The 339,630-nt window shown below is 73.1% G+C and carries 307 protein-coding genes, 3 tRNA genes and 1 pseudogene (1 of these 311 running past the window's edge); 156 read left to right on the top strand and 155 right to left on the bottom strand.

What is annotated here, in order from left to right:
• The 7 genes from ABT118_RS15480 to ABT118_RS15510 all read left to right on the top strand — a co-directional run.
• Positions 1-1,635, top strand: partial view of an MMPL family transporter gene (locus ABT118_RS15480; RefSeq protein ID WP_350668742.1) — the 3' portion only. The gene continues 525 nt to the left of window position 1, outside the view; 1,635 of the gene's 2,160 nt are visible here — the last part of the coding sequence; the start codon falls outside the window, past its left edge; the stop codon is at positions 1,633-1,635.
• A 323-nt stretch (positions 1,636-1,958) separates the two neighbouring features.
• Positions 1,959-2,165: a cold-shock protein gene (locus ABT118_RS15485; protein WP_184921076.1), complete on the top strand. Its 207-nt coding sequence runs from the start codon at positions 1,959-1,961 to the stop codon at positions 2,163-2,165.
• A 190-nt stretch (positions 2,166-2,355) separates the two neighbouring features.
• A complete protein-coding gene (locus ABT118_RS15490) occupies positions 2,356-4,023 on the top strand; it encodes a DEAD/DEAH box helicase (protein WP_350668746.1) in 1,668 nt (555 codons plus the stop codon).
• A 168-nt stretch (positions 4,024-4,191) separates the two neighbouring features.
• Positions 4,192-4,518 carry a DUF2563 family protein gene (locus tag ABT118_RS15495; RefSeq protein ID WP_350668749.1) on the top strand — a complete coding sequence of 109 codons (327 nt, stop codon included), beginning with the start codon at positions 4,192-4,194 and terminating at the stop codon, positions 4,516-4,518.
• Positions 4,515-5,408: a WXG100 family type VII secretion target gene (locus ABT118_RS15500; protein WP_350668751.1), complete on the top strand. Its 894-nt coding sequence runs from the start codon at positions 4,515-4,517 to the stop codon at positions 5,406-5,408. The genes ABT118_RS15495 and ABT118_RS15500 overlap by 4 nt, the downstream gene beginning before the upstream one ends.
• 39 nt (positions 5,409-5,447) lie before the next feature.
• Positions 5,448-6,047, top strand: a complete 600-nt coding sequence (locus tag ABT118_RS15505) for a hypothetical protein (RefSeq protein ID WP_350668753.1) — start codon at positions 5,448-5,450, stop codon at positions 6,045-6,047.
• 9 nt (positions 6,048-6,056) lie between these two features.
• The gene (locus ABT118_RS15510; protein ID WP_350668754.1) at positions 6,057-6,416 is read left to right on the top strand and encodes a hypothetical protein; all 360 of its coding nucleotides are present in this window, start codon (positions 6,057-6,059) and stop codon (positions 6,414-6,416) included.
• A gap of 7 nt (positions 6,417-6,423) precedes the next feature.
• Here ABT118_RS15510 and ABT118_RS15515 read toward each other — a convergent pair whose 3' ends face one another.
• From ABT118_RS15515 to ABT118_RS15565, 11 genes are all read right to left on the bottom strand, one after another.
• The gene (locus tag ABT118_RS15515) at positions 6,424-7,203 is read right to left on the bottom strand and encodes a sirohydrochlorin chelatase (protein WP_350668758.1); all 780 of its coding nucleotides are present in this window, start codon (positions 7,201-7,203) and stop codon (positions 6,424-6,426) included.
• An 11-nt stretch (positions 7,204-7,214) separates the two neighbouring features.
• A complete protein-coding gene (locus ABT118_RS15520) occupies positions 7,215-8,114 on the bottom strand; it encodes an ABC transporter permease (RefSeq protein ID WP_350668760.1) in 900 nt (299 codons plus the stop codon).
• Positions 8,101-8,904, bottom strand: coding sequence for an ABC transporter ATP-binding protein (locus tag ABT118_RS15525; RefSeq protein ID WP_350668762.1), 804 nt, complete (start codon positions 8,902-8,904; stop codon positions 8,101-8,103). Before ABT118_RS15525 ends, ABT118_RS15520 begins: the two co-directional genes overlap by 14 nt.
• 131 nt (positions 8,905-9,035) lie before the next feature.
• Positions 9,036-10,163 carry an aliphatic sulfonate ABC transporter substrate-binding protein gene (locus tag ABT118_RS15530; protein ID WP_350668765.1) on the bottom strand — a complete coding sequence of 376 codons (1,128 nt, stop codon included), beginning with the start codon at positions 10,161-10,163 and terminating at the stop codon, positions 9,036-9,038.
• A 229-nt stretch (positions 10,164-10,392) separates the two neighbouring features.
• Complete coding sequence (locus ABT118_RS15535) at positions 10,393-11,706, bottom strand: sulfate adenylyltransferase subunit 1 (protein WP_350668767.1); 1,314 nt, start codon at positions 11,704-11,706, stop codon at positions 10,393-10,395.
• 2 nt (positions 11,707-11,708) lie between these two features.
• Complete coding sequence (gene cysD, locus ABT118_RS15540; protein ID WP_350668770.1) at positions 11,709-12,644, bottom strand: sulfate adenylyltransferase subunit CysD; 936 nt, start codon at positions 12,642-12,644, stop codon at positions 11,709-11,711.
• A complete protein-coding gene (cysC, locus tag ABT118_RS15545; protein ID WP_350669206.1) occupies positions 12,641-13,222 on the bottom strand; it encodes an adenylyl-sulfate kinase in 582 nt (193 codons plus the stop codon). The genes cysD and cysC overlap by 4 nt, the downstream gene beginning before the upstream one ends.
• A gap of 59 nt (positions 13,223-13,281) precedes the next feature.
• Complete coding sequence (locus ABT118_RS15550) at positions 13,282-13,980, bottom strand: phosphoadenylyl-sulfate reductase (protein ID WP_350668773.1); 699 nt, start codon at positions 13,978-13,980, stop codon at positions 13,282-13,284.
• Positions 13,964-14,140, bottom strand: a complete 177-nt coding sequence (locus ABT118_RS15555; RefSeq protein ID WP_350668777.1) for a hypothetical protein — start codon at positions 14,138-14,140, stop codon at positions 13,964-13,966. Before ABT118_RS15555 ends, ABT118_RS15550 begins: the two co-directional genes overlap by 17 nt.
• On the bottom strand, positions 14,137-15,861 hold the full coding sequence (locus tag ABT118_RS15560) for a nitrite/sulfite reductase (protein WP_350668781.1): 1,725 nt from the start codon (positions 15,859-15,861) through the stop codon (positions 14,137-14,139). Before ABT118_RS15560 ends, ABT118_RS15555 begins: the two co-directional genes overlap by 4 nt.
• A gap of 183 nt (positions 15,862-16,044) precedes the next feature.
• Complete coding sequence (locus tag ABT118_RS15565; protein WP_310593185.1) at positions 16,045-16,128, bottom strand: putative leader peptide; 84 nt, start codon at positions 16,126-16,128, stop codon at positions 16,045-16,047.
• Between the two features lie 270 nt (positions 16,129-16,398).
• Between ABT118_RS15565 and ABT118_RS15570 the strand changes: the two genes are divergently transcribed.
• Together ABT118_RS15570 and rsgA are read left to right on the top strand one after the other, a co-directional pair.
• Positions 16,399-17,547: a YihY/virulence factor BrkB family protein gene (locus ABT118_RS15570; RefSeq protein ID WP_502884558.1), complete on the top strand. Its 1,149-nt coding sequence runs from the start codon at positions 16,399-16,401 to the stop codon at positions 17,545-17,547.
• Positions 17,548-17,809: 262 nt separating this feature from the next.
• Positions 17,810-18,907: a ribosome small subunit-dependent GTPase A gene (gene rsgA, locus ABT118_RS15575; protein WP_350668790.1), complete on the top strand. Its 1,098-nt coding sequence runs from the start codon at positions 17,810-17,812 to the stop codon at positions 18,905-18,907.
• 70 nt (positions 18,908-18,977) lie between these two features.
• Here rsgA and ABT118_RS15580 read toward each other — a convergent pair whose 3' ends face one another.
• The 4 genes from ABT118_RS15580 to ABT118_RS15595 all read right to left on the bottom strand — a co-directional run bounded on the left by ABT118_RS15580 (position 18,978) and on the right by ABT118_RS15595 (position 23,598).
• Positions 18,978-20,414, bottom strand: coding sequence for a GH1 family beta-glucosidase (locus ABT118_RS15580; protein ID WP_350668794.1), 1,437 nt, complete (start codon positions 20,412-20,414; stop codon positions 18,978-18,980).
• Between the two features lie 31 nt (positions 20,415-20,445).
• Positions 20,446-21,279: a carbohydrate ABC transporter permease gene (locus ABT118_RS15585; RefSeq protein ID WP_350668798.1), complete on the bottom strand. Its 834-nt coding sequence runs from the start codon at positions 21,277-21,279 to the stop codon at positions 20,446-20,448.
• A 4-nt stretch (positions 21,280-21,283) separates the two neighbouring features.
• Positions 21,284-22,228 carry a carbohydrate ABC transporter permease gene (locus tag ABT118_RS15590; protein ID WP_350668805.1) on the bottom strand — a complete coding sequence of 315 codons (945 nt, stop codon included), beginning with the start codon at positions 22,226-22,228 and terminating at the stop codon, positions 21,284-21,286.
• A gap of 68 nt (positions 22,229-22,296) precedes the next feature.
• Positions 22,297-23,598 (bottom strand): ABC transporter substrate-binding protein, encoded by a 1,302-nt coding sequence (locus ABT118_RS15595; RefSeq protein ID WP_350668808.1) that lies wholly within the window; start codon positions 23,596-23,598, stop codon positions 22,297-22,299.
• Between the two features lie 300 nt (positions 23,599-23,898).
• Here ABT118_RS15595 and ABT118_RS15600 point away from each other — a divergent pair, with 300 nt between their 5' ends.
• The 7 genes from ABT118_RS15600 to ABT118_RS15630 all read left to right on the top strand — a co-directional run bounded on the left by ABT118_RS15600 (position 23,899) and on the right by ABT118_RS15630 (position 30,532).
• Positions 23,899-26,802, top strand: a complete 2,904-nt coding sequence (locus tag ABT118_RS15600) for a glycosyl hydrolase (protein ID WP_350668812.1) — start codon at positions 23,899-23,901, stop codon at positions 26,800-26,802.
• A gap of 86 nt (positions 26,803-26,888) precedes the next feature.
• Positions 26,889-27,443 carry a hypothetical protein gene (locus tag ABT118_RS15605; protein ID WP_350668815.1) on the top strand — a complete coding sequence of 185 codons (555 nt, stop codon included), beginning with the start codon at positions 26,889-26,891 and terminating at the stop codon, positions 27,441-27,443.
• 175 nt (positions 27,444-27,618) lie between these two features.
• Positions 27,619-28,290 carry a DUF6313 family protein gene (locus ABT118_RS15610; RefSeq protein WP_350668819.1) on the top strand — a complete coding sequence of 224 codons (672 nt, stop codon included), beginning with the start codon at positions 27,619-27,621 and terminating at the stop codon, positions 28,288-28,290.
• 47 nt (positions 28,291-28,337) lie between these two features.
• Positions 28,338-28,622 (top strand): hypothetical protein, encoded by a 285-nt coding sequence (locus ABT118_RS15615; protein ID WP_350668824.1) that lies wholly within the window; start codon positions 28,338-28,340, stop codon positions 28,620-28,622.
• 116 nt (positions 28,623-28,738) lie between these two features.
• Positions 28,739-29,308, top strand: coding sequence for an NADPH-dependent FMN reductase (locus ABT118_RS15620; RefSeq protein WP_350668825.1), 570 nt, complete (start codon positions 28,739-28,741; stop codon positions 29,306-29,308).
• 133 nt (positions 29,309-29,441) lie between these two features.
• Complete coding sequence (locus tag ABT118_RS15625; RefSeq protein WP_350668826.1) at positions 29,442-29,792, top strand: hypothetical protein; 351 nt, start codon at positions 29,442-29,444, stop codon at positions 29,790-29,792.
• Between the two features lie 41 nt (positions 29,793-29,833).
• Positions 29,834-30,532 (top strand): RraA family protein, encoded by a 699-nt coding sequence (locus ABT118_RS15630; RefSeq protein WP_350668827.1) that lies wholly within the window; start codon positions 29,834-29,836, stop codon positions 30,530-30,532.
• A gap of 37 nt (positions 30,533-30,569) precedes the next feature.
• Here ABT118_RS15630 and ABT118_RS15635 read toward each other — a convergent pair whose 3' ends face one another.
• Positions 30,570-31,628, bottom strand: coding sequence for a LacI family DNA-binding transcriptional regulator (locus tag ABT118_RS15635; protein WP_350668828.1), 1,059 nt, complete (start codon positions 31,626-31,628; stop codon positions 30,570-30,572).
• Positions 31,629-31,801: 173 nt separating this feature from the next.
• Between ABT118_RS15635 and ABT118_RS15640 the strand changes: the two genes are divergently transcribed.
• Positions 31,802-33,346 carry a DNA-3-methyladenine glycosylase 2 family protein gene (locus tag ABT118_RS15640; protein ID WP_350668829.1) on the top strand — a complete coding sequence of 515 codons (1,545 nt, stop codon included), beginning with the start codon at positions 31,802-31,804 and terminating at the stop codon, positions 33,344-33,346.
• Positions 33,343-33,846 carry a methylated-DNA--[protein]-cysteine S-methyltransferase gene (locus ABT118_RS15645; protein ID WP_350668830.1) on the top strand — a complete coding sequence of 168 codons (504 nt, stop codon included), beginning with the start codon at positions 33,343-33,345 and terminating at the stop codon, positions 33,844-33,846. Before ABT118_RS15640 ends, ABT118_RS15645 begins: the two co-directional genes overlap by 4 nt.
• A gap of 41 nt (positions 33,847-33,887) precedes the next feature.
• On the opposite strand, the gene ABT118_RS15650 is transcribed toward ABT118_RS15645, so the two are convergent.
• On the bottom strand, positions 33,888-34,406 hold the full coding sequence (locus ABT118_RS15650; protein ID WP_350668831.1) for a MarR family winged helix-turn-helix transcriptional regulator: 519 nt from the start codon (positions 34,404-34,406) through the stop codon (positions 33,888-33,890).
• A 135-nt stretch (positions 34,407-34,541) separates the two neighbouring features.
• Between ABT118_RS15650 and ABT118_RS15655 the strand changes: the two genes are divergently transcribed.
• Positions 34,542-35,993: an MFS transporter gene (locus ABT118_RS15655; protein ID WP_350668833.1), complete on the top strand. Its 1,452-nt coding sequence runs from the start codon at positions 34,542-34,544 to the stop codon at positions 35,991-35,993.
• An 80-nt stretch (positions 35,994-36,073) separates the two neighbouring features.
• On the opposite strand, the gene ABT118_RS15660 is transcribed toward ABT118_RS15655, so the two are convergent.
• The 3 genes from ABT118_RS15660 to ABT118_RS15670 all read right to left on the bottom strand — a co-directional run bounded on the left by ABT118_RS15660 (position 36,074) and on the right by ABT118_RS15670 (position 37,998).
• Positions 36,074-36,766 carry a DUF305 domain-containing protein gene (locus tag ABT118_RS15660; RefSeq protein WP_350668834.1) on the bottom strand — a complete coding sequence of 231 codons (693 nt, stop codon included), beginning with the start codon at positions 36,764-36,766 and terminating at the stop codon, positions 36,074-36,076.
• On the bottom strand, positions 36,748-37,425 hold the full coding sequence (locus ABT118_RS15665; RefSeq protein ID WP_350668835.1) for a thioredoxin-like domain-containing protein: 678 nt from the start codon (positions 37,423-37,425) through the stop codon (positions 36,748-36,750). Before ABT118_RS15665 ends, ABT118_RS15660 begins: the two co-directional genes overlap by 19 nt.
• Before the next feature lie 129 nt (positions 37,426-37,554).
• Positions 37,555-37,998 carry a hypothetical protein gene (locus ABT118_RS15670; RefSeq protein ID WP_350668836.1) on the bottom strand — a complete coding sequence of 148 codons (444 nt, stop codon included), beginning with the start codon at positions 37,996-37,998 and terminating at the stop codon, positions 37,555-37,557.
• Between the two features lie 293 nt (positions 37,999-38,291).
• On the opposite strand from ABT118_RS15670, the gene ABT118_RS15675 reads away from it, so the two are divergent.
• Both ABT118_RS15675 and ABT118_RS15680 read left to right on the top strand, forming a co-directional pair.
• Complete coding sequence (locus ABT118_RS15675) at positions 38,292-39,710, top strand: protein phosphatase 2C domain-containing protein (protein WP_350668837.1); 1,419 nt, start codon at positions 38,292-38,294, stop codon at positions 39,708-39,710.
• An 89-nt stretch (positions 39,711-39,799) separates the two neighbouring features.
• Positions 39,800-40,129, top strand: a complete 330-nt coding sequence (locus tag ABT118_RS15680) for a deoxyxylulose-5-phosphate synthase (RefSeq protein ID WP_350668838.1) — start codon at positions 39,800-39,802, stop codon at positions 40,127-40,129.
• A gap of 7 nt (positions 40,130-40,136) precedes the next feature.
• Here the strand turns inward: ABT118_RS15680 and ABT118_RS15685 are convergent, their stop codons facing one another.
• Positions 40,137-40,736 (bottom strand): TetR family transcriptional regulator C-terminal domain-containing protein, encoded by a 600-nt coding sequence (locus ABT118_RS15685; RefSeq protein ID WP_350668839.1) that lies wholly within the window; start codon positions 40,734-40,736, stop codon positions 40,137-40,139.
• Between the two features lie 137 nt (positions 40,737-40,873).
• Here ABT118_RS15685 and ABT118_RS15690 point away from each other — a divergent pair, with 137 nt between their 5' ends.
• A complete protein-coding gene (locus tag ABT118_RS15690; protein WP_350668840.1) occupies positions 40,874-41,320 on the top strand; it encodes a DNA-binding protein in 447 nt (148 codons plus the stop codon).
• Here ABT118_RS15690 and ABT118_RS15695 read toward each other — a convergent pair.
• Positions 41,305-41,643, bottom strand: coding sequence for an HGxxPAAW family protein (locus ABT118_RS15695; RefSeq protein ID WP_350669209.1), 339 nt, complete (start codon positions 41,641-41,643; stop codon positions 41,305-41,307). The genes ABT118_RS15690 and ABT118_RS15695 overlap by 16 nt on opposite strands.
• A gap of 101 nt (positions 41,644-41,744) precedes the next feature.
• On the opposite strand from ABT118_RS15695, the gene ABT118_RS15700 reads away from it, so the two are divergent.
• From ABT118_RS15700 to ABT118_RS15715, 4 genes are all read left to right on the top strand, one after another.
• The gene (locus tag ABT118_RS15700; RefSeq protein WP_350668843.1) at positions 41,745-42,227 is read left to right on the top strand and encodes a MarR family transcriptional regulator; all 483 of its coding nucleotides are present in this window, start codon (positions 41,745-41,747) and stop codon (positions 42,225-42,227) included.
• Positions 42,228-42,379: 152 nt separating this feature from the next.
• On the top strand, positions 42,380-57,115 hold the full coding sequence (locus ABT118_RS15705) for an isopeptide-forming domain-containing fimbrial protein (protein ID WP_350668844.1): 14,736 nt from the start codon (positions 42,380-42,382) through the stop codon (positions 57,113-57,115).
• A gap of 229 nt (positions 57,116-57,344) precedes the next feature.
• The gene (locus ABT118_RS15710) at positions 57,345-57,923 is read left to right on the top strand and encodes a hypothetical protein (RefSeq protein WP_350668845.1); all 579 of its coding nucleotides are present in this window, start codon (positions 57,345-57,347) and stop codon (positions 57,921-57,923) included.
• Between the two features lie 136 nt (positions 57,924-58,059).
• Complete coding sequence (locus ABT118_RS15715; RefSeq protein ID WP_350668846.1) at positions 58,060-58,944, top strand: spherulation-specific family 4 protein; 885 nt, start codon at positions 58,060-58,062, stop codon at positions 58,942-58,944.
• A gap of 83 nt (positions 58,945-59,027) precedes the next feature.
• Here the strand turns inward: ABT118_RS15715 and ABT118_RS15720 are convergent, their stop codons facing one another.
• The 4 genes from ABT118_RS15720 to ABT118_RS15735 all read right to left on the bottom strand — a co-directional run bounded on the left by ABT118_RS15720 (position 59,028) and on the right by ABT118_RS15735 (position 63,124).
• A complete protein-coding gene (locus ABT118_RS15720) occupies positions 59,028-59,285 on the bottom strand; it encodes a hypothetical protein (RefSeq protein ID WP_350668847.1) in 258 nt (85 codons plus the stop codon).
• Positions 59,286-59,557: 272 nt separating this feature from the next.
• Positions 59,558-60,598 carry an agmatine deiminase family protein gene (locus ABT118_RS15725; protein WP_350668849.1) on the bottom strand — a complete coding sequence of 347 codons (1,041 nt, stop codon included), beginning with the start codon at positions 60,596-60,598 and terminating at the stop codon, positions 59,558-59,560.
• Positions 60,599-60,659: 61 nt separating this feature from the next.
• The gene (locus ABT118_RS15730) at positions 60,660-62,360 is read right to left on the bottom strand and encodes an urease subunit alpha (protein ID WP_350668850.1); all 1,701 of its coding nucleotides are present in this window, start codon (positions 62,358-62,360) and stop codon (positions 60,660-60,662) included.
• A gap of 53 nt (positions 62,361-62,413) precedes the next feature.
• The gene (locus ABT118_RS15735) at positions 62,414-63,124 is read right to left on the bottom strand and encodes an urease subunit gamma (RefSeq protein WP_350668852.1); all 711 of its coding nucleotides are present in this window, start codon (positions 63,122-63,124) and stop codon (positions 62,414-62,416) included.
• Positions 63,125-63,335: 211 nt separating this feature from the next.
• On the opposite strand from ABT118_RS15735, the gene ABT118_RS15740 reads away from it, so the two are divergent.
• The 4 genes from ABT118_RS15740 (at position 63,336) to ABT118_RS15755 (ending at position 68,017) form a co-directional block, all read left to right on the top strand.
• Positions 63,336-64,301 carry a quinone oxidoreductase family protein gene (locus ABT118_RS15740; RefSeq protein WP_350668853.1) on the top strand — a complete coding sequence of 322 codons (966 nt, stop codon included), beginning with the start codon at positions 63,336-63,338 and terminating at the stop codon, positions 64,299-64,301.
• Positions 64,302-64,350: 49 nt separating this feature from the next.
• Positions 64,351-64,818, top strand: a complete 468-nt coding sequence (locus tag ABT118_RS15745) for a MarR family winged helix-turn-helix transcriptional regulator (RefSeq protein ID WP_350668854.1) — start codon at positions 64,351-64,353, stop codon at positions 64,816-64,818.
• Between the two features lie 285 nt (positions 64,819-65,103).
• The gene (locus ABT118_RS15750; RefSeq protein WP_350668855.1) at positions 65,104-65,505 is read left to right on the top strand and encodes an ATP-binding protein; all 402 of its coding nucleotides are present in this window, start codon (positions 65,104-65,106) and stop codon (positions 65,503-65,505) included.
• A gap of 286 nt (positions 65,506-65,791) precedes the next feature.
• The gene (locus ABT118_RS15755; protein ID WP_350668856.1) at positions 65,792-68,017 is read left to right on the top strand and encodes a SpoIIE family protein phosphatase; all 2,226 of its coding nucleotides are present in this window, start codon (positions 65,792-65,794) and stop codon (positions 68,015-68,017) included.
• 21 nt (positions 68,018-68,038) lie between these two features.
• On the opposite strand, the gene ABT118_RS15760 is transcribed toward ABT118_RS15755, so the two are convergent.
• From ABT118_RS15760 to ABT118_RS15780, 5 genes are all read right to left on the bottom strand, one after another.
• Positions 68,039-69,091: a DUF2637 domain-containing protein gene (locus ABT118_RS15760; protein WP_350668857.1), complete on the bottom strand. Its 1,053-nt coding sequence runs from the start codon at positions 69,089-69,091 to the stop codon at positions 68,039-68,041.
• Between the two features lie 171 nt (positions 69,092-69,262).
• Positions 69,263-70,072, bottom strand: coding sequence for a (2Fe-2S)-binding protein (locus tag ABT118_RS15765; RefSeq protein WP_350668858.1), 810 nt, complete (start codon positions 70,070-70,072; stop codon positions 69,263-69,265).
• Positions 70,073-70,194: 122 nt separating this feature from the next.
• Positions 70,195-71,007 carry a hypothetical protein gene (locus ABT118_RS15770; protein WP_502884571.1) on the bottom strand — a complete coding sequence of 271 codons (813 nt, stop codon included), beginning with the start codon at positions 71,005-71,007 and terminating at the stop codon, positions 70,195-70,197.
• Between the two features lie 124 nt (positions 71,008-71,131).
• Entirely contained in the window at positions 71,132-71,992 is an 861-nt protein-coding gene (locus ABT118_RS15775; protein ID WP_350668861.1) for a hypothetical protein, read from the bottom strand.
• 133 nt (positions 71,993-72,125) lie between these two features.
• Entirely contained in the window at positions 72,126-72,725 is a 600-nt protein-coding gene (locus ABT118_RS15780) for a nucleotidyltransferase family protein (RefSeq protein ID WP_350668862.1), read from the bottom strand.
• Between the two features lie 130 nt (positions 72,726-72,855).
• Between ABT118_RS15780 and moaA the strand changes: the two genes are divergently transcribed.
• Positions 72,856-73,851 (top strand): GTP 3',8-cyclase MoaA, encoded by a 996-nt coding sequence (gene moaA / locus ABT118_RS15785; RefSeq protein WP_350668863.1) that lies wholly within the window; start codon positions 72,856-72,858, stop codon positions 73,849-73,851.
• Positions 73,852-73,858: 7 nt separating this feature from the next.
• On the opposite strand, the gene ABT118_RS15790 is transcribed toward moaA, so the two are convergent.
• A complete protein-coding gene (locus ABT118_RS15790) occupies positions 73,859-74,605 on the bottom strand; it encodes an HNH endonuclease family protein (protein ID WP_502884559.1) in 747 nt (248 codons plus the stop codon).
• Between the two features lie 170 nt (positions 74,606-74,775).
• Here ABT118_RS15790 and ABT118_RS15795 point away from each other — a divergent pair, with 170 nt between their 5' ends.
• A complete protein-coding gene (locus tag ABT118_RS15795; RefSeq protein WP_350669211.1) occupies positions 74,776-76,380 on the top strand; it encodes an alpha/beta hydrolase in 1,605 nt (534 codons plus the stop codon).
• Positions 76,381-76,422: 42 nt separating this feature from the next.
• On the opposite strand, the gene ABT118_RS15800 is transcribed toward ABT118_RS15795, so the two are convergent.
• Both ABT118_RS15800 and ABT118_RS15805 read right to left on the bottom strand, forming a co-directional pair.
• Entirely contained in the window at positions 76,423-78,642 is a 2,220-nt protein-coding gene (locus tag ABT118_RS15800) for a glycosyltransferase family 39 protein (protein ID WP_350668864.1), read from the bottom strand.
• Between the two features lie 80 nt (positions 78,643-78,722).
• A complete protein-coding gene (locus ABT118_RS15805; RefSeq protein WP_350668865.1) occupies positions 78,723-79,841 on the bottom strand; it encodes an alpha/beta hydrolase in 1,119 nt (372 codons plus the stop codon).
• A gap of 100 nt (positions 79,842-79,941) precedes the next feature.
• On the opposite strand from ABT118_RS15805, the gene ABT118_RS15810 reads away from it, so the two are divergent.
• The 3 genes from ABT118_RS15810 to ABT118_RS15820 are packed head-to-tail and all read left to right on the top strand — an operon-like array spanning position 79,942 to position 83,243.
• A complete protein-coding gene (locus ABT118_RS15810) occupies positions 79,942-80,958 on the top strand; it encodes a LacI family DNA-binding transcriptional regulator (protein ID WP_350668868.1) in 1,017 nt (338 codons plus the stop codon).
• Positions 80,959-81,008: 50 nt separating this feature from the next.
• A complete protein-coding gene (locus ABT118_RS15815) occupies positions 81,009-81,860 on the top strand; it encodes a polysaccharide deacetylase family protein (protein WP_350668870.1) in 852 nt (283 codons plus the stop codon).
• A gap of 45 nt (positions 81,861-81,905) precedes the next feature.
• Positions 81,906-83,243, top strand: a complete 1,338-nt coding sequence (locus ABT118_RS15820; RefSeq protein ID WP_350668871.1) for an acyltransferase — start codon at positions 81,906-81,908, stop codon at positions 83,241-83,243.
• Positions 83,244-83,289: 46 nt separating this feature from the next.
• Here the strand turns inward: ABT118_RS15820 and ABT118_RS15825 are convergent, their stop codons facing one another.
• On the bottom strand, positions 83,290-85,851 hold the full coding sequence (locus ABT118_RS15825; RefSeq protein WP_502884560.1) for a pectate lyase-like domain-containing protein: 2,562 nt from the start codon (positions 85,849-85,851) through the stop codon (positions 83,290-83,292).
• Between the two features lie 287 nt (positions 85,852-86,138).
• The gene (locus tag ABT118_RS15830; RefSeq protein WP_350668872.1) at positions 86,139-87,359 is read right to left on the bottom strand and encodes an ROK family transcriptional regulator; all 1,221 of its coding nucleotides are present in this window, start codon (positions 87,357-87,359) and stop codon (positions 86,139-86,141) included.
• A 145-nt stretch (positions 87,360-87,504) separates the two neighbouring features.
• Here ABT118_RS15830 and ABT118_RS15835 point away from each other — a divergent pair, with 145 nt between their 5' ends.
• The 4 genes from ABT118_RS15835 to ABT118_RS15850 all read left to right on the top strand — a co-directional run bounded on the left by ABT118_RS15835 (position 87,505) and on the right by ABT118_RS15850 (position 92,105).
• The gene (locus ABT118_RS15835; RefSeq protein WP_350668875.1) at positions 87,505-88,815 is read left to right on the top strand and encodes an ABC transporter substrate-binding protein; all 1,311 of its coding nucleotides are present in this window, start codon (positions 87,505-87,507) and stop codon (positions 88,813-88,815) included.
• Positions 88,816-88,979: 164 nt separating this feature from the next.
• Positions 88,980-89,912, top strand: coding sequence for a carbohydrate ABC transporter permease (locus tag ABT118_RS15840; protein WP_350668877.1), 933 nt, complete (start codon positions 88,980-88,982; stop codon positions 89,910-89,912).
• Positions 89,905-90,747 (top strand): carbohydrate ABC transporter permease, encoded by an 843-nt coding sequence (locus tag ABT118_RS15845; protein WP_350668878.1) that lies wholly within the window; start codon positions 89,905-89,907, stop codon positions 90,745-90,747. Before ABT118_RS15840 ends, ABT118_RS15845 begins: the two co-directional genes overlap by 8 nt.
• Positions 90,748-90,767: 20 nt before the next feature.
• Entirely contained in the window at positions 90,768-92,105 is a 1,338-nt protein-coding gene (locus ABT118_RS15850) for a GH1 family beta-glucosidase (protein WP_350668879.1), read from the top strand.
• Between the two features lie 29 nt (positions 92,106-92,134).
• Here ABT118_RS15850 and ABT118_RS15855 read toward each other — a convergent pair whose 3' ends face one another.
• Genes ABT118_RS15855 through ABT118_RS15870 form a run of 4 tightly spaced genes read right to left on the bottom strand, consistent with a single transcriptional unit; the run spans position 92,135 to position 97,497 of the window.
• Positions 92,135-93,391 (bottom strand): MFS transporter, encoded by a 1,257-nt coding sequence (locus ABT118_RS15855; RefSeq protein ID WP_350668880.1) that lies wholly within the window; start codon positions 93,389-93,391, stop codon positions 92,135-92,137.
• On the bottom strand, positions 93,381-95,108 hold the full coding sequence (locus ABT118_RS15860; protein ID WP_350668881.1) for a condensation domain-containing protein: 1,728 nt from the start codon (positions 95,106-95,108) through the stop codon (positions 93,381-93,383). The genes ABT118_RS15855 and ABT118_RS15860 overlap by 11 nt, the downstream gene beginning before the upstream one ends.
• Complete coding sequence (locus ABT118_RS15865) at positions 95,105-96,427, bottom strand: DUF6271 family protein (protein ID WP_350668882.1); 1,323 nt, start codon at positions 96,425-96,427, stop codon at positions 95,105-95,107. The genes ABT118_RS15860 and ABT118_RS15865 overlap by 4 nt, the downstream gene beginning before the upstream one ends.
• Positions 96,409-97,497: a phytanoyl-CoA dioxygenase family protein gene (locus ABT118_RS15870; RefSeq protein ID WP_350668884.1), complete on the bottom strand. Its 1,089-nt coding sequence runs from the start codon at positions 97,495-97,497 to the stop codon at positions 96,409-96,411. Before ABT118_RS15870 ends, ABT118_RS15865 begins: the two co-directional genes overlap by 19 nt.
• Before the next feature lie 379 nt (positions 97,498-97,876).
• On the opposite strand from ABT118_RS15870, the gene ABT118_RS15875 reads away from it, so the two are divergent.
• Together ABT118_RS15875 and ABT118_RS15880 are read left to right on the top strand one after the other, a co-directional pair.
• A complete protein-coding gene (locus ABT118_RS15875; protein ID WP_350668887.1) occupies positions 97,877-98,734 on the top strand; it encodes a class-II aminoacyl-tRNA synthetase family protein in 858 nt (285 codons plus the stop codon).
• 53 nt (positions 98,735-98,787) lie between these two features.
• A complete protein-coding gene (locus tag ABT118_RS15880; protein ID WP_350668889.1) occupies positions 98,788-99,030 on the top strand; it encodes an acyl carrier protein in 243 nt (80 codons plus the stop codon).
• Between the two features lie 26 nt (positions 99,031-99,056).
• Here ABT118_RS15880 and ABT118_RS15885 read toward each other — a convergent pair whose 3' ends face one another.
• Both ABT118_RS15885 and ABT118_RS15890 read right to left on the bottom strand, forming a co-directional pair.
• Positions 99,057-101,087: a CocE/NonD family hydrolase gene (locus tag ABT118_RS15885; RefSeq protein WP_350668890.1), complete on the bottom strand. Its 2,031-nt coding sequence runs from the start codon at positions 101,085-101,087 to the stop codon at positions 99,057-99,059.
• A gap of 11 nt (positions 101,088-101,098) precedes the next feature.
• On the bottom strand, positions 101,099-102,586 hold the full coding sequence (locus ABT118_RS15890) for a peptide MFS transporter (protein ID WP_350668891.1): 1,488 nt from the start codon (positions 102,584-102,586) through the stop codon (positions 101,099-101,101).
• Positions 102,587-102,821: 235 nt separating this feature from the next.
• Here ABT118_RS15890 and nicT point away from each other — a divergent pair, with 235 nt between their 5' ends.
• Together nicT and ABT118_RS15900 are read left to right on the top strand one after the other, a co-directional pair.
• Positions 102,822-103,922, top strand: a complete 1,101-nt coding sequence (nicT, locus tag ABT118_RS15895) for a Nickel transporter NicT (RefSeq protein WP_350668892.1) — start codon at positions 102,822-102,824, stop codon at positions 103,920-103,922.
• A gap of 295 nt (positions 103,923-104,217) precedes the next feature.
• The gene (locus ABT118_RS15900) at positions 104,218-106,641 is read left to right on the top strand and encodes a DUF8508 domain-containing protein (RefSeq protein ID WP_350668893.1); all 2,424 of its coding nucleotides are present in this window, start codon (positions 104,218-104,220) and stop codon (positions 106,639-106,641) included.
• Between the two features lie 62 nt (positions 106,642-106,703).
• Here ABT118_RS15900 and ABT118_RS15905 read toward each other — a convergent pair whose 3' ends face one another.
• Positions 106,704-107,648 carry an SGNH/GDSL hydrolase family protein gene (locus tag ABT118_RS15905; RefSeq protein WP_350668894.1) on the bottom strand — a complete coding sequence of 315 codons (945 nt, stop codon included), beginning with the start codon at positions 107,646-107,648 and terminating at the stop codon, positions 106,704-106,706.
• 358 nt (positions 107,649-108,006) lie between these two features.
• On the opposite strand from ABT118_RS15905, the gene ABT118_RS15910 reads away from it, so the two are divergent.
• The gene (locus ABT118_RS15910; protein WP_350668895.1) at positions 108,007-109,662 is read left to right on the top strand and encodes an FAD-binding dehydrogenase; all 1,656 of its coding nucleotides are present in this window, start codon (positions 108,007-108,009) and stop codon (positions 109,660-109,662) included.
• Positions 109,659-110,168 carry an HAD domain-containing protein gene (locus ABT118_RS15915; RefSeq protein WP_350668896.1) on the top strand — a complete coding sequence of 170 codons (510 nt, stop codon included), beginning with the start codon at positions 109,659-109,661 and terminating at the stop codon, positions 110,166-110,168. Before ABT118_RS15910 ends, ABT118_RS15915 begins: the two co-directional genes overlap by 4 nt.
• Positions 110,169-110,192: 24 nt before the next feature.
• Here ABT118_RS15915 and ABT118_RS15920 read toward each other — a convergent pair whose 3' ends face one another.
• The 8 genes from ABT118_RS15920 to ABT118_RS15955 form a co-directional block, all read right to left on the bottom strand.
• Entirely contained in the window at positions 110,193-110,681 is a 489-nt protein-coding gene (locus ABT118_RS15920) for a carboxymuconolactone decarboxylase family protein (RefSeq protein ID WP_350668897.1), read from the bottom strand.
• A gap of 92 nt (positions 110,682-110,773) precedes the next feature.
• Positions 110,774-111,703, bottom strand: a complete 930-nt coding sequence (locus tag ABT118_RS15925; RefSeq protein ID WP_350668898.1) for an N-acetylglucosamine kinase — start codon at positions 111,701-111,703, stop codon at positions 110,774-110,776.
• Complete coding sequence (locus ABT118_RS15930) at positions 111,690-112,436, bottom strand: ABC transporter ATP-binding protein (protein ID WP_350668899.1); 747 nt, start codon at positions 112,434-112,436, stop codon at positions 111,690-111,692. The genes ABT118_RS15925 and ABT118_RS15930 overlap by 14 nt, the downstream gene beginning before the upstream one ends.
• Complete coding sequence (locus ABT118_RS15935; RefSeq protein ID WP_350668900.1) at positions 112,415-113,236, bottom strand: ABC transporter permease; 822 nt, start codon at positions 113,234-113,236, stop codon at positions 112,415-112,417. Before ABT118_RS15935 ends, ABT118_RS15930 begins: the two co-directional genes overlap by 22 nt.
• Positions 113,233-114,162, bottom strand: coding sequence for an N-acetylmuramic acid 6-phosphate etherase (locus ABT118_RS15940; RefSeq protein WP_350668901.1), 930 nt, complete (start codon positions 114,160-114,162; stop codon positions 113,233-113,235). Before ABT118_RS15940 ends, ABT118_RS15935 begins: the two co-directional genes overlap by 4 nt.
• Positions 114,163-114,193: 31 nt before the next feature.
• On the bottom strand, positions 114,194-115,429 hold the full coding sequence (locus ABT118_RS15945; RefSeq protein ID WP_350668902.1) for a discoidin domain-containing protein: 1,236 nt from the start codon (positions 115,427-115,429) through the stop codon (positions 114,194-114,196).
• 84 nt (positions 115,430-115,513) lie between these two features.
• Positions 115,514-116,386, bottom strand: coding sequence for a MurR/RpiR family transcriptional regulator (locus ABT118_RS15950; protein WP_350668903.1), 873 nt, complete (start codon positions 116,384-116,386; stop codon positions 115,514-115,516).
• Complete coding sequence (locus ABT118_RS15955) at positions 116,383-117,402, bottom strand: hypothetical protein (protein WP_350668904.1); 1,020 nt, start codon at positions 117,400-117,402, stop codon at positions 116,383-116,385. Before ABT118_RS15955 ends, ABT118_RS15950 begins: the two co-directional genes overlap by 4 nt.
• Before the next feature lie 230 nt (positions 117,403-117,632).
• On the opposite strand from ABT118_RS15955, the gene ABT118_RS15960 reads away from it, so the two are divergent.
• The gene (locus ABT118_RS15960; RefSeq protein WP_350668906.1) at positions 117,633-118,655 is read left to right on the top strand and encodes an ABC transporter substrate-binding protein; all 1,023 of its coding nucleotides are present in this window, start codon (positions 117,633-117,635) and stop codon (positions 118,653-118,655) included.
• A 7-nt stretch (positions 118,656-118,662) separates the two neighbouring features.
• On the opposite strand, the gene ABT118_RS15965 is transcribed toward ABT118_RS15960, so the two are convergent.
• Positions 118,663-119,325 carry a hypothetical protein gene (locus tag ABT118_RS15965; RefSeq protein ID WP_350668907.1) on the bottom strand — a complete coding sequence of 221 codons (663 nt, stop codon included), beginning with the start codon at positions 119,323-119,325 and terminating at the stop codon, positions 118,663-118,665.
• 177 nt (positions 119,326-119,502) lie between these two features.
• Between ABT118_RS15965 and ABT118_RS15970 the strand changes: the two genes are divergently transcribed.
• Together ABT118_RS15970 and ABT118_RS15975 are read left to right on the top strand one after the other, a co-directional pair.
• Positions 119,503-119,904 carry a (2Fe-2S) ferredoxin domain-containing protein gene (locus ABT118_RS15970; protein WP_350668908.1) on the top strand — a complete coding sequence of 134 codons (402 nt, stop codon included), beginning with the start codon at positions 119,503-119,505 and terminating at the stop codon, positions 119,902-119,904.
• Positions 119,905-119,939: 35 nt separating this feature from the next.
• On the top strand, positions 119,940-120,713 hold the full coding sequence (locus ABT118_RS15975; protein WP_350668909.1) for an aminotransferase class IV family protein: 774 nt from the start codon (positions 119,940-119,942) through the stop codon (positions 120,711-120,713).
• A 46-nt stretch (positions 120,714-120,759) separates the two neighbouring features.
• On the opposite strand, the gene ABT118_RS15980 is transcribed toward ABT118_RS15975, so the two are convergent.
• Positions 120,760-121,755, bottom strand: a complete 996-nt coding sequence (locus ABT118_RS15980; protein WP_350668910.1) for a hypothetical protein — start codon at positions 121,753-121,755, stop codon at positions 120,760-120,762.
• A gap of 157 nt (positions 121,756-121,912) precedes the next feature.
• Complete coding sequence (locus ABT118_RS15985; protein ID WP_350668911.1) at positions 121,913-122,386, bottom strand: Dps family protein; 474 nt, start codon at positions 122,384-122,386, stop codon at positions 121,913-121,915.
• Between the two features lie 194 nt (positions 122,387-122,580).
• Here ABT118_RS15985 and ABT118_RS15990 point away from each other — a divergent pair, with 194 nt between their 5' ends.
• Entirely contained in the window at positions 122,581-123,342 is a 762-nt protein-coding gene (locus tag ABT118_RS15990) for a GNAT family N-acetyltransferase (RefSeq protein WP_350668912.1), read from the top strand.
• A 2-nt stretch (positions 123,343-123,344) separates the two neighbouring features.
• Here the strand turns inward: ABT118_RS15990 and ABT118_RS15995 are convergent, their stop codons facing one another.
• Positions 123,345-123,830, bottom strand: coding sequence for a peroxiredoxin (locus ABT118_RS15995; RefSeq protein WP_350668913.1), 486 nt, complete (start codon positions 123,828-123,830; stop codon positions 123,345-123,347).
• Between the two features lie 122 nt (positions 123,831-123,952).
• Positions 123,953-124,285: a YnfA family protein gene (locus ABT118_RS16000; protein ID WP_350668914.1), complete on the bottom strand. Its 333-nt coding sequence runs from the start codon at positions 124,283-124,285 to the stop codon at positions 123,953-123,955.
• A gap of 123 nt (positions 124,286-124,408) precedes the next feature.
• On the opposite strand from ABT118_RS16000, the gene ABT118_RS16005 reads away from it, so the two are divergent.
• Positions 124,409-125,110, top strand: a complete 702-nt coding sequence (locus ABT118_RS16005; RefSeq protein ID WP_350668915.1) for a GNAT family N-acetyltransferase — start codon at positions 124,409-124,411, stop codon at positions 125,108-125,110.
• 31 nt (positions 125,111-125,141) lie between these two features.
• Here the strand turns inward: ABT118_RS16005 and ABT118_RS16010 are convergent, their stop codons facing one another.
• Complete coding sequence (locus ABT118_RS16010; protein ID WP_350668916.1) at positions 125,142-126,353, bottom strand: pyridoxal phosphate-dependent aminotransferase; 1,212 nt, start codon at positions 126,351-126,353, stop codon at positions 125,142-125,144.
• A gap of 97 nt (positions 126,354-126,450) precedes the next feature.
• Between ABT118_RS16010 and ABT118_RS16015 the strand changes: the two are divergent.
• The 3 genes and pseudogenes from ABT118_RS16015 to ABT118_RS16025 all read left to right on the top strand — a co-directional run.
• Positions 126,451-126,801 (top strand): annotated as a pseudogene (locus tag ABT118_RS16015) (winged helix-turn-helix transcriptional regulator); the annotation flags it as partial.
• A gap of 78 nt (positions 126,802-126,879) precedes the next feature.
• The gene (locus ABT118_RS16020) at positions 126,880-127,341 is read left to right on the top strand and encodes a DUF3291 domain-containing protein (RefSeq protein ID WP_350668917.1); all 462 of its coding nucleotides are present in this window, start codon (positions 126,880-126,882) and stop codon (positions 127,339-127,341) included.
• 277 nt (positions 127,342-127,618) lie between these two features.
• The gene (locus ABT118_RS16025) at positions 127,619-129,193 is read left to right on the top strand and encodes a S8 family peptidase (RefSeq protein ID WP_350668918.1); all 1,575 of its coding nucleotides are present in this window, start codon (positions 127,619-127,621) and stop codon (positions 129,191-129,193) included.
• 60 nt (positions 129,194-129,253) lie between these two features.
• Here ABT118_RS16025 and ABT118_RS16030 read toward each other — a convergent pair whose 3' ends face one another.
• Positions 129,254-130,048, bottom strand: a complete 795-nt coding sequence (locus ABT118_RS16030; RefSeq protein WP_350668920.1) for a GNAT family N-acetyltransferase — start codon at positions 130,046-130,048, stop codon at positions 129,254-129,256.
• A gap of 92 nt (positions 130,049-130,140) precedes the next feature.
• On the opposite strand from ABT118_RS16030, the gene ABT118_RS16035 reads away from it, so the two are divergent.
• Complete coding sequence (locus tag ABT118_RS16035) at positions 130,141-130,935, top strand: SGNH/GDSL hydrolase family protein (protein WP_350668922.1); 795 nt, start codon at positions 130,141-130,143, stop codon at positions 130,933-130,935.
• Positions 130,936-130,970: 35 nt separating this feature from the next.
• Here ABT118_RS16035 and ABT118_RS16040 read toward each other — a convergent pair whose 3' ends face one another.
• Entirely contained in the window at positions 130,971-131,345 is a 375-nt protein-coding gene (locus ABT118_RS16040; protein WP_350668923.1) for a cupin domain-containing protein, read from the bottom strand.
• Between the two features lie 113 nt (positions 131,346-131,458).
• On the opposite strand from ABT118_RS16040, the gene ABT118_RS16045 reads away from it, so the two are divergent.
• From ABT118_RS16045 to ABT118_RS16055, 3 genes are all read left to right on the top strand, one after another.
• The gene (locus tag ABT118_RS16045; RefSeq protein WP_350668924.1) at positions 131,459-131,911 is read left to right on the top strand and encodes a MarR family winged helix-turn-helix transcriptional regulator; all 453 of its coding nucleotides are present in this window, start codon (positions 131,459-131,461) and stop codon (positions 131,909-131,911) included.
• A gap of 106 nt (positions 131,912-132,017) precedes the next feature.
• Positions 132,018-132,368 carry a VOC family protein gene (locus ABT118_RS16050; RefSeq protein WP_350668925.1) on the top strand — a complete coding sequence of 117 codons (351 nt, stop codon included), beginning with the start codon at positions 132,018-132,020 and terminating at the stop codon, positions 132,366-132,368.
• Positions 132,369-132,496: 128 nt separating this feature from the next.
• On the top strand, positions 132,497-133,168 hold the full coding sequence (locus ABT118_RS16055; protein ID WP_350668926.1) for a hypothetical protein: 672 nt from the start codon (positions 132,497-132,499) through the stop codon (positions 133,166-133,168).
• Positions 133,169-133,212: 44 nt separating this feature from the next.
• On the opposite strand, the gene ABT118_RS16060 is transcribed toward ABT118_RS16055, so the two are convergent.
• Together ABT118_RS16060 and ABT118_RS16065 are read right to left on the bottom strand one after the other, a co-directional pair.
• Positions 133,213-133,674, bottom strand: coding sequence for a MarR family winged helix-turn-helix transcriptional regulator (locus ABT118_RS16060; RefSeq protein WP_350668927.1), 462 nt, complete (start codon positions 133,672-133,674; stop codon positions 133,213-133,215).
• Between the two features lie 74 nt (positions 133,675-133,748).
• Entirely contained in the window at positions 133,749-135,065 is a 1,317-nt protein-coding gene (locus ABT118_RS16065) for a glycosyltransferase 87 family protein (protein WP_350668928.1), read from the bottom strand.
• 217 nt (positions 135,066-135,282) lie between these two features.
• Between ABT118_RS16065 and ABT118_RS16070 the strand changes: the two genes are divergently transcribed.
• The 5 genes from ABT118_RS16070 to ABT118_RS16090 all read left to right on the top strand — a co-directional run bounded on the left by ABT118_RS16070 (position 135,283) and on the right by ABT118_RS16090 (position 141,120).
• A complete protein-coding gene (locus tag ABT118_RS16070; RefSeq protein WP_350669214.1) occupies positions 135,283-137,634 on the top strand; it encodes a Tex family protein in 2,352 nt (783 codons plus the stop codon).
• A 240-nt stretch (positions 137,635-137,874) separates the two neighbouring features.
• Positions 137,875-138,411 (top strand): EF-hand domain-containing protein, encoded by a 537-nt coding sequence (locus ABT118_RS16075; RefSeq protein WP_350668929.1) that lies wholly within the window; start codon positions 137,875-137,877, stop codon positions 138,409-138,411.
• A 47-nt stretch (positions 138,412-138,458) separates the two neighbouring features.
• A complete protein-coding gene (locus ABT118_RS16080) occupies positions 138,459-139,541 on the top strand; it encodes an isocitrate/isopropylmalate family dehydrogenase (protein ID WP_350669215.1) in 1,083 nt (360 codons plus the stop codon).
• Entirely contained in the window at positions 139,541-140,185 is a 645-nt protein-coding gene (locus ABT118_RS16085; protein WP_350668930.1) for a cysteine hydrolase family protein, read from the top strand. The genes ABT118_RS16080 and ABT118_RS16085 overlap by 1 nt, the downstream gene beginning before the upstream one ends.
• A complete protein-coding gene (locus ABT118_RS16090) occupies positions 140,164-141,120 on the top strand; it encodes an SAM-dependent methyltransferase (RefSeq protein WP_502884561.1) in 957 nt (318 codons plus the stop codon). Before ABT118_RS16085 ends, ABT118_RS16090 begins: the two co-directional genes overlap by 22 nt.
• A gap of 42 nt (positions 141,121-141,162) precedes the next feature.
• Here the strand turns inward: ABT118_RS16090 and ABT118_RS16095 are convergent, their stop codons facing one another.
• Positions 141,163-141,732, bottom strand: a complete 570-nt coding sequence (locus ABT118_RS16095; protein WP_350668933.1) for an NUDIX domain-containing protein — start codon at positions 141,730-141,732, stop codon at positions 141,163-141,165.
• Positions 141,733-141,804: 72 nt separating this feature from the next.
• Here ABT118_RS16095 and ABT118_RS16100 point away from each other — a divergent pair, with 72 nt between their 5' ends.
• Both ABT118_RS16100 and ABT118_RS16105 read left to right on the top strand, forming a co-directional pair.
• Positions 141,805-142,008 (top strand): helix-turn-helix transcriptional regulator, encoded by a 204-nt coding sequence (locus tag ABT118_RS16100; RefSeq protein WP_350668934.1) that lies wholly within the window; start codon positions 141,805-141,807, stop codon positions 142,006-142,008.
• A gap of 56 nt (positions 142,009-142,064) precedes the next feature.
• Complete coding sequence (locus tag ABT118_RS16105; RefSeq protein ID WP_350668935.1) at positions 142,065-142,880, top strand: ATP-grasp domain-containing protein; 816 nt, start codon at positions 142,065-142,067, stop codon at positions 142,878-142,880.
• A gap of 26 nt (positions 142,881-142,906) precedes the next feature.
• Here ABT118_RS16105 and ABT118_RS16110 read toward each other — a convergent pair whose 3' ends face one another.
• From ABT118_RS16110 to ABT118_RS16120, 3 genes are read right to left on the bottom strand one after another with little or no spacing between them, the layout of a single operon-like run.
• The gene (locus tag ABT118_RS16110) at positions 142,907-143,329 is read right to left on the bottom strand and encodes a MarR family winged helix-turn-helix transcriptional regulator (RefSeq protein WP_350668936.1); all 423 of its coding nucleotides are present in this window, start codon (positions 143,327-143,329) and stop codon (positions 142,907-142,909) included.
• Between the two features lie 5 nt (positions 143,330-143,334).
• On the bottom strand, positions 143,335-143,769 hold the full coding sequence (locus tag ABT118_RS16115) for an SRPBCC family protein (protein WP_350668937.1): 435 nt from the start codon (positions 143,767-143,769) through the stop codon (positions 143,335-143,337).
• Between the two features lie 37 nt (positions 143,770-143,806).
• Complete coding sequence (locus tag ABT118_RS16120) at positions 143,807-144,769, bottom strand: LysR family transcriptional regulator (protein ID WP_350668938.1); 963 nt, start codon at positions 144,767-144,769, stop codon at positions 143,807-143,809.
• A gap of 214 nt (positions 144,770-144,983) precedes the next feature.
• On the opposite strand from ABT118_RS16120, the gene snpA reads away from it, so the two are divergent.
• Positions 144,984-145,634 carry a snapalysin gene (gene snpA, locus ABT118_RS16125; protein WP_350668939.1) on the top strand — a complete coding sequence of 217 codons (651 nt, stop codon included), beginning with the start codon at positions 144,984-144,986 and terminating at the stop codon, positions 145,632-145,634.
• A 61-nt stretch (positions 145,635-145,695) separates the two neighbouring features.
• Here the strand turns inward: snpA and ABT118_RS16130 are convergent, their stop codons facing one another.
• Positions 145,696-148,047, bottom strand: a complete 2,352-nt coding sequence (locus tag ABT118_RS16130; protein ID WP_350668940.1) for a SpoIIE family protein phosphatase — start codon at positions 148,045-148,047, stop codon at positions 145,696-145,698.
• 69 nt (positions 148,048-148,116) lie between these two features.
• Positions 148,117-148,944, bottom strand: coding sequence for an SDR family oxidoreductase (locus tag ABT118_RS16135; protein WP_350668941.1), 828 nt, complete (start codon positions 148,942-148,944; stop codon positions 148,117-148,119).
• A 283-nt stretch (positions 148,945-149,227) separates the two neighbouring features.
• Here ABT118_RS16135 and ABT118_RS16140 point away from each other — a divergent pair, with 283 nt between their 5' ends.
• The 4 genes from ABT118_RS16140 to ABT118_RS16155 are packed head-to-tail and all read left to right on the top strand — an operon-like array spanning position 149,228 to position 154,006.
• Entirely contained in the window at positions 149,228-149,878 is a 651-nt protein-coding gene (locus ABT118_RS16140; RefSeq protein ID WP_502884563.1) for a LysE family translocator, read from the top strand.
• A 44-nt stretch (positions 149,879-149,922) separates the two neighbouring features.
• Entirely contained in the window at positions 149,923-150,777 is an 855-nt protein-coding gene (locus ABT118_RS16145) for a hypothetical protein (protein WP_350668944.1), read from the top strand.
• A complete protein-coding gene (locus ABT118_RS16150) occupies positions 150,774-152,168 on the top strand; it encodes a hypothetical protein (protein WP_350668945.1) in 1,395 nt (464 codons plus the stop codon). The genes ABT118_RS16145 and ABT118_RS16150 overlap by 4 nt, the downstream gene beginning before the upstream one ends.
• Positions 152,165-154,006: an AAA family ATPase gene (locus ABT118_RS16155; protein WP_350668947.1), complete on the top strand. Its 1,842-nt coding sequence runs from the start codon at positions 152,165-152,167 to the stop codon at positions 154,004-154,006. The genes ABT118_RS16150 and ABT118_RS16155 overlap by 4 nt, the downstream gene beginning before the upstream one ends.
• A gap of 36 nt (positions 154,007-154,042) precedes the next feature.
• On the opposite strand, the gene ABT118_RS16160 is transcribed toward ABT118_RS16155, so the two are convergent.
• The 4 genes from ABT118_RS16160 to ABT118_RS16175 form a co-directional block, all read right to left on the bottom strand.
• On the bottom strand, positions 154,043-155,416 hold the full coding sequence (locus tag ABT118_RS16160) for an SDR family oxidoreductase (RefSeq protein WP_350668948.1): 1,374 nt from the start codon (positions 155,414-155,416) through the stop codon (positions 154,043-154,045).
• A 19-nt stretch (positions 155,417-155,435) separates the two neighbouring features.
• Positions 155,436-155,507 (bottom strand) — tRNA-Val (locus tag ABT118_RS16165).
• Positions 155,508-155,515: 8 nt separating this feature from the next.
• Positions 155,516-155,589, bottom strand: a tRNA-Gly gene (locus ABT118_RS16170).
• Between the two features lie 39 nt (positions 155,590-155,628).
• A tRNA-Trp gene (locus ABT118_RS16175) sits at positions 155,629-155,702 on the bottom strand.
• A gap of 74 nt (positions 155,703-155,776) precedes the next feature.
• Here ABT118_RS16175 and ABT118_RS16180 point away from each other — a divergent pair.
• Positions 155,777-156,439: an HAD family hydrolase gene (locus tag ABT118_RS16180; RefSeq protein WP_350668949.1), complete on the top strand. Its 663-nt coding sequence runs from the start codon at positions 155,777-155,779 to the stop codon at positions 156,437-156,439.
• Between the two features lie 13 nt (positions 156,440-156,452).
• On the opposite strand, the gene ABT118_RS16185 is transcribed toward ABT118_RS16180, so the two are convergent.
• The gene (locus ABT118_RS16185) at positions 156,453-156,644 is read right to left on the bottom strand and encodes a hypothetical protein (RefSeq protein WP_350668950.1); all 192 of its coding nucleotides are present in this window, start codon (positions 156,642-156,644) and stop codon (positions 156,453-156,455) included.
• A 370-nt stretch (positions 156,645-157,014) separates the two neighbouring features.
• On the opposite strand from ABT118_RS16185, the gene ABT118_RS16190 reads away from it, so the two are divergent.
• Positions 157,015-157,971, top strand: a complete 957-nt coding sequence (locus ABT118_RS16190; RefSeq protein WP_350668951.1) for an aldo/keto reductase — start codon at positions 157,015-157,017, stop codon at positions 157,969-157,971.
• A 45-nt stretch (positions 157,972-158,016) separates the two neighbouring features.
• On the opposite strand, the gene ABT118_RS16195 is transcribed toward ABT118_RS16190, so the two are convergent.
• Together ABT118_RS16195 and ABT118_RS16200 are read right to left on the bottom strand one after the other, a co-directional pair.
• A complete protein-coding gene (locus ABT118_RS16195) occupies positions 158,017-158,643 on the bottom strand; it encodes a GNAT family N-acetyltransferase (protein ID WP_350668952.1) in 627 nt (208 codons plus the stop codon).
• Between the two features lie 140 nt (positions 158,644-158,783).
• On the bottom strand, positions 158,784-159,458 hold the full coding sequence (locus ABT118_RS16200; RefSeq protein ID WP_350668953.1) for a nitroreductase family protein: 675 nt from the start codon (positions 159,456-159,458) through the stop codon (positions 158,784-158,786).
• Between the two features lie 156 nt (positions 159,459-159,614).
• Here ABT118_RS16200 and ABT118_RS16205 point away from each other — a divergent pair, with 156 nt between their 5' ends.
• Positions 159,615-159,887: a hypothetical protein gene (locus tag ABT118_RS16205; RefSeq protein WP_350668954.1), complete on the top strand. Its 273-nt coding sequence runs from the start codon at positions 159,615-159,617 to the stop codon at positions 159,885-159,887.
• A gap of 32 nt (positions 159,888-159,919) precedes the next feature.
• Here ABT118_RS16205 and ABT118_RS16210 read toward each other — a convergent pair whose 3' ends face one another.
• From ABT118_RS16210 to ABT118_RS16220, 3 genes are all read right to left on the bottom strand, one after another.
• Positions 159,920-161,557, bottom strand: a complete 1,638-nt coding sequence (locus ABT118_RS16210; RefSeq protein WP_350668955.1) for an ABC-F family ATP-binding cassette domain-containing protein — start codon at positions 161,555-161,557, stop codon at positions 159,920-159,922.
• 141 nt (positions 161,558-161,698) lie between these two features.
• Positions 161,699-162,094 (bottom strand): hypothetical protein, encoded by a 396-nt coding sequence (locus tag ABT118_RS16215; RefSeq protein WP_350668956.1) that lies wholly within the window; start codon positions 162,092-162,094, stop codon positions 161,699-161,701.
• A 178-nt stretch (positions 162,095-162,272) separates the two neighbouring features.
• Entirely contained in the window at positions 162,273-162,620 is a 348-nt protein-coding gene (locus tag ABT118_RS16220; protein ID WP_350668957.1) for a hypothetical protein, read from the bottom strand.
• A 515-nt stretch (positions 162,621-163,135) separates the two neighbouring features.
• Here ABT118_RS16220 and ABT118_RS16225 point away from each other — a divergent pair.
• Genes ABT118_RS16225 through ABT118_RS16235 form a run of 3 tightly spaced genes read left to right on the top strand, consistent with a single transcriptional unit; the run spans position 163,136 to position 165,399 of the window.
• On the top strand, positions 163,136-164,743 hold the full coding sequence (locus ABT118_RS16225; RefSeq protein ID WP_350668959.1) for an ABC-F family ATP-binding cassette domain-containing protein: 1,608 nt from the start codon (positions 163,136-163,138) through the stop codon (positions 164,741-164,743).
• A 54-nt stretch (positions 164,744-164,797) separates the two neighbouring features.
• On the top strand, positions 164,798-165,025 hold the full coding sequence (locus ABT118_RS16230) for a hypothetical protein (protein ID WP_350668961.1): 228 nt from the start codon (positions 164,798-164,800) through the stop codon (positions 165,023-165,025).
• The gene (locus ABT118_RS16235) at positions 165,022-165,399 is read left to right on the top strand and encodes a toxin Doc (protein WP_350668962.1); all 378 of its coding nucleotides are present in this window, start codon (positions 165,022-165,024) and stop codon (positions 165,397-165,399) included. The genes ABT118_RS16230 and ABT118_RS16235 overlap by 4 nt, the downstream gene beginning before the upstream one ends.
• A 58-nt stretch (positions 165,400-165,457) precedes the next feature.
• Here the strand turns inward: ABT118_RS16235 and ABT118_RS16240 are convergent, their stop codons facing one another.
• On the bottom strand, positions 165,458-167,434 hold the full coding sequence (locus tag ABT118_RS16240) for a carbohydrate binding domain-containing protein (protein ID WP_350668963.1): 1,977 nt from the start codon (positions 167,432-167,434) through the stop codon (positions 165,458-165,460).
• Positions 167,435-167,554: 120 nt separating this feature from the next.
• Here ABT118_RS16240 and ABT118_RS16245 point away from each other — a divergent pair, with 120 nt between their 5' ends.
• From ABT118_RS16245 to ABT118_RS16255, 3 genes are all read left to right on the top strand, one after another.
• Positions 167,555-168,625: a substrate-binding domain-containing protein gene (locus ABT118_RS16245; RefSeq protein WP_350668964.1), complete on the top strand. Its 1,071-nt coding sequence runs from the start codon at positions 167,555-167,557 to the stop codon at positions 168,623-168,625.
• A gap of 323 nt (positions 168,626-168,948) precedes the next feature.
• Positions 168,949-169,329 carry a hypothetical protein gene (locus ABT118_RS16250; protein WP_350668965.1) on the top strand — a complete coding sequence of 127 codons (381 nt, stop codon included), beginning with the start codon at positions 168,949-168,951 and terminating at the stop codon, positions 169,327-169,329.
• On the top strand, positions 169,326-169,712 hold the full coding sequence (locus ABT118_RS16255; RefSeq protein WP_350668966.1) for a hypothetical protein: 387 nt from the start codon (positions 169,326-169,328) through the stop codon (positions 169,710-169,712). The genes ABT118_RS16250 and ABT118_RS16255 overlap by 4 nt, the downstream gene beginning before the upstream one ends.
• Before the next feature lie 48 nt (positions 169,713-169,760).
• Here ABT118_RS16255 and rox read toward each other — a convergent pair whose 3' ends face one another.
• Positions 169,761-171,188: a rifampin monooxygenase gene (gene rox, locus ABT118_RS16260; protein ID WP_350668967.1), complete on the bottom strand. Its 1,428-nt coding sequence runs from the start codon at positions 171,186-171,188 to the stop codon at positions 169,761-169,763.
• 248 nt (positions 171,189-171,436) lie between these two features.
• Here rox and ABT118_RS16265 point away from each other — a divergent pair, with 248 nt between their 5' ends.
• Positions 171,437-172,345, top strand: a complete 909-nt coding sequence (locus ABT118_RS16265; protein WP_350668968.1) for a DUF4232 domain-containing protein — start codon at positions 171,437-171,439, stop codon at positions 172,343-172,345.
• Positions 172,346-172,352: 7 nt separating this feature from the next.
• On the opposite strand, the gene ABT118_RS16270 is transcribed toward ABT118_RS16265, so the two are convergent.
• Both ABT118_RS16270 and ABT118_RS16275 read right to left on the bottom strand, forming a co-directional pair.
• Positions 172,353-173,096, bottom strand: coding sequence for a sugar phosphate isomerase/epimerase family protein (locus tag ABT118_RS16270; protein WP_350668969.1), 744 nt, complete (start codon positions 173,094-173,096; stop codon positions 172,353-172,355).
• Positions 173,093-174,964 carry a DUF2264 domain-containing protein gene (locus ABT118_RS16275; protein WP_350668970.1) on the bottom strand — a complete coding sequence of 624 codons (1,872 nt, stop codon included), beginning with the start codon at positions 174,962-174,964 and terminating at the stop codon, positions 173,093-173,095. The genes ABT118_RS16270 and ABT118_RS16275 overlap by 4 nt, the downstream gene beginning before the upstream one ends.
• Positions 174,965-175,199: 235 nt before the next feature.
• On the opposite strand from ABT118_RS16275, the gene ABT118_RS16280 reads away from it, so the two are divergent.
• The 9 genes from ABT118_RS16280 to aroA all read left to right on the top strand — a co-directional run bounded on the left by ABT118_RS16280 (position 175,200) and on the right by aroA (position 184,961).
• A complete protein-coding gene (locus ABT118_RS16280; protein WP_350668971.1) occupies positions 175,200-176,534 on the top strand; it encodes an ABC transporter substrate-binding protein in 1,335 nt (444 codons plus the stop codon).
• Complete coding sequence (locus tag ABT118_RS16285) at positions 176,531-177,445, top strand: carbohydrate ABC transporter permease (RefSeq protein WP_350668974.1); 915 nt, start codon at positions 176,531-176,533, stop codon at positions 177,443-177,445. The genes ABT118_RS16280 and ABT118_RS16285 overlap by 4 nt, the downstream gene beginning before the upstream one ends.
• Positions 177,442-178,341, top strand: a complete 900-nt coding sequence (locus ABT118_RS16290; RefSeq protein WP_350668975.1) for a carbohydrate ABC transporter permease — start codon at positions 177,442-177,444, stop codon at positions 178,339-178,341. The genes ABT118_RS16285 and ABT118_RS16290 overlap by 4 nt, the downstream gene beginning before the upstream one ends.
• A 101-nt stretch (positions 178,342-178,442) precedes the next feature.
• Positions 178,443-179,423 (top strand): hydroxyacid dehydrogenase, encoded by a 981-nt coding sequence (locus tag ABT118_RS16295; RefSeq protein WP_350669217.1) that lies wholly within the window; start codon positions 178,443-178,445, stop codon positions 179,421-179,423.
• Positions 179,424-179,450: 27 nt separating this feature from the next.
• On the top strand, positions 179,451-180,602 hold the full coding sequence (locus ABT118_RS16300) for a Gfo/Idh/MocA family protein (RefSeq protein ID WP_350668976.1): 1,152 nt from the start codon (positions 179,451-179,453) through the stop codon (positions 180,600-180,602).
• Complete coding sequence (locus tag ABT118_RS16305; protein ID WP_502884564.1) at positions 180,599-181,744, top strand: dihydrodipicolinate synthase family protein; 1,146 nt, start codon at positions 180,599-180,601, stop codon at positions 181,742-181,744. Before ABT118_RS16300 ends, ABT118_RS16305 begins: the two co-directional genes overlap by 4 nt.
• Positions 181,741-182,562, top strand: a complete 822-nt coding sequence (locus tag ABT118_RS16310) for a sugar phosphate isomerase/epimerase family protein (protein ID WP_350668977.1) — start codon at positions 181,741-181,743, stop codon at positions 182,560-182,562. Before ABT118_RS16305 ends, ABT118_RS16310 begins: the two co-directional genes overlap by 4 nt.
• Positions 182,559-183,623: a glycerate kinase gene (locus ABT118_RS16315; RefSeq protein ID WP_350668978.1), complete on the top strand. Its 1,065-nt coding sequence runs from the start codon at positions 182,559-182,561 to the stop codon at positions 183,621-183,623. The genes ABT118_RS16310 and ABT118_RS16315 overlap by 4 nt, the downstream gene beginning before the upstream one ends.
• A gap of 93 nt (positions 183,624-183,716) precedes the next feature.
• The gene (gene aroA, locus ABT118_RS16320) at positions 183,717-184,961 is read left to right on the top strand and encodes a 3-phosphoshikimate 1-carboxyvinyltransferase (RefSeq protein ID WP_350668979.1); all 1,245 of its coding nucleotides are present in this window, start codon (positions 183,717-183,719) and stop codon (positions 184,959-184,961) included.
• Positions 184,962-184,983: 22 nt separating this feature from the next.
• Here aroA and ABT118_RS16325 read toward each other — a convergent pair whose 3' ends face one another.
• From ABT118_RS16325 to ABT118_RS16345, 5 genes are all read right to left on the bottom strand, one after another.
• The gene (locus ABT118_RS16325; protein WP_350668980.1) at positions 184,984-185,631 is read right to left on the bottom strand and encodes a Pr6Pr family membrane protein; all 648 of its coding nucleotides are present in this window, start codon (positions 185,629-185,631) and stop codon (positions 184,984-184,986) included.
• Positions 185,632-185,722: 91 nt separating this feature from the next.
• Entirely contained in the window at positions 185,723-186,370 is a 648-nt protein-coding gene (locus tag ABT118_RS16330; RefSeq protein ID WP_350668981.1) for a response regulator transcription factor, read from the bottom strand.
• Positions 186,367-187,578, bottom strand: a complete 1,212-nt coding sequence (locus ABT118_RS16335) for a sensor histidine kinase (RefSeq protein WP_350668982.1) — start codon at positions 187,576-187,578, stop codon at positions 186,367-186,369. The genes ABT118_RS16330 and ABT118_RS16335 overlap by 4 nt, the downstream gene beginning before the upstream one ends.
• A complete protein-coding gene (locus tag ABT118_RS16340) occupies positions 187,575-188,558 on the bottom strand; it encodes a hypothetical protein (RefSeq protein WP_350668983.1) in 984 nt (327 codons plus the stop codon). The genes ABT118_RS16335 and ABT118_RS16340 overlap by 4 nt, the downstream gene beginning before the upstream one ends.
• A gap of 79 nt (positions 188,559-188,637) precedes the next feature.
• Positions 188,638-189,291: a TetR/AcrR family transcriptional regulator gene (locus tag ABT118_RS16345; protein ID WP_350668984.1), complete on the bottom strand. Its 654-nt coding sequence runs from the start codon at positions 189,289-189,291 to the stop codon at positions 188,638-188,640.
• 156 nt (positions 189,292-189,447) lie between these two features.
• Here ABT118_RS16345 and ABT118_RS16350 point away from each other — a divergent pair, with 156 nt between their 5' ends.
• A complete protein-coding gene (locus ABT118_RS16350; RefSeq protein ID WP_350668985.1) occupies positions 189,448-190,488 on the top strand; it encodes a medium chain dehydrogenase/reductase family protein in 1,041 nt (346 codons plus the stop codon).
• 37 nt (positions 190,489-190,525) lie between these two features.
• On the opposite strand, the gene ABT118_RS16355 is transcribed toward ABT118_RS16350, so the two are convergent.
• Both ABT118_RS16355 and ABT118_RS16360 read right to left on the bottom strand, forming a co-directional pair.
• Positions 190,526-191,902, bottom strand: a complete 1,377-nt coding sequence (locus ABT118_RS16355) for an FAD-dependent oxidoreductase (RefSeq protein WP_350668986.1) — start codon at positions 191,900-191,902, stop codon at positions 190,526-190,528.
• Between the two features lie 195 nt (positions 191,903-192,097).
• Positions 192,098-192,361 carry a DUF1876 domain-containing protein gene (locus ABT118_RS16360; RefSeq protein WP_350668988.1) on the bottom strand — a complete coding sequence of 88 codons (264 nt, stop codon included), beginning with the start codon at positions 192,359-192,361 and terminating at the stop codon, positions 192,098-192,100.
• 151 nt (positions 192,362-192,512) lie between these two features.
• On the opposite strand from ABT118_RS16360, the gene ABT118_RS16365 reads away from it, so the two are divergent.
• The 4 genes from ABT118_RS16365 to ABT118_RS16380 are packed head-to-tail and all read left to right on the top strand — an operon-like array spanning position 192,513 to position 198,227.
• Positions 192,513-193,649 (top strand): CaiB/BaiF CoA transferase family protein, encoded by a 1,137-nt coding sequence (locus ABT118_RS16365; RefSeq protein ID WP_502884565.1) that lies wholly within the window; start codon positions 192,513-192,515, stop codon positions 193,647-193,649.
• A 12-nt stretch (positions 193,650-193,661) separates the two neighbouring features.
• Positions 193,662-194,804, top strand: coding sequence for an acyl-CoA dehydrogenase family protein (locus ABT118_RS16370; protein WP_350668990.1), 1,143 nt, complete (start codon positions 193,662-193,664; stop codon positions 194,802-194,804).
• A 17-nt stretch (positions 194,805-194,821) separates the two neighbouring features.
• Positions 194,822-196,036, top strand: a complete 1,215-nt coding sequence (locus ABT118_RS16375; RefSeq protein WP_350668991.1) for an acetyl-CoA C-acetyltransferase — start codon at positions 194,822-194,824, stop codon at positions 196,034-196,036.
• 31 nt (positions 196,037-196,067) lie between these two features.
• Positions 196,068-198,227, top strand: a complete 2,160-nt coding sequence (locus ABT118_RS16380) for a 3-hydroxyacyl-CoA dehydrogenase NAD-binding domain-containing protein (protein ID WP_350668992.1) — start codon at positions 196,068-196,070, stop codon at positions 198,225-198,227.
• Here ABT118_RS16380 and ABT118_RS16385 read toward each other — a convergent pair.
• The 3 genes from ABT118_RS16385 to ABT118_RS16395 all read right to left on the bottom strand — a co-directional run bounded on the left by ABT118_RS16385 (position 198,224) and on the right by ABT118_RS16395 (position 201,013).
• Positions 198,224-198,967 carry a MerR family transcriptional regulator gene (locus ABT118_RS16385; RefSeq protein WP_350668994.1) on the bottom strand — a complete coding sequence of 248 codons (744 nt, stop codon included), beginning with the start codon at positions 198,965-198,967 and terminating at the stop codon, positions 198,224-198,226. The two genes, ABT118_RS16380 and ABT118_RS16385, sit on opposite strands and share 4 nt — an antisense overlap.
• A gap of 61 nt (positions 198,968-199,028) precedes the next feature.
• A complete protein-coding gene (locus tag ABT118_RS16390) occupies positions 199,029-199,718 on the bottom strand; it encodes a response regulator (protein ID WP_350669219.1) in 690 nt (229 codons plus the stop codon).
• A complete protein-coding gene (locus tag ABT118_RS16395) occupies positions 199,703-201,013 on the bottom strand; it encodes a sensor histidine kinase (protein WP_350668996.1) in 1,311 nt (436 codons plus the stop codon). Before ABT118_RS16395 ends, ABT118_RS16390 begins: the two co-directional genes overlap by 16 nt.
• 202 nt (positions 201,014-201,215) lie before the next feature.
• Between ABT118_RS16395 and ABT118_RS16400 the strand changes: the two genes are divergently transcribed.
• Together ABT118_RS16400 and ABT118_RS16405 are read left to right on the top strand one after the other, a co-directional pair.
• Positions 201,216-201,908, top strand: a complete 693-nt coding sequence (locus ABT118_RS16400; protein ID WP_350668997.1) for an ABC transporter ATP-binding protein — start codon at positions 201,216-201,218, stop codon at positions 201,906-201,908.
• Positions 201,905-204,253, top strand: coding sequence for an ABC transporter permease (locus tag ABT118_RS16405; RefSeq protein ID WP_350668998.1), 2,349 nt, complete (start codon positions 201,905-201,907; stop codon positions 204,251-204,253). The genes ABT118_RS16400 and ABT118_RS16405 overlap by 4 nt, the downstream gene beginning before the upstream one ends.
• Before the next feature lie 10 nt (positions 204,254-204,263).
• On the opposite strand, the gene ABT118_RS16410 is transcribed toward ABT118_RS16405, so the two are convergent.
• The 3 genes from ABT118_RS16410 to ABT118_RS16420 form a co-directional block, all read right to left on the bottom strand.
• On the bottom strand, positions 204,264-205,274 hold the full coding sequence (locus ABT118_RS16410) for an isopenicillin N synthase family dioxygenase (protein WP_350669000.1): 1,011 nt from the start codon (positions 205,272-205,274) through the stop codon (positions 204,264-204,266).
• Positions 205,275-205,561: 287 nt separating this feature from the next.
• Positions 205,562-205,984, bottom strand: a complete 423-nt coding sequence (locus ABT118_RS16415) for a VOC family protein (protein WP_350669003.1) — start codon at positions 205,982-205,984, stop codon at positions 205,562-205,564.
• 157 nt (positions 205,985-206,141) lie between these two features.
• On the bottom strand, positions 206,142-206,555 hold the full coding sequence (locus tag ABT118_RS16420) for a nuclear transport factor 2 family protein (protein ID WP_350669004.1): 414 nt from the start codon (positions 206,553-206,555) through the stop codon (positions 206,142-206,144).
• Between the two features lie 144 nt (positions 206,556-206,699).
• Here ABT118_RS16420 and ABT118_RS16425 point away from each other — a divergent pair, with 144 nt between their 5' ends.
• The 7 genes from ABT118_RS16425 (at position 206,700) to ABT118_RS16455 (ending at position 215,003) form a co-directional block, all read left to right on the top strand.
• Complete coding sequence (locus ABT118_RS16425; protein ID WP_350669005.1) at positions 206,700-208,346, top strand: sensor histidine kinase; 1,647 nt, start codon at positions 206,700-206,702, stop codon at positions 208,344-208,346.
• The gene (locus ABT118_RS16430; protein ID WP_350669006.1) at positions 208,343-209,029 is read left to right on the top strand and encodes a response regulator; all 687 of its coding nucleotides are present in this window, start codon (positions 208,343-208,345) and stop codon (positions 209,027-209,029) included. The genes ABT118_RS16425 and ABT118_RS16430 overlap by 4 nt, the downstream gene beginning before the upstream one ends.
• A gap of 174 nt (positions 209,030-209,203) precedes the next feature.
• The gene (locus tag ABT118_RS16435; protein ID WP_350669007.1) at positions 209,204-209,971 is read left to right on the top strand and encodes an ABC transporter ATP-binding protein; all 768 of its coding nucleotides are present in this window, start codon (positions 209,204-209,206) and stop codon (positions 209,969-209,971) included.
• A 58-nt stretch (positions 209,972-210,029) separates the two neighbouring features.
• The gene (locus ABT118_RS16440; RefSeq protein ID WP_350669008.1) at positions 210,030-212,603 is read left to right on the top strand and encodes an ABC transporter permease; all 2,574 of its coding nucleotides are present in this window, start codon (positions 210,030-210,032) and stop codon (positions 212,601-212,603) included.
• Positions 212,604-212,757: 154 nt separating this feature from the next.
• Positions 212,758-213,375, top strand: coding sequence for a dihydrofolate reductase family protein (locus tag ABT118_RS16445; protein WP_350669009.1), 618 nt, complete (start codon positions 212,758-212,760; stop codon positions 213,373-213,375).
• 72 nt (positions 213,376-213,447) lie between these two features.
• A complete protein-coding gene (locus ABT118_RS16450; protein ID WP_350669010.1) occupies positions 213,448-213,771 on the top strand; it encodes a YciI family protein in 324 nt (107 codons plus the stop codon).
• A complete protein-coding gene (locus tag ABT118_RS16455; protein WP_350669012.1) occupies positions 213,768-215,003 on the top strand; it encodes an RNA polymerase sigma factor in 1,236 nt (411 codons plus the stop codon). The genes ABT118_RS16450 and ABT118_RS16455 overlap by 4 nt, the downstream gene beginning before the upstream one ends.
• 84 nt (positions 215,004-215,087) lie before the next feature.
• Here ABT118_RS16455 and ABT118_RS16460 read toward each other — a convergent pair whose 3' ends face one another.
• Entirely contained in the window at positions 215,088-216,473 is a 1,386-nt protein-coding gene (locus ABT118_RS16460) for an NAD(P)-binding domain-containing protein (protein ID WP_350669013.1), read from the bottom strand.
• Positions 216,474-216,602: 129 nt separating this feature from the next.
• Between ABT118_RS16460 and ABT118_RS16465 the strand changes: the two genes are divergently transcribed.
• Both ABT118_RS16465 and ABT118_RS16470 read left to right on the top strand, forming a co-directional pair.
• Positions 216,603-216,956, top strand: a complete 354-nt coding sequence (locus tag ABT118_RS16465) for an ArsR/SmtB family transcription factor (protein WP_350669014.1) — start codon at positions 216,603-216,605, stop codon at positions 216,954-216,956.
• A 59-nt stretch (positions 216,957-217,015) separates the two neighbouring features.
• The gene (locus tag ABT118_RS16470; protein WP_350669221.1) at positions 217,016-217,489 is read left to right on the top strand and encodes a GNAT family N-acetyltransferase; all 474 of its coding nucleotides are present in this window, start codon (positions 217,016-217,018) and stop codon (positions 217,487-217,489) included.
• 48 nt (positions 217,490-217,537) lie between these two features.
• Here ABT118_RS16470 and ABT118_RS16475 read toward each other — a convergent pair whose 3' ends face one another.
• From ABT118_RS16475 to ABT118_RS16490, 4 genes are all read right to left on the bottom strand, one after another.
• A complete protein-coding gene (locus ABT118_RS16475) occupies positions 217,538-217,726 on the bottom strand; it encodes a hypothetical protein (protein WP_350669015.1) in 189 nt (62 codons plus the stop codon).
• 445 nt (positions 217,727-218,171) lie between these two features.
• Positions 218,172-219,206 carry an ArsO family NAD(P)H-dependent flavin-containing monooxygenase gene (locus ABT118_RS16480; protein ID WP_350669016.1) on the bottom strand — a complete coding sequence of 345 codons (1,035 nt, stop codon included), beginning with the start codon at positions 219,204-219,206 and terminating at the stop codon, positions 218,172-218,174.
• Complete coding sequence (locus tag ABT118_RS16485) at positions 219,203-219,937, bottom strand: aquaporin (protein WP_502884572.1); 735 nt, start codon at positions 219,935-219,937, stop codon at positions 219,203-219,205. The genes ABT118_RS16480 and ABT118_RS16485 overlap by 4 nt, the downstream gene beginning before the upstream one ends.
• Before the next feature lie 49 nt (positions 219,938-219,986).
• Positions 219,987-220,343 (bottom strand): ArsR/SmtB family transcription factor, encoded by a 357-nt coding sequence (locus ABT118_RS16490; protein WP_502884567.1) that lies wholly within the window; start codon positions 220,341-220,343, stop codon positions 219,987-219,989.
• A 119-nt stretch (positions 220,344-220,462) separates the two neighbouring features.
• On the opposite strand from ABT118_RS16490, the gene ABT118_RS16495 reads away from it, so the two are divergent.
• Positions 220,463-220,894, top strand: a complete 432-nt coding sequence (locus ABT118_RS16495; RefSeq protein WP_350669020.1) for an arsenate reductase ArsC — start codon at positions 220,463-220,465, stop codon at positions 220,892-220,894.
• Positions 220,895-221,243: 349 nt separating this feature from the next.
• Here the strand turns inward: ABT118_RS16495 and ABT118_RS16500 are convergent, their stop codons facing one another.
• A complete protein-coding gene (locus ABT118_RS16500) occupies positions 221,244-222,185 on the bottom strand; it encodes a hypothetical protein (RefSeq protein ID WP_350669021.1) in 942 nt (313 codons plus the stop codon).
• Between the two features lie 310 nt (positions 222,186-222,495).
• Here ABT118_RS16500 and imuA' point away from each other — a divergent pair, with 310 nt between their 5' ends.
• The 5 genes from imuA' to ABT118_RS16525 all read left to right on the top strand — a co-directional run bounded on the left by imuA' (position 222,496) and on the right by ABT118_RS16525 (position 231,276).
• Positions 222,496-223,179, top strand: coding sequence for a DnaE2-dependent mutagenesis accessory factor ImuA' (gene imuA' / locus ABT118_RS16505; protein ID WP_350669022.1), 684 nt, complete (start codon positions 222,496-222,498; stop codon positions 223,177-223,179).
• A 1-nt stretch (position 223,180) separates the two neighbouring features.
• The gene (locus ABT118_RS16510; protein ID WP_350669023.1) at positions 223,181-224,800 is read left to right on the top strand and encodes a DNA polymerase Y family protein; all 1,620 of its coding nucleotides are present in this window, start codon (positions 223,181-223,183) and stop codon (positions 224,798-224,800) included.
• Positions 224,801-224,866: 66 nt separating this feature from the next.
• The gene (locus tag ABT118_RS16515; protein WP_350669024.1) at positions 224,867-228,046 is read left to right on the top strand and encodes an error-prone DNA polymerase; all 3,180 of its coding nucleotides are present in this window, start codon (positions 224,867-224,869) and stop codon (positions 228,044-228,046) included.
• A gap of 127 nt (positions 228,047-228,173) precedes the next feature.
• Positions 228,174-229,853, top strand: coding sequence for an aspartate-alanine antiporter (gene aspT, locus ABT118_RS16520; protein ID WP_350669025.1), 1,680 nt, complete (start codon positions 228,174-228,176; stop codon positions 229,851-229,853).
• An 88-nt stretch (positions 229,854-229,941) separates the two neighbouring features.
• A complete protein-coding gene (locus ABT118_RS16525) occupies positions 229,942-231,276 on the top strand; it encodes an NAD(P)/FAD-dependent oxidoreductase (protein WP_350669026.1) in 1,335 nt (444 codons plus the stop codon).
• 25 nt (positions 231,277-231,301) lie between these two features.
• Here the strand turns inward: ABT118_RS16525 and ABT118_RS16530 are convergent, their stop codons facing one another.
• From ABT118_RS16530 to ABT118_RS16545, 4 genes are all read right to left on the bottom strand, one after another.
• On the bottom strand, positions 231,302-232,549 hold the full coding sequence (locus ABT118_RS16530) for an MFS transporter (RefSeq protein WP_350669027.1): 1,248 nt from the start codon (positions 232,547-232,549) through the stop codon (positions 231,302-231,304).
• A gap of 124 nt (positions 232,550-232,673) precedes the next feature.
• Complete coding sequence (locus ABT118_RS16535; RefSeq protein ID WP_350669028.1) at positions 232,674-234,044, bottom strand: threonine/serine exporter family protein; 1,371 nt, start codon at positions 234,042-234,044, stop codon at positions 232,674-232,676.
• 138 nt (positions 234,045-234,182) lie between these two features.
• A complete protein-coding gene (locus ABT118_RS16540) occupies positions 234,183-234,722 on the bottom strand; it encodes a hypothetical protein (protein WP_350669029.1) in 540 nt (179 codons plus the stop codon).
• Positions 234,723-234,732: 10 nt separating this feature from the next.
• Positions 234,733-235,683 carry an AraC family transcriptional regulator gene (locus ABT118_RS16545; protein WP_350669031.1) on the bottom strand — a complete coding sequence of 317 codons (951 nt, stop codon included), beginning with the start codon at positions 235,681-235,683 and terminating at the stop codon, positions 234,733-234,735.
• A 141-nt stretch (positions 235,684-235,824) separates the two neighbouring features.
• On the opposite strand from ABT118_RS16545, the gene ABT118_RS16550 reads away from it, so the two are divergent.
• Positions 235,825-236,325: an anthrone oxygenase family protein gene (locus ABT118_RS16550; RefSeq protein WP_350669033.1), complete on the top strand. Its 501-nt coding sequence runs from the start codon at positions 235,825-235,827 to the stop codon at positions 236,323-236,325.
• A 19-nt stretch (positions 236,326-236,344) separates the two neighbouring features.
• On the opposite strand, the gene ABT118_RS16555 is transcribed toward ABT118_RS16550, so the two are convergent.
• The 5 genes from ABT118_RS16555 to ABT118_RS16575 all read right to left on the bottom strand — a co-directional run bounded on the left by ABT118_RS16555 (position 236,345) and on the right by ABT118_RS16575 (position 241,623).
• The gene (locus ABT118_RS16555) at positions 236,345-236,779 is read right to left on the bottom strand and encodes an SSI family serine proteinase inhibitor (protein WP_350669034.1); all 435 of its coding nucleotides are present in this window, start codon (positions 236,777-236,779) and stop codon (positions 236,345-236,347) included.
• A 148-nt stretch (positions 236,780-236,927) separates the two neighbouring features.
• Positions 236,928-238,598, bottom strand: coding sequence for a purine-cytosine permease family protein (locus tag ABT118_RS16560; RefSeq protein ID WP_350669035.1), 1,671 nt, complete (start codon positions 238,596-238,598; stop codon positions 236,928-236,930).
• 137 nt (positions 238,599-238,735) lie between these two features.
• Positions 238,736-239,161 carry a hypothetical protein gene (locus ABT118_RS16565; protein WP_350669036.1) on the bottom strand — a complete coding sequence of 142 codons (426 nt, stop codon included), beginning with the start codon at positions 239,159-239,161 and terminating at the stop codon, positions 238,736-238,738.
• Between the two features lie 87 nt (positions 239,162-239,248).
• Positions 239,249-240,025 (bottom strand): TIGR03084 family metal-binding protein, encoded by a 777-nt coding sequence (locus tag ABT118_RS16570; protein WP_350669037.1) that lies wholly within the window; start codon positions 240,023-240,025, stop codon positions 239,249-239,251.
• Between the two features lie 53 nt (positions 240,026-240,078).
• On the bottom strand, positions 240,079-241,623 hold the full coding sequence (locus ABT118_RS16575; protein WP_350669038.1) for an AMP-binding protein: 1,545 nt from the start codon (positions 241,621-241,623) through the stop codon (positions 240,079-240,081).
• A 207-nt stretch (positions 241,624-241,830) separates the two neighbouring features.
• On the opposite strand from ABT118_RS16575, the gene ABT118_RS16580 reads away from it, so the two are divergent.
• Both ABT118_RS16580 and ABT118_RS16585 read left to right on the top strand, forming a co-directional pair.
• Positions 241,831-245,226: a molybdopterin-dependent oxidoreductase gene (locus tag ABT118_RS16580; RefSeq protein WP_350669039.1), complete on the top strand. Its 3,396-nt coding sequence runs from the start codon at positions 241,831-241,833 to the stop codon at positions 245,224-245,226.
• 126 nt (positions 245,227-245,352) lie between these two features.
• Entirely contained in the window at positions 245,353-245,739 is a 387-nt protein-coding gene (locus ABT118_RS16585) for a hypothetical protein (RefSeq protein WP_350669040.1), read from the top strand.
• Between the two features lie 78 nt (positions 245,740-245,817).
• Here ABT118_RS16585 and ABT118_RS16590 read toward each other — a convergent pair whose 3' ends face one another.
• On the bottom strand, positions 245,818-246,318 hold the full coding sequence (locus ABT118_RS16590) for a VOC family protein (protein WP_350669041.1): 501 nt from the start codon (positions 246,316-246,318) through the stop codon (positions 245,818-245,820).
• A gap of 97 nt (positions 246,319-246,415) precedes the next feature.
• On the opposite strand from ABT118_RS16590, the gene ABT118_RS16595 reads away from it, so the two are divergent.
• Entirely contained in the window at positions 246,416-246,880 is a 465-nt protein-coding gene (locus ABT118_RS16595; protein ID WP_350669043.1) for a MarR family winged helix-turn-helix transcriptional regulator, read from the top strand.
• Positions 246,881-246,904: 24 nt separating this feature from the next.
• Here ABT118_RS16595 and ABT118_RS16600 read toward each other — a convergent pair whose 3' ends face one another.
• Entirely contained in the window at positions 246,905-248,371 is a 1,467-nt protein-coding gene (locus ABT118_RS16600) for a PucR family transcriptional regulator (RefSeq protein WP_350669044.1), read from the bottom strand.
• Positions 248,372-248,582: 211 nt separating this feature from the next.
• Between ABT118_RS16600 and ABT118_RS16605 the strand changes: the two genes are divergently transcribed.
• Both ABT118_RS16605 and ABT118_RS16610 read left to right on the top strand, forming a co-directional pair.
• Positions 248,583-248,981 carry a hypothetical protein gene (locus ABT118_RS16605; protein ID WP_350669045.1) on the top strand — a complete coding sequence of 133 codons (399 nt, stop codon included), beginning with the start codon at positions 248,583-248,585 and terminating at the stop codon, positions 248,979-248,981.
• 202 nt (positions 248,982-249,183) lie between these two features.
• A complete protein-coding gene (locus ABT118_RS16610) occupies positions 249,184-249,666 on the top strand; it encodes a molybdopterin-dependent oxidoreductase (RefSeq protein ID WP_350669046.1) in 483 nt (160 codons plus the stop codon).
• 3 nt (positions 249,667-249,669) lie between these two features.
• On the opposite strand, the gene ABT118_RS16615 is transcribed toward ABT118_RS16610, so the two are convergent.
• Positions 249,670-250,782, bottom strand: coding sequence for a WD40/YVTN/BNR-like repeat-containing protein (locus tag ABT118_RS16615; RefSeq protein ID WP_350669047.1), 1,113 nt, complete (start codon positions 250,780-250,782; stop codon positions 249,670-249,672).
• 151 nt (positions 250,783-250,933) lie between these two features.
• On the opposite strand from ABT118_RS16615, the gene ABT118_RS16620 reads away from it, so the two are divergent.
• A complete protein-coding gene (locus ABT118_RS16620) occupies positions 250,934-251,695 on the top strand; it encodes a pirin family protein (protein ID WP_350669048.1) in 762 nt (253 codons plus the stop codon).
• A 132-nt stretch (positions 251,696-251,827) separates the two neighbouring features.
• Here ABT118_RS16620 and ABT118_RS16625 read toward each other — a convergent pair whose 3' ends face one another.
• The gene (locus ABT118_RS16625) at positions 251,828-253,255 is read right to left on the bottom strand and encodes a dihydrolipoyl dehydrogenase family protein (protein ID WP_350669049.1); all 1,428 of its coding nucleotides are present in this window, start codon (positions 253,253-253,255) and stop codon (positions 251,828-251,830) included.
• 317 nt (positions 253,256-253,572) lie between these two features.
• On the opposite strand from ABT118_RS16625, the gene ABT118_RS16630 reads away from it, so the two are divergent.
• Positions 253,573-255,390, top strand: a complete 1,818-nt coding sequence (locus ABT118_RS16630; protein WP_350669050.1) for an ABC transporter transmembrane domain-containing protein — start codon at positions 253,573-253,575, stop codon at positions 255,388-255,390.
• Positions 255,387-257,126 (top strand): ABC transporter ATP-binding protein, encoded by a 1,740-nt coding sequence (locus tag ABT118_RS16635; RefSeq protein WP_350669052.1) that lies wholly within the window; start codon positions 255,387-255,389, stop codon positions 257,124-257,126. Before ABT118_RS16630 ends, ABT118_RS16635 begins: the two co-directional genes overlap by 4 nt.
• An 18-nt stretch (positions 257,127-257,144) precedes the next feature.
• Here the strand turns inward: ABT118_RS16635 and ABT118_RS16640 are convergent, their stop codons facing one another.
• A complete protein-coding gene (locus tag ABT118_RS16640; RefSeq protein ID WP_350669054.1) occupies positions 257,145-258,644 on the bottom strand; it encodes an APC family permease in 1,500 nt (499 codons plus the stop codon).
• Between the two features lie 321 nt (positions 258,645-258,965).
• Here ABT118_RS16640 and ABT118_RS16645 point away from each other — a divergent pair, with 321 nt between their 5' ends.
• The 4 genes from ABT118_RS16645 to ABT118_RS16660 all read left to right on the top strand — a co-directional run bounded on the left by ABT118_RS16645 (position 258,966) and on the right by ABT118_RS16660 (position 262,009).
• Complete coding sequence (locus ABT118_RS16645) at positions 258,966-259,370, top strand: SAV_915 family protein (RefSeq protein WP_350669055.1); 405 nt, start codon at positions 258,966-258,968, stop codon at positions 259,368-259,370.
• A 9-nt stretch (positions 259,371-259,379) separates the two neighbouring features.
• Positions 259,380-260,723 carry a diaminopimelate decarboxylase gene (gene lysA, locus ABT118_RS16650; RefSeq protein WP_350669056.1) on the top strand — a complete coding sequence of 448 codons (1,344 nt, stop codon included), beginning with the start codon at positions 259,380-259,382 and terminating at the stop codon, positions 260,721-260,723.
• A 58-nt stretch (positions 260,724-260,781) separates the two neighbouring features.
• Complete coding sequence (kdpF, locus tag ABT118_RS16655) at positions 260,782-260,871, top strand: K(+)-transporting ATPase subunit F (RefSeq protein WP_350669057.1); 90 nt, start codon at positions 260,782-260,784, stop codon at positions 260,869-260,871.
• A gap of 133 nt (positions 260,872-261,004) precedes the next feature.
• Positions 261,005-262,009, top strand: a complete 1,005-nt coding sequence (locus tag ABT118_RS16660) for a magnesium and cobalt transport protein CorA (RefSeq protein ID WP_350669058.1) — start codon at positions 261,005-261,007, stop codon at positions 262,007-262,009.
• A 394-nt stretch (positions 262,010-262,403) separates the two neighbouring features.
• Here ABT118_RS16660 and ABT118_RS16665 read toward each other — a convergent pair whose 3' ends face one another.
• Positions 262,404-262,940 (bottom strand): universal stress protein, encoded by a 537-nt coding sequence (locus ABT118_RS16665; protein WP_350669059.1) that lies wholly within the window; start codon positions 262,938-262,940, stop codon positions 262,404-262,406.
• Between the two features lie 339 nt (positions 262,941-263,279).
• Between ABT118_RS16665 and ABT118_RS16670 the strand changes: the two genes are divergently transcribed.
• The gene (locus ABT118_RS16670; protein WP_350669060.1) at positions 263,280-263,822 is read left to right on the top strand and encodes a universal stress protein; all 543 of its coding nucleotides are present in this window, start codon (positions 263,280-263,282) and stop codon (positions 263,820-263,822) included.
• A 296-nt stretch (positions 263,823-264,118) separates the two neighbouring features.
• Positions 264,119-264,739: a TetR/AcrR family transcriptional regulator C-terminal domain-containing protein gene (locus ABT118_RS16675; protein ID WP_350669061.1), complete on the top strand. Its 621-nt coding sequence runs from the start codon at positions 264,119-264,121 to the stop codon at positions 264,737-264,739.
• Between the two features lie 77 nt (positions 264,740-264,816).
• Here ABT118_RS16675 and ABT118_RS16680 read toward each other — a convergent pair whose 3' ends face one another.
• The 3 genes from ABT118_RS16680 to ABT118_RS16690 all read right to left on the bottom strand — a co-directional run bounded on the left by ABT118_RS16680 (position 264,817) and on the right by ABT118_RS16690 (position 266,570).
• A complete protein-coding gene (locus ABT118_RS16680) occupies positions 264,817-265,200 on the bottom strand; it encodes a thioredoxin family protein (RefSeq protein ID WP_350669062.1) in 384 nt (127 codons plus the stop codon).
• A 76-nt stretch (positions 265,201-265,276) separates the two neighbouring features.
• Positions 265,277-265,924, bottom strand: a complete 648-nt coding sequence (locus ABT118_RS16685; protein WP_350669063.1) for a hypothetical protein — start codon at positions 265,922-265,924, stop codon at positions 265,277-265,279.
• A 25-nt stretch (positions 265,925-265,949) separates the two neighbouring features.
• Positions 265,950-266,570, bottom strand: a complete 621-nt coding sequence (locus ABT118_RS16690) for a hypothetical protein (protein ID WP_350669064.1) — start codon at positions 266,568-266,570, stop codon at positions 265,950-265,952.
• A 348-nt stretch (positions 266,571-266,918) separates the two neighbouring features.
• On the opposite strand from ABT118_RS16690, the gene ABT118_RS16695 reads away from it, so the two are divergent.
• Genes ABT118_RS16695 through ABT118_RS16705 form a run of 3 tightly spaced genes read left to right on the top strand, consistent with a single transcriptional unit; the run spans position 266,919 to position 271,152 of the window.
• Complete coding sequence (locus ABT118_RS16695; RefSeq protein ID WP_350669065.1) at positions 266,919-268,376, top strand: DUF4331 domain-containing protein; 1,458 nt, start codon at positions 266,919-266,921, stop codon at positions 268,374-268,376.
• The gene (locus tag ABT118_RS16700) at positions 268,373-269,659 is read left to right on the top strand and encodes a tetratricopeptide repeat protein (protein ID WP_350669066.1); all 1,287 of its coding nucleotides are present in this window, start codon (positions 268,373-268,375) and stop codon (positions 269,657-269,659) included. Before ABT118_RS16695 ends, ABT118_RS16700 begins: the two co-directional genes overlap by 4 nt.
• Positions 269,656-271,152 carry a nickel transporter gene (locus tag ABT118_RS16705; protein ID WP_350669067.1) on the top strand — a complete coding sequence of 499 codons (1,497 nt, stop codon included), beginning with the start codon at positions 269,656-269,658 and terminating at the stop codon, positions 271,150-271,152. The genes ABT118_RS16700 and ABT118_RS16705 overlap by 4 nt, the downstream gene beginning before the upstream one ends.
• Here ABT118_RS16705 and ABT118_RS16710 read toward each other — a convergent pair.
• Positions 271,129-271,653 carry a DUF1990 domain-containing protein gene (locus ABT118_RS16710; protein WP_350669068.1) on the bottom strand — a complete coding sequence of 175 codons (525 nt, stop codon included), beginning with the start codon at positions 271,651-271,653 and terminating at the stop codon, positions 271,129-271,131. The two genes, ABT118_RS16705 and ABT118_RS16710, sit on opposite strands and share 24 nt — an antisense overlap.
• Positions 271,650-272,468, bottom strand: a complete 819-nt coding sequence (locus tag ABT118_RS16715) for a YndJ family protein (protein ID WP_350669069.1) — start codon at positions 272,466-272,468, stop codon at positions 271,650-271,652. Before ABT118_RS16715 ends, ABT118_RS16710 begins: the two co-directional genes overlap by 4 nt.
• Positions 272,469-272,577: 109 nt before the next feature.
• Here ABT118_RS16715 and ABT118_RS16720 point away from each other — a divergent pair, with 109 nt between their 5' ends.
• A complete protein-coding gene (locus tag ABT118_RS16720) occupies positions 272,578-272,718 on the top strand; it encodes a hypothetical protein (protein ID WP_350669070.1) in 141 nt (46 codons plus the stop codon).
• Between the two features lie 14 nt (positions 272,719-272,732).
• Here ABT118_RS16720 and ABT118_RS16725 read toward each other — a convergent pair whose 3' ends face one another.
• Positions 272,733-273,947 (bottom strand): NAD(P)/FAD-dependent oxidoreductase, encoded by a 1,215-nt coding sequence (locus tag ABT118_RS16725; protein ID WP_350669071.1) that lies wholly within the window; start codon positions 273,945-273,947, stop codon positions 272,733-272,735.
• A 343-nt stretch (positions 273,948-274,290) separates the two neighbouring features.
• Here ABT118_RS16725 and ABT118_RS16730 point away from each other — a divergent pair, with 343 nt between their 5' ends.
• Entirely contained in the window at positions 274,291-275,058 is a 768-nt protein-coding gene (locus tag ABT118_RS16730; protein WP_350669072.1) for a VOC family protein, read from the top strand.
• Between the two features lie 16 nt (positions 275,059-275,074).
• Here ABT118_RS16730 and ABT118_RS16735 read toward each other — a convergent pair whose 3' ends face one another.
• The gene (locus ABT118_RS16735) at positions 275,075-275,866 is read right to left on the bottom strand and encodes a DUF2470 domain-containing protein (RefSeq protein WP_350669077.1); all 792 of its coding nucleotides are present in this window, start codon (positions 275,864-275,866) and stop codon (positions 275,075-275,077) included.
• Positions 275,867-275,925: 59 nt separating this feature from the next.
• Positions 275,926-276,549 carry a TetR/AcrR family transcriptional regulator gene (locus ABT118_RS16740; protein WP_350669078.1) on the bottom strand — a complete coding sequence of 208 codons (624 nt, stop codon included), beginning with the start codon at positions 276,547-276,549 and terminating at the stop codon, positions 275,926-275,928.
• A gap of 157 nt (positions 276,550-276,706) precedes the next feature.
• On the opposite strand from ABT118_RS16740, the gene ABT118_RS16745 reads away from it, so the two are divergent.
• Genes ABT118_RS16745 through ABT118_RS16755 form a run of 3 tightly spaced genes read left to right on the top strand, consistent with a single transcriptional unit; the run spans position 276,707 to position 279,188 of the window.
• Positions 276,707-277,462: an SDR family oxidoreductase gene (locus ABT118_RS16745; protein ID WP_350669079.1), complete on the top strand. Its 756-nt coding sequence runs from the start codon at positions 276,707-276,709 to the stop codon at positions 277,460-277,462.
• Positions 277,459-278,217, top strand: a complete 759-nt coding sequence (locus ABT118_RS16750) for an SDR family NAD(P)-dependent oxidoreductase (RefSeq protein ID WP_350669080.1) — start codon at positions 277,459-277,461, stop codon at positions 278,215-278,217. The genes ABT118_RS16745 and ABT118_RS16750 overlap by 4 nt, the downstream gene beginning before the upstream one ends.
• A gap of 5 nt (positions 278,218-278,222) precedes the next feature.
• A complete protein-coding gene (locus tag ABT118_RS16755) occupies positions 278,223-279,188 on the top strand; it encodes an NADPH:quinone oxidoreductase family protein (RefSeq protein WP_350669081.1) in 966 nt (321 codons plus the stop codon).
• Positions 279,189-279,282: 94 nt separating this feature from the next.
• Here the strand turns inward: ABT118_RS16755 and ABT118_RS16760 are convergent, their stop codons facing one another.
• The 8 genes from ABT118_RS16760 to ABT118_RS16795 all read right to left on the bottom strand — a co-directional run bounded on the left by ABT118_RS16760 (position 279,283) and on the right by ABT118_RS16795 (position 287,457).
• Positions 279,283-280,356 (bottom strand): acyl-CoA dehydrogenase family protein, encoded by a 1,074-nt coding sequence (locus ABT118_RS16760; RefSeq protein ID WP_350669082.1) that lies wholly within the window; start codon positions 280,354-280,356, stop codon positions 279,283-279,285.
• Positions 280,353-281,519, bottom strand: coding sequence for an acyl-CoA dehydrogenase family protein (locus ABT118_RS16765; protein ID WP_350669084.1), 1,167 nt, complete (start codon positions 281,517-281,519; stop codon positions 280,353-280,355). Before ABT118_RS16765 ends, ABT118_RS16760 begins: the two co-directional genes overlap by 4 nt.
• Position 281,520: 1 nt before the next feature.
• Positions 281,521-282,738 carry an acyl-CoA dehydrogenase family protein gene (locus ABT118_RS16770; RefSeq protein ID WP_350669085.1) on the bottom strand — a complete coding sequence of 406 codons (1,218 nt, stop codon included), beginning with the start codon at positions 282,736-282,738 and terminating at the stop codon, positions 281,521-281,523.
• 2 nt (positions 282,739-282,740) lie between these two features.
• Positions 282,741-283,769, bottom strand: coding sequence for a phosphotransferase family protein (locus ABT118_RS16775; protein WP_350669086.1), 1,029 nt, complete (start codon positions 283,767-283,769; stop codon positions 282,741-282,743).
• A gap of 135 nt (positions 283,770-283,904) precedes the next feature.
• Positions 283,905-285,362: a catalase gene (locus ABT118_RS16780; RefSeq protein WP_350669088.1), complete on the bottom strand. Its 1,458-nt coding sequence runs from the start codon at positions 285,360-285,362 to the stop codon at positions 283,905-283,907.
• A 106-nt stretch (positions 285,363-285,468) separates the two neighbouring features.
• On the bottom strand, positions 285,469-285,690 hold the full coding sequence (locus ABT118_RS16785) for a hypothetical protein (protein ID WP_350669090.1): 222 nt from the start codon (positions 285,688-285,690) through the stop codon (positions 285,469-285,471).
• A 45-nt stretch (positions 285,691-285,735) separates the two neighbouring features.
• Positions 285,736-286,659 carry a non-homologous end-joining DNA ligase gene (gene ligD / locus ABT118_RS16790; protein WP_350669224.1) on the bottom strand — a complete coding sequence of 308 codons (924 nt, stop codon included), beginning with the start codon at positions 286,657-286,659 and terminating at the stop codon, positions 285,736-285,738.
• Positions 286,660-286,734: 75 nt separating this feature from the next.
• Positions 286,735-287,457, bottom strand: coding sequence for an SDR family oxidoreductase (locus ABT118_RS16795; protein ID WP_350669091.1), 723 nt, complete (start codon positions 287,455-287,457; stop codon positions 286,735-286,737).
• A gap of 100 nt (positions 287,458-287,557) precedes the next feature.
• On the opposite strand from ABT118_RS16795, the gene ABT118_RS16800 reads away from it, so the two are divergent.
• Together ABT118_RS16800 and ku are read left to right on the top strand one after the other, a co-directional pair.
• On the top strand, positions 287,558-288,478 hold the full coding sequence (locus tag ABT118_RS16800) for a LysR family transcriptional regulator (RefSeq protein WP_350669092.1): 921 nt from the start codon (positions 287,558-287,560) through the stop codon (positions 288,476-288,478).
• An 11-nt stretch (positions 288,479-288,489) separates the two neighbouring features.
• Complete coding sequence (gene ku / locus ABT118_RS16805) at positions 288,490-289,449, top strand: non-homologous end joining protein Ku (RefSeq protein WP_350669094.1); 960 nt, start codon at positions 288,490-288,492, stop codon at positions 289,447-289,449.
• 10 nt (positions 289,450-289,459) lie between these two features.
• Here the strand turns inward: ku and ABT118_RS16810 are convergent, their stop codons facing one another.
• Complete coding sequence (locus tag ABT118_RS16810; RefSeq protein WP_350669096.1) at positions 289,460-289,732, bottom strand: DUF6158 family protein; 273 nt, start codon at positions 289,730-289,732, stop codon at positions 289,460-289,462.
• A gap of 129 nt (positions 289,733-289,861) precedes the next feature.
• Between ABT118_RS16810 and ABT118_RS16815 the strand changes: the two genes are divergently transcribed.
• Positions 289,862-290,890, top strand: coding sequence for a PHP domain-containing protein (locus ABT118_RS16815; protein WP_350669097.1), 1,029 nt, complete (start codon positions 289,862-289,864; stop codon positions 290,888-290,890).
• Positions 290,891-291,772 carry a non-homologous end-joining DNA ligase gene (gene ligD, locus ABT118_RS16820; protein WP_350669098.1) on the top strand — a complete coding sequence of 294 codons (882 nt, stop codon included), beginning with the start codon at positions 290,891-290,893 and terminating at the stop codon, positions 291,770-291,772.
• Between the two features lie 7 nt (positions 291,773-291,779).
• Here ligD (ABT118_RS16820) and ABT118_RS16825 read toward each other — a convergent pair whose 3' ends face one another.
• The 5 genes from ABT118_RS16825 to ABT118_RS16845 form a co-directional block, all read right to left on the bottom strand.
• Positions 291,780-293,081: an RNA polymerase sigma factor gene (locus tag ABT118_RS16825; RefSeq protein WP_350669100.1), complete on the bottom strand. Its 1,302-nt coding sequence runs from the start codon at positions 293,079-293,081 to the stop codon at positions 291,780-291,782.
• On the bottom strand, positions 293,081-293,500 hold the full coding sequence (locus tag ABT118_RS16830; protein ID WP_350669102.1) for a YciI family protein: 420 nt from the start codon (positions 293,498-293,500) through the stop codon (positions 293,081-293,083). Before ABT118_RS16830 ends, ABT118_RS16825 begins: the two co-directional genes overlap by 1 nt.
• 102 nt (positions 293,501-293,602) lie before the next feature.
• A complete protein-coding gene (locus tag ABT118_RS16835; protein WP_350669103.1) occupies positions 293,603-294,202 on the bottom strand; it encodes a vitamin K epoxide reductase family protein in 600 nt (199 codons plus the stop codon).
• Positions 294,199-294,999, bottom strand: coding sequence for a thioredoxin domain-containing protein (locus ABT118_RS16840; protein ID WP_350669104.1), 801 nt, complete (start codon positions 294,997-294,999; stop codon positions 294,199-294,201). The genes ABT118_RS16835 and ABT118_RS16840 overlap by 4 nt, the downstream gene beginning before the upstream one ends.
• 121 nt (positions 295,000-295,120) lie before the next feature.
• Positions 295,121-295,771 carry a hypothetical protein gene (locus ABT118_RS16845; protein WP_350669106.1) on the bottom strand — a complete coding sequence of 217 codons (651 nt, stop codon included), beginning with the start codon at positions 295,769-295,771 and terminating at the stop codon, positions 295,121-295,123.
• Between the two features lie 111 nt (positions 295,772-295,882).
• Between ABT118_RS16845 and ABT118_RS16850 the strand changes: the two genes are divergently transcribed.
• Positions 295,883-296,878 (top strand): adenosine deaminase, encoded by a 996-nt coding sequence (locus tag ABT118_RS16850; protein ID WP_350669107.1) that lies wholly within the window; start codon positions 295,883-295,885, stop codon positions 296,876-296,878.
• Here the strand turns inward: ABT118_RS16850 and ABT118_RS16855 are convergent.
• Positions 296,833-297,198, bottom strand: a complete 366-nt coding sequence (locus ABT118_RS16855) for an antibiotic biosynthesis monooxygenase family protein (protein ID WP_350669109.1) — start codon at positions 297,196-297,198, stop codon at positions 296,833-296,835. The genes ABT118_RS16850 and ABT118_RS16855 overlap by 46 nt on opposite strands.
• Before the next feature lie 84 nt (positions 297,199-297,282).
• Positions 297,283-298,269, bottom strand: a complete 987-nt coding sequence (locus ABT118_RS16860) for an aldo/keto reductase (RefSeq protein WP_350669110.1) — start codon at positions 298,267-298,269, stop codon at positions 297,283-297,285.
• A gap of 190 nt (positions 298,270-298,459) precedes the next feature.
• Here ABT118_RS16860 and ABT118_RS16865 point away from each other — a divergent pair, with 190 nt between their 5' ends.
• The gene (locus ABT118_RS16865; RefSeq protein ID WP_350669112.1) at positions 298,460-299,716 is read left to right on the top strand and encodes an amidohydrolase; all 1,257 of its coding nucleotides are present in this window, start codon (positions 298,460-298,462) and stop codon (positions 299,714-299,716) included.
• Here the strand turns inward: ABT118_RS16865 and ABT118_RS16870 are convergent.
• From ABT118_RS16870 to ABT118_RS16880, 3 genes are all read right to left on the bottom strand, one after another.
• On the bottom strand, positions 299,710-300,507 hold the full coding sequence (locus ABT118_RS16870) for a DUF4389 domain-containing protein (protein ID WP_350669114.1): 798 nt from the start codon (positions 300,505-300,507) through the stop codon (positions 299,710-299,712). The two genes, ABT118_RS16865 and ABT118_RS16870, sit on opposite strands and share 7 nt — an antisense overlap.
• Positions 300,508-300,604: 97 nt before the next feature.
• A complete protein-coding gene (locus tag ABT118_RS16875) occupies positions 300,605-301,108 on the bottom strand; it encodes a methylated-DNA--[protein]-cysteine S-methyltransferase (protein ID WP_350669118.1) in 504 nt (167 codons plus the stop codon).
• Positions 301,109-301,234: 126 nt separating this feature from the next.
• Positions 301,235-302,005, bottom strand: a complete 771-nt coding sequence (locus tag ABT118_RS16880) for a DeoR/GlpR family DNA-binding transcription regulator (protein WP_502884568.1) — start codon at positions 302,003-302,005, stop codon at positions 301,235-301,237.
• A gap of 74 nt (positions 302,006-302,079) precedes the next feature.
• Between ABT118_RS16880 and ABT118_RS16885 the strand changes: the two genes are divergently transcribed.
• Entirely contained in the window at positions 302,080-303,273 is a 1,194-nt protein-coding gene (locus ABT118_RS16885; protein WP_350669121.1) for an MFS transporter, read from the top strand.
• On the opposite strand, the gene ABT118_RS16890 is transcribed toward ABT118_RS16885, so the two are convergent.
• The 4 genes from ABT118_RS16890 to ABT118_RS16905 all read right to left on the bottom strand — a co-directional run bounded on the left by ABT118_RS16890 (position 303,263) and on the right by ABT118_RS16905 (position 306,546).
• The gene (locus tag ABT118_RS16890) at positions 303,263-304,840 is read right to left on the bottom strand and encodes an LCP family protein (RefSeq protein ID WP_350669125.1); all 1,578 of its coding nucleotides are present in this window, start codon (positions 304,838-304,840) and stop codon (positions 303,263-303,265) included. The genes ABT118_RS16885 and ABT118_RS16890 overlap by 11 nt on opposite strands.
• Positions 304,841-304,882: 42 nt before the next feature.
• The gene (locus ABT118_RS16895; protein WP_350669128.1) at positions 304,883-305,632 is read right to left on the bottom strand and encodes a hypothetical protein; all 750 of its coding nucleotides are present in this window, start codon (positions 305,630-305,632) and stop codon (positions 304,883-304,885) included.
• Positions 305,622-306,119, bottom strand: coding sequence for a SigE family RNA polymerase sigma factor (locus ABT118_RS16900; protein WP_350669131.1), 498 nt, complete (start codon positions 306,117-306,119; stop codon positions 305,622-305,624). The genes ABT118_RS16895 and ABT118_RS16900 overlap by 11 nt, the downstream gene beginning before the upstream one ends.
• Positions 306,120-306,195: 76 nt before the next feature.
• Positions 306,196-306,546, bottom strand: a complete 351-nt coding sequence (locus ABT118_RS16905) for a hypothetical protein (RefSeq protein WP_350669133.1) — start codon at positions 306,544-306,546, stop codon at positions 306,196-306,198.
• 196 nt (positions 306,547-306,742) lie between these two features.
• Between ABT118_RS16905 and ABT118_RS16910 the strand changes: the two genes are divergently transcribed.
• On the top strand, positions 306,743-309,031 hold the full coding sequence (locus ABT118_RS16910; RefSeq protein ID WP_350669136.1) for a cellulose binding domain-containing protein: 2,289 nt from the start codon (positions 306,743-306,745) through the stop codon (positions 309,029-309,031).
• Positions 309,032-309,045: 14 nt separating this feature from the next.
• Positions 309,046-310,533 (top strand): cellulose binding domain-containing protein, encoded by a 1,488-nt coding sequence (locus tag ABT118_RS16915; RefSeq protein WP_350669140.1) that lies wholly within the window; start codon positions 309,046-309,048, stop codon positions 310,531-310,533.
• A gap of 45 nt (positions 310,534-310,578) precedes the next feature.
• On the opposite strand, the gene ABT118_RS16920 is transcribed toward ABT118_RS16915, so the two are convergent.
• Positions 310,579-311,358 carry an IclR family transcriptional regulator gene (locus ABT118_RS16920; protein ID WP_350669144.1) on the bottom strand — a complete coding sequence of 260 codons (780 nt, stop codon included), beginning with the start codon at positions 311,356-311,358 and terminating at the stop codon, positions 310,579-310,581.
• Between the two features lie 117 nt (positions 311,359-311,475).
• Between ABT118_RS16920 and ABT118_RS16925 the strand changes: the two genes are divergently transcribed.
• From ABT118_RS16925 to ABT118_RS16960, 8 genes are all read left to right on the top strand, one after another.
• On the top strand, positions 311,476-312,807 hold the full coding sequence (locus ABT118_RS16925) for a sugar ABC transporter substrate-binding protein (RefSeq protein WP_350669150.1): 1,332 nt from the start codon (positions 311,476-311,478) through the stop codon (positions 312,805-312,807).
• Positions 312,807-313,706, top strand: a complete 900-nt coding sequence (locus tag ABT118_RS16930) for a carbohydrate ABC transporter permease (protein WP_350669154.1) — start codon at positions 312,807-312,809, stop codon at positions 313,704-313,706. The genes ABT118_RS16925 and ABT118_RS16930 overlap by 1 nt, the downstream gene beginning before the upstream one ends.
• The gene (locus ABT118_RS16935) at positions 313,703-314,581 is read left to right on the top strand and encodes a carbohydrate ABC transporter permease (RefSeq protein ID WP_350669158.1); all 879 of its coding nucleotides are present in this window, start codon (positions 313,703-313,705) and stop codon (positions 314,579-314,581) included. Before ABT118_RS16930 ends, ABT118_RS16935 begins: the two co-directional genes overlap by 4 nt.
• A gap of 35 nt (positions 314,582-314,616) precedes the next feature.
• A complete protein-coding gene (locus tag ABT118_RS16940; RefSeq protein WP_350669162.1) occupies positions 314,617-315,540 on the top strand; it encodes a 5-dehydro-4-deoxyglucarate dehydratase in 924 nt (307 codons plus the stop codon).
• A complete protein-coding gene (locus ABT118_RS16945) occupies positions 315,540-316,796 on the top strand; it encodes a glucarate dehydratase family protein (RefSeq protein ID WP_350669165.1) in 1,257 nt (418 codons plus the stop codon). Before ABT118_RS16940 ends, ABT118_RS16945 begins: the two co-directional genes overlap by 1 nt.
• Positions 316,793-317,935 (top strand): hypothetical protein, encoded by a 1,143-nt coding sequence (locus ABT118_RS16950; RefSeq protein ID WP_350669168.1) that lies wholly within the window; start codon positions 316,793-316,795, stop codon positions 317,933-317,935. Before ABT118_RS16945 ends, ABT118_RS16950 begins: the two co-directional genes overlap by 4 nt.
• A 17-nt stretch (positions 317,936-317,952) precedes the next feature.
• Positions 317,953-318,699: an NAD-dependent epimerase/dehydratase family protein gene (locus ABT118_RS16955; protein ID WP_350669226.1), complete on the top strand. Its 747-nt coding sequence runs from the start codon at positions 317,953-317,955 to the stop codon at positions 318,697-318,699.
• 71 nt (positions 318,700-318,770) lie between these two features.
• Positions 318,771-319,967 (top strand): ROK family transcriptional regulator, encoded by a 1,197-nt coding sequence (locus ABT118_RS16960; RefSeq protein WP_350669171.1) that lies wholly within the window; start codon positions 318,771-318,773, stop codon positions 319,965-319,967.
• 1 nt (position 319,968) lies between these two features.
• On the opposite strand, the gene ABT118_RS16965 is transcribed toward ABT118_RS16960, so the two are convergent.
• Positions 319,969-320,985, bottom strand: a complete 1,017-nt coding sequence (locus ABT118_RS16965; RefSeq protein ID WP_350669174.1) for a glycosyltransferase family 2 protein — start codon at positions 320,983-320,985, stop codon at positions 319,969-319,971.
• A gap of 160 nt (positions 320,986-321,145) precedes the next feature.
• Here ABT118_RS16965 and ABT118_RS16970 point away from each other — a divergent pair, with 160 nt between their 5' ends.
• Complete coding sequence (locus ABT118_RS16970) at positions 321,146-322,438, top strand: glycosyltransferase family 39 protein (RefSeq protein WP_350669177.1); 1,293 nt, start codon at positions 321,146-321,148, stop codon at positions 322,436-322,438.
• A 35-nt stretch (positions 322,439-322,473) separates the two neighbouring features.
• On the opposite strand, the gene ABT118_RS16975 is transcribed toward ABT118_RS16970, so the two are convergent.
• The 7 genes from ABT118_RS16975 to ABT118_RS17005 all read right to left on the bottom strand — a co-directional run bounded on the left by ABT118_RS16975 (position 322,474) and on the right by ABT118_RS17005 (position 336,065).
• A complete protein-coding gene (locus ABT118_RS16975; RefSeq protein WP_350669180.1) occupies positions 322,474-324,003 on the bottom strand; it encodes a CehA/McbA family metallohydrolase in 1,530 nt (509 codons plus the stop codon).
• Positions 324,004-324,095: 92 nt separating this feature from the next.
• Positions 324,096-326,126: a YehQ family protein gene (locus tag ABT118_RS16980; protein WP_350669185.1), complete on the bottom strand. Its 2,031-nt coding sequence runs from the start codon at positions 326,124-326,126 to the stop codon at positions 324,096-324,098.
• A complete protein-coding gene (locus ABT118_RS16985) occupies positions 326,123-327,259 on the bottom strand; it encodes a VWA domain-containing protein (RefSeq protein WP_350669191.1) in 1,137 nt (378 codons plus the stop codon). The genes ABT118_RS16980 and ABT118_RS16985 overlap by 4 nt, the downstream gene beginning before the upstream one ends.
• Positions 327,256-329,538, bottom strand: a complete 2,283-nt coding sequence (locus ABT118_RS16990; protein ID WP_350669193.1) for a DUF5682 family protein — start codon at positions 329,536-329,538, stop codon at positions 327,256-327,258. Before ABT118_RS16990 ends, ABT118_RS16985 begins: the two co-directional genes overlap by 4 nt.
• 2 nt (positions 329,539-329,540) lie before the next feature.
• Entirely contained in the window at positions 329,541-330,650 is a 1,110-nt protein-coding gene (locus ABT118_RS16995) for an ATP-binding protein (RefSeq protein WP_350669195.1), read from the bottom strand.
• A gap of 62 nt (positions 330,651-330,712) precedes the next feature.
• On the bottom strand, positions 330,713-334,393 hold the full coding sequence (locus ABT118_RS17000; protein ID WP_350669196.1) for a DUF4132 domain-containing protein: 3,681 nt from the start codon (positions 334,391-334,393) through the stop codon (positions 330,713-330,715).
• A 94-nt stretch (positions 334,394-334,487) separates the two neighbouring features.
• Positions 334,488-336,065, bottom strand: coding sequence for an alpha/beta hydrolase (locus tag ABT118_RS17005; RefSeq protein ID WP_350669197.1), 1,578 nt, complete (start codon positions 336,063-336,065; stop codon positions 334,488-334,490).
• 266 nt (positions 336,066-336,331) lie between these two features.
• Here ABT118_RS17005 and ABT118_RS17010 point away from each other — a divergent pair, with 266 nt between their 5' ends.
• The 5 genes from ABT118_RS17010 to ABT118_RS17030 form a co-directional block, all read left to right on the top strand.
• Positions 336,332-336,646, top strand: coding sequence for a hypothetical protein (locus tag ABT118_RS17010; protein ID WP_350669198.1), 315 nt, complete (start codon positions 336,332-336,334; stop codon positions 336,644-336,646).
• 360 nt (positions 336,647-337,006) lie between these two features.
• Entirely contained in the window at positions 337,007-337,657 is a 651-nt protein-coding gene (locus tag ABT118_RS17015; protein WP_502884570.1) for a dienelactone hydrolase family protein, read from the top strand.
• Between the two features lie 124 nt (positions 337,658-337,781).
• Positions 337,782-338,591, top strand: coding sequence for an SDR family NAD(P)-dependent oxidoreductase (locus ABT118_RS17020; RefSeq protein WP_350669199.1), 810 nt, complete (start codon positions 337,782-337,784; stop codon positions 338,589-338,591).
• 172 nt (positions 338,592-338,763) lie between these two features.
• Positions 338,764-339,147, top strand: a complete 384-nt coding sequence (locus ABT118_RS17025; RefSeq protein ID WP_350669201.1) for a WXG100 family type VII secretion target — start codon at positions 338,764-338,766, stop codon at positions 339,145-339,147.
• 100 nt (positions 339,148-339,247) lie between these two features.
• On the top strand, positions 339,248-339,630 hold a 383-nt coding region (locus tag ABT118_RS17030; RefSeq protein ID WP_502884573.1), incomplete at its 3' end, for a WXG100-like domain-containing protein.

The raw sequence follows: 339,630 nt of genomic DNA on the forward strand, positions 1-339,630 counted from the left end.
GGTGAGCTCGCCAACGCGCTGATCGGCATCGGCACGATCGTGATCATCATGCTCACGCTCGGCATCATCTTCCGCAGCCCGATCATCGCGCTGCTGCCGGTGATCTCGGTCTTCGTCTACTCGATGGTGGCCAACGGCCTGATCGGGTACGCGGTGAAGGCCTTCGGTCTCAAGGCCGACAACTCGGTCTCGGCGATCCTGATCATCGTGTTGTTCGGTGTCGGCACCGACTACTTCCTGTTCCTGATGTTCCGTTACCGCGAGCGGCTGCGGGCCGGCGACAACCGCAAGGACGCGGTGGCCAACGCGGTCGGCCGGGTCGGCGAGGCGATCACCTCCGCCGCCGGTGCCGTGATCGTGGCCTTCGCCGTGCTGCTGCTCTCCAGCCTCGGCATGTTCAAGGCGATGGGCCCCTCGCTGGCCATCGCGGTCGCGGTCACCGCGCTCGCCTCGGTCACCCTGGTGCCCGCGATCCTGTCGCTGATCCCGGAGAAGGTGCTGTTCTGGCCCTCGAAGGCCTGGCAGAAGGAGCCGAAGAACGCCCGCTTCGCCGTGCTCGGCGAGACGGTCAAGCGCCGCCCGCTGATGGTCGCGCTGGTCTCCGGCGGTCTGCTGCTGGCCTTCTCGGCGGCCGCGCTCGGCTACAAGGGCACCTTCGACCTGGCGGCCGGCTCGATGCCGAAGTCCAAGGAGTCGATGGTCGTCCAGGACACCCTGATGAAGGCGTTCTCGGCCGGCGCCGCCGACCCGAGCCACGTCTACCTGACCGCCAAGGACGGCGCCAAGCTCGACCCGGCCGGCTTCGAGGGCTACGCCGCCGCGCTCGGCAAGGTCGACGGGGTGGACAAGTCCTTCCCGCAGCCCAACCTCAGCAAGGACGGCGGCACCGCCGACTTCACCGTCCTGCTGAAGGACGGCCCGGCCACCAACGAGGCGATCGACACCGTCACCGACCTGCGCAAGGTGGCCCACGCCTCCGCGCCGGCCGGGACCGAGGCCTACGTCGGCGGTCTGACCTCCGTCTACAAGGACATCAACTCCGCGATGGCCCGCGACTACTCGCTGGTCTTCCCGATCGCGGCGCTGCTGATCATGGTGATCCTCGGCCTGCTGCTGCGCAGCGCGGTCGCACCCTGGTACCTGATGGTGGCCGTCGGCCTCGGCTTCACCGCCACCATCGGCGCCACCAGCCTGATGTTCCAGCACGTCCAGGGCGAGACCGGCCTGATGTTCATGCTGCCGATGCTGATCTACCTGTTCGTGGTGGCGATCGGCACCGACTACAACATCCTGATGATCGCCCGCCTCCGCGAGGAGGCGGCCGAGGGCCACAGCCCGCGCGAGGCCGCCGCACTGGCGGTCAAGCACGGCGGTCCGACCGTCGCGGCGGCCGGCTTCATCCTGGCCGGCACCTTCGGCACGATGCTGCTCGCGGGCAACATCTTCTTCAGCGAGATCGGCTTCTCGGTGGCCTTCGGCATCATCGTGTCGGCCTTCGTGATGTCGATGTTCTTCACCCCGGCGCTGACCGCGCTGCTCGGCAAGTGGGCCTGGTGGCCCGGCCACGCCGAGCTGCCCGGGCACGAGGCCGAGGCCTCGCTCGAGAAGGAGCCGCAGCCGGCCGGTCAGCACTGACCCGACGGCCCTGAACGGTGTGCGGGAGCGGTGGGCGGCGATCATGCCGCCCACCGCTCCGGTGCAGGTGGGCGGCACAGATGAACGCAGTGTGTCGGCTTCCGGCCGTGGGCCGATCGGGGGAAATTCTCCGATCATCTCGGGCGGCCCCGTGCTACAGTCGACTCAGTTGCAGTTTTGGTTCCCATGAACGTACGTGTGCGCCTGCTGGTACCAACCAACAGGCGCATTTGTTTTGTCCGGTGTTCTACCTCCGGATGGGGATCGCGGCTACTTGGGGCCTGCGAGGTGTGGGTCCCTTGCCCCAGCAGAAGGAGACGGTTATGGCTACCGGCACCGTGAAGTGGTTCAACTCGGAAAAGGGCTTCGGCTTCATCGAGCAGGAGGGTGGCGGCCCGGACGTGTTCGCCCACTACTCCAACATCCAGGCCAACGGCTTCCGTGAGCTCGTTGAGGGCCAGCACGTGGAGTTCGACGTCACGCAGGGCCAGAAGGGCCCGCAGGCCGAGAACATCCGCATCGCCGGCTGAAGCTCAGTCTTCGCGTAGCGAGGGCCCGCACCGCATGGTGCGGGCCCTCGTTCATGCCGCCGAACGGCCGGGGCGGCGCACACAAACTCCTGACGGCCGACCTCTCCCAGCTTCCGGGCCGGGAGTGCCACTTTCTGGTCCTTCGCCACGCGTACAGCCGTGGCCATCGGCCGCCCAGGACGGAGAACACATGACCACGCCTGCCCGCCCGCCGCGCAACCGTCGCAGCCCGCAGCAGTCCACCGGCCGCCCGCCCCGCACCGGCACCAGCAGCGGCGGCCTCGCCCGCACCGGCGGCGGCAACCGCCGCCCGCAGCGCAGCGCCGCCTCGCAGCAGCCGCCCGCCGACTTCACCGTCGTCGAGGGCACCCCGGCCCGGCCGCCGGCCGCCACCTTCGCCGAGCTGGAGATGCCCAAGGGCCTGCTCTCCGCGCTGGGCAAGGAGGGCGTCACCGAGCCCTTCCCGATCCAGTCCGCCACCCTGCCGGACGCGCTGGCCGGCCGGGACGTGCTCGGCCGCGGCCGTACCGGCTCCGGCAAGACCCTCGCCTTCGGCCTCTCGCTGCTGGCCCGCACGGCCGGCAAGCGGGCCGACGCCCGGCACCCGCTGGCCCTGGTGTTGGTGCCGACCCGCGAGCTGGCCCAGCAGGTCACCGAGGCGCTCACCCCGTACGCCACCGCGGTCAACCTGCGGATCGCCACCGTGGTCGGCGGCATGTCGATCACCCGGCAGGCGAACGCCGTCCGCCGCGGCGCCGAGGTCCTGGTCGCCACCCCCGGCCGCCTGGACGACCTGATCAACCGTCAGGACGTCCGGCTGGACGACGTGCAGATCACCGTCCTCGACGAGGCCGACCAGATGGCCGACATGGGCTTCCTGCCCCAGGTCACCAAGCTGCTGGAGCAGGTCGCCGAGGGCGGCCAGACCATGCTCTTCTCGGCCACCCTGGACCGGAACGTGGACCGCCTGGTGCGGCGCTTCCTGACCGACCCGGTGACCCACTCGGTCGACCCGTCGGCCGGCGCGGTCACCACCATGGACCACCACGTGCTCCAGCTGGACGCCACCGACAAGGTCTCGGTCACCGCGCACATCGCCTCCCGCGACGGCCGGATGATCATGTTCGTGCACACCAAGCACGGTGCCGACCGCCTGGCCAAGCAGCTGCTGGCCGCGGGCGTGAAGGCGGCCGCGCTGCACGGCGGCAAGTCGCAGCCGCAGCGCAACCGGGTGCTGGACCAGTTCCGTGAGGGGCAGATCACCGCGCTGATCGCCACCAACGTCGCGGCCCGCGGCATCCACATCGACGGTCTCGACCTGGTCGTGAACGTGGACCCGCCGATCGACCACAAGGACTACCTGCACCGCGGCGGCCGTACCGCCCGGGCCGGCGAGTCCGGCACCGTGGTGACCCTGGTGCTGCCCGAGCAGCGCCGCGAGGTCACCCGCCTGATGACCACCGCCGGCATCCGCCCGACCACCACCAAGGTCCGTCCGGGCGACGCCGAGCTGACCCGGATCACCGGTGCCCGCACGCCCAGCAACATCCCGGTGACGCTGGCCCCGGTGGCCACCGCCGACGCGGCGGCCGCTTCGGCCCAGCCGCGCCGCCGCGCCCCCAAGCGCTCCGGCCTGCCGGCCGACGTGGACATGAACGGCAACGCCCGCCGTTCGCGCCCCAAGCAGCGGATGGGCGCGGGTGCCGCCACCGGTGGCGGCTCCGGCCGTGCCGCGGGTGCGGGCAACGGCCGTACGGCCGCCGGGTTCATCGGCAAGTCGGCGGGCAGCAAGCCGGGTTCGGGTTCCAAGACCGGCTCCAACTACGGCACCGGCCGCCAGCGCCGCAAGTCCGACTGACCCTTCGGGACTCCTCGCACAGGGGCACCGGGCCGACAGGCCTGGTGCCCCTGTGGCGTTCCCGCGACGATCCGCCCATCGAACGGGCATGTCAGGGGAGTTGGACGGTGTGTTAGCTTCTTCCCGGCCTCGTCACGGGGTCGAGACCACGGGGGAAGGAAGCCTGCCATGTCGGGTGAGTACAGGGTCGATCCGGAGGCGATACGGCGGTTCGGCCGTACCTCCGCCACCCGGGCGGACCAGGTGCGCGAGATCCGCGCACAGCTGGGCGGGCACTGGCTGCAGCCCGGCAGCTTCGGCAAGCTGCCGGAGTCGGACGAGATAGCCGCCGACTACCAGGAGCGGCACGAGGCCGCGGTGGTCAACCTGATCTCCGCCGCCGACACCATGGAGCGGATCGCCGAGCACGCGGACGCGCTGGCCCGCTCGTACGAGAACGCCGACCAGGCCGTGGTCGAGAACATGCAGGCCATGACCAAGGGGCTGGGCGCATGAGCGGCCCGGCGTCCGAGGCGGTCAACGCCTATGTGAAGATCGACAACTGGCTCAGCCCGCTGGGCAGCGTGGTGGACGCCATCCTGCGTCCGATCGTCGAGCCGTTCGCGGAGATGCTGGAGTTCGTCACCGGCGACCCGGAGGGCCTCGAGGAGGCGGCCGAGCTCTGGAAGAAGCAGGCGGAGGCACTCCGCGAGGTGGTGGCCGACCAGCGCCGGGACCGGGCCGGGCTCGCCAACGACTGGCAGGGGCAGGCCGCCGACCAACTCCAGCAGGAACTCGCCGACTACGAGACGGCGTTGGAGGAGGAGGCGGACGACATGGAGAACACCGCCTACCACCTCGAGGAGGCCGCCGCGCAGTGCCGGGTGGCCCAGGACCTGGTCGAGACGGTGATCCGCGAGCTGATCGAGTGGGCGATCATCACCTTCGCCGCCTCGGTCGCCTTCAGCGTCATCACGGCCGGTGTCTCGCTCGCCGCAGAGGCGGCCGCCGCGGCCGCCGAAGGGGCCATCGCCAGCGCCCGGATCGCCAACCTGGTCCGGAAGTTGGCGACCGCGCTGAAGAAGGTGGCGGACGCCATGAAGGCGCTCAAGCTGGCCTCCAAGCGCCCGCACCTGAACCCGAAGAAGCCGTGGACCTGGAACAAGCCGCTGGACGTGGAGGCCTACGCCTCCAAGGTGGTGGTGAAGACGGTCGGGAAGACCGCGCTGCACGGGGTCGGACTCACCGGTGACCCGGTCGGCGAGACCTTCAAGACGGCGGTTCAGGACGGTCTGGCCTTCGGCGCCGACGAGGCGGACAAGCGGACCAACCCCGAGAACCTGCCGCCGACCGTAGAGTTGACCCCGGAGCAGCGCAAGCAGCGCTTCGACCAGGCCTTCGGCTGAGCCGGGCCACGGGACGGGACCGAGGGAAGGGGGCGCGCGATGCTGCAGGCGGTACGCGAGGCCGTGGAGCCGCTGTTGGAGCCGGGCGAGCGCCTGGCCGAGGCGGCGAAGGTCACGCTGGTGCCGGGCATCCCGCGCCCGCCCGAGGAGTTGCTGGCGCCCCGTCGGCCGAACGCGCTGGAGCAGCGGTTGACCAAGCCGTTCGGCGTCCTGCGCCGGGCGTACACGGTGGTCAACCCGGTGTCGGCGGCGGTCGGCGGGGTCGAGGACCGGATGATGGACGCGGTGCCGGACCACCTGGTGCACGGCACCGGGATGGACGGCGGCTGGGCCAGCGCGGCCGGGCGGTTCGTGGTCCGGATGTACGAGGAGGGCGGCGCCACCACCGGCCTGCTGGCGGTCACCGACCGGCGGGTGCTGATGGTGGTGGACCAGGCGGCGCTCTGGCAGCTGTTCAGCGAGAAGCACGCCGTGCACTGGGCCGCCCCGCGGGGCGAGGTGGTGCAGTTCCGCCGCAACGCCACCGGGGTGCTCCAGCGCGGCCGGATCGACCTGGTGTTCCGGGACGGCTCCTGGGCCGGCGTCACCGCCGACCTGCCCCGCAACGCCGACCCGCTGGTGGCCGCCTTCCACGGGTAGGCTCGCCGGGTGAACGGACTGACCGCGCAGGAGCACTGCCTGGACGAGCTGCTGACCGCCCTCGGCGTGGTCTGGAGCGAGTCGCCGGACCCCCGGGTGGAGGCGCTGGCGGAGCGGTACCCGGACTACCGCTGCTACCACCGGATCGGCCACAAGCGGCAGTTGGCGCTGCGGGCGCTGGAAGCGGATCGGCGGCTGGTGCTCGGGCACTACCCGGCGGTGCTGCGCGCGGTGGTGGCGGACCGGGACGTGAACTCGCCGCGCTGGCTGGTGGTGGTGCTGGCCTCGGCGGTGGGGCGCCGCCGGGCGGAGGCGGACCTGCTGGCGGCGGGTGCTTCGGCGGACGCGCTCCGCTGGGCCCGCGGCTGACGTTGCGTTACGCGGCTGACGTTGCGCTGCGCTGCGCGGCGGCGCCCGACCGGGCCAGGTCGTAGCGCCGGAGCAGCAGTCGGGCGATCTCCGGCGCGGCGCCCAGGACGGGGGCGACGGTGTCGACCCCGGCGGCCGCGGCGGCGGTGGTGATCCGGTCCGGCAGCAGGCCGGGGGCGAGCAGGTAGGGCGCGACGGCGATCCGGCGCAGGCCCCGGGCCCGCAGCGCGGCCACGGCGTCGGCCAGTTGGGGCGGGGCGGCGGAGGCGTGCGCGACCTCGACGGCGGCGAAGCCCCGGGTGCGGCGGTACTCGGCGGCTACCGCGCGGGTGGCGGCGTTCGCGGCCCGGTCGGAGGAGCCGGCGGCGGCCAGCACCAGGCCGGTCCGGTGCGCATCGGCCGGGTCGAAGCCGGCCTCGGCCAGCCGCCGGTCCAGTGCGTCCAGCAGCAGCGGGGAGGGGCCGAGCACATCGGCGAGCGGCAGGTCGGCCCCGGCCTCGCGGAGGGCGGCCGGGATGTCGCTGCGGGCGTGGAAGGCCCGGTTGAGCAGCAGCGGCACGGCGACGGCGGTGCTGGTGCGGTCGACCGCCCGGTCCAGCCGGGGGGTGCAGTGGTCCAGGTACGCGGCGCTGATCCGGAGCCCGGGGCGGAGCGAACGGACCTGCTGGACCAGCTCGTTCACGGTGGCGGCGTGCCGGGGGTCCCGGCTGCCGTGGGCGATCAGCAGCAGGGCGGGGCTGCCCGCACCGATGGTGCGCGGCGGTGCGGGCAGCTGGCCGTGGTGCATGGTGGACGTCCTTACCGGTTGCTGACCAGCAGGCCGCGGTTGCGCAGCACGCGGCGCTCCAGCGGGCTGAAGAACAGCAGGTCGATGGCGACGCCGACGATCAGGATCAGGATGATCCCGAGCAGGACGCCGGACATGTCGGCGAACTCGCGCTGGTTCTCCAGGTACCGGCCCAGGCCGATGCCGAGGTCGGGGGAGGCGGCGATGAGTTCGGCGGCCATCAGCGAGCGCCAGGAGAAGGCCCAGCCCTGCTTGAGGCCGGCCAGGTAGCCGGGCAGCGCGCCGGGCAGCAGGACGTGCCGGGCCCGGGAGAGGCCGGTGGCGCCCATGGTGCGGCCGGCCCGCAGCAGCAGCGGCGGGACCTGGTCGATGCCGGCCACCAGGCCGTTGGCGACCGAGGGGACGGCGCCGAGCAGGATGACCGCGTACATGGTCGAGTTGTTGACGCCGAGCCAGATCACGGCGGCGGGGACCCAGGCGACCGACGGCAGCGACTGGAGGCCGGAGAGGATCGGGCCGATCGCGGCGCGGACCGGCTTGACCTGGGCGACCAGCAGGCCGATCGGGGTGCCGATGATCACGGCGGCGACGAAGCCGGAGAGGCCGCGCCACAGGCTGGTCCAGACGATGCTGAACAGCGTGCCCTGGCTCCACAGGTCGGTCAGCGAGGCCCAGACCATGCCGGGGCTGGGCAGCTTGTACTCGTCGGTGAGCTCCAGGCTGAACGCGAGCTGCCAGACCAGCAGCACCAGGGCGATCGCGAGCAGCGGCGGCAGTGCCTTCTGCCGGAGCGTGATCAGCAGCGGGGTCCGCTGGGTGACCACGGCGTCCAGGGCGTCCAGGCCGGCGCCGACGTCGGCGGCGCTGCCCTTGTCGAAAACGGGCGCGGGGGCGGTGTCAGTGCTTGCCATGGCGGCGGATCTCCCCACGCAGCTCGTCGGTGATTTCGATGGACAGGTCGGCCACGCCGGCGGACTCGATCCGGCGGGGCTGCGGGAGGTCGATCCGCCACTCCTTGGCGACCCGGCCGGGGCGCGAGGAGAGCAGGACCACCCGCTGGGCGAGGCGGACGGCCTCGCGCACGTTGTGGGTCACGAACAGGACGGTGAGCTTGCGCTCGGCCCAGATCCGGGTGAGCTCGTCGTGCAGCACGTCCCGGGTGATGGCGTCCAGGGCGGCGAACGGCTCGTCCATCAGCAGCACGTCGCTGCCCTGGGCCAGCGCCCGGGCCAGCGCGACCCGCTGGCGCATGCCGCCGGAGAGCTCGTGCACCCGCTTGCCGTGGGCGCCGTCGAGGCGGACCAGCTCCAGCAGGCGCTCGGCCTCGGCGCGGCGCTCGGCCTTGGGGGTGCCGCCGAGCCGCAGTGCCAGCTCGATGTTCTTGCCGGCCGTCAGCCAGGGGAAGAGCGCGTGCTCCTGGAACATCAACGCGGGCCGGTGGCCCGGGAGTTCGATGGTGCCGGCGGAGGGCTGGTCCAGGCCGGCGACCAGGTTGAGCAGGGTCGACTTGCCACAGCCGGAGGCACCGAGCAGGGTGACGAACTCACCGGGCGCGACATCGAGGGTGATGTCGTCCAGCACGTGGGTGGCGGCGCCGGGGCGGCCGAAGGACTTGTGGACGTGTGAGAGCCGCACGGCGGGGGTGCCGCCGGGCACCTCGACGCCCGGGGCGCTCTGCGAGGTGGTCAGTGCCGTGGTCATCCGGGCACCTCCTGGGTGACTGGTCTGGCGGGAAGTTCGGGGCTGGGAGCCGGGGTCCGGCCCCGCCCGGCCCGGCGACGGGCATCGACTGGGCTGGGCGGGGGCACGGACCACGGAGCTTGGGAACGCTGTTACTTGGTGCCGAGTCCGGCGTCCGCCACGGCGGGCGCGTTCTTGGCCTTGAGCACCTTGTTCAGCAGGGTGAGGTCGTAGATCCCGTTCAGGCTCGGCTTCTTGAGCAGACCGGCGGTCACCGCGTTGTCCGCCTCCTTCTGGAGGGTGGTGGCCAGCGGGTCGTCGATGAACTCGATGTCGGCCCAGGCCGGGTCGAGGATGGCGGGCTCCAGCGCGTTGCCGGCCGCCTCCTTGATCGCGGCGTTGGCGGACTCCTTCGCCTTGGCCGGGTTGGCCTTGATGTAGGCGTTGGTGTTCACCGAGCCGCGCAGCACGGCCTCCACCACGTCCGGGTGCTCCTTGAGGAACTTCTGCGAGACGATGATGTTGGTGATCACGAACTTGTTGTCCGGCCAGAGCGACTTCTCGTTCAGCAGCTCCTTGGCGCCGAGCGTGATCAGCTTGGAGGCGGTCGGCTCCGGCACCCAGGCGCCGTCGATGGAGCCGGACTTGTACGCGTCCGGGGTGACCTTGTTGTCCGAGCGGACCACCGAGACGTCACCGGCGCCGGAGTTGGCGTCGACCTTCCAGCCCTTGCCGGCCAGGAAGCTGAGCAGGGCCACGTCCTGGGTGTTGCCGATCTGCGGGGTGGCTATCTTCTTGCCCTTGAGGTCGTCCACCGACTTGATCTTGTCGGGGTTGACCACCAGGCGGACGCCGCCGGAGGCCGAACCACCGATGATCTTCAGCGACTCACCGTTGGACTTGGTGAAGCCGTTGATCGCGGGGGAGGGGCCGATCCAGCCGATGTCGATCGAGCCCGCGTTCAGCGCCTCGATCTCGGCCGGGCCCGCGTTGAAGATCTGGGTCTTGATCTCGGTGGCGCCCAGCTCCTTCTGGAACAGGCCCTCCTTGAGGCCGACCAGCGGGGTGCCGTGGGTCAGGTTGGCGAAGTAGCCGATCTTCACCGTGTCGGCGGAGAGCTTGGCGCCCCCGGTCGAGGCGGCGGCGGCCGGGGTGGCCTTGTCCTCGCTCTTGGAGGAGCCGTAGCCGCAGGCGGTCAGCAGGCCGAGGGCGGTGAGGGTGGCCACCGCGGCGACGGCGGTCCGTCTGGTGCGACCGGGAAGGATCTGGTGCGAAGTCATCGAGTCGTCCTCTTCATGCAGGAAAGAAAGAAAGTCGGATTGAGGCACGGATCGGGTGCCGAGCAAGCCGGGGGCGGCTTCTGCTGTGGGAAGCGGCCACCCCCGGTGACAGGGGGTCAGTGCCCCTGTCCGCCTGCACATCGCGTCAGTCCGCCCTGGCCACTGCCGAGGACGCCGCTGCCGATGCGGCCGCCTTCCTTGTCCATCCCTGAGAACGCTTCGCTGGGCATCAGACCCAGTCCTCCCCGTCAGCGTCGATCTGTACGGTCTCGAACGCCTCGCCCGCCATGCCGGCGGTGAGGGTGGTGCCGTCGGCCGGGTCGATCAAGAGGAACGATCCGGTCCTGCGGTTGTCGGTGTAGTCGTCCAGGGCCAACGGCTCGGCGGTGCGCAGCACCACGTGGCCGATCTCGTTGACCGCCAACCCCTCGGCGCCGGAGCGCTGTTCGAGGGTGTCGATGTCGATCCGGTAGGAGATCTCCTTGACCAGCGCGCGCACCGTCCGGGTGGTGTGCTTGAGCAGCACCTTGGCCCCGATGGTCAGCGGACGCTCGCTCAGGTGGCAGACGGTGGCCTCGACGTCCTTGGTGGGCACCGGAATCGTCCCGGCCGCGATCAGGTCGCCGCGCGAGATGTCGATGTCCTCGGCCAGACGCACCGTCACCGACTGGGGGGCCCAGGCGATGTCGGTCTCGACGCCGAGCGCGTCGATGCCCGCGACCGTGGTGGTGTGCCCGCTGGGCAGCACCGTGACCGGGTCGCCGACCCGCAGCACACCGGAGGCCAACTGGCCCGCGTAGCCACGGTAGTCGAGGTACTCGCCGCTCTGCGGGCGGATCACGTACTGGACCGGGAAGCGGGCGCTCTGGTCGCTCGGGTCGGTGCCGACGGCCACCGTCTCCAGGTGCTCCAGCAGGGTCGGGCCGCCGTACCAGTCCATGTGCGCGGACGGCTCGACCACGTTGTCCCCGGCCAGCGCCGAGATCGGCACGGCCACCACGTCGGTGACGCCCAGCGAGGCCGCGTAGGCGGTGAACTCCTCGGCGATGGCGGCGAAGACGGGCTCGGCGTACTCGACCAGGTCCATCTTGTTGACCGCCAGCACCACGTGCGGCACCCGCAGCAGCGCGGCCACCGCGGCGTGCCGGCGGGTCTGTTCGACCACCCCGTTGCGGGCGTCCACCAGCACCACGGCGAGCTCGGCGGTGGAGGCGCCGGTGACCATGTTGCGGGTGTACTGCACGTGCCCGGGGGTGTCGGCGAGGATGAACCGCCGCCGGGGGGTGGCGAAGTAGCGGTACGCCACGTCGATGGTGATGCCCTGCTCGCGCTCGGCCCGCAGGCCGTCGGTGAGCAGCGCCAGGTCGGGCGCGGTCTGGCCGCGCTTGCGGGAGGCGTGCTCGACGGCCTCCAGCTGGTCCGAGAGCACCGACTTGGAGTCGTGCAGCAGCCGGCCGACCAGGGTCGACTTGCCGTCGTCCACGGATCCGGCGGTGGCGAAGCGGAGCAGCGAGGTGGCGCTGGTCTGGATGGTGGTGCTCATGTTTAGAAGTACCCCTCGCGCTTGCGGTCTTCCATGGCCGCCTCGGACATCTTGTCGTCCGCCCGGGTGGCGCCACGTTCGGTCAGGCGGCTGGCCGCGATCTCGGTGATCACGTCGGCGATGGTCGCCGCGTCCGAGTCCACCGCGCCGGTGCAGGACATGTCGCCCACGGTGCGGTAGCGGATCAGCCGGTTCTCGACCGTCTCGGTCTCCTTCGGGCCGCCCCACTCGCCCGCGGTCAGCCACATGCCGTCGCGCTTGAACACGTCGCGCCGGTGCGCGTAGTAGATCTCCGGGAGCTCGATCTTCTCCCGCTCGATGTACTGCCAGACGTCCAGCTCGGTCCAGTTGGAGAGCGGGAAGACCCGGACGTGCTCGCCGACCGCGTGCTTGCCGTTGTAGAGGCTCCACAGCTCGGGGCGCTGGCGGCGCGGGTCCCAGGCACCGAACTCGTCGCGGAGCGAGAACACCCGCTCCTTGGCCCGGGCCTTCTCCTCGTCCCGGCGGCCGCCGCCGAAGACCGCGTCGAACTTGTGCGACTCGATCGCGTCCAGCAGCGGGACGGTCTGCAGCGGGTTGCGGGTGCCGTCCGGGCGCTCGCGCAGCCGGCCGTCGTCGATGAAGTCCTGGACGCTGGCCACGTGCAGCCGCAGGCTGTGCTGCTGCGCGACCCGGTCGCGGTAGGCCAGCACCTCGGGGAAGTTGTGGCCGGTGTCGACGTGCAGCAGGGCGAACGGGACCGGCGCCGGGTGGAACGCCTTCAGCGCCAGGTGCAGCATGACGATCGAGTCCTTGCCACCGGAGAACAGGATCACCGGACGCTCGAACTCACCCGCCACCTCGCGGAAGATGTGCACCGACTCCGCTTCCAGCGCGTCCAGGTGGGACAGGGTGAACGGGTTCTCGGTGTCCAGCGGGCTGTGCGTGGCGATCGTCATGCCAGGCCCCTCTCGGTCAGGAAGGCGTACAGCTCGGCGGCGGACTCGGCGACCTCGCGGCCCTGGGTCTGCAGGCGCAGCTCCGGGTCCTGCGGAGCCTCGTACGGGTCGTCGACCCCGGTGAGACCGGAGATCTCGCCGGCGGCCTGCTTCGCGTACAGGCCCTTGACGTCCCGCTCGGAGCAGAGCTCCACCGGCGTGGCGACGTGCACTTCGAGGAACGCGGTGCCCAGCGCCGCGTGCCGCTCGCGGACCGCGGCCCGGGAGTCGGCGTACGGCGCGATCACCGGGGCGAGCACCTTCACACCGTTGGCGGCCAGCTTCTCGGCCACGAAGCCGATCCGGGCCACGTTGGTGTGCCGGTCCTCCTTGCTGAACCCCAGCCCCTTGGACAGGAATTCACGGATCTCGTCACCGTCCAGGACCTCGACCTTGTGGCCCTCGGCACGCAGCCGCTCGGCCAGTGCGAAGGCCAGCGTGGTCTTGCCCGCGCTGGGAAGCCCGGTCAGCCACACGGTGGCGCCGCGCTCGCAGACGGCGGCCTGCGGGGCCGCCTCTGCGGCTCCGTCGGCGGCCAGGGTGTCGGCTGTGCTCACGGTGTTCTCTCCTGAGTGGTGGTGATGGTGGATCAGGTGGATCAGAGGTGGATGCCGCACTCGGTCTTGCCCGAGCCCGCCCAGCGGCCGGCCCGGCCCTCCTCGCCCTCGCCGGGCTTGGCGGTGCAGGACAGCGGCGAGCAGCCGACCGAGGTGTAGCCCTCCCACAGCAGCGGGTTGAGCAGCACGCCGTTGGCGTTCACGTACGCGTCCACGTCCGCCTGGGTCCAGCGGGCGATCGGGGCCAGCTTCACCTTGCGGCGCTTGGCGTCCCAGGCCACCACCGGGGTGTTGGCCCGCGACGGGGACTCGTCCCGGCGCAGCCCGGTGGCCCAGGCGTCGTAGCCGCCGAGCCCCCGGTTGAGCGGCTCGACCTTGCGCAGCGAGCAGCACAGGTCCGGGTCGCGGTCGTGCAGGTTCGCGCCGTACTGGGCGTCCTGCTCGGCCACGGTCTGCAGCGGCTTGAGCGTGATGACGTTGACCGGCATCACCGCGGCCACCGCGTCCCGGGTCCCGATGGTCTCGGCGAAGTGGTAGCCGGTGTCCAGGAACACCACGTCCACGCCGGGGAACACCGAGGAGGCCAGGTGGGCCACCACCGCGTCCTCCATCGAGGAGGTGACGCAGAACCGCTTGCCGAAGTGCTCGGCCGCCCAGCGCAGGATCTCCTGCGCCGGTGCCTCCTCCAGCTCGACGGCGGCGGCGTTCGCCAGCGCCTCGTAGTCAGTCGCGAGACTCATGTGCCGTACCCCCGTTGGTGGCTGACAGCAGGCCGAGGAACTTCAGCTGGAACGCCCGGCGGCAGGCGTGGCACTCCCAGGAGCCGTGCCCGGCCTCGGACGGGCGCAGGTCCTCGTCCCCGCAGTACGGGCAGTGGAACGGTGCGGCGCGCTCGCTCATGACAGCTGCTCCTCACTGGCCCGGGCGGTCCACTGGGCGAACCGCTCGCCCTCGTTCTTCTCCGCCTGGTAGCGGGTCAGCACGCGCTCGACGTAGTCGGGCAGGCCGTCCTTGGTGACCTTGAGGCCGCGGACCTTGCGGCCGAAGCCGGCCTCCAGGCCCAGCGCGCCGCCCAGGTGAACCTGGTAGCCCTCGACCTGGTCGCCGTTCTCGTCCGTCACCAGCTGGCCCTTGAGACCGATGTCCGCGACCTGGATCCGGGCGCAGGCGTTCGGGCAGCCGTTGATGTTGATGGTGAGCGGCTCGGCGAAGTCCGGCAGGCGGGTCTCCAGCTCGTCGATGAGCGTGCGGCCGCGCTCCTTGGTCTCGACGATGGCGAGCTTGCAGTACTCGATGCCGGTGCAGGCCATGGTGCCGCGGCGGAACGTCGACGGGGTGACCCGCAGGTCCAGCGCCTCCAGGCCGGCCACCAGCGACTCGACCCGGTCGGCCGGGATGTCCAGCACGATCATCTTCTGCTCGGCGGTGGTGCGCAGCCGGTCCGAACCGTGCTCGGCGGCCAGGTCGGCGACCGCGCCGAGCAGCTTGCCGTTGACCCGGCCGACCCGCGGCGCGAAGCCGACGTAGAAGCGGCCGTCCTTCTGCCGGTGCACGCCGACGTGGTCGCGCCAGATGCCGCTGGGCTCCTTCGGCGCGGGGCCGTCGACCAGCTTGTACTTGAGGTAGTCGTCCTCCAGCACCTGACGGAACTTCTCCACGCCCCAGTCGGCGACCAGGAACTTCAACCGGGCCCGGTTGCGCAGGCGGCGGTAGCCGAAGTCGCGGAAGATCCCGATCACGCCGCCGTAGACGTCGGCGACCTCGTCCAGCGGGACCCAGGCACCGAGCCGGACGCCCAGCTTGGGGTTGGTGGAGAGCCCGCCGCCGACCCAGAGGTCGAAGCCGGGGCCGTGCTCGGGGTGCTCGACGCCGACGAAGGCGATGTCGTTGATCTCGTGCGCCACGTCCAGCAGCGGCGAGCCGGAGATCGCCGACTTGAACTTGCGCGGCAGGTTGGAGAAGTCCTTGTTGCCGATGAACCGCCGCATGATCTCGTCGATGGCGGGGGTGCCGTCGATGATCTCGTCCTCGGCGACGCCGGCCACCGGCGAGCCCAGGATGACGCGCGGGGTGTCACCGCAGGCCTCGGTGGTGGAGAGGCCGACCGCTTCCAGCTTCTGCCAGATCGCGGGCATGTCCTCGATCCGGATCCAGTGGTACTGGACGTTCTGGCGGTCGGTCAGGTCCGCGGTGCCGCGGCCGTACTGCTCGGAGACCTCGGCGATCGCCTTCAGCTGGGCCACCGTCAGGCGGCCGCCGTCGATCCGGACCCGGAGCATGAAGAACTCGGCGTCCAGCTCGTGCGGCTCCAGGATCGCGGTCTTGCCGCCGTCGATCCCCTCCTTGCGCTGGGTGTACAGACCCCACCAGCGCATCCGGCCGCGCAGGTCGGCCGGGTCGATCGAGGAGAAGCCGTTCTGGGCGTAGACCGTCTCAATGCGTGTCCGCACATTGAGACCGTCGTCGTCCTTCTTGAACTGCTCGTTGGGGTTGAGCGGGGTGCGGTGGCCCATGCCCCACTGGCCCTCGCCGCGGTGGCGGGTCACCTTGCGGGCGGCGGCGGGACGGCGCGCCGGGGCGGCGTCGACCGGGGGCTCGACCGGTTCGGGGGTGGGGGCCATGGTGAAGTCCTTACGGCAGTGGCTCTGGTGGCGGCTGTGAGCATCCAGGCACGGCACTGCTGTGACCTGCGGTTTCCGCGAGGCTATGGGAAGCAGTGACCTTGCCGGGGGCTCGCACATCCGCTGCGGCGGGGACGGCGAGGTGATGGGCGCCGGGGTGCGGTGGTGGCGGCGGGGTGGGGCTCAGGTCACCGGACAGATGGCGCTGGACACACGGAGGAGATCGACGTGAAGTCGACCTACTAGGGTGGTTCCGGCGCTCGGCATGGACAAGAGATTCGCACGGCGCGCGGTCCCCGGTCCACCGTCGTCCGCATAGTGGACGGTCTGGTTTCACGGAGTGAGACTTTGGTGCTGCGCCGCACGCCGGAGCGGTGCTGAGGGAGCATCAGGCGCCTCGTCCGCCCGGGCCCCGGGGACCGATACCGTAGGGGCGTGCAACCAGCAGGGGAACCCATCAGGACGGCAGCCGAGCGGCCATCGCGACGACGCGGCAAGGGCGGGCGGCGCGCACGCCGGTCGACCTGGCGCCAGACGGTGTGGAGTCTGCTCAAGGACACCACCAACACCTGCGTGGAGTACCGCGTCACCGGCCTCGCGGCCGAGGCGGCGTTCTTCACCCTGCTCTCCATCCCGCCGCTGCTGCTCTGCCTGGCGGGCACGCTCGGCTACCTCGACGACATCCTCGGGGCCGGCACCATCGAGCGGCTGGAGAACGACATCATCACGGCGGCCGGGGCGGTGCTCTCGCCGAAGTCGGTGGACCAGACCGTGCGGCCGCTGCTGGACAGCGTCTTCAACGAGGGCGGCCGGCCGGACCTGATCTCGATCGGCTTCCTGCTCTCGCTCTGGTCCGGCTCCCGGGCGCTGTACATCTTCATCGACACCATCACCGTGATGTACGGCCTGGACGGCAAGCGCGGCCTGGTGAAGACCCGGCTGATGTCGCTCGGCCTCTACCTCGGCGCGCTGGTGATCGGCTCGCTGGTGCTCCCGCTGCTGCTGACCGGCCCCGGGCTGGTGCTGAACGCGCTGCCGCAGTGGTCCGGGCTGGTCGACGCGCTGTACTGGCCGGTCGCGATCACGCTGCTGATCGTCTTCCTCACCACGCTCTACCACGTGGCCGTCCCGGTCTCCACGCCCTGGCGCGAGGACATCCCCGGCGCGCTGGTCGCCCTGGTGGTGCTGGTGGTCTGCTCGGTGCTGCTGCGGATCTACCTGGTCAGCTCGGTCGAGGGCAAGTCCGTCTACGGCTCGCTGGCGGCGCCGGTCGCGGTGCTGCTGTGGATCGGTGTGGTCGCGCTCGCGGTGCTGATCGGCGCCGCGATGAACGCCGCCATAGACCGCCGCTGGCCGACCGTGCAGACCGCCGACGCCCGGGCCGAGAACGAGCGGGCCAGCGAGGAGGCCGCCGCCGCCGTGGTCCGCGAGGCCACCGCCCGGCGGGTGGTCGAGCGGGCCAGGCTGGCCCGCGAGCTCGGGCTGGGCGAGGGGCACGAGGACGACCTGGAGGACGACGACGAGGGCCACGTGCCGTCCGAGTACCCCGAGCGCTGGGCCGACTTCCTGCAGCCGGGCAACCTGCGCGGCCGGCTCGCCGCCGGCGGCACCCACCGCCGCCGGCCGCCGCCACCGCCCCCGGACACCGACCGGCCGACCCCGCGCGGGCCGTGGGACGGGCGGTAGCAGCGGCATCGCCGCAGGTCAGAAATAGGATGCGCCGGTCCCGACCGGTCCGGTAGCGTGCTTCTCCGTTGGCGCCCGTGGGACGAAGCGGGCCGGATCAGGAAACAGGAGGTGAGCCTCGTGGCTGTCACCCAGGTCACGGCTGCCCAGGCAGCTCTCGCGCACACCTCCTCCGTCCCGGCCGTCGGCTGACCAGGCAGTAGCAACCCACGCAGCAGCCGCCGCCCACCGGGATGCATTCCTCCCGAAGGGCCCCACCGCGTTGTCCTACGCACCTCTTTCCCAGCACACCCCTGTCTTCGCCGACTACGGCTGGACGTCCGAGCTCGACGAGCTCTTCGCCCCCCTCGCCGAGGGCGGGCTCACCCCTGCGCGGATCACCCGGGTCGACCGGGGTCTCTGCGACGTGCTGTTCGCCGACCCCGAGTCGGGCGAGCTGCGCACCGTCCGCGCCGACATCCGGCCGGTCCGCGACCCGGACCCGGCCAACTGGGCCTGCACCGGCGACTGGGCGGGCATCGACCTGACGGCCGCTCCGATGCCGACCGTCTCGGCCCTGCTGCCGCGCTCCACCGCGGTGATCCGCAAGACCGCGGGTTCCCGCTCCGAGGGGCAGGTGCTGGCGGCCAACGTCGACACCGTCCTGATCGCCTCCTCGCTCGCCGCCGACCCCGACCTCGGCCGGATCGAACGCTTCCTGGCCCTGGCCTGGGAGTCCGGCGCGATGCCGCTGGTCGCGCTCACCAAGGCCGACCTGGTGATCGACGCCGAGTTCGTCAAGGCCGACGTCGAGCAGATCGCCCCCGGCGTGACCGTGGTGGTGGTCAGCGCCGAGACCGGCGAGGGCATCGACGTGCTGCGGGCCTGCCTGGGCACCTCCACGGCGCTGCTCGGCCAGTCCGGCGCGGGCAAGTCGACCCTCACCAACGCCCTGATCGGCACCGAGGTGATGGCCGTTCAGCAGACCCGCTCGGTGGACGAGAAGGGCCGGCACACCACCACCACCCGCGAGCTGATCCCGCTGCCCGGCGGCGGGGTGGTGATCGACACCCCCGGTCTGCGCGGGGTCGGCCTGTTCGGCGGCGAGGGCCTGGCCCAGGCCTTCGCCGAGATCGAGGAACTGGCCGGTGAGTGCCGGTTCCACGACTGCGGCCACCGGAGCGAGCCGGGCTGCGCCGTGCAGGCCGCCGTCGCCGACGGGGTGATCGCCGAGCGGCGCTGGGACAGCTACCAGAAGCTCCAGCGCGAGAACGAGTGGATCGCCTCGCGCACCGACGCCCGGCTGGCCGCCGAGCGCCTGAAGAAGTGGAAGAGCATCACCAAGACGCACCGCGCCATGGGCGGCTCGCCCAAGAAGTGAGACCGCGAGCGGGCCGCTGCCCCGGAGTCAGGATCCGGAGCAGCGGCCCGCGTTCGGGTCCGGCCGCGACTCAGCGCGGCAGCCGGCCGGTGCGGATCACCTCGGCGTACCAGCGGGCGCTGTCCTTCGGCGTCCGGCGCTGGCTGGCGAAGTCGACGTGCACCATCCCGAAGCGCTTGCCGTAGCCGTACGCCCACTCGAAGTTGTCCAGCAGCGACCAGAGGAAGTACCCGCGCACCGGCACCCCGTCGGCCGCCGCCCGGCGGACCGCGTCCAGATGCCCGTGCAGGTAGGCCACCCGCTCCGGGTCGTGCACCGCGCCGGACGGGTCGCTGTAGTCGTCGTACGCGGCGCCGTTCTCGGTGACCAGCAGCGGCAGGCCCGGCAGGTCGTCGCGCAGCCGGGTGAGCAGCTCGTACAGCCCGTCCGCGTCCACCGGCCAGCCCATCGCCGTCCGGCTGCCCTCGGCGGGCAGGAAGCGGACACCCGCGTCGGCGGGCCAGGGGGAGAGCTCGCCCGCGTGGCCGTCCTGCCGGGGGGCGGGGTCGGCCGGGTCGTCGGCGGCCACCACGGTGGGCGTGTAGTAGTTGATGCCGAGCGAGTCGATCGGGCGGGAGATCTCCGCCAGGTCGCCGTCGTGGACGAAGGACCAGTCGGTGACCTCCGCCGTGTCGGCCAGCACGTCGGCGGGGTAGCTGCCGTGGAAGACCGGGTCGAGGAAGATCCGGTTGGCCAGCCCGTCGATCCGGCGGGCCGCGTCCAGGTCGGCCGGTTCGGCGGTGAGCGGGCGGACGGCGGCCAGGTTGAGGGTGAGCGAGACCTGCGCGGCGGCGGGCAGCTCGGCCCGCAGTGCGCCGACGCCCAACCCGTGTGCGAGCAGCAGGTGGTGATGGGCCGTCAGGGCTTCGGCCGGGCTGGTCCGGCCGGGGGCGTGGACGCCGGAGCCGTAGCCCAGGAAGGCGCTGCACCAGGGCTCGTTCAGCGTGGTCCAGGTGCCGACCCGGTCGCCGAGCCGGCGGGCGGTCAGGCTCGCGTACTCGGCGAAGCGGTACGCCGTGTCGCGGTCGAGCCAGCCGCCCCGGTCCTCCAGGGCCTGCGGCAGGTCCCAGTGGTAGAGGGTGGCGACCGGGGTGATCCCCTTGGCCAGCAGCTCGTCCACCAGCCGGTCGTAGAAGTCCAGGCCCGCCTCGTTGCCGGGACCCCGGCCGTCGGGCTGGATCCGCGGCCAGGCGAACGAGAACCGGTAGGCGCCCAGGCCGAGTTCGGCCATCAGCGCGACGTCCTCGCGGTAGCGGTGGTAGTGGTCCGCGGCGATGTCGCCGGTGTCGCCGTTGCGGACCTTGCCGGGGGTGCGGCTGAAGGTGTCCCAGATCGACGGGGTGCGGCCGCCCTCGGCGGCGGCACCCTCGATCTGGTACGCGGCGGTGGCCGCGCCCCAGACGAACCCGGGCGGGAACTCGGCGGGGAGGTCGGTACGGACGGGGGCCGGTAGGGCTTCTACGGACATGTCGCCTTCCATGGGTACGAGAGTAGGTGGGTCAGCCCTTGACGGCGCCCTGCATGATGCCGCCGACGATCTGACGGCCCAACAGGGCGAAGACCACCAGCACGGGGAGGGTGCCGACCAGGGTGCCGGCCATCACGATCGACTGGTCCGGGACGTAGCCCTGGCCGAGCGACTTGAGCGCGACCTGGACGGTCGGGTTCTGCGAACTGAGCGCCACCACGGGCCAGAAGAAGTCGTTCCAGGTGGCCATGAAGGTGAGCATCCCGAGCACCGCCATGCCGGGGCGGGCCACCGGCAGCACGATCGACCAGAAGATCCGCAGACTGGAGGCGCCGTCCATCCGGCCGGCCTCGATCAGCTCGTCGGGCAGGGCCTGGACCAGGAACTGCCGCATGAAGAAGACGCCGAAGGCGGAGACCAGCGCGGGCAGGATCACCGAGGGCAGCTTGTTCTGCAGGTCCAGCTTCACGATCACCATGAAGAGCGGGATCACGCCGAGCTGCGGCGGGATCATCATCGTGCCGACCGTGATCGCCAGCAGCAACCCCCTTCCACGGAACCGGAGTTTGGCGAAGGCGAAGCCGGCCAGCGTGGAGGAGAGCACCACGCCCGCGGTCACCGCCGCCGAGACGATCAGCGAGTTGAGCAACGCCGTTCCGATGTCCGCCTGTTGCAGCGCCTCGGCGATGTTGTGGAACAGGTTCGGACCCGGCGTGAGCGCCGGAGTGGCCGCGCTGAGCTCGGAGTTGGAGCGGCTCGCGGCCACCAGGGTCCAGTAGAACGGGAACACGAAGACCAGGGTGGCGGCGATCAGCACGCCGTAGGCGAGCGGGCCGCCCTGGAGGGGGGAGCGTCTCTTCAACACGGGGTCACCGGTCCGTACGGTTGCGCCGGGCCGCGATGGCCGCGTTGACCAGGGCCAGTACGACGATCAGCAGGAACATCACCCAGGCCACGGCGGCGGCCCGGCCCAGGTGGAAGAAGGTCCAGCCCTGCTCGTACAGGTAGAGCCCGAGGGTCTGGTACTGGTGCGAGATGCCGCCGCCCGCGTTGCCCTCGTACAGCAGCGGTTCGCCGAACAGCTGGGTGGCGCCGATGGTGGAGACCACCACGGTGAAGACGATGGTCGGCCGCAGACCGGGCACGGTGATGTGGCGGAACTGCTGCCAGCGGGAGGCGCCGTCGACCGAGGCGGACTCGTACAGCTCGTTCGGGATGGACTGCATCCCGGCCAGGTAGATCAGTGCGTTGTAGCCGGTCCAGCGCCAGGTGACGATGGCCGAGACGCCGAACTGGGAGGCCCAGGTGTTCGCCTGCCAGTCCACCGGGTTCAACCCCACGGTGGAGAGCACCCAGTTGATCAGCCCGTAGTCGCGGCCGAACAGCTGGGCGAAGACCAGGGTGGCCGCCGCGACCGAGGTGGCGTACGGCATCAGCATCGCGACCCGGAAGAAGGTCCGGCCGCGCAGGCGGTAGTTGAGCAGATGGGCCAGGCCGAGCGCGAGCAGCAGCTGCGGGACGGTGGAGAGCACCCCGATGGTGAAGGTGTTGCCGAGCGCGTTCCAGAAGTACGGGTCCTCGAACAGCCGGGTGTAGTTCTGGAAGCCGAGCCAGTCCATCCGGTCCGCCGTCTGCAGCTCCACCCGGTGCAGCGAGACGTACGCGGTGTACAGCAGCGGGAACAGGCCGAAGGCCGCGAACAGGACGAAGAACGGGGCGAGGAAGCCGTACGGGGCGAGCCGGGCGCCCCGGCGCGCGCGGGCCGGGACGGTGCCGGGCGGCGCGGGGGCCGGCGGGGCGGTGAGAGTGGCCATGGTGGGTCCTTCGGTGGTCACCCCGGCCCCGGGGCGGGCAGCGCCCCGGGGCCGGAGTCGATCGGACGTCAGTTGCCGCTGGCCTTCTTGACGTTGTCCAGGGCGTGCTGCCAGGCGGTGGCGGGAGCGGTGGCGGTCCGCTCCACCTCGCCGAGCGCGTCGGTGAACGCCTTGCCGACCACACCGTCCTCGGTGCCGAGCACCTGGGCGGGCATGTTCGCGGCCGCCTCGCTGAAGATCTCGCCGATCGGGGCGTTGTTGAAGTAGGGGTCCTTGAGACCCTTGATCTCGGTCTGCGCGCCCGTGCTGGACGGGAAGGAGCCCTGCTTGGTGAAGAGCTTGACCTGCTGCTCCTTGGCGTTCAGCCACTTGATCAGCTCGGCCGCCTGCTTCGGGTGCTTGGCGGTCCGGGGGACGGCCAGGTAGGAGCCGCCCCAGTTGCCGGTCTTGCCCGGGCCGGGCGCGATGTCCCACTTGCCGGCGAAGGCGTCGCCCGCCTGGCCCTTGATGTAGCCGACCATCCAGGCCGGGCAGCTCAGGGTGGCGAACTTGCCGGTGGTGAACGCCTTGTTCCACTCCGGGGTCCACTGCGGCAGCTTCGCGGAGAGGCCGTCGGCGACCAGCTTGGTGGCGTCCGCCCAGGCGGTCTTCACCGCCGGGCTGCTCTCGTGCACGGCCTTGCCGCTCTCGTCCGCGTAGCGGACCTTCTGCTGGCCGACCTCGGCGGTGAACATGCCCGCCGCGCTGTCGGTCCAGGCGTTGCCCGGGGCCGCCTTGGCGACGTACTCCTTGCCGAGCGCCAGGTAGCCCGCCCAGTCGGCCCACTTGGCGGCCAACTCGGTGCGGTCGGTGGGCAGTCCGGCCTCCTTGAAGAGGTCGGTGCGGAAGCAGATCGCCTCCGGGCCGACGTCGGTGCCGGCGGCCAGCACCTTGCCGTCGGCGGTCTTCGCCGCGGCGGCCTTCCACGCCACCAGGCCGTCGTTGACGTCACCGGCGCCGATGGTCCTGAGGTCGGTGAACTTGTCCGCCTGCTTCTGCATCACGCTGGCGATCCGGCCGACCTCCAGGCCCTGCACGTCGGCCAGGCCGCCGCCGCCGGCCAGCTTGGTCTGCAGCGCCTGCCAGTACTGGCCCTCGTCCTGGGTGTCGCTCTGCTTGATGGTGATGTTCGGGTGCAGCTTCGTGTACTCGTCGTACAGGCCGGCCTCCTTGAACCCGAAGGTGCCGAACAGGTCGACGGTCAGCGTCACCTTCTCGTCGGCGTCCTGCGAGCCGGTGCCGGCGGAGCTGCAGGCGGAGAGGAGCAGAGTGGCGGCGAGCGCGGCACTGCCGAGGGTCGCGGCGGTGCGGCGGGCTCTGAAGGGGCGCATGGGGATGCCTCCTGGCGCGGCTGAGTGGAGTTCGGGGCGGCCGGTGCCGAGCGCCTTCTGAGAGCGCTCTCAACCGCTGGGAGGAGCGTGCCGGGGTCGCCGTACTCCCGTCAAGTAGTCGAAACCTGAACGTAACCTTGGGGGTTGGGGGTGCCTCGCTTTCGAGAACTGAAGTCGACGAGGTTTCGCCAGATCGCGTTCGAGGCGTTGACACCCCTTGTCGGGCGCCTCTACGGTCCGGGGCTTGAGAGCAGTTTGAGAGCGCTCTCACATCCCCCACTCCCACCCGAGGTGTCAGACATGAAGCCGCCACGCGCTCGGTCTCCGAGACGTCTGGTCCGCCCGGTCGCGGCCTTCGCCGCCGCTGCGCTCACCGCCGCCGCGCTCACCGCCACGGTCGGTTCCTCCACCGCCTCCGCCGCCACGATCAAGGTGGGCCTCGGCGGGTACACCGACACCCGCCCGGCCGGCACGATCGGCCCGAGCAACTCCGACGGGGCCCCGCTCACGCCCAAGGTCACCGCGAAGATGGCCGGCCAGGCCGCCCCCACCAACGACTGGTGGTCCTCGCTGATCTACCAGCGCTACGCGGGCAACCCCTACTCGGAGAACCTCTACGCGCACCCCTTCACGTTCAAGGCCGCGGCCGGCGGCCTCGAGGTCGGCTACCCCACCAACCCGACCATCACCCCGGACGGGCGCCAGTACGAGTTCGCCCACACCAAGGACCTCACGGTGGGCGTGGCCGGGCTGAACGCCCCCGACACCAAGGTCGACGGCTGGACCGACTGGACCGTCACCCCGCAGTGGACCGACGGTGCGCACACCCTGTCGGCCACCATCGGCCACGGCCTGCCCTACGTCTACGCGCACGCCACCGGCGGCGCCGCGCAGATCACCGCCGCCGGTACCCCAACCGTCTTCTCCAACCAGGGCAACGTGCTCGGCATCACCGTCGGCGGCCACCACTACGGCCTGTTCGCGCCGACCGGCACCAGCTGGAACGTGAACGGCACCGTGCTGAGCGCCGCGCTCGGCGCCAAGGACTACTACTCCGTGGCCGTGCTGCCCTCGCCGAACGACCTGGCCCTGTTCCGCACCTACGCGTACAGCTTCGTCACCGACACCAAGGTCGCCTGGAACTACAACGCGGGCTCGGTGACCACCAGTTACACCGCCACCACGACCGCCCAGGAGGGCAGCCAGACCGGCACCCTGCTGGCGCTCTACCCGCACCAGTGGAAGGCCAGCACCGACCCGCTGACCGCGCTGAGCTACACCTCGCCGCGCGGGCAGATGAAGGTGCGCCAGGGCAGCGGCTTCAGCACGGTGATGAACGCCGACGCAATCCTCCCCTCGCTGCCGGACGCCGGCAGCCAGGACCGGGCCGCGCTCGGCGCGATGGTCCGCGAGGTGGCCAACGCGAGCGACCCGTTCATGGGGGCCAGTGACACATACTGGACCGGCAAGGCGCTCGCCCGCCTCGGCCAACTGGTGCCGATCGCGGACCAGTTGGGTGATGCCACCACCCGGGACAAGCTGCTCGGCCTGATGAAGGGCCGGTTGCAGACCTGGTTCGCCGGCACCGGCTCGACCGTCTTCGCGTACGACACCGTCTGGAAGACCCTGATCGGCTACCCCGCCTCGTACGGCAGCGACGGCGAGCTGAACGACCACCACTTCCACTACGGCTACTACATCCAGGCCGCCGCCACCGTGGCCCGCTACGACGCCGCCTGGGCCGCCGACTCCGCCTGGGGCGGGATGGTCAAGCTGCTGGCCAAGGACGCCGCCAACGCCGACCGCTCCGACACCCGCTTCCCCTGGCTGCGCAGCTTCGACCCGTACGCGGGCCACGGCTGGGCGGCCGGCCACGCGGCTTTCGCGGCCGGCAACAACGAGGAGTCCTCCTCCGAGTCGCTCAACTTCAGCGCCGGACTGATCCTCTACGGCTCCGCCACCGGCGACACCGCGCTGCGGGACCTGGGCATCTACCTCTACACCACCGAGTCGCGGGCGGTGGAGCAGTACTGGTTCAACGCCGACCAGTCCGCCTTCCCGGCCTCGTTCGGGCACCAGACGGCCGGCATGGTCTGGGGCAGCGGCGCGGCCTACTCCACCTGGTGGACCGCCAGCCCCGGCATGATCCACGGCATCAACTACCTCCCGATCACCGGTGGTTCGTTCTACCTGGCCCGTCGTCAGGACGACATCAAGGCCAACCTGGCCGAGCAGAAGGCCAACAACGGCGGGGTCCTCACCGACTGGCGCGACCTGGCCTGGGAGTTCCAGGCACTGGCCGACCCGGCCGCCGCCAAGGCCAACTGGGATGCGGGCAAGGACGGTTACACCCCCGAGGAGGGCGAGACCAAGGCGCACACCTACCACTGGATCTACAACCTCGCCGCCCTGGGCACGCTCGACCCGGCGGTGACCTCGGACCAGCCGACCTCGGCGGTCTTCGTCAACGGGGGCACCCGTACGCACGTCGCGCACAACTATGCGACCACGGCGCGGGCGGTGCACTTCTCGGACGGCTACACGCTCAACGTGCCGGCCCGGTCCACCGCCAGTGAGCGGGGGAGCTTCCAGGACGGCGGGTCGGGTGCGACTCCTTCGCCCTCGCCGTCCCCGTCCCCCTCGTCCTCGCCGTCCCCCTCGGCCTCTCCGTCCCCGTCCCCGTCTCCGTCGACCTCGGTGCCGCCGACCAGCGGCAGCACCTTCTACCTCCAGCCCGGCGGCGGCCTGACCACCGGCTACGGCACCGGTGCCGCCGTCAGCACCGTCGCCTCGGCGGGCGGCACCAACCACGACGGCACGCCCTACCAGCCCACCGTGTTCGAGCTGCGCAACGTCAACGGCACGCTGCGGGCGGGTGCCGCAACGGAGTTCGACCTCTACCTGGACGCGGGCTCGGCCGTCGGCCTCGGCCAGCAGGTCCGGATCTCGTACGACCTGACCGGCAACGGCAGCTTCGACCGGGTGGAGACGTACCGCTACTTCGCCACCGACCCGGTGGCCGGCTGGGAGCGCTACTCGGCCACCGCCGGTCTCACCGCCGCGACCGGCAGCCTGGGCAACCTGGCCAACGGGACGGTGAGGGTGGAGGTCTGGTCCGCGATCGGCAACGGCCCGGCCCAGCTCCGCACCGGCGCCACCCAGGCCCAGGGCAACGCCTCGGTGCTGCGGATTCCGTTCAACTGACCGTCAGTTCACCGACCGGCCCCGGACAGCTGCTGCCCGGGGCCGGTCGTGGTGGAATGACGGTCAGTCGAGCGAGGGGGACCGAAATGGCTCGTGCCAGGACTCTGCCGGCCGCGCTGGCGCTGGTGTTCGCCCTGGTCGGGGCGGGGTGCACTGCCGAGCCCGAGCCCGGGCCGGCCAAGCTGGACGTGCCCCTCCACAGCAGCATCGTCGAACTGTCCGGCTGGCTGCCCGGGCTGGGCCGGATCGACTGGGCACTGTGGCAGATGAAGTCGTCCAACGACGACCTGCCGGACCGGTCGATCCCGGGCCCGACGGACTTCTTCCTGCACGCGCTGCTCCGGCTCCCGCCCGGCACCGCAGCCACCCTGACGGCGGGCCTGCCGCTGGAGCCGACGGCACCCCCGGCCGGGACCGGGCACCTGGCCGTCCCGGCCGGGATCACCGAGGCCCTCCCGCCCGGGGCGCACTGGGTCACGGGCCCGGAGCTGCGCAAGCGCCTGGTGCCCGCCGCGGACGCCGACCGGATCACGCTCTGCCTCGACCTGGCCTCGGACACCGTCTACCTGTCGGAGGTCAACCCGTCGTGGCCCGACCAGGCACCCCCGAGCGCCACCTCCGCAACGCCGTCGCCGGGCTGACGCCCGCACCGGCGCGACCCCGGACCGGGGCGCGGTAACGGGTCTGTTGCAGCTGCCCGGCCGCTCGCCCCGCCCCGGCCCCGGTCTGCTTGAGTGACCGTCAGAACCGGCTGCGGGAGCGGTTCCGGGCTGGTGCACGAAGGCGGACGAAGGTGGACGAAGGAGCGGGCGCGAGTTGTACGGTCATCCCCAGATTCCCCCACTGCCACCGGCGTTGGCGCCCCCGGCCACCCGGTCCGCCCGGGCCCGGCTGCGCCGCGCACTGCGCTCGCGCAAGGCGCTCTCCGGGCTGACCCAGTGGGTGATCGACTGGGGCGTCCCCCAGGTACTGGTGCTCGGGACGGGCTACGTCCTGGTCGCGGTGCACCGGCTCGGCTGGTCGAAGACCTACAACGCGGCGACGATGATGACGCCGCCGGACGGGAGATCCGCCTGGCCGGTCTCGCTGGTCGGCTGGCTGCTGGTGCCCGCCATCATCGGTGGCCTGGCCGGTCATGTGATCGCCACCCGGATCACCAGCGTCAAGGCCGTGTCGACCACCGCGCTGTTCCGGCGCCGGACGCTGGCGGACCGGCTGCGCCCGCCGAGGCTCATCACCGACCTCGGAGCCGGATTCCCCACGCCCGACGGCCAGTTCCTCGACGCCTTCGTCCGGCTGGCCCACCACAACGACTGGCGGACGGCGCAGGACCACTGGGAGATCGTGGTCCGGGACGTGATGTGCACCGCCGAGTTCGCCGACCTGGACCGCACCGACTCGCTCCGGCTGGCCGAGAGCCTGTCCCGGGCCCAGCTCTGGCTGGGTGCGCTGGCCGGCACCTGCGTGGTCTGCCGCCGCCGTCCGTAGCCCGACGCCCGTACAGCCTGTCCGTCCGACCCGAGGGGGAGCGCGGAATGCGCGCACGCAGTGCCACCGAGATCGCCCGGGCCGTCCTGCGGCTCGCCTACCCCGACGCCACCGAGGCCGGTCTGGACGCGGGCGCCGCCCTGCTGGTCCGCTGGGGCGGCGAAGGCGTCGGGTACGACCTGGACGCGGCCCTGGCCTTGCTGCTCGCCGAGGACCTCGGCGAGGTGGTCGAGTCGGCGGGCGGCATCCAGCTGGTCGGCCCGGAAATCGCCCCGGCCCCCGCCGAGCGGCGCACCTGGCGGCTGCCCGGCCGCCGGGGCCGGGGCGACTGACGCGCTGTCCGTGCCCGCGCACGTTGCTCCGCGCGGGTGAGCCCGGGTGAGCCCGGTCGCCGGGGCGGGCCGGGCTGGGGCACGATGCTCCGGGGGCCTTCCGGAAGGGGATTCGTGTGACTACGTATCAGGTCGGCTACTTCGTCGGCAGTCTGTCCCAGAAGTCGATCAACCGGGTGCTGTCCCGGGCGCTGATCCGGCTGGCGCCGGCGGAGCTGGAGTTCCGGGAGATCCCGATCAAGGACCTGCCGCTCTACAACCACGACTTCGACGCCGACTACCCGCCGGAGGGCCGGGCGCTCAAGGAGGCGATCGCCGCCTCGCAGGCGCTGCTGTTCGTCACACCCGAGTACAACCGGGGCATCCCCGGCGCGCTGAAGAACGCGATCGACTGGGCCAGCCGCCCCTGGGGGACCAACTCCTTCACCCACAAGCCCTCGGCCGTGATCGGCACCTCGCCCGGCAAGATCGGCACGGCCGTGGCGCAGCAGAGCCTGCGGTCGGCACTGAGCTTCTGCAACGCGCCGCAGATGTCCGCCCCGGAGGCGTACATCCAGTTCGTGCCGGGCATGTTCGGCGAGGACGGCGAGGTGACCGACCCGGCCACGCAGCAGTTCCTCAGCGACTTCATGGCCGACTTCAAGACCTTCGTGGAACGGGTGCTGACCGTCCTGCCGCAGGCCTAGCCGGGCGGTTCGTGGCCGGGCCGACCCGCCGTCGACTCCTCCCCGGGTGGACCCCGGTGTCCCCTCGGGGAGGGAGGCGGACGGTCCGCCGGGACGAGGTCGGGCCCGTGCCGCTGCGGGCATCGTGGTCCGCATGACGACGAGCACGCGGTACCTCGCCCACCGGAACGCCAACTCCCGCTGGGCCAGGGCTGGTTCCTACGGCGCGGCCGGCTGGGGGTTGGCGTTCGCGCTGGTCCACCTGTACTGGCTGCTCGGCGGCCGGACCGGCCTCCCGGCCGGGCTGTCGCTGCGCGACAACCTGCCCCTGCTGGTCATCGACGTGGCCGCCCTCGCGCTCGGCACCCGGACGGCCGGCGGGCTGACCGGCCTGGAGCGCTTCGCCACCTTCCTGTACGAGCCGTGGTTCCTGACGGGCGGTGTGCTGTTCGGCCTCGCGACCCTCGGCACCCGGGTGCCGCGTCCGGTCGTTGCCCCTCGATGAATTCCGCCGAGCGGCGCCGACGGCTGTGGCACAGTGCGGACATGACGCATCGTGAGCTCTTCGCCCCGCTGTCCACGCCGCTCGTCGCCGACGCCTGCCTCCGGCTCGGGGTGCCGCTGCGGCTGGCACCGCCCGGGATCGCGGCGGTGGTGCCCGGGCAGCGGGTGGCAGGCCGGGTGCTGCCGGTCCGGCACTACGGCAGCGTCGACGTGTTCCTGGAGGCGTTCGGGACGGCCGGGCCCGGCGACGTGCTGGTGATCGACAACGGCGGGCGGACGGACGAGGCCTGCGCCGGCGATCTGGCGGTGCTGGAGGCGGGGGTCTCCGGGCTGTCCGGCGTGGTGATCTGGGGTCTGCACCGGGACACCCCCGAACTGGTCGAGATCGGCCTCCCGGTCTTCAGCTACGGGGCCTGCCCGGCCGGTCCGGTCCGGCTGGACGAGCGGGGGCCCGACGCGCTGGCGAGCGCGCGGTTCGGCCCGCACACCGTGACGGCCGAGGACGTGGCGTTCGGCGACCAGGACGGCCTGCTGTTCGTGCCCGCCGACCGAGCCGCCGACGTGCTCACCGCGGCAGCCGCGATCCACGCCACCGAACGGACCCAGGCGGACCGGATCAGGGCGGGGCAGACCCTCCGCCGCCAGACCGCCTTCGACGACTACCTGGCCCGCCGCGCCGCCGACCCGGCCTACACCTTCCGGCAGCACCTGCAGCAGATCGGCGGCGCGATCGAGGTGTGAACCCCCTGCCGTGGCCGACCGGCGGCCCGGGGCACGGTCAGGCGGACTCGCGGCGGACCAGGCGGGTCGGGGTGATGACCGAGGTGGGGGCGAGGGGCTGGGCGGGGGTGGCGAGGCGGCGGAGCAGGAGGCGGGCCATCAGGCGGCCCATCTCCTCGATGTCCTGGCGGATGGTGGTGAGCGGGGGGTCGGTCCAGGCGGCGATGGACTCGACGTCGTCGAAGCCGATCACGGCGACGTCCTCGGGGACGCGGCGGCCGTGGGCGCGCAGGACCCGCAGGGCGCCGGAGGCCATCGCGTCGGAGGCGGCGAAGACCGCGTCCAGGTCGGGTCTGCGGGCGAGGAGTTCGGTCATCGCGCGGCTGCCGCCGTCGGGGGTGAAGTCGCCCTCGGCGATCAGGGTCGGGTCGCCGTCGGGGAGCAGGTCGCGGTAGCCGTCGAGCCGGTCGAGCGAGGAGGTCTGGTCGAGCGGTCCGGTGATGGTGGCGATCCGGGTGCGGCCGAGCGAGCGCAGGTGCTGGACGGCCATCCGGGCGCCGCCGCGGTTGTCGCTGTCGACGTAGACCAGCTCGCGGTCGGACTCCGCGCCGGGCCAGCCGGGGCGGCCGCCGATCACGGTGGGGAGGTTGACCCGGCGGGCCATCTCGGGGAGCGGGTCGCTCTGGTGCAGCGAGAACAGCAGGGCGCCGTCGACGTGGCCCCCGGCCAGGTAGCGGCCGACCCGCTCGTAGTCGCGCTCGTCCTCGATCAGCAGCAGCAGCATCTGGTTGTCGGCTGCGGCGAGCTCCCGGCTGATGCCGCGCAGGTGCTGGGCGAAGAAGGGGTCGGAGAAGATCCGGCTCTCCGGTTCGGCCACCACCACGGCCACGGCCTGGTTCCGCCGGGTGACCAGGGTGCGGGCGGCGAGGTTGGGGGAGTAGCCGAGTTCGTCGACCGCGCGCTGCACCTTCTCCCGGAGCACCTCCCGCACGCCCGTGCCGCCGTTGACCACCCGGGACGCGGTGGCCCGGGACACCCCGGCCAGTTCGGCGACGGACTCCAGGGTGGGACGGGGGAGGGCGCCGGCCGGCTGGGTCTCGGGCTGCGGCTGGGCCACTGCGGACTCCTCGGACTTGGGGGCGGGCTGGGGATCTGTCTGTGCAGAGCTTATCGGGTGGAGGCGGCGGCTTGAGAGCGCTCCCAGAGATCCTGCTGCCCGGGGGCCCGGCTCCGACCTGGGTGTCGGATTTCCGCCAGTCGGGCACCCCGGAGTGCCGCAGACTGGAAGGCGTGACCGAGACCCTGACCGACGACGACACCAGGTACCGGGCGGTGGACAGCCGAGACGCCCGCTTCGACGGAGTGTTCTTCACGGCCGTCAGCAGCACCGGCATCTACTGCCGCCCGAGCTGCCCCGCCGTGACCCCCAAGCGGGTCAACTGCACCTTCTACCCGACCGCCGCCGCTGCCCAGGGCGCGGGCTACCGCGCCTGCCGCCGCTGCCGCCCGGACTCGGTGCCCGGCTCGCCGGAGTGGAACCACCGGGCCGACCTGGTCGGCCGGGCGATGCGGCTGATCGGGGACGGCGTGGTGGACCGCGAGGGCGTGGCCGGCCTGGCCGAGCGCCTCGGGTACAGCTCGCGCCAGTTGCAGCGCCAGCTGACCGCCGAGCTCGGCGCCGGGCCGATCGCGCTGGCCCGGGCGCAGCGTGCGCAGACCGCCCGGCTGCTGCTCCAGACCACCGAGCTCCCGGTCACCGAGATCGCGTTCGCCGCCGGGTTCGCCTCGGTGCGGCAGTTCAACGACACCGTCCGCGAGGTCTACGACCGCACGCCGAGCGGCCTGCGGGCCGAGAGCAACGGCCACCGCAAGGGCACCGCGACCCCCGGATCGATCGGCCTGCGGCTGGCGTACCGGGGTGCGTTCGACAGCGAGCACCTGCTGGACTTCCTCGCGCTCCGCGCGGTCCCCGGCGTGGAGGAGGTGGTGCCCGGCGCCCGTGCCGGGGTCCGCATCTACCGCCGCACCCTCGCGCTCCCGTACGGCCACGCCGTCGCCGAGGTGGACGGCCTGGCCCCCGGCGACCCGGTGAACCGGGGCTGGCTGGACTGCCGGCTCCAGCTCACCGACCTGCGGGACCTGACCACCGCCGTGCACCGGCTGCGCGCACTGTTCGACCTGGACGCCGACCCGGACGCGGTGGACGGCCAGCTCGGCGCCGACCCGCTGCTCGGCGCACTGGTCCGGTCCCGCCCAGGCGTGCGCTCCCCGGGGCACGTCGACCCGCACGAGCTGGCGGTCCGGGCCGTCCTGGGCCAGCAGATCACCGTCGCGGCCGCCCGCACCCTCGCCGCCCGGCTGGCCGAGCGGTACGGCGTCCCGCTGCCCGAGGCGAGCGGTGGCCTGCGGCTGCTGTTCCCGACCGCCGGGGCCCTGGCCGAGGCCGACTCGGCCGACCTGGCCATGCCGGACTCCCGGCGGCGCGCCCTGCGCGGAGTCTGCGCGGCGCTGGCCGACGGCAGCGTCCGACTGGACGGCGGTGCGGACCGCGAGGCCGCAGCGGCCCAGTTGCTGGCGCTGCCGGGGATCGGGCCGTGGACCGTGGGCTACCTGCGGATGCGCGCGCTGGCCGATCCGGACGTCTTCCTGCCCACCGACATCGGCGTGAAGCACGGCCTGCAGCGGCTGGGCCACCCGGGCGATCCGAAGACGGCCGCGACGGCGGCCGCGGCCTGGGCGCCGTGGCGCTCGTACGCGGTGCACCGGCTGTGGGCGTCACTGACTCCCGTACCGGCGCCGGGGATTGACGACGCATCAGGAGGAGAGCAGGCATGACCACGGTGTTCACGACGATGGAGAGCCCGCTCGGCCGGCTGCTGCTCAGCGGCACCCTGGAGCCGGACGGTTCGCTCGCGCTGCAGTCCGTCACCGCGCCCGGCCAGAAGGGCGCCCGGGACGAACCCGCCGACGGCTGGCTGCACGACCCGGAGGCGTTCGCGGCCGTGGTCGAGCAGCTCGGCGCCTACTTCGCCGGGGAGTTGACCGCCTTCGACCTGCCGCTGGCGCCGGTCGGCACCGAGTTCCGGCGCCGGATCTGGGCCGCCCTCGCCGACATCCCGTACGGCGCGACCGTCACCTACGGCGAACTGGGCGCGATGGCGGGCCAACCCCCCACCGCCGTCCGGGCGGTGGGAGGCGCGGTCGGCGCCAACCCGCTGCTGGTCGTCCTCCCCTGCCACCGGGTCCTCGGCGCCAACGGCGCGATGACCGGCTTCGCGGCGGGGGTCGACCGCAAGCGTCACCTGCTGGCGCTGGAGCGGGGCTCGCTGTTCTGAGCGAGGCTCACCCCTCCGGGGGCTGGGTCGGGTGCGCTGCCCTACTCGGAGCCGCCGGAGGTGCCGGGGCCGCCGGCCAGGGCCTTGGCCAGGAGTTCGAGGGCCGGGAGGGCGGTCATGACGGCCTCGCGCTCGGGGAGGGGCAGGCTTTCGAGGGCGTCGGCGAGGCGGCGTTCGTGGGCGTGCTGCCAGTCGTGGAGTTGCTGCCGGCCGGCTGCGGTGAGGGCGATCCGGGCGGTGCGGCGGTCGCCGGGGTCGGGCTGGCGGTCGACGAAGCCGGCTTCGAGGAGCTTGCCGACCAGGCCGCTGACGGTGTTGGGGGCGAGGCGCTGACGGTCCGCCAGCTCGCCGACCCGGAGCGGGGCGGCGGCGAGGGTCTGGAGCAGCTCGACCTGGGCCATCGGCAGCGACTCCCAGGGGTAGTCGGTGCGGATGCTGCTGCGCAGGGCGCGGCGCAGCCGGGTGATCACGTCGGTCAGCCGCTGGGCCCGGGCGACGGCGGCGGCCTCCTCCAGGGGGGAGTGGGCGGCGGGCGAATCGGGGCTGGGCTGCGACGACATGGGCGACAGCGTAGCGCGCGCGGGGACATGGCTCGGAGAGTGACCAGTTCTGCCCGCGAGCACCTCTCACAACGATTCGATCGCAGAGCGAGCAGTTCGTGAGAAGAATGGCTCGGTAGCAGATATATTCCTCGGGTGAGCACCGTGGACCCGACCCGCCGACCGAGCCTGCTCGACAGCCGACTGCTCGCCGAGCACCCCCGTCCGCGCTCGGTGGCCGGCTGGCGGCACGCGCACTGGCTCGCGGTCGGCACGGTCTGCCTGGGCGCGTTCCTCGGCCAGCTCACCGCGAGCATCACCGCGCTGGTCTTTCCCGAGCTGGAACGGGCCTTCGACGCCAACTTCGCCGCCGTCGAGTGGGTCGCCCTCGCGTACCTGCTGGTGCTGGTCGCCCTGCTGGCCCCGATCGGCCGGCTGTCCGACCTGGTCGGCCGGAAGACGGTCTACCTGGGCGGCTTCGCGGTCTTCGCACTGGCCTCGCTCGGGGCCGGACTCGCCGGCGGCCTCGGCACGCTGGTGGCCTGCCGGGCCGTGCAGGCGGTCGGTGGCGCGATGATGCAGGCGAACAGCGTCGCCCTGGTGGCCCGGGGCGTGCCGGAGCACGCGATGCGCACCGCGCTCGGCATTCAGGCCGCCGCCCAGGCCCTCGGCCTGGCCCTCGGGCCGACCCTCGGCGGTCTGCTGGTGCAGCACCTCTCCTGGCACTGGGTGTTCTGGATCAACGTTCCGATCGGGCTGCTCGGCATCGTCGCGGGGTGGTTCCTGCTGCCGCGCACGTACCCGCAGGGGCGGCCCCGACGGGTGGGCGGGGACGGCGGCCGGTTCGACCTGGCGGGGCTGCTCCTGCTGGCCGGCTGCTCGACCGCGCTGCTGCTCGCGCTCTCCACCGCCTCCGGACTCCCGCTGCCCGCCTGGGCGGTGGCGGTACTGCTGCTCGCCGCCGTGCTGCTGGCCCTGGCGCTGGCCCGGCAGGAACAGCGCGCCGACCGTCCGCTGATCCCGCCCGGGCTGATCAACACGCCGGGCATCCGGACCGGGCTGCTGGTCGCGCTGGTCGGCTACCTGCTGCTGTTCTGTCCGCTGGTGCTCGGCCCGGTGGTGCTGGCCGGGGCCGGGGTGCCGGTGGCCACCGCCGGGCTGGTGATCACGGCGCTGCCCGCCGCGTTCGCGGTGGCGGCCACCGCCGGCACCGGGATGCTGCCCGACTCCTGGACGGACGCCGCCCGTTGCCGCTGCGGTGCGCTGGTGGCCGCGCTCGGGCTCGGCCTGCTCACCGTGCTGCCGACGGCCCCGGGAGTGAGCGTGCTCCCGCTGGTGGTGGCGGGGTACGGCCTCGGACTGCTGCTGCCGGCCAACAACGCGCTGGTGATGCGCGCCATCCCGCCCGCGAGCTCGGCCGTCGGCGGCGGGCTGGTCAACATGGTGCGCAGCCTCGGCACCGCGCTCGGTACCGCCCTGCCGGTGCTCGGGGTCCACCTGGCCGGGCCCGGGGCGGGCGGCCGGTCGGTGCTCGCGCTGCTCACCCTGGTCGCGCTCGCGGCCGCCGCCCTGGCCGGCCGGGTCCGGACCACCGCGCCGCGCCCCTGAGCGGCGGGGCAGCGACGGGGGACCGGCGGAACGCCGAAGGGCGCGACCGGTGGTCCCGGCCGCGCCCTTCAACGAGGTTGCTAGGAGAGCGGCTTGGCGCCGCGCTGCTCCAGCAGCATGGTGATCAGGTCGATCTCCGAGCGCTGCCCGTTGACCATGCTCTGCGCGAGCCGCTTCTCGACCGCGTTCACGCCGAGGTCGAGGTAGCCCTGGGCCATCTCGACGCCGCCCTTGTGGTGCTCGATCATCAGCTGGAGATAGTAGACCTCGGCCTCCCGGTCGCTGAGCGAACGGAGCTTGGCCAGCTCGGTGTTGGTGGCCATCCCGGGCATCAGCGAACCGTCGTGCGGCTCGTACCGGTGGTCCATCTTCATCCAGGCCATCGGGGTGGCCCCCGAGTGCTGGGTCAGGCCCCACTGGTCGAGCCAGCCCATCATCATGCCCCGCTGGTTGGCCTGGGTGTTGATGATGTCGAAGGCCAGGTTGCGGACCTCGGTGTCCTGGGTCCGGTCCCGGACGATGAACGAGAGGTCGATGGCCTGCTGGTGATGGGTCGCCATGTCCCGCGCGAACCCGGCCTCCACCGAGTCCTGTGCGGGCACCGCCGCGGCCGAACCGCTGGCGGCCGGACCGCCGGCCACCAGCGCGGGCACGCCGAGGCCGAGCGCCACGGCGGCGGCCAGCGCGGCGGGCCACCAGAGCCGGCGCCGCCGGCCCGGTGCGGCCGGGGTCGCGTCCTCGGTGGCCTCGGGGGCTACTGGGCGGTGCTGCACGACGCCCCCGGCTCCTGGGTCTGCGGGCCCTGCACGTACTTGGTGAAGAAGGTCGCCACCCGGGGGTCGCTCGCGCTGTCCACGGTCAGCTGGGTGCCCCACGCGGTCAGCGTGATGGCGCCCTGCTCGTCCGGGTAGGGGCTCATGAAGGAGTACGGGGTGGTCTTCACCTTGGTCGAGAGGGTGGTGATGTCCTCCGCCGAGGCCTTGGCGTTGTAGGTCACCCAGACCGCGCCGTGCTCCAGCGCGTGCACCGCGTTCTCGTTCTCGACCGGCTTGTCGTAGACGGTGCCCATGCAGTTCAGCCAGACCTGGCTGTGGTCGCCGCCGACCGGCGGGGTCTGCGGGTACGTCACCTTGGTCGCGACGTGGTTGCGGGTGAGCTTGTCGAAGGTCTGGACACCGTCGATCGGCGCCTTGGCGGCGGCGTTCTGCTTGTCCTTCTTGTCCTTGGCGTCGAGCGCGATCCACGCACCGCCACCGATCATCGCGGCGACCAGCACACTGGCGGCACCGATCGCGATGAACTTGTTGCGGCGGTCGCGGCGCTGCTCCTCGGCACGCAGCTCGGCTATCCGGGCCCGGCGGTCGGCGGTGCTGGGCCGGACGTTCGACTTCTTGGCGGGCTTGGTCGGCTGCTGCTTGGAGGCGGAACCCATGGGAGTTGTCCTTGTCCCCGCCGGGCGGTGTCGGCTCGGCGGTCTACGGATTGGCGGGGGAAGCGGAGCCGTCCGGGGCACGGCGGCCGGTGGTCGGCCGCCGGTCGTTCCTCGGACGGTGGGTTCCGCTCAGCTCAACTGCACCTGGAGCGCGTGCAGGTCAGGGGCCAGGTCGGGCCCGCTCAGCGGCGTGAGCGCCGGGGGAGCGGGCAGCGCCTGAGGCGGGATCAGGCGGGCGGGCACCGCGGGTACGGGCTGCGGTGGCGCGTTCGGCAGCTGCGACTCCTGGCCGCAGTACGGATGGCTGGAGCAGCCGCTGCCGGGGGTGGGCCGCTCGCCGTCCGCCGTGCACCAGATCAGCGGCGGGCGTTCGGCGCCCTGCCCCTGGTGCGCACGGTGGTGGGCGGCCGCGAGCGCAGCCGGTACGGCGTCCGGCTGGGCCGTCACCGTGGTCACGGGCACCGGAGCGGCCGTGCGGGTGGCGGCGTGGGCGCGGCCCGCGCACGGCAGCACCGCCAGCAGACCGGCCAGCAGCAGCACCAACAGCGCGGCGGCGGGGCGGCCGACGGTCACGGCCCTCCCCGGCTGCGGTGCGGTACTCCCCGGCGCGGTCATGCGCACATATTAATCAGCCGAACGGGTGAGGGTGGAGCCCCTCTGCGGGTCTCGTTGTCCGGCGTTCATGTCGAGTCCGTGCAGTTCGGCACGGTTTCGGCCGGTCCCGACCGGTGCTCGCGACACTGCGCCCACGGGGTGACCGGTTGTCGCCGATTCGCGGACACGGTCGTTCTCCTTGGGGACAATGTCGTCGAGCCCGGGGTCAAGGCCCGCTCGGCAGTCGGCAGACACGGACGAGGAGCAGCCGGATGAGCAACCAGGGCGCACCACCGCAACGCGGCGACGGCTGGTGGCACGAGGTCTACACGGGCCCCGCCGCCACCCTGCGGGACACGCCGGACACCCCGGCCGACGACGCGACGGTGGACGACTGGTTCGAGTCGGCGGCCGGGATGATCGGGACCCAGCGCACGGCCGAGGCGGTGCCCGGGACCGAGACCCCGGCCGCAACCGAGGCTGAGACCGAGGCCGAGAGCATGACCGAGGCGGAGGCCGAGGCCCTGACGGTCGACGAGTGGTTCGACTCGGCCCTCGGGATGATCGGGACCCAGCGCACGGCGGAGGTCGCCGTGGCCGAGGTGCCGGTCGCGGAGGAGGCGCCGGCGGAGGTGTCCGTCGCAGCGGAACCGCCGGCCGAGGTGCCGGTCGTCGAGGAGGCGCCGGCCGAGGTGCCCGCCGACACCGTGAGCTCGGTCGAGCCGCTGCCGCCCGCCGCCCGCCGCGCGTACGACCAGCAGCCGGTGCCCCACGTCGGTGAGCGGCCGCCGACCTACGGCCCCGAGCCGACCGCCGTGGCCGAGGCCGATCCGGACGGGCTCGCCGCCCTCACCCCGGACACCGTGCTGGAGGGTGCCCAGTACGGCACCACGACCCTGCGCGCGGTCTCGGTCCGCGGCGACTCCGCGCGCTACCGGGGCGAGCTGCGCCGGGACGCGCTGCTGATCACCCGGTTCGGGGAGGGCACGGACGGGCTGCTGCTCGCGGTGGTGGCCACCACCTCCGCCACCGCCGCCGCGCCGTCCCCGCTCGCCGCCGAGGCCTGCCGCCAGCTCGCCGCCGCGATCGGCCGCAGCCGGGCGGAGCTCGCCGCCGACCTTCGTGACGGCGCGCGCGACCGGCTCCGCTACGGGCTCCAGCGCCTCACCACCAGCGCGTTCGCCCCGCTGCGCGCCCCGGCCTCCGCCCTGGCTTCCGCCCTGGCTTCCGCCCTGACTTCCGCACCGGACGCGCCTGCGGACGCGGCGCCTGACGGACCGTCCGACGCGGCCCTGCACTGCCTGCTGCTCTCGCTCGACCCGGCCGCCACCCACCGCGCCGCCTTCGGGCTGGGGCCGAGCGGGCTGTACCTGCTCCGGTCCGGCCACTGGATCGACGCCTACGCCGCCCGGCTGCTGCACCACCCCGACGGTCAACTGCCCGGCCCCACCGGCCCGGCACCCCGGCCGTTCCGCTTTCGGCTGGTCCCGGCCACCCCCGGCGACATCCTGCTGCTCTGCACCCCGGGCCTGGCCGACCCGCTCGCCGACGAACCGGCCGTCGCCCACTTCCTGGCGAACCACTGGGCCCACCCGCACCCGCCCGGCACCGTCGACTTCCTGCGGCAGATCCAGGTCCGCGCCAAGGGCTACTCCGCCGACCGGACCGCGGCCGCGCTCTGGACCGAGTGACCGAGTGGCTGAGTGCCCAGGGGACCGAGCGACCGAGCGGCCGGGAAAACCGCTCGATCCGCCCCCCCGGGCCGGGCTACGGTCGGCCCATGGCCTTCACCAAGACGTCGTACGTCTGTCTGCCCTGCCGGGCCTCGTACAAGCAGCCGTGGGCCGGTGACCACGCGCGGCACTGCCCGCGCTGTGCGGAGCCGCTGATCCACGCGGGCTCGGCCTTCGCGGCCCCGCGCCGTCGGGACACCGCCGCCTGGCGGACCCTCTCGGTGCTGCTGAACGCAGGCGTGAACTTCCACAAGAGCTGCTGCGGCGGCCCGGGTTACCGCCCGCGCACGCTGTTCGAGGTGCGGGAGCGGATGGCGTACGCCCGGCGGACGGGCGAGCCGTTCGCCCGCGCGCTGACCCGGCCCGAGCTTCCCTGACGGCCGGTCAGCCGCCCAGCAGCGCCCAGGCCACCGAGGCGACCTGGACGGTGGCCTCGTCCCGGCTCGCGCCGGGCAGGCCGATCGCGACGGGTACGGCCAGGCCGTCCAGCAGGGCGCGGAGCTGGACGGCCCGGTCGGCGGCACCGTCCGCGGTGAACTCGCCGCCCGCCACGCCCTCCTCGATCAGCGCGACCAGGTCGGCCTGCCAGGGCGCCTCGATCTCCAGCTGCCCCTGCCGGATCTCGGCACTCGCGGGGGAGCGGCCCCAGACCTCCAGCCAGAGGATCCAGCGCGGATCGCCCGGCCCCTCGGGCAGGTACAGCTCCGTGTACGCGGCCAGCCGCCGACGGACCGTCAGGGCCGGGTCGGCCAGCGCGGCCCGGCGCCGTTCGCCGAGCTGCTCCTCGCTCCAGCGCAGCGTCTCCAGCAGCAGCTGGTCCTTGCTGCCGAAGTAGTAGAGCAGGTGGCCGGCGCTCATCTGCAGCTGTTTGCCCAGGCCGGCCATGGTGAGCTTCGCCAGACCGTGCTCGGCGATCGCCGCCCTGGCCGTGGCGAAGACCTCCTCGCGCGGCCGCGCGGGGCGCCGCGTCCGTGGCTCCGCCATCTGCCGTTCCTCCTGCTCAGGGATGGGTCCGGCCAGCTTCTCACGGCCCGGTGGCCGGGCGGCTGCGGCAGCGGTTGAACGGAGTGTTTGCAACCAAGTGTTGTCAATGGATGGCGCGGTCACCTAGCGTGGGTTCCATGAGCGAGGACAGCAAGGTGCGGCTCTCCGCCCCGTTCGACGTGCCCGACGCGGCCGAGGAGCACGGGAGGCGGCAGTACCCGGCGCTGCTACGGATCACCGAGCGGCACGCCCACGGCGAGGCCCGGGCCCGCTGGGAGGAGCAGCGGATGCCGCTCGGCCCGGTGGACGCGTGGCGGCGGGTGGTGATGCTGGCCGGTGGCGGTGCCGTCCCCGAGGAGGGCGCGGCGCCGGTCGACGCGGACGATCTGGCGGCGGCGCTGACGCTGGTGCAGTGGGCCCGCGCGGAGGTGGACGAGTGGGAGCTCGGCCTGCTGGAGATGGCCCGGGGCCGGGGGCTGACCTGGCAGCAGATCGCCGTCAACCTGGGCCTCGGTTCGGCCCAGGCGGCCCGGCAACGGCACAAGCGCCTGACTGAACGGGCGCCCGCTCAGTCCGCGGACTGAGCCGCCGTCAGTTCCCGGCGTGCCCCGTCGAGGGTGCGCGGGCGGGCCGCGAGGCGGCAGCCGAGGCAGTCGGGGTGATGGGTGGCGTCCTTGACCCGCCAGTCCCACTGGTCGGCCGGGCGCGGACCGCTCGGCTTGCCCCAGCCCGCCAGATGCAGCAGCCAGGTGGCGAGCGCGCCGCCCAGGACCACGGCGGCGCCGAGCCAGATGCCGGGCGCCCAGGCCGCGCACATCGAGACGCCCGAGGTGGTGAAGCCCACGAAGACCAGGGCGGAGCCGGTCCACCCGGCGACGGTGTGGCCCATGTCGTGATGGCCGTGCATTCCGCTCACGGGTGCACTCCTTCGTCATGCTGAGGGGAGGCGGAAGGAAGCCCGCCGTTTATCTCACGTACTAAGTATCTTAGACTCTAAGGAGATTTCAGGTGGAGGGCAAGCCCCGTCCGGCGGCATCCCCGGCGCAGGCCCTGGCGGCCATGGACCAGCTGATCGCGCTCAGCCTGGTCAGCCAGCAGGACATCGCGCAGCGCCTCGGCCTGGGGGTCACCGACCTCACCTGTCTCGGCCACGTCCTGGGTGCGGGCGAGCACCCCATCACCGCCGGCGAGCTGGCCGAGCGGGCCAACCTGACGACGGGCGCGGTCACCGGCGTCCTCAACCGCCTCGAACGCGCGGGGTACGCCCGCCGCCAGGCCGACCCGGCCGACCGACGGCGGGTCAGAATCGTGGCCGACGAGTCTGCCGCCGTGCGGCTCTACGCGGTCTACGAGCCGTTCTACCTCCGGATGAACGAGCTCTTTGCCGACTACACGGGCGACGAAGTCGCAGTGCTGGCCGACTGGTTCACCCGCGCCACGGGGTTGATGCGCACTCGGCTGGACGAGATCCGCGAGGCCAACCAGGGCTGAACGGGGCCCGCCGTCGGTGCAGCACTGCGCTGGATGGGTTCATCTTTGCTGGTCAGAGCGTTGTGATGGAGTGTCAAGCCGTAGTTGTCTCAAACAAGGCCTTTATATACAAAAAGCACCGTATGCCTTGATTGAGATAGAACGGGAACTCCATGGTCGGCAGTGCCAAGCGTCTGATCGCGGTGATCGTGGCCTGTGTTCTGGCCATGGCCGTGTCCCCGTTCTCGTCCGTCGCCCTGGCCCCGGCGGATCACGCCGTGCCCCAGGCGCGTGCCGCGGCAGGTGCCTGCGTGGCGAAGACGCCGGGCTACAACCAGTGCCAGGTGTTCCGGAGCACCGGTTCCACGCAGACCTTCACACCGCCGGTCGGGGCGACCGCGGTGCGGTTCCACCTGTGGGGTAGCGGCGGCGGCAACGGCCTTGGTGCCACCTCCGGATGGGGTGGTGCGGGTGGCTACACCTTGGGGACCGTGTCGGCACCGTTGGCGTCGTCGTACTCGATCAACGTGCCCGCTGGGGGCGGCGGTGTCTACAACGCGGGCGGCGGCGGCGGTGCGGCCTGGGTCAAGGACGCGGCCGGGGCGCTGTTGCTGGTCGCCGGCGGTGGTGGCGGCGGCGGCCGGGGGGGCACCGGACTCGTGGCGGGCGACGGCGGGGCGGGTGGCGGCACGAACGGTGTGACCGGTGGCGACGGCGCGGGCGGCGCCAAGGGCGGTGCTGCTGCGGCCGGTGCCGTCGGAGGCGCGGCGGGCAACGTCGGTGTCCTCTCGGGCAAGGCGGGGGCCGCCGGCCCGCTCGGGGCCGGCGGTGCGGGCGGAACGGACGGGGGCATCTACTCCAGCAACGCCGGCGGCGGCGGGGGCTCCGGCTACGCCGGCGGCGCGGGCGGCGACGGCAGCCTCGCGGCCCAGAGCGGTGGTGGTGGCGGTGGTGGTGGCAGTGGCTTCGTGGACACCACGAGGGTCCCGGGCGGCACCACCGCCGCAGGCTCGGGGCAGATCGCCGGTGGGTCGACCGACCCGTTCTACGACGCCGACAAGTATGGCGCCCCGAAGGTCGCGGGCGCGGTCGTGGTCGAGTGGAAGATCCCGGCCGTGACGATCACGTCGCCGGAGGAGAACGACAGGATCGGGACCACCACCGAGTTCACCGGGACCGGGATGCCGGGGGCCACGGTGACGCTCACGCGCAGCTCGTCGAGCGTCGGCTCGGCGACCGTCGCGGCTGACGGCACCTGGGTGATCATCGCCTCCAGCCAGAGCACGAGCAGTACCAAGGTGACGTACACCGCGACCCAGACGGCGACCGGGACACAGGCCCTCACCAGCAGCGTCGGTGTCACCGTGGTCAGCACCGGCACCATCACGGGCAACCCGGTGACGCTGATCCAGTCCTCGCAGTACGGCGGCTGCCAGACGAACTACCGGGACACCAAGCAGTTCTACGGCCCCGACAGCTGTGGCACCGGCATCAGTGTGGGGAGCAGTGTCTACGGCGGTTCGGCGTACGCGTCGAGCGGCCCGTACACCAAACCCGTCAATCAGACGCCGACCACAGGCACGGGCACGTCGGCCGACCCGTTCACGATGACGACGGACGTCACGGCCGGCGACGTGCTGCGCCTGTCCCAGAAGGAGTCGTACGTCAACGGTGAGAACGGGTTCCGGGTTGACATCACGGTCACCAACTACGGTGCCACGGCGCAGTCCGGCAACCTGTACCGGGGTGGCGACTGCTACCTCCAGGGTGCCGACTTGAGTTACGGCGCGGTGCTGCCGAGGGCACCGGGGATGGGTAACGGCATCGCCTGCGTGAAGAACTCCGACGGGACCGGGCAGGCGATGATGTTCGTGCCGCTCACCCCCGGAAGCTCCTACTTGGAGGGGCACTTCGGCACGGTCAAGAGCCGGATCCAGGGCGGCCAGGCACTGCCGAACACCTGCGACTGCACGTCCAACGTGGACAGCGGCATGGCCATCTCGTGGCCGTACTCGCTGGCGAAGGGCGAGACGAAGACCTTCAGCTTCGCCACCTACTTCCGCCCGGCGGACGCGAAGCCGATGCCGGCGGTGAAGACGGTGTCGCCGAGCAGGGCGAAGCCGGGCGACACCGTCACCTACACGGTGAAGTTCACCAACCCGAACACCTATCCGGTGACCACCTTCGGTTTCACCGACACGCTGGACAGTCGGTTGGACTACGTCGCCGACTCGACCGAGGGCACGGACCTGGAGGAACCGGCGTTGACCGGCTCCAAGGTGGGCTGGGGCGCGTTCACCACGCTGAACGCCGGTGCGTCGTACACCTTCACCTTCCAGGCGAAGGTGAAGAGTACGGCGACAGGGGGCATCGCCACCAACGACTTCACCGGCGACGGAATCACCGCCCTGTCGAAGGTGGCGCCGGTGCTGATCGCTCCGCTGGCCGGCCTGACGGTGACCAAGACCGTGGACAAGTCGGCGGTGCTGATCGGCGGTCAGGCGGTGTTCACCGTCACGGTGAAGAACGACGGCCCGAACGCGGCGGCCAACGTCGTGCTCACCGACCAGCTCCCGGCCGGTCTCGCCTGGGTGTCGGACGACTCGGCGGGCAAGTACGACAAGACCACGGGCAAGTGGACGGTCGGAGCACTGGCCAAGGACGCCACCGCGACGCTGAAGATCACGGTGAAGGCCAATCAGGAAGGCGACTTCCTCAACGCCGTGACGGTGGTGACCTCGGACACCACCAACGAGAACGTGCTGTGCACGGACGCCGCCAACCCGTCCACCTGCCCGAGCGCCAGGGTCTCGGCGCGCTCCAGCGACCTGGTGATGACCGCGGCCACCGCCCCGAACCCGGTGGCGCCCGGCGGCACCTCCACGGCGACGCTGACCGTGACCAACAACGGACCGTCGACGACGGGCTCCGCGGCGACCGTCACCTTCACGCTGCCGCAGCGCACCACGCTCGGTGCACCGCTCCCGTCCGGCTGCACGGCGGCTGCTGACAGCAGGTCGGTCACCTGCACCGTCGCGGCGGGCCTGGTCAAGGACGCCAAGGCCGTCCTCGCGATCCCGTTGGTCGTCGACTCGAACGCCCCGGTCGCGACCGCGCTCACGGGCGGCTCGGCGGTGGTGGCCCTCGTGGACGACCCGAACACGGCGAACAACACGGCCGCCGTGGCGCTGTCGACGACGGCCAGGGCGTCGAACGACCTGGCGATCACGGTCACTTCGCCGGCCGCCGCGGTGACCCCGGGCACGGCGGGCACCGTGACCGGCACGGTGACGAACCTGGGGCCGTCGGACACCACGTCGGTGTCGACGGTGACCTTCACCCTGCCGGGTCGCACGACGGCCGCTGCGACGCAGCCCTCCGGGTGCACGGTGGCGGCGGACAGGAAGTCCGTGACGTGCGACATCCCGCCCGGGTTCAGGAAGAGCGCCACGGCCTCGTTCCCCATCTCGGTGGTGGTCGATCCGGACGCGCCCCTCGGCACCGTGCTCTCCGGCGGCAGCGCCGCAGTGGTGAACGGCGAGGACCAGCTCGCGACGAACAACCTGGCCGACTTCTCGGTGACGACCGCGGCCACGGGATCGGCTGACCTGTCGATCACGAAGAAGGCCGAGGGCACCACGGCCGTCGTACCCGGCGGGACCCTCGTGTACGACCTCGTGGTGGTGAACGCCGGCCCGTCCCAGGCGACGAACGTGGTGGTCACGGACACGCTGCCGGTCGCGTTGAAGTTCCTCTCCTCGGACGCGGGTTGCACTGCTTCGGGGCAGGTGGTGACCTGCACTCCGCTCGCGACGCTGAACGCCGGTGCGACGAAGACCGTCAAGATCACGGTGCAGTTGGACCCGGCCTACTCGGGCGACGGTTCGGACATCAGGAACCAGGCGTCGGTGAAGTCGAACACGGCCGACCCGAACGCGGCGAACAACACGTCTGATGCGTCGACCGGTGGTCTGCCTGGTCCGGGTCCGGGCCCGAATCCGCCTGCTCCGGTGAAGGCCGATGTGGCGATCACGAAGAAGGCGACGTCGGCCACGCTGGTCGCGCCGGGTGAGTCCTTCGACTACACGGTCACGGTGACGAACAACGGGCCGTCGGATGCGAAGGGGCTGGTGGTCACTGACGCTCTGCCGGCGGTGCTGAAGTTCGTTTCGGCGAGCGACAGTTGCACCGCGTCCGGTCAGAACGTGAGCTGCCCGAAGCTGGCCACGTTGGCGGCCAAGGCTTCAAAGACCTTCACGATCAAGGTGCAGCTCGATCCGGCGTACACCGGTGACGGTTCGGACATTCGTAACCAGGCGAAGGTGGCCACGGACACGGCCGATCCGGATCTGACCAACAACACGTCGGACGCTGCGACTGGTGGTCTGCCGGGTCCGGGGCCCGGTCCGAACCCGCCAGCGCCGGTGAAGGCGGATGTCTCGATCACCAAGAAGGCGGCGGCGACCGCGCTGGTCGCGCCTGGCGAGACGTTCGACTACACGGTCACGGTGACGAACAACGGTCCGTCGCAGGCTTCGGGCCTGGTGGTGACCGATGCGCTGCCGACGATGTTGAAGTTCGTCGCTGCGAGCGACAGTTGCACCGCGTCCGGTCAGAACGTGAGCTGCCCGAAGTTGGCCACGTTGGCGGCCAAGGCCTCGAAGACTTACACGATCAGCGTGCAGTTGGACCCGGCGTATGCGGGTGACGGCAGTAGCGTGAAGAACCAGGCGAAGGTCGCGACCGACAGCGCCGACCCTGACCCGGCCAACAACACTTCGGACGCTGCGACGGGTGGGCTGCCTGGTCCGGGGCCTGGTCCGAATCCGCCGGCGCCGGTGAAGGCCGATGTGGCGATCACCAAGAAGGCGGCGTCGACCACGCTGGTCGCGCCTGGCGAGACATTCGACTACACGGTGACCGTGACGAACAACGGTCCGTCGCAGGCTTCGGGCCTGGTCGTGACCGATGCCTTGCCCGCGATGGTGAAGTTCGTTTCGTCGCCGGATGGTTGTACTGCTGCCAATCAGAATGTGAGCTGCCCGAAGCTGGCGACGTTGGCGGCCAAGGCCTCGAAGACCTTCACGATCAAGGTGCAGCTGGACCCGGCGTATGCGGGTGACGGCAGTGACGTGAAGAACCAGGCCAAGGTCGCCACGGACAGCGCCGATCCGAACCCGTCGAACAACACCTCGGACGCTGCGACCGGGGGTCTGCCCGGTCCGGGTCCTGGCCCGAACCCGCCCGCGCCGGTGAAGGCCGATGTCGCGGTCGCGAAGAGGCCGGCTCTCGCCACGTCGGTGGCCCCGGGGGAGACGTTCGACTACACCGTGACCGTCACCAACAACGGGCCCTCGGACGCGAACGGTCTCGTGGTCACCGACGCCCTGCCGGCAGTGCTGAAGTTCGTTTCGGCGAGCGACAGTTGCACCGCAACCGGCCAGAACGTGACCTGCCCCAAGCTCGCGACGTTGGCGGCGAAGGCGTCGAAGACCTTCACGATCAAGGTGCAGCTGGACCCGGCCTACTCCGGTGACGGTACGGATGTCCGCAATCAGGCGAAGGCCGCGACGGACAGTGCCGACCCTGACCTGACCAACAACACCTCGGACGCGTCCACGGGCACCCTCCCCGGTCCGGGCCCTGGCCCGAACCCGCCGGCGCCGGTGAAGGCCGATGTCGCGATCACCAAGAAGGCAGTGTCGGCCACGCTGGTCGCCCCCGGCGAGACGTTCGACTACACGGTGACGGCGACGAACACCGGGCCGTCGGAGGCGAAGGGCCTGGTGGTGACCGATGCCCTGCCGGCAGCGCTGAAGTTCGTTTCAGCGAGCGACAGTTGTACTGCTGTCGGGCAGGACGTGACTTGCCCGAAGTTGGCGACGTTGGCGGCGAAGGCGTCCAAGGTCTTCACGATCAAGGTGCAGCTGGACCCGGCGTACAGCGGTGACGGTTCGGATGTGAAGAACCAGGCGAAGGTCAAGACCGACACGGCTGACCCTGATTTGGCGAACAACACGTCGGATGCGTCGACGGGTGGTCTGCCTGGTCCGGGGCCTGGTCCGAATCCGCCGGCGCCGGTGAAGGCCGATGTGGCGATCGCCAAGAAGGCGGCGTCGGCCACGCTGGTCGCGCCTGGTGAGACGTTCGACTACACGGTGACCGTCACCAACAATGGTCCGTCGCAGGCTTCGGGCCTGGTGGTGACCGATGCGTTGCCAGCGGTGTTGAAGTTCGTTTCATCGCCTGAGGGTTGTACTGCCGTCGGGCAGAACGTGACTTGCCCGAAGTTGGCGACGCTGGCGGCGAAGGCGTCCAAGGCCTTCACGATCAAGGTGCAGCTCGATCCGGCGTACAGCGGTGACGGTACGGACGTGAAGAACCAGGCGAAGGTCGCAACGGACAGTGCCGATCCGGATCCCTCGAACAACACGTCGGATGCGTCGACGGGTGGTCTGCCTGGTCCGGGGCCTGGTCCGAATCCGCCTGCTCCGGTGAAGGCGGATGTGGCGATCGCCAAGAAGGCGGCGTCGGCCACGCTGGTCGCGCCTGGTGAGACGTTCGACTACACGGTGACCGTCACCAACAATGGTCCGTCGCAGGCTTCGGGTCTGGTGGTGACCGATGCGTTGCCGACGATGTTGAAGTTTGTTTCGGCGAGCGATGGTTGCACTGCGACGGGGCAGAACGTGAGCTGCCCGAAGTTGGCCGTGCTGGCGGCGAAGGCCTCAAAGACGTACACCATCACCGTCCAACTGGACCCGGCGTATGCCGGTGATGGCAAGGATGTGAAGAACCAGGCGAAGGTCGCCGCGGACAGTGCCGATCCTGACCTGGCGAACAACACGTCGGATGCGTCGACGGGTGGTCTGCCTGGTCCGGGGCCTGGTCCGAATCCGCCTGCTCCGGTGAAGGCGGATGTGGCGATCGCGAAGAAGGCGGCGTCGGCCACGTTGGTGGCGCCTGGTGAGACGTTCGACTACACGGTGACCGTGACGAACAATGGTCCGTCGCAGGCTTCGGGTCTGGTGGTGACCGATGCGTTGCCCGCGATGCTGAAGTTTGTCTCGGCGAGCGACAGTTGCACCGCGACGGGTCAGAACGTGAGCTGCCCGAAGCTGGCCATGTTGGCGGCCAAGGCCTCGAAGACGTACACCATCACCGTCCAGCTCGATCCGGCGTACAGCGGTGACGGTTCGGATGTGAAGAACCAGGCGAAGGTCGCGACCGACAGCGCTGACTCCGATCTGTCGAACAACACGTCGGATGCGTCGACTGGTGGTCTGCCTGGTCCGGGGCCTGGTCCGAATCCGCCGGCGCCGGTGAAGGCCGACGTGGTGATCGTGAAGAAGGCGGTGTCGACCACGTCCGTGGCCGCCGGTGAGTCCTTCGATTACACCATCACCGTGACCAACAACGGGCCGTCGGATGCGAAGGGCCTGGTGGTTACTGACGCTCTGCCGACGATGTTGAAGTTCGTTTCGGCGAGCGACAGTTGCACCGCTGCCGGTCAGAACGTGAGCTGCCCGAAGCTGGCCGTGTTGGCGGCCAAGGCCTCGAAGACTTACACGATCAGCGTGCAGCTGGACCCGGCGTATGCGGGTGACGGCAGCGACGTGCGAAACCAGGCGAAGGTTGCGACCGACAGCGCTGATCCGGATCTGACCAACAACACGTCGGACGCCTCGACGGGCGGTCTGCCGGGTCCGGGCCCTGGTCCGAATCCGCCGGCGCCGGTGAAGGCCGACGTCGCGATCGTGAAGAAGGCAGCGTCGACCACGGCTGTGGCCGCCGGTGAGTCCTTCGACTACACCATCACCGTGACGAACAACGGGCCTTCGGAAGCCAAGGGTGTCGTGGTCACTGACGCGTTGCCCGCGATGCTGAAGTTCGTTTCGGCAACTGATAGTTGCACCGCGACTGGGCAGGACGTGAGCTGCCCGAAGCTGGCGACGTTGGCGGCGAAGGCCTCGAAGACGTACACCATCACCGTCCAGCTCGATCCGGCGTATGCGGGTGATGGCAGTGATGTGAAGAACCAGGCGAAGGTCAAGACCGACACTGCTGATCCGGATCTGACCAACAACACGTCGGATGCCGCGACGGGTGGTCTGCCTGGTCCGGGTCCGGGCCCGAATCCGCCTGCTCCGGTGAAGGCGGATGTGGCGATCACGAAGAAGGCGGCGTCGACCACGCTGGTCGCGCCTGGCGAGACCTTCGACTACACGGTCACGGTGACGAACAATGGCCCGTCGCAGGCCTCGGGCCTGGTCGTGACCGATGCCCTGCCCGCGATGGTGAAGTTCGTTTCGGCGACTGATGGTTGCACCGCTGTCGGTCAGGACGTGAGCTGCCCGAAGCTGGGTACGTTGGCGGCGAAGGCCTCGAAGACGTACACCATCACCGTCCAGCTCGACCCGGCCTACTCCGGCGATGGCAGTGATGTGCGGAACCAGGCGAAGGTCAAGACCGACAGTGCTGATCCGGACCTGACCAACAACACGTCGGATGCGTCGACGGGTGGTCTGCCTGGTCCGGGGCCCGGCCCGAATCCGCCGGCTCCGGTGAAGGCGGATGCCGCGATCACGAAGAAGGCGGCTTCAGCCACGCCGGTCGCAGCCGGTGAGACGTTCGACTACACGGTGACGGTGACGAACAGTGGCCCGTCGCAGGCTTCGGGCTTGGTCGTGACCGATGCGCTGCCCGCGATGCTGAAGTTTGTTTCGGCGAGCGACAGTTGCACCGCGACGGGACAGAATGTGAGCTGCCCGAAGTTGGCCGTGCTGGCGGCGAAGGCGTCGAAGACGTACACCATCACCGTCCAGCTCGACCCGGCCTACTCCGGTGACGGTTCGGATGTGAAGAATCAGGCGAAGGTCGCGACCGACAGCGCTGACCCTGATTTGGCGAACAACACGTCGGATGCGTCGACTGGTGGTCTGCCGGGTCCGGGCCCTGGTCCGAATCCGCCGGCGCCGGTGAAGGCCGACGTCGCGATTGCGAAGAAGGCGGTGTCGACCACGTCTGTGGCCGCCGGTGAGTCCTTCGACTACACCATCACCGTGACGAACAACGGGCCGTCGGAGGCCAAGGGTCTCGTGGTCACTGACGCGTTGCCCGCGATGTTGAAGTTTGTTTCGGCAACTGATAGTTGCACCGCGACTGGGCAGGACGTGAGCTGCCCCAAGCTGGCGACGTTGGCGGCGAAGGCATCCAAGACCTTCACGATCAAGGTGCAGCTCGACCCGGCCTACAGTGGTGACGGTACGGACGTGAAGAATCAGGCGAAGGTCAAGACCGACACGGCTGACCCTGATTTGGCGAACAACACGTCGGATGCGTCGACGGGTGGTCTGCCCGGTCCGGGCCCTGGCCCGAATCCGCCTGCCTCGGTGAAGGCCGACGTTGCGATCACCAAGAAGGCGGCGGCGGCCACGCTGGTCGCGCCTGGTGAGACGTTCGACTACACGGTGACCGTGACGAACAACGGGCCGTCGCAGGCTTCAGGACTTGTGGTCACTGACGCTCTGCCAGCGATGTTGAAGTTCGTTTCGGCAAGCGACAGTTGTACTGCAGCTGGGCAGGACGTGAGTTGCCCGAAGCTGGCGACGTTGGCGGCGAAGGCGTCCAAGGCGTACACGATCACCGTCCAACTGGACCCGGCGTATGCCGGTGATGGCAAGGATGTAAAGAACCAGGCGAAGGTTGCCACCGACAGCGCTGATCCGGATCTGACCAACAACACGTCGGATACTGCGACTGGTGGTCTGCCTGGTCCGGGGCCTGGTCCGAATCCGCCGGCTCCGGTGAAGGCGGATGTGGCGATCACGAAGAAGGCGGCCTCGGCCACGCTGGTGGCGCCTGGTGAGACGTTCGACTACACGGTCACGGTGACGAACAACGGGCCGTCGCAGGCTTCAGGCCTGGTGGTGACCGATGCGTTGCCGACGATGTTGAAGTTTGTTTCGGCGAGCGATGCTTGTACTGCTGTCGGTCAGGACGTGAGCTGCCCGAAGCTGGCCGTGCTGGCGGCGAAGGCCTCGAAGACTTACACGATCAGCGTGCAACTGGACCCGGCGTATGCGGGTGATGGCAGTGATGTGCGGAACCAGGCGAAGGTGGCCACGGATTCCGCTGATCCGGATCTGACCAACAACACTTCGGACGCTGCGACCGGTGGTCTGCCGGGTCCGGGCCCTGGTCCGAATCCGCCGGCGCCGGTGAAGGCTGATGTCGTGATCGTGAAGAAGGCGGCGTCGGCCACGCTGGTCGCTGCTGGTGAGTCCTTCGACTACACCGTGACCGTCACCAACAACGGTCCCTCGGACGCGAAGGGCCTGGTGGTCACTGACGCTCTGCCGGCCGTGCTGAAGTTCGTTTCGGCGAGCGATGGTTGCACCGCGTCCGGTCAGAACGTGAGCTGCCCGAAGCTGGGCACCTTGGCGGCGAAGGCCTCCAAGACGTATACCGTCACCGTCCAGCTCGACCCGGCCTACACCGGTGACGGTTCGGACGTTCGCAACCAGGCCAAGGTGGCCACGGATTCCGCTGACTCCGACCTGACCAACAACACGTCCGATGCGTCGACGGGTGGTCTGCCCGGTCCGGGCCCGGGGCCGAATCCGCCGGCGCCGGTGAAGGCCGACGTCGCGATCACGAAGAAGCCCGCCTCGGTCACGCCTGTGGCCGCCGGTGAGTCCTTCGACTACACCATCACCGTGACGAACAACGGACCGTCGGAAGCCAAGGGCCTCATGGTCACTGACGCTCTGCCGGCAGTGTTGAAGTTCGTTTCGGCGAGCGATGGTTGCACCGCGACCGGCCAGAACGTGACCTGCCCCAAGCTCGCGACGTTGGCGGCGAAGGCCTCCAAGACCTTCACGATCAAGGTGCAGCTCGACCCGGCCTACACCGGTGATGGCAGTGATGTGCGGAACCAGGCCAAGGTGGCCACGGATACCGCTGACCCCGACCTGACCAACAACACCTCCGACGCGTCGACCGGCGGTCTGCCCGGTCCGGGCCCTGGCCCGAACCCGCCCAACCCGGTGCGGGCCGACGTGGCGATCGTGAAGAAGGCGGCGTCGGCCACTCCGGTCGCGCCGGGTGAGACCTTCGACTACACGATCACGGTGACGAACAACGGTCCCTCGGAAGCCAAGGGTCTGGCGGTCACGGACGCCCTGCCCGTCGCCTTGATCTTTGTCTCGTCGCCTGACGGCTGTACTGCTTCAGGCCAGGACGTCAGCTGCCCGAAGCTGGCCACGTTGGGAGTGAAGGCCTCGAAGGGCCTCACGATCAAGGTGCAGCTGGACCCGGCGTATGCGGGTGATGGCAGTGATGTGCGGAACCAGGCCAAGGTGGCCACGGATACCGCTGACCCGGATCTGACCAACAACACCTCGGACGCGTCGACCGGTGGTCTGCCGGGTCCGGGCCCCGGCCCGAATCCGCCGGCGCCGGTAAGGGCTGATGTCGTGATCGTGAAGAAGGCGGCGTCGGCCACGCTGGTCGCGCCTGGTGAGACCTTCGACTACACCGTGACGGTGACGAACAATGGTCCGTCGCAGGCTTCGGGCCTGGTGGTGACCGATGCGCTGCCGGCCGTGCTGAAGTTCGTTTCGGCGACTGATGGTTGCACCGCGTCCGGTCAGGACGTGAGTTGCCCGAAGCTGGGTACGTTGGCGGCGAAGGCCTCGAAGACGTACACCATCACCGTTCAGCTCGACCCGGCCTACTCCGGTGACGGCAGTGACGTGAAGAACCAGGCGAAGGCGGCCACGGACAGCGCTGACCCGGACCTGGCCAACAACACCTCGGACGCGTCGACCGGCGGTCTGCCGGGTCCGGGCCCTGGCCCGAACCCGCCGGCGCCGGTGAAGGCCGACGTCGCGATCACGAAGAAGCCCGCCTCGGCCACTCCGGTCGCACCCGGCGAGTCCTTCGACTACACCGTGACCGTCACCAACAACGGTCCCTCGGATGCCAAGGGCCTGGTGGTGGCCGATGCCCTGCCCGCCGCGCTGAAGTTCGTTTCGGCGAGCGACAGTTGCACCGCGTCCGGCCAGGAAGTGAGCTGCCCGAAGCTGGCGACGTTGGCGGCGAAGGCATCGAAGACGTACACGATCACCGTCCAGCTCGACCCGGCCTACACCGGTGACGGTACGGACGTACGGAACCAGGCCAAGGTCGTCACCGACACCGCTGACCCGGACCCGGCGAACAACATCTCCGACGGCTCCACGGGCACGCTGCCCGGTCCGAACCCGTTCCCGCCCTCCCCGGTGAAGGCCGATGTCGCGATCGTGAAGAAGGCGGCTTCGGCCACTCCGGTCGCAGCCGGTGAGACGTTCGACTACACGGTCACGGTGACGAACAACGGGCCGTCGGATGCCAAGGGCCTCGTGGTCACGGATGCCCTGCCGGCGATGCTGAAGTTCGTTTCGGCGAGCGATGGTTGCACCGCGTCCGGTCAGAACGTGAGCTGCCCGAAGCTGGGCACGTTGGCGGCGAAGGCCTCGAAGACGTACACCATCACCGTCCAGCTCGACCCGGCGTATGCGGGCGACGGTACGGATGTGAAGAACCAGGCGAAGGTGGCCACGGACAGCCCCGACCCGGACCTGACCAACAACACCTCGGACGCTGCGACCGGCGGCCTGCCCGGTCCGGGCCCTGGCCCGAATCCGCCGGCGCCGGTGAAGGCCGATGTCGCCGTCACCAAGAAGCCTGCGTCGACCACCTCGGTCGCGCCGGGTGAGTCCTTCGACTACACCATCACGGTGACGAACAACGGGCCGTCGGATGCCAAGGGCCTCGTGGTGACCGATGCCCTGCCCGCCGCGCTGAAGTTCGTTTCGGCGAGCGACAGTTGCACCGCGTCCGGTCAGAACGTGTCCTGCCCCAAGCTGGCCACGCTGGCGGCGAAGGCCTCGAAGACGTACACCGTCACCGTCCAGCTCGACCCGGCCTACACCGGTGACGGCACGGACGTCCGCAACCAGGCCAAGGTGGCCACCGACAGCCCCGACCCGGACCTGACCAACAACACCTCGGACGCTGCGACCGGCACCCTGCCCGGTCCGGGCCCCGGCCCGAACCCGCCCAACCCGGCCAGGGCCGATGTCGCCGTCACCAAGAAGCCGGTCGGGACCACCACGGTCGCGCCGGGCGAGACGTTCGACTACACGATCACGGTCACCAACAGCGGGCCCGCCCAGGCGTCTGAGGTGAAGACCACCGACGCGCTCCCGGCGCCGCTGGCGTTCGTGTCCTCGGTCGACGGGTGCACCGCGAGCGGTCAGGACGTGACGTGCCCGGCCCTGGCGGTGCTGGCGGCGAAGGGGGTGAAGACGTTCACCTTCACCGTCCGGCTCGACCAGGACTACGAGGGCAACGGCTCGGACATCGGCAACATCGCCAAGGTCTCGGCCGCCACCACCGACCCGGACCTGTCGAACAACTCCTCGGCCGCCGCGGGGCTGCCCGGCGGCAAGCCCCGCCGCGGTGAGGCCGACCTCTCGATCGACAAGTCGTCCAGCGGCACGGCGGTCGCTCCCGGGGAGACCGTGGACTACACGGTCACGGTGACCAACAACGGTCCCTCGTCCGACAGTTACAACGTGGTGCTGACCGACGACCTGCCGGCCCAGCTGACCTACGTCTCCTCGCAGCCGGCCGGCTGCACCGTGGACGCCACGAAGCGAGCGGTCACCTGCCCGGCCAAGGGGCGCCTGAAGGTCGGTGAGAAGTTCACCTATGTGCTCACCACCCGGCTGGACCCGTCCTACGCGGGCGACGGCAGCGACATCGTCAACCGCGCCGTGGTCCACGCCGACGGCACCGACCCCAACCCCGCCAACGACAAGGACACCGCCCCGCTGCCGGACGGTGGCAAGCCCGCTCCGCACAAGCGCGACCTGGCGGCGCTGGCGCTGCTGTCCAAGGACACCGTCCTCCCCGGCGAAACGGTGAACCTGACCGGCCGGATCAGGAACCACGGGCCGTCGACCCACCACGGCGAGGCCACCTTCGTGGTGACCCTGCCCGGACAGCTCTCCTTCGCCGAGGCGCTGCCCGGTCACTGCACCGCGGACAACCCGCAGCGGGCGACCTGCAAGCTGCCGGTCGGCCTCCTGCCCGAACCCCGCAGCGGGAACCGGGCCGCGCAGGACGGTTACGTGGACACCGGGTTCGCCCTGCGGGTGTCCCCGGACGCCGTGGGCGGCCAGACGTTCACGGGCAAGGTGCGGGTCAGCGACCCGGCCGACCGACTGCCCGACAACGACGAGGACACCTGGACGCTGCGGATCGGAGCGGCCGCCGCCGACCTGGCGCTGACCAAGTCCGCGGCCTACCCGGCCGGCAAGGGCCAGGTCGACCCCGGTGACACGTTCACCTACACCCTCACGACCACCAACCAGGGACCGTCCAGCGCGGTGAACGCCACGGTCACCGACCCGCTGCCTGCCGCCCTCGCCTTCGTCTCCTCGCCGGACGGCTGTACGGCGAACGGACGGACCGTCAGCTGCGGGCCGACCGCCCGGCTGGCGCCGGGGGAGAAGGCGGTCCACCGCATCCTGGTCAGGCTCGACCCCGCGTACGCGGGCAACGGCAGGGACGTCGACAACATCGCCACCGCCGCCTCTGACACCCCCGACCCGGACCGGACCAACAACAGCAACAAGCCCGGCACCAACGGCCCGGACGGTGGCCCGCTCCACACCGGCCAGGCCAGGCCGACGCCCAGGCCCACCCCCAAGCCCAAGCCCCTCCCGGACACCGGCGTCGCCGTGAGCCTCGCGGCTGCGATCGGAACGCTGCTGCTGGTGGTCGGGTTCGCCTGCCTCGGGCTCACGGGACGACGTGGCGGCGGACGAGGAGGACGCGGGCGGCACGGCTCGGCGTGACCGCCGGGCGGCCTGACCGGAAACCGTGCGGGCAGTCCACTGGTGCCGCCAAGCGGCGGCACCGCGATGCCCCGATCGGATGATCGGCCCGGGACGCGGCGGCGAGGTGGCACGCAACCCGTCCCGGGCGCAGCACAGTTGCGGCAAGGGCGCCGCGCGACCCGTGCGGCACACGCTCCTGGAGGTCGAGACGATGGCCAGTTCGAACGCATGGTGGCGGACCGCGCTCATGACCGCAGCGGTACCGACGGCCGTCTGGTGCTGCCCCGTCGTCGCCACGGCCGATGCGCACGCCGAAGCCCCGGCGCCGCCACCGGCGGTGGTGGCGGTGTCGATCGACGCGGGCCGCGCCGAGGCCCGGGCGGGCGGCACCCTCACCTACACCGTCCGGGTCCGCAACGACGGTGACCTGCCCATCGCGGGCGCGGAGATCTCCCAGATGCTGCCCCCCGCGCTCGAACCCCGTACCGCCGGGCAAGGGGGACAGCTCGGCGCCACCGAGGTGACCTGGACGGCCGACCTGCCGCCCCGCCGCGACGTCACCCTCACCCTGACCGCCGGTGTCGCCCGGAACTCCCCTCACGCGGACAAGCTGGTGACCACTGCCTGCGTGCGCACCGAAGCGGGCAAGCCGCTGGCCGGGTGCGCCTCCAGCCGCCTCGCCTGGGTGCAGGAGGACGAATCGCGGCGCGCCTGGCCGATGGCCGTGGCGGCCGGGGTGGCGGTGATCGCTCTGGCCGGGGTGCTGTACGTGGTGCGGGCGCGTCGTCGGCGCCGAGCGGGGAAGCAGATGGCCGAGGCCGACTGACGGCGGCCGTTCCCGAGCCGTCGCGAGCAGGCGGACGGGGTTCCTGGCGGGTCGTCAGATGTTTCCATGGCCGTCGGGAGGTGCGGGTAGCATCCGGTCCGAGCGGTGATGATCACCGCTGGCGACTGGGGGTTTCATGCGTACGTACACCAAGGGCCTGCTGGCCCTTGCGCTCACTTCGGTGCTGGCTCTGACGACCGGGGCCTCGGGGGCATCGGCCGACAGCCGGGGGCTGGAGATCGCCGTTCCGGCCTACGTCTGGCCGGGCGACCCGATGCTCACCGGGCTCCAGGCGGCCTCGCCCGCCGCGTCCGTGGTGGTGCTCAACCCGGGGAACGGGGACACCCCGTTCAACACCGTCTGGCAGGCGCAGGCCGACACCCTGCGCGGCGGGACCGCGGCGACCGGGGCGAAGACGAAGGTGCTCGGCTACGTCCACACCAACAACGCCAACCGGCCGATCGCCGACGTGAAGGCCTCCGTCGACAACTACCTGAAGACCACCGACGGCAAGCTGCACGTCGACGGCATCTTCTTCGACGTGGTCAGCCGCGACTGCGGCCCCGGGAACAGCTCCCGCGACTACTACCTGGCGCTGCGTCAGTACGTGCAGACCACCATCGACGCGATCGACCCGGCCGTCCAGGAGCTGGTGGTCGACAACCCGGGCACCGCCATCGCCGACTGCTACCTGGAGCCCGGCCACCGCACCGCCGACACCTTCGTCACCTACGAGGGCACCTACGCCAACTACACCGGCGCGGGCTGGCTCGGCGGCAACGTCTTCAACCTCACCGCCGGCTACTACTCGGGCGCGACCTTCGACCCGAGCGGCACCGCCTTCTGGCACCTGGTCTACGGCGTCCCCGGCGTCCCGCAGATGAAGACCACCCTCGACACCGCCTTCACCCGAGGCGCGGGCTACGCCTACGCCACCGACGACGTACTGGCCAACCCCTGGGACGCCGCCCCGAGTTGGGGCTTCACCCCGGAGACGACATACGCCGCCACTATCGGCTGACCGTCACCGAACGGTGCGGTGGGACACCCCGGCCCGGGGTGTCCCGCCGCGCCGGCAGGGCGGCGTAGATGTCGCCGGGGTGATCACGAGCCGCAGCAGCCGATGCCGTGGCGGTCCAGCCAGTCGAGCAGGGCGGTTTCCTTACGGAGCAGCTGCTCGCGGTCGTCGGCGGGCAGCGGGGCGAGGGCGTCGACCAGGATGCGCCTGCGGGGGACGTGGACCATGGTGCCCGAGTAGATCCGGCACCCCGAGCACCAGGCGAACCCGATGCACCGCTCGAAGGCGGAGGACTCGGGCGGATGGAAACGGTACTGGTAGGAGCGGAGGGGCTCGTGGCACACCACGCAGATCCAGCGGTCACCGTCGCGGACGGACCAGCCACTGCTCCACTTGCGCCAGGCTTTCCGTCCGTCCGGTGCTCTTCAAGTCGCCATGTGATCATTCTGCCTCGGGGCGGCATCGGATGACATCCGTCTGCGCGATCCGGGGGACTCGACCCGGTGCGCTTCGAGGTGGCGCCGTCGCAGTGGTCGGGGACGGGTCGCCCGGGTGTTCCCAGGTGCTGGGCGACCCGACCCCCACGTGCAGCTCAGTGCTCTGACCGGGAGGAGCGTCAGGCCATCGGCTGCTGCTGGGTGATGCAGTGGATGCCGCCGCCGTTGGCGAAGATCTCGCGGGCGTCGACGAGTTCGACCTTGCGGCCGGGGTAGGCCTCGGCGAGGACGTCGGCGGCGGTCTGGTCGCGCGGGTCGTCGAAGGCGCAGAGGATGACGGCGCCGTTGGCGACGTAGTGGTTGATGTAGGAGTAGTCGACCGGCTCGCCGTCGTCGTCGGTGAGGACGGTGGGGGCGGGGAGTTCGATCACCTCGAGCGTGCGGCCCTGCGCGTCGGTGGAGGCGCGCAGGATGGCGACCAGCTCCTTGCAGACCTCGTGGTCGGGGTGGGCCGGGTCGGGCTGGACGTGGGCGACGACCACGCCGGGGCGGACGAAGGAGGCGACGATGTCGATGTGGCCCCGGGTGCCGAACTCGTCGTAGTCGCGGGTGAGTCCGCGCGGCAGCCAGATCGCCTTGGTGGTGCCGAGCTTGGCGTGCAGCTCCGCCTCGACGGCTTCCTTGGTCCAGTCGAAGTTGCGGCCCTCGCCGAGCTGGACGGTCTCGGTGACCAGGACGGTGCCCTCGCCGTCGACGTGGATGCCGCCGCCCTCGTTGATCAGCTCGGAGGCGAAGCGCTGCACGCCGGTGAGGCCGGTGATCTCCTCGGCGATGTGCTGGTCCCGCTCCCAGCTGGCCCAGGACTGGGCGCCCCAGCCGTTGAACACCCAGTCGGCGGCGGCGAGTTCACCCGCGTCGTTGATCAGGAAGGTGGGGCCGATGTCCCGCATCCAGGCGTCGTCCAGCGGCCGCTCGACCAGCTCGACCTCGGCCGAGACGTAGCGCTTGGCGGCGTCCAGCTCGCCGGTGTTGACCACCAGCGTGACCGGCTCGTACCGGACGATGGTGTTGGCCACCCGGGCCCAGGCCTCCCGCGCGGCGTGCAGCTGCTCGGGGGTTTCGAAGGTCTGGTTCTCGGTGGGGAACGCCATCCAGGTGCGCTCGTGCGGGTGCCACTCGGCGGGCATCCGGAAACCGAGCGAGGCGGGGGTGTTGGTCATGAGGGTGCAGTCCTAAAGGGAGTGGTGGGGGCTGGGCGGTCGGAGGGGGTTCGGAGGAGGTTCAGAGGAAGTACAGGCGGCTGAGCGATACCGAGTCGGCGGGCTCGGAGCGGATCGGGGCTCCGTCCAGCGAGACCAGCCCGGTGTCGGACTCGACCTGGACGGTGCCGGTCCGGGCGTTGCGGACCAGGTCGCGCGGGCCGATGCCCCGGGTGCCGCGGACGGCGACGCGGCGCCTGCGGGTGGGCAACCGGTCGCCGTTGTCGACGGCGGCCCGGGCCACGAAGGCGACCGAGATGTCGGCCGCGGTGGCGCCGTGGGAGCCGAACTGGGGCCCGAGGACCAGGGGTTCGCAGCGGTCGGTGGAGGCGTTCGGGTCTCCGGTGACGCCGTAGGCGGGGAAGCCGCCCTTGAGGACCAGCTGCGGTTTGGCGCCGAAGTGGTCGGGGCGCCAGAGCACGATGTCGGCGAGTTTGCCGACCTCGATCGAGCCGACCTCGTGGGCGAGGCCGTGGGCGATGGCGGGGTTTATGGTGAGTTTGGCGATGTAGCGCAGCACCCGCTCGTTGTCGTCGCCGCTCTCGGTGGTGCCGAACCCGCCGTCCAGCGGGCCGAGTTCGGCTTTCATCTTGCCGGCCAGGGCGAAGGTGCGGCGGACGGTCTCACCGGCCCGGCCCATGCCCTGGGCGTCGGAGGAGGTGATGCCGATGACGCCGAGGTCGTGCAGGACGTCCTCGGCGCCCATGGTGCCGGCCCGGATCCGGTCGCGGGCCATCGCGGCGTCGCCGGGCAGGTCGACCTTGAGGTCGTGGGCGGAGACGATCATGCCGAAGTGCTCGCCGAGGGCGTCGCGCCCGAACGGGAGAGTGGGGTTGGTGGAGGAGCCGATCACGTTCTCGACGCCGGCCAGCTTCAGGACGTTGGGGACGTGCCCGCCGCCGCAGCCCTCGATGTGGAAGGCGTGAATGGTGCGGCCGTCCAGGACCCGCAGGGTGTCCTCGACCGAGAGGCACTCGTTCAGGCCGTCGGTGTGCAGCGCGACCTGGACGTCGTGCTCCTCGGCGACCCGCAGCGCGGTGTCCAGGGCGCGGGTGTGGGCGCCCATGTCCTCGTGCACCTTGAAGCCGGACGCGCCGCCCTCGGCCAGCGCCTCGATCAGCGGTGCCGGGTCGGAGGACGAACCCCGGCCCAGGAAGCCGATGTTGACCGGCCAGGCGTCGAACGCGTTGAACGCGTGCCGCAGCGCCCAGGGGGAGTTCACCCCGACGCCCCAGACCGGGCCGAACTCCTGGCCGATGATCGTGGTCACGCCGGAGGCGAGCGAGGCCTCCATGATCCGGGGCGAGAGCAGGTGGACGTGGGTGTCGATCGCCCCCGCCGTGGCGATCATGCCCTCGCCCGACACGATCGTGGTGCCGGTCCCGACCACCACGTCCACGCCGTCCAGGGTGTCGGGGTTGCCGGCCCGGCCGATGGCGGCGATCCGCCCGTCGATCAGGCCGATCGAGGTCTTCCGGATGCCCAGCACGGCGTCGATCACCAGCACGTTGCTGATCACGATGTCGCAGGTGTCGCGCACGGCGGCCGCCTTGAGGTGCAGGCCGTCGCGCGCGGTCTTGCCGAATCCCGCCAGGAACTCCTCGCCGTGCTGCTGCGAGTCGGACTCGACCCGGACGATCAGGCCGGAGTCGCCGAGCCTGATCCGGTCACCGGCCCGGGGGCCGTGGACGGAGACGTAGTCGTGGGGGGTGATGGCGCTCATGCTGCGACCTCACGGGAGTGGCGGGCGGGCTTCGGGATCGGGCCTCGGGGGCGCTACAGGTCGGGCTCCGCGTCGTCGAAGGCGGTCAGGTAACCGGTGGCGCGGGCCTTGGCCAGGGCCGCCTCGCGGGCGCCGGGGGCGTCCAGTGGCCCGTCGACCAGGCCGGCGAAGCCGATCGCCACCCGGGCCCCGCCGATCGGCACCAGGCCGACCTCGACCGTAGCGCCCGGGTCGAAGCGGACCGAGGAGCCGGCCGGGACGGCCAGGTGGGTGCCGTACGCGGCGGCGCGGTCGAAGGCCAGCCGCGGGTTGGCCTCGAAGAAGTGGAAGTGCGAGGTCACCGAGATCGGCACCGCGGCGGTGTTGTGGACCGGGACGAGCACGGTCTCCTCGACCGGGTCGTAGCCCGCGCCGGGGCCGAGCAGGGCCCGGCCGGGTGCGTCGTCGCCGAGCGAACCACCGCCCCCGAAGGGGTCGTTGACCACCGCGAGCCGGGTGCCGTCGTCGAAGACGGCCTCCACCTGGACCACTGCCACCAGATCGGGCACGCCCGGCAGGACGTCGGCGGCGGTCAGGACGCTGCGCCCGGCCTCGACCGCCTCGGCCAGGCGCCGGCCGTCGCGGGCGGCCTCGCAGACGGCGTCCGCGATCAGCGCGGTCGCCTCGGGGACGTTGAGGCGGACGCCCCGCGCGCGCCGGGCCCGGGCCAGTTCGGCCGCCGTGAAGATCAGCAGCCGGTCCCGTTCGGTCGGTGTCAGTCGCACGGTGCCTCGCTCGCTCGTGCCGGTGGGGTCAGCAGAAGTTAGAACGTCGTTCAAACAACTGCGGCCATTGAACCCGGATAGGGCCGTTGTGTCCAGCCTTGTCGGTTCCAGGGCGTTCGGCGCGCCGGGTGTCGCAACCGTGTATTCGGTACCGGTCATATGACAGGAGCCTGATATACATGGGGGACCGTACACCGAGAGGAGCGCAGCCATGCGCGCAGTCCGCTACACCCGCACCGGTGGTCCCGAGGTCCTGGAGCTGGCCGAGATCCCCGCCCCGCAGCCCGGCCCCGGCGAGGTCGCCATCGACGTCAGCCATGCCGGGATCCACTTCGCCGACGTGCTGTTCCGGCGCGGCCAGTTCCCGATCGGCCTGCCCGCCGTCCCCGGGCTGGAGGTGGCGGGCACCGTCGCCGCCCTCGGCCCGGGGGTGACGGGGCTCCGGGTGGGGGAGCCGGTGGTGGCCGTCCCGACCGGCTTCGGCGGCAACGCCGAGCGGGTGGTCGCCCCCGCCGTCACCACCCTGCCGCTGGACGGGCTCGACCCGCTGCTGGCCGCCGCCACCGCCTGCAACGCCGCCACCGCCGTCGGCACCCTGCGCGGCGCGGCCCGGCTCGCCGAGGGCGACCGGGTGCTGGTGCTCGGCGCCTCCGGCGGCCTCGGCATCCTGCTCGGCCGGCTCGCGACCGCGTACGGCGCCGCACTGGTGGTCGGCGCGGCCGGCACCCCCGAACGCGCCGCCCGGGCCGCCGCCCAGGGCTACCGGCACACCTGCACGTACGCCGAACTGGCCGACCGCGTCGACGGGCTGACGGAGGGCCACGGCTTCGACGTGGTGATCGACTCGGTCGGCGGCGGGCCGCGTGAGCAGGTCCGCGGCCTGCTCGCGGTGCTCGGCCGCCACGTGGTGATCGGAAACGCCGCCGACCAGGACATCAGCCTGGACGCCAACCAGGTCTGGTACGACAGCTTCACCCTGGCCGGCTACAACCTCGGCGGGGTGCTGGCCCGCAGGCCCGACCTGCTCCGGGCCCACCTGGCCGAGGGCCTGCGGCTGGTCGCCGACGGCACGCTCACCCTGGACGTCGAGGAGATCGGCTGGGACGGCGTGGCCGGGGCGCACGCCCGGCTGGAGGGCCGCACCGCCGAGGCGAAGTACGTGCTGCGCACCGCCTGACCCATACTGGTCCGGCGAACGAACCCGGCAAACGAGAGGCCCGGCCGAGATGAGCAGCAGCACCGACCCCGCCGAGCTGTTGGCCGGGCCCCGGGGCGCCCCGCTCCGGCTCGGGCTGGCGATCAAGCAGGCCGAGCAGGCCATGATGGCGGCCAAGGCCGAGGCGCTGCGCGGGCTGGAGCTGACCGTGCCGCAGTACGCCGTGCTGCTCCAGCTCGCCGACCGCCCCGACCGCTCGGGCGCCCAGCTGGCCCGGGGGGCCGCCGTCACCCCGCAGACCATGGCCGGCGTGCTGGCGAACCTGGAGGCCAAGGGGCTGATCGAGCGTCAGCAGTCCGAGGTGCACGGCAAGGTGATGCTCGCCCGGCTCAGCGGCAGCGGGCGCGCCCTGGTGGCCGAGGCGGACGCCCGGGCGGTCGGGGTCGAGGCCGCCCTCTGGTCGGCCTTCGACCCGGCCGAACGCGAACACCTCCGCGCCCTGCTGCTCCGCGCGGTCGCCGCCCTTCAGCAGCCGTAGGCGGGCCAAACCTCCGGACCGCCCCGAAAAGGATCACTTCTGACCCGCTGAGCTCCACTTCACCCCAGGTGACCGGGTACCTACTGTTGCGTAGCCCGACCACTGGGCATGAGGATGGTCGTCAGTATCGGGACGGTCCGCAGGCGGGGGACGCAGTGCGGCCAGCTGTCCGAACGAGGGGTGGGGACGTACGTGATGGACGGGCAGGCGAGGTTTCCGCGGCAGCGGACGGCTTCGAGCAGTGACACGGTTCGGCCCAGGGGCATCGGGGAGGGGACGCCGCCGGTGCACGAGCCCGGCTGCGCCCTGCACCGCAGACTGCACGCGGCGCTCGCCCCCGCCGACCTGATCGCGGTGGGCGCCGTCCGCCGCCGGCTGCGCGCCGCGCTGAACCACTGGGGCGTGCCCGAACTCGCGGACACCGCCGAGCTGCTGACCTCCGAGCTGGTCACCAACGCACTGCTGCACACCGAGCGCGGCGCGGTGCTGGACGCGGTGCTCACCCCCGAGCAGCGGCTGCGGATCGAGGTGCAGGACACCACCACCGGACTGCCCACCCGCCGGACCCCGGGCGAGACCGCCACCTCGGGCCGCGGGCTGATGCTGGTGGAGGCCCTCGCCGACGACTGGGGCGTCCAGCTGCGCGGCGACGGCAAGGTCACCTGGTTCGAGCTCGGCGCCGCCTGAGCCCGGGTGCGGCGCTGTCACGAAAACCGCCGGGACCATTGCCCACGAAGCGCCGATGTGCTGACCTGTGAGGGTCCTGCCCCGCCGACGCCGATTCCCCCGCCCTATCCGTGCTGGTCGGGCGGTACTAGTAATCTTTCGGCAGGATAGTGAGAATGTGTGCCCGGGAAGCAGCGGGGAGAACCGATCCTCGACTGATCACCACCACCCGGCGCACCGCCCACCACTCAGCACAGGGCCATCGCAGTCCGTCCGGACGGCATGGCACGGCAGCGGCAGGAGAAGCATGGCGACAGAGCCCGAGCCGCAGGGGCCCGCACGCCGTACCCCGCCGGCCCAGTCCGCCCGCAGCACGGCGGCCGCCGGTTCGCTCCGGTCCGCCCCGGGCCTGACCGGCGGGCGGATCGTTCCGGCCGCCTCCCGCGGCCTGCCGACCCGTACCGGCGACTCCACCCCCGACTGGCTCGAACCGGCGATGGCCGCCAACGGCATCGGCTCCTTCGACTGGGACATCCGCCGCGACCGGCTGGAGGGGGACCACCGGGCCTGCGCCATCCTCGGGCTCGAACCCGGCCGGTTCGACCGCAGCTCCGGCGCCTTCCTGGCGATGCTGCACCCCGAGGACGCGCCGGTGGTCCGCCGCCGGGTCGAGCGCGCGGTCACCGAGCTGGGCCAGTGCGGTGCCTACTACCGGACGGTCTTCCCCGGCGGCGACCTGCACGCCGTGCGGTTCCGCGGCCGGGTGCTGGCGGACGCCTTCGGGCGGCCGTCCCGGATGGTCGGCTTCGTCTGGGACGCCACCGTCGAGCTGCACAAGCGCGAGCGGGCCGGGGCGATGGCCCAGCTGCGCGAGGAGCGCTCCCGCTTCATCAAGGAGGCCGCCAGGGCGCTCTCCGAGGCCGTCACCGTCCGGGACGTGGCCCGGGTCTTCACCGAGCTGCCGCTGCCCGGCCTGCCGCCGGACGGCCTGGTGCTCACCTCGCTGGAGGCCGGCCGGCTGCAGATCCTCGGCGCCAGCGGCTACCACGAGGGCGACCTGCGGCCGTACGACCGCACCCCGATCGCCCCGGCCCACCCGGCCTCCGAGGCGATCCGCAACCGCGCGCCGATCTTCATCTCCAGCCGGGAGGAGTACCGGGAGCGCTACCCCGACGCCTTCCCGCAGCTGGCCGCGAGCGGCCCGCGCAGCGCCTGGGCCTTCCTCCCGCTGGTCGCCAGCGGGAGGCCGATCGGTGTCTGTCTGGTCAGTTTCGACGACGACCGCGAGCTGGACGCGGACGAGCGCACCCTGCTCTCCACCCTGGGCGGGCTGGTCGCCCAGTCGCTGGCCCGGGCCCGGCTGCACGACGCCGAGCACGAGCTGGCGGCCGGCCTCCAGCGGGTGATGCTGCCGCGCACGGTGCCCTCGGTGCCGGGCGTGACCACCGCCGTGCGCTACCTGGCGGCCGGCTCGGGCCTGCAGATCGGCGGCGACTGGTACGACGTGGTGCCGCTGCCCGGCGGGCACGTCGGTCTGGTGATCGGCGACGTCCAGGGCCACGACGTGCACGCGGCCGGCATCATGGGCCAGCTCAGGATCGCGCTGCGCGCGTACGCGGCCGAGGGGCACCCGCCCGCCGCCGTGATGGCCCGGGCCTCCCGCTTCCTGGCCGACCTGGACACCGATCACTTCGCCACCTGCACCTACGCCGAGGTGAACGTCGACTACGGCGTGGTCTACGCCGTCCGGGCCGGCCACCTCGACCCGGTGGTGCGGCGCGGTGACGGCAGCGCGACCGTGGTGCCCGTGGTCGGCGGGCTGCCGCTGGGCGTCGCGCCGGACGAGGAGTACCGGGTCACCCGGTTCAGCCTGGACCCGGGCGAGACGGTGGTGCTCTGCACCGACGGCCTGGTCGAGTCCCGCGAGATGGACCTGGACACCGGCTTCGCCCGGCTCTGCGCGGCCGTCTCGCAGGAGCTGCCGGGCCGGGACGAGGGTCCGCGGGACCAGCTGGAGGAGCTGGCCGACCGGATCGCCTCGCAGGCCGCCGACTCCACCGAGCGTGAGGACGACATAGCGCTGCTGCTGCTCCGCTGGGACGGCCCGGCGGGCGGCCTGGCCGCCCAGCAGCTGCGCCGCCGGATCGGCCAGGCCGACCTGGCCCGGATCTCCGAGCTGCGCGGGGAGCTGCGCGACGCGCTGCGCCGCTGGGGCGTGGCCGAGCTGGTGGACACCGCTGAGCTGCTCGCCTCCGAGCTGGTCACCAACGCGATCCGGCACACCGACCGGGACGCGATGTTCACCGCGCGCCTCTACCGGGAGACGGTGGGCGGCGAGACCCGGGCCAGGCTCCGGGTCGAGGTGGAGGACGAGTCCGACCTCTGGCCGACCCGGCGCACCCCGGGGGAGCAGGCCTCCTCCGGGCGCGGGCTGATGCTGGTCGAGGCGCTCGCCGACGGCTGGGGCGTGGAGCCGCGCGGCACCGGCAAGCGGATGTGGTTCGAGCTCTGCCCGGAGCAGGCCGCCGAGTAGCCGTCACCCGCTGCGGGGGCGTCAGCCGAACTGCTGCTCCAGGTCCTTGAGCTTCTGCTCCAGCGAGTCCAGCCGGGGCAGCGTCATGGTGTCCTCCTCGGGGGTGAGGTCGACGCTGCGGCGGGCCGGCAGCCCCGGCTGGGCGGCCTTGCCCTCGACCGCCTTGGCGCCGGCCTCCCGCTCTTCGACGGCCGGCTCCTCGGCCGCTATGGCGGGCTCCGAAGTGCCCGCCTCCAACTGCGCCGCGGCGGCCAGCTGCCGGTCGGCCGAGCGGGGCCGCCAGTGCCCGCCGGGCTGGCGCCCGATCGCCCGGATCTCGGCCCGCTCGCGCCGGCTGGCCAGCCGCTGCCGCTCCCGGTCCAGCGCGGCCTGCCGCTTGTCGTCGCGGACCTCCTCGACCGCCTCGTCCAGGCTGCGGACGCCTTCGAGCAGCATCAACGACCAGGCGGCGTACGTCTCCAGGGGAGCGCGCATCCAGCGGACGATCCGGATCTGCGGCAGCGGGCGGGGCACCAGGCCCTGCTCGCGCAGCGCGGCCTTGCGGGTCTGCTTCAGCGCCCGGTCGAACAGGATCGCGGCCGAGAGGGACATTCCGGCGAAGAACTGCGGGGCGCCGGCGTGGCTCAACCCCCGTGGTGCGTGGACCCAGTTGAACCAGGCGGACGCCCCGGCGAAGAACCAGACCAGCAGTCGGGAGCCGAGGGCGGCGTCACCGTGGCTGGCCTCGCGGACGGCGAGCACCGAGCAGAACATCGCGGCGCCGTCGAGGCCGAACGGGACCAGGTACTCCCAGCCGCCGGAGAGGCCGAGATTCTGCACCCCGAAGCCCACCAGGCCGTGGAACGAGAGCGCGGCAGCGACACCCGCACAGCAGAACAGCAGCGTGTACGACGCGCCCCCGTACAGCGACTCCTTGCGGCGGCGGCGCTCCTCGGCGCGCTCCCAGGAGTCGCCCGAACCGGCGGCCGCGGCAGCGGCGGCCCGGGTGCGCAGGAAGGTCACCAGAACGGCGACCACCACCAGACCGGCCACGCCTGTGACGGCCCAGCCCAGTGGAATATCGGACAGTTTCATGGCCGGAACCAGCCTCGCTTTCCTGCCTCGTGATGGCGAGCCACCACTATGGCGGATGCATGCGGTCCATTTGGCTGATTCGCCGTCAATGCACCGAGGAGAGGGAATTCCGACCTGGTTTTCTCCGTACGGTCCGATGAAATGACCGAACTGATTCGAACTTTTTCCGGGCTATTCCGAGCAGATGCGCGGACAGGTCAGACAGGTCTGGTCCGGCCGCACGGTGTAGAAGAGGCAGCAACTCGTCCTGGTCCTGGTCCGGGTGGACTCGGCGGACCCGCTGGGGCGGAAGCCGGCTCCGCCGACGAACGGTGCGTCACTCGGTCCGGGCAGCAGGGCGGACACCTCGGCGGCGGCCCGCTCCTCCTCGCCGAGCAGGCCGCCGAGGAACCAGAGGCCCTCGATCACGTCGTCGGTGGCCATGCCCCAGAGCGTGCGCGGGCCGCGCCGCATGGCCGGGCGGAAGGCGGCCAGCACCGGGGTCAGGTGCTCGGTCAGGGCGGCCCGCAGCTCGGCCCGCAGGGCGGCTTCGTCCGGCACCACCCGGGTGCCGGCGGCACCGGCCGCCGGGTCGTCCGGCAGGCAGGCGAACCCGACCGGTGCGACCGTGAGTTCACCGGCGGCCCGGTTGATCGAGACCCGGTCGACCGGCAGCCGGGGCACCCGGCGCTCCAGGAACCAGGGCAGCGTGAAGGCGAGCGCCACCGGCCAGGTGTACCGGTGCAGCGAGAAGCCGGCCGCCACGTCGGGCCGGAGCGGCTGCCCGTAGTCGGCCAGGCCGAGCTCGGAGTCGAAGGCGACCATCGCCCGGAGCGCGGCCTCGTCCCGGAGCAGCTCGGCGGTGGTGACCCAGCCCGCACCGGTACGGGGCGCGCCCGGGCGGATCCGCAGGTTGGGGAACACCTCGTGCTGGCGGGCGTAACTGCCGGACAGCGGAGGCGCGCTGACAGCGGGTCGGGGTGCGGTGCTGCTCACGGTCATGCTGGCCCCATCGGGACGACCGGAGCTCGACGGAGCCCGGGGACGGCAAGGCGGACCTGCCCGGAGTGGGTCTCCCCGGGCAGGTTAGGCTCACCTTAGCTGATGCCGTCCCCGGCTTCCCGTCAGGCGCGGCCGTCCGGGGCAGCGGCCGGAGCGGGCAGGGGTGTCAGGCGCCGCGCGAGCCAGACCGGTACGCCGCCGAGCGCCTGCACCAGCCGGGCCGCCTCGGCCCGCAGCCGGACCGCCTCGCCGGGCTCCGACACCTCGGCCAGCGCCGCCAGCGCCGGGGCCACCCCGACGGTGAACCCTAGCTCCTCCCGGATCGCCAGCGAGGCCCGGAACCCCTCCCGGGCCCGCTCCAGGTCGCCCGCCGCGAGCGAGAGCGAGGCCAGGTGCCGCCAGGTGTAGGAGCGCAGCAGTTCGTCCCCGCGCTGCCCCGCGCCCTCGTGCGCCCTCCGGTAGGCGATCCAGGCCGCCGTCCGGTCGTGCAGCAGGTTCTCCGCGACCAGTCCCCTTCTGAAGTCGAGCTGCGGGCGGCCGGGCGAATCCGGCGCCAGCAGTGCCGAGGTCCGGCCGAGCGCGGCCTGGGCCTCGTCCAGCCGGTCGCGCGGGCCGAGCACGCTGGCGACGTACGCCAGGAAGCCGCGCGCACAGGTGGCTGCCGCGCGCTGCTCGGTGGAGGTCGCGCCGGCCTCGGCCAGTCGGAGCGCCTGCTCCGCCTGCTCCCAGTGCGCGGCGGTGAACATGCACTGTTCGATCAGGAGTTCGGCTCTGCCGAGTGCGGCCGACGGATCGGTCGCGGCAGCCGGCCTGAGCAGTTCGGCGGCCTCCTGCCAACATCCGCGGGACCGCAGTCGCCACACCGCGTCCGTCTTGCTGCCCCCCAGGGCCGTACCGTGCTCCGACAACGCCACCTCCTTGTGTGCGGTGTCCAGCGAGCGGGCTGCTGTGGCGGCAATTCAACACGGGGCCGAGCTTGTGCACCAGATCACGAGCGGGAGATGATCCGGAACCCTCCGCTCCCCATCGAGTGGTCCAGACCTGTGCAGGAGGGGCGGATCAGGACGTCCAACCCGTCTCCATCAGGGCTTCGGCGGCGCCGTTGGCGGGCTGCGGTATGCCCGCCGGGTCGAGCCGGAAGAGCGCGACCAGCAGTTGTTCGCCCCGGACGGTGGCCTGCTGGGTGAAGCCGGAGAGGGTGAACAGGGCGGCCGCGATCTCCTCGGTGTGCAGTGTCTGCAGCCAGAGGCACTCCACTGTCTTGACGTCGGCGGGGGAGCCGCTGCCGTCCACCTGGGCCACCATCCGGCCGCCCAACAGGGTGACCGCAGCGCTCTCCTGATCCTCCGTCAGCTCCAGGTCGTCGAAGCCGAGCCACTGGAGGTAGCGCGCCGCCGTCAGCACGGCGTCCTCCTGGGTGCGCACCGGGTGCGGCCGGAACGGCGGCCGGTGCTGCCAGGCGGCCGGCTGCCAGTGCGTGCTCTGCGGCGGCACGGACTGCCCGCCGCCGGCGGCTATGCCGGTGAACGGGCGGGAGGAGTACGGGCGTTGGCCCTGCGGGCCGCGCGAGGGGCCGGGGCCGAGCAGGCCGGTGCTCTGCAGGCGCGGGGCGCGGTCCACCGGGAGCCGGACGGTGGCGCCGCAGTTGCAGGTGAACTCCGGCTGCGGCCACTGGTCGTTGCGGCCGCAGTGCGGGCAGCGCATGCTCAGCCAGGAGTCCTCCCAGGACCGGAACCTGATCTGGACCGGGACGCCGCCGCGCAGCAGTGGCACCCGCAGTTGCGCCCCGCAGGGGCAGGGCAGGCTGGGCGGCTCGTACAGGTGCTCGCGGCGGCAGGCCGGGCAGCGGATCTCGCTCGCACCGTAAGGCCGCTCGGCCCCTTGCTCGTTGAAGTCGTCGGGCAGCGGCGCTCCGGGCATTGCTCGCACCGTCCGTTCTGGTCGCCTGGCCGGGGTCGGTACCCATCGTCGCTGATCCACCGGGTTGTTGGCGGGGATTGCGGCAATCATCAGGGAGAGACCAGGGGCACACCAGGGGCGCACACGGGCAGGCTCAGCTGCTGGTCCAGCGGGCCAGATCGGCCGGAGTGTCCAGATCGTCCGGGACGGCGACGTCGCCGCACTCGACCAGCTCGACCTCGGCGGCGTGCGCGGCCAGCAGGGCGCGGGCCCCGGCGTCGCCCGCGGCCCCGGCCGCGGCCTCGGCGAAGTGGCGGGCGCCGATCAGAACGGGGTGCCCGCGCCGGCCGTGGTACGCCGCGGCGGCGAGGTGGGCGCCCGCGAGGTGGGCGGCGAGCAGCCGGGCCACGGCGGCGGGCGTCACGCCGGGGGTGTCCACCAGCATCACCAGGACGGCGTCGGAGCCGGGCGGCAGTGCGGCCAGCCCGACCCGGAGCGAGGAGCCCATGCCGCCCTGCCAGTCGGGATTGTCGACAAGGAGACAGTCGCCGACCTCGGCCGTGGCCCGTACCTGCTCCGCCGCCGCACCGAGCACCGCGACCGTGCCGGTGCAGCCGCCGGCTCGGACCACGCCCAGTGCGTGCTCCAGCAGCAGCTGCCCGTCGTAGCGGATCAGCGCCTTCGGGCGGCCGCCGAGCCGGCGTCCGCCGCCGGCGGCGAGCACCAGGGCTGGAACGGAAGGGAGAGCGGCCATGTGATCAGTCTGCCGCCCGTTCCGGACCCGGCGGACTTGTACGATCACACAGCGCGGGTGGGGGAAGCTGTGCGCCCGACCAGGTCTTCCGCCGCTGGATCTTCCCCGGCCGGGGCCCTGTACTGGGCAGATGGACACCGCACCTCCCCCGCTGGTCGACCGCTACGGCCGGGTCCACACCGATCTGCGGGTCTCCCTCACCGACCGCTGCAACCTGCGCTGCACCTACTGCATGCCGGCCGAGGGGCTGAACTGGCTCCCCAAGGCCGAGGTGCTCACCGACGACGAGATCGTCCGGCTGGTGCGGATCGCGGTCACCCGGCTCGGCATCAGGTCGATCCGGCTGACCGGCGGCGAACCGCTGCTGCGGCGCGGCCTGCCCGGCCTGGTGGCCCGGCTGACCGCACTCGGCCCCGAGGTCTCGCTCACCACCAACGGCATCGGCCTGGCCCGGATGGCGGCCGACCTGAAGACCGCCGGGCTGCACCGGGTGAACGTCAGCCTGGACACCCTGCGGCCCGAGCGCTACGCCGAGATCACCCGCCGGGACCGGATCGCCGACGTGTTCGCCGGCCTGGCCGCCGCCCAGGCCGCCGGGCTGGCGCCGGTGAAGATCAACGCGGTGCCGGTGCGCGGGGTGAACGAGGACGAGATCCTCGACCTGGTCGAGTTCGCGGCTGCGCACGGCTACCGGATGCGGTTCATCGAGTCCATGCCGCTGGACGCCCAGGGGGCGTGGGAGCGGGACCGGATGATCACCGCGGACGAGCTGCTGGCGGTGCTGGGGGAGCGCTGGGAGCTGATCCCGGTCGGGCGGCACGGCAACGCCCCGGCGGAGGAGTGGCGGATCGCCGGGACGGACACCGTGGTCGGGGTGATCGCCTCGGTGACCCGGCCGTTCTGCGGGGGCTGCGACCGGGTCCGGCTGACGGCCGACGGGCAGCTGCGGAACTGTCTCTTCGCGACCCGGGAGTCCGATCTGCGGGCGCTGCTGCGCGGCACCGCGGACGACGGCGCGATCGAGCAGGCCTGGCGCAACACCATCGCGCTCAAGGGGCCCGGGCACGACATCAACTCGGCCGACTTCGTCCAGCCGGACCGGCCGATGTCCGCCATCGGCGGCTGACCCCGCCTCAGGTGCACTGGGCGAGCATGGCCTTCTTGTCGGCCGGGGTGACCGGGAGCCGGTACTTGAGCGAGACCTGGGCGAAGCGGACGGCGTAGGAGCAGCGGACGGCCTCGTTGGCGGGGAGCCACTCGGCGGGGCCGGAGTCGCCCTTGGCGGCGTTCTGGGGGCCGTCGGCGGGGATCAGGTTGAGCGGGTCGTTGGCGATCTGGACCCGCTTGGCCTTGTCCCACTTGGCGGCGCCCATCTGCCAGTCGTAGGAGAGCGCCATCACGTGGTCGATCTGGATTTTGCTCGCCTGCTGCTTGGTCCACTGGACGGTCTTGCCGGTGTACGGGTCGTAGATGGTCATCCCGGTCACCACGCACTTCGAAGCGTCCTTGTGCTCAAGGGACTTGCCGTCCCGGGCGAGCAGGTCGTCGCGGGTGCCGCAGTCGTTGTGGCCGAACGGGACGCCGTCCACGTTGTCGGTCCACGGCGGGCCGAACTGGTCCCGGTCGTAGCCGGCCTTGCCGCCGCTCTCGGCGGTGGCCACCTGGGTGATCAGGTCGCGGGCGGCCTTGCGGTCCTCGGTCGAGGTGATCGGGCCGAGGCCGGGCTTGGTGCCGTCCGGGTTCTGCAGCGGGTTGGTGCCCAGGGCGGCGGCGGGGGCGGCCCGGTCCTGGGAGCTGCCGGTGCTGCTGCAGGCCGCCAGCGCCGGTGCGGTCAGGAGGAGGAGAACGGTCGCGGACAGGGTGGTACGGCGGGCGCGCACGGAGTTCTCCCCCGGGTGGTGGGCTGGACGGCTGACGGTGCACCAGCAGACCAGCCGTCCCACGGGGGGTCAAGTCGGCGCGACGGCGCACCGCGCAGGTGCGTGGAGGCTCACCGCGCGGATATCCGGATGCCCGGGCGGGAGGGGGGTGATACTTCTGTGCGGTGAAGATGAAGATCGTAAGATCGCCCCGACGTTTCGCGGCAGCGGCAGCGGCGGCCGCGACCGCCACCGCCGTGCTGCTGAGCGGTTGTTCCGGCGCCGGCACTCCTGCGGCCGACTCGGCACCGACGCCGACCGCCACCGTCGGCACGGCCGCCGCCCCCTCGCCGAGCCCCACCCCGAAGCCGTCCGGTGCGGACGACCCGGCGCTCCAGCCGTTCTACGGACAGCAGATCGTCTGGGCCGCCTGCGCGGACAGTCCGAAGACGCCGAAGATCGACGAGGCGCAGTTCCAGTGCGGGAAGCTGCGCGTCCCGCTGGACTACGAGGCTCCCGCGGCCGACGCGATCGAGATCGCGCTGTCGCGCCGTCAGGCGGCCCGGGCCGACCAGCGGGTCGGCTCGCTGGTGGTCAATCCCGGCGGGCCGGGCGGTTCGGGGGTCGGGCACCTGCAGCACTCCGCGCTCTACCGCGAGGGTGTGCTGCGGGACCGGTTCGACGTGGTCGGTTTCGACCCGCGCGGCGTCGGCGACAGCGCGCCGGTGCGCTGCCTGGACGACAAGGCGCAGGACGACTGGGACAGCAGCGACTCCCGCAACGGCACCCGGGGTTCGACCCTGGCGGGCGGCTGCGCGGCCGGCGCCGGCAAGCTGCTCCCGCACGTCGGCACCCGGGACGTGGCCCGGGACATGGACGTGCTGCGGGCCGCGCTCGGTGAGCCGAAGCTCAACTACCTGGGCTTCTCGTACGGCACCTACATCGGCACCCGCTACGCCGAGCAGTTCCCGGACCGGGTCGGCCGGGTGGTCCTGGACGGTGCGGTGGACCCGACCACCACGGTGTTCGACAACACGGTGCTGCAGACCATCAGCTTCGAGAAGTCCCTGAACGCCTTCGCCGCCGACTGCGTCGAGCGCACCGGCTGCAGCCTGGGCAGCGACCCCGCGAAGGCCGCCGGGAAGCTGGCCGCCTTCCTGGACGGGTTGAAGGACAAGCCGCTGAAGACCCCGTCCGGCCGTCAGCTCACCGCCTGGTCCGGCTGGACGGGCACGATGACCGCGCTCTACGGGGACAAGGACAACTGGGAGTACCTCCGCTCGGCGGTCGCCCAGGCGATGAAGGGCAACGGCTCCCAGCTGCTCGCCCTGGCCGACAGCTACTACGGCCGGGAGGCGGACGGCAGCCACGGCAACGGCGCGGACGCCTACGCCGCGATCTTCTGCGCCGACCCGATGGCCGCCCCGCCGACCGAGGCGCGGTTCCAGGCCGCGAAGGAGCAGCTGCACCAGCAGGCACCGCTGATCACCGCGCACTTCGCCGACGAGGACCTGTTCGACCCGGACTGCCGGTCCTGGCCGTACAAGCCGACCGAGCAGCTCAAGCCGCTGGGGCCGACCGGGAGTTCGCCGATCCTGGTGGTCGGCTCCACCGGTGACCCGGCCACTCCGTACGCCTGGGCGGAGAAGCTCGCGGGCATGCTGACCAACGGCACCCTGCTGACCCGGGAGGGCGAGGGGCACACCGGCTACGGGAAGAACGCCTGCACCAAGGACGCCGTCGACGCCTATCTGACCACCGGACAGGTGCCGGCCAAGGGCACCCGCTGCAGCTGAGACAGCCGGGTGCCCCCGCCGGAGCGGGGGCACCCGGGCGGGTCAGCCGGCGGTCAGGTCGTAGACCGTGGTGCCGCCGACCGTCTTCGCCGTGAAGGTGGACGCGACCCAGTCGGCGATCTCGCTGGACTGGCTGGAGCCGCCCCGCCCGCCGCCGCCCATGCCGCCGCCGCCGATGAACCAGTGCACCTTGCCGTCCCGGACGTACTGCTTGAACTGCTCCAGGGTCAGCGAGGGGTCGGAGCCGTTGAAGCCGCCCAGGGCCATCACCGGTGCTCCGGTGGCGAGTTGGTAGCTGGCCTGGTTCTGCGAGCCGACCGCGGCGGCGATCCAGGTGTACCGGTCGGCGTCCTGCTTCAGCAGGTCCGCCAGCTCGGTGCTGACCTGGGCGCCGTTGATCAGACCGCCCATGCCGCCGCCCATGCCGCCACGGCCGAGGGTCTCGCCGGGGCCGCCCTGCGGGAGCTGCCCGGTGGGCATCCGGCCGCCCTGGCCGCGACCCGTGCCGCCGCCCTGCGGAACCGCCCTGGCACCGGGCGGCAGCTGGCCGCCCTGGAAGATCATCCCTCCACCCGGCCCGTAGAGGGCGAACCGGCCGCCCGGGCCGCCCTTGCCCATCGCGCCCTCGACCCGGGGCCCGGCGGTCGGGATCGAGCCGGTGTGCGCGGTCGAGACGGTGTCCACCGCGTACGCGGCCGGTCCGCCGAGTGCGGCGGCCAGGGCCACCAGCCCGGCGACCGCACCGATCCGTCCGGCCACCCGGCCGGGCACCTGGGCGGCGGCGACCAGGGCGACGGTGGTGAGCAGGCCGCCGACCAGCACCGCCCAGCGCAGCCAGGGCAGGAAGTCGGTGCTGCGCCCGAGCAGGACGAAGCCCCAGACGGCGGTGCCGCCGACGGCCAGCGCGAGCAGCCCCGCGTACGGCAGCCGCCTGCGGGCCCGCCAGAGTCCGTCCACGCCCATGCCGACCAGTGCGGCCACCGCCGGGGCCAGCGCCACCGTGTAGTACTGGTGGAAGATGCCGGACATGTAACTGAACGTCAGCGCCGTGCAGAGCAGCCAGCCGCCCCAGACCAGGAACGCGGTCCTGGCGCCGTCGGTGCGCGGGGCGCGGCGGGTGGCCCAGAGGCCGACCAGCAGCAGGAGCAGCGCGGCGGGCAGCAGCCAGGAGATCTGGCCGCCGATGTCGCCGTCGAACAGCCGGGTGATGCCGGTCTGCCCCCAGTTGCCACCGCCCTGGCCGCCACCGCCACCGCCGACGCTGCCGGTCTCCTCACCGGTCAGCCGGCCGAAGCCGTTGTAGCCGAAGGTGACGGAGAGGAAGCTGTTGTCCTGCGAGCCGCCGATGTAGGGCCGGGCCGACGCTGGGGTGAGCTCGACGATCGCCACCCACCAGCCGGCCGAGGCGATCATCGCCCCGGCGCCGTACAGGAGTTGGAGCAGTCGGCGGCCCAGGCCGGTCGGGGCGGCCAGCAGGTACACCAGGGCGAAGGCGGGCAGCACCAGGAAGGCCTGCAGCGTCTTGGTGAGGAAGCCGAAGCCGAGCATCACGCCGAGGAACAGCACCCAGCGCGTGCTCGCCGTCTCGGTGGCCCGCACCAGGCCGTACGCGGCCAGGGTGAGCAGCAGCACCAGCAGTGCGTCCGGGTTGTTGAAGCGGAACATCAGCGCGGCCACCGGCGTGAGCGCCAGCACCGCGCCGGCCACCAGGCCGCCGAGCGGGGAGAACCGGCGCCGCACGGTGGCGTACACGGTGCCGACGGTCGCCACGCCCATCAGCACCTGCGGGGCCAGCAGGGCGAAGGAGTTGAGCCCGAACAGCCGGACCGAGAGGGCCATCGGCCAGAGCGACATCGGCGCCTTGTCGACGGTGATGAAGTTGGCCGCGTCGGAGGAGCCGTAGAGGAACGCGGTCCAGTTCTGCGAACCGGCCTGCACGGCGGCCGAGTAGAAGGAGTTGGCCCAGCCGGAGGCGCTCAGGTTCCAGCAGTAGAGCAGCGCGGTGGCGGCCAGCAGGCCGAGCAGCGCGGGGCGGGCCCATGCCGGGTCGTCCGGGCGGCCGCGCCAGGCCCGGGCGGGCAGGGTGCGCAGCCGGCCGGCCCAGGAGGACGGCCCCTTGGGGCCGACCGCCGGGAGTCCGACCGGCGGGAACAGCGGTTCGACCGTGGCCGTGGCCGGCGGCGCCGGGGTCTCCGGCGGCGGGTAGTTCGCAGCCTCGGGCCACGGTTCGCTGGTGGGAGGAGGGGAACTGGTCGTGGTCATGGGGGCTACGCTCGGTCGCCCCGCTGAGATTTCTGTGAACCGCAGCTGTGAGCCCGATCAGGAATTGGCCGGAAGGCCGCTCAGACGGGCTGAACCGGTGTCAGCTGCCGCCCGAGCCACTCCAGCGCGGGCGGGATCTCCCGGGTCCAGGTGTGGAAGTTGTGGCCGCCGCTGTCCAGGGTGATGGTGGCCACCTTGGTCGGTGCCCTGAACGCGGCCACCATCTGCTGGGTGGCAGGGTAGTTGTACTCGTTGTAGCTGGTGGCCAGCAGCAGCGAGACAGCCGGCGGGGGCGTGTTCCGGAGCCGCCAGAGCAGGTCGTTCTCCTGCTCCAGCCGCTGGTCGCCGCCGAACAGGTCCCCGGTGGTGGCGTCCTGCGGCGCGCTGTAGTAGCCGGAGAGCGAGATCGCGGTCCGGTACGAATCCGGCTTGCGCAGCGCGAACTTGAGCGCGCAGTAGCCACCGGTGGAGTTCCCGATCACGGCCCGCTGGGCCGGCTGCTCCGAGACCCGGTAGGAGGAGGCCAGTGCCTTCGGCAGGTCCTCGGTGAAGTACGTCTCCACCTGCGGCCCGTTCGGGATGTCGATGCACTCGGTGTCCCGGTTGCCGACCACGGTCGGACGCATCATCACCAGCACGGTCGGCGGCAGCTTCCCGGCCTCGACGGCGGCCAGGGCCGAGGCCGGGTACGCCATCAGCGAGATCAGCTTCTCCGCCGAGCCGGGGTACCCGGCCAGCACCAGGGCCATCGGGAACCGCCGCTCGGCGAAGCCCGGCTGGAAGTACTGCGGCGGGAGGTAGACGTAGGCCGCGCTGCTGATCCCGGTCGTGGCCCCCTTGATCTCCACCTGCTGGATCAGGCCCGAGCGCTCCCGGGAGGAGCCCTGCGAGGAGTACACCTTCTGCTCGCCCTGAACGGCCACCGGCTTGCCGGGCTGCTGGTCGACCACCGTGCCGGGCTTGCCGTCGGTGCCGAGCAGGTCGCTCCAGGTGGTGTAGAAGCCGAAGTACGAGTTGGCCACCAGGCCCATCGCGACCAGCAGGGCGACCTGGGCGGCCAGGAAGGCGCCGACGCGTCCGGTCCAGGACCTCCACCCCCGACCGGCCAGTTTCGGCCAGAGCCACATGGTGGCGAGGAAGGTGAGCACCGCGAGGACGACGGCGATGATCTGGATCGGGGTTCCGGTCAGGCTGGGCACTTGCTGATCGTAGATGAGAGGTTCCTGAGAGTCCGTCGGGCCCCCGGGCCGAGCGGTCGGTGCGTGGGCGGCGCTTCGGGCCCGTGCTATAAACGGCCCCATGAGCGAAGCCCTGGCCCGGCGGCCCGCCACTCTCGAGGATGTGGCCCGAGCCGCGGGCGTGTCCCGGTCCACGGTGTCGCGGGTCATCAACAACATCCGCAACGTCGACCCGGAGCTGCAGCAGACCGTCCGGGACGCGGTGGCTGCCACCGGGTACGTCCCGAACGCCGCCGCCCGCGCCCTGGTGACCCGGCGCGCGGGTGCGGTCGCGCTGGTGGTCTCCAGCTCCGCCGGGCAGGAGGAGATCTTCACCGACCCGTTCTTCGGGCGGGTGGTGGGCGGGGTGATCGGCGCGCTGCGCCCGCTCGGGGTGCACCCGGTGCTGATGCTGGCCGACGACCCGGCCGCCCGCGAGCAGGTGCTCTCCTACCTGCGCCAGGGCAACGCGGACGGCGCGATGCTGGTCTCGACCCGGGCCGACGACCCGCTGCCGGGCCGGCTGCTCGAAGCCGGGCTGCCCACCGTGCTGTTCGGCCGTCCGGCCGAGCCGCTGCCCGGGCGGCTGAGCTGGGTGGACCTGCGCAACGTGGACGGCGGCCGGCTGGCCGCCGAGCACCTGCGGGCCCGGGGCTGCCGACGGATCGTCACCGTCGCGGGCCCGGCGGCGATCTCGGCCGGGGCCGACCGGCTGGCGGGCTTCCGCGCGGTGCTCGGCGACGTCCCGGTGGCGGAGGGCGACTTCGGCCGGGCCAGCGGGGTCCGGGCGATGGAGCGGCTGCTCGACGAACACCCGGACCTGGACGGCGTGTTCGCCGCCAACGACCTGATGGCGCGCGGTGCGGTCGCGGTGCTCACCGAGCGTGGCCGCCGGGTGCCGGAGGACGTCGCGGTGATCGGCTTCGACGACAGCAGCGCCGCCACGGTCGGGCTGCCCACGCTCACCACGGTCCGGCAGCCGGTGGAGCAGATGGCGGCCGAGATGACCAGGATCCTGCTGGAGCGGATCGACGATCCGCTGGCGGGGCCGGGGTCGGTGCTGTTCGAGCCGGAGCTGGTGGTGCGGGAGTCGGCCTGACCCTGCGCGTCGTTCCGGGGCCGGGGCGGGGCCGGTCGTAGGGTGACGGAATGTCACTGACGCGGCGGGCGGCGCTGACCGGGCTGGCGGGTGCGGCCCTCGCCTCCTGCGACGGCGCCGGGCCGAGTGCGGTGCCGTCCCCATCCGCTTCCGCTTCCCAGGCCGCTTCCCCGTCGGCGGTGCCTCCCGGCCCGGTCGCTCCGCCCGGCCGGGACGCGGTGGTGGCCGAGTACGGCGGCGCGGTGCCCACCGAGTGGGGGCTCGACGTGACCGGTGTGGTCCGCGGGCTGCCCGGCGGGCAGGGCGTGGCGCTCACCTTCGACGCCTGCGGCGGCCCCGGCGGCAACGGGTACGACCGGGACCTGGTCGGTACGCTCCGGCAGTACGCCGTGCCGGCCACGCTCTTCGTCAACTCCCGCTGGGCCGAGGCGAATCCGGACGTACTGCGGGAGCTGGCCGCCGACCCGCTGTTCGAGCTCGGCAACCACGGCACCGCGCACCGCCCGCTCTCGGTGAACGGCCGGTCGGCGTACGGCATCGAGGGCACCCGGGACGCGGGCGGGGTGTACGACGAGGTGATGGCCAACCACACCGCGCTGGCCGCGCTGCTCGGCCGTCCACCCCGGTTCTTCCGCTCCGGGACGGCGCACTACGACGAGGTGGCCACCCGGATCGTGGCCGAACTGGGCGAGCAGGTGGCCGGATTCACCGTGAACGCGGACGCCGGTGCGACCTTCACCGCCGCCCAGGTCCACCGCGAGGTGGCGGCGGTGCGGCCGGGCGACGTGGTGATCGCGCACGTCAACCGGCCGGGCCACGGGACGGCGGCGGGCTTCGCGACCGCGCTGCCCGGGCTGGTCGGCCGGGGGGTGAAGTTCGTGCACCTCTCCAAGGGTGGGTGAAACCGGTCTAGTCCACTATCGTTCCGGTAGCCACCGGGAGGGCCGATGATCAACGCCGCGCAGAGCCGCACCATCCATGCCGGACACGCGTCGGGGGAGGTGGTCCGCTGCGGGGTGTCCGACGCGATGCTGGCCGAACTCCCGGTCTCGGTCGTGTTCTTCTACGACCAGGAACTGGACCCGGACCGGCTGGCGGCCGGACTGGCCGAGGCCCTGCGGCAGGTGCCGCTGTTCGGCGGCCGGCTGCGGAGCGGACCGGAGGGTCTGGAGATCGTCTGCTCGGACGCCGGGGTCCCGCTGGTGACGGCGGACGCGGCCGAGACGCTGCCCGAGGCGATGAGCCGGATGACGCTCGGCTCCTCCGGCTACGTCGACCACGTCGAGGCGAACCGGGCCCAGTCCGGTGAGGCGCCGCTGTTCACCGTGAAGGTCAGCCGGCTGGCCGACGGGGGGACGGCGCTGGGGTGCTCCTGGCACCACGTGATCGGCGACGTGCAGAGCTTCATGACGCTGATGCAGGCCTGGTCGGCCGCGGTCGAGGGCGCCGAGCTGCCGGAGGTCGGCATCGCCGCCGACCGGGAGGCGTTCCTGGATGCGGTGCTCCCGGCCGAGGACTCCGGGCGGCTCGGCTTCCGGATCCCCGAGCCGGCCGAGGCCGAGCTGCTGGCACACGAGTTCCGCACCGCGCCGCGGGCCAACCGGACCGTCCAGGTCTACTTCACCGACGCCGAAGTCGCGGCGATGAAGCGGGAGTTCGGGGAGGCCACCGGGCAGCGGCTGTCGTCCAACGACGTGCTGGCGGCCCATGTGGTGACCACGGTGCGGGAGTTGGACGAGGACACCGAGGCGCGCGACCTGCTGCTGCCGGTCAACGTCCGGCGGTACCTGGGCATCCCGGCCGGGCAGCTCGGCAATCTGCTGGGCGAGGTGCTGCTGCGCTGTCCGGTCGGGGAACCGGCCAAGCTGGCCGGGGAGATCCGGTCGGCGGTGGACGGGTTCGCCACCGGGCACCTGAGTCTGCGGACCAACCGGGACTTCCTGGCCTCGGTCGGCCGGGAGCGGCTGTCGGAGTGCGTGCCGCTCGGCTTCGACCCGGCCAACAAGACCTTCACGCTGTCCAGTTGGAGCCGGGCCGGGGTCTACCAGGTGGCGTTCGAGGGGCACCGGCCGCTCGCCTTCAGCCCCGGTGCGAGTGTCCAGCTGCCGTGGGTGGCCTGGATGGTGGAGGGCTTCTCGGGTGCCGGCCACCTGCTCACCGTCGTGCTGCCGACCCGCCTCTCCGCCCGCCTGCGCGGGGAGGAGGGGCGGGCCGCCCTGCACCGTTACCGTGATCCGGACGAGCGGCTGCCGGAGCTCGCGGTGCAGATGAAGAAGCTGGCGTGAGGCGCCGGCCGGTGGCCCCGGGGGAGCCGGGGCCACCGGCGGTGCGTCACGGGTAGGAGACGACCACCGAGGGGGTGGTGCCGGTGCCCGAGGTCGGGGCGCCGATGTCGTTGATCACGTGGTTGTACTGGCCGTTGCCGCCCAGCGAGACCACCAGCAGGTCGTGGAACTTCACGCCCGGCTTCACCGGTGCCTCGAAGCCGTGGTCCTGACGGATGGTCGGGTCCACGTTGTAGTAGCAGTAGCTGCCCAGGCCCCAGCCCTCGTGGGTGGTGACGTTGTCACCGACCTTGTAGGCCGCGTACCCCTGGACCGAACCGTTCTGCACGGCCGCCTGGTTGGGCGCGTCGTAGGACTTCTCGTTCTGGAAGAAGATGGTCTTGCCGTTGTTGCCGTACCACTGCACGTCGTACTTGTTGAAGTGCTCGACGAACAGGCCGGTGGCCAGCACGTCGTCACCGTTCACGACCAGGCCGTAGTCCGAGCGGTTGGTGTCCCAGCCCCAGCCCTCGCCGTGGTCGGCGCGCCACAGCCAGGTGTGGTCGATGATGGCGTCGTCGCTGTTCACCACGACGGCGGTGGTCGCCTTGCCGGCGCCCGCGCCGCCGACCCGGACGAAGACGTCCTGGACGGTGGTGGGGTTGGCGCCGTGGTCGGCCGAGGAGTTGGCCGGGCCGACCTCCAGCAGGGTGGCCGAGTTGACCGGGCCGGCGTCGATCAGGAAGCCCGCGAGCTTGACCCCGTCCACGTCGGCGACCTTCATCGCGGTCACCCCGTTGTCCGGGATGATGGTGGCCAGGCCGAGGCCGAGCACCACGGTGTCCGCGCGGTTCACGTTGATGGTCTGGTCGACGTGGTAGACGCCGGGCGTGAACAGCAGGTTGAGGCCCTGGGCCAGCGCGGCGTTGATGGTCGCCGCGGTCGCACCGGGCTTCACCACGTAGAACTGGCTCAGCGGGATCGAGCTGCCCTGCGGGGTGCCCGCCCAGGAGACGCCGCTGGCGTTGGTCCGCTTGGCCGGGGTGAAGACCTTGTACTCGTTGCCGTCCAGGTAGAGGAACGGCTTCTCCCGGGAGACCGGGGTGGTGTCCAGCGTGGTGTACGGCGGGTTCGGGAACGCGCCGCCGGCCGGGGCGCCCTGGACGCCGGAGAAGACCTGGTTCCAGACGCCGTTGCTGAAGCCCTGGATCGTGCTGTCCCGGGTGTACCACTGCTGCTGCGAGTAGTTGCCGACCGAGCCGTCGATCTTGCTGTCGGCGATGTAGCCGCCCGAGGCCCAACCGTAGCCGCTGGGAGCGAGGTTGAGGCCGCCCTTGACGTGCATCCGGCGGAACGGCGCGGCCTGCGAGACGGCCCAGCGGTCGGTGCCGTTGACCGGGTTGACCGCGAGGTTCTCGGCCGAGCGCCAGAAGTTCTGGGTGGCGTTGCCGTTGAACCAGCCGGCGTCGACCGTGACGTCACCGTTGATGTTGGTGTCGTCGGGGGAGAGGCCGAGGCCGGAGATCGAGGTGTAGAACCCGATCTGCGCGTTGAGGTTGTTGTAGGTACCCGGCTTGAACAGGAACTGGTAACGGCCGGTGCCGAACTGCGCCGACTCCTGCTGGGCGAAGACCTGGTCCAGCTTGGCCTGGATGTTCGGCGTCGACGGGTCGAAGACGATCACGTTCGGGCCCAGGTCGCCGCCGCCCGGGAGCTGCGGGACGCTGCCGCCGCCGGTGTTGACCTGGAACTCCCAGAGCGAGTAGCCGTAACCGGTGCCCCGGGTCTGGCCGTTCATCCGGACGTACCGGCCGGAGCCGCTGACGTCGAGGCTCTCGACGCCGCCGGTGCCGTTGGTGGTGGTACGGACGGTGGTCCAGCTGGAGCCGTCGTTCGAGGTCTGGAGCTGGTACGACTTCCCGTACGCGGCCTCCCAGTTGAGCACGACGCGGCAGATCTGCTGGACCGAGCCGAGGTCGACCTGGAGCCACTGCGGGTCGCTGGCGGCGGAGGCCCAGCGGGTGCCGGCGTTGCCGTCGGTGGCCAGGGCCGCGCCGGTGCCGCCGTTCTCGGTGGAGGAGGCGGTGGTCGGCTTGCCCTGGGCGGCGTTGGCGGTGCCACAGGTCGGGGGTGTGGCGCCGGTGGTGCCGAAGACCTGGAACTCCCAGAGCGAGTAGCCGTAGCCGGTGCCCCGGGTGATGCCGTTCATTCTGACGTACCGTCCGGAACCGGTGACGTTGATCGTCTCCAGGCCGCCGGTGCCGGTGGTGGTGCTGTAGACGGTGGTCCAGCTGGAGCCGTCGGCCGAGGTCTGGAGCTGGTACGACTTCCCGTACGCGGCTTCCCAGTTGAGCACCACCTTGCTGATGGTGGCGGTGGCGCCCAGGTCGACCTGGAGCCACTGCTGGTCCGTTGCGGCGGAGGACCAGCGGGTGCCGTTGTTGCCGTCGACGGCGAGACCGGCGCCGGTGCCGCCGTTCTCGGTGGAGGAGGCGGTGACGGTCTTGCCCTGCGAGATGAGCGTGTCTGCTGCGTTGGCGGTGGCGCCGGGTAGGGCCAGCACTGCTCCGGAGAGCAGGGCCAGGGTGGTGGTGGTCGCGGCAATACCGCGTGCCGAAGTGAGCCTCACGGGCTTCTCCTGCGCTGGGTGGGGTGGGGGTGGGGGAGGCGCAGCGGCGGACTGACGCGCCGTCGGAATATCTCGGAGAGCGCTCCCCGAGGGGAGTGTGGGGGGCTCAAACTCCGGCTGTCAAGGGCTTGGTGAGCGTTCTGCCGCTGCCGGGGCCGCCCGGTCCAGGGGCTGGGGGAACGGCGGTGTCGCCGGGTGATCGGGTCGGCGGACCGGGCCTGACCAGCCACGTTGGCGCAGCGTTCCGGAGGCTGCCCCGCCGTTCCCCGAGCCCCTGGCGGTGCGGCTCAGGGGCGGGCCGAGATGTCTCCGCCCGAGTCCAGGAAGCGGGACAGCGGGAGGGTGGCGGCGCCGACGGTGACGGCGTCCGGGCCGAGGCGGCCGAGTTCGATCGAGGTCTGCTCACGCGGGAAGCGCAGCGCGTACGAGGTGGCTGCGTCCTGGATGGCAGGCAGCAGGCGGGGGCCGAGCAGCAGGCCGGCCCAGCCGCCGATGATGATCCGCTCCGGGTTGAACAGGTTGACCAGGTCGGCGATGGCCGCGCCGAAGTACTCGGCGGACTCGGCCAGCAGCGAGACGGCCGAGGCTTCGTCACGTTCGGCGGCGGCGAGCAGGGCCGCCAGGCCCTCCTTCTCCGAACTGCCGGGCGGCGCCTCGCCCCAGCGCTCCACCAGCGCCTCCGCGCCGACGTAGGCCTCCAGGCAGCCCCGGGAGCCGCAGCGGCAGAGCCGCCCGCCCACGTGCACCTTGGTGTGCCCCCACTCGCCCGCGCTGCTGGTGGCGCCCCGGAAGCGGGAGCCGTCGGCGATCACGCAGGCGCCGACACCGGAGCCGAAGAGCGCGACCACGGCGTGCCGGGCGCCCTGGCCCGCGCCGAACCACATCTCGGCCTGGCCGAGCGTCTTGGCGCCGTTGTCCACGTACAGCGGCAGCTTGGTGCCGGCCCGCAGCAGCCGGCCGAGCGGGACGGCGTCCCAGTCGACGGTCTGGCTGTGCACCACGATGCCGAGGCCGTCCTCGCCCGGGTCGCCCTGTTCGACGATGCCGGGGACGCCCACGCCCACGCCCAGCACCTGGGACTCCTCGATGCCGGTGCGTTCCAGCACCTCGCCGATCCCGGTGAGCATCAGCTCGACCACGTGGTCGACGTCGTGGCCGTGGTCGGAGAGCGGGTGGTCGCTCGCGGCCAGCTCGGTCAGGGCCAGGTCGAACAGTGCGACCCGGACCTGGGTCTCGCCGACGTCCACCCCGATCAGGTGGGCCCGGTCGGGCGTCACCTGGAGCAGGATCCGGGGCCGCCCGCCGTCCGATTCGACCGATCCGCACTCCTCGACCAGGCCGTCCGAGATCAGTTCGCCCACCACGTTGCTGACCGATCCGCCGCTCAGTCCGCTGATCCGGCCCAACTCCTGTCTGCTCAGCGGACCTTCGAAATACAACCGATGCAACAGGGTGGATCGACTGCCCCGTCGCAGGTCACGGACGGTCTGCTTGCCTCGCTCTGCCATCTTGTCTCCCTCCTGATCCGAATCTATCGCTGCACAGACTCTTGACGCCAGCTTTTCTCACACGTTAAATCACGGTCCGAAGTAAGCATCAGAGCTGGCAACTTCACCCCCCATCCCCACCCACTCGTCCGAGAGGGACACGGTCATGCGCATCAACCGTCTTGCTGCGGCCACCGCCCTGGTTTCCGTCCTCACCCTGACCGCCTCCGCCTGCGGCGGCGGTTCGACTTCCGGAGGCGGCGACAACAGCAGCCCCAAGACTCTCACCTACTGGGCGAGCAACCAGGGCACGAGCCTGGAGAACGACAAGCAGGTCCTCGAACCGGAGCTGAGAAAGTTCGAGGCGCAGACCGGCATCAAGGTGAAGCTGGAGGTCGTGCCCTGGTCCGACCTGCTGAACCGGATCCTGGCCGCCACCGCCTCCGGCCAGGGCCCCGACGTGCTGAACATCGGCAACACCTGGTCCGCCTCGCTGCAGGCCACCGGCGCGCTGCTGCCGTTCGACGACGCCGCCTTCGGCAAGATCGGCGGCAAGGACCGCTTCCTGCCGTCGACCATCGCCTCGGCCGGTGCGGCCGGCAAGGCCCCGGCCGCGGTGCCGCTCTACTCGATGGCGTACGGCCTGTACTACAACAAGAAGCTGTTCGACGCGGCCGGCATCAGCAAGCCCCCGGCCACCTGGGACGAGCTGGTCGCGGACGGCCAGAAGCTGACCAAGGACGGCAAGTACGGCCTGGCGATCGAGGGCGGCAACGTCTCGGAGAACGTCCACCACGCCTTCGCCTTCGGCAAGCAGCACGGCACGGACTGGTTCGACGCGGCCGGCAAGCCCGCCTTCGCCACCCCCGAGGCGGTCGCGGCGATCAAGCAGTACGTCGACTTCATCGCCAAGGACAAGATCGCGGCCCCCGGCAACGCCGAGTACGCGGCCAACCAGTCGGTCACCGACTTCGCCAGCGGCAAGGCCGCGATGCTGATGTGGCAGGCCGCCGGTGCCTCGCTCAAGTCGCACGGCATGAACCCGGACGACTACGCGGTCGCGCCGATCCCGCTGCCCGCCGGTGCCACCGGTGGCAAGGCCACCAGCTCGATGGTCGCGGGCATCAACCTGGCGGTCTTCAAGAACAGCAAGAACACCGACGGTGCGCTGCAGTTCGTGAAGTTCATGACCAGCAAGGACGAGCAGGTCCAGCTCAACAAGACCTACGGCTCGATCCCGCCGGTCAAGGACGCCCAGGCCGACCCGGCCTTCGCCACCCCCGAGCTGAAGACCCTCTCCGAGGTGCTGGCCACCAGCGCGGCCCCGCTGCCGCAGGTCGCCAACGAGAGCCAGTTCGAGACCCTGGTGGGCACGGCGGTGAAGAACCTGCTGGCCGCTGCCGCCGCCGGCAAGCCGGTCACCGAGGAGTCCGTGAAGGCGGAGCTCACCAAGGCCCAGCAGCAGATGCCGGCCTAAGGGCCGCTGGCGGTCGGGGGGCGGCGTCGCGACGCCCGGGCTCTCCCCCGGACGGCTTCTCCTCAGTCGCCGAAGCTCCGCTGCTACTTCTTCGTCGGCGCCGCCCGGACTCGGCCCGGGCGCCGCTCCTTCACCCACCCCCCAACCGTCAGAGGCCCTTTGCCATGACTCGACAGCGACTTGGCCGTTCGAAACTTGGGCGCATCGGCCTGCCCTACCTGCTCCTGCTCCCGGCGCTCGCCCTGGAGTTGCTGATCCACCTGGTCCCGATGGTGGTCGGCATGGTGATGAGCTTCAAACAGCTCACCCAGTTCTACATCCGGGACTGGTCGGCCGCTCCCTGGTCCGGCTTCGACAACTACCGCGTGTCGGTGGACTTCTCCGCCCCGATCGGCCAGTCGCTGCTGAACTCGTTCTGGGTCACCTGTCTGTTCACCGCCCTGGCAGTCGGGTTCTCCTGGCTGCTGGGGACGGCGGCGGCAGTCTTCCTGCAGGAGTCGTTCCGGGGCCGGGGGCTGCTGCGCACGCTCTTCCTGGTCCCGTACGCCCTGCCGGTGTACGCGGCGGTGATCACCTGGTCCTTCATGTTCCAGCGGGACACCGGCCTGATCAACCACCTGCTGGTGGACCAGCTGCACCTGCTGGACGAGAAGCCGTTCTGGCTGATCGGCGAGAACAGCTTCACCGCCCTGGTGGTGGTGGCGGTCTGGAAGACCTGGCCGTTCGCCTTCCTCACCCTGATGGCCGGCCTGCAGAACATCCCGCGCGAGCTGTACGAGGCGGCGGCGATGGACGGGGCCGGGGTCTGGCAGCAGCTGCGGAAGATCACCCTGCCCTCGCTCCGCCCGGTCAACCAGGTGCTGGTGCTGGTGCTGTTCCTGTGGACCTTCAACGACTTCAACACGCCCTACGTGCTGTTCGGGAAGTCCGCACCGGAGCAGGCCGACCTGATCTCCATCCACATCTACCAGTCGTCCTTCGTCACCTGGAACTTCGGCGCCGGCTCGGCCATGTCGGTCCTGCTGCTGCTCTTCCTGCTCCTGGTGACTGCTCTCTACCTCTTCTTCACCTCGCGCCGGAGGGACGCCGATGCTTAAGCCGCCCCGGTCCTTCCTCTGGACCCGCCGGATCTTCCTCACCCTGCTGACCGTCTTCACCCTCACGCCCGTGCTGGTGATGGTCAGTTCCTCGCTGAAGCCGCTGCAGGACGTGCAGGGACCGTTCCGGTGGTTCCCCAGCGAGCTGACGTTCCGTCCGTACCTGGACATCTGGAGCACCGTTCCGCTGGCCGACTACTTCGTCAACTCGCTGATCGTGTCGATCAGTGCGACGGTGCTCTCGGTGCTGATCGCGATCTTCGCGGCCTACGGGGTGAGCCGGTACCGGTTCCGCGGGCGGAAGCTGTTCACCGTCACGGTGCTCTCCACCCAGATGTTCCCCGGCATCCTGTTCCTGCTGCCGCTGTTCCTGATCTTCGTGAACATCGGGAACGCCACCGGCGTCGCGCTGTACGGCAGCCGGGGCGGGCTGATCCTGACCTACCTGACCTTCTCGCTGCCGTTCTCGATCTGGATGCTGGTCGGCTACTTCGACTCCATTCCACGGGACTTGGACGAGGCCGCGGCCGTGGACGGGTGCGGTCCGCTGCGCACCCTGGTGCGGATCGTGGTGCCGGCCGCCACCCCCGGGATCGTCGCGGTCAGCGTGTACGCCTTCATGACCGCCTGGGGCGAGGTGCTGTTCGCCTCGGTGATGACCAACGAGACCACCCGCACCCTGTCGGTCGGGCTCCAGGGCTATGCCACCCAGAACGACGTGTACTGGAACCAGGTGATGGCCGCCTCCCTCGTGGTGAGCGTGCCGGTGGTCGCCGGATTCCTGCTCCTGCAGCGCTACCTGGTCGCCGGACTCACCGCCGGGGCCGTCAAGTGACCCTCTTCGAAAGGCAGACGATGGATCTCAGTGCTCTCCCCGACGACTTCCTCTGGGGCGCGGCGACCGCCGCCTACCAGATCGAGGGCGCGGTGAACGAGGACGGCCGGGCGCCCTCGATCTGGGACACCTTCTCCCACACCCCCGGCAAGGTGGACAACGGCGACACCGGCGACGTGGCGTGCGACCACTACCGGCGCTGGCCCGAGGACCTCGGCCTGGCCGAGCAACTCGGCCTGGGCGCCTACCGGTTCTCGATCGCGTGGCCCCGGGTGGTGCCGCTCGCCGACGGCCGGGTGAACGAGGCCGGCCTGGCCTTCTACGACCGCCTCACCGACTCCCTGCTGGAGCGCGGGATCACCCCCTTCCCGACCCTGTACCACTGGGACCTGCCGCAGGCGCAGCAGGACCGGGGCGGCTGGGCCGTGCGGGAGACCGCCGAGCGGTTCGGCGAGTACGCCGCCGTGGTGGCCGACCGCCTCGGTGACCGGATCACCCACTGGGCCACCCTGAACGAGCCGCTCTGCTCGGCCTGGATCGGCCACCTGGACGGCAAGATGGCCCCGGGCATCACCGACCTGGCCACCGCCGTCCGGGCCTCGTACCACCTGCACCTGGGCCACGGCCTGGCCGTGCAGGCGCTGCGGGCCGCGATCCCCGGCGCGCAGATCGGCATCGTGAACAACCTCAGCCCGATCGAGGCCGCCTCCGACCGCGAGGAGGACCGGGCGGCCGCCGTCCGCGCCGACGGCCACATCAACCGCTGGTGGCTGGACCCGGTGCTGGGCCGGGGCTACCCCGAGGACATGGTCAAGCTCTACGGCGTCGACCTGCCGGTCCAGGACGGCGACCTCGACCTGATCGGCGCCCCGCTGGACTGGATCGGACTGAACTACTACTTCCGCCAGTTCGTCGAGGACGACCCGACCGTCTCGGCCCCCGGCTTCCGCCAGGTCCGCGGCCCGAACGCCGAGCACACCGCGATGGACTGGGAGGTGCACGGCCCTGGCTTGGAGCAGCTGATCCTCCGGCTCTCCCAGGAGTACGGCGTCCAGAAGATCTACGTCACCGAGAACGGCTCCGCCTACCAGGACACCGTGACCGCCGACGGCGCCGTCCACGACCCGGAGCGCACCGCCTACTTCGAGCAGCACCTGGCCGCCTGCGCCCGCGCGGTCGCCCAGGGCGCCCCGCTGGCGGGCTACTTCGCCTGGTCGCTGCTGGACAACTTCGAGTGGGCGTACGGCTACGACAAGCGCTTCGGTCTGGTCCACGTCGACTACGAGACCCAGCAGCGCACGGTGAAGACCAGCGGCCACCGGTACGCGGAGCTGATCCGCAGCCACCGCAGCCGCTGACCCACCGACTCAGGGGGCCTGATCACCGATCAGGCCCCCTGAGGGCTCTCCCGGCCGAGCCGCCGGACGGCGGGCAGGCCGAGCATGGCGCCGAGGCAGAGGACGGACATCACCGCGGCGAAGACCAGCACCCGGTCGGCGCCGACCGCTTCGGCGACCGGGCCCGACAGGGCGCGGCCGAGCGGGATGACCATGATGGAGCCGGCCACGTCGTAGGCGGAGACCCGGCTCAGCACGGCGAGCGGGATGTGGGTCTGCACGCTGGTCGCCCACATCACGCCCCAGAAGGCGAAGCCGCAGCCCGCCAGCACGCCGGTGCAGGCGGTCAGCGCGAAGTTCCAACCCAGGGCAGGGGCAAGCGGGTTGAGGGCGAACAGGAGCATCGCGACGGCGCCCGCGACCAGCGGACGCCGGGGCCGGACCCGTAGGCCGAGCAGCCCGCCGAGGATGGTGCCGGCGCCGTCCGCCGCGGCGATCCAGCCGTATCCGCCGGCGCCGTGCTGCTCGGTCAGCAGCACCGCCCCCAGCGGGACGGACGGGCCGAACACGAACAGGCCGTAGACCGACCAGACCAGGATCACGCCCCACAGCCAGGACCGGGCCCTGAACTCCTGCCACCCGGTGGCCAGTCGGCGCCAGATCGGCTCGCCGTTGCTCTCCTGCGGGGTGGCCAGCCCGCGCAGCGGTGCCAGGCCCAGCGCGCTGACCGCGAAGGCCAGGGCGATGGCGAGGAAGGAGTACTCCACGTCCCAGCAGGCCACCAGCAGTCCGGCCAGCCCGGGGCCCAGCAGGGTGCAGACCGCCTCGGAGATCCGCAGCAGCGCGTTGGCCGCCTGGATGTCCTGGGCGACCTGCGGCACGACGCTGGCCAGTCCGGGCTGGAACATCGCGGTCGCCGCGCCGCTGAGCGCCAGCAGCGCCATCACCTGCCAGAGCCGGAGGTCGGTGGTGAACAGCAGCACCGAGAGCGTGAGCATGGCCGCCATCCGCACCGCGTCGGCGCCGACCATCATCACCTGCGGGGTGAACCGGTCGGCCAGCACGCCGCCGAACAGCACCAGCAGGACGACCGGGGCCATCCAGGCGGCGAGCGCGTAGCCGACCCCGCTGGCGCCGTAGCCGGCGCCCACCACGGCGGTGGTGAGCGAGACCATCAGCATGCCGTCGGCCAGCAGCGAGGCACTGCGGGCGGTGAAGAACAGCCGGAAGTGGGCCGACCGCCAGGGGCTGGGGAGGGCCGCCGGCGCCGCCGGCTCCTGACGGGCCGTGATGTCGTCAATCGTCATGTCCAACCGGCCGCTCCCGGCCGTTCCCTTCCACGAGGACCTGCTGCTGCGCCCAGGTGCCGGCTCCGGCCGGGGGGTCCTGGACGATGACGTAGCGGTGCGGGGCCAGCACCCCGGGACGGCCCGGGAGGGCCTTCATCAGTGCGGTGTGCGCCCCGGCCGGCGTCAGCACGGTGTCGCCCGCCGCGATGTACGCGGTGAGACCGGGGCCGCCGTCCGGCCCGACCGGATCGTCGGCCGTGACGTGCACCGGCAGCCCGCCGAGTGCGGTGCCGAGCGCGCGGGCCACGGCGGGTGGCGAGACCCAGCAGCCGTCCACCCCGGTCCAGTCGGCACCGCGCTCGGCCGGGCGGACCCCGGTCAGCCCGGTGAGCGAGTCGAACGGCACGTCCACGGTGCCGACCGCCTCCAGCAGGCGGACCAGGCCGAGCAGGAAGTTCTCGGCCTCCTCCCGGGTGAACAGCGCGGGGTCGGCCCAGATGCTGAGGTGCAGCAGCGGATCGTGCTGGTACGCGAACGCCAGCACCCGGGTCGGCAGCACCTGGTCCGGCCCCCAGCTCAGCTCCAGCTCGGGTTCGGCGCGGTCCCAGTCGGCCGTCGAGACCAGGGTGGCGGGGAGCGCGCTGACATCGTTGAAGACCACGTCGCGGGCGAAGCTGCTGCCGCGTTCGAAGGTGGTCCGGTCGATCATCTCCCACAGGCGGACCGAGTCGAAGGTGCTGTGCCGGTAGGCGTTGAGCGCGGCACCCCAGGCCTTTCGCAGCAGCGCGTCGAACGACGGCACCGCCAGGTCGAGCCGGAGCAGCGCGTCCTGGGACAGGGTGCCCACCGTGCGGGCCAGCCCCGCCTGGAACCGGTTGGACGTCGGCACGGCCACCACGCAGGAGGTCTGGCCGGCCCGGTGGCCGATCAGCGTGCACCAGGCCGTCAGCAGCACGGTGGCGGGCGGGGAGCCGGTGCGCCGGGCGGCCCGGGCCAGGGCCAGGGCGGCCCGCCGGGAGCGGAGGGTGAGCTGCGGGTGCTTGCCCTCGACCCCCTCGGCGCCCGGCTCCGCGAACACGGCCTGCGGCCCGGTCCGGATGATCTGCTCCCAATGCCGCAGTGAGGACTGCGACTTGCGCTGGCCCTCCGGGGTCGCCTCCGCGGCCGCGAGCTCGATCGGGGTGAGCGCGGTGAGCGGCGGCAGCTCCCGGCCGGCCAGCAGCGCGAGCCACTCCTCCCGGAGGACGGCGATGGCACCGGCGTCGGCCACGGCGTGACTCGCCGCCAGCACGGTGTAGGTGGGCGCACCGGCCGCGGTGATGACGGTGAGCCGGAGCGGGAACTCGCGGTCCAGCCGGAACCGGCCGTGCCGGGCCTGGCGGGCCACCGACTCGGCGTACCGCCAGGAGTCCTCGGGGAGCACCTGGTGGTCGACCACGGTGAGCGTGAACTCGCCTTCCGCCGCCACCACTTGCTCGCTGTGCAGGCCGTCGGGGCCGAGCGCGAAGGTGGTCCGCAGCGCCTCGTGCCGGAGCACCAGTGTGCGCAGGGCCTCGACCACCGACTCCAGCCGGGTGCCGGCCGGGACCGGCCAGACGTCGTGGATGTTGATGTGGACCGGATCGTCCCGCAGGATGCAGCGGATCATGTTGGCCTGGCCGATCGTGACCGGGCCCCGGCGTTCCGCACCGCCCGAGTAACCGGCGGTCACGGTGAAGGTGTTCGTCGAGGTCAAGGAGTCACGCCCACTCGCGGAGCAGTCGGCTGAAGAACCCGGGAGCGGGTCAGGGCCGCCCAGGCGTCGATCAGCAGGGCGTAGTCCGCCATGTCCCGGGCCGCCCGGTCGAGCAGCTCCTCGCGGCGGGCGGCGAGCAGGTCGGCGGCGGCGGTGTACCGGCCGCCGAGCCGGCGGTAGCAGCGGTCGAGCACCTCGAGCCGGTCGGCGTTCCCGGTCCGGTCCAGCCGGACACTGTCCCGGACGAACCCGGCCACCAGCTCGGCGCGGACCAGGCCCTCGGCATCGAGCAGGGCCGCACCGACCCCGGCCAGGCGGGTGTACACGGCGTCGAGGTACGGCGTGGCGAGGAAGAACTTGGCCAGCCGGACCTGGTAGGCGAGGAAGCCGCGGTCGGTACGGCGTTCGCCGGTGTGGTAGTTGACGATGTGCCGGTTGTGCAGGACGCCGGGCAGCTGCGCCCGGTGCACCAGGTTGATCAGGAAGTAGTCGCTGCCGATGGTGTCGGTGGCGGGCGGCAGCGGGAGTCGGCCGTACACCTCCCGGCCGAAGGCGATGTTGCACATGTCGACCTGGTTCGGGCTGACATGGGTGAGCGTCGTGTGGTCGCCGAGGAACTCGGCCGCCCCGGCGCCCCGGAACGACTCCGCGATCAGGTTGTTGCGCCAGATCTCCGGACAGCCGGTCGGGATCGACAGGCCGACCACCTCGCGGTAGACCTCGGGATCGAGCCGGTTGATCTCCTCGAGGTCCACCGACATCTCGCCGACGAAGGAGCCGCCGACCATGGCCACCGGCCGGTGCGCGTGCGCCGGTGCCAGCCTGCTGCGGCTCATCAGCGGTGCCACCTCGGCGGCCGGGCGGCCCAGCGCGGCGAGTTCGTGCCTGATCGGGTGGACCGGCCTGCGGTCCAGCTCCTGGTAGCGGCTGTCGGAGTCCCGGCGGTGCACCGAGGTGCAGCCCAGGTGCTGGGCGAACAGGAAGGCGCGGTTGGTGCAGGCGCCGTAGGACACCCCGGTCGGCAGCATCAGGTCGAGCACCCGGTCGGCCTCGGCGACCCCGGACCGGCCGATCACCTGCCGGAGGAAGGCTCGCTGTTGGGCCCCGTCGAGGTGGTGCACGACCACGCCGGGCGCCGGGGCGAGCGCGGCGACCGCCTTCCGGTGCCCGGCCAGCGTCTCGGCGTCGGAGGTGTCCAGGATCAGCAGGTGCACCTCGACCCCGAACCGCCGGGCGCCGTACGCCGCTTCGGCCGCGGTGGCCGCGATGGTCTCTGCGCAGGCCCGGTCGGTGGGGAGGGTCAGACAGACACGGCGCACGAGGACGCTCCGCTCTGCTCGCCGGCCGCGGGGGTCCCGACCGGGTCGTGCCAGGAGGTGAGACCGAGCAGGCGGCTGCCCAGGGAGTCGAGTTCGGCCGTCGGGTAGCGCTTGGACTCGTGCAGGACGGGGTCGCCGACCAGGGTCCGGTTCCAGCGCGGGGTGCGCAGGTGGCGCCAGGAGTCGACCCGGGACCGCCGCAGCTGCTCGTGCTCCTCCAGCGCCGGCATCATCGACAGGTACTGGACCGCCCGCACCCCGCGCTCGGACAGGTTGCGCGCGACACCGTGGGCGAGCAGGCCGTTCCAGATCAGCAGGTCGCCGGGGTTCAACTCGGGCCGGACGACCGGGAGTACGTCGCGGTCCACGGCGGGACGGAGCGGGTCGCGGCCGGCCGGCTGGGCGATCTTCCACTGCTCGAACTGCCGGAACAGCTCGGGGTCGCACTGGAAGCCGCCGGTCTCCGCCCGGGTGTGGTTCAGCGCGATGATGCCCTGGACCCGCTGCGGCGGGACGCCGAGGGTGGTGTCGATGTCCCAGTGCAGCTCGATGTCGAAGCCCTTGTCGGTGCGCTCGATCAGGGCGCGGTCGCGGTTCCGGACGTTGGGCGGGTTGAGGTTGAGGCGGTCCAGGGTGACCCAGAGCTCCTCGCAGTCCCAGACGTCGACGAAGGCGTCGTAGACGCGCTGCGCCATCCGGTTGTCCCAGAGCAGCTGGTGGTGGTACGCCTCGACGAAGCCGTAGATGAGCAGCTGCTGGTCCAACTCCGAACGGAGCGGCCGGTCTTCGTACCAGCTCTCGGGCCGGTCCGGGTCCAGCCCCTGGAAGTCCCAGGTGAAGTCCAGCAGGCGCTGCGCCGTCTCCGCCGGGATCGCTCGGCGCACGATCACGTAGCCGTAGGTCTGCCAGTGGGCGAAGTCCTCCTCGGACAGCACCCTCAACGGCCGCGACTTCGTCAACTCCCGCAGCGTGGTCTGGGCGAGATAGGACTCGCCGTCTGCGCTGAAGTACGGACGGTCGGTGGCGGCCCGGAACAGGTGGGCGCGCCGGGTTGGGGCGGACGGTTGCATGGCGATCCTTCGAACGGCGGGCGGCGGAAGGGAGTTCGGTAGTGAGCACGAACCGCACAGCAGGATTGGTCTAGGCCATCAGAGTTGTCAAGTGCCGTGTCAATTCCGGGAATTGTCTCTCTGCCATACATATAAATGTCCTTCGGAGAGAACTCGCCAGTAGTGTTCGTCCGCTCTGGACATTCCTCCGTCGGCTGTCCTAGGGTCGGATTGCGACTCCGTTCTGACGGGGCATCAGCCCGCGTTCTCGCCGCGCTTCGGCCAACGACGGTTGCACCAAAGGCCGTTCTTCTTGCTCGCCGCCGGGTGCCGTAGTGAATTCACCGCCATTCGGCCGGCTTCTTTTCGGTCCGTTCTTTCCTGAGGGGGAACCGCTTTCATGAGCACAGCCACCGGTACAGCCCTGCCCGACATCGGCCTGCGGAGCCCGGGCGCGGGGCTGGTCCCGCTCGACCCGGTCCGCACCGCCCTGCTGCACGGTCTCGACCGGCTGCTCACCGGCCTGGCGGCGCAGCTGTCCGCACCCGAGGTGGTGGGCCCGCCGCTGCTCCCGGCGGAGGGGCTGGCGCGGCTGGACTACTTCCGCAACTTCCCCCATCTCGGCGTCTCTGCAGGGAAGTTCGCCCCGGAGAGCTTCGACGGGCTGGCCGTCGGTACGGCGCCGACCGGGCTGCCGCTCGATCCGACCGGCTACCTGCTGCCGTCCGCCACCTGCTACGGCCTGCTGCTCTCGCTGGAGGGCCAGGACATCGGCGTCGGCGGGCTGCGGCTGTCCGCGACCGGCCGCTGCTTCCGCAACGAGTCCCATTACGACGGTCTGCGGCGGCTGTGGGGCTTCACCATGCGGGAGGTGCTCTACCTCGGCAGCCGGGAAGGTGCGGTCGAACACCTGGAACGGGGTGGGGAGTTCGTCCAGGGGCTGGCCGGGCGGCTCGGCCTGACGCTGACCAGGGCGGCGGCCGACGACCCGTTCTACGACAAGGGCGGCGCCAGGGCGCGGCTGATATCACTGGACCCGGTCAAGCACGAGTTCAGCGCCCCCGACGGCACCGCCATCGCCTCGGTCAACCGGCACCGCAACTTCTTCGGCGAGCGGCTGCGGATCCGGGCCGGCGCCCAGGGGCCGGTGTTCAGCAGCTGCGTCGCCTTCGGCGTCGAGCGCTGGGTGCACGCGATGATCCTCACCCACGGCACTCCCGAGCGGGCCCTGCAGCAGCTCCGCGGCATCCGGACCTGACCCTGCGGTCCACCCCGTCCACCTCATCCGCGCGACAAGGAGAACGACCCGTCATGGAACGAATCGTCAGCTGGCTGCACGAGAAGAATCCCGGCCTCGACGGCCCGATCGGCACCGAGGAGGACCTGATCGAGGCCCGCCTGATCGACTCGATGGACTTCCTGGAGTTCATCAGCCTGCTGGAGCAGATCTCCGGCAGCGAGATCGACCTCCAGGAGGTCACCATCGACGACTTCCGCACGCTCGACCGGGTGCAGCAGCGCTTCCTCACCCCGGCCCCCGCTCAGGCCGGGTAGCCACCGGGATCCCGGGCCGGCCGGGGTCAGGAGGCGGTACGCGGGATCCGGCGCTCCCAGTCGCGGTCGAAGACGACGTCGCCGGCCTCCAGGGCGGTGAGGCGGTTGCGGGTGGTGAAGTGGGTGGCGTCGCAGCTGATCTCGGAGCGGGTGCGGACCGTCACGTCCCAGCCGAGGTCGGGGCGTTGGAGGCGGACGGTCCAGTCGGAGCGGGTGGCGGCGGAGAGGGGGGAGTCGCTGAGGATGCGGTAGGACTCCAGCGCCTGCTCGTCGAAGACCAGGCCGTCGGGGTAGCGGCGGGAGCCGCCGTAGTTGGGGTCGACCTCCAGCCGCCATTCGCCGGTGGCGACGTCGCGCAGGACCTGGCGTTCGGGCCGGGCGGTGAGCGGCTCGGTGTACCGGACATCGAGGCCGGCGGACTGCTCGGGGGGCTCGAAGGTGATCGGTGCGGAGCCCGCGTCGGCGGCCAGGTGACGGACCGGCAGGGCGAGGGCGCTGTGGCCGGGGTCCAGCTCGAAGCCGGCGGCCTCGGGCTGGGGCCAGATCCAGGGCCAGTAGGCGGACGAGAGGGCGAGCCGGATCCGGTGGCCGGGCGGGAAGGCGTGGGCGATCGAGACCAGCTCGAACTCGACCTCCTCCACCTCGCCCGGCGTCCACTCGACCACCCGGTCCCGGCCCCGGCGGGCGGTCAGGTTGAGCACGCCCCGGGTGACCAGGGTGGAGGAGCCGTCGGGGGTGACGTCGCAGAGCCGGGCGGCCACCTGCCCGCGCCGGGCGTGGCAGCGCACCCGCAGCCGGAGCGAGGCCCGCCCGAGCACCTCCACCGGCTCCGGCAGCGGCTGCGAGTCGAAGCAGACCGAGCGCCCGTCCTCCTCGCGCTGGTCGGGCGGCAGGTCGGAGGCGTTGCCGAAGGGGAAGAACCGCCCGGCGTCCACACCGGTGTGCTGGGGCGAACGGACCTGCACGAAGCGGTCCGGCGAAGAGGTGCCGGCGGTGCGCAGCGCGTCGGCCAGGCCGTAGTGGATCTCGCGCACGTCCGGCGAGGGCCAGGCCTCCTCGCCGACCCAGCGGCCGGGGCGGTTGGCGTAGTGGGTGGCGGGCGGCACCGACTCGTTCATCCAGCTGCGCAGCGCCGGCTCCGCCATCACCCCGGTGTCGAGGTCCTTCAGCCAGTGGTCCCACCAGCGCAGGGTCTCCTGCAGGAAGCCGATGGCGGGGCCGGGCGGCAGGCCGCGGTCGGGGTACTGGTGCGACCAGGGGCCGATGATGCCGCGGACGGGTGCGTCCAGGTGCTCGACCAGCCGCAGCACGGTGTCCCGGTAGGGATCGGCCCAGCCGCCGACCGCGAGCACGGCGGCCTTGATCGCGCCGTAGTCCTCGCAGACGCTGCCGTGCCGCCAGTAGTCGTCCCGGGTCTGGTGCGAGAGCCAGGGGTGGATGAACGGGTCGACGGCCTCCAGCCGTTCGAGCCACATCCGGCGCCAGTCGTCGCCGACGTACTTCGGGTCCGGCGGCCGGCCGGCGAACGCGAGCATGGTGGCGGACCAGGCGTGCATGTCGACGGCGAGCAGCGAGCCGCCGAAGTAGTGCACGTCGTTGTCGTAGCGGTCGTCGGTGGAGCAGACCGTGACCACGGCCTGGAGCGCCGGGGGTGCGAGCGCCGCGATCTGCAGGCTGTTGAAGCCGCCCCAGGAGATCCCGAACATGCCGACCCGCCCGCTGCACCAGGGCTGGGCGGCCAGCCACTCCACCACCGCGACGCCGTCCGCCAGCTCCTGCGCGGAGTACTCGTCGCCGGGCAGCCCGCCGGAGTTGCCGTGGCCCCGGATGTCGACCCGGACCGAGGCGTAGCCGTGGCCCGCGTACCAGGGGTGGCGCTGGGCGTCGCGCGGCGCCGTCCAGTCACTGAGCCGGTACGGCAGGTACTCCAGCAGGGCGGGCACCGGCTGGTCGGTGACGGGGCGCCAGATCCGGGCGTACAGCTCGGTGCCGTCGGCCAGCGGGATGCGCAGGTCCTCGCGGGTGGTCCCGTAGGGGTAGCGGTCGGGGTGCTGCATGGCGGGACCTCCTAGTGGACGGGGTGCATGGTGCGGCGCATCCAGGGGAGTGCGAGGTGGAGGGCGATGCCGGCGACCACGGCGACCAGGCCGAGCGAGCCGTAGTAGAGCGAGTCGGAGATCTCGCCGTAGAGCTTGGTCAGCTGGGCGGCGATGCCCTGGGAGAGGGCGAGCGAGAGGAACCAGACCGCCATGGTCTGGCTGGCGAAGTGACGGGGTGCCAGTTTGCTGGTGGCGGACATCCCGGTGGTCTCCAGCAGGATGTCGCCGGTGCCCATGAACAGGTAGCAGCCGAGCAGCCAGAGCCCGGCGATCCGGTAGTCGCCGCTCTTGCCGGCGGTGGCGGGGACCAGGACCAGGAACGAGGCGCCGGCCGCGAACAGCGAGTAGGCGATCTTCCGGGAGGCGTGCGGCTGCCGGTCGCCCAGCCGGACCCAGAGCGCGGCGATCACCGGGGCGAGCAGCACCTCGATCGCGCCCAGGATGGAGGTCCACCAGCTGGACGGGAAGTGCCAGCCGAAGATGCTGTTGTCCACGTGGTCCACCGCGAGCAGGGCGAGCGTGGTGTAGGAGGAGAACAGCACCAGGTTGAAGACCACCGAGGCCAGGAACAGCATCACGTACGGCCGCAGTCGGCCGCGCTCCTCGGCGGTCACCTCGGGGCTGCGGAACATCACCGCGAAGTAGGCGATCGGGGCCAGCACCGAGACCAGCGTGATCAGGTCGACGGCGCGGTCCATGGTGAGCCAGCCCGCGAGGTTCAGCAGCACCCCGGCGGCGGCGACCAGGAGGACGGCGGCCACCGACCGGCCGACCCAGCGGGAGCGTTCGGTGGGGGTGAGCGGGTGCACCGGGCCGCGGTCGCGGTGCAGGGTGGAGCGGCCCAGCACGTACTGGATCACGCCGAAGGTCATCCCGATCGCGGCGGCGGAGAAGCCCCAGTGCCAGCCCTTGTTCTGGCCGAGCCAGCCGCTGACCAGCGGGCCGGCGAAGGCGCCGATGTTGATCGCCATGTAGTAGAGGGCGAAGCCCGCGTCCCGGCGCTCGTCGTCGGTGGCGTAGAGGCCGCCGACCAGGGTGGCCGCGTTCGGCTTCAGGAAGCCGGTGCCGATCACGATCAGGCCGAGGCCGACCCAGGTCATGGTCGCGGTGGGCACCGACATCGCGTAGTGCCCGCAGCCGATCAGCACCCCGCCGTAGAGCACGGCCCGGTAGGAGCCGAGCATCCGGTCGGCCACCCAGCCGCCGACCACCGAGGTGAGGTAGACCAGGGTGCCGTAGGCGGAGACCACCGAGGCGGCGGTGCCCTGGGTCATGCCGAGGCCGCCGTTGGCGACCGAGTCGGCGAAGTAGAGCACCAGGATGGCCTGCATGCCGAGGAACGAGAAGCGCTCCCACACCTCCAGGCCGGAGAGGGTGAGCAGGCCGCGCGGGTGACCGAAGAAGGAGTGGTCGAGGCGGGCGGCGTCCCGGCTCTCGGTATCGGCGCTGTTCAGCAAGGGGGCTGCCTCCGGTCGGTCCTGATGATCACCGAATCAGACAATAGATGACTTTTACCCCTATTTCCTGACGGAATGTGAGCTGTGGTGCCGTCAGGGCGACCCGAGCGCTCCTGTGCGCCGGGGCCCCGCAATTGCGAATCGCTTGCAACTACGGGCCCGGAGGGGGAAGGATGAGCCCCGCCCGCTCAACCCACCGGGCATCCCGTACGACCTATTACCGGAGGACTGCCGCATGGCTTCGCCCGTCAGACTGCGTGACCGGCTCACCCGCGAGGAGTGGGTCCGGCTGGCCGGGATGGGCGGCTTCGTCCTGGCACTGCACGTGATCGGGTGGTTCACCCTGATCGCGGTGGTCGCCCCGGCGCAGTACGACGTCGGCGGCCAGGTGTTCGGGGTCGGGATGGGCCTCACCGCCTACACCCTCGGCATGCGGCACGCCTTCGACGCGGACCACATCGCGGCGATCGACAACACCACCCGCAAGCTGATGGGCCAGGGGCAGCGGCCGCTCTCGGTCGGCTTCTGGTTCTCGCTCGGGCACTCCTCGATCGTGTTCGGCCTGTGCGCGCTGCTCGCCTTCGGCATCCAGTCGCTGGCCGGGCAGGTCGAGTCGGACGACTCCACCCTGCACGACCTGACCGGCCTGATCGGCGTCAGCGTCTCCGGTGTGTTCCTGGTCCTGATCGGCCTGATCAACCTGGGGGCCTTCAACGGCATCCTCAAGGTCTTCCGCAAGATGCGGCAGGGCGAGTTCGACGAGGAGGAGCTGGAGCGCCAGCTCGACAAGCGCGGCTTCATGAACCGGATCCTCGGCCGGGTCACCAAGGCCGTCACCAAGTCCTGGCACATGTACCCCGTCGGCCTGCTCTTCGGCCTCGGCTTCGACACCGCCACCGAGGTCTCGCTGCTGGTGCTGGCCGGCGGTGCGGCCGCCTTCCAGCTGCCCTGGTACGCGCTGCTGGTGCTGCCGGTGCTGTTCGCGGCGGGCATGAGCCTGCTGGACACGATCGACGGCTCGTTCATGAACTTCGCCTACGAGTGGGCCTTCTCCAAGCCGGTCCGCAAGATCTACTACAACCTCACCGTCACCGGCCTCTCGGTCGTGGTCGCGCTGGTGATCGGCACCATCGAGCTGGTCGGCCTGCTCGGCGAGAAGCTCGACATCACCTCGGGCCCGGTGGCCTGGGTCGGCTCGATCGAGCTCGACATGGTCGGGTACGCGATCGTCGGCCTGTTCGTGCTGACCTGGGCCGCGGCGGTCGGGTACTGGAAGCTCGGCAACGTCGAGGAGCGCTGGTCGGCCGGTCTGGAGAAGAGCGCCGTCCGGGACTGACGCCCCCTCAACACCCCCCTCGGCGCCCCCTGAAGGCCCGGGCCGGGAGCACTGCCACTGGCAGCCTCCCGGCCCGGGCCTTCGCCGTACCCGCGGGTAGGCCGTCGTCCGGTGGTTTCCAACTGTTAACGGGCTACCTCTTGTCGGGTCATTTTCTACGCGCGTATCTTGGGGCCCGCCGGATCGGACCGGTACATGATCTACGCGGGTAGTGCGCCGCCGCGCCCTGCCTGACCCACCCTCAGCTCCCGTCGGCCCCACGACCGTCGGAGCACTGACCGAGGAGTTCTGCCCGGTGACCAAGCCCACCGCTCCCCGCCGTTCCCGCCGCAGCCTGCTGCGCGCGGCCGTCCTGCCCGTCGTCGTGGCGGGCTCGCTCGTGCTCGTCCCGCTCCCGAGCGCCTTCGCCGCGCCCTCGGCCGACGCGGTGATCTCCGAGGTGTACGGCGGCGGTGGCAACTCCGGTGCCACGCTGAAGAACGACTTCATCGAGCTGGCCAACAAGGGCACCGGCGCCTTCGGTCTTACCGGGTACAGCGTCCAGTACCTGCCCGGCACGCCGAGCGCGGGCTCGCAGTGGGGCGTCACTCCGCTGACCGGTTCGATCGCCCCCGGCGCCCGCTACCTGATCGCCGAGGCCGCGGGCACCGGCGGCACCGTGGTGCTCCCCACCCCGGACGCCACCGGCACCCTGGCGCTCTCCGGCACCAGCGGCACCGTCGCGCTGGTGGACGGCACCGCGCCGCTGACCTGCAAGACCGCGGCCGACTGCGCCGCCGAGCCGCGGATCAAGGACCTGGTGGGCTTCGGCACCGCCGTGGTCCGGGAGGGTTCGGGCCCGGTCGCCGGGGCGAGCAACACCGCCTCGGTGGCCCGCAAGGCCGGCCTGCCGGACACCGACGACAACGCCGCCGACCTGGTGGCCGGGGCGACCAGCCCGGTGAACAGCAAGGGCGAGGTCCCCGAGGGCGACACCCCGCCGGAGCCGACCGAGCCCGGCACCGCGCGGATCCACGACATCCAGGGCACCACCCGGGTCTCCCCGCTGACCGGCAAGACCGTCCAGGGCGTGCCCGGCGTGGTCACCGCCGTCCGGGCGTACGGCTCCAAGGGCTTCTGGATCCAGGACCCGACCCCGGACGCCGACCCGGCCACCAGCGAGGGCCTGTTCGTCTACACCGGCAGCGCCAACCCGACCGTCAAGGTGGGCGATTCGGTGCTGGTGACCGGCAAGGTGGCCGAGTACTACCCGGCCCAGAGCGCGGGCGGCCAGTCGCTCACCCAGCTCACCGCGCCGTCGATCAAGGTGCTGTCGGCCGGCAACCCGGTGCCCGCGCCGTTCGTGCTCAACGACCGGTCGATCCCGGCGCCGTACGCCCCGGACGCGGCGGACGGCTCGATCGAGGGCCTGACCCTGCAGCCGGGCAGCTTCGCGCTGGACCGGTACGAGTCGCTGGAGGGCATGAACGTCCAGGTCAAGGACGTCCGGGTGATCCAGGCCACCGACGCCTTCCACGAGCTGTGGGTGGCGGCCCGGCGCAAGGACGAGAAGTCCAAGCGCGGCGGCGTGGTGTACCTCGGCTACGACGACCCCAACTCGGGCCGCCTGATGGTCCAGTCGGCCCCGCTGGAGGCGGACCGGCCGTTCCCGGTGGCCAACGTGGGCGACGAGCTCACCGGCGTCACCGACGGCCCGCTGGACTACAACCGCTTCGGCGGCTACACCCTGGTCGCCAACACCATCGGCGCCCGCCAGGACAACGGCCTGGAGCGCGAGGTGACCAAGGAGGCGGCGAAGGGTGAACTCACCGTCGCCACCTACAACGTGGAGAACCTCGACCCGTCCGACCCGGACTCGAAGTTCGCCGAGCTGGCCGCGGGCATCGTGACCAACCTGCGCTCGCCCGACATCCTCACCCTGGAGGAGGTCCAGGACGCCAACGGCGCCGTCAACGACGGCACCGTGGACGCCGCCGCGACCGTGCAGAAGTTCATCGCCGCGATCCAGGCGGCCGGCGGCCCGGCGTACGACTGGCGCTCCATCAACCCGGAGAACAACAAGGACGGCGGCGAGCCCGGCGGCAACATCCGCCAGGTCTTCCTGTTCAACCCGGCCCGGGTCTCCTTCACCGACATCGCGGGCGGCACGGCCACCACGGCGGTCGGCGTCACCGGCACCGGCAAGAGCACCGCGCTGACCGCCTCGCCCGGCCGGATCGAGCCGGCCGACGCGGCCTGGGACAGCAGCCGCAAGCCGCTGGTGGGCCAGTTCGCCTTCAAGGGCAAGAAGGTCTTCGTCATCGCCAACCACTTCAACAGCAAGGGCGGCGACCAGGGCCTGGAGAGCCGCTTCCAGCAGCCGACCCGCAGCTCCGAGGTGCAGCGGATCAAGCAGGCCACCCTGGAGCAGGCCTTCCTGGCCAAGCTGCTGGCGGCCGACCCGAACGCCGCCGTGGTCTCGCTCGGCGACTTCAACGACTACCAGTTCTCCCCGGCGCTGACCGCGCTCACCAAGGACGGTGTGCTGCGCGACCTGGTGAACGAGCTGCCGGAGCGCCAGCGCTACTCGTACGTCTTCCAAGGCAACTCGCAGGTGCTGGACCACATCCTGGTCAGCCCCGCGGTGCAGCACGCCAAGTACGACATCGTGCACATCAACAGCGAGTTCGCCCAGCAGGCGAGCGACCACGACCCGCAGATCGTGCGCATCAAGCCGTGACGGACAACTGACGGGGCGCGGACCGGAGTTCCGGTCCGCGCCCCGTCGGTCTGTGTCCGGGGCTACTTGCCGAGGACCTTGAGCACCGCGCCGGCCATCGCCTTCTCGCCGGCCGCGTTCGGGTGGAACGGGGCGGCCGGGGAGGAGGGCAGCAGGCCCTCGATCCACGGGGTGTCCGAGCAGGCGTCGTGCCCCTTGGTCGGGGTCGCGGTGTCCACGTAGGTGGCACCGTTCGCCGCGGCCGTCCGGGCCAGCATGGCGTTCAGGTCGCTCAGCACGCCGTGCAGGTACTCCACGTCGCCGGAGGTGACGGGCTGGCGGCCGATGCAGTTGGTTCCGACGGCCGGCACCACGGAGGGGTAACCCACCAGCAGGACCTTGGCGTTGGGGGACTTGGCGTGGATCCGGCGCAGACCGTCCGCGAGCTGGGGCGCGGCGTCGGCGATCCGGGTGCGCAGCTTGTCCTCGCCGTAGACCCACTGGAACTGCCAGTCCCGCCAGGCCCAGTGCCCGTCGGCGTAGACGTCCTTGCACGGGGTGCCGAAGGGGTTGACCACGGCGCCGCCGACGCAGGTGGCGATCAGCTCGGCCACGCCGAGGTCGCTGACCCCGAGGTCGTTGCCGCCGATGCCCAGCGTCACCAGCGAGGTGTTCGCCGCCAGGGCGTTCAACTGCGGCTGGTAGACGCCGTACTGGGCCTCGGTCAGGTGCCGGATCTTGGCGGCGGAGCAGGTGACGTCGGTGTAGGAGGTGCTCTTCAGCGCGGCGGCCACCAGGTGGCCGTAGTTCTGGTCCGAGCGCAGGCACAGCCCGCCGGACTGGTTCGGCACCAGTGCACCGGCGGCGTACGAGTCGCCGAGGGCGACGTAGGAGCCCGCGCCGGTGTCCGCCTGGGCGGCGGGTGCGGTCAGCGTCGCGATCGCGGCGGCCGCCAGCAGACCGCCGAGAACGGCGGGCAGACGGGTGCGGGAGGTCTTCGGGCGGTGCTTGCGGGCAGGGCTGAGCACGGTTCCTCCTGAGGGGTGGAGAGAAACGCCGGGTGGGTGGGGGGTAAGCCGGGCCACAGCTACTGGCAGGTAAGTTACTGGCAGGTTAAGCGGGCTGTCCAGAGGGTCGGTCGGAATTCCCGAATATCCGTCAACTGCCTTGGTAAATACGCTCCATGGCGGATCGTTTGAGCACGTCATTCCGCTACGGGGAGGAGCGGAAGGATTCCGCGGCGGGGAATTCCGCTTTCGCTCGCCGGGGCAATTCCCGGCGCCGGGCGCGCGGTGCTCCCGGGCCGCCGGTGGTTACCGGCCGGTTGACCAAGGGCCTCCGAGGCCGCAGAATCCGGACACGCCCGCTCAACCTGGAGGATCACCCGTGGCACTGGACGCCGACGTCATCGTGATCGGAGCGGGGCTGGCCGGGCTGGTCGCCACCGCCGAACTCGCCGACGCCGGGCGGAAGGTGATCCTGCTCGACCAGGAGCCCGCCGCCTCGCTCGGCGGACAGGCGCACTGGTCCTTCGGCGGCCTGTTCCTGGTCGACTCACCCGAACAGCGGCGGATGCGGATCCGCGACTCGCACGAGCTGGCCTGGCAGGACTGGCTCGGCACGGCCGGCTTCGACCGGCCCGAGGACGCCTGGCCGCGCCGCTGGGCGGAGGCGTACGTCGACTTCGCGGCGGGGGAGAAGCGCTCCTGGCTGCACGGACAGGGCGTCAGGTTCTTCCCCGTGGTCGGCTGGGCCGAGCGCGGCGGGCTGCTGGCCAGCGGCCCCGGCAACTCGGTGCCGCGCTTCCACATCACCTGGGGGACCGGGCCCGGCCTGGTCGAGCCGTTCGCCCGCCGGGTCCGGGCGGCCGTCGCGCGCGGACTGGTCGAGCTGCGGTTCCGGCACCGGGTGACCGGGCTGAGCGCCTCGGCCGGCGCGGTGGACACCGTCACCGGCGAGGTGCTGGTGCCCAGCACGGTGGCCCGGGGCGAGGGCAGTTCGCGGGAGGTGGCCGGTTCGTTCGAGCTGCGGGCGCAGGCGGTGATCGTCACCTCCGGCGGCATCGGCGGCAACCACGAACTGGTCCGCAAGGCCTGGCCCGCCCGGCTCGGCACCCCGCCTACCCGGATGCTCTCCGGTGTCCCCGCGCACGTGGACGGCCTGATGCTGGACATCGCGGGCGCAGCCGGCGGCAACCTGATCAACGGCGACCGGATGTGGCACTACACCGAGGGCATCGAGAACTGGGACCCGATCTGGGCCAGGCACGGCATCCGGATCCTGCCCGGGCCGTCCTCGCTCTGGCTGGACGCGACCGGAAAGCGGCTGCCGGTGCCGCTGTTCCCCGGGTTCGACACCCTGGGCACGCTGGAGCACATCATGACCACCGGTCACGACTACACCTGGTTCGTGCTCACCCAGAAGATCATCGAGAAGGAGTTCGCGCTCTCCGGCTCGGAGCAGAACCCCGACCTCACCGGGAAGTCGGTCCGGGGCGTGCTGGGGCGGGCCCTGCCGGGGGCCACCGGACCGGTCGAGGCGTTCAAGAAGCACGGGGCGGACTTCGTGGTCGCCGACTCGCTGGAGGAACTGGTCCGGGGGATGAACGCCAAGACCCCCGGGGTGGTGATCGACGGGGCCGAGCTGCGGCGCGAGATCGAGGCCCGCGACCGCGAGATGGCCAACCCGTTCAGCAAGGACCTCCAGGTGACGGCCATTCACGGCGCCCGCCGCTACCTCGGCGACAAGCTGATCCGCACCGCCTCCCCGCACCGCCTGCTCGACCCGAAGGCGGGCCCGCTGATCGCGGTGCGGCTGAACATCCTCACCCGCAAGTCCCTCGGCGGCCTGGAGACCGACCTCGACTCGCGCGTGCTGCGGGCCGACGGCACGGCGCTCGACGGCGTCTACGCGGCCGGCGAGGCGGCCGGCTTCGGCGGCGGCGGGGTGCACGGCTACCGCTCGCTGGAGGGCACCTTCCTCGGCGGCTGCATCTTCTCCGGCCGGGCCGCGGGCCGTGCGGCGGCGAAGGCCACCGGATGACCGGTGCCCCGCTGCTCTTCCTCGACGTCGACGGGCCGATCGTCCCGTTCGGGGCGGACCTGCCGGGCGGGTACCCGACGTACGGGTCCGGCCGGGCGCCCGGCGGGAACCCGCTGCTGACCCGGGCCGACCCGGCGATCGGGCCCCGACTGCTGGCGCTGCCGGGCGAGTTGGTCTGGGCCACCACCTGGATGTCGGACGCCAACGAGCTGCTCGCGCCGTGGCTCGGGCTGCCGGAGCTGCCGGTGGTGGCCTGGCCCGAGTCCGACCAGCAGGAGCCGCGCGGCCTGCACTGGAAGACCCGGACCCTGGTCGAACGGGCGGCCGGCCGGCCCTTCGTCTGGGTCGACGACGAGCTGACCGGCGCCGACCGCGCCTGGGTGGCCGCCCACCACCCCGGCGCGGCGCTGCTGCACCGGGTCGACGCCCGCTGCGGCCTCACGGACGCGGACTTCGCCGTCCTCGACGCCTGGCTCCGCTCGCACCAGGGCGGAACCGGCCCGTGACGGCGGCTTCCTGTTGGGCCGGGGTCAGTCCCACTGCCGGTCGGCGAGGGAGCTGACGGGCTGGGGCTTGCCGATGACGGCGAGCGCGATGAAGAAGTTGATCTGGCCGATCGCGACGGTCAGGGTGGCCAGGGCCTTGTCGTCGTAGTGCGCGGCCGCCTCGGCGTAGAGCTCGTCGGTGACGCGCTCGCGGCCGTGCGGTGCGGGCTGCAGGGTGGCCTCGACCAGGGCGAGGGCGGCGCGTTCGGCGGCGGTGAAGTAGGGGGCGTCCTGCCAGGAGGCGACGGCGGTGATGCGCTCCTCGGTCTCGCCGGCCTTGCGGAGGAACCCGGTGTTGAGGACGGTCAGGTAGGTGTTGTTGACGATCTGTCCGGCCCGCAGGTGGACCAGGTTGATCGTGGTGCGCGGCACGGAGCGGTTCCCGGTCGCCTTGAACAGGGCGGCGCTGACGTCGGCCAGCTCCGGGACGAACGCGCCTGGGTCGGGCATCCGGGAGATCGGGGTCTTCGCCATGGTGGGCTCCTCTGGTCTGTCGGCCTGCTGAGTGGTCTCACAGCACCGACGGGTGGGCCTTCGCGGATGTGACCGGATCCGGGAAGAAGATTTCAGCCCTCCCCGAGGAAGGCCGCGTGCGGGGCGCCGGGGGCGAGCAGGCGGGCCGCCAGCCAGGCCGCGGCCATGGCGGTGTCGCGGGCCAGCACGGCCGGGCGGGGGAGCAGTGCGGTCAGCGCCTCGCGGACCGGGCCGGGGGAGGCGGCGACCCCGCCGGCCAGCACCAGCGGGCCGGACGGGACGGCGGGCAGCAGCGCGGCGAGGTGGCGGGCCGCCCGCTCGGTGATCGCGACGGCGGGCGCCAGCCCGGCCGCGGCGGCCCGGCCGACCAGCGGGGCGAGCCCGGCCGGGGCGGTGGACGGCGCGGCGTGCAGTACGTGCAGCAGGGCGGCCGCGGTGGCGGGGGTATGGGCGGGCGGCAGGCCGAGGTGGGCGAGGACGGCGGTCGACAGGGCGTCAGGGGCGCCGTCCTGGACGGCGCGCAGGGTGTGCCGGGCACCCTCGCGGCCGAGCCAGTGGCCGGAGCCCTCGTCGCCGAGCAGCCAGCCGGCGCCGCCCCGGACGGCGGTGACCCGGCCCTGCCGGAGGTCGCAGGCGACGGCGCCGGTACCGGCGATCAGCACGGTGCCGTCGGGTGCGTCCGTCCCGGCGGCGAAGGCCACCTCGGCGTCGGGACGCAGGAAGGTCCGGTCGGCGGGCAGGCCGCAGCGGGCGGCGAAGGCCCGCCGCGCCGCGTCGTCGGCGAAGCGGCGGTACCCGGCCAGGCCGATCACGCAGGCGGCGATCCGCGCCGGGTCGTGGCCTTCGGTGGCGGTCCGGACGGCGGTGGCGATCCGGGCGGCGGCCTGCTCCTCGCCGCAGGTCCCCGGGTTGGCGCCGGGGCCGTGGGCGGAGCCGAGCCGGCGGCCGGTCGGGTCGGTGAGCTGGGCCCGGGTGCCGGTGCCGCCGACGTCCAGGCCCAGCAGGAGCTCAGCTGCCGGCATCGGTGACGCCCAGTTCGGTCAGCAGCCGGGCGCGCAGCTGGCGGAACTCCGGGTCGTCCCGGCCGGTGCCGCGTTCCACCGGGGTGTCCAGCGAGAACCGGCCCTCGGTGAGGACCAGCACCCGGTCGGCGAGCAGCAGTGCCTCGTCCACGTCGTGGGTGACCAGCAGGACGGCCGGGCGGTGCCGTTCGCACAGCCGGCGCAGCAGCGCGTGCATCCGGATCCGGGTCAGCGCGTCGAGCGCGCCGAACGGCTCGTCCAGCAGCAGCAGTCCCGGCTCCCGCACCAGCGCCCTTGCCAGGGCGGCCCGTTGGGCCTCGCCGCCGGAGAGGGTGGCGGGCCAGGAGCGTTCCTTCGCGGCCAGGCCGACCTCGGCCAGGGCCTCCCGGCCGAGCCGGCGGCGTTCGGCCCGGCTGCCGTCGAGGCCCAGCACCACGTTGTCGAGGACCCGGGCCCAGGGCAGCAGCCTGGCGTCCTGGAACACCACCGCCCGGCGTTCGGGCACCTCGACGGTGCCGGTGCCCCTGGCGTCGTGGTCGAGCCGGGCGGCGGCCCGCAGCAGGGTGGACTTGCCGGAGCCGCTGTGTCCGAGCAGGGCGACGAACTCCCCGGCGGCGATGTCGAGTCGGACGTCGCTGAGCACCTCGCGGCCGTCGAATCCCCGGGTGAGACCGGTGATCCGGACGGCGGCGTCCGGGGGCTGAGCGGTGGTCAGGAGAGTGTCCGGCGCCATGAGAGGACGCGTCCTTCCAGAAGTCGTACCAGGGTGTCGGAGAGCAGGCCGAGCAGGCCGTAGACGACCAGGCCGACCACGATGACGTCCGTCCGGCCGAAGGTCCTGGCCTCGGTCATCAGGTAGCCGATGCCGCTGTCCGCGTTGATCTGCTCGCTGACCACCAGCACCAGCCAGGAGATGGTCACGGACATCCGCAGGCCGGTGAAGAAGCCGGGTGCCGCGCCGGGCAGCGCGATCCGGGTGAGGTAGTCGAGGCGGCGCAGCCGCAGGGTCTGGGCGAGTTCGGCCCAGTGGGCGTCCTGGCCGGTCAGGGCGGCGTGGGTGTTGAGGTAGACCGGGAAGAAGGTGCCCAGTGCGACCAGAACGATCTTCACCTGTTCGCCGATCCCGAACCAGAGGATGGCGAGCGGCACCAGGGCCAGGATCGGCAGGGCGCGCAGGAGTTGGACCGTCCCGTCGAGGAGCGCCTCCCCGATCCGGCTGAGCCCGGCGGCCAGCGCGAGCAGCAGCCCGGCGGCCACCCCGAAGGCCAGGCCGGTGGCGGCCCGGCGGAGCGAGACCAGCAGGTGCTGCTGGAGGTCGCCGGTGCGGATCAGCTCCCAGCCGGTGGCGGCCACCTCGCCCGGCGGGGCGAGCGTCTGCGGGTCCAGGGCGCCCGTGGTGGCGGCGAGTTGCCACACCGCCAGTACCAGCAGCGGGCCGAGCGCGCGGGCGAAGGGCACCCGGCGGCCGCGTCGGCCGACCGGGCGCCGGATGCGTCCGGCCGGTGGCCGGGGGACGGCGGTGGTGGTGGTCATCGGTGGTCCTCGGGGCGGTCGGGAGCGGTGGGGTCGGGGCCGGTCAGCCGGCGGACGGCGGCCCAGGGCCGCCCGCCGGTCGTGTGCAGCGCCGCGCGGGCGGCCGGGGTGCCGGCGCCGGTGACCAGGGCGACCAGCGCGGTCGCGGTCTCGCCGGCGCTCTCCAGCAGCGCCCGTTCGGCCTCGGCCGCCGGGACGCCGGCCGCCTCGACCAGGGTGCGGACGGCGCGCCGGTGCAGCTTGGCGTTACCGGCCGAGGCGGCGACCATCAGGTTCGACCAGGTGCGTCCGGTGCGGACCATCAGAGCGGTGGAGAACATGTTGAGGGCGAGCTTCTGCGCGGTGGCGGCCTTCATCCGGGTGGAGCCGGTGACCACCTCGGGGCCGGTGGCGAGCACCACGTGCAGGTCCGCGAACCGGGCCAGCGGGGCGTCCGGATCGGTGGAGAGCAGCGCGGTGGCCGCCCCGGCCTCCCGGGCGCCGGCGAGCGCCGCACCGACGTACGGGGTGCGGCCGCTCGCGCTGACCCCGACCACCAGGTCCCCGGGGCGGAGGTGCGCGTCCGCCCCGGCGTCCGTCCGGTCCTCGGCCGCCTCGTCGGCGGACCGCTGCGCCGCCGGGCCGCCCGCCAGGTGGGGGCAGACCGTCTCCGGGCCGACCCCGTAGGTGGGGGACAGCTCGACGGCGTCGGCCAGGGCGGCCCGGCCGGAGGCGCCCGCGCCGAAGTAGTGCACGCGGCCGCCGGCCGCGAGCACCGTGAGCGCGGTCTCCACCAGGGCGGTGAGCTCGGGCAGGGCGGCGGCCACCGCCGGTGCCACGGTGGCGTCCTCACGGTTGATCAGGGCGAGCAGCTCGGCGGTGCCGAGCCGGTCGATGCCGGTGCTGGCGGGGTTGCGCCGTTCGGACGGGGGGAGCGGTGGGTGCACGGGTGGGGTTCCTTCGGGACGTGCGGGTCGGTCAACTGCCGTACAGGTTCAGGCTCCAGAGCGAGTACCCGTAGCCGGTGCCGCGCGCGGTGCCGAGCAGCCGGACGTACCGGGCGGTGCCGTCGAGGTCGACCAGCTCGGTGCCGCCGGCGCCGGTGGTGGTGGCGTGCAGGGTGGTCCAGCTGCTTCCGTCGAGGGAGCCCTGGAGGCTGTAGGCCGTGCCGTAGGCGGTCTCCCAGACCAGCCGGGCGCCGGTCAGCCGGTGTGCCGCGCCGAGGTCGAGGCTCAGCCACTGCGGGTCGGTGTACTGGCTGCCCCAGCGGGTGGCCGGGTCGCCGTCCACCGCCTTGGCCGCGTCGCGGCCGGTCACGTTCACCGAGGAGGCGGTGGCGGTGGCGCCGAGGGCGAGGTCGGTGCGCCGGTCGGCGCCCGAGCCGGTCCAGTCGAGGAAGGACCGGGTCTGCGGCAGCCAGCCCTGGGAGCCGGCGGCGGCCTGGCAGGCCGGGTCGCAGACGGTGGTGTTGGAGCCGCCCCAGACCACCGCGCCGGTCAGGCCGAGGTCGTGCAGGGTGGCCAGCTGGTAGGACCACTGGGCCGCCGGGACGAAGCCGAGCGAGAGCGAGTCGGGCGAGGAGCCCTGGTGGTACTGCGGCCAGACGTACGGGTACACCGGGACGCCGGGGGCGATCGCGGCGGCGGTGGCGAGGTTGCCGGTGAGCGTGCTGCTCCAGCTGGTCTCGTTCGCCGAGAAGGTGTACGCGGAGGGGAAGAAGGCGGTCGGGCCCGCCTGCTGGATCAGCTGCTGGTACAGCGGACGGTGCGCGACCGCGGTGTTGCCGAGCAGCCCGTACCAGCCGATGGTCTGCTCCGGACCGGTCACCGCCCGGGCCCAGGACTGGAGTTGGGCGAGTCGCTGCAGGTGGTTCGCGGCGTTGGCGGCGCTGCCGGTGAGGTAGAGGCTCTCGCAGTCGAGCACCAGCGGGGCGGCCGGGTTGACGTTGGCCGCCACGACGATCGCCTTCCACTGCGCCTCGGTGGGCAGCGCGTTGCCCGCCACCAGGGGGGTGCAGGTGTAGTTGGGCACCAGGTTGGCGCGGACCGCGCCGTGGCCGATGGCGGCCGAGGCGTAGGCGGTGTTGTCGTACAGCGTGAACGCCGGAGCGGCGTCGGGCACGGTGGCGGCGCCGGCCGGCAGGCCGACGGCCGCCGAGGCGCCGACGGCGAGGCAGACGATCAGCCGGCCCAGGGCGGTGCGGAGGCGGGGCACGGGGACTCCTCGGGTGGTTGCGGGCAGCACGGAGCGCGCCGGGGCGCCGGGTGCGCGGGGCGGTGGGAGCGGACGGGACAGGGGTCAGCGGGGGCGCAGCGAGCGGGACCGGACGGCCTCGTGGGCGCGCTCCAGGTCCTCGACGGTCTGCTGGTAGGAGCGTTGGGCGAGGGCGAGGTAGAGACAGTCCACGACGGTGAGCTGGGCGATCCGGGAGGCGGTGCCGCCGCTGCGGAAGGTGGTCTCCCGGGCGGCGGTGACCAGCACGATGTCGGCCAGCCCGGCGGCCGGGGAGGCGGGGTTGCTGGTGACGGCGGCGGTGACGGCGCCGGACTCGCGGGCCTGGCGGAGGAAGTCCACCACCTCGCGGGCCCGGCCCGAGTGAGTGACCGTCAGGGCGAGGTCGCCGGGGCGGAGCAGGGCCGCGCTGGTCAGGGCGGCGTGCACGTCCGTCCCGACGGTGGCCCAGTAGCCGAGCCGGAGCAGCTTCTGTGCGGCGTCCTGGGCGGCCAGTGCGCTGGAGCCGAGGCCGAACAGCTCGGTCCTGCGGGCCGAGCCGACCGCGTCGGCGAGCGCGGCGAGCGCGGTCAGGTCGAGCTGGCCCGCGGTCTCCTCGGCCGCCCTGGCGTCGGCGTACCCGACCTTGCCCACCAGCTGTTCGAGCGTGTCGTCGGGCCCGATCTCGCCGCCGATGGCGAGGTCGGCCCGGCTGTCGGCCCGCAGCCGCTCGGCCTCGGCGGCCAGCCCGAGCCGCAGTTGGGCGTACCCGCGCAGGTCCAGCGAGCGGCAGAACCGGTGGACGGTGGTCTCCGAGGTGTCCGCCGCCTTGGCCAGCGCGGTGATGGTGCACTCGGCGGCGGCCCCGGGGTCGCGCAGCACCAGGTCGGCGATGGTGCGCTCGGCCGGGGGCAGGCCGTCCCGGCGGATCCGGATCCGGGTCAGCAGGTCGTCGGTCATCGGGCTCCTCCGGTGAACGGGTGCGGGTGGAGCGCGGTCTGCTCCCGGGTCAGGCGCAGCAGGTCCTCGTCCAGCCCCTCACCGGGGAAGAGGCAGACCTCACCGCGCCCGGCGCGCAGGCTACCGCGCAGCGCGGCGGTGTACTGCGCGGCGTCGACGGCCGGCCCCCAGTCGGCCCCGCGCGCGTGCGCCGGGTCGGCCGTCACCTGGACCATCGGGACGACCGGGGTGGCGGTGTGCCGCCGGACCTCGGCGGCGGCCGAGGCGGGGAAGTCGGCGGGGCGGTGCAGGATGGCGTGGTAGCTCATCACCAGCAGCCCGTCCAGGAGTTCACCCAGTGCGGCGGTGTCCTGTCCGGTCAGCTCGCGCCGCTGCGGCTCCGGCGCGGGGACCAGGAAGGCGCCGAGCCAGAGCCCGGGGCGGGTGGCCCGGAGGGCGTCGCGGACGGCGGCGGCCACGGCGGTGACGGTCCGGACCCGGTAGTCCAGCCAGGCGCTGCGGTGGTGGCGGTCGATCCACCGGGCGGTGGCCGGTACGTCCTCCGGCGTGGGTGGACGCAGCCCGGTGCGCGCGGTGAAGCCGGCCAGGGTCACCGGGTCGTAGGACCCGCGGCGGGGGCTGGCCCCGGCGCGCAGCTCCAGCTCCCAGTGCAGTGGCCAGCGCAGGAAGTCCAGCACCAGCCCGTCCAGATCGGGCGAGCCGGCGGCTTCCGCGCAGCGCCGCACCAGGGCCTCGTTGTGGTCGGGGTGACTGGGGATCAGACCCTCGTACCACTCCATCGGCTCCCAGCGGCGGCCCTGCTCGTCGACCGGCCGCAGGGCCTCGGGGTGTTCGGGCCCGGCCCGGAAGCAGGGGACGCTGCCGATCACCCGGAGCCCGTGCCGGCGGGCGGCGGAGGCGAGCCGGGGGGTGACGGCGGCCGCCTTGAGGACGACGGTGTCGAGTCCGGCGCCGGCCAGTGCGGCGAGCCGCTCCGGGGTCCAGGTGCCGGGGTCGAGCAGATAGGCCGCTCGCATGGTGCTCACCTCCTGGGGTCAGGGTGAGCCTAGGGGAGCCGACGAGCCGTTGGAAAGAAACTTTCGAACATTTCACGCGGCTGCAACACTTGCCGCTTCTGGCTCCAATTACCGCTCTGACCTGGGTAAATGAGTAAATGTCGGGGCGCTTTTGCCGATTGACATCGGCGGGCGCTGGGTCGAATCTTACGGCCATCCCGTAAGTAATTTACGAACCCCGAGGAGCCCCTGTGTCGACCCGCCGTATTGCCGCCCTCGCGCTGACCGGCCTCGCGCTGACCGCCTGCGGCACGAAGGCCGACACCGCGTCGGCCCCGGTGGCCGGGCCGCTGCCCACCGTCGTCCCGGCCGGTACCGAGCTGCGGGTCGGTGACCAGAACGACCTGCTGCAGACGCTGCTGCACGCCTCCGGCCAGGACAAGGACCTGCCGTACAAGCTGACGTACGGGAAGTTCCAGGGCGGGCCCGCCATCCTGGAGGCCTTCCGGGGCGGCTCGCTGGACGTCGGGATCGTCGCCGAGACGCCGGCGATCTTCGCCCAGGCGGCCCGGCAGGACGTGAAGGTGGTCGGGGTGGTGCAGTCCAGCAAGGACGCGGTGCACATCGTCACCTCGCCCGGCAGCACCGCCACCAAGGTCGCCGACCTGAAGGGGAAGAAGATCGCCTACACCCAGGGGACCACCTTCCAGCCCGCGCTGCTGCGGGCCCTGAAGAACGCCGGCCTCACGCCCGCCGACGTCACCCTGGTCAACCTCACCCCGCTGGACACCCCCGCCGCGCTGGCCTCCGGCCAGGTCGACGCCGGGCTGGTGACCGAGCCGCTGGGCACCAAGTACCTGGTCGCCAACCAGGACAAGGGCGCGCACGAGCTGACCGACGACAAGGGGCTCACCAGCGGCCTGCAGTTCCTGGTCGCCCCCGGCGCCGCGCTGCGGGACGAGGCCAGGACGGCCGCGCTGCGCGACCTCTCGGCCCGCTTCACCCGGGCCGAGCTCTGGCTGGCGGGGCACGGGCAGGACTGGGTGCAGGCGTACTTCGTCGGCGTGCAGAAGCTGCCGCAGTCCGTCGGCGAGGCGGTGGTGGCCAACAACGGCAAGCCCACCGTCCCCGACTACCCGACCGCGATCGCCGAGCAGCAGCGGGTGGCCGACCTGCTCGCGCAGGCCAAGGCGATCCCCGAGGCGCTCGACGTCTCGGCCGAGTTCGACACCCGCTTCGAAGCGGTCCAGCAGGCCGCGAAGAACGGCGGCTGACCTCCCGTCACCCCGTCGCGCCCCCGGGCGCGCGCCATCGGGCCGAGCCGTGCCAGACCTCGGCGACGCTCGGGTGGCGGACGGCTTCGAGGAGCTCGTCGGCCAGCAGATCGGCGATCAGGGCGCGGCTGCCGAAGACCTCGGTGGCGCTCAGGTCCCAGTCGGTGACGACGAACCAGGAGCCGTTCCGGGGCCACCAGTGGGCCGGGAACTGTACCCAGGAGGCCCCGTTGCGGCCGGAACTGGCGTCGTGGTGGGCCGGCGCCTCATCCAGTCGGCCGCGCCGGACCGGGACCGGTCGGCCCAGGTCCTCGATCGCGGCCTGCGCCCAGTAGCACTCGGTCCGGAGCCCCTCGGGACTGTGCCGCGCCACCAGCTCGACCAGCCGGCCGAGGCTCTCCCGGTCGATCTCGCCGACCGACAGGTTCAGGCCCTCGGGCACCGCCAGTCCCGTGAACACCCGCCACGAGGGGGTGAACTCCCAGTCCTCCAGGCGTTTGCCGACGCTCGCCAGCAGGTCGGACCAGCGGTGGCGCTCCGCCCCGTCGTACGCCGAGTGGAGCACCCAGCAGCGGTCGGCGTACCCCTGCTGCGGCTCGTAACCCAGGACGTCCTCCTCCACCAGCCGACGCATCCCGTCCAGCGGATCGTCGTTCGGTACAAGCTCCAAGGCGTACTCCTTGTGCACGGTCGGGGTGCGACTGCGGCCCACCATAGGCAGCCCTCAGGCACCTCGCGCGGTGAGTGGCCGGGGTGGCCGGGGGTGGTCCGACGTGGGGCGGTGACCGGTAGGGTGCAGGTCAGGGGCTCGGGGTGTCGGGTCGGGGCAGGTCGGGGAGGGAAGCTGATGGCTCGTAAGGTCCGTAAGGAGGCCGCTGCTGCGGCGCCGGTCACGGTGACGGTCTGCCGGGGGTGCTGCTGCGGTACCGAGCGACGCCACCCGGGGGTCGACCACGCGGCGCAGCTGGTGCGGCTGAAGGAAGGCGTCGGAGCGGCGGGGCGGGTCCGGGCGGTGCCGTGCCTGGACGCCTGCGACCACTCCAACGTGGTGGTGGTGAGCCCCTCGGCCGAGGGGCGGGCGGCGGGTGGCCGGCCGGTCTGGCTCGGCTGGGTGCTGGCCGACGACATGCTGGACGAGATCACCGACTGGGTGAAGGCCGGCGGCCCCGGCCTCGCCGACTCGCCCGGCACGCTCGACCTGCAGGAGTTCGCCGTCTCGCGCCGGGTGCGCGAGGGCCTGCCGGGCTGAGACCCGGAACCCGCCGGGCCTGGCATGCTTCGGGCATGGCGGAACTGAACGGCAGGCCGGTCACCCCGGCGGAGCTCCAGGCGCTGGCGCTCACCAACTACGGGCACTTCACCACCATGCTGGTGCGCGACGGCCGGGTGCGGGGGCTCGGGCTGCACCTGGAGCGGCTGCGCCGGGACTGCCGGGCGCTGTTCGGCACCGACCTGGACCCGGAGCCGGTGCGGGCGTACGCCCGCAGGGCGGTGCCCGCCGGCGGCAGCACGATGGTGCGGATCACGGTCTTCGACCCCGCGCTCGACCTCGGCAACCCGGGCGGGAAGGCCGACCCCGCGGTCCTGGTGACGACCCGTGCGGCGGGCGGTGCGGTGCCGGGGCCGCTGCGGGTGCGCCCGGTGCGGTACGAGCGGGACCGGCCCGAGGTGAAGGGCGTCGGCCTGTTCGGCGCGCTGCGCCACCGCCGGGAGGCGCAACTGGCCGGGTACGACGACGCGCTGTTCGTCGACGGCACCGGCGCGGTCAGCGAGGGCGGCACCTGGAACCTCGGCCTGGTCCGGGACGGAGGGGTGGTCTGGCCCGAGGCGGCGTACCTGCCCGGCACCACGCTGGCGCTGCTCCGCGACCTGCACCCTGGCCGCACCGCCCGGGTCACCCCGGCCGAACTGCCGCAGTACGAAGCCGCGTTCGCCACCAACGCGGCCGTCGGCGTCCGCCCGATCGCCGCTGTCGAGGGCACTGCCCTCGACCCCGGCCACCCGCTGCTGACCGCACTGGCCGAAGCCTGGGCCGCCGCCCCGGGCGAGCCGCTCTGAGGCGAACTCGCCCGGAGGCGAGGGCGGAGGCGGGGGCAGTCGGGGGTCAGTAGCCCCGGGCGCCCTTGTTCGGGTTGGCCTGCTGGACCTTGGCGGCCAGGTCGTGACCGTCCCGGGAGACGTTGTACCGGTCCATCATGTAGTTCATCGAGGCCGCGCAACTGGCCACCGGGTCGTAGATGTTGGTCGACGTGCCCGTCTGGTGGTAGGCCGCGAAGGTGCTCGGGATGCACTGCCAGGGGCCGCGCGAGGAGTTCGCCGGGAAGCCGTCGGACTGCTTCGGGCCGGTGGCGTTGCTGTCCCAGCCGTTGGCCAGCGGGAGCGAGTTGAAGGAGGACTCGCGACCGGCCATGGTGAGCAGGCCCTTGGTCCACTGCTCGCGGGCAGCCGGGTCGGTGATGCCCATCAGGTCGAGGGTCTGGCTGATGTAGTCCCGGACGGCGGCCTCGCCGCTCTTCCAGGAGCCGCGGCCGCCGTACTCGACGTCCTTGACCGGGATCTTGCCCTCGTGCGAGGGCTTCGCGTCCGGGTCGCTCTTGTCGCCCTGGTCGCCGGAGTCGTTGCCGCCCTGGTCACCGCTGCCGTGGCCGCCGGAGCCGGAGCCGTGGCCGCCGTTTCCGCTGCCCTTGCCGTCGCCGTTGCCGCTGGGCTTGGGCTTCTCCGGCTGCTGGCGGTCCTTGTCCTGGTTGCGCTGGTCCTCCTCGATCTTCCGGTCCGCCTCCTGGTACTCCTTGATCACCGACTGGAGCTTCCGGACGTCGTCGCCGATCGCCTGGGTGAGCTTCTCCTTGGTCTGCTGGAGCTTCTCGGCCCGGTTGTTGATGTCCTCGACCTCGCCGGCGATCTGGCCGGCCACCGCCGCGAAGCCGATGATGCCCGCGAACGGCGCGGCCATCAGGTCGACGGCCACCGCGCGGGCCACCGTGCTCTTGATCTGGCCGAGCTTGGAGGTCATCTCGGCCATCCGCTCGCTCATCTGCTGCCAGTCCCGCTGGATCTCGGCCAGCTCGGTCAGCGAAACCCCGAACTTCTCACCGCTCATACGGCACCTGCCCCCCAGTTCCCCGGTCCGCCCGCGAACCCTCGCCCGCACCCCGTGTGTTGACGTCCGATCACGAATACTGCCATGACGCGGCCGCCCACCGCAGGGTGCGGTGGGCGGCCGGGGCCGGGAAGCGGCCAGGTCAGCAGTCGTCCGGTCAGACGGTGTTCTCCGCCTGGGCCATCCAGGAGTACTTCTCCAGGTCGGCGGTGAGGCCGATCAGGATGTCCTGGCTGATCGGGTCGGGATCGGCGGTGACGTCGATCCGGTCGCGCATCCGGATGATCACGGCGGCCAGGGCGTCCACCAGGGTGCCGACGGTGGCCGAGTCGGCCACCGGGCCCTCCGGGGCGACGGAGATCCCGCTGGTGTCGGCGACGGTCTTGGCCCGGCCGTCCGGGGAGACGCCGATCGCGGCCGCCCGCTCGGCGACGGTGTCGGCGTGCAGGCGGGCCAGCGCGACCACCTCGTCCAGCTGGAGGTGGACCGAGCGGAACCGGGGGCCGACCACGTTCCAGTGCAACTGCTTGGCCACCAGCGAGAGATCGACCAGGTCGACCAGTGCTCCCTGCAGTGCGTCGCCGACCACCTTGCGGTCGGCGTCCGGCAGCGGGCTCTTGATTCCGTACATCGGGCATGCCTCCTGAGACTGGGCTCGACTCCGCTGGCCAGCATGCCACAGGAAGCGGACAAAGAGGGCATAAGGGCGTCGGCGGGCGAGCCCGGGGCCAGGGCGCGGTCCTGGCGCGATCCGAAGCCCGGCCGGGGTGAGGCGGAGCGGACAATTCGCTTCGGCCGCCGAGCGCTCTCCCCTACCATCGGCGGATGTCCACCAGTGAGCTGCTGCGCGCCAACGCCTTCCGGACCGCCTTCGCCCGGCGGCAGGCGACCGAGGTCCAGGAGGTGCCGGGCGGCTTCCTGGTTCTGAACGCGGCGTTCCCGCTGTCGTACGAGCACAACCAGCTGCACCTCGACCGGGCGGTCGGCGGGCCCGACGCGCTGCTCGCGCTGGCGGAGCGGGCGCTGGCGCACGCGGACCACCGCCAACTGACGCTCTACGACGCCGAGTCGGGCGCTGCCTGCGTCCTGGCCTTCGAGGCGGCGGGGTACCGGCACATGACCGAGGTGGTGATGCTGCACCAGGGCCCCGTCCCGGTCCCGTCCGTCCCGGCCGAGCCGGTGGAGGTGTCCGAGCTGGCGCCCCCGTACGAGGCCCGGCTGCGGGACTGGATGCCGGAGGCCTCCGAGGCGACCGTCGAGCAGCTGATCGCCCGTCGGGCGGCCCGCCGCAACGGTGCCCCCGAGGTGCTCTTCCTCGGTTCCCGCGACACCGACGGCACGGTCGCCGCCTGGGCCGACCTCTACCTCGACCCGTCCACCGGCACCGCCCAGATCGAGGACCTGGTCACCGCCCTCGACCACACCGGCCGGGGCCACGGCGGCACCGTTCTCGACACCGCCCTGCACCGCGCGGCCGCCTACCCGCTGCGCTTCCTGATCGCCGACGCGGACGACTGGCCGATCCACTGGTACACCCGCCGCGGCTTCACCCCGATCGGCGAGTGCCACTCCTTCACCCGGGGCTGAGCTCAGCTCCCGCCGAGCGCCGCCAACTCGGCGGTCAGGGTGTCGGTGTGCTGGAACGTCAGACCGGCCAGGGCGATGTGCCGCCAGGTGACCGTGCCGCCGCCGTCCAGGATGAACACCGAACGTCGCAGCCCCAGCCCCGGCACGCTGATCCCGTACGCCCGCGCCACCGCCCGGTCCGGGTCGGCCAGCAGCGGGAACGCCAGCCGGTGCTTGCGCGCGAACCGCTCGTGGCTGTCCAGGTCCTGCGGGCTGATCCCCCACACCGTGGCGCCGAGGTCCTTGAACCGGTCCAGCTCGGAGGTGTACTCGCAGAGCTGCTTGGTGCAGACCGGCGTGTCGTCCCCCGGGTAGAAGACCAGCACCAGCGGACTGCCCTTGGCCTCCTCCAACCGGTACTCGCGCCGCTCCACCACGTCCTCGGCGAGCAGCAGACCGGGCAGCGTGAACGACGGAGCGGACGCTCCGACCTGGGGCGGCTTGGCCATGGACTTCCCCTCCTGGGCAGCGCGGGACGCCTGCGGTACCAACGGTGCATCACTGTATGTGCTCCGAGCCGTTTCCCGGCGCATTGTCCGACCGCGACAGGGGTCCAGGACGGCCGGCTGCCTCAGCGGCGGGGGCCGTACATGATGACCGCGACGCCGGCCAGGCAGATGGTGGCGCCCAGGAGGTCGGCGCGGGTGGGGCGGAAGCCGTCGAAGGCCATGGCCCAGAGCAGGGATCCGGCCACGAAGACGCCGCCGTAGGCGGCGAGGACGCGGCCGAAGTCGGAGGAGGGCTGGAGGGCGGCGAGGAAGCCGTAGCCGCCGAGGACGACGATGCCGAGGCCGGCCAGCCACCAGGGGCGGGATTCGCGGACGCTCTGCCAGATCAGCCAGCAGCCGCCGATCTCGGCCACGGCGGCGACGGCGAACAGGGCGACGGAGCGCAGCACGGTCATGGGGAGAGCCTAGTGAGCAGCCGTGCTCCGAGGCTTCCACAGCGCCCTGACCGTCCGTCGGGCGGGACGTACGATGGGCCCGGGCCGCGCCGGGTGGGCGCGGGAGAACGGAGCGGGAACCTCATGTCCGGGAACCTCGGGTCGGATCGGCATCCGCTGGACAACCCGGCCTGGTCGGCACTGGCCGGGCCGCACGCGCACTTCGCCGAATGTCGCGGCCGGGCGGCGCGCTACCCGGGGGACGTGACGCCGTTCCACGCGCTGCCGGAGCAGCCGGGCGCGGCGGACTGGGCGGATCTGGCCGCGCTGGTGGGGCCGAAGGGCTGGGCGCTGCTGGCGGTGGACGCGGCGGTGCGGCCGCCCGCGGACTGGGAGGTGACCTTCGATCTCGAAGGCGTCCAACTGGTCGGTGCGGACGTGGTCGGCAAGGCGGAGCCCGAGGCGGTGCCGCTGGGCCCGGCCGACGTGCCGGAGATGCTGGCGCTGGTCGAGCGGACCCGTCCGGGGCCGTTCCTGCCCCGGACGGTGGAGCTGGGCAGCTACCTGGGCATCCGCCGGGACGGGGTGCTGATCGCGATGGCGGGGGAGCGGATGCACCCGCCCGGCCATGTCGAGATCAGCGCGGTCTGCACCGACCCCGCCCACCGGGGCGAGGGCTTGGCGTCCCGGCTGGTCCTGGCCGTGGTGGCGGGCATCCGGGAGCGCGGCGAGATCCCGTTCCTGCACGCGGCGGGGGACAACACCAACGCGATCCGGCTGTACGAGGCGCTGGGGTTCCGGCAGCGGCGCGCGGTCACCTTCCTCGGCGCCGCTGCGCCCGCCTGACCCAGGGTCGGCGGGCGTCCCGGTCGGCGGCCTACTGGCGGTAGGTGGTGAGGAAGCGTCCGATCCGGCTGATCGCCGTCTCCAGGTCGTCGGCGCGGGGGAGGGTGACGAAGCGGAAGTGGTCCGGGCGGGGCCAGTTGAAGCCGGTGCCCTGGACGATGTGGATCTTCTCGCGGAGCAGCAGGTCGAGCACGAAGCGCTCGTCGTCGACGATCCGGTGCACGGCCGGGTCCAGCTTGGCGAAGGCGTACAGCGCGCCCTTGGGCTTGACGCAGCTGACGCCGGGGATCTCGTTCAGCGCCCGCCAGGTGACGTCGCGCTGCTCGGTCAGGCGGCCGTTCGGCAGGGTGAGGTCCTGGATCGACTGGTGCCCGCCCAGGGCGGCCTGGACGGCGTACTGGGCCGGGACGTTGGGGCACAGCCGCATGCCCGCGAGCATGGTCAGCCCCTCCAGGTAGTCCTTGGCGTGCTGCTTGGGGCCCGAGACCACCAGCCAGCCGCTGCGGAAGCCCGCCACCCGGTAGGCCTTGGAGAGGCCGTTGAAGGTCAGGGTGATCACGTCGTCGGCGAGCGCGGCCAGGCAGTGGTGCTCGACGCCGTCGTAGAGGATCTTGTCGTAGATCTCGTCGGCGAGGACCATCAGGCCGTGCCGGCGGGCGAGTTCGAGGATGCCGAGCAGCAGTTCCTTCGGGTAGACCGCGCCGGTCGGGTTGTTCGGGTTGATCACCACGATGGCCTTGGTGCGGTGGTTGATCTTCGAGGCGATGTCGTCGAGGTCGGGGTACCACTCCGCCTCCTCGTCGCACAGGTAGTGCACCGCCTTGCCGCCGGCCAGCCGGACCACCGCCGTCCAGAGCGGGAAGTCCGGTGCGGGGACCAGGACTTCGTCGCCGTCGTCGACCAGCGCCTGGACCGCCATCTGGATCAGCTCGGAGGCCCCGTTGCCGAGGTAGACGTCATTGACCGTCACCCCGCTGACGCCGCGCTGCTGGTAGTACTGCACCACCGCGCGCCGGGCCGGCAGGATGCCGCGCGAGTCGCTGTAGCCGTGCGCGTTGGGGAGGTTACGGATGATGTCCTGGAGGATCTCCTCCGGCGCCTCGAAGCCGAACGGGGCGGGGTTGCCGGTGTTCAGTCGCAGGACGCTGTGCCCCGCCGCCTCCAGCGCGTTGGCCTGCTCGACCACCGGGCCGCGGATCTCGTAACACACGCCCGCCAGCTTGCTGGACTGCCGAAACTCCACTGCGGCCTCCCGACCGTCGCACCGCGCCATCATTCGGTTGCTTTGTTCTACCAAGTATCTACTTGGAAAGTCCAACCTTTTGGCTATGCTGATCCACATGTCACGCCGAAGCTACGACCAGTACTGCGCCGTCGCCCGCGCCCTGGACGCGGTGGGAGAGCGCTGGAGCCTCCTGATCGTCCGTGAGCTCCTGGACGGGCCGCGCCGCTACACCGACCTGCACGCCGACCTGCCGGGGGTGTCGACCGACATCCTGGCCACCCGGCTCAAGCAGCTGGAGGGCGAGGGCGTGGTGGAGCGCCGCAAGCTGGAACGGCCCGCCAACGCGGTGGTCTACCTGCTCACCGAGCGCGGGCTGACGCTGCGTCCGGTGGTGGAGGCGCTGGGCGCCTGGGGCCTGGACGCGCTGGGCGACCCCCGGCCCACCGACGCCGTCCGCGAGCACTGGGTGACCGGCGCGCCGACCGGGTGACCAAGGGCTGAAATTGCCCGGGGGCGATCGGCCGTCCGGGCTATCGTCCGGCCCATGACGGCTCATCACCAGCTCGCGCAGATCAACATATCCCGGCTGCTCTTCCCGCTCGACGGCCCCGAACTCGCCGACTTCGTCGCCGCCCTGGACCCGGTCAACGCCCTGGCCGAGGAGGCCGACGGCTTCGTCTGGCGGCTCACCGACTCCGCCGCCGGGGGCACGGTGCGGATCTTCGAGGACGACTGGCTGATCGTCAACATGTCGGTCTGGGACGACCCGGACGTCCTGGAGGCCTTCGTCTACAGCCCCGGGCACATCGCCGTGCTGCGCCGCCGCCGGGAGTGGTTCAGCCGGGCCGGTGAGGCTATGACGGCGCTCTGGTGGGTGCCTGCCGGGCATCGGCCGACCGTCGCGGAGGCGGAGCAGAAGCTGGTCGAGCTGCGGGCCACGGGGCCGACGCCCGAAGTGTTCACGCTCCGCGAGACCTTCCCCGCGCCCGCTCCGGGCCAGGACTGACGAACGGTCAGTGCCGTTGGTGCGGACGGTGGTTGAACGCCGTCCGAATGTGTCCTGCACGTGACAATCGTTCCCGGCTCTTGTGTGCCCGGCCGCCGATGCGTCAGCCTTTCATCGGCGGTCGGAAACAGTACGGGGCCGATGCCGTCCCCTTCTTTGTCATGGGCATGCATGATCAGTGCGCGCCCATCCGCCGCCGTGCCCGGATCGGACCCCATCTGCCGGACCGATTACGGCAGTTGAGCACGTACCGCCCCCACCGAGGAGGAACCCCCTGATGGCAGTGATACGTCACTCCCGGCGCGGCCTGATCGCCGCCACGGCCGCCACCGTGGCCGCGCTGGCCCTCGGCCTGGGCTCGGCGCTGCCCGCCTCGGCCGCGGCCGGAGCGGACGGTGTGATCGCCAACGCCGGCGCCCCGGACACCGTCAAGGACAGCTACATCGTGGTGCTCAACCAGGGCTTCGCGGCCGCCGGTTCGGACCACGGCCGGGCGCTCGCGCAGAAGTACGGCGCGAAGATCACCCGGACCTACACGGCGGCGCTGAACGGCTTCGCCGCCCGGATCTCCGAGGCGCAGGCGAAGCGGCTGGCCGCCGACCCGGCGGTCGCCGCGGTGAGCCAGAACCGCATCTTCCACGTCGACGCCACCCAGCCGAGCCCGCCCTCCTGGGGCCTGGACCGGATCGACCAGAAGGCCCTGCCCCTGAACAGCAGTTACAGCTACCCGGACACCGCCGGCGAGGGCGTCACCGCCTACATCATCGACACCGGAGTGCGGATCACCCACGGCGAGTTCGGCGGCCGGGCCAGCAACGGCTACGACGCGATCGACAACGACAACGTCGCCCAGGACGGCCACGGCCACGGCACCCACGTGGCCGGTACGGTCGCGGGCAACTCGTACGGCGTGGCCAAGAAGGCGAAGATCGTCGCCGTCCGGGTGCTCGACAACTCCGGCTCCGGCACCACCGAGCAGGTCGTGGCGGGCATCGACTGGGTGACCGCCAACGCGGTCAAGCCGGCCGTGGCCAACATGAGCCTGGGCGGCGGGGTGGACGACGTGCTGGACGCCGCCGTCCGCCGGTCGATCGCCTCGGGCGTGACCTACGGGGTCGCGGCGGGCAACGACAACCAGAACGCCAGCACCCACTCCCCGGCCCGGGTCGCCGAGGCCATCACGGTGGGCTCGACCACCAGCACCGACGCGCGCTCCAGCTTCTCCAACTACGGTTCGCTGGTGGACCTGTTCGCGCCCGGCTCCAGCATCACGTCCTCCTGGAACACCGGCGACACCGCCAGCAACACCATCTCCGGCACCTCGATGGCCACCCCGCACGTGGTCGGCGCGGCCGCGCTCTGGCTGGCCGACCACCGCACCGACACCCCGGCCCAGGTGGCCACCGCGCTGGTCAACAACGCCACCAGCGGGGTGGTGACCAGCCCGGGCACCGGCTCGCCGAACAAGCTGCTCTACGTCGGCACCGGCGGCACCACCCCGCCCACCGGGCCGAAGTTCGAGAACGCCGTCGACTACGCGATCGCCGACAACACCACCGTCGAGTCGCCGATCACCGTCAGCGGCGTCACCGGTAACGCCCCCGCCGCGCTGAGCGTCGAGGTCGACATCAAGCACACCTACAAGGGCGACCTCAAGGTCGACCTGGTCGCGCCCGACGGCTCGACCTACCTGATCAAGAACTACGGCGACGGCGGCAGCGCCGACAACGTGATCGGGACCTTCACCGTCAACGCCTCGGCCGAACTCGCCAACGGCGTCTGGAAGCTGCGGGTCAGCGACAACGCCAATGCCGACACCGGCAAGATCGACCGCTGGGCGCTCCAGTTCTGACGACTGGTCAGTCCCTGACGCGCCGGAGCCGCCCCTGCGGCTCCGGCGCGTCGCGCTGGGTCAGTCGGCGATCAGTGCCGTGCCGACCGGACGGAAGCCCACCCGGCCGTAGATCCGGGCCACGTCCTGGTCGCCGGCCGAGAGGAAGACCGTCTCCACCCCGCGCGCCCGGGCATCCGCCACCAGAGCGGCGGTGACCGCGTACCCGAGGCCCTGGCGGCGGGCCGACGGCAGGGTGCCGATGCCGACCAGTTCGCTGACCGGGCCGACCGGCTGGTGCTGGCCGCCGCAGAGCGCGTTGCCGTCCGGGCCGAACGCGGCGGCGACCACCGTCAGGCCGTCCCGGATCCGCCCGGCGATCCGGGCGGCGGTGCCGTCGGCGGTCAACTGGGCGGTCATGGCGGCGAGTTCGTCCGGTCCGGCGGTGCCGATCGCGGTGCCGGGCTCGGCGAAGGAGAGGTAGGCCACCGCCAGCGCCTCGGCCAGGGCCGGATCGTCGGCGCCGACCACCCGGGCGGTGCTGGTCAGGACCGGAGCGTCCGGGTCCAGCACCATCAGCGGATGGCCGTGCACCGGGAGCCCGGAGCCCTCGACGGCGGCCCGGAGCTCCGGCGCGGTCTCGGCGACCCACTCGAAGCTCTCCGGCACGCCTAGCTCGCGCTGCCGGGCCCGGACCCGCTCCACGTCCGCGACCGTCACGGGCGCACCGGTCCAGCCGAGGGTGGGCCGGGCGTAGTAGGGCCAGCCCTCGCCCTCCCGGACGAAGAGCGACAGCGGCCCGAAGGCCTCTGCCCGGGCGGCACTGCGGGGTACGGCGTCGTAGTACCGCTCGAGGCGGTCGAGGAGATCGGTCACGCGCGCATGCAACCAGCCACCCGCGCGGACCGCCACCCGATATCGGGCCCCGCCCCACCGGCGGGCACCGGGGCGCGTACGATCGGTCCGCTATGGACAACACCACCACCGCCACCGCGTACCGCAGCTATGTCGCCGTAGGGGACTCCTTCACCGAGGGCATGTGCGACGAGCTGCGCCCCGACGGGCAGTTCCTCGGCTGGGCCGACCGGGTCGCCCGGGCGCTGGCCGCCGAGCAGGGCCCCGGCTTCCGCTACGCCAACCTGGCGGTGCGCGGGAAGCTGATCGGCCAGATCCACGACGAGCAGCTGGACGACGCGGTCGCGATGGGGGCCGAGCTGGTCACCCTGGCCGGCGGGCTGAACGACGTGCTGCGTCCCGGCTGCGACATCGACCGGGTCGAGCGGCTGCTCGGCGCGGCGGCCGAGCGCCTGCTGGCGGGCGGCGGCACGGTGGTGATGTTCACCAGCACCGATCCGACCAGGCGGCTCGGCGGCAGTGCCAGGCTGCTGCCCGCGATCCTGCGGATGAAGGCCTTCGTGGAGGGGCTGGCCAAGGCCGATCCCCGCCTGCGGGTGGTCGACCTCTTCTCGGCGCCCTGCTTCGACGACCGCAGGCTCTGGGACGAGGACCGGCTGCACCTCTCCCCGGAGGGCCACCGCCGGGTGGCGGTCGCCGTCCTGGAGGCGCTCGGCCGACCCGCCCCGTTCGACTGGCGGGCGCCGCTGCCCGCCGCCGCGCCGCGCGGCCGGGGGGCCAAGCTGGCCGCCGACCTGCGCTGGCTGCGGATCCACCTCGGGCCGTGGATCGGGCGCCGCCTCACCGGGAAGTCCTCCGGCGACGGCCGGGCGCCGAAGCGGGCCGAGCTGCTGCCGTACGAGGGCTGACGTACCAAGGGCTGACGTCGCGTCGGCGGTCGGCCTCAGTTGGCCCACGGTGGGGCGAGCACGGTGCCGTCGGCGAGGGTGGCCCGGAGGCCGACGGTGGTGGTGACCCAGGCGGTGGCGGGCTGATCGCCGGGGTTGTCGAGGCAGAGCCTGGCGCCGGCCGGGACGATGACGGTGTCGCCGGGGGCCAGGGTGCTCCGCTCGCCGTCCAGTACGACGTCGGGGGTGCCCGCCAGCAGGTGGAGCACCTCCTCGTGGCTGACGGTGTGTTCGGTGCCGGGAGTCCCGGCCGGGAGGTCGAGCCGCCAGGCGCGGAGCGTGGCGCTGCCGGTGGAGGAGCCGGCGTGGGAGGTGAAGCGGGCACCGTGGATCTCGTGCACGGTGGCCTGGGCGCTGCGGATGACGGGCAAGGGTCTCCTGCTTCCTGGGTTTCGCCAGATGGTCAAGCTGCTTGTCTTTATGGTCAAGCAGCTTGACCATCTGCGTCAAGGGAATGACACAAATGAGTGGCACAATCTCGCGCATGAGCGAGCCCGACTCCATCGCCCTGAGCATCCCTCCGCTGCTGATCGCCCTGAGTGCCGACCTGGTCCACGCCATCGACGCGGGCGTTCGCCGGCGCGGTTTCGAGGACCTCCGCCCGGCCCACGGCTTCGCCTTCGCCCGGCTCGCCCCGGACGGTGCCACCGTCAACGAGCTGGCCGAACACCTGGGCGTCACCAAACAGGCCGCCAGTCAGATGGTGGAGGAACTGGTCCGCAAGGGCTATGTCGACCGTCACCCGCACCCCACCGACGCGCGCGCCAAACTGATCGAACTGACCGGCCGCGGCTGGGCCTGCACCCGCGCCGCCGATGCCGCCGCCGCCGAGGCGGTGGTCCCGTGGGAGTCGGTGCTCGGGGCCGAGCGGCTCCGCGAACTCCACGACGACCTGGCCCGGTTGGCCCCGTCGGGGCGGCTGAGGCCGGTGTGGTGAGCGGCGGTCGCCACACGGACGGAAGCTGATCGGCGCACCGGGCGCACTCCGGTCCGCCGGGGCGCGCCTGCCCGCAGGGCGGCGGCGCGGCTCCTACGATCGGGTCATGTTCAGTGGCGCACACGTGATTCTGCACAGCCAGGACGCCGAGGCCGACCGGGCGTTCGTCCGGGACGTGCTCGGCTTCGCCCATGTCGACGCCGGGCACGGCTGGCTGCTCTTCAAACTCCCGCCGGCCGAGCTGGCCTTCCACCCGACCGAGGCCCCGCCGCACAGCGAGTGCTACCTGATGTGCGACGACCTGGACGCCGTGCTGGCCCGGTTGGCCGAGCACGGCGTCCGGCCGGTCGCGCCGCCGACCCGGCAGAGCTGGGGCACGGTCACCGCGATCCCGCTGCCGAGCGGCTACGAACTGCCGCTCTACCAGCCCGCCCACCCGGTGGCGCACGGGCTCTGACGGGCTGTGGGGCACGGTCCGGCCGCGGCTCGGGCTCCGACAGGCCGTCAGGAAGTTGCTATCGTGCCCGGTGATCCATCGGCGCACGGACCTCTGTCGTGCGGCCGCCAGCGCACTCGGGGGTAACCATGCAGCAGCAGCCACCGCCTTCCGGCGACGGGTCCGGCGTGCCGCCGATGCCGGCGTCGCCGCCGACACCGGCGCCGGGGGAGGCGCACCGGCGTTCACCGGTGATGGTCTGGGGCGTGGTGGCGGCGGCGGTGAGCGCGGCCGCCGGAGTGGCCAGCGCCGTCGCGGCGTTCACGGGCAGCAGCTCGCAGACCGCCCCCTCCCCGACCACGTCGGTGGTCGCACCGCCGCCTGCCCCGACCGCAGGGGCGACCGCCGCCGCCACCACCCCCAAGCCGACCCCGGCGGCCCCCGCCGCGGCGACGGTGCGCTGGACCGGGAAGATCGTGCTCGGCATGGAGGGCATCGACCTGACCCAGGTGCCGCCGACCCAGGTGGAGGGCCAGTTCCTCCGCCCCGGCGCGGCCCGTACCGGGGGGAGCGGCATGACGGTGAAGGGCACCACCGCCGTGTGGACCGACTCCGCCGCACCGACCGCCGAGGGATGCCGCAACCTGCTGCAGACCCAGCAGCAGACCGTGGTCGACGTGGTCGCGGGCGACCAGGTCTGCGTCGTCAACGAGACCTCGCCGATCGGCCTGCTGAAGGTCACCAAGACCTACTACATGCGAGGCAGCTACGGCGAACTGGACGCCGAGCTGACGATCTGGGACCTCCGCCTGAAGGGCTGACCGGCACCGGACGGTCGATGCCGCGGCGCTGTCCTGACGTGGCGTCAGGTCTCGTCCAGCTCCAGGAAGACGGCGGGGACCTGGTTGTCGAGCACCATCCGGCCGAGCAGTTCGGCGAGGCGGTCGCGCTCGGGGTGGCTCAGCCCGGCGGGGAGGGTCCTGACCCGGCGGCAGGTCTCGGCGTAGAACTCCTCGGCGACGCGGGTGCCCCGGGCGGTGAGGGCGACCCGGATGGCGCGGCGGTCCGCCGGGTCGGGCTCGCGGTGCACCAGGTCGCGCTGGGCGGTCCGGTCGACCAGGCCGGTGAGGCTGGACTTGGCCAGGCCCAGCACCGCGCCGAGCTCGGTCATCCCGTACGGCCGGCCCATCAGGACGCAGAGCAGCTGGCCCTGTTGGGGCGTCAGGCCGAAGCCCCGGCCCGACTCGGTGTAGACGGCGTTCACCAGGAAGGCGGAGCGCACCAGCGCGGTGACGACTCCCGGCGGCCCGTCCGTGGACTTCCCCATGCGGGACAGGTTACGGCAGCCCACCCGGGAAAGGCCGGTGCGCGCTCCGAACCGCCCGGTCGGAGCGGCGGCCGTCAGCCCGCCACCCGGATCGGGCCGCGCCGGACCTGGGGGGCCTGCTCCTCGACGGCGACGGCGGGCGAGGCGCTGACCCGCCAGAGCCGGCCGGCCGACCAGAGGGCCGCGGCGAGCAGCAGCAGGTTGCGCAGCACGATCACGACGGTGGCCTTCCAGGTGCCGCTGATCACCGCGTCGAAGAACAGCGGGTAGTCCACGGTGGTGACCCCCACGGCCACCAACAGCAGCAGGACGACCGGCCGTTGGGAGCTGCCCCGGACGGAGAGGCAGACCGCGCCGAGGCCGATCAGCCAGATCAGGTACTGCGGGCTGATCACCCGGCTGGTGACGGTGAACAGCAGCACGGCCGTCAGTGCGGCGTCGTACGGCAGCGCGGCGTTCCAGCGGCGGGCCCGGAAGCGCCAGAACAGCAGCCAGCCGAAGGCGACGCCGGTCAGCAGCACCGAGACCTGGGCCACCGCGGCGACGTGCGGGCCGATGAACTCCAGTGAGCCGTAGTGCTGGTGGACCTCGCCGGGCCAGCCGAGCAGCCGGGCCACCTGGAGCACGCTGCCGCCGATCGACTCGATCTCGATGCCCCGCCCCTGTTGCGCCGTCAGGAAGTTGAGGGTGCCGTCGAACAGGGCGACCAGCACCAGCAGCAGCGCCAGCGCGGCCGCGCACATCGAGGTCCAGGCCTGCCGGGTGCTCCGGCCGCGCGGGGCGCCGAGCAGCACCAGCGCGGGCCAGACCTTCACCATCGCCCCCAGCCCGGCCAGCGCCCCACCGAGCCGCGGACGGCTGGGCAGCAGGATCAGCGCGGCCATCGCGAGCGCGGTGACCGGCAGGTCGTACCGGCCGTACGGGAGCCCCAGGAGCAGCGGCAGGGCGAGGGCCCAGAGCCAGGCCCCGGCGGTGGAACGGCCCCGGTGCAGGCCGCCGTTGCGGCGCAGCGAGACCCGGACCAGCGCGCCCTGGGTGAGCGCGTCGGTGGCCAGCATCAGCACCACGAAGGCCTGGAGGTAGGTCAGGAACGGCAGCAGTCCGGGAGCGAGCATGGCCAGCGCCGCACCGGGCGGGTACTGCCAGGTGACGTCGTCGACCGGGAAGGTCCCCCGGCTGAGCACCTCGAACCAGTGGAAGTAGGTGCGGTGCACCTCGATCGCCTGCTCGGCCTTGCCGGAGCGGAGCATCCCGACCATGACCAGCCGGCTCGCGAGCCAGTACCCGGCCAGGGCGAGGGCCTCGCGCGGCCAACTGCTCGGCCGGCTCCAGCGGAACGGACCGCTCTGCGGCATTCCCCACTGGGTCACCGGGGTTGGGGCCTGCGCCACCGTGGCCTCCACGGGCACGAGAAGGTGTCTGTGCGATCTGTCACAGCACAGACGGATCGGGCCGGTCCGCCGCCCGGGGACGGCGGCGTACCGACCGTCAGCACAACGCGCCACGCCACCCCGAGGACACGGTCGCACCCGTCCGGTCCCGGTCACCTGCCAGAATACTGGCGGAACTCAGGCTTGCATCCAGGAGAAGGTGACCGGCTTCGTGACCATGTCAGTCGAACGGAAGATCGCCGAAGAGCTGGGCGTACGGGAGGGGCAGGTGAGGTCCGCCGTCGAACTCCTCGACGGCGGCGCGACGGTGCCCTTCATCGCGCGCTACCGCAAGGAGGTCACCGGCGAGCTCGACGACACCCAGCTGCGCACCCTCGAGGAGCGGCTGCGCTACCTGCGCGAGCTGGAGGAGCGGCGGACCGCCGTGCTGGAGTCGGTGGAGAGCCAGGGGAAGCTGGACGACGCGCTGCGCGCGCAGATCCTGGCCGCCGACTCCAAGGCCCGGCTGGAGGACATCTACCTCCCGTACAAGCCCAAGCGGCGCACCAAGGCGCAGATCGCCCGCGAGGCCGGTCTCGAACCGCTCGCCGACACCCTGCTGGCCGACCCGTCCCAGGACCCGGCCGCACTGGCGGCGGGCTACCTGAACGAGTCGGTGGCCGACGCCCCGGCCGCCCTGGAGGGCGCCCGGTCGATCCTGGTCGAGCGCTTCGGCGAGGATGCCGACCTGGTCGGCACGCTGCGCGAGCGGATGTGGACCCGGGGCCGCCTGGTCGCCACCGTCCGGGGCGGCAAGGAGCAGGACGGCGCCAAGTTCGCCGACTACTTCGACTTCTCCGAGCCGTACGGCAAGCTCCCCTCGCACCGCATCCTGGCGATGCTGCGCGGCGAGAAGGAGGAGGTGCTCGACCTCGAACTCTCCCCGTACGAGGGCGCCGACGGCGACCTGCCCGGCGAGAACGACTACGAGCGGCGGATCGCGGCGAAGTTCGGCATCGCCGACCGGGGCCGCCCCGCCGACAAGTGGCTCGGCGACACCGTGCGCTGGGCCTGGCGGACCAGGATCCTGGTCCGGCTCGGCATCGACCTGCGCACCCGGCTGCGGCAGGAGGCCGAGGACGAGGCGGTCCGGGTGTTCGCCGCCAACCTGCGCGACCTGCTGCTCGCCGCCCCGGCCGGCACCCGCGCCACCATGGGCCTCGACCCGGGCTTCCGCACCGGCGTCAAGGTCGCCGTGGTGGACGCCACCGGCAAGGTGCTCGGGTACGACACCATCTACCCGCACCAGCCCGCCAACAAGTGGGACGCCTCGATCGCCACCCTCGCGGCCCTGGCGAAGAAGCACGACGTCGAACTGATCGCGATCGGCAACGGCACCGCCTCCCGGGAGACCGACAAGCTGGCCGAGGACCTGATCAAGCGTCACCCCGAGCTGAAGCTCACCAAGGCGATGGTCTCGGAGGCGGGTGCCTCGGTGTACTCCGCCTCGGCCTTCGCCTCGCAGGAGCTGCCGGACCTGAACGTCTCGATCCGGGGCGCGGTCTCGATCGCCCGGCGGCTGCAGGACCCGCTGGCCGAGCTGGTGAAGATCGACCCCAAGTCGATCGGGGTCGGCCAGTACCAGCACGACCTGAGCGAGGTGAAGCTCTCCCGCTCGCTGGACGCGGTGGTCGAGGACTGCGTCAACGCGGTCGGCGTGGACGTCAACACCGCCTCGGCGCCGCTGCTCACCCGGGTCTCCGGGGTCACCGGCACGCTGGCCGACAACATCGTCGCGCACCGCGACGCGAACGGTCCGTTCCGGACCAGGCGCGCGCTCAAGGACGTGGCGCGGCTCGGGCCGAAGGCGTTCGAGCAGTGCGCGGGCTTCCTCCGGGTGCCCGGCGGCGACGACCCGCTGGACGCCTCCGGGGTGCACCCCGAGGCGTACCCCGTGGTGCGGCGGATCCTGGCCGCGACCGGGGGCGACCTGCGGGCGCTGATCGGCAACGGGGCGGCGCTGCGCGCACTCCGGCCGACCGACTTCGCGGACGAGACCTTCGGCGTCCCGACCGTCACCGACATCCTCGGCGAGCTGGACAAGCCCGGGCGCGACCCGCGGCCCGCCTTCCGCACCGCGACCTTCAAGGAGGGCGTCGACAAGATCGGCGACCTGGAGGTGGGCATGGTGCTGGAGGGCGTGGTCACGAACGTGGCCGCGTTCGGCGCGTTCGTGGACGTGGGCGTGCACCAGGACGGCCTGGTGCACGTCTCGGCGCTGTCCAAGAACTTCGTCAAGGACCCGCGCGAGGTGGTCAAGCCCGGCGACATCGTCCGGGTGCGGGTGGTGACGGTGGACGTGCCGCGCAAGCGGATCGGGCTGACGCTCCGGCTGGACGACGAGGTCGGCCAGGCGGCGCCGCGCGACCGCGACCGTGGCGGGGAGCGCGGCGGGGACCGCGACCGCGGCGGGGACCGCGGCCGGGGGCCCAAGCCGCCCAGGCAGGACCGCAGGAACGCTCCGGCACCCGCTCCCGCCGCCAACAGCGCGATGGCGGACGCGCTGCGCCGGGCCGGCCTGGGGAAGTGAACCGACCGGCCGCCCGGCCGAGTTGAACCGGACGCCCCGGCCCCGAGCAAGGGGTCGGGGCGTCCGGCGCTGCGGGGCCGGTTCGGGCCGTCCTGGCGGCGGATTCCCTCGATCGGGTGTAAAAGCCGTGCGGCTGACGGTGGTTGCCGACCCGGCGCCCGGGCGCGCCCCGATACTGGGGCGGCGGCCGGGCCCTGCTCCCGGCCGTCCACTCTCCACCGGACAGAGAGGCGCTCCGCCATGACCACTTTTGCGGCCAACGACCGCGTCGGGCTTGTGTTCTCGCTCTTCGACGCCGATGGCAACGGCGTCCTCGAGCCGGCCGACTTCGACCTGATGGGCCGTCGGATCATCGCCGCCCTGCCGCAGGCAGACGCTGCCGCTCAGGAGCGTCTGATCGCCTCGCTCGGACGCTACTGGCAGGTCCTGGTGCACGAGTTGGACGTGGACGGGGACGGGCGGATCAGCCCGGAGGAGTTCACCGCCGTGGTGCTGGACCCGAAGCGGTTCGACGCCGTGGTGGACGAGTTCGCCGAGGCACTGACCGGGCTCGGCGATCTGAACGGCGACCAGCTGGTGGCCCGGCCCGACTTCGTCGCCCTGATGACCGCGATCGGCTTCGAACTCCCCAACATCCACGCGCTGTTCGACGCCCTCGACCCGGTCGACGGCGACCTGGTCCCGGTGCCGGTCTGGGTCGAGGCCATCCGCGACTACTACCAGCCCGACAAGGCCGACATCCCCGGTGACCGGCTGGTCCCGGCGGTGGCCCGGTGACCCTGATCGGTCAGCAGAGCGGCACCGGCGGCCCGGCCGATCCCCTGATCGTTCCCCCGGTCGGCCTCGCGGTCGGCCGGGGCACCGGTCCGGAGCTCGCCACCGTCTTCGAGCGGGTGCTGGGCGCCCTCACCGCCGACCACCCGACCGGGGTGCGGGTGGTGCGGTCCCCCCGGCTGTACCACTCGTACGTCTCGCTGCGCACCGAGGGCGAACCGACCCGGGTCCAGCAGCTGACCGCGCAGGACGCCGAGCACTACGAGGACTTCTGCCGCACCCTGGCCGCCGAGGGTGCCACCGCGCTGTTCCGGACCGCGATCAACGCCCAGTCGCTCTACCTGGTGCGGCGCCGGCTGCGGGCCGTGAAGGTCGACCTGCTCCAGGACGAGGGCACCTCCCTGCTGCTGGTCCGCGACCAGGCCCAGGGCTTCTACACCGGGGAGAACCAGCACGCCCCCGGGCTGCTCACCCGCACCCTGACGTTCAGTCAGGAGATCACCGAGGCGGTGGTCGAGTACGCGGTGCGGCGGGCCCGGCAGGAGTGGCCGGACGGTCGGATCGACCGGATCGTGATGGCCTACAAGTTCCACCTGCTGGACGGTGCGTTCGACCACTGGGTGGCCGGCGTGGCCGGGCGGCTGGGGGTGCCGATCGAGGTGTTCCAGCCCGACACGGTGAACCGGAACCTGATCGCGCACGGCCTGCCCGAGCGCACCCTGCTGATCGCCGGGAACGAGTGGGCCGACATCATGCACGTGGTCCTGCTGGACCGGTTCGGGGCCGAACGGCAGGAGAACCGCTGCACCGAGAACGTCTGCCTCGACCCCGCCGTCGCAGGCCTGGTCGAGTACCAGACCGTGCACGGCTCCGCGGACGACCTGGCCGGCCGCGACCTGGTGAACCCGGTGGCCACGATCCGCGCGGCGGCCCGGGTCGCCGAGCGGCACGCCGGAGTCCCCGGGGCGGTCGGGGCGGTCGAGGCCGCGCTCCTCGCGCTGGAGCAGTGCGGGGTGCGGACCCCGGACCTCGGGGGCACCCACTCCACCGGCGCCGTCACCGAGGCGCTGCTCGGCCTGCTCGCCGAGGCCCGGGACGGCGGCCAGGTCCCCGCTGCCGCGGTGCGCGGCTGATGGGCGGGCCGCCGCAGGGCGCCACCGCACTGGTCGTGGTGGACCTGCAGAACGACTTCTGCGCCGGGCCGGTCGCGACCGCCCGGTTCGCCGGGAACCCCGGAGTGCTGGCGGGGGTGGTCGAGGGCAGTGTGCAGGCGGTGGCCGAGGCCCGCCGGCGCGGGGTGGAAGTGCTCTTCGTCCGCTTCCTCGGCGACCCCGAGCACCAGGGGCCCGCCTGGCGCGACCGCGATCTGCGCCGGGGCCGGCCGCCGAAGTGCCTGGAGGGGAGCTGGGGTGCGGAGTTCCACGGGGTCGCGCCCGCCCCGGGCGAGCGGGTCTTCACCAAGCTGTCCTGCTTCGACGCCTTCCTTGCCGAGGGCTTCGAGCCGTACCTGCGGGAGCGGGGCATCGGCCACCTGGTGCTGATCGGCCTGTTCGCGGACGTGTGCGTGGACTCCACCGCCCGGACCGCCTTCCAGAAGGGCCACCACCTCACCGTCCTCGCGGACTGCACCACCGCGCTGCACCTGCCCTCCGACCAGGTGCTGGGTTTCGCCCGCACCGTCTACGGCGCCCGGATCCTGACCCGGGACGACCCGGCGGCCTGGGCGGTGCCCGAGCCCCGGCGGGAGGAGCGGCCGTGTCCGCCGGCCCGGGTCTGAGCGTGCTGGACGGGGTCGCCGCCGGGGTCGGGCGGACGGCGCTGCTGGTCGCCGCCGCCCGGGCCGTCGAGACCCACCGGCCGGACGCGCTGGCCCGCGATCCGCTGGCCGAGCAGTTCGTCCGGGCGGCCCCCGCCTCGGCAGGGTGGCCGGTCCGACCGGAGCAGGTGCCCGGCGGTGCCGCCGATCCGCTCTGGGGCCGGCTCGGCCGCTACTTCGGCCTGCGGACCCGGGTGCTGGACGACCACCTGCTCCGGTCGGCGGCCGCGGGCGTGCGGCAGGTGGTGCTGCTGGGCGCGGGGCTGGACACCCGGGCCTTCCGGCTGGACTGGCCGGTCGGCTGCGTGGTCCACGAGATCGACACCGAGCAGGTGCTGACGTTCAAACAGACGGTGCTGGACCGCACCGGCGCCCGGCCGTCGGCAGCCCGCCGGACGGTCGCGGCCGACCTTCGCGGGGACTGGACCGGCGCCCTGGCCCGGGCGGGATTCGACCGGACCGCACCGACCGCCTGGCTGGCCGAGGGGCTGCTGCTCTACCTCCCGGCCGACGCCGAGCGCCGGCTGATCGCCGCCGTGCAGGCGCTGAGCGCCCCCGGCAGCACCCTGGCGTACGAGCTGAAGGAGGTGGCGGCGGAGTCCGCGGCGATCCGGGCCGCCCCGGTGTACGTCGCGGCCAGGGAACGGCTCGGCATCGACCTGACCGCCCTGTTCGCCACCGGCCGGCGGCCGGACTCGGCGGCGGCACTCGCCGCCGGGGGCTGGACGGTGACGGTGCACAGCCCGTACGAGTTCACCGCGCTGCACGGCCGGGGGCCGCGGCCCGAGCCGGACGACGCGCTGGCCGCCAACCGCTGGGTCTTCGCCGAGGCGGCCGGGGCGGTCGGGCCCGCCGAGCTCCCGGCAGTGCCGGGGAGCGGCTCCCGGCCGGGCTGACCCGCTGTCGGGCCCGCCGGTCCCGGGGCGGGCCCGTCGCGGTCAGTGGCCGCCGCTCCGCGACTCCACGGCGAGGGCGACGAGTTCGCGCCACCAGGTCTCGCGGTGGTGGGTGAGCAGGCGCTGGGCCTCGGCCGGGTCCATCGCGCGGACCTCGACCACCTGTTCGCCGTCCTCGGGGTTGCCGGGCTCGGAGTCCACCGTGACGTCGGCCCAGCCCCAGAGCCAGGCCTTCTTGGGGTGGGGCTGCCAGGGGCGGTAGGGGACCGGGTGGTCGGTGACGCAGCGGTGGGCGCCGATCCAGACCGGGTCGCCCAGCAGCCGGGCGCCGGCCTCCTCGCGCAGCTCGCGGGCCAGGCAGCTCTCGATGCTCTCGGCCGCCTCCCGGGTGCCGCCGGGCAGGAACCAGTGGCCCCTGGCGTCCCGGCAGAGCACCACCTGGTCGCCGGCGAAGCCCACCAGGTGGATGTTGGTGATGAGCTCGTCGGGCGGCAGTGCCGCCGAGAACTGTGCGTCGATGCCGCCCCAGGCCCAGCGCTGGGGCGCGTGCAACTGCGGGAACCGGGCCGCCAGGTCCGCGAGTTCCCTTGCTCTGTCCGAGGTGTCCGTCATTTTGAGATGGTAGTCCCGGCGGGTGTGTAAAGCACCCTTGACTCCCCGTCATGTCCACCCTACGTTTCACGGGTGCGCAACAGACTGCGTGAACTCCGCTCCCAACAAGGGTTGTCCCAAAGGGAGTTGGCCGCCCGGCTCGGAGTCTCCCGGCAGACCGTGAACGCGATCGAGACCGGCCGGTACAACCCGGCGCTCCCGCTGGCGCTCGGGATCGCCCGGTTCTTCGGCTGCCCGGTCGAGGAGGTCTTCCAGCCGGAGGACCCCGTCGGCTGACCGGTCCTGGCCCGACGTAGGGTGGCGGTGCCGCCCTGCCGAACGGAGCTCCGCCGATGTCCCGCATCCTCTACGTCACCGACCTGACCTACCCGGCCCGGGGCCGGCGGTACTGCGACGAGGACATCGCGCTCTCGGCCGCCCTGCGGGCCGACTTCGAGCTGGCCCTCTGCCATCCGCTGGACGCGGCGGCCCTGATGGACGGCTTCGACCTCACGGTGGTCCGCAACAGCGGTCCGGTGCTGCACTACCAGGAGCAGTACGACGCGTTCCGGGCCCGGGCGCTGGCCCGGGGCACCCGGGTGTTCAACCCGCTGCACGGCCGGGGCGACATGGCGGGCAAGCAGTACCTGCTCGACCTGACCGCCGCCGGGCACCCGGTGATCCCGACCGTGGCCGACCGGGCCGACCTCGGGCGGCTGCCCGAGGTGGCGGAGTACGTCACCAAGCCGAAGCTCGGTGCGGACTCGATCGGGCTCACCGTGCACCCGGCCGGTGCGCTGGCCGGGCTGGAGCTCGACGGCTCGACCCTGCTCCAGCCCCGGATCGACTTCCGCTACGAGGTGTCGTTCTACTTCGTCGGCCGCGCGTTCCAGTACGCGCTGTACGCCCCGGACCCGGCCGTCCGCTGGCAGTTGCAGCCGTACGAGCCGACCCCCGCGGACCTGGCGTTCGCCCAGACCTTCGTGGACTGGAACGCACTCGACCACGGCGTGCAGCGGGTGGACGCCTGCCGGACGCCCGAAGGCGGGCTGCTGCTGGTCGAGTTGGAGGACCTCAACCCCTACCTCTCGCTCGACCTGGTGCCGGCGGCGACCCGGACGGACTTCGTCGCCGCGATGGCGGCCTCGATCCACGACCTGCTGGCCTGAGCGGTTCCTGGGCTCCGATCAGGGGCTCAGGATTCGGGGTGGGCCAGCCGGCCGAGCAGCGAGAGCGCCTGGTCGACCGGCACCGGCCGGAAGAACTCCGCGTCGACCTGCTCGACGGCGGCGATCGCGCGCGGCGCCAGCTCGGCGCCGGCCGCGGTGACCCGCAGCCGCTTGGCCCGGGTGTCGGCCGGGTCGACCTCGCGCTCGACCAGCCCCTTGCCCTCCAGGGTGCGCAGCACCTGGGAGGTCATCTTGACGTCGGTGCCCGCCTGCCGGGCCAGCGCCAGCTGGTTGGGGTGCTCGCCCTGGCCGTTCAGCCACCAGGTGCAGGCCAGCAGCACGAACTGGACGTGCGTCAGGTCGAGCGGGGCCAGGGCGGTGGCGATGCCGCGCTGCCAGCGCAGGGTGGCGTGCCAGAGCAGGAAGCCCGGGCTCTCCGCCGGCTGCACGCCGCTCAGCCCCGGGCCGCGAGCGCGACCAGTGCGGCCATGGTCTCCGGCCAGTCGGCGGTGATGCCGGGGCCGATCTCGGGACCGGCCTGGTCGGCGCCCGCGCCGGTGATCTCCATCCGGTAGACCACCTCGGTGCGCTCCCCGTCGAGCGGGACCAGCTGGTGGGTGGTGCTCAGCACCAGGTCGCCGAACCGGGCCTGGTCGGTGAAGTGCGCACCCTCGCCGAGCTCGGTGACCTGCAGCTCGATCGGGTCCTCCCCGGGCGGGGTCATGGTGATGGCGGCGCCCACCGCGAACGGGCCCCGGAGCTCGATCTTCTCGATCCCGCCGTTCCAGGCGCCCCAGTTCGGCACGTCGGCCCAGAGCTGCCAGATCGCCTCGCGTGCGACGTCGGTCTCGATGCTGTGCTGGTACGACCACATGGCTGCTGCCTCCACGAGTTGATTGTCTACGTGGAGACTATCTGCGCGCAGGCTATCTGTCCATGGCGAGCAGCGTGGGTAGGCTGCTGTCGTTGCTGAGCAGCCAGGCCAGGTAGGAGGGGTTGGTCCGGGCCAGGTCCAGGTAGGCCGCCCGGAGGTCGGCGTAGAGGCCGTCGAAGGCGGGCGTGCTGAGGGCGCGGGGCCGCCAGACCAGCAGGAGCCGGACGCTGAACGGGTTGCCGTGGACGGGGCGGATCACCGTTCCCGGGCCGGCCAGCGAGGTGGGCTGGCAGGGGCGGACCGCCTCGCCGGAGGCGACCAGCTCGGCGGCGGTGGCGTTGTCGCGGACCTGGACCACCCGGGGGTTGAGCCCGGCCTCGGAGAGCACCCGGCGCAGCGCCGCGTACTCGTGGTCGGCGGTCGGGTCGACCATCCAGGCGTCGGCGGCCAGGTCCTCCAGCCGTACCACCGGCGAGCCGGCCGCCGGGTGGCTCAGGGCCAGCGCGACGAACTGCGGTTCGCGGGCGATCAGCACCCGGTGCTCGGTGTCGGCGGGCAGTCGGAGCGGGAAGCCCTCGCTCTCGTGCACCAGGGCGATGTCGAGCTGCTCGGCGGCCACCAGGTGCAGCAGGGCGTTGGCGGAGATGTCGATCCGGATGCTGGTCTCGGTGTCCGGCAGCCGGGCGTGCACCCGGCGCAGCCAGCTGGCCACCGCGCGGCTGCCGACGCTGCCGATGCGCAGTCTCAACTGCTCGGTGCTGTCGGCCTCCTGGCGTGCGGCGGTGACCAGCTCGGCCATGTCGGCGATGATCGTCCGGGCCCGGGAGAGCACGGTGTGGCCGAGCGGGGTCGGCTGGCTTCCGGTCCGTTCCCGGGTGAACAGCCGCCCGCCGAGGGCGCGTTCGATGCGGTGCAGCTGGGTGCTGACGGAGGGCTGGGTCGTGCCGAGCTGCAGGGCGGCCTTCCGGACGCTGCCGGTGTCGGCGACCGCACACAGCACACGAAGGTGTCTCACCTCGAGCTCCACAGCGGGAGCATACGGCCGACCGACAGTTCACGCCAGGGACATGTCAGGGATGTCGGGAGGGGGTATAGGGCGGTGCTATCCCCGGCTGGCATCATCCGCAGGCCGGTGACGGTGGCCGAAGCTCAGTGGCACGACAGTCCGTCCCCCCTTCCAAAGTGCTTGCCCCACAAGGGCTTTGGAAGTAATGAACTGGAGTCCCCACATGAAGCGCTCCATGCTCTCCGCCGCGGTGGCCGTCACCCTGGGCCTGTCCGCCGGGCTACTGGCCGCCCCCGTCGCCAGCGCGGCCGCCCCGTCGCAGGCGGCGCCGCAGTCGCAGGCGGTCGCCCAGTACGCCGGATCGGCCGCCGAGCAGGCCGACGTCAAGGCCTTCCACGAGGCCGTGATGAAGTCCGCGCTCGCCAAGCAGGCGGCCAACCCGTACCTGCTCGTCGTCGCCGTCACCTACGACGCCAGCAGTGCCCCGACGTTCCGTACCCAGATCGCCAACAGCGCCTCGATCTGGAACAGCTCGGTGCGCAACGTCCAGCTCCGCGCGGGGACCAACGCGGACTTCCGCTACTACGAGGGCAACGACTCGCGCGGCTCGTACGCCAGCACCGACGGCCACGGCCGCGGGTACATCTTCCTCGACTACCGGCAGAACCAGCAGTACAACTCCACCCGGGTGACCGCCCACGAGACCGGCCACGTGCTCGGCCTGCCGGACCACTACTCGGGCCCGTGCAGCGAGCTGATGTCCGGCGGCGGCCCCGGCACCTCCTGCACCAACCCGTACCCGAACACCGCCGAGAAGAACCGGGTCAACAGCCTCTGGGCGAACGGTCTGGCCGCGGTCAGCGCCGCGCGCTGACCCCGCTTCTGACGTGCTGCCGGCCCGGCCCCGAACAACGGGGGCCGGGCCGGCGGTGCGTTCAGAGCCGGCGGGCGAGCAGCAGCGCCACGTCGTCGGCGCGGTGCGAGGAGCGGCGGGCGTCGCGCAGCAGGTGCTCGGTCAGCTCGGCCAGGTCGGTGACCGGGGAGTGCGCGAGGTCGGTGCGCAGGTGGTCCAGGCCCTCCTCGAGCGGGACCCCGGGCTTCTCGATCAGTCCGTCGGTGAACAGCGCGACCACCGCACCGACCGGCAACTCCAGTGCGGTGAGCGGGTACTTGACGTCCTGGTCGATGCCGAGCAGCGGTCCGCCCGCCAGGTCGAGCGGCTCGGTCAGGCCGTCCGGGAGGCGCAGCAGCGGCGGCACGTGCCCGGCCCGGACGGCGAGCGCGTGCCCGGTGGCCGGGTCGAGCCGGAGCAGGCAGCAGCTGGCCAGCAGCCCCGGGTCCAGGTCGAGCAGCAGCTGGTTGGTCCGGGTCAGCACCTCGTCCGGCGGGCTGCCGCTGGTGACGAACGCCCGTACCGCACTCCGGAGTTGGCCCATGATGGCGGCGGCGCCGACATTGTGCCCCTCGACGTCGCCGATCACCAGGCAGACCCCGTCGGCGGTGCTGATGGCGTCGTACCAGTCGCCGCCGATCTCCATCCCCCGGGTGCCCGGCAGGTAGCGGGCGGCCACGGCCAGGCCGGGCACGTCCGGGAGCCGGTGCGGCAGCAGCGCCTGCTGGAGCCCCCGGGCGAGGGCGAACTCGGCGTCGTACAGCCGGGCCCGCTCCAGCGCCTGGGCGATCAGGCCGCCCAGTGCGGTGAGCACCGAGCGCTCCTCGGCGGTGAAGTGCCGGGGGCGGTCGAAGCCCAGGATGCAGCTGCCGACCGGCAGTCCGGAGGCGATCAGCGGCAGGAAGGCCCAGGCCCGCATCTCGTCCTGGGCGATGCCCGGGTAGGCGGCCAGCAGCTCGTCCGGGGACTCGAAGAAGGCGGGCGCGCCGGTGCTGAAGACCTCGGTGCCGGGCAGCCTGGTCCGGATCGGGGTGCCCTCGAACGGGTCCAGGAAGCCGTGCGGGTAGCCGGTCTGCGCGACCAGGTGCATCCGGCCCGAGCGGGCCAGGTAGAGCGCCATCTCCTGGCCGCCGAAGCCGGGCAGGATCTGGTCGATCACGCAGTCGCAGACCTCCTTGACCGTGACCGCCTCGGTCAGCGCGCTGGCCAGCTGGAGCAGGTGGTAGGTCGCCCCGAGGGTGGCCGGGGTGGCGGGCGGGGCCTCCGGCAGTGCGGCCCGGTGGGCGCCGGGTGGCCCGGCCGGGACGATCCGTACGGTCAGGCCGTGCGCGTCGGGGTAGAGCGAGAAGGCCAGCCAGTGGTCGGGCGGGCGGCAGGCCAGGAAGGCGGTGGGCTGCTGGGAGAGCATCGCGGACCGGTACCGGTCCTCGTAGGCGGGCTCGGCCAACCAGGGCAGGACGGACCAGGGGTGACGGCCGGTCAGCTCCTCCCGGCCGCGCTCCAGCAGCAGCTCTCCGGCGTGGTTCAGGTAGCTGATCCGCCCGTCCGGGTCGAGCGCCACCACGCCGTCGCGCAGCCGCTCCACCGCGGCCACGGCGGCGGTCGCGGCGGCCGCGTCCAGGGCGAACACGGCGACCGAGCCGGGGAAGCCGGGGCGGCCGTGCAGGTCGAGCGCGCGCCGGCCCTCGCGCAGCCGGACCCGGAGGGTGAACGGCGTGTCCGCGCGCAGGGCGGTGAGCAGCGGCCCCAGGTCCTCCGGCAGCAGCCGCTCGGTCAGCTCCTCGGCCCGGCCGCCGAAGCCCTCCGGGGCCAGGCCGAGCACGGCCAGCAGGCCCGGGTCGGCGCTGATCCGGCCGTCCACCAGGTCCCAGGTCAGGCTGCCGAGCCGGGGCTCGGGGCCGGTGCCCGCGTCCGAGGGCACCACCACCGGGCTGGCCGGGGCGGCCGGAACGCGGCCCGCGAGCGCCGCGGCCAGCCGGTTGGCGACCGTCCGCAGCTGGCGTTTGGCGCCGGGCGGCGGCGGGACGGCGCCGGGCCAGATCACCGCGAGCACGCCGAACGGCTCGTCGTCGGCGATCACCGGCGTGCAGGCGAAGGCGTGCACATGGGGCAGTCCGACCGCGAGCCGGGGGTAGCGCCGCATGGTGTCGTCCGCGTCCGCCACCTGCACGGTGCGGCCGGTCCTGAACGCCTCGGCCACCGGGAGCGGGGCGCCCACCGCGACGTGCCGGAAGGCGCTCAGCAGGTGCGGCGGCACGCCCGTGACGGCGCTCAGCACCAGCGACCGGCGGTCGGCCGAGCGCAGGTAGAGCACGCCTCCGTAGGCCGAGGTGGTGCGGACGGCACGCAGCAGCGCCTCGGCGAGCAGGGCCTCCGTGGTCTCTACCTGGCGCATGTTCTTCTCTGTACGCCGCGCCACCAGGGGTGTCAACCGGGAGGCCCCGCCGCCGGGCCGCCGCAGGGGTCAGCCGGGCAGCCCGGTGAAGGCCTCGGCGGCGGCGAGCTCGTCGCGGGCCGCCTGCTCCACCTGGCCGAGGTAGGCGTAGGCGTCGGGGCCGACCGGGACCCGCAGCGGCGGGTGCTCCTCGGCGGCCACCAGGCGCCGGACCACCTCGGCGAAGTACTCGGGCCGGCTGAGCTCAGGGGCGCTCTCCATCTGCCGCATCGCGTCCAGCATCGGGTCGACCTGGGCGGCGTAGACCGGGATGCGGTGGGCCGTCTCGGTCACGGAGCTGCCGTACCGGGTCGCGAAGCCGCCCGGCTCCACCACGCTGACCCGGATGCCCAGCGGCCGGACTTCGGCCGCCAGCGCCTGGCTCATCCCCTCCAGGGCGTACTTGCCGGTCACGTAGGCGCCCAGGCCGGGGAAGGCCATCCGCCCGGCCAGCGAGGAGACGTTGACGATGTGCCCGGAACCCTGCGCCCGCATCAGCGGCAGCACCGCGCGGATCAGCCGCCAGGGGCCGACCACCAGGGTCTCCAACTGCTCCCGCAGCTCCTCGTCGGCGACCTCCTCGACCGCGCCGAACAGGCCGTTGCCCGCGTTGTTGACCAGCACGTCCAGCCCGCCGAACCGGTCGGCGGCCAGTGCCACCGCCTCCTCGGCCTGGGCCGGGTCCCGGATGTCCAGCGCGGCCGTGAGCACCCGGTCGGGGTGGCGCCGGCTCAGCTCCTCCAGCGTGGCGGGCTTGCGGGCGGTGGCCAGCACGGTGTCGCCCGCCGCGGCGACGGCCTCCGCCAGGGCCAGGCCGAGGCCCGAGGAGCATCCGGTGATCAGCCAACGACGAGCCATGGGTCCCCCTGGGGTCCGATCGGTGCGGTCGGCCCACGGTCCCAGAATCGGACCCCGGCCGCCGCACCGTGCGCGGGGGCGATCGGAGGCGTACGGGGGCGTGTGCCCGGGTGGTGGATGCGCCCCCGGTACGCACCACTCCGGCGCCGTCCCGGCCGCCGGCACCGCGGCCCGCGCGGCGGGTGCGGCGGGCATCCGGAAAATGGGGCGAGCCCGGGCGGCCCCGGCTGCCATCATGACCGCTTCGGCGGCACACCGGGTGAAGCGGGCGAGGGAGACGGACATGGTCAGCGGCGGCGCAGTGGCGGGAATCGCGGTGGTGTCCCTGGGGATGGCACTCACTCCGGGGCCCAACCTGATCTACCTGGTGTCCCGTTCGGTGGCCCAGGGCCGCCGGGCCGGGCTGGTCTCGCTGGCCGGGGTCGGCCTCGGCTTCCTGGTCTACCTGGTCGCCGCGACGGCCGGGATCGCCACCGTGTTCGCGCTGGTCCCCGAGATCTACCTCACCATCAAGGTGGCCGGGGCGTGCTACCTGATGTGGCTGGCCTGGCAGTTGGTCCGCCCGGGCGGCGAATCGGTCTTCGCCCCGAAGGACCTGGCCCCGGACCGCCCGCGCAAGCTGTTCCTGATGGGCCTGGTCACCTGCCTGCTCAACCCCAAGATCGCCATCCTGTACATCTCGCTGCTGCCGCAGTTCGTCTCCCCGGAGCACGGCCAGGTCGCGCTGCAGAGCCTGGCGCTCGGCCTCACCCAGATCACCGTCTGCCTGTTCACCGACGGCGCCTTCGTGCTGATGGCCGGTACGGTCGCCGCCTTCCTGGCCCGCCGCCCCACCTGGCAGCGGGTGCACCGGTACGCGATGGGCACGCTGCTGGCCGGCTTCGCGCTGCGGATCGCCGCCGACCGCTCGAAGGCGGTGCTGGCCGCGCCGTGACCTGCTGACATGATGTCGGGCGGCACCGGGAGGGACGGGGAAGCATGAACAAGTCGACTGCTCAAGGGGTCCGCTATCTGCTGGGGTTCGCGCCCGAGGACGCGGTGGCCGGGATCTGTGCCCGGCTGCGGATCGACCCCGACGGTCCGGTGGCGCCGATGGCCCTGACGGACCGGCAGTTCGGGTACGACGCCATGTGGCTGCTCCGCCAGGCGCCGCAGGCGATCCGGATCTGGATGCTGCAGGAGGACGACCCGCAGGTGAACGCGGTGCTGTTCCAGCAGGGTCTGCTGCCCGCCGGGGTGGCCGCGGACGTGCGGAGCGGGCTGCTGTTCGGCCCGGGCCGGTTCGCGCCGGTGCCGGACGGCCCGGTGCTGTCCTGGCGGTCGGAGCTCCCGCGGCCGACGGTGGCGGGCCTGATCGACAGCCTCCGCGGGGCCGTCGGCAGCGGTACGCTCCGGGTCGCCCGGGCGGCCGCCGGAACGCTGCGGCGGGCCGACTGGCCGCTCGTGGTCGCCGCGCACCAGGATGAGCCGTTCCCCGGCTTCGCCCGCTGGGCGCTGGCCGAACAGATCGACTGCCCGGCCGAGTTGCGGGCGGCCTTCGGCTCGCACCCCAGGTTCACCCACCGGCTCCGGCAGGCCGGAGTGCTCGGCGGCCCGGCCGACCACCTCGCCACCGTCACCCCGGCCGACCGGATGCTGGGCATCCTCGGCCTGGGCCGGGAGGCCTTCCCGACCCGGCTGGCCGAGGCGGAGGACGTCCTGCGGCCGCAGGTGCGGCGGGAGTTGGGCGGACACCCGGAGGCCTGGGCGGTACTGGCCCAGCTGCTCCCCGACTTCACCGGCACCCTGCCCGAGCTGGTCGACACCGCGGCGGCGGTCGCCGGAACGCCGTGACCGAGCACCCGCACGTGGTGGACCTCACCGACCGCCGCGCCCTGCTCGGCTGGCGACCGGCCGCACCCGAGGTGGTGGCCGAGGCGGAGCGGCTGAAGGAGGCCGCGCTGCTCGACTTCGGCCTGACCGAGTCGGCCGTCGCCTCCTGGCTGTACGCCAAGTGCCGTCACCAGCTGCCCACCACCGCGATCCCGACCGCCGCCGTGGTGGCCTCCGGCGACGGCAGCTGCCTGCTGCTCTACAACCCGGACTTCTTCGTCGGCATCGGCCTGGAGGGCGTCAAGTTCGCGCTCTTCCACGAAGCCAGGCACCTGATCCAGCGCCATCTCCACGTCGAGCCCGAGCTCCGGGACGACCCGGTGCACCGGCTGGCCACCGAGGTGAGCATCAACCACGTCGCGCTGATCCGCCTGGGCCGGTCCGAACTGCCCACCCTGGACGGCGCACCGGTCGGCGTCGACCCCCGCGAGGTCCACCGCCGCTACCAGGACGACCTGGCCGGGCAGGGGCTGCCCGCCGTGACGTACCAGGAGTTCACCGCCACCGACCAGAGCGTGTACACCGAGCTGGGCCGGATGCGCCGGCCCCCGGTGTCGGCGGCCTGCGTCCACCTCCACCCGGAGCTCGAACTGCCGCTGGACCAGGAGACGGTGGACCGGATCACCTCCTCCGTCCTGCTCAACTCCCTGCTGGCGGCCCGCCGGGGCCACCGGGGTGCCGAGCAGGAGCTGCGCGACCTGGTCGGGCGCACCGAGGGCTCCTCGGACCGGATCTCCCGGCTCTGGGGCCGGCTCGGGGCCGGCCTGCTGCGCGGCAGCACCAGCGCCACCCGGCAGGTGGACTGGTGGCAGCGCTGGCTGGTGGACGTGCTGGCGAGCCGGCTGGGCGACGGCGAGCGGCTGGTGTACCCGAAGAAGCGGGGCGCGCTGCTGGCCGCCCTGGGGCAGCCGCCGATGCTCTCCCGGCGCGGGCCGGTCCGGCAGCGGGTCCTGGTGGTCGCGTACGACACCTCGGGATCGATGCCCGCCCGGGTGGTGGACTGGCTGGCCGTACTGGTCGGCCGGATCGACGGGGTGGTCGCGCACTGGCTGTCCTTCGACGGGACGGTGATGCCGTTCCGCCCCGGCGAGCGGGTCCACGGCGGTGGCGGCACCAGCTTCCAGGTGGTCGCCGACTACGTGGAGGGCCGCACCGCCGGGCCCGGCGGCCCGTTCGCCGAGAACCCGGACGCGGTGGTCGTGGTGACCGACGGCTTCGCCCCGCCGATCACGCCCGCCGAGCCGGAGAAGTGGATCTGGCTGATCACCGACGACGGGGACGACTGGCCGGAGCACCACCGGCCCCCGATGGCCTGCCACCGCGTCACCACCACAGGAGCCGTGCCCCGATGACCACCGCCCCCAGCAGGACCTGGCGCGCCACCGCCACCTACCCGGTCGCGCCCGAGGGCTGGACCGGCCGTTCCCGGCTGGAGTCGTTCATCGACGCGATGATCGAACTCGGCCTGACCGGGCAGATCTTCGGTGAGCACGGCATCGGCAAGACCACCGGCTTCCACAGTCACCTGGCCGCTGCCCACCCGGAGCTGCGGCTGGTCGTGGTCCCGGCCGCCAACCTGACCCCCGACGACCTGCTGGTCAACGCCCCGGTCCGGGAGGCGGCCACCGGCGAGTTGGTGCTGCGTCAGCTGGTGATGAGCCAACTCCGGCCCGGGCAGCCGTTCGTGCTGCTGATCGACGACTCGCTCCAGGCCGGCGACAGCATCCAGTCCCAGCTGATGCAGATCGCCTGCAACTGGACCCTGGGCGAGTACGACCTGCGCGAACTCGGCTGCGTCGGGGTCTTCCTGGCCGACAACGAGTCGCTGGCCGAGACCGCCGCCCGGCGGGGCGATCTGGCCGTGCTGGACCGGATGGTGACGATCCGGATCTCCGCCGACGACACCGCCTGGCGGATCGGCCTGGCCGCCCGCTTCCCGGACTGGGACCTCAAGCCGGTGTACGCCCTCTGGGCCGGACTCGGGCCGGCGGTCCGGGAGTTGCTCTCGCCGCGGACGCTGGAGCACGTGCTCGCCAACGCCCGGGAGGGCTTCCCGCTGGTCTGGGGCCTGCCGCTGGTCAACGGGGAACGGCTGCGGCTGGCCGAGCCGGGACCGGACGGGCGGCCCGGTCAGGACCGCACCCGCGAGACGCTGGACCGGATCGCCGCCGCCCTCGGCGTGCCCAACCCGGACCGGATCGCGGACCCGGTCCGCCGGGTGCTTCGGGCCGCCTTCGCCAACCGCTGGGCGGTGCTGCTCCAGGGGCCGCCCGGCTGCGGAAAGACCGAGCTGGTACGGGAGTTCGCGAAGGAGGCACTGGGCGGCAGGCCGCCGCTGTACTTCTCGCTGCCGGTCACCAACGTCGAGGACCTGTGCGCGCCCGTCCCCGGCGCCGACGGCACCCTCGACCACCTGCTGGCCGGGGTGTTCACCGGCGCCGGGCCCAAGGTGCTGATCTGGGACGAGTACAACCGCCCCAAGGACCGCTCGGCCTTCGCCAAGCTGATGGAGATCACCCAGGAGTGGTCCATCGCGGGCCACCCGATCCCCGGCCTGCGGGCCCAGGTCGCGCTGCAGAACCCGCCCTACCACCTGGGCCGCAAGCTGCTGGTGGCCCGCAACAACATCGCCCAGGCGAGCCGCTTCACCGCCTCGCTCGACCTCGACCCCGCCGACATCCCCGCCAACGAATGGCTGATCGCCCGCTACGGCCCGGTCGCGGAGACGGTGCTGGACTGGTGGAAGTTCGACCTGGACGAGGACGGCCGGGGCTGGATCAGCAAGCGCACCATGGAGCGCCTGATCAAGCTCCACCAGCACGGCCTGCCACTGGAGATGGGCACCGTCTACCTCGGCGACGGCGAGTACGCCCCGGTGTCGCTCACCGCGCTGACCGACCGGCTGGCCGACCGCCCGGTGGCCGGGCTCCGGGAGATCGCCGCCGACCCCGGCGGCTGGGAGGCCAGGCTCCGGCGGGCGGCCGGGCAGTCCAGCGAGGGCGGCAACGACACCGACCTGGTCCACCAGGCCATCGCCAACGCCGAGTTGTCGCAGCTGCGGCGGTACAAGGGGGTGGTGCTGCGGATGGTGGCGCTGCTGCCGCCGAAGCTCCGCTCGACCTACCTGGTCGGCGCCTCACCGGAGCAGCAGCGGTTCTGGATCGGGCTGTTCGCCCGGCTGCCGCGCTGAACGGGTGCGGACCGGATCGAATGGAGTTGGACCGGACTACCAGGCGGCTTCCTGGTAGTCCTTCAGGAACACCCCGGAGACCGGCGACCCGGCCTCGCCCCGCACGATCGGGTCGTAGACCCGGGCCGCCCCGTCCACGATGTCGAGCGGGGTGCGGAAGCCGTGGTCGGCGATCCTGGACTTCTTCGGTGCCGGGTTCTCGTCGGTGATCCAGCCGGTGTCGACCGCGCACATGTGCACGCCCTGCAGGGCGAGTTCGGCCGCACTGGTACGGGTGAGCATGTTGAGCGCGGCCTTGGCCATGTTGGTGTGCGGGTGGCCGCCGGTCTTGTTGCGGACCGTGAACCGGCCCTCGACGGCGGTGACGTTGACGACGTAGCGGTTCGGGTTCGGCGAGGCGAGCAGCAGCGGCAGCAGCCGGTCGCAGAGCAGCGCCGGGGCCAGCGCGTTGACCAGCTGGGTCTCCAGCACCTCGGACGGGTCCAGTTCGCCCAGCCGGGCCGACCAGGAGTTGGCGGGCGCGTCGTCCGGCAGCAGCCCGGCCTCGTCCGCCACCGCGGCCACCCGGCCCGGCAGTTCGGCCGCCGAGCGGTCGGGCCCGGCCAGCTCGGTGGCGGGCCAGGCGGCGGTCAGCGCGGGCATCGGCCGGAAACCCGGCGCGAGCGAGACCCGGCTGCCGGGCGGCAGGCTCTCGTGCTCCCCGGCCGCCAGCAGCGCGTACGCCTCCGGCGGGCGGCGCAGGGTCTGCGCGGCGTTGTTGACCAGGATGTCCAGCGGCCGGCCGGAGGAGCGCAGCTGCTCGCACAGCCCGAGCACCTGGCGCGGGTCGCGCAGGTCGATCCCGACCACGTCGAGCCGGTCCAGCCACTGCGCACTGCCCGGGACGGCCCGGAAGCGGCGCAGGGTGTCGTGCGGGAAGCGGCTGGTGACGGTCAGTTCGGCGCCGTCCCTGAGCATCATCAGGGCCAGCTGGAAGCCGATCTTCACCCGGCCGCCGGTCAGCAGGGCCCGGCGCCCGCGCAGGTCGGTGGAGAGACCGCGCCGGGCGGTGTGGTCGGCGGCGCAGTCCGGGCAGAGCCGGTGGTAGAAGCTGTCCACCTGACGGTAGGTCCGCTTGCAGACGTAGCAGTGCTGGGCCGACCGGAGTTCGCCGACCGGGGCGGGTACGGCCGGGGTCGGCAGCGCCGCGTCCTCATGGCGGGTCAGGCCGCCGGTGGCGGTGCTGCCGATCAGCGCGGCGTCCACCTCGGCCCAGATCCGGCGGCGGCGCTTGCGGCCGTCCCGGACGAACGACTCGCTGTTGTGCTCGGCCCGCAGCCGCACCGGGTGGTCGCCAGGCAGTTGCCGCAGCCGCCCGAGCGTCGCCTCGAACGCCGCCAGCTCCTGCTCCGTCAACTCGTGCTGTGCCACTGCCTCTTCCGTTCCTCGGTGGTCCCGGCCGGATTCGAACCGGCGTCCCCGCCCTGTTAAGGCGGCGCGCCTGCCTCTGCGCTACGGGACCGTGGGTGCTGCCCGAGGGCCGGATTCGAACCGGCGTAACCGCCTGGGCAAGGCGGGCGCCTGCCTCTGCGCTACGCCCGGGCAGCTGCCGGTGATGCTATCCGGGCCGGAAGCGGAGGTGCTGCCCGGGGGCCGGATTCGAACCGGCGTGAACGGTTTTGGAGACCGGGCGCCTGCCTCTGCGCTACGCCCGGGCAGCTGCGCCGATGGTAGCGCGGTGCCGCGCCGGGACACTGCGGCGGCGATCTGCAGTGCCTCTATGCTGCCGGGATGATCAAGCCGATTGAACTGGTGATTTTCGACTGCGACGGCGTGCTGGTCGACAGCGAGCGGATCGCCGCGCGGGTACAGGTCCGGCTCGGGGCCGAGTTCGGGTGGCCGCTCACCGAGGAGGAGGTGGTCGACCGCTTCATCGGCTGCTCCGGCCCCTCGATCCGGGAGCAGATCACCGAGCGGCTCGGCGCTCCGGCGGCCGCCCGGTGGTGGGAGCGGTTCGAGGAGCTGCACCGGGTCGAGGTGGACGCCGGGCTCACCGCCGTCGACGGCCTGCCCGAGGCGCTGGCCGCGATCACCCTGCCGACCTGCGTCGCCTCCAGCGGCTCGCACGAGAAGATGCGCCACACCCTCGGCCGGACCGGCCTGTACGAGCGCTTCGCGGGCCGTATCCACAGCGCCTCCGAGGTCGCCCGGGGCAAGCCCGCCCCCGACCTCTTCCTGCTCGCCGCCCGGCGGATGGGCGTCGACCCCGCCGCCTGCGCGGTGGTCGAGGACAGCCGGCCCGGCGTCCTGGCGGCCAGGGCGGCCGGGATGCGCGCCTTCGGCTACGCGGGCGGACTGACCCGCGCGGAACAGCTCGAAGGCCCCGGCACGGTGGTCTTCGACGACATGCGGCTGCTGCCGGGGCTGCTCGCCGGAGCCACGGCCGGCAGCTGACACCGGATCAGGCCTACTTCAGCACCAGCGGCGGGACCAGGATCAGCGCGAGCGGCAACAGGACGAATCCGGCGCCGATGGCCGTGCCGACCAGAATGCGGCGCAATAGCGGGGTGCCCGGGGGTGCGGCAAAGCTGGCGATCACGCTGACACCGGCGGTTAAGGCGACGAAGGCCGCAATCATGACGAGGAATCCGGCGGCCATGGGTATTTCCTAGAAGTTGATCAGTGGAATGCGTCACACGGCAGACATGCCGGGATCCTCGCAGGTGAACGGGCCTGTGTCGACGGGAATCCGGATTTGATTGGACCATGTCGACGCGCCGTAAAACGGACATCGTGCGGGGGTGGCAATAACGACTCCGCATCAGCTGTAAACGATCTACTTGATTCCCGTTCCGGCCCCGCCGATCGACGGGAATCGGAGCCTGTTGCCCCCGCCGATCGGCGGGGAATGCGGATTCCGGGCCGTCCCCGGCTCGGCCGGATGCACTCGCCCGGGTTGACTTCGAGTGCACTCCAACGGGCAGGGTGGCCATGGCGCGATCGGTACGGTTACTGGAGGAGTGACAGCTATGCGAAGCACCAGGCTCGGTGTCGACGGTCCCGAGGTCGGCGCGATCGGTCTCGGCTGCATGGGGATGACCTGGGCGTACGACCCGAACGGACGGGACGACGCGGCCTCGGTCGAGGTACTGCGGACGGCGCTCGACCTCGGGGTGACGCTGATCGACACCGCGGACGTGTACGGGCCCTACGACAACGAGGAGTTGGTCGGGAAGGGCCTGGCCGGGGCGTACCGGGAGCGGGCGGTGCTGGCGACCAAGGTCGGCCTGGTGCCGGGCCGGGACGGCGCCAGGGTCGGCAACGACGGGCGGCCGGAGCACGTACGGCGCTCGATCGACGAGAGCCTGCGCCGACTCGGCACCGACCACGTGGACCTGTACCAGCTGCACCGGGTCGACCCCGAGGTGCCGGTCGAGGAGACCTGGGGCGCGATGGCGGAGGCGGTCGCGGCCGGCAAGGCGCGCCTGCTGGGGCTGTCCGAGGTGACGGTGGAGCAGATCGAGCGGGCCCGGGCGGTGCACCCGGTGGCCTCGGTGCAGTCGGAGCTGTCGCTCTGGACCCGGGACGCGCTGGCCGAGGTGCTGCCGTACACCGAGGCGAACGGCATCGCCTTCCTGCCGTACTCGCCGCTCGGCCGTGGCTTCCTGGCCGGCCGGTTCGGCTCGGCCGCCGACCTCCCGGCGGACGACTGGCGGTCGACCCTGCCGCGGTTCCAGGCGGACGCGCTGGCGGCGAACCAGGCGCTGGTGGGCACCGTGCGCGTGATCGCCGACCGGCACGGCGCCACCCCGGCCCAGGTGGCGCTGGCCTGGGTGGTCGCGCAGGGGCAGTACGTGGTGCCGACCCCGGGCACCAAGACGCCCAAGTACCTGGCGGACAACGCCGGTGCGGCCGACCTGGTGCTGTCGGCCGACGAGCTGGCGGAGCTGGACGCGCTGCCCGCACCGGTGGGCGGCCGGTACTGACCGTTCCTCGGGGGCCGGGGCAGGGCTCCGGTCCCCGAGGGGGCGTCAGGCGGGATGCACCCAGATCAGCTTGCGGCCGGTCTCGGCGGGCGCGGTCGGGGTGTGGTCCTCGGTCCGGTCGAGCCGGAAGCCGAGCCGGCGGGGCACGGCGGCGCTCGGCAGGTTCCCCTCGTCGCAGTGGATCTGCACCCGGGCGATCCCGGGCAGGGCGAGCGCGGCGGCGGTGAGCCGCTCGGCGGCGGAGGTGGCGACGCCCCGGCGGGTGTGGTCGGCGGCGACCCAGTAGCCGATCTCCAGCGCGCCCGGGCCGATCCGGCCGTGCAGGCCGAACGCGCCCACCACGCTGCCGGGTTGCGCGTCCAGGCCGACCAGGTACATGAAGTCGGTGCCCTCGTCCCAGGCGGTCACCCCGGCCCGGGCGAGCTCCCGGGTGACGTCGAGGGTGGGTGCCTCGGCGGCCCACGCCATCCAGGGGCGCAGGTGCTCCAGGTTGGCGAGCAGGACCGCGTTGAGCTGCTCGGCGTCGGCGAGTGTCCGGCGGCGGAGGGAGTAGCCGCCGGACAGGGCGATCCGCTCGGGCGGTCTTCCGCTGCGGCCGCTGCCGCCGGTGGTGCCGGTGGTGCCAGGGGTGGCCGAAGTGGCGGGGGCGGGCTCGGAGTTGGTCTCGCTCATGAGCGGATTATCCTCCCGTGCCGCGCCCCCGACCAGGGGTTTTCTCGCTCAGCGGAGACCGGTTCCGAAAAACCGGACGCCCGGTTCGAGGTTGGTTCGAGGCTGGTTCCGGCTCGGATCGGAGCTGGTTCGGAGCCGGTTCAGAGCCGGATCAGGACGTCGTCGAGCGGCTTGCGGTGCAGGTCCGGCACCCGGGCCTCGGCGGCCGGGTAGCCGACCGGGATGACGTACGCCGCGCGCTCCTCGGCCGGGCGCTCGCAGACCTCGTTCAGGAACTTCATCGGGCTCGGGGTGTGCGTGAGCGTCACCAGTCCGGCCTGGTGCAGGGTGGCGAGCAGGAAGCCGACGGCGATCCCGACGGACTCCTTGGTGTAGTAGGGCCGGGGCGACTCAGGCCCCTTGTGCACCTCGAACACCACGATCACGGCCGGGGCGTCCTCCAGGAACGGCTTCCGCCAGTCCGTCCCGATCGGGGCCAGCGCGGCCAGCCACTCCTCCGAGGCGCGATGCGAGTAGAACTCCTGCTCCTCCGCCTCGGCCGCCGCGCGCAGCCGCTTCTTGCGCTCGGGATCGGTGATCACCACGAACCGCCAGGGCTGGACGTGCGCGCCGCTGGGGGCGGTGGAGGCGGTACGGATCGCCCAGTCGATCACCCCGTCGGGGATCGGGCGGGTCGAGTAGTCGCGGACGGTGCGGCGCAGGGCCATCACGTCGTGGAAGGACCTGCTGCGGGTCTCCGCCTCGTGGGCGGGGACCGTCATGGGGCGGAGCGGCACGGTGGGGTAGGTGGCCGCTGGCGCTGTGCTGTCAACCATGGCCGACAGCACAGCACATGACGGCACCTCAAGGGAAGGTCTGGACCACATCGACCGTCAGGTCGGCCGGGTGCGCACGGGCGGCCGCCCGGTCCGGGCCCGGGTGGAGCCGCCTGGCCCTTCCGGGCGGTCGGCCGGTGCGGGTAGCTTGCCCGCATGACCGATACCGACCTGCTCGTGCCCGTGCTCACCGGGATCGTCGCCGACCTGTTCCACTTCCTCGACACCTGCTCCGACGAGGAGGTGGACCCCGACACCGCGGTGAAGCTCGGCGAGCAGGTGTCCTGGGTCCTCCAGGGCCTGCCCGCCGCCCCGTTGGCCGACTTCCTCTCCGCCATCGCCGCCCTGGCCGAGGCCGAACCCGACCTGGAGCGGCGGCACTACCTGGAGGAACTCCCGTACGCCTGCGGCCTGCTCGAGGACGAGTAGCCCGAGCCCGGCGTGGTTCCCCGACGCCGGCGCTACAGCTCCTGGACCCGGCCGCCGGCGACCTCGAGGCGGCGGTTGACCGTCACCGCCTCCAGCATCCGGCGGTCGTGGGTGACCAGGAGCAGGGTGCCGGTGTAGGAGGCGAGGGCGGACTCCAACTGCTCGATGGCGGGGAGGTCCAGGTGGTTGGTGGGCTCGTCCAGGACCAGCAGGTTGACGCCGCGGCCCTGGAGCAGGGCCAGGGCCGCGCGGGTGCGCTCGCCGGGGGAGAGGGTGTGGGCCGGGCGCAGCACGTGGGCCGCCTTGAGACCGAACTTGGCCAGCAGGGTGCGGCCGTCCTCGGGGGAGAGGTCGGGGACGGCGGCCTGGAAGGCGTCCAGCAGGGGCTCTTCGCCGAAGAACAGGCCGCGGGCCTGGTCGACCTCGCCGACCAGCACGCCGGAGCCCAGGACGGCGCTGCCGTCGGTGAGTTCGAGCCGGCCGAGCAGGGCGGCCAGCAGGGTGGACTTGCCCGCGCCGTTGGCGCCGGTGATGGCCACCCGGTCCGCCCAGTCGATCTGCAGGTCGACCGGGCCGAAGGAGAACCCGCCGAGCTCGGCCTTCGCCCCGCGCAGGGTGGCGACCACCGAGCCGGAGCGCGGGGCGGCGGCGATCTCCATCCGCAGGTCCCACTCCTTGCGCGGCTCCTCCACCACGTCCAGGCGCTCGATCATGCGCTGGGTCTGGCGGGCCTTGGCGGCCTGCTTCTCGGTCGACTCGGACCGCATCGCGCGCCCGATCTTGTCGTTGTCGCTGGACTTGCGGCGGGCGTTGCGCACGCCCGTCTCCATCCAGCCGCGCTGCATCCGGCCCCGGGCCTCCAGGCCCGCCTTGGTGTCGGCGTACTCCTCGTACTCCTCGCGCGCGTGCCGGCGGGCCACCGCGCGCTCCTCCAGGTACGCGTCGTAGCCGCCGCCGAAGTGGTTCACCTGCTGCTGCGCCAGGTCCAGCTCCAGCACCCGGGTGACCGTGCGGGTGAGGAACTCGCGGTCGTGGCTGATCAGTACGGTGCCCGCGCGCAGGCCCTTGACGAAGGACTCCAGCCGCTCCAGGCCGTCCAGGTCCAGGTCGTTGGTGGGCTCGTCGAGCAGGAAGACGTCGTAGCGCGAGAGCAGCAGCGAGGCCAGCCCGGCCCGGGCGGCCTGGCCGCCGGAGAGGGCGGTCATCGGCAGGTCCAGGCTCACCGTCAGCCCGAGCGAACCGGCCACCTCCTCCGCGCGCTCCTCCAGGTCGGCGCCGCCGAGGTCCAGCCAGCGGTCCAGCCCGGTCGCGTACGCGTCGTCGGCACCGGGCCGGCCCTCGACCAGGCCCTCGGTGGCCTCGTCCAGCGCGGCCTGGGCGGCGGCCACCCCGGTGCGGCGGGCCAGGAAGTCGCGCACCGACTCGCCCGGGCGGCGCTCCGGCTCCTGCGGCAGGTGGCCGACGTTGGCGGTGGGCGGGCTGAGCTTGAGCGAACCGCCCTCGGGAGTGCTCAGACCGGCCATCAGCCGCAACAGGGTCGACTTGCCCGCCCCGTTCGCCCCGACCAGGCCGACCACGTCGCCGGGGGCGACGACCAGGTCCAGGCCGGAGAAGAGGATGCGGTCGCCGTGGCCGGCGGAGAGGTCCTTGACTACGAGAGTGGCGCTCATGATGCCCCCGATCCTAATTCGTTGACAGCGGATCGGTGGAGCCAGGGGGCTTCGGTCGGGTCGTTCGACCGCCGGGACCGTGACGCCTACCCCGATCCGGGCTCCCCCCGGGGGGCTGCCGCACGGGCCGGAGACCGGTGATCACTCCTCCGGCGCCCGCACCCACGGGGCCAGGCGTTCGCCAGGCGCCAGCTTCCCACGCCAGTACCGGAAGACGATCCCCTGGACGACCTCCAGCCGCCCGGCAGCGATCAGCCCCGACGCGGGCTCAGCGCCCCCCGCATCGGCCTCGAACGCCACCAGCACCGCGGGTGTCCCCTCGACCTGCCGGGACACGGTCCGGACCTCGTCCGGCGTCGGCCTGCGGAACACCGGATCGTGGAAGCGCGGCGGACACATGACGAAGACCGGGTCGTCGAAGACCAGCTCCAGGCCGTGGTGGTACGACAGGTCATAGCCCGCGCCCAGCCGCAAGCAGCCGGCGTCCCAGGCAACGACGTCCCAGTCCCACCAGGACCCCTCGGGAAGTTGGATCACGAGCCTGCCCCCAAAAATCGAACGATCAGGCAGGCTACCCCGGGGCCACCGCCGTCGACTTGACCGCTTGCTGCAGGGAACTCGACTGCAGGGGAGCCGAGTTGCCTTTCCAGGTCCCGACCGAGCGAGGAGAAGAACCGCCTCGCCAACGCAGCCTGATCACGGAGAGCTTGGTCGGCTACCGAACGACGCAGATCTCCGGCATCGGCAGGCGCCACTCACCCAGCAGATCGACGAGCACCCGACGGGCCAGCTCCCGCGCTTGACCCCAACCCGGATCGACCGCCATGGCCTCCCGGCGCCACCGATCCGAGTTCTCCTGGCCGCTCATCCCGGCGAAGATCGCATCAATCGCTCGCAGGTCGGGGAGCACCTCACGGCTGACCTCCCCGTCCTCGACCAGGCTCTCGGCCATGCGGAAGGCATGGTCGAAGTCCAGGGCAACCTCATCCGGCAGGACACCGTGCTCGTCCACCCAAGCCAACTGAGCCGACGGATCAGCCGCCACCATGGTCAGCGACTCCACAAGCAAACGCCTTCGAAGCGAAGGACCGGGGCTCCTCATCCGAGGATCGTCGCACGCTCCAGCGCCGGCCGGATATCGGGAACACGAGATCGACCCCGTGGATCCCAAGGACACGGGGGAGGCGGTCGGCCAACTGCCGTAGACCTCGAACGGAGCCGTACCGGCCTGTCGGTCAAGCCCCAGGTCGTGCCAGATCGCGCGGAGGACGAGCGGCCGCACCCACGCACGTGCTCTCTGGCACACGGGTCCGGAAAACCCTTTGCGGGTGGTCCGGTGTCCGCCTACCTTGGAGATCGCCCCGCACACGTGATGCCAAGACTCACGTGCCCCGAAGACTGGAGAAGGCCGTTGCTCTACTGAGGTCCGAGACACCGCTCCCGCTGACTTCCTTCGCGGGCGTGCGTGCGTGACTTCGGTGGTGAGCTCCCTTCTCGTGGTGCATCCCCCTTCCGTAGCGCAGCGGTGTCTCCCCGTGCTCGTTCCCATCACGGCGACCACCTCCCGGGAGGCCATCCATGGCGCAACCCAGTACTTCCATCCGCTGCACCGACCTCGGCTTCGAGTGGCCGGACGGCCGCAGCGTGCTGCACGACTTCCAGCTCGTGGTCGGCCCCGGCCGGACCGGGCTGATCGGCCTGAACGGGGCCGGCAAGTCCACCCTGCTCCGGCTGCTCGCCGGGGAGCTCGTCCCGACGTCGGGAGGCATCCGGATCGGCGGCGAACTCGGTTATCTGCCGCAGGACTTGACCCTCGACACCACCCAGCGGGTGGATCAGGCGCTCGGGATCAGGGCGGCCCGCGAGGCGCTGCACGCGATCGAGGCGGGCTCGGTCGAGGAGCGGCACTTCACCGCGGTCGGCACGGACTGGGACGTCGAGGAGCGCGCCACCGCCACGCTGGCGAAGCTCGGCCTCGGCCGGCTCGGCCTGGACCGGACGGTCGGCGGGCTCTCCGGCGGCGAGGCGGTGCTGCTGCACCTGGCCGCGCTGCTGCTGCGCCGCCCCGACGTACTGCTGCTCGACGAGCCGACCAACAACCTGGACCGGCGGGCCCGTTCACTGCTGTACGAGGCGGTGGCGGGGTGGCCCGGGGTGATGGTGATCGTCAGCCACGACCGCGAACTGCTCCAGCACGTCGACCAGATCGCCGACCTGCGGGACGGCGCGGTCACCTGGTACGGCGGCAACTTCGCCGACTACGAACGGACGGTGGAGGCGCAGCAGGAGACCGCCGAACGGCTGCTCCGGGCGGCCGAGTCGGACGTGCAGCGGCAGCAGCGCGATCTGGTCGACTCCCGGACCAGGCGGGAGCGCAGTGCCAGTTACGGCAAGCAGCGCGCGGTGCGGCGCAATGATCCGAAGGTCTTCTCCGGCAAGCTCAAGCGGCAGGCCCAGGAGACCGCAGGACGGCTGAACGGCATGCACACCGAGCGGCTGAACGAGGCGAAGGAGAAGCTGGCCGCCGCCGAGGAGGCGGTCAGGGACGACGCCGAGATCCGGATCGACCTGCCCAGGACGGCCGTCCCGGCCGGGCGGACGGTGCTCAGCCTGGACCAGGTCCGGCTCGCGTACGGCAGCCGGGTCAGCCTGGAGCTGCGCGGGGCGGAGCGGATCGCGCTGGTCGGGCGCAACGGCTCCGGCAAGTCGACCCTGCTGCGCACCATCAGCGGTGAACTCCGGCCGCTGGAAGGGGAGATCACCGTACCCGTGCCGGTCCGGCACCTGCCGCAGCGGCTGGACCTGCTGGACGACGCGCTCTCGGTGGCGGGCAACGTCAAGACCTTCGCCCCGTCGGCGGGGGACAACGCGATCCGGGCCCGGCTGGCCCGGTTCCAGTTCCGCGGCGACCGGGCCGACCAGCGGGCCGGCACGCTGTCGGGCGGTGAGCGGTTCCGGGCCACCCTGGCCGCGCTGCTGCTGGCCGACCCGCCGCCGCAGCTGCTGCTGCTGGACGAGCCGACCAACAACCTGGACCTGGCCAGCGTGCGCCAGCTCACCCAGGCGCTGGCCGGATACCAGGGGGCGCTGATCGTGGCCAGCCACGACCTGCCGTTCCTGCGCGGGCTCGGCCTCACCCGCTGGCTCGAACTCGACGGCGGGCTGCGGCCGGTCGAGCCGATGTGACGGGATCCGCCGGAGGGGTACTGCTGCCGGTACCCCTCCGGTACCGTGAGCTCCATGCCAGCGCTGAACATCGAGTACACCGAGCTCGAACTCGCCGCGATCCGCGCGGCGGCCGCCGCCGACGGCAAGAGCGTGAAGGCGTACGTGCACGACCTGAGCGTCCGCGAGCAGCAGCGCCGGACGTTCGTGGAGCACGCGGTGGCGTTCTGGAACGAGCACCTGGACGAGTTCGACGCCGCCTTCCCGGAGGACTCGCCGGCCGGCAAGGACTCCGCCGCGTGATGACCGTGCTGCACGTGGACATCCGGTGGCTGCTCGACGTCCAGGAGCAGGCCTACCCCGAGGACCTGACGGTCCGTGACTACTCCGCCCTCCAGGCCGCGGTGGCCCGGCACCGGGTGAACACCGCCCAGCTCGGCCACGACGCCGACCCGGCCTGGTGCGCGGCGGCGCTGATGCACACCATCGTGCAGCTTCGCCCGCTGCCGGTGCGCAACAACCTGTACGCCTGCATGACCACGGCCGCGTACATGCACGCGGCCGAGGAGGGGATCGACCCGCCGTACGGCGCACTGGTCGAACTGGCCCGGGACGTGGCGGAGTTCAACGCCGACGTGTTCGTGGCCGCCGACCGCATCCGCTCCTGGCGGATCTGACCCGCCAGGAGCGGACGGCCCGCCAGGAGCGGACGACCGGTCAGGCCGGTCAGGCCGGTCAGGCCGGGACGACGGTCACGTCGTCGCACCAGGCGTAGCCGGTGCCGCTGCGGGCGTAGCAGTAGATCCGGGCGCTGGTGGCGCCCGGTCCGGTGGTGAAGGTGGTGCCGCCCGCGGACCAGTCGGTGGTGGTGAAGGCGGCCCGGGTGGTGGAGCCGAGGGCGTCGTACTGCTTGACGCCGAGCGAGAGTTCGGTGCCCGCCGCGGAGACCCGGCCCCAGCCGGAGAGGCGGTAGGTGGTGTTCGGGGCGAGGGTGACGACCTGCTCGGCCGCCGCCTGGGCCGGGCCCACCTTGACGGCGCGGGTGCCGGAGTGGGCGGTGGTGCTGTCGACCGTGACGCCGCCGTAGGAGGTCCAGGGGGAGAGCGTGCCGGTCTCGAAGCCGGGGTTGCGGACGGCGTTGGCCGGTGCGCAGGAGGTGTCGTCGAAGGCGGCCGCCTGCTGGAAGCCCCGGTCCGGGCGGCAGACGGCGGGGACGGGCGAGCCGAAGAAGTCCTGCCCGCCGTTGCCGGCCACCGCAGCCCCGGAGCCGCGGGCGGGGGAGCCGGCGCCGAGCCGGTAGTCCGCCGGGGTGCTGCCGCCGGGGTTGCCGAAGGCGGGGTCGGTGGTGAGCTTCTCCGGGTCGGCGGGCTCGTTGGCCGGGTGGTTGCCGTAGAAGGTGTTGGCGGCCCAGGTGTAGTCGGCGGGCTGGTAGGTGTTGCTGCCGAAGCCGCTGTACCCGCCGGTGCCGAGGTTGTGGAAGACATTGCCGGACAGCCGGGTGGCGGTGGTGCCGGAGCCGTCCTGGATCACCGCCGTGGTCGAACCGGTGGGCAGGTAGACGGTGTTGTTGTACATCTGGGCGTTCTTCTCGCCGACCGCGAACAGCCAGCGGCTCCTGTCGGCCCGGCTCAGGTTGTACCGGACCACGGTGCCGGTGCTGCTGGAGCCCGCGCCGCAGGCCCCGCAGAACAGCATGAAGCCGCCCTCGTTGTCGTGGCTGTCGTTGTACTGGAACAGCGCCCCGGTGTTGCCGTAGTCGGAGTCGAAGGCCATCCCGTCGTTGTTGTCGGAGAGCCTGCGGACGTGGTGCACCTCGTTGTACTGGATCGTGGTGCGGTCCGAGTTGATGGTCCAGATCCCGGCGTTGGAGCCCATCGGGCGCATCGCGATGTCATAGGCGGTGTTGTGCTCGACCAGCGCCTGGTCGGCGGCCCGGACCACGATGCCGTCGCCGCCGGTGTCGTTGACGGTGTTGCCGCGGAAGACCAGCCGGGTGCTGGCCCGCCAGTTCACGGTGGAGCCGCAGCCGTCGCCGGTGCCGTAGCTCGGGCGGCACATCCAGGTGGAGCGGTTGGTCAGGCCCTCGCGGTCGACCCGGGAGATCTGCGAGTTCTGCACCAGCACGTCGTCGAAGTTGGTGGGGGTGGTGGTGCCGGAGACCCGGAACTGGATGCCGTTGCTGAACTTGGTGGCGTCGCCGTTGACGTCGTGGACGTAGACGTCGTCGACCAGGTAGTGGGTGCCGACGCCGTCGGCCAGGTCGGCGACCTCGACCAGCAGGCCGTTGCGCTCGCGCTTGGTGGCGGCGGGGTCGGGGAAGGTGATCTCCAGGTCGCGCAGCTCCCACTGCTCGACGTTGTAGAGGTGCACGGCGGCCTTCTCGGCCGAGGCGGGATCGCCCTGGACGATCGGGCGGGCGGTGCCCGGGCCGTACGCGGCGAGGGTGACCGGTGCCCCGGCGGCGCCGGAGCCCTGCGGCCTGAGGGTGCCCAGGCAGGTGGCGCCGCGCTTGAGCAGCAACCGGTCGCCCGGGCCGAAGACATGGGCGTTGGCGGCGGCGAGAGCGTTCCAGGGCGCGGCGGCGGTACCGGTACCGTTGGTCGCCGCGGCGCAGTCCAGGTAGCTGGTGACGGGGGTGGCGGCCACGGCCTGGCCCGGCAGGGCGGCGGCGGTGAGCGCGAGGAGGGTGAGGGCGGTGCGGGGCAGGAGCATGGGTGGGGTGACTCCCTGAGGGACGATGAGATCGTACGAGACCGTTAGATCAATCGGCGATCGAATGATACAAAGTGATCAGGCGGTCGGAACAGACCCGTGCACGGGGAAAGGGAACCCATGACCATCTCTGCGGAGGAACGGCGGGCGCGCATCACCGAGGCCGTCCGCGACCTCGGCACGGTCCGCGTGGTGGACCTCGCGGCCCGGCTCGGCATCCCCGCCGTGACGGTCCGCCGCGACATCGCGGCACTCGCCGAGAGCGGCCGGCTCAACCGTTCGCACGGCTCGGTCTCGCTCGCGGCCGCGGACTCCGGCGCCCCGGCCGGCATCGCCGACAGCGAGCGGGTGATCGGCATGCTGGTTCCCACGGTCGGCTCGTACTTCGACGAGGTGATCGCCGGTGCCCGCGCCGCCGCCGGAGCGGCCGGCGCCAGGCTGGTCCTCGGCATCGCCCCGTACGAGGCGGGCAACGACCGCGAGCAGGTCGAACGGCTGCTGGAGTCCGGCGTGGACGGCCTGCTGCTCACCCCCAACTGGCAGCCCGGCAGCCGACCCGAGCAGACCGCCTGGCTCGGCGACCTGCCCGTCCCCGCCGTGCTGGTCGAGCGCCGCGCCGCCCCCGAGAGCCCCGGCGCCGAACTCGACTCGGTCTCCTCCGACCACCGGCACGGCGTCCTGCTGGCACTCCGTCACCTGGCCGGGCTCGGCCACCGGTCGGTCCTGCTGGCCGCCCGCGAGGACACCTGGACCGCCCACCAGGTCCGGACCGGCTACGCCGAGGGCACCCGCCTGCTCGGCCTCGCCCCTCAGCCCGTGATCGACCTGCACCGCCCCGGCGGCGGCCCGGCCGACCCCGGCTCGGTCGCCGACCTGATCGCCGCCGCGGCCCGGCGCGGCACCCGCGCGGTGCTGGTGCACAACGACCAGGACGCCATCCAGCTCCCGCCGCTGCTGCGGGCCCGGGGCCTGGACGTGCCCGCCGACGTCGCGCTGATCTCCTACGACGACGTCTTCGCCGCGCTGGCCGCCCCGCCGCTGACCGCCGTCGCCCCGCCGAAGCGGGCGGTCGGCGGGGCCGCACTGGAACTGCTGCTCCGGCGCCTGGCCGACCGGACCGGGCTGCCCGCCCACCACATCGAGCTGCTGCCCGGTCTCAAGATCCGTACCTCCTGCGGGGGCGAGGCCTGAGCCGGCCGGGGCCGGGGTGACGCCCGGGCGTCCCGTGCGCGGGGGCTGACGCGGTGTCACCCGTGCGGGTGCGCTGTGCGCCGGGGGCGTGCGGGAGCTGACGTGGCGTCACCCGTGCGGGTAGCGCGGCCCGGGAGCGGGCGCTCCCGGCGGGGTGCCGCCGCACAATCGGCCGGATGGACGACCTCCCCGGCTGCCCGCCGACTCCGCCGCCCCCGCCGTGCCCACCACCACCACCGCCCCCGCCCCCGCCCGAACTGCCGTGTCCGACGCCGACGCCGACAGTGACGCCCACGCCGATACCGACGCCGACGCCCACGCCGGTGGAGTCCGGTCCGCCGCCTTCGGCCGCACCGATCCCGACCCCGACCAGCGCCGTCGTGGTGCCGGCACCGGCGCACCAGCCGTCGGCGAAGGCGGTCCGGCCGAAGCCGCCGCCCGCCGCCGTGCAGGCCGCCGCACCCGAGCCGACGGCGGTGCCCCAGGCCGTCGCGCCGGTCGCGCCCGCCACCCCGCCGCCGGTGCTGCCGTCCGCGACGCACAGTGTGGTGGCGGCCCCGCTGCCCGTCCCACCGGCCCCGGGCGCTGCCGCTCCCGGGATCGACCCGGTGGTCTGGTCGGTGGTGCTGCTGATGGTGATCCTCGTCCCCGCCGCCCTGGCGGCCCTGCTCCAGCCCCTCCAGCGCTCCGGGAGCCGCTCGTGAACATGCTCGCCCTGCTCGGGGCCCTCGCCGCCCTGGTCATCGCCGTGATCGGCCTGGTGGTCGCGCACCGGCTGCGCCCCGCCCTGCCCGAGGGCGAGCCGGCCCCCGAGCCGCATGCCGTGCTGCTGAACATCGGCTCCGGCCTGCTGTCCGGATTCGTCCTGCTCACCGGCTTCCTGGTCGCCACCGGCTGGGCCGCCAGGACCACCAACATCCTGCCGCCGTTGGGCCTCTACGCGGCGGACGTCTGCGCCGCGATCGCGGTGCTGCTCTACCCCGCCCTGGCCGGCCTCCCGCTCACCGCCCGCCACGTCACGGCCGTGGCCTTCTTCGGCGCCCTGGTCGGCTACACCCTCACGGCGGCGATCCAGCTCCGCCCCTGAGCGGCCTGGTTGCGGCCGGGCCCGGGCGGACCGGACCCGGCGACGGGCTCAGGCGGTGGCGGTGCCGAACCACCTGGGCAGGTGGTCGAGCAGGTCCTGCTGGTCGTCGCCGACCCAGGCCACATGGCCGTCCGGGCGCAACAGGACGGCGGGGACGTCCAGTTGCCCGCTCTCGTCGACGACGTGGTCGACCCGGTCGGCCCAGCCCCGGACCGAGAGGCGGCCGGTCCGGTCGAGCAGCAGCCCGCGGCCGGCGTGCATCAGGCCGTAGAGATGACCCTGCTTCAGCTCGATGTCCCGCATCCGGCGGCCGAGCAGCTGGTGGCCGTCGCCGAGGTCGTAGCGGACCCCGATCGCGGTGATCTTCTCGATCAGGTACCGGTTCACCTCCTCGAACTCGACCAGCTCCGCCAGCAGTCGGCGCACCGCCTGGGCGCCCGGCGCGGGCGACATCAGCTCCATCTGGGCCCGGGTGTTGTCCAGGACGGCGGCGGCCACCGGGTGCCGCTCGTCGTGGTAGCTGTCCAGCAGCCCCTCCGGTGCCCAGCCGTTGACCGCGGCGGCCAGCTTCCAGCCGAGGTTGAAGGCGTCCTGGACACCGAGGTTGAGGCCCTGGCCGCCGGTCGGCGGGTGGATGTGCGCGGCGTCGCCGGCCAGCAGGACCCGGCCGACCCGGTAGCGCTCGGCCAGCCGGGTGGCGTTGCCGAAACGGGAGAGCCAGCGCGGTGAGTGCACCCCGAAGTCGGTGCCCCCGAAGGCCCGCAACTGCTGCTTGAACTCGTCCAGCGTCGGCGCGGCGGTCCGGTCCTCGGCCACCCCCTCGGCGGGTACCACGACGCGGAACGTCCCGTCCGCCAAGGGCATCGCGCCGAACCGCAGTTGGGTCTTGCGGACCTCGGCCGTCACGGCAGCCAGCGTCTCCGGCGACGCGGTCATCTCCATCACGCCCAGCAGCGTCTCGACCGTGGAGGGCTCACCCGGGAAGCCGACGCCGAGCAGCTTGCGCACCGTGCTGCGCCCGCCGTCGCAGCCGACCAGGTAGCGCGAGCGCAGCTGCGTACCGTCGGCCAGCCCGACCGTCACCCCGTCCGCGTCCTGGCTCAGCCCGACCAGTTCGCAGCTGCGCCGGAGCTCGGCCCCGAGCTCCAGGGCGTGCTCGGTCAGCAGCCGCTCGGTGACCTCCTGCGGAATGTGCAGGACGTACGAGTGCGCGGTGTCCAGCTCCTCGGGCCAGGAGGTGCCGAGGCCCGCGAAGAAACCGCCGACCCTGAACTGCTTGCCGAGCGCCAGGAACCGCTCCAGCAGGCCGCGCTGGTCCATCACCTCGACGCTGCGGGCGTGCAGGCCCTGCGCGCGGGACTGCCGGGTCGGCTCCGCCTCCTTGTCCAGGACGACCGCATGCACTCCGTGCAGCCGCAGCTCGGCGGCCAGCATCAGACCGGTCGGTCCGCCGCCGGCAACGATGACGTCAATCATGAGAACCGCCCCATTCAGCAGGCAAAAGCACCTGTACTACGCAAATCCGTGATTTCCCCGGATTCCGGCTTCGAGCGGAGATTCTGCCCCACCACCGGGGCCTTGCGGCAAGGCCCCGGGGGCGATATAAGTTGAGAGTGGCAAGGAGTGGACGAGCTCCTTGCCATCGCTGTTTCTGTGACCGGGCTGTTGCCGGCCGTGTGAGCGCAGTCACGGCGGCTGACCTGCCGTCATGGTCAGCTGGGCGGATGCGTCGTTCACTTCCTGTCCTCCTGGCCGCCGGACTCCTGCTGCTCACCGCGTGCGGCTCGCAGGCGGGCGGCCCGCGGGCCGCCGTCGCGCCGAGCGGTACCTCCGCCTGCGGCGTCCCGATCGGCGGGTCGCCGTCGGTGCGGCCCGGAAGTCCGTCCGAGCGGGAGCGGGACGGGGTCAGGATCACCGGTATCGGCCCGGCCTGCGCCGAGTTCGAGGTGACCAACCGGGAGAGCGAACCCCTCAGCTACACCGTCACGTTCACGCACCTGTCGGCCTCCGGCGCGGCCCAGTCGACCAGCACCGAGACGGTGCCCGCGGTTGCGCCCGGCCGGACCGTGGGCGGCACGGTGGCGCGGGCCGGAATGGCGGCCGGGTCGGGCGGCACCGGGCGGGTGGCGATCGCGACGGTGCGGAGCGTGCCGACCGCGGAGTCGAGCGAGCCGGGGGTCTGCCCGCCGTCGGGGATGCGGGTGTCGGCCGACCGGGGTGACGCGGCGATGGGGCTGCGCGCGGTCGGGCTGCACCTGGAGAACTGCGGGACGGGCACCGTCGAGCTGAACGGCTACCCCGAGCTCCAGGTGGTCGGCCAGGACCACAAGCCGGTCGACGGCGTGCAGATCCTGCACGGCGGCAGCGCGATCTCGACCGGCGCCGGGGCCGACGACCCGCCCCGGCCGCTGGCGCTGAAGCCGGGCGAGCGCGCCTACGCCGGTCTGGTCTGGCGCAACACGGTGGAGCTGGGCCAGGCCGACCCGGTGAACGCGCCCTACCTGCGGGTCCGGGCGAAGGCGGGCGCCGCGCCGGTGATGGTGGTCCCGGAGCTCGACCTGGGCACGACGGGCCGGCTCGGGGTCGGCGCGTGGACCGTGGACCGCAGCCCGGTGGCGCCCGCCCGCCCCTGACCCCGCGTCAGGGCAGCCGCGGCAGCCGGGCCAGCAGCGGGGCGAACGGTGCGGCGGCCGGGTGCCAGGGGGCCTCGTACTCCCAGGAGACCCAGGTGTCGGCGGGCAGCAGCCGGAGGCAGTCGTCGATCGGGAGCAGGCCGGCGCCGAGCGGCAGCGGGGTGAGGTCGTCGGGGGAGGCGACGTCCTTGATCTGGACGTAGCCGAGGCGGGGGGCCAGCGCGGCGTACGAGGCGGCGGGGGACTCGCCGGCCAGCCAGGTGTGCAGCAGGTCCCAGAGCCCGCCGACGGCAGGGGAGTCGACCGCTTCGGCGATCCGGGCGACGTCGGCCCCGGCGCGGTGGGTGTCGTGGGTCTCGATCAGCACCCGGACGCCCAGCCGGGCGGCTTCCGGCGCGGCGGCGGCCAGGCGGCGGACGGCGGTGGCGTCGTCGCCGCGCGGGAACACCCGGACGTACGGGGCGCCGAGGTCGGCCGCCAGCCGTACGTGGTCCAGGAGTTCGGCGAGGACGGCGGCGTCGTCACCGGGCGCGGCGATCCTGACGTAGGAGCAGACGGTCAGCGGCCGGACCCCGGCGGAGCCGAACTGCCGGACGGCGGCGGCCCGTTCGGCGGCGGTGAGGCCGAGGTGGACCGGCTGGCCGGGGGCGCAGCGCAGCTCCACCCCGGCCCAGCCGTGGTCGGCGGCGAGGCGGAGCACCTCGGGCAGCGGGGCGTCCGGGAGGCCGAGGGTGGAGAAGGCCCAGTTCACGACCGCACCACCGTCACCTTTTCCGCCGTCAACTCGGCCCGGTGGCAGGTGCCGTCGGGCCAGGTCACCTCCAGCCGGGCGCCGTCCACGGAGACGCGGAGGCCGGGGAAGCCGTCCGGCGCGGAGCGTCCGAGCCGGGCGGCGCAGACGAACAGGCCGGCTCCCACCGCTCCGGTGAGGGCGGGCAGGGCGCCGACCGGGCCGAAGGCCGTACCGTCCGGCAGTTGGTGCACCGTGGCGGGGCCGAAGCCGTGCAGGGGGCGGAGTGCGGAGCAGAGGCCGTCCCCGGTGCGGGCCCAGGCGGTGCCGTCGGGGGTGAGCGCGGCGTCGACGGAGCTGCCGGCGACGGCCCAACCGCCTTGGTGCACCTCGGTTCCGGGGTCGGCGCCGGTGACCAGGTGGGCCCGGATCTCGTCCACGCCGTGGGCCAGGGTGAGCGAGGTGACGGTGCTGCCGGGCCGGGGGGTGTGGGCGGAGGCGGCCCAGCCGTCGCCCGCGCCGAGCGGGGTGATCCGGCCGCGGTCGCTGACCGCGCCGTCGGTGACCAGCCCGAAGTGGTTGTCGGGCAGGGCGGTGGAGGGCCCGGTCGCGGTGGAGTGGGCGAGCCGGGCGTACAGCGGGTCGTCGGCGTGCACCGAGTCGGCCGGCTGGTCGTCGCTGCCGTGGTTGTGCAGGCGCACCACGCCGTCCTCGGCGGTGGACTGGATCAGCCAGCCGGGGGCGGGCAACGGGTGGACTGCGGAGGCGAGTTCGGCCGGGGCCGGCTCCTCGGTGGCGGTCCAGACCGGGTGGGTGGGCGGCAGCAGCAGGCCGACGAAGCCCTTGCTCGCCCAGTACGGCGAGGCGGGCCCGGAGTAGCCCTGGACCAGCGGCGGGTAGGGGCCGTACCAGCCGAGCGTGAGCAGGCCGTCGGGGCTCACCGCGCCCCGGTCGAGGAAGTGCCGCAGCGCGCCGGAGGCGATCCGCCGGGTGGTGCCGGGGGAGAGCGGGGTGCGGTCGGCCAGCGCGCCGGCCCAGAGCGGGGCGGCGGCGGCGAACCGGTAGCTGAGCGAGCGGCCCTGGTGGACCGGGGCGCCGTCGCCGCCGAAGGTGCGGGCGTAGCCGGCCAGGTGGGCGGCCAGCCGGTCGCCGTAGCGGGCCAGCAGCGGCCGGTCGGCCGCCAGGTGGGCGTGCAGCACGGGGTAGAGGTGCAGGGCCCAGCCGTTGTAGTGGTCGAAGGCGCGGGGACGGCCGTCGGTGTACCAGCCGTCGCCGAGGTACCACGGCTCGATCCGCTCCAGGCCGCGGGCGACGGCCCCTTCGTCCGGGTACCCGGCCTCGGCCAGGAAGCCGCCGACGGTGAGCGGGAAGAGCCACCAGTTGTTGTCGTTGGGCTCCCGGCGGACCGCCTCGCCGAGCCAGGCGGCGGCCCGGTCCCGGACGGCGGGGTCGAGCCGGTCCCAGAGCCAGCGGCGGGTCAGCCGGAGTGCGAGGGCGATCGAGGCGGCCTCCACCATGGCCTGGCCGCGGTCGGTGATCACCGGCCAGGCCTCGGGGTCGCCGTCCAGGGAGCGCTCGGTGGTGGGGGAGCGGGTGCCCGCCGCCAGGCCCGCCGCGTACTGCTCCAGCAGCCCGGCCGGGTCGGCGCCGTCGGCCCCGGCCACCCGGAAGGCGGCCAGCAGGAAGGTGCGGGCGTACCCCTCCAGGCCGTCCGAGCGCGGCCCGGACCAGCTGGCGCGCGGCCCGGACAGGTTGATCAGCGCCCGGCCCGGGCTCGCGTACGGGCGGACGGCGGCCAGCAGGCCGTCGGCGACGGCCTCCCAGTGCGCCCGGGTCCAGCCGGTGTGCGGGCTGAGCTCGCGGTCCTCGGGTGGCAGCAGGAAAGGCATGGCGGGAGTCCTCCGTCCGGGGTACCCGTCGAATCTAGGAGGGCGCTGATCATGCGTCAAGGACCGTGGATCGAATGATCTGTCGAGAGATCAAGTCAGATCATTTGATCTCAATCCCTTGACTCCGATCGCCGGTCACCCCAAGATGGCGATCACACCTCGTCAGATCGTCGTAAGCAAGGCGATCCAGGGTCAAAACCGGCGTATCGATCCCCCCTCGCACAGGAGCCGTGCCATGCCCTCTTCCCCCACCCGCCCCCGCAGAGCCCTCCTCCTCGCGGCCGCCTCCGCACTCTCGCTCTCCCTGGCCGCCGCCTGCGGCAGCAGCGGCAGCGGGAACCAGGCGAGCACCGAGGCCGGTGACGGCAAGCCCGTCACCCTCACCTTCTGGGGCTGGGCCAAGGGCACCAAGGACGTGGTCACGGCCTTCAACGCCTCGCACCCGAACATCCAGATCACCTTCGAGGAGATCCCGTCCGGCAACGCGGGCGGTTACGCGAAGATCGCCAACGCGGTGAAGGCGGGCAACGCCCCCGACGTCTTCAACGTCGAGTACCCGCAGCTGCCGGACTTCGTCAGCCAGGGCGCGGTGCAGGACATCTCCAAGCTGGTCACCGCCGACCTGAAGGCCAAGTACCTGCCGCAGTCGATCGAGCTGACCACCCTCGGCGGCAAGAACTGGGCGCTGCCGCTGGACGCCGCCCCGCAGGCCTTCTACTACCGCAAGGACCTGTTCGAGAAGGCCGGCGTCACGGTGCCGAAGACCTGGGACGAGTTCCGCACCGCCGCCGAGAAGCTCAAGCAGGCCGACCCGAACACCCGGATCGCCACCTTCTTCCCGGACGACCCGAGCACCTTCGAGGCGCTGTCCTGGCAGGCCGGCGCCAAGTGGTTCGGCACCCAGGGCGACAGCTGGAAGGTCGCCCTGACCAGCCCGGAGACCACCAAGGTCGCCGACTACTGGCAGAAGCTGGTCAGCGACGACCTGGTCCGCTCGATGCCCTCGTTCAGCCAGCAGTGGACCGCCTCGCTGCAGAAGGGCGAGACGGCCGGCTACCTCGGCGCCTCCTGGGGCGGCGGCGTGCTGAAGTCCTCCGTCCCGGACGGCGCCGGCAAGTGGGCGGTCGCCCCGATGCCGAGCTGGGACGGCAGCCCGGCCAGCGGCATGCTCGGCGGCACCACCTTCGCGGTCTCCAAGGACAGCAAGCACGCCAAGGCCGCGGTCGAGTTCGCCACCTGGGCCACCACCACCCCCGAGGGCATCAAGGCCCGGATCGCCTCCGGCACCTCCTCCGCCTACCCGGCCGCGCCCGAGCTGATCCCGGTCGCCAAGGCCGCCTTCGACACCGCCTTCTACGGCGGCCAGGACATCTACTCGGTCTACGTCGACGCGGCCAAGTCGATCAAGCCGAACTGGAGCTGGGGCCCGGCGATGGGCGCCACCAACACCTCGCTGAAGGACGCCTTCGGCAAGCTCGGCAGCGGCGGCACCATCGGCCAGGCGGCCGACGGCGCGCAGAAGGCCACCGTCGCCGAGCTGAAGAACCGCGGGCTCAAGGTCGCCGAGTGACCAGGCCGAACACCGGCCGGCGGGGCAGGTACGGGGCGGCCGGCACGCTGCTCGCCCCGTTCCTGGTCCTCTTCACCGCCTGCACGCTGATCCCGATCGGCTACGCGCTCTGGCTCAGCCTCTTCACCGAGCGCAGCTCCGGCCTCGGCTTCGGCGGCGCGGAGTCCGTCTTCACCGGCCTGTCGAACTACACCCGGGCCCTCGGCGACGAGGCGTTCCGGGCCGGGTTCCTGACCACCGCCCAGTACTGCCTGCTCTACATCCCGCTGATGGTCGGCCTGTCGCTGCTGCTGGCCCTGCTGCTGGACTCGGCGCTGGCCCGGGCCCGCCGGTTCTTCCAACTGGCGCTGTTCCTGCCGCACGCGGTGCCCGGCATCATCGCCGCGCTGATCTGGATGTACCTCTACACCCCCGGCATCAGCCCGGTGATCAGCGCGCTGGACGCGGTCGGCTCCCAGCCCGACCTGCTCGGCAGCCCGCTCCCCGCCGTGGTCAACATCGCGCTCTGGGAGTGGACCGGCTACAACATGGTGATCTTCTACGCCGCGCTCCAGGCCATCCCGCGCGAGGTGCTGGAGGCCGCCGTGGTGGACGGCGCCGGGCCGCTGCGCACCGCGCTGAACATCAAGATCCCGCTGATCCGCGCCTCGCTGACGATGGTCGGGCTGTTCACCCTGATCGGCTCGCTCCAGCTGTTCACCGAACCGGTGATCCTGCACGGCGTCTCACCCGGCGTCACCAGCACCTGGACCCCCAACATGTACGCCTACACCGCCGCCTTCGAGCGCGGCGACTACGGACTGGCCGCGGCCTCCTCGGTGCTGCTCGCGCTCACCGCCGCCGCGCTCTCGTTCGTGGTCACCTGCCTCGGCCGGGGCCGGTCCGGCCGAAGGACGGAGGTCACCGGATGACCACCCTGCTCTCCCCGCCCCGCCCGTCCGCCACCAGGCCCGCGCCGCAACGCCCGCGCCGCCCCTGGTCGCTGTCGAAGGCCGCCGTCAACGGCGCCCTGGTGCTGGCCACCGGCTACACCCTGCTCCCGCTCGGCTGGCTGCTCACCGCCTCGGCCAAGAACACCGGCGACCTGATCGGCGGCCGGACGCTCACCCCGGACCGCTGGAACCTCGGCGCCAACCTGAGCGCACTGGCCTCGGCCGGCGACGGCATCTACTTCCGCTGGTACCTCAACTCCCTGCTGTACGCCGGAATCGGGGCGCTGCTCTGCGCCTTCGTCTGCGTCTGCGCCGGGTACGCCTTCCACGTCTACGCCTTCCCCGGCAAGGAGAAGGTCTTCGGCCTGGTGCTGCTCGGTGTCCTGGTGCCGACCACCGCGCTCGCGCTGCCGATGTACCTGCTCGCCTCCGAGCTGCACCTGGTGAACACCTTCTGGGCGGTCTTCATCCCCTCCCTGGTCAACCCGTTCGGGGTGTACCTGGCCCGGGTGTTCTGCGCCGGGTACGTCCCCGGCGAGGTGCTGGAGGCGGCCCGGATGGACGGCGCCGGCGAGCTGCGCACCTTCTGGTCGATCGGGCTCAAGATGGTGATGCCCGGCTTCGTCACGGTGTTCCTGTTCCAGTTCACCGCGATCTGGAACAACTTCTTCCTGCCGCTGGTGATGCTCTCCGACAACACCCTTTTCCCGGTCAGCCTCGGCCTGTACAGCTGGAACGCCCAGACCCGCGCCTTCCCCGAGTACTACCCGCTGGTGGTGATCGGTTCGCTGCTCGCCGTCGTCCCGCTGGTGGTCGCCTTCGTCGCGCTCCAGCGGCACTGGAAGGCCGGGCTCACCGCCGGGAGCGTCAAATGACCACTGTCACCCCGCCTGTTCAGGAGACCCGCGTGCCCGACCCCGCACCGGTGCCCGTCCAGCCGGTCCGCCCGCTCCGCCGCCCGCGCGCCCTGCTGGCGATGCAGCGCGACCTGGCCGACCGGCTGATCGACGCCGACACGCTCGCCCGCCTCACCGAACTCGCCGACCTGGACCCGCTGCTGGTGGTCGACGACTTCACCGAGCCGGCCGCCGCGGCCGCCCTGCGCGAGGCCGAGGTGATCGTCAGCAGCTGGGGTTGCCCGCCGCTGGACGAGGCCGTGCTGGCCGCCGCCCCGCAGCTGCGCGCGGTGATCCACGCCGCCGGATCGGTCAAGCACCACATCACCGACGCCTGCTGGCAGCGCGGCCTCCAGGTCACCTCGGCCGCCTGGGCCAACGCCCTGCCGGTGGCCGAGTACACCGTCGCCGCCGTGCTGTTCGCCAACAAGCAGCTGTTCCGGATCCGCGAGGACTACCGGGCCAGGCGCGCCGCCCACGATTGGCAGAGCGCGTACGCCGACACCGGCAACTACCGCCGCACGGTGGGCGTGATCGGCGCCTCCCGGATCGGCCGCCGGGTGATCGAGCTGCTCCGCCCGCACGATCTGGACCTGCTGCTGCACGACCCGTACGTGACGGCCGACGAGGCCGAGGCGCTCGGCACCCGGGCGGTCGGACTGGACGAACTCTGCGCCGCCGCGGACGTGGTGAGCGTGCACGCGCCCGAACTGGCCGAGACGCACCACCTGATCGACGCCCGCCGGCTCGCCCTGATGCGGGACGGCGCCACGCTGATCAACACCTCGCGCGGCTCGCTGATCGACCAGGAGGCGCTGCTCGCCGAGCTGCTGCCGGGCCGGCTCAGCGCGGTGCTGGACGTCACCGTCCCCGAGGTGCTGCCCGCCGACTCCCCGCTGTACGAGCTGCCGAACGTGGTGCTCACCCCGCACGTGGCCGGATCGCTCGGCGGCGAACTGCACCGGATGGCCGCGGCGGCCGCCGACGAGCTGGCCCGGTACGCGGCCGGCCGGCCGTTCGCCCACCCCGTGCTGCCGCAGGAAATCTCCACCAGTGCGTGAACCGAACCACCGATGAGGAGTGTTGAGATGTCCCGCAGGGTCATCGGCGTCGTGATGAACGGCGTCACCGGGCGGATGGGTTACCGCCAGCACCTGGTCCGTTCCATCCTGGCCATCCGCGAGCAGGGCGGCCTGCCGCTCGGCGACGGCGAGGTGCTGTGGCCGGAGCCGATCCTGGTGGGCCGCAGTGAGCTGAAGCTGAAGGAGCTGGCGGACCGGCACGGTCTGACGCACTGGACCACCTCGCTGGACGAGGCGCTGGCGCACCCGCTGGCCGAGATCTACTTCGACGCCCAGGTCACCCCGGCCAGGGAGCCCGCGCTGCGGGCCGCGATCGCGGCCGGCAAGCACATCTACACCGAGAAGCCGACCGCCGAATCCCTGGACGCCGCACTGGAGTTGGCGCGGCTGGCGACGGAGGCGGGGGTGTGCAACGGCGCGGTCCAGGACAAGCTCTTCCTGCCGGGCCTGATCAAGCTCAAGCGCCTGGTGGACGGCGGCTTCTTCGGCCGGATCCTGTCCGTCCGCGGCGAGTTCGGCTACTGGGTGTTCGAGGGCGACTGGCAGGACGCGCAGCGCCCGTCCTGGAACTACCGCGCCGAGGACGGCGGCGGGATGATCCTGGACATGTTCCCGCACTGGCGCTATGTGCTGGACAACATCGTCGCCCCGGTCCGCTCGGTGTACGCGCACACCGCCACCCACATCCCGCAGCGGGTCGACGAGCAGGGCCGCGCCTACGAGGCGACGGCGGACGACGCGGCGTACGGCATCTTCGAGTTGGAGGGCGGCATCACCGCGCAGATCAACTCCTCCTGGGCGGTGCGGGTGGACCGCGACGAGCTGGTGGAGTTCCAGATCGACGGCACCGAGGGCAGTGCGGTGGCGGGTCTGCGCAACTGCCGGATCCAGCACCGGGCTTCGACCCCGAAGCCGGTGTGGAACCCGGATCTTCCGGTCACCGAGTCGTTCCGTGACCAGTGGCAGCAGGTGCCGGACAACGCCGAGTTCGACAACGGCTTCAAGATCCAGTGGGAGCTGTTCCTGCGCCACGTGGTGACCGGATCCGAGTACCGGTGGGACCTGCTGGAGGGCGCCAAGGGCGTCCAACTCGCCGAGCTGGGACTGCAGTCGGCACGTGAGGGCCGCCGCTTCGAGGTGCCGGAGCTGACGCTGTGACCGCTTCGCTGCACCTGCCGGGCATCGGCCCGTACACCCTGCGCGAGCCGCTCGCCCTCCCCGCCGGTCCCGCCCCGGTCGGCCGCACGGTCTTCGCCGCCGCCCACGTCGTCGCCGACCCCCTCGGCCACAACGCCCCCGGCGCTCCGGCCGCCGTGGACTGGGACACCACCCTCGCCTTCCGCCACCACCTGTGGTCCCTCGGCCTGGGCGTGGCGGACGCGATGGACACCGCGCAGCGCGGGATGGGCCTGGACTGGTCCGCCACCAAGGAGTTGATCACCCGCTCGGGTGCCGAGGCGAAGGCCGTCGGCGGGCGGCTCGCCTGCGGAGTCGGCACCGACCAGATCGACGCTCCCGCGCTGGACGGCGTACTCGCCGCGTACGAGGAGCAGTTGGCGGTGGTGGAGGCGGCCGGCGCGCAGCCGATCCTGATGGCCAGCCGGGCGCTGGCCGCCACGGCCCGGGGGCCGGAGGACTACCTCGCGGTGTACGGGAAGCTGATCGGGCAGTCCGCGCAGCCGGTGATCCTGCACTGGCTGGGCGAGATGTTCGACCCGGCGCTGTCCGGCTACTGGGGCTCGGCCGGCCTGGACGCGGCCACCGACACCGTGTTGGCGCTGATCCGCGAGCACGCCGGGCGGATCGACGGCATCAAGGTCTCGCTGCTGGACGCCGGCCGCGAGATCGCACTGCGGCGGGCGCTGCCGGCCGGGGTCAAGCTCTACACGGGCGACGACTTCCACTACCCCGAGCTGATCCGGGGCGACGAACTCGGCCACAGCCACGCGCTGCTGGGCATCTTCGACCCGATCGCGGGGGTGGCCGCCGCTGCGCTGCGGGCGCTGGACGCGGGCGATCCCGCCCGGTACGAGGAGCTGTTCGCGCCGACCCTGCCGCTGGCGCGGCACCTGTTCGGCGCACCGACCTACCACTACAAGACCGGGATCGTCTTCCTGGCCTGGCTGAGCGGCCATCAGGAGCACTTCACCATGGTGGCCGGGGCGCAGAGCGCGCGGTCGGTGCCGCACCTGGTCGAGCTGTTCCGGCTGGCCGACGCGGCCGGGGTGCTGGCCGACCCCGAGCTGGCCGTGCGGCGGATGCGGCAGTACCTCGCGGTGGCGGCGGGGGTGACCGCGTGACCCGGCTGTCGCTCAATCAGATCACCACCAAGGGCTGGTCCCTGCCGGAGGCGGTCCAGGGCTGCGTCGACGCGGGCATCCCGGCGATCGGGCTCTGGCGCGACAAGGTGGCCGAGGTCGGCGTGGAGCGGGCGGCGAGGCTGTGCCGCGACGCCGGGCTCGCGGTCAGCAGCCTCTGCCGCGGCGGCTTCCTGACCGCCGACTCCCCGGAGGGGCAGCGCGCCGCGCTGGCCGACAACCTGCGGGCGATCGAGGAGGCGGCCGAACTCGGCACCGACACCCTGGTGCTGGTGGTCGGCGGCCTGCCGGAGGGCTCCCGGGACCTGGTCGGCGCCCGCGGCCGGGTGCGCACCATGCTGGCCGAACTGGCCCCGCACGCCGGGGACCTGGGCGTACGGCTGGCGATCGAGCCGCTGCACCCGATGTTCTGCGCCGACCGGGCGGTGGTCTCCACCCTCGGCCAGGCGCTCGACCTGGCGGAGCCGTTCCCGGTGGCCCAGGTGGGCGTGGTGGTCGACAGCTACCACGTCTGGTGGGACCCGGACCTGCCCGCGCAGATCGCCCGGGCGGTGGATCGGATCGCCGCGTACCAGGTCTGCGACTGGACCCTGCCGCTGCCCGCCGACGCACTGCTCGGGCGCGGCCATGTCGGGGACGGCTGCATCGACTTCGGCGCGCTGGGCTCGATGGTCGCGGCGGCCGGGTACGACGGCTGGATCGAGGTGGAGATCTTCAACCAGCAGATCTGGGACACCCCCGGCGAGCAGACCCTGGCGACCATGATCGAGCGTCACCGCGCACACGTGGCCACCGGGTGAAGGTCGTCATCGCGCCGGACTCGTTCAAGGGGACGGCCACCGCGACGGACGCGGCTGCGGCACTGGCGGCGGGCTGGCGCTCCGTCCGGCCCGGCGACGAGCTGCTGCTGTGCCCGATGGCCGACGGCGGCGAGGGCACCCTCGCCGCCGTCGGCGCGGGCGGCGAGCTGATCGAGGTCCCGAACTGCACCGCCCCCGACGGCCGTCCGGTGACCGGACAGTACGCGCTGCTGCCGGACGGCACCGCCGTGGTCGAACTCGCCACCGCCAGCGGCCTCCCGCTGCTCGACCGCCCGGCCCCGCTCACCGCCACCACCCGGGGGACCGGCCAGACCGTCGCCGCCGCGCTCGACCGGGGCGCCCGGCGGCTGCTGATCGGCCTCGGCGGTTCCGCCTCCACCGACGGCGGGGCCGGCCTGCTGGCCGCCCTCGGGCTGCGCCTGCTGGACGCCGACGGCCGCCGACTCCCGGACGGCGGCGCCGCCCTGACCGCCGCCGTCCGGGTCGACCGGTCCGAGCTCCGGCCGCCGCCGGCCGAGGTGCTGCTGCTCACCGACGTGACCAACCCGCTGCTCGGCCCCGACGGCGCCGCCGCCGTCTACGGTCCGCAGAAGGGCGCCTCCCCGGCCGACATCGCCCACCTCGACCGGGGCCTGGCCCGGCTGGCCGGCCTGCTCGGCGGCGACCCTGGCCGGCCCGGCGCGGGCGCGGCGGGCGGCACCGCCTACGGTCTGCACGCCGCCTGGGGAGCCAGGCTGACCCCGGGCGCCCCGGCCGTCGCCGACCTGCTCGGCCTCCCGGCCGCCGTGGCCGACGCGGACCTGGTCATCACGGGCGAGGGCCGGTTCGACCCGACCTCCCTCCGGGGCAAGGCCGTCGGCGAGGTCCTGCACCGCGCCGCCCACACCCGCACCGTCGTGGTGGCCGGCGCCGCCACCCTCCCCGCCCTCACCCTCACCGCCCTCGCGGGCTCCACCGCTGCCGCCCTGGCGGATCCCCTGCGCTGGCTGCGGGCGGCCGGCGCCGCCCTGGCCGAGCGGGACCGACCCGGGCCGACCTGACAGACGACGTCCGAGGTGTGGGACGGGCGGCGGCGGGCCGGGCCGGGCGGGGGAGGATGGGGTCGAACGTATGAGCCCGGCGTGGAGGACCCTGTGACGGTTGTCGAGATTCCCGGATCGAAGTCGGTGACGGCGCGTGCGCTGTTCCTGGCCGCTGCGGCGGAGGGGAGCACCAGGCTGCTGCGGCCGCTGCACTCGGACGACACCGAGGGCTTCGCGGAGGGGCTGGCCCGGCTGGGCTACCGGGTGACGGCCGAGGGCCAGGACTGGGTGATCGAGGGGCGGCCGCAGGGGCCGGCCAACGACGCCGAGGTGTACTGCCGGGACGGGGCGACCACCGCGCGGTTCCTGCCGGCGCTGGCGGCGGCCGGGCACGGCGAGTTCAGGTTCGACGCCTCGGCCCAGATGCGGCGGCGGCCGCTGCGCCCGCTCACCGAGGCGCTGCGCGAGCTCGGGGTCGAGCTGGTGCACGAGGAGCAGGAGGGCCACCACCCGCTGCGGATCAGCGCGAAGGGGGTCAAGGGCGGCGAGCTCACCCTGGACGCCGGGCTGTCGTCGCAGTACCTGACCGCGCTGCTGCTGCTCGGCCCGCTGACCGAGCAGGGCCTGCGGATCACCGTCACCGACCTGGTCTCGGTGCCGTACATCGAGATCACGCTCGCGATGATGCGCAGCTTCGGGGTCGAGGTGGGGCGCGAGGACGGCGGCAAGGTCTTCGTGGTGCCGCCGGGCGGCTACACGGCGGTGGAGTACCCGGTCGAGCCGGACGCCTCGACGGCCAGCTACGTGTTCGCGGCCGCCGCGCTGACGGGCCGTGAGGTGACCGTCCCGGGGCTGGGCACCGGTGCGCTCCAGGGCGACCTGAAGTTCGTCGAGGTGCTGGAGCGGATGGGCGCGACGGTGCGGATCGACGCCGACGCGGTGACCGTGACCGGGGCGCCCGGCGGGCGGCTGCGCGGGGTGACGGTCAACATGCGGGACATCTCCGACACCATGCCCACGCTGGCGGCGATCGCGCCGTTCGCGGACGGTCCGGTGCGGATCGAGGACGTCTACAACACCCGGGTCAAGGAGTGCGACCGGCTGGAGGCCTGCGCGGAGAACCTGCGCCGGCAGGGCATCGCGGTGGAGACCGGCCGGGACTGGATCGAGATCCAGCCTGGGGCCCCGAAGGCGGCGGAGATCGCCACCCACGGGGACCACCGGATCGTGATGTCGTTCGCGGTCGCGGGCCTGCGCACCCCGGGCACCACCTTCGACGACCCGGGCTGCGTGCGGAAGACCTTCCCGGCCTTCCACGAGGAGTTCGCCCGGCTGCGCGAGGCCTGGGGCGTCTGAGTCCGGGTCGTCCGACGGGTCGTTACGCCTCGGCCGGCCGGAGCTTGCGCGCCACCAGCGTGCCCAGCCGGTCGAGGCCGACCACCAGCGCGGCCAGCGCGATGAACTCGAAGGTCAGCTGGACCACCTGGAGCGACACCCAGCCGTAGCCCTTCTCGGCCGGGTCCAGGAAGAAGTACGGGTACTTGTTCGGGAAGTCCGGGAAGAGCGCGGCCCGGGCCAGCGTCACCGCCGCGTAGCCGAGCGGGAAGGCCAGCCAGAGCGGCAGGTCCTTCCAGCGGGAGGCGTTGCGCGGCTTGAGCGAGACCCAGTCGACCAGCACCAGCACCGGCGTGACGTAGTGCAGGAAGAAGCTCGACCACTCCTGCCGCAGGTCGGCGCCGTCGACCAGGCCGGGCAGCGGGTTGACGCCCTTGTTCAGCAGGATGTGCGCGACCAGGCCGGTGATGGTGATGTACAGCGTCACGGCGCCGCGCAGCCGGGGCGCGGGGGCCTCCACGGTCTCCCGCTTCACCATCCAGTACACGGCGCCGATGAAGTAGCCGAGCACGATGACGTTGCTCTCGACCGTGAAGTACACCAGCGAACCGGTACTGAGGATCAGCCCGAGCCCGGCCGAGATCACGACGGCCAGGCGGCACCAGAGCGCCGGGCGGGTCCAGACTGACATGCGTTCACCAGCTCTTTGCGTGCGGTTCGCCCCCCAGGAGCGCGGTCGCCGCACTCTACCCGTGGGTAGCACGGTGGCGGAAGCAATCGGCTCAGCCCGGCTGGACGAAGCCCGACTCGTACGCGGTGATCACCGCCTGGGTGCGGTCCCGGGCGCCGAGCTTGGCCAGCACGCTGCCGACGTGCGTCTTCACCGTCTCCGGGCTGACCACCAGCCGCTCGGCGATCTCGCCGTTGTTCAGCCCGGTGGTCATCAGGCGGAGCACCTGGCCCTCCCGCTCGGTCAGCCGGTCGGTCCGGGGCGGGGCGGTGGTGGCCGGGACCCGCCGGCCGGCCACCAGCTGCCGGAGCGCGTTCGGGAACAGCAGCGAGTCGCCGTGCGCGACCAGCCGGACGGCCTGCACCATCTCCTCCGCCGTGGCCCGCTTGAGCAGGAAGCCCGCCGCCCCGGCGCGCAGCGCCTCGTACACGTAGTCGTCGTTCTCGAAGGTGGTCACCACCAGCACCCGGGGCGCCGGGTCCAGCGTGGCCATCAGCTGCCCGGTGGCCCGGATGCCGTCGACCTCGGGCATCCGGACGTCCATCAGCACGACGTCCGGCCGCAGTTCGCGGACCACGGACACCACCTCGGCGCCGGTGGACGCCTCGCCGACCACGGTCAGGTCGGGCTCGGCGTCCAGGATGGCCCGCAGGCCGAGCCGGACCAGCCGCTCGTCGTCGGCGATCACCACACGGATCATGACTGCTCCCCCTCGATCGGCAGCCGGGCGGCCAGTCGCCACCGGCCGTCCCCGGTCGGCCCGGCGTGGCACTCGCCGCGCAGGACGGCGGCCCGCTCGGCCATGCCGCGCAGCCCCCGGCCGCCACCGGGGCGGCTCGGCCGGTCGGCCCCGACCGGGTTGCTCAGTTCCAACTCCAGTGTTCCGCTGCTGAGTTCGATCCGCAGTGCGGCTGCCACCCGGCCGGCGTGCCGGAGCACGTTGGTCAGGCCCTCCTGGACGATCCGGTACGCCGCCCGGGACACCTCGCCGGGCAGCCCGGCCAGCCCGGGGTCGAGGGTGGCCGTGACCGGCACCCCGGCCAGCTCCAACTGGCGCAGCAGGGTGTCCAGTTCGGCCAGGGTCGGGCCGCTGCCCGGGGCGGCGGGCTCGTCCTCCCGGAGCAGGCCGAGCACGGTGTCCAGCTCGGTGACGGCGGTCCTGGCGGTCTGCTCGATCGCCAGCAGCGCCGCCGCGACGAACTCCGGGTTGCTCGCCAGCACCCGCCCGGCGGCGGCCGCCTGGATCCCGACTGCGCTCAGCGCGTGCCCGACCGAGTCGTGCAACTCCCGGGCCAGCCGGTTGCGCTGGGCCAGCTCGACCGCCCGCCGCTCGGCGGCGGCCAGCCTCTCGGCGGGGGTCGGGCCGAGCAGGGCCGGGGCGGTCCGGGCCAGCCAGGCCCCGGCGGCGGCGTTCGCCAGCACCGGCAGGACGGCCAGCCCGAGCGCGACCAGGGCGGCCGGCGGCCGGTCGGGCCCGAGCCAGCGCCCGATCAGCTCCTCCGTCGGGAAGAGCAGCAGCACGACCACGGCGGGCGGCACCGCCAGCGACAGCCCCGAGACGATCCCGCCGAGCACCAGGTGCTGCACGTACCAGACCGCGGTGCGCCGCCGGGCGGCCCAGGACTGCGACGGCACGGTGGCCAACTCGGCCGCCCCGCCCACCCCGAGCGCCCGCGCGGCGGTGCTCTCCAGCACCCGTACCACCGGGACCAGCGCGGTGACCGCGGCCATCGGCACCGCCAGGCCCAGCGCCGCGAACTGCAGCAGCACGGTCTGCGCCGTACTCGCGTCCGTGGAGAACGAGGAGAGCAGCACCAGCCCGAGCAGCCAGTACGGCATCAACAGCGCCCCGCCGAGCACCAGATGGACCCAGCGCAGGGCCGCGCTGCGCCCGATCAGTGCACTCATCCGGCTGACTCTACGTCAGCCGCCCCGGACGCGCGTTCGATCAGGGTGACGGCGCCGACCAGCAGCAGGAGCAGGCCGACCGCCGCCGGTCCGACGGCCAGCAGCTGGGTCACCGGCGGGACGGCGTCCGCCGCGCCCGGGGCCTCGAACCGCAGGCTGTCCGCGAACACCGCCCAGGAACCCCAGCCGAACACCGACCCCGCGGCGCACCAGGCGACCATCAGGGTCGGGCCCAACGGCCGGTCCGGGCCGAGGCGGAGGACCAGCCGGAGGAAGGCCGCGCAGGCGGCGAGCAGCATCAGCGCGGTGGTGGCCGCGATGATCCGCAGCGGCCGGTGCGGGCCGTCCAGCACGGACTGCGGCAGGCCGTACCCGCCGCCCAGCGCCCGGTACAGCTCGGCCGCCGCGAGCGGGAGGGCCAGGCCGGCGGCCACCCAGACCAGTACCTGGCGGAGGCGGTGGGTGGCGGTGACCGGCAGTTCGCCGATCCGGCTGCCGAGCAGATCCGCCCAGCGCTCCCGGGCGTGCAGGGCGAACCCGGCGATCAGGGCCAGGCCCTGGAGCGCGAAGCCGCCGTAGACCAGCACGAACACCCAGGGCTGCAGCCAGTCCTGCTGGGCGGCGGGCGCCTCCTGCGGGAGCAGCAGCTCGGCGCCCAGGAGCACCGGGAGTTCGAGCACCAGGGAGCCGAGCAGCCCGGTGGCCACCCACATCGGGAAGACCAGCAGGCCGACCGGGATCCGCCGCCCCCACGGCCGGACGAAGGCCAGTGCGAGCAGCAGGGCGACGCTGTCCATTCCGAAGGTGACCAGGTTGGCGACCCAGAGCGCGCCGTCCTCGAACAGCGCCTCGGCCCGGTCGGCGACGCCGACCGTACTGCCGCACAGCCAGAGCAGTTTGAGGGTCAGATAGGGCAGGGTGGCGACGACGGCGGCGGCACACAGGCCACGGCGAAGCGCACCGGCGGAGTTGGGGTCCATGCCTCCACCCTCCGGCCCGGGGCCCCGCCACCGCCTCCTGCCCGGTCATGACCCGTCTCCCCCGGCCGGGGGAGGCAAGTCACGGCCGACTCAGCCCGTCGACCTCGGCCGCGAACAGCAGGGCGGGGTCGAAGCCCATGCCGGCGAAGTGGCCCGCCAGTTCGAGTGAGAGCACGCCGTGCAGCCGGGTCCAGAACGACAGCACCCGGTGCAGGGTGGCCGCCGGGGCCGGGTGGCCGCCGTCCCAACTGCGGTGCCGCTCCAGGTGGTCGGTGAAGTCCGCGGCGGCGGCGCCGTCCTGGGGGAGCGGCGGGGCCGGGGCGGCGTCCAGCAGGGCGGCCATGATCTCGGCGGCGATCGTGGTGACGTCGTCCGGCGCGTGGTAGCCGGGCACCGGGGTGCCGTACAGCAGGAAGTACCGGTGCGGGTCGGCCAGGGCCCAGGCGCGCAGTGCGTACGCGACCCCGGGGAGTCCGCCGCCCTGGTCGGTGGCGGCGCGGGCCGCGTCGGCGAGGCTGCGGTAGGCGTCCTTGATCAGGTCGGTGATCAGCTCGTCCCGGCCGGCGAAGTAGCGGTAGAGCGCGGGGCCGCTGATGCCCATCTGCTTGGCGATGGCGTTCAGCGAGAGCGCCGAGGCGCCGGCGGTGGCGATCTGCTGCCGGGCCAGTTCCATGATCTCGGCGCGCACCTGCGCCCGGTACCGCTCGCGCGGGGTCACTCCGGTCTCGGCCATCCGTCCCGGCTCCCTTCGGTTGCCCATGTTCCGTCGGTTAGACCCTATCGCGGTCGGCAGATCCCTTCAGGTCCGCGTGAACATATTGACGGCATCTCGCGACAGTTATAGTCTCTAACCATCGCAACAACGAGTCACGAAGAAGCGGAGATCGTCATGGCTGCCAACGGTGTCGAGGAACTGGTCGAGGTCGTGCTCCCGGGCAAGGTCGAGCCCGAGGGCCTGCTGCTGCGGCGCGGGCCCGCGCCGGTGGCCGGCGCCGGGCAGGCGGTGGTGGTGATGGAGGCCACCGGCGTCTCGTTCGCCGAGCAGCAGATGCGCCGGGGCCGCTACTACGACCAGCCGCCGTTCCCGTTCGTGCCGGGCTACGACCTGGTCGGCACCGTCCGCTCGGTCGGCGCGGGTGTCGACCCCGCCCTGGTCGGGCAGCGGGTCGCCGCGCTCACCAAGGTCGGTGGCTGGGCCAGCCAGGTCCTGCTGGACGCGGCGGACCTGGTCCCGGTGCCGGACGGCGTCGGTGCCGCGGCGGCGGAGACGCTGGTGCTGAACGGCCTGACGGCGTGGCAGATGTTCCACCGTCAGGCCCGGGTCAGGTCCGGGCAGACCGTGCTGGTGCACGGGGCGAACGGCGGCGTCGGCGGGGTGCTGGTCCAGCTCGCCCTGCTGGCCGGCGCCGAGGTGATCGGCACCGCCTCGCCCCGGCACCACGAGGCGCTGCGCCGGCTCGGCGTGCGGCCGGTCGACTACCGGGCCGGTGACGTCCCGGCCCGGGTCCGCGAGCTCGCGCCGGGCGGGGTGGACGCCGTGTTCGACCACGTGGGCGGCCGGAGCGTGATCGACTCCTGGGGCCTGCTCGCCCCGGGCGGCACGCTGGTCGCCTACGGCAGCGCCTCCACCCGGGACGACTCCGGCTCGAAGCAGTGGCCGGTGCTCAAGGTGCTGGGCCGGGTCTGGACCTGGAACCTGCTGCCGAACGGCCGCCACGCGTACTTCTTCAACGTCTGGGCCGGCCGGGCGCTGTCCAAGGACCGGTTCCGCCGCAGGCTGCGGGCCGACCTCGGCCAGGTGTTCGCGGCGCTCCGGCAGGGTGACCTCACCGCCACCGTGGCCGCCGAACTCCCGCTGGCCCGGGCGGCGGAGGCGCTGCGGCTGGCCGAGTCGGGCACGGTCCAGGGCAAGGTCGTACTGACCGGCTGAGCCGGGCGGGGCCGCGTCGGCCCCGCCCGGGGGAGCGTCAGGCCTGAGGGGGCGTCACCCCGCTGGCGCGGAGCATCTCGTCCCGCTCGACCACCTTGACCCGCTCGCGCTGCTGCGGCTCGCCGAGTGCGCGCTCGTACGCGTCCAGCAGCTTCCAGCCGTCCCAGGTGGTGTAGTTCACGCCGTTGGCGGTCAGGTGCGCGACCACCGCGTCCTCCTCGGGGGCGGCCGGCGTGCGCAGCGCGCCACCGCGGAAGTCCTCGATCAGGCAGGCCACGGTCTCGTTGGCGTCGCCCTTGGTGTGGCCGATCAGGCCGACCGGGCCGCGCTTGATCCAGCCGGTGACGTAGGTGGAGGGCAGGTGCTCGTCGTTCTCGATCACCCGGCCGGCCCGGTGCGGGACGGTGCCGGAGAGGGTGTCGAACGGCAGCTTGGGCAGCTCCTCGGACAGGTACCCGACGGCGCGGTAGACCGACTGCAGGTCCCAGTCCTTGAACCGGCCGGTGCCCTTGACGTTGCCGGTGCCGTCCAGCTCGGTGCGCTCGGTCCGCAGGCCGACCACCCGGCCGTCCTCGCCGAGCACCTCGACCGGGGACTCGAAGAAGTGCAGGAAGAGCTTGTGCGGGCGGTCGCCGACGTCGCGGATCGCCCAGTTCTCCAGGGTGGAGGCGACCATGTCGGCCTGCTTGTTGCCCCGGCGGGTGGCGATGCTGCCGTCGTCGTAGTCGATGTCCTCGGGGTCGACGATCACCTCGATGGTGGGCGAGTGGTCGAGCTCGCGCAGCTCCATCGGGCTGAACTTCGCCTGGGCCGGGCCGCGGCGGCCGAAGACGTGGATCTCCACCGCCTTGTTGGCGGCCAGGCCGGCGTGGACGTTCGGCGGGATCTCGGTGGGGAGCAGCTCGTCGGCGGTCTTGGCCAGGATCCGGGCCACGTCCAGCGCCACGTTGCCGACGCCGAGGACGGCGACCTGCTCGGCCTCCAGCGGCCAGCTGCGCGGGACGTCCGGGTGGCCGTCGTACCAGGAGACGAAGTCCGCCGCGCCGTAGGAGCCGTCCAGCTCGATGCCGGGGATGTCCAGCGCGCGGTCGGCGTCGGCGCCGGTGGAGAAGACCACGGCGTCGTAGAAGCGGTGCAGGTCGTCCAGCGCCAGGTCGTTCGGGTAGTCCACGTTGCCGAAGAGGCGGATCTGCGGCTTGTCGAGCACCTGGTTCAGCGCGGTCACGATGCCCTTGATCCGGGGGTGGTCGGGGGCGACGCCGTAGCGGATCAGACCGAAGGGGGCGGGCATCCGCTCGAACAGGTCGATCGAGACGCCGGGCTCGGTGGCGACCTCGGACTTCAGCAGCGCGTCGGCGGCGTAGATACCGGCGGGGCCGGCTCCGACTATGGCCACTCGGATGGGTCGAGGCATGCGATGCGTCCTTCGGCTGGGCAGCGTTATCCGCCAGGTTCGCTGGCGGCTCCTGGTTAGGCTACCCTTTCCGGGCTTATGGCCCCATAGGGATGATCTATGGGGCCATCGCCGCACCCGATGGCTCCGAGTGGTACAGACCATCGCCCCGGGCAGACGGAAGGGCCCGGCCGCGGCCGGGCCCTTCGTGCCGGATCAGAAGATCAGGCGGGCGGAGTCGTGGGTGCGGGCCTCGATGCCGGCGGCGGCCTGCTGGATCAGCCCGTGGGCCAGGTCGGAGCAGGCGCGGGCGGCGGCCAGCTCCTCGCCGACGGTCGAGTCGGGGGAGTCGCCCGGATTGCGCCGGGCGATGCCCAGGCCGCGGACGCCGGGTGCGCTGAAGCCGCCCAGCGAGGCGGTGCAGGTGGTGCGGGTCTCGTCCTCGTCGAACCGGAGGTCGACGATCCAGTGGTTCTGCATGGCCGATCACCTCTCTCGGGTGGATCGTTTCAGCCCCAGAATCCGCCTCCCGCGGCCCGATCGCAAGGTTGGCCGGAACGGGCTCGCGCCACCCTTGTTACCGGCTGGTCACTTGTCTATCATCGCGAGTGTGACAGCCCCACTGTCAAACATGGGAGGACGGTCGGTGGCACAGAGGACCAGCCCCGGGCCACTGGCCGGGGTCAGGGTGGTGGAGCTCGCCGGGATCGGCCCCGGCCCGTTCGCCGCGATGCTGCTCGCCGACCTCGGCGCCGACGTGGTCCGGGTGGACCGCCCGGGCCCGGCCGTGCTCGGAGTCGACCCGGCGTACGACCTGACCAACCGGAACAAGCGCTCGGTGGTGGTCGACCTCAAGGCCCCCGAGGGGCCCGGCCAGGTGCTCGACCTGGTCGAGCGGGCCCAGCTGCTGATCGAGGGCAACCGCCCCGGCGTGGCCGAACGCCTCGGCGTCGGCCCGGACGCCTGCCTGGCCCGCAACCCCGCCCTGGTCTACGGCCGGATGACCGGCTGGGGCCAGGACGGGCCGCTGGCCCAGCGGGCCGGGCACGACCTCGGGTACGCGGCCACGGCCGGCGTGCTCGGCCTGGCCGGTGCGGCCGACGGCCCGCCCGCCTTCCCGGCCAACCTGCTCGGCGACTACGCCGGCGGCTCGCTCTACCTGGTGGTCGGCCTGCTGGCCGCGCTCCGGCACGCCGAGCGGACCGGCAGCGGACAGGTGGTGGACGCCGCCATCGTGGACGGCGCGGCCCACCTCACCACCATGCTCTGGGGCCTGCTGGCCGCCGGGCTCTGGCAGGACGGACGGGGCGTCAACCTGCTGGACGGCGGCGCCCCCTGCTACGCGGTCTACCAGGCCTCGGACGGGGGATACCTCGCGGTGGGGGCGCTGGAACCGCAGTTCTACGCCGAGTTCGCCCGGCTGCTGGAGCTCGGCCCGGACGCCCCCGGCCAGTACGACCAGGCCCGCTGGCCCGAGCTCCGGGCCCGGATCGCGACCCGCTTCGCCACCCGGACCCAGGCCGAGTGGGCCGAGGTGTTCGAAGGCACCGACGCCTGCACCGCCCCTGTACTGACCCTCGGTCAGGCCGCCCGGCACCCGCACCTGGTGGCGCGCGGCACCTACGTCAGCGAGGGCGGCACCACCCAGCCCGCCCCCGCCCCGCGCTTCTCACTCACCCCCGGCGCGCTGCGCCGCCCCCCGGCGCCCCCCGGCAGCCACACTGCCGAGGTGGCCCGGGACTGGGACCTCAAGAGCCTCACCGGCTGAAGGCAGGAAACCGTGCAGCGTGAGATCTGGACCGAGGAGCACGAGGCGTTCCGGGAGACCGTCCGGGCCTTCCTGGCCAAGGAGGTGCTCCCGCACCACGAACGCTGGGAGCAGGCCGGGATCGTCGACCGCTCGGCCTGGCTGGCGGCCGGCCGGCAGGGCCTGCTCGGCCTGGCCGTGCCCGAGGAGTACGGCGGCGGCGGCTCCGCCGACTTCCGCTACCCGGCTGTGCTGGCCGAGGAGTTCACCCGGGCCGGGGCCAGCGGGCTGGCACTCGGCCTGCACAACGACATCATCGGCCCGTACCTGACCCAGCTCGCCACCGAGGAGCAGAAGCGGCGCTGGCTGCCCGGCTTCTGCTCCGGCGAGCTGATCACCGCGATCGCGATGACCGAGCCCGGCACCGGAAGCGACCTCCAGGGCATCGCCACCCGGGCCGAGGACCGGGGCGACCACTACCTGCTGAACGGCGCCAAGACCTTCATCTCCAACGGCATCCTGGCCGACCTGGTGGTCGTGGTGGCGAAGACCACCGCCGAGGGCGGCGCGCACGGCCTCAGCCTGCTGGTGGTCGAGCGCGGCATGGCGGGCTTCGAGCGCGGCCGCAACCTGGACAAGATCGGCCAGAAGGCCCAGGACACCGCCGAGTTGTTCTTCCAGGACGTCCGGGTGCCGAAGGCCAACCTGCTCGGCGAGGAGAACCAGGCCTTCCTCTACCTGATGCGCAACCTGGCCCAGGAGCGGCTCGCGATCGCGGTCTCGGCGATCGCCGGGGCGGAGCACCTGGTCGAGCTGACCACCGAGTACGTCAAGCAGCGCACCGCGTTCGGCAAGCCGCTGGCCAAGCTCCAGCACGTCCGGTTCGAGATCGCCGAGCTGGCCACCGAGTGCGCGGTCACCCGGACCTTCGTGGACCGCTGCATCACCGAGCACAACCGCTACGCGCTCACCCCCGTGGACGCCTCGATGGCCAAGTGGTGGGCCACCGAGCTGCAGAAGCGCACCGCCGACCGCTGCCTGCAACTGCACGGCGGCTACGGCTACATGACGGAGTACCCGGTCGCCAAGGCATTCACCGACGGCCGGATCCAGACCATCTACGGCGGCACGACCGAGATCATGAAAGAGATCATCGGCCGCTCCATCCTCGGCTGATTCGAGAGGCATTCACCGTGACCACCGAAGCGTACGTCTACGACGCGATCCGCACCCCACGCGGCCGGGGCAAGGCCAACGGAAGTCTGCACGGCACCAAGCCGATCGACCTGGTGGTCGGTCTGATCCACGAACTCCAGGCCCGCCTGCCGGGGTTGGACCCGGCCGCGATCGACGACATCGTGCTCGGCGTGGTCAGCCCGATCGGCGACCAGGGCTCCGACATCGCCCGGATCGCCGCGATCGCGGCCGGGCTGCCGGACACGGTGGCGGGCGTGCAGGAGAACCGCTTCTGCGCCTCCGGCCTGGAGGCGGTCAACCTGGCTGCCGCCAAGGTCCGTTCGGGCTGGGAGGACCTGATCCTGGCCGGCGGCGTGGAGTCGATGAGCCGGGTGAAGATGGGCTCCGACGGCGGCGCCTGGTTCGCCGACCCGATGACCTCCTACGACACCCACTTCGTCCCGCAGGGCATCGGCGCCGACCTGATCGCCACCATCGAGGGCCTGTCCCGCGCCGACGTGGACGCCTTCGCCGCCGAGTCGCAGGCCCGCGCCGCCAAGGCCCAGGCCGACGGGCTGTTCGACCGCTCGGTGGTCCCGGTCAAGGACCGCAACGGACTGGTGGTGCTGGACCGGGACGAGTTCATCCGCCCCGGCACCACGGTGGAGACGCTGGCCGGGCTCAAGCCCTCGTTCGCCGGCATCGGCGAGGCGGGCGGCTTCGACGCGGTCGCGCTGCAGAAGTACCACTGGGTCGAGTCGATCGACCACGTCCACCACGCCGGCAACTCCTCCGGCATCGTGGACGGCGCCGCCCTGGTGGCGATCGGCTCCCGCGAGATCGGCGAGCGGTACGGGCTGCGCCCGCGGGCCCGGATCGTCTCGGCCGCCGTCTCCGGCTCCGAGCCCACCATCATGCTGACCGGCCCGGCGCCCGCCACCCGCAAGGCGCTGGCCAAGGCCGGGCTGACCGCCGCCGACATCGACCTGGTGGAGATCAACGAGGCGTTCGCCGCCGTCGCGCTCCGCTTCATCCGCGAACTCGGCTTCCGGCCCGACCAGGTGAACGTCAACGGCGGCGCGATCGCGCTCGGCCACCCGCTCGGCGCCACCGGCGCGATGCTGCTCGGCACCGTGATCGACGAGCTGGAGCGGCGCGACCTGCGCTACGGCCTGATCACCCTCTGCGTGGGCGGCGGCATGGGCGTCGCCACCATCGTCGAGCGCATCTGACCACCCGTCACTCCTGGAGACCTGGACTCTCATGACTGCCACCACCCCCATCCGCTGGGAGCAGGACGCGACCGGCGTGGTCACCCTCGTGCTGGACGACCCGGACCAGTCCGCCAACACCATGAACGCCGCCTTCACCGACGCGCTGGAGGCAACCGTCGCCCGACTGAAGGCACTTGACGATCTGCGCGGCGTGATCGTCACCTCGGCCAAGAAGACCTTCTTCGCCGGCGGCGACCTGCGGCTGATCTCCGCCGCCCGACCCGGCGACGCCGAGCGGGTGTTCGACAACTCGATGCGGATCAAGCGCGCGCTGCGCGGCCTGGAGACCCTGGGCCGCCCGGTGGTCGCCGCGATCAACGGCGCCGCCCTCGGCGGCGGCCTCGAACTCGCGCTGGCCTGCCACCACCGGGTCGCGCTGGACGCGCCCGGCAGCAAGATCGGCCTGCCCGAGGTGACGCTGGGCCTGCTGCCCGGCGGCGGCGGCGTGGTCCGCACGGTGCGGATGTTCGGCATCACGGACGCGCTGCTGAAGTTCCTGCTGCAGGGCCGCCAGTACCGGCCCGCGCAGGCGCTGGAGCACGGCCTGGTCGACGAACTCGCCGCCACGCCGGAGGAGTTGCTGGCCAAGGCGCGGGCCTGGGTGGAGGCGAACGAGACCGCCGTCCAGCCCTGGGACGTCAAGGGCCACAAGATCCCCGGCGGCACCCCCAGCACCCCCGCCTTCGCCGCCAACCTGCCCGCCTTCCCGGCCAACCTGCGCAAGCAGCTGGCCGGTGCGCCCTACCCCGCCCCGCGCAACATCCTGGCGGCGGCGGTGGAGAGCGCCCAGGTCGACGTGGACACCGCGATGGTGATCGAGGCCCGCTACTTCGCCGAGCTGGCCTGCGGGCAGATCTCGAAGAACATGATCAAGGCGCTGTTCTTCGACCTGCAGGCGGTCAACTCCGGCACCAGCCGCCCGGATTCGGTGCCGGCCCGGAAGGCTGTCAAGGTGGCCGTGCTGGGCGCCGGGATGATGGGCGCGGGCATCGCGTACTCCTGCGCCAGGGCGGGCATCGAGGTGCTGCTCAAGGACGTCACGATCGAGGCGGCCGAGCGCGGCAAGGCGTACTCGGCCGGTCTGCTGGACAAGGCGGTGGCCCGGGGCCGCAGCACGCCCGAGCAGCGCGACGCCCTGCTGGCGCTGATCACCCCGACCGCCGACGCCGCCGACCTGGCGGGGTGCGACACCGTGATCGAGGCGGTGTTCGAGAACACCGAGCTCAAGCACAAGGTGTTCCAGGAGGTCCAGGACGTGGTGGCGCCGGACGCGCTGCTCTGCTCCAACACCTCCACGCTGCCGATCGGCGTGCTGGCCGAGGGCGTCACCCGGCGGGCCGACTTCATCGGCCTGCACTTCTTCTCGCCGGTCGACAAGATGCCGCTGGTGGAGATCATCCGGGGTCCGGAGACCGGGGACGAGGCGCTGGCGCAGGCCTTCGACCTGGTCCGCCAGATCAACAAGACCCCGATCGTGGTGAACGACTCGCGCGGCTTCTTCACCTCCCGGGTGATCGGACAGTTCATCAACGAGGGCGTGGCGATGGTCGGCGAGGGGCTCGACCCGTCCTCGATCGAGCAGGCCGCGGCCCAGGCGGGCTACCCCGCCAAGGTGCTCTCGCTGCTGGACGAGCTGACCCTCACCCTGCCGCGCAAGATCCGCAACGAGACCCGGCGGGCGATCGAGGAGGCGGGCGGCGACTGGCCGCAGCACCCCGCCGACGCGGTGATGGACCGGATGCTGGACGAGTTCGACCGCCCGGGCCGCAGCGGCGGCGCCGGCTTCTACGAGTACCAGGACGGCCGCCGCACCCGGCTCTGGCCCGGCCTGCGCGAGCACTTCGCCCGGCCCGGCGCGGAGATCCCGTTCGAGGACATGAAGGAGCGGATGCTCTTCGCCGAGGCCCTGGACTCGGTCCGCTGCCTCGCCGAAGGCGTCCTCACCTCGGTGCCCGACGCCAACATCGGCTCCATCATGGGCATCGGCTTCCCGGCCTGGACCGGCGGTGTGCTCCAGTACATCAACGGCTACGACGGCGGGCTGCCCGGATTCACCGCCCGGGCGCGGGAGTTGGCGGCCGCGTACGGTCCGCGGTTCGAGCCGCCGGCGCTGCTGGAGGAGATGGCCGCCGACGGCCGGACCTTCTAGGAGCCCTCGGTCCCCGGCCGCGCGTCCTCCGCCGGGCGCGCGGCCAGCTCCTCGGCGAGCGAACGCTGAAAGGCCGTCACGATGGCCTGCACCACCATGGGCTGGATCCGTTCGGTCAGGGCCTTCATCCGCTCCAGGGCCCGCTCGTCCGGCTCGCTCTCCCGGTACGGGCGCCACACCGTGTCGCGGAACAGGCGGTGCAGGTCGTGCGCGGTGGCCTGGCTGTGCAGCCGGACCACCGCGCGGGCGGCGACCAGGGTCTCCAGCGGGATGGGCACGTCCAGCACCCGCACCCCGAGCGGCAGCAGGCCCGGGTCGATCGTGAACTCCTCGGGATCGTCGGTCCGGTGCACCGCGCCCATCGCCGCCAGCCGGTCCACGTCGGCCTCCGACAGCGGCCGGCCGGCCCGGCGGGCCAGCTGTTCGCGGGTGGCCCGCTCGGCCGCCTCCGGCGTCCAGGAGGCCACCAGGGCCCGGTGGATCGCCAGGTCCAACGAGCCGACGTCCTCCGGCAGCTGCGCCAGGTAGCGCTCGATCGCGGCCAGCGTCAGCCCCTGCCGCTGCAGCTCCTCGATCAGCTCCAGCCGCCCCAGGTGCTCGGCCCCGTACCACCCCACCCGCCGGGGCCCCAGCTCCGGCGGCGGCAGCAGCCCCTTGGCGCTGTAGAACCGCAGCGTCCGCACCGTCACCCCGGCCCGCGCCGCGAGCTCGTCCACGGTCATCTGCGCGGCCGCTGTCATGGTGGAGCCTCCCGCTGGGCATCGGACGCGGCAGTACCGCTGTGACACCAGCAGTGTCCCACTACGGTCGGCCACCCGGCGCGATCAGCCCGGTCTCGTAGGCGAGCACTACCGCTTGGACCCGGTCGCGGAGGTCCAGCTTGGACAGGATGCGGCCGATGTGGGTCTTCACCGTGGTGGGGCTGAGTACCAGGCGGTCGGCGAGCTCGGCGTTGCTGAGGCCGGTGGCGAGCAGCCGGAGCACCTCCAGTTCACGGGGTGTCAGGCCGGAGAGGTCGCGGTGCAGGGCGGCGGCCGGTTCGCCGGGGCGGGCGAAGCGTTCGACCAGGCGGCGGGTGATGGCGGGGGCGAGCAGGGCGTCGCCGGACTGCACCAGGCGGACGGCGGCCACCAGGTGTTCGGGGGTGACGTCCTTGAGCAGGAAGCCGCTGGCCCCGGCGGCGAGTGCGGCGTAGACGTAGTGGTCGAGGTCGTAGGTGGTCAGGATGACCACCCGGACGCCGTCCGGGGCGGCGTCGGCGAGGATCCGCCGGGTGGCCTCGATGCCGTCCATCCGGGGCATCCGGATGTCCATCAGGACCACGTCGGGACGGGTGCGCAGGACGGCGGTGACCGCCTCGGCGCCGTCGGCGGCCCCGGCCACCACCTCGATGCCGTCGGCGGCCAGGATCATCCCGAAGCCGGTCCGCACCAGCGCCTGGTCGTCGGCGATCACCACCCGCAGCGGGGCCCGGCTCACGCGGTCCGCCAGGGCAGCAGGGCGTGGATCCGGTAGCCGCCGTCGGCGGTCCGACCCGCCGTCAGCTCCCCCTGGTAGACCGCCAGCCGCTCGCGCAGCCCGATCAGCCCCCGGCCGGTACCGGCGGAGGAGGGGGCGGCGAAGGGCCCGGCCGGGCCGGTGTCGGTGACCTCGATCTCCAGCCGGTCCCCGGTGTGGCCGATCACCACCTCGGCCCGGGCACCGGGCGCGTGCTTGATGGTGTTGGTCAGTGCCTCCTGCACCACCCGGTACGCCGTCAGTTCGACCCCGGGCGGCAGCGGTTCGGCCGGCAGCGCCACCGTGACGGCGACCGGGGTCCCGGCGGCGATCACCCGCTCGGTCAGGGCGGCCAGCCGGTCGATCCCGGGCTGCGGTTCGAGGCCCTCGGCCCGTTCGTGGTCCGGCGCGGCGAGCAGTCCCATCACGTGGCGCAGCTCCGCCAGCGCGGCCCGGCCGCCGGCCTCCACCGCCAGCAGCGCCTGCCTGGCACCCTCGGGCGCGCTGTCCAGCACCGTGCGCGCCGCGCCCGCCTGAATGACCATCACGCTGACATTGTGGGTCACCACGTCGTGCAGTTCGGCGGCGATCCGGGCCCGTTCCTCCTCGACCGCCCGCCGGGTGTCCTCCTGCTGGGCATGCCGGAGCTCGGCCAGCCGGTCCCGGCCGGCCGCCACCTGCCGCTGCCAGAACCGGACCAGACCGGCCAGCCCGCCGGCCAGCAGCAGCACCACCGCCGGGCTGGTCCAGCCGGGCAGGGTCGGCTCCGCCTCCCGGAGCGGGACCCCGGCCAGTACGGCGGCGACCAGCAGGCCCGCCGCCGCGCCGGCCCGGTGGCGGCTGTACATGACGGCGCTGTAGGCCCCGATCACACAGGTCAGCACGTTGATCCAGGACGCGTCGTCGGCCAGCGCCAGCACGGCGGTCACCACCACCGCGAACGCGGCCAGCGGGTACCGGCGCCGGGCCGCCAGCGGGAGTGCCGAGAGCAGCACCAGCAGCCAGGTCCCGGCCGACACCGAGGGCTCCTCCGCCGGCGGGGCGAAGTCGGGCGGCACCGGCAGCGCCGGGAGGTGGACGCCGTCGCCCTGCGGGCCGATCCGGATCGGCCCGTCGCCCGGGTAGCGGGTGGCCACCACCAGCGCGATCGCGGTGAGCAGCACCGCCAGCAGCAGGTCGAGCCGCCGGGCCCGGGCCGACAGCGGCGCCGGGGCCCGCTCCGGGCGCAGGGCGTCCCGTACCTGCTGACGTATCTGCCGACGCCGTCCGCGCCGCTGCTCCGCGTTCACCGGCCCATTGTGCGGCCCCGCCGCCGGGGCCCGCGTCCTCCCGGGCGACGAAGGGCCGGTCCGGCAGGCGTACGTCGCAGGGATGACCCCGGCGGCCGGACCGTCCCGGGGGAGGACGGAAGTCGGTGTCGAGGCCGACGCGCCACCGCGCCGCCCGCTCCTAGGTTCGCCGGGCAGCACCGCTACGACGTGAGGACCTGTGATGACCCAGGTGATCGAACTGTCCGGTACGGCCCGGCGCTACGACGGCGCGGGCCCGCCCGCGCTCGGGCCGCTGGACCTGACGGTGGCCCAGGGCGAGGCGCTCGCCGTGACCGGGCCGTCCGGCAGCGGCAAGTCCACCCTGCTGAACCTGGTGGCCGGGCTCGACCGGCCGACCGAGGGGACGGTGACGGTGGCCGGGACCAGGATCGACGGGCTGGGCGAGCGTGCGCTGGCGCGGTTCCGCCGGGACCGGATCGGCATGGTGTTCCAGTTCTTCAACCTGCTCGACGACCTCACCGTCACCGACAACATCCAGCTGCCCGCCCAGCTGACCGGGACCGCCCGGCGGACGGCGGCGACCCGGGCCGGTGAGCTGATGGAGCTGCTGGGCATCGAGCGGCACGCCCGCGCCTACCCCGGCCGGCTGTCCGGTGGCGAGCGCCAACGGGTCGCGGTGGCACGGGCGTTGGTGAACCGTCCGGCGCTGCTGCTGGCCGACGAGCCGACCGGCGCGCTGGACAGCGCCTCGGGCGAGGACGTCCGGGCCCTGCTGGTGGACCTGCACCGGAGCGGCCAGACCGTGGTGCTGGTCACCCACGACCTGGCGCTGGCCGAGGCCTGCGCGACCCGGACGATCCACCTGGTGGACGGTCAACTGGCCGCCGACACCCGGGCGGAGGCGCTCCGATGAGCCCGATCGGCCGGGTGGTCCGGTCCGGGGTGGGCCGACGGCGGGTGCAGACGGTGGTGATCGCGGTGGCGGTGATGATGGCCGTCGCCTCGGCGGTGGTCGCCGGGGCGCTGCTGGTCGCCGCCGACGCCCCGTTCGACCAGGCCTTCGCCCGGCAGCGCGGCGCACACCTCGCGGTGCAGTACGAACCGGCGCTGGTGAGCGACCAGCAGCTGGCCGCCACCGGCAGGTCGGCGGGCGTGACGGCGAGCGGCGGGCCGTACCGGACCGTCGCGGCGCGCGGGCGGGACGAGGCGGACCGGCTCACCCCGACGCTCACCCTGGCCGGGCGGTCCGGCCCGGACGGGGAGGTGGACCGGCTGGACCTGCGGGCCGGCCGGTGGGCCGAGCGGCCCGGCGAGGTGGTGCTCGCCGCCTCGTTCGCCGGGCCCGCCTTCCGGCTCGGCGGCACCCTGCGGTTCGACGGGGTCGACCAGGCCCTGACGGTGGTCGGCCTGGCCCTGTCGGCAGGCCGGAGCGCCGACACCTGGGTGACGCCGGATCAGCTGACCGCCCTGGTGTCGGCGGAGCGCCCGGTCACCGTCCAGTGGCTCTACCGCTTCCAGGACGCCGGGACGAAAGAGCAGTTGGCCGCCGCCCGGGAGCGGCTGGCGGCGGCGGTGCCGCCCGGCGCGCTGCTGGGGGCGCAGTCCTACCTGGACACCAAGCGCGCCGCCGACCAGGGTGCCGCGCCGACCGTCCCGTTCCTGGTCGCGTTCGGCCTGCTCGGCCTCGCCATGTCGGTGATCATCGTGAGCGGTGTGGTGAGCGGCGCCGTCGGCACCGGGCTGCGCCGGATCGGCATCCTCAAGGCGATCGGCTTCACCCCGGGGGAGGTGGTCCGGGCCTACGTCGCCCAGGCGCTGATCCCGGCCGGGGCCGGCATCGCGCTGGGCGTGCTGCTCGGCAACCTGCTGGCCCTGCCACTGCTGTCGGACACCGAAGAGGCCTACGGCGCCGTCTCGTTGACGGTCGCCTGGTGGGTGGACCTGCTGGTCCCGGCGGCCGCACTGCTGGTGGTCGGGCTCGCCGCGCTGGTCCCCGCACTGCGGGCCGGGCGGCTCCGTACGGTCGAGGCGATCGCGGTCGGCCGGTCCCCGCGCACCGGGCGCGGCCAGTGGGCGCACCGGGCGCTCGGCCGGCTCCCGCTGCCCCGGGCGGTGACGTACGGGCCGGCGACGCCGTTCGCGCACCCGGTCCGGGCGCTCGCGATGCTGCTCGCGGTGGTCTTCGGCACCGTGACGGCCACCTTCGCGGTCGGGCTGACCGGTTCGCTGAGCGCGGTGACCCGGGCCCAGGACCGGGACGGCCTGGCGCCGGTCATCGTCTTCAGCGGCCAGGTCAGGGGCCTCGGCACCCCCGCCCCCGGGCAGCGGACCGGTTCGGCCGCGGCGGCCCAGCCGGACCGGGTGCGCGCCGCCGTCGAGGCCGACCCCGGCACCGCCGGCTACTATGGCTGGGCCATCGCGGAGGCCACCGTGGCCGGTCTCACCGGTACCTCCCAAGTCGTGCTCTACCAGGGGAAGTCGAGCTCCGGCGCCCCCGAACTGATCGACGGCCGGTGGCTCGAGGGCCCGGGCGAGGTGGCGGTGCCCACCCGCTACCTGGAGCGGACCGGCAGCCGGATCGGGGACACCGTGCGGGTGACGGACGAGGGCGGGACCCGGAGCCTGCGGATCGTCGGCGAGGTCTTCGACACCTCCAACGACGGGACCCGCCTGCACGCCGACCTGGCCGACTTCCCCAAGGCCGGACCGGTCGCCTTCAAGGTCACGCTCAAGTCCGGTGTCCGGCCCGCCGAGTACGCCGAGCGGATCGCGGCGGTGATCCGCCCGATCGGCGGCGAGGCGATCGCCGACACGCCCGACCAGGGCGGCGGTCTGGTCCTGGTCCTGCAGGGGATGGCGGCGCTGCTGACCCTGATGCTGGTCGCCGTCGCGGGCCTCGGGGTGCTCAACTCCGTGGTCCTGGACACCCGGGAGCGGGTCCGTGACCTGGGCATCTGCAAGTCGCTCGGGATGACACCCGGTCAGACCGTCGGCCTGGTGCTCGCCTCGGTGGCCGGCCTCGGCCTGGTCGGCGGCCTGCTCGGGGTGCCGGCCGGGTACGCGCTGCACGGCTTCGTGCTGCCGGTGATGGGGCACTCGGCGGGCACCGATCTGCCGCCCTCGGTCCTGGAGGTGTACCAGGCCCCGCAGTTGGCGCTGCTGGTGGCGGCCGGGGCCGCGATCGCCCTGCTCGGCGCGCTGCTCCCGGCGGTCTGGGCGGCCAGGGCGCCGGCGGCCACCGCACTCCGGGCGGAGTAGCCGGCCGTGGTCAGGAGGCCAGCAGCTCCGGGTGGTGGCGCCTCGTCACCTCGGGGTGGGCGCGGGCGTAGCCCTTGAGCTCGTTCCGGCCGAACTCGGCGAAGAGCGGGTTCTCCGGGTCCTTGGTGGCGCCGGGGGCGTGGTGGGCCAGCGGGAAGTCGAGCGGGGTGATGTGGGCGTCCAGCCGGGGGTTGTAGAAGAACGGGACGGAGAACCGCTCGCGGGCGCCCGGCGGGCTCACCACCCGGTGACTGGTGGCCTTGAGGTAACCGTCGGTGGCGACCTCGAGCAATTCGCCCAGGTTGACCACGAAGGCACCGGGCAGGGGTGGCACGGAGAGGAAGGTGCCGTCGGGGCGCAGCACTTCGAGGCCGCCGACGTCGTCCTGGAGCAGCAGGGTGATGAAGCCGTAGTCCTTGTGCGCCCCGACGCCCTGCGGTGCGCCGTCCGGCGCGGTGCCGGGGTAGCGCACCAGCTTGAGCCGCAGGTGCGGGTGGCCGGCGAAGGCGTAGTCGTAGAAGTCGGGGCGGGCGCCGATCGCGGTGAGCAGCTCGTGCAGCAGCCGGGCGGCGACCGAGCCCAGGTGGTCGATCCAGTTCAGGGCGGCGGCGCGCAGGCCGGGGACGGCGGCGGGCCACTGGTTCGGCCCCTCCAGCCACCAGTACGGCTGCTCGCCGGGGCCCGGTACGTGCGGGGGCAGTTCGGCGCCGATGTCGAGCTGGTCGCGCCAGTCCCGGCTGCCGGCGGTGCGTTCGGTGCCGGTGCGGGTGTAGCCCCGGTAGTGCGGGGAGTTGAGGTTGCTGACGGCGAGTCGGTCGGCCTCCGGGAGCGCGAAGAAGGCGTGCATGGCGTCGGTCAGCCCGGCGGTCTCCCCGGCGGTCACGCCGTGGCCGGTGAGCTGGAAGAAACCGACCTCGGTGGCCGCGGCGCGCAGCGAGTCGTGCAGCCGGGTCCGGTCGGCGGCGGAGCCGTCGGCGAGCGAGAGGTCGATGACGGGGAGGCCGGTGAGTTGCGCTGTCATGGCTGCCTTCCGCAGTGAGTCCCCCCGGGATCGGACACAGCACCAGGTTAGCTCCGCAGGGGCTTGACCTGGCGCTGAACCGGAGGAGACTGGTACGTACACCCCGGATCACCGGATGCAGCCCGCCCCGCCGGCAGAGACGTCCGCCCGCCCCGCGAGAGCACACATCCAAGCCCCCGGTCAGGCCCCCGGCAACTCCGCTCGGGTCCGGTTCTCGGCGACGACCGAGCCCCGGCTTCGAGGCGGAAGTACCGGGGACTGCGCTGCCCGCCCGCGTCCGTCCGGGTCTACCCGCGCGGCTCCCCGGGGTAGGTGCCGAAGCTCCAGAGATTGTCCTCGGGGTCACGCACGGTGAAGGTGCGGGACCCCTCCGCGCCGTAGTCGGTGTCGCTCGGCCCGGCGACCACCTTCGCCCCGGCCGCGACGGCCCGGGCGAACAGGGCGTCCACGTCCCCGGTGACCACGACGTACGCGCCGAAGTTCCCCGGCTTCAGCGGCCACGGGTCGTCACCGCCGCCCTCCACGTGGGCCGAACCGAGCATGATCCCGCCACCGGCGGGCCAGCTGAGCTGGGCGTGGTGGACGAAGCCCTCGTCGGCGTACACGGCGTTCGCCTCGAAGCCGAACGCCTCGGTCAGGAACCGGATCAGCGCGTGGGCGTCGTGCGCCCGCAGGCTGGGCCAGACCTGGGGCGGGGGCGGCTGGGTCATCGGGGTCCTCCAGGGGTACGGGAGTGCAGGCGAGTCGTCCGTCCGAGCCCAGGGTAGGACGGGCCCGCGCTGCTCCCGGGGATGTCCGCCCGGCCGGTCCGCGGTGGCGTGGAGGCCCGGGGGCGGTACCGGCGCACACCGGTGGCGGGAGCCCGGCTCAGTCCGTCAGGGCGGGGGAGAAGTAGTCCCGCAGCCGGGCGATCCTCCCGTCGCGGATGCGGAAGATCTGCACCAGCGAGACGGTCACGTTGTCCGCATCCCCCTCCCCGTCGAAGACCGTGTCGATCTCGGCGATGAAGACATCGGGGTCGGCGGTGGTGTGCAGCACGTACCCGGTCTTCGCGAGGTTCGGTGCCCGGCCTCCCGTCACCGGCCGCGCGTAGTACGCCGCCATCGCACTGCGGATCGCCTCACGGCCCACCAGCCGCCGGGGGAATCCCGCACCGTCGGCCAGCAGCGGCGCCTCGAACACGCCGTCCTCGGTGAACTGCCCGGCGAGCGCATCGGCATCCCGGCTCAGGGTGCCGGCGTACACGTACTGCTCGAAGATCTCCTGCGGCGTTCGGGACACGGCGGCCTCCCCGGGCTCGGACAACAGAGGGCCACGATGCCACAGCGGGCGTCCCGGAGGGGCGGACGGCTCTGGCTTCTGACGGAGCGGCACCTCATCCCCAGGTCGGACGGGACGTGCACGACCGCCCCGGAGAATGGGCCGATGACCCCCGTATCCCGTCATCCGTTCACCGCACCCGGCGAAGCAGGCCGGGGGGTGTGGCGCGCGCTCGCGGAGGTGGGCGGGGGCGCGGTGCTGATGCTGCTCACCCAGCAGGTGCTGGGCGGCCGGGGGCCGGCCGGGGAGGTGCAGGTGCTCCTCGGGGGTGCCGGGCTCGTGCTGTTCGCGGTGCGGCGGCGGTTCCCGGTGCCGGGTCTGCTGGGGGTGTCCGTGGTCCTGGGCCTGCTGCCGGCCGCCGGGCTGCCGGCCGCGGTGACCGCGTACGGCGTCGCCGGGCACCTGGCGGCGTCCCGGCGGCGGAGTGCGGTGCTGCTGGGCGCGTCGGGGCTGACGACGCTGGTCTGTGCCGTGTCCGCCCCGGGCCTGGGGCTGGGTGGTCACGGGTTCGGGTTCGCGCTCGGGGCCGTGCTGGCCGCAACCACGTTGCTGGTGCCGGGACTTCTCGGTATCTCGGGCGGCCAGGAGGACCGGCTGCTGCGGGCGCTGCGGGAACGGGCGGCTGCGGCGGAGAGCGAATCCCGGATCCACGAGCGGTCCCGGATCGCCGCCGAGATGCACGACCTGCTCGGGCACCGGCTCAGCCTGATCTCGCTGCACGCGGGCGGTCTGGAGCTGGCCCTGCAGAAGGAGTCGCCCGAACTGCGCGACGACGCGGCCCTGGTGCGCCGGGCCACCGGGGACGCGATGCGGGAACTGCGGGAAGTGCTCGGCGTACTGGGCCCGTTGGGGCGGGACACCGGGCCAGACGCCCTGACCGACAGCACCGGCACCCGGTCCGACGTCGAGGCGCTGGCCGAGGGGTCGCGCAGCGGCGGCATACCCGTCGAACTCACCTGGGACGGACCCGACCTGAACGACCGTCCGGCCCAGGTCCGGCGGGCGGTGCACCGGGTGGTGCGGGAGTCGCTGACCAACGTGCACCGGTACGCCGTCGGGGTCGGGGTCACCGTGGCGGTCACGCACACCGGCGACCGGGTGGACGTGCTCGTACGCAACGGGCTTCCGCCCGGGGCACCGGAGGCGGCGACCGGCCTGGGTTCGGGGCGCGGCCTGGTCGGGCTGCGGGAACGGGTGGGTCTGCTCGGCGGCACCCTGGAGGCGGGCCCGACCCCGGCCGGGGGCTTCGCGGTGACGGCACGGATCCCGGCGCAGCCGGTACCGGGAGCGAGCTCCGCCGTCGCCGGCGCGCCGCCGTTCGACCGTGCACCCGCCGCGGGTGTCCGGCGCCGTACAGTGAACGCGCTCAGCGGGCTGCTCGGCCTCCTGGGCGTGGGCGTGATGATGATGTGCGGTCTCCTGCTGGTCGTCCACGCGTTCCCGGAGCCCGACCCCCGCCGGCACGAGCCGCCCCGGATCGGGATGGCGCGGCAGCTGGTCGAGCAGGCCGTCTACGGGGACAACCCGGTGGCGCGGGCGGCGGCGACGGGCCGGGAGCCGGCCCGTGCGGAGCCCGTGACCAGCTGCCTGTACTCGACCTTCGCGTCCGAGGACCCGGCCATGCCGGGTTCGGCGGAGGGGCCCGATCGGCTCGGGATCACCAGGTACTGCTTCCGTGGCGATACGTTGGCCACGATCGACCGCTTCGCCGTGCCCATGGTGTCGCGCACGCCTCCGTGGGAGTCCCGATGACCGTCCTTCCCGGTTTTGACCGCCGCCCGATCCGGGTGCTGCTCGCCGACGACGAGGAGCTGATCCGGCACGGCGTCCGGCTGATCCTGCGTCATGCCGAAGGCATCGAGGTGGTCGGCGAGGCGGCCAACGGCGAGGAGGCCGTGCGGCTCGCCGGCGAGACCCGTCCCGATGTGGCCCTGATCGACATCCGGATGCCCGTGCTCGACGGGCTCGCCACGATCGAGCGGCTGGTCGCCCTCCGGCCCCGGCCGCAGGTCGTCATGCTCACCACCTTCGGCGACGAGAACAACGTGACCAGTGCGCTGCGGTCCGGTGCCACCGGCTTTCTGCTCAAGGACGAGGGGCCGCAGGAACTGGTCGGCGCGGTCCGGGCCGCCGCAGCGGGCGATGCGGTCCTCTCGCCCAAGGTCACCCGCAGCGTCATCGATCGCATGCTCAGCGGGGTCGGGGCCGGGGCCGGCGCGGTCGACCCCGGGCCGCGGCTGGCCGCGCTCACCGACCGGGAGCGCGACATCCTGGTGCTGCTGGGCCACGGCCTCGCCAACGCGGAGATCGCCCGCCAACTCGGCATCGGCGTGGGCACGGTGAAGACGCACGTCAGCGCCGTGCTGGAGAAGACGGGCACGGGCAGCCGGGTCCAGGCGGCGGTGCTCGCGCACCGGACGGGGCTGGTCTCCTGACGGGTCTCTGCCGGAGGACAGAGCGCCCCGTCCGCCCCGAGGACCACCCGCGCCCCTTGGTCCGCCCTCGGACGGACCGGGGATGCACGCCCTGGGGCCGACGGTTCGTCAGCAGGGCGGATCGAGGATGAAGTCACCGCACTTCGTCCCCGTCCCCGCACCTCCGGAGTTGACATGTCGACACGAGCCCCCGCCTCCGCCCGCTCCGCCGCCGCCCGGGCCACCGGGCTGAGCAAGGTCTACGGCGAGGGCGAGACCCGGGTGGTCGCCCTGGACTCGGTCTCGGTGGAGTTCGGACGCGGCCGGTTCACCGCGATCATGGGGCCGTCCGGCTCCGGCAAGTCGACCCTGATGCACTGCATGGCGGGTCTCGACCCCGTCTCCGCGGGCTCCGCACGGATCGGGGACATCGAGCTGTCCGGCCTGGACGAACGCCGGCTCACCCGGTTGCGCCGGGACAGCGTCGGGTTCGTCTTCCAGGCGTTCAACCTGCTGCCCACCCTGACAGCGCTGGAGAACATCGCGCTTCCACTGGCCATCGCGGGCCGCAGGCCGGACCGGCGCTGGCTGGACACGGTGGTGGCGACCGTCGGCCTCGCCGACCGGCTGGGCCACCGCCCCGCCCAGCTCTCCGGCGGCCAGCAGCAGCGGGTCGCGGTGGCCCGCGCCCTCGCGTCCCGGCCGCAGATCGTCTTCGCGGACGAGCCGACCGGTAACCTGGACTCCCGGTCCGGCGCCGAGATCCTGGGCTTCCTGCGGGACTCCGTACGGGAGTTGGGCCAGACCGTCGTGATGGTCACCCACGACCCGACGGCCGCCGCCTACGCCGACCGGGTGGTCTTCCTGGCCGACGGCCGGCTCACCGACGAGCTGCTCGCACCGACCGCCGAAGGCGTCCTGGAGCGGATGCGGCGCTTCGACGCCACGGCCCGTACTAGCTGAGCCAACTGACGTTCCCCCGAGCCTACTTCGCCCCGCACCCAGAACCGGGACCACCACCATGCTGCGTACAGCCCTGCGCAACGTCCTCGCGTACCGAGCCCGCCTGGTCATGACGGCCCTCGCGATCACGCTCGGCGTCGCCTTCGTCTCCGGCACGCTCGTCTTCGGCGACACCGTCGCCGAAGGCCTTCGCGGCGCTTCCGCCAGGAGCCTCAAGGACGTTGCGGTCTCCGTCCAGGCCACCACCCGGCGGAGCTCCGACCGGGAGGCGGACGACACCCGCACCACGGTGCTCACCGGCGAGCTAGCCGACCGGGTCCGCGCCGTGCCCGGCGTCACCTCGGTGCGGCCCACCGTGAACGGCACCGCCACCCTGGCCGCCAAGGACGGCCGCCCCCTGAACGCCGACCACAACTGGCAGAACCTGGCCACCAATTACGCCCCGGACGCACCCCACGGCGGCCGGGACAGCCGCTTCCCCGTCAGTGCCGGACGCGGCCCCGCCACCGGCGGCGAGATGGCGCTGGACCGCCGGACCGCCGCGAAGGCGGGCTACGCCGTCGGCGACTCCGTCCGCTTCGCCACCCAGGGCCCCACGCTCACCAAGACGCTGGTCGGCACCGTCGACACCGACGACCCGCGCGTGACGGCGGGCGGCAGCCTGGCGCTGTTCGACACCGGTACCGCCCAGCAGCTCTTCCTGCAGCCGGGCCGGTTCGACGAACTGGTGGTCGCCTCCGCACCCGGCACCGACGACCGGGAACTGGCCGACCGGATCCGCGCCCTGCTGCCGACCGAGGACATCACGGTCACCGACGGGGCCCGGCTCGTGCAGGAGCAGGCGGAGCAGATCACCCGGAACACCAAGGAGCTGACCCGGACGCTGCTGGCCTTCGCCGGGATCGCCCTGTTCGTCGGCGCCTTCACCATCGCCAACACCTACACCATGCTGATCGCCCAACGCAGCCGTGAGACCGCCCTGTTGCGCGCCATCGGGGCCCTGCGCGGCCAGGTCGTCCGGGCGGTCCTGGTCGAGGCCGCGCTGCTCGGGTTCGGCGCCTCGGCGGTCGGGTTCGCGCTCGGCACCGGCCTCGCGGCCGGTCTCGGGCCGATCCTCGACGCGAGCGGCGCCGACCTGCCGGACGGCCCGCTGGTCATCTCCGCCGACACGCTGCTGCAGTCCCTCGCGGTCGGCGTCGGCGTCACCCTGCTCGCCGCCTGGCTGCCGGCCCGCAGGGCCGCGAAGGTCGCACCGGTGCAGGCGCTGAGCCGGGTCGACCTGATGCCGCCCCGGCGCGGCACCGCGCTCCGCCACGGCCTCGGCGGGCTGCTCGCCGGCACCGGGGTGCTGACCCTGCTGTACGTCTCCACCCGGACGGACGGATCCGACTCCAACCTCCAGGCCGCCGCGCTCGGTTCGGTGCTGGTGCTGACCGGCACCATCGTGCTCGCACCGCTGCTGTCCCGGCTGCCGATCCGGCTCGCGGGGGCGGTCACCACCCGGCTGTTCGGCGTCAGCGGCAGGCTGGCCCAGGAGAACGCGCTGCGCAACCCGCGCCGTACCGCCGCCACCGCCTCGGCCCTGATGATCGGGCTCACCCTGCTCACCGGCCTGAGCGTGACCGGGAGTTCGACCGACGCCGCGCTCCGGGCGGCGGCCGTGCAGGGCCTGACGGCGGACTACAAGGTGTCCAACGCCGGACCCGGCGGGATCGACCCCGCGCTCGGCGCGAAGGTGGCCGAAGTCCCGGGCGTCGCGCAGGCGGCGCCCGTCGCCTCCGCGAACCTCGGGGTGCGGGGCACGTACGTCCCGTTCACCGGCGCGGATCCGCGCCGGCTCGCCGGGGTGGTCGACCTGGAGTTCAGCAGCGGCTCGCTCGCGGAGATCGGCCCCGGCCGGATCGCCGTCTCCGACCGGCTGGCCGAGCGGACCGGCCTGGCGAAGGGCGACACCTTCCTGAGCACGCCGGGCTCCGGCCGCGAACCGGAGGAGCTGACCGTCGTCGGCGTCTACCGGGAGACCCGCACCCTCGGCGGCGCCGTCGGCACCCTGGGCGACGTGCTGCCCCACGCGGTCGGCGGGAGGCTCGACAGCATCCTGGTCAGGGCCGCCGCCGACCGGAGCACCAGCGGCCTCGACCAGGACATCCGCCGGGCCCTCGGCAACAGTCCGCTCCTGCGGGTGCAGGACCAGGAGCAGCTGACGAAGGCTCAGGCCGGGACCATCGACACGCTGCTCACCATGACGTCCGGCCTGCTCGGCATGACGGTCGTGATCGGAGCGCTCGGTGTGGTCAACACCCTGGCGATGTCCGTGGTCGAGCGGACCCGGGAGATCGGGCTGCTGCGCGCGATCGGCCTCGACGGCAGGGGGGTCCGGCAGATGGTCCGGCTGGAGTCGGTGGTGATCTCACTGTTCGGCGCGGTCCTGGGCATCGGCACCGGCATCTTCCTGGCCTGGGCCTGCGGCGGCCTGTCCCGCTCCTCGCTGCCGCAGTACGGGATCGTGCTGCCCTGGGCCCGGCTCGGCCTGTTCCTGCTGCTCGGCCTGGTGATCGGGGTGCTGGCGGCGGTCTGGCCGGCCCGGCGCGCGGCGCGGCTGGACCTGCTGCGGGCGATCGACGCGCAGTAGGCCGGTGACGGCGCGGGAAAGACGGCGCGGGAGAGACGGCGCGAGAAATCCGGGGAAGGAATCTCGGGCAGAGGTGTCGGATCGGGGCGGTGGCGTTCGTAGCAGGGATGAGGCCGCCCGCGAGGGGCGGTACCGAGGCGGAGGAACCACGATCATGAAGCTGACGACCGTGACCCAGGTCAGCATCGATGGAGTGATGCAGGGCAACGGCGGTCCGTCGGACGAGGACCGCAGGAACGGGTTCGAGCGCGGCGGATGGGCCCGGGGCAAGGGTGACCACGGGACCAGGGCGTTCATCGACCGGACCTACGGGCGCGCCGAGGCGTTCCTGTTCGGCCGGCGGACCTACGAGCTGTTCACCGGGTGGGGGAGCCTGACGGCCGAGGACGTCCCCGGTATGGAGTCGGTCGTGGAGGCGTTGAACACGCGACCCAAGTACGTGGCGTCGACCACGCTCACGGATCCGGCGTGGTCGAACACGACCGTCCTGTCCGGAGACGTCGAGGCCGCCGTCCGTGGGCTGAAGGCGGCACCGGGAGGTGAGCTGCAGGTGCACGGCAGCGGCGTCCTGGTCCGGTGGCTGCTGGAGCGCGAGCTGGTCGACGAGATGATCCTGATCGTGGTCCCGGTGGTCGTCGGCCAGGGCACGCGGCTGTTCCCGGCGACCGGTCCGGACCTTGCGCTCGACCTGGTCGAGTCGCGCGCCGATTCCAACGGCGTGATGATCCAGGTCTACCGGCCGGCGGGGCGCCCCCGGTACGCCACGGCCTGAAGTCCCGGACCACCGCACCACGCTGACCCGACGTCCGACCCGACGTCCGACACCAGAGGAGATGATCTTCGGATGCAGTACCTGGTTTCCGTGATCGACGACAAGAGCAATCCCGGCAGCACGGACCGGCAGCCCGCCATCGGGGCGTTCAACGAACGGCTGATCGCCGACGGGCACTGGGTCTTCGCGGGCGGACTCGCGGACACCGATACGGCCACGGTGGTCGACAACCGGGGCGAGCAGGCGGTGTTCAGCGACGGGCCCTTCGTGGAGTCGAAGGAGTACCTCGCCGGTGTCTGGGTGTGGGAGGCGCCCGATCTGGATGTGGCGCTCGGGCTCGCCGCCGAGGCGTCCAGGGTCTGTGACCGGAAGATCGAGGTGCGGCCGTTCCGGTGAGCGGCGTCGAGGAGGCGGTCACCCGGGTCCACCAGGAGGAGTGGGCCCGGGTGGTGGCCGCCCTGACCAGGCGTTTCGGTGACTTCGACCTCGCCGAGGAGGCGGCGGCCGAGGCGTTCGCCATTGCCGTGCAGCGGTGGCGCACCGACGGCGTGCCACCCAACCCGGGCGCCTGGCTGACCACCACCGCCAACCGCAGGGCCATCGACCGGATCCGGCGCGAGAGCAAGCGCGACGACAAGCACAGGGAGGCTCGGACGGTGTACGACGACGACCCGCCGGAGCCGGTCGGCGCGGTCGACGACGACCGGCTCCGACTGGTCTTCACCTGCTGCCACCCGGCGCTGGCGATGGAGGCCCGGGTGGCGCTGACGCTGCGGATGGTCGGCGGTCTGACCGTGCCCGAGATCGCCCGGGCCTTCCTGGTGCGGGAGACCGCTCTGGAGCGGCGGATCACCCGCGCGAAGGCCAAGATCAAGGCGGCTCGGATCCCCTACCGCGTGCCGTCCGCCGAGGATCTGCCGGTGCGGATCTCCGGTGTACTCGCCGTCCTGTACCTGGTGTTCAACGAGGGCTACCTCGCCACCGGCCCCGGCACCGATCCGCTGCGGCACGACCTGACGGCCGAGGCGATCCGGCTCACCCGCCTGCTCCGGACCCTCCTGCCGGACGACGGCGAGGTGGCCGGGCTGCTGGCGCTGATGCTGCTCACCGAGGCCCGCCGCTCCGCCCGGGTCTCGGCCGACGGGGAACTGGTCACCCTGGTCGAGCAGGACCGGGGGGCCTGGGACGCGGCGCTGATCGCCGAGGGCCACCGGCTGGTGCGCGAGCGCCTGGCCGCTGCCGCCGCCGGGGCGGCTCCCGGCCGCTACCAGATCCTCGCCGCGATCAACGCCGTGCACACCTCCGCCCGCGACATCCGTGACACCGACTGGTCGCAGGTCCTCGCCCTCTACGACCGGCTCGTCCGCCTCGACCCGTCACCGGTCGTCGCGCTCAACCGGGCCGTCGCGGTCGCCGAACTCGACGGCCCGGAGGTGGCCCTGGCAGCGGTCGACCGTCTCGACGGCGACCTGGCCGGTTACCACGCCTACCACGCCACCCGCGCCGACCTGCTGCGCAGGCTCGGCCGGAGCCCACAGGCACGGGCGGCCTACGACAAGGCGATCGAACTGGCGGGCAACACCGCCGAGACCGCCTATCTGACCCGCCGTCGGGACCAGCTGGGGTAGCACGCCCCGCGCGCAGCGACGGCGGACGCCGGGGTGTTCACGGGTGCGGCTGACCGTTCGCCGTGGTCGGCCGGATGTGAGCCGTCAGCAGCCGCCGGTGGTGGAGCAGGAGGCGTCGGAGCCGGCCCCTGCGCCGAGGGTGAGGAGCTGGGGCGCGGAGGAGGTCGAGCAGCAGCCGGCGTCGGAGCTCGCGGCCGCTGCGGTGGGCCGGTCGTAGAGGCCGGCGCCGCCGCAGACCCCTGTTTCGGGGAGGGTGAGTTCGACCCGGGCGGCGGCCGCCAGGTCGCCGGCCAGGTGGGCGGCGATGGAGCGGACCTGCTCGTAGCCGGTCAGGGCGAGGAAGGTGGGGGCGCGGCCGTAGGACTTCATGCCGACGAGGTAGACGTCCTTCTCGGGGTGGGAGAGCTCGCTCGCGCCGTGGGGGTAGACGGTGCCGCAGGAGTGCTGGTTGGGGTCGATCAGCGGGGCCAGGGCGGTCGGGGCCTGGAGGCGGTCGTCCAGGCCGAGGCGCAGCTCGGTGAGGAAGGAGAGGTCGGGGCGCAGACCGGTCAGGACGATGATCTCGTCCAGGGCGTCGGTGCGGGTGCCGTCCTCGGAGACGAGGGCGAGGGTGTCGTCGTCGTTCCGCTCGACGGTGGCGGTGCGGAAGCCGGTGAGCGCATCGGCGTACCCGTTGTCGACGGCGGCCTTGGCGGCGAGGCCGAGGGCGCCGCGGGCGGGGAGCTGGTCGGCGGTGCCGCCGCCGTAGGTCGAGCCGGTGATGCCGCGGCGCAGGACCCAGACGGCGTGGGTGCCTGCCTCCTGCTCGGCCAGCTCGGCGAGGGAGGCGAGGGCCGTGAAGGCGGAGGCGCCGGTGCCGACGACGGCGGTGCGCCTGCCGGCGTACCGGGCGCGGACGGCGGGGTCCTTGAGGTCGGGGACCCGGTAGGAGACGCGGTCGGCGCAGGCGCGCTCGCCGAGGGCGGGCAGGCCGTCGGCACCGAGCGGGTTGGGGGTGGAGAAGGTGCCGGAGGCATCGATGACCGCGGCGACGAGCAGGCGCTGCTCGCTCCCGTCGGTGTGGACGGTGTGGACGGTGAAGGGCTGCTGGTCGCGGTCGGCGTCGACGATGCGGTCGCGTCCGGCGCGGGCGACGCCGGTGACGCGGGTGTCGTAGCGGACGCGGTCGCCGAGGGCGTCGGCGAGGGGCTGGAGGTAGTGGGCGGCCCAGTCGCCGCCGGTCGGGTAGGCGGTGGGATCGGGGCGGGTCCAGCCGGTGGGGGCGAGCAGCTGCTCGGCGGCGGGGTCGACGACCTCGGCCCAGGGGGAGAACAGCCGTACGTGGGACCAGGAGCGCACGGCGGTGGCGGCGGTGGGGCCGGCCTCCAGGACGAGCGGCTCCAGGCCGCGCTCCAGCAGGTGGGCGGCGGCGGCCAGGCCGATCGGGCCGGCGCCGATGACGAGGACGGGCAGGCCGGTGTCGGAGGTCATGGCGGTCTCTCTCCCCTTCGCGTCGGATGGGCGGCAGCGGGGGCCGCTCACCCTGCTGATTCGACAGTTGTCGATGTGGTGGCGTCTCCGACCTTGCCACTGCGTATTGACGGGTGTCAACATAGACATATGTCGAATCTGGAGCTGACCGTCCTGGAGCCCGAGACCGTGCCGTGCTGTGCACCGCTGACCTCGGCCGAGCTTTCGGTGGAGGACTCGGTGCGGATGGCGGCGATGTTCAAGGCGCTCGGCGATCCGGTGCGGCTGCGGCTGTTCTCCAAGGTCGCCTCGCACCCGGGCGGGGAGGCGTGCGTGTGCGACATCCAGGACGTCGGGGTGTCCCAGCCGACCGTCTCCCACCACCTGAAGAAGCTCCGCGAGGCGGGGTTGCTGACGTCCGAGCGCCGGGGCACCTGGGTGTACTACAAGGTCGCCCCCTCGGTGGTGGCCGGCATGTCCGCCCTCCTCGACCTGACCCGCTGACCCACCGCACGCCGAAGGAGCACCTGCCGGTGACCGGCCCGGACTTCACCCTCGCCCCGATGCTGCCCGGCCACGCCGACGAGGTCCTGGCCAGCTACCGGGCCGGGATCGAGGAGGGCAACGCCACCTTCGAGACCACCGCCCCCACCTGGGAGGCGTTCGACGCCGCCCGCCTGCCCGCCCACCGTCACGTCGCCCTCGACCACGACGGTCGGGTGCTGGGCTGGGCGGCGGTCAGTGCGGTCTCGGCGCGGCCCGCGTACGCGGGGGTGGTCGAGCACTCCGTCTACGTCCACCCCGACGCCCGCGGCCGGGGCGTCGCCCGCGCTCTGCTGGAGGCGCTGGTCGCCTCGACCGAGGCGGCGGGGATCTGGACGATCCAGTCCGGGGTGTTCCCGGAGAACACCGCGAGCCTGGCCCTGCACGCGAACGCGGGCTTCCGGATCATCGGCACCCGCGAACGGATCGCCCGCCACCACGGCCGGTGGCGGGACGTGCTGCTGGTCGAACGCCGTAGCCTGGTCGTCGGCTGACTCGAACGGTGCCCGGCCGCGCGCCGACGGCCGGACACCAGGGCCGGGCTACCGGCGGGTGCCGCGCACCGAGCGCACCAGTTCGGCGAACGCCCGGATCACCACCGCCCGTTCAGTCGTGCCGGTGCCGCGCAGGGACAGCGCGAACGCGACGACGAACGCCCCCGCGATGATCAGCAGCGAGAGGACGACGAGCCACGGGGATACGGAAGCCAGATCCGTGAGAGCGGACCACATGGGGGCAGGACTCCTTGACGGTGTGGGTGGAGTCATCCGTCGAAGGGGTGCCCGTGTGGCAGCAGAACCCCAACGACGACAGATGACCTGTCAAGACGCAGGGCCCGAGGCTGCGTCCACACCATCGCGGTGTGTTCGTTGAGATCTGCAAGAGATCGAGTAACGCCTGTTCGAGAGGGAGCGTTGCGCTCCCGTTCGCACAAGGGGCCGTCCTGCCCATCGCGGGCGGGACCCGAAGGGAGCCGTTGCGGCTCCGAAGACCATGGCCTGGCCGTTGCGGCCGGACCTCCCTGGACTGGCTGCTCCAGGCAACACCCTGGGGGATCTACCCGGCAGGGCCCCGGGATCTACCCGAGGGTGCTTCAGTGATAGCACGTCAGCTGGAGAGCTGTCCAGAAGTGGTCTGTGTGCGGCGGGAGTTGGCATCACCACTGGGCCTGGGCGGTCAGTGCAGCAGGTCGGTGATCCCGGTTACGGCGGTGCGGGCGGTGCGGCCCACTCCGATCAGGGTGGCGGAGGCGGGGCCGGTCCAGTCGCCGTAGCCGAGCAGGTGGATGCGCGGGTCCTCGATGCTGCGGGTGCCCCCCTCCAGCGGGATGTGTCCGCCGGGGCGGCGGAGGCCGACCGGGGCGAGGTCGGGCCGGAAGCCCGTGCACCAGATCACCGTGTCGGCCGGCCACACGGTGCCGTCCGCCCACGCCGGCCCGGCGGGAGTGAGGCGGTCGAACATCGGACGGGCCGTCAGTCCGGCGTCGCGGGCGGCTCGTACGGGGGCGGTGGCGACGATGTCGCCGAGGTCGGAGATCCGGGGTCCGTCGTCCTGGACGCGGCGGGTGGCGATCTCGAACAGGGCCCGGCCGTCGATCGCGTCGGGCAGCAGCCGGGGCGGGCGGCGGGTGACCCAGCGGACGGTGGCCACGGCGTGCAGGTCGGCGGCGATCTGGGCGCCGGAGTTGCCGCCGCCGACCACCACGACGCGCTGCCCGGCGAAGCCGGATGTGCCGCGGTAGCCGTGGGTGTGGAGCTGACGGCCCGTGAACCCGGCCCGGCCCGGCACGGCGGGGACGAAGGGGCGCCCCCAGCTGCCGGTGGCCATGACCAGGGCCTGGCTGTGCCAGGTGCCGGAGTCCGTCCGCACGGTGAGGCGCTCGTCGGAGCGGTCGACGCCGTGGACGCGCACGGGCCGGTGGACGGGCAGGTCGTACCGCTTCTCGTACCCGCTCAGGTAGTTCACGACATGAGCGGCATCCGGGTACTCGGTGCCGGACTGCTGCGGCATCGGGCGGCCGGGCAGGGAGGAGTGCGCGGGCGGGGAGAAGATCCGCAGGCCGTCCCAGTAGTGCTGCCACGCTCCGCCCGGCGCGGCGTTGGCGTCGAGGATCGCGAAGTCGAGCCCGGCCCGCCGCAGGTGGTAGCCGGCCGCCAGCCCGGCCTGGCCGGCACCGACCACGACGACCTGGGTGTGCCGGACCGGTGTCACTTCGCGAGGGCCGTTCGGCGGTGGTGGTCGAAGACCAGTGAGACCAGCGCCAGGCCCAGGACGCCTCCGGCGAGCTGGGCGCCGATGAAGGCGGGCACGGAGGCGGGGGCGATACCGGCGAAGGTGTCGGTGAAGGCGCGGCCGATGGTGACGGCGGGGTTGGCGAACGAGGTGGAGGAGGTGAACCAGTACGCCGCGCCGATGTAGCAGGCGACCGCGACGGGGGCGTGCCGGAGCAGGTCGCGCCGGGCGAGGCCGAAGATCAGGAAGAGCAGTCCGGTGGTGGCGACGACCTCGCCGAGCAGCAGGTGCCCGGCGGAGCGGTCGTGCGTCGACCACTTCACCAGGGCTTCGCCGAACATCGCGTCCGCGAGGACGGCCCCGCCGATCGCGCCGGCGGTCTGGGCGGCGGCGTACGCGGCCACCTCGACCGGCCGCAGGCCCTTCGGGTCGTGGCGGCCGTTCCACCACTCGGCGAGGGTGACGACGGGGTTGAAGTGCGCGCCGGAGACCGGGCCGAGCAGCAGGATCAGCACGCCGAGGCCGAAGACGGTGGCCAGCGAGTTGGCCAGCAGCTGGAGGCCGACGTCCTGGGTGAGTTCGGTGGCCTGGATGCCGGAGCCGACCACGACCGCGACCAGGGCGGCGGTGCCGACCAGTTCGGCCGCCACCCGGTTCGGCAGCGGGGTGGCCGGCTGCTCGGTGGTGGTTTCGGGTCTGGCCTCGTCTATGGCGTTCAACGCTGTGGTGCTCCTTGTGCGCGGCGGGGGTGCGGGTCGGTCAGCAGGACCGCTTGAAGCCCGCCTCGGCGGTCAGGCGGGCGGTGGAGGCGAGGGCTGCGAAGTCGGCGGCCAGGCCGGTCAGGGCCTCGGGGCGGAGCGCGTAGTAGGTGAAGCGGCCGCAGGGCTCGGTGTCCACCAGTCCAGCCTCGCGGAGGATCTTCAGGTGGTTGGAGAGGTTGGTCTGCTTCGCGCCGGTCTCCTCCACCAGGTGCGTCGTGCACAGCGCCTCCCGGGAGAGCAGGGAGACGATCCGCATCCGCAGCGGGTCGGCCAGGGCTTTGAGGACCACTGCCGGGTCGGGGACCGTACCGGTGGCCGGAGCCTCGATTGCATCACTGTCGACTGACATCACCATGGGCTGATACGTTACCCGCGCCGGGCCCGCCGGGCGAGCCCCGGTTCTCCTCCGGCCGCCACCGGGGATGTCGTGCGTCCTCGCCCCACGGCCCTGACCTACCCGAAGGAAGACCCGCCATGACCGCCGCCCCTGCTGCCTCCGTGCTGTTCGTCTGCATCCACAACGCCGGCCGCTCCCAGATGGCCGCCGGGTTCCTGCGCCACCTGGCCGGCGACCGCGTCGAGGTCCGCTCGGCCGGCTCGATCCCCGGCGACCGGATCAACCCCTCGGCCGTCGCGGCGATGGCCGAGCTCGGCATCGACATCTCGGACCAGCAGCCGAAGGTGCTCACCACCGAGGCCGTCCGGGCCTCCGACTACGTGATCACCATGGGCTGCGGCGACGCCTGCCCGTACTTCCCCGGCAAGCAGTACCTCGACTGGCAGCTGGAGGACCCGGCCGGCCAGGGCGTCGAGGCCGTCCGCCCGATCCGCGACGCGATCAAGTCCCTGATCGAGAACCTGATCGCCGAGATCGACGCCAAGACCGGGACCGGCCAGGAGAGCTGACCACCTGTCCGGGGTCGAGCAGTCGCTGATCTGCGTCCCCGCCGGGGCACCGCACGGGCACCGGCGGTTCACCCCGCCCGCAGATCCAGAGCGGCCGACATCCTCCTCCGGTGGGCGAATCCGACCCCCGCCGCCTTTGGGGACGTCGAACCAGCGGGTCCGTGGGGTGCGGGGACTCGCCGCAACGCGGCTTCCCGTGCGACTTCGGGCCCTCGCCGGGGCGCGAAGAGCCGCTCAACCGGCACGGTCTGACCAGCCGTCAGAAGATCGTGACCGCGCGAGGGTCCCGAGCGCGCCGGGCGGCGGGTCTCGTCGCCCGGCACGCTCCACCTCTACCTCCGTGGAACGGTCACCAGCTCACGATCACGTACCCGCCGCTCGCCGCCGCGCCGTTGGTGTTCGACGTGCCGGCGGAACCGCCGGACGCGCCCTGGCCTGCGCTCGCCGGGATGCCCGCGGGGAGGTCGGCGAGGGTGCCGCGCTCACCTGCCGTTCCGGCCTTCTCGTTGTCCGCGTTGCCGGCCTTCCCGCCGTCCGCTCCGGTCCCCTTCACGGTGAAGCCGCGCAACCACCCCACCTCACACGCGGCCCCACCGCCTGAGCCCCCGTACCCGCCGCGCGGGGACGTCCTGACATCAGTGCCCCCCTCGCCACCGCGACCCCCGATGCCACCGGAGCCCCCGCGTCCGCCACGCACCGGCTCGATGTTGCCCTGCACGTAGCCGGAACCGCCGCCCCCGCCGCCACCCCCGCCGAAGCCAAGCCTGGAGTAGTCCGTGCTGCTCTTGACGAGGAAGACCGCCGAGCTGCCCCCGCCCCCGCCGCCACCCGCACCGCCGCCGCCGTCGCCCGTCGAGTTGCCCTGCCCGCCGACCTCCCCGCCCTCGGCCCCACCCGCACCGCCGAGGCCCGCACCGAACTCGTCCCGCGATCCGCCCCGCTGTCCGCCGCCTCCGCCGCCTCCGACACGTACCCCGATCCTGGTGTTGTACGGGAGCTTCGGGTAGGCCGAGACGGTGCACACGGCGACGCCACCAGCGCCGCCCCCACCACCCCCGCCTGCGGTGAAATGACTCTTCCTCCCGGCGCCGCCGCCACCACCCCCGGCGCCGACCATCGTGATCGTGAACTGCTCCAGTCCATCAGGCAGTACGAACTCCTGGAAGCCCGGCCTGTCGAACACCCTGCTGGTGGGCTCGGCGTGCGCCGACGTGCCGCCGAGCCCACCAGCGAGCACGGCAGCCGTGACGGCCGCCCCCGTGAATCTCCACCGCTGCAATGTCGTCGTCATGGATGTCCGTCCTGTGAGTGTCACCCGGACCTTCATGATCACTGCGGCTCGTCGCCGGATTGCCGAAGACCCGCCTCGGTTCACACGAACGGGATCATGAAAACGACGACTGCCACGGGCAGTTGCCGGATCGTGCCCTCTTCGGAGAAGCAGCGACACCCCAGGCCAGGCTTGCCAGGCCGCCCGCAAGGGCCCCGCACCCTCGGCACAAAGATCTTGGTGGCAGACAGCGCGCCTCGTCACAGTGCGTGAGCGGGTGGGGTGAAGATCTGGACTTGAATATTTACGAACGAATGTTCGATGCTGAGGTATGTCCACTTTCGATCCCGCGCTGATCCGGCCGGCCGCGCTCGTGCCCGCCGGCGGGGAGGTCCTGCCGGTGCTGCCCGCGCTGGCTGGGCTGCTGCCCGGTGGCGGGTTGCGGGCCGGGACGGTGGCCTCGGTGGTGGGTGACGCCGGGCTGCTGGTCGCGCTGGCGGCCGGGGCTGCGGGCGGGGCAGGGGTCTGGACGGCGGCGGTGGGGCTGCCGGATCTGGGGCTGGCGGCGGCGGCCGGATCCGGGGTGGAGCTGGAGCGGCTGTTGCTGGTGGACCGGCCCGGGGTGCAGTGGCCGGAGGTGGTCTCGGCGCTGGCCGGGGCGGTCGGGCTGGTCCTGCTCGGTACGGACGGGCCGGTGCAGCCGCAGCTGGCGGCCCGGGTGGCGGCCGTGCTGCGCCGGAGCGGCTGCGTGCTGCTGGTCGCGGGCCCCTGGCCCGGGGCGGTGGCCCGGTTGCGGGTGGCGGAGAGCCGCTGGTTCGGGGTGGGCGACGGGCACGGCCAGCTGACCGGGCGGCAGGCGCTGGTGGTGGCGGAGGGGCGCGGCGCGGGCGGCCGGGCGCGGACGGCGTGGCTGTGGCTGCCGGACGGGAACGGCGAGGTCCGGGCGGTCGAGCCGGGCGAGCAGGCCGGGAACGGCGACGACACGGGGGTCCTGGGCGGTCTGGCGGTGGTCTGAGATGACGACGGAGGAGGCAGGACGGACGACCCCCCGGGTGCTGGTGCTCTGGTGCCCGGACTGGCCCGTACGGGCGGCGGACCCCGGGAGCGGGGACGGGCAGCCGGTGGCGGTGCTGGAGGCCGGCCGGGTGCTGGCCGCTTCGGCGGCGGCCCGGGCGGCCGGGGTGCGGCGCGGGCAGCAGCTCCGGCTGGCCCAGCGGCTCTGCCCGGAGCTGCGGCTGCGGGAGCGGCAGCCGGCCCGGGAGGCCGAGCTGTTCGAACCGGTGGTGGCGGCGGCGGAGGCGTTCACCCCTCGGGTGGAGGTACTGCGCCCGGGGATCTGTGTGCTCCCGGTGAAGGGCCCGGCCCGGTACTTCGGCGGCGAGCAGGCGCTGGCCGAGCAGGTGCACGCAGCGGCCCTCGGAGCCGTCGGCGGAAGCGGGAACGGGAGCGGAAGCGACAACGGGTACGGGGTGCGGATCGGGATCGCGGACGGCCTGTTCGCCGCCACCCTCGCCGCCCGCAGCGAAGCCGCGGCGACGGACCGGACGGACGTGCTCCGCCCGGCCCCGTACGGCCTGGTGGTGCAGCCGGGCCGGACGGCCGCGTTCCTCGCCCCGTACCCGGTGGCCGTGCTCGGCGACGAGGTGCTGGCGGAGCTGCTGACCCGGCTCGGGGTGCGGACCGTCGGTGCGTTCGCCGCGCTCTCGGTGCGCTCCGTCGCCGACCGGTTCGGCCCGACCGGGACGGCCGCGCACCGGCGCTCCCGAGGGCTGCACGCCCGCCCGTTGGCCCCCCGCCGGGCCGGCCCGGACCTGACGGTGGAACAGCTCTTCGACCCGCCGGAGCAGCTGGCCGAACCGCTGGTCTTCGTGGCCAGGACGCTCGCCGACCTGCTGTACCAGCGGCTCGGCGCGATCGGCCTGACCTGCCGCCGGGTCGCCGTCGAGGTGACCACCGCCGACGGCCGGACGTACTCCCGGCTCTGGCGGCACGAGCGTCGGCTGGGCGCGGCGGCGCTGGCCGAGCGGGTCCGCTGGCAGTTGCAGGCCTGGCAGGGGATGGCGGTGTTCGAGGAGGGGGCGGGTGGCTTCGCCGCGCTGCGGCTGGTCCCCGAGGCCCTGGTGCCGGACCAGGGGCGGCAGTTGGCGCTCTGGGGCGAGAACGTGGCCGGGGACGCGCTGGAGCGGGCGGTGGCCCGGGTGCAGGCGGTGGTCGGCCAGGGCGGCATCAGCCGTCCGCGCCCGGCCGGCGGCCGGGGCCCGGGCGAGTGGGTGGCCCGGGCGGTCTGGGGCGAGGAGCCGCCGCGTCCGGTGGCCGAGCCGTGGCCGGGCCGGGTGGCGGCCTGCCTGCCGTTCGTGGTGCCCGCGGAGCCGCCGCAGGTCGCCGTACTGGACGCGGCGGGCCGTCCCGTCACGGTCAGCGGCCGGGCCGAGGCCTCCGCGCCGCCGGACCGACTCCGTTGGGCGGGAAGGGAGTTGGAGGTGACGGGCTGGACCGGGCCGTGGCCCGCCGTCGAGTACTGGTGGGACCCGGCCCGGTCCCGCCGCCGGGCCAGGCTCCAAGTGGTCGCGGCGGGAAGGGCGTTACTGCTCACGGTCGAGGACGGCCACTGGCAACTGGAGGCGGAGTACGGATGACGCAGGACGGATGACGGCCGTGGGGGGCTGACCCGAGCAAGAGAACCACCCGAGAGCAGGCCCCCGATGGGATTCACCAGTCACTCCACCGTCCCCTGGGACGAGCTGCGCCGCCGGATGACGGGACCGGCCGCAGCAACCCCGGCCGCTGCCATCCCGGCGGCGGAGCCGGCCGAGGTCGTACCGCTGCGCCGACCCGAACCGGCCGTCCCCTGGGCCGAGTTGCACACCCACTCGGCGTACAGCTTCCTGGACGGCGCCAGCGACCCGGCGGAGCTGGTGGCGGAGGCGGCCAGGCTCGGGGTGGAGACCGTCGGGCTGACCGACCACGACGGCCTGTACGGGGTGGTCCGGTTCGCCGAGGCGGCGGCGGAGGCGGGGATCGGGACGGTCTTCGGGGCCGAACTGACCCTCGGCCCGGACGAGCACCTGCTGGTGCTGGCCCGCAGTGCGACGGGTTACCGGCGGCTCTCCGCCGCGATCGCCGCCGCCCAGCTCGCGGGCGGGGTCAAGGGCCGCCCGGCGTACGACTTCGCGGAGCTGGCCGCCGCGCACCGGGGCGAGTGGGCGGTGCTCACCGGCTGCCGGAAGGGCCGGGTGCCGGCCGCGCTGGCGGCGGCCGGAGCGGAGGCCGCCGAGCGCGAACTCCGCACCCTGGCCGAGGCGTTCGGCCCGGAGAACGTCTTCGTCGAGCTGGTGCACCAGCGCCTGCCCGAGGACGACCTGCGCAACGACCGGCTGGCCGCCCTGGCGGCCCGTACCGGGCTGGCCTCGGTCGCCTCCAACAACGTCCACCACGCCTCGCCCGCCCAGGCCCGGCTGGCCCAGGGGCTGGCCGCCCTGCACGGGCGGGACACCCTCCAGCAGGCCGCCGGGCGGACGCTCGCCTCCGGCGCCGCCCACCTGCGCTCCGGCCGGGAGATGGCGGCCCGGCTGGCCCGGTACCCCGGAGTGCGGGAGGCCACCGCGGCGTTGGGGCGGGACTGCGCCTTCGACTTCGCCGGGCTGGAGCAGGCGCTGCCCGGCTTCCCGGTGCCCGAGGGCGGGACCGAGGCGGGCCTGCTGCGCCGGCTGGTCGCCGCAGGGCGCTACCGGGACGGTGACGAGAAGGCGCGCAGACAGCTGGATTTGGAGCTCTCGGTGATCGAAGGGCGTGGTCTGGCCGGGTACTTCCTGATCGTCCACGACCTGGTGGAGTTCTGCCGGGAGCAGGACATCTGGTGCCAGGGCCGGGGGTCCGCCGCCAACTCGGCGGTCTGCTACGCCCTGGGCATCACCGCCGTCGACCCGCTCAAGTACCGGCTGCTGTTCGAACGCTTCCTCAGCGCCGAGCGGGACGGCCCGCCCGACATCGACCTGGACATCGAGCACCGCCGCCGCGAGGAGGTGATCCAGTACGTCTACCGCCGCTACGGGCGCGACCACGCCGCCCAGGTGGCCAATGTGATCACCTACCGGCCCCGGCTGGCGCTGCGGGACGCGGCCCGGGTGCTCGGCTACCCGGCCGGGCAGGTGGAGGCGTTCGCCCGGCAGGGCGACTTCCGGGGGATGCCGGGCCAGGACGCGGTGGTGCCGGCGGACGTGCTCGACCTGGCCGGTCAACTCCTGGGCCTGCCACGGCACCTGGGCATCCACTCCGGCGGCATGGTGCTCACCGAGGCACCGATCGGCGAGGTCTGCCCGACCGAGTGGGCCCGGATGCCGGGCCGGTCGGTGCTCCAGTGGGACAAGGACTCGGTGGCCGGGGCGAAGCTGGTCAAGATCGACCTGCTCGGGCTCGGCATGCTCTCCGCCCTGCACGACACCTGCCGGCTGGTCGAGCAGCACCACGGCAAGCGCTACGAGCTGCACGACCTCCCGGAGGAGGACGCAGCGGTCTACGACATGCTCTGCGAGGCCGACACGATCGGCGTCTTCCAGGTCGAGTCCCGGGCCCAGATGGCCACCCTGCCCCGGCTCAGGCCGAGGAAGTTCTACGACCTGGTGGTCGAGGTGGCGCTGATCCGGCCGGGGCCGATCCAGGGCGGCTCGGTCCACCCGTACCTGCGCCGCCGGGCCGGGGCCGAGTCGGCGGAGTGCCCGCACGAGTCGATGGAGAACGCGCTCGGGAAGACCCTCGGGGTGCCGCTGTTCCAGGAGCAGATGATGCAACTGGCGATCGACTGCGCGGGGTTCACCCCGGCGGAGGCGGACCGGCTGCGCCAGGCGATGGGTTCGAAGCGCTCGCTGGAGCGGGTGGCGCGGCTGCGGGCGCGGCTGCTCGCCGGGATGGCCGAGCGCGGCATCCCGGCGGAGGTGGCGGAGGACGTCTACACCAAGATCGAGGCGTTCTCCTCCTACGGCTTCCCGGAGTCGCACGCGATCAGCTTCGCCTACCTGGTGTACGCCAGCGCCTGGTTCAAGAAGCACCACCCGGCGGCCTTCACCTGCGCCCTGCTGGCCAACCAGCCGATGGGCTTCTACTCGCCGCTGAGCCTGGTCTCGGACGCCCGGCGGCACGGGGTGCAGGTCCGGGGCGTGGACGTGAACGCCAGCGCGGCCGGCCCGACCCTGGAACCGGGGGAGAAGGAGGAGGACGGACCGGCGATCCGGCTCGGTCTGACCACCGTCCGGGGGCTGGGCGCCCCGCAGGCGGCGGCCGTGGCGGCCGGCCGGCCGTACCAGGGGCTGGAGGACTTCGCCCGCAGGACCGGGCTGAAGGCGCCGGTGCTGGAGGCGCTGGCCACGGCGGGGGCGTTCGACTGCTTCGGGCTGACCCGGCGGCAGGCGCTCTGGTCGGCCGGGGTGTTCGCGGGGACCGACCCGGACAGCATCCCCGGGACGGCCCCCGGCGCGCAGGCCCCGCCGCTGCCCGCGATGACCCCGGTCGAGCTGACCATCGCCGACCTCTGGGCCACCGGGACCTCCGCCACCAGCCACCCGGTCCAGCACCTGCGCGGCGACCTGGACCATGCCGGGGCCGTCCCCGCGAACGAGCTGGGCGCCGTCCCGCACGGCACCCAGGTCCTGGTCGGCGGGCTGGTGACGCACCGCCAGCGGCCGCCCACCGCGGGCGGCGTCCTCTTCCTCAGCCTGGAGGACGAGACCGGCCTGATCAACGTGGTCTGCAACCGCCACGTCTGGGAGCCCCAGCGCCGCACCGCCCTGGACCGGGCCGGCCTGCTGGTGCACGGCACGGTCGAACGCCACCACGGCGCCACCAACCTGATCGCCACCAGGCTCACCCCGCTGCGGGTCGCGGTCTGAGGGAGCACCCGGCGCCGTCCGCTGACCCGCCGTCACTCGTTCGGCACTGCGGGCGGGCCGGGGGCGCCGGGGTGGGGTCTGATGCAGAAGAAGATCGCGATCGCCCCGGGGCTCGGAGGTCCATGGCATGAATCTGCTGCGCGAGAACGCGGTACTTGCGCTGTTCGCCTGCTTGGCGCTCGGCTACCTGGTGGGGAAGCTCAAGGTCGGACCGATCCAACTGGGCGGCATCTGCGGGACGCTGATCGTCTCGATGCTGATCGGTGCACAGAAGGTCTCGGTGGACAGCGACGTCAAGGACGTGGCGTTCGCGCTGTTCATCTTCTCGCTCGGCTACCTGGCCGGGCCGCAGTTCTTCGCCAACCTGAACGCCAAGGGGCTGCGGTTCGGCGTGCTGTCGGTGATGGAGGCCCTGGTCGTCATCCTGATGGCCTTCGGCATCGCCAAGGGCGCCGGCCTGGACGTCGGAACCGCTTCGGGCATCCTGGCCGGCTCGGCCACCGAGTCCGCCGTGGTCGGTACCGCGCAGGAGGCGATCACCAAGCTGCCGGGGATCACCGCGGACCAGTCCAGCGAGCTGCAGGCGCACGTCGCCACCGCGTACTCGGTCTGCTACCTGTTCGGCCTGATCAGCATCGTGCTGCTGACCAGCCAGTTCTTCCCGATGCTGCTGCGGATCAACCTGGCCGAGGCCTCCCGCGAGCTCTGGGACAAGATGCGCGGCGGCTCGGCCGGCCTGGAGGCGGGCGAGACGGCCGCGCTGCCCGGCCTGGTGGGCCGGACCTACCTGGTCTCGCAGGGCGAGGGCTCCACGCTGGAGCAGCTGGAGAGCGCCGTCCAGCAGGACGCCTCGATCGAGGGGGTCAAGCGCGGGCAGGAGGTGCTCAAGATCGAGCCCGGGCTGAAGCTCCGGCGCGGCGACCGGGTGCTGGTGGTCGGGCTGCGGGACGCGGTCATGGACACCGGCCACGAGCTCGGCCCGGAGACCTCGGGCGTGCCCGGTCTGGACAGCCCGCTGACGGTCCGGCAGGTGGTGATCACCGACAAGAAGGTGGCCGGACAGACCGTCACCCAGCTGCGCGAGCGCGAGACCGCCGCCACCGAGGGCATCTACCTCACCGGCGTCCAGCGGGTCGACCAGGACATCCCGGCGGTCGGCGAGACCGAACTGCACCAGGGCGACACGCTCACCGTGGTCGGCACCCGCTCCAAGGTCGAGCGGTTCACCAAGGCGGTCGGCGCCAAGGTGCGCACCGACAGCGCCGACTGGATCTACATCGGCCTGGGCATCTGCCTCGGCGTGCTGCTCGGCAAGGTCACCATCCACGCCGGCGACGTGAACCTCTCCCTCGGCACCGGCGGCGGCTGCCTGATCTCCGGCCTGGTGCTCGGCTGGCTGCGGGCCCAGCGCCCCACCTTCGGCGCCTACCCGCCGGTCGCCGCGCAGACCATGAAGGACCTCGGCCTCTCCATCTTCATCGCCGTCACCGGCATGGCGGCCGGGCCGGACGCGGGCCCGCTGCTCAAGCAGTACCCGCTGCTGCTGCCGCTCTCGGGCATCGCGATGGTGCTCGTCCCGGCCTTCCTGGGGCTGTTCATCGGGCGCAAACTGCTGAAGATCGAGCCGCCGATCCTGATCGGCGCGATCGCCGGACAGCAGTGCTCCACCCCCGCCATCACCGCCGTGAGCAATGTCGCCCAGAGCAGCGTGCCGATGCTCGGCTACACGATCACGTACACCATCTCCAACTTCCTGCTCCCGCTCACCGGGCCGATCTTCGTCGGGCTGATCGGTCTTCAGACCTGAGGCGGGGAGGCTGAGCTGACGGCCGTTCGATCGCAGGGTGCCACCGGCGCCCTGGTGATCGGACGGCCGACTGCGGTTGGATGGCCGGATGAGCAGCGGAGCAGCCCCGGGGCGGGGCACGGCAGTGGTGATCGGGGGCGGGCTGGCCGGGACGCTGGCGGCCTGGGCGCTGCGGGACGCGGCGGAGCGGGTGGTGGTGATCGAGCGGGACCGCTACCCCGGGGAGCCGGCCTTCCGGGCCGGGCTGCCGCAGGGGCGCCACGCCCACCTGCTGCTGGAGGCCGGGCACCGGGTGCTGGAGGAGATGATGCCGGGCATCCGGGCCGAGCTGCTGGCGGCCGGTGCGGTCAGCGTCCCGGTGGCGAGCGGGCTGCGCTGGCTCAGCTCGGCCGGGTGGATGGCCGCGCACCGGAGTGAGTTGGCCTTCCTCTCCTGCACCCGTCCGGTCCTGGACCACGTGGTGCTGGAGCGGATCCGCCGGGACGCCGCGGTGGAGTTCCTGGAGGGCACCGAGGTGGTCGGGCTGCTCGGCGGAGCGGGCCGGGTGACCGGGGTTCAGGTCAGCGAGCGCGGCGGCGAGGGTGGGGTGCGCGAGCTGCCGGCCGAGCTGGTGGTGGACGCCTCCGGCCGGTCCACGGCCGCGGCCGGGTGGCTGGCCGCGCTGGGCGCCCCGCCCGTCCCGGAGGAGCGGGTCGACGCCGGGGTCGCGTACTCCAGCCGGCTGTTCCACCGTCCGGCCGGGGCGGACTTCGCCCAGCAGGCGCTCTACATCCAGACCAAGGCCCCCGCCGACCCGTACCTCGGCGTGCTGCTGCCGGTCGAGGGGGACCGCTGGCTGGTCAGCGTCGGCGGGATGCGCGGCGCCGAGCCGGAGCCCGGCGAGGCGGGTTTCCGCAGGCAGCTCGGCCTGCTCCGGGACCCGGTCCTGCGCGAGCTGCTGGACGGGGCCGAGCCGGCCGGGGAGGTGCGCGGCTTCCGTCCCGGCCCGGGCGTGCGGCGCCGGTACGAGCGCCGGGCGCCCGAGGGGTTCCTCGCGCTCGGGGACGCCGCCTGCACCTTCAACCCGGTCTACGGGCAGGGGATCACGGTCGCGGCCCTGAGCGCCCGGGCACTGGGCGCGGCCGTCGCCCGGCACGGCGGAGTCGGCGGCGCAGCGGGTGCGGCCCGGCGGGCGGTCGCGGCCGTCACCAAGAACCCGTGGGTGATGTCCTCGACCGAGGACGTCCGCTTCGCCACCACCGCCGGCGGACCGTCCGGAGCGCTGATCCGGTTCCAGCACCGCTACCTGGACCGGGTGCTGGCCCGCTCCACCACCAACGCCCACGTCTGCGACCGCTTCCAGCAGGTGATGTCGCTGGTCGCCCCGCCCACCGCGCTGTTCCACCCGTCGGTGCTGGTCCCGGTGCTGCGCGGCCCGCGCTGACGGGCCCTCAGCCCGGTAGGGGTGCTCAGGCCGGTACGGGTGCGGGCACCGGCTCGGCCCGGTCGGCGGGCAGGGCCCGGACGGCCGGGACGCAGAGCAGCAGCACCGCGGCCAGCACCCCGATCGCCGTCATCGCGTACAGCGTCGGGCGCAGGCCGAAGGTGGTCGCGACCGGGCCGGCCACCATCAGGCCGAGCGGCATCAGACCGGAGGAGAGCAGGAAGTCGTACGAGCTGACCCGGGAGAGGGCGTGCTCGGGGATGTGGATCTGCAGGCTGGTCTCCCAGAGCACGAAGAACAGCGAGACGGCCACGCCGGTGACGGCTTCCAGCACGGCGACCACGGTGACCGAAGGGGACGCGCCGATGATCAGCGCCTGGCAGGAGGACACCGCGAGCGCGGCCGCGCCCAGCACCAGCGGGCGGGCGGGGCGCAGCCGGTAGGCACAGAGGTCGCCGACCACCGCGCCGACCCCGAACGCGGTCGTCACCGCCGCCCAGCCGGCCGCCCCGCCCCACTCCTGCTCGGACAGGACCGGGCCGAGCACGAAGATCGAGGGCAGCACCACCACGTGGTAGACGCCGGACGCGGCCATGCCGGACCAGACCCAGGCACGGGACCTGACGTGGCCCCAGCCCTCGCGCAGCTCGCCGAGGAAGCTGAGCCCCGCCGGCTGGTCCTGGGACGGGCGCGGGCGCAGCCGGAGCAGGAAGGCGGCGCTCACCGCGAAGCTGGCCGCGTCCAGCGCCAGCGCCCCGCCGGGCCCGGCCAGTGCGACCAGGCCGCCCGCCACGGCCGGGCCGATCACCAGGCCGGAGGAGAGCACCAGCCCGCGCAGCGCGTTCGCCTCACGCAGCCGCTCGACCGGGACCACGAGTGGCAGCAGGCCGGTCGCGGCGGGCATGAAGAAGGCGCTCGCGGAGCCGAACACCGCCGTCAGCACCACCAGGTGCGCCACCTCGGCCCGGCCTGTTATCAGCAGCAGTGCGACCGCGCCCTGGGCGGCGAACCGCACCAGGTCGGACAGCAGCATGATCCGGTGCCGGGGGAACCGGTCCGCCCAGACCCCGCCGACCAGCGTGAACAGCAGCATCGGCAGCAGCCCGGCCGCACCGACCAGGCCGATGTCGGTGACCGATCCGCCCACCGACAGCACCGCGAACGGGGTGGCCACCATCGCCACCCGGTCGCCCAGCACCGAGAACGACTGCCCGGCGAACAGCCGGGCGAACTGCGGCTCCTCCCGGAGCACGGCGGGGAGCAGCTGTTGCACGGGAGGGCCAATCGTCGGGACACGCAGAAGGCAGGGGCAGCCCGATGGTAGGGAGTACGGGTACGTGCTGTCGCCCGGATTTCGGCGGGTGCCGGTGCACCGGTGCGCGGTCAGCCGGTGACCGTCAGGCGCCGTCGGCGGGGGCGACCTCGACGCGCGGGCGGCGCTGGAAGCCCGCGCCGACCAGGACGCCCAGGGCGATCGCCACCACGGTGACCACGGTGGTGACCAGGGTCAGCACGCTAGCGGCGCTGTGCTGGACCACCAGCTGGGAGAAGCCGGTGAGACCGCTGGAGCCCGGGACCAGCAGCCAGAAGCAGGGCAGGAAGACCACCTGGTCCGGAATCCGGTGGTGCCGCTGGACCCAGGCCGCCATCGGCGGCAGCAGCATCCCGGCCGCGAAGGCACCGAACACCGCCCCGCTCAGCCCGGTGCCCACGGTCTGCACCAGGCGCTCCAGCAGCAGTGCCCCGGCCAGCCAGCCGAGGGCCCGGGCGGGTGCGGAGTAGTACAGCGTGAAGCCGACCGCCAGCAGCAGCACCCCGCACCAGGGCGCCCAGGCGCCCAGCGAGGCGGGGGCGGGCGGCCCGGCGGGGTGCGGGTCGACCAGTTCGGTGCCGACCAGGATGCCGAGGGCCAGCAGCATCAGCACGTTGGTGGCCCCGGCCAGCCGGGCCACTCCTGACAGCACGTCACCGGCGGACAGTTCGATCGCGCCCATGGTCAGCGAGGCCCCGGGCAGGAAGGCGATCAGCGGGGGGACGAGCAGCAGCTCCGGCGCCTCGTGCAGCACCGGCCCGGCGAAGCGCAGCGAGAGCCCCGTCACCATGATCGCGGCGGCCACCGGCAGCACGGTGGCGGCCCCGGGCAGGTAGCGCCCGGCCAGCGAGCGGAGCAGGCCGACCGCCGCGCCCAGGACGGCGTACCCGGCCACCGCGTTCGGGGTCGGGTGCTGGATCACGCCCAGACCGACCGTCAGCAGCGCGTACCCGAGCACGGTGGCGGCGAGGCTGAAGCGCTGCGGCAGCGCCCGGCCCCGGGCCAGCTCGGCCCGTACCTCGGCGAACGGCAGCGCCTCGCGCCGCATCCGGGCCAGCAGGTCGTGCAGTGCCTGGACCTGATCGAGTCTCAGGTCGGGGCCGGTGACCGGGGCGAAGTCCAGCTCGCCGCCCACCCCGTCCGGCCCGGTGCCGGCCCGGACGAACAGCCCGGTCGGCACCACGAAGCTGCGGGCCCGCACGCCGTACCTGGCCGCCAGGTCGCGCAGTTCGAGCTCCACGTCGGCGGTCCTGGCGCCCGAGCGGAGCAGCTCCACCCCCACCGCGCAGAGCAGGCCGGCCAGTTCCCTGGTCCAGGCCTGCTCGGGTTGCTCGGCGGCCGGGACGGCGACCGTCGCCGGAGTGCCGACGCGCTGCAGGTACCGGTCCGCGTACCGCCGGAGGCCCCGCCAGGACGGGGGCTCCGGCCGGGGGCGGTCCGGCCGACTGGTGGGCACGGCACTCCTGACGGGCGGGCGGATTCGACGCCCCAGCTAAGCAGCACCCGCTGTGCCGTCCTGGCAGCACCAGCCCGGGTTCACCCGTCCGGTCGCCGGTCGCCGGTCGCCGGTCGCCGGTCGGCCGTGGAGCAGTGGTCAGCAGTAGAGCAGCGGGCTGCCCTCGCGGAGCGCGTGCTCGGCGGCGCGCAGGTAGAGCGCGGTGTAGAAGGCGGCGTCCAGGTCGTCCTGCCACGGACCGGGGTGCCCGTCGGTGGCCGGGTGGTCGAACCAGGCGCACAGGTCGAGGTTGGGGCAGCGGGCGGGGAGGAGGTCGACCGGCAGGGCGAGGGCGGTGGCCACCATCCGGGCCGCCGTCAGCACCTCCCCGGCGCCGCGGACGGCGGTGGTGTCGGAGTACGCGGAGTCCACCGGCAGCAGCAGCGGCTCCGGCAGGGCGATCGGGAGCAGCAACTCCCAGTCCAGCAACGACAGGTGGGGCGGCAGAACCGCGTCGCAGAGCTGGTTGAAGCTCGCCATCGGCCGGTAGAGCTTCTCCTCGAAGGAGCGGTCGGAGTCGAAGGCGAACGGCGCCAGCCCACGCCGCGTCAGCTCGGCGTCGAGTGCGACCGCCAGCGGCCGGTGGACCTCGTCGTCGGCCCAGTCGGCCGGATCGGCATTCACCAGGTAGGTACCCATGCGCGCGACGTTAGGTGCCGGCACCGACAGGTGCGGCGGTGCGGTGCTCCTGCGGGCTGATGCCGTGGACCCGCTTGAAGGCGGTGGAGAGGGCGAACGGGCTGCTGTAGCCGACCTGGTGGGCGACGGTGCCGAGGGTGGCGGCGGGGTCGTGCAGCAGGTCGGCGGCCAGCGCCAGCCGGCGGCCGGTGAGGTAGGACATCGGAGGTTCGCCGACCAGTTCGGCGAACCGGCGGGCCAGCGCGGCCCGGGAGGCGCCGACCTCGGCGGCCAGGCCCGCCACCGTCCAGGGACGGGCCAGGTCGCCGTGCAGCAGGCGCAGCGCGTGGCCGACCAGCGGGTCGGTGTGGGCCCGGTACCAGGCCGGGGCGTCGGACTCGGGCCGGGACAGCCAGGTGCGCAGGGTGGCGATCAGCAGCAGGTCCAACAGCCGGTCCAGCACCGCGTCCTGGCCCGGCCGGTCCTTGCCGATCTCCTCGCCGAGCAGGTCGATCAGCGGGGAGTGCCAGGAGTCGGCGGACACCACGAGCAGCGGGGGCAGCGCCTCCAGCAGGCCCCGGCTGATCTCGCCGCGCAGCTGGTACGTCCCGCTGAGCAGCACGTCGGGGCCGTCGGCGGCGTCGCCCCAGGTGCGGGTGCCCAGCGCCATCGTGTCGCAGAGCTCCTCGCCGTCCAGGGTGCTGGAGCTCTGGTCGGGGTGGATCAGCACCCGGGGCGGGGTGGCGGGGGAGTCGGCGAGCACGTAGGCGTCCGGGCCGCGGGCGATCGCCACGTCGCCGGTGCCGAGCCGGACCGGGGCGCCGTGGTCCGGGACCACCCAGGCGGTGCCCCGGACCGGGGTGACCAGGGTGAGCGGCGCCCGGTCCTCGACCCGGATCGCCCACGGCGGGGTGAGGACCGAGCGGAGCAGGAAGGCGCCCCGGGCCCTCGGCCCCGCCAGCAGTCCGGCCAGTGCATCCATGGCGCCCGAGTGTAGACGCGCCCGGTAACGCCTGCTGTGGACGCCCGCGTATGCGGTCGAGTCGATCAACGATGGTGCCGTTACCGGCGCGGGCGGTTGACTTGGCGTCAGACAGCGGGAGTTCAGGACGGGGAGTGTGCGATGAGCGGGTTCAGAAGTGCGGTGCTGCTGGTGGCGACGCTGACCATGGGGCTGAGTGCGGGGCTGTTCTTCGCCTACTCCTGTTCGGTCATGCCGGGGTTGGCCAAGGCCGACGACCGGACCTTCGTGGAGACCATGCAGCGGATCAACGTGGCGATCCTGAACGGCTGGTTCATGCTGGTCTTCCTGGGGGCGATCGTCTTCACGCTGCTGGCGGTGGTGCTCCAGTTCCGGGGCGGCGACCGGCGGTTGCTGCCCTGGCTGATCGCGGCGGCGGTGCTGTACACGGTGGTGCTGATGGTCACCGGTGCGGTGAACGTCCCGCTCAACGACCAGCTGGCGGCGGCCGGTTCGCTCGACCGGATACCGGATGCGGCGGCCGTGCGGGAGGCCTTCGAGACCACCTGGGTGCGCTGGAACACGGTGCGGACGGTCGCCGCCACGGCGGGGTTCGGGTGCCTGGTGGCGGCGCTGGTGACGGGTGGGCGGAACGCGCTCTGACGCCGCTCGGGGGAGGGTCTCAGAACACGGGGGCGGTGGCCGCCCGGAGTGCGCAGCTGTTGCCGAAGGTCCTGGCCCACTTGACCGGAATCCCGCGCCAGGTGCCTTCGGCGGTGGCCGTGACCGGGTCGTAGAGTGCCGAACAGGCGGTGCCGGGAAGGCCGGTGAGCCGGTCGAGGTCGCCGTCCGCCTCGGCGAGCGCGGCGCAGGCCTTGGCCGGGACCGGGTGCGAACCGCCCGGACGGGTGGTGCAGTCGAGGGTGGTCCGGGCGGCGTCGGGCGCGACCACCTCGCCCCGGCTGACCGTCAGGACCAGCGCCGACTGCGCCTGGGTGGACGGGAAGACCCGCGCCGAGGCGGGGGCGGGGACGACGGCACAGGCGGCGGCCAGGCCCAGCGCGACGGGCAGCAGGCGGCGGTACGGCTGACGGCGGTGGAGCTGACGGGTGGTCATGCCGATCAGCCTTGGGGGCGGGCGGTCGGGGCGCCAAGTGCGCCGTCCCCCACAGGGGTGAGCAAGGAGCCGATCGGGTGAAGCGGGGCCCGGGAGCTCGGGTGCCCGGTGGCCCGGGGGCGCTCCGCGCGGAGCGCCCCCGGGAGGGTCAGCCGCGGACGGTGGGCAGGCCGAGCAGGACCGGGCCCGCCCCGGCGCCCTTGGTGCAGGCGTCGTGGCAGTCCGCGTCCAGACTGCAGCAGAGGGAGCAGACGGTGCCCTGGTGGAACGGGCAGTCGGCGGTGTCGGGAATCTCGTACGAGCCCTCGCAGACCGTGCACGCCAGGGTCTCGGTGGCGCTCGAGTCGGCGTTGGGGTTGGGGCGGGCGAGGTAGTACCGGCCCTTGGTGGCCCAGGCGATCAGCGGGCTGCAGACCATGGCCAGGGCGAGTGCGATGAACGGGCTGAAGGCCTGCGGGTACGCGCCGAACCAGCCGAAGAAGGCGCAGATCGAGACGGCGGCGGCGATGCACATCGCCCCGAAACCGGCCGGGTTGACCTGGTGCAGGTAGGCGCGCTTGAACTCGATGTACTTCGGGCTGAGGCCGAGCGGCTTGTTGATCACCAGGTCGGCGGTGACCGCACCGATCCAGGCGATCGCCACGTTGGAGTAGAAGCCCAGCAGCGAGCCGAGCGCGCTGAACATGTTGAGCTCCATCAGCAGCAGCGCGACACCGCAGTTGAGGAAGATGTACCAGACCCGGCCGGGGTGACGGTGGGTCAGCCGGGAGAAGAAGTTGGACCAGGAGAGCGAGCCGGAGTAGGCGTTGGTCGAGTTGATCTTCACCTGGGAGACCACCACGAACAGTCCGGCCAGGGGCAGCGCCGCCGCCCCGAACCAGGGGCGCAGCGACTCGACGTAGGGTGCGATCGGCTCCAGCGCCTTGGCGTTGCCCACCACGTCGAGCGCGGCGAAGGCCAGCAGCGCGCCGCCGAGTTGCTTGGCCGCGCCGATCACCACCCAGCCGGGGCCGGCCGCGAGCACCGCGAAGTCCCACCGGCGGGCGTTGGCCGGAGTGCGCTGCGGCATGAAGCGCAGGTAGTCCGCCTGCTCGCCGATCTGGGCGATCAGCGAGAGGGCGATGCCGGTGCCCAGCCCGAAGCCGAGCAGGGTGAAGCCGGAGCCGGCCCCCTGGGTGCCGCCGAAGTGGGTGAACTCGGCGAAGGTGCCGGGGGAGTGGACGGCCAGGATGACGAACGGGCCGACCAGGCCGAGGATCCACAGCGGCTGGGTCCAGGCCTGCAGCTTCGAGATCCAGGCCATGCCCTTGAACACGATCGGAATGACCACCAGCGTGGTCACCAGGTACCCGATCGCCAGCGGCAGGTGCAGCACCTCGTGCAGCGCCTGCGCCATGATCGAGCCTTCGAGGGCGAAGAAGATGAAGGTGAAGCTGGCGTACACCAGCGAGGTCAGGGTCGAGCCGAAGTAGCCGAATCCGGCGCCCCGGGTGAGCAGATCCATGTCCACGCCGTTGGCCGCGCAGGCCCGGGAGATCGGGATGCCGGTGAGGAAGATCAGGGTGGCGGCGGTGAGGATCGCCGCGAGCGCGTTGGTGAAGCCGTACGACATCACGATCCCGGCGCCGATCGCGTAGTCGGCGAGGTAGGCGATCCCACCGAGCGCGGTGGACGCCACCGACAGCGGCGACCAGCGCCGGAACGAGTGCGGCGCATAGCGCAGCGAGTAGTCCTCCAGGCTCTCGTCGGCGGCGGACTTGGCGTACGAGCGGCGCGGGGCGCCGACGCCGGTGGGGGCCTGGGTGGAGGTGTCGGTCATGCACCGCTCCTGCCGGTCGGGGTCTGTGAGCGGTGACCCTAGGGAGCGGATGTGAAGCGCAGCGTGCCCGCGCTGTTTCGCCGCGGTAACCGGACATCCGCCCAACGACCTTGGTGGCGAGTGGAGCCGACGGGCGCTCAGCCCCGGGTCGGGGGCGGGTCGTTGATGGCGGTGATGGTCAGGGTCGGCTGGCGGAGGGTGAAGCGGACCTCCTGGCTGCCGCCGTCGTACCAGGTCTCGGTGAGGGCGACGGTGGTGGGGGTGAGGGTGCGGACGGACCAGGTGCGGGGGATGTTCTTCGCGCGGAAGACCGGGTCGGCGCCCTGGTGGGTGGCGGACCAGCGGTCGAGTTCGGCGTTCAGCGGCGGCGGCAGGGTCTTGGCGCGGATCTCCCTCGGGTATTCCTCGATTTCGCCGAGGGCGGCGAGCCGGTACTCCTCGAAGAACGCGTCGACCTCGCCGGCGGGCGTGCGGGGCGGCGCCTGCGCGGCGGGGGCGGCGGAGACGGGGAGGCTGACGGCGAGCAGGGCGGTGAGCGCGATAATGCGGAATCGTCGGTTCATGGCGCAGATTCCATCATTCGTCGACGAATCTGTATATCGCTCACAAGAGTGAAATGAATAGGCGTCAATTCACTCTGTGGAAATGGTTTATCGACCTTTTCCGGGACTGCCCGCAAAGGCCTGGGCGATCGGGACCCAGGCGGTGGCGACCGGGCCGGTGACCGTCAGGGCGAGGTCGTCCCGGTGGCGGCGCTGGGTGACCAGCAGGCAGAAGTCGAGCGCGGTGCCGCGCACCGAGTCGGCCGCGTCCACCGGCCCCCACTCCCACAACTCACCGGAAGGAGAAGTCAGTTCGACCCGAACCGGGTCGGAGGGCACCGGCAGGCCGTGCAGGGCGAAGGCGAACCCCAGGGTCCGGACGCCGAGATGCGCCACGTGCCGGAGCCGGTCCGTCGGCGCCACGGTGGCGCCGAGCGCGTCCGCGACGTCCTGGCCGTGTGCCCAGGTCTCCATCAACCGCGCGGTGGCCATCGAGACGGCCTTCATCGGCGGCCCGAACCAGGGCAGCCGGCGGTCCTCGGCGGCGGCCGCGGCCAGCTCGGCCGCCAGCTCAGCCCGGCCGGTCCGCCAGCGGGCCAGCAGGGCGGCCGGGGCCTCGCCGACCCCCTCGGCGGCACCGGCGTCCACCGGGTCGACGCCGGCCCGGTAGAGCTCCGCCACCTCGGCCGCGAACCGGTCGCCGTCCCGGCAGGAGAGCAGCGACCACCGGTCCGTCCAGGCCAGGTGGGCGATCTGGTGCGCGACCGTCCAGCCCTCGGCCGGGGTCGGGGCGGCCAGGCCGGCCGGGTCCAGTTCCGCGACCAGCGCGTCGAGTGCGGCGCTCTCGTCGCGGAGGTCGTCCAACAGGGCGGTGGCGTCGACCATGCGGGTCACTCCTCGGGTGCGGAAAGTGCGGAAGATGCGGAAGGTGCGGAAGGTCAGTTGACGGACTTGGACCGGCCGGCCCAGTAGGGCTCGCGCAGCCGGAACTTCTGCAGCTTCCCGGTGGTGGTCCGGGGCAGCGTGGTGCGGAACTCCACCGAGGTGGGCGCCTTGTAGCCCGCCAGCCGCTCCTTGCAGTGCGCGATCAGCTGCGCGGTCAGTTCCGACGCGTCGTCGCCGACTCCCTCCCGCAGCACCACCAGCGCCTTGACCGTCTCGCCCCACTTCTGGTCCGGCACCCCGATCACCGCGACCTCGGCCACCGCCGGGTGCGCGTACAGGCAGTCCTCCACCTCGATCGAGGAGACGTTCTCCCCGCCGCTGATGATGACGTCCTTCTTCCGGTCGGAGATGCTCAGGTAGCCGTCGTGCAGCTCCCCGCCGTCGCCGGTGTGGAACCAGCCGTCGCGCAGGGCCGCCGCCGTCTCGGCGGGCTGCTCCCAGTAGCCGGTCAGCACGGTGTTGGAGCGGATCAGCACCTCGCCCTCCGGGTCGACCCGCAGCTCGGTGCCGATCGCCGGTGCGCCCTGCCGCACCAGCCGCTCGGCCCGCTCGGCGGGCGGCAGCCCGTCCCACTCGGCCCGGGTGCGGTTCACCGTGGCGATCGGGGAGGTCTCGGTCAGGCCGTACAACTGCATGAACTCCCAGCCGAGTTCGGCCTCGACCCGCTGCACCACCGAGGTGGGCGGCGGCGCCCCGGCCACGATCATCCGGACCCGGTCCCGCCCGGGCACCGGACCGTCCCAGTCGGCGGCCGCTTCCAGCACGGCGGTCACCACGGCCGGGGCGCCGCACAGGAAGGTGACGCCGTACCGGTCGATCCGGCGGAGGATCTCGGCGCCGTCCACCTTGCGCAGCACGATGTGCTGCGCGCCGAGCCCGGTGAGGGCGAACGGCAGCCCCCAGCCGTTGGCGTGGAACATCGGCAGTGTGTGCAGGTAGACGTCCCGGTCACTGGCGCCGAAGTGCAGGCCCATCAGCACCGCGTTCAGCCAGAGGTTGCGGTGGGTGAGCTGAACGCCCTTGGGGCGGGCGGTGGTTCCGCTGGTGTAGTTGATCGTCGCGGTGTCCGACTCCTCGACCGGGTGCTCGACCGGGGCGTGGTCGAAGTCGTACAGCAGCGCGTCGCTCTCGGCGCCGAGCACGAAGCGGTGCCGCACCGGCACCCCGGCCAGCGCCTGGTCCAGCTCCGGATCGACCAACAGGACGGTGGCGCCGCTCTGTTCGACGATGTACGCGACCTCCTCGGCCTTCAGCCGGAAGTTGACCGGCACCAGCACCCGGCCGTAGCCGCTCACCCCGTACAGCGCGGTCATCAGCCGGGCCGAGTTGTGCGAGACGATCGCCACCCGCTCGCCCGGGCCGACGCCCAGCCGGTCCAGCCCGGCCGCCTGTGCCCGGGCCAGCGCGGCCATCCGGCGGTAGCTCAGATCGCCCCAGGAGAGCGCGGGTTGGGCGGGTTCGTCGACCAGGCCGATCCGGTCGCCGTAGACCGTCTCGGCCCGGCGAAGGAAGTCCAGCACGGTGAGTGGAGTCTGCATACGGTCACTCTGCCCGTCCGGTGCCGCCGGGAACAGAGTGCGTTACCCGGACGGGTGGGCAACGGATCGGCGTGCCGGGGGGCCCTTGGTCCCCCGGGGCCGGGACCTGCGCCACTCGACCGGGGGACCTGGGCCGATGGTTCCGGGGCCGGTACCCGGGCTGCAATGGAGGGTGTCGGCCCGGTTCGGGCCCGGAAGGCGGTCGTGATGGCGGAAGCGGAAGAGGTGCGCGGGTTCTGCACCCTGTGCAAGTCCCGGTGCGGCGCCGTCTACACCGTGGAGCGCGGGCGGATCACCGCCGTCCGGCCGGACGGCGACCACCCCACGGGGGCCGCGATGTGCCCCAAGGGGCGGGCCGCGGCGGAGATCGCGCACAGCACCCGCCGCCTGACCACGCCGCTGCGGCGCACCAACCCCAAGTCCGACCCCGATCCGGGCTGGCAGCCGATCGGCTGGGACGAGGCGCTGGACGAGATCGCCGCCGTGCTGCGCCGGATCGCGGCCGAGAGCGGCCCCGAGGCGGTCGCCTTCGCGGTCGCCACGCCCAGCGGCACCGCCGTCTCGGACGCCACCGAGTGGATCGAGCGGTTCGTCCGCAGCTTCGGCAGCCCGAACACGCTCTACAGCGCGGAGATCTGCAACTGGCACAAGGACGTCGCCCACGGCTTCACCTTCGGCGGCCCGCTGCCGCCGCCCGACTACCCGAACGCCGGCCTGGTGCTGCTCTGGGGCTTCAACCCGGCGAAGACCTGGCTGGCCCAGTCGGCCGCGCTCTCGGCCGCCCGGGCCGGGGGCACGCGCCTGGCGGTGGTCGACCCCCGGCGGTCCACCAGTGCCCTGTCCGCCGACCACTGGCTCCGGGTCCGGCCCGGCACCGACGCTGCGCTCGCCCTGGGGCTGGCGCACCTGCTGATCGAACGCGGCGCCCACGACCAGGACTTCGTCCGGTCCTGGAGCAACGGCCCGCTGCTGGTGCGCTGCGACGACGGGCGGTTCCTGCGCGCGGCGGAACTGCCCGCCGGTGGCGAGGGGTTCGTGGTCTGGGACGAGGAGGCGGGCGGGCCCGAGGGCTACGACACCCGGTACGCGGCTGCCCGGCCCGAGCGCTTCGCCCTGGCCGGGGTGCGGCAGGTGCCGACCCGGGCGGGGACGGTCGCGTGCGTACCGGCCTTCCAGCGGTACGCCGAGGCGTGTGCCCAGTGGCCGGTGGACCGGGTGGCGGCCACCACCTGGATCCCGGAGCGCGAGATCCGGGCCCTGGCCGAGGAGATCGCCTCGGCCGGTCCGGTGGCGTACTACGGCTGGACCGGCGTGGGCCAGCACGCGAACGCCTCGCAGACCGAGCGCGCGCTCGCCACCCTGTCGGCGCTGACCGGCTGCTACGACGCCCCGGGCGGCAACGTCGTGGTGCCGCCGCCGCCCTACCGCGCGGCGAACGGTCCCGACCAGTTCCCGCCCGGGCAGCTGGCCAAGGCGCTGGGCCGCGACCGGCATCCGCTCGGCCCGCAGGCGAGCGGGTACGTGAACGCGGGCGACCTGTGCCGCGCGATCGAGGAGCACGAGCCGTACCCGGTCCGGGCCCTGATCGGGTTCGGCGCCAACGCCGTGGTGGCGCAACCCGGTTCGGACCGGATGGCCCGGGCGCTGCGCGGCCTGGAGTTCCAGGTCCACCTGGACCTGTTCCACAACCCGACCAGCGCCAGCGCCGACATCGTGCTGCCGGTGAACAGCCCCTGGGAGCGCGAGGCGCTGCGGTTCGGCTTCGAGGCCGACCACCGGGCCCAGCAGCAGGTCCAGTTGAGGCCGCGCGTGGTCGAGCCGCAGGCCGGGTCGCGCTCCGACACCGAGATCGTCTTCGACCTCGCCGTGCGGCTCGGACTGGGCGGGCTGTTCTTCGACGGCGACATCGAGGCGGCCTGGAACTGGCAGCTGGAGCCGCTCGGACTGACGGCGGCCCGACTCCGGGAGTGCCCGGGCGGAGTGCGGATCCCGAGCGAGCAGCGCCACCGCAAGTACGCCGACCGGGCCGGGGACGGCACCGTCGCGGGCTTCCGGACCCCCACCCGCCGGGTCGAGTTCTACTCGGAGCGGCTGGCCGGGCACGGCTACCCGCCCGTGCCCGAACACCGCGACCCGGCCCCCACCGACGCGGAGTTCCCGCTGGTGCTGACCGGCGCCAAGCACGGCCACTTCGTCCACAGCCAGCACCGCGCCGTCAGCTCGCTCCGCCGCCGCTCGCCCGACTCCGTGCTCGACCTGCACCCGCAGACGGCAGCCGCCCGGGGCATCGCCGAGGGGCAGTGGGCCGAGCTCGCCACCCGCCGGGGCAGCGTCCGGCTGCGGGCCCGGCTGGACACCTCGCTGCACCCCGGGGTGGTGGTCGCCGAGTACGGCTGGTGGCAGGAGGCCCCGGACCTGGCCCTGCCCGGCGCCGACCCGCTGGACGGCAGCGGCTCCAACGTGAACCTGCTGGTCGACAGCAGCGTCCACGACCCGCTCAGCGGCTCCGTCCCGCTGCGCTCCTCGGTCTGCGAGGTCCGGCCCGCCGCCGACGCCGCCGGATGGAGCGGGCTGCGCGCCTTCACCGTCACCGGGAGCAGCACCGAGGACTGCGGCACCGGCGTCCGCGCCCTGACCCTGGAGCCGGTCGACGGCGGCCCGCTGCCGGACTTCCGGCCCGGCCAGCACCTGACCGTGCACCGCGAGGACGCGGACGGCACGCCCTCGGGCGCCGGCCGCAGCTACTCGCTCACCGGCCCTGCGGTCGAGGCCGGCCGCCGGGCCTACCGGCTGGCGGTCCGCCAGGTGCCGACCGGCGTGTTCTCCAGCTACGTGCACCAGCGGCTGCGGATCGGGGACCGGCTCCAACTGACGGCGCCCGGCGGCGTGTTCGCCATCCCCACCGACACCGACCGGCCGGTGGTCCTGCTGGCCGGCGGGATCGGGATCACCCCGTTCCTCGGCTATCTGGAGACCCTGGCCGCCACCGGCGGGACGGTGCCGCGGGTGGTGCTGCACTACGGCAACCGCAACGCCGCGGACCACCCCTTCCGGGCCCGGATCGCCGAGTTGGCGGCGCGGATCCCGGTGCTGACCGTGGTCGACCACTACACGGCGCCGGAGGCCCCGGGCGAGCCCGGCGGTGCCGGAGTGCGCCGGGGCAGGATCACCGCCGGCGACCTCGACCCCGAACTCCTCGACCAGCGGGCCCGGTTCTACCTCTGCGGCCCCGAGCCGATGCTGAACGCGCTCACCGAGGGGCTGCTCGCGCTCGGCGTACCCCGGTTCGAGATCTTCGGCGAGCAGTTCCGGGCCGCCCGGCGCGAGGTGGCGATCCCGGCGGACGCCGAGTTCACCGTCCGCTTCGCCCGCACCGGCCGGGAGCTGACCTGGCGCGGCACCGACGGCTCCCTGCTCGACCTCGGCACCGCCGCCGGGGTCCGGATGGCCAGCGGCTGCCGGCTCGGCCAGTGCGAGAGCTGCGTCTGCACGGTCCTGTCGGGCGAGGTCGCCCACCTGGTCACGCCCTCGGCCGACCTGGCCCCCACGGACGCTCTGACCTGCCAGTCCGTCCCCGTCACCGACCTGGTCCTGGACGCCTGAACCGGGCGCCTCCTAGCCCGCCCGGGGGAAGAACTGCTCCCGGACGGGTGACGGGCCGCCACCCGCCTCATGGGTCCGTCGTGTGCTGCCGATCCTTCAGAAGTCTCGTACCAACTTGGAGGATTCATGCGTACGACCCTTGGCAAGATCACCGCTGCCGTCGCCATCTCCGGCTGTGTGCTCCTGATCGGTGCCGGTACCGCCTCGGCGCACTCCTGCCACCACAAGCACGGCTCGGCGTCGATCGGCGGCAACACCGTGACGCACGGGGACGGCGACGGGTTCGCGGTCGGCGGCGACGTGGACGCGGCGGGCGACGCCCTGGCGGTCGGCGGCGACGCGGCGGCCGGCGGTGCGGCCGGTGCCGTCGGCGGCGACGCGTGGGGCGGCGACTACGCGGGCGCGGTCGGCGGGGACGCCAAGGCGACCGGCCCGGCGGCGGCGGTGGGCGGCGACGCCGAGTCGCTCTGTGACGACGCCTTCGCGGTCGGCGGCGACGCGATCGGCTACTGATCCACCGTCAGCAGGGCCGACCGCAGCGTGCGGTCGGCCCTGCTGTCGTGCGGTGGGTCAGGGCTGTCGGACGGTGGCTCAGGTGGCCGACCCGGCGGCGGCGCCGGTCTTCAGGTCGGCACCCCAGCGGTCCAGCTCGGCCTGCAGGTCGAGCGAGCGGAGCTGCGCCTTCTCCTCGCCGGTCGGCCACTGCTCGCGCGGCACGCGCCACATCACCTCGAACTCGATCCCGTCCGGGTCCTTGGCGTAGAGCGACTTCGACACCCCGTGGTTGGTGGCACCGACCAGGGCGTTGTCGGCCGTGAGCTTGCGGCCGATCTCGGCCAGCTCGCCGAGCGTGCCCACCTCCCAGGCCAGGTGGTAGAGGCCGACGCTGCCGCGCGGCGGGGCGGGCGCGTCGGCGCCGACCGAGAACAGGCCGAGGTCGTGGTCGTTCAGGGTCTCCTGGGCGCTGAGGAAGGCGGCGCGGCCGGGGATCTCCACGTCGACCTTGAAACCGAAGGTGTCGGTGTAGAAGGCGACGGACCTGGCCACGTCGCGGACGTAGAGAACGGCGTGGTTGAGACGGCGAACGGGCATGGCGCTTCCTCGTCTGTGGTGCCTTGGTTCAAATTTGAACTGTGTCTGCCATGGTACGCCTTGGTTCGAATTTGAACAACTGGGTACCATGGGTGCCATGGACGAGCCCAGGTGGTTGGACGAGCACGAGATGGCGGCATGGCGGGGCTTCGTGGCCGCCAGCAATCTGATCGCCCGCCGCCTGGAACAGCAGCTCAAGGAGAGCGCCGGGCTCTCCCACACCCAGTACGAGATCCTGGTGCAGCTCTCCGCCGCACCGGACGGATCGCTCCGGATGACCGACCTGGCCGACCGGCTGGTCACCTCCAAGAGCGGCCTCACCTACCAGGTCACCCAGCTGGAGAAGGCCGGGCTGGTCGGCAGACGCTCCTGTCCGAGCGACATCCGCGGCGTCTTCGCCGAACTCACCGACCTCGGCTGGCGGGTCCTGCGCGAGGCCGCCCCCGGCCACGTCGCCACCGTCCGCGAGGTCCTGATCGACGTCCTCACCCCCGAGCAGCTCGCCGTCCTGGCCGAGAGCCTGGGCACCGTCAGCGACCGGCTGCGCGCCGCCGACCGCTGAATCACACCGGCGGCGGCCCGCTGATCACGCCGCCAGCGGCCCGCAGAGCAGCGCCGCCCTGAGGTCGAGGCGGTCCTCCAGCCGGGAGAGGCTGCGGCCGGTGAGGTCCTCGATCCGGCGGATCCGGTAGTGGACCGTGTTCACATGGACGTGCAGCGCCTCGGCGGTGCGCGACCAGGACGCGTCGTGGTCGAGGAAGCAGCGCAGGGTGTCGAGCAGCGAGACGCTGTGCTCCCGGTCGTGGTCGGCCAGCGGCGCGAGCAGCCGGTCCTGGAAGGCCGAGGTGACCTCGGCCGGGACGCCCCGGAGCAGCGCGGCCAGCGAGCCGAGTTCGGCACTGCTGCCGACGCCGGCCTCGCCGCCCGCCTCCAGCGCGAACGCCGCCTGCACCAGTGCGCCGCGCAGCCGCTCCGGCAGCGCGGCGGCGGCCGGGCCGACCCCGAACCGCAGCGGCCGACGGTCCGTCAGCACCTCGCGCAGGCGGGGCGCGGCCGCGCGCAGCCGGGCGGCGACGGCGGCGGGCTCCGCCGCCACCAGGGCCACCGCGCCGCCCGCCCCGTCGGCGGCCACCGCGAACGGGACGCCCTCCAGCGCATCGGCCAGCGCCCCGACGGCCGGACCGTCGCCGCAGCAGGCGCGGACCGGGACCAGCTGCGTCCCGACCGGCAGACCCGCGGCGGCGAGGGAGTCGGACAGGTCGGCGCCGTCCTGTCCGAGCCGGGCCAGCAGCTCCGCGGCCCGGTACTGCCGGTCCTCCGCCGCCACCCGCGCCGCCACCGCGAGCGGTGCCAGCAGATCGGCCAGGCCGTGCAGCAGGGCGGGCGAGGCCCCGGCGGCGTGCGGCTGGAGCAGCCAGCCGTCGAACGGGCAGTCACCCGGGCCGCCGATCGGCACCGGGCTGCCGACCGGGGCCCCCGGCGCGTCGGTGGAGCAGGCCAGCGGCCGGCCGCCGGTGGTGCGGATCGAGCAGTCGGGCAGGCCGAGCCGGGTCACCGCGTGCGCCAGCACCTCGTCCAGCGGGGCCCCGGCGGGCAGCGGTGCGAGCAGCGCGAGCAGTTCGCGCCGGACGGTCTCCGGGATGGCCGCAACGCCGGGCCTGCCGGCCTGGAGGTCGCCCCACAGCCGCAGGTAGACCCGGTCGGTGACGGCGCGGAAGCTGGTGGCGGCGGGGACCGAGAGCAGCGGGATGCCGTGCAGGCGGCAGGCGGCCACCAGGCTCTCGGGCACCGCGCCGTGCGTCCCCTCGCCCGCGAGCAGGGCCGCCACCCCGGCACTGCGCAGGGCGGTGGCGAACCGCAGCGCCGCCGAGGCGTCGTCCGGCCGCCACCAGACCAGTCCGCTGAGCACCAGCTCACCGGCCTGCAGATAGCGGGCCGGGTCGCGCAGGTCGGTGGAGGTGACCCCGGTGACCTGACGGTCCAGCAGCTCGGCCGTGCCCCAGGCCAGCTCGATGTGCAGGTCCTCCAGCGTCAGCAGATCCCCGACGATCATGTCTCGCTCCTTGTGCTCCGCGCCGGTCCTGCTCCTGGCGAAAGCGAGGGCAAGGTGCGCAGAGGCATCGTAAATGCAAGAGCGGAATGGTCCGAGCGGTCTTGTCGGATCACCCAGGACGGGGCCCCCGCTGCGGTGGTGAACACGGGTGGTCCGACCAGTTGCGCAGTGGTCGACGGCCGACGGCGCGGGTTCTGGCATCCTGTGCCGGGTGTCGAAGAAGCAGAAGCGCGCCGCGACCCTCGCCGAAGTGGTGGCGGCGCTGCCGTCGCCGGAAGTGGAGGAGCGGGGCGGCCCGTACGCCGCCCCGCCCGTGGCGGCCCGCGGCTTCACCGACGCCGACGGCTGCCACTGGCGACTCGCCCGCGGGCCGCTGGATCCTCGTCGGGCCAAGCGGCTCGCGGTCGGTGCCGACGTGATGTCAATGGGCCGCTACTACGACGACGAAGCCGAGTGGTGGCTGCCGCGCTTCCTGCCGGAGGCCGAGCGTCCGGCCGCCTGGCTGGAGGCCCGGGCCCGGTTCGGCGCCGCCGAACTGCCGGTCCACGAAGCGTACGAGTTCACTGCGGACGACGGCCGCGTGCTCCTCTTCATCGAGACGTACTGCTGAGCGCGCGTCCCGCCGCGGCTCCCGCCCGATCCGGTCCGGGCGGTCGGTCGCGATCGCCCGCCGAAGGGCATTGCATCTGCGGCCAGTGAAGGCATCAATCCATAGCAGATGCAGGTGAATATCGGCAGTCGAGGTGATATCTGCGAACCTTCGGGGTACCACCTTCCCGGGTCGCAGGGTGCGGCCCGGGACGAGGTCGCCGATGAGACGCTCCGCCGCCGTACTGTTCCACGGAGAGCTGGAGGCGCCGGTCGAACTGACGGTGGCCCAGCTCCGTGAACTCCCCTCGCACTCCGTCCGGGTCGGCTTCGACTGCCTTGGCAGCGGACGGCAGGAGCACTCCTTCGAGGGCCCCCGGCTCTGGGACGTGCTCCGCTCGACCGGGCCGCAGGTGGACCTGACCGGCCGAAAGCAGCGGCTGCGCCACCTGCTCACGGTCACCGGCGCGGACGGCCACCTCGCGGTGGTCTCCTGGGCCGAGATCGACCCGGACTTCGGCGGCCAGTCCATCCTGCTCGCCACCAGCATCGACGGGACGCCGCTGGACGGGCCTGGGCCGCAGCTGGTGGTGCCCGCCGACGCCTGCGGCGCGCGGTACATCAGCGGGATCACCGCGGTCTGGCTCGGGGCGGTGACCTGCCCGGTCGGCGGAGCGGCGGCCGGTGAGGTGGCGGTCGGCGGGTGACGGTCAGTGGGTGACGGCCGCCCGGACGGCGGGCAGGATGCCGGCCCGGATGCACAGCACGTCCGGCAGGTGCGAGGTGAGCAGCCGCCAGCTGTCCCCGCCGTCGGCGGAGCCGTAGACCTCGCCGTTGCGGTTGCCGAAGTAGACGCCGGCCGGGGTGCCGTCGTCGGTGCAGAGCGCGTCGCGCAGCACCACGCCGTAGTGGTCCGTCTCGGGCAGGCCCGCGCTCAGCGGCTGCCAGCTCCCGCCCGCGTCGGTGGTGCGGAAGATCCGGCAGCGGCGGTCGACCGGGAGCCGGGCGTAGTCGGCGTCGAGCGGGAACAGGTACGCGGTGCCGGACTCCCGGGGGTGGGTGGCCAGGCCGAAGCCGAAGGTGGCCGGGAGGTCGGCGCCGATGTCGGTCCAGTGCCCGCCGCCGTCGTCGCTGCGGTAGACCCCGCCGTGGTTCTGCAGGTAGAGCCGGTCGGGGTCGGCCGGGTCGGCGGCGATCTTGTGCACGCACTGGCCGAACTCCGGGTACTCGTCCGGCAGGAAGGTGGCCCGGATGCCGGTGTTGGCGGGGTGCCACTGCTGCCCGCCGTCCTTGGTCCGGTAGACCCCGCCGGTGGAGACCGCGACGGTGACGGCCGCCGGGTCCCGGGGGTCGGTCAGGATGGTGTGCAGGCCCTGGCCGCCGAACCCCTCGGCCCAGTCGGCCCGTTGGGGGTGGGACCAGAGCGACTCGTCCAGGGCGAAGCTCTCGCCGCCGTCGGTGGAGCGGAACAGCGCGGCGGGCTGGGTGCCCGCGTACACCACGCCGGGGGCCTCCTCGCCCGCCGGATGCAGTTGCCAGACCCGCTCCAGCGAGGTGCCGGTGTGCTCGGGGAAGCGGACGGCCGGGCGGGCCGGCTCCTGCCAGGAGGCGCCGAGGTCGTCGGACCACCAGACGGACGGGCCCCAGTGGCTGCTGTCCGCGCCGACCAGGATCCGGGAGCGCCCGCCCCGGCGGTCGACGGCGACCGAGTAGATCGCGTTCATCGCGAAGTGCGGTCCGGTGAACTCCCAGTCGGCCCGGTCGGTGCTGCGGCCCAGGAACAGGCCCTTCTGCGTCCCGACGGCCAGCAGTGTCTCGGTCATGGCGTACCCCTGTAGGTGGCGGACGGCCCCCGCGGGCCAGTCTGCTCCGGCGGCTGGGGGCACGCACGGCAGCACGCCGGGAATGAGGTCGGGACCGATGTAGTTGATGGTTCAACAAGAGCGGGAAGACCGAGAGAGAAGGGCTCGAACGATGGCCTCCACGATCGACATCCGCCGCGCGGGCGACCGGTTCCACACCAGGGCGGGGTGGCTGGAGTCGCAGCACTCCTTCTCCTTCTCCCGGCACTGGGACCCGGACAACACCCACTTCGGCCTGCTGCTGGTCTCCAACGACGACGTGATCGCCCCCGGCACCGGCTTCGACACCCACCCGCACCGGGACATGGAGATCATCACCTGGGTGCTCGACGGCGGCCTGGTGCACCAGGACTCCGAGGGCAACAACGGCGTCATCTACCCCGGCCTGGCCCAGCGGATGAGCGCCGGCGCGGGCATCCTGCACAGCGAGAAGAACGACTCCTGGACCCTCACCGGCGGGCCCGAGCACCGCGACCCGGTCCGGCTGATCCAGATGTGGGTGGTCCCGGACGCGGCCGGCATCGCCCCCGGCTACGAGCAGCTCGACATCAACGACCAACTGGACCGCGGTGGTTGGACCGCCCTGGCGTCGGGTATGCGCAAGCACGCCGACCAGCGCGCGATCGGCATCCGCCAGCAGCACGCCGCCCTGCACGTGGCCCGGCTGCGCCCGTCCGAGACGCTCGACACCGTCACCGCCCCGTTCGCCCACCTCTACGTCGCCCGCGGCGAACTCGCCCTGGAGGGCGCGGGTCTGCTGCACGAGGGCGACGCCGCCCGGATCGGCGCGGCGGAGGGCCAGCGGATCACGGCGGGCCCGCTGGGCGCGGAGGTCCTGCTCTGGGAGATGAACGCGGCCGTCAACCTCGGCTGACCGGAGCCCCGGTGTTCCTGCTGCCGATCCAGCCCAGCAGCAGGAACGCGAGGGCCGCCAACGGCCGCCGTGATCACTCAGCCGAAGGACCATGGACGGTGCGGTGCCCCGCGGGCTGTGCCTGGTCAGCCGTCAGCCGCGGAGCTGTTCCAGCAGGCGGAGCCAGACCTCGCTGACGGTCGGGTAGGCCGGGACGGCGTGCCAGAGCCGGGGGATCGGGACCTCGCCGACCACGGCGACGGTGGCGGAGTGCAGCAGTTCGGCGACGCCGGGGCCGACGAAGGTGGCGCCGACCACGATGTCCCGGTCGAGGTCGACGACCAGGCGGGCGCGGCCGCGGTAGTCGTCGACGTAGAGGGAGGCGCCGGCCACCTGGCCGAGGTCCTGGTCGACGGTGCGCACCCGCAGACCGGCCCGTTCGGCGTCGGCGAGGCTCAGCCCGACGGCGGCGGCCTCGGGCTCGGTGAAGACCACTTGCGGCGGCCCGGCCGTGTCGGCGGAGGCGGAGTGGACGCCCCAGCGGGCGGTGTCCAGCGGGGTGCCGGCGGCCCGGGCGCCGATCGCGGCGCCCGCGATCCGGGCCTGGTACTTGCCCTGATGGGTCATCAGGGCGCGGTGGTTGACGTCCCCGGCGGCGTACAGCCAGTCGCCCGCCACGCCGCGCACCAGGCAGGAGTCGTCCACCTCGATCCAGGACCCGGGCTCCAGCCCGACCGTCTCCAGACCGAGGTCGTCGGTGCGCGGCACCCGCCCGGTGGCGTACAGCACCTCGTCGGCGGTCACGGTCGAGCCGTCGCCCAGGGTGAGCGTCACCTCCCCGGTGCCGCCGCCGCTGCGGCCGAGCCGGGTGACGTCGGTGCCGAACCGGACGTCGACCCCGGCCGCGCGCAGGCCCGCCGCGACCAGCTCGCCGGCGAACGGCTCCATCCGGTCCAGCACCCCGGAGCCCCGGACCAGCAGGGTGACCTGCGAGCCGAGCGCCTGCCAGGCGGTGGCCATCTCGACCGCGACCACGCCGCCGCCGATCACCGCGAGCCGGCCGGGCACCTTCGCGGCACTGGTGGCGTCCCGGCTGGTCCACGGCCGGGCCTCGGCCAGGCCGGGCACCTGCGGCAGGGCGGCCCGGGTGCCGGTGCAGACGGCGACCGCGTGACGGGCGGTCAGCAGCCGCTCGCCGTCCACCAGCACGGCCTTCTCGCCCGCCAGCCGCCCGTGCCCGCGGACCAGGTCGATGCCGGTCGAGCGGAGCCACTCCACCTGGCTGTCGTCGTGCCAGTGCCAGGTGAACTCGTCCCGGCGGGCCAGCACCGCCGCCGCGTCGAGCTGCCCGGTGACGGCCTGCTTGGCCCCGGGCAGCGCCCGGGCGTGGGCCAGCGCATGGGCGGGCCGCAGCAGCGCCTTGCTCGGCATGCAGGCCCAGTACGAGCACTCGCCGCCGATCAGCTGACTCTCCACCAGGACGGTGCTCAGCCCGGCGGCCTTGGCGCGGTCGGCGAGGTTCTCGCCGGTCGGTCCGCCGCCGAGGACCACCACGTCGTACTGCTCGGGCTTGGGGCTCATCGTTCCCGCTCTCGCTCGACCGGCCGCTACCCGGCCCATCCTGCGCTGCGGCCGTGCGGCCCGCCAGTGCCTCCCCGGCGTGTCGCCGACCTCGACGGTGCCCGCACGGTCCTCCAAGCCGGACCGATCCGCACCTGCCCGCCAAGGCGCGCCGCCGGCGGCCGGTTTCGCCGGGCCGGTGCACCTGGTCACCCCGATCATGGTCGTCACCTCGATGGTGCCGCCGGTGGCCGCGGTACCGGCCTGCCGGCGGGCCGACGGTCCGACCAGGGGAAATCCGGAGGCAGACGGCGGAGGCGGCTGGATAGGGTGCGGCCGTGACCGAGCCGATTTCGAGTCCGGGCGAACCGGACCTCCGCAGCGCTGCCCGCTACCTCTGGTGGCTGGTGGTCCGTCAGCGCAGACGGGTGGTGGCCGGCGCGGGGCTGGGCACGGTCTGGATGGTAGGGCACACCGTGCCGCCGTACCTGCTCTCCCGGGCGATCGACGACCTGAAGGGCGGGCACCAGGGCGCCGTGGCGGGCTGGTCGCTGGCGATGCTCGCGGCGGGCCTGCTGAACGCGGTGATCGGCGCGGCCCGGCACCGCACCATGACGAAGATCCGGATGGACGCCACCTTCCGCTCGATCCGGGTGGTGGTCCGGCAGTCGGTCCGGCTCGGCTCGACGCTGAACCGGCAGGCCGCCACCGGCGAGGTGGTGACCATCGGGGTCACCGACGTGACCCGGATGAGCCAGACCCTGACCTTCACCGGACCGGGGGTCGGCGCGATCGTCGCGTACGTGGTGGTGGCGGTGCTGCTGCTGCGGATCTCGCCGTGGCTGGCCGCGCTGGTGCTGCTCGGCGTACCGCTGCTCGCCCTGCTGGTCGGCCCGCTGCTCGGACGGCTCCAGCAGACCGAGGCCCACTACCGGACGCGGCAGGGGAAGCTGGCGGGACGGTTCGAGGACATGGTCGGCGGACTGCGGGTGCTGAACGGCCTGGGCGGCAAGGACGTCTACGCGGCGCGCTACCGGCACGACTCGCAGCAGCTGCTGACGGACGGTTACCGGGTCGGCGCGGTCGCCAGCTGGATCCAGGCGATCGGCGCCGGGTCGCTGGTGCTCTTCCTGGCCGCCGTCACCTGGGCCGCCGCCCGGATGGCCGCTCAGGGCACCATCACCGTGGGCGAGCTGATCGCGGTGTACGGGTACACGGCGGCGCTCAGCGCCCCGGTCTACTTCCTGATCGAGGGCGGCCAGGACATCAGCCGGGGGCTGGTGGCGGCCCGCCGCACGGTGGCGTTCCTTGCCCTGGAGCCCCGGCCGGACGGCACCGGGGCGCTTGCCCCGGCCGGGCCCGCCGCACTGCGCGACCCGGTCTCCGGGGTCGAGCTGGAGCCGGGGCGCCTCACCGTCCTGGCCTGCGCGCGACCCGAGGCGGCCGCCGCCGTGGTCGACCGGCTGGCCCACTTCGCCGACCCGGGCGGCGAGGCCCCCGATGGCGGGGCCGGGACGGCGCCGACCTGGGGCGCCGTCCGGCTGGACCAGGTCGAGCTGCCGGTGCTGCGCGAACGGGTGCTGATCGCGGACAACGAGGCCGCACTGTTCGCCGGGCCGCTCCGCGAGCTGCTTGCGGGCCGCCGGGAGCGGGACGAGAAGCTGCTGCTGGAGGCGCTCGACGCCGCCGCCGCACTGGACGTGCTGCGCGGTCTGCCGGCCGGTCTCGAGTCGCCGGTGGAGGCCGAGGGGCGCAACCTCTCCGGCGGCCAGCGGCAGCGGCTGCGGCTGGCCCGCGCTCTGGTGGCCGACCCGGAGATCCTGCTCGCGGTCGAGCCGACCTCGGCCGTCGACTCGCACACCGAGGCGGTGATGGCCGCCGGGCTGAAGGCGTTCCGCGCGGGCCGCACCACCCTGGTGGCCAGCACCTCCCCGCTGCTGCTGGCCCGGGCCGACACCGTGCTGCACCTGGAGGACGGCCGGGTGGTCGCCGCCGGACCGCACCGCGAGCTGCTCCGGGACCACCCCGCCTACCGGGCGATGGTCAGCCGCGACGAAGCCCAAGCCGAGGCCGAAGCCGAGGCCGTCCAACCGTCTGTCACCCGGCCGCCCGCCACGCTGCCCGCCCAGCGCCCGACCGAGGAGTCCGTCCGATGACCACCGCAAGCAGTCGGCAGCTCCCGGTGGCCGGCCCGGGCGAGGTGCGGAAGGCCGCGCGCGGCCTGATCCGCCAGGACGTCCGTGGCCTGGTGCTGGTGCTCGGGCTGAACGTGCTGGCGGCGGCCGCCGGACTGGTCGGCCCCTGGCTGCTCGGCCGGATCGTCGACGAGGTGGTCGCGGGCGGGGGCGTGGCCGCGGTGGACCGGCTGGCCCTGGTGGTGGCGGTCTGCGCGGTGCTCCAGCTGCTGCTCACCCGGCAGGCCCGCTACCTGGGCCACCGGATCGGCGAGCGGACCTCCGCCCGGGTCCGGGAGCGGTTCGTCGACCGGGCGCTGGACCTGCCGACGACCGTGGTCGAGCGGGCCGGGGCGGGCGATCTGACGGCCCGTGGCACCACCGACGTCGCGGCGGTCGGCACCATGCTGCGGGACTCCGCGCCGCAGATCTTCACCGCCGGCCTGCAGATCGTCTTCATCCTCGGCGCGATCTTCGTGATCAACCCGCTGCTCGGCGCCGTCTCCGTGCTCGGGCTGTCCGGACTCTGGTTCGGCACCCGCTGGTACCTGCGCCGGGCCCGCGCCGCCTACCTGGTCGAGGGGGAGGCCAACTCCACCGTGGCCGAGGTGCTGGCCGCCACGGCGGCGGGCGCCCGGACGGTCGAGGCGCTCGGGCTGCAGGACCGCCGCCGGGAGGTCGCCGACGCCGCGATCGAGGTCTCCCGCCGGGCCCGGATGCGGACGCTGTTCCTGCGCAGCGTGTTCTTCCCGGTGGTGGACTCCTCCTACATCATCCCGATGGTCGTGGTGCTGCTGGTCGCCGCACCGCTGAACGCCCACGGCGCGGTCGGCCTGGGCGCGGTGGTCGCCACCGTGATGTACCTGCGCCGGCTGGTCGACCCGCTGGACGTGGTGATGATGCAGATCGAGCAGTTGCAGAGCAGCGGCGCCTCGTTCGCCCGGGTGGAGGGGATCGCCGCCGCCCCGGCGGCCCCGGCGACGGGGTCGGTCCGGCCGGCCGGCGACCTGATCGAGCTGACCGGCGTCCGGTACGCCTACGAGGGCGGCGGGGACGTGCTGCACGGCGTGGACCTGACGGTCCGTCCGGGCGAGCGGCTCGCGGTGGTGGGCCCGTCCGGTTCGGGCAAGACCACCCTCAGCCGCCTGCTGGCCGGCATGGACCGCCCGCACACCGGGACGGTGACCGTCGGCGGGGTGCCGGTGGCCGGGCTGGACCCGGAGCAGCTGCGCCGCCAGGTGGTGCTGGTCACCCAGGAGCACCACGTGTTCCTCGGCACCCTGCGCGACAACCTGCGGATCGCCGCCCCCGGGGCCGGGGACGGCGAACTGCAGGCCGCGCTGGACGCCGTCGGCTGGTCGCACCGGCTGCCGGACGGCCTGGACACCGAACTCGGCCCGGCCGGCCACCGCCTCGGCGGGGCCCAGGCGCAGCAGCTCGCGCTGGCCCGGGTGGTGCTGGCCGACCCGCACACGCTGATCCTGGACGAGGCCACCGCCCTGCTCGACCCGACCGCCGCCCGGGCCACCGAGCGGGCGCTGGCCGCCGTACTGGCAGGCCGGACGGTGATCGCGGTGGCCCACCGCCTGCACACCGCCCACGACGCCGACCGGGTCGCCGTGATGGAGGACGGGCGGCTGACCGAGGTGGGCAGCCACGACGAGCTGGTGGCCAACGACGGTCCGTACGCGGCGCTGTGGCGCTCCTGGCAGCAGTGACCCAGACGGTGACCGGGGTCAGACGGTGACCGGCTCCGCCTCCGCGGCGGCCCGGTCCTGGCTGACCATCAGCCGCTGCGGGCGGCGGACCAGCAGGTAGCCGAGGCCGGCCAGGGTGACCAGGCCGACACCGAGCAGGGCGGCCCAGACCTGGTACCAAGGGGCGCCGGGCGGCACCAGGATGGCGCGCGGCCAGCAGATGTTGACCACCTCGAAGCCGGTCCAGAGCACCGCGAGCAGGTTGACCGGGGTGCCCCAGCGGCCGAGCGAGACCGCCCCGGCGGGCCGCCAGCTGCCGCGCAGCCTGGCGGTCAGGGCGGCGACGCTGAGCAGGAAGAACGGCAGGAAGGTGGCGGCGCTGCCGAAGGTGATCAGGCTGCCGATCGCGGTGCTCTCCAGGCCGAGCGGCAGCGCCAGTGCGCTGACCAGGGTGGCCGCGACCAGCCCGCCGATCGGGGCCTGGTGCCGGTTGACCTTGCGGACCTGGCGGGAGAACGGGAAGACGCCGTCGCGGGCGAGCGAGTAGAGCCCGCGCGCGGCGCCGCCCTGGGAGGCCATCAGACAGGCGGTGAAGCTGACCAGGACCACCAGTACGAAGGGCTTGGCCGACCAGTCGCCGAAGCCCGCCACCACGGCGGTGGTGACCGGGTCGAGGTCCTCGCCGCTGATCACGGTGGCCGGGTCGGGGTGCGCGAGGACCACCGAGACGGCGTTCAGGATCACCACCACGCCCACGCTCAGCAGCGCCCAGCGCATCGCGCGCGGCACCTGCCGGGCGGCGTCCTTGGTCTCCTCGGCGGTGGAGACGCAGGCGTCGAAGCCGATGAAGGCCCAGCCGCCGACCGCGACCACGGCCAGCAGCGAGCCGAGCCCGCCGGTGCCGGTGACGGCGGAGGCGTCCAGGCTGTCGGTGAGCAGCGCGAAGCCGTGCTGACGGAAGAACAGCAGCAGCGCCAGGCCGACCAGCACCGAGGCGATCGTCTCGGCGACGATCCCGGCCGAGACGAACCAGCGCAGCAGGTTGATCCCGTACGCGTTCACCAGGGCGCAGAACAGCATGAACCCGAACGCCACCAGGACCAGTTGGACCGGTGCGGGGGTGACCCCGAACAGGGCGAAGAACCAGGGCGCGGCCAGGTAGGCGACGGTGGTGTTGGCGAACATCACGGCGAACTGCCAGAGCCAGCCGCTCATCCAGGCGAAGCCGGGGCCGACCAGGCGCCGGGCCCACTGGTAGGCGCCACCGGCCAGCGGCCACTGCGAGGCGAGCTCGGAGTAGACGGCGACCACCAGCAGCTGGCCGAGCAGGCAGATCGGCAGCGCCCAGATCCAGGCACCGCCCTGGATGCTCATGCCGACCTGGGCCACCGCGTACAGGCCGACCACGGGGGACACCACCGCGAAGCCCATCGAGATGTTGCCGAGCACGCCGAGGCTGCGGCGCAGCTCCTGGCGGTAGCCGAGGGCGGCCAGCCGGTCGGCGTCGTCGATCTGGGCTCCTGGCGGGTACTCGGTCATCTGCGATCCACCTTGCCGTCATAAAACTAACTTTGTTAGTCGGGGACGGTAGTCGCTGACCGGGGCGTACGGAAGGGGTCGACATGCGACTGTTATCGGTCGTCGACACATGACAGCGATGGCTGTCACCGAGATCGCCAGGCTGCCGAGTACCGCCGACCCGGTAGGGGCCGGCCCGTCAACGTCGCGTCATGAGCGTGCTCGTCCGCGTCAAGCGCGCATCAGGGAGGTGGCCGCCTCCCCGTCCCACAGGCATAGCGTCAGGGCAGCGCCCGGACCGTCGTGGTCGGCGGCGCTCGTCCTTCCACGAGGAGCAGAGCCATGCTGCAGTGCGAGTACACCGAGGACCCCGAGCCTTCCGAACGCCTTCCGGCCGGACCGCTCTTCGTGCCTGTCCGGCCGGGACCGATGGGCTGTACCGCCCGGTTCTTCCGCACTCCCCTCGGCAGCCGTACGGCCGTCGGGTTCAGCACCGAACAGCTGCTCGTGGCCGCGCTCGGCCCGCAGCAACCCTGGATCAGGCTCGCAGAGCCCGCCCTTCGCGCTCTCGCCGTTCCGACGGGTGTCACCGCCCTCACCGTCGATCCCCAGCTCTCCGCCCCCGCTGTCCTGCCGGGCCCCGAGCGGGAGAACTCCTGGCGTGGCCGGGGCCCGCGGCACATCGGTGCCCTGCGGGTCGCAGGAGCCGCGGCGGTCGCTCCGCGCCTGAACCTCCTGATCGGCTGAGGGGCCGTCATGTCCATCGCGCATGTCGCCCCTGCCGCCCGCGCCGTTCCGCCGGGGGCCGACCTGTCCGTCTGGCCCGCGTCCGCGCGGACCGCCCCCGGCGGGGACATCGTCGTCGGCGGGGTACCGCTGGCCGCGGTGGCCGAGCGCTTCGGCACACCGGTGTACGTCCTGGACGAGGGCGAGGTCCGGGAGCGCTGCCGGACCTACCGCCGTGCCTTCCCCGAGGCAGACGTGGTCTACGCCGCCAAGGCGTTCCTGTGCCGGGCGGTCGCCCAGTGGATCCGGGACGAGGGCCTGGGCCTGGACGTCTGCTCCGCAGGGGAGTTGAGCCTGGCCGCGGCCGCCGGCTTCCCGTCGGAGCGGATCGTGCTGCACGGCAACGCCAAGAGCCCCGAGGATCTTCGGGCCGCGATGGAGCTCGGCGTGGGGCGGATCGTCATCGACAGCAGCTCGGAGATCGCCCGGCTGGCCGCGTTGGTGCCGGCGGGCGCCAGGCAGCAGGTCCTGGTGCGGGTGGTCCCGGGTGTCGCCGCAGGCGGGCACGCGGCAGTCCGCACCGGCACCGACGACCAGAAGTTCGGCCTGTCGGTCACCGACGGGTCGGCGCAGCACGCCGTTGCCCGCGTCCTCGGCCAGCCCCGCCTCGAACTCGTGGGCCTGCACTGCCACATCGGCTCCCAGATCGACACGGTGAAGCCGTACCAGGCGGCGCTGCGCCGGATGGTCGGCCTGATGGCCCGGATCAGGGACCAGTACGGCATCGAACTGCCGCAGCTGGACCTCGGCGGCGGCCACGCCATCGCCTACCGGCCCGGTGAGCACGCCCTCGACCTGCTCACGCTGGCCCACCGGATCCGGGCCGAACTCGCGGACGGCTGCGCCCGGGCGGGGCTGTCCGTACCCCGGCTCACCCTGGAGCCGGGCCGGGCGGTGATCGGGCCCGCCGGCGTGGTGGTCTACCGGGTCCTGTCGGTCAAGCGCACCGGGAAGCACACCTTCGTCGCCATCGACGGCGGCATGAGCGACAACCCCAGGCCCGCCCTCTACGGGGTGCGGTACGCCCCGCGCCTGATCGGCCGTCACTCGACGGCCGAGTCCCGCCAGGTCACGGTGGTGGGGCGGCACTGCGAGGCCGGCGACGTGCTGGCTGCCGACGTGCCACTGCCCGGGGACGTCCACCCGGGCGACCTGCTGGCGGTGCCGGCGGCGGGTGCCTACCACCTGTCGATGGCCTCCGGCTACAACCTGGTCGGCCGCCCACCCGTGGTGGCGGTGGCCGACGGCAGTACCCGCGTGCTGGTCCGACGCGAGTCGCTGGACGACATGACTCGCCGCGACATCGGTCTGTAGCACCGACCGACACCCCTGTGCACGTGCCTTCCGGGCGTCACCCGAGCGCGAGGTCCTGTTGACTGTCGAGAACGTCGTCGGCCTGATCGTGGCCGTCCTGCTGGTCGGCTACCTGGTGCTGGCCGTGAAGTACCCGGATCGCTTCTGACGACCGCCGCAGGCGTCTCCCGCCGGCGTCGGTCCGGGCCTGACCGTCGCCAAGGGCCGTACCGGGGCCGTGGGCGGCGGTGTAGGTTGACGGGCCGTGGCACGAGTGGACCGGGTCGGAGGGCGGTGCCGGGATGGGTGCACAGACGGTGGTGGACTGCGCGCTGTACGAGGACGGGCACCGTCTGCCCGGCCCGGTGGAGCCGGACAAGGTCCTGCGGCAGGTCGACGATGCCCCGGGCCGGTTCGTCTGGATCGGCCTGCACGAGCCGACGGTGGATCAGTTCGCCGACATCGCGGCCTCGTTCGCGCTGCACCCGCTGGCGGCGGAGGACGCGGTGTGCGCGCATCAGCGCCCGAAGCTGGAGCGCTACGGCGACACGCTGTTCCTGGTGCTGAAGACCATCGTGTACGTCGAGCACGACGAGGTGACGGCCACCAGCGAGATCGTCGACACCGGCGAGATCATGGTCTTCGCCGGGCCCGGTTTCGCGATCGTGGTCCGCCACGGCAGCGCCCCGCCCCTGGCCGAGGTCCGGAAGGCGCTCGAGCAGTCGCCCGACCTGCTGGCGCTGGGCCCGACCGCGGTGCTCCACGCGGTGGCCGACCATGTGGTCGACCGGTACCTGGAGGTCGCCGAGGCCTTCGGGCGGGACGTGGACGACCTGGAGACCGTGGTGTTCTCCCCCGAGCGCACCGACGACGCCGGGCGGATCTACCAGCTCAAGCGCGAGCTGATGGAGTTCAAACGTGCTGTGGTGCCGCTCGGACTACCGCTGCAGTCCCTGTCCGAGAAGGCCCTGCCCGAGGTGCCGGCCAAGATCGCGGCCTATCTCCGCGATGTCGCCGACCACCACACCCAGGCCACCGAGCGGATCCTGGCCTTCGACGAGCTGGTCACCAGCATGCTCGGGGCGAGCATGGCCCGGATGTCGCTCCAGCAGAACACCGACATGCGCAGGATCAGCGCCGGCGCCGCCCTGGTCGCCGTACCCACCATGGTGGTCGGCATCTACGGCATGAACTTCGACCACATGCCCGAACTGACCTGGACCTACGGCTACCCGGCCGTGCTGCTGGGCATCGCCGTCGTCTGCACGTTCGTCTTCAGGGCGTTCCGCCGCAACAAGTGGCTCTAGCGCTCTGATCGGCAGTGGCCACCGGGCTGGCGACGGCTCTGTCGGACGGCTTCGAAGCGGCCCGCGACGCAGACCCGGCAGCGGCAGGGCCGCCCAGGGCTCGCCACACCGTGTTGTCGAGCGGGCTGTCGGCGAGCCGCCGGGCGACGGCGGCGAGCAGCGCGAGGGCGGAGCCGCGACTCCGGGAGGAGGACGTCGGCGACGGGGCGCGCAGGACTCCGAGAAATGTCACGTGGACACCGCTTTCATGAGGCGCCGTCAGACCGGCACCGAGAACGGAGCCGGCCCAGGAGGGCCGGCGGCACCGCCCGGATCGTCGACGTCCCACACCTGAGACCATCCGCTGCTCCAGGAGAGACCGGCATGGGGTGTGACGGTGCGGGGTGAGGGTCCGTCAGTTCGTGTTTCCGGCGTCCGCCATGCCGCGGGGGACGGCGGTGTTGCGGTCTCCGGCCAGGAAGGGCAGCGGACCGCCGTTCCGGTTCGGCAGTGCCAGGTGCTCCAGCAGCCGCGACGGCGAGGCGACGACCACGCGGCACCGGGCGTGGGCCTTGCAGTGGCGGGTGACCGACCCGTGCAGTACGTGCTGCAACCGCCGGTGCCCGCCCGCGCCGACGACCAGCAGGTCGTCGGGCCGGTCGGCGGCGGCCACCAGGGCGGGCCCGGCGTCACCGCGTACGACCACGGGGTGGATGCGGATGCCTTCCGGGTAGCCGGCGAAGGTCTGCTCGAAGGCGGTGTCCATGCGCCGGGAGGCGGCGTGCTCCAACTCGGAGAGCGGGCGGAGCCCGTCGCTCTGCGACGGCTCCCAGGCAACGAGCGGGACGAGCAGCGCGTTGCGCTCGCGCGCCTCGTCGACCGCGCGGTACAGGGCGGCGAGTCCGCTGAGCGTCCCGCTGACCCCGACGATGACTCGAGTGCCCCGGTCCATGGCGTTTCCTCTTCTTCCGGCAGGTTGGAACACCTCCATTGCACCTCCGGGGCTGGTCGCAGCCGTATGCGTTGATGCACGGATGACGCCGGGGGCAGTCATTTTCACGGGTTCTTGATGCCGCCGGGCCGGCCTCAGCGGCAAGCCGCTCGGCGGACTGGTGCTGCCGTTCCTCGGCATCAGAATCGTCGACCTCGTCGTGCAGTTCGTCCCGGGCCCGTGACCTGTCAGGGAAGCGTTGGGAATCCGTACCCCGCCGTCAGGGAAGCGTCAGCGGCCGGCCGCCGCGGCCGTACGTGGGCTTGGCTGGAGCGACCAACCGAGCGAACAGGGACGGACATGACGGACGGACAGGGCATCGACCAGCAACGGGCAGGCCGGATCGTGGTCGGCGTCAGCGGGACGCTCGGCAGCCTGGCTGCCCTGCACCGGGCGGTGGCCGAGGCCCGCCGGACCGACCGCGAGGTGCTGGCCGTGCTCGCCTGGCTCCCGCAGGGCGGCGAGCACGGCTACCGTCTCGCCCCCTGCCCGCCGCTGCTGGCGGCCTGGCGCGACTGCGCCGAAGCCCGGCTGACCGAGGCCCTCGACGCCGCCTTCGGCGGGGCGCACGCCGACGCGCGGCTGACCGCGTACGTCGTACGCGGCGACACCGGCCCGGTCCTGGTGGGCACCGCCGACCGCCCCGACGACCTGCTGGTGATCGGGGCCGGCAGCGGCAGCTGGCTCCGGCGCGGGCTCCAGCCCTCGGTGACGGCGTACTGCGTCAAACGCGCCGCCTGCCCGACGCTGGTGGTGCCCAAGCCCGTCCTCCAGCAGGAGCTGGAGACCCTGCACCGCCGCAACCCCTGGCACCTGCCGACCGCCCCGGCCTCGATCAACTGACCAGGGAGCAGCAGGACATGAGACTTCACCACGCCCGACCAGGCCGACGGTCCTTCCGCCTGGTGGCACAGCGCCTGCTAGCCGCTCTCGCCCTCGCCGGCTCCGCTACCCTGCTGCCGGCGCTGAGACCGACGCGGCATTTCCCCGCCCGGCCCCGGTACCTGGGCACCGAGGAAGTATCAGAACCGGCACCGGCCCGGGTCGGCGAGCAGCCCTGGTGACATCCACCGCTGGGAGTCGCACGACGCCAGGCTGTAACGTGACCGGGTCGGCGATCGGGCGAAGGGGGCGGGGCCATGGGGCGACCCAGCAGGGCGCTGCTGAGCAGGGAGATCATCGCCAGGGCGGCACTGGCCGTGGTGGACGAGACCGGCCCGGACGGCCTCACCATGCGGGCGCTGGCCGACCGGCTCGGGGTCAAGGCCGCCTCGCTCTACAACCACGTGGCCGGCAAGGACGAGCTGCTCGACTCGCTCGCCGAGCTGGTCAACGCCGAGATCGACCTGGCCCCGCTGGCCGGTCCGCACTGGCGCGAGGGCGTGGCCGCGTACGCCCGGGGCTACCGGGCGGTCTTCCTCCGGCACCCCAACACCATCGCCCTGCTGGCCCGGCGCCGGGTCGAGGCCGACCGCCAGCTCCTCGGCTACGAAGCCCTGCTGGCCGCCCTCGGCCGGGCCGGGCTGGCACCGGCCGACGCGGCGGAGGCGGCCGCCGCGCTCGACTACCTGGTGCTCGGCTCCGCGCTGGAGACCTTCACGGCCGGCTTCGCCCGCCCCGCCGACGACTACCTGCCCGGCTACCCGGCCCTGGCCGGGGCGCTGACCGCCTCGGCCGCGCGGGGGAGCGGGCTGGACGAGCGCGGCTTCGAACTGGCACTGCGGCTGCTGCTGGACGGCCTGGCCGCCGCGCGGAGCTGAGCCCGGCCCCGGGAACGCAGGAGGGCGGGCCCGGTCTCGTCCCCGGGCCCGCCCACGCTCCTGTGCTGCCATCGAGGCTACGCCTCGGTGCCGGCCTTCTCCGCCGCGACCTTGGCCCGGACCTCGTCCATGTCCAGCTCACGGGCCTTGCCGATCAGGTCCTCCAGCACCGGCGCGGGCAGGGCGCCCGCCTGGGAGAAGACCAGCGTGCCGTCGCGGATGATCGCCAGGGTCGGGATCGACTGGATGTCGAAGGCCGCCGCCAGCTCCCGCTGCGCCTCGGTGTCCACCTTGGCGAAGACGATGTCGGAGTGCCGCTCGGCCGCCTTCTCGTAGACGGGCGCGAAGCGCACGCAGGGGCCGCACCAGCCGGCCCAGAAGTCGATGAAGACGAAGTTCTTGTCGTCGGCGCCCCCGATCACTTCGTCGAAGTTCTCGGTGGTCAGTTCGACGGTGCTCATATCGGCCTGCCTGCCCTTCTCGTCCGACTGCGGTCTGCGTCCGCGTCAACGGTGCGGTGCGCCGGGCTATTCCGGGCTAGTTGGTGGGCACGTAGTCGAAGTTCGGGGTCAGGGTGCCGAACATCGAGTCGACCGCGAGACCGTCGCCGAAGTACGCCTTGGTCAGCGCGGCGGCCTCCTTGGTGACGTGGAACGGCACCTGGTCCAGCTTGAACCCGGTCGGCGTGAGCTGGCCGTTGGCGATCACCTCGGCCGGGGTGGTGTAGGCGATCAGCGTCTCCTCGCTGACCGACGTGCCGTTCACCTTCACGCCGGCCGAGTAGCCGGGCTGGGGCATGACCCGGATCCAGGTCGGCACCAGCTCGACGGAGGTCTGGCTGCTCTCCTGGGCGAGGGTGATGCCGCCGGGGTAGAAGATCCGGCCCTTCTCGTCCAGATGGTCACCCGCGGTGGAGCCGATCGGCATGTTGAAGCCGTAGCCGTCGGCGTCCAGCGTGAACGGCTCGATCGCGCCCAGCTTGATGCCGTTGTCCTCCAGCCACTTCTTGGTGGTGTCACTGACCCGGACCTGGGCGCTGCCCCAGGGGGAGATGTAGACCCGGGAGGCCCGCTGGGCGGAGTCCTGGACGGTCGGTGCGGAGGCCTGTGCGGTCGGCGCCAGGGCGATCGGAGCGGCCAGGGCGAGGGCGGTGGCGGCGATGGCGAGCTTGCGGAGGATGCGCATGTTCTTGCTCCTGCAGGGAGTCGGGTCAGGGGATGTAGCGGAACTCGCCGGAGAGGACGCCGAACGGCTCCCCGGCCCGGAACGAGGTGCCGAGCGCCTCGTTGAGCGTGCGGGCGCCGACCTCGGTGAGGGTGAGCGGGACCTTGGCGGTCTTCACGCCGCCGAAGGTCAGGCCCCAGCCGGGGCCGAAGGCGCCCTGCAGCGTGTACGAGCAGAACAGCTGCTCGGTCGGGGACTTGACGCCGTTGACCTCCAGGTAGGAGGAGAGCCCGCGGACCGGCGCGAACCGCAGCCAGAACTCGTCCATGGTCCAACTGCCGCCGGTCTGCGGGTTGGCGAGGCTCACTCCGCCCGGGTAGTACACCCGGCCGAACTGCTCCAGGTCGATGTAGTCGCCGGAGGTCCAGCCGATGTCGCTGATGATGCCGCGGTCGTCCGGCAGCGCGGTGACCGGCGCGATCGGGGTGATGGTCACCGCCTGCTCGGCCAGCCGGGCCTTGAAGCTCGGGGCCCACTCGACCTGTGCCGTGCCCCAGGGGGAGACGTACGGGCCGGACGGGAGGCCGGCCGCCTGCGCGGGGCCGGGGGTGGCCACCGTCATCAGCAGTGCCGCGAAGAGCACCGAGAAGAGTTGACGTAGTTTCATATGACTCCTTGGCTGGAGGGGCAACTCGCCGACCGCAGCAGGTGAGTGGGCATGCGGGCGCGCCGACCCCGGGGCCCGGGGCCCTGGTCGGGGGATGCGCTCGAAGGCTAGCGGTCGGCGAGGGCGATCCGTGTACGCATGGCACTTGAGAGGTACGGCCTGTGGCGGAAGTTGGGCCACCCGGGCGAATTGCGTGACACGTCCGTGGCAGTCGGCGGGCGCGGGGTGCACGAAGATCCACTCGGCCCTAGGTTTGCCCTGGCCGCCCGGCGACGGGCTGCCCTGTGCCGCCCAAGTCACGTTCCCTGTCGCGTATTTGGGAACGCCGTCGTGATCCCTGGAGCCGCAATGTCCGCATCCGCCGGTCCCCGCCGCCCGAGCCGCCGCCTCTTCCTCGGCGCCGCCGTCTCCACCCTGGCCGCCGCCTCGCTGGGCGGCCCGCTGACCGGCCGCAGCGAGGCCGGCGGGCACTTCGACTCGCCCGCCGTGTTCGCGGACGGCCAGGCCAACATCACCGACGTGTTCGCCTTCACCAGCCCGGACGACCACGACCAGGTGACCATCGTGGTCGACGCCCAGCCGGGCCAACTCCCCGGCGCGGGACCGCTGAACTACCCCTTCGCGACCCGGGCCCGGTACGAGGTCCACCTCGACGGCACCGGCGACGGGCAGCCGGACACCACCTACCGCTGGACCTTCCGCACCGAGGACCGACGCCTGTTCGGGGCCGGCCCGATCGCCCTCTCCCCGGTCCGCTCGCTCAAGGACGGCGCGCTGCTGTTCAAGCAGCGCTACACCTTGGAGCGGATCCGGGGCGGCCGGACCGAGACGCTGATCGCGGACGGCACCGCCGCCCCCACCCACACCGGCCTGGCCCTGATGCCCGACTACCGCGCGCTGCGCAGCGAGGCCACCCGCGACCTGCCCGGCGGCGGCCGCACCCTGGCCGGCCAGATCGCCGAGCCGTTCATCGCCGACAGCCGGGTCTTCGGCCTCTTCACCGTCGGCACCGTCGGCCCGGTGCCGGGCGCGCTGCCCGCCGCCGGACCGCTCTCCGCGCTGAACGTCGGCGCCCTGGTGCTCCAACTCCCCAAGCGCGAACTCGCCCTGAACGGCGACCCCGGGCGCAACCCGGTGGTCGGCGTCTGGGCCACCGTCTCGCGCGAGGGTGCCGACCTCTCCCGCGACCTGCGCGCCCAGGAGGCGACGTACCGTCAGATCGGCCGGCTCGGCAACCCGCACATCGCCTTCGCACTCTGGGGCACCTTCGCCGGGCTCTCCCGGCCCGGCGGCCCCGAGGACCGGTTCAACGCCCGGGCGGCCCATCTCGACCAGCAGGACCAGGAGTTCCTGGCCGCCGCGCTGGACCCGGCCCCGCCGCACCGGATCGAGGCGGCCCAGGGCTTCGCCGCCCCGCCCGGCCCGCGCACCGACATCCGGGCGCTCTTCCTCGGCGGTATCGGCGCCGCCAACGGCTCGCGGTTCGGCTTCGACCTCAACACCCAGACGATGAACGCCGACGCCGACCCGGCCGCCGTCCGCTGGTCCGACCAGCTGCGGCTCAACCTCACCACCCCGGTCAGCACCGACCCGCACCCGTACGGCGTACTCGACGGCGACCGTCAGGGCTACCCCAACGGCCGCCGCCTGAACGACGTGATCGACGTCCCGCTGCTGCGGATGCTGGAGGGCGAGCCCTCCGACCGGTCGGCCGCGCACCTGCTGCCGCCACCCAGCTTCGACTGGCAGCCCGCGCCCGCCTCGGACGTCTTCCCGTACGTCAACCTCCCGCACGCGGGCCCGTGATCCGCTGGCACGGGATCGCCGCGACGGTCGGCGGCGGGCTGCTGGTGCTGGCCTGCGCCGCCGGGCTGCTGGCGCTCGGCCCCGGTACGCCCGCGCCGCCGCCCGGCCGGGTGGCAGCGCCGCCACCGCCGGCCGACCGCCTGGCGGCGGCCCGCCAGGCCACCGAGGCCCGGCCCCAGGACGCCACCGCCTGGGCCGAGTTGGGCCTGGCCGCGGTCGACCGGGCCCGGACCACGCCGGAGGGCGGACAGCTGACGGAGGCCGCCCGGGCGCTGGCCGACTCGCTCGCGCTCCGACCGGAGCACAACTACGAGGCCCAGGTCGGCTCCGGCATGCTCGCCAACGCGCGCCACGAGTTCGCGGCAGCACGGGAGTTCGGCCGCAGCGCCACCACGATGGCACCGGACCGGGCCGCGGGGTACGCGGTCCTGGCGGACGCCGAGATCCAGCTCGGCGACTACCCGGCCGCCACCGCAGCCACCCAGCGCCTGCTCGACCTGGCACCCGGCTCGGCGGCGTTCACCCGCGCCTCGTACGACCTGGAGACGCACGGCAGGACCGGGGAGGCGGTGTTCGCCCAGGAACGGGCGCTGGAGCTGGCCGGGACCCCGGAGGAGCAGGCGTTCTGCGCCCACCGGCTGGGCGACCTGGCCTGGGAGCAGGGCGAGTTGGCCACGGCGGAGCAGCACTACCGGCACGCGCTGGCGCTCCGCTCCGACGACCGCTTCGCCGCCTTCGGGGCGGCCAGGACCGCCGCCGCGCTCGGCCGGACGGAGGAGGCGCTGCAGCGGTACGGCGAGCTGGTGGAACGGGCCCCGCAGCCGCAGTTCCTGCTGGAGCTGGCCGAGTTGCAGCTGGCCGCCGGACACCCGGCCGCGGCCCAACTGGCCGCCCTGGACGCCGAGGTCCGGCTGGCCACCGGCCCGGTGGACCTGGCCCTGGCCCGCTACCTGGCCGACCACGGCGACGCCGCGCAGGCCGTGCGGCTGCTCACCGAGGAGTGGGGGCGGCGGCGCAGCGTGCTGGTGGCCGAGGAGCTGGGCTGGGCACTGCACCGGGCCGGCCGGGACGGCGAAGCACTGCCGCACGCCCGGTTCGCGGTCGAGTCCGGCAGCGGCAGCGCCCTGAGCCGGTACCGGCTGGGCGCGGTCGAGCACGCCCTGGGGCTGCCCGGCGCGGACGACCTGCTGCGGGCGGTGCTGCGGAGCCACCCGCACTTCTCGGCCTACCACGCAGGGAAGGCACGGCAGTTGCTCGGAGCGCCCGGAGAGGGAGAACGATGAACCCGACCGCCCGCTGGCTCGCCGTCCCGGCCGTCGCGCTGCTGGCGCTCGCCCCGGTGAGCGCCGCCGCGCACCCGCTCGGCAACTTCAGCGTCAACCGGTACGACGGGCTGCGCCTGCTGCCCGACCGGATCGTGGACACCGTGGTGGTGGACACGGCCGAGATCCCCACCGCCCAGGACCGGACGGCCGCCGACCGCAACCGGGACGGCACGGTGGACGCCGAGGAGGCCGCCCTCCGGGCCGGGCAGCGCTGCGCCGAACTGGCGGGCGCGGTACGGGCGGTGGCCGACGGCCGGGAGCTGGCCTGGCAGCCGGTGTCCAGCGGTCTGAGCCACCGGCCGGGGGCGGCCGGACTCGCCACGGCCAGGCTCGGCTGCGAGCTGGTCGCGGCGGTCGACCTGACCCGGCCGGTCCGGATCTCGTTCCACTCCGGCGCCGACCGGGAGCGGCTGGGCTGGAAGGAGATCACGGCGGTCGGCGAGGGCGTCGCGCTGCGCGCCGCCTCGGTACCCCGGGAGAGCAGCAGCGACGCCCTGGACAGCTACCCGGCCGGATCGGCGGAGCAGCCGCTCGGCGTGGTCACCGCCGAGATCTCCGCCGACGGTCCGGCGGCCGCCTCCCGCTCGGGCGAGCGCCGCGGCGTGCCGCCGCTGGCGGTCGGCCTGCCGGCCCTCGGCGGGATCGAGCAGCGGCTCGCCTCACTCACCACCGCCCGCGACCTGACCGTCCCGGTCGGGCTGGCGGCGATCGCGTTGGCGCTCCTGCTCGGCGCGGGCCACGCCGCGCTGCCCGGCCACGCCAAACTCGCGGTCGCGGCCTGCCTGACCGGGACCACCGGCCCCCGGCGGGGCGGTGGAGTCCGGGCGGCGCTGGCGGTCGGTGCCACCGTGACGGTGACGCACACGGCGGGCGTGCTCGTGGTGGGCCTGGCCCTGACGGCCTCGACCGCCCTGGTCGGGGACCGGCTGCTGAGCCGGCTCGGACTGCTCGGCGGTGCGCTGGTCGCGGTGATCGGCGCCCTGCTGGTCCGCACGGCGGTGCGGACGCTGCGGGGCCGGGCCGACCACGGTGGCGGTGCGCCCGACCACGACCACGGTCACCACGAACACCACGGACACGACCACGGCGGCCACCACGACCACGGGCACGGCCATCGGCACGGTGGTCCCCATCTGCCCTCGCTCCTCGGTGTCGGGCTGGCCGGCGGCCTGGTGCCGAGCCCGTCCGCCCTGGTGATCCTGCTCGGCGCGGTCGCGCTGGGCCGGACGTCCTTCGGTGTGCTGCTGGTGCTCGGGTACGGCCTCGGCATGGCGCTCGCGCTGACCGCCGCCGGACTGCTGCTCTCCGGCGGCGGCACCCGGCTGGCCGGGCTGACCACCCGTCGGATCCCGGCGCTGCGCCGCCTGGTGCCGTACGGGAGCCTGCTGACCGCCCTGGTGGTGCTGGCGGTGGGGCTGGGGCTGGCGCTACGTGGCGCGGTCGGGGGCTGAGGCCAGCCGGCGGACCACCCGGCCGCAGTAGCGGACGTACTGCGCCTGGAGGGCGGGCAGCAGCGGCCCGCCCAGCCGGGTGTACCACCGGTCGGGCCGGCTGAAGGCGGTGACGGTGAACCAGACCGCCTTGTCGGGGCCCATCTCGACCACGAACGACTCCTCGCCGCGGGCCGGGTGGCCCGCTCCGGTGCCGTACGCGAAGCCGATCCGGTCCGGCTGGTAGACCGACCAGACCACCTCGGCGGGCGCCCCGATCCGGACCGGACCGAGGCCGATGGCGCAGACCAGCCGCACGCCCGGCTCGGCCCGCTCGGCGTCCACGGCGACCCGGATGCCGGTGCCCCGGTGCATCTGCCAGCCGGTCACCGCCCGGCCCGCCGCCTCCAGCACGTCCCGGCCGTGGCCGAGCAGCACCCGGTGGTGCAGGTGGTTGTAGCCCCGGGGGAGGTGGGCCGGGTCGGCGGTGGCACCGACCTCGGGGTAGTTGAGGGTGCTCATGCGGTGGACTCCTTGAGCCGGCGCCAGGCGAGCAGGGCACAGAGTGCGAAGCCGAGCGCGTTGCCGAGGCCGTGGGTGGCGGCCATCCAGGTCAGGGTGGGGTGGGTCAGGCCGGTGGCCTCGCCCAGCGCCCACCAGAGGGCGAGCAGCATGGTGACGACCAGGACGGCGGCCGAGCAGAGCAGCAGCCGGGCGGTCAGCCGGTCCGGGGCCCGGCGGCTGACGTCCCGCCAGGTGAGCAGGCCGACCAGCCACATCCCGGCGGTCAGCACCACCGCGCCGACCAGCTCGGCCCAGTCGTCGACGAAGTAGCCGGCCAGTACCAGCAGGGTGCCGACCGGGACGCTGAGCGCGGCGGGCCGGGCGGGTCCGGTGCCGACGGTGCGGCAGACCAGCCCGGCCACCAGGGCGGCAGTGAAGCCGGCGAAGTGGAAGTGCGGCACGGTCAGCGCCAGGATGTCGAGGTCGAAGCCGAACAGCTCGGTGCCCGAGCGCTCGGCGACCAGCGCCAGCCCGGCCACCGAGGGGGCCAGCAGCGCGGTCAGCGCCGCCAGCTCGGCCGGGGCGAGCGAGCGCCGCCGGGCCAGCCGGAGCGGGGCGAGCGCAGCGAGCGCGACGGTGGCCGCCGCGTAGACCGAGGCGAGCGCGGTGGCGGTGGTGCCGCGGGGGAGCCAGAGCGCGAGCGCTCCGGGCAGGGCGGCCAGCGGCCAGAGCCGGGCCAGGGCCCGGCTGCCCGGGCCGCCCAGCAGGCCCAGACCCATCGGCACCACGGCCAGCATGCCGAGCATCACGATCAGATCGACCAGTGCCGTCACGGCGGGACCCCCCACGTTGAACGCGTTCAAACTGCTTCGGGAGTGACTCTACGGCACTCCTGAACGCGTTCAATACCAGGGGGGCGCACACTGGGGGCAGGAGGACGCGATGTCGAAGATCCCGCTCATCTGCCCCCGCTGCGGACGCCCCCAGCGCGTCGTCCCCGGCGGCCCCGGCCACCCCGCCAAGGTGGTGCACGCCGACACCGGCCGGGAGGCGTGCGAGCCGACCGGGCCGGGCGAGGACTGACCCCGGCTACCTGTTCAGCCGAGTCCGACCCGGTCCAGCGGTACGGCCGGGTCGGCCAGCCGGTCCGGGTCCACCGGGCGTCCGGAGCGGACCAGCTCCCGGATCGGGTCGGTGACGTCCCAGATGTTGACGTTCATCCCGGCCAGCACCCGGCCGCCGTCGAGCCAGAAGGCGATGAACTCGCGGGCCGCCCGGTCGCCCCGGAAGACCACCCGGTCGAATCCGCCCGGCTCGACGTAGCCGGTGTACTCCATGCCCAGGTCGTACTGGTCGGTGAAGAAGTACGGCACCCGGTCGTGCACCGCGTCCTGCCCGAGCATCGACCGGGCGGCGATCCTCGGCTGGTGCAGGGCGTTGGCCCAGTGCTCGACCCGGACCGGTCGGCCGAACAGCGGGTGGAAGGCGTTCGCCACGTCGCCCGCCGCCCAGATGTCCGGCGCCGAGGTGGCCAGGTGCCGGTCGGTGCGGATGCCGTTGCCGACCTCCAGGCCGGCCGCCTCGGCCAGCTCGGTGTTCGGGGTGATCCCGATGCCGACCACCACCGCGTCCGCGGCCACCAGCTCGCCGTCGCCCAGCCGGACGCCGTCCCCGGTCACCTCGGTCACCTGGACGCCGAACCGCAGCTCCACCCCGTGCGCCCGGTGCAGCGCGGCGAACACCTCGGCCGCCTCCCGCCCGAGCACCCGCAGCAGCGGCAGCTCGGCCGACTCCAGCACGGTCACCGCGGCCCCGGCCTCCCGGGCCGCGGCCGCCACCTCCAGGCCGATCCAGCCCGCGCCGATCACCACCAGCCGCGCGCCCGGCCGGATCGCGGCCTTGATCCGCTCGCTGTCCTGCACGGTGCGCAGGTAGTGCACCTGCTCGCCGTCCGCGCCCGGCACGGTCAGGCGGCGGGGCGAGGAGCCGGTGGCGAGCAGCAGCTTGGCGTACCCGAGCCGGTGCCCGTCCGACAGGGTGACGGTGTGTCCGGCCGGGTCGATCGCGGTCGCCCGGAGGCCGAGCCGCAGGTCGACCCGGTGCTCGGCGTACCAGTCGGCCGGATGGACGTAGATCTTCTCCCGGGCGGCCTTGCCCATCAGGTAGCCCTTGGAGAGCGGCGGCCGCTCGTACGGCCGCTCCTCCTCCGCGCCGATCAGCGCGATCGGCCCCTCGTAGCCCTCCTCGCGCAGCGTCTCCACCGCCTTGGCCCCCGCCAGGCCCGCTCCCACGACGACGTATCCGTTCTCCATCGCGGCTCCTCTCGTCGGCCCCATCACACCCCGAGGGTCTGCCCACCGCGAGGCGAAACACCCCTGTCGCCGCTCCCATGTCCAGGGCCTCTTTTTCGGATCACGTCGGGCGGCCGCCGCCGGGGCACGCGCCCTCCTCGCCCGGCAACGGGCAGGAGGGGCCCTTCGCCGGCTTCTCGTCGGTCGCCGATGCTCCGCATGGACTCTCCCCCAGCCTCCGGCCGGGAGGTGCCCCCTTCTCGGCGCCGCCGAGGCACGCACCCCAACGACGCCCGCTCATCCGACGTGATCCGAAAGAGAGGCCCTAGGCTGAGCTGTGCCACGACCGGAAGGAAGGGCTCCGATGAGCGAGCAGACCGCGACCGTGCGCTGTGTGCCGGCCGCCCCGTGCTGGGTCAGCCTGCTGGCCCACGACCCGGTGGCGGCCCAGGACTTCTACGGGCCGCTGCTGGGCTGGACGTTCGAGGACGGGATGCACGGCTGGGGCCCGTACCGGCGGGCCGTGGTCGACGGCGTCGAGGTGGCCGGGATCGCGGTCAGCGAGGGCGAGTGGCAGCCGCCGGTCGCCTGGACCACCTTCTTCGGGTCCGAGAGCGCGGACGACACCACCTCCCGGGTCCGCGAGCGGGGCGGCACGGTGGCGATCGGCCCGCTCGCCTTCGACGCCGGGAGGATGGCGCTCGCCTCGGACCTGTCCGGCGCCGCCTTCGGCATCTGGGAGGGCGACCTCGGGTCCAGGACCTGGGTCGGCTCGCCCGGCGCGCCGGTCTGGATCGAGCTGCGCACCGCCGACCCGTTCCAGGCCGCACTGTTCTACGGCGAGGTCTTCGACTGGGACAAGCGCGACCCGGCCCGGTTCGAGGTCAGGTACGAGCACGAGCGGGTGGTGCTGCGGGCGGACGGCCGCAGCGTGGCCGCGCTGCGCCGGGCCGAGGACGTCGGGGCGCACTGGGAGGTCTTCTTCTCGGTGACCGACACCGACGCGGCCGTCCGCCGGGCGGTGGAGCTCGGCGGCGCGACCGAGGGGCCGGCCACCGACACCCCGTACGGGCGGGTGGCCCGGCTGCGGGACACCGAGGGCGGGCTGTTCTCGGTGATCACTCCGAGCTGAACGACTCCGAGCCGAATCAGGGCGTGCGGACCTGGGCGAACAGGCGGTGCATGGCCTCGGGGAGCTCCTCCGGCCCGGTGACCGGGCGGTGGAACTCGAACCGGGCGTCCAGCACCCGGTCGCCGGCCAGCAGCCGGACCCGAAGGCCGAACCGGTCGAGCGCGACCGGCCGCACCTCGGGGCCCTCGTGGCCGGGCCAGGACCGGGGGCCGGCCGGGTGGTCGAGGGCCTGGGCGCCGAGCAGGGCGAGCTGGTCGGCGTGGGCCGCGGCGAGGTGCTGGAGGATGACCGGCTCCTCGCCGGCCAGCGGGTCGGTGGCGGCCCGGCCGAAGGCGGCCAGGTCGACGCAGCACTCGGCGCCCCAGAGGTCCTCGATTGAGAGGTGGTCGGCGTCGAAGCGCAGCAGCGCGTACCGGCCGGCGGCGCGGCGCGGGAACAGTCCGTCGAGCACCTCGGTGGCGGCGGGCGGCAGTGCGGTCAGGCGGCCGTGCACGGTGGCCCGGCCGCGGATCCGGTGCGGCATTGCGACCGGGGCGACGTCGACCGCCTCCAGCAGGCCGGCGATCTCGTCCGCGCGGGAGACCGAGGCGATCCGGCAGAGCGGGGAGTCCTGCTCGACCAGGACGGCCAGCGCCCCGTCGGGGAGCACGGCGCAGGCCACCAGGGGCGGGATGCCGGGCCGGTGGGCCAGGTCGATGCCGGGGACGTCGAGGATCACCGAGGAGCCGAACTCCAGCAGCGTGCGGGCCCGCTCGGCCGGGGTGGGCACAGGTCCGGCCGGGATGGGCAGGGCAGGGCTGTCGGGCATCCGTCCTCCTCGTTAGGTAAGGGGAGCCTAACCTAAGTGGCGGGGAGGGGGAAGGCCTGTCAGCCGTCGGCGCCCAGCATCCGCAGGACCAGCACGCCGTACCGGCGCCCCAGCTCCTCCGGGGTCTCGCTGCTGCGGTCGGTGTACCAGCGGGAGACGTCGATGCCGAGCGAGGTGACCGCGCGGGCGGCGGTGCGGACGTCCTGCACCTCGAACGACCCGGCCGCGACCCCGGCCTCGATGATCCGGCGGACGGTCTCCTCGATCCGGCGCCGCAGCTCGGCCACCACCGCGAAGTCCTGCTCGGGCAGCGCGTGCAGCTCGTGGTTGACGATCCGTCCGACCGTGTGGCCGTGGGCGTGCCAGCGGGTGAACTCCTCCACCAGGCGGCGCATCTGCTTGACCGGCGGGAGGTCGGCGGCGGCCGCCTGCTCGACCAGGTCGAGGGTGGCCTGGTGGCCGGTGCGGCTGATCTCGGAGAGCAGGGCGGACTTCGAGGAGTAGTGGATGTAGAGCGCGGCCGGGCTCATCCCGGCGGCGGTCGCGATGTCGCGGGTGGTGGTGGCGTGGTAGCCGCGCCGGGCGAAGGACTCCACCGCCGCGAGCAGCAGCCGCCGGGCGGCCTCGGTCCGCTCGCCCGGAGCGCCTGCGGGCCAGAGGTCGGCGGTGGCTCGGTCGTTCATATCGTCATCCTCCCAGACGCGCTCGACCTGCTCGGCGGGGCCGCGTGACGGTTGACAGTGTGACCCGGCGCCAACATGCTAAGCAAGCGCTTAGTCACCCGCCCGGGCCGGGCCCGTGGCGGGCGGCCCTGGTGAACCCCTGTGGAGAGGACGGACGATGGCACCCTCGTTCAAGGACCGGGTGGCCCTGGTGACCGGCGCCAGCCGCGGCATCGGTCTCGGCATCGCACGCGAACTGGTCGAGCGCGGCGCCCGGGTCTGCGTCACCGCCCGCAACCCCGAACCGCTCGCCGAGGCGGTCCGCGAGCTGGGCGGCCCCGACCACGCGATCGCGGTCGCGGGCAAGGCCGACGACCCCGCGCACCAGGCCGAGGCGGTGGCCCGCACGATGGAGGCCTTCGGCCGGCTCGACCTGCTGGTCAACAACACCGGCATCAACCCCGCGCTGGGCCCGGTCCTGGACATCGACCAGGGCGTCGCCGCGAAGATCCTCGCGGTGAACGTCCTCGCCCCGCTGGCCTGGACCCGGCTCGCCCACGCCGCCTGGATGGGCGAGCACGGCGGCGCGGTGGTCAACGTCGCCTCGGTCGCGGGCATCAGGTCCTCGCTCGGCATCGGCATGTACGGCGTCTCCAAGGCCGCCCTGATCCGGCTCACCACCGAGCTGGCCGCCGAACTCGGCCCCGCCGTCCGGGTGAACGCGGTCGCCCCGGCCGTGGTCAAGACCCGGTTCGCCGAGGCGCTGTACGAGGGCCGGGAGGAGCAGGTCGCCGCCGCCTACCCGCTGAAGCGGCTCGGCCTGCCGGAGGACATCGGCGGCGCCGTCGCCTTCCTGCTCTCCGACGACGCGGCCTGGATCACCGGCCAGACCCTGGTGGTGGACGGCGGCGTCACCCTCGGCGGCGGGCTGTGAGCCCGCTCGGCGTGGTGGTCACCGGAGCCGGCCACGGCATCGGCGCCGCGCTGGCCGGGGCGTACGCCGCCGCCGGGGCCCGGGTGGTGGTCAACGACCTCGACGCCGAAGCCGCGCAGGCGGTGGCCGCCCGCATCGGTGCGGTCGCGATCCCCGGTGACGCGGCCCGCCCCGCCGCGCTGATCGGCGCCGCCCGTAAGGAGCTCGGCGCGATCGACGTCTACTGCGCCAACGCCGGGATAGCCCCGGTCGGCGGCGCGGACGCGGACCCGGCGGCCTGGGCCTCGGCCTGGGAGGTCAACGTGATGGCCCACGTCCGGGCGGCCGAACTGCTGCTGCCGGACTGGTTGGAGCGGGGGCAGGGCCGGTTCGTCGCGACCGTCTCGGCGGCCGGGGTGCTCACCATGCTCGGCTCCGCGCCGTACGCGGTCAGCAAGCACGGGGCGCTGGCCTTCGCGGAGTGGCTGGCCGCGACCTACCGCCACCGGGGCATACGGGTGCACGCGGTCTGCCCGCAGGGGGTCAGGACCAGGATGCTGGAGGAGTCCGGCGAGGCCGGACAACTGCTGCTGGCGGAGCGGGCGTTGGAGCCCGAGGCGGTGGCGGCCGAGGTGCTGCGGGGGATCGCGGACGAGCGGTTCCTGATCCTGCCGCACCCCGAGGTGGCCGGCTTCTACGCGACCAGGGCGACCGAGCCCGACCGCTGGCTGGACGGGATGAACCGGCTGCAGCGGGCACTTGAGACGAAGGAGTGAGCGCGATGCGGGCATGGCAGGTCGGCGAGACGGGCGAGCCCGGAGCGGTGATGCGGCTGGCCGAGGTGGAGCAACCCTCGCCCGGTGACGGGCAGTTGCTGGTACGGGTGCTGGCGGCCGCGGTGAACTTCCCGGACGCACTGATGTGCCGGGGGCACTACCAGGTGCGGCCGCCGCTGCCGTTCACCCCCGGGGTGGAGCTGTGCGGCGAGGTGGTCGGCGGCGAGCGGGCCGGGGAGCGGGTGATCGGGACGCCGCTGCTCCCGGCCGGGGCCTTCGCCGAGTACGCGCTGATGGACGGCCGGGCGGCGTTCCCGGCACCGGTCGCACTGGACGACGCCGAGGCGGCGGCGATGCACATCGCCTACCAGACCGCCTGGTTCGCGCTGCACCGGCGGGCGGCCCTGCGGGCCGGGGAGACCCTGCTGGTGCACGCGGCGGCCGGCGGGGTCGGCAGCGCGGCGGTCCAGCTCGGCAAGGCGGCCGGGGCGACGGTCATCGGCGTCGTGGGCGGGCCCGAGAAGGCCGTGGCCGCAAGGGAGTTGGGTGCCGACCTGGTGATCGACCGGCGGGCCGAGGACTTCGTGGCGGTGGTCAAGGAGGCCACCGGCGGACGGGGCGCGGACGTGGTGTTCGACCCGGTCGGCGGGGACGCCTACGCCGGCTCGGTGCGGTGCATCGCGTTCGAGGGACGGATCGTGGTGGTCGGCTTCGCGAGCGGCAGCATTCCGGCGCCGGGGCTCAACCACGCGCTGGTGAAGAACTACTCGGTGCTGGGGCTGCACTGGGGGCTGTACGGCGCGCGGGAGCCGGCGGCGGTGCTGGCGGCGCACGCGGAGCTCGGCGCACTGGCGGGCAAGGGCGTGGTGCGGCCGCTGGTGAGCGAACGGGTGCCGCTGGCCGGCGCCGCCGACGCCGTGCAGCGGGTCGCGGACGGGCTGACGACGGGACGGGTGGTCGTGCTCCCCTAGCCGGGCCCGGGGTTGGCCGCACCTGGGGGTGTGGCCTTTCCGGTGGTTGGCGTCGCCGTTCCCCGAGCCCCGGACGGGACTCGGGGAACGGCTGTCAGATCGGCAGGTCGACCAGTGCCGCCAGGGTGTTGCGGTGGTGGCCCGGGGTGCCGAGGGCGAGTTGGTCGGCCTTGGCGCGCTTGAGGTAGAGGTGGGCCGGGTGCTCCCAGGTCATGCCGATGCCGCCGTGGAGCTGGACGCACTCCTCGGCCGCGCGGACGGCCAGGGCGCCGCAGTGGGCCTGGGCGACCGCGACCGCGACGGCCGTGTCCGGACTGTCGGTGGCCAGGGCGTCGGCGGCGTAGCGAGCTGCGGCCCGGCCGCCGACGGTCTCCAGCCAGAGGTCGGCCAGGCGGTGCTTGAGCGCCTGGAAGGAGCCGAGCGCCCGGCCGAACTGCCGACGCTCCTTCAGGTACGCCACCGTGGTGCCCAGGCACCACTCCGCGATGCCCAGCTGTTCGGAGGCCACCAGCCCGGCGCCGGTCAGCAGGGCCTGCCGGACCGGCTCCTGACCGTCCGCCAGCAGCCGTCCGGGGGCGTCCGCGAGGGTGAGGTCCGCGAGCTGCCGGGTCAGGTCGAGCGAGGTCCGCCGGGTCACCGTGACGGCGGCCGCCTCCACCGCGTACAGGCGGCCCCCGGCCGGGACCAGCAGGACGTCGGCGGGCAGGGCGTCCGCCACCGAGGTGATCCGGCCGGTCAGCCGGCCGCCGGGGCCGACCGCCACGGCGGGCAGGGGTGCGCCGGGGGCGGTGGAGAACGGCACCGCGAGGGCGGCGGTCCGGCTCCCGTCGGCCAGCGCGGGCAGCAGCTCCCGGTCGCCGGCGGCCAGCAGCGCGGTCACGGCGAGCACCGCGTGGCCGAAGTACGGGACCGGCGCGACCGCGCGCCCCAACTCCTCCAGCACCACGGCGACTTCGCGGATCGAGGCGCCGGCACCGCCGTCCCGCTCCGGGATCTGGAGCCCGGCTGTGCCCAGCCCGACCGCCAGGCTGTGCCAGAGCGGGCCGTCGTACGGCTCCGGGCCCTCGCAGCGGGCCAGCACCGCCGACGGCGGGCAGTGGTCGGTGAGCAGGGCCCGGACGCTGGAGCGGAGTTCCTCCTCGATCTCCGAGTAGAGCAGATCGCTCATCGGGGCAGCTCCTTCCACGGCAGGTCCTTGTCGGTGCGGGGTTCGGCGGGCAGGCCGAGGACCCGTTCGGCGATCACGTTGCGGAGGATCTCGGAGCTGCCGCCCTCGATCGAGTTGCCCTTGGCGCGCAGGTAGCGGTACCCGGCCTCGCGGCCGGTGAAGTCGACCACCTCGGGGCGGGTCATGGTCCAGTCGTCGTAGCCGAGGCCCTCCTCGGCGTGCAACTCGACGTCCAGGCCGCTGAGTTCCTGGGCCAGCCGGGCGAAGGCGAGCTTCATCGCCGCCCCCTCGGGGCCGGGCTGGCCCGAGGCCAGCTGCTGGCGCAGCCGCTCGCCGGTCAGCCGGACCACCTCGGCGTCCAGCCAGCCCCGGAGCAGCCGCTGGTGCAGCTCGTGGGTGCGCAGCTCCGGCCGGCTGCGCCAGGTCTCGGCCACCACGCCGATCATTCCGCCCTCGCGCGGGGCGGCCTGGCCGCCGATCGCCATCCGCTCGTTGTTGAGCGTGGTCTGGGCCACCTGCCAGCCCTCGCCGACGGCGCCGAGCCGGTGGCGGTCGGGGATCCGGACGCCGGTGAGGAACACCTCGTTGAACTCGGCCTCGCCGGTGAGCTGGCGCAGCGGCCTGACCTCGACGCCGGGGTCGGTCATGTCGCAGACGAAGTAGCTGATGCCCCGGTGCTTGGGCACGTCCGGATCGGTCCGGGCGAGCAGGATGGCCCAGCGGGCGGTGTGCGCGATCGAGGTCCACACCTTCTGGCCGTCCACCACCCAGTCGTCGCCGTCCCGGACCGCCCGGGTGCCGAGCGCGGCCAGGTCGGAGCCGGCGCCGGGCTCGCTGAACAGCTGGCACCAGACCTCCTCGCCGGTCCACAGCGGGCGCAGGAAGCGCTGCTGCTGCTCCTCGGTGCCGTAGCGCAGGATGGTCGGGGCCGCCATGCCGAGGCCGATGCCGATCCGGCGCGGGTCGTTGCCAGGTGCGGCGGCGGCTGCCAACTCGGCGTCCACCACGGCCTGTTCGGAGCGCGGCGCGCCGAGCCCGCCGAGGCCGGGCGGGAAGTGCACCCAGGCCAGCCCGGCGTCGAACCGGGCCCGGAGGAAGGTGAGCCGGTCGCCGGCGGGGTCGTGCGCGTCGAGCAGGGCGCGGGTCCGGTCCCGGACGTCCATCTCATGCCTCCCGGTAGCGCTTGAGTTCGCGGCGGGCCAGCGACCGCCGGTGCACCTCGTCCGGCCCGTCGGCCAGCCGCAGGGTCCGGTTGCCGGCCCAGAGCTGGGCCAGCGGGGTGTCCTGGCTGACCCCGGCGGCGCCGTGCGCCTGGACGGCCTTGTCGAGCACCCACTCGGCCATCGCGGGCACCGCGATCTTGATCGCCTGGATCTCGGTGTGGGCCCCCCGGTTGCCGGCCGTGTCCATCAGCCAGGCCGTCTTCAGCACCAGCAGCCGGGCCTGCTCGATCCGTACCCGGGACTCGGCGATCCACTCCTGGACCACCCCCTGGTCGGCCAACGGCCGTCCGAACGCCACCCGTTCGGTGACCCGGCGGCACATCAGCTCCAGCGCCCGCTCGGCCACCCCGATCGCCCGCATGCAGTGGTGGATCCGGCCGGGGCCGAGCCGGGCCTGGGCGATGGCGAAGCCGGAGCCCTCCGGGCCGATCAGGTTGGCGGCCGGCACCCGGACGTCCTCGAACAGGATCTCGGCGTGCCCGCCGTGGTCGGCGTCGCCGTACCCGAAGACGGTCATCCCGCGCCGGACGGTCACCCCGGGGGTGTCGCGCGGCACCAGGATCATGCTCTGCTGGCGGCGGGCCTCGGCGGCGGGGTCGGTCTTGCCCATCACGATGAAGATCCGGCAGTCCGGGTTCATCGCCCCGGTGATGTACCACTTGCGGCCGTTGACCACGTACTGGTCGCCGTCGCGCTCGATCCGGGTGGTGATGTTGGTGGCGTCCGAGGAGGCCACCTCCGGCTCGGTCATCGCGAAGGCGGACCGGATCTCGGCGTTCAGCAGCGGCTCCAGCCACTGCTTGCGCTGGGCCTCGTCGCCGAACTGGGCCAGCAGCTCCATGTTCCCAGTGTCCGGCGCGGCGCAGTTCAGCGCGGCGGGGGCCAGCAGTACCGAACGCCCGGTCAGCTCGGCCAGCGGCGCGTACTGGAGGTTGGTCAGGCCCGCGCCCGCCTCCCCGGGGAGGAAGAGGTTCCACAGTCCGCGCGAGCGGGCTTCGCGCTGGAGCTCGCGCACCACCGGCGGGATCGACCACTGCGGCCGGTCCGGGTCGGCGAGTTGGGCCGCGAGCACCGCCTCGGCCGGGTACACCGCCTCTTCGAGGAAGGCCAGCAGCTGCCCGCGCAGCTCCTCGGTCCGGGCGTCGTAGGAGAAGTCCACGGTCAGTGCTCCTTCAGCGAGGTGAGGCCGAACTGCACGAAGAGCGGCACGAGTTCGCCGACCCGGTCGAACCCCGGGCCGACCGTGCGGCCCTGGCCGAACCGGTAGTGGATGCCCTCCAGCACCACGGCGAGCTTGAACGAGGCGAAGCCGACGTACCAGCCGAGCCGCGCCACGTCCCGCCCGGAGCCGTCGGCGTACCGGCCGACCAGCTCGGCGGTGCCGGGGAAGCCGGGGGCGAGGGCGGCGCCGGGGAGCACGCCGTCGTACCGGCGGGCCAGTTCGGTGTACATCACCAGCAGCCCGAGGTCGGTGAGCGGGTCGCCGAGGGTGGACATCTCCCAGTCCAGCACGGCGGTGATCCGGTCGCCCGGGCCGACCAGCACGTTGTCGAGGCGGTAGTCGCCGTGCACCACGGTCGGGGCGGGGGAGTCGGGCAGGCGGTCGGCCAGCGCCTGCCGCAGCTCGGCGATGCCGGGCACCTCCCGGCTCCGGGACGACTCCAACTGCCGCTCCCAGCGCCTGAGCTGACGCTCCAGGAAGCCTGCGGGCCGACCGAAGTCGGCCAGTCCGACGGCCGCCGGATCGACCGCGTGCAGCGCCACCAGGGTGTCCACCAGGTGCAGCCCGAGGCCGTGCACCCGCTCCGGGCCGAACGCCGCCAGCACCGCCGGGTCCCGGTGCGGGGTCCCTGCGACGTGCTCCATCAGGTACCAGGGCGCGCCGAGCACGGTGTCGTCCTCGACCAGCAGCAGCACCTCGGGCACCGGCACGGCGGTCGGCCGCAGCGCGGCCAGCACCCGGTACTCGCGGGCCATGTCGTGCGCGGTGGCGAGCACGTGCCCGAGCGGGGGCCGGCGGAGCACCCAGGTGCGGGCGCCGTCGGTGACCCGGTAGGTGAGGTTGGACCGCCCGCCCTCGATCAGCTCGGCCCGCAGCGGTCCGCCGACCAGGCCCGGCAGCGCGGCGTCCAGGTGCACCCGGAGCCGGGCCGGGTCGAGACCGGGCGGGCCGGGGTGGTCATCGCTCATGGAAGGTCCTCACGGGAAGTCCGGATGGCTGACTAAGCGCTTGCTTAGCATTGCCCGCCGCCCTGCCGCTGTCAACGCTCCCCGCGCAGCCCGACGGCCGCCCCGGAGTGTCCGGGGCGGCCGTCGGCCGTGCTGCTACTGCCCGTTGACCAGGGCGGCGACCCGGTCGCCGAGGTCCTTGTCCACCTTGCGCCAGTACTCCAGCGCCCGGGCCAGCACCGGCGCCGAGACGCCGTTCCGCAGGTGCCCGCTGATGTTGCCGGCCAGCCGCTCGCGCGCCGCGTCGTCCAGCACGTCGCGGACCATCGTCCCGGCCTGCCCCCAGTCGTCGTCCTCCGCGTGCAGCGGGTACGCCTCGCGCACCATCCGCCCGGCCACGTCCCAGCCGAGCGGCGAGCCCCAGAGCTCGGGCTGCGCGGCCGGGCCGCCGTACGAGTTGGGCGCGTACGGCGTCTCGGCCCGGGAGGCTTCGAACCGCATCGGCCCGTCCTTGGCGTACGAGTGCACCGGCACGTGCGCCCGGTTGGGCGGCAGCTGCGCGTAGTTGGGGCCGATCCGGTACCGGTGCGCGTCCGGGTAGGAGAAGATCCGGCCGATCAGCATCTTGTCCGGCGAGACGCCGATCCCGGGCACCAGGTTGGAGGGCTCGAACGACGCCTGCTCGATGTGCACGTGGTAGTTGTCGGGGTTCCGGTCGAGCGTCATCCGGCCGACCTCGTGCAGCGGGTAGTCGCCCTGCGGCCAGACCTTGGTGAGGTCGAAGGGGTTGAAGCGGTAGCTCCACGCCTCGTCGAAGGGCATCACCTGCACGTGCAGCGTCCAGGACGGGTACTGGCCGGCCTTGATCGAGTCGTACAGGTCGCGCAGGTGGGCGTCCGGGTCCTCGCCCGCCAGCCGGTCCGCGTCGGCCTGGGTGAGGAACTCGATGCCCTGGTCGGTCTTGAAGTGGTACTTCACCCAGAACCGCTCGCCGGACGCGTTCACCCACTGGTAGGTGTGCGAGCCGAAGCCGTCCATGTGCCGCCAGGTCTTCGGGATGCCGCGGTCGCCCATCAGCCAGGTCACCTGGTGCGCGGTCTCCGGGGAGAGGGTCCAGAAGTCCCACTGCATGTCGTTGTCGCGCAGGTGGGTGTCCGGGCGGCGCTTCTGCGAGCGGATGAAGTCCTGGAACTTGATCGGGTCCCGGACGAAGAAGACCGGGGTGTTGTTGCCGACCAGGTCGTAGTTGCCCTGCTCGGTGTAGAACTTCAGCGCGAAGCCGCGCGGGTCGCGCCAGGTGTCGGGGGTGCCCAGCTCGCCCGCCACGGTGGAGAACCGGGCCAGCATCTCGGTCTTCTTGCCGGGCTGGAACAGGTCCGCCTTGGTGAACCGGCTGACGTCCTGGGTGACCTGGAAGGACCCGTAGGCACCGCCGCCCTTGGCGTGCACCACCCGCTCGGGCACCCGTTCGCGGTTGAACTGGGCCATCTTCTCGATCAGGTAGTGGTCCTGCAGCAGGATCGGGCCGACCGGTCCCGCGGTCAGCGAATCCGAGTCGCTCTCGACCGGCACGCCGGCGTTGTTGGTGGTGTACGGGACGCTTGCTTCGGACATGGGGAAGGGCCTCCTTGCGGTACTCGCGTACCAGTCGGCCGGCGGTCGGCCCCGCAGCGGCCGTTTCCTACTGGAGCACCGACTGCGCCCTCCCACAACCGCAGCGCTACCCGCCCTGCCACACCGTCCGGTCGCCGCCGATCCAGGCCACCAGGTCGGGGTCGTCGAGGTCGGGCTCGGCCACCCCGGCCCGGCGGACGAACTCCGCCACGTCCGCCTCGCCGGTGGCCCGGCCGACCGGGCGGCCGTAGATCTCCACCCGCCGGTACGGGTGGGCGCCCCTGGTGGGGGCCCGCACCACGACCGGCGGGTGGAAGATGTCGTTCATGCCTCAAGTGTCGCGCGGCCGGTCCCGGATCGGGCGGGGCGGCCGTCAGCCGCTGCTGTGCTCCCGGACCACCTCACGGGCCGGCTTGTCCTCGCGCAGCCCGAGGAAGCGCGGGTGGCGCAGCCGGCCGTCCCTGGTCCAGCCGGTGAAGGCGAGCTGGGCGACCAGCTCGGGCGCCACCCAGTGCGGGTGCCGCTCGGGCACCGGGTCGGCGAACGGGGACTCCGGGCGGGCCAGCTGGTCCATCCGGGTGCGCAGCCGGAGCAGGGTGGCGTGGTCGAAGCCGGTGCCGACCTTGCCCGCGTAGCGCAGCAGCGGGCCCTCGTAGTGGCCCAGCAGCAGGGCGCCGAAGCCGGTCTTGGCGCCGGCCGGGTCGGTGAAGCCGCCGACCACCAGCTCCTGCGCAGCCGAGCACTTGAGCTTGAGCCAGTCGGAGGAGCGGCGCTGCTGGTAGGTGCCGTCCGCGCGCTTGGCGACCAGCCCCTCCCAGCCCCGGGCGCAGGCGTCCGCGAGCGGCACCGGGCCGGTGACCTCCCGGTGCAGGGTGAACCGCAGCGGCCCGCCGTAGTGCACCGCCCGGCGGAGCACCTCCTTGCGCTCGCGCAGCGGCAGGCCGGTGGTGTCGTAGTTCTCCAGCTGGAGCAGGTCGAACAGGTAGTAGGTGACGGCCACCCCGCTGGCCCGGGCCCGGAGCGGGTCGCGCAGCTGCATCCGGCGCTGGAGCAGCTCGAAGCTGGTCCGGCCGTGGTCGAGCGCGACGATCTCGCCGTCCAGCACGAACCGGCGGACCGGCTGGGCGGCCAGTGCCTCGACCAGCTCCGGGTAGCCCGCCTCCAGTGACTTCCCGGTCCGGGAGACCAGCCGGACCTCGTCACCGTCGCGGTAGGCGAGCGCGCGGATGCCGTCGAGCTTGCGTTCCAGCAGCCACCCGGGGCCGAACTCCCGGCGCTCGCTCGGGGTGGCCAGCATCGGACTGAACTGTTGCAGAGTCACCCCTCCAGAGTGCGCCGGGAGGGCGGCCGGCGGTAGGGCCGTCCGGGCGGGTCAGACCAGACGGTGGCCGCCGTCCACGTGCAGCACGGTGCCGGTGACGAAGGGGTTGCCGAGCGCGTACAGCACCGCGTCGACCAGGTCGTCCGGCGTGCCCACCCGGCGGGCCGGGTTGCGGGCGGCGACGCCGTCCAGGAAGGCGTCCTTGCGCCCGGCCAGGCCGTCCCAGGCGCCGGAGTCGACGATCCCGGGGGAGACCGCGTTGACCCGGACGGGGGCCAGCTCGACCGCGAGCGCCTCGACCAGGAAGGCCAGCGCGCCGTTGGTGGTGGCCATCACCACCCGCTCGGGGGCCGGGCGCCAGGCGGCCACGCCGGAGAAGAAGGTGAACGAGCCGCCCTCGTTCACCTGGCCCGCCAGGTGCTTGGCGAGCAGCAGCGGGCCGATCACCTTGGCCGCGAACGCCCGCTGCACGGCGGCCAGTTCGAGCGTGGCGACCGGGCCGTTGGCGGGCATCGCGGCGGTGGACACCAGGTGGTCGAACGGGCCGACCCGCTCCGCCAGGGCGGCGATCGAGGCCTCGTCGGCCAGGTCGACCGGCTGGACCAGGGCGGGCCCGGCCAGCTCGGCGGCGGTCGCGTGCAGCCGGGCGGCGTCCGGCCCGGCCAGCACCAGCTCGGCGCCGGCGGCCGAGGCCGTCCGGGCGAGCGCGCGGCCGATCCGGGAGCCCGCGCCGACCACGACCAGGCGGCGTCCGTCGAGAGTGTCCTTGTGCATGAGTGCTGTCCTTGTCCGTTCCGGGTGATGGGTCGAGCCTGCGCCACCCGGCTCCCATACGTCCAAGACATGCTTTCTGTGGCACCCATAAACTGTCTGCATGGCAACCCTGCGGCAGCTCGAGTACCTGGTCACCGTCATAGAGACCGGCTCCTTCACCCGGGCCGCCGAGCTGCTGCACGTCTCGCAGCCCGCCCTCTCGCACCAGGTGCAGGCACTGGAGCGGGACGCCGGCGGGCGGCTGCTGGAGCGGCTGCCGCGCGCCGTCCGGCTCACCCCGATGGGCCGGGCCATGCTGCCGCACGCCCGGGCCGCGCTCGCCGAGGCCGAGCGGGCCAGGTCGGCGGCCCGCCGGGCGGCCGGCCTGGACGGCGGGGAGCTCCAGCTCGCGGTGGTCTACTCGGTCACCCTCGGCGTGCTGCCGCCGGTGCTGCGGGCCTGGCGCGAGCAGCACCCCGGGGTCAGGGTGCGGCTGCTGGAGTTCGCCCACACCGAGGCGCTGACGGCCGCGATGGCGGCCGGCCGGGCCGACCTCGCGATCGGCCCCGTACCGGAGCAGTGGGACGGCCCGGTACGGGAGTTGGGGGTGGAGGAGTTCCTGCTGGTGCTGCCCGCGGACGACCCGGCGGGCCCCGGCCCGGTCCCGCTCGCCTACCTGGCCGACCGGGACTGGGTGCACTACGCCCCGGGCAACGGCCTGGCCGAGCTGCTGGACCGGGTCTGCGGGGAGGCAGGATTCCGCCCCCGGGCGGCGGTCCGGACCGAGCAGACCGCGGCCGCCCCGCTGCTCGCCGCCGCCGGGCTCGGCCCCGCGCTGGTCCCGGCCGACCTGCTGCCGGCCGGCTTCGACGGCCGGGTGGTGCGCCCCGAGCCGCCGGTGCGCCGGGTGCTGGCCGCGTACTGCCGCCCGGAGCCCGATCCGCTGACCGCCGCCTTCCTGGCCGTCCTCGGACGGCACACCCGGGTGGGAATCCGGCGCCCGGGCGGCGAAGCTGGAGGCAGGGGGGCCGGTACCGGCTGAGGAGGCCCCGGATGGCCAGGGCGATGTGGTCAGGGACGTTGAGCTTCGGACTGGTCACCGTGCCGGTGGCGCTGTACTCGGCCACCGAGGACCACGCGGTACGGTTCCGCCAGCTCCAGCGCGGCACCTCCGACCGGGTGCGCAACCAGCGGGTGAACGAGCGCACCGGCGAGGAGGTCCCGTACGCCGACGTGGTGAAGGGCTACGAGCTCTCCGAGGGCGAGTACGTGGTGATCGAGCCGCACGAGCTGGACGACCTGGCGCCCGGGCGCTCCCGGACGATCGAGATCATCGGCTTCGTCGAGCTGGGCCAGGTGGAGCCGATCCTGTTCGACAAGACCTACTACCTGGGCCCCAAGGGCAAGGAGTACACCAAGGTCTACGCCCTGCTGCGGGAGGCGCTGGCCCGGACCGGCAAGGCGGGCATCGCCAAGTTCTCGATGCGCGGCCGGGAGTACCTCACCGCCGTGCACGCCGAGGGCGACACGCTGACCCTGCACACCATGCACTTCGCCGACGAGGTGCGGGACCCGCACCAGGAGGTGGACAACCTCCCCGAGGCCGATGTCACGGTCCAGGAGCGGGAGTTGAAGGCGGCCGAGCAGCTGGTCGAGATGCTCGCGATGGACTGGGACCCGAAGGCGTACCGGGACGAGTACGAGGACCGGGTGCGGGAGCTGGTCGAGGCCAAGGTGGAGGGCAAGGAGATCGTCCGGCCCGAGAGCACGGTGGCCGCCACCAACGTGGTCGACCTGATGGACGCGCTGAACCGGAGCATGGCGGCGGCGGGGGTCGGCGCCAAGCCGGCCGACCCGGGCCTGGACGGGCTGACCAAGGCGCAACTGTACGAGAAGGCGAGCGAGTTGAAGATCCCGCACCGCTCCACCATGACCCGGGACGAGCTCCAGCAAGCGGTCGGGCAGGCCACCGCGCCGGCGAAGGGCAAGCGCCGGCTGAAGGCGGTGTCCTAGGGACTGTCGGCTACGCCGGGTGCTCGGCGATCCGGGTGGCGGCCTCACGGGCCCGGGCGCCGGTGCGGGTGCGGCCCGGCGCCACGTGGCGGTACGGGAAGCGGCGCAGGTACTCGGCCTCCAGCTGTCCGGAGCGCAGGGTGTGGCGGTACAGGGCCTCCTCGGAGCCGTAGAGGAAGGTCTCGTGCCGGGTGCGGTGCAGCTGTTCCAGCTCGTGGAGCAGGACGTCGGTCTCCAGGTCGGTCGCCGGGACCCCGCCGGTGCGGGTGTCGGAGTGCAGCATGGCCCGTCCTCCTCGCATGTCGCCCCCGTCCTACCGAGTGCCCCCGCACGGGCGGTGGAAAACGGGCAAACCGGTCCAGAGACCGACGAACCGGTTTCCGGTCGGGGCGGACGGGGGACCAGCAGCCGTATGGACCCCGTCCGTGCACTGGAGCGGATCGCCTACCTGCTGGAGCGCGAGCACGCCACCGAGTACCGGGTGCGCGCCTTCCGGCAGGCCGCCGCGGCCGCCGCCGCACACCTGGCCGAGCACCCCGACCCGGCCGCGCTGGCCGCCGGGGCGGCCCGCCTGCCCGGGATCGGCCCGACCACCGCCAAGGTGATCGCCGAGGCGGTGGCCGGCCGTACCCCCGCCTACCTGGCCGAGCTGGAGACGCGGGCGGAGGAGCCGCTGGCCACCGGCGGCGAGGAGCTGCTGGCCGCGATCCGGGGCGACTGCCACCTGCACTCCGACTGGTCCGACGGCCAGGTCCCGATCGAGACCATGGCCCGTACCGCGATCGAACTCGGCCACAGCTGGGCGGTGCTCACCGACCACTCGCCCCGGCTCACCGTCGCGCACGGCCTGAGCCCGGAACGGCTGCGGCGGCAGCTGGACGTGGTGGCCGAACTGAACACCCGGCTGGCCCCGTTCCGGCTGCTCACCGGGATCGAGTGCGACATCCTCGACGACGGCTCGCTGGACCAGGAGGACGAACTGCTGGACCGGGTGGACGTGGTGGTCGGCTCGGTGCACTCCAAACTGCGGATGGACCCGCTGCTGATGACCCGTCGGCTGCTGAACGCCGTGCGCAACCCCCGGCTGGACATCCTCGGCCACTGCACCGGACGGCTGCTCGGCGACAAGCCCCGGCCCGAGTCCCGGTTCGACGCCGAGCGGGTCTTCGCCGCCTGCGCCGAGGCGGGCGCCGCGGTCGAGATCAACTGCCGCCCCGAGCGCCGCGACCCGCCGTCCCGGCTGATCGCGCTCGCGGTCGGGGCCGGCTGCCTGTTCTCGATCGACACCGACGCGCACGCCCCCGGCCAACTGGCCTGGCAGCCGTACGGCTGCGCCCGCGCCGCAGCGGCGGGCATCGGCCCCGAACGGGTCGTCACCACCTGGACCGAGAAGCAGCTCCTCACCTGGGCCGACACCCGGCGCACCCCGAGGAAGCGCTAGATGCCTGAGGTCACGCTCACCGAGGTGGAGGGACGCCGGCTGCGGCTGACCCATCTGGAGAAGGTGCTCTACCCCGATACCGGGTGGACCAAGGCCGCCGCCGTGCACTACTACGCGAGTGTGGCGCCTCGGATGCTGCCGCATCTGGCCGGGCGGCCCGCCTCGTTCCTGCGCTTTCCCGAGGGGGTCGGGGGCCAGCGGTTCTGGGCCAAGCGGGTGCCGGCCGGGTCGCCGGACTGGCTCAGCACGCTGGACGTCGAGCACCGGGAGGAGACGCTCCGGCACGTGGTGGTGGCCGACCTGCCCACGCTGGTCTGGGCGGCCAACCTCGGTGCGCTCGAACTGCACGTCCCGCAGTGGCAGCTGGACCCGGCCGAGCACGACCGCCTGATCATCGACCTCGACCCGGGTCCGGGCGCCTCGATCGTCGACTGCTGCACGGTCGCGCTGGCGGCCCGCAAGGTGCTGGCCGCCGACGGGCTCAAGGCGTGGCCGAAGACCTCGGGGTCGAAGGGCCTGCACCTGCTGGTCCCGCTGCAGCCCACCCCCGAGCGGGCCGCCACCGGCTACGCCCGGCAGCTGGCGATGCGGCTGCGGGTGGCCGCCCCGGCGCTGGTGGTGGACCGGATGGACAAGTCGCTGCGCCGGAACAGGGTCTTCGTCGACTGGTCGCAGAACACCAGCGCCAAGACCACCGTCGCCCCGTACTCGATCCGGGCCGGCGACCGGCCGCTGGTCTCGACCCCGGTGAGCTGGACGGCCGTCCGGGACTGCCGCCGCCCCGAGGAGCTGGAGTTCACCCCCGAACAGGTGCTGGCGCTCCGCCGGGACCCGATGGCGGACCTGGCGGCCCCGCGCCACCGGGGCCGCCTGCCGGACTGACGCCGGGTCAGCCGAGGGCGGCCGCCTTGCGCAGCAGCACCGACCGTTCGGCGGTGTTGCGGCACAGCCGGGCGGCGAGCTCCAGCTCGGCCCGGGCCTCGGCGGTCCGGCCGAGCCGGCGCAGCAGTTCGCCGCGCACGCCCGGGAGCAGGTGGGAGCCGGACAGGCGGTCGGTGGCGACCAGTTCGTCGACCAGGGCGAGGGCCTGCTCCGGCCCGGTCGCCATCGCGACGGCGACCGCCCGGTTCAACTCGACCACGGCGGACGGGGCGACCCGGCCCAGCGCCTCGTACAGCAGCACGATGCGCTCCCAGTCGGTCTCCGCCACCGAGGGCGCGGTCGCGTGGCAGGCGGCGATCGCGGCCTGCAGCCCGTAGGGCCCCAGGCCGCGTCCGGCGCCGGCGGCCCGGGTCAGCGCGGCCAGGCCGCGGCGGATCGCGGCGCGGTCCCAGCGGCGCCGGTCCTGGTCCTCCAGCAGCACCGGTTCGCCGTCGGGGCCGGTGCGGGCGGGGAAGCGGGCGGCCGTCAGCTCGCACAGGGCGAGCAGCCCGGACACCTCCGGCTCCTCGGGCAGCAGGGCGGTGAGCATCCGGGCCAGCCGGATCGCCTCGTACGCCAGGTCGGGGCGGAGCAGGTCGTCGCCCGCAGTCGCGGTCGAGCCCTCGGTGAAGATCACGTACAGCACGCTCAGCACCCCGCCGAGGCGCTTGCGGCGCTCGTCGGCGGGCGGCAGTCCGAACGGCACTCCCGCCGCCGCGATCGTCTTCTTCGCCCGGGTGATCCGGGCCTGGACGGTCGGCACCGGGACCAGGAACGCGCGGGCGATCTCCTCGCTGCCCAGCCCGGCGACGGCGCGCAGGGTCAGGGCCACCCGGGCCTCGGGCGAGAGCACCGGGTGGCAGGCGATGAACATCAGGGCCAGGATGTCGTCGTCCACCCGGTCCGGGTCCCAGAGCAGGTCGTCGACCGGCTCGGGCGGGGCCTGGATGCCCGCACTCGCCTGTCCCTCGGCGAGCTGGCCGCCGAGCGCGGCGTAGCGCTCCGCCAGGGCGGAGCGCCGGCGGTAGCTGTCGATCGCCCGCCGGCGCCCGGTGGCGAGCAGCCAGCCGACCGGATTGGCCGGCGTGCCCTCGCGCGACCAGCTGACCAGCGCCTCGGCCAGCGCCTCCTGGGCGACGTCCTCGGCCAGCGCGAAGTCCCCGGTGTACCGGGCCAGCGCGGCGACGATGCGGGCGGACTCGATCCGCCACACCGCCTCCACGGCCCGCCGGGCCGCCTGCGGGCCCGGCGGGTTCGAGGGGTCCGGCATCAGATCTGGCCGGTCCGCTCACGCCAGACCCGCTCCTTGGCGATCCACTCGTTGTCCTGCGGGAACTCGTCGATCCCGGGCACCCGGCGGACCTCGCACTTCGAACCGGCGATCGCGGGGAGCCGCTTGGCCCACTCGACCGCCTCCTCCTTCGAGGCCACGTCGATCAGGTAGAAGCCGCCGAACAGCTCCTTCGTCTCGCCGTACGGGCCGTCGGTGACCACCGGCGTCTCACCGCTGAAGTCGACCACCACGCCCTGCCCCGGGTCGTCCAGCCCCTCGGCCGCGACCAGCACGCCGGCCTTGATCAGCTCCTCGTTGAAGCGGCCCACGGTCTCGAGCATCTCCTCGAAGGGCGTCTCCATCATCTTCGCCATGGACTCGTCGGTGCCACGCATGATCAGCATGTACTTAGCCATCGTCGGCCTCCTCGGTACGGGGTCGTCCCTCGACCCTCTCACTCCTGGGTCGAACCGCGCAGGCGCGGATCGACACGACCCCGGACCGAGTTTTTCCGGGCCTCAGATCAGGGTGCGCCAGTAGTACCAGAACCGCTCCAGGATCATGATCACGATCACCGCGTACCAGAGGGCCGGGACCGCCCAGTGGTAGCGGGCCGCCTCGCGGACGGCCGGGCGCAGGACGCGCGGTACGGGGAGCACACCGGACTTCAGGTTGTGCAGGGTGGTGTACCAGAACAGCGGGATCATCGCCGCCCAGACCAGCATGCAGTAGGGGCAGAGCGCGCCGATCGAGTACAGCGTCTGGGTCATCAGCCAGGTGACGAAGCCGATCCCGAACAGCACCCCGAACTGGAGCCCGAGCCAGAACCAGCGCCCGTACACCGCCCCGGCCAGGATGCCCGCCCCGACCGCGACCACCACGGCGAAGGCGGCCAGGCCGATCAGCGAGTTGGGGAAGCCGAAGACCGAGGCCTGGTCGCTGAGCATCACCGAACCGCAGCTGATGATCGGGTTGATGCTGCAGCTGGGGACGTAGGACGGGTCCTCCAGCAGCTTGATCTTGTCGAGGGTCAGGACCGCCGAGGCGAACAGGCCGAGCAGGCCCGTGACGACGAAGAGCCACCCGAGCCGGCGGCCCGCGGGGACGGGCGTGGTCACTTGGCCCCCGTGGTCTGCTGGACCAGGGCCTTGAAGGCGTCGCCGGTGATCGGCTGGTTGCCGGGGAAGACGTTGAGCTGGGTGCCGTCGAGCTGGACGGTGGGGGTGCCGCTCACGCCGCTGTTGTCGAAGGCGGTGGAGACCTTGGCGGCCCAGGGGAGGTAGGTGCCCTCCTTGACGGCCTTGACGAAGGCGTCGGTCTTGAGGCCGGGGACCTTGTCGGCGAGGTCGAGGATGGTGTTGGTGTCGCCGAAGCCGTCCTTGCGCTCGTCGGGCTGGTTGGCGTAGAGCACGTCGTGGAAGGCCTTGAACTTGTCGACGCCTTCGTTGAGGGCGGCGCCGGCGGCGTTGAGTGCGGTGCGGGAGCCCTTGCCGCCGAGGTTCTTGTCGAGGAAGGTGGCGAGCTGGTACTCGATCTTGTAGGTGCCGTCGTCGGCGAGCTGTTGCATGGTGGTGCCGGCGCTGGTCTCGAGCTTCTCGCAGATCGGGCAGCGGAAGTCCTCGTAGACCTTGAGGGTGTGCGGGGCGTCGGCCTTGCCGTAGGTGATCAGGGTGCCGTCGGGGCCGGAGGCGTTCGCCGGGACCACCAGCGGGCCGGTGGCCGCCGGGCTGCTGTCGGAGCTGCTGCTGCCGCTCACGGCGAAGGCCACGCCGCCGACCAGGGCGAGGACGGCGACCGAGGAGACGCCGATCACCACCCGGCGCCGGGTCTTCGCGGCCTGCGCCTCGCGGGCGCGCTGGTCCTTCAGGCGGGCGGTGGCGGACTGGTTCTGCTTCTTCTGCTGGTTGCTGCTCATGACGGTGCGTCGAATCCTGTCGCTGTACGCGGGAAGCGCGTGGGTACCGGGGGAGGCGGGTGTGCCGCCGGACGCCTCGGCGCAGGGGCCGGGCGTGGGGCAGGGCCTGGGAGAGGGGTACTCAGCAGGCCGGTGCGAACACCGGCGGGCCGCGCCGCAGGGCGGGCCGGAGCAGGATGTCGTCGGCGGGGACGAGCAGCCGACTCGACCGGGGGATGGGCAGCCGCAGCACCGGACGGGCCGGGCGGGGGGCGAGCAGCCGCAGGAAGCGCCAGGCGCCGGCCAGCAGCTCGCCGAGCAGCCGGGCGGTCGCCGCCTGGCCGTGCAGCGCGGACTCGCCGAGGCGCAGCGCCCAGGCGGAGAGCACCGCGACCAGCACGTGCCCGAGCAGCACCGGCAGCCCCGCCACCGGCGCGGGCGTGGAGCCCGGGCTGAGCAGGAACTCGCCGATCGAGCCGCCGGAGCAGACCAGTGGTTCGAGGCCGCCGAGCGGGGCGTGCCCGCCGGGCGTGGAACAGGTGAGCTGGCCCAGGTCGAACAGGACGCCGACGGCCAGCTGGGTGGGGAGCAGCACCGCGAGGATGCGGCCGAAGCCCCGCCCGGAGCCGAGGCAGGCGAACGCCACCAGGAAGGCGGCCGCGCCCGCGAGCGCCACCACCGGGACGGGCAGCGGCCGGCCGGTCAGCACGACCTGGCCGAGGGCGGCGAGCGGCACGACGAGCGCGGCGAACACCGCCGCGCGCACCGCTCTGCCTGCCTGACCGCTCTTCATGTCCACCGAGTCTGCCACAGCCGGTATATGGGACAGGTGAGGGTGTGAGAGGGCTCACCGGGGGCCCACCGCCCGGGACGGGGGCCTCGTGCGTCCACGTAGGATGGCGCGATGCCGATCCCCAAAGCCGAACTGCACCTGCACATCGAGGGCACCCTCGAACCCGAGCTGGCCTTCCGGCTGGCCGAGCGGAACGGGATCGTGCTGCCGTTCGCGGACGTGGCCGAACTGCGGGCGGCGTACCGCTTCGACGACCTGCAGTCCTTCCTCGACCTCTACTACCGGCTGATGGACGTGCTCCGCACCGAGCAGGACTTCACCGACCTGGCGGAGGAGTACCTGGCCCGGGCCGCCGGGCAGGGCGTCCGGCACGCGGAGATCTTCTTCGACCCGCAGGCGCACACCGCCCGGGGCGTCCCGATCGAGACGGTGGTCAACGGCCTGGGTGCCGCGCTGGACCGGAGCGAGGCGGAGCACGGCGTCTCCACCCGGCTGATCCTCTGCTTCCTGCGCGACCTTAGCGCCGAGTCGGCGCTCGCCACCCTGGAGTCCGCGAAGCCGTACCTGGACCGGATCACCGCCGTCGGCCTGGACTCGGCCGAGGTGGGGAACCCGCCGTCGAAGTTCACCGCCGTGTACGAGCGGGCCCGCGAGCTGGGCCTGCGGGCCGTCGCGCACGCGGGCGAGGAGGGCCCGCCCTCGTACGTCCGGGAGGCGCTCGACCTGCTGAAGGTGGAGCGGATCGACCACGGGCTGCGCTGCCTGGAGGACGAGGAGCTGGTGGCCAGGCTGGTCCGGGAGCGGATCCCGCTGACGGTCTGCCCGTTCTCCAACGTCCGGCTGCGGGCCGTCGACACGCTGGCCGACCACCCGCTGCGCCGGATGCTGGAGGCCGGGCTGGTCGCCACCGTGAACTCGGACGACCCGGCCTACTTCGGCGGCTACGTCGACCAGAACCTGACCGAGACGGCCGCCGTGCTCGGCCTGACCGAGCAGCAGCAGTACACGCTGGCCCGGAACTCCTTCGAGGCGAGCTTCCTGGACGGGCCGACCCGGGCCCGCTACCTGGCCGAGCTGGACGCCTGGGTGGCCGGCTCGACCCGGTAGGACCGCTCGACCCGGGCGATGTGCACGTGCAGCGCCTCGTACCAGTGCTCCCGGCCGAACTCGCGGACCAGGGTGTGCTCGACCTGGTCGCGCCAGGCGGCGATCGACTCCGGGTCGTGCCAGTACGAGAGCGAGATGCCGAAGCCCTCGGCGGTGCGGGCCGACTCCGCCGCGATGAACCCGGGCTGCTGCCCGGCCAGTTCGCGCATCCGGCGGGCGGCCGCCGCGTACTGCTCGGGGTCGGCCCCGTTGCGCAGCGAGCTGAGCACGGCGACCCAGTACGGCGGGCGGGGGAGGTCGGCGGGCAGCTGTCCGGACATCGGGCCTCGCAATCGGTGCGGCAGATTGGTCTGGACCAGACCCTATCGAGGGGCGGCCCGGGTCCGCCCGCCGTTTTCGGCGGCTCAGCCCGCCGCGTCCAGCCGGGCGCGCTGATCGGCCGTCAGGTCGAGGTCGACCGCCGCCAGGCTCTCCTCCAGCTGCGCCACCGAGCTCGCGCCGACCAGCGGGAGGACCGGCACCTCGCCGCCGATCAGCCAGGACAGCACCACCTGGTTCGGCGTCGCCCCGGTCTCCGCCGCCACCTCGCGCAGGGCGGCCAGCCGCAGCGGGGTACCCGCGTGGTCGAAGCCGGAGTCGAGCGGCCGGTCGGTGCGGGTGTACGCCCCGGCCAGCAGCGGCGAGTACGCGACCAGGGCCAACTGCGGTTCGCTGCGCAGGTAGTTGAGCAGGTCGCCGTTGGCCACGCCGGGGTTGCCGTCGTCCGAGCGCAGGGTCGGCCGGTCGGTGCGGTGGCGCAGGTAGCTGTGGTGGTACTGGAGCACCTCGTACCCCGGCAGCCCGGCCCGGGCGGTCAGGCTTCGGGCCCGGTCCACCTTCCAGGACCAGTGGTTGCTGACCCCGAGCAGGCCGACGCCGCCCCCGGCGACCTGCTCGGCGAAGGCCTCGACGGTCTCCTCCAGCGGCACCCGGGTGTCCTCGATGTGCGCGTACAGCAGGTCCAGCTGCTCGACGCCGAGCCGTTCCCGGCTGCGCTCGCTCTGCTCGCGGACCACCTGCGCCGAGAGGCCCTCGACGGCGCGGCTGAAGGTGCTGGTCGGTGCCAGCGGGCGGGCGCCGAGCTTGGTGGCGATGGTGACCTCACGGCCGATGCCCCGGCTGCGGCGCCAGCGGCCGAGCAGGGCCTCGCTCTCGCCGCCCTGGGTGCCGTGGACCCAGAACGAGTAGTTGTTGGAGGTGTCGACGAAGCTGCCGCCGGCCTCGACGTAGCGGTCCAGGACCGCGAACGAGGTGGCCTCGTCGGTGTCGGTGCCGAACCGCATGGCGCCCAGGGCCAGCACGCTGACGGTGCGGCGGGTGGCCGGATCGGTGCCGATGGTGCGGTACTTCATGGCGATGCTCCCCTCGTCCGGCCCGCCGTCCGCGGGCCGTGACCGGGAGTCTGGCCGTTCGAGCGCACTCTAGGTCAAGCGCGGAGCCGGCCGACACGCCCGGCCGGGTTCGAATGATCCGTCACCCGGTCGGGCACGGTGGCAGCAGGGCGGGGAACGCACCCCGCGCGGGCCTTGAGGAGCGGTGACCATGGGCGACCGGGTGCTGGACGGACTCGACGACACATTGCGGGCCGAACTGGCGGCGCTCTACCGCGAGTTGCACGCCGCACCGGAACTCTCCGGGGCCGAGCACGGGACCGCCGCCGAGATCGCGGCCCGGCTGCGGAGGATCGACTGCGAGGTGACCACGGGGGTGGGCGGCACCGGCGTGGTCGGCCTGCTGCGGAACGGGGACGGACCGACGGTGATGCTGCGGGCCGACTTCGACGGCCTGCCGGTCCGGGAGCAGACCGGGCTGCCCTACGCCTCCACCGCGACCGGGGTGGACCCGGACGGCAAGGAGGTGTCGGTGATGCACGCCTGCGGCCACGACATGCACGTGACCTGCCTGGTCGGGGCGCTCACGGTGCTGGCCGGGGCACGGGAGGGCTGGTCGGGCACGGTGCTGGCGGTGTTCCAGCCCGCCGAGGAGACCGCCACCGGAGCGCAGGCGATGGTGGACGACGGGCTGTTCGAACGGTTCGGCCGCCCGGAGGTGGTGCTCGGGCAGCACGTGGCGCCGTACCCCGCCGGGATGGTCGGGGTGCACGCGGGCCCGGCGTTCGCGGCCACCGACTCGCTCCGGATCACCATGTTCGGCCGGGGTGCGCACGGCTCCCGGCCGGAGGCGGCGATCGATCCGGTGGTGATGGCCGCCGCCACCGTGCTGCGGCTGCAGACCGTGGTGTCCCGGGAGATCGCGGCGACCGAGACGGCGGTGGTGACGGTCGGTTCGCTGCAGGCCGGGACCAAGGACAACATCATCCCGGCCGAGGCGGAGCTCAAGGTCAACATCCGCAGCTACACCCCGGAGGTCCGGGCGGCGGTGCTGGCCGGGGTCGAACGGATCGTCAGGGCGGAGGCGGCCGCCTCGGGTGCGACCCGCGAGCCCGAGATCACCCCGCTGGACCGGTTCCCGGCCCTGGTCAACGACCCGGCGGCGGTGGACCGGGCGCGGGCCGCGCTGGTGGCCGTCCTGGGGGAGCGGGCGGTGGTGGACCCCGGCCCGGTGACGGGCAGCGAGGACGTCGGGGCCTTCGGTGCCGCGGCCGGGGTGCCGACCTGCTACTGGCTGTTCGGCGGCACCGACCCGGCCGAGTACGCCCGGGCCGAGGCGGCCGGCCGGGTGGCCCAGGACATCCCGTCCAACCACTCGCCGCACTTCGCGCCGGTGATCGAGCCGACCCTGGGCACCGGGGTGACCGCGCTGGTGATGGTGGCGCTGGCCTGGCTCGGGGGTCAGTAGGTCGAGGTGACCGACCGGGTGACCTGGGCCGTGTCGTCGTCGTCCGTGGTGATCGAGGTGGTGACCGAACTGGCGACGTACGACAGGACGCCGAGCACGATGAACACCACCAGCAGGTTGCGCCCCGCGCCGCTGAGCACCAGCGGCCGGGTGGCCGAGGCGGGGGCGCCGCCGACGGGGGTGTCGACGGCGCTCTCGCCGAACAGGCCCTTGGGGTAGGCGGAGGAGAGCATCAGGAAGTACGCCTGGTAGCGGTACCGGTAGCGGACGATGGCCGCGGTCGCCTCGAACAGCGGGCGCGGCATCCGTCCCAGGAACAGCACCACCAGCCAGCTGATGAAGGAGACCGCCCACCAGCCGACCTCCAGCACCCCCTGGATGATCCCCGCCGGGATGGCCAGGACGATCCGGAACAGGACCGCCAGCCGGTTCAGCTCGCCGGGGCGGACCTCGATCCGGACCGGGTGCTCGGGCGCCTCGAACCGGAACGGCGGGTAGGTGTCGACCAGCAGCATCAGGTACGCCTCGACCCGGGTGCCGTACCCGACGTACCCGGTCAGGTAGCGCGCCGCGAACTCCGGCAGCCGGGCGGTGATCAGCGCCCCGAACCAGCCGATCACCACGACGAAGAAGGCCACGATCGAGAGCAGCCACATGACGATGAACTGCGGGATCAGCAGCAGGATCCGGAGGAACACGGTGAGCCGGCTCTGCTGCTTGGGCTCCGGCACGTCCAGCGCCGGGAGCCATTCACGGCCGGGCGCCGGCAGCGTGGCGGATGCGTCCCACATGGTGTCTCCCTGAGGCTTCGTCAGCAGTCCCCTGCTCTGAAGATCGCAGCCGCCGCCCCCGCCCGCCCGCCGGACTGGCCCGAACGGGAGGCGGTGCTCAGGCCCGTCCCTCCAGCTCCAGCAGCAGCTGCTTGCGCTCCAGACCGGCCGCGTACCCGGTCAGCGAACCGTTCGCGCCGATCACCCGGTGGCAGGGCCGCACCACCAGCAGCGGGTTGGCCCCGTTCGCCGCCCCCACCGCGCGGGCCGACTTGCGCGGGATGCCGGCCCGCTCGGCCAGCTCGCCGTAGGTCAGGGTGTGGCCGTGCGGGACCTGCTCCAGGGCGGCCCAGACCCGGCGCTGGAACGGGGTGCCGTGCGCGGTGAACTCCAGCTCGAACGAGGTCGACTCACCCGCGAAGTACGCCCGCAGCTGCCCGGCCACCTCGGCGAAGGCCTCGGGGTCGGCCGCCCAGCCGGGCTGCACCACGGCCGCGTTCGGCTGACCCGTCGTCAGCGACAGCGAGGTGAGGGAGGTGCCGCCCTTGGCGGTGGTGGACTCCTCGCCGACCAGCAGCAGCTCGCCCAGCGGGCTGTCGAGGGTGGTCCAGACGGTGGTCACGGTGCGCTCCCAGGGATCGGGGTGTCGGTACCCGACCAGTCTGCCCGCTGCCCGGGGCACCGACCGGCGGAAATCGGACACCGCGTTCACCGGGGGCGGACCTGACCGGGTGGGGCCGGGACCTGGTCAGACCAGGTGGACGGCCACCCCGGCGGCGGTCAGGGCGGCGGTCTCCGGCTCGGGCGCGCCGAGCTCGGTCACCACCGCGTGCACGGCCCCGGCGGGGGCGACGAAGGCGAGCGCCGTCCGGGACAGTTTGGCGGCCTCGGCCACCGCGACCACCCGGCGGGCGGACCGGATCGCGGCCCGCTTGACCGCCGCGTCCGCCAGGTCGTACGCGGTCAGGCCGTCGGCGGCGGTGAGGCCGCAGCAACCGATCACGGCCGTGTCGAAGCGCAGTGCGGCGAGCGAGGCCTCGGTCAGCGGGCCGGTCAGGGCCAGCTCGCCGGGGCGCGGTTCGCCGCCCGGCAGCAGCAGGCGGAGCTGCGGGGCGCCGCCCGTCAGGGCGTTCGCGGCGTGCAGGGAGAGCGGCATGACGGTCAGTCGGCGGCCGCCGAGCACCCGGGCCACCTCCAGGCAGGTGGTGCCGCTGTCCAGCACCACCGACTCGCCGTCCGCGATCAGCCCGGCCACCGCGACGGCGATCCGGCGCTTGGCGTCCAGCCCGTCCTGCGCCCGGAGCGCGAACGGCGGCTCCTCGCCGCGCAGCAGCAGGCTCCGGGCCCCGCCCCGGTAGCGCTCCAGCACGCCCTGCTCGGCGAGCAGTTCGAGGTCGCGCCGGACGGTCATCTCGGAGGCGCCGGTGGACTCCGCCAGCTCGGCCACGCTCAGCTGCCCGGCCGCGCGGACCGCGTCGGTGATCTGCCTCAGTCGTTCGCTGCTCGCCAGGGTCGCCATAGTGGCCAGTCAACCGGATTGGTGTTCAGTTGGCAAGCTTACGAACATGAATCGTGTTTGATATGTTCGAAAGCATGACGAGAGCGCTTCGGTGGGCCCGGCTGGCCACCTTCACCTACTTCGCCCTGAACGGGTTCCTGATGGGCATCTGGATCGTCCACATCCCGGCGGTGGAGCAGCGGGCCGGGGTGGACCACGCGGTGCTCGGCTGGCTGCTGCTCCTGCTCGGCGGCGGCGCCTTCGCGGGTATGCAGCTGGCCGGACCGCTCACCGACCGGTTCGGCGCCCGGGCGGTGGTGCCCGCGGGAGCGGCCCTGTGCAGCGCGGCGGTGGTCCTGCCCGGGCTGGCCGTCGGCCCCTGGACACTGGGGCTCGCCCTGCTCGCGTTCGGGTTCGGCAACGGCTGTCTGGACGTCAGCATGAACACCCACGCCGTGCAGGTCGAACGCGGCTACGGACGACCCGTCATGTCGGCCTTCCACGCGGTCTTCTCGGTCGGCGGCGTGCTGGCGGCCCTGGTCGGCGCCCGGACCCTCGGCCTCGGCCGGAGCGCGGCCGGCACGCTCGCCGGAGCGGCGGTGCTGGGGCTGGTGGTCGCCGTACTGGCCGCACCCGCACTGCTCCGGCGGCCGGAGCGGGCCCCGGCCGCCGGGGGCGGTCCCGCCGCCCGGCGCCGGACGCCCGCGCGGGTCTGGGCGCTGGCCGGGCTCGCCCTGATGCTGATGCTGTGCGAGGGCGTTGCCAACGACTGGAGCGTGCTCGCGACGCGGGACGTGCTCGGCGCCCCTGCCGCCACCGCCGCCTTCGCGTACGGGGCGTTCGCGACGGCGATGACGGCCGGCCGGCTGCTCGCCGACCGGGTGGCGGGGAGGTTCGGGCCGGTCGCGGTGGTGCGGTACGGCGCCGGTCTGGGTGCGGTCGGGCTCGGTGCGGTGGTGTGCGCCCCCTCGGTACCGGTGGCGCTGGCGGGCTGGACGCTGTTCGGGCTGGGGCTCTCCGGCTGCGTCCCGCAGCTGTTCAGTGCGGCGGGCCGGGCCGACCGGGACGCCGCCGGGGTCAACGTCTCCCGGGTGGCCGGCCTCGGCTACCTCGGCATGCTGGCCGGACCCGCCGTGATCGGCCCGCTCACCCACCTGGTCCCGCTGAACCTGGCCTTCCTGCTGCCGGTGGCCTTCTGCCTGGCCGCCGCCTGCGCGGCCCCGGTGCTCCGGCCTCCGGCCGAGGCCGGGCCGGAGGCCGCGCTGGAGCAGGACCGGGTCACGGCTTGAGGACGTGGCCGGTGTTGGTCACAGTGCAGGCGCTCTCGTCGCCCTTGTGCACGGCCACGTCGCTCGGGACGGCGGTGGGTGCCGGGGCGGCGGGGGAGTCGGGGCTGCCAGGGCGGTAGTCGCTGCCCAGGGTGACCACCACCGCCCGGCCGGAGCCGCCCGCGACCACGGCCGAGGGCGGCAGGCCGAGGGCGGCGGCGACCGCCTCGGCGGCGGCCTTCCGGTCCTGCTGCGCGTACTTCACCGTGCCGGCCGTGACATTGGCCGGTGCGCCGCTGCCCGGCGCGGCCACGTACCCGAGGCCGCGCAGGGTCTCGGCGACGGTGGTCGCGAGCTTCGGCTGCCTGGTGCCGTTCAGCACGGTCACGGTGACCGAGGCCGGGTCCACGGCGGGTACGGCCGGTGCGGTGGCGGCAGGGGCGGTGGGCTCGGCCGGCGGCGGGGTGCCCTGGTCCGGGCCGCCGGTGAGCGACTTGTCCGCCCGGATCAGCGCGAACAGGTTGTCGGCGCCGGGCTGCACCAGGCGGTTCTTGGACTGGAGCTCCTTGACCGGTTCGTTCAGGCTGTACTCGGTCGGCGGCTGGACGAACGCGATCTCGGCGGGCTTGAGGTTCTTCAACTCGCTCGCCAGGCCCACCAGGCGGGTGGTCCCGGCGATCGGGGCGTCGACCGTGATCGACTTGGTGGCGGCCTCGATCACGTGGACCGCCTTGACGGGGTCGAGCAGCGTCCCCTGGTCGGTCACCTTGCGCACCAGCGAGGCGAGGAAGGCCCGCTGCATCGAGAACCGGCCCACCGCGCTGCCGTCCTGGACGGCGTGCCGGGTGCGGACGAACTGCAGGCCCTGTTCGCCGTGCAGGAGTTGCGGGCCGGCCGGCAGGTCGAGGTGGGAGTCCTCGTCCTTGACGGCCGTGCAGAGGTTGACCGGCACGCCCTCGACCGCGTCCGTCAGTTCCTTCACGCCTTGGAAGTTGACCACCGCGAAGTGGTCGATCCGCAGCTTGGTGACGGCCTGCACGGTGTCCTGGACGCATCCGGGGCCGCCGCGTCCCATCGCCTCGTTGAGCGGGCGGTGGCTCCTGGCCCGGTACACCTGGCCCGTCTTCGGGTCCTGGCACTGCGGCAGGTCGACCAGGGTGTCCCGGGGCAGGTCCAGGGCCACGGCGGCGCGGCGGTCCGGGTAGACGTGGAGCACGATGTTGACGTCGTTGTTGCCCTCGCCGACGTTCTCCCGGTCGCCGTACCCGCCGTTCAGGCCCTTCCGGCTGTCGGTGCCGATGATCAGGATGTTCATCGCGACCCGGCCCGAGGCGTCGGCCTCGCCGGCCGGCGGCGGCGGGTTCCCCGCGCCGAGCGGGGCGGACTGGATGTTCGAGTCCAGGTGCCTGAGGTAGAGGTAGGCGCCCGAGCAGCCCGCAAGCACCAGCAGGCCGGTGGTCAGGGCGACCGGGCGGGCCCAGCGCCGGAGCCCGGTCCGCTGCGCCCGGGCCTTCCGGCGGCCGGACCGCTTCGCGGCTTGCCGGGCGGCGGCGCGGCCGCCGGGTATCTGCTGCTGGGTGTTGGTCATGGTGCCTCGTGAGGGTCGGGGGCCGGGACGGGTCTGCTCGGGCTACTGGGGGTCGACCCGCAGGATGCGGGGGCCGTAACGGGCCCGGACCTCCTCCCGGACCGTCGCGGCCTGAGCCGTCGTCACCACCAGGCCCGCGCAGTCCGGGGCGAAGGCCATGCCGGAGAGCAGTACGCCCCTGCCCTCCCAGTAGGGGCGGTCCTTGGCGATCCGGTCGATCAGCTCGGTCAGTTCGGCCCGGCTGTACGGGGCGTCGACGAAGCGGAGCAGGACCGTCGGGTCGGTCACCGACAATCGGGACGCCGAGTCGAGGTCGCCGCCCGGGACACGGTAGACGTACAGCGTGCGGGAGTCCGCGCACACGCCCGCGTAGCGGTCCGGGAAGTAGGTCCGCCCCAGCTCGCCCACCTGGGCCATGGCCTTGCGCAGGGCTGCTCCCGGGTTCGGGACCTCGGCCGTCGGGGCGGCGCTGCCGGGGGCGGGGCTAGCCGGGCAGAACCCGGTCGACCGGTCGTCCGCGACGGGCGTCGGGGAGGGCGGGCCCGGGTGCGCGGTCAGCACCGCCAGCGGCGCCGCGGGCCGGGCCGGCGGCTCGGTGACCTGGACCGTCACCCCGGCGCAGGCGGCCAGGACCGCCGCGGCCGCCAGTGCCAGCCGGATCCGCCCGGCCCGGAGCCGGCGCCGGCCGGCCTGCCGGAGCTCCGCCACGGGTGCCCGGACGGCGCCCACCCGGGTGTTCGCCTCGGCGTTCAGCCGTGCCGCCAGTCTCAGTTCGAGGGCGTCAGCATCCACGGCCCACCTCCACGTTCTCCTGCGCCAGCTCGCGCCGGAGCGACTTCATGGCCCGGGCCAGGTGCGTCTTCGCGGTCGCGAGCGAGCAGCCCAGCTCCTCGGCCACCTGGGCCATCGGCAGGTCGATGTAGTACTTCAGTGCCACCACCGCCCGCTGTTTCGGCGGCAGCCGGCGCAGCACCAGGCGCAGCCGGTCGTCCTCCGGCGCGAACTCCAGCACGGCCGCGTCCGGGAGCTCCGGCATCGGGACCTCGCGCCTGGTCCGGCGCCAGCGCGAGATGTGCGTGCGCACCATGGTCCGGCGGACGTACTCCTCGGTGGCCGTCACGTCCCGGATCGACCGGCGCCGGACGTACACCCGGGCCAGCGCGTCGTGCAGCAGGTCGCACGCGTCGTGCAGGTCCCCGGTGATCAGGTACGCGCCGCGCAGCAGGGCCTGGTAGCGCGCCCCGACGAACTCGTCGAACGGGTCGCCGTTCACTGTCATACCTACTTGGACGCGTCAGGCGGCCGAAAGGGATGACACGGGGACGTAAAAAGATCGGAAACCGGCTACGGGCGGTTCAGCGGGCGGACGCCCCGGGCCGGCACGGGCGCTGACGGGTGCTCACCAGGGCGGCTCCGGCGGCCGCCGCCACCACGCCGGCGGCGAGGAAGCCGCCGTTGGACCGCCAGGACAGGACGGACCAGCGGGACTGGGCGGAGAGCAGCGAGCCGGTGCTCAGCCACGAGGCGGTCGAGACCAGCGAGAGCGCGGAGCCGATCGACCCCAGGGACAGCACGCTGCCGACCGACCCGACGGACAGCACGGAGCCGACCGATCCGATGGAGAGCACCGAACCCACCGAGCCGATCGACAGCACGGAGTCCTTGGACCAGAGTGACAGCGGCGAGTCAGCAGGCTTCCACAGCATGCTCCGATCGTAGTCCCGGTCGGGGGAGTGCTGACGGGTTTTCACCTGCCCTACGGGGAGCGGGGATCGATGACCGAGATCATCGTGTCCACATATGTGGAAGGGATACGTAATTTAGGATAACTATTGACCTGCTGGACAACGGTCAGCACCATGATGGGCGGCTGCCTCTTCCCCCCACTGCTCTGGAGGTACGTTGTCCACACGAAGTCTCGTCGCGCTCGCCTGCGCGACGACGGTGCTGCTGGCTGCCGGCGGACTCGCCGTCGAAGCGAACGGCGTGGCACCCAAGGGAGTTCAGGCCCAGGCGAGCGGCGGTCTCGATCTCTCCAAGGCCAACCGCAGGACGCCGGTGGCCGGGTTGTACGACTGGTCCAAGGCCGGCTACCGGGGCGGTGCGGACCTGCCCGGGGCCGGTGACACCAACCCGGACGCCGCCTGTCAGATCACCCCCGCCGAACTGGCCGCACAGTTCGGGGTCCGCCCGGACGACGGGGCCGACGACTCGGCCGGGCTGCAGTCCGCGATCGACCAGATCCGGACCTCCTGCTCGCCCGGCGCGAACTACAACAAGCTGTCGCTGATCACGCTGCCGGCCGGTGTGCTCCAGGTCTCCCGTCAACTCGGGGTCGATGCCGACTACCTGACCATCCGTGGCGCGGGCAGCGGCGCCGGCGGCAGCCGGATCGTGTTCCGGCCCGACGCCAACACCCGCTACGACGCGCTGACCGAGGACGGCTCGGACTGGGACGAGGACGGGATGACCTCGGGCTCGGCCAAGGGCGGCTGGATCTGGCCCGGGCGCGGGCTGTTCCGGGTCCAGTCGCGCGGCGTGAACAGCGCCTACGCCAGTGAGTACGCGGCGGCTCCGGCCAACCGCAAGGACCTGTTCGAGGGCACGGTCAACGTGCACTGGAAGGCCGGGCTCAAGCTGCGCGAGAAGACCGGCGGCGCGGGCTTCGCGGCGAAGGCCGGGGACACCGTGGTGCCACTGGCGAGCAGCGGCGCGCTGACCGCGCTCCAGGTCGGCGGGCTGGTGAACATCCGGGCCGCCAACTCGCTGAAGTTCTACGCCCAGCAGGACATCCAGCCGGCCGACGGCACGCTGCAGAACATCCACATGCGGCAGCAGATCTTCACCGTCACCGCCGTCGACACCGCCAACCGCACCATCACGCTGGACAAGCCGCTGGAGTACGACGTCCCGGTCACCTCGACCTCGGACGGCTCGGCGCCGATCGACGGTGCCGTCTACGACTCCAAGGCCGCCCCGATCGTGGACCCGGTACTCGGGGTCGGCTTCGAGAACTTCGCCCTCACCCAGGACATGCCCGGGCTCAACCAGGCCGACGCCGTGCACAACTACGGCAACATGTCGCCCGCCGACGAGATGCACGGCATCGTCTTCAAGTGGGCCGCCAACTCCTGGGTCCGGGGCATCCGGACCGAGATGACCGGGTCGCACCCGATCGTCACCGAGGAGGCGTACCACCTCCAGATCGTCGACAACCAGCTGGACGGCTCCTGGAACAAGGGCAAGGGCGGCAACGGGTACTTCAGGGGATCGCGGGTCTGGGACTCGCTCTACGCGGGCAACACCTCGCGCAACCTGCGGCACTTCACCTTCCAGTGGTCCGCCTCCGGCAACGTGGTGATCGGCAACGACTTCGACTCCGACATCAACCTGCACGGGGGGTGGGAGCGCAACAACCTGATCGAGCTCAACACGGTGACCGTGCCGTACGAGCACCGCTCGGCCAACTGCCGCTCCAACTGCGGCGAGGAGGGCGGGGGCGGACCCGATGCCTCCACCTGGTTCCCGATCTGGTGGGGAGCGGGCAAGAAGGCGGTGAAGTGGTCCGGCTCCAGCGGGCCGAACAACGTCTTCTTCAACAACACCATGACCAAGCAGGCGACCGCCGGGGCGGCGTACACCCCGTACTACGCGGACCACCAGCGGATCTACCGGTTCGGCTGGAGCGGCGCGGCCTGGCAGCACCTGGACGCGGCCGGGACGCCGATCCCGGACTGGGCGGGCCGGGAGCAGCTGGACTACACCGGCGGGCACGGGGTGGACGCCACCCGGACCGACCCGGGGGCGTCGCTGTTCCTCAAGTCGGTGGGCGGGGGCACCTCTTCGCCCTCGCCGAGCAGCAGCCCCAGCAGCAGCCCGAGCCCGTCGCCGACCGGCACCGGGTGCCTGACCGCACGGACCGTCAAGGGCTCCGGCTGGAGCAGCGGTTACGGCATGGACGTGTTCGTCAAGAACAACTGCGCCACCAAGAGCACGAGTTGGACCGTCGAGTTCGACCTGCCGGCCGGGACCACGGTGTCCAGCAGCTGGTCGTCCACCAGGACGCAGAGCGGTCAGCACTACAAGTTCGTCAACGTCTCCTACAACGGGGCCATCGCGCCCGGCCAGGAGACGGGCTTCGGCTTCAACGCGGCCGGCCTCGGCCTGCCGTCCGACCTCACCGCCCGCTGATGGGAGCCGCAACGATGCGCAGAACGGTACTGGGCGGCTTCACGGCCGCCGCGCTGGCAGCAGCGAGCCTGCTGGCGCTGCCCGCCCATGCGGCGGCGCCGAAGCTGACCGCCAAGGTGGTGCAGGGGTCGGTGTGGAGCTCCGGCTACGGCGCGGATGTCGTGGTCGCCAACAACGGCGATGCGGCGTCGGCGGGTTGGACGGTGGAGTTCGACCTGCCGGCCGGGACGACGGTGTCCAGCAGCTGGTCGTCCACCAGGACGCAGAGTGGTCAGCACTACAAGTTCGTCAACGTCTCCTACAACGGGGCCGTCGCGCCCGGAGCGAGCACGAGCTTCGGGTTCAACGCGGCCGGCCTCGGGCTGCCGCTGAACTGCACCCTCAACGGCGCACCCTGCGGCGGGGGTTCGAGCACGCCGAGCCCCAGCCCGACCGTGAGCTCCAGCCCGAGCCCCAGCCCGAGCCCGAGCCCGAGTTCCAGCCCCAGCCCGACCCCCACGCCCACCCCCACCGTGACCACCCCGCCCGGCCCGGTGGTGGACGTCTCCACCGCCGCCCAGCTCACCGCCGCCCTGGCGGCGGCCGCACCGGGCCAGACCATCCGGCTGGCCCCGGGCGAGTACCACGGTGTCTTCGGCACCACCCGTCCGGGCACGGAGGCGCAGCGGATCACCCTGACCGGCCCGCGCACCGCCGTGCTGGTCAACGACGGCCCCTCCGGTGACGCGCCGGACTGCCCGACGCCGACCCCCGGCTGGGACCCGGGCTACGGCCTGTGGCTCTCCGGCGCGCCGTACTGGAACCTGACCGGCTTCACCGTGAAGGACTCCAAGAAGGGCGTGGTGCTGGACGGTTCGCACCACGTCACGGTGGACGGGATCTACGTGCACCACGTCGAGGAGGAGGGGGTGCACTTCCGCCGCTCCTCCGCCGACGGGGTGATCCGCAACTCGGTGATCGAGTACACCGGCCTGGTCCAGCCCGGCTACGGCGAGGGCGTGTACCTCGGTTCGGCGAACTCGAACTGGGGCTGCCACGGCAACAGCGGCGGGGTGGACCGCTCCGACCGGGTGCTGGTGGAGAACAACCGGATCGGCCCGTACATCGCGGCCGAGCCGATCGACGTCAAGGAGGGCACGTTCGCCGGGATCATCCGGGGCAACACCTTCGACGGACGCGGCATCAGCGGCCAGAACTCCGCCGACTCCTGGATCGACGTCAAGGGCATCGACTACCTGATCGAGGGCAACACCGGCACCTTCGCGGCGCCGGGCACCTTCGCCAACGGGTACGAGACGCACAACCCGGGCACCACGCCGTCGTTCCCGAACGGCTGCGGCAACGTCTGGCGCAACAACACCTCGGACCTGGGCGGGGTGGGCGCGTACGCGATCAGGATCACCTCGCCGTCGAGCTGCACGGCCAGGCCGAACGTGGTGTACGCCTCGAACAAGGTGACCGGGGCGGTGAGCGGACTGACCAACGTGCCGGTCACGCCGTAGCGGACCGGGGGAGCCGGCTCCGGGCCGGCTCCCCCGGTGGCGCGGCTATCTGATGCCGTGCCGGCGCAGCGTGGCGGCGAGGGCGGTGGTGTGGGACACCACCGCCCTCGCGACCCGTTCCACCTCCGCGTCGGTGGCCGCGGCGGCCGGCATGGAGCAGCTGATCGCGTCGGTGGCCGGGATGCGGTAGTGCACGGGGGCGGAGACGCAGCAGACGCCCGCCGTGCCCTGTTCGCGTTCCAGCGCCCAGCCCCGGTCCCGGGTGCGGGCCAGTTCGGCGTGCAGTTCGGCGCGGTCGGTGACGGTGTGCGGGGTGAGCGCGGGGAGCTCGGCCGGCAGTATCGCGTCCACCTCGGCGGTGGTCAGCTCGGCGAGCAACGCCTGCCCCAGGGCGGTGAGATGGGCCGGCAGTCGGCGGCCGACCCGGGAGACCACCCGGACGGTGTCGCGGGCCTCCCGGCTGGCCAGGTAGAGCACGTACGCGTCGTCCCGGCGGGCGAAGTGCACGGTGTAGCCGGTCTCGGCCCTGAGGTCCTCCAGGGCCTCGTTGGCGTACGGCAGCGCCGGGTCGCGGTCGAGGTAGGCGGTGCCGGAGAGCAGCGCGTGCGGCCCGACGCCGAAGGCGGAGCCGCTGTCGTCGGCCTCCACCCACTTGAGCTCGCGCAGCGTGCGGACCAGGGCGTGCAGGCTGCTCCGGGGGTAACCGAGGCGTTCCTGCAACTCGCTGACGGTCAGTCGGTCGGGCGAGGAGGCGAGCGCCTCCAGGATGCGCACGGTGCGCTCGGCCGACTTGACCGTCGAGGCGTCCGGCTGGGCAGAGGGCATGTCCACCATCCAGATAAGTGCTGCGGGAGTGTTGACCGTCATAGTAACGGACGCTAACTTTCCCTTGCAGTGCTGCCACACTCTCAGATTCTGTCCAGATACGTAGACAGGACTTCGATGCCCCGCAGATCCGCATCCACCCTTGCGGTCGCGTTGACCGCCGCTCTCGCCCTCACCACCCTGACCGCCTGCGGTTCGGGCGGCGGCAAGCAGAGCGCCACCGACGACAAGTCACCGCTGGAGATCTGGGTGCGCAAGCCCCCCGGCTCCAACACCGAGAAGACCCACCAGGCGCTGGCCGCGAAGTTCACCGAGCAGACCGGCATCCCGGCCCATGTCACCGCGCTGTTCGACGACTTCGAGACCAAGCTGCAGCAGGCCGCGGCGCAGAAGAAGCTGCCGGACCTGATCGTCAACGACACCGCCCAGCTCGGCACCCTGGTCAAGCAGGGCCTGGTGACCCAGGTCGACCGAGCCGGCACCAAGGGCGGCGACCAGCTGATACCCGCGTCCTGGGACGCGGCCAAGGGCGCCGACGGCAAGTACTACGGCGTCCCGTTCTCGGCCCAGAGCTTCGCGCTCTTCGTCCGCAAGGACTGGCGGGAGAAGCTCGGCCTGGCCCAGCCCACCAACTGGGACGAACTCGACGCGCTGGCAACGGCGTTCACCACCCGCGACCCGGACGGCAACGGCAAGGCAGACAGCTACGGCTACGTCGTCCCCGGCTCCACCAAGCGCGGCTACCTGGACTGGTACTTCTCCAGCTTCCTGTGGTCGGCGGGCGGCGACTACTTCGCCCAGGACGGGAAGGCGCCCGCGATCGCCGACGCCGCCTCGGTGGCGGCGGCCCAGCGGCTGAAGGACCAGTTCTGCACCGCGAAGAGCGTGGTGCCCGGCGCGGCCACCGCCGAGACCACCCAGGCCCACCCGCTGTTCGAGACCGGCAAGGGCGGCATCTACTTCACCGGCCCGTACAACATGGCCCGGTTCGACAAGAGCCTCGGCAAGGACAAGTACGAGGTGATCGCGCTGCCGGCCGGCCCCGGCGGGAAGAGCGTCTCGCTGGCCGAGGGCGAGAACGCCTACCTGATGGCCGGTTCGAAGAACCCCGGCGGGCAGAAGAGGTACGCCGAGTTCCTGATCGGCATCGAGGGCCAGACCCTGGGCATGGCGGGCGACACCGACGGCAACGTGGTCCGACTGCCCGTCAACAAGGGCGTCGACCTGGCGTCGGTGCGCAAGGACGAGCGCTGGCTGGTCTTCGACCGGGCGTACCGGGAGGGCGGCCGGTACGTGCCGGTGGTCAAGGAGTGGACGCCGTTCCGGCAGGCCTCGGCCGAGGCGCTGAACGCGATGGTGGCCGACTGCGGCTCCGACCCCAAGGCGGTGCTGGGCAAGCTGGCCACCACCTTCGCCGCCGAGTTGAAGAAGCAGGGAGCCGGATCCTGATGCGGATCGACCGCCGGGGCCGGCTCACCCCCTGGCTGTTCCTGGCCCCGGCGCTGGTGCTGTTCGCGCTCTTCAAGTTCCTGCCGATGTGGCGGGCGATCGGGATGAGCTTCCACGAGGTCAGGCCCTACCTGGGCGACCGGTGGGTCGGCGCGGACAACTACCGGCAGGTGGTCACCGACGAGGCGTTCCTGAACGCGATCTGGCACACCCTGCTGCTGGCGGTCGGCCAGACCGGCGGGTCGGTCCTGCTCGGTCTGGCCCTGGCCCTGGTGCTGGAGGGCAGTTCGCGCCGGCTCTGGTTCGTCCGGACGGCCGTCTTCCTGCCCACGGTGACCGCGATGGCGGTGGTCGCCGAGGTCTGGCGGATCCTCTACTACCCCGCCCCCGACGGCATCGTGAACGGGCTGCTGGGCTGGGTCGGGGTCGGGCCCTCCCAGTTCCTCAACAGCCCCGACAGCGCGCTCTGGTCGGTGATGTCGGTGGGCGTCTGGCGGGGTGCGCCGTACGACATGATGATCTTCCTGGCCGCCCTGGCCGGGGTCGACCGCACCCTCTACGAGGCGGCCGCGGCCGACGGGGCGGGGGTGTGGCGGCGGGTCTGGCACGTCACGCTGCCCTCGCTCCGGCCGGCCTTCGTGATCCTGTTCACGCTGGCCGCGATCCGCAGCCTGCGGGTCTTCACCGAGATCTTCCTGCTCACCAACGGCGGGCCGAACGGCTCCACCGAGGTGCTGATGACCCTGATCTACCGACTCGGCCTGGAACGCGGCGAGTTGGGCATCGCGGCGGCCGGATCGATGGTGCTGCTCGGGGTCTCGGTGCTGCTCACCCTGCTGGTCCGGCTCGGCCGGGCCCGGGCCGGAAAGGCCGCCACGTCCGGAAAGGCCGCGCCATGAAGAACCGTCAGTCCGGCGGCGTGAAGCACCGCCAACTCGACACCGCCCTCGGCCTGGACGCCCGCAGCGGCCCGATCGCCCTGATCGGCCGGCTGGTCCTGTACGGCCTGCTGGTGCTGGTCTTCGCCGGCCCGCTGCTGGCCCTGCTGGTCAGCGCGTTCAGCCCGGTCAGCGACCCGACCAGGCTCACCCTGCTGCCGACCCACTTCACCCTGGCCAACTTCGAGGCGGCCTTCGACCGGGACGTGCTGCGCTACCTGCTCAACTCCTTCCTGGTGGTGGGCGGCGGGCTGCTGCTCCAGATCGGGGTGAGCATCTCGGCCGCGTACGCGCTGGCCCGCAAGCGCTTCCCCGGGCTGCGGCTGGTCTTCCTGCTCATCCTCTCCACCATGATGCTGCCGGAGGAGGTGCTGGCGATCCCGCTCTCGCTGGTGCTCTCCGACCTGTCGCTGACCGGCAGCCTCTGGGGCATGATCGTGCCGGTCGGGGCCTGGGCCTTCTCGATCCTGGTCACCGCCGAGTTCATGAAGGAGATCCCGCTCGAACTGGAGGAGGCCGCCCGGCTGGACGGCGCCGGGGACCTGCGGATCTTCTGGTCGGTGGTGCTCCCGCTGTGCCGGCCCGCGCTCGGCGTGATCGGGATCTTCGGCTTCACCATGATCTGGGACCAGTACATGCTCCCGCTGCTGGTCGCCACCGACGCCAAACAGTTCACCCTCCCGCTGGCGCTGCGCACCCTGCGCGCCGACGAACAGGTCGGCGTCGGCGTGCTGCTGGCCTCCGCCCTGCTCGCCCTGCTGCCGAGCGTGCTGGCCTTCCTGGCCATGCAGCGGCAGTTCATGCGCGGGCTCACCTCCGGCGCGGTCAAGGGCTGACCAACCCTCACCCATCTTCTCTCCTAGGGGATTTCATGCGCCTGCACGGGCTTCTTTCCTTTCCGCTCACCCCGTTCACCGCGGACGACAAGGTGGATCTGGCGGTCTTCGCCGACCATCTGGAGCAGCAGATCGCCGCCGCTCCCGCCGCCCTCTTCGTCGCCTGCGGCACCGGGGAGTTCACCGCCCTGGCCCTGGACGAGTACCGCGACCTGGTGGCCACCGCCGTCCGGGTCGCCGACGGCCGGCTGCCGGTGGTGTCCGGCTGCGGCGGCGGCCCCCGGATGGCCCGCGAGTTCGCCCTGGCCGCCGCCGAGTGCGGCGCCGACGGGCTGCTGCTGCTCCCGCCGTACCTGGTCACCTCCACCCCGGGCGGGCTGGTCGAGCACGTCCGCTACGTGGCTGCCGCTACCGAACTCCCGCTGGTGGTCTACCAGCGCGCCAACGCCGTGCTCGACGAGGCCGCCGCGCTGGCCCTGCTCGACCTGCCCACCGTCACCGGCATCAAGGACGGCCGGGGCGACGTGGACGCGATGCTCCGGCTGGTCACCGCCGTCCGCACCAGCGGCCACCCGCGCGCCGCCGAGTTCGGCTTCCTGAACGGCCTGCCGACCGCCGAACTCTCGGTCCAGGCCTACCGGGCGATCGGCGTGGAGTGCTACTCCTCGGCCGTGCTCTGCTTCGCCCCCGACCTGGCCACCGCGTTCCACCGGGCGGTCGAGCGCGACGACCGGGAGGCGATCCAGCTGCTGCTGGCCGAGTTCTACCTCCCGCTGGTCGCCCTGCGCGACCGCGTGCCCGGGTACGCCGTCGCCCTGGTCAAGGCCGGCGCCCGGCTGGCCGGCCTCGACCTGGGCCGGGTCCGGCCGCCGCTGGTGGACGCCTCGCCCGAGCACGTCCGGGAGCTGGCCGCGATCCTGGCCCGGGGCCGGGCCGCGCTCGCCACGGTGGTGGAGTGATGCGGATCCAGCAGGTGGTGGTCACCCCGATCGCCTTCGCCGACCCGCCGCTGCTCAACTCGGCCGGGGTGCACCAGCCCTGGGCGCTCCGGGCGATCGTCGAACTGCACTGCGGCGACGGCCTGGTGGGCCTGGGGGAGACCTACGGCGACGCCCCGCACCTGGAGCTGCTGCGGGCGGTCGCCCCAACCCTGACCGGGCTCGACCCGTTCGACACCAACGGACTGCTGCGCCGGATCAGGGCGGTGCTCGGCGACGCGGACACCCCCGACCGGCACGGCCTGACCGGCGGCTCCACCCCGCAGAAGACCGCGCTGCGGGTGCTCAGCCCGTTCGAGGTGGCCTGCCTCGACCTGCAGGGGCAGCTGGTCGGCCGCCCGGTGGTGGACCTGCTCGGTGGCCGGGTCCGGGACGAAGTCCCGTTCTCCGCCTACCTGTTCTACAAGTGGGCGGGCCACCCCGGTGCGGCCGAGGACGCCTACGGCGCGGCCCTGGACCCGGCGGGCATCGTCGCCCAGGCGAAGCTGATGGTCGAGCAGTACGGCTTCGGCTCGATCAAGCTCAAGGGCGGGGTGTTCCCGCCCGACCAGGAGATCGAGGCGATCCACGCCCTGCGCGCCGCCTTCCCCGGCCACCCGCTCCGGATCGACCCCAACGCGGCCTGGACGGTGGAGACCTCGCTCCGGGTGGCGGCCGGGACCGACGGCCTGCTGGAGTACCTGGAGGACCCCACCCCCGGCATCCCCGGCATGGCCGAGGTGGCCCGCGGCGCCTCCATGCCGCTGGCCACCAACATGTGCGTGGTCAGCCCGGACGACCTGCCCGAGGGCTTCGGGCAGCGCGCGGTGGGCGTGGTGCTGGCCGACCACCACTACTGGGGCGGGCTGCGCCGCTCGGCCGAACTCGCCGCCACCTGCCGCAGTTGGGGCGTCGGGGTCTCGATGCACTCCAACAGCCACCTCGGCATCAGCCTGGCCGCGATGACCCACCTGGGCGCCGCGCTGCCCGAACTCACCTACGCCGCCGACACCCACACCCCCTGGCAGTACGGTGAGGACGTGCTGACCGAGCCGCTGCGGATCGTCGACGGCGCCGTCCGGGTGCCGGACGCCCCCGGCCTGGGCATCGAGCTGGACCGCGACGCACTGGCCCGGCTGCACGAGAACTACCTGAACTGCGGCATCCGGGAGCGCGACGACACCGCGTACCTGCGCAGCATCGACCCCGCCTTCGAGAAGCGGAGGCCCCGTTGGTGACCGTCTCCGCGCACGCGTACCCGTGGGACGTGCTCGGCGACCCGGCCTTCGCCGACCGGGTGCACAGCACCGGGCTGGACGCCGTGACGCTCGCGGTCAGCTACCACTCGACCCGCGCCGCCACCCCCCAGCACCCGTCCCGGCGGCTGGTCGACGCCCGGTACGCCGCGCTCTACCGCCCGGTCCGGCCGACGGCCTGGGCCGGGCGCAGGCTGGCACCGCTCGGGCCGGACTGGATGGCCGAGGACGACCCGGCGGGCGCCGCGATCGAGGCGCTGACGGCCGCCGGCGTCCCCGTCAACGCCTGGGTGGTGCTCGCGCACAACAGCCGGCTCGGCCTGCTGGCGCCGGAGTCGACCGTGGTCAACTGCTACGGCGAGCGCTACCCGTACGCCCTCTGCCCCAGCCGCCCCGAGGTGCGGGAGCACTGCGGCACCCTCGCCGTCGAGGCGCTGCGCGGGCTGCCCGCCGGGGCGCTGCGGGGAGTCTCGCTGGAGTCGGCCGGGCAGCTGGGCGCGAGCCACCTGGGCTGCCACGAGAAGACCGACGGCGCGTACTCGGCCGCCGCCCTGCGGGCGCTGTCGGTGTGCTGCTGCACCGGCTGCCGGGAGGGTTGGCCGGGCCTGGCCGCGGCCGAGGTGACGGCGCGGCTGCGGGCGGCGGTGGAGCGGGAGGAGCCGCTGCCCGAGCCGCTCGGCGCCGTCCTGCTCGCGGCCCGGCAGGCCGCCACCGACCGGCTGCGCCGCGAAGTGGTGGCAGCGGTACGGGAGTTGCTGCCCGGTGTGCCGGTCACCCTGCATGCCCACCCCGACCCCTGGGCCACCGGCCCCTCGCCCGGCCTGACCCCCGCCGCGCCCGCCGAGGTGGACGCGCTGCTGGTGCCCTGCTGGCCGACCACCCCCGACAGCGCCGAACTGGTCCGCCGCGCGGCCCGGTTCGGCCTGCCGGTGGACGCCTACGTGACCGCGCTGCCCCCGGCCGACCCGGCCGCCCTGCCCGGCCACGTCCGGCGGCTGCGGGCGGCGGGCGCCGAACGGCTGAGCCTGTACCACCTCGGCCTGGTGCCGGCCCGGCAGCAGCCGCTGCTCGCCGCGCTGGCCCGGGAGTTCCGCGACCGGCCCGAACCCCAGAGGAGTTGACGACCGTGCACATCCTGATGACCGGAGCGGCCGGCGGTGTCGGCACCATGCTGCGCGAGCTGCTGCCCGCGTACGGCCACACCCTGCGCCTGGCCGATCTGCGGCCGATCCCTGACGCCGACTCACTGGTGTTCGACCTCCAGGACACCGGGGCCGTCCAGGCGGCCGTCCGCGGGGTGGACGCGGTGCTGCACCTGGGCGGGATCTCGGTGGAGGACACCTTCGCCAACATCCTCGACGCCAACATCCGGGGCAGCCACGCACTCTACGAAGCCGTCCGGGCGGAGGGGGTCGGACGGGTGGTCTACGCGAGCAGCAACCACGCGGTCGGCTACACCCCGCTCGACGCGCCCGGGCTGATCGGCACCGACATCCCCGCCCGCCCCGACACCTACTACGGCCTCTCCAAGGTCTTCGGCGAGGGCCTGGCCTCGCTCTACGCCGACAAGCACGGCGTGCAGACGGTCTCGATCCGGATCGGCTCCTGCTTCCCCGAGCCCCGCTCGGCCCGCGCCCTGGCGACCTGGCTCAGCCCCGGCGACTGCGCCCGGCTGGTGCACGCCGCGCTCACCGCGCCCGACGTCGGGCACACGGTCGTCAACGGCATCAGCGCCAACACCCGGGCCTGGTGGGACCTCTCCGCCGCGCGGAAGCTCGGCTACGAACCGCAGGACGATGCCGAGGTCTACGCCGACCGGTTCCCGCCGCTCGACCCCGACAGCGCCGACGCCCGACTGCTCGGCGGGTGGTTCACCACGCTCTGACGCGTCGGAGGCCTCGGCGGAGGTGAGGTAGCTTCTGGTCCTGCATCGGATGATCAGGACCGGAGGAAGCCATGAGCCGCCAGTTGCCCGCCGGACCGGGTGGGCCGGGTGGGCCGAGCGCCGCCCAGCCGTGGAACCGGCAGCGGCTGCGCAGCAACAACGAGTGGCTGCTGCTGGAGCGCCTGCGCACCGACGGACCGTCCTCCCGGGCCCAACTGGCCCGGGACACCGGCCTGTCCAAGCCCACCGTCTCGGCCGCCCTGGCCACCCTGGAACAGGGCGGACTGGTGCGGGAGGCCGGGGTGTTCGCCCCGGAGCGCGGCCGGACCGCCCTGCTGTACGAACCGGACCCGACGGCCGGGCACGTGCTCGGCGTGGACATCGGCCGGGGCCGGCTCCGGGTCGCGGTCGCCGACCTGGCGGGTGCCCTGGTCGCCCGCCGGGACGTGCCCAACCTGGGCCGCTCGGCCGACGAGGTGGCCGACGCGGTGGTGACGGCGGCCCAGGAGGCCACCGCCGAGGCCGGGCTGACGGCGGAGCGGATCGTGCACGCGGTCGTCGGCACCCCCGGGGTCTGGGACGAGGAGCGGCGCAGCGTCCGGTACGCCGGGAACCTGCCGGGCTGGGGGCGGCCCGGGCTGTTCGACCGGATCGCCGCAGGGCTGGGCACCGCCGTGACGGTCGGCAACGACGCCAACCTGGCCGCCCTCGGCGAGTACGCCTTCGGCGCCGGGGCGGGCGGCCGGGTCTTCGTCTACCTGCTGGTCGGCACCGGCCTCGGGGTCGGCGTGGTCAAGGACGGCGAACTGGTGGCCGGGGCGCACGGCGCGGCGGGCGAGATCGGCTCGCTGCCGATGCCGGGGCAGCGGGCCACGCTGGAGGAGACGGTCTGCGCCGAGGCCGTGGTGCGCTCGGCCCGGGAGCTCGGCCTGGCCGGGGAGCTGACGGCGGAACAGGTCTTCCAGGCCGCCCGGGAGGGCGACCCCGCCGCCGTCGAGGCGGTGCAGGGCGAGGCCGAACGGCTCGCGTACGCCGTCGCCCTGGTCGCGGCGGTGCAGGACCCCGACCTGGTGGTGCTCGGTGGCGGCATCGGGTGCAGCGCCGACCTGCTGCTCGGCCCGGTGGAGCGGGCGCTGCACGGCCTGACCCCGCTGCGGCCGCAGCTGGTGCCGAGCCGGCTCGGCCACGAGGCGGTGCTGCTCGGCGCGGTGGCGACCGCGCTGGACACCGCCCGGGTGGAGGTGTTCGAGCGGCGGACGGCGCTGTAGCTCAGCCCCGGGCGATCCGCTGCTCGGTCACCCTGGCCTGCGCGGACTCGGTGGGCTGGGCCGAGTCGGTGGGCTGGGCCGAGTCGGTGCCGATGTAGTAGGTCGGCCGGTGCTGCACGGCGGTGTAGATCCGGCCGATGTACTCGCCGAGCAGCCCGGCGCAGATCAGCTGGACGGCGCCGATGAACAGCATCCCGACGAAGAGCGAGGTCCAGCCCGGTACGGTGCGGCCGAACAGGTAGGCGGTGACCGAGAACGCCAGCAGGCCCAGGCAGACCACGAAGCTGATCAGTCCGAGCCAGGTGGCGATCCGCAGCGGCGCGGCCGAGAAGCCGGTGATGCTGTCCAGCGCCAGCCGGACCATCTTGGTCACCGGGTACTTGGTCCGCCCGGCCACCCGCTCCTCCCGGGCGTAGCGCACCTGCCCGCTCGGGAAGCCGAGCCAGGGCACCAGCAGCCGGTACACCTGCTGCTGGTCCGGCAGCGCCTTCACGGCCTCCACCGCGACCCGGCTGAGCAGTCGGAAGTCCCCGGCCTGGGCGGGCAGCTGAGGGCCGGTCAGCTTGCGCATCAGCCAGTAGTAGGCGCCGGCCGTGCGGCGCTTGAAGCCGGTGTCGGTGCTGCGGTCCTCGCGGATGCCGTAGACCACGTCCAGCCGCTCCCGGCGGGCCAGCTCCAGCATCTCGGCGATCTTCTCGGGCGGGTCCTGCAGGTCCGCGTCGATGCTCGCCACGTACGCCCCGGTCGCGCGGTGCAGCCCGGCGGTGAGGGCGGCCTGGTGGCCGTAGTTGCGGCGCAGCCCGACCGTGCGCAGCTGCGGCCAGTCCGCCCGCAGGTCGGTCAGCAGCGCGGCGGTCTTGTCCGCGCTGCCGTCGTCGACCGCGACCACCTCGTACGGCACGCCGATCGCGTCCAGGGCGGGCCGGAGCCGGGCGGCCAGCGCGGGGAGGGCGTCCTCCTCGTTGTACATCGGCACCACCACCGAGAGGGTGACGGCCGAGCCGACCGCTGGACTCATCGGGTACCCCCTGGGGTTGGTCGTAAGGTGGTCGGATTTTACACACGTCGCGCTGGGCTGGTCTGGACCTCTGGTCGATGGCGTACGCTCTGCGAAAGTTTGACAAGGACGCCATCGCCGCGATGAGCCCGGCCTCACAGCCAGTCAGGAGACAGGACCCGTGACCGCGATCCCCGGCACCGAGCCGGCCGAGCTGGACGAGCGCCCCGATCCCGTGACGGACGGGCCCGAGGCACCGGAGGAGGCGCGGGAGCGCCCCGGGGAGCCGTTCCGCGAGTGGTACCGCCGGACCGCCCAGGAGTACGGGCCGGCCCTGGCCGTGTTCGGCCTGCTGAAGCTCACCGGGTTCACCGTCTTCATGTGGCTGCTCACCTGGTCCGGAGAGTACCTGACCAAGACGCCCCGGTTCGGCGGCGGCGCGCGCCCGTGGGACGTGCTGGCCGGCTGGGACGGCTGGTGGTACCGGCAGGTGGCCGAGAACGGCTACGACCCCCAGCTGGTGGTGATCGGCCCGCCCCCGTTCGAGTACGCGCAGAACTCGGTCGCCTTCTTCCCGCTCTACCCCGGGATGATGAAGCTGGTCTCCAGCGTGACCGGCCTCGGTTCGTACGGCGCCGGGATGCTCGTCTCGGTGGTCGCCTCGTTCGTCGCCGCCGCCGGGATCTACGCCCTGACCACCAAGCTGTTCGGCCGCCGGGCCGGCGTGATCGCCGCCGCGGTCTGGGCCGTCTTCCCCGGCTCCGGCGTCGAGTGGGCGGTCTACTCCGACTCGCTCTTCGTCGCGCTGGCCGTCTGGGCCTGCTACTTCGTGCTGGAGCACCGCTGGCTGGCGGCCGGCGTCACCGTCTTCATGGCCGGGCTCAACCGCCCCACCGCCGCCGCCCTGGTCGCCGCCCTCGGCGTGGCCGCGCTGATCGCCCTGGTCCGCCGCCGGGACGGCTGGCTCGGCCCGGTCTCCGCCGTGGTGATCGCCCCGCTCGGCATCCTCGGCTACCTGGTCTGGGCGAACTGGCGGATGGGCGACTGGGGCGCCTACTTCAAGCTCCAGAAGGGCGGCTGGCTGCACTTCTTCGACTACGGCGAGCACACCTCGAACGTGCTCACCGCGATCCTGCTCGGGAAGGGGAGCTACCCCTTCACCTACCCGACCGAGGACATGATCGCGCTGGTGCTGGTGGTCCTGCTGCCGATCCTGGTCTTCCTGCTGGTCCGGCTCCGGGTCCCGGTCTTCCTGCTGGTCTTCACCCTGATCACGGTCGTCCTGGTGCTCGGCAGCGCCCAGATCTTCGGCAACACCTCCCGCTACCTGCTGCCCTGCTTCCCGCTCTTCCTCCCGATCGCGGTCGCGTTCAAGCGCCTCTCCGTCCCGGCCCTGGCCACCGTCTTCGGCGTCGCGGCGGTGGCCAGCGGCTGGTACGCGGGCTACGTCCTGTTCGAGCTGGGCATTCCGTAAGCCGGTTCGGCGGGCCCGTTCCGTGGGCCCGGGCCTCAGCCCAGGAAGACCGGGTTGGTGAGGGCGGCCATCGGGCCCCAGGGGAGGTCGGGGCCCATCGAGTTGCCCCGGCCCGGGGCGCGGTCGGCCCTCGGGTGGCGGACCTCGGCGCGGACGTAGGCGGCGAGGGAGGCGGTGGTGCGCCAGACCAGGGTGCCCGCGCCGTCGGCGGGGAGGGGCTCCTGGCGGAGCTGGCCCTCGTCGGTGATCAGGCGGAGGGTACCGTCCGGGACGCCGGAGACGGTGAGCCGGATGTCGACCGGGGCGTCGGCGGGGACGGCGAGCCGCTCGCCGATGCCGGCCCGGCGGCCGTGGCCGGTGGCGGTGAGGTCGAGTTGGACCTGCGGGGAGCCGGCGATCCAGCTGCGGCCCGCCCGCAGGCCCGCCAGGACGTGATCCCGGGTCAGGTCCTCGGCCAGCACCACGGTGTGCGGGGCCCCGATCGGCTGCGGGCTGCTGTGGGCGTCGCTGTTGCCGATCGCGGGCAGCCAGCGCCGGCCGTACCGGACCGCCTCGGCCAGCCCGGCGTCCCAGGTGTCCAGGGCGGACTCGTCGTCGTACGTCCAGGGCCCGTTCCAGACCTCCACCGCGTCGGCGTCCTGGTAGCCGAACTTCCACTGGCAGCCGACGTACGGGCAGTACGGGTGCGCGGGCACCACCAGCCCGCCCCGGGACCGGACCTGACGGGTGAACCGCTGGTGCGCCCCGTCGTCCCTGGCCCGGTAGCGCCAGTCCACCCACTGCCCCGGCTGCACGCCGAGCGCCAGCCAGTGGCCGTTGCGGGTGGTCACCTCCTCGCCCGGGATCACCAGCAGGTCGGGGCCGGCCAGCGGGCCCCAGACGGCGTGCGCGGAGGGGGTGTTGTGCTCGGTCGAGACGATGAAGTCCAGGCCCGCCGCCCGGGCGCCCACCGCCACCTCCTCGGGCGTCCGGCGGCCGTCCGAGTGAACGGTGTGCAGGTGGCAGTCGCCCCGGTACCAGGCCCGGCCGCGCCCGCGCGCCCGCTCCGCCGGGTAGGCCGGTACGAACGCCGGGCCCGGGTCGCCGAACCGCAGCGTCACCTCGACCCGGTACGCCAGCCCCTGCGGCGCCACCTGGTACGGACCGAGCACCAGGTGCCAGCGCCCCGGCCGGACCGGCCCCGGCAGGTAGCCGGGCGTGGCCTGCTCCCGGCTGATCGCGAACTCGGTCCGGAAGCCGCCCGACCAGCCGCGGAAGCCGGGCCCGCCGAGCTCGGTGCCGCGCTCGTCGAAGATGCCGATGTCGCAGGAGTTGCCCGGCGTCCCGGCCGGCACCGGCGGGCGGTCGTAGGTGTAACGGACCGCCAGTTCGCGGACGCCGGGCGGCACGTCGAGCGGCAGCAGGACGAAGTCCGCCGCCCCGGTCTCCAGCCGGCCGGTCAGCACCACCGTCCGCTCGGGGGCCGGCTCCGCCCGGGCCGCCCCTGCCGTCGCCGCCGCTGCGCCGAGGGTTGCCCCCGCCACCGCGCCCGCCCGCAGCACGTCCCGCCGTCCGATGCCGTCCATCTGTCGTCCCTCCGTGGAGCCGGACCTGTCGGGCAGATCCCTACCCGGGCCGGTGAACCCCCGGTGAGCGGGGGCACACCGGCGGACGGCGGTCAGCGGGCGCTTGCCTCGGCGTGCAGCTCGGCGGCGACGGCGAGGAAGAGCTGGGCATCCGTCCAGGCGGCCGGGCCGCGCTCCTGAGGGGCGGTCAGGAAGGCCCGCAGCCGGGCGGCACCGTCCCGCAGCCCGACCCGGTCCAGCCGGGTGGCGGCCTCGGCCGTGCGGTCGAGCAGGTGCCGGTCCAGGTGCCGGAGCCCGTGGTGGGCCAGCTCGGCCAGGGCGGCCAGGCCCTCCTCCAGCGCGGTGGTGATCGAGTCGGCCGGCCGGTCGGGCGCCGTCCCGAGCACGGTGCCGCCCGCGCCGGGCGCCAGGTCGGGCACGGTGACACCGTCGGTGGTGAGCACCGCGATCGGATCGAGCAGCAGCCCGCCGCCGGAGCGCCGCACCGTCGCACTGATCCGGCGGACCTCGCCGTGCAGCGCCTGCGCCAGCGCGTCCAGCGAGCCGGGGGCGTACGGGTTGTGGGCCGCCACGACGGCGGCCCGGACGCCGTGGATGTCCAGGACGGTGGCCCGGAGCACCTGTTCCGCCGGGTCGTAGCCGATCTCCTCGACCTCCGCGACCTCGACCAGGTGCACGTCCTCGGCCTCCACCCGGGGCCTGATCAGCCGGGGCGGCAGCCGGTCCAGCCGGGCCGCGTGGGCCGCGAAGTCCCGGACCAGCAGCGGCTCGGCGAGCTCCGTCCAGGAGTCGCCGACCGGGGTCACGCCGGTGGCGCCGACCCGGCCCCGGGCCATGGTGACCGTCCGGCTCGCCGTGCGGGTGGCGTTCTCGCTGACCAGGTTGGCGCGCGCCAGTGCGCCGAGGGTGCTGCCGAGCAGGCGGCGGCCGGCCGGCCCGGTCCCGCCGGGCTGCTGATCCCCGGTCAGCTCCCAGTGCCGCCGCAGGACCAGCACCGCGCCGCTGTCGGCGGGCGCGAGGAACACCTCGGCCACCCGCTCCCGCTCCGTCCCGCCGACCCGGCAGCCGAGCGCGATCAGCCGGACCCGGCGCAGCGGCGTCTCGCCCGCCTCGCGGGTGCCGAGCACCCGGGCGGCGGCGGTGGCGTCGCTGCGGGCGGCGCGGTGCCTGGCGTGCAGCTCGGCCAGGAGCAGGGCGGGACGTTCGGGCCGGTAGCGGGCACCCCGCCCGGCGTGCTCGTCCACCTGCCCGGCCAGCTCGGCGACCGCGCCGGCCGGCCAGTGCAGGCCGTCCGCCGCCAGCTCCTCCGCGCAGCGCCGCAGCGCACCGACGAACACCGGGCCGGCGTGGGCCACCCCCTCCCGCAGCAGCTCGTCCGCGAGTTCGAGGGCCGGGCCGAGCGCCGCCGTAGCGGCCGGCCGGGTGCCGCCGACGTCCAACTCGACGTACGGGGCGTCCGGTTCGCGTCCGTCCGCCGCGCGGAACGCCCAGACGGCCAGCGCCACCGCCTCGCCCCGGCGGTCCGGCGCGGCCTCGGTGAGGGCGTAGCCGAGCTCGCCCGGGACGGGGAACCGGACGGTGCAGGTGGGGAGTTCGGCCCGGGGGACCGGATCGGCGGGGGTGGCCCGGTACAGCCGGGCGGAGTAGCCGCGGTCGTAGGTGCGGCGGGCGGTGGCCACCGCGCGCGGCCCGACGGCGAGGGTCAGCGCCGCGTCGTCGCAGCTGCCGGGGGACCACCCGACCGCCGGGTCCAGCAGGTCTGCGCCGGGCAGGTCGGCTCCGCGTTGGTCGGCTTCGGGCTGGTGGGCTCCGCGTTGGTCGGCGCCGCGTTGGTGGGCTTCGCGTTGGTGGGCCAGCACCAGGCCGAGCAGGTGGCGGCAGGCACCGGACGCCCCGCAGTCGCAACTGCCGCCGGCCAGGCCGCTGCCGGGCGGCAGCACCGTCGCGGTGCCGTCGGGGAAGCGGCCGCGCAGGGTCCCGTCGGCCTCGACCGCGACGGTCGGTCCGGTGCCCGCGTCGAGCTCCCGGGCGGCGCGTTTGACCAGGCCCCGGTTGGTGAGGGCGGCGAGGGTGTCGGGGTCGAGCGCGAGCAGGTCGGCGCGGACCGTCGGGTCGGTGCTCATCGGCCGATCCGCTCGGCCACGAAGGCGGCCAGCCGACCCGGCGTCATGGCACCCACCTGGGCCCCGACGTCCGCCAACCGCTGCGCCAGCTCCCGGTCGTAGACCGGGTCCGCCTGCTCGTCCAGGGCGGCCAGGCCGAGCACGGTGGTGCCCTGCTCGACCAGCGCGCGCACGCTCCGCACCAGCCGGTGCGGGTCGCCGCCCTCGTAGAAGTCGCTGATCAGCGCGACGATCGCGCGGCGCGGCCGGGTGATCAGGCCCGCGCCGTAGTCGACCGCCCGGGCGATGTCGGTGCCGCCGCCGAGCTGGACCCGCATCAGCAGCTCGACCGGGTCGGTGACGTCGGAGGTCAGGTCCACCACGGCGGTGTCGAAGGCGACCAGGTGGGTCCGCAGGCCGGGCAGGCCCCACAGGCAGGCGGCGGTGACCGCCGAGTGGATGACCGAGTCGACCATCGAGCCCGACTGGTCGACCAGCAGCACCAGTTCCCACTGCTCCAGGTACCGGCTGGTCCGGGAGTGGAACCGCGGCTGCTCGATCAGCAGGCGGCGCTCGGCGGGCTGGTAGTGCTTCAGGTTCGCCCGGACGGTGGCCCGGAAGTCGAAGTCGCGGGCCAGCGGCACCCGGCTCGGGCGGGCGGACCTGCTGCCGGTGAAGGACCTGCGGACCTCGGGCGCGAGCCGCTCCATCAGCTGCCGCACCACGGCCTCGACGATCCGCCGGGCCAGTCCGAGCACCTCCGGGTTCATCAGGTGCCGGGTGCGCAGCACGGCGCGCAGCAGGGTCGGGCTGGGCTCGATCCGCTCCAGTACGGTCGGATCGGTGACGATCTCGTGGATGCCGTAGCGCTCGACCGCGTCCCGCTCCAGCCGCTCGACGGTCTCCTTGGGGAAGAGGCGGTGGACGTCGTCCAGCCAGTCCACGGCGGTGACCGCCGACGGTCCGTCACCGCCTTCGCGGGGGCCCCGGCGCACGCCGCGCCGCAGCTGCTCCTCGTCCCGTCCGTACAGCCACTCCAGCGCGGCGTCGCGGGCACCGGCCTCGGCGTCCAGCGGGCCGGTGTGGCGCTCGGCCGGTGCGCCGAGGATCAGCCGCCAGCGCTCCAGGCCGGGGTCAGTGCCGGGGGCGGTCACGGGGCGACCTCCAGGCCGTGCCGGTCGAGCCGTTGCCGCACGGTGTCCTCCAGGATCTGGGCCCGTGCGATCAGCAGCGGGTCGGCGGTGGTGCGGAGCAGGGAGCGGGCGGAGCCGCGCAGGCCGCGCTGCTCGATCAGGCCGCGGGCGATCCGTTCGCGCTCGCGTGGCGGGAACCAGGCGAAGGCCTGGCGCAGCGACGGGAGCGCGGTGAGGAAGTCGCGGTCGGTCATGGCACCGACCAGCTCGTCCAGGACGGGCAGCAGGGCGTCGGTGCCCGGAGCGGTCAACTCCCCACGGGCCAGCACGAACAGGCCGGACAGCCAGTCGCCCAGGCGTTCGGGAGCACCCGCCGCGCGCACCGCGGCGCCCCGGTCGGCGGCCTCGCCGAGCGCGCAGCACAGGCCGAACGCGGCACCGCGCAGATCGTCCGGCGCCTGCTCGTCCGCGCTGATCCGGCGGCAGATCCGGGCCGCCGTCCGGCGGGTGACGGTGAGCAACTCCTCGGCGTGCAGCAGCGCGTCGCGGACCCCGGCCAGGGCGTGCAGGCGGTCGGGCTGCGGCCCGGCGGGGCCGTGCAGCCCCTCCAGCAGCCAGAGCACCCGGCCCACCGCGCCGTCGATCACCTCGGCGAGCAGCGGGCTGCGGGCGACGCCGTACACCCGGTCGTGCCGCCACAGGCCCAGCGCGGAACCCAACGCCTCGCCGAGCGGCCCGAGTTCGCGTTCCGAGCGGATTCCGGCGGCGAGCACCGCGACCACCTGCCCGGTGAGCCGGGTGGCGCCGCACAGGACGGCGTCGAAGAGCAGGCCGGCGGCCCCGTCCCCGTCGTCCTGGAGCCGCAGCCCGAGCGCGGCGTTCGCGGCCTCGGCCAGGCCCGCGCCGTATCCGCCCGCCTCGATCAGCGCCGCCTCCCGGCCCGGAGCCGGTCCGGGCTCCCACCGCTCGGTCAGCACCGGGTCGGCGCCGTGCGCGGGGCCCTCGGTCCGGGTCAGGCCGGGGATGCCCAGGACCCGGAGCCGGTGCAGGACCTGGGAGCGCTCCAGGTCGGCGGGCGCGGTGAGGTGCAGCGTCACCGCCCGGCCGCCGTCCAGGCCCAGAGCGGACAGCCGGGCGGTCACGTCGTGCACCAGCGGCGGCAGCGGGGTGTCGGGGTGCAGCGCGCCGACCCGGTCGCCGCTGGAGGCCCGGACCAGCTCCACCACCACCGGGTGGGTGCCCGGGGTGAGCGGGCCCCGGCGGGCCCACGGCAGCGGCTGGTCGAGGTCCTCGTTCACCAGGGTGCCGGCCAGGCCGTCCAGGACGTCGAGCCGGGACGGTGCGGCGTGCCCGCGCAGGGCGGCCAGCCCGTCGGTCAGCCCGCGGGCCGCGATCAGGTCGGCGGTGGAGACCGGGTGCCGACGGGCCCGCAGGCGCTCGGCCACCGAGCGGAACAGCCCGTCGGCGGCGGCCCGGCGGCCGTGCTCCCAGACCTGCTGGTAGTACCCGGGGGAGGGCATCCCGGACTGGTAGCCCGCGAACGCGTCCAACTGCCGGAAGGAGTACGGCACCAGGAAGCTGCCGCCGACCGAGCCCTCGGGCGGCGCGGGGACGGCGGGCCAGCCGTCATCGGTCGCGGGCGCCGTCTCGGGTGCCGTTGCGGTGAGGGCGCGGAGCGCGGGCCGGTGGAAGCCGCCGGTCACCACCAGGACGGGCCGCCCGTCCGCCGCGGCCAGCGCGGCCCGGACCCAGCCGGCCATGTACTCCTCCCTGGCCCGGTCGCCCGGGGTGGCCTCGCTGTCGCCCCGGACCAGGTCGAAGTAGGTGTCCAGCCGTTCGGCCAGCGCCTCCGGCGCGACCGGGTCCGACTCGAACAGCTCGTCCCAGAGCGCGTCCACCGAGTCCACGGCGAACCGCTCGGTGAGCCGTGCGGTCGCCTCGGCGTACCGCGCCTCGGCGTCGGCGTACCGGTTGGTGCACTCCTCGAAGGCCGGGTGCCAGGCGGGCAGGTCGATGAAGCGCAGCCCGGCGCCGGCCTCCCGACCCGCCGTCAGGGCGACCCACTCGGGGGAGTACTCGCACAGCGGCGTCCAGGAGGTGGCGGCCCGCTGCTGGTCCCGGTGGTGGCTGAACACGGCGATCGGCAGCCGGTGGCCGAGCAGCAGCTCGTCCAGCCGGTCGTTCAGGTCCGCCGGGCCCTCCACCAGGACGTACGCCGGGCGCAGCGCCTCGATCGTGTGCGCGACCAACCGCGCGCAGGCGGGCGAGTGGTGACGCACCCCCAGGAACACCGCCGCCATGGTCAGCCGGCCAGCAGGTGGCGGGCGGCGTGCAGGGCCTGCCAGTGCGGGCCGCGGCGCTTGGCCACCCGCTGCTCCAGGTAGCGGCGGAGCCGGGCCAGGTCCTCGGGGCTGTCCTTGGCGGCGGTGCCCGCCAGGCAGGAGACCAGGTCGGAGGCGTCGCCCGCCTCGCCGCGCAGGAACCAGGCGCGTACGCCCATCGCGTGCGCGACCGAGACGGCCTCCGCGGTGCTCATCACGGCGGACAGCCGGTCGGTCGAGGCGCCCGCCCCGGTGGTGCCGGAGCGCAGCTCGCGGAAGGTGGTGACCAGCACCTCCAGGACGTCCCGGTCCGGCGGCGCCCCGACCCCCGAACGGTGCAGCAGGGCCGCCGACTCGGCTTCCACCAGGGCGAGTTCGGTGTCCAGGTCGGCGATCGGGAAGACGGTCTCGAAGTTGAACCGGCGCTTGAGCGCCGCACTCATCTCGTTCACCCCCCGGTCCCGGGTGTTCGCGGTGGCGATCACGTTGAAGCCCTGGCGGGCGAAGACCATGCCGTCGGCACCGGTCAACTCCGGTACTGCCAGGGCCCGTTCGGAGAGCAGCGAGAGCAGCGAGTCCTGCACCTCCAGCGGGCAGCGGGTGATCTCCTCGAACCGGACCAGCCGCCCCTCCGCCATGCCGGTCAGCATCGGCGCGGGCACCAGCGAGCGGGTGGACGGCCCCTCGGAGACCAGCAGCGCGTAGTTCCAGGAGTACTTGATCTGGTCCTCGGTGGTCGCCGCCCCGCCCTGCACGGTGAGGGTGGACGAGCCGCTGACCGCCGCCGCGATCAGCTCGGAGAGCAGGGACTTGGCGGTGCCGGGCTCACCGACCAGCATCAGGCCGCGGTTGGTGGCCAGGGTGACCAGGGCCCGTTCGACCAGTGCGGTGTCACCGACGAACTTGCGGCCGATCCCGGCCGGTTCGTCACCGATGACGAACCGGCGGGCGGCCCGCAGGCTGAGCTGCCAGCCCGGCGGGCGGGGGTCGCGGTCGTCCGCCCGGAGCGCGGCGAGCTCCTCGGCGTACCGGACCTCGGCGGGCGGGCGCTGGATCCGGCCCTGGTCCCGGTCGGGCTGGTGCGTGGTCATGGCGGGGTGGTCCTCGTTCTTCATGGGCTCGGCCGGGTCAACTCTGGGTCAGCTTGGCTGGGTCAGCTGGGTTGGGTCAGCTCGGTCAGGTCGGCGAGCAGCTCGGAGGCGAGCACCGGGTCGAGGTCGCCGAAGCGCAGCGGGTAGGTGCGGCTCGGCCAGTGGTCGCCCGGGTGGGTGTCCAGCCAGACCGTCTCGATCCGCTGCTCCGGGAACACGTCGATGGCACCGACCGCGATGCCGTGCTCCGGCGCGAGCACCAGGTACCGGCCGGAGCCGAGCCGGCGGGAGATCCACCGCTCCACCCCGGCGTCCTGCGGTTCGCCGCGTTCCCAGCCGCGCCGCTGCAGGCCGAGCAGTTTCACCGTCGGCACCTTGATGCCCTCGAACCGCTCCAGCCGGGCGCCGTCGGCCTCCGGCCCGGTCAGGCTGTGCACCGCGCGCCCGAGCTGCGGGAACGGCTGGAGGATCTCGTAGTCGGCGAACAGCTCCGACCAGGCCGCCAGCTGCCCGTCCAGGTGCAGCGGGTGGGCCAGTCGGACCAGCGCGTCCTCGGGCAGGGTCAGGGCCTCGTCCTCGACCCCGGCCAGGGTGCGGTCCTCGGCCACCCGGAACGCGACGGTGCGTCCGTCGCTGTCCGCGAGCCAGACCAGGCGGCGCACCAGGTGCCACAGCAGCGGGTGCCCGACGAAGAGTTGGAGGAACTCGGACGCGGTCCAGGAGCGCTGTTCCACCATCGCCGCCTCCAGCCGGCGGACCTGGTCGGACGCCACCGTGCGGACGTCCTTCTTCAGCCCGGCGAACCGCTTGCGCTCGGCGGGCGCCAGCTCCGCGTCGTCCCGGGCACCGGGGGCGGGCAGGTCCTTGCGGCGCTTGCCGTCCTGGTCGAGTACGTACGGCTTCAGCTGCTCGTCGAAGCCGACCGTGAACCGGCGCGGGCCGTAGTCGATCACCGTGCTGCCCTGTGCGTCCAGGCCGAGATCCGGCACCAGCCGGTCGGCCAACTGCTCGGCGGACAGGCCGAGTCCGGCCGCCACCTCGGCGATCTTCTCCTGGGCGCGAGCCTTGAGCGCCTTGAACTTCACCCGCTGGGCGATCCCGTGCAGGTGCATCAGGGCGACGTCGGTGCCGATGTCCGCCAGCACCTCCAGGCCCTCCGCCGCGCGGTGGTGGGCGCCCTCGCCCGGCCAGTTGCGCAGCACCGGCGTCAGCCGGCGCACCGTCCCGTCGTCGCCGAGCCAGCCGAGGGCGCGCACCGCCCAGGAGTCCTTGGCGGGCGCCCCGGCCAGCTGCCAGTGCTCGAACAACGCCCAGACGAACCCGGCCAGCGAGTCGGCGGAGCAGAGCGCACGGACCTCGGCCACCCCCGGGTAGACGGCGCCCGGCTTGGAGACCGCCAGCATGGTGACCAGGTGCCGGACCGACTCCGCCGGCAGCGCACCGCCGGAGCGCACGGCGATCTGCGGCAGCAGCTGCACGTCCGCCCAGTCGCCGACCACCGGCATCCGGGCGGGCAGCGCGGCCTGCAGCGGATCGGCCGCGAGCAGCGCCGCGACCGCCGACTCCGCCTCGGCGCCGTAGCCGCTCGCCGCCGCCCGGACCACGTCCGGGCCGTGCAGCGCGACGACCAGCCGCAGCGCGCCCTCCGCACTGCGGCGGGCGGCCCCCGGTGCGCCCACCGCGTCCGGGACCAGCAGGGCTGCGGCCGCCGCCCCGTGCCGGGTGAACCACGAACGGGCCGGTACGGCGGCCGACTTGAGCCGGAGCAGCCAGTCCGCCATCAGGCGGGCGACCTCCGCGCTCAGGAACGGGAGCAGCAGCGGAGCCATGGTGCCGGGCTGGGCCGCGGCCATCCGCTGCACCAGGGGCAGCGCGGCCAGGCCGTGCCGGGCGACCACCGGCTTGAGGGCGTTCACGCCCTCCCAGAGGTACTCCAGGCCCGCGGGCTGGTCGAGCAGGGGCACCACGATCTCCACCGGCCCCTGGACCAGCAGGCCGATCTCCTCGTAGCTGGTGAGGTGGCCCCGGCGATACTGGTTGGCCAGGTCGCGCCAGCCGGTCCGCCCGTCCGGCCGCCAGTCCGAGTACCAGGACGTGGTGCCGGCCCACGCGTCCTGCTCCCCGGCGCGCCAGCGGAGCTCGACCGTGCTGTCGGGGGTCAGCCCGGCCACGACCGGCGGCTTGCCGCCGCTGCGCTTCCGGGTCCACGGCGGGCTGGTGAGCAGCGCGGGCAGGGCGTCGGCCGGCGCATCCGGCATCCGCTCCACCCGCTGGGCCAGCGGTGCCACCAACTCGGCCACCGTCGGGTCGAGTTCGGGCAGCGCCAGCAGGGTCAGCCCGTGATGCGCGGTGACGTGCCCGGGCAGCAGCTGCCGCGCGGCCGCAGCGGCGGGCGTGCTGCCGGTGGACGCCTCGGCCAGCATCCGCAGCGCCCGGACCGGGAAACGGCGGGCGGCGGCCAGGGCGGCGGTGCGGACGTTCCGGTCCTCCAGGCGTCCCAGCAGGGCGGCGAACGCCTCGTCGGTGGGGAACTCCGCCAGCGCGGCCGCCAGTGACTTGAGGGTGTCGGCGTAGAAGTTGGCCTGCTCGAACTCGGCGACCACCAGAGCGGTCGCGGCCGCTCCGACGGCGTCGGCGAGGGTGGCGACGGCGGCCACCGACCAGCCGTGCCAGCCCAGGTCGGCCCGGCCGCCGAGCAGGGCGATCTGCTCGGCCGAGGAGACCGAGCAGAGCAGCATCGAGCGGAGCGGGTAGCTCTGCCTGCGGGCCGCGCTGGGCTGCTCGCAGCACTCCGTCACCCAGGCGTCCTCGCTCGGCACCAGGTAGGAGACCACGATCCGGTTCCGGGCGCCGTCCCGGACCTCGGCCAGGCCGGCCACGGCGGCCAGGTACTCGGCCTCGTCGGCGACCGTGAGCAGCGCCCGGACCCGGTCGGCGGCCGACCGGCGCTCCTCCAGGCCCAGCGGCACGCTGTCCGGTGCTGCCATCCGCACCAGCGGCTTGGTGCTCCGGTACCGCAGGTGCGCACCGTGGCCGTCCACCCCGAGGAAGTCGACGGTGGCCCGGGCCGCGAAGGGCAGCCCGTGCGCGAGCACCCAGGCGTCGACCGTCACCCGGTGGTTGGCGCCGTCGTTGTCGGTGAGCGCGGCCAGGACGGCGGCGCCGAGCGGGTCGGCCTCCCCGGCCTGGTGGCGGCGGGCGGCGGCGACCAGGGCCTGCTGGCTCTGGCGGTTCTCCAGCGCCTTCTCGATCCAGTCGGCGCCGTCCGCCAGGCGCTGCTGCAGCTTCTGCACGGCGTCCTTGGCGGGCGGGGTGACCGTCCGGGGAGTGCCGCCGCGGCGGGGGTGCAGGGCGCGGAGCCAGTTCGCGGGCATCACGAAGGTGTGCTCGTCCGGCGGCTCGGTGGCCGCGGGCTCGGCGGCAGGCTGCTCGGTAGTCGGCAGCTCGGCGACCGGCTGCTCAGCGGCCGGCTGTTCGGTGGCCCGGGGCGGCTGCGGGGTTTCGGGGCGGACGGCGGCGGTGCCGGTCTCCTGGTACCCCTTGCGCTCCTTCTCCCCGATCACCTTGGTGAGGTGGGCGAGCGCAGCCTCCGCCGAGGCGAAGTCCTTGGCCTGCTCCCGCCCGGCGGTACCGTTCCGCCCGAACCGGACGGTCACGGTGCAGCCCTCGGCGGCCGCCTCCCAGAACTTGGCCGAACCCTCCCCGACGTACTCCCAGCGCCGCACGGTCGTCTCCTCGTTCACCTGATGATCGGATGAACGAACCGTAGCCGGGCGCACCGACAGCCCGCCAAGCCCCCCCGAGCCGCAGTTCAGCGGCCCGGGGGGTGGTGATGCGTCAGGCCGGGACCGGAGCCGGGAACGGGTCGGCGTCGGGCTTGAGGGTCTGGCCCGGCTTGGGGGCGATCTTGTCCACCAGGTACGAGGTCACCATGGCGTTGAGCGCCTTGCTGCTGCCGACGGCGCAGTGCTGCACCATGTCGACGGTGACCAGGACGGCGTTGTTGAGCTCACGCTGCATGCTCTGGGCGAACCGGTACTGGGTGGCCGGGTCGAAGGTGTTGCCGATCACCATGACGGTGTTCGCGGTCCGCTTGTTCCACGGTCCGGTGTAGCGCTCCACCTCCTGGGCCGGGGCCGGCCAGGTCGAGCAGGCGGGGCCGTCGAAGGCCTGGTAGCGGCCGAAGGTCGGCGCACCGATCTCCCAGGCGCGGGCGATCAGCGGGAAGACCTTCGGGTTCGACGGGTACGGCTTGTCCTGGCAGTTGACGCCGTAGTAGGAGTCGTCGACGGTGTACGGGGTGTCCGCGGGAGCCTCGCGGAGCGCGGCCGGTGCGGGCACGGCGAGGGCGCTCGCCTCGCTCACGGACGGCTGCGCGGCCGTGGCGCCGAGGCTCTGCTGCGGGTTGATCGCCCGGTCCAGCGCCTGCAGCGACCTGGCCAGCGGGGCGAGGCGGCTCTGCGAGTAGAGCGCGTTGGCGACCTGGCCGGTGAAGGTGCTCAGGGTGACCGTGGAGCCGTCCGGGAGGGTGACCGGACTGGTCCGCAGGTGGTCCCGGATCGCGTCGAACCGGGCCCTGGTGTCGCCCTCGGCGAAGGCGCAGCGGAGGGCGCCCGCCGCGTGGCAGCGCTTCAGGTACTCGTCCAGCGCGAGCTCGAAGCCGCCGGTGGCCCGCTGCCGGTCGTACTCCAGGCCGTTGGACAGCCGCAGCTGCGGGTCCACGTTGCCGTCGACGATGACCGCGCGCACCTTGCTCGGGTACATGTTGGCGTAGGTGGCGCCGATCAGGGTGCCGTAGGAGAACCCGGCGAAGGTGAGCTGGGCGTCACCGACGGCCTGGCGCATCCGGTCGAGGTCGCGCACCACGTTCATGGTGGACATGTGCCTGATCAGCGGGCCCGCGTTGCGCCCGCAGGCGTCGGTGTAGTCCTTGGTGGCGGCGAGCGTGTCGCTGATCTCGGTCCGGGTGACCGGTACGCCGGTCATCCGGTCGAAGACCGCGTCGGCGTCCTCGTTGGTGGTGAAGCACCGGAGCGGGTTGCTCCTGGCCACGCCGCGCGGGTCGAAGCCGACCAGGTCGAAGCTCTCGGTCACCCGCGCCTCGAACCGGGTGGTGGTCGCCCAGAGGTAGCCGCTGCCGCCGGGGCCGCCGGGGTTGAGGAAGAGCGAACCGATCCGCTTGGCCGGGTTGCCCGCCCGGCGCCGCATCATCGCGATGCCGATCTTCTCGCCGGAGGGGTGCGCGTAGTCCAGCGGGACCGGGTAGACGGCGCAGTCGAAGATCCCCGGGTCGGGCTTCGAGGGATCCGGGTTGCACGGGGTCCAGCTGACCGGCGCGACCTGGCCGGCCGAGCCCTCCGCCGGCGCGGCGGACGCCGTGACGGCCGTACCGGTGACGAGGGCGAACGTGCTCACGGCTGCTACGGCAAGGGTCGATATGCGGGTGCGAAGGTGTAGCAAAGGTGCCTCCTCGGTCTCTGCAAAACCCGCCCAGAGTGACAGGTCTTGGTCAACAGTGGAAGACCCCGGACGTGCTATGGCTTTCGGTCCGGAGGTGAAGTTCCTTGCGGTGCAAGGGGGCTGACGGTCCGCCGGGCGGTGCGGCGTTCCGGTGGGCCGACCGGCGGGGAGTTCCGCCGTGGCGCACGGGCCCGGGCCGGGGGGTCTCCTACGCTCGCTGCATGACCGAGAACGAGATCGAACTCAAGGCCATCGCCGCACTCACCGCCCTGCGCGGGGGAGTCGGGACGGACTACGCCTCGGAACTGCTCGGGGAGGTGGTCCCGGACTACTTCGTGGTACCCGCCGACGCGGACGCCAACGGGGTCGGTCTCGCCGTGCTGAGCCAGCTGTCCAAGCCGTTGAGCGCCCTGATCACCGGATTCGTGCTGGCCTTCGAGGCGGTAGCCGACCGTTACGACGCGAGTGCGCCGGAGATCCCCACGGAGCAGCTCCTCCAGGTGCTGGCCCTGGAACTGGCCGCCGAATCCGAGTGACCCGGATCCGAGCGGCCTGAATCCGGGTGGCTTGGATCCGACCGACCGGACCCGAGTGACCCGGGCCCGAGCGGGTAGGTGCGGAACGAGATCCACGATCGGGAGTCACCATGGCGATCGTTGCGAACGACCCCGTACCGCCCAGCCCCACGCCCACCCCCGGCCCGGGCCCGGCTCCTGGGCCGCTGCCCGGCCCGGCTCCCGCCCCGGGTCCGGGCCCGCTCCCGCCGGACCCGCCGAGCCCCGGGCCCCGGCCGCCCCGCCCCCCGTGGCCGCGGCCGGACCCGCACCCCTACCCGGGTCCCCGGCCGGGGCCGGTGCCGACCCCCGATCCCGTCACCTGAGCGGCGGTTCCGGCGCATGGTGCGGTCCCAGCAGGTCAGCGTCCCGGCGGGCGGCTCGGCCCTGTCCGGCGATCTGGCACTGCCCGACCCGGACCGGCCGGTGGTGCTGTTCGCGCACGGCAGCGGGAGTTCGCGGTACAGCCCGCGCAACCGGGCGGTCGCGGCCGCCCTCCGGGAGGCGGGCCTCGGCACCCTGCTCCTGGACCTGCTCACCGAACAGGAGGAGCGGGTCGACGCCCTGACCGGCGAACACCGCTTCGACATCGACCTGCTGACCTCCCGTCTGGTCGCCGCCGTCGACTGGCTCACCGACCGGCCCGGCACCGCCGGACTCCCGATCGGACTCTTCGGCGCCAGCACCGGCGCCGCGGCGGCGCTGCGAGCGGCCGCCGACCGGCCGGACCCGGTCCTGGCGGTGGTCTCGCGCGGCGGCCGGCCGGACCTCGCCGGTGCCGCCGACCTGGGGGCGGTCCGGGCGCCGGTGCTGCTGCTGGTCGGCAGCCGGGACCGAGACGTACTGAAGCTCAACCTGGCGGCGGCCGCACTGCTGACGGTGCCGCACCGGGTGCAGGTGGTCCCCGGCGCCACCCACCTGTTCGAGGAGCCGGGTGCGCTGGAGGTGGTGGCGGGCGCCGCACGGGCCTGGTTCCTGGACCCGCCGTCCTGACGGACGGTCACCGGGACCACCGGGACGACCGGGATCGTTGGACACGGGCGACGTATGATCATCCGGTTCACGCCGCTGTGCTGCTCTGCCGCAGCGCTGCCCCTGCACCGGAGGCGGAAATCCCATGGCCGACCAGCACGTTGTCCTTGTCACCGGCGGCGGCAGCGGCATCGGCGCGGCCACCGCCGCGCTGCTGCGCGCCTCCGGGCACCAGGTGGTCATCTCCGGACGCCGACCCGAACCGCTGCTCCGGGTCGCGACGGAGACCGGCGCCGTCGCGCACGTGTCGGACACCACCGACCCCGCTGACGTCGCCGGGCTGGTGGACGCGGCCGTGTCCAGGTTCGGACGACTGGACGGCCTGGTCGTCAACGCCGGCCTCGGTCGCCCCGGTGCCGTCGGCGACCTGTCGGTCGAGGACTGGGACGCCGTCGTGCGGACCAATCTGACCGGCCCGTTCCTGCTCCTGCGGGCCGCACTGCCACACCTGTTGGAGACGCGCGGCGCGGTCGTCGGGGTCGCCTCCGTCTCCGCGCTGCGCAACGGCCTCGCCAACGCCGCGTACGCGACGTCCAAGGCCGCGCTGCTCCAGCTCTGCCGCTCCCTGGCCGTCGACTACGGCCACCAGGGGCTGCGTTCCAATGTCGTCTGCCCCAGCTGGGTCCGCACCGAGATGGCCGACCGCCCGATGACCCGCCTGGCCGAACTCGCCGGACTGGACGGCGTCGAGGCGGCCTACCAGGAGGCCACCCGGCTCTCCCCGGCCCGCCGGGCGGGCGAGCCCCACGAGGTCGCCGAAGCCATCGCCTGGCTGCTCTCCCCGGCATCGAGCCTGGTCAACGGCGCTGTTCTGGCGGTGGACGGCGGTGTGACCGCACTCGACCCCGGGACGGTCGCCTTCGACTTCCGGGTCGAACGGCGGCCGGGGCGCTGAACTGACCTGTCCCGGGGTGGGGTTGCGGGGCGACTTGTTGCAAGGTCGATACGGTCCGGGAGCGGTCAAACCGTTGGTCATATGATGTCATGAGCAATGCCATGCGCTGCTGTTTCAGCCGGCGCGGGCACTGCCGAACAGGGGAAGTTCAGGTTGCGGACCGGGGGCGTTGATGTCGCAGCAGATCGTGGTGGACCCGGTCAGTCTTCGGGCTGAGGGTAAGAATTTGGGTGCGGTCGGTGAGGATTTCCTGGCTGCGGTGAAGGGTTTGTCGTCGAGGTTGGAGGCCCTGGAGAAGGGTGACACTCCGCCGTGGGGTGATGACGATCTGGGTGAGAAGTTCGGGGTGGTGTACGAGGGTCTGCGGGACGGCATGAAGGAGTCGATGCAGTCCTTGGGGGAGCGGATCGGGGAGATCGGGGGGAAGTTGGGGGCGATGGCGGCGAGCCATGAGGCGAACGAGTCGGCGACGGATGGTTCGTTCCGGACGTTGGAGGGTTCGCAGGGGATGGTCGGGGGGCGGATCGGGGCGTTGCACCGGCCGCAGGTGGTCTGAGTCCTGGTGTTGTAGCCGGTTGTTGTGCCGGCCTGTTGGTGTGTTGTCTGTCATGTCGTGAAGTCTGTTTGGGTACGGGGGGTTTGGCGAAGTGTCGCTGATGTTGCCGGACAGTGTTGAGTGGGTTCTGGAGATGCTCGGCTTCGATTGGCCGAAGGCGGACGAGGACAAGCTCATGGAGTCCGCGCAGGTGTGGCGGGACTTCGCGGACCAGGTCGATGAGTTGCACTACCGGGCGGCGGGTGCGGCGAACAATGTGCGGTCGGCGAACTCGGGTGATTCGATCGAGGCGTTCGGCAAGGCGTGGGAGAAGTTCTCGTCGGGTGGCAGTGGTGGGTATCTGGCGGATGCGGCGACGGCTTCGCGGTTGATCGCGGCTGCGTTCGACGCGGCGGCGATGATTGTGATCGCGTGCAAGATCGCGGTGATCGCGCAGTTGGTGGTGCTGGCGGTGGAGATCATCGCGGCTCAGGCGGCTGCGCC

It is taken from the genome of Kitasatospora sp. NPDC002040, assembly GCF_040296785.1.
In the GTDB taxonomy this organism is placed as follows: domain Bacteria; phylum Actinomycetota; class Actinomycetes; order Streptomycetales; family Streptomycetaceae; genus Kitasatospora.

Coding starts and splice junctions, on each gene's coding strand:
- ABT118_RS15730 (WP_350668850.1), bottom strand. CDS start 62,360: ATGAGCGCCATCACCCCCCACGACTACGTCTCCGTCCACGGCCCCCGG.
- ABT118_RS16515 (WP_350669024.1), top strand. CDS start 224,867: ATGGGATTCACCAGTCACTCCACCGTCCCCTGGGACGAGCTGCGCCGC.
- ABT118_RS16665 (WP_350669059.1), bottom strand. CDS start 262,940: ATGGACCGGGGCACTCGAGTCATCGTCGGGGTCAGCGGGACGCTCAGC.
- ABT118_RS16675 (WP_350669061.1), top strand. CDS start 264,119: ATGGGGCGACCCAGCAGGGCGCTGCTGAGCAGGGAGATCATCGCCAGG.
- ABT118_RS15840 (WP_350668877.1), top strand. CDS start 88,980: ATGACTCGACAGCGACTTGGCCGTTCGAAACTTGGGCGCATCGGCCTG.
- ABT118_RS17010 (WP_350669198.1), top strand. CDS start 336,332: ATGACCGAGAACGAGATCGAACTCAAGGCCATCGCCGCACTCACCGCC.
- ABT118_RS16930 (WP_350669154.1), top strand. CDS start 312,807: ATGCGGATCGACCGCCGGGGCCGGCTCACCCCCTGGCTGTTCCTGGCC.
- ABT118_RS15835 (WP_350668875.1), top strand. CDS start 87,505: ATGCGCATCAACCGTCTTGCTGCGGCCACCGCCCTGGTTTCCGTCCTC.
- ABT118_RS15875 (WP_350668887.1), top strand. CDS start 97,877: ATGAGCACAGCCACCGGTACAGCCCTGCCCGACATCGGCCTGCGGAGC.
- ABT118_RS15820 (WP_350668871.1), top strand. CDS start 81,906: ATGATCAACGCCGCGCAGAGCCGCACCATCCATGCCGGACACGCGTCG.
- ABT118_RS15885 (WP_350668890.1), bottom strand. CDS start 101,087: ATGCAGCACCCCGACCGCTACCCCTACGGGACCACCCGCGAGGACCTG.
- ABT118_RS16955 (WP_350669226.1), top strand. CDS start 317,953: ATGACCGGAGCGGCCGGCGGTGTCGGCACCATGCTGCGCGAGCTGCTG.
- ABT118_RS15925 (WP_350668898.1), bottom strand. CDS start 111,703: ATGCCGGCAGCTGAGCTCCTGCTGGGCCTGGACGTCGGCGGCACCGGC.
- ABT118_RS16410 (WP_350669000.1), bottom strand. CDS start 205,274: ATGACAGCGCAACTCACCGGCCTCCCCGTCATCGACCTCTCGCTCGCC.
- ABT118_RS16740 (WP_350669078.1), bottom strand. CDS start 276,549: ATGAACGACCGAGCCACCGCCGACCTCTGGCCCGCAGGCGCTCCGGGC.
- ABT118_RS16365 (WP_502884565.1), top strand. CDS start 192,513: ATGGGAGGACGGTCGGTGGCACAGAGGACCAGCCCCGGGCCACTGGCC.
- ABT118_RS16745 (WP_350669079.1), top strand. CDS start 276,707: ATGGCACCCTCGTTCAAGGACCGGGTGGCCCTGGTGACCGGCGCCAGC.
- ABT118_RS16540 (WP_350669029.1), bottom strand. CDS start 234,722: ATGGGTACCTACCTGGTGAATGCCGATCCGGCCGACTGGGCCGACGAC.
- ABT118_RS15800 (WP_350668864.1), bottom strand. CDS start 78,642: ATGACCACGACCAGTTCCCCTCCTCCCACCAGCGAACCGTGGCCCGAG.
- cysD (WP_350668770.1), bottom strand. CDS start 12,644: ATGACGATCGCCACGCACAGCCCGCTGGACACCGAGAACCCGTTCACC.
- ABT118_RS16795 (WP_350669091.1), bottom strand. CDS start 287,457: ATGCACAAGGACACTCTCGACGGACGCCGCCTGGTCGTGGTCGGCGCG.
- ABT118_RS16830 (WP_350669102.1), bottom strand. CDS start 293,500: ATGGCTAAGTACATGCTGATCATGCGTGGCACCGACGAGTCCATGGCG.
- ABT118_RS16775 (WP_350669086.1), bottom strand. CDS start 283,769: ATGAGCGATGACCACCCCGGCCCGCCCGGTCTCGACCCGGCCCGGCTC.
- ABT118_RS16645 (WP_350669055.1), top strand. CDS start 258,966: ATGCTGCAGTGCGAGTACACCGAGGACCCCGAGCCTTCCGAACGCCTT.
- ABT118_RS16095 (WP_350668933.1), bottom strand. CDS start 141,732: ATGACGGACACCTCGGACAGAGCAAGGGAACTCGCGGACCTGGCGGCC.
- ABT118_RS15665 (WP_350668835.1), bottom strand. CDS start 37,425: ATGGGTTCCGCCTCCAAGCAGCAGCCGACCAAGCCCGCCAAGAAGTCG.
- ABT118_RS16000 (WP_350668914.1), bottom strand. CDS start 124,285: ATGACCGTGCTGCGCTCCGTCGCCCTGTTCGCCGTCGCCGCCGTGGCC.
- imuA' (WP_350669022.1), top strand. CDS start 222,496: ATGTCCACTTTCGATCCCGCGCTGATCCGGCCGGCCGCGCTCGTGCCC.
- ABT118_RS16765 (WP_350669084.1), bottom strand. CDS start 281,519: ATGGACGTCCGGGACCGGACCCGCGCCCTGCTCGACGCGCACGACCCC.
- ABT118_RS15850 (WP_350668879.1), top strand. CDS start 90,768: ATGGATCTCAGTGCTCTCCCCGACGACTTCCTCTGGGGCGCGGCGACC.
- ABT118_RS16915 (WP_350669140.1), top strand. CDS start 309,046: ATGCGCAGAACGGTACTGGGCGGCTTCACGGCCGCCGCGCTGGCAGCA.
- ABT118_RS16690 (WP_350669064.1), bottom strand. CDS start 266,570: ATGAAACTACGTCAACTCTTCTCGGTGCTCTTCGCGGCACTGCTGATG.
- ABT118_RS16925 (WP_350669150.1), top strand. CDS start 311,476: ATGCCCCGCAGATCCGCATCCACCCTTGCGGTCGCGTTGACCGCCGCT.
- ABT118_RS16180 (WP_350668949.1), top strand. CDS start 155,777: ATGATCAAGCCGATTGAACTGGTGATTTTCGACTGCGACGGCGTGCTG.
- ABT118_RS16105 (WP_350668935.1), top strand. CDS start 142,065: ATGTCCCGCATCCTCTACGTCACCGACCTGACCTACCCGGCCCGGGGC.
- ABT118_RS15565 (WP_310593185.1), bottom strand. CDS start 16,128: ATGCCGAGCGCCGGAACCACCCTAGTAGGTCGACTTCACGTCGATCTC.
- ABT118_RS16025 (WP_350668918.1), top strand. CDS start 127,619: ATGGCAGTGATACGTCACTCCCGGCGCGGCCTGATCGCCGCCACGGCC.
- ABT118_RS16580 (WP_350669039.1), top strand. CDS start 241,831: ATGGCGGAAGCGGAAGAGGTGCGCGGGTTCTGCACCCTGTGCAAGTCC.
- ABT118_RS16660 (WP_350669058.1), top strand. CDS start 261,005: ATGGGTGCACAGACGGTGGTGGACTGCGCGCTGTACGAGGACGGGCAC.
- ABT118_RS15515 (WP_350668758.1), bottom strand. CDS start 7,203: ATGCACCACGGCCAGCTGCCCGCACCGCCGCGCACCATCGGTGCGGGC.
- ABT118_RS16550 (WP_350669033.1), top strand. CDS start 235,825: ATGAGCGGGTTCAGAAGTGCGGTGCTGCTGGTGGCGACGCTGACCATG.
- ABT118_RS15490 (WP_350668746.1), top strand. CDS start 2,356: ATGACCACGCCTGCCCGCCCGCCGCGCAACCGTCGCAGCCCGCAGCAG.
- ABT118_RS16425 (WP_350669005.1), top strand. CDS start 206,700: ATGACCCCCGTATCCCGTCATCCGTTCACCGCACCCGGCGAAGCAGGC.
- ABT118_RS16085 (WP_350668930.1), top strand. CDS start 139,541: ATGGGCGGGCCGCCGCAGGGCGCCACCGCACTGGTCGTGGTGGACCTG.
- ABT118_RS15990 (WP_350668912.1), top strand. CDS start 122,581: ATGTCCACCAGTGAGCTGCTGCGCGCCAACGCCTTCCGGACCGCCTTC.
- ABT118_RS16405 (WP_350668998.1), top strand. CDS start 201,905: ATGAGCCCGATCGGCCGGGTGGTCCGGTCCGGGGTGGGCCGACGGCGG.
- ABT118_RS16340 (WP_350668983.1), bottom strand. CDS start 188,558: ATGGACCCCAACTCCGCCGGTGCGCTTCGCCGTGGCCTGTGTGCCGCC.
- ABT118_RS15855 (WP_350668880.1), bottom strand. CDS start 93,391: ATGACGATTGACGACATCACGGCCCGTCAGGAGCCGGCGGCGCCGGCG.
- ABT118_RS16760 (WP_350669082.1), bottom strand. CDS start 280,356: ATGAGCGATCTGCTCTACTCGGAGATCGAGGAGGAACTCCGCTCCAGC.
- ABT118_RS16380 (WP_350668992.1), top strand. CDS start 196,068: ATGACTGCCACCACCCCCATCCGCTGGGAGCAGGACGCGACCGGCGTG.
- ABT118_RS16075 (WP_350668929.1), top strand. CDS start 137,875: ATGACCACTTTTGCGGCCAACGACCGCGTCGGGCTTGTGTTCTCGCTC.
- ABT118_RS15600 (WP_350668812.1), top strand. CDS start 23,899: ATGAAGCCGCCACGCGCTCGGTCTCCGAGACGTCTGGTCCGCCCGGTC.
- ABT118_RS16290 (WP_350668975.1), top strand. CDS start 177,442: ATGACCACCCTGCTCTCCCCGCCCCGCCCGTCCGCCACCAGGCCCGCG.
- ABT118_RS16495 (WP_350669020.1), top strand. CDS start 220,463: ATGACCGCCGCCCCTGCTGCCTCCGTGCTGTTCGTCTGCATCCACAAC.
- ABT118_RS16335 (WP_350668982.1), bottom strand. CDS start 187,578: ATGAGTGCACTGATCGGGCGCAGCGCGGCCCTGCGCTGGGTCCATCTG.
- ABT118_RS15760 (WP_350668857.1), bottom strand. CDS start 69,091: ATGAAACTGTCCGATATTCCACTGGGCTGGGCCGTCACAGGCGTGGCC.
- ABT118_RS15590 (WP_350668805.1), bottom strand. CDS start 22,228: ATGGCCACTCTCACCGCCCCGCCGGCCCCCGCGCCGCCCGGCACCGTC.
- ABT118_RS16620 (WP_350669048.1), top strand. CDS start 250,934: ATGGCCTCCACGATCGACATCCGCCGCGCGGGCGACCGGTTCCACACC.
- ABT118_RS16855 (WP_350669109.1), bottom strand. CDS start 297,198: ATGTCCGGACAGCTGCCCGCCGACCTCCCCCGCCCGCCGTACTGGGTC.
- ABT118_RS16935 (WP_350669158.1), top strand. CDS start 313,703: ATGAAGAACCGTCAGTCCGGCGGCGTGAAGCACCGCCAACTCGACACC.
- aspT (WP_350669025.1), top strand. CDS start 228,174: ATGAATCTGCTGCGCGAGAACGCGGTACTTGCGCTGTTCGCCTGCTTG.
- ABT118_RS16720 (WP_350669070.1), top strand. CDS start 272,578: ATGTCGAAGATCCCGCTCATCTGCCCCCGCTGCGGACGCCCCCAGCGC.
- ABT118_RS16575 (WP_350669038.1), bottom strand. CDS start 241,623: ATGCAGACTCCACTCACCGTGCTGGACTTCCTTCGCCGGGCCGAGACG.
- ABT118_RS16570 (WP_350669037.1), bottom strand. CDS start 240,025: ATGGTCGACGCCACCGCCCTGTTGGACGACCTCCGCGACGAGAGCGCC.
- ABT118_RS16265 (WP_350668968.1), top strand. CDS start 171,437: ATGCGTCGTTCACTTCCTGTCCTCCTGGCCGCCGGACTCCTGCTGCTC.
- ABT118_RS16845 (WP_350669106.1), bottom strand. CDS start 295,771: ATGAAGAGCGGTCAGGCAGGCAGAGCGGTGCGCGCGGCGGTGTTCGCC.
- ABT118_RS16565 (WP_350669036.1), bottom strand. CDS start 239,161: ATGAACCGACGATTCCGCATTATCGCGCTCACCGCCCTGCTCGCCGTC.
- ABT118_RS16350 (WP_350668985.1), top strand. CDS start 189,448: ATGGCTGCCAACGGTGTCGAGGAACTGGTCGAGGTCGTGCTCCCGGGC.
- ABT118_RS15870 (WP_350668884.1), bottom strand. CDS start 97,497: ATGCAACCGTCCGCCCCAACCCGGCGCGCCCACCTGTTCCGGGCCGCC.
- ABT118_RS16475 (WP_350669015.1), bottom strand. CDS start 217,726: ATGTGGTCCGCTCTCACGGATCTGGCTTCCGTATCCCCGTGGCTCGTC.
- ABT118_RS17015 (WP_502884570.1), top strand. CDS start 337,007: ATGGTGCGGTCCCAGCAGGTCAGCGTCCCGGCGGGCGGCTCGGCCCTG.
- ABT118_RS15530 (WP_350668765.1), bottom strand. CDS start 10,163: ATGACTTCGCACCAGATCCTTCCCGGTCGCACCAGACGGACCGCCGTC.
- nicT (WP_350668892.1), top strand. CDS start 102,822: ATGGCTTCGCCCGTCAGACTGCGTGACCGGCTCACCCGCGAGGAGTGG.
- ABT118_RS16825 (WP_350669100.1), bottom strand. CDS start 293,081: ATGCCGGACCCCTCGAACCCGCCGGGCCCGCAGGCGGCCCGGCGGGCC.
- ABT118_RS16135 (WP_350668941.1), bottom strand. CDS start 148,944: ATGGCTCGTCGTTGGCTGATCACCGGATGCTCCTCGGGCCTCGGCCTG.
- ABT118_RS16780 (WP_350669088.1), bottom strand. CDS start 285,362: ATGTCCGAAGCAAGCGTCCCGTACACCACCAACAACGCCGGCGTGCCG.
- ABT118_RS15725 (WP_350668849.1), bottom strand. CDS start 60,598: ATGACCAACACCCCCGCCTCGCTCGGTTTCCGGATGCCCGCCGAGTGG.
- ABT118_RS16610 (WP_350669046.1), top strand. CDS start 249,184: ATGAGACGCTCCGCCGCCGTACTGTTCCACGGAGAGCTGGAGGCGCCG.
- ABT118_RS16695 (WP_350669065.1), top strand. CDS start 266,919: ATGTCCGCATCCGCCGGTCCCCGCCGCCCGAGCCGCCGCCTCTTCCTC.
- ABT118_RS16385 (WP_350668994.1), bottom strand. CDS start 198,967: ATGACAGCGGCCGCGCAGATGACCGTGGACGAGCTCGCGGCGCGGGCC.
- ABT118_RS16815 (WP_350669097.1), top strand. CDS start 289,862: ATGGACCCCGTCCGTGCACTGGAGCGGATCGCCTACCTGCTGGAGCGC.
- ABT118_RS15780 (WP_350668862.1), bottom strand. CDS start 72,725: ATGGCCGCTCTCCCTTCCGTTCCAGCCCTGGTGCTCGCCGCCGGCGGC.
- ABT118_RS15830 (WP_350668872.1), bottom strand. CDS start 87,359: ATGGCAGAGCGAGGCAAGCAGACCGTCCGTGACCTGCGACGGGGCAGT.
- ABT118_RS15815 (WP_350668870.1), top strand. CDS start 81,009: ATGTCACTGACGCGGCGGGCGGCGCTGACCGGGCTGGCGGGTGCGGCC.
- ABT118_RS16280 (WP_350668971.1), top strand. CDS start 175,200: ATGCCCTCTTCCCCCACCCGCCCCCGCAGAGCCCTCCTCCTCGCGGCC.
- ABT118_RS16635 (WP_350669052.1), top strand. CDS start 255,387: ATGACCACCGCAAGCAGTCGGCAGCTCCCGGTGGCCGGCCCGGGCGAG.
- ABT118_RS16595 (WP_350669043.1), top strand. CDS start 246,416: ATGGACGAGCCCAGGTGGTTGGACGAGCACGAGATGGCGGCATGGCGG.
- ABT118_RS16055 (WP_350668926.1), top strand. CDS start 132,497: ATGCAGCAGCAGCCACCGCCTTCCGGCGACGGGTCCGGCGTGCCGCCG.
- ABT118_RS16785 (WP_350669090.1), bottom strand. CDS start 285,690: ATGAACGACATCTTCCACCCGCCGGTCGTGGTGCGGGCCCCCACCAGG.
- ABT118_RS16415 (WP_350669003.1), bottom strand. CDS start 205,984: ATGACCCAGCCGCCCCCGCCCCAGGTCTGGCCCAGCCTGCGGGCGCAC.
- moaA (WP_350668863.1), top strand. CDS start 72,856: ATGGACACCGCACCTCCCCCGCTGGTCGACCGCTACGGCCGGGTCCAC.
- ABT118_RS15705 (WP_350668844.1), top strand. CDS start 42,380: ATGGTCGGCAGTGCCAAGCGTCTGATCGCGGTGATCGTGGCCTGTGTT.
- ABT118_RS16035 (WP_350668922.1), top strand. CDS start 130,141: ATGGACAACACCACCACCGCCACCGCGTACCGCAGCTATGTCGCCGTA.
- ABT118_RS16710 (WP_350669068.1), bottom strand. CDS start 271,653: ATGAGCACCCTCAACTACCCCGAGGTCGGTGCCACCGCCGACCCGGCC.
- ABT118_RS15795 (WP_350669211.1), top strand. CDS start 74,776: ATGAAGATCGTAAGATCGCCCCGACGTTTCGCGGCAGCGGCAGCGGCG.
- ABT118_RS15580 (WP_350668794.1), bottom strand. CDS start 20,414: ATGTCCGTAGAAGCCCTACCGGCCCCCGTCCGTACCGACCTCCCCGCC.
- ABT118_RS16995 (WP_350669195.1), bottom strand. CDS start 330,650: ATGACCACGCACCAGCCCGACCGGGACCAGGGCCGGATCCAGCGCCCG.
- ABT118_RS15675 (WP_350668837.1), top strand. CDS start 38,292: ATGAGCAACCAGGGCGCACCACCGCAACGCGGCGACGGCTGGTGGCAC.
- ABT118_RS16865 (WP_350669112.1), top strand. CDS start 298,460: ATGGGCGACCGGGTGCTGGACGGACTCGACGACACATTGCGGGCCGAA.
- ABT118_RS16360 (WP_350668988.1), bottom strand. CDS start 192,361: ATGCAGAACCACTGGATCGTCGACCTCCGGTTCGACGAGGACGAGACC.
- ABT118_RS16980 (WP_350669185.1), bottom strand. CDS start 326,126: ATGAGCACCGACCCGACGGTCCGCGCCGACCTGCTCGCGCTCGACCCC.
- ABT118_RS16510 (WP_350669023.1), top strand. CDS start 223,181: ATGACGACGGAGGAGGCAGGACGGACGACCCCCCGGGTGCTGGTGCTC.
- ABT118_RS16945 (WP_350669165.1), top strand. CDS start 315,540: ATGCGGATCCAGCAGGTGGTGGTCACCCCGATCGCCTTCGCCGACCCG.
- ABT118_RS15955 (WP_350668904.1), bottom strand. CDS start 117,402: ATGCGAGCGGCCTATCTGCTCGACCCCGGCACCTGGACCCCGGAGCGG.
- ABT118_RS15495 (WP_350668749.1), top strand. CDS start 4,192: ATGTCGGGTGAGTACAGGGTCGATCCGGAGGCGATACGGCGGTTCGGC.
- ABT118_RS15915 (WP_350668896.1), top strand. CDS start 109,659: ATGACCGGTGCCCCGCTGCTCTTCCTCGACGTCGACGGGCCGATCGTC.
- ABT118_RS16130 (WP_350668940.1), bottom strand. CDS start 148,047: ATGCGCCAGGTAGAGACCACGGAGGCCCTGCTCGCCGAGGCGCTGCTG.
- ABT118_RS16905 (WP_350669133.1), bottom strand. CDS start 306,546: ATGCTGTGGAAGCCTGCTGACTCGCCGCTGTCACTCTGGTCCAAGGAC.
- ABT118_RS16190 (WP_350668951.1), top strand. CDS start 157,015: ATGCGAAGCACCAGGCTCGGTGTCGACGGTCCCGAGGTCGGCGCGATC.
- ABT118_RS16245 (WP_350668964.1), top strand. CDS start 167,555: ATGACCATCTCTGCGGAGGAACGGCGGGCGCGCATCACCGAGGCCGTC.
- ABT118_RS16920 (WP_350669144.1), bottom strand. CDS start 311,358: ATGCCCTCTGCCCAGCCGGACGCCTCGACGGTCAAGTCGGCCGAGCGC.
- ABT118_RS16725 (WP_350669071.1), bottom strand. CDS start 273,947: ATGGAGAACGGATACGTCGTCGTGGGAGCGGGCCTGGCGGGGGCCAAG.
- ligD (WP_350669224.1), bottom strand. CDS start 286,659: ATGCTGGCCACCCCGAGCGAGCGCCGGGAGTTCGGCCCCGGGTGGCTG.
- ABT118_RS15985 (WP_350668911.1), bottom strand. CDS start 122,386: ATGTACGGAATCAAGAGCCCGCTGCCGGACGCCGACCGCAAGGTGGTC.
- ABT118_RS16465 (WP_350669014.1), top strand. CDS start 216,603: ATGTCGAATCTGGAGCTGACCGTCCTGGAGCCCGAGACCGTGCCGTGC.
- ABT118_RS15685 (WP_350668839.1), bottom strand. CDS start 40,736: ATGGCGGAGCCACGGACGCGGCGCCCCGCGCGGCCGCGCGAGGAGGTC.
- ABT118_RS16460 (WP_350669013.1), bottom strand. CDS start 216,473: ATGACCTCCGACACCGGCCTGCCCGTCCTCGTCATCGGCGCCGGCCCG.
- ABT118_RS15935 (WP_350668900.1), bottom strand. CDS start 113,236: ATGACCACCACCACCGCCGTCCCCCGGCCACCGGCCGGACGCATCCGG.
- ABT118_RS16975 (WP_350669180.1), bottom strand. CDS start 324,003: ATGGACGGCATCGGACGGCGGGACGTGCTGCGGGCGGGCGCGGTGGCG.
- ABT118_RS16870 (WP_350669114.1), bottom strand. CDS start 300,507: ATGTGGGACGCATCCGCCACGCTGCCGGCGCCCGGCCGTGAATGGCTC.
- ABT118_RS15880 (WP_350668889.1), top strand. CDS start 98,788: ATGGAACGAATCGTCAGCTGGCTGCACGAGAAGAATCCCGGCCTCGAC.
- ABT118_RS15695 (WP_350669209.1), bottom strand. CDS start 41,643: ATGCACGGCCATCACGACATGGGCCACACCGTCGCCGGGTGGACCGGC.
- ABT118_RS15595 (WP_350668808.1), bottom strand. CDS start 23,598: ATGCGCCCCTTCAGAGCCCGCCGCACCGCCGCGACCCTCGGCAGTGCC.
- ABT118_RS16680 (WP_350669062.1), bottom strand. CDS start 265,200: ATGAGCACCGTCGAACTGACCACCGAGAACTTCGACGAAGTGATCGGG.
- ABT118_RS15950 (WP_350668903.1), bottom strand. CDS start 116,386: ATGACCGACGACCTGCTGACCCGGATCCGGATCCGCCGGGACGGCCTG.
- ABT118_RS16450 (WP_350669010.1), top strand. CDS start 213,448: ATGCAGTACCTGGTTTCCGTGATCGACGACAAGAGCAATCCCGGCAGC.
- ABT118_RS16705 (WP_350669067.1), top strand. CDS start 269,656: ATGAACCCGACCGCCCGCTGGCTCGCCGTCCCGGCCGTCGCGCTGCTG.
- ABT118_RS15690 (WP_350668840.1), top strand. CDS start 40,874: ATGAGCGAGGACAGCAAGGTGCGGCTCTCCGCCCCGTTCGACGTGCCC.
- ABT118_RS16345 (WP_350668984.1), bottom strand. CDS start 189,291: ATGGCCGAGACCGGAGTGACCCCGCGCGAGCGGTACCGGGCGCAGGTG.
- ABT118_RS16240 (WP_350668963.1), bottom strand. CDS start 167,434: ATGCTCCTGCCCCGCACCGCCCTCACCCTCCTCGCGCTCACCGCCGCC.
- ABT118_RS15680 (WP_350668838.1), top strand. CDS start 39,800: ATGGCCTTCACCAAGACGTCGTACGTCTGTCTGCCCTGCCGGGCCTCG.
- ABT118_RS16445 (WP_350669009.1), top strand. CDS start 212,758: ATGAAGCTGACGACCGTGACCCAGGTCAGCATCGATGGAGTGATGCAG.
- ABT118_RS15975 (WP_350668909.1), top strand. CDS start 119,940: ATGGCGGAACTGAACGGCAGGCCGGTCACCCCGGCGGAGCTCCAGGCG.
- ABT118_RS16625 (WP_350669049.1), bottom strand. CDS start 253,255: ATGAGCCCCAAGCCCGAGCAGTACGACGTGGTGGTCCTCGGCGGCGGA.
- ABT118_RS15535 (WP_350668767.1), bottom strand. CDS start 11,706: ATGAGCACCACCATCCAGACCAGCGCCACCTCGCTGCTCCGCTTCGCC.
- ABT118_RS15550 (WP_350668773.1), bottom strand. CDS start 13,980: ATGAGTCTCGCGACTGACTACGAGGCGCTGGCGAACGCCGCCGCCGTC.
- ABT118_RS16225 (WP_350668959.1), top strand. CDS start 163,136: ATGGCGCAACCCAGTACTTCCATCCGCTGCACCGACCTCGGCTTCGAG.
- ABT118_RS16430 (WP_350669006.1), top strand. CDS start 208,343: ATGACCGTCCTTCCCGGTTTTGACCGCCGCCCGATCCGGGTGCTGCTC.
- ABT118_RS16210 (WP_350668955.1), bottom strand. CDS start 161,557: ATGAGCGCCACTCTCGTAGTCAAGGACCTCTCCGCCGGCCACGGCGAC.
- ABT118_RS16295 (WP_350669217.1), top strand. CDS start 178,443: ATGCAGCGCGACCTGGCCGACCGGCTGATCGACGCCGACACGCTCGCC.
- ABT118_RS16640 (WP_350669054.1), bottom strand. CDS start 258,644: ATGACCGAGTACCCGCCAGGAGCCCAGATCGACGACGCCGACCGGCTG.
- ABT118_RS15920 (WP_350668897.1), bottom strand. CDS start 110,681: ATGGCGAAGACCCCGATCTCCCGGATGCCCGACCCAGGCGCGTTCGTC.
- ABT118_RS16900 (WP_350669131.1), bottom strand. CDS start 306,119: ATGACAGTGAACGGCGACCCGTTCGACGAGTTCGTCGGGGCGCGCTAC.
- ABT118_RS15630 (WP_350668827.1), top strand. CDS start 29,834: ATGACGCATCGTGAGCTCTTCGCCCCGCTGTCCACGCCGCTCGTCGCC.
- ABT118_RS16195 (WP_350668952.1), bottom strand. CDS start 158,643: ATGAGCGAGACCAACTCCGAGCCCGCCCCCGCCACTTCGGCCACCCCT.
- ABT118_RS15845 (WP_350668878.1), top strand. CDS start 89,905: ATGCTTAAGCCGCCCCGGTCCTTCCTCTGGACCCGCCGGATCTTCCTC.
- ABT118_RS16275 (WP_350668970.1), bottom strand. CDS start 174,964: ATGCCTTTCCTGCTGCCACCCGAGGACCGCGAGCTCAGCCCGCACACC.
- ABT118_RS16325 (WP_350668980.1), bottom strand. CDS start 185,631: ATGTCAGTCTGGACCCGCCCGGCGCTCTGGTGCCGCCTGGCCGTCGTG.
- ABT118_RS17025 (WP_350669201.1), top strand. CDS start 338,764: ATGTCGCAGCAGATCGTGGTGGACCCGGTCAGTCTTCGGGCTGAGGGT.
- ABT118_RS15970 (WP_350668908.1), top strand. CDS start 119,503: ATGGCTCGTAAGGTCCGTAAGGAGGCCGCTGCTGCGGCGCCGGTCACG.
- ABT118_RS16005 (WP_350668915.1), top strand. CDS start 124,409: ATGTCCGGGAACCTCGGGTCGGATCGGCATCCGCTGGACAACCCGGCC.
- ABT118_RS16355 (WP_350668986.1), bottom strand. CDS start 191,902: ATGCCTCGACCCATCCGAGTGGCCATAGTCGGAGCCGGCCCCGCCGGT.
- ABT118_RS16045 (WP_350668924.1), top strand. CDS start 131,459: ATGAGCGAGCCCGACTCCATCGCCCTGAGCATCCCTCCGCTGCTGATC.
- ABT118_RS16200 (WP_350668953.1), bottom strand. CDS start 159,458: ATGGTTGACAGCACAGCGCCAGCGGCCACCTACCCCACCGTGCCGCTC.
- ABT118_RS16670 (WP_350669060.1), top strand. CDS start 263,280: ATGACGGACGGACAGGGCATCGACCAGCAACGGGCAGGCCGGATCGTG.
- ABT118_RS16755 (WP_350669081.1), top strand. CDS start 278,223: ATGCGGGCATGGCAGGTCGGCGAGACGGGCGAGCCCGGAGCGGTGATG.
- ABT118_RS15930 (WP_350668899.1), bottom strand. CDS start 112,436: ATGGCGCCGGACACTCTCCTGACCACCGCTCAGCCCCCGGACGCCGCC.
- ABT118_RS16800 (WP_350669092.1), top strand. CDS start 287,558: ATGGCAACCCTGCGGCAGCTCGAGTACCTGGTCACCGTCATAGAGACC.
- ABT118_RS15500 (WP_350668751.1), top strand. CDS start 4,515: ATGAGCGGCCCGGCGTCCGAGGCGGTCAACGCCTATGTGAAGATCGAC.
- ABT118_RS16185 (WP_350668950.1), bottom strand. CDS start 156,644: ATGGCCGCCGGATTCCTCGTCATGATTGCGGCCTTCGTCGCCTTAACC.
- ABT118_RS15980 (WP_350668910.1), bottom strand. CDS start 121,755: ATGAGCGGTGAGAAGTTCGGGGTTTCGCTGACCGAGCTGGCCGAGATC.
- ABT118_RS15555 (WP_350668777.1), bottom strand. CDS start 14,140: ATGAGCGAGCGCGCCGCACCGTTCCACTGCCCGTACTGCGGGGACGAG.
- ABT118_RS15560 (WP_350668781.1), bottom strand. CDS start 15,861: ATGGCCCCCACCCCCGAACCGGTCGAGCCCCCGGTCGACGCCGCCCCG.
- ABT118_RS16940 (WP_350669162.1), top strand. CDS start 314,617: ATGCGCCTGCACGGGCTTCTTTCCTTTCCGCTCACCCCGTTCACCGCG.
- ABT118_RS15615 (WP_350668824.1), top strand. CDS start 28,338: ATGCGCGCACGCAGTGCCACCGAGATCGCCCGGGCCGTCCTGCGGCTC.
- ABT118_RS16300 (WP_350668976.1), top strand. CDS start 179,451: ATGTCCCGCAGGGTCATCGGCGTCGTGATGAACGGCGTCACCGGGCGG.
- ABT118_RS16685 (WP_350669063.1), bottom strand. CDS start 265,924: ATGCGCATCCTCCGCAAGCTCGCCATCGCCGCCACCGCCCTCGCCCTG.
- ABT118_RS16850 (WP_350669107.1), top strand. CDS start 295,883: ATGCCGATCCCCAAAGCCGAACTGCACCTGCACATCGAGGGCACCCTC.
- ABT118_RS16140 (WP_502884563.1), top strand. CDS start 149,228: ATGGTCAGCGGCGGCGCAGTGGCGGGAATCGCGGTGGTGTCCCTGGGG.
- ABT118_RS15605 (WP_350668815.1), top strand. CDS start 26,889: ATGGCTCGTGCCAGGACTCTGCCGGCCGCGCTGGCGCTGGTGTTCGCC.
- ABT118_RS15810 (WP_350668868.1), top strand. CDS start 79,942: ATGAGCGAAGCCCTGGCCCGGCGGCCCGCCACTCTCGAGGATGTGGCC.
- ABT118_RS16585 (WP_350669040.1), top strand. CDS start 245,353: ATGCGTACGACCCTTGGCAAGATCACCGCTGCCGTCGCCATCTCCGGC.
- ABT118_RS16490 (WP_502884567.1), bottom strand. CDS start 220,343: ATGGTGATGTCAGTCGACAGTGATGCAATCGAGGCTCCGGCCACCGGT.
- ABT118_RS16840 (WP_350669104.1), bottom strand. CDS start 294,999: ATGAGCAGCAACCAGCAGAAGAAGCAGAACCAGTCCGCCACCGCCCGC.
- ABT118_RS16860 (WP_350669110.1), bottom strand. CDS start 298,269: ATGAAGTACCGCACCATCGGCACCGATCCGGCCACCCGCCGCACCGTC.
- ABT118_RS16435 (WP_350669007.1), top strand. CDS start 209,204: ATGTCGACACGAGCCCCCGCCTCCGCCCGCTCCGCCGCCGCCCGGGCC.
- ku (WP_350669094.1), top strand. CDS start 288,490: ATGGCCAGGGCGATGTGGTCAGGGACGTTGAGCTTCGGACTGGTCACC.
- ABT118_RS16050 (WP_350668925.1), top strand. CDS start 132,018: ATGTTCAGTGGCGCACACGTGATTCTGCACAGCCAGGACGCCGAGGCC.
- ABT118_RS15520 (WP_350668760.1), bottom strand. CDS start 8,114: ATGGCAAGCACTGACACCGCCCCCGCGCCCGTTTTCGACAAGGGCAGC.
- ABT118_RS16890 (WP_350669125.1), bottom strand. CDS start 304,840: ATGACCAACACCCAGCAGCAGATACCCGGCGGCCGCGCCGCCGCCCGG.
- ABT118_RS16145 (WP_350668944.1), top strand. CDS start 149,923: ATGAACAAGTCGACTGCTCAAGGGGTCCGCTATCTGCTGGGGTTCGCG.
- ABT118_RS16560 (WP_350669035.1), bottom strand. CDS start 238,598: ATGACCGACACCTCCACCCAGGCCCCCACCGGCGTCGGCGCCCCGCGC.
- ABT118_RS15755 (WP_350668856.1), top strand. CDS start 65,792: ATGGCGACAGAGCCCGAGCCGCAGGGGCCCGCACGCCGTACCCCGCCG.
- ABT118_RS16990 (WP_350669193.1), bottom strand. CDS start 329,538: ATGGCGGCGGTGTTCCTGGGGGTGCGTCACCACTCGCCCGCCTGCGCG.
- ABT118_RS16060 (WP_350668927.1), bottom strand. CDS start 133,674: ATGGGGAAGTCCACGGACGGGCCGCCGGGAGTCGTCACCGCGCTGGTG.
- ABT118_RS16615 (WP_350669047.1), bottom strand. CDS start 250,782: ATGACCGAGACACTGCTGGCCGTCGGGACGCAGAAGGGCCTGTTCCTG.
- ABT118_RS16965 (WP_350669174.1), bottom strand. CDS start 320,985: ATGAGTCCAGCGGTCGGCTCGGCCGTCACCCTCTCGGTGGTGGTGCCG.
- ABT118_RS15745 (WP_350668854.1), top strand. CDS start 64,351: ATGAGCAGCAGCACCGACCCCGCCGAGCTGTTGGCCGGGCCCCGGGGC.
- ABT118_RS16810 (WP_350669096.1), bottom strand. CDS start 289,732: ATGCTGCACTCCGACACCCGCACCGGCGGGGTCCCGGCGACCGACCTG.
- ABT118_RS15650 (WP_350668831.1), bottom strand. CDS start 34,406: ATGTCGTCGCAGCCCAGCCCCGATTCGCCCGCCGCCCACTCCCCCCTG.
- ABT118_RS16205 (WP_350668954.1), top strand. CDS start 159,615: ATGACCGATACCGACCTGCTCGTGCCCGTGCTCACCGGGATCGTCGCC.
- ABT118_RS16730 (WP_350669072.1), top strand. CDS start 274,291: ATGAGCGAGCAGACCGCGACCGTGCGCTGTGTGCCGGCCGCCCCGTGC.
- ABT118_RS15740 (WP_350668853.1), top strand. CDS start 63,336: ATGCGCGCAGTCCGCTACACCCGCACCGGTGGTCCCGAGGTCCTGGAG.
- ABT118_RS16230 (WP_350668961.1), top strand. CDS start 164,798: ATGCCAGCGCTGAACATCGAGTACACCGAGCTCGAACTCGCCGCGATC.
- ABT118_RS16500 (WP_350669021.1), bottom strand. CDS start 222,185: ATGACGACGACATTGCAGCGGTGGAGATTCACGGGGGCGGCCGTCACG.
- ABT118_RS15505 (WP_350668753.1), top strand. CDS start 5,448: ATGCTGCAGGCGGTACGCGAGGCCGTGGAGCCGCTGTTGGAGCCGGGC.
- ABT118_RS15485 (WP_184921076.1), top strand. CDS start 1,959: ATGGCTACCGGCACCGTGAAGTGGTTCAACTCGGAAAAGGGCTTCGGC.
- ABT118_RS15525 (WP_350668762.1), bottom strand. CDS start 8,904: ATGACCACGGCACTGACCACCTCGCAGAGCGCCCCGGGCGTCGAGGTG.
- ABT118_RS15765 (WP_350668858.1), bottom strand. CDS start 70,072: ATGACCGTGAGCAGCACCGCACCCCGACCCGCTGTCAGCGCGCCTCCG.
- rox (WP_350668967.1), bottom strand. CDS start 171,188: ATGATTGACGTCATCGTTGCCGGCGGCGGACCGACCGGTCTGATGCTG.
- snpA (WP_350668939.1), top strand. CDS start 144,984: ATGAAGCGCTCCATGCTCTCCGCCGCGGTGGCCGTCACCCTGGGCCTG.
- ABT118_RS16545 (WP_350669031.1), bottom strand. CDS start 235,683: ATGGATGCACTGGCCGGACTGCTGGCGGGGCCGAGGGCCCGGGGCGCC.
- ABT118_RS16960 (WP_350669171.1), top strand. CDS start 318,771: ATGAGCCGCCAGTTGCCCGCCGGACCGGGTGGGCCGGGTGGGCCGAGC.
- ABT118_RS16470 (WP_350669221.1), top strand. CDS start 217,016: ATGCTGCCCGGCCACGCCGACGAGGTCCTGGCCAGCTACCGGGCCGGG.
- ABT118_RS15995 (WP_350668913.1), bottom strand. CDS start 123,830: ATGGCCAAGCCGCCCCAGGTCGGAGCGTCCGCTCCGTCGTTCACGCTG.
- ABT118_RS15775 (WP_350668861.1), bottom strand. CDS start 71,992: ATGCCCGGAGCGCCGCTGCCCGACGACTTCAACGAGCAAGGGGCCGAG.
- ABT118_RS16070 (WP_350669214.1), top strand. CDS start 135,283: ATGTCAGTCGAACGGAAGATCGCCGAAGAGCTGGGCGTACGGGAGGGG.
- ABT118_RS16330 (WP_350668981.1), bottom strand. CDS start 186,370: ATGATCCGTGTGGTGATCGCCGACGACGAGCGGCTGGTCCGGCTCGGC.
- ABT118_RS17020 (WP_350669199.1), top strand. CDS start 337,782: ATGGCCGACCAGCACGTTGTCCTTGTCACCGGCGGCGGCAGCGGCATC.
- ABT118_RS16555 (WP_350669034.1), bottom strand. CDS start 236,779: ATGACCACCCGTCAGCTCCACCGCCGTCAGCCGTACCGCCGCCTGCTG.
- lysA (WP_350669056.1), top strand. CDS start 259,380: ATGTCCATCGCGCATGTCGCCCCTGCCGCCCGCGCCGTTCCGCCGGGG.
- ABT118_RS15710 (WP_350668845.1), top strand. CDS start 57,345: ATGACCGCAGCGGTACCGACGGCCGTCTGGTGCTGCCCCGTCGTCGCC.
- ABT118_RS16880 (WP_502884568.1), bottom strand. CDS start 302,005: ATGGCGACCCTGGCGAGCAGCGAACGACTGAGGCAGATCACCGACGCG.
- ABT118_RS16400 (WP_350668997.1), top strand. CDS start 201,216: ATGACCCAGGTGATCGAACTGTCCGGTACGGCCCGGCGCTACGACGGC.
- ABT118_RS16525 (WP_350669026.1), top strand. CDS start 229,942: ATGAGCAGCGGAGCAGCCCCGGGGCGGGGCACGGCAGTGGTGATCGGG.
- ABT118_RS16600 (WP_350669044.1), bottom strand. CDS start 248,371: ATGATCGTCGGGGATCTGCTGACGCTGGAGGACCTGCACATCGAGCTG.
- ABT118_RS16735 (WP_350669077.1), bottom strand. CDS start 275,866: ATGCCCGACAGCCCTGCCCTGCCCATCCCGGCCGGACCTGTGCCCACC.
- ABT118_RS15645 (WP_350668830.1), top strand. CDS start 33,343: ATGACCACGGTGTTCACGACGATGGAGAGCCCGCTCGGCCGGCTGCTG.
- ABT118_RS16155 (WP_350668947.1), top strand. CDS start 152,165: ATGACCACCGCCCCCAGCAGGACCTGGCGCGCCACCGCCACCTACCCG.
- ABT118_RS16020 (WP_350668917.1), top strand. CDS start 126,880: ATGACGGCTCATCACCAGCTCGCGCAGATCAACATATCCCGGCTGCTC.
- ABT118_RS16440 (WP_350669008.1), top strand. CDS start 210,030: ATGCTGCGTACAGCCCTGCGCAACGTCCTCGCGTACCGAGCCCGCCTG.
- ABT118_RS15625 (WP_350668826.1), top strand. CDS start 29,442: ATGACGACGAGCACGCGGTACCTCGCCCACCGGAACGCCAACTCCCGC.
- ABT118_RS16590 (WP_350669041.1), bottom strand. CDS start 246,318: ATGCCCGTTCGCCGTCTCAACCACGCCGTTCTCTACGTCCGCGACGTG.
- ligD (WP_350669098.1), top strand. CDS start 290,891: ATGCCTGAGGTCACGCTCACCGAGGTGGAGGGACGCCGGCTGCGGCTG.
- ABT118_RS16885 (WP_350669121.1), top strand. CDS start 302,080: ATGACGAGAGCGCTTCGGTGGGCCCGGCTGGCCACCTTCACCTACTTC.
- ABT118_RS15715 (WP_350668846.1), top strand. CDS start 58,060: ATGCGTACGTACACCAAGGGCCTGCTGGCCCTTGCGCTCACTTCGGTG.